The following is a 461,373-nucleotide window of genomic DNA, read 5'->3' as shown; positions in this document are numbered from 1 at the left end:
CGGACACTGATCCGCTGCCCCGGACAACGTACGGCTGTCGCGCATTCGCGCGGCAGCCGTTTTCGTAGCCCGTTTGTCGGAGGCGGTACGTAAGGTGCGCGTGTGGCCAAGACCAAGTCGATCTTCCGATGCTCCGAATGCCGGTACGAGGTCGCCAAGTGGGTGGGCAAATGCCCGGACTGCGGCGCATGGGGCACCGTCGACGAGGTAGCCGGATCGGCGGCCACCGCGGCATCACCGGTCGGGCGCAAGGCCATGCTGCCGAGCACCGCCGCCGCGCCCATCTCGCATATCGATTCGAAGGTCACCAAGGCCAGGCCGACCGGCGTCGAGGAACTCGACCGGGTGCTGGGCGGCGGCATCGTGCCCGGATCGGTCGTACTGCTCTCCGGTGAGCCGGGCGTCGGCAAGTCGACGCTGCTGTTGGAGGTCGCCCACCGATGGGCCACCCAGCGCGACGAGAAGTCGCTGTATGTCACCGCGGAGGAATCGGCCGGACAGGTTCGGCTGCGCGCCGACCGGACCAATGCGGTGCACGAAAGGGTCTATCTCGCAGCGGAATCGGATCTGTCGATCGTGCTCGGCCATGTCGAACAGGTCCGTCCGACGCTGCTGGTGGTCGACTCGGTGCAGACCATGCTCGTCCCGGAGGTGGACGGCACCATCGGCGGCGTCACCCAGGTGCGCGCGGTGGCGGCGGCGCTCACGTCACTGGCCAAGGCGAGCGGGATCGCGGTGCTTTTGGTCGGACATGTCACAAAAGACGGCAATGTCGCGGGCCCGCGCACGCTGGAACATCTGGTGGATGTGGTGCTGCAGTTCGAGGGCGATAAGAACTCCACACTGCGCATGGTGCGCGGCATCAAGAACCGCTTCGGCAGCTCCGATGAGGTCGGCTGTTTCGAATTGCACGACGACGGGATCTCCTGCGTCACCGATCCGTCCGGGCTTTTCCTGCATCACCGCACCGATTCGGTATCGGGTACGGCGGTCACGGTGGCGATGGACGGTAAGCGGCCGCTGGTCGCCGAGGTGCAGGGGCTGACCGTGCACACCGAGATCCCGAATCCGCGGCGGGCGGTGAGCGGACTGGACTACAACCGGGTCGCGATGGTGCTCGCCGTACTGCAGAGTCGCGGGCGGGTGTTCCTCGGCAAGCACGACGTATACGCCGCGACGGTCGGCGGCATGCGCCTGCTCGAGCCCGCCGCGGATCTCGCTGTGGCACTTGCCATTGCCAGTGCCGAGCGCGATCAGGCGCTGCCGGTCGGCTGGGTCATCCTCGGTGAGGTCGGGTTGGCGGGCGAAGTGCGCCGGGTCACCGGCTTGGAGCGCAGACTGGCCGAGGCCGAACGCCTCGGCTTCACCACCGCACTGGTTCCCCCCGGTCTGGCACGCACCAAGAACGGCATGAAGATTCACGAGGTAACCGACGTCAAATCGGCCATCCGCCTAGCCGGTCTCCGCAAACAACGCACCCCGACCCCCGAAACCGCCCCCGACTTCTGATCTCGCACAACATACTGGCTCACGCACAGCCCAGTGACTATCACGCACAAGCTATACCCTGTGCGCGACAACCACTGGATATGCGGCAGCGACCGGAGTTCGAGCTCAGGCGATGTTGAAGGGTTCGGCGGCGCTGCGTAGGGAGCCCAGTTGGGCTACGACGGCGTACGCGCCGGGAGGGACTTGGACGCGGTCGCCCGCGCAGTTGGGTTGGGAGGTCGAGCCGGACCAGGTGACCATGAAGGCGGCCTGTTCGCCGCGGTTCAGGGTGCGGACGTCGGGGGCGCCGTCCGGGTAGCAGTCGGTGCTCGACCACAAGCGGCGCTGGCCGTCGAGGGTGGTCACCGAGACCTGCTGCAGTCCGGAGCCGACATCGCGGGAGCAAGCCGTTGACGAGATATTGGTGATCACGATGCCGAATACCGGATTCTCGCCGGTCTTGTAGGTCGGCTGTTCGACGGTCACCTTCACCGCCAGCGACTGATCCGGGCAGGTGCCCGCGGCGACCTGACTGCCGCTCGCGGCCGCGGCGGTAGTGCCGGAGGGCTTCGCACCTTCGCCGGTGGTCGGCGGCGGCGAGGACGACGCGCCCGCTGGTTTATTCGTCGGCAACACGGAACTCGTCGCGGCCGCCTTTGTCGTACCGGGCGAATCGCCGCCGCGCGTGACCGTCAATACCAACCAGATCACCAGTGCGAGCGCCACGACCAGAACGGCTACGGCGAGCGCGCGGCGTCGCCAGTAGATCTCCGGAGGCAGCGGTCCATTCGGTTCCAGCACGGAGTCAACGGTAAGGGCACGATCCGGTGCAGCGACTCAGGGTCTCGGCGTGTCGGATCGGAAAACCCGCGCGCGGCAGGTAAATTCCGCTCCCACCGTCGGCGGTCTCGAATCGGCCGGATCAGACCAGCTCACCGATATTGCCGACGACGCGCTGCAACTTCACTTCGCCCTCGGCCAGTTTGTATGTCACGCAGGCGATCGCGCACTCCCCCGTCGCGACGCGCTGCGAAATGATCATGGAGCGCTGCATGAGCAGTCGGCTGGTCTCGACCACATGCCTGGCCTCCATCTCGTCGACGGTGGACAGTCCCTCCCTGCGCCCGATCAGAATCGACGGCGCGACCCGCTCGACCACACTGCGGATGAATCCGCCGGGCACCTCGCCGCCGTCCAGCGCGTCGATGGTGGCCTTCACCGCACCGCAGCTGTCGTGCCCGAGCACCACGATCAGCGGCACATTCAATACCTGCACGCCGTACTCGATCGAGCCGAGCACCGAACTGTCCACGACATGGCCCGCGGTACGCACGACGAACATATCGCCGAGGCCCTGATCGAAGATCAGCTCGGCGGCGACGCGGGAGTCACCGCAGCCGAACAGGATCGCGTGCGGGTGCTGGCCGCTGACGAGCTTGGCCCGGTCGACCGCGCCCTGGCTAGGATGCAGCAGGTTGCCGCTCACGAAGCGTTCATTGCCCTCGCGAAGGGATTTCCAGGCACTGATCGGGTTGGAATCCGGCATACCGACCATTGTGCACATCGCAGTGGTTACCAGCGAGTCCGTTTCGTTACGACTCGGCAAATATCGACCGGCCGCAGGACAATAGGAACGGTGAGGGCAGTGTCGAAGGGCGGCGCAGCACAGCAGCGTGCAGGCGGAAAACCCAAGATCACGACGGGTACCAATGGGGTGGATGCCGAGTCGTTGCTGGAGTGGTACCGGGAGACCGCGCGGGATCTGCCGTGGCGGCGCAAGGACGTCACCGCCTGGCAGATCCTGATGAGCGAAATCATGCTGCAGCAGACGCCGGTGGTGCGGGTCGAACCGATCTGGCGGGAGTGGGTCGCGCGCTGGCCGGTCCCCTCGGCCATGGCGGCCTCGTCGCAGGCCGAGGTGCTGCGCGCCTGGGGCAAGCTGGGTTATCCGCGGCGGGCGTTGCGGCTGCACGAATGCGCCAAGGTGCTCGCCCATGAGCACGGCGACGAGGTGCCGACCGATGTCGATGTGCTGCTCGGACTGCCGGGTATCGGCGCGTATACCGCGCGTGCGGTGGCCTGTTTCGCCTACGGACAGCGAGTTCCGGTGGTGGACACCAATGTTCGCCGGGTGGTCGCGCGGGCGGTGCACGGGCGGGCGACGGCCGGGAACCCGTCCTCGCGCGATCTGCCCGAGACCGAGGCGCTGCTGCCGCGCCGAATCGACCATGCCGCAATGTTTTCCGCCGCGTTGATGGAACTCGGTGCGACGGTGTGCACGGCACGCACCCCCGACTGCTCGCGTTGTCCGCTGCCGCAATGCGCATGGGTTTCCGCTGGCAGGCCGGTCTCCGATGTGGTGCGCAAGACGCAGAAGTACGAGGGCACCGATCGTCAGGCGCGCGGTCGGTTGCTCGATGTCCTGCGCGACGCGACCGGTCCGGTCGAGCGAATCCGCTTGGACCTGGCCTGGACTCGCGATCCCGGCCAACGCGACCGCGCTTTGGACTCCCTGCTGCTCGATGGCCTCGTTGAACAAACCCCCGACGGGTTGTTCGCACTGGCCGGTGAGGGCTAGTGCCGCGAGACGGCTTCTGCCGTATCGCTGCTCGCCCCAGGGTCCCGTCGAACGTAGTCGAATGGTGGTAGCCCACGCCGATTTCGATCGCCGTATCACTACGCTCGGCGAGCTGCCGAAGGCGGGTAGCGCGGCAAGTAATCTCGACGCGGCAACCTCATAGGTGGTGGTCGAGGACTTTGCGGAGGAAGGCTTCGACCTCGGTGCGGTAGCGCTCCGGTTGGTCGTCGTGCACCAGATGGCCCGCGTTCGGGATGCGGACGTAGGCGGCGTCGGGGTGGACGGCCGCCATCTGACGCATCTGGCCCTCGGGGGTGATGGTGAATTCGCCTTCGATCAATAGCGCGGGCGCTTCGACCGCGCGCCATTGCGCCCAGAAGTCGCGGGTGCCCCATTCCTCGGAGATATCGCGGAAGGTCGCGACCGGACCGTGCAGGCGATAGCCGTCCGGACCGTGATCGAAGGAGTCGAGAAAATACCGCCCCGCGACCGGGCCGAAGTAATCCAGCACCGCGTCCGCATCCGGAAACGGCTGCGGCCAGGCCTCGATCATGGCCGCCCAGTTCGCGGCGGTGCGGCCGCGGAAGTCGGGGGCGATATCCTCGACCACCAGCGCGCGCACCCGCTCCGGGCAGCGCGCCGCGAATACCCAACCGTGCAGGCCGCCCATCGAATGTCCGATGACCACCATGGGTTCGGAAATTTCGGCTGTGGCCGCGGCGAGGTCGTCGATGAAGGCCTCGGTGGTCAGCTCCGCGGGCGCGGGACGACCGTGACCGGCGGCGTCGAAGGTGTAGACATGGCCGAACTCGCGCAGCCAGTCCAGATGCTCGCGCCAGGTGCGGGCACTGCCCATAAGTCCGTGCAGCAGCAGGATCGGCACTCCCGCTCCGCCTTCGTCGTACAACACTGTGTTGATTTTGCAGCGCCTGCGGCGCTGCGTGTTCGCGGCCCCCTGGTGTCTCGCGTCCGAGCGGCCGAGACTCGCGACTTCGTCGCATGCGCTTCGGCCACTCGGCCGCGAGACGGGTCGCGAACGTCGCTCGTAAGACTCGCTCCGATTGGCCAGAGTCTCGCTGTCAGCTCGCCATCATCGGGCGACCTCGAATGTGCCGTGGGCGGCCGGTGAGCGCAGACGTATCGTCGGTGCCATGGCTGTTGTGAAGATCAATGCGATCGAGGTTCCGGAGGGCGCGGGCCCCGAATTGGAGAAGCGATTCGCCCATCGCGCGCATGCGGTCGAGGGCTCGCCGGGCTTCCTCGGCTTCCAGTTGCTGCGGCCGGTGGCCGGGGAGAACCGGTACTTCGTTGTCACCCAGTGGGATTCGGAGGAGTCGTTCGCGGCGTGGCGGGACGGTCCGGCGCGGGAGGCGCATGCCGGTGAGCGGCAGAAGCCGGTTTCGACGGGTGCCTCGCTGCTGGAGTTCGAGGTCGTGCTGGACGTCGCGGCCAAATCCGCTTCCTGAAACCGCTGGACAGACGCGGCGCGCGACTCGCCCATCCCGGCCTGGGCAAGTCGCCCGCCGTGTTGACTGCGGGTACGAACGGATGTCACAGTTCGAAATGACAAACGCGAGGGTGATGCGGTAATTCGGTGAAATTCCGAAGCGGTCGCGCCACTGTGTTCTTGCACCGAGTCCTTGGTGCCGGAAAGCCAGACACCGGCACCTTCGCACCGAACAACTCACGGGACGCGCATCCCTAGGAGGACTCGAATGGCTATCGCGCATTCACCTGGTCGGGCAACTGATTCACTCGGCACACTGCTCATCGCAGTGGGCGTCGTTCTTCTCGCATTGCTCACGCTGTACCTGGTCGGCTTCGACCAGGGCGTCATCTCGCGCAGCGGGATGTACCTGCATGAGCTCATGCACGACGGACGTCACCTGCTCGGTGTGCCGTGCCATTGATCGGATCGCTCAAGACCCTGCTGCTCCGTGGCCTGCTGGCCGGTCTCATCGCCGGTCTGCTGGCCGCGACAGTAGGCTATTTCGTCGGCGAACCCAAGGTCGACGCCGCCATCGCGATCGAAGAAGCCAATACCGCCGAGCACGCCAAGGAACCGGCCGGGCACACGCACGGTGACGAGGAAGAACCGCTGGTCAGTCGGTCCGGACAGAAGTTCGGGCAGTTCCTTGCGCTCGGACTCGCCGGGGTCGCGCTCGGGGCGATTTTCGCTTCGGTCGCATATTTCGCACGCCGCTACACCTCCTTGTCGGGGCCGAAACTCGCGCTCGGTTTGGCGCTGGCCGGTTGGACCGCGATCGTTGGGGTGCCGTTCTTCAAGTACCCCGCCAATCCGCCCGCCGTGGGTGATCCGGACACCATCAACCAGCGCACGTGGCTGTGGGTGGCGGCGGTTCTGCTCGGTTTGGTCGCCGTCGGTATCGGGCTGTACGTCCACAAACTGCTTGCGGCGCAACTCGGTACGTTCCGGCTGATCGCGGGAGTCGCGGCATTCGTGCTGATCGTCGTGCTCGGGTACATCCTGTTGCCCGGTGTCAACGAGGTGCAGGACGACTTCCCGGCGGTGCTGCTGTGGCAGTTCCGTGCGGCATCGCTCGGCGAGACCGCCACCCTGTGGGCCTGCCTCGGCCTCGGTTTCGCGGCGCTCACCGAATTCGCCACGCGCGATAGCACTCCGGTACGAGAAACGGCTGCTACCGCAGGCTGATCCGGAGTTCGAAATGCGAAAGGCAGTGTCGGTTGTATGACCGGCACTGCCTTTTCTCTGCGGCCACGAACCGACCCACCGCCCTCGGTTTCCGTGGCATTCACCGGCCTCGTCATCGCGCTGCTGTGCGGTGTCGGTGAGGCAATCACCTACACCGCAGTGCAATTGGACCGCCCGAATGCCGATATCGGCTCGCTCGCAACAGGTCTGATTGTTCGCGGCGGCATCTATCTGGTGGTTCTCGGCGTGGCCGTCCGGATGGCGCGCGGTGCCCGCTGGGCCAGGATGGTGCTCACCTTCGGCATCGGCGTAATCGGCCTCGCCTCGCTGATCATCGAACCACTGGCAGCCACCTTGTCCGCCAAGCAAATCAGTGACCTATTCGACAACCTCACCGCCTCCGCGGTAATCACCGCAGCCTTCCGCACCACCCACATCCTGGCCGTCCTACTCGCCATCCCAGCCATGTACCGCCCAACCGCCCGCCGCTACTTCCGACAGGAGGCGGTGTCGCAGAGGTAGTTACTATCGCGCACAGGCTATTCGGTATGCGCGATAGTCATCGGGTGTGCGACGGCATTACTGCCAGCGGGGGCGGACCAGTCCGGATTCGTAGGCCATGACTACGAGTTGGGTGCGGTCTCGGGCGTCCAGTTTCATGAGGATGCGGCTGACGTGGGTGCGGGCGGTGGCGGGGCTCATGAAGAGGCGCTCGCCGATTTCGGCATTGGTGAGGCCCTCGGCCACCAGTGTCATTACCTCCCGCTCGCGGTCGGTGAGCTCGGTGAACGCCGCCGGCGCGGGCTGTTTGGCGTGGGCGGAGAATTCGGCGATGAGGCGGCGCGTAACGCCGGGTGAAAGCAGGGCATCCCCCGCGGCGACAACTCGGACGGCGCGCACGAGATCAGCGGGCTCAGTGTGTTTGACCAGGAAACCCGTCGCCCCCGCGCGCATTGCTTCGAAGACGTACTCGTCGAGTTCGAAGGTGGTCAGCACGACCACCTTCACCTCGGCGAGTTTCGGATCCTCGGCGATCATCCGGGTGGCGGCAAGACCGTCCAGGACGGGCATTCTGATATCCATCAGGACCACATCGGGGGTCAAACTGCGGGTCATGCGGACGGCCTGCTCACCGTTATCGGCCTCGCCCACCACCTCGATGCCGTCCTGCGCATCGAGCAGCGCGACGAAACCGCCACGCACCAGGGCCTGATCGTCGGCGACCAATACCCGGATGGGCCCACTCGCCGCCGAATCGCCGCGCGATGGGTGGCCGCCGCCGCTCGCTATCGGATCGCCCGACGATCCCGGGCGCCCACCCGCCGCCCGACCGCCGCCCCTGACCGGATCGTTACGGGATGCCGCGTTCACAGCGCCTCCTCCTGAGCCTGAGACGGTAGCCGAGCCACCACGCGAAATCCGCCACTGGGCCGCGGACCCGCGATGAGCTGGCCGCCGAGCGCGTGCGCACGCTCGCGCATGCCGAGAATGCCATTGCCGCCGCTCGTTCCCGGCTTCGATGGTGTGCCGGTGGCGCGGGCATTGTCGATGGTGATCTCGACCGAATCGGCGGCATAGCGGATGGTCACCGCGGCCGTCGCGCCGGGCGCGTGGCGGACCACATTGGTCAGCGATTCCTGGATGATGCGGGCCGCCGCCACATCGACAACGCTTGGCAGTTTGTGCGCGGTGCCGATAATGCGGGTGTCGACCGTGAGACCGGCAGCGCGGGTGCGCTGCAGCAGTGCGTCCAGGTCCTCGATGCTCGGGGCCGGGCTCCGCGGTGCGGGCGGGCGGTCCTCGACGCCGCGGGCAACCGAATTATCTTGGGCCCGTTCGGATTGCGCAGGCACGGATGCGGGGACCGGCTCGATATCCGATTCGCGCGCTTCGGCCGCAGCGGGCGTCGGGCTGCCGCTGCGGATCGCGTGCAGCAACGTATGCACCTCGGCCAGCGCATCCTTGCTCGCCGTCTTGATCGCCGCGAGCGCCGATTCGGCCTGCTCCGGCTTCTTGTCGAAAAGCTCGAGCGCCACCGAGGACTGCACATTGATCAGCGAAAGGCTATGTGCCAGCACATCATGCAGCTCACGCGCGATGGCGAGCCGCTCCTCGCTGGCCCGCCGTTCCCGCTGTGCCTCCTCATCGCGACGCGCCGCCTCGGCTCGCTGCCCGCGTGCCACCAGCACCGCCTGACGCTGGCGAATCCCCTCCGCGATCGCGACCAGCACACCAAGCCAGGCGATCATGCCGAATGCCAGCCACGGGTCGGCCGGATGCCCGACCAGCGCGGGCAGCGGCCAGAGCAGCAGCAGATAGCCGATCGGCGCGAGCGGATATGTCCACCAGCGTGATCCGACGATCGCGGCGCTGATGAACGCGATCACCAGCGAGATGAAAATCGGGCCGTAGCCGTAGCCGCGCAGCAGATACACCGCGCAGGTCGCGACCGTCACGAGCAGCGCGGGCAGCGGGTAGGAGCGGCGTAGCAGTAGCGCCACCGGTCCGATGAGCAACAGCACATAGCCGAGCGCGTCGAGCGAGTGCACTCCGGTCTGGCGCAGGTTGGCATTGCGTCCCCCGACGACCTGGATCACCGCGACGACGAGCGCGAGCACCCAGTCCCGAACGACCGGGCCACGTTTCGATTCCCCTGGCGCTGTCACATGTGCAGCCTATTAGCCCGGACGCGCCATGACGTCCGCCGCGCTACGTATGCTCCGCCGCCTCCCGAATATTTTGCGGGATCACTGGTGAGTCAAAGGTCGCGCCGCAGGCCGTCGGTCGAGCTGACAGCGACGTTTGGGGGGCTTCGTAGGCCGCGGTACGTACGTCGAGCATCGCCGCGCGACGGATGTGTCACCCCTGGTCGGAAGCGGATTCTCGGAGCATGACAGATTCCATCGTGGTCACCGCAGGGCTGACCAAACGCTACGGCACCCACGCAGCCGTCGACGGCGTGCATATGAATGTCGCGCCCGGCGAGATCTACGGCTTCCTCGGCCCGAACGGTGCGGGTAAGACGACCACGCTGCGAATGCTGGTCGGGTTGATCCGCCCCACCGAGGGGACCGCCACCGTGCTCGGACATACCCCGGGCGATCCGGCCGTGGTCCGCCGCATCGGCGTCCTCATCGAGGGGCCCGGCTTCTACCCCTATCTCACCGGCCGCGACAACCTGCGGGTACTCGCGAAATACCGCGGGCTCGAGCGTGCCGATGTGGAGGACGCACTCGACCGCGTCGGCCTCACCAATCGCGCGGACGACAAATTCCGCACCTATTCGCTCGGGATGAAGCAGCGCTTGGGCGTGGGTGCGGCCCTGCTCGGCCGTCCCGATCTGCTGATCCTGGACGAGCCGACCAATGGTCTCGACCCACAGGGGATGGCCGAAATGCGGGAGCTCATCACAACTCTCGCCGGTGACGGTCACACGGTGCTGCTGTCCAGCCACATGCTCAGCGAGGTGCAGGAGATCTGCGATCGCGTCGGGGTGATCTCCGGCGGCAAACTGCTCACCGAATCCACGGTCACCGAATTACGCGGCGCCTCTTCGCTTTTGCTGCGCGCCGAGCCGCTGGAGCTGGCATTTCCCGCGGTGCGCCGGGTGGTCGGCGAGCGCTCGGCCATGTTGACCGCTGGCGGAATTCGGATCGAGGCGGGTGCCGACAGTGCGCCGGTGGTCGCGCGCGCGGTCGTCGAATCGGGCGCGGATCTGTTGGAACTGCGGACCGATGAAAAGTCCCTGGAGGAAGTGTTCTTCGAAATGACCCAATTGGAGCCGGTGAAATGAACGGGACAATGAAAGACCTGATGGCGAGCACGAAAGCGGAAATGCTGCGACTGCGTAAGTGGCCGGCATTCTGGATAATTCTCGGCACCTGGATTCTGCTGAACCTCACCTTCTCCTACCTGTTCAACTACCTCGCCTACTCCTCCGGCGATATGAAGACCATGTCGAACGGCTTACCCAAAGACGTTCTGCTGCACCAGATGCTGCCTGCCGCGGTACCGGAGGTCTTCACCCAGGGCATGGCCATGTTCGGTGGCGCGCTGATGCTCATTCTCGGTGCTTTGACCATCGGTAGCGGATACGGCTGGGGCACTTGGAAAACCGTGCTCACCCAGGGCCCGTCGCGAACCAACGCCATCGGCGGCGCGCTGATCAGCCTGGCGCTCACGGTTATCGGGCTGGTGTGCGTCGCATTCGTGGCCGATATCGGGGTCGCCTCGATTATCGCGACGAGCCAGTCGCAGTCGCTCGCCCTGCCCGGACTGGGCCACGCGATGAACGGAATCATCACCGGCACAGCGATTCTCGGCATGTGGACGCTGGCGGGCGCACTGATCGGAGCGATCGCACGCGGTCCGGCACTGGCCGTCGGGCTCGGGCTGGTATGGGTGCTGGTGGTGGAGAATCTGCTGCGCGGTGTCGCGGCGATCTTCAGCCCGATCAAGGTGCTCACCGATCATCTGCCGGGTACGGCGGCGGGTTCGATGGCCGGTGCGATGCGGACCGTCGAGGGGCCGTCGACACCAGGTGTGCTGAACATCCTGTCGCGGACTCAGTCGCTCATCGCGCTGGTGGTGTACGTGGCATTGTTCGCGGCGGGCACTATGTGGCTGGTACGGCGGCGCGATATGGTCTGACGCTTCAGCGACCGAAAACCGTTGGCGGACAATAGTTCGTCAACGGTTCGTTGCATTCTCGGCCAGCAGGGAACGGGCCAATTCGGCCAGCGCCGCCGCAATCTGCGCGGAGGTGAGACCGCGCGCCCGCTGATGCTGATAGACCTCGGCGGCCAACGGCGCGAGCAGCGAATCGACCATCGCGTCCGGTTCGCCGATACCAGCGACCACCAACAGCGACCGGACGTGCAGGAACCAGAAGCCGTACGCACCGGTCGCGAACCGCGCACCGCCGGTCTCCGCACCGAGCACCAAATCGACGTGCCCGTCCAATAATTCGATCATGGCGGCATAGAAGGCGGCGAGCCGTTCGGCGGGTGGCGCGCCGGGACCGAGCGGCGGTTCACCGCGCAACAGCTGCTCCTGCAGTGCGCGTTCGTGTTCGTCGAGCAGTGCGACGGCGATCGAATTCTTATCCGGATAGCGGCGATACAAGGTGCCGCGCCCCACCCCCGCCGCCTTGGCTATGTCGTCCATCGTGACCGTGCGCGGATCCCTGGATGCGAACAGTTCGGCGGCCGCGGCGAGCACCTTGGCCCGGTTGCGGGCCGCATCCGCGCGCTCGGTCGGCACCGCGGCTTCCGGATGCCCGCCGAGCAGGTCGATATCGCTGTTCATGGACCCGACTGTACTCGACTCGCCAGGCAACTGGACAGAATGTCCGCTTATCGGTAATCTCAACCGGACATAGTGTCCAGTTATGTGAAGAGGTTGATCATGAGCACGTTGTTGCACCTCGATGCCAGCGCCCGACGCAGTTCCATCAGCCGCGAACTGAGTGCGGCATTCGCCGAGACGTGGCGCGCCGAGAATCCAGACGGCGGCTACATCTATCGCGACTTGGCGGCCGAGCCCGTGCCCTTCATCGATGAGGCATGGACCGAACTGTGCGATGCCGTCCTCGCCCGACCCAGCACCGACCTGGACCGCCTCGCCGAACTGGTCCGCACCCCGGAACAGGCCGCCGCCTGGGCGATCGTGGACCCGCTGCTGACCGAGGTGCTTGCCGCCGACGTGATTCTCATCGGCACCCCGATGTACAACTACTCGATCCCGGCCGCACTCAAGGCTTGGCTCGATCAAGTGACCTTCCCGCGAATGTCCTTGGGCGACCGGCGATTCGTCGTCGCGTCAGCACGCGGAGGGTCGTACGCACCCGGCGCGCCGAAGGCCGCGTTCGATTATCAAGAACGCTATCTGCGCGATTTCTTCGCGGGCCATTTCGCCGTCACCGACGCAGTTTTCGTCAATGCGGAACTCGCCAACTCCAGGCAGGATCCGGCGCTGGCGCATCTGCGCGGCAAGCATGACGAGTCCTATTCGGCCGCAATGGAATCCGTGCGTGATCTGGCGAAGGAGTACTGATGAACTGGATTATTCTCGGCATCGCCGGACTGGTGGAGATCATCTGGTCGCAGAGCATCAAACCGACGGAGAACTTCACCCGCCTCGTCCCGACCGTCATCTGCTTCGCACTCGGCGCGGTCGCGGTGTACCTGCTGTCGCGCGCCATGCAGACGCTGCCGGTCGGCACGGCCTATGCGGTCTTCACCGGCATCGGCGCCGTCGGTGCGATCAGCCTCGGAGTAGTGATCAACAAGGATCCGATGAGCGCCGGGCGGCTGCTTGCGCTGTCGCTGATTCTCGGCGGCATCGTGCTGGCGCGCGTCACCAATCCGGAGTGAGCGGGTCCGGCGGTACAGTCCGAAGCATGATCGAACCAGTGCGGGTGCCCGATCTATCGTCGCGCCCCTTCGGGCTCGAGGTCGAACGCACGATGACCGCGCAGCCACCGGCGCTGTACCGAGCCTGGACCGAGCGATTCGACGACTGGTTCGCGGCCCCCGGCTCGGTCCTCATGCGCCCCGCCGTGAACGCACCGTTCTTCTTCGAGACCGACTACCAGGGCATGCGCAGCCCGCACTACGGACGGTTCATCCGCCTGATACCGGATCAGCTCGTCGAGCTGACCTGGGTGACCGGGGCGGGTGGCAGCGAGGGCGCGGAAACGGTTGTGACGGTCGAGCTGGTGCCAACCATCTCCGGCACGCGACTTCGCTTGGCACACGCGGGATTTGCCGATGAAGCTGCTCGCGATAGGCATTCGCAGGCCTGGCCGCTGGTGCTCGAACAGCTCGATCAGCGCATCGCCGAGCCCGCCTGAACGCGGTCAGGTGTGGCACTCGATTCGGCTGCCGCCTCCGTACCCGTCGCTGGGGCGGCGGGGGTAGGTTCGACTGCGAATTGTGATCCACACATCTTCGAAAGGACCGTGATGCCCACACGTACCGCGCGCACCGCTTGGACCGGTGGCCTCCAGGACGGCTCCGGCCAAGTCGAGCTGGCCAGTTCCGGTGTCGGCAAGTACGACGTCTCCTTCCCCAAGCGTGCCGCCGACGAGGCCGACGGCACCACCAGCCCCGAGGAACTGATCGCGGCGGCGCACTCCTCCTGCTTCGCCATGGCCCTCTCGGCCCAGATCGGCAATGCCGGTGGCACGCCGGAGAGCCTGGATGTCACCGCCGATGTCACCCTCGGCCCGGATCCGGACGGTGGCTTCCGCATCAGCGCCATCAAACTCACCGTCCGCGGCCGGGTCTCCGGTCTGGACGCCGACGGCTTCGCTGCGGCTGCGGCCGCCGCCAAGGCGGGCTGTCCGGTCAGCAAGGCCCTCGCCGGGGTGGACAGCATCACCCTCGACGCCGCCCTCGCCTGACTTCCCGGCTCCTCGCACCGCGGGTGCGAGGAGCCCAGTGGTTATGCGAGCGCCGCGTACGCGCACAGGCGTAGGGCGAATATCGTCGGCAGGCCGATGTCCGGGTGGGGGTGTCGGGCGCAGGGTTGGGGCATGAACATTTTCACCCAACCCGAGGCCATGACCTTCTTGGCCGATCACTATGACGGCGGATGGCATCCCTGGCCGTTCTTCTGGATCTTCCCATTGCTGTTCTGGGCCACCATCATCATCTTGTTCGTATTCGCGCGGCGGCGGTTCTGGGCACACCAGAGCGGAATCGGCGCATTGCGCACCGCATTCGCGCGTGGCGAGATCACCGAGGATCAATATCGGAACCGACTGGCGGTATTGCGCGAACGCGGCGGCAAGTCATGAGCATGACCTTCGGAATCGTCATCACACCGCGATCGGGAGCCGAATGGGTTCGCGCGGTACAGAGCGCCGAACAGCAAGGCTACCGGACGATCCTGCTGCCGGACACGCTGAATACCCCTTCACCATTCCCGACACTCGCGGCCGCCGCCGCGGTGACCACCACCGTCCGACTGCGCCCGAACGTACTGGCCGCGCCCCTGCGCAATCCGGCCGTCACGGTGCGGGAAACCGCCGCACTGCAACTGCTTTCGGACGGACGATTCGAACTCGGGATCGGGTCGGGGCGTCCCGATGCGAGCGCCGAGGCCGAACGCCTCGGTATGCCTTGGGGTTCGGCGGCCCAGCGGCGCGAACAACTCATCGCCACCGTGGCCGCCGTTCGCGAACAGGTCGATCCGGCGCCGCCGATCGTCGTCGCCGCGAATGGACCTCGAATGCTCACTGTCGCAGCGGGTTTCGCCGATCGGGTGCTGCTGGCCGCCGGACCGGACGCCACCGAGGACGATCTCGCCGAGATGGTCCGGATCGTGCGCGACAATACCGATCGCGATGTGCGCTTCACCCATCAACTGGTCGGCATCGGTGACCAGCTGCCGTTCTGGTTGACCAAGCGGCTCGGACTCACCGCGGACGGCCTGCGCGCCGCCGGATCAGCGGGTGTGCTCGACGGCGATTCGGCCGCCGTCGCCGAGGTGCTCGAATACCGCCGCGAGAAGTACGGCATCGATGAACTGATCGTCCCCAGCGAACTGGCCGACGCCTTCGCCCCGACACTCGCCCGGTTCACGAGCTGATGCGAAAAATGCCGCCCACCGGTAAATCCGGTGGGCGGCATTTTCTAGCTTTTGCGACTTACTCGCCGGCTGCTTCGGCCGTGGTGCCTTCGCCCGCACCCGTGAGCACGACCTCCGGCTTCTCCTCGGTCGCTGCCGTCTTGGTCAGCTTCGCCTTGCCGGTGAAGGTGAACTTGGCGTTCTCGCCGGAGCCCTCGCCGTCCCAGCCCTCGACATCGACCACAATGGTCTGTCCCGGACCGATCTCGCCGAAGAGGATCTTCTCCGAGAGCTGGTCCTCGATCTCACGCTGGATGGTCCGACGCAGCGGCCGGGCGCCGAGCACCGGATCGAAGCCACGCTTGGCAAGCAGTGCCTTGCCCTGCGGGGACAGCTCGATCTCCATGTCCTTGTTCTTCAGCTGCGTGGCGACGCGGCCGATCATCAGATCCACCATCTCCACGATCTGGTCCGTGGTGAGCTGGTGGAAGACGATCACGTCGTCGATGCGGTTGAGGAACTCGGGCCGGAAGTGCTTCTTCAGCTCGTCGTTGACCTTGAGCTTCATCCGCTCGTAGTTCGAACCCTCGGCGTTGGACTGGGTGAAGCCCAGGCCGACCGCCTTGGAGATGTCCGAGGTACCCAGGTTCGAGGTGAAGATCAGCACGGTGTTCTTGAAGTCGACCGTGCGACCCTGGCCGTCGGTGAGACGACCGTCCTCGAGGACCTGCAACAGGGTGTTGTAGATCTCCTGGTGTGCCTTTTCGATCTCGTCGAACAAAACGACCGAGAACGGCTTGCGGCGCACCTTTTCGGTGAGCTGGCCGCCCTCTTCGTAGCCCACGTACCCGGGTGGGGCACCGAAGAGCCGCGATGCGGTGAAGCGGTCGTGGAACTCGCCCATGTCGATCTGGATGAGCGCGTCGTCATCGCCGAACAGGAAGTTCGCCAGCGCCTTGGACAGCTCGGTCTTACCCACACCGGACGGACCGGCGAAGATGAACGAGCCCGAGGGACGCTTGGGATCCTTCAGACCGGCGCGGGTGCGGCGGATCGCCTTGGAGACGGCCTTGACCGCGTCCTCCTGGCCGATGATCCGCTTGTGCAGCTCGTCCTCCATGCGGAGCAGACGGGTGGTCTCCTCCTCGGTGAGCTTGAACACCGGGATACCGGTCCAGTTGGCCAGCACCTCTGCGATCTGCTCGTCGTCGACCTCGGCCACGACATCCAGATCACCGGAGCGCCACTGCTTTTCGCGCTCGGCACGCTTGGCGACCAGCTGCTTTTCCTTATCGCGCAGCCGCGCCGCCTTCTCGAAGTCCTGCGCGTCGATGGCGCTTTCCTTCTCCCGGCGCGCATCGGCGATCTTGTCGTCGAATTCGCGCAGGTCCGGCGGGGCGGTCATGCGACGGATGCGCATGCGGGCACCGGCCTCGTCGATCAGGTCGATCGCCTTGTCCGGCAGGAACCGGTCGTTGATGTAGCGGTCGGCCAGTGTCGCGGCGGCCACCAGCGCGCCGTCGGTGATGGAGACCCGGTGGTGCGCCTCGTAGCGGTCGCGCAGACCCTTGAGGATGTTGATGGTGTGCTCGACCGTCGGCTCGCCGACCTGCACCGGCTGGAACCGGCGCTCCAGGGCGGCGTCCTTCTCGATGTACTTGCGGTACTCGTCGAGGGTGGTGGCACCGATGGTCTGCAGCTCACCGCGGGCCAGCTTCGGCTTCAGGATGGAAGCGGCGTCGATCGCGCCCTCGGCGGCACCCGCGCCGACGAGCGTGTGCAGCTCGTCGATGAACAGGATGATGTCGCCGCGGGTGTTGATCTCCTTGAGCACCTTCTTCAGGCGCTCTTCGAAGTCACCGCGGTAGCGGCTGCCCGCGACCAGGGAACCCAGGTCGAGGGTGTAGAGCTGCTTGTCCTTCAGCGTCTCCGGGACCTCGCCGTTGACGATGGCCTGGGCCAGACCCTCGACCACGGCGGTCTTACCGACACCGGGCTCACCGATGAGGACCGGGTTGTTCTTGGTACGGCGGCTCAGCACCTGCATGACGCGCTCGATTTCCTTCGAGCGGCCGATGACCGGGTCGAGCTTGCCCTCGAGGGCGGCCTGGGTGAGGTTGCGGCCGAATTGGTCGAGCACCAGCGAGGTGGACGGGGTCCCGGCCTCGCCGCGCGAACCGGATTCCACCGGTTCCTTGCCCTGGTAACCGGACAGCAGCTGGATGACCTGCTGGCGCACCCGGTTGAGATCGGCACCCAGTTTCACCAGCACCTGCGCCGCGACACCCTCACCTTCACGGATCAGGCCGAGCAGAATGTGCTCGGTGCCGATGTAGTTGTGGCCGAGTTGCAGCGCCTCGCGCAGGCTCAGCTCCAGCACCTTCTTGGCGCGCGGGGTGAACGGGATGTGACCGGACGGGGCCTGCTGGCCCTGGCCGATGATCTCCTCCACCTGGCTGCGCACACCCTCCAGCGAAATTCCAAGGGACTCCAGCGACTTCGCCGCTACGCCCTCGCCCTCGTGGATCAACCCAAGCAGGATGTGCTCGGTGCCGATGTAGTTGTGGTTGAGCATCCGGGCCTCTTCTTGGGCCAGGACAACGACGCGCCTCGCGCGGTCGGTGAACCTCTCGAACATCGCTCCCTCACTCTCCTGCTCCGACATTCTGGCGTCCGACGCTTCTGTGGCGTCAGCCTGCCATGAAGCCCGGGGGTTGCGGCCCCGGCCTCCACTCTAGTTGGCAGGGGATTACGCCGCCTCTAGTCCACCCTATTGGGGGCCAGCGACAGCACGGTCATTCACTCATAACGTGCTTGTTGCGGGATACGTTTCCGCTCAGGTTTTGCCCTGAGCGAAATCGCCGGTCGCCGCTTCCCAGTCCTGGTGTTACCCGGTGAAGGGCGGGACGAACTCGCACGCCACATCGCGCGCATGGTCCGGATCGAGGGCATTGAGCACGAAGCGGGCGGTACGGGGACTGCCCGCGATCGCCAGATGTTCGGAGAAGTCGGATCCGCAGCCGTCCTGTACGACGATATTCGTCGTATTCGGGCCGGGCACGAAGCCCGAATCGTACGGGACGACGATCTCGTCGAGACCGGCCATGATGTTGGTGTAGGTGATGCCGGGAACGTAGACGCCGTCGCTGTTGAGATCCCGCAGGAAGGCCGAATCCCGCAACAGCTCGGTGCAGGCCTGGCACAGCGAACCCGCCGCCGCCTGGAAGAAGGACCCGGCGCCGAGCCGGTCGGCGAACGCGGCCACATCCGCACCGCCGCCCGCATTGGTACCGCGCCAGGCCGGTGCGATCGATACGTATTTATCGATCTTGTCCGCGCCGCCGAGCCGCTTCGCGTAGTAGTTCGGCATCACCGTGCCCTGCGAATGCCCGACCACATCCACCTTGCTCGCCCCGGTCGCCGCGAGCACCCGATCCACGAACGCACCGAACTGCACCGCACTCTGCTCCACCGGAAGCATCCCGCCCACCGCGGAGATCGGCCACGGCAGATCGTAGGCGCCGTAGGTCAGTGAGAAGACGCAGTAACCTTCGTTCGCGAGCAGCGGCGCGTAGAGCCCCCAATTCGTCTGCGCCCCACCACCGGTACCGTGCGCGAGTAGCACCGGATTCGGATGCGCCGCGCTGGGCCGACACCCCCAATCATTCGAACCCGGCAGCGAGCCACCATGATTCACCAGCTCATTCGGGATTCCGGCGAAGAAGTTGTAGTCGACCGAATACTCGGCCTCGGCCGTACCACCCGCACCGACCGCCAGCACGGCCAGCACGGCAATGACAAGCGCGGACCCGCGAACACGCCGCATGGAGACCTCCAAATCTGAAACGTGTTCCAGAACGTAGCGCAACTTATCGCCACCCGGAGGGCAGTTCGACCAAGTCCGCGTGCGATTCTCGTTCCTCGTCCGATGCTCATCCGCTATGCATCTGATCGCCGCCGCGGCCCGCCAGTGTCCTGGAGATCGTCGAACCGTTGGGTGCTCGCGACGCGCTGGCCCGCGCCGTGCAAGTGCCCCGTTTCGGCCCGCAGACGGCCCGTCAGGCGCATTTCGGCGGGCACCATGGTAAGAGGGCGGAAAACAGGTGTGCAGCCACACAATTGCCCGGAGAATGCGCTCCGCACTGACGAATTCTGCTTCGTACGCCAAAACCGCCGTCGGTGGGTCGATCAGTGATCGGCCCACCGACGGCGGCAGAGAATTAACGGGGGTTTGCTATGCCGTATGCGCACTCGTCGGCTGTGCACCGGTGTGCCCGAATCCGTACTGCTGAGCCATGATCGGCGCGCGATACGGCTGACCGGCCGCCTGCGGACCAACGCTCGGCATCCGCTGCTGCTGCGAAACCTGCTGTGCACCAACCGAACCCGCGGCCTGCGTGCGTCCGTGCTGGATGCCCGCCACGAACAGCGCCCCGGTCAGCACCAGGAAGGCCAGTGTGTGCAGGATCGCGCGGAGGATATTCCAACGGACCCAAGCGGATTCGAAATCGGCACGCACCTTTGCCAGATCACCGATCTGCGCCGGATCGCCCGCGGCCGCCAGCTGATCGTTCAGTGGAACATTCAATCCGGAGGTGACGGCGAAGGCGATCACATTGAGCGCCAAGGCCACGCCGAGCCAAATCAAGGTGGTGCGGTGTTCCTTGCCGAGGTGCAGCGCCGCCGCCAGGAGGGTGAAACCGACGGTGCCGAGGAATCCGAGCATGAACCACGGGTTGATGATGACCACATTGATCTTCTGCATCACATCGATCACCGTGCGATCGTCGGTGCGGTTCAGCGCGGGCATCACCGATATCGCATAAGCGTAGAAAACGCCCGCGATCAAGCCGGTTGCGAGCGTGGCCGCCACCAGCGCGGCGAGTCGTAGCGCGAACATGTATTTCTCCTACCTCGAAACCCGGACCTGGTCCGATTCAATCGGTCCGGCGATGCGTTAAGTACACCGGTAACCGGCGCGACCATCCATGGTTCAAGCGCTCGGTCACCTAAGCGAGAGTCCACGCCCGTACGGCGTCACAAGTCTCGGTCGGAGATCAACCCACTCTGCATGGCCAAACCGGCCAGTCGGACTCTTTTCTGATTCTGCGGCAGATTTTCCACACCGAACTTGGCGAACAGCGCACGCAGATGTGTCTTGATCGCATCGACGCTCAGGAACAATTCCTCGGCGATCTGTTGATTCGAGGCCGGAGTCGCGAAACCCGCACCGTTCTTATACGGCCGGCACAGCGCGACCAGCACCGCGCGCTGGGTATCGGTCAGCGAGCGCAGCGTGGGAATAGTGCCGGTCGAGGTCCGCGTCGCATCATCGACGACACCACCGAAATCATGGAACGACACCAGCGAGGTGCCGACCCGGATCCGGTCACCCGCCATCAGCCGCCGCCGTCCGACCAGCCGCTCCCCGTTGACGAAGGTGCCGTTGCGGGACAGGCCGTCGTCGACGATCGTCCAGTGCGCGCCGAGATATTCGACCGCCGCATGCAGCCGCGAGACCTCCGCGTCCCAGCGCAGCGCCAGATCGGCCTGCGGGGAACGCCCGATGGTGACGCGCTGCTGGTCCGGGGTGAGCATGAACTCCTGCTGCCGACCCGAGTCATCAGTGAATCGCAACAGCGATCCGACGAAACCAGTCACTGCGCCGATACCTCATCTCTCCATACCGCCAGTGACGCTCTTCGCACAGTTCCATGGTGCCGCGTCCTGGTACCGCGAGCAAGATCGAGTCGACAGCTGACCTTCCTCATATCGAAGGCCTATCACAAACGACCGCCGCCCGGGCGTCGCACGATTCGCCCGGGCGGCAGCCCAATTAAATAAGAACTCAGCCCTTAGCGGCCTTGTTGTACGCATCGGTGATGTCGGCCGAGATACGACCCCGAGCGGACACCTTGTGTCCATTCCGGCGCGCCCACTCACGAATTGCCGCGCTTTGTTCACGATCGATCGAGACCCGGCTCTTTGCGGCTCCGGGAGCAGCAACCGCCGCCTTGACCCGCCGCCGGCCACTCACCCGCCGAGCACTCGAAACCCACTCTTCCAAGCCGTCGCGCAGCTTCGCCGCATTTGCCGACGACAGGTCGATCTCGTACGACACACCGTCGATCGCAAACTCAATGGTCTCGTCCGCGATGGACTCACCATCGACATCGTCGATCAGGCTAACGGTGACCTTCTTTGCCATGAGATGAACGTCCTCTCGAAATCGTGCGACCCGCATACTAGGCCGATTACCCGAGGCAAGAATACCCCGAATTCGAAAAATTCCAAGACGAGGGCCGAACTATGCAATCCGATCGTCAGCGAGTGACTGGACGCACAATTGGGAACAGTATCGTTTCCCGGATTCCCAATCCCGTGAGTGCCATCAACAAGCGATCGATTCCCATACCGGTACCCGTTGTCGGAGGCATGCCGTGCTCCATCGCCGCGAGGAAGTCCTCGTCGAGTGCCATCGCCTCGTCATCGCCTTGTGCGGCAAGCCGCGCTTGATCCACGAACCGCTCGCGTTGGATCACCGGATCGACCAACTCCGAATAGCCAGTTGCCAACTCGAAGCCGCGCACATAGAGGTCCCACTTCTCGGTAACTCCAGGATTGCTGCGATGCTGTCGGGTCAGCGGTGATGTCTCCACCGGGAAGTCACGCACGAAAGTCGGGGCGTACAGCTTGTCACCGTACTGGTGCTCCCAGAGTTCTTCGACCAGTTTGCCGTGGCCATAGCCCTTGCCCTCGGGAATTTCCAGTCCGACCCGATCGGCGAGTGCACGCAATTCCTCGATCGAAGTTTCCGGAGTCACCGATACACCCAGAGCATCGGACAGCGACGGGTACATCTCGACCGTGGTCCACTCGCCGCGGAGATCGTATTCGGTGCCATCGGCAAGGGTTACCACCTGCGTGCCGAAGACCTCCTCGGCAACTTCCTGCACCAATTCCCGAATCATCCGCGCGGAGTCGTCATAGGTGCCGTAAGCCTCATAGGTTTCCAACATTGCGAACTCCGGAGAATGCGTGGAGTCCGACCCCTCGTTACGGAAGTTCCGGTTGATCTCGAAGACCTGTTCCAGGCCGCCGACCACACATCGCTTGAGGAACAGTTCCGGCGCAATTCGCAGGTAGAGATCGATATCGAGGGCATTGGAATGGGTGACGAACGGGCGCGCCGCCGCACCGCCGTGCAGCGTCTGCAGCATCGGCGTCTCCACCTCGAGGAAGCCTCGGCGCTCGAGCGCATTGCGCAGCGCGCGCACCACCGCGACCCTGGTCCTGGCCATTTCCCTGGCCTCGGGACGCACGATCAGGTCGACATAGCGCTGCCGTACCCGCGACTCCTCGTTCATCTCCTTGTGCGCCACCGGCAGCGGCCGCAGAGCCTTGGCCGACATGGCCCAGGAATCGGCCATGACGCTCAATTCGCCGGTCCGTGAGGAGATCACCTCGCCGCGCACGAAAACGAAGTCTCCGAGGTCTACATCGGCCTTCCAGGCCGCCAGTGCGTCGGCTCCGACACCGTTGAGGCTGATCATCGCCTGCAGTTTGGTGCCGTCACCCTCCTGCAGCGTCGCGAAACACAGCTTGCCGGTATTACGCAGGAAAATGACCCGCCCGGCGACACCGACCTGCAGACCGGTCTGGGTGTCGGGCTCGAGCTCCGGATAGGCGGCCCGAATTTCGCCGAGAGTATGTGTGCGCGGCACCACCACCGGATAGGCCTCACCGCCATCGGCGATCAACCGCTCGCGCTTCTCGCGCCGAATCCGCATCTGCTCCGGAACGTCGTCCGCGGCGGGCGCGGGACGGTTGGCTTGCCCCGCAGGAACCGAACCCGCGGAGCGACCGGATGAAGGCGTGTTCGGGTTGCTCACGTTCAACAACACTAGCGGGCACCGGAAATCGATTTGCGGGCCGCCCGGACACGAGCCACCGCTAACGAATCAGCAAGTCCGTCATGCCCTGTTTCGCCGCCTTCTCCGGCCCGACGAAAAGCGGGCGCGCTCCGGCAATCCTACGAAAGCCATTGCGCGCCCGTATGTTTCGAGATGGAAGTGGTTCGCCCCGAATTTACAGTGTTGCCAACGCCTCGACCTCGCGGGCGAAGTGCGGCGCCCGGACCCCGACGCTGAGCAGGCTGGCTGCCTTCAATGCCTGATAGCCACCGATCACATCGGTGGCCCGATGCAGACCGAGTTCCTGCAGCGCGGCCGCGGCGAGACTGGAGGTATAGCCCTCCGAGCAGACGATGATCCATTCCACATCGTGATCGGCGGCCAACGCCAGCCGGGCCGAACTCGACGGATCCAAACGCCATTCCAGGACATTGCGTTCGATCACCAGCGCTCCCGGCAGCGCGCCCTCACGCACGCGCTGCGCCTGCGGCCGGATATCGACCAGAATCGCGCCCCGATCGAGCGCCTGCGGCGTTTCGAAGGCATAGATCCGATTCAGGCGGGCCCGCGCGTTCTGGAGCATCTGATCGATGGTCAAACGGGTCATCACATATCACCTTCGGGCTGGTCGGTGAGGACGGTTCGGGAGCGCCGCAAGGTGCCGTGGCCGGTCACCTCGTAATAGGACATGGCGGTGAGCGGCGGTGAATAAGCGTGCACACTGAGCGTCGGATCGAGCGGTCCCGCGGATTCCACCGCAGCCGGTGCGCGCATCACATCGTGCACCCAGCCGATCGGGAACGAGGCCTGATCCCCCGCGGCCAGCGTGCGGCGGCGCAGTTCCGTTCCGTTCCAGCGGAATTCCGAAAGCGCGCCGCTGAGCACGGTCAATGCGCCGAGCGAGCCAGCGTGGTCGTGCAATTCGGTGGATTTGCCTGGCGTCCAGCTGATCAGCCAGACATCGACCTCGTCGTCGGAAAGCAGTCGGGTGGCCCAGCGCTCATCGGTCGGCCAAATTCCATTGGCGGGCAACAGATGGTCGTAGCGCCCCGCGAGTACGTCCTCGGCGCCCTCGTCGGTCAGCCGGAGCAGATCGGCGGGACGCAGCCGGGTGGGTAATGCGGAGGAGACGGCACGGTCCAGCGGCGGGGTGGCCGAAAGAGCATTACGTGCGGAAGCGAGGGAAAGAACAGAAGAACGCATCAGCGAATCTCCAGAAGTATGTCAACGGTCGAGGGACTTGCTCAGCCTCGATCGGTCGAGGCAGGTCAGCCTCGACAACACTCCTGGGTGCTCACGCTGGAATACACGGGTGCGAGTGTAGCAGCGCCGAAACCGGTGGCAAAGCGCCTGGTCATGGGCGAGCACCCCGGGTGGGCATATCAAGCACCCTTACGGCGCTGATTGCGCTCGTAGACCAGCCGCAAGCCGGTCAATGTGAGATGCGGCTCGTGGTGGTCGATGGTCTCCGATTCCGGCACGATCAACGGTGCGGTATGGCCGGTCGCGACCACCGCCACATCGTCACCGGCGAATGCGTCGAATTCATCGCGAATCCGATCGATCAGCCCGTCGACCAAACCGGCGAAGCCGAATATCGCGCCGGATTGGATGGCCTCGACGGTGTTCTTGCCGACCACCGAACGCGGCCGCGCCAACTCGACCCGGCGCAATGCGGCTCGCTCGATGAGCGCCTCGCTGGAGATCTCCACACCCGGAGCCAGCACACCGCCGAGAAACTCACCCTTGGCCGATACCAGGTCGACGGTGGTCGCCGTGCCGAAATCCACGACAATCGCGGCCGTGCCGAAATGATGATGGGCGGCAAGGGTGTTCACGATGCGGTCCGCGCCGATTTCCTTCGGATTGTCCACAAGCAGTGGAATACCGGTTCGCACACCGGGTTCCACCACCACATGCGGCACATGATCCCAATAGCGGGTGAGCATCGTTCTGATCTCGCGCAGTACCGGCGGCACGGTGGACAACGCCGAAACTCCGACGATCTCCTCGACCTGCGCACCGACCAATCCGCGCACCTGCATGGCGAATTCGTCCGCGGTCAGCAGCGGATTGGTATGCATCCGCCAGTGCCGCGCCAACTTCGCGTGACTACCACTGCCCGAGAACAATCCGAGCTCGATGCTCGTATTCCGGACATCGATGGTCAGCAGCATCAGACGGTGGTGAGCGAGCGTGGGGTGACCAGACCGGAACCCTCCGGGGCATGCGCCGGATCGGAACCGAGATCGATCGCACGATTGTGCTCGTCGACGAAGACGACCTTCGGGGCGTATTCCTTCAACTCCGCCTCGTCCATCATGCCGTAGGCGATCAGGATGACCAGATCGCCGGGATGCACGAGATGGGCGGCGGCGCCATTGATCCCGATCACACCCGATCCGCGCTCACCGGCGATCACATAGGTTTCCAGGCGGGCGCCGTTATCGATATCGACGATGCAGACCTGTTCACCCTCGAGCAGATCGGCGGCGTCGAGCAGATCCTGATCGACGGTCACCGAGCCGACATAGTGCAGATCGGCGTGGGTCACCGTGGCACGGTGGATCTTCGACTTCATCATGGTGCGCAACATCGCTGTCGCCCTTCCTAAATATTGGCCTGGGCAGGCTGGGAATCTGTCGCGGCGGTGCGCGAATCGGGAAGTGTTGGGTGACCGCCGTCGACCGGGGCGCCGAGTGCGACGGCGGTGTTGTCGATCAGGCGGGTCGAGCCGACCTTGGCGGCGACGAGCAGTCGTGCGTTGCCGTTCACGGGGGCGGGGCCGAGCGTGGACGAGCGCAATTCGAGATAGTCGACATCGACACCGGGGGTCGCGTCGAGCACCGCGCGGGCGGCCGCCAGCACGGCATCGGCACCGAGCGCGCCCGCGTGCCGACCAGCGGCCAGCGCCGCCGACAACGCCAGCGCCGATTCCCGCTGTGCCGCATCGAGATACCGATTGCGGGAGGACAGCGCGAGGCCGTCGTGTTCGCGAACCGTCGGCAGCGGCACGATCTTCACGTCCATATTCAGATCGCGCACCATCTGGCGGATCAGAGTGAGCTGCTGATAGTCCTTCTCGCCGAAGAAAGCCTCGGTCGGGCGCGCGATATTCAGCAGCTTCGCGACCACGGTCAACATGCCGGCGAAGTGCGTCGGGCGGCTGGCGCCTTCGAGCTCGGCGCCGATCGGGCCGGGATGCACGGTGGTGCGCGGGCCGTCGGGGTACATATCCGAGGCGCTCGGCGCGAATACCAGCTCCACACCCTCCTTGCGCAGCAATTCGACGTCGGCGTCGAGGGTGCGCGGGTATTTGTCCAGATCCTCGTTCGCGCCGAACTGCAGTGGGTTCACAAAGATCGAGACGATGACCACCTGGTTGGTCCGCTTGGCCCGGCGCACGATCTCGAGGTGCCCCTCGTGCAGTGCACCCATGGTCGGCACCAGCCCGACGGTACGACCGACGCCGCGCAGTGCCTTGGAGACCGCCGCGATCACCTCCGGATCGTGATGCACGGTCAGCTCGCCGGACCGATACGCGCCGCGCAATTTCGGATCCATCATCATCGGCCTCCCTCCAGCAGCTCGATCAGAGCCGGATTGGTCTTGGCGCGTTCGGCCGTGCGCAGCGACATGGCGCGATAACCCGCGGCCAGGCGGGGATCGACGGCTGCCATGGCGGTCAGATGTGCGGCAACGGCATTCGCGTCACCGCGCGCCACCGGGCCGGTCAGCGCGGACTGCCCGCGGCGCAGGGCATTGTCGAGGGCGGCGGAGGCCAACGGGGCGAGTAGACGCTCGGCCAGACCGTTGGGTTGATCGTCGACGATCTGCTGACCGAGCAGGCCGGGGCCCGCCAGTGCGGCGCGCAGTGCGTCGACGGCGTCCAGGACCACCGTGACCAGGTGATTGCTGCCGTGCGCGAGTGCTGCGTGATAGAGCTGGCGATTTTCTTCCTGCACCCGAACCGGCTCGCCGCCCATTTCGATCACCAGCGATTGCGCGATGGCGAAGCCGATTTCGTCGGCGGCGGTAATGCCGAAGCAGGCATTGCCGAGCCGGGCGACATCCTCGTCGTGTCCGGTGAAGGTCATGGCCGGATGGATGGCCAGCGGCAACGCGCCGCGCTCGGCCAGCGGCGCGAGCACACCGACGCCATTGGCGCCGGAGGTGTGCGCGACGATGGTGCCGGGCCGGACCACACCCGCGGATGCGAGACCGCGCACCAGCCCGGGTAGCTCGGCATCGGGTACGGCCAGCAGCAGCAGTTCGCTGCGTGCGGCCACATCCTCGACCGGCAGGATCTCGGATTCGGGTAGCCGAGTGCGGGCCCGATGCACCGAGGCATCGGAAATGGCGGCCACGCCGAACACCACGTGTCCGGCGCGCTCGAGCGCCGCGCCGAGTGCGGAGCCGACGCGTCCCGCCGAGACGATTCCCACCGTCAAGCGTGCAGGCGCGGGGTCACCCGAAGCAGCGTTGTCAGGGTTGACGCTTCTCGAGGTCAACGTTGTCCTCTCGATGTCGTTCCAGTCCCGGACAGCCGGGTACCAGACGTTACGCACCGAGAATATCGGCCCTTCCTCCGCCGATGCCATGGGGCACCCGCGTGATTTACACCGCAGTGCTCTGTTTGATTTGCAGCGCCTGCGGCGCTGCGTGTTCGCGGCCCCCTTCTGTCTCGCGTCCGAGCGGCCGAGACTCGCGCCTGCGGCGCATGCGCTTCGGCCACTCGGACGCGAGACGGGCCGCGAACGTCGCTCGTAAGACTCGCTCCCTCGTAGTCGGGAGGGCCTCGACCTCACCGCTTGCGGCCGAGACTCGCGCCTGCGGCGCATGCGCTTCGGCCACTCGGACGCGAGACGGGCCGCGAACGTCGCTCGTAAGACTCGCTCCCTCGTAGTCGGGAGGGCCTCGACCTCACCGCTCGGCGTGTTCGCGGCCTCCTGATGTCGCCCTCACCGCTCGGCGTGTTTGCAGGCCCCTGATGTCGCCTCACAGTTCGGCGTGGATCAGCGGCCAGTCCGTCCGTTCTGTTCCGACTGCAGGTTGGCCATGATCTCGGCCACCGAGAGTCGGCGCGAGGAGTTGCCGGAGTCGGCGTCGGGATCGACGCGGCGACGGCGGCGGGAGGTGGCGCTGCCCAGCGGCGGGACCGTGGTCGTCGGGTGCGGGGCGGGCTCCGGAGGTGGGGTCGGCTCCGGTGCCGAAAGGTCCGGTTCGGCTTCGAACGCGGTGGGATCCGGATCCGACGGGCGCGGCGGCACGGTGTATTCGAGCGGTTGCAGCCGCGGCGGAACGCCGGTCTTTTCCGGATCCTCGGTGAACGCGTCGGCCCAGCCCGTCGCGGCGAGCGGGCCGGTGTCGTGAACATCGTCGAACTCGGCGTCGTCGAGATCTTCGAGATCGTCGATGGAGACGATAGCGGTCTCCGCGGTCACCGGATCGTCGAAGGGACTGGCGAAGCGCGGCGGCTCGGGATGATCCGATTCGAAGACCGGGGTGAAGGTGCTGGGGGATTGCTGGAATGCCATGTCCAGCCAGGTGTCGGCATTCGCCGAGCTATTGTTGGCCGAATTTCCGGATGCGCTCGGCAACTCCTGAATCCGGGTCGCATCGGCGCGCAACGCGGGGCGATCCATCGGCAGATCACCGTCGAAGAGCCGCTGCAGACTCTGTCGGAGCACGGTGAGTTCGGCGCGCAGGGCGGCCATTTCGGCCGCGTCGGCACCCACCTCCGCGCGCACCCGCGCCTCGACGCCGAGCTCGTATTCGCGTCGGGCGGTCACCTCGCGTTCCAACTGGAGCTCGTACACCGTTTGCAGGTCACGGACCTTGGCCTTATCGATCGTGGCTTCCTTGCGGTACCGCGTCGCCGCCAAAGCGCCGATCACGGCCGCCCACAGCGCCGCCACCAAGCCGATCCGAACAAACTGCAGACGGTCACTGAAAACCAGGAAAACGCTGGCAACCAGACCGAGCAGAATCAATACGCCGATGAACAATTTTCCCGCGTCGTCCCGCCGTCGACGAGAGGTGCTGCTACGGGAGGGTGAAACCATGCACGCCAGGGTAGCTTGATCGGCCAGCCGCGCCCAGATTCTCGCGCGGTGATTCCGCCAGCTTTATTTGCTATGTAGTTGCTGGATCGTCAGAAGGGTCCTCGGGAGCCCGACAGCAATACTCCAGCCATAGTGCCGCAGCTACCAAAGCCACCCCCGCCAGCATCCCGACAATTGCGCCGGGACTATCCGCCCCCGCCGCATTCAAGGTGCCGCGCTGTGGAAAGACCCAGAAAAGGAAACCCAGCCATACCCCGGCCGCAAGTGAACCGACTTGCGCGGACGCCTTCGCCAACGCGACCGCGCGGGCCGCGGTGATCGGATGCAGCTGATGGCTGCCGTCGCCGATCTGATGTTCATTGACTCGTGCGCGGATTACGAAACCGAGTGCCACTTCGATCGCGGCCACCGGATAAAGCGATGCGCCCGCGTAAATCGAGATCGGCGGGAAACTGCCATAGGCCATCCGAGTGAGCAGCCAGGCGATGAGGGCCGCCACAACGACATTCGCGACGAGATCGAAGATCCGGGTCGGCTTCAGTTTCACGACACCGACCCCTTCGCGGACAGCACGAATTCGGTCGGCAGGACACCCGCGCGTTCGGCCGCGTCGAGTTCGGCGAGCCAGTCGCGCACCGGCCGCGCGGTCCCATCGACCTCGAGTTCCGCGTCCGGCTCTACATCCAGCCACGGGATCAGCACAAACGCCCGGTTGTGCGCCTGCGGATGCGGCAGGGTCAATTCCGGATCGTCGCTGTGGCAGACCGCGCCGTCCTCGGCACACCACACCACATCGACATCGAGAGTGCGCGCGCCCCAACGCACTTCGCGCACGCGCCCGGCGGCCTGTTCCAACTGCTGGCCGAAGCGCAGCCAATCGTGCGCGCCGAACTCCGGATCATCCACCAGCACAATGGCATTCAGATAATCATCCTGTTCGACCCCGCCCCACGGCGCGGTCGAGTACACCGGCGATACCGCGACCACCCGATCCCCCAGCCCGTCGACGACACTGCGCAGATGCGCGAGCCGATCGCCCAGATTCGAGCCGATCGACAAGACGGCGCGACTCATGCCACCACCGCTGCCCGCTGCCGCGAGGTGACCACGCGGACATCGGCGAAGGTATGCGGAATCGGCGCGGACGGTTTGTGCACGACGACCTCGACCGACTGGATGCGCGGATCGGTCATCACATCGTCGGCGATCTCGGCGACCACCTTCTCGATGAGATTGCGTGATGGCCCTTGGATGATCTGCACCGCGCGCTCCGCGAGTGCGCCGTAGTCGATCGTGTCCGCGAGGTCGTCGGAGGTCGCGGCGGCGGCGAAATCGGTCCATACCGTCAGATCGACCAGGAACTCCTGGCCGTCGCGGCGTTCGTAGTCGAAGCAGCCGTGATAGCCATAGGCGCGCAAGCCGCGCAGCTCGATCCGGTCCGGCTGCTGGCTCATTTCGCGGCTCCTCGGGGGCTGTTTCGGGCGGCACGCTGCCAGGCATCGGTCACGGCAATAGCATCCAGCGAGGCACGCACATCGTGGACGCGGACACCCCATGCTCCGTGCAGCGCGGCCAGCGCCGACACCGTCGCGGTGGCGGTCTCCCGGCCGTCGGGCGGGCGCGGGCCAGCGGCATCGGCGAGTAGGGTGCCGAGGAAACGTTTACGGGAGGCGCCGATGAGTATCGGCAGCCCGTGGCCGACCAATTCGGGCAGTGCGCCGAGCAGCGCCCAATTGTGTTCGGCATTCTTGGCGAATCCGAGGCCGGGATCGAGTACCAGCCGAGACCGGTCGATGCCGGCCGCGACGGCCAGCTCGACCTGTGCGGTCAACTCGGCGAGCACCTCGGCGACCACATCGTCGTAGTGGTCGGCCGGACCGGTGTGCCGATAGTCCGCGCCCGCCCGCCAGTGCATGAGAATCCACGGAACCTCGGCCGCCGCAACGACTTTCACCATATCCGGATCGGCGCGGCCACCGGAGACATCGTTGACGACCGAAACTCCGGCCGCGATGGCCGCCTCGGCCACACCGGCCCGCATGGTGTCAACACTGGTCGGCACACCCGCAGCTACCAAGCCGCGAATGACCGGGACCACCCGCGCGGCCTCGGTTTCCGGATCGATCCGCACCGCGCCTGGCCGGGTCGACTCGCCACCGATATCGATGATGTCGGCGCCCGCCTCGTACAGCTCGATGCCGTGTGCGATGGCCAGGCTCGGATCCAAGTAGCGGCCGCCGTCGGAGAACGAATCGCTGGTGACGTTCACAACCCCCATCACCACGCAGGAGCGATCACCGCGCGCGATTGCCTGCAGGTCGCTCGAAACGACACCGCGCGGCGCGACACTGCTCCGGAGCGGATCGGGGGCGTGGCTCGACACCGCGCGGTGCCTCACTTCCGCAGGATCAGATCGAGGGCCTCGGCCCGCGAGGCGGCATTGGTCTGCAGCAGACCGCGCACGGCGGAGGTGGTGGTGCTGGCGCCTGGCTTGCGGATACCGCGCATGGCCATGCACAGATGTTCGGCCTCGATCACGACGATGGCACCGCGCGGATCCAGCTTGCGCATGACGGCATCGGCGATCTGGCTGGTCAGCCGCTCCTGCACCTGCGGACGCTTGGCGTACAGATCGACCAGCCTGGCCAGTTTGGACAGTCCGGTCACCCGGCCGTGCGGGCCGGGAATGTAGCCGACGTGCGCGACGCCGTGGAAGGACACCAGATGGTGCTCACAGGTCGAGTACAGCGGGATATCGCGAACCAGCACCAATTCCTGGTGCCCCTCGTCGAAGGTGGTGTTCAGCACCGCATCCGGCTCGGTGAAGAGCCCGGCGAACATCTCCCGATAGGCGCGGGCCACCCGCGCGGGCGTATCGGTCAGGCCGGGCCGGTCCGGGTTCTCGCCGACCGCGATCAGCAATTCTCGGATCGCGGCCTCGGCGCGGGCCTGATCGAATGGGCTGCCGGTCTCCAATGCGATCAGGTCCGGCTCGGCCGGGCCCGCGCCGTTGTACTTGACCGGCTCGTCGAATTCGTCGAAAGCGCTGGCATTCGCAACGGCGCCGCCGTTCACATGCCCGGGCCCATCGACGTGATTGTTGGCCGACAATCGAGGACACCTCCAAAATCTCGGGTGCGAGCAATCACCCCGCACCCAGATGGTCGAGCCTAATCGGCACGTGTCAGTGCCGACCGTTCGGTCCATCCCAATCGCGGTTCTCGCCCTCGTTATTCCCCGCGCCACTTGCGGGTTCGTCATAGCCGTCGTTGCCGCGGCCCGGCTGACCCCATGGCTGCTGCGGCTGCGGATAGCCGTGGCGCGGCTGCGGCTCACCCTGCCAACCGCCGTAGCCGGGCTGACCCGACTGCTGCTGCGGTTCGTCGCGCGGCGGCCAGCCCGGCGCCGACCAACCGGCCGGGGCACCGTAGTCCGGCCGCGAGCCATGCGTCGCGCCCTGGCGCGGATAGGCCGGGGACGGCGCCTGCGGCAACGGGTGCGGCTGGGTGTAGCCGCCGTAGCGCGGTTCCTGGTAACCGGAGTCCGGATAGCCATTGGCCGAGGCGGCCTCGCGCTGCGGCAGCTTCGGCCGCGGCGGCTCCTGCGGCGGCCATGGCTCGCCGCGTTCGGCGGCCAGTTCGCCCGGGGTCTTCACCGGCGGCTTATCCGAGGGCACGCGCTCGCCGAAATCGTTGAACGCGGTGATGCGCGGGCGCTTCTCCACCGCGGCCAGAATCTGCTCGAGATCCTTGCGGTGCAAGGTCTCCCGCTCCAGCAGCGCGGTGGCGAGCACATCGAGCACATCGCGGTACTCGTTGAGGATGGCCCACGCCTCGGTGTGCGCGGCCTCGATGAGGTTGCGCACCTCCTCGTCGATGGCACCGGCGACCTCGTGCGAGAAGCCCGAACCCATGCCCATCGAGCGACCCAGGAACGGATCGCCCTGCTCCTCGCCGTAACGCACTGCGCCCAGACGTGCGCTCATGCCGTATTCGGTGACCATCGCGCGCGCGATCTTGGTGGCCTGGTCGATATCCGAGGACGCACCGGTGGTCGGCTCGTGGAACACCAGTTCCTCGGCCGCGCGGCCGCCCATCGCCATGACCAGGCGGGCGATCATCTCCGAGCGGGTCATCAGGCCCTTGTCGTCCTCGGGCACCGTCATGGCGTGGCCGCCGGTGCGACCGCGGGCCAGGATGGTCACCTTGTAGACCGGCTCGATATCCGGCATCGCCCAGGCGGCCAGGGTGTGGCCGCCCTCGTGGTAGGCGGTGATCTTCTTCTCGTGCTCACTGATGATGCGGCTCTTGCGGCGCGGACCGCCGATGACCCGGTCCACCGATTCCTCGAGCTGCTCGCCGGTGATCACCGCGCCGTTCTCCCGGGCGGTGAGCAGGGCGGCCTCGTTGACGACATTGGCCAGATCCGCGCCGGACATGCCGACGGTGCGCTTGGCCAGACCGTCGAGATCGGCCTCGGGCGAGATCGGCTTGCCCTGCGAATGCACCCGCAGGATGGCGCGTCGTCCGGCCAGATCCGGATTGCTGACCGGGATCTGCCGGTCGAAGCGGCCAGGCCGCAGCAGCGCCGGATCGAGGATGTCGGGGCGGTTGGTCGCGGCGATCAGGATGATGCCGGTGCGATCGCCGAAGCCGTCCATCTCGACGAGCAACTGGTTCAGCGTCTGCTCACGCTCGTCGTGACCACCGCCCAGACCGGCGCCGCGCTGGCGGCCGACCGCGTCGATCTCGTCGACGAAGATGATGCACGGGCTGTTCTGCTTGGCCTGCTCGAATAGGTCGCGCACACGGGAGGCGCCGACACCGACGAACATTTCCACGAAATCCGAACCGGAGATGGTGAAGAACGGCACCCCGGCCTCGCCCGCGACAGCCCGCGCAAGCAGGGTCTTACCGGTACCGGGCGGGCCGTAGAGCAGCACGCCCTTCGGGATCTTCGCGCCGAGCGCCTGGTAGCGGACCGGGTTCTGCAGGAAGTCCTTGATTTCGTAGAGCTCTTCGACGGCCTCGTCGGCACCTGCCACATCCGCGAAGGTGGTCTTCGGCATGTCCTTGGACAGCTGCTTGGCCTTGGATTTACCGAAGCCCATCATGCCGCCGCGACCACCGCCCTGCATGCGCGACATCACAAAGATGAACAGGCCCAACAAGATCACCATCGGCAGCACGAACAGCAGGATCTGGGTGAACCAGCTGTCCTGCTTGACCACGGTGTTGAACGGAGCGCCGGACTTCTGCACGGCATCGAAGACCTGGTTGGAGGTCTCACTGCCGCCCGGATACTTGGCGATGACCTTCTTCGAGCCGGAAGTTGCGTCGTTCCCATTGTTCAGCTCGATGCGCAGCTGCTGCTCGCGATCGTCGATCTGGACGTTCTTGACGTTGCTCTTGTCATTCAGCTGACTCAACGCCACCGAGGTATCGACGCTCTTCCAGCCGCGCGTGTCATTGCCGAAATAGCTGAACGCATAAATCACGAGCAAGATGCCCGAGACTATGGCCAGGGTGCGAAACACAGTCTTGCGGTTCATAGAGCGTAGGCCGGGCGGCCAGTCCTTTCCGGGTGTCTCCGGTGCATGCCTAGCGTGGCGTCGGGCGCGTCCCGTCCGGTGGTTCGGATGCGGACATGCCACGTTACCGCGTACGGTCTAGTCGATACATCGCGCAGTTCGGCAGCTGGTGTAGTTCGACAGGTAAACGGTCGGGGAACGCCCGTGGTTCCCGAGGTCTCCGGTCGGGTTACGCCAAGTGGTCACAATCATGTCATGTTCGGCCTATCGTGAGCGACGACACATAGCCGCGGTGCGAGCGACAGGCCGGAGGCGGTAGCTTGCGTAACCACGTAGGGCCCCGGGAGCACCGCAACAACAGAGCGCAGGGGGTATGGACATAGTTGAGCTACGGACACCCACAGCGATACTGCGGCACGGCCGTGGACGACTGATCGTTCTACGCCCGGGCAGCGATGGCGAGCGCGTACTGGATGTACCGGTCACCGATCTGCTCAAGGTTCGGCTGAACCGTCGCGCCGACGACGCGGTCGTCATCGAGATCTATCTGCGTTATCCCACGCCGGTGCTCACCGGCGTGCCCGCCGACCGCACACCGCTACCGGTATTGATCGCCGAACACGATTTCCCGGCGGCCGCCGAGATCGTCGAGCGCATCAACGATCAGATCCTGGCCAGTCAGCGCATCGATGTGGCCGCACCCGATCTCCAGCCGCCCGCCCCGCAGTGGGGTAAGAGCGGGCCGACCAGAGCCGATGTCGATCGAGCCGTGCGGCGGATGGCGCCAAGGCGCGAAGCCAAGGCGGCGATAGCCGCGCTGCATCGCTACGTCACCGTCGACGAATACGTGCTGGAGACCGCGATCGTGGTGGCGCATCCGCCCGCGGGCAGCGGCCCCGGCCTGCTGGCCGCGACGACCGGACGGCTGCTGTTCATCTCCATCGACCCCGGCGACAGGTACGCCCACGAGCTACCCATCCCGGTCGTCATGTGGGCGCGCACCACCGACGGCGCCTTGACCTCGCCCGGCGAGATCGGTTCGGGGCGCGGCGAGACCGGCATCGATGTGCACGACGGAAACGTCACGTTGCATTTCACCGGCACCGATCGGGCCGATACCGAACGCGTCACCTGCGCGGTGAATTTCGCCGTCCGGCGCGAATCGGCCGACGGCGCGGCGGGTCCGGCCGATCCGGGCGTCGCCCAGCTCTACTCCGAATGGGAATTGCTGGTAGAGCGGCATTCCCTCGGCATGGTCGATGACGGACAGTTCCAGCGCTACGGACGCGGGATTCTGCGCTCACTCCCCGACGGGCACTGATTGCAGCGTGATCCGCCGCCACGGGCTGGTCGGACGCAACCACAGGCGCAGCAGTTCCATGCGCCGATCCACGCCGCCGTTCTTGAGTTCGGCCAGATCCTCACAGGCCTGCCAGTAGGTCCAGCCGGTCAGGTAGGCATCGCCGAATTGGCGCCAATTCTGGTATTTGCGCTGCGCCAGCGGCAATGCCCGCATCAGATAACCCCAGGCCACCTCGGCGTCGAGATAGCCAGCGGTGAAGGCCATTCGGGCCACCGCGACCACTCTGGCCAGATCCCAGGCATGGATATCGCTGGGCAGCGGGCGGGCCAGATGGTCGGTGAAACCGATTTTGATCGCCTGCGACCAGATGTCGTAATCGCGGACCAGTGCCTCCGGGTTGTCCATCCCCCGAAACGAACCAACCTGACGCAGGAAGGCCCGGTGCCGATCGGCCCGCTCGCCGAACCGGTCGCGTTCACTGGCATTGATCGATGCCATCACCAACGGATGCACCATCGCGTACAGCGGCGCGTGCATCCCCTCGAGCAGCTGTTCCATCGAGGCCTGCGCCTCGGTGCCGTCGGTAATGCCCCATGCGCCGGTGAGCGTATCGATGGCGAGTTCGCGCCGGTCACCGAGCGGATGGTCGCGCTCGGGGCCGAGCAGCAGCGCATCGTGGAAGGCATCCCAGCGCGCCGAATAGAAGCCGCCGAGTGCGAGCGCGCGCAGCTCGTCATCCGATACCGCCGCGCCGGACCAGTGGTCCTCTTCCCGCTTGTCGAGCTCGTCGTAGGGGAATGTTGTCAAGGTGGGTACACCGCGGGCAGGCATACCCCCGATTGTTCACCATCGATCTTGGATGGACCTGTGTAATCGCCTGGCTTCGTCGGATATGTTTCTTGTCCTGCCTTACCCCGACGGCGGGCAGTAGTGTGCTCCCATGAGTAGCAACATCACCCTCCTTCGTGGCCTGGATCCTGCGCCTACCGAGCAGGAAATCTATGCTGCCGCACTGCAGTATGTGCGTACGGTCGGTGGCGTGTCCGGCCTGAGCACCACGACCAAGGCAGCCGTCGACAAGGCGGTGAACGCCATCGCGGCAGCGACCACGCAATTGCTCGCGGATCTACCGGATGTGCGGGTCGCACCGGTCACCGAACCGCCACTACGCCAGGTCGCGGAGGCGGAGTAGTTCGTAGCGTTTCAAGGTAGGGCGTCTGCGCCGTAGGTGGCGACGCAGGCCAGTGCGATCTCCAGCGGCAGAGCGCGCGCTTGGATCGGATGGCCGAGCAGTTCCTCGATCCGCTGGATCCGATAGCGGACCGTGTTCTTGTGCACTCCGAGTAATTTCGCCGTGGCCTCCGGGCTGCGATGGCTTTTCAGATATGCGTGCAGTGTTTCGCGCAGGCGTGTGGCATTGACATCACGGCCCGCCAGCGCGCGCAATTCGCGCCCGATCAGACCGCGCATGGCCGCGTCGTCGGCGCCCGCCAGATAGGCGATCTCCACCTCGCGATATGCGGTGACCCGCGCCCGATCGGCCGGACCGCGCTCGGCGACGTGCCTGGCCGCGACGGCCTCGTGATGGCTCTGCCGGAACCCGGCGGCCTGCGGCGCGGGCACCCCGAACGCGACCCGCACCGGCGGCTCGACCTGACCGAGCACGATTCGCGCGATCTCCCCCGGCACCACCAATTCGGCGGCATGCGCATCGTCGTCCAGACTCGCCCATGCCCACATGCCGCTCGCGCCGGAGGCGACGGTGAGCACATGGTTACTGCCGAGCGCGGTGCCCAATCGCGTCGCCACCCGATCCAACAGCCCGCTCGACTCGCTGTCCGGCTCGCCGGTGGTCTCATCGGTCCACAGCACAAATGCCAAGTGCTGCTTGGCAAGTCGGTAGCCGAGCCGGACCGAGGCCTGGTCGATATCGAGTTCGTCACCGGCGAGCAGCGCGTGCACGATTTCGGTGCGCCGGTTGAGCGCGGCGCGCATGACGCGCTCGCGTTCCTCCATGTAGGTGTCGGTCAGCGTCTCCACCGAAATGCTGACCCATCTGGTGGAACGCTCGAACAGTCGCAGCATTACCGCCCGCTCGATCTCGGACGGCGGCTGGCGTTCGTCGACGGCGTCGGTCATGTAGTCGAGTACCGCCTCCTGCCCGACGTGATAGGTCCGCAGCAGCAGCCGCAGGTCGTAGCCGCGCCGGGCGAGGGTTCGGGCGAAGGCGTGCGCCTCCTCGGGCAGTGCGAATTCGATGGTGTCGCTGGTGAGATTGGCCAGCACCACCCTGGCGTGTGCGCGGGTGCTCGCGGCCAGGTCGCGGCGCATATCGCGATCGGCGAGTTCCGGAATGTGCGCGATGATCGCATTGTCGAGACGGTCGACGACTTGTTCGAGGGCCTGGGTGCGCATGGTCTCGTAGACGTATTCGGCCAGCCAGTCGCGGACCACCGCGCTGTTGGGACTGATCCGGCCGGTGCTCATGCAATCTCCGAATTGTGCTTCGAGAACAAAAACGGCCTCGTTCGTTGACAAATCGGGCCAAGAAAGTCCGACGACCTTGTGTCACGATCATAGGTCAGTGAACTGATTCACAGCGATCAGCGGCGCACAACGTAGTGGGAGAACAGCGTGACCGATACCGTGCCCGGCGCGGCCGAGAAGAAGACCGCGCGCAAGACAACGGCCAAGGCGGATCCGGCAGTGATCGAGGTGCGCAATCCGGGCACCGGCGCGGTAGTCGGCACCGTGCCGGACGAGAGCGCCGACGCGGTCGCGGCCAAGATCCGCGAATTGCGCCTGTACCAGCCGGAATGGGAGGCCATCGGCCCCGAAGGGCGCAAGGAATGGCTGCTGAAGCTGCAGGACTGGATCATCGACAACACCGAGCATCTGGCCGACGTGCTGCAGGCCGAGGCGGGCAAACCTCGGGTGGACGCGCTGATCGACCCGGCCTTCTCCACCGATCTGATCGGCTACTACGCGCGGCGGGCGGGCAAGTTCCTCGCCGACGACCATCCATCGCCGCACAGCCCGCTGGCCCGGGTCAAGAAGTTGACCACGGTGTACAAGCCGTATCCGGTGGTCGGCGTGATCACGCCGTGGAATTTCCCGCTGGCCATGCCGGTCATCGATGTGATCCCTGCGCTGGCCGCCGGTGCCGCGGTGATTCTCAAGCCGTCGGAGGTCACTCCGCTTTCGGCGCTCGAACTGGCAAGGGGCTGGGCCGAAATCGGTGCGCCGCCGGTCTTCGCGGTGGTCACCGGCGCGGGCGCGACGGGTGCGGCAGTGGTCGAGAATGCCGACTACATCCAGTTCACCGGTTCGACCGCCACCGGGCGCAAGATCGCCGCCGCCTGTGTCGAGCGGATGATTCCCTACAGCCTGGAATTGGGCGGTAAGGATCCGGCGATCGTGCTGGCCGACGCGGATCTGGATCGCGCCGCGCACGGCATCGCGTTCGGCGGCATGTTCAATTCGGGTCAGGTCTGCATTTCGGTGGAGCGGGTGTATGTCGAGGCTCCGGTCTACGACGAATTCGTCGCCAAACTCACCGACGCAGTCAAGAATCTGCGCCAGGGCCTCGACGGTCGCGAGTCCAAATACGACGTTGGCGCACTGGCCAATGAGAACCAGGTCCAGATCGTGCAGCGGCATGTCGACGAGGCCGTCGCGGCGGGTGCGCGGGTGACCACCGGCGGCAAGCGCACCGGTGTCGGCACCCTGTTCGAACCGACCGTGCTCGTCGATGTCGACCACACCATGTCCTGCATTACCGAGGAGACCTTCGGCCCGACCCTGCCGGTGATCAAGGTCGCCGATGAGGCGGAAGCCGTTCGGCTGGCCAATGATTCGATCTATGGCCTATCGGCCTCGGTATGGACCGGCGATAAGGAGCGCGGCGAGCGCGTGGCCCGCGCCCTCGAAGCCGGTGCGGTGAATATCAACGACGTCTTCGTCAACCTGTTCAGCTTCGCGCTGCCGATGGGCGGCTGGGGGCAGTCCGGTGTCGGCGCACGCTGGGGTGGTGCGAATGGAGTTCGCAAGTACTGCAGGCAGAAGGCGATCACCACGCCGATCCTGCCCACCCAGCAGAAGGAACTGCTCTGGTTCCCGTACCAGATGCCGAAGGTGCTGTTCGGGCTCGGTGCCATGCGTGCCGCGGGCGCGCGCGGACTGCGGCGGATCGACATTTCGGCGATTCTGAAACTCAAGGGAGACAACAAGTGACCGCGCAGCGAGCGAAGGGTTCGGAGGCGAAGATTCGCGGCAAGGTCGTCGTCATCACTGGTGGCGCGCGCGGCATCGGACTGGCCACGGCGACCGCACTGCATGCGCTCGGCGCCAAGATCGCGATCGGCGATATCGACGAGACCACGGTCAAGGAGTCCGGCGCCGCCCGTGATTTCGAGCTGTACGGGCGGCTCGACGTCACCGATCCGACCTCGTTCGAGAGCTTCCTCGACGAGGTCGAGCGCACCGTCGGCCCGATCGACGTGCTGATCAACAATGCGGGCATCATGCCGACCGGCAAATTCGCCGATGAGCCGGATCAGATCACCCGGCGGATTCTGGATATCAATGTCTACGGCGTGATCCTCGGCTCCAAGCTGGGCCTGACGCGCATGCTCGCGCGCGGGCGCGGACACATCATCAATATCGCCTCGCTCGCGGGCGAGACGCATATCCCGGGCCTGGCGACCTATAACGCCAGCAAGCATGCGGTGCTCGGGTTCACCGACACCCTGCGTGAGGAGTACCGCGGTTCCGGTGTCGCGTTCTCCTCGGTGCTGCCGACGCTGACCAATACCGAACTCGGCTCCGGTGTGAGCGGCCCGAAGCTGCTGCGTCCGGCCGAGCCGGAGGAGATCGCCGATGCGATCGTCGCGCTGATCGCCGAGCCGAAGTCCAAGGTCCGGGTCACCGCGGTGGCCGGATTCCTGTCGCAGCTGGTGAATCTGCTGCCCGAGCCGGTGGCCGATGGATTGGCCAGGGCGCTGGGTTCGAGCAATGCCTTCCTCGACGATGTGGATGCGGCCAAGCGAAAGGCCTATGAGGATCGGGCGCGCAGCCTCTGAATGGTCGACGAAGGCGCCGTGATCGTGTGATCGACCACGGCGCCTTCGCGTAGGAACGCCCTCGTGACCGCGGTCCACACGAGACGGCAAACAAAATTGTGACGAAGATCACTCAATCCGTCGGCAACGGCCCCGCCCCCGTTGCGGGCCGGTTTCTCGGCAGTGATCGGCCACACTTCAGCACGCGTCCGACACCTCCCCGCGCCCGCCCCGCGCCACATCTTTGCTGGTCATACGCCCAATTAACTTGTGCGCCGCAGCGCGGGCCCCGAGTGCCGGAGATTCGCCGAGTCGATGATGCAAATGACCATGACAAGCCATATGCTGTGTCTAACAAACCTGCCGACTGTTTCGGCTGCCGTATCCAGACTTTCCGGCCTGAATAGGCTGGAAATTCAGGACCGATTCTGATAGCAAGGGGCTATGGACCCGCATTTGCGCGACCTGCGGTATTTCGTCGCCGTCGCTGAGGAACTGCACTTCACCAACGCCGCCCAGCGGCTGCACATCGCTCAACCCACCCTCTCGCGTCAGATTCGTCAGCTGGAACGCCAGCTCGATGTGGTCCTGTTCGACCGCAACCAGCGCAGTGTCGCGCTGACCGTCGCGGGTAAGGAGCTGCTCGAAGGCGCCCGCAAGATCCTGGAGCTGTGGGAGGTCACCAACGTCTCGCTGCAGGAGGCGGGCGAGGTGCTGCGCGTCGGCATCCAGTCCGCGCTCGGTCGCGGGCTGCTGAACGATCTGGAGAGCGCGAGCGGGCACCGTCTCGCCCTGCACGCCGCCTCCTGGACCGACCCGTCCAGCGGTCTGGCCGGTCGGCAGGCCGACCTCGCCCTGGTCTGGCTTCCGCTACCCGATTCGAACCGGTACCGCTGGCAGGTGCTGCGCACGGAGCCGCGCTGGGTGCTGCTGCCGGAGAACCATCCGCTGGCCGAGAACGAGACCATCGATTTCGCCGACCTGCTGGATGAGCCGTTCATCGCACTGCCCACCGAGGCCGGTGCGGTGCGCGACTTCTGGCTCGGCAACGATGCCCGCAACGGCCGTCAGCCCAAGATCGGCGCGGAGGCGGCGACTCCCGAGGACAAGCTGGAGGCCGTGAGCCTGGGCCTCGGCGTCTGCCTGCTGGCCGAGAACAATGTGCCGATGTACCGCTGGCCGGGTCTGACCGCCCGTCCACTCGCCGGACTCGCCCCGTGCGAACTGGCGGTGGCCTGGCGCGCCGACGACAACCGACCGACCATCCTCGAATTCGCCGCACGCGCGATGGACGGCGGTTTCGCGGTGCAGCATCAGCCCGCGATCGCCGGATAGACGCTCGTCCCTTTCAAGCGCCGCGGGCGCTGCAATCAAACACCGTCGTTGACCGTTCGCTTCCAGGGGTGCATCGATTCGAGCTGAGCCGCGAGGCGCAGCAGGATCGATTCACTGCCGGGCGGTCCGGTGAGTTGGGCGGCGACCGGCGTTTTCGATCTCGGGTGCATGCCCATCGGGATCGATGCGGCGGGCCAGCCGACCAGATTCCACAGCGGTGTGAACGGTGAATACCGAGCGCTGACAACAACATTCGCGAGCCAACCCAGCATGTGCCAGGCCCTGGCCCGCGGTGGCGGCGCGGCGAGCGTCGGGGTGATCACCACGTGGTAGCGCTCGAAGAAGTCCAGCAGGCGCGCCTCCACCCGGTCCACCTGGGCCGGTCGCACCAGCCGAAACCGCTGGACCAGCCGACCGAGTGCGACGTGACGGCGGGTGCGCCGCTGCAGACGGTCGGGGCGGACCAGATTCGCGGCCTCGCGCGCGCCGAATGCCAACCAGCGCAGGCCGATCGAGACAAGCGATTCGCCGTAGGGCAGTGTCACCGATTCCACCAGGTGCCCGGCCGCGGCGGCGGCCGAAGCGGCGGTGCGGGCGGCCGCGGTCCAGTGCCGATCGACCCGGAACAACCGGGACGGTGGCGCCACGGCCAGCCCGATGCGTAGTCGGCCAGGCGGTTCCAATTCGGCTAGGTCCGGGCGCTCCGCGAGCACCGACAGCGCGAGCGCGGCATCGCCGACTGTCGTTGCGAGCACACCGTTTTCGACCATTTCCGCCCAGGAATCGGCGCCGACCTCGATGGGCACGATATGCCGCCCCGGCTTGATCCCGAATACCCCACAGCAGGCTGCGGGGATGCGCACCGAACCGAGCCCGTCGTTGGCCTGCGCCACCGGCACCACCCCCGACGCGACCGCCGCGGCCGATCCGCCCGATGGTCCGCCGGTACTGCGCGCGGAATTCCACGGGTTGCGGCTGATGCGGCCCTCGCTCTCGGTGCTGGCCCACAGCCCCAACTCCGATACCGCGGTAAGCCCGACCACCACCGCGCCAGCGGTCCGCAGTCGGCGCACCACCGGATGGTCGGCGGCGGCCGGACGGGTGTCGGTGGCCACGGAACCGGCCAGCGTCGACTCGCCCTCGACCGCGATGTTGTGTTCGATTGCGATGGGGACGCCCGCCAATGGCAGCACGTCCAGATCGGGACGCTGTTCGAGCGCGAGTGCCTCGGCCCGAGCCTTAGCGGAGCGAACGACCGTGAACGCATTCGTCTTTCGGTTCTCCGCCGCGATCAGATCCAGGGCGCTATCCACGGTTTCGATCGGCGTCAGCGCGCCGTCGCGCACACTCGCCGCGATTGCCGCCGCCGGACCTCGTGACATGCCGGATTCGCGTGGCATGCTGGAATCCATCGAAGCATGTACGGCGTCGGTCCCGCCCACCGCGACTTCATGGGCAGCCTGCACCTCCGGAGCTTCAGCAGCCTCCGGAGCGGTGGAATCCGTCGTGGCGACGCCGCCGGGCGCGGTCGTCGCGGTATTCGATTTACGGCGCGGCTCTCGGGTAGTTCCGTGGTCGCGCTCGGCTACTTCAGCGCCCGTCGCTCGCGCCGCAGTGTTGCTCATGTGCTGGTTCTCCCCCGTCGCATGGTTGTCGAAATCGGGTGATCCGCTGTTGTGGCGCAAGTTATCATTTCGATTACTGCTCGGGGGACGATGTCGTCGGGTGTGGCGGAAATTCACGGGCACATCTACCGAACGGCCACTGCGGATACTCGACATCCGCTCAGCAGCTAGGTCCGAAAATGAGTGCTGATCCCGAAAATACGCACCGAACCGATCTCGACGCCGACCCGACCAGAAACTGGGGCGGACCGTTGTCACGCACCGAGAACGACGTGGTCGAGGCCTTCTCGACCGCATGGGAATCGGCGCATCGGCCACCGGAGATCGCCGACTTTCTGCCCGATGCGCAATCCCTGCGCCGGGCCGCCCTGATCGAGTTGATCCGCGTCGACCTGCGACATCGCTGGATCCGGCTGCCCGAGACGCCGACGCCGCGCAAACGGCTTTTCGACTACTGCGCCGAGTTTCCGGAACTCGAATCGGGCGGCATTCCGGCCGGTTTGGTGTACGAAGAGTTCGTCATCCGCAGGCACAGCGGTGAACGGGTCGATCCGAAGGATTGTCTGCGGGAATATCCGCAGCAGGCGACGGAATTGCGCGCGCTCCTCAATGCCGACGACATCGACCAGAGCACCCGCCGAGCGGCGCTCGAGGATTCGGTGCTGACCGAGTTCGCCAATACCCGCGCGGCGGCCGAACTGAGCCGAACCGTGCAGGCCGATCAAACCATCGGGCTGAACCGAACCCAGGAGTCCGATCGTAATACTGATGTGACTCGCGCCACCGTCGATGCAACCGAGGCGGCGACCGCTGTTCCGACCACGATCGGAACCGGTCCGGGGAAATTCGACGCCCTCGACCGGATCGAGGTCGGCCAGTCCATCGACGATTTCGATCTGCTGACCGGACTCGGCAGCGGCGCCTTCGCGCGGGTATTCCTGGCCAGGCAGCGATCATTGCAGCGCTTGGTCGCGGTGAAAATCTCCGCCGACCACGGCACCGAACCACAGACCCTGGCCCAGCTCGACCACGACTACATCGTGCGGGTATTCGATCAGCGGCTGCTCGGCTCCGATGACGCCCGCGATCCGGCCATGCGCCGACTCCGGCTGCTGTACATGCAGTTCCTGCCCGGTGGCACCCTGCTCGGCGTGCTGCGCTGGGTGCGGGCGACCAAACCCGCCGAACGCAGCGGACAGCTGCTGCTCGACGCCGTCGACGCGGCCATGGAGGAGAAGGGCGAGATCCGCCCGACCGATTCGAGCGTGCGCGCCGAGATCGCCGGACTGAGCTGGCCGGAAACCGTGGCCTGGCTGGGCCGCAGATTGGCCGAGGCGCTGGAATACGCCTCCGCGCACGGTGTACTGCATCGCGATGTGAAACCGGCCAACATCCTGCTCACCGCCGAGGCGGTGCCGAAACTGGCCGATTTCAATATCAGCTTCAGCCGCAATGTTGCGGGCACCAGTCCGGTGGCCTATTTCGGCGGCTCGCTGGCGTACATGTCGCCCGAGCAGTTGGAGGCCTGCCATCCCGGCCGCGAGCGCACGGCCGAGGATCTGGACACCCGCTCCGATATCTATTCCCTCGGTGTGGTGCTGTGGGAATTGCTCACCGGCGCGAAGCCGTTCGACGATTCCACCGCGAGCGCCACCGACCACGGCGACGACACCGCGCTGGAGGGCATGCTGGAACGCCGCACCGCCGGGGTGGATGACGTTGCGCTGCAACGAGTTCCGGCGAATTGTCCGGCGGCGCTGCGGCGGGTGCTGCTGACCTGTCTGGAATCGGATCGGACGCGGCGCTGGGCCAATGGCGGCATGCTCGCCAAGCAGTTCGACCTGTGCATGGACCCGAGGGCCCGGGATCTGGTCGACCCGCCGCCCGGCAGTTGGCGGCTGAAGTTGCGGGGGTGGCGGCTGGTGATCGTGTCGCTGGCCATCGGCATCCCGAATATCCTCGCCTCGGCATACAACATCCAGCACAACCAGCATCTGATCGTGGACCGGCTGCCCGAAGAAGCCGGGCGCACCTTCATGATCATCACCACCGTGGTGAACGGAATCTTCTTCCCGCTCGGCGCGACGCTGATCCTCTATATGTCCCGAAGAATGATCACGGTGCCGCACGGACTGCGCCGCAACCGCCGCTACGATGCCGAGACGCTGCGGCTGGCCAGGGCGGATTCCCTGCTGTTCGGCGACCGAGCGGTGTGGGTGGTCTTCTCGCTGTGGGTGCTCGCCGGATTCACCTTCCCGATCGCGCTGCAATTGGCGGCCGGGGATGTACCCGCTCGCGCGGTGGTGCACTTCCTCACCTCGATCGTGGTGTGCGGCGCTATCGCGATGGCGTACCCGTTCTTCCTGGTGTGCTTCTTCATGGTCCGCTGCATCTATCCGATCTTCCTGCGGCACGGAGAGATCAGTACCGAGGACGCGGTGTGGCTGCGCGGTCTGGATCGCCGCGCCAACGGATATCTGGCGGTCGCGGCCTCGGTGCCACTACTCGCGGTGGCGGGCGTTACCTTCCTGCCGCCCGACGATATTCCGATGGTGATCGACGCGGTGCGGGTGCTCTGTGTGGGCGGCATCATCGCGTTCATCGGCTCCTACCTGCTCTTCCGTGCGCTGGAGGCCGATCTGCGTGCGCTGGAGCGGGTGGTCGCGCCAGCGGATTCCCTCGACCGTGAAAACATTTCGGCGGACCGGGAGCGCGCCAGGCCCGCCGCGGCGGAGCCGCGACCGTGACATCTGCCGATTTCGCGGACCGAGGCGAGACCGACCCCATATCCAGATTTACCGAAGATTGGCAATGCTGCCTGCGTGGCGACCGGAACGAACCACCCCCGATCGCGGAATACATCCCCGACGGCACCAAGGTGCGGCTGGCGGTGCTCACCGATCTGGTCCGGATCGATCTGCGCCACCGCTGGGATCGGGAGGGCCTCGGCAAACGCATCGCCGAGTACCGTAAGGAATTTCCCGAGGTCGAGCACAGTGCGGAACTGGTCGATCTGCTCTGCGAGGAGTTCCTGGCCCGTCGCCGGTACGCCCCACTCGAACTGGCGGATTTCCTCGCCGAATATCCGGAACTGGCCCAGGATGTGCGCGTTCGGCTGGCCGGCTACGCCGATGACGATGACGACACCGCGGCCGATACCGAACGCGCCACCGCGCTGGTCGCCGGTCTGGCGCCGGGGCATCGGATCGATGACTTCGATCTGCTCACCGATCTTGGCACCGGTACCCTCGGCCGGGTCTTCCTGGCCAGGCAACGCTCCATGCAACGTCTTGTGGCCGTGCGGCTTTCGGCGGGCCGCGTGGCGGGCGGGCACAGCATGGCGCAATTGGATCATCCACATCTGGTGCGGGTTTTCGATCAACGCCTGGTCACTGCCTCGACAGCGGAGGCCCCGGCGTCGACCCGTCTGGTCTACATGCAGTACCTGCCCGGCGGCACGGCGGCCGGGGTGCTCGCCGAGCGGCGGCGCGGCCCGGAATCCGAAGGCGGGGCGCTGCTGCTGCGCGCCATCGATGCCGCGATGGAGGCCAGGGGCGAGATCCGGCCGTCGGATTCGAGTGTGCGCGCCGAAATCGCGGCACTCAGCTGGCCGGAGACGGTGGCCTGGATCGGCAGGCGACTCGCCGACGCGCTCAATTACGCCGAACAGCACGGCGTACTGCATCGCGATATCAAACCCGCGAATGTGCTGTTCACCGCGGAGGGCATTCCCAAGTTCGCCGATTTCGCCGCGCGCACGGCCGCACCGCGATCGGCGTCGAATCCGCTTGCCGCCGAACCGGATTCGCTGCCGTACCGCTCCCCCGAACAGCTCGCCGAACTGCTCGATCCGGCCGGGCCGTCACCCGGACCGAGCAGCGATATCTACGCCCTCGGCGCGCTGCTGTGGGAACTGCTCGCCGGCGCGACGCCGTTCGACGATCCGCCGATGCCCGCCGATCCCGACGCCCGCGCGGAAACCATCGCGACCATGGTCGCCCTGCGCGAGCGCGGCGTCACCGCGGCGGCACTACGTGAGCTGCCCGCCGACACCCCGAGCGCGCTGCTGCGGGTGCTACTGGAATGTCTGCGGGCCGATCCACAACGGCGCTGGCGCAATGGCGCCGAACTCGCCGCACAACTGGATCTGTGTCTCGACGAGCGCGCCAGGGAGCTGGTCGATCCGGCGCCGACGAGTTTCGCGCACCGGTCACGTGGCTGGCTCATACCGATCCTCGCGCTGTGCGTCGGCGTGCCGAATCTCCTCGCCAGTGTCTACAACATCAATCTGAACAACTCGCTGATCATCGATCGGATGACGGCGGCCGATCAGGAACGGTTCGCCGCGGGCGGCCTTGTCACCAACCTCATCGCCTTCCCGATCGCCGCATTGCTGCTGCTATTCCTGACCCGCCGTCCGCTGACCATCGGATTCCGGCTGGCCCGCGGTCGCGAATACTCCCCGCGCACGCTGGCCGCCGCCCGGCGCGACACGCTGCAAATGGGTGACTGGGCGGTATGGGTGCCATTCGGCTTCTGGCTGATCGCCGGGGTGGTGTGGCCATTGGCGCCGGTCTTCTTCGGGGTCGATCTACCGCGCGCGACCTTTCTGCATTTCTACGCCGCACAGGTGGTGTGTGCCGCGATCGCGCTGGCGTATCCGTTCTTCCCGATCATGGTTTATGCGGTGCGTTCGATTTATCCACAGCTGCTCGTGCGCGGCGGTGTCGGCGCCGAGGACGAGGAGCAGCTGCGCAAACTCGCCAAGCGCGGGAACTTCTATCTGGGCGTGGCCGCATCGGTTCCGCTGCTCGGCGTGGCCAGTGCGACCTTCGTCGACGCCGCCGACCTGGATTTGGTGATCGTTTCGGTGCGGGTGCTCAGCGTGGGTGGCATCCTGGCATTCGTGCTCACCTATCGGTTGTTCCGAATGCTCGAGGCCGATCTGCTGGCCTTGGCGCGCGCGATTCCGCAGCGGAAGCGATGACCGGCGCGCGACCGTTCGGGCGGCTGGTCAGCCTGTCCCATATCCACGATCCGGCGACGGCGCCGCTGTTTCCCGGTGATCCCGAATTCCGCACCGATATTGTCGCGACCGTCGCGAACGACGGTTATTACCTGCGCTATATCCAGCAGGGCGAGCACACCGGAACCCATTGGGGCGCACCGATCCACTTCCATGCCGACGGACTCGCCGCCGACGAATTGGACCTCGACGATCTGCTGCTGCCCGCGGTGAAGATCGACGTGCGCGACCAATGCGCGAACGATCGGGATTACGCGATCGATATCGGTGATCTGCGGGAGTGGGAGAATCGGCACGGGCGGATACCCGACGGGTCGGCGGTGGTGGCCTGGACCGGGTGGGACGAGAAATGGGGGACGCCGGAATTCATCGGAACCGGCGAAAGTGCCGACCATCAACCGGGATTCGCGGCCGAGACGGTGAAATGGCTATTGCGGACCGGGCGGCTGGGGCGACGTGGCGCACTCGGCATCGATACGTTCGGACCCGATCTGGGGACCGATGACACCTATGAGGTGTCGAAGCTGCTGTATCGCGAACATCGGATCAGCTTGGAATGTCTGGCGAATCTCGCCGAACTGCCCGCCACCGGCGCCTGGATACTGGTCGGCGCCGCCCTCTACAGCGGTGGATCCGGTTCGCCCGCAACGATATTCGCGATGCTGCCCTGATTACGCGCCGCCGTAGACCTTCGGGTCGAGGGTGCCGATATAGGGCAGGTCGCGGTAACGCTCGGCATAGTCGAGGCCATAGCCGACGACGAATTCGTTCGGAATATCGAAGCCGACGTGCGCGACTTCCACGTGGGTGCGTAGCGCGTCCGGCTTGCGTAGCAAGGTGACGACCTCGAGCGAGGCCGGATTGCGGGTGGACAGATTGCGCTTGAGCCACGACAGCGTGAGACCGGAGTCGATGATGTCCTCGACGATCAGCACATTGCGGCCCGCGATGTCCTTGTCCAGGTCCTTCATGATGCGCACGACACCGGAGGACGAGGTGGACGAGCCGTAGGAGGAGACCGCCATGAATTCCATCTGAGTGGGAATCGGCAGCGCCTTGGCGAGATCGGTCATGAAGAAGATTGCGCCCTTGAGCACGCCGACCAGCAACAGATCGCCCTCGGGGGCTTCGGCCGGATAACGCTTGGCAATCAGCTCGGCCAGTTCCTGGGTCTTGGCCGCGATCTGTTCCTCGGTGATCAGCACCGACGCGATATCGCCCTCGTACACGTCAGTTGGTTTCCCTTCCCTGGTGTCCCCCGGCCGACCCATTATGTGTCATCGGCTCCCTTGCAGACGCAAAGTCAGCCTGCCATGTTCGCGCGCGGCGACCAACCTGCGCCCCGGTGTTCCGCCACCCACCGCGACGCCGCCCTGTCCGCGCCATGCGGTAACCAATTCGTCAACCGCCTGTAAATGCTTGTTGGTCAGGGATTTAGCGCCACCGGCCAGCAACCAGGCACGGATCGCGCGGCGACGCAAGGCCGCGGGAGAAGTGGCGAGAGTCTCTATCGAGAGGGCCGGGCCATCACTCGCGGCTCGCAATAACTCATCGGCCAATGCATCCAGTACCGCGCTGTCGTCGCGCAACTGCTCGGCCGTCCGCGCCAACGCCGCCGCGACCCCGCCACCGAGCACCTCCTCGAGCAACGGCAGAACCTCGTTCCGCAGCCGCACCCTGGTGAACTCCGCCGCAGAATTATGCGGATCCTCGAACGGCGTCAACCCGATATCGATGCACAACTGCCTGGTCACCGCCCGCCGCACCGCCAAAAGTGGCCGCCCCCACGGATCCGTGAACGCCGCCATCCCCTGAATCGACCGCCCACCCGACCCTCGCCCCAACCCGAGCAGCACCGTCTCGGCCTGGTCATCGAGCGTGTGCCCGAGCAGCACCGGCAACCCACCCCGCGCCACGTCGAGCGCCGCATACCGAGCTACCCGCGCCGCCGCCTCCATCCCTCCGTCGTTGCCGACCTCGACCGGCAACACATGCGCCGAACGACACCCGAGCGCCAGCGCCGTAGCGGCCGCCTCGGCGGCCACCTTGTCCGATCCCTTTTGCAACTGATGATCGACAATCAGCGCGTCGACCTGATCTGCCTCCACAACGGCGGCGGCGGTCAACGCCAACGAATCCGCGCCCCCGGACAACGCGACCGCCACATCACCCGTCGCGTAATCGGCCAACCATCCCCGTACCGCCCGCCGCACCTCGAGCACCGCCTCGGTCTCGGGCAGCCGCCGCGCATTCCCGGGCATCGCTCCCGCCGTACGGCTCATATCCGGAGACTACCGATTCGGCCACAGGGCTCTTTGCTGCGGTAGCTGGACGTCACCGGTATCCGTGTTCTTCGCACAGATTGTAGCTTGTGCTAGGTACTCATTGGATATGCGGCGCTTCATCAGGGGCATCGCGAGCACCGGGCGGTTGCCTGGGACCAGTGGAGAAACTGCGGCGAACTACCCGAGGACGCGGGCCACCCAGCGCTCGGGAGCCTCGATTTCGGCTGCGAGAGGCAAGGTTTCGGGGTCGGTCCAGATGGTGTTGAACTGGGTCATGCCGACTTGGGCCACAACGGCGTCTACGAATTTCTTGCCGCGCACGTATTGGGCGACCTTGGCGTCCACCCCGAGGAGGGCGCGCAGGAGTCGTTGCAGTGGGTTGGTGGGGCGTTTGCGGCGCTTGTCGAAGGCGGCGCGGATTTGTTCGACGGTGGGGATGACGGTGGGGCCGACGGCATCCATGACGTGGTCGGCGTGGCCTTCCAGCAGGGTGCCGAGCATCAGCAGGCGGTCCAGCGCCTCGCGCTGCGGTGGGGCCTGGGTGGCGCGCAGTAGACCGACGACACCGCGGGAATTCGGATCGTCGGGGACGGTGCCCCGGCGGCGGTCGCGCACCTCTTCGACCAGGCGGCCGAGCATTTCGGCGAGCGGTTCGTCGCCGACCTCGCCCAGGATGTCGACATTGGTGCGCATGTAATCGGCCAGCCAGGGCGCGGAGGAGAACTGCACCCGGTGGGTCACTTCGTGCAGGCAGACCCAGAAGCGGAAGTCGGTCGGCGAGACGCCGAGTGCGCGCTCGACGGCCATGATGTTCGGCGCGACCAGCAGCAGCGTCCCATCGGGTCCGGTGAACGGGTCGTACTGGCCGAGGATCGCGGTGGACAGGAACGCCAGCATCGCGCCCGCTTGCACACCCGCCGGTTTGCCCGCGAGCAGGCCCTTGTCCGATGCCGGTCCGGTCCCGGTCAACTGGGCCATGGAATCGGCGGCCGCATTGATCCAGCCGGGCCGGTCGACGATCAGGGCCGATGGCACCGGCTGGTCGTCGAGCAGACCGCTCACCTCACGAACCGGCCCCTCCGCCCGCACCGATGCCTCGGCCAACTCGCTCACTACTTGTTCGGCCGAATATCGCGAGGTCCGCGGTCCGGACGGCACCAGCGCGGCGCCGGTGCGCGCGGCAAGGCGCCAATCGACGGCGCCGGAAAATCCGGAGCGTCTGCGCTCGGCCGGAGCATCCGCAGCCGAATTCACGGCGGGCGCAGCGCCCGATTCATCAGTGCCTTCGAACATGGTCAACCACCCGTCACGAGCATCCACAGTTGCGCAGCGTGCTTGCGATGGCGTCCAATGCGGGTCGGCTGAGCTCCGGTGGCCGATCGTTCGACATCAATGCGAAGGTCAATACCCGGCCGTCGCTATCCAGCACATACCCGACCAACGTGCTCGCCACCGACAGAGTTCCGGTCTTGGCCCGCACCCATCCCGCGCCGCCCCGGTTCTGCGTGACATAACGGCTGCTCAGCGAGCCTGTCGCGCCCGCGATCGGCAGATCGTCGAGCAGCGGTGCCAGGGTGGTGGCGATGCGGTCGGTTTCCGGCTTGGCCTTGGTGTTGCTCGGCTGCACCGCATTGGCGCCGCTCGGCTTGGCGGCGGTCGCGATGATCTTGTCGAGCAGCCGGGCGGGCACCCTGTCCTCGGTCGACAGGCCGCTGTTGTCGCGCATCGAAAGTCCGGTGAGATCGAATCCGCCCTTGCCGAGCGCGGTTTCGAGGGCGGCGACGGCCCCGGTGAACGATGCCTCGTTACCGGATGCGATCGCGATCTCGCGGCCGATGGCCTCGGCGAGCACATTGTCGGAGTGGACCATGGTGTCGCGCAGCCGGTCCCGCAGCGGCGCGGATTGCACGCTCGCCACCTCCATCGCACCGGCAACGGCATTGCCGATCCGCACCTTGGCGGGATCGAGTCCGAGTTCGGTGGCCAGGCGCTGTCCGGTGGCCAGCGCCGGAGTCGGGGTGCGCGGCGAGTACTCGACCAGTGGATCGAGACGTCCGCCGTCGAGCATCACCGGATCCATCGGCGCGATCGAACCCTCGCCGATATCGACCGGATCCCAGCCCGGGGCCATGGGTGCGCCGGAATACGCGGAGGTGTCCACCACGATGGTGTCGACCTGACGTCCGGACGCCTTGATCTGCGAAACCAGATCCGACAGGCGCGGCCCGTTCGGGTAATACCCCTTGCCGTCGGGCTGCGCGGTCAGCGTCGGATCGCCGCCGCCGACCAGCACCAGTTCATTGGGCGCGGTTCCGGTGACCACGCGGGTGCTCACCCGATGATCCGCGGGCAGGGTCAGCAGGGCGGCCGCGGTGGTGAGGACCTTGGCGGTGGACGACGGAATCATCGGCTTATCGGATTCGGCGCTCCACAGCACGGTCGCGGAGGCCGCATCGGTCACCTCACCGGCGAATGCGCCGAGGTCGGGATTGGTGACCACGTGCGCGAGCGCGGCGGAGATACCGGCCGGAGTCGGCGCGGACGCATTCGAGGGCGCGGGCGCGACCTGCGGTACCGGTGTGACCGGCGCGGGCGGTGCGGCGATGGTGAGCCCGCCGTGCCGGAATCCCTCGGTCCACGGCTTGACCGCGATCAGCACGCCTGCCCCGGCACCGACCAGCAGGGCCACCATGAACGCGACGAAGATCCAGAGAATGCGGCGTCGCTTGGTGGCCGAGCCACCGTTATACGCATTGCTGCCACCCACCACGTGCCCGCCGTCTCTCCGTCTCGTATCGCCCGACCGTCACACCGCCGCCGGGTCCACCCACCTACCGCACCCGAGTGCCCGCCGACCACACTATCCTCGTTCCGGCACCGTTCCCCCCGAACACCTGTCGAGTCGGCGTTCCGACGACAGTCACACCGAGGCATCAGTAAGGAGATGGCGTGGAGTTCGACGTCACCATCGAGATCCCCAAGGGTTCTCGGAACAAGTACGAGGTCGATCACGAGACCGGTCGGGTCCGGCTCGACCGCTTCCTCTACACGTCCATGGTCTACCCGGCCGACTACGGCTACATCGAGAACACCCTCGGTGAGGACGGCGACCCGCTGGACGCGCTGGTTCTGCTGCCGGAGTCGGTGTTTCCGGGCTGCCTGATCGAGGTGCGTCCGGTCGCGATGTACAAGATGGTCGACGAGGCGGGCGGCGACGACAAGGTGCTGTGCGTGCCCGCGGGCGATAAGCGCTGGGACCACATCCAGGATCTGGCCGATGTGCCGGAGTTCGAACTGGCCGCGATCAAGCACTTCTTCGAGCGCTACAAGGATCTGGAGCCGGGCAAGTACGTCAAGGGCTCGGAGTGGGTCGGTCGCGCCGAGGCAGAGGCCGAGGTGGAGGCCTCGATCAAGCGGCTGCAGGAAAAAGGCGGCCACTGAGTTCTATTGGGGCGGTGGATGACCGCCCCAAACGAAAAGCGGGAAGTCCGGTGTTCGGACTTCCCGCTTTTTCTATTATGGATCAGTTGTAGAGGTAGAGATCCCAGCCGCTGTAGGTCTGGACGCACTGCCAGTAGTTGCCGCCCGTCTTGGGCGAGGCGCCGTCTGCGGCACATGCGGCACGGGTCGCGTAAGTGCCGTAGTAGTAGCCCGTGGAGGCCGATGCGGTCGCTGCCGTCGACACCCCAGCGACAGCGGCGGCAGCAAGAAGGCCGCCCGCGATGAGAGATTTGATTCGCATTCCACTGCTCCTGAAAGCGAGAGTTGATTGATTACCCCGCTAACGGTAGAAACAGCAAACGCCCAGCACAGCCGACCCTAGGGGTCGAACAACCACCACCTGGGGCAATGCCACCTTCTTCACCCCGTGAACCTGCGGCGACACAGTTTCGGCCTCCCCCTGCCTGCACTATCGAGGGCGCGAGGCGGTAACCAGAGCTGTGCTACTGCTCAGCGCTCGAGCCCGGACGACTGTTCGAGGGCGGGAGGCGGGCCATCATGGTCGGTTCGAACGGCGATGCTCATCGAATGAAGGTGGGTTAACGTCGCGTTCGTGACTTCTCTCGATACGACGGCTCTGCGCAAAGCATTGTTGGACGAGATCGATCTGCTCGCCGACCTTTACCGCTCGGCCGATCCGAAGACGCCGATACCGACATGCCCGGACTGGAACCTGGCGAACCTGATCGCCCACGTCGGGGGTGGGAACCGTTGGGCCGCAGCGATGATCGCCGACCTCGCCACCGAATTCCTGGAATTCGAGCGGGTTCCCGATATTCGTCGGCCACGAGATCTGGATGCGGCCGACCGATGGCTGCGTGCCGGTGCCCGAGCGGTGATCGACAGCATCGACACAGTGGGTTCCGACGTGCCGGTGTGGACACCGTTCGGCTCGGCGCGCCCTGCCGAGTGGTGGGTACGCCGACGCCTGCACGAGGCGAGCGTCCACCGCGCCGACGCCCTGCTCGCTCTCGACCGCGAGCTGGACATTGCCCCCGAGATCGCCGCTGACGGCCTGTCGGAGTTTCTCGAAATCGTCGAGAAGGGACCACGATTCGAGACACCACTCGACGAAGGCGCCAGCCTGCGGTTGCGCGCCATCGATACCGATGACACCTGGACGATTCTGCGTTACGGGGACACGATCACCTGGAGTGACAGCCAGGCACCGGCATCGTTGACGGTTCAGGGCACCGCCGCGGATCTGTTCCTCCTGCTGGTGCGCCGAACCCCCGCCGACAACCCACGCGTGGAGACCTCCGGAGACCTCTCCATACTCACGACCTGGCTGGAGCGCATCAAATTCTGAGTTCCGGCGCGGTGCCGGGTTCCGTTGGCGAAATTCGGTTTCGGCAGGCCCTGGCGGCTGGCATCAACGGGAGCAACCCGTACGGCGGCACGCGAACAACGAAAAGCGGGAAGTCCGCTGTTGTTCGGACTTCCCGCTTTTCGATTACTCTGCGCTGCCGCTGATCTCGGCTATCGGCGGATCGGCTCAGTAGTAGATGTAGAGATCCCAGCCGCTATAGGTTTCGACGCACTCGTAGTAGTAGCCGCCGGTGGTGGGCGAGGCGCCGTCCGCGGCACACGCCGCGGAGGTGGCATAGGTGCCGTAGTAGTAACCCGTGGCCGCAGACGCCGTTGCTGCCGTCGACACCCCGGCGACGGCGGCGATGGCGAGAAGACCGGCCGCGATAAAGGACTTGATCCGCATTTCACTGCTCCTGAAAGCGAGTTCGATTGATTACGTCCCTTACGTTAAGGACAATTCACCCCCCGAACAGCCACCCCTAGGGCTCGACCGATCACCCCCTTGGGCAACACCACCTCCCCCACCCTCCACCCCTTCCGCCCTTGCGCCCGAACGACTCTCGCCACCCAACCGAATAGCCGCCGAGAATGCGTTCTTGGAGAAGGGCTCTCGACATTTGCCGCCACCAGTAGATGGTGATCTTGAAGAGGCGCGTTGTCGTGTGGGGGCGGCGATTGGGCAGGATCGAGTAGCTGTTGGTTCGGGATGCGCACCTGGACAGCTGAACTCCATCGGGTGTTCGGAAGCAGCAGAGCACGGCACTCGACAACCACACCCCACCAGGATGTTCGGGAGCAGCAAGCCACGGCACTCGACAACCCGCATTCAACCAGGACTTTCGGAGCACCGGGGCATACTCCTTGACAGCCGAAGGCCTTCAAGTCGGGGCGGGCGGGTTCAGGGGCCGCCGGGGAGGCGGCGACGGCCTGCGGCTAGGTCGTGCGCCAAATCCTCGTAGCCGATGGCCAATTCGGCCAGTGCCTCCCAGGCGTCGCCGAGCGCGTTGTCCGTGGCGCTGGCCAGGGCTGCGTAGGCGGTGGCGGTGTATTGGGCGAGGCGGTCCAGCACCGCGCCGAGGGTCTCGGTGTGCACCGAGGCGCTGCTATGTGCGGGCGGCAGTTGCGCATGGACCCAATGATTGATGTGGCGCACCAATTCAGCTCTCCGGCAATCGATGTCATCGGTCCGTCCGCCGTCGGCGAGGCGCCTCTCGTGCAGGCAGGTGAGTTCGTAGGCCAGGTGTAGGAGCGGGTGCGCGGCGTGCTCGACGCCACGGCAGGCGCGCAGCACCTCACTCTTGGTCGGCAGCGGTTCGATCAGCAATGACATCCTCGGTGCGCACGCGGCGGGATCGCGTCGACGACATGGCCCATGGGATTCCGCCTGGGCGCCTGCGGATGCGCGCGGGTGAACCTCGGGTTGCACCGCCATCCCCGGTGATCCATCGGATTCCTCGATTCTCCTCGGTGAATTCGAAAGCGCCCGGCCGAATCTGCGGATACGCGGCAATCCGTTGTGATCCAATAGGTTTCTCGAGTTTCCTACGGCTCTCCGACCGGGCGCGGCAACAGCACAGCACGCGACAGGCGGAGGAGTCAGCGTCTTCATGGGGTCTGCATTCGAATCGCGCCGAAAGGCGAGGACAAGTTCCGTGTCCGCGGATCGGTACGTCCGCGAATACATCACACTCGTTTCCGAAAAACTGAGGTAGGGGGCCATGACGGATACAGGAAGTACGGTGCCGCGACGACAACTGGGGCGCCATCTGCGTGACCTGCGCTTACAGGCCGGGATGACAATGCCGGAGGCGGCGCGGTTGATCGAACGCGGTAAGACGACCTTGCAGCGGTTGGAGACCGGGCAGACGAATCGGATACGGCTGCTGGATATTCGAGAGCTGTGTGCGGTGTATGACGCCGAGGAGGTGGTGACGGAAGGGCTGCTCGGGTTGGCACAGCAGGCGTCGGGGAAGTGTTGGTGGCATGAATACGGGGCGGTCATCCCGCAGGACTTTGATGTCTACGTGGGGCTGGAGGCGGCGGCACGGCGGTTGACGTCGTATGCGCCGGATGTCGTGTTGGGGTTGCTGCAGACGCCCGGCTATGCGCGTGTACTCGCTCGCGGTGTGTTCCCGAACGGTACCGATGACGAGATCAATCGCCGCGTGCAATTGAAGCTTCGGCGACAACGCGCGATCACTCGCAAACGGCGGCCAATCGAACTGAAGGTGGTGCTTTTGGAGTGCGCGCTGCGTCGCGTCGTCGGCGATGCAAGGACGATGAGCGCACAATTGAAGCATCTTGCCGACGTTTCCACCTTGCCGAACGTCTCGCTGCGAATTCTTCCGCACTCGGCGGGCATCCCTTTGGGTGATCCAATCGGGCTGTTCACGATCGTCGACTTCGACGTCGACAAGAAGGGAGAGCCGATCGAGCCATCGGTTGTCTACCTCGAAAACCTCACGGGGGATTTGTATTTGGAGTCACCGCATCATGTCCAGCGCTACCATGTTGCCCATGACGCCATCTGGCGGCGAGCGCTGGACGAGACCGCAAGCAGAAGCCTGCTTCGGCAAATCGCAAGGGAGTATGGCGGTGACCAACCAGTACGACATCGACCTATCTGAAGCTCAGTGGTTCAAGAGCATCCGCAGCTCGGGCAGTAAGGATTGCGTTGAGGTCGCCTTCCTGGTCGACTCCTTCGTCGGTGTGCGGGACTCGAAGAACCCTGATGGCCCTGCGCTGGTGTTCACTCCCGATCAGTGGGACGCCTTCACTGCGGCCCTTTCCGATGGAAAGTTCCACCAGCCCTGAGCGATCGATACGCAGCCTCCCGCACGATGTGAGTGCGGGAGGTTTTCGGTGTCTGATCACTACCTGGTGTCATTGCCGGTCTCACGCGCCAGACGGTAGGGTTGCGGAGCAGCGGGGGAGGCATGTTCCCCTCGGCACGGGTGGCAGCGAAGGGGTTCGCGGATGGCTAGTACAGCGAAGATGCCGCGCGCTGCGGCCCTGATCCTCGGCGCAGCGTTGGCGCTTGCCGGGTGCAATAACGACTCAGGTGATAGCGCGCCGACTCCGAGCAGTACGAAAGTATCGGCAAGTACGACTTCAGCAGCCACGACCTCGAAAGATCCGGAAGCAGCGATCTGGAATCCCTGCGACATACCCGACTCCGCGATATCCGCACTCGGGCTGAATGCGGCAAGCAAAGACACCACTGTCGCGGGAGTCGACTTCACCGGGTGGAAGACCTGCAGCTGGGTGTCCCAGGCGAAAACGTACAACCTCGGAATCTTGTCGTCGGACCACACGCTGGACGAGAGCAGACAGCGAACCGACTACGTGGACTACTCGTCGACGACCGTTGGTTCCCATCGAGCGCTCCAATTTCGCAAGCCGGGTGCTACTTACAACCTGAATTGCTGGCTCGCCATTGAAGTGCCGCATGGGATAGTCGACTTCAACGTGATGAACCGATACGGGGCCTCCGGAGCTGGCGACCCGTGCCTCGAGGTCGGCCGCCTCAGCTCAGCCCTGGTTGAGTATCTGCCCGCACGGTGAGGAGGGGGAATGATCAACGGTATCGATCCCAGCGAATGGACGAGGCTACTCGACAAGGCCAATGCCGGTGAGCTGTCGCTTGATCCAGAGGTCGGCAAAGGCTTGGACAAGGTCTGCGACGACCAGATCGACAGACTGAACACAGTACTCACAATGATCGGTCGCATCGACCGCATCACTGGATTCGGAAACTTCAACTCGGGCACGATTCTGGAGAAGAAGTTCTCCGAGACTGCGTCCGGTACGGATCGTTCGCTCGATACCGTCATCATGCAACATATCGATTCGGTCAGTACCGTGAAACAGGTTGTGGCACAGGCGACCGCGAACTTCGTCGCCCAAGACCAATACCGCGCCTCGCAGTTCGAGCAGGTGACGCCCGAATGACCTACGAGGACTACCAACGCCGAGTGATCGCGGCCCAGGAGCAGTGGAACCGGGACCGCGACTGGATCTACAAAACCGAGTCGGGCTACAGCGGTTTCGAGGGCGAAACACAGCCACCGCACATCACCACACCAGACAGTTACGACCACCTCACCCTCGAGCAAATGCAGACTGCCGTGTCGGCGATGAAGCCAAAGCTGGTCGATGACGCGGTCACCGCATGGGCGAATATCGGCGCAGAGCTGACCGGCACTTTCGAGCTCTTCAAGCGCGAATTCGATCGCACCATCACCGGCCAGAACGGCCACAGCGGATGGACCGGTGCTGCGGCGCAGGCAGCCACCACCGCGGTGAACAACTACTACGACAAGTCCGTTCCGCTGGCGCAAGCAGCCACCCTGACCAGCCTGAAGCTCGCGGAAATGAAGACCGGCCTCGAGCAGACCCAGGCATTGATGCCCGGCCTGACCGAGCGCCCGGATATCGCCGGAAAGACGCTACCCAAAGACGGCGTCATGAAGACCGACGAATACACCAGCACCGAGGCCGAGCAGGAGGGGCGCAGAATCCTGCGCACGGTCTACGGCCAGGTCGCGGGGCAGACCGATGTCGGCGTCCCCTACATGCCCACCGCGCCGACGATCACCGACGGCGGGGGGCCGGTCTCATCGGGTCGGGATCCCGGTGACACACACGGACTTTCGGGTTCCGACGGCGGTTCCTCGGGTTCCGACGGCGACGGCTCGGACGGCTCCGGCAACCAGGGCCAGGATTCGGGCCAGCCGACGGACACCGGCCAATCCACCACCCCGTCGACCACAACACCGGACGCCACTACCGCCGCCAGCACCACCTCTCAAAGCACCACTGCAACGACACCATCCACCTCGTCCACCACGGCATCCCCGACCGCCTCCACCCCGAACCTCAACACCCCCGGTATCGGAACCACCACCGGCCGCCCAACCACCACCGGTACCCCCGGCACCACCCAACCCGGCCCCGGCCGCAGCGTCACCGGCACACCGGCAACTACGACGACCACAACCGCCGCGTCCACCCGCCAGAGCACCGCAGCAACAGGCCGCTCCGGCATGTCGGGCATGGGCGCCCCAGGCCAGAACAAATCCAACGACGACGACCGCAAAAAGAGCGTCCCCGACTACCTCATCACCGCCGAACACGGCCAAGAACTAACCGGCCTGAACTCCCAACCCAAAACCGTCCCCCCGGTAATCGGCGCAGACCCCGACAGTGAACCCCGCTACTAACCGTGCCCATCCCCAACCAATCCGCACAGCACGCGAATCCACAAGCGGCAGCTTCACCCGACCAACCCCACGACCCGCAACTCCATGCGCGACAGCAACCCGAGCAAGCCGAACACGCGGCACGCGAATCCGCACGCGAGCGCGGCCCCAGCGAGGCAACGCATGCGGTGCACGAATCGGCGCACGGCCACAGCCCAACCAGGGAACACACGCGCCACGCAACCACTGTGCGGCAGCAAACCGAGCGAGACACCCTGCGCAGCAGCCGAATCCACGCATCAGCCCGGCTCGAGCGAGGCAACGCACGCGGCGCACGAATCGGCGCACGGCCACAGCCCAACCAGAGAACACACGCGCCACGCAACCACTGTGCGACAGCAAACCGAGCGAGACACCCTGCGCAGCAGCCGAATCCACGCATCAGCCCGGCTCGAGCGAGGCAACGCACGCGGCGCACGAATCGGCGCACGGCCACAGCCCAACCAGAGAACACACGCGCCACGCAACCACTGTGCGACAGCAAACCGAGCGAGACACCCTGCGCAGCAGCCGAATCCACGCATCAGCCCGGCTCGAGCTGGCAACACTCGCGGCGCACGGATCGGCGGACGGCAGCCGTCCAACCAGGCAACATGCTCCGCACAAGTCAATATTGTGGCAGCAGCCGAGCGAGATAGCGTGCGCGGTAAAGGAATTGGTGCGGGGGCGCGGCGGGTGGGCGGAGTGGGTAACCGCGCGGAATGGCAATCGGCGAAGGTGGCGGAGTGGGTATGGATAGCGGGACGACAGTTGGCGGTGGGTCGGGTCGGCATAGGCTCAGCGGGCTGGAGTTCGAAATGCTCTGGGCCGCATATGGTCGTGACCGGCTGCCCTATCCGCTGCACTATCGCACCGACATCGCCGACTTCGATGAGCTGAAGCGCCACCGGGAGGCTGCCGTCAGTTCCTTGCTCGCCAAGTATTCGCCCGAGCTCGAACGTGCCATCGAGGTACTGCTCGAGCCGGATGTCCGGGTGGAGTCCAAGGGATTCGGCGGTGCCGATCTATCGCACACATATCGGTTCCATGGTGCGGTCCGCGCTCAGGCAGGGGCCGTCCTGCAACAGTTCCCCGGCCCGCATCCCGACACCGGCGGCGACGTTCTCCTAACCTATTGCGCCGCAGAACAAGTCGCCCGGTACGCGGTAGCCGCCCTACCCACGTGCGGGCCCGGCACCCACCCACCGTTGGAGATTCGCCGCGCGGAAATCGCCGCCGAACGCGACCGCCACATCCGCCGCGCCCACGACCTCGGCCCCATCGACCAACTGGACCGCATCTTCCAACGCCCCCGCTCCGCCTTCGGCGAGATAACCATCTGCCCGGGCCCGGCTCTCGACGCCCGCCCAACCCCCGCCCGCGGTTTCTGGTGGATGGACTACCCCGACGGCCGCTACTACGTGAAAACCGGCGACCCCATCATCGCCAAGCCCATCGAACCCCATTCCATGGCCACCGAAATCCACCGCCTGACCACCCTCACCCAGCGCTACCACCAAGAAGACCGCGAACACGACAAATACCTCCGCACCCGCCACCCGCATCGAAACTAGCCCAATCCTCCTGCCGCACAACAGCTGTCGCATAACCAGTGAGTGCCTCGCACAAGCTATAGCCTGTGCGAGGCACTCATTGGATATGCGACAACGCCAGTGGAGTCCCGGCGACTCGGATCGCCGACGGCACCCGGCGGATACCGCTACTCGGAACCGTGAAACGGGATGCGCCCGGTCCCGACGACTGCCGGGAACGGGCGCGCGGCTCGGTCCAGATTCAGGCGAACCCGGCGGTTCTCGATCTGGCACCGTTGGTCGAGCTCACCGCGTCCTCGGGCGGATCGAGCGCCGGACCGCCCGCGGTCAACAATCCGGTGCGCTCGAGAACATCCGCACCGTTGGCCGCCGCATCGCCCTTGGCCGCCTCGAATTCGATCTGACCGTCCACCACATGTCCGAACCGGCCCCGCATCAGCTCTTCGGATCCGCCGAGCGGTACAAGTCTGCGAGCAAACCGGTCTCCTCGAGGAATGCTCAGTCGTCGTGTTGAGCGAGATCACACACTCGACTCCAATCACAACCCGCCCGACGAACACCGAACCGTGAACCGGATTGCGCCCAGCCCCGACGACTGCCGGGACCAGGCGCGATCGGCTCCGTTCAAATTCAGGCGGAACCGCCGGTTCTCGATCCGGCACCGTTGGTCGAACTCACCGCACCCTCGGGCGGACTGAGTGCCTCGCCACCCGCGGTCAACAACCCGGTGCGCTCGAGAACATCGGATCCGTTCGTCACCGCATCACCCTTGGCCGCCTCGATTCCGCCGACCGTCCGCAGCGGCACTTCCTTCCAGAACAGCACCAGGATCAGCGCGAGCAGGGCAACGCCGGTCACCGACAGGAATACCGTCGACATCGATTCCGCGAAACCAACCTTGAACGGTCGGGCCAGTTCCGGGCTCAATTGCTGCACGATAGAGCTATCCTTCAGCACCCCGCCCGCCGCCGAAGTATCCTGCGCGAGAAGGCCTTTCGCGAGCGCCGCGTCAGCGGGATTGCTGCTGTGCGCGGCCTCGACCACGGCGTGCTGGAAGGCCGGATCGGTGGCCGCGGACTTGATCTCGGTGGAGATATTCGGCGTCAACTGCGCGAAAAGGATCGAGAGGAATACCGCGACACCCATCGTGCCGCCGATCTGCCGGAAGAAGGTGGCCGCAGCGGTGGAGACGCCCATATCCTTGGGCGGCAACGCATTCTGTACCGCGATGGTGAGCGGCTGCATGAGATTGCCGAGTCCGAATCCGGTGGCCGCCATGAAGATCATCGCGAGCCACAGCGGGCTGTCGGCATTCACGAAGTGCAGCAGGAACAGGCCGAGCGTCAACATGGTCGCGCCGATGAGCGGGAAGATCCGGTAGCGACCGGTCCGCGAGATCAGCTGGCCGGATACGACCGAGCCGGTCATCATCCCGAGCACCATCGGCAGCATCTGCAGACCCGCCAGTGTCGGACTGGATCCGCGCACCACCTGCAGATATTGCGGCAGCAGTGAAATACCGCCGAACATCGCCGAGCCGACAACGACCGAGATCACCACGCCGAGCGCGAAGGTCTTGTTGGCGAACATCCGCAGCGGAATCAGCGCCTTATCCCGCATTGCCTTCTCGACCAGCACGAACCCGATGACACCGAGCACGCCGATGACGTAGCAGAGAATGGATCGTGCACTGCCCCAACCCCATTCGCGGCCCTGTTCGGCGACGATGAGCAGCGGCACCAGCCCGATCGCGAGCACGAGCACGCCCCACCAGTCCACCCGGTCGGTGGAGTGCGGCCGCTTCGGCAGCTTGAGCACCTTTGATACGACGCCGAGCGCGATCAGGCCGATCGGCACATTCACCAGGAAGACCCAGCGCCAGCCGCTGACCCCGAGAATGGTGTCCTGACCGGCGAATACACCGCCGAGCACCGGTCCGATCACACTGGAGGTGCCGAATACCGCGAGGAAGTAGCCCTGGTACTTGGCGCGCTCGCGGGGGCTGACGATATCGCCGAGGATGGTCAGCGCCAGCGACATCAGGCCGCCCGCCCCGAGTCCCTGGAAGGCGCGGAACGCCGCGAGCTCGTACATCGACTGCGCCAGCGTGCACAGCAGCGAACCGACCACGAAGATCGAGATCGCGGCCATGAAGAAGGGCTTGCGGCCGAACATATCGGACAACTTGCCGTAGAGCGGTGTCGCGAGTGTCGCGGTGATCAGGTAGGCGGTGGTCGCCCAGGCCTGCATCGAATAGCCGTCGAGATCATCGGCGATGGTGCGGATCGCGGTGGACACGATCGTCTGGTCGAGCGCCGCGAGCAGCATGCCGAGCAGCAGACCACTCATGATGGTCAGGATCTGTCTGTGGGTGAAACCCGTGGGCTCCGCCACGGTGGCCGGTGCGGTCACGACTCGTTCTCCGTCTCGAGGTCGAATAGGTGCTGGTCCTTGCGGATGGCCGCGATCATGGCGGGCTTGGCCCGCTCGTAGTCGTCGACGAATTGCCGCAGCAGTTCGGCGAACGCGGCCCGGTCCTGCGACGTCCAGGCCGCCATGACGCGGGTCAGGTTCTCGTGCCTGCGCCTGCGGATCCGCTCGGCGACCTCACGACCCCGCTCGGTGACGGCGAGCACGGTGGCGCGACCGTCGTTGCGATCGGCCTGCCGTTCCACCAAACGCCGGTCGACGAGGTGGGCGATATGCCGACTGACCGTCGACGCATCCGAATGGACCGCGTCGGCGAGTGCTCCCGAGCGCATCGGTCCGTCACAGAGCAGCCGGAACAGAATCGCGAACGCCGCGGGATCCACGCCATCCTTGCTCCGCATCTGCGCCGCGGTCCGCTCCCGGATTCGTTGCAGCCGGGTGAGCTGCATCGCGATCGCGTCGACCGACCGCTCGTCCTCATCCACTCGACTCACCTTTACTTGCGTCAATCAATTAGTTGCGTGATACAAGTATGTGCGCGAGCCAACGGCTGGGGCAAGCGAATATGCGGCCTTTACCGGCCCTTGAACTCCGGGGCGCGCTTCTCGAACACCGACTGAATGGCCTCCGTCAGATCCTCGGACGGCAGGAATGCCGAATTCCACGCGGAGACATAGCGCAGCCCGGCGGCCACCTGATCCTTGGTGCGCTGCTCGAGCACATCCTTCGCGCCCTGCACCACCAGCGGCGGATTCGCGGCGATCTCGCGCGCGACGGCGTGCGCCGCGTCCAATACCGCTTCCTGATCGGCGAACACGTCGTTGACCAGGCCGATCTTCTCGGCACGCGCCGCGTCGATGTCCTTACCGGTGTAGGCGAGTTCGCGCAGGCGCCCCTCGCCGATTATGCCGGGCAGCCGGTGCAGCGATCCGATATCGGCGACGATCGCGACCTTCGCCTCGCGCAGGCTGAACTTCGCGTCCGCACTCGCATAGCGGATATCGGCGGCGGCGATCAGATCCAGCCCGCCGCCGATGCACCAGCCCGAGACCGCGGCGATGACCGGCTTGCGGCAATCGGCCACCGCGGTCACCGCGGCCTGCATGCGGCGCACCTCGTGCAGGAAGTCGGTGCGCGGCGCGGCCAGCGCCTTGTCGGCCAGCAGCGGGCCGAACATGCCTGCCATCGCGGGCAGGTCGAGTCCGTAGGAGAAATGTTTCCCGGAACCGGTGAGCACAATGGAACGGACCTCGGGATCGGCATCCAGTCCCCGGAAAATTTCCGGCAGCTCCCGCCAGAAATCCGGACCCATGGCATTGCCCTTGCCGGGCCCGGTCAGCGTGACCTGCGCGATGTGATCCTTGGTTTCAACGGTGAAAGCCTGCCAATCAGTCATTCGTTCAGCGTAAAGCAGATGTGCGCATGCCAGCCGACCAGTCCGTCCGCGCGCAAATGCTGTGCAAAGCCAGTGCGCCGCACTGGTTCTCCCGTCCGGCCCGCCGACCACTGACTGAGAACTCGACCGGCACACGGCCCGCAATCGCTCTACTCTGGTTCCATGCGCAGGTCGCTTCCACCAGTCGCATGCCGGGTCGCAGATACCCTGATCGCCCGCGGCCACCACGGTGTCATCGTCACTCAGCCCGCCCCCACGCCCACCGCCGCCGATGCCGCACGGGCACTCGGGGTCGATGTGGGCGCCATCACAAAATCACTGGTGTTCCTCTTGGACGACGATCCGGTGCTGCTGCTGGTCTCCGGTGCACACCAGGTCGACCTCGGACGCACCGGCGAACGGCTGGAAGGCACGCTCACCCGCGCACCCGCCGAGATGGTGCAGGAGGTGACCGGACAGCCCATCGGCGGCATCGCACCAGTCGGCCATCCCACCAACCTGCCGACCTGGGTGGATAACGCGCTATCCACACACCGGGAGGTCTGGGCCGCGGGCGGACATCCGAATACCGTGTTCCGCACCTCGTTTCGCGAACTCGTACGGATCACCGCCGGGCTTCCGATCGATGTGGATTGAACGCGATTCGGACACCCGGCGTAGTTTCGTCATGTGAGCTCGCGAACCATCAACACGGCACCAACGGTCGCAGCGAAGCCGAGCGCTAGCGAGGCACAGCTGTGACCGAAGCTCAACCCCCCGCCACGGACCTCCAGATTCCCGATGATCTGAGCGGTATCACCGCCGAGCTGTACCGCGCTTCGATGCGGCACTATCCGGCGGGCGTCACCGTTGTCACGCTGGGCTCCGCGAACGGCCCGGTCGGCTTTACCGCGACCTCCTTCGCATCGCTGTCCCTGGAACCCCCACTCGTCTCCTTCAACATCGCCCACACCTCGTCGAGCCTGACGGCACTGCAGGCGGCGGACTCCGTCGTGGTGCATTTCCTCGGCGAACACCAGCACGATCTGGCCAAGCGCTTCGCGCGGACCGCCGATCAACGCTTCAGCGATCGCTCACTGTGGACCACCCTGGACACCGGCGAGCCCGTGCTGCACGGCACGCCCATCTGGATCCGCGCCACCATCCAACAGCTGATCCCCATCGGTGACCACACCCTCGTCGTCGGTCTGGTCACCCGGGTCCACGACAACACCGACGAACAGCCCAGCGCCGCACCGCTGCTCTACTACCGCGGCCGCTACTACCGCCCGACCTCGCTCGAAGACTGAACGCGGACATATTCGCCTGCGCGGCAACGCTATAGATCGCGGGATGAGCCGGTGCGCGCCTCGATGTGGAAGATGTCGCCCGTCCGCAGTATCGGAGCTGGGGATTCGCCCGGTCGATCAGCACGCGTCAGCCGGACGCTGCCCGTCGAGCCCGAGGGGCTCCGCCTAGCCGAACGAGCAGGGTGCCGCGCCGTCGGTGGAGGCGGGGTGGGCGAAGGGGCGGGTTTCGGGGGTCGGGTTCCAGAGTCCGTCGGTGCTGGCGTAATTCCACGACGCACCCTTGTCGACCAGGGTGGCGATGGCCTCGACCAGGCGGTCCACGTCGGCGGAGCTGGTGCCGAGGCCGATGCTGGCGCGCAGGGCGCCGTCGAGGCCGAGGCGGGCGAGCAGCGGGTGGGCGCAGAAGCGGCCGTCGCGAATGCCGATGCCGTGTTCGGCGGAGAGGTAGGCGGCTACGTGGCCGGGGACGAATCCGTCCAGGGTGAAGGCGACAATGCCGACGGTGTCCGGGCTGTCGTCCCAGATGCGCAGCAGGTTGACGCCCGGAATCTCGGACAGCCCGGCGCGCAGGCGATCGGCGAGCGTTTGCTCGTGCGCGGCAAGGGTTTTCGGATCGATCGCGCACAGTGCGTCACATGCGGCGGCGAGTGCGGCCGCACCAAGGACATTCGGTGAACCGGCCTCGTGCCGCTGCGGCGCCGCTGCCCATTCCGCGTTGGTGGTGGTGACCTCGCGAACCGCCCCGCCGCCCGCCAGATACGGTTCGGCGGCATCGAGCCAATCCCGGCGTCCGACAAGCACTCCCGCGCCGAACGGTGCGTAGAGCTTGTGGCCGGAGCATGCGAGGTAGTCGATTCCGGTGGCGCGCAGGCTGATTCGGCGATGCGGCGCAAGCTGCGCGGCATCGACCAGGATGCGGGCGCCACACTGGTGCGCGATGGTGGCCAGGCGCTCCAGCGGCAGCACCTCACCGGTTACGTTGGACGCACCGGTGACGGCGAGCAATGCCGCTGGCTTACTGCACAATTCGGCGATCAGCTGACGGATCGTCTCCTCGACGGTCGCCGCGGCCCTGACGACGCGGCGGCCGTGCCGGGTCCACGGCAGGAAGTTCGCATGATGTTCGATATCCAGCACCACGGTGTCGCCGGGCACACATGCGGCGAGCAGATTCAACGAATCGGTGGTGTTGCGGGTGAATACGACGACCTGATCGTCGGCGGCGTCGAGAAAGCGGGTGACCGAACCGCGCGCGGCCTCGTAGCACTCGGTGGAGATCCGCGAGGCGTAACCGGCACCGCGGTGCACACTCGCGTAGTACGGCAGCAGCTGCTGCACCCGATCGGTGACCTGCGCCAACGCCGGTGCGCTAGCGGCGTAGTCGAAGTTCGTGTAGGTGGTCGTTCCGCCCTGGACGAGCGGCACCTGAAGGTCGTCGCCGGAGACCCGAGCGAGGGCGGCACAGGTTTTATCGATTGCAGCGGTCATCACAAAATCCCATCGGCTGTGGGACCCGAAATCTGGTGATCATCCGAGTCCGCGCTTGCCGCATCCGGTCTGGCTGCGGCCTGGTCGTCACCCGGAGCACCCCACCGCGGAGGAGGGTTGCCGACCAGCTAGCCGGGGCTTGATGCTGGTACTCATGACCTGAACCGAGACTGACAGATGCCCCGCCGCTCTGTCAACCGCACCGCAACTGCATACACATGCAGCTGAATAAATAACCTTGCAATGCCGAGTGATGTGCGGTCTGATCGAGAGGTGACGCCTTCCCTGCTGCTCAGCTTTGTCGGCCTGTGCATTCTGCTGTCGATTACGCCCGGCCCGGATTCGTTCCTGGTGCTGCGATTCTCGATCGTGGACGCGCGACCCGGCATTGCCGCGGCGATCGGCTCGGCATTGGGCGGGATCGTGTGGGCCGTCGTGGTCGCGGCTGGCGTCGCCGCCCTACTGGAACAGTCCGCGACGGCCTACCGGACGCTCAAGATCATCGGCGGAATCTATTTGGTGTACTTGGGAATTCGCGCGCTGATCGATCACCGCAAGCAGCGCGGGGCTGATACCACCGCACCGTCCGGACAGTCGGCCACGGAGGCCCCGCCCTCGATTCGCTCGGCATTCGCCGCGGGCGTGGTGTCGTGCATGTTCAACCCGAAGGTCGGACTGTTCTACCTGGCGGTACTGCCGCAATTCCTCACCGACGTCACGTTCCTGAACACCCTCGCGCTCGGCGCCATCGAATGCTGCATTGCCGCCGTCGAGATGATCCTGCTCGCCATGCTGGCCTCCCGGGCCGTTGCGATGTTGCGCCGCCCCCGGATTCGCGATCGGCTCGAGCAGATCAGCGCGGCCATCCTCGCCGCGCTCGGCATCGGCACCGCCGCCTCGGCCGCGTAAGGATGCGCCTGGTCGGTAACCGCCGACCAGGCGCGAAGCATCACAAACTCGGCTGAATCTCCTTGCGCCACAGCAATAGTGACGCGATGAACGAGACGACCGACGCGGCGGTGAGCCACCAGAACGCCTGCCGGAATCCGGCATCCACCGGCAATCCGGCAGCGGCCGCGCGATACAGCACCACGGCGAGCAATGCCGCTCCGATCGAACCGCCGACCCGTTGCAGAATATTCACGAACGACGCCGCATCCGGCAGCTGTTCGGGCCGCACCGACGCGTAGGCCGCGGCAACGATCGGCACCCCGGTCAATCCGGTCGCCACCCCGCGGATCAACAGAAGCACCTGTACGACAACAGGATTCATCGACGCGTCGCCGAGCGCGAACGGCACGGTGACCGCGACCGTCACCGCACTCCCGACCACCGCGACCACACCCCCGCCGTACCGATCGGTCAACCGGCCGCCGACGGGCAGCGCGATGATGCCACCGATCCCGAAGGACATGAGCAGCATCCCCGTCGCGATCAGGCCTTCCCGATGCAATACCTGAAAGTACAACGGCAGCAACAGCATCGACCCGAACAGCGAGGCACCGGCGAAGAGGTTCGCCACATTCGCCGTCGCGAATACCGGATGCCGGAACAGTCCGACATCGAGCAGGCCACCACCGCGCACCGACCGTGCCACGAACAGCCCGAGCGCGAGCACTCCGACCACCACCGACACCCACACCGTCGGCGCGGAAACCGCACCGCGACTGCCGAATTCACCCAGTCCATAAACCAGCGCCGACAGTCCGACCCCGATCAACGCGAACCCGGTGGCATCGAATCGACCACCATGGCCCGTCGCCTCCGCCCGCGGCAGCACCCGACGCCCCAGGACGAAGGCGACCAACCCGAACGGAATATTGATCAGGAACAACCACTCCCAGTCCAGATTCGCCAGCATGACGCCGCCGATGGTCGGCCCGATCGCGGGCGCGGCGACCACCGCGATACCGACGACACTCATCACCCGGCCCAACCGCTGCGGACCAGCGGCCTGTCCGAGCAGCGTCTGCCCGGCGGGCACCAATAGCCCCGCCGCCAGACCCTGTGCGATCCGAAACCCGATGAGCCACCCGATATCCGGGGCCAGCGCACACAGTGCGGAGGTCACCGTGAATCCGGCGAGCGCGGTCAACCAGACCCGGTCCATTCCGAATTGCCGCCCGAGCCAACCGCACAGCGGCAGCGTGACGGCGAGTGCGAGCAGATAGCCGCTCGCGATCCACTGGGCACTGTCCAGTGCCGCACCGAGATCCGTCGCGATGGAGTTCAGCCCGATATTCACCAGCGACGTGTCCAACATGCTCATGACCGCGCCGAAGACCACCACACCGGCCACCCGCCAGACCCGGGCGGGAATGGGTTCGAGTGCGGGCGCGGTGGCGGCGGTTCGAGTATCCGACATGGATCCTCCACTATTTGTAGACAGCCTAGATTGCGGAGGTTATCAACAATCTGGTCTATCAACAATAGATACAATTACCGAATGCCCGCCCACATTCACCCCCGCGGCCTGCTCCGCTTCCCGACGTACGCGCTCGGCAAGCTGCACAAGGCCGTGCACGCCGAAATGGGCACCTCATTGCGCGAACACTGGGTGCTGGTCTGTCTGGAAGAGTTCGACGACCTGTCCCAGCAGCAGGTCTCCACCGCACTCGGCATCGACCGCAGCGAGGTGGTCCGGCTGATCGACGGACTAGAGGAGGCGGGATTCGTCATCCGCACGCGCGATTCGACGGACCGGCGCAAGTACCGGCTGTCCATCACCCGGTCCGGTCGCGCCGAGCGCCGCAAGACCGACGAACTCATCGAAAAGGCCGCCGAGCGGGTGCTGCACCGCCTCGACGAGGACGAGCGGCGCACCCTGCACCGCCTGGCGTTGAAGGCGCTCGGCGAAGAGGTCTGAGGCATACCGCACAGGTACCGTAGACAGTTGGTCACCCGTGGTGTTTGCCCACTGGTAACCCTGCTGTGAAACAACAACGAGAAAGCGCTAGGCAGGTCTATGAGAGGTGGGCAGGACGTGATGCTGCGGCCGCAGGTCGACACCGCGGCGGGCACGGACCCGACGAACGGGCTCCGCACACCCGATCCCTTGCTGCGCGGTGCACTCGCACCACAGGCCAGGACCCTTGTCGACATCCTGAACAGCACCGCCGAAGCCCACCCGGAGGCCCCCGCGATCGATGACGGTCGCGTGGTGCTCAGCTACACCGAATTGCTGGCCGAGATCGACGCCGGAGTAGTGCGCTTGACCGCGGCGGGTGTGCGCCCCGGCGACCGCGTCGGCGTGCGCATGCCGTCCGGCACACATGAGCTTTACGTCACTATTCTGGCCATTCTTTTTGCCGGTGCGGCTTATGTTCCGGTGGACGCCGACGATCCGGAGGAGCGTGCCCGACTCGTCTTCGGTGAGGCTCGCGTCACCGCGATCGTGACCCCGGCAGGCGTCGAGCCGACCGCCGTCGAACGGCCCGAGTCCTCAGACGACTCGCCCCTTCGCCCCACTCCCGACGACGACGCCTGGATCATCTTCACCTCCGGATCCACCGGAACCCCGAAGGGCGTCGCCGTCAGCCACCGCAATGCCGCCGCCTTCGTCGACGCGGAAGCGCGGCTGTTCCTTCCGGATGCCCCGATCGGCCCGGACGACCGGGTGCTCGCCGGACTCTCGGTCGCCTTCGACGCCTCGTGCGAGGAAATGTGGCTGGCCTGGCGCAACGGCGCCTGCCTGGTTCCCGCACCGCGCGCCCTGGTCCGCACCGGCGCGGATCTCGGTCCCTGGCTGGTCCGGCACGAAATCAGCATCGTCTCAACGGTGCCGACACTTGCCGCGACCTGGCCCGCCGAGGCGCTCGAGCCGGTCCGGCTGCTGATCTTCGGCGGCGAGGCGGTGCCGCCCGAACTCGCCGAACGCCTTGCCGGAAGCCCCGCGGCGCGAGCGACGGGCCCGGAGGAGGTAGCGGAGCGTGACCGCGTAGGGCACCGCGAACGCCGCGAATCAGAGACAGAACGCGAGGTCTGGAATACCTACGGCCCCACCGAGGCAACGGTGGTCGCCTGTGCGGCGCTGCTGGACGGCGGCTTCCCGGTCCGGATCGGTCTCCCCCTGGACGGCTGGGATCTGGCCGTCGTCGACGCCGCCGGAAATCCGGTTGACGAGGGCGAATCCGGTGAACTGGTGATCGGCGGTGTCGGCCTGGCCCGCTACCTCGACCCGATCAAGGACGCCGAAAAATACGCTCCGCTACCGTCACTCGGCTGGGACCGCGCCTACCGCAGCGGCGATCTGGTGCGCAAGGACAGTGCGGGCCTGGTTTTCCTCGGCCGCGCCGACGATCAGATCAAACTCGGCGGCCGCCGCATCGAACTCGGCGAGCTCGACAATGCCCTACAGCACCTACCCGGCGTCACCGGTGCCGCGGCCGCGATCCGAACCACGAAGGCGGGCAATAAGGTCCTGGTCGGCTACCTGACCGGCACGGCACCCGATTTCGACCTGAAGGCCGCCAGAGCTCAACTGGCCGAACAACTTCCGGCCCCGCTGGTCCCCCGGCTGGCCATCGTCGCCGATTTGCCCACCCGCACGTCGGGCAAGGTCGACCGCGACGCACTGCCATGGCCGCTGCCGAGCACCTCCGAAACCGCGACCGGCGATCTCAGCGAAACCGAGCAATGGGTTGCCGGACTGTGGGATTCGATTCTCGGCGCCGAGATCACCGGCCCGGATACCGATTTCTTCGATCTCGGCGGCGGCTCACTGTCGGCGGCGCAACTGGTCACCGCACTGCGCCAACGTTATCCACGCATCACCGTCGCCGACCTCTACGACCATCCACGCCTCGGCGCACTGGCCGAACTGCTCGACGAGACCGCGCCGAGCGCCGCCGTCGACGAACGCATCGTGCGACCGACGCCGCTGCGCGCCCAATGGACCCAGGTGCTGGCCACCATCCCGCTCACCACACTCACCGGACTGCAATGGCTCACCTGGTTGGCGATCGTCGGCAATATCGCGGGCTGGTCCGGCTCGCTGCCCTGGCTGCCGCAGCTGTCCTGGTGGTGGACGCTGGCCGCCTTCCTGATCTTCATCTCACCGCCCGGCCGCATGGTGATCTGCGCGACCGGCGCTCGGATCCTGCTGCGCGGCGTGCGGCCCGGTAGTTACGCACGCGGCGGCCCGGAGCATTTGCGACTGTGGGCGGCGGTCCGGCTCTCGGAGGCGAGTGGGGCCGAAAGTCTTTCCGGTGCACCGTGGATGGTGCCGTTCGCGCGGGCACTCGGCGCGAAGATCGGAACGGGTGTCGACCTGCACACCCTGCCGCCGGTGACCGGCATGCTCGAACTCGGCGACGGCTGCAGCGTTGAGCCCGAGGTCGATCTGTCCGGCTACTGGATCGATGGCGATGTGGTGCATATCGGCCCGATCAGTATCGGTGCGGGCGCGGTGGTCGGCGCGCGCTCGATCCTGTTGCCCGGCAGCAAAATCGGTAAGAACGCCGAGGTCGCGGCCGGATCGTCGGTATCGGGCAAGGTGAAGGCCGAGCAGGGTTGGGCCGGTTCACCTGCCACGAAAGTCGGTAAGGCCCAGCATCGTTGGCCGGATCACACGCCCGCGCGGGCCGCGCGTTGGGTCGCGATCTTCGGCGTGACCTCGATGGCATTGGCGGCCATGCCCATTCTCGGTCTCGGCGCGGGCGGGGCGTTCATCGCTTGGTTCATCCGCGACGCCCGCACACTCGCTGGCGCGCTCGGCGAGGGCTTCGCCATCCTGCCCGTCGCAACGCTGCTCAGCCTGGCCGTATACACGGTGGCCACGGTTATCGCGGTCCGGCTGCTCAGCATCGGACTCACCGAGGGCCATCATCCCGTTCGCAGCCGGGTCGGCTGGCAGGCGTGGGCCACCGAGCGGCTGCTGGATTCGGCGCGCACCTTCCTGTTCCCGCTCTACGCCAGCCTGTTGACCCCACCATGGCTGCGCCTGCTCGGCGCGAAGGTCGGCAAGAGCGTCGAGGCGTCCACGGTGCTGCTGCTGCCGAAATTCACCACGGTCGCCGACGGCGCGTTCCTCGCCGACGACACCATGATCGCCAGCTACGAACTCGGCGGCGGCTGGCTGCACATCGGCGATGCGAAGGTAGGCAAGCGCGCCTTCCTGGGCAATTCCGGTATGACCGCACCCGGTCGACGGGTGCCGAAAAACGGTCTGGTCGCGGTGCTTTCGGCGGCGCCGTCCAAGGCCAAGGCCGGTTCTTCCTGGCTGGGCAGCCCACCGGTGCGACTGCGCCGCGCCTCCGAAACCGGCGATACCGAACGCACCTTCGATCCGCCGCTGCGGCTGAAGGTGTTCCGCGGCATCGTGGAGACCTGCCGACTCCTCCCGGTACTCGTGACCTTCGCCATCGGCCTCGGCGTGCTGTTCACGCTGGCCTGGATCGCGGAATCGGCCGGCTACCTGGTCGCCGGACTGCTCTGCGGTCTGGTGCTGATGGCCGCCGGCGCGATCGCGGGGGCGAGTGCGGTCGCCGCGAAGTGGTTGCTGGTCGGGCGAATTCGCGCCGAGGAGCATCCGCTGTGGAGTTCGTTCGTGTGGCGCAACGAGGTCGCCGACACCTTCGTCGAAACCGTAGCCGCGCCGTGGTTCGCGCGCGCCGCGACCGGTACCCCCGTACTGAATCTGTGGCTTCGTGCACTCGGCGCGAAGATCGGCCGCGGGGTATGGTGCGAGTCCTATTGGCTACCGGAGGCGGACCTGGTGACACTCGGTGACGGCGCGACCGTGGAACGCGGCTGCGTGGTACAGACCCACCTCTTCCACGATCGAATCATGGCCATGGACACCGTGACCCTCGAAGCGGGCGCCACCCTCGGACCGCACTGCGTCGCCCTGCCCGCCGCCAGCATCGGCGCGGGCGCGACCATCGGCCCCGCCTCGCTGGTCATGCGCGGTGACACCGTGCCGCCGTCCACCCGCTGGTGGGGCAATCCGATCGCGCCGTGGTCGAGTGAGGCGCCGAACCTTAGCGAGGCCGGAGCAACCTCCTGATGGCGGGTAAGTACTACGAGGAGCCCGTCGACGAATACCTACCGCAGAACGGGAATTGGGGCTACCGGGTATCGCGGTACGAACTCGAGATCACGTATAAGGTCGCCAGTAATCGCATGGCAGGCCGAGCTCGGATCATCGCGGTGACCGAGGCCGTCCGTGACCGTTTCGCACTCGACCTGTCCCAGTCGCTCACCGTGTCCAAGGTGCTCGTCAACGGCACCAAGGCCGCGAAATACTCGCACCAGCACGGCAAGCTCGTCATCACGCCGCAGCACCGCATCCCGGCGGGCGGGGTGCTCGAGCTGGTCATCCAATACGCCGGGCTGCCGAAGCCGGTGCGCGGGCCGTGGGGCGAGGTGGGCTGGGAGGAACTGACCGAGGGCGCGCTGGTCGCAAGTCAGCCCAATGGCGCCGCGTCCTGGTTCCCCTGTGACGACCACCCGAGTTCCAAAGCCAGCTACCGGATTTCGATCACCACCGACACCCCGTACTACGCGCTCGCCAACGGCACCTTGGTGCGCAAGCAGACCAAGGCCAGTCAGACCACCTGGGTATACGACCAGCCTGAACCGATGTCGAGCTACTTGGCGACCATCCAGATCGGACCGTACCGCAAGCACCGCATCGATGCCCCGCGCGGTTCGGTGCCGATGCAGGCCGTCATCCCGTCCCGGCTGCGCGCCAACTTCGACCACGACTTCCAGCGTCAACCGCAGATGATGGAACTCTTTACCGAGAAGTTCGGCCCGTACCCATTCGAGGGGTACACGGTCGTGGTCACCGATGACGAACTGGAAATCCCCATCGAGGCGCAGGGCATCTCCATCTTCGGCGCCAACCATTGCGACGGCCGCCGCGGCGCGGAACGCCTTGTCGCACACGAACTCGCACACCAGTGGTTCGGCAACAGCCTCACCATCTGGCAGTGGCGTGACATCTGGCTACACGAAGGCTTCGCCTGTTACGCCGAATGGATCTGGTCCGAAGCCGCGGGCGGGCCCACCGCGGACCAAATGGCCCGGGCCGCCCGACACAACCTGTCCCGTGAACCACAGGACATCATCATCGGCAACCCCGGCCCGCGACGTATGTTCGACGACCGCGTGTACAAACGCGGCGCGCTCACCCTGCATACGCTGCGCCTGGAACTCGGCGAACTCGCCTTCTGGGATCTGCTGCGCGAGTGGACGATCCGCTACCGGCACGGCTCGGTCACCACGGAGGAATTCACCGATCTGGCTGGCCACTACAGCCTGGTGCCGCTGCGGCCGCTCTGGGATGCGTGGCTGCTCAGTGAGCCGCTGCCGCAACTGCCGCCCTCCGGCGGGCAGGTCGACACGAAATCGCGCTGAGGCGCCGTCAGAAGACCAAGTAGCGCGCGGCCAGTTCCTCCACCAACGGGTCGTCATCGGTGACGCTGTTCAGCGTATCGAGATCGGACTCGACCGAGATCAGGCGCGGATCATCCTGTTCCGAGTCGGGCATGCCATCCTCGGCGAGCTGGCGCAATAGTTTCGCCCGCACGCGTTCCTTCAGCGAATCACTCATATACGAAGCCTGCCTGAAAATCGGCTAGACCGGCGTGAGCCAGGTCCCCCACGGTGTATTTCGCAGCACCGAATAGCCGATGAGCAGCGCGAAGAACACCCACATCGTGGTGCGGCTCAGCCCGGGTAGTCGCATTCGCTCACCGCGCCAGGCCCGGATCGACCAGTCGCCGATCCACAGCACGAAGGCCAGCACCAGCGGCAGCACGAGCAGATTGCTGTGTATCGCATCGAGAATTCGGCCGTCGGTCAGATTGTGCATGCCGCGCATGCCGCCGCAGCCCGGGCAATACCACCCCGTCAGCGCGTAGACCGGACAGATTCCGTAGGAACCCTCGCCGTGCGGATCGCGGAAATGCAGCAGCAGCGCGGCTCCGACGCCGACGCCCGCGGCAACCAGCGGCCACCCCATGGCGCGCAGCCCGGTGCGCCTCGGCTCCGCGGCCGGTTCGGTCTGCGGTGCCGGGTCCGGATGCGCCTGGGGCGCGACCGGTGCCGGGTGCCTCATCTCCACAACGATCAACGGTAGCCGCGACCGCCCGGCCGCCGCCACCAGCAGCCACCGACATGATCGATTCCGTCCGACGTTTCCGCAGCTAGAGTAGAATTTCGCGGCGTGGACGCCGCTGGTGTTACCCGGCTCGACGGTTTCGGGGGCAGCGCGGCTCGCAAGCTCGAATTCGGGCATGTGGGCCACTGGTACGCACCCCAGGACAACGATTTCTCCGGCTCGGTCGCGGTCGAAATAGATTCCGGAGACGGATCGTCTGTGGTCGTTTTCGTCCGCGCTCCCAACCGCCGCGACGTCCCCGGCGATTTCCACCCGGACGACCAGGTCTGCCTGGTCATGCCGGAAGATATCGCCGACTTCCTCGCGCCCAGCTGATCTCCGACCGCCGCGCGCTTCGCACCATTGGGGAACCACGGGCAAGCGCGTAGAGCTGCACGCTCCGCTCGGATGTGGACGCCGAGAACCCGGCCCGACCGCGAGAACCAGTGCGCGATTTCGGGGTCGGACCGCGATTGCGGGCGAGGCAGGGAAGTGGGGGCTAACGGGTGGGCAGCCGTGGTAACGGGCGGCTCAGGCGCGGGCGATATCCAAGAAGAAGCGGCTCGTGCTCGTGTTTCTTCATGAAGGACTATTGGCCGACCTAATTTCGGGTATCCACCCGATAGAGCCAGGATTACCGTCACTGGGAGCGCTAGCAGTAGCAAGCACTCAGCTTGCACTGTACTGTGGCGGCTGACACAAAGGAGTGCTCAAATGCTGGTCAAGTCGATGAGGACGCTGGCTGAAGTGCGCGGAGACGAACCGTTGACCGCCGCCTACCGTGCCGGACTCCGGTCCCGGACATACCGGACCGCGTCGCTCAACAAGCCCGCCGCCACACCCGAGATCATCCCGGTCAGCACCCGGGACGGGGCGAAGCTCAGGGTTCATGCCTACGGTCCCGCCGACGGCGATGTCATCGTCTTGATCCACGGCTGGAGCTGCTGCATCGAGTACTGGAACCCGCAGATCAACGCCTTCGCCGACCGCTACCGCGTGCTCGCCTACGATCAGCGCGGCCACGGCGAGAGCACCCTCGGCAGCACCGGCCCCGGCGCGCAGACATTGGCCGACGACCTCGAAGCCGTGCTCGAGGCCGCCGTCCCGCTCGGCAAGCGCGCCGTCCTCGTCGGACACAGCATGGGCGGAATCACCTTGCAGGCGTGGGCATCTCGCTATCCGGAACAGGTCACTCGACGCGCCGCCGCCGTCATCATGGCCAATACCGCGGCCAGCGATATCCGCTACGAAACCGATCTGCTTCCGCTGTTCAACAAGCCGCTCATGGTGGCCAATCGACCGCTGACAGTCCTCGGAGCCAGCGTCCGTGTCCCGCTCGTCATCGCGGAAACCGCACTCGCCGCGCCGATTCCGCTGCCGGGCGGCTGGCCGGTCAGCGCGGTCTTCAAGGCCCGGGTGATGTCCAAGCCCGCCACCCGCGACGAGGTGGACTTCGCGCTCGGCATCGTGCGCTCGTGTCGTCCGCTCACCCGCGGCCTGCACGCCGCCGCCCTCGCCGGCCTGGACCTGGGCGATGCCGCGAAGCACCTGACGGTGCCGACCACCGTCATCGCGGGCGCCGAGGATCACCTGCTGCCCGAGCGCATGTCGCGCCCGATCGTCGCGGCCCTGTCCGAAGCAGGCCATCTCGCCGACTACCAGGTCTGGCCCACCGGCCACCTCGGCAATATCGAGGCCGCCGACCGCTTCAACGCCCTACTCGCCGACGTGGTCCAGCGCGCCGATCCCCGCACGGCCGCCGCGGGCTGACCCGCTGCTGGGGCTGGTCAACGGCGCCCGGCCCCAGCAGAAAATTCTCCTCCGGCAACGAACATGACTGCGCCGCAACCGAATTGACCCGCGCCGGGTGGGATCCCGCCTCCGAACAACCGCGGTTCAAAACTGCTGCGGCCCGCAGCGAGCTCACAGAATCGGACGACCGCCGGTGACCGCGACGCGTGCTCCGGAGATGTAGCTTCCGTCGTCGCTGGCGAGCAGCACATAGGTCGGGGCGAGCTCGGCGGGTTGTCCGGCCCGGCCGAGTGGAGTGTCGTCACCGAAGTGCGCCACCTTCTCCGGCGGCATCGTGGACGGGATCAACGGGGTCCAGATCGGGCCCGGCGCCACGCTGTTGACCCGAATTCCCTTGGGGCCCAACAGCTGTGCGAGACTAGCCGACAGATTCGCGATGGCGGCCTTGGTCGCGGCGTAGGGCGCGAGCGTCGGCGAGGGCATATCGGAATTCACCGAGGAACTACCGATGATCGACGATCCCGGTGCCATATGCGGCAATGCGGCCTTCACCAGGGCGAAGTAGGCGTTCACATTCACGCGGAAGGTGTAGTCGAATTCCTCATCGCTGACCTCCTCCACGGTCTGGTGGGTCATCTGATAGGCGGCGTTGCTCACCAGGACATCCACCTTCCCGAATTCCGCGACCGCGGCATCGATCACCGCGCGGCAGTGTTCGGGCTCGGATACGTCTCCCGCGATCGTGACGACGCGGCGTCCTGCCTCCCGGACGAAGTCGGCGACCTCGCGCGCGTCGTCGTGCTCGTTGAGGTACGAAATCACCACATCGGCGCCTTCGCGGGCGAATGCGATCGCCACCGCCCGGCCGATGCCGCTGTCCGCGCCGGTGATGACCGCCGCCTTCCCGGTCAACTTGCCGCTGCCGCGATAACTGCGTTCACCGCAGTCCGGCACCGGTTCCATCAGCGTCTGCACACCGGGGACGTCCTGCTGTTGCTCGGCAAATCCCATCGTCGGGCTCCCTTCTCGTTGACCCCGAAGGCCACCGGTCAGCAGCGGTGACATCACCGGTAATTGCCCGAGCACCCCGGGCCAAACTCGCCGCCTGATCAGCCCGGCTTGATATTGGCGTTGCGGTGGAAGACGTTCCCTGGGTCGTATTCGGTCTTGATGTCGGCCAGTTTCGCGTATTTGGCTGGTCCATAAGACGCGCGAACACGGTCCTCACCCGCCTCCGCCATGAAGTTGACGTACCCGCCCTGGTTGGAGGCGAAGGGGCACAGCGCTTCCCAGGTCGAGCGCACCCACGCCCGGTCGGCGGCCAATATCTCGGCGTCCGGGGCGGCGGCTTCGATATTGCAGACGTAGTGCGCCGAGCGCGCGCCGCCGAAAGCGGTGTCCTCCTCGCCGACAGCGGTGAAGGCGCCGTCGAGCGCGAAGATCGGCATGAACGACAGCGGCGATGTCTTCTTCCCGGCCTGCTCGGCCAGCACCGCGATCACTTCATCGGAGAAGTCGTCGAGATCGAGCGCCTTCTCATACCCGTGGATCCCCCACGGCGCCGCCCCGTCGAGCATCGACTGCAATCCGGTAAAGGGCATCGGGGTAATGAATTCGAAGAGCGGGGTGAGCGCATCGCGGATCGGCGCCACCATTTCGGCGTGTTCTTCTGCGGTGCCGTAACCGGCGACGATAAGGGCATGGCCCGGCACGAAGTGGTACTGATCCGGCACGAAAGGCTGCGGCGGCGCCGATAGCCCGACGCCGACCAGCACGCCCGACCTTGGCGGCATCGTCGGGATGAACTCACGAACCAGCCGTAGTGCCGCTAGCCCATCCGTCAGCGGCCAGAAGAAGATCCCGACGTGCACTTCCGGCCCGATCTGATGCGCCCGATATTCGAATTCGGTGACGACGCCGAAGTTTCCACCACCACCGCGCAGCGCCCAGAACAGGTCCGAATTCTCGCTGTCGGACGCCCGCACGATGCGGCTGTCGGCAAGTACGACCTGCGCCGAGATGAGATTGTCGATCGAGAGCCCGGCTACCCGGGTCAGCCAACCCATGCCACCACCGAGGGTGAGACCGCCGACGCCGGTATCACTGATCACCCCGCCGGGCACGGCCAGTCCGAACACCTGGGTCGCCGCATCCATATCCGCCATGGTCGCGCCGCCGCCGACCCGGGCACTACTGGTCGCCGGATCCACCACCACGGTGTTCATCACGCCGAGATTGATCATGATGCCGCCGTCGCAGACCGCCGTGCCACTGTAGGCGTGGGCACCGCCGCGCACGGCCACCTCGAGATCGTGCTCCCTCGCGAAAGCCAAGGCCGCGGCCACATCCTCGGGGGACAGGCACTGCGCGATCACCGCGGGCCGCCGGTCGATGGCCCCGTTCCAGATGGAGCGGGCGTGGTCATAACCCGCGTCGGCAGGAGAGAATACCGGCCCGCCCATCGCGGATCGCAGTGCTCGGAAGTCTGAACTCATTGTTTGGGTCATGGCATTTCTCCAGCCACCGGGTCCCCGACCACTCGTGGAAGAGCGGGTCACGCGGGTCCGCGTCGCCGACTCTTGATGCGGCACCGACACAGATGTGGTGCTTCCCAATGCCACGCACACAACCAGCCATCCGGGCGATGTGGCGCGCTTGACATATTAACGCCGGTACACCGCGGCCGTACCTGGATTCGAACCTGTCGACGACGTGTCGGTGCAGCACCGGACGGAACCTCGATGCTAAAAGCTTGGGTATGAACAGGGGTGAAATCGGAGGAGTATCCAGATCGGTAGTCGGCATCGCGTTGGCGGGGATGCTTGTCGGCACGGCGCTAGGTGCGCCCTCGGCATTTGCCGACCAGGCCACCACGTCCACAGCGATTTCCACGGATACGGCGTCGGAGGATGGTTCGCGTATAACCGGCGTCGAGTACATCGACGAGCGATATATCCGACTTCAGGTTTATTCTGCGGCGATGGACGCCGAATTCCCGGTGGAGGTCCAACGCCCAGCGGACGGCTCGGTTCCCCGCCCGACCCTGTATCTGCTGAACGGCGCGGGCGGCGGCCAGGACGACGCATCGTGGCAGGCACAGAGCGATGCGCGTCAGTTCATGGCGGATAAGAATGTCAACCTGGTCCAGCCGATCGGTGGCAGGTTCAGTTATTACACCGACTGGCGCGAGGACGATCCGGTACTCGGTCGCAATAAATGGAAGACCTACCTGACCGAGGAATTGCCACCGCTGATCAACGCCGCACTCGGCACCAACGGCGTCAATGCGATCGCGGGAATTTCCGCTTCCACCGCAACGGTATTGGCATTGCCCATCGCCAGACCCGACCTCTACCGGGCGGCCGCCGCATATAGCGGCTGCGCGCAGACAAGCGATCCGATCGGTTCCAGGTTCCTGAAGCTCGTGATCGCTTGGGGCGGTGGAAACTCGGAAAATATGTGGGGCCCGGTCGGTTCGCCTGAATGGACGGAAAACGATCCATATCTGAACGCCGATAAATTGCGCGGCATCGATCTCTATCTTTCGTCGGGCAATGGCCTGCCCGGAAAGTATGACACGCTGAACGGAGCCCATGTCGAACCCGGCCTCGACGGACTGACGAATCAGGTGCTGCTCGGCGGCGCAATCGAGGCAGCCGCCAATTACTGCATGAAGAATTTGCAGGCGAAACTGATATCGCTCGATATTCCGGCAACCTATGACTTCGATCAGGGCACGCACTCTTGGGGTTATTGGGAAGACGAATTGAAGCAATCGTGGCCGGTCCTTGCGCACGGACTCGGCTTGGCATAGCGGGGTGTAGGTGTCCGACGTAGGCATCGGCCGTTGACCAGCGCGGACACCGACACGCTACGGATCCAAATAGTCCGTTTTGTGACGCATGTGACATAGCGTCATCGAATAATTCGGCGCGTAGTCAGGAGGCGGCTCGATGGTGTCGGGTATTCGCGGACGGCGGTCGGCGCTCGGCTGCTGTGCGGCATTGGCCATGGCGGGTTCGATCGCGTATCCGGCAGCGGCCGCGCCGCAGCCCGCCAGCGCCCCACTGCCGCCCGGACTGATCGCTGCCGTCGAAAGCGACCTCGGCATCAGTGCGCACGAATATCTCGCACGCGCCGAAAGCGCCCGGCGGCTGGCCGAATTCGCACAGCAGGCCCGGGCCGGGTACCCGGACATATTCGCCGGAATCCGGATGAATGACGACCGCCCCATCGTCTCCTTCACCGAGGGCGAGCATGCCGCCGATGCGAAATCCGTCGCCGAAAAGGCCGGATTCACGGTGGAAACCGTCGCCAACAGTGAACGCACCCTCGATGCCCGCCGCATCGCCTTCGAACGTTGGTTATCCGGGCAGTCCAGCACCGTCGTCGAGTCGATCGTCGGTTACGGCATCGACGTAGTGACCAACAGTTTCGCCGTTCGCCTGGCCGATGACGTGCAGTTGCCGACCGATGTCGGGCCGATCCAGTCGGTGACGGCGGTACTGCCGGAAGCCCGACCCGACGACTCGACCGTCGGCATCCAGGCGATCGCGGGTATCGAAGCCGATGGTGACATCATCGGCGGCCAGCCCTTCGGCATGAAGGTCGACGGAAAGGCGCACAGGTGCTCGTTCGGCTTCAACGCCACCGACGCGAGCGGCGATACCGTGAATATCACCGCCGGGCACTGCGATCCGAACAATCTTGTCGAGCCGTCCACGAAAACCACTGAGCCGCAACGGGTTTACGAATTGAAGAATGGGCAGCTCGGCACCGAGATCGGTGAATTCGCGGTCTCCCAGTTCGCGCCCAAGGACTATGCGATCGTGCGTATCAACGAGACGTTCGCGCCGCGCTTCCGCAACAATCTGGTGTCCACCCAGAAAATGGATGCACCGGCGCAGGCGCCCGACGTGAAGGTGACCGCTGGCGATGCTGGACAGTCGCGAGCCGCCGGTGCGGATGTCCTGCGCATCGACGGAACCACCGAACCGGTTGTCGGAGCGGCCGTCTGCAAAACCGGCTTCACGTCCGGATATTCCTGCGGGACAGTGCTGGTGGCCGGGCAGCGAGGCCTTTTGCGCGGCGTCCCCGGCCACGGCGACCAGCCGGTCAAGATCGAGAATATGTTCTACGCCGCGCTGTGCGGCCAGCGCGGCGACAGCGGCGGACCGATCGTCGCGGGCACCAAGGCACTCGGCCTCAGTAGCGCCATCGTCACCGAGAGCTCCCCGTTCGATCTCGGCTGCGGCCACGTCCCGCTACTTCTCGGTCAGCCGATCAGCACTGTGCTGCAAGACAATCCGGGTTTGACCATTCGAACGAACTGATCCACACGAGCCCATGACACCCATCGATACGGAAGGCAAACACATCTAAGGAGCGAAATCGATGCTGCGCGTTGTCGCGGCCGCCATCGCGGTCGGTGCACTAATGGTTTGTGCCGGTCCAGCCGTTGCCGAAGGGTTGGGCGACAGCGTCGTCACGTTCGCCAATGCTCCGAACGGTGCCGCAACGCCCGCAGATGGTCTGAGCGAGAGCAGCGCAACGGCCACCAACGACCGGACTGATCTGTTTGCGACGTCCGTCGAAGAGACCGACGGCGACGCCGCTACGCCCGTCGAAGAGACCGACGGCAACGCCGCTACGTCCGTCGAAGAGACCGACGAGACCGTCACGCCCGCGGCCAGCCAATACGACACTGGTGCCACCCCTGCCGGACTCACACTCTCGCTGATCCGGCTGGGCACCAGAGCCTTGGCCCTGACCGTCGTACCGCTCCACCAATTCCCAGCCTTCGACGCCGTCATCACCCACGAAAGCGGCTGGGACGTCTTCGCCATGAACCCGGAAAGCGGCGCTTATGGCCTCGGCCAAGCACTGCCCGCTGAAAAGATGCAAACCCACGGCGCCGACTGGCGCTTCAACCCGCTCACCCAAATCCGCTGGACCTACGACTACATGAACGAGCGCTACGGCAGCCCCGACGGGGCCTGGGCGTTCTGGCAGCAACACCACTGGTACTGACCGACATCAACTCCTCGCCGGTGCGCGGTGCAGTTCTTTCCGGTCGTAGTACCGAGTGACGACGCCGCCGAGGAGCAGTCCGATGACCAGGCCGAACAGCGTCATCCAGATCGCGCGGCTCAGTCCGGCGGAACCGTCGGCATTGAAGTACAGGATGGCCCTGATGCCGAGGTACACCTGATGCATCGGTTCGAAATCGGCAAGCCAGGCAACGGATTTCGGGATCGCCTCGATCGGGATGGTGCCGCCGGAGGATGGCAGGCCGAGCACGATGAACAGGATCAGGTTGACCAGCAGACCAGCGGTGCCGAGCGCCGACACGATCGACAGTGCCGTGACGCCGACCGCGATGATCGCCATGGTGCTGTAGAGGAACAGCAGCAGCGGCCGCTCGATCGGCATACCGAGCCAATGCCCGACCGCCATGAATATCCCGGCCACTACCGGTGCGGTACCGGTGATCACGCCCCACTTGAGCAGCAGCGTTCCCAATCGGGAAATCGGCGTCGGCGGATAGTGCACGTACCAGGGACCGAATTCGGTGGGTGCGAAACCGAGCGATGAATCGACCATCCCGTTGATCACCATGGCGCCGGTGAATCCGGCCAACAGCACCATCATGGTGTAGAAGAAGGCCGTCAGACCGCCGCCCGTACCCGATGGCAGTGGATGGAACGGGGTGACGACCACATCGATCGGCTCGGCCAGCATCAGCCGACTCAGGCCGACCAATTCCGGCGCCGATCCGGACGATTGCAGCTGGGTCCGCACGGTCTCGGTGAGCTGCTTGCCGACTGTCTGATTCGCCTGCGTGAGTGCGTTCCCGGCCACCGTCTGCACGACCTGCGGTGCGAACGACCCGGTGCGCGGATTGGTGTACACCGTGATGATCGGCTGGGTGACATCACCGGGCAGCACGCTGGCGGCGGCGAAAATGCCGAGCCGCTTGGTGAAATCGCTCGGAATGACGATCGCCCCGTACACATTGCCCGAATTCAGTTGCTGCTGCGCCTCGTTGATGCCGAGCACCCGCAGATCGATCTTGTCGCTCGGCGTCTGCTGCACCAGCGCATCACTGATCTGCTTGCCCACATTGGTCGGCTTACCGCCGATCACATCCCCGCTGTCCTGATCGACCAGCGCGATCGGGAAGCCGTGCAGATGCTTCGCCGGATCGACCACATACGCGAGGTACATGGTGGCCAGCAAAGCCATCAGCAACGACACCACAACCGCTGGTGCGAGCCAGACCCGCACGCGCGATCGACGAGCACTCGCCTCTTCGGGGTTCGTCATGACAGCACCGTATTGCTGGATGGAGACACATGGGGAGTGTTCGGTGGACCGTGTATCAGGAGTCGGCGATCACCTCGCGGTGAAACCGACCCAGGTCGCGAATCGCGGCTCGGGCATCGGAGAGCAGATCCGAGGCGATGTGGTGCACATGCGGCGCGCGATCCCAGACCTGCAGCTGAACCGGGACATCCGCTTCGACGCAGCGTAGCGCCAGCATCTCGGCGTCGGGCAGCAGGCATTCGGTCGAGCCGACCTGGATCAGGACCGGTGGTAGACCGGTGAAGTCGTGATTGACCGGCGACCATGCCGGGTCGAGTTCGCCGTCGCGGGCAACGCCGCGCCGCGTGATCAGTTCGATGCCCCGAGAGGGGATGTAGGAATCGCTGTGCCGGTTGGGGTGGGCGTTGCGGGTCGTCGAGTCGAAGTCGGCCCAGGGTGCGATCGCGGAGATACCACCGGGCATCGGCAATCCACGCTCCCTGGTCGCCAGCGCCAGCCGGAAGGCGAGCCCGCCGCCGGCCGAGTCACCGGAGACGATGATCCGCTCGGGTTGGAATCCCTGCTCAAGCAGGTATTCATAGGACGCGACGGCGTCATCGAGACTCTCCGTGAAATGCGCGCCGGGTAACTGTCGGTAGTCGACATTGAAAGCGGGCATCCCGCTGGCACGTCCGATTTTGGCGACGAGACGTCGATGGGTATTCAGGCCGCAGCAGAAGTACCCGCCGCCGTGGAAGTACAGCAGTGCCGAATCTTGTCGTTGCCGCGGGTCGGCGAGTTCGTCGTGCCACAACCATTCGGCGCGGAAGTTTCGCAACCGAACCGTCCAGCGTCGAGTGCCGCTCGGGGCGACGAGCGCGGCAGCCGGTAGTTCGATGAGACGGCAGAGCAAGAGCAGGTGGTCGAGCTGATCGCAGTCGGCGATCCACGCCAGGGCAGCCAACCCGAGTCCGACTGTGCCGCGCAGCAGCGGATGGGCGATTCGAGTTCCGATACTTGCCTGGTTGGATGTTTCGACGAACGGCGAGGAGGCTTCGGGGCGCGCAACAGCCGTCACGACCGTTGCCATTGAACAGTCTTATTCCGACGTGGCGGAATAAGGGTGTTCCAGAAGTCGCGGCGCACCGCGTCCCACAGCTGGGTCAGTCCCGGATGCAGTTCTCGCGCCTGCACGAGATCTGGATAGGCGGCGGGGCCGAACGAGAGAACCGGCGAGGCATCGGATGCGTCGTGCACGGCGATGATCGAGATCAGTCGATCCTGGATCAACCGCCACGTCACGCGCAGACCGTCGGCTTCGGTTCGACATACGTTATCCATCGCCGACCCCCGGTTGTCGTAGATGTAGCTCATACCTTTCGCGACCCTCATCGATCGGGCACGCTCGGTGAGATGTCAAGGTCGACCTCCTGCTCGCAACTGCATGACTGAGCCTCACAGATCCGGCACGCGCGAACATGGGTAGAAACACCCACTCGACCACCCAAATACGCAGCTCGCGCATGCTCAGGGCACATACCGCGCCCGGCGCGTCGGGTCGGTGGGGTAGCAATCGCTTGGTGGACGACCTTCGCAAACAGGGCCCTCGCGCAGGCCCTGGCACGGTTAGATTGGGTCTCATGGGGCGAAGTAGGCCCACTCGCGTGGCCGGTAACCTGCCATTCGCGGTGACAAGTTTCGTCGGACGGCAACGGGAGATCCGCGAGGTCCGGGAGCTGCTCGCGTCGGCGCGGTTGGTCACGCTCACCGGTGTGGGCGGTGTCGGAAAGACTCGGCTCGCCAGCGAGGTCGCAGCTGTTTCCGGCCGGTCGTTCCCGGACGGAGTATGGATGGTCGACCTGTCCGCCGTAGGCGATCCCGATCTGGTGGCGCAAACGGTGCTGACCAGCCTGGCGATCGTGGACATGTCGAACCGGTCCATCGAGGACCAGCTCGTCGAGCACCTGGCCGATCTGCAGGCGTTGATAGTGCTGGACAACTGCGAACACCTGATCGACGCGTGCAGCGCACTCTGCAATCTGCTGCTGCGATCCTGTGCCGGACTGCGGATTCTGACCACAAGTCGCGAGTTGCTCGGCGTCGCCGGCGAGCATGTGTACACGGTTCCGACGCTGTCGATGCCGAGCCCGTACGATCCGGTGACGCTCGGCGCGCTGGCCGCCTACGATGCGCCGACCATGCTGGTAGAGCGTGCTCGGGCGGTGCGCCCCGACTTGACTTTGACCGAACGCGATGCGGATGTGTTGGTGCGGGTCTGCGAGCGTCTGGACGGGATTCCGCTCGCCATCGAGCTCGCCGCGTCCCGGCTGCGGTCGCTGTCGCTATCGGCGGTGCTGGACCGACTCGAGGACCGGTTCATGCTGTTGGCCGGTTCTATCCGAGCAGCCGTGCCGCGGCAGCGAACGCTGCGAGCCCTGATCGACTGGAGCTATGAGCTGTGCCTCCCGACCGAGCAGCTGCTGTGGGAGCGGCTTTCGGTGTTCGCGGGCGGATTCACCCTGACCGCTGCCGAGGGCGTCTGCGCTGGTCCTGATCTGCCGCGTGAATGCATTCTGGACCTGGTCGACCACCTGGTCGCGCAGTCGATTCTGGCGCCCGTACCGACCGACGGCCCGCCGAGGTATCGGATGCTGGAAACGATCCGTGAATACGGCTGGCAACGGCTGGTCGAACGCGACGAGACCGGCGCCCTGTGCAAGCGGCACTGCGACCACTACCTCGCACTCGCCGAGCAAATCGCCGAAGCCTGGAGCGGCCCTGGTCAAGCCGCCGGGCTGGCCGAGTTGCGTGCCGAACGCGAGAACCTGCGAACGGCGCTGGACTGGGCGACGAGCACGCCGACCGCCTGCCGCGAAGCGCTGGCACTTGTCACTGCCCTGCGCTATCACTGGACCGCCGACGGATATCTCGGTGAGGGCCGGCGGTGGATCGATAAGGCACTGCGCGTCACGGACGACACCTGTCCGGGCCGGATCTCCGCGCTATGGGTCGCAGGGTGGGTGCGATTTCTACAGGGCGAATACGAGGCGGCCAACGAGGCACTCGACGAATGCGCGGCGGGCGCGGCGGCAGTGGGTGACCGCCACGCACTGGCCTGGGTGAGCTGCCTGCGCGGCACAGCGGAATTGTTCCGCGGACATCTCGCACCGGCCATCGCCGCCTTCGAGCAGACCCTCGATGACTACGCCGACGATGACGAAGCGGTCCGTATGACCCTGTTCCAGCTCGCCAGTGCCCAAGCGCACGCCAGGGACCGCAGCGCGGGCGCGAGGGCCCGTCAGGGCATCGAGCTGTCCGACCAGCGGGGCGAGCGGTATACCAAATCGCTTGCACTCTGGGCCCTCGGCTACCACCAGTACGTCTGTGGTGAATACGACAGCGCGACCGAATCGGAGCGCGCCGCACTCGAGATCCAGCGCGAATTCAATGACCATGTGGGCGCGCCGCTGATCATGGAGGTGCTGGCCTGGATCGCCGCCGCCCGCGGCGAATACCGGCATGCGGCGCGACTGATGGGTGCGATCGAATCGGTGTGGCGGCGGATCGGCGGATCGCTCGCGGCGTTCGGACCGCACTTTGGTGCACAGCACTCGGCCTGCGAGCGCACCCTCGCCCAATCGCTGCGGCCGACGGACCAGCGGGCGGAAAGAGCGCGCGGTGCGGCGCTGGACCTCGCGCAGGCGATCAACTACGCACTCGACCCGAGCCAGACCGTCCAGGAGCCGGACGAGCAGGAGGACACCATGCTCACCACCCGTGAGCGGCAGGTGGCCGAACTCGTCACGCAGGGGCTGAGCAACCGACAGATCGCCGCACGGCTGGTGCTGTCGCCGCGCACCATCGACCGGCATCTGGAAAACATCCTCTGCAAACTCGGCTACTCCTCGCGGGCCCAGATAGCCGCATGGACCGCGCGAACGCACCGCCTGGGATAGCCGATCGACCTGGGCAAACAGCATCTGTCGGAGTGGACCGCTCGGCAAAAATGGGTATACCCATGGTAGTTCTACCCTCGTGTCGTGGGGACGCGGAGGCGATCCTCGGTGGAGACAGCATTCATGGCTATCACACCGAGGTTTCCATGTCCGAGCACAGATACGAGCACCGATACGAATCCAGCAAACCCGTCACGGCCGAAAACACCATGATGATTCGGCGCTGCGGGCCATGTAACAAGTTGTTCCCCCCGCTGACCGCCGAATGCTCGTCGTGTCGGTCCTGGGACCTCGAATGGTCGCCATCCTCGGGTCTCGGTTCGATCGTGTCGTGGCGGCTCGTACACCGAAGTGTGAGCCGACCGCACACCCAGGTTGTGCCGTTGACGATCGCCATTGTGGAACTCGATGAGGGTCCGTGGGTGTACGCGACGATCGAAGGGGACGTCGCACCTGTTTCGGATCAACCGGTCCGGGTGCGATTCGAGCCACATCCTCGGGTGGATCGTTTCCCGGTGTTCACAGTCTGCCCGGCGGAGCCCGATTCGGATGCCGACGTGCGACCCGCGCCCCAACACGAGAATGTTTCGATCGATGTGCGGTCGACCCATCGCCGCGAGGTCGAGAATCGCTTCGACGCGTGGTGGGTGCGGACATCGCTGCGCCAGTGTGAACTCATGGCGGGCGCGAAGGCCCTCGACACGGCGGCGAAATCCCTGGTCACCTTTGCGATCCGATGGGCGCCGTTCGGCGGTGCCACCGCCGCCGAGCTGCTCGTGACCTTCGGTGTGACCCGCCGACGGTTCCTGCAAATGCTCGACGAGGCACTTGCCCCACGGCGGACCGATAGCGTCAGTGTGCGCGGGCAGAAGCGCCAATTGAAGGACACCCTGGCACAGGCGTGGCAGATGAGTCCCACGGCGGTCCCGGCCGGTAGCGCCTGATCTAGCCACAACTCGCGATCCGTTCGCCTTCGTTGGCGACAGGGCATTGTCGAAAGTTGAGCGCATGGCGCCCGGTGCCGCGCACATGCGTGCTCGGGCGTGTCGCCACGCTGTCGAATAGCTGGCAATCAACCGGACCGCCATAGTGTGGCGCCATGACTTCCGGGAGCGGTTCGGTCTTGGCAACCAGAACCCTCGCCGTTGGTGGCAAGCGGGTCCTCGTGACAATCGGGAGGCCCTGCCCAGACCAGTCGGCGGAGGATTCGGCATACATCTGTCGCATCGATATCGACGGGATGGCCATCGCCCCGATCCGACTAGAAAGCAGCGCGGACACCCCCGCGCGAACGGTGGCGATCGGTTTGCGGAGGACCGCCGAACACCTGGAAGTCGGCCTGGCCGAACTACTATCCGACGCCAACATCGGCATTGCCCCCTACCGGCATCCTGCTGCGGGACTTGTGAGCAGCGGCCCGTCGTGAGGACCGGTCGCCGCACGGCACGAACCACGCTCGCAGATCGGACTCGGTCGGTCCGTGGACGGCGAACTCGGCGGTGGAGTACGACCGCTGTGGCGCAACGGATCCCAGCGATGCGTACAGTCCGCACAGGTTGCCGAAGTTGACGAGGTAGCAGTCGTCCCCACCAACCGGGGCAGAAATACGCACGGGTGCAGTAACTTTCGCGGGCGAGTTGGCGGCGGCGCATCGGCTGCAGCTTTCTGACGGCCAGTTCCACTGCTACGCAGGTGATTTCGTCAGCCGCTGCAGATGATCGGTGGCGTGCGGGTGGAAACGTCCGCACGCCCCCTGGCATCACCGCCGAAAACCGATGAGAAGGCACCCGACGATCTGGACTCGGTGTTTCCCTCGGTGGTGTGGACCGGATGATGTGGTCGGTATCGCACTCTTCGAGCGCCGCCCGCATCGGGTCACGGGTCGTGTCATCGACAGCGGTAGCGCTCGTCACCGCCGTAAGTGCTGTCAGGCGTAGGTGATAGCCGCTTCTCGGATGGACTTCGACGCGTGCCCACGTTGTGAGTCCCAGATACGTTCGGCCGCAAAGAGATCAGCCTTGTAGTCCTCGAGTGCGTGGCTGGAAATCCCGCCTGCCCCATCGATGATCTCGATGGTGGCGGGCCTCCCACGAGCACCCGGACCGCATCGTGGCCGGTGCATGGCCCGCAACAGAGGTCGCGCGGTGGTAACAATCGTTCGCAGCTGGGTGCGAAGCTGCTAAATTGGCCGTGATTCGCCGTCGACATGCCGTTCTACGACCATAGGAGCGTTAGGGAAGGCAGGACGATGAAGGCGTTCGTCATGAAAGAGATCGGGTCGGTCGGGTTCACCGAGAAGCCCGTCCCGGAGCCTGGCCCATTCGACGCCGTCGTTCGCACTACGACAGCCCTTATTTGCACGTCCGACTCGCATACCGTCAAGGGTGGTATCGGCCCGCGGGAGAACCTGACCTTGGGTCATGAGGCTGTGGGGGTCGTGCACGCTGTCGGCAGCGAGGTGCAGCACATCCGCCCGAACGACCGTGTCCTATCAGGTGCGATCACCCCGGATTGGAGCGATTCGGCCGCGCAGAACGGGTTCCCGTCGCAATCGGGGGGACCGCTCGGCGGCTTCAAGTTCGCCAACTCCAAAGACGGTGTTTTCGCCGAGTATTTTCACGTCAACGATGCCGATGCCAATCTCGCCGTCATCCCGGACAGTATCCCGGATGAGTGGGCTGTGTACTGCGCCGACATGCTTTCGACCGGATTCATGGGCGCGGAAAAAGGCAACATCCCGATCGGCGGCACCGTGGCCGTCTTGGCCCAGGGGCCGGTGGGTTTGATGGCAACGGCAGGGGCAAGATTGCGTGGTGCTGGTCTGCTCATCGGCGTCGAGTCGGTACCGGCGCGTCAGTCACTGGCACGCCGATACGGTGCCGACGAAATCGTCGATTTCACGAGCGAAGATGTGGTCGAGCGGGTACTCGAGCTGACCGGCGGCGAAGGCGTCGATACCGCGATCGAAGCGCTCGGCGCCGATGCCACTTTCCAGACCGCGGTGAAGATCACCAAGCCGGGCGCAACGATATCCAACGTCGGATACTTCGGTGACGGAGAATTCGTCCGAATCCCCCGGGTGGAATGGGGAGTGGGCATGGCCGACAAGACGATCGCGACAGGCCTGTGTCCGGGCGGCAGGCTGCGCATGGAGCGTCTGCTTCGCGTGCTGGAGTCCCGCCGAGTCGATCCGACGCATATGACGACACACGAATTCGCGTTCGACGACATGGAGCAGGCGTTCGAGGTCTCGGACAAGAAACTCGACGATGTGGTGAAAGTGCTGATTCGATTCGGCTGAGAACCGCCGCCACTTCGCGCTCTTTCTGCTGAGGAAGAGGTGAGATGCACGATCCCGATCCACCGTTCAGGCCGATTCGCCGCTCAGACGGATACCTCCCGCTTGAGGACTACGGGCTGATCGGAGACGGCGCGGCCGCCGCCCTCGTCGGCGTGGACGGTGCGATCGACTGGATGTGCGTTCCACGGTTCGACGCCGAACCACTGTTCTGCGGACTACTCGATCACGCACGCGGCGGGTCTTTCACCGTCGCATCGGCGAATCTGCTCGAAGGCCGCCAGCGATATCAACCCGACACCGGGATACTGGAAACAGAACTGCGCTGTGACACCGGGGTTGTCCAGTTGACCGATGCGATGGTTCTCCGCTCCGGCGCCGACCTCCGCGACGACGCCCCGGCGGACCGCGCCGAACTCGTTCGCTCTGCGGTCGTCATCGAAGGACACGTCCGCTTGAACGTGGATGTCTCGCCGCGGGGCAGCGCCGAGGTACGGCCGGTGTTGAGCGGTCTCGAAATCCGCGCGAAGTCGCAACCGGGCCTGCGGCTGCATCTGCGCGGCAATCGGCCGATGACCGGCCTGCGCGGGACCTACGACCTGGCACAAGGAGAACGGCTGGAACTGGTGTTGTCCTGGGGACGGTTCCACCGCCACCATCGGTTCGACGCCCTATCGATGCTGCACGACACCGCGAGTGCGTGGCGATCCTGGTTGGCCGGGTGCAGCTACGACGGCCCGCAGCAACCTCTCGTGCGGCGTGCCTCGATCACCCTCAAACTGTGCGATCACTGGGTCAGCGGCTCTGTTGTCGCCGCACCCACCTCCTCGATCCCGGCACCGATCGGCGGTATCCGCAACTGGGACTACCGTTATGTGTGGATTCGGGACGCGGCCTATGCCGTATTCGCACTGCGTCGCATCGGCTTTCACGGCGAGGCCGATGCCTTCCTCGGCTGGGTCCTGGACGCATTCGAACGCAGCGACCGGCCGCGCATCATGTACAACCTCGATGGCGACCCCGTGCCCGACGAGACACAGGACACCGATCTGGAGGGCTACCGGCGTTCGGCTCCGGTCCGCTGGGGTAACGGCGCCACCGACCAACGCCAACACGACGTCTACGGCGAGATTCTCGACTGCGCCGATCAGTGGCTGCGCGCCGGCGGAGAGATACAGCCTGTTTTGTGGTCGAGCCTGGCAGGTTTGGCGGATGCCGCCGGTCGGTCGTGGGAGGAACCGGATCAAGGCATCTGGGAGGTGCGCAGCCAAGGCCGCGCGTTCACCTATAGCGCTGCGCTGTGCCAGGTCGCACTGGACCGAGCCGCATCGATCGGCGAGCGTTTCGCTCTGCCCGGGCCCGTCGGCACCTGGCGCGCCACCGCGGCCCACATACGCGAATCCATCATGAAACGCTCGTGGGACGATCGGGCGCAGACGCTGAGTGCCCATCTCGACGGCGGCGGAGCCCTGGATGCCAGCCTGCTCGCGCTGCCATTGCGGCAGGTCGTCCCCGCCGATCACCCACGCATGGTGGCGACAACCGCCGCCGTGGCCGATCGACTGAACGCCGGAGATGGGTTGCTGTATCGATATCTGCACGACGAATCGCCCGACGGACTGCCGGGCGACGAGGGCGCCTTCGTGCTGTGCAGCTTCTGGCTGGTCGACAATCTGACCCTGCAGGGCCGCATCGAGGAAGCTGAGCGACTCTACGACTCACTGTGCGCCCGCGCCAGCACCTTGGGCCTGTTCTCCGAACAGATCGATCCCTCGACCGGCGCGTTCATGGGCAACTTCCCGCAGGCGTTCAGCCACATCGGCGTCATCGCCAGTGGCGTGAACCTCGCTCGCGCAAAGGCGGACCCACGATGATCCAGCGACTTGTCATCTTCGGCGGCACGGGTGATCTGACCGGGCGTTACCTGCTGCCGGGGCTGGCCGCGCTGCACGAGGCCGGTCACCTCGACACGAGTTTCCAGCTCGTGTGTGCCGATCTGAAAGACTGGGACGACAGCCGATTCCGGGCATGGGCTGCCGACCAACTCGATCAGCATGCCTCCAATACAGCAGGCGACAGCAGACGAGCGATCACAGCCGCGGCACGATACCGGCGAGCCGACATTCAGAACCCGCTCGAGGTGGCCGAAACGATCGCCGGTGACGGTCCGGTGGCGGTATATCTAGCGCTTGCGCCTGGACTGTTCGCCACGGCAATCCAGACGCTGCACAAAGCGCACCTGCCCACCGGCAGCCGAATTGTGCTGGAGAAGCCATTCGGCGAGGACCTCGCCAGCGCCGAAGCACTGAACCGACTGCTGTCGGACCTGGTGCCGGAACAGGCCGTCTTCCGGGTAGACCACTTCCTCGCGATGACGACCGTGCAGAACCTGCTCGGCAGCAGGCTGGCCAATCGCGTGCTCGAATCCCTCTGGAACAGCGCGCACATCGCCAAAGTCGAAATCATCTGGGACGAGACACTCACCCTCGAAGATCGGGCCGGGTACTACGACAACGTCGGAGCACTCGAGGACATGGTGCAAAACCATCTCCTGCAACTGCTGTGCCTGGTGGCGATGGAACCGCCGATCACCCTGTCCGAACGTGATCTGCGCGACCGCAAAGTCGACGTGCTGCGATCGATACGCGCCCTGACCGACGACGACATACCACGGCGCACCCGCCGAGCCCGCTACAGCGCAGGCACGATCGGCGATCGCCAGGTCCCCTCCTATATCGACGAACGTGGCGTGGACCCGCAACGACGCACCGAGACCTTCGCCGAAATCGAACTGACACTCGACAATTGGCGTTGGTCCGGAACGACATTCGTACTACGCACCGGCAAAGCCCTCGGCGCAGACCGCAAAGAAGTCGCGATCCACTTCCGTCCTGTGCCCCACATGCCCTTCGGCCACCACGGGACGACCTCACCGAACGTACTGCGATTCACGCTCGACCCCGAAAGCCTGACCCTCGCCCTCACAGTCGTCGGAACCACCGTGGACACCCTGGTGCCGGTCACCATGACCGCACCGATCCACCCGCCCGAGCTACCCGCCTACGGACGGCTCCTGCTCGACGTCCTGATCGGAAATCCGGCCCTGTCTATCCGCGCCGACGAAGCCGAACAGGCATGGCGGGTCGTCACTCCGGTGATATCTGCCTGGTCGCGCGACCTCGTGCCCCTGCTCGACTACCCCGCCGGCTCACTTGTCTCAACCGATGCCGACCGCAGCCGATGAACACTTCCCAGGCATCGGATACGCCCGACCATCCGAGGCCACCATGCATCGTCGTGATGGGGGTGTCCGGAACCGGGAAAACGACGATCGCTCGCCTACTGGCAACTCGACTCGGCATCCCCTTCGCCGACGCAGACGATTTCCACCCCCCAGCGAACATCACCAAAATGTCCTCAGGCATCCCCTTGGACAACTCCGATCGCGAGCCGTGGCTCTTCGCGGTCGGCCGCTGGTTGCACGACCGCTACACCGCGGGCACCGGCGGCGTGGTCGCCTGCTCGGCACTCAAACGACGCTACCGCGACATACTCCACGCCTCCACACCGACGGTGTTCTTCCTACTCCTGACCGCCGACCGCGAACGACTGATCGAGCGAATGGCCCGGCGCCGAGGTCATTACATGCCCGTCGCCCTGCTCGATTCCCAACTGTCCGCGCTCGAACCGCTCCACCCCACTGAACGAGGCGCTGTCCTGCACGCCGACCAGACCCCGGACAGTGTCGCGGAGGCAGCCGCCGCGCTCCTGCGAGAACACCCGAGCACACAAGAGACCGAATAACCACCCGCGGAGTCACCGCAGCCCCCGCGCAGGGGCGGCGAATCCGGTTCGGACGCAACCGATTCGAGGTCGACGTGTGGCATCGGTGGCGACGAACGCAAAATCAGCCACTGCCACGGATGCAAGATGCTATTGAGCCGCCTGGGGGAATCGAACCCCCGACCTTTTCATTACGAGTGAAGCGCTCTACCGACTGAGCTAAGGCGGCGTGCCTTTCGGCCACGCGAGTCTATCGTCTCGGCGGTCGGATCGCGAAAACGGGAGGTCATCGCAATGTGAACACCAGACCAGACCGCGGCGGCCGGATCCGGCACCGACAACCGCAGGCACGCCGCTGACCGGCGAACAAGCCGTGGCAGCGATCCCAGCGGCGGAGGCCGCCGCGTTCGTGAGGTGCTGGCCGACGGGCTCGGATCATCGCGCCGAATCCGTAGTCGCGCCGACACGCCTTCGCCGGTTGGGCTCGAGTAGTCCAGCGGCCCACAGGGCGATCGCGATGTACAGCAGTTGCTCGGGTATACGAGTCCAGAGTGAGGGTGCCGGTGCACCGTTGAACGCGATGTCGGAGACGGCTGTGTAGATATTGGCGGGCAGCAGCGCAACGAAGAGGGCCGCCAATCCGACCCCGGCCGGGCGACGAGTTCTCGTCAGGACCAGACCGACCGCGCCGAGCAGTTCCAGTGCGCCGGTCAGGTACACCTGGAAGCCGGGTAGCGGGACGAAGGGCGGCACCATCGGGACGAAGTCGGCGTGCGTAGGAGCCGGCCCGCCGGCCAGGCTGTCCGGGAGGAAATGCGTTGTGCCGGTGAGTACCAGCATCGCCGCCAGCGCATACGCACCGCAGGTTGGCCAGTGCGTAAATCGGCTCGCCCCCAACGCGCCCGCTAGGCGCAGCCCGAGCAACACGACCAGCAGAAAGATCAAGACTTCCATTTACGCCTCCGTGAACGTAATCGGTACGGGCATCTTTCGGGGTGCCCGGATCGACCGGATGAGTAGGTACATGAGCACGCCGAGCGGCGCAAACATGATCGTGAAGACAAGCAGGACGCTGATCAGCACAGGATGGATGCGGCGTTCCCGGCTGTCGAAATAGATCCAACGGCCGAGAAACAGATCGAATGCGACGAAGTGTGCCCAGGCCGCGGCGGCACCGACGCCACCGCCCAGCAGTTGTTGCACCGCAAGCAGATCCGGGTTGGCCAGGGCAGACGCGAAGGCACCGATTTCCGGCAGCACCAGCACCGCATAGATCAGCAGTGGCGGAACGCAAATCAGCGGCGAGGCGACTATGGTTCGGGTCCGATGCCAGCCCGGTGCCAGGATCATCAGGGCCCAGAACGGCGCGGCGGTGACGAAGGTGATATCGAACAGGTACTGGGTCATCACATCGCTCCGATCGGCGTGCGAGGCGGCTCGGGCGCGGTGGGTTCGACCCGTGGCCGACGCCGGACGATCATGAGGACCGATCCTGTCGCGGCGGTGGCGATGATCGCGGCTGCCGACAGTGTCAGCCGGTCCGGGTGGATCAGTGCTTGCCCGCGCAGCGCCTGCCAGGTCAGCACCGCGAGCACGGCGGCATAGATCGCGGCAGCGGCTGTGACCAGCGCGGCCCGGACCGAGGCCGGGCGCACTGCGGAAATCCGGCGCGCGGCCAGTTCCAGGACGATCACCACCAGCGGAAGCAGCTGCACCGCATGCATTCCGATGAAATGCGGGATACGGAGGTCACCGCCGGTGGTGCTCCAGCCGAGGATCGGCAGGCCTGGTCCGCCATCGGGGAGGCCGACGGTGTGGGCACCGCGGATGGCGCTCCCGGTGTCGTGCTGGGCTTTCGTCGGGAACACCATCAGCATTCCCAGGGCCGCCCCGATCAGGGATAAGCCAGCGCCGTAGCGGATCGCGGCGTTGCGGGCGGGGTCGGACGTGGCGTTGCGGAACAGCGCCAAGGAAGCGACCAAAGTGGCCAGCCACACCACGATGATCGACAGTCCCATGGTGTCCCACAGCGCCGCATTGACAGGAGTCGTGAAATTGAAGTGGCTGGTGGTGCCCCGCACGATCTGAACCACGATGACGATCAGCTCGAGGCCGAGGCCGAGGGCTGCTACAGTGCCCGCCCACCAGGCGATCCGGCGCCAGCGCGTGAATTGGTCGATCAACCACGCCCACGTCACGGCGTAGATCAGCACCGAGAGGGCGAACTTCACCGCCTTGGCCCAGATCGGCAGCCCCGTCAGGGTTCGATCGTCGATGACCGTTCCCCCGATCGCGACGATGGTGAGCATCGCCATCGCGATGGCGAGCAGCATCAGCGGGCGGTGCCACTGCAATGAATACACAGCCGTCTCCGAACTATCTTGTGGCGTGGACGAGGTAGCCCTGGGGGACGCCGGGAGTGCCACGGGGCGCGTCCGGAAACGGCCAGCGATTCATGCTGGTGCCGACCGTTCCGATCCTGGTCACCGTGGCCCGCCAGCCACGGTTCTCGAGCTGGGCTTCTGGCTGTTCGGTCCCGTATAGCCAGGTCATGCCACGTTCGGCGAGCCTGTCGAGCATGGGGCGCATGGCCGGGGATTCGAGCAGCGAGGTGCCGACGAAGTCGATGAGCAGATGGCTCCCGGTGGCGGAATGACTCGAGAGTCGGTCGATCATCTGGTGCACTTCGGATTCGGTGAGATATGGGGTGAGACCTTCCACCAGCCAGCACGTGGGCCGGTCGGCCCGGAATCCGGCGTCTACCAGTGCGACGGTGAAGTCGGTCGCGAGGTCGACACCGATCGGTAGCCGTGTGCCGATCGGCTTCGCCGCGCCGAGCAATTCGTCTTTGAGGCGCAACAGATTCGGCCGATCCAGTTCGAACAGCACGGTGTCGAGGGGCAGGTCGAGCCGGTATCCGCGGGCGTCCATACCGGCAGCGACAACGACGATCTGTCGGATGCCGCTGCTGACGGTTTCGGCGATCGTGTCATCGAAGTACTTGGTACGCACCGGAATTATCGGACTGTCGCGCATGCCGAGCTGGTCGAGGAGTTCCGCACCGGCCACACCCGCCAATCGGGCGGCGAACGGATCGTGGAACAGACGGTCCGGGCGCGCCGACTCGGCGGCACGCAGTGCTGCGGTCAACCTGGCCGTTGCGGCGACAGCGTCGATGACTGCCTCGCTCGCACCTGTGGTCTCGGCGAATTCTGTGTTCATGAGTGACTCCCGGTCGATGGGATCGAATTGTCGTAACCTTAAGTATCGATAGTTCTACTATCAGCAAATAGTAGGTAGCTGAACTTCCAGCTGTCAATAATCGGAGCCGAGTCGATCTCGAGAACCAGGAGTGCCATGCGGATCGCTGAACTCAGCCGCGCCAGCGGGGTCCCTCCCGCAACGATCAAGTACTACGTGCGCGAGGGCCTACTGCCTTCCGGCGTCCGCACCCACCGCAACCAGGTGGAATACAGCGAAGACCACGTGTACCGGCTGCGCCTGATCCGGGCGCTGCTCGACATCGGCGGCTTGTCGGTCGACGCGGCCAGCGAACTGCTTGCCGTGCTCGACACCGGCAAGCTGACCGTGCGGGAGTCGGTCGGCGAAGTGCTGTACGCGCTGGGCGGACGTCGTTCGCCGGTTGGCGAACACGAGCAGGGAGCCGCAACCGCGGACGTCGAGGCACTGCTCACCCGGCGCGGCTGGCAGGTCGATGAGCAGAGCCCGGCGCGGCGGACCCTGATCGACGTCTGCGCCGCGCTGCGGCTGCTCGGGCACGCCGATGTGGTCGCTGCGATGGACGACTACGCCACCGCCTCCGAAACGATCGCGGCCACCGATATCGGCTTGGTCCGCAGCGAGCCCAGCCTCGAGCGCATGACCGAAACCGCTATCGTCGGAACGCTGCTCGGCGACACCTTACTGTCCGCACTGCGCCGCCTGGCCCAGGAACACCTGTCCCAGCAACTCCTCCCCGAAGACTGAAACCGCCGGGTAGCGGCGATCAGGGGCGTTTGGTGCGGCGGCGTCGGCGGCGGGAGGTTCAGACGCGGACGTGGATGCGTTCGCCGATCGGCTGCCTCATCGGCGTCCATGACGACATCGTGCTCGCCGAGCCGCACGCGCAGCATGTGGAGCCATTCATTGCATTCATGAGTCCGCAGATAGTAGGGCTCGTCGTGGGCGAGGGCGGTCCCCGCGCCTACCAGATGCGAAAACGGGTCGCAGCGGTCACGCGGACTGCGCGGAGATGAGGGTGGCGACCATGGCGGCGACGGCGAAGCGGGGTTTGACGTTGAGGTCGAGGGCCTCGCGGCAGGCGAGGACGGCTTCGATGGAGCGCAGCAGGCCCTCGGGACGGACGCGGTCGGCGAGGTCGTGGATCTGGTCGGACATATCGGGGTGGGTGAGGGTGACGCCGGAACCGTTGCGGGCGGCGCCGAAGCGGACGGCGAGCGCGTCGCGGTAGACGCCCGCGACGTCGATGAGCGCGCGGTCGAGGGCATCGCGGCCGGTGCGGGTGGCGCGGGATTTCTGCCTGCGCTCCAAGTCCTTGAGGACACCGGCCGAGCCTCGGGTCGCACCCGCGGCGCCTTTGCCGGTGCCGCCCGCGCCGAGTGCGGTCGCCAGCTCTTCGCGCTCGCGTTCGTCGCGCGCCGCACTCATCTGTTTGGCCTCGTCGTCGGCGGACTTCACCAATTCATCCGCGGCCGCATAGGCGGCACCGGGCCGCGAAACCGCACCGACCAACGCCAGCGCCCGCTGCCGACGAGCACGCGCCTGCTCATCGGTGGCCAACCGCCGAGCCCGCCCGACATGACCGCCGCTCACCGATGCCGCCCAAGTTGCGGTCTTCTCATCGAGCTTGTCGCGCTCCCGCAGCACGTGCGCGATGGCGGGCACGGAGGGCGTCACCAGATGCACATGCCGACAGCGCGACCGCAGTGTCACGGAGATGTCCTCCGGATCCACCGACGGCGCGCACAGCAGGAATACCGTCCGATCCGGCGGCTCCTCGACCACCTTCAACAGCACATTGCCCGCCGCCTCGGTCAACCGGTCGGCGTCCTCGATCAGCACCACCTGCCAGCGACCGGTGCTCGGCCGCCGCGAGGCGATCTGCACGATCTCGCGCATCTCCTTGGTGCTGATGCTCAACCCCTCCGGAATCACCCGCCGCACATCGCCGTGCGTTCCGGCCATCGTGGTCGTGCACGCATGGCACCGACCGCAGCCGACCGCACCCTCGTCCGTGCACTGCAGCGCGGCCGCAAAGCACAGCGCCGCAACGGATCTCCCCGATCCCGGCGGCCCGGTGAACAGCCACGAATGGGTCATCGCACCATTGCCGGTCCCCCCGCGCGCGGCGACCGCGGCCGCCCGCAATTCGGACTCGACCGCATCCTGCCCAACCAGCCGATCGAAGACACCCGCCACGTCGTACACCCTAACCGCCCCCACCGACAGTCCCGGCCGGACGGATCCGAATCAGACTCGCTGGTAGGTGGTATTGGCGCCGTCGAGCGCCTCTCGAATGATGTCGGCGTGCCCACTGTGGTGGGTGATCTCGCGCAGGACATGCAGCAGCGTGAACCGCACGGTCCACCACACGCGGTCCGGGGTCCACGGCGTCGTCGGGGTCGGAATGGACGTGCTCAGATCCGGATCGCTACGAATCAGCTTCGCGGTCGCCTCCGCCACTTCGTCCCAGTTGGCCAGCAGCCCCGCAACCGTGTCCTCGGGCGCCATCACATACTCACCCTCGAATTCGGCCAGTTCCTGCTCGGCCGTCTCATCGCGCTCGACGATGACCTTCGTCCAGTGCCGCTCACAGTTGACGACATGGTGCAACAGTCCACCGAGAGTCAACTCGCTGACGGTGGTGCGCTGCCGCGCCTGCTCCTCATCGATACCCCGCAGGGTGATTCGGAACAGCTCGCGCTGACTGTCGAGCGCGAGGATGAGATCTTCGCGCTCCTGATCGATCGCCATGGCGGTCCCCTTCCCGGTCGAGCTTCGATACCGCGGCGAGGCTACGGCAAGGCACCGACCAAACCGTCAGGCCTTCTTCGCGGCCGTCTTCTTCGCGGTGGTTTTCTTGGCGGCGGTCTTCTTCGCCGCCGTCGCCTTCTTGGCCGGAGTCTTCTTCGCCGCCGCCTTCTTGGCCGTCTTCTTCACCGGACCACGCGCGCGCCGATCGGCGAGCAGTTCCGAGGCCCGCTCGTCGGTGATCGAATCGACCTCGTCGCCCTTGCGCAGGCTGGCATTGGTCTCACCGTCGGTGACATACGGACCGAATCGGCCGTCCTTGATCACCATCGGCTTACCGGTGGCCGAATCGTTCCCCAGTTCGCGCAGCGCCGCGGCGCTGGCGGCCTGGCGTCCGCGCCGCTTCGGCTCGGCGTAGATCTTTAGCGCCTCGTCCAGGGTCACGGTGAAGATCTGATCTTCATTGGCCAGCGAACGAGAATCGGTGCCCTTCTTCAGATATGGGCCGTACCGCCCGTTCTGCGCGGTGATCTCCTCACCGGAGGCCGGGTCGGCACCGACAACACGCGGCAGCGACAACAACTTCAGCGCATCGTCGAGCGTAATCGTCGCCAGATCCATATCTTTGAACAGCGATCCGGTCCGCGGCTTGGGCGCCGCAGCCTTTTTCGCGGTCTTCTTGGCGGGCGCGGGCGCGTCCTCGGCCGCGGGCTCCGGCAGGATCTCGGTGACGTACGGCCCGAAACGTCCTTCCTTGGCGACGATTTCGTGTCCGGTCGCCGGATCCTTACCGAGCAGTCGTCCCTCCTGCGGTGTCGAGAACAGCTTCTCGGCGACCTCCGCGGTCAGCTCGTCCGGCGGCAGATCATCGGGCAGATTCGCCCGCTGCGATATCGAATCCCCTTCGGGGTCATCGGGATTGGCGACCATTCGCTCCAGATACGGTCCGAAACGACCGACTCGGACCACGACGTCGCGCCCTTCGTCGTCGACGAACAGCTTGATCGAATTGACCTCGCGGGCATCGATATCGTCGAGCCGCTCGCCGACCATCCGCTTCAGACCGCCGGAGCGCGCGACCGAACCCTCGACGCCGTGATCGCCACCGAAATAGAAGCTGGACAACCAATTTCCGCGCTGCTCACGTCCGCCAGCGATGGCATCGAGGTCGTCCTCCATCGCGGCGGTGAAGTCGAAGTCGACCAGCCGACCGAAATAGGCCTCGAGCAGACCGACCACCGCGAACGCGACCCACGACGGCACCAGCGCACTGCCACGCTTGTATACATACCCACGGTCGAGAATCGTCTTGATGATCGACGAATACGTCGAGGGCCGACCGATACCGAGGTCTTCGAGTGTCTTGATCAACGACGCTTCGGTGTACCGCGCGGGCGGATTCGTACTGTGCCCATCGGGATTCAGCTCCACCGCCGTGACGCGCTCGCCCTCGTCGAGTGCGGGCAGCCGGGATTCGGCGTCATCGGACTGACCGCCCGCCTCTTCGTCGACACTCTCGACGTAAGCCTTGAGGAAGCCCGGGAAGGTGATGGTCCGACCGGAGGCCGAGAACACGCATTCCTCGCCGGTGCCCGCGACACCGGTGATACGCAGCGTCAGCGTGGTGCCCCTGGCATCGGCCATCTGCGAGGCGACCGTGCGCTGCCAGATCAGCTCATAGAGCCGGAACTCGTCGTTGTCCAACCGCGCGTGCAACTGGCCCGGGGTCGCGAAGGTATCGCCCGCCGGACGGATCGCCTCGTGCGCCTCCTGCGCGTTCTTCACCTTGCGGGTGTACTGCCGCGGCGTGGGATGCACATACTCCGCGCCGTACAGCTGGGTCGCCTGCGATCTGGCCGCGGCGATCGCCGACTCCGACAGCGTGGTCGAGTCGGTTCGCATATAGGTGATGTAGCCGTTCTCGTACAGCCGCTGCGCGACCCGCATGGTGCGCTCGGCATTGAACCGCAGTTTGCGGCCCGCCTCCTGCTGCAGCGTCGAGGTCATGAACGGCGCGTACGGCTTGCGCGTATACGGCTTCGCCTCCGCGGAGGAAACCACCAGATCGGCGCCCTCGAGCGCCTCGGCGAGGCGACGGGCATAGGGCTCGTCGAGAACGACCACGCCATTGCCCTTGAGCTGCCCGTCCGGTCCGAAGTCCCGGCCGGTGGCCACCCTGGTCCCATCGACGCTGACCAAACGTGCCCCGAAGGTGCGCGGATTGGTGGCATCGCCGTTTTCGCCGCCCGCGTCCAGCTTCGCCGCGATATCCCAGTACTCGGCCGAACGGAAGGCCATCCGCTCGCGCTCGCGCTGCACGATCACCCTGGTCGCGACCGACTGCACCCGGCCAGCCGACAACCGCGGCATGACCTTCTTCCACAGCACCGGACTGACCTCGTAGCCGTACAACCGGTCCAGGATGCGTCGGGTTTCCTGCGCATCGACCAGATCGTTGTCCAGATCGCGGGTATCGGCCGCGGCGGCCAGAATGGCGGGCTCGGTGATCTCGTGGAACACCATGCGCCGCACCGGCACCTTGGGCTTCAACGTCTCCAACAGGTGCCAGGCGATGGCCTCGCCCTCCCGGTCGGGGTCGGTGGCGAGATAGAGCTCGTCGGCATCGGCCAACAGGCTCTTGAGCTCGGAGACCTTGGCCTTCTTATCCGGACTCACCACATAGATGGGCTCGAAGTCGTTGTCGACGTCGACACCGAGGCGCGCCCAGGACTGCCCCTTGTACTTGGCGGGCACATCCGCCGCACCGCGCGGCAGGTCCCGAATATGACCGACCGAGGCCTCGACCGTGTAATTGCGACCCAGGTAGGGCGCTATTTTGCGGGCCTTGGTCGGGGACTCGACGATCACGAGACGACGCAGGGGACGGCCCTGGTCGGCTGCACCGCGGTCTCGTGTTGCCACCGGCGAATACACCTTTCCTTATCGACCCGCGCGGCGCATTTTCGCGCTGTGCGCGGCTGGGGCAAGCGGCGGCGACGGGGAGGACGTTGCCACCAGACACGTTTATACCTTGACGCGACGTGTGGCCGAGCGCTTGCGACTCGAACCACAGAGCGTACCTGCGTCGCTGGTGATCAGTATGCAGTGCCTGCCGCGATACGGCCGCACCGCAGGTCCGCGTCGGTTTTTGTCTTACCCCAGATATAGCTCGTCCCTCACCTCCGTTACCGGTGGTGAGGGACGAGCGGATTGTTGCGCCGCTCAGCTGAGCGCGCGAACTCCGGTGGCCTGCGGGCCCTTGGTGCCCTGGCCAACCTCGAACTCGACCTTCTGGTTCTCCTCGAGGGTGCGGAAGCCCGACCCTTGGATCTCGGAGTAGTGGACGAAGACGTCAGCGGAGCCGTCCTCGGGCGCGATGAAGCCGAACCCCTTCTCCGCGTTGAACCACTTCACAGTTCCCTGTGCCATTCTGTTCCTTCTCTTTTCTTACCGGAACGGCGGACAAGTAGGTTCATCCACCGGGTCCGTTCCGACCGTTGTACTGTTGGTTCCCCCTGCAGGAAAGCACCAAGCACACCGTTCGCAACATCGATCCTGCTGACGGTTTGGACTTTGGATCCGTCCCTCGAACACAGAAGCTTGCGACCAGGAACTAGTGAACCATGTCTTCGAGCAATTCAACAGTCGAGTTACCGACAATTTGCAAAAAAGTTGATCTTGCGAATGCGCAGGTGAGGGACACAATGCCGGAATCCAGACTTGTGGTTCGTTTGCTTACGGATAACCGAGCCAGTGTCTGGCAAACAGCCTGTGACCCAGGTCGCTATTTGGTATCGAAATGGCAGGCAGGGTTTCACAAGCGCACACGTTTCACACTTTCTGTGCGTGTCGCGGAGTCCGAGTCGTGAATCCGACCGGACCGGTAAGTCGGCCACGCGCCAGCAACGGCCGAAGTTACGGGCGATCGTTGCTGAATCGTGTCCTTGACGGCGGCCCCGAGGACGACTCCCGACTGACCCATGTCGTCGAGCTCGCCGCGCGGCCCGCGAACACCACTACCTGGCCCGATTGGGCCTCGGCCGATGTCGTCGACGCGCTACGAGCCGCCGGAGTCGAGACGCCGTGGAGCCATCAGACCGACACCGCCCACCTCGCCGTGAGCGGGCGACACGTGGTGGTCAGCACCGGCACAGCATCCGGGAAATCGCTCGGCTACCAACTGCCGGTCCTCACCGCATTGCGCGAAGATCCACTCGCCACTGCCCTTTATCTCGCGCCGACCAAGGCATTGGGCGCCGACCAACTGCGGGCAATAGCGGAATTGACGCATGAGGGGCCGTTGCGGGATGTCCATCCGGCCACTTACGACGGCGACACACCGGCCGAGGTCAGGCAATGGGTACGCGCGAATGCCAGGTTCATCCTCACCAATCCCGACATGCTGCACGTCGGCATGCTGCGCTCCCATCAGCGCTGGGCCAGAGTGCTGCGCAGGCTGCGCTACGTTGTGGTCGATGAATGCCATGCCTACCGGGGCGTATTCGGTTCGCACGTGGCGCTGGTACTGCGCAGACTGCGGCGCATAGCGGCCCATTACGGCGCGGACCCCGTATTCATCCTGTGCTCGGCGACCACGGCCGAGCCCGCGGCCGCGGCATCCCGGCTGATCGGCGCGCCCTGCGTCGCGGTCACCGAGGACGGATCACCGCAGGGCTCGCGCACCATCGCGCTGTGGGAGCCGCCGCTGTTGACCACTCTGACCGGCGAAAACGGTGCGCCCGTTCGGCGATCCGCGACCTCTGAGGCGGCCAGGATCATGGCCGATCTGGTGGTCGAGGGGGCGCGCACACTCGCATTCGTCAGGTCACGGCGGGCCGCTGAACTGGCGGCGATCGAGGCTCGCAAGCTGCTCGCCGATGTGGATCCGGCGCTGAGCGAGCGGGTCGCCGCTTATCGGGCGGGTTATCTCGCGGAGGATCGACGCGAACTGGAGGCAGCGCTGTCGGATGGTTCGCTGCTGGGTGCCGCCACTACGAATGCCCTGGAGCTCGGGGTCGATATCGCGGGATTGGATGCGGTCGTGATCTCGGGTTTTCCGGGCACGGTCGCCTCGTTCTGGCAGCAAGCCGGGCGCGCGGGGCGGCGCACGCAGGGATCGCTGGTGCTACTGGTGGCCAGGGACGATCCGCTGGACACCTACCTGGTCCACCACCCGGAGGCGCTGCTGGACAAGCCGATCGAGGCCACCATCACCGATCCGCACAATCCCTATGTGTTGGGCCCGCAATTGCTGTGCGCGGCGCTGGAACTGCCGCTGACCGACGATGAGGTCGATGCGCTCGGCGCGCACGAGGTGCTCACCGATCTCGCAGGTCAGGGATTAATTCGTCGCAGGAACGGCGCGGTGCGGGACGGCAGCGCACGCTGGTTCGCGACGGCCGAGGCGCAGCCGCACGACGCCGTCGACGTGCGCGGGGGCATCGGCACACCCGTTGCCATCGTCGATAGCGAGACCGGCAGATTACTCGGCACCGCCGATGCAGGGCGAGCGCGCGCGACACTGCACGAAGGTGCCGTTCACCTGCATCAAGGCGATATCTACCTGGTCGATGAGCTGGATCTCGACGGCGGAGTGGCCTTCGTGCGCAATACCGATCCCGGGTGGACCACCAGCGCCAGACAGGTCACCTCGATCGCCGTCGACGCGGTGACCGAACAGCGCCGACACGGCCGAGTGACGACCGCATTGGCGCAGGTCAGCGTCACCAGCCAGGTGATCGGTTACCTGCGCACGCTGCGGACCGGTGAGGTGTTGGACCTGGTCGAGCTGGATATGCCGGAGCAGACGCTGCCCACCCGCGCCGTGCTCTACACGGTGACACCCGAACTGCTTGTCGCCGCAGGCGTGGATACGCCGCGGGTGCCGGGCGCGCTGCACGCCGCAGAACATGCGGCGATCGGCCTATTGCCGCTGGTCGCGACGTGCGACCGGTGGGATATCGGCGGCGTTTCCACTGCTGAGCATCCCGATACCGGACTGCCGACAGTGTTCGTCTACGACGGCCAAGCGGGTGGTGCGGGCTTCGCCGAGCGCGGGTTCGCGCAGCTACATCGCTGGTTGTCGGCGACGCTCGCGGTGATCGAGACGTGTACCTGTGCGGTCGGGTGCCCGTCCTGCGTGCAGTCACCGAAGTGCGGCAATGGCAATCATCCACTGGACAAGGCGGGTGCGGCCCGCCTGCTGGCCGCGGTTCTGGGCGAGTTGGCGGCCGATACGGGCGACTGATGGCGTGGTGAAGGCCGTCGCGGTCGATTCGTGACAGCGCCGAACTCCGAATGTGATCGCTCGTCCACCTTTCTGCTGGTCACCAGGGATTATCGGCGCGTGTCGGCGCGCCGCACTCGGCGACGCCGGTCGTGTCGGACCGCCGAATAAAGAGGATTGGGTTCATGTTAACTGAGGTATTGCCACGGGCATTAGCGCCCGACGTGCAGATTCATTCGATTGCCTTCTGTGCTTACTAAGTAAATTGAGACAATGGCGCATTTATTCGACCATCGCAATTACCGAATTCCGGCATCAAGAGGTACCACTGGCGAGTGCATGTACGTACCGGTCACACTCCATCTTCTACAGGTCCAGCACGAGCAACCGCGCGAACAGTCTGCTTTCCCAACAGACCCATTGGTACATTCCTTTCAACCGTGACGGTCGCATCCCACTGCACGACTTCACAGTTCTGAATCCGCACTCCCATCCGGCGCGCGATCTCCCCCGCTTCCGCACATCCGGCATCGGCCCCATGCATCAGTTCTCCGGCTGCCGCCAGGGCCGCCAGATCCGCCGCCGACTGCGCCCGATGCCGCGCCACAACCACCGCCCCCAACTGAGCGATCAAGAGCGTCGCGCCGATCAGCGCCGCCAGCGCCAAACAGGCGAACACTGTCGCAACGCCCTCGTCACGGCGCGCCCACCGCCACACCGCGCAGATCGCGTCCGCCCCGAGGACCTGCTGCGCCACATCGAGGCCATTCCAACGGTGGATTCGAGCGCCCGCCGACGCCTGCCGCACCGTGGCGCCGTCCCCTCCTGCACCACCCAACTCGGGGACACGGCGGCCGTCGGCAACTCGACCGCCGCTGGATGGGAATGATCGGCACCGGCGGTCGGCCCGGTTGTCCGCCCGCACTCGCCGCGCGAAACCACGCCACCACCTGCTGCCGGAGACGATCTCGCTGCAACCGGCCTCGATTCGAGCGCCCGCCGACGCCTGCCATGCGGTGGCGTCGAGCCCACAGGAACCAACTTCCGCAAGGACACTGCGCACATCGGCAACTGGGACGCCTCTTGCTGAAAATGCTCGGCACCCGCAGTCGACGCGACCGCGCCAGATCCGTCGCACGGCGGCGACACCCCGCTCATGCATGGCCACGTCGGGAAAACACACCGCGGCCGACGTGCCCGCCACGGGAGCCGAAAGCTCGGCACCTGTGTTCGACTCGGCCATCGTGGGCCTGCCGTACCGCGACGACCGTCCGTTGCATGCCGCCTGATGTGACTGCGCTGCACCGACGGTCGAGGCGGCTGACTGTAATGGCGCAGTGGCGAGGCACTGTCCGGGGGACGATGATGCCATGCCCCTGCGGGAACACGTTGCGCCCGTTGCCGACTCGGCCACCAGGGCCGAATACTCTGCACACGCGGTCGACTCGACTGTTCCGGGTCCGCAGCACTGCGACGTGATGCCCCATCGTGCCGTCTGATGTAAACACACTGGAGCAGCGGTCGAGTCGGATGGCCGCAGTAGTGCGGTAGGGACGTGTGGTTCGCCCGTCGACGATGTCGGTTCGGCTGTGGTCGCCCCGTTGGCGGCGTGGGCTGTTCGGCGAGGCTGCTTCTATTGCTTGGTCACTCGGCTTTCTTACTACTGCCGCGCTTTGCTGGCACGGCACGTCGTTGTACTTCTTCTGTGTTGGGCCCGGCGGCACGTCGCGAGCCGTCGGGCGACCGTTGTGGGTCACGGCTCGGCTCCTGGCTCGCGGGTGGCGACGGCCTCGGCGTGCAGGACCAGTAGGGGCAGCAGGGGTGACCGGGCGGAGACCGCCGCGACTACCCGGTCGCCCTCACTGCGCAGCGAGATGTCGGCGGTCGGCGGAGCTACCCGCCGCGCCGCCGACACCGCATTCGCTTGATCACCGCGAGCAGCCAGCCGAGCCGCTTCGCGAGCGGCGTCGACACAGCGCACCTGCGTCGACGCCGCGAGCAAGACACCGACGCACAGCACCACCGCAACCACGATGGCAGCGAGCGCGATCGCCGCCTCAACCGTCACCGCACCCCGATCGTCACCGAGATGCGTTGTACCGCAGTAGTTTAATCGACAACTACCCGCCGCTACACCGCGGTATTCAACGCCTTGTCGATGATCTTCGTCAGCGCGTTCACAATGCTGTCCCCGGTCACCACCCCATACAGCACGGCCCCGAACGCCGCGGCCGCGATAGTGCCGATCGCATACTCCGCCGTACTCATCCCGTCGTCGGCCACCAACACCCGCAGCAGCCGAGCACGCGCCTCCATGCCAACGGTCCCCAGCCTCCGCATTACCCGATCGCGCATCATCCCCATTCGCACCGTCTTCCCCTCTCATTCCCGCCCGCGCGGCCACTCCGCGCCGACACGCTCTTCCCCGCCACGCATGCCCGACCTCCGCGCCAGCAGTCCAACTCCCAGAACGCGGCAGGAGAGGCGGGTGACGATGCCGAGCAAGACAGAGGCCGGGAGGAAGCAGGGTTGCGCCTCGCTCAGTGATCCCCAGATCGGTGGCGCATGGCGGTGTGGTGTCGGTAGCAGCCGTGCGGTTCGGGCGGGCAGTGCCTAGCTCGGTCGTTCGCGGCCCCGTGGCTCGCGATGCGGTACTTCCCTGCTGCACGGTTCTCATAGCAGTCCACCTCCGAGAACGCGGCTGGCGAGGCCTATTACTACGGGGACGATGCCGAGGCAGACGAAGGCTGGGAGGAAGCAGAGGCCCAGGGGGCCGCCTATCAGGACTCCGGCGCGTTCGGCGCGGGCGGCGGCCGCGTCTTCTACTCCGCTGCGGCGCTGTTCGGCGAGTTCGCCGATCGCTGTGGCGAGTGAGGCGCCGGAGCGGGCGGAGCGCCTGGCCATGCGTGCCAGTGCGTCGACCTCCTCGGCGCCCGGTTGATCTGCGCCATCGCGGGCCGCCTGGTCCCAGGCGGTTGCCGCGTCCGCGCCAAGTGCCAGCAGGTCGGCTGCCTTGCGCAATGCCGCGCCGAGGGCTGGCGGCGCGCTGGGTGCCACCGCGCGGGCTGCGGATGCCATCGGCAGCCCGGCTCGCAGGCAGGCGGCCAACAGGTCGAACACCGAGGCAACGGCCAGCGGATCGCTGTTGGCACCGCGCGGAGATGCCGGGGCGACCGGCTGCGGGCCAACCGCTCGTAATGCCCGTAATCGCCGATTCACCGCAACTCGTCCGGGCAACACGACCAATGCCATCGCGAGCAAAAGCACTGGCGCACTGGCGACTTCAGCCACGCCGAACTCCTTCACTGTCCGCATCCAACAGATTTGTTTCACACGAAGACCTTTCGCGTGATCGCGTCGGTCCACAGCAAGCCGATGCACGCCAGTGCTGCGCCGAGTGGCAGCAGCACGGTCCCGGCGCCCGGGCTCAGCAGTACGTGTAGCGGAGCAGCACCCATCAATTGGCCGAGGCCGATACCCAAGAGCGGGAGGACCGCCAGGACCGCCGCACTGGCGCGCGCACCAGCCAGCGCCGCAGTCGTGCGCGTGCGAAAGCGGATGCGCCCCAATAAGTCCATGCGTGCGGCCGCGAGCAGCTCCGCGAGGGCGAGACCGTGGAGCTCGGCGACCTGCCAAGCATCGGCAATCCTGGCGAGTTCGGCGTCGACGATGGAATCGGGATCACGCAACCCATCCGCGCCGGACCCGCCAAGCCTGCTGCGCGCCGCGCTCACCGCGAAGGCACGTCCGGCCTCCCCGCGCGACTCCTGCGCGGCAATCTCCGCCGCCGCACTCGGATGCGCACCAACCCGCAGCTCCCCGATTACGGCCTCGAGCGCGTCCAACAGATAGGCGCACTCCGCACTGCGCCGCCGCTCCCGACTCGCCCGCCGCACCCGAATACCGACCGTTCCCCCAACCAACACCGCCGCGACCAACAGCCCGATACCAACAGCCGACGCCCCCACGATGACAACACCGAGCCCCACTCGAAACGCACTGCCCCGCCCTAGCTTTCGAGCATTGTCTGGCACCGTGAACAGCCTGACGAACCGACGCCGCGAACTCGGCGGCGGCACCAGCAAGATCCCGATCGCCAGACACACCAATCCCGCGATCATCGACCCAGCCGTTCGTCGACCAGGCCTCGCGACCGCGCCATCCGACTAGCAATTCCCGAGTGCATCGCCGCCGCGATCATCGGTCGAGCCGTTCGTCGAGTAGGCGGGTGAGGGTTGCGGCGGCGGGGATCGGGGCTCGGTCGGCGCGCCAGGCGGCGGTTATGGTGACGCGGCCTTGGGGGTCGCGCTCTACGACGCCGATTTCACGGAGGCCGCGGGAGCCATCGGGTCGGCGGTGGACGTGCACGACGACTTGGACGGCTGCGGCGAGTTGACTGTGGAGGGCGGCTCGGTCCATACCGCCCAGTGCGGCAAGGGCTTCCAGGCGGGCGGGGACCTCGCGGGGTGAGTTCGCGTGGACTGTGCCCGCGCCGCCGTCGTGGCCGGTGTTGAGGGCGGTCAGCAGGTCGACTACCTCGGCGCCGCGGACCTCGCCGACGACGATTCGGTCGGGGCGCATGCGTAGGGCCTGCCGGACCAGGTCGCGGACGGTCACCGCGCCGACCCCCTCGACGTTCGCGGTGCGCGCTACCAGGCGCACGACGTGCGGGTGCGGTGGAGCCAGTTCGGCGGCGTCCTCGACGCAGATGATGCGTTCGTCGGCGGCGACCTCGGCCAGTAGGCCGGACAGCAGCGTTGTCTTGCCCGCGCCGGTTCCGCCGACCACCAGGAAGGCGAGTCTGGCCCGAATGATCTGCTCCAGTAGAAGTTTCGCGTCGGCGGGTACCGCACCCGCCGCAGCGAGCGCATCCAGTCCCTGGGTTGCCGGACGCAGCACACGGAGCGACAGACAGGTGCCGCCGTGCGCCACCGGGGCCAATACCGCGTGCAGCCGAACTCCGAACGAATCCCCCAGTGCCACTTCCCTTCCGGATAATCTGCCGTCCACCCACGGCTGCGCATCGTCGAGCCGCCGCCCGGCCGACAGCGCCAACCGCTGTGCCAGCCGACGCACCGCCGCCTCATCCGGGAAGACGACCGAGGTTCGTTCCAGCCCACACCCCCGATCGATCCACACCGCATCCGGCGCGGTCACCAGTACATCGGCGACCCGCGGATCCTGCAGGAGCGGCTCCAACAACCCCGCCCCGGTCATCTCGGTCTGCAACAGCCGCAATGCCCGCAGCAGATCGGTGTCACCGAGCACGCCACCGGCCTCGGCCCGGATAGCCGCCGCGACCTGCGCCGGATCCGAATCCCCCGACGCCCCGGACAGCCGCTCCCGCACCCGGTCCAACAACTCCGACGTCACCAACGCACTCACCGCGAATCCCTCCCCACCGGACCGACGGCAAGGGTCTCCCCGAACATCCGGCGCATCGCCCGCTGGCTCGGAATCGCAGATCGCCCATCTCCGAACGCTTGACCCGAGAGCGCAGATCGCCCTATGCCGAGCACCGCACCTGACAGCGCAGACCGCCCAAGAGCGAACACCGTCGGAACTGCATGCGCGGCGCACCGATACCGCTGCAGCAGCATGTATTTCACCCGCTTCACGCGTCCCGGCACCGCGCGCCGCAATTCCATGCCCGCAGCGCTGAGCCGATCCAACAACTGCTGCAGCAGCTCGTACTTCACGCGCCTACGCGGCCTGGCGCCACACACTGGAGTCCCGCATCCGCAGCGCGACAGCTCGGACGTGACCACACTCATCGCAGCCCCTGCCCAGCCGGGGCGCTGAGCACCCCGAGTACGGCATCGGCGGCATCGCGGAGGGGCCCGCGGCGGAGGGTGAGCCCGCCGCGTTCCAGGCGGGCGGCCAGACCGGGTTGGGCTCGGACGGCGGCTAGTAGCGGGAGGTCGAGGACCTCGGCGACCTCCGGACCGCGGAGTCCACCGGGTGCCGGGCCGCGGACTATCAAGCCCTGGTTGGGATTTCGTCGACCGATGTGGGCGGTGACCGATTCGGCGGCGGCTACGGCGCGTAGGCGGGCGGGGACGACCAGGACGACGAGGTCGGCCGCGTCGAGTATTTGGTCGGCGTGCGGGCCGCGTTCGCCCGAGATGTCGCATATCACCAAATCGCCTGCGGCACGGCCCGCTTCGATGACAGCGCGGACGGCGGCGGGGCCGATTTCGGCGGGCAAGCGTCCGGCACCGCCGCGGCCACAGGACAGTACCGCCAGTCCCGGGGCGGCCGCGGGCAGTGCGCTGTGCAGTGCGGCGGCGGAGACCCGACCGTCCTCGATCACCAGATCCGGCCAGCGTAGTCCGGCCCCCGTTTCGATGCCGAGCAGCAGGTCGAGGCCGCCGCCGAGGGGTGCGCCGTCGACCAGCACGGTGTCGCGCCGGAACCGCTCGGCGGCGGATCGCAGTCCGGTCGCCGCGGCCAATGTGGAGGCGCCCGCGCCGCCGCTCGCACCGACGATCGCGACGACGACACCGTCGCCGACGCGGTACTCGCCGTGCTCAGCAAACTTCTCGATAAGTCCGACCGCAGCACCTGGCAGCGCGATGACGCGCTCGGCACCGACTGCCGCGGCCGCCTGCCAATCGGCCAATCCGGGTTCCCCCTCCGTCACCAGCACGATGCCGATCCGCCGGAGATATCCGGCCCGCGCGCAGCTCTCGGCCGCCGCGGTGTCGAGGATCACCAGAGGTGCCGCAACCCAGGTGTGCCGACCGACAGATAGTGCGCGCTCGTCGAGCTCGCGCTCCGCGGCCGCCGCGACCCGGCGTACCTCGTCGAGCAGCCGGGTGTCCTGGATGAGGACGAGCGCGGGTGGCGGCGTGAGTGCCGGAGCGGCTTCGAGATTCATGCAGGTCAGCCTGCTCGAAGACGAAGCGGGGCAGAAGATGCAATATGCCGAATGTGGATAACTCGGGGGGTGTGGATAAATCCGGAGGGCCGAATCCGGTGGGAACCTTCCCCGAAATAGAGGACGGCCCCAGCCGGGGGGGGAGGAGGCTGGGGCCGTCGGGTTCAGCCCCGGGGGGTCGGGCTGAACGCGCCTGGACTATGTCCAGGTGCCAGCAATACTACACCCAAGCCCGGGCCACAACGCAAGTCTGTCGTCGGAGAACTTTATGGCCACCACCGGCCCGGCGTCTGCGGGGCAAACCCGCCGAACCAACCGGACGACCGACCCGTCGGACACCGTCGCCGCGGCATGCATATTCTGAACGGGTGACGGCCGATGGCGACCAGACAGAGCTCGCGGACCAGACGGCACGGGACGTGACGGCAACGAAGCGACCGAGCGCCGGGGGTGAGCGCGTGGCCGCCTTCTTCGACCTCGACAAGACGGTGATCGCGAAATCGAGCACCTACGTGTTCAGTAAGCCCTTCTACGCACAGGGCCTGCTGAACCGGCGCGCGGTGCTGGAGAGCAGTTACGCCCACTTCCTGTTCATGCTCTCGGGCGCCGACCACGATCAGATGGAGCGCATGCGCGCCAATCTGACGAATATGGTCGCGGGCTGGGATGTCGAGCAGGTGAAATCCATTGTGGCCGAGACACTTCACGAACTCGTCGACCCGCTGATCTACGCCGAGGCCGCGGATCTCATTGCCGACCACAAGATCCGGGGACACGATGTGGTGATCGTCTCGGCCTCGGGCGAGGAGATCGTCGGCCCGATCGCCGAGGTGCTCGGTGCCTCGCATACCGCGGCGACCCGGATGGTGGTCGAGGACGGCCGCTACACCGGCGAGGCCGAATTCTATTGCTACGGTGCGGGTAAGGTGACCGCGATCGAAAAGCTCGCCGCTGCTGAAGGTTACGACCTTTCGCGGTGTTATGCCTACTCCGATTCCGTGACCGATCTGCCGATGCTGAACGCGGTGGGGCATCCGACGGCGGTGAACCCGGATCGCAATCTGCGTCGTGAAGCGGTGGCCAAGGGCTGGCCGATTCTCACCTTCTCCAACCCGGTCTCGCTGTGGGCGCGTTTCCAGAGTCCGTCGTCGACCACCCTTGCCGCGACGGCGGCGGTCGGGCTGAGTGCGGTGCTTGCCGGGGCGGTCAGCTACCGGCTGCTGCGCCGGCGCCGCTGAGGCATAGCTGCTCGGCTCGGGTCGCACGGGCGGGCTGTTCGGGGGCGCGGCGGAGGGCTTGCCGACATGACACCGAGGCCGCCGCGACCAGGGATTTAACCACGAAACTCCGGTAGACAAGCCGCTTATTGAATGTTTTTCCAAGCCTTGATGTGAGGGCAGTCACAGTGTAGAAATGTAACTACGGAAGGACGGAAGGCCAGAGCGGAACCGGAAGAGAAGGTTCAGCTCCCCGACCCACCCTTCCCAGCACGGACACCAGGCACCCACGCGGAGCGCGCCGCGACAAGGGCAGAAGCGTTGTGGGCCTGCGAGATCCGGGTCTTCGACGGCGAAGGCCTCGCACAGGTTGCGGGGATGAACCGCCGGAGTTCGGATAATCGCCGAGGCCGCAGAACACAACCCACCCAGCACGCTTGGTAACCGGGTATCCGTGCTAGCGGGCGGTGAGGTCGTCAACGACAACGCCGCCCGCTTTGATGTGTGTGGGCCCCTATCCGGATGCCGCGTCGGCGATCGATGTCGCCTCCCGCGCACCGTCTTCGAAGGCGCCGCAGCACAGGATCACCCAGCCGCCCACCGCATCCGGAGCACCCGAGCCGAATCCGGTCGCCGCATCCAGATACTGCTGACGCCGCCGCAACCAGAACACCTCCGGCACACCGAGGCTGTGCGGGTCCAGCCCACTGGACGCGGCAACCAGTCGCGAGGCGGCCCGCGCCACGATGCCGTCGGCCGTACCGAACGGCCGCAATGTCAGTAACTCGCCGTGTACGACCGCGGCGATGACCGGCGCAGGCGCCTTGGAGCCGAGCACGGTCTGCACCAGCAGGTCGAGCCGTTCGGCCACGCCGCCGTCAGCGCGCGGCCGTCCGAGCAGCGCCTCATCGGTCACCAGATCGGCGGCGGCCAGCAGATGCAGCCGGGCCAGCGCCTGCAGCGGCGCGCGCTGCCAGGTGCCGACCAGATGCCGCAGCGCGTCACCATCGAGCGCCTGTCCGACCCGCAGCGAACCGGCCAGGATCGGATCCGCGACCCGGCCGTCGGCGGGCAGCTCGGTGCTGCCGCCCTCGATCGCGGCGGATGAGCGCGCGGCCCGCACCGCCGCCTCGGCGGCCGTGGTCGGCCAGCCCCGCCGGTTCGCCTTGTGCCGATGCACGGCGGCGAGCGCGTCACGCGCCCTATCGGCGGCGTCGCGCACACCTGGCAGATCGACGAGGGGCTGTAGCGGATCGGTCACTGTGTCATTTTGCAGCGCCTTCGGCGCTGCGTGTTCGCGGCCCCTGGTGTCTCGCGTCCGAGCCATAGAGACTCGCGACTTCGTCGCATGCGCTTCGACGGCTCGGACGCGAGACGGGCCGCGAACGGGTCGCTCGTAAGGCTCGCTCCGTCTAGGTTGCGTCAGCGAGGTATCTATCAGCCCTGGTCAGCCCGCCAGCAGGTCCCGGCCGGGAATGGCGTCGAGCAGGCGGCGGGTGTACTCCTCCCCGGGGTTCTGGAAGACCTCGTCGGTGGTGGCCGCTTCGATGATCCTGCCGGTCTGCATGACCAGGACGTCGTCGGCGATTTGCCGAACGACGGCCAAGTCATGGGTGATGAACAGATAGGACAGGCCCAGCTCGGCTTGTAAGTCGTTGAGCAGCTTGAGGATCTGCGCCTGGACCAGGACGTCGAGCGCGGATACCGCTTCGTCGCACACCACGACCTCCGGGGATAGCGCGAGCGCACGGGCCACCGCGACGCGCTGACGTTGACCACCGGAGAGTTCATTGGGGTAGCGGCGCATTACCGAAGACGGCAGCGACACCTTGTCCAACAGGTCGCGCACTGTCGCCTCACGTTCCTTGGCGGTGCCGATCTTATGCGTGCGCAGCGGTTCCTCGATGGTGCGGTAGATCGAGTACATCGGATCGAGCGAACCGTACGGGTCCTGGAAGATCGGCTGCACGCGACGGCGAAAAGCGAACGCGCCCTTGCGATCCAGTTTCGCTATTTCGCGGCCGTCGAAGGTCACCGAACCCGAGGTCGGTTCGAGCAGACCCAGAACCATCTGTGCCACAGTTGATTTGCCCGAACCCGACTCGCCGACGATGGCGGTGGTCGTGCCGCGCTTCAACCGGAACGACACATCGTCGACCGCGACGAAATCCGTAGACTTCCACGGTGTACTGCCCCGAATCTTGAACGCCTTGGTCAGATTCTGCGCGACCACAACGTCATCGGAGACCGCGGCGATTTCGCTATCGCCCGCCGCGACCTCCTCGGCGACCTGAACCGCCTGTTCGCGCACCGCTATACGCTCACGCACCGAGGACAACCGCTGCGAGGCGAGCGAGGGAGCCGAATTCACCAGCTTCTTGGTGTACAGATGCTGCGGTTCGCGCAGAATCTGCAGTGCCGGACCGGATTCCACCACCTTGCCGCGATACATCACCACCAGGTGCTCCGCGCGCTCGGCGGCCAAACCGAGGTCGTGGGTGATGAGCAGAACCGCGGTGCCGAGTTCGCTGGTGAGTCCGTCGAGATGGTCGAGGATCTGCCGCTGCACCGTCACGTCGAGGGCCGAGGTCGGCTCGTCGGCGATCAGCAGTTTGGGGCGGCAGGCCAACCCGATGGCGATGAGCGCGCGCTGGCGCATACCGCCGGAGAATTCGTGCGGATACTGGTTCACCCGCCGCGCCGCATCGGACATACCGGCTTCCTCCAGCAGTTCGATCGCACGCTGCGCGGCGGCCTTGCCCTTGGCAATGCCATTGGCCTCCAAGGTCTCTCGGATCTGGAATCCGATCTTCCACACCGGATTCAGATTCGACATCGGATCCTGCGGCACCAATCCGATACCGCTACCACGGACCGCGACGACCTCCTTCTTGGACGCCTTCGCCAGATCCTTGCCGTCGAATCTGATCGAGCCGGAGGTGACCTGCCCGGTGCCGGGCAGCAGGTCGATAATGCTGTGCGCGGTCGTGGATTTCCCGGATCCGGATTCGCCGACGATGGCGACGGTCTGGCCCGGATAAACCGTCAGACTGACGTCACGCACCGCCGGAATCTTCTTGCCCTCGGAGGAGAAGCAGACGTTGAGATCCTCGATCTCGAGCAATGGTTTATCCGACATCGCCGCGGTCACCTCTTCCTCGCCTTCGGATCGAGCGCGTCCCGCAACGCGTCGCCGAGCAGGATGAAGCTCAGCACGGTCAGCGCCAGAGCCGTTGCGGGATAGAACAAAATCGGCGAGCCACCGCGAAGTTCGTGCTGGTTGGTATTGATATCCGAGCCCCAGGACACGATCGTGCGCGGTAGGCCGACACCGAGGTAGGACAGTGTTGCCTCGGTGACGATGAACGCGCCGAGCCAGATGGTGGTGACCACGATCAGCGGCCCGGCCGCATTCGGCAGCACGTGACGCAGCAGCGTGCGTATTCGGGACACACCCAATGCCTTTGCCGCCGTGACATATTCGCTGTTCTTCGCCTCGATCACGGCACTGCGCGCGATCCGTGCCGCCTGTGGCCAGGTGAAGGCGGCAAGGATCAGGATGACGGTCCAGATCGTGCGTGAATCGAGCAGCTGCATGATGACGATCGCGGCCAGCATCAGCGGAATCGCGTAGAAGATCTCCGCGATGCGCGATACCACCGAATCGAGCAGTCCGCCATAGAAGCCCGCGAGTGCCCCCAGCGTGCCGCCGACGAGCAGGAATACCGTGGTGGCGCCCAACCCGGCCATTACGGAAGCACGTGCGCCGTAAACGGTTCGGGTGTAGACATCGCAGCCCTGTTTATCGAAACCGAAGGGGTGTCCAGGGCCGCGCGGATCCATGCTGAAATCGCCGTTGCAGTAGCGCGGATCCTGATCGGAGAACAGGCCGGGCCAGAGCACCACGATGGCGATGAAGACGATCAGCACCGCGGCCACGATGAAGATCGGATTGCGCCGCAACTGTCGCCACGCGTCCTGCCAGATGCTGGTCGGCGAACCGGTATCGACGACCTGATCGGTGGCGAGCACCTCGACTTCATCGGGCGGCGCGACGAAATGCCGCTGCCGGTCCCGAGCTTTCTTCTCCAGCTCAGGCATATCGGATCCTCGGGTCGAGCGCGGCATAGAGCAGATCGATGATCAGATTCGAGATCAGGAAGATCACGATGAGCACGGTCACGAACGAGACCACCGTCGGCGGCTCACCGCGGGTAATCGCCTGGTACAGCGTGCCACCCACCCCCGGAATATTGAAGATGCCCTCGGTGACGACCGCGCCGCCGATCAACGCACCGAGATCGGCGCCGAGGAAGGTGATCACCGGAATCATCGAATTACGCAGAATGTGCACGGTGACCACGCGTGGGCGACTGAGCCCCTTCGCGGTCGCGGTGCGCACGTAATCGGCGGACATGTTCTCCGCCACCGAGTTTCGGGTCAGCCGCAGCACATAGGCGAACGACAGTGAACCGAGCACGAATGCGGGCACGAGCAATTCACCGACGCTCGCCTTACCCGTGACGGTCACCGGCGCGATACCCCACTTGACGCCCAGTACGAACTGGGCGAGGAAGCCGATCACGAAGATCGGCACCGCGATGATGATCAGGCTGACCACCAGCAGTGTCGAGTCGAACAGTTTACCTTTGCGCAGTCCCGCGATCAGACCGAAGACGACGCCGAAGATGCCCTCGATGAGCACCGCCATGAATGCCAATTTGATGGTGATCGGGAATGCGCGGGCGAGTTCGTCGCGCACCGGACGGCCGGAAAAGGCCGTCCCGAAGTCGAGGGTGAAAATGCCCTTCAGATATAGCAGATACTGCACGATGAACGGACGATCCAGGTGATAGCGCGCACGCAGCTGGGCCTCGACGGCAGGCGTCATCGGCTTGTCCCCGGCCAGCGCGTGGATCGGATCGCCCGGAACTAAGAAGACCAGTGCATAGATGAGCAGCGTCGCCCCGAGGAAGACGGGGATCATTTGGAGCAGACGCCGCACGATATACCAGGCCATTTCGTCTCCTGGGTGAGCGGCGCGGCCGTGCCGTCAGAATGTGCGGCACGACCGCGCCGAGCGGCTACTTCTCGATGTTTTCGAAGTCGAACAGACCATTCCAGGCCAGGTCGGCCTTCTTCACCTTGTCCGAACGTCCCGCCGCGGCAAGATAATCGAGCACGGGGATATCGGCCATATCCTTGATCAGCAACGCCTGCGCCTGCGCCACGATCTTGTACGACTCCTCCAGGGTCGGCGCGGCCAGTGCGGCGTCGAGCAGGTGGTCGAATTCGGGGCTCTTGTAGTCGACGTTATTGGTCTCGGAGTAGCTGTAGTACTGCGAGGTGAGGAACTGCAGCATGGTCGGGTAGTCGCCCTGCCAGCCGTAGCGGAACGCCTTGCCGATCGTCTTCTGGTTCACCAGATCTCGGATGTTCTTGAACGTCGGATACGGCGCACCGACGGCATCGATACCGAGGGTGTTCTTGATGCTGTTGGCCACGGCCTCGATCCACGCCTGGTGGCCGCCGTCGGAGTTGTAGGCGATCTCGTAACGGCCCGACCACGGCGAAATGGCATCGGCCTGCGCCCAAATCTTCTTGGCCTCTTCGGGGTTGTACTTCAAGACCTCCGAGCCGGGCAGATTGCCGTTGAATCCGGGCAGGGTGCTCGAGGTGAAGTCGCGCGCCGGAATCTTGGTGCCGTTGAAGATGGTGTCGCAGATCTGCTGCCGGTTGATCGCCATCGAGATCGCCCGGCGGCGCAGCAGTCCTTCCTCACCGCCGAAATGCGGAACATTGGCTTGGACACCGATGTGCTGGTTCTGCGCGGAGGGGTCCAGGATCGCGCGATCGCCGAGGTCCTTCTTGTACGAAGTCAGCGCGCTGTCCGGGATCGTGTCGAGGGTATCGAGATTGCCCGCCTGCAGATCGGAGTAGGCGGTATCGAACGACTGATACATGACGAAGCGCAGACCCTTGTTTTTGGGCGCGCGTCCGCCCTTGTAGTCCGGGTTGGGCACCAGGTCGATCTTGACGTTGTGCTCCCAGGTCTGGAACTTGTACGGGCCGTTGCCGATCGGGTTCTCGCCGAAGGCCTTCATATCCTTGAACGCCGCATCCGGCAGCGGATAGAACGGTGCGTAGCCGAGTTCGGTCTCGAAGTCGATCGATGGCGACTTCAGCTGGACGGTGAAGGTTCGGTCGTCGACCACCTTCAGCCCCGACATCGTTTGTGCCGTTGGCTTTTCCGCCGACACCTCATCGAATCCGACGATCGGGGTGAACGCGTAGCTCTGCAGCTGGCCGTTGGTGCCGAGCGCGCCGTAGTTCCAGGCGTCGACGAACGACTTCGCGGTCACCGTGGTGCCGTCGGTGAACTTCCAGTCCGGCTTGATGGTGATCGTGTAGGTCTTGCGGTCGGTCGTCTTGATGGACTCGGCCATCTCGTCGTGCGCAACGCCCTTGCCGTCGTAGTACTTCAGACCGGCGAACAGCCGGTCCACGACGCGACCGCCCATATTCTCGTTGGTATTGGTCGGCACCAACGGATTCTGCGGCTCACCACCGTTCGTGGTGACGATGTCGGCGTCGGCACTATCGCTCGACGAACATGCGGACAGTCCCAGGCTTGTGGCCAGCAGGACCGCCGCGATCAACGCTGTAGCTCTGTTGAATCTCAACGCGTTCTCCCGATTTCGAGACAGGCAAAGGGGATCGGAGTCGACGCATGAGGATCTGCCCGGACTCGATCCGCCTTGGAATGCCTCGGACGTTAGCTATTCGAAGCAGCCTTGTCACCGGATTGACAGAGGTTCGTTCCACTTGTTACCAATCCGGCAACATTGCCGAAACGCGCTAAACATTAAGGAGAAGACAGGCATCCGCCGGAAGTATGCCTCCGTTGGGGCTTCCGGTATCCGGAGCTGGTTGATCTATGACGATAGCTACCCGAGGCGCGGTTTGTCAGCGGATCGCGCAGGATACCCGGCCGCGGTGACGCGATGGAAACCCATTGGACACAGCAGGCGCGGGCCGGATCACAGTTGGTTACTGTCGAAATCGACTGCGACTGCCAGCACACGGGGCTACCTGAGGAAGAGACGAGATGACCGAAACCACCGACCACCGGGACTCGTACCCGCCGACCGCGGCATTCGCCGCGGCGGCGAATGCCGACGCGTCGTTGTACCAGCGGGCCGCGGCGGACCGCGACGCGTTCTGGGCCGAGCAGGCCGAGCGGCTGCACTGGGAGCAGCCGTGGACGCAGGTGCTCGACTGGAGTGACGCGCCCGTCGCGAAGTGGTTCGTCGATGGCAAGCTCAATGTCGCCTACAACTGCGTGGACCGCCATGTGCTCGACGGGCACGGCGATCAGGTCGCCATCCATTGGGAGGGCGAACCGGGCGACTCCCGCGACATCACCTACGCCGAACTCCTCGCCGAAGTTTCCCGCGCCGCAAACTATCTGACCGAACTCGGGCTCGAAGCGGGCGATCGGGTCGCCATCTATATGCCGATGGTTCCCGAGGCGATCGTGTCGATGCTGGCCTGTGCCCGACTCGGACTGACGCATTCGGTGGTCTTCGCGGGCTTCTCCCCCACCGCATTGCGCCAGCGCGTCGACGACGCGAGCGCCCGGTTGATCATCACCACCGACGGGCAGTGGCGTCGCGGTAAGGCCGCATCGCTCAAGAAGGCCGTCGACGAGGCGCTTTATGCCAATGGCGATGTGCCGCACAGCGTCGAACACGTGTTGGTGGTGCGCCGCACCGATATCGAGGTGCCGTGGACCGAAGGGCGCGATCTGTGGTGGCACGAGACCGTCGCGCAGGCCTCCCCCGAACATCAGGCGCAGGCCTTCGACGCCGAACATCCGCTGTTCATCCTCTACACCTCCGGCACCACCGGTAAGCCCAAGGGCATCCTGCACACGAGCGGTGGATATCTGACCCAGGCGTCCTACACCCACCACAATGTCTTCGACCACAAGGCCGGACAGGACATCTACTGGTGCACCGCCGATATCGGCTGGGTCACCGGGCACACCTACATCGTCTACGGACCGCTGTCGAACCGGACCACCCAGGTCGTCTACGAGGGCACGCCGAACTTCCCGGATGAGCACCGGCATTGGAATATCGTCGAAAAGTACGGCGTCACAATCTATTACACCGCTCCGACGCTGGTGCGTACATTCATGAAGTGGGGTAGGGAAATTCCGGCCGCCCACGATCTGTCCAGCATTCGGGTACTCGGCAGCGTCGGCGAACCGATCAACCCGGAGGCCTGGCGCTGGTACCGCGAGGTGATCGGCGCGAACACCGCGCCCATCGTGGACACCTGGTGGCAGACCGAGACGGGGTCGATCATGATCTCCCCGCTGCCGGGCGTCACCGCCGCCAAGCCCGGCGCCGCGATGACACCGCTGCCCGGTATTTCGGCGAAGGTCGTCGACGAGGAGGGCAAGGCGGTCGAACTCGGCGAGACCGAGGCCAACGGCTATCTGGTGCTCGATCAGCCGTGGCCGTCGATGCTGCGCGGCATCTGGGGCGATATGGACCGGTACCGGGCCACCTACTGGGAGCGCTACGCCGAACAGGGCTGGTACTTCGCCGGTGACGGCGCCAAGCTCGATGCCGACGGCGACCTGTGGGTACTCGGCCGAGTCGACGATGTGATGAATGTGTCGGGGCACCGCATCTCCACCGCCGAGGTCGAATCCGCGCTGGTCGGGCACTCCGGGGTGGCCGAGGCCGCCGTGGTCGGCGCCAGCGATGCGACCACCGGACAGGGCATCGTCGCCTTCGTGATCCTGACGGCCGAAGCCAAGGACACCGGCGATGCGCTGATCGACGAATTGAAGGCGGAGGTGTCGCGGGAGATCAGCCCGATCGCCCGGCCGCGCGAGATCCACGTGGTACCCGAACTGCCCAAGACCCGCAGCGGCAAGATCATGCGGCGACTGCTGCGCGATGTCGCGGAGGGTCGCGAATTGGGCGACACCTCGACGCTGGTCGATCCGAATGTTTTCGAGGCGATCCGGGCCAGTCGCGCCTGAGTCGCCATATCGGGGCGGCCGGTGACGGAATTCGTCACCGGCCGTACCCGTTAGAATTGCGTAAGGTGTGCCGGGAAGCCTGGTCGGCATGCGGTCGTGTACCTGACAGCCGGATCGGTGGGATTGCGCGTCCGCGGTCCAGTCGACCCCGGCGAAAGGTTTCCCGTGATCACCCAAGTGCGCTCAGAACTGACGCGCTACCTACGCACCGAAACCGTTGGTGGAGCGATACTTCTGATCGCGGCTGCTGTCGCGTTGCTGTGGGTGAATTCGCCGTGCGGCGCGAGCTACTTCACCGTCACCGAGTACGCCTTGCCGATCAAGGCACTGCATCTGGATCTGACCGTCGCGGACTGGACCAAGGACGGTCTGCTCGCCATCTTCTTCTTCGTCGCCGGATTGGAGCTCAAACGCGAACTGGTGGTCGGCGAGCTCGCCGAACCCAAGCGGGCCCTGCTGCCGATCATCGCGGCGGTCGGCGGCGTGGTCACCCCGGCGCTGATCGCGTTCGGGGTCGGATTCGGCATCGAGGGCATGGACCGGGGCTGGGCGATTCCGGTGGCGACCGATATCGCGTTCGCACTGGCCGTGCTGGCAATGACCGGCTCCCGGATCCCGGCCAGCGCAAGAGTCTTCCTGCTGAGCCTCGCGGTGGTCGACGATCTGCTCGCCATCATCCTGATCGCGGTGCTGTTCACCACGACGCTGTCGGCGCTGTGGCTGCTGGCCGCGGCGGCCTGTTTCGCGGGGTGGGCGCTGGCCCAGCACAACCGGATCTCGACACCGCTGCTGTATGTGCCACTCGCGCTGGTCTCCTGGTACGCCCTGCACGAGGCGGGTATCCATCCGACCCTGGCCGGTGTCGCGCTCGGCCTGCTCACCAGGGTGCGCAAGGACCCTGGCGAGACCGAAGCCCCGGCAACGCGGCTCGAGCATATGATCCAGCCGATCTCGGCCGGGTTCTGCGTGCCGCTGTTCGCCTTGTTCGCCTCCGGAGTTCGGTTGGACGGCAAGGTTTTCCAGCAGCTGTTCAGCGACCGGCTGGCACTGGCGATAATTCTCGGATTACTGCTGGGCAAGACCGTCGGCATCTTCGGAATCAGCTGGGTGGCAATCCGATTGGGAATTGCCGAGCGTCCGGCCAGCCTGGGCTACCGAGACATGTTCGCCCTCTCGGTGCTCGGCGCGATCGGGTTCACCGTTAGCCTTCTGGTGGCAGAACTCGCGCTGACGCACGTCGGTGACGGCTCGGCCGTCGAATTGGCCAAAGCCGCGGTGTTGGTGACGTCAATGGCGGCGTCGCTCGCGGGTTCGGCGCTACTGTTGCGGCGTGGGCGTGTCCACCAGGCGCGGCGGGACGCGCGTGCGATAGAACGAGAGACCGAGGCGGAAGCAGTGCCGGGACAGGGAGAAGGGTCGACCAAGTGAGTTTCGCAAACGGCGGTAACGGGGATGAGTCGCGTCGCGGCCGCACTGTCACCTCGATTCCACTCTCCGACGCCAATCCGGTCGGGTCGGCGAGCTTCGGCACGCTGGTCCGCGACGCCACCGAGCAGATGTCGACGCTGGTGCGTGCCGAGGTCGAGTTGGCCAAGGCCGAGGTGACCGGGGAGATCAAGAAGGGGCTGCAGGGCAGCGTCTACTTCATCCTGGCGCTGACCGTGCTGCTGTTCAGCACCTTCTTCTTTTTCTTCTTCCTCGGCGAGCTGCTCGATGTCTGGCTGGCACGCTGGGCGGCGTTCCTGATCGTGTTCCTGCTGATGATCGTCGCCACCGCGGTACTCGCGCTGCTCGGCTATCTGCGGGTCAAGAAGCTGCGGGCACCGGAGAAGACGATCGATTCGCTCAAGCAGGCGCGCACTGTGCTGCCGAGCGGATTCGGCTCGCACGAGGAGCACCTCGCGCTCGCGGAGCCGACGCAGTCCAAGTCGCTCTAGCAGCCGTCGAAGTAGCGGCCGGACGGCGCGGCAGCGTCGACTAGGCGGTGGGCCGGACCCCTACTAGGCTCGGTCGGCGTGTCGTCGAACTCATTTCCCGATCCGTCCAGCGTCCGTTACGACGGTCCGTGGACGCATCGGGACGTGCACGCGAACGGCATCCGCTTCCATGTCGTCGAGGCCGCGCCGGAGCGCACGGACGCACCGTTGGTCGTCCTGCTGCACGGATTCGCCGACCTCTGGTGGTCGTGGCGGCATCAGCTGACCGGACTCACCGAACTCGGCTACCGTGCGGTCGCGGTGGATCTGCGCGGCTACGGCGACAGCGATAAACCGCCGCGCGGCTATGACGGCTGGACGCTCGCCGGTGATATCGCCGGACTCATTCGCGCCATGGGTTATTCCGAGGCCACGCTGGTCGGGCATGCCGACGGTGGACTAGTGTGCTGGACGACCGCGGTGCTGCATCCACGGCTGGTGCGCTCGATCGCACTGGTGAGCTCCCCACATCCGGCCGCGCTCAAGAGCGCGGTGCTGCGGGATCGGCGGCAGCGACGCAGCTGGCTGCCGAATTTCCTGCGCTATCAGCTGCCGCGCTACGGCGAACACCTGCTGACCACCAGCAACGGTTTCGAGGTCGAACGGCTGCTGCGGCAGCGAGTGAGCCGAACCTGGTCGGGCACCGCGGAATTCATCGAGACGGCCGATCGGATGCGCTCGGCCATCCAGATTCCGGGTGCGGCGCATTGTGCGCTGGAATATCAGCGCTGGGCCTTCCGCAGCCAATGGCGGCCGGACGGTCGGCGGTTCATGGCCACCATGCGGGTGCCGATCCATATTCCGGTGCTCGCCATGCGCGGTGAACTCGACGCGTACATCCTGCCCGCGACCTTCCAGCGCGGCCGCCGGTTGTCACCGCAGCGGCGCCAGGTCGTGATTCCGGGCGCGGGTCACTTTGCGCACCAAGAGAACCCGGAAGCCGTCACGACGGAGTTGGCCAAGCTGCTCGGATAATGAGTCAATTCGCCTGACTGTAGCCAGCCTGGCGCATCGGCTACCCACCCGATGCGCCGACGGTATTCAGCTCAGCACACATGCGCCCGTCTCGACGGATGCAAACGCACTAGGCGCAGCATCGAGTTGTGCCCGGACCTCGGACAGCGTCAGCACATATCCCGTGTCATCGTCGGTGACCGCCGCACCGAACACGATGCCGAGTACGTTTCCCTCCGTATCCACAAGCGGCCCACCCGAATTGCCTGCCCGCACTTGGCCACGAACCGTGTAGACCTCGCGCTCGACGGTGCCGTTGCGATAGATCGTCGGGCCCGTCAAATCCAGCGTCTCGCGCACTCGCGCAGCACTGGCGGTGTACCGACCTCCACCCGGGTACCCCAGCACGATCGCGCTGTCTCCAGAGTGCGCTGGCGAAGGCGCGGTTGGGATCACAGGCGCAATGAGCCCCGGTACCGCGAGCACCGCGACATCTTTGGACGGATCGAACAAGACAACCGTGGCATTCAGCGGCCCGTTGGTGGCGTCAACCGTGATGCTGGTGGTCCCGGCGACGACGTGAGCGTTAGTAACGATCCGTTCGGGCGCGATCACGAAGCCGGAGCCCTCCAGCGCCCGCTGGCAGCTCGGCGCGACGCCGCGGATGCGCAGCACACTCTGCTGCAGCGAGGCCGCGACCGGGCTGGCGAGCACGCTGGGATCGGGCGGTTCGACCGCCGCGATCGGTGCACGACCGAACGGTCCGATGACATCCGGCAACCCGGAGGTGTTGAGCAGCTTGGAGAATTCGTTCGGCAGCCGCCGCAGCCAATTCGGCGAGACATCGTTGACGTCGGCGAGCACCTTCGAACCATTGATGGCCGCGGCGATGGCGGGCTGGGACGAGGTGGCCAGCGGCAACGCCAGCAGCCACGCGGTGACCAGCACCGCGACCGCCTGCAATACCGCGCCGACGACGCTGTCCACACTGCGGGTGAACGGATGCCGCATACCGCCGCGCGCGGCCCGGCCGAGCACCATGCCCGCGACCTCACCAACGATGACCAGCACCACGATCAACAGCACGCCGGTCAGCACCCGCGGTCTGCCCCCGTCGACGTGGACCAGGATGTGCGGCGCGATGAGAATGCCAGCGACCGCGCCTAGTACGACGCCGAGGAAGGCCAGCGCGGAAGCCACCGCACCCTGGCGCCAACCGGAGGAGGCGGCAAGCAGCGCCAGCAGCACCACCGCGATATCGAGCCAAGCCGATGAACTCATAACGTCATCCCTACGGCCGCCAGCGCGGACTCTAGATCGCGAACATCGCTGTGGTCCCAGTCCCGTTCCCACCCGGCGGCCGTGCAGATGCCCGCCAGAATGCCGCCGGTCAGTCCCCACACCAGCATTCCGTCCACCTGGAATGCCGGACTCTGATAGCCCAGGCTGCCGCGCACCATGAAGCGATTCGCCGGGTCGAGCAGGTCGGCGAGCGGCACCCGCACGACGCGTTCGGTCTCGATGTGGTTCACCACGCGGACCGCCCTCGGGGTGTGCCAGTAGGCCAGCACCGGGGTCACATCGAATCGGGACGGTGGCACGAACAGCTTCGGCAGTACGGCGAAGGGTTCGACGCCCTCGCGCGCCAGCCCGGTCTCCTCACAGGCCTCGCGCAGGGCGGTATCGATCGGTCCGGTGTCGCCGGGATCGACGGCGCCGCCGGGAAAGGCGACCTGACCGCGGTGCTGGCGCATCGTGGACGCGCGCTGGGTCAGCAGCACATCGGCATCGGCGGGTAGTCCGCCCGGCGCCTCGGGATCTGCTTCGGGCGAACCGCTGAACAGTACGAGCACGGCCGCCTGCCGCGGCGTGGTGCTGACCGTCATGGCCCGGCGGACCGCACGCGCCAAGGACAACGTGTCGGTGGAATCGGTATTCGGGTCCGCCGCCCGGCGCAGCCACTTCGGGATGCTGTCCGGCATGGGGATCTCGGTCATGCCGCAACTCCCAAATTATTCGCGACCGTATCGGCGATATCGTCGACGCCGTTGAAGGCGCGCACCACCACCTCGGCGACCGAACCATCCGCTCGCAACAGCACCGTTACCGGCAGCACCGCGGGCGCACCGACCGCGGTACGCACCTTGGTGCGCGCGTCGAGGACGCCGGGCAAAGTCACCTTCAAATCAGTCAGCAGCGCGAGCGCCCTCGCCTCATCCGGATCGCTGTGCACGGTCAGCACGGTAATCGCGTTTCCGGCCCGTCGCGCGTACTCCTGCACATCCGGCAACTCCTTGGCGCACGGTCCGCACCAGTACGCCCACAGGTTCAGCAATGCCGGTTTACCGGCGAGCGCGGCCGCCAGGTCGACCGGTTTGCCGTCGGACAGACAGGTCAGGCCGAGTCCGGCAAGCGGCCCGTGTGCCACCGCATCCGCCGCGGGCGCCGGACAATTCGCCAGCCCGGCGGCGGTGCGCGCCTCGACCGATGCGCTGGCCAGGGAATTCGCCGAATGGTCGCCGCTGGTCGCGGTGTCGTCGCTATCGCGGGGCCACAATGCGACCGCCAAGGCCACCACGGTGATCAACCCTGCCAGCGCCAAGCGCGCCGCGACAGGTATTCGTCTCACCGGCCCACCAGCTCGAGCAGATGCTCCGCCTCCGGACCCTTCACCAGCTTCGCCGCGATCTCCGGATCGGTCGGCCCGACCCCGAACGATGGACAGTCCTTGGCCAGCAGGCAGACACCGCATGCGGGCTTGCGGGAATGACAGACCCGACGCCCGTGGAAAATCACGCGATGGGACAGCATTGTCCATTCCTTGCGTTCGATCAGCTCGCCGATGGCGTGTTCGACCTTCACCGGATCTTCCTCGGTGGTCCACCCCCAGCGGCGCACCAGCCGACCGAAATGGGTGTCGACCGTGATGCCGGGTATTCCGAAGGCGTTGCCGAGGATGACGTTGGCGGTCTTGCGGCCGATGCCGGGCAACTGCACCAATTCGTCGAGAGTGTGAGGCAATTCACCATCGAAGCGTTCGACCAGTGCCTGGCCGAGTCCGATCAGCGAACTGGTCTTGTTCCGGAAGAACCCGGTGGGCCGGATGTATTCCTCCAGCTCCGCACGGTTTGCCTCGGCGTAGGCGCGGGCGTCGGGATACTTGGCGAAGACCGCGGGTGTGGTCAGATTCACCCGTTCGTCGGTGCACTGCGCGGAAAGTATTGTCGCGACCGCCAATTCGAGCGGAGTGGTGAAGTCGAGCTCACAGTGCGCGTCCGGAAAGGCCACCGCGAGAGCGCGGTTCATCCGGCGGGCCCTTCGGGTGCGACCGAGCTGGGTTTCCGCTTGTCGCGCTCGGGATTTGCGCTTCGGCGCGGGGACCGCGGCACGTTGCGCATCGGTCGCCTCGACGGCAGGCGCAGGCCCGCTCACGGCAGCAGTGGAGGGGGAGACACGCACGCGTCCACCATACGGAACCACTCCACAACGGTGCCCTCCTAGATCTCTTGCCGTGTTCCATCTGAGACCTAGACCGTGTTTACTGCTCGTCATGCAAGGACTCGCTGTGGTGCTCTTCCCAGTGGTGCTGATGCTGTTTGCACTGGGCATGGAGCGGGTCGAGAATCGGCTCCGCAAACTTCTCGAACCCGACGAAGAGGTTCAGCAGTACCTGGACAAGGCAAGCAACGCCGAAGTGAAGGAGCTGACGAAGCTCGGACTGCCCGCCGCGGTGGCACGGATGCGCAGGCGCCGTTCCCGTGGCGAAGAGCTGGACGTCGCACGCGCCAGCTGAATCCCCTACCGATCAGTACCTGGCACGCCGCGCAATCCACTCGTTACGTGGTGTCTGTCACTACGCTGCCGTAATGCCGCGTAGACTGCGCTGTTGGCCGATTCGCTTCGGTCCAGGACAGAGCCATTTCCCATAAGGAGTACATTCGTGGACGAGGCCCTCGCCAGAGCAGGCATCTTCCAAGGCGTAGAGCCCACCGCGGTGGCGGCCCTCGCCAAACAACTGCAGCCCGTGGATTTTCCGCGCGGCCATGTCATCTTCAACGAGGGCGAACCCGGCGACCGGTTGTACATCATCACGTCCGGAAAGGTGAAGATCGGACGACGTTCCCCGGACGGCAGGGAAAACCTGCTGACCATCATGGGTCCGTCGGACATGTTCGGCGAGCTGTCGATCTTCGACCCGGGTCCGCGCACCTCGACCGCTACCACCGTGACCGAGGTCCGCGCGGTCACCATGGACCGTGACGCACTCAAGTCCTGGATCGACCAGCGGCCCGAGATCGCCGAGCAACTGCTGCGCGTCTTGGCCCGCCGTCTGCGCCGCACCAACAACAACCTGGCCGACCTGATCTTCACCGACGTCCCCGGCCGGGTCGCCAAGGCGTTGCTGCAGCTGGCGCAGCGGTTCGGTACCCAGGAGGCCGGTGCGCTGCGGGTCACCCACGACCTCACCCAGGAAGAGATCGCGCAGCTGGTCGGCGCCTCCCGCGAGACCGTGAACAAGGCGCTGGCCGATTTCGCGCACCGCGGCTGGTTGCGGCTGGAGGGCAAGAGTGTGCTGATCTCCGACTCCGAGCGCCTGGCCCGCCGCGCGCGCTGACGCTCGCACCCCATCGGCGACCGGAGAAACCGACCGCCGACAGGACGTGCTGCGGCAGGTGGACGCCGTGGCATCTGAACGCGAAAGCACGCTGAGTTCAGCTCGAATGAACTCAGCGTGCTTCGGTGTTCGTTAGTTCTGCTCGCCGCGCAGGTACTCCAACTGCGCCTGCACCGAACTGCGCGCGGCAGGCCAGAGCCGCTTGTCCACATCGGCGTAGACCTTGCGCACCACCGACATCGCGCCCGCCTTCGGCCCGAGTACGCGCAACGCCTCGCGCACCTGATCGAGCCGCTCCTGCCGATGCGCGATGTAATACCGTGCGATCGGTTCCAGATCGGGATGATCCGGACCGTGTGCGGGCAGCAGCGCACGCCCCGCACCCACCTCGACCAGCTTGTCCAGCGAGGCCAGGTAATCGGCGAGGGCGCCGTCGGTGGAATCGAGGACGGTGGTGCCGAAGCCGAGGATGGTGTCACCGGTCAATACCGCGTCGTCGAGGACGAAACTCACCGAATCCTTGGTGTGGCCCGGCGTGTCCAGGACGGTGATCCGCAGTCCGGCGGCCTCGATCACCTCGCCGTCGACCAGCGGCGCATCGGAATCACGCAGGAATTCGGCGGTCCTGGCCCGCACCGGCGTACCGGTCAGCTTCACCAGCCGGTCGATACCACCGGTGTGATCGTGATGCCGATGGGTGATCAGGGTGAGCGCGATACTGCCGTCGGTGGCGCGGGCGATCGCCTCGCTGTGCGCCTTATCCTTCGGTCCCGGATCGACGACGACGTATTCCGATCGCCCCGGCGCGCGCAGCAGCCAGGTGTTGGTGCCATCCAGCGTCATCTGGCCGGGATTGTCCGCGAGTACGACCGCCGCGGTCGGCGTGACCTGCCGCAGCTGGCCGTATGCGGGATGGGTGAGCGTCATCGAACCTGTCTAACGCACTTCGGCGATCAGTTCGACTTCGACGGGGGTGTTGCGCGGCAGCTCGGCGACGCCGACCGCGGAGCGCGCGTGCACGCCCGCATCACCGAAGACCGCACCGAGCAATTCCGAAGCGCCGTTGACGACCTGCGGCTGATCGGTGAATCCCGGTGCGGAGGCGACGAATCCGACGACCTTCACGATGCGCACCACCTCATCGAGCCCGACCAGATCGTGCACCGCGGCGATCGCGTTCAGCGCGCAGAACTTGGCCGCCTCCTTGGCCTCTTCGAGCGAGACCTCCGCGCCGACCTTGCCGGTCGCCGAGAGCTGCCCGTCCACGAACGGCAGCTGTCCAGAGGTGTAGACGAGCGAGCCGGTGCGGATCGCCGGAATGTAGGCGGCGACCGGTGCCACGACCGGCGGCAGGGTCAGGCCGAGCTGGGCGAGGTTCTTCTCCCACTGGGTCATAGGTGCAAGTCCCTTCGATTACTTGGGGCGCTTGAGGTAGGCGACGTGCTGTTCACCGGTCGGACCGGGCAGCACGGTCACCAGTTCCCAGCCATCGGCGCCCCATTGATCCAGGATCTGCTTGGTCGCATGGGTCAGCAGCGGAACGGTGGCGTACTCCCACACCTTCGAATCACTCATGCTGTAACTTTGGCAGCGCCTTCGGCGCTGCGTGTTCGCGGCCCCCCGATGTCTCGCGTCCGAGCCGTCGAGACTCGCGACTTCGTCGCATGCGCTTCGACAACTCGGACGCGAGACGGGCCGCGAACGGTCGCTCGTAAGACTCGCTCCGTGGTGGTCGGTTACGGCGGAGTGTTCGGCACTTGGTGCACGCATGCCAGGTGGTCGAGTCCCACGTCTGCGGCGCATGCGCTTCGACGACTCGGACACAAGACGGGCCGCGAACTCCTCGCACGTAAGACTCGCTCCGTCGTGGTCGAAAGGGCGGGTATCTCGCCCTAGTGCGTTTCTGGGCTCCCACGTCTGAGACAGAACGGCTGAAAATGAGGCGCTGACCATATCGCTGGGACGCGGTCTCAGAACGAGTTATAGGCTCGCGATCGTGGGAGTACCAACAGCAGTGCCTATTTCGGCGGAGCCGGGGCTGGAAACGGGTTGGCCGGAGCGCGCGGATAGGGCCCGCCTGCACTATGTCTCCGGCAAGGGGGGAACCGGCAAGTCGACGGTCGCCGCCGCGCTGGCACTCGCGCTGGCCGCGGGCGGGCGGCGGGTGCTGTTGGTCGAGGTGGAGAGCAGACAATCCATTGCCCAACTGTTCGATCTGCCGCCGCTGCCGCCCACCGAAACCAGGATCGCCACCGCGGACGGCGGCGGTGAAGTGGTCGCGCTCGCACTGGATATCGAGCACGCGTTTCTGGAATACCTGGATATGTTCTACAACTTGGGTTTCGCCGGGCGGGCGATGCGCCGGGTCGGCGCCATCGAATTCGTCACCACGATCGCACCCGGTCTGCGCGATGTCATCCTGACCGGCAAGATCAAGGAATGCGCGGTCCGGGTGGATAAGCAGGGCAAGCCCGTATTCGACGAAATCGTCGTCGACGCACCGCCGACCGGACGCATCGCCAGCTTCCTCGATGTCACCCAGGCGATGGTCGAGGTGGCCAAGGGTGGGCCGATCGCCTCGCAGGCCGAGGGCGTTTCGCGGCTGCTGCACTCCGATCAGACAATGATCCACCTGGTCACCCTGCTCGAGGCACTGCCGGTGCAGGAAACCGCCGACGCGGTCGCCGAACTCACCGCGAATGATCTGCGAATCGGCACCGTCATCGTGAATCGGGCGACCAAGGGCCAGTTACCAGCCGACGTGCGAAATAGGGCGGCGCAGGGCGATATCGACCGCGACGCCATTCTCGCCGGGCTCACCGAGGCCGGAATTTCCCTGTCGGACCAGGACTTCCAGGGTCTGATCACCGAAACCGTGGAACATTCGGCCACATTGCGTGCCCAGGACGAAAGCGCCGCCGAACTCGCGAAAGTGAATGTATCGCGAATGTATCTGCCCGCGCTGGCCGACGGCATGGATCTCGGTGGCATCTATGAACTTGCCGAACATCTGAGCAAGCAGGGGGTCCGATGAGTAATCCGAATGTGGCGGCGCCACTGGACGTTTCGAGCATTATCGCCGACCGCGCCGCACGAGTGGTGGTCTGCTGCGGCTCCGGCGGCGTCGGCAAGACGACCACCGCGGCGGCCATCGCATTACGCGCAGCCGAAAAGGGGCGCAAGGTCGTGGTACTCACCATCGACCCGGCACGCCGGCTGGCCCAGTCACTCGGAGTCGCCGATCTGGACAACTCCCCGCAGCGGGTAGCACTCGGCCCGGAGGCCAAGGGCGAACTGCACGCGATGATGCTCAATATGCGGCGCACCTTCGACGATATGGTGCTCGAGCACACCAGCCCGGACAAGGCGGAGCAGATTTTCGCCAACCCCTTCTATCAGACCGTCGCCTCCTCCTTCGGCGGTACGCAGGAGTACATGGCGATGGAAAAGCTCGGTCAATTGGCCGGGCGCAAGGAGTGGGACCTGATCGTGGTCGACACTCCGCCGTCCCGCAACGCCCTCGACTTCCTCGATGCGCCCAAGCGGCTCGGAAACTTCTTGAACGGCAGGATGATCCGGGTCATCATGGCTCCCGGTCGCGGTGTCACCCGATTGGTGACCGGTGCGATGAGCCTGGCCGTGCGCGGTGTGTCGACCATCGTCGGCGGTCAGATGCTCAAGGACGCGTCGAATTTCCTGCAGTCGCTGGAATCGCTGTTCGGCGGTTTCCAGGATCGCGCGGACCGCACCTACGCGATGCTGTCCAAGCCGGGCACGCACTTCCTGGTGGTCGCGGCCGCCGAACCGGATGCGCTGCGCGAGGCGTCGTTCTTCGTCGACCGGCTCTCCACCGAACGCATGCCGTTGGCCGGACTGGTCTTGAACCGGACCCACCCGATGCTCAGTTCACTGTCGGCCGATCACGCGCTGACCGCCGCCGATCAGCTGGCCGAATCCGATCCGCTGACCACCGCGGTGCTGCGCATCCATGCCCAGCGGGTCGCTACCGCCAAGCGCGAACAGCATCTGCTGCACCGGTTCACCGGTGCGCATCCGCGGGTGCCGATCGCGTCGGTGACCGCGCTGCCCTTCGAGGTCTCCGATCTGGACGCGCTGCGTGCCGTCGCCGACCAACTCACCGATGCGCACCCGGTCGAGGTGACCGCCTGAGCCGAAATCGACTGAGCGACTGTGTCATTCTGATGTCGGTTTGATATAGACCCATTAACGAAGCCGAGCCCGCAATCGCGGGCTCGGCTTCATTTCCAGGGTTAGATTGCGATTTGATGTTGACGCTGGGCCTGGAAAAAGTCCGCCCAGGACGTCACCTCCGGATGCTGCTTGAGCAGCGCACGACGCTGCCGTTCGGTCATACCACCCCACACGCCGAATTCGACTCGATTGTCGAGCGCATCGGCCCCACACTGCATCAGCACCGGGCAGTGCCTGCAGATCGTCGCCGCCTTGCGCTGCGCCGCGCCGCGGACGAACAGTTGATCAGGGTCTACTTCCTTGCATCGGGCCTGGGCTACCCAGGCGATCCTTGCTTCGGCCTGCTCTACGTCCAATCGAGCGATGGGGGTTGTCATGTGCATTTGGTGTGCCCCTTTGCAGTCCGAACACCGGGTCAACGGCGCTCCAGAATCGCGTGTCAGTGTCGCAGCAACCCAAACCCCGCTGCGAACTGCACCACATTCCACTTTGAGTGTTAGCTCTATCACACTGGGTTCTCAATCTAGGTAAAGGTATGGCCTCTGCGCAAGACCGTCCCGAGACTTTTTGGTACGTCCGTCCCTGCAACCGTGACCCAGAACCGGGCGGTCGACTCGCCCCGCGGCCCGTCCCTCCGCGACACGCCGGAATCCATCCCGCGACACGCCCAATCGTCCACCCGAACTCCTCGATCTGCGCTACTCGCAAACACACCCGAGAGCGTCGAATCGGCACCCCGTAGTCTGGGGTTCGTGCCGATCACACATACGCTCGCGAGGCTGGCCGGCAGCTGCGCGCTGGCCGCCGTGCTCGTCGCCGGGTTGTTGTTCCCTCTCGCAGGCGGTTTCGGGTTCGTCTCCAACCGCGCCGCCGATGCCGTCGACAATGTGTCCGCGGAGTTGGTGGAGGGCACCGTCCCCGCCGTCTCGACCATGGTCGACGCGAACGGAACGCCAATCGCCTGGTTGTACGAGCAGCGCCGCTTCGAGGTCCCCAGCGACAAGATCTCCAACGATATGAAGTTGGCGATCGTCTCCATCGAGGATCGGCGCTTCGCCGAGCACGCGGGTGTGGACTGGACGGGCACCATGCGCGCGTTCGTCACCAATACCAGCAGCGGCGAGGTTCAACAGGGTGCGTCCACCCTCGATCAGCAGTATGTGAAGAACTTCCAGCTACTCGTGGTCGCCAAGACCGACGCCGAGCGCCGGGCCGCCATCGAGACCACGCCCGCGCGCAAACTGCGCGAGATCCGGATGGCGCTCACGCTGGACCGGGAGCTGACCAAGGACGAGATCCTCACCCGATATCTGAATCTGGTCCCGTTCGGTAACTCCTCCTATGGCATCCAGGACGCGGCGCAGACCTACTTCGGCGTCGACGCCGCGAATCTGAATGTGCCGCAGTCGGCGATGCTCGCGGGCATGGTGCAGTCCAGTTCGAAGCTGAATCCCTACACCAATCCCGAGGGTGTGCTGCAGCGGCGCAATACCGTGTTGGACACGCTGATCCAGAACATCCCCAGCCGCGCCGAGGAATTCCGCAAGGCCAAGTCCGAACCGCTCGGCGTGCTCCCCGAGCCCAAAGGCCTGCCGCGCGGCTGCATCGCCGCCAACGATCGCGGGTTCTTCTGCGACTACGCGCTGCAGTACCTGGCCAATGCCGGTATCAGCCGCGAGCAGATCAATACCGGCGGCTACACGATCAAGACCACGCTCGATCCGGCTCTGCAGGATTCGGTGAAGCGCTCGGTCACCGAGGCCGCGAACCCGAACCTCGACGACATCGCGCAGGTCATGTCGGTGGTCGGACCGGGACAGGATTCGCATCCGCTGCTGGCCATGGCCAGCAGCCGTACCTACGGCCTGAACCGCGAGGCCAATGAAACAGTGCAGCCACAGCCGTATTCGATGGTCGGCGACGGCGCGGGCTCGATTTTCAAGATCTTCACCACGGCCGCGGCCATGGAAAAGGGCCTCGGCATCAACGCCCAACTCGATGTGCCAGGCCGGTTCGAGGCGAAGGGCATGGGTAACGGTGGTGCGCGCGGTTGTCCGCCCGCGACCTACTGCGTGCAGAACGCGGGTAACTACAAGTCGCCGATGTCGGTAACCGAAGCACTGGCGACCTCGCCGAATACCGCGTTCGTCAAGCTCATCCAGGCCGTCGGGGTTACCCCGACCGTCGATATGGCGGTGCGTCTCGGCATGCGCTCCTACACCGAGGCGGGCAGCTCGGGCCACGGCAACCAGAGCCTGGCGGACATGATCAAGGAGCAGAACCTCGGCTCGTTCACCCTGGGCCCGGTCGCGATCAACCCGCTCGAGCTGTCGAATGTGGCCGCGACCTTGGCATCCGGCGGCCGCTGGTGCCCGCCCTCGCCGATCAAGGAGGTCATCGACCGCTCCGGTAAAACCGTGCCGCTCACCCAGCAGGCGTGCGAGCAGGTTGTCGATCCCGGGCTGGCGAACACCCTGGCCAACGCCATGAGCAAGGACGACACCAGCGGTACGGCGGCCGGTGCGGCACAGGCCACCGGCTGGAATCTGCCGCTGTCGGCCAAGACGGGAACCACCGAGAGCCACCGCTCCTCGGCATTCCTCGGCTTCACCAATTCGCTTGCGGCCGCGGCCTACATCTACGGCGACAGCCCGACACCCGGTGAGATCTGCTCGTACCCGCTGCGCAGCTGCGGCGACGGCAATCTCTTCGGTGGTAATGAACCCGCGCGCACCTGGTTCAACGCGGTCAAGCCGGTGATCGGGAACTTCCCGCCGCCCGGCCTGCCACCGCTGGACGACAAGTATGTGCGCGGATCCAATCAGGCTCAGGTACCCGATGTCGCGGGCATGACCCAAGGTCAGGCGACGGCCGCGCTGGTGGCCGCGGGCTTCCAGGTCTCGCCGGTGAACGGCGTCGGTGCGCCGCCGAAGGGGACGGTGATGGGGACAGCGCCGAACGGGTCGGCGATTCCAGGGTCGGTGATCACGATCTATATCAGCGATGGGACCGAACGTGCGCCGGCACCGGCACCCGGACCGGCACCGGCGCCGGGGCTGCCGATTCCGGGCATTCCCGGCATACCGGGGCTACCGAGCATTCCTGGATTCCCGGTGCCGCGATAGCGTCTGGTGCCAATACGAAAGCCGCCGACCCGGGTCCCGGATCGGCGGCTTTCATATATGTATGGGGCTACAGGCGCGCCTTCACGGCGGCCGAGATCCGGGAGCCGTCGGCCTTACCGGCGGCGATCGCGGTGGCGGCCTTCATGACCTGGCCCATCTGCCGCATGCCCGGCCGCTCACCGAGTTCCTGGGCGACCTGCGCGATCGCGGTATCCGCGACGTCGGCGACCTCGGCGTCGGTCAGCTGCGTCGGCAGATATTCATCGATGACGCGCGCCTCGGCGTGCTCGTTGGCGGCCAGGTCGCCACGCCCGGCCTGGGTGTAGACCTCGGCCGACTCGTTGCGCTTCTTCGCCTCTTTCTGCAGTACCGCGATGACCTCGGCGTCGGAGAGCTCACGCGCCTGCGAGCCCGCGACCTCCGCGGTCTGGATGGCGGCGAGCAGCATCCTGAGGGTGGCGAGGCGCAGCGTGTCCTTGGCTTTCATGGCGGCGGTCATATCCGCGCGCAGCTGCGATTTGAGTTCCGACATGTGCCACACGGTAGCCGTTTCCCCGATCCCGGCCCACTACATTCGGCGCTCGACGCGAATCCGCCGTGCGGGCCGTAGCGACTGCTCGAATCGACCAGTCGACCGCTTGTGCGGAAACACACTCAGCGTTCCGCACCGGGGTCACCTATGCTGGGCAAATGCCCGTAATCTCGACCTCCGCCATCCGACGAACCGCGTTGGGAGCCGCCGGGGCCGCGGTGGCCGGTATCGGCTACGCCTCGCTGATCGAACGAAATGCCTTCGTACTGCGCGAGGCCACGATGCCCGTGCTAGAGCCGGGCTCGTCGTCACTACGGGTGCTGCACATCAGCGATCTGCACATGATGCCTGGTCAGAAGCTCAAGCAGCAGTGGCTGCGGGAGCTGGACCGGCTGGAGCCGGATCTGGTCGTCAATACCGGGGACAATCTTTCGCACCAGAAGTCGGTGCCCGCGGTGGTGCAGGCACTCGGTGGGTTGCTTTCCCGCCCAGGCCTTTTCGTTTTCGGCAGCAATGACTATTTCGCGCCGGTGCCGAAGAATCCGGCGAAATACTTCAAGAAGGACCACCGCCGGGTGTACGGCGCGCCGCTGCCGTGGAAGGATCTGCGCGCGGCATTCACCGAGCGCGGCTGGCTCGATCTCACCCATGTCCGCCGTGATGTCGAGGTCGCGGGCATTCGCATCGCGAGCGCGGGCGTCGACGATCCGCACCTGCAGCGCGACCGGTACGACACCGTCGCGGGGGCGCCGAACCCGCTCTCCGTCCTGAGCATCGGCCTGACGCACTCTCCCGAACCCCGGGTGCTGGACCGTTTCGCCGCGGACGGCTACGACCTGGTCATGGCCGGACATACCCACGGCGGCCAGCTGTGTCTGCCCGGATACGGTGCGCTGGTCACCAACTGCGGTATCGACCGCTCGCGGGTGAAGGGCTCGTCCAAGTGGGGCGCACACACCCAACTGCACGTCTCCGCGGGTCTGGGCACCTCGCCATGGGCGCCGTACCGGTTCTGCTGCCGCCCAGAGGCGACGCTGCTGACGCTGGTCGCCGCACCGCCCAAGCGTCCCAATGCCGATAGCGGACAGGGTGTTTCACCCTCGGAAGCCATCGCACACTGAGTTCCGCTAAGGTCCTTTGCCGAGACTGACGTCAGGCAGGGGATAGTGTGAGTGATCTCGACGACCGGCGCGAATCCGGTACGCCGTATCAGCAACAGCCTTATGGCGCAGAGCAATTCGGCTCTGCGCCGGGACAGCCCCGCCCCGGGCAGTCCGATGCCGTGCAGTCGGGGGACGACGCGTCGCACGGCACGTTCGGCGCGCCGGTCCAGCTCGATCCGGCCGTACTTTCGCCGTTCGGTCCCGAACCCACGGCCACACTGTGGAACGGCGGCGCCGCACCAGCGCCGCCGATGACGTGGCAGCCCGAGCAGCAAACCGCAAGTGCCCCTGGTCAATTCGATCCGGCCCTGCAGTGGACGCCGCAATCCGCTCCGGCATGGCAGCCGGGCTCGGCGACGCAATTCCAGCCGGGTGCAACACCATCCGGACCGTATGGCGGGATGCAAATGCCGCTCGGCCCGGGCGGTGCGAATGCGCTCTTCGGTGACCGATTCGCATCGGAGTTGGCTGCCGCGTCGAGCGGGAGCCGTCCGAGCCACGGGCGACGCGGCGCATGGATCGCCGCCGCGGTCGCGACGCTCGTGGTCGCGGGCGGTGCGACGGCGGCGATCGTCACGGCCAACCACGGATCGGATGACGCGGCGGCACAGAATCCAGTTCCGTCGATGGTGAGTGCACTCACCCCCACGGGTTCGCATAGGTCAACCCAACCGAGCACCACCACCAAGGCTGCCCCCGCCAATAACGAGGCCCCGGTCGTGCCCGGTTACCAGGTTGTGGTGGCCTCGGACCTCGGAGCCGCCTATGACGTACCCCCCGACTGGACGGTGGCTCCCGACGGCAAGGTCGGCGGTTTCGGCGAGCCGCCCAATGCCGTCACCGGTAAGGGACTGGCCACCGATGGGAAGGGCTACTGCCCCGGCTCGACCCGCACCGTGGCCTTCCTGACCGGCTCCGATGACACCGATTCGGCGACCGCCGCAACCGAACTCGGCACCAGAACCGCCAAGATCGCCTACACCAACTCACCGGGCGGCACACCCGGCGCCGCCCAGCCGCTGCGCTCGCTCGACGGCTCCCAGCAGGGCATGTTCGTCGAGACCAAGGGCACCGCGACAAAGGTCAATCCGGGCTGTGCGACGGACTATTCGATCTACACGTTCGCGACCCCGACCGATCACGGCAATTTCGTGATGGTGATCGCGGCCGACACAGGCGTCCCCAATGCCGTCGACGCGGCAACGGCGATGCGCATCTTCACCAGCATTCGACCCCATTAAGGCTGATTGACCTGCGGGTTTAACGTCTGGACCTGAGCTGTTGTAAGCTACTCCAGGTTCGCTTCACGGGGTGTGGCGCAGCTTGGTAGCGCGCTTCGTTCGGGACGAAGAGGTCGCAGGTTCAAATCCTGTCACCCCGACTCGTGGTTGAGACGAATGGCTCCGCCCCCGGCCCGCACAGGTCGGGGGCGGAGCTGTTTACGCTGGCTGGCCCGGCGGTCCGGGGTCGGCCACCACACCGCGCAGGCAATGACCGCTAGTAGCCCGCAGACTAGGGCGAGCAAGCCAACGATCACGAACGCATCCATCCATACCTCCCGAGACTTCTCGTAGGTGCACCCGGCGTCGCGACGGATCGGCACCGACCGGCTGCCCGCGAGTGCCCGGCTGTCATCAGCCTGCTGGGACAATGTGTCCTGCGATGGTGCGGCGACGTTGCCAAGTGTTGCTGTCTGCTCCCCCTCACTGTGCACCGCCGGTGCGAAATTCCGGAAGGCGGCGCGCCGATGGAATGCGCGATGGTTCCGATATGTCCCCGGTCGTCCCATATGGGTGGTGAGCAGAGTCTTACCGCTTGCTAACGTGCGGTCATCTCGACGAAACGCGAGGTCCATAGCGTATACACGCATGTCGACACGGTTGGCCACACTGGCGGATGCGGCGGGACGGCCGCTGCGGGACGTTGTCTATACGACTTTGCGCGGCGAGTTGATGAACGGTGATATCCGGTTCGGCGAGCGGCTGACCGAGCCCAAGCTGTCGACCCGGTTCGGTATCTCGCGAACGCCGGTCCGGGAAGCGCTGACCATGCTGTGCTCGGACGGGCTTTTGCAGCGGGAGGAATACGGCTTCACTCCGGTGCGGCCGAGCATTCCGTTGATCCGGGACCTGTACGAGCTGCGAATCACCTTGGAGCTCGGCGGAATTCAGCGGGCCATCGATAATCCGGCGATCGTGCACGATCATGCGCTGCTGACCGCGGAGCGGGCGGCCTGGCTGGCCCTGCGGGCGGATCCGCCCGAGCAGGAGCCCGGTTTCGTGGTGCGGGACGAGGAGTTCCACGTCACCCTGCTGACGGCGGCGGGCAATGCCGAGCTGGTGCGCTCACTGAAGGCGGTGAATTCGCGGATCCGACATGTGCGGATGTACGACTTCATGGTCAACAATCGGATCGAGACCACCATCGCCGAGCATCTGGGAATTCTGGATGCCGTTCTGGCACAAGACCTTCCGCTGGCATATCGACTGCTGCACACGCACATCGGCGAATCGCTCGATGTCGTCCTCGATCGGGTCACGCGGGCGGTAGCCGCGATGTCCCTGGCAACTGAATAGGGAGTTTCGGTGACACTGGAATTCGATACGGTTCTGGTCGCCAATCGCGGCGAAATCGCCTGCCGGATCATGCGGACGGCGCGTGCGATCGGGCTGAAGACCGTCGCCGTGTACTCCGACGCCGATGTCGGTGCGGCGCATGTCGAAATCGCCGATGTCGCAGTGCATCTGGGGTCGAGTCCGGCGGCCGAGTCATATCTGCGCGCGGACCGGGTGATCGAGGCGGCGCTGTCGACAGGTGCTGGTGCCATTCATCCCGGATACGGATTCCTTTCGGAGAATGCGGATTTCGCGACGGCGGTGACCGATGCCGGTATCGCCTTCGTCGGGCCGACGCCGGAGCAATTGCGCATCTTCGGCGATAAGCACACTGCTCGCGAGACGGCCGAAGTCGTTGGGGTGCCGTTGATTCCAGGCACCGGCCTGCTCGAATCGGCCGAGCACGCGGTGGCCGAGGCCGAGCGCATCGGCTATCCGGTCATGCTCAAGGCGGTCGGTGGCGGCGGTGGTATCGGCATGCAGGCCTGCGGTAGTGCCGATGAGCTGCGGTCGGCGTATGCGCGTGTGCAGCGTTTGGCCGCGACGAATTTCTCCTCGACCGGCGTCTTCCTGGAGCGGTTCGTGGCGCGGGCCAGGCATATCGAGGTGCAGCTGTTCGGTGACGGTCGCGGACGTGTGGTGAGCCTCGGCACCAGGGATTGTTCACTGCAGCGGCGCAATCAGAAGGTGCTGGAGGAAGCGCCCGCACCCGGATTGGCGCCGGAGCTGTCGGAGCAGTTGCTCGCGGCGTCACGGGAGTTGGCCAGGTCGGTGGGGTACCGATCGGCGGGGACGGTGGAATTCGTCTATGACGTCGAGCGCGGTGCGGCCTCGTTCCTGGAGATGAATACCCGGCTACAGGTCGAGCATCCGGTGACCGAGGCGATCAGCGGGGTCGATCTGGTCGAGTGGATGCTGCGGCTCGCAGGCGGGGACAGCGCGATGGTCGACGACCTGCCCGAGACCGGACCGGCGATCAGCGGATGGGCCGTGGAGGCGCGGGTCTACGCGGAGGATCCGGGACACGATTACCGGCCGAGCGCCGGGCTGATCACATCGGCGACATTTCCGGTGGATACCGCGGTGCGGCTCGATACCTGGGTCGCGACCGGTACCGAGGTCAGTCCGTACTACGACCCGCTGCTCGCCAAGGTGATCGCGTCGGGAAACACCCGCGAGGCCGCCTTCGCGGGATTGACCGACGCGCTGGCCGCGACCAGGATCTACGGGGTCCAAACGAATCTGCCCCAGTTACGGGCGGCGAGTGCCGATCCCATGGTGCTGACCGCGGACCACGTGACGACGACACTCGCCGATATCCGGCCCGCCAGCCATCGCATCGACGTGTTGCGCGGTGGCACCATGACCACCATCCAGGATCATCCGGGCCGAATCGGCCTGTGGCAGGTCGGAATTCCGCCGTCGGGTCCGATGGATGACCTGTCGTTCACCCTGGCCAATATCGCCGTCGGCAACCCAGCGGGTGTGCCCGCGCTGGAATGCACACTCCAGGGACCACAGCTGCGTTTCGCCGATACGACCGTGGTTTGTGTGACGGGCGCTTCGACGCCGGTCACGGTGGATGGGCAACCGGTCCCGATGTGGCAGCCGGTGACCGTCCCGGCCGGATCGCTGCTCGATATCGGCGCACCGTCGGACGCCGGATTGCGCACCTACCTCGCGGTGCGCGGTGGCATCGATGCGCCGCTCTATCACGGCAGCGCCGCCACCTTCACCCTCGGCGGCTTCGGCGGCAGCACCGGTAAAGCCGTTGTCGCTGGGGACGTGCTCGGAATCGTCAGAGATCGGCCCGAACTCGCTGAGCCGCAAGCGGTTCCGCTCGACGAGCGGCCGGAATTCGGGCACGTCTGGCAACTGGCCGTCGGCATCGGACCGCAGACCGCACCCGCCTATTTCACCGATGCGGATATGGACCAATTCTTTTCGCACCCTTGGAAAGTCGGCAGTCACGCGAATCGCACCGGCATTCGGCTGGACGGACCGAAGCCGACCTGGTCGCGCACCGACGGTGGCGATGCCGGCCTGCATCCGTCGAATCTGCACGACAACCCGTACAGCGTCGGAACATTGAATGTCTCCGGTGATACCCCGATCCTGCTCGGCCCGGACGGTCCCAGCCTCGGCGGTTTCGCCTGTCCGCTCACGGTGATCTCGGCGCATCGATGGAAGCTCGGCCAGTTGCGTCCCGGAGATACCGTCCGCTTCGTGCCCGTCGACGATGACCGGGCCACCGCGCTGCGGCGTTCGAACACCGCCCGCGCCAAGGCCGAGCCCCCAACTGCGGCGCTTGGCCTGCTCACCGGCTCCCGCGCCCCGGTCGGGCTCGATGATCGCGGCATCCTCGGCACCGTCGCGGCGGGCGCGGATCGTCCGCAAGTCGTCTATCTGCGCGGCGGCGATGACAACATTCTGGTCGAATATGGCCGGATGGTGCTGGATCTCGGCCTGCGGATGCGGGTGCACGCACTCGCGCAGGCACTGGCGGGCACCGGCCTGCCGGGCATCATCGATGTGACGCCGGGTGTCCGTTCGCTGCACATCCATTTCGATCCCGAAGTGCTGCCGCAGTATCGGCTGCTGGGCACACTGACCGATCTCGAATCCGAACTGCCCGCGACCCACGACCTCGTGGTGCCCAGTCGCACCATCCGATTGCCGCTGTCGTTCGACGACCCCTCGATTGCCGAGGCCATCGATCGCTACCGCAGCGGGGTCCGCGATACCGCGCCGTGGCTGCCCTCCAATACCGAATTCATCCGCCGCGTCAATGGACTCGACAGCGTCGAGGATGTCCGTGCCGCGGTCTTCGATGCCGAATTCCTGGTGCTCGGCCTCGGTGATGTCTATCTCGGTGCGCCACTTGCGGTTCCACTCGATCCGCGACATCGGTTGGTCACCACCAAGTACAACCCGGCGCGCACCTGGACGCCATCGGACGCGGTCGGCATCGGCGGCAAGTACCTGTGTGTATACGGCATGGCATCACCGGGCGGCTATCAGCTGATCGGCCGTACGGTGCCGATCTGGTCGAGCTACCGGCAATCCACGCCGTTCGAAACAGGCACCCCGTGGCTGTTCCGATTTTTCGACCGCATCGTCTGGGAGCCGGTGACTCCCGAGCAGCTGCTCGAACAGCGCGCGGCCGCCGCGGCCGGGCGTTTCGACGCCGAGGTCAGCGATGGCACCTTCGCACTCGCCGACCATCTGCGGCTGCTCGCCGAAAATGGCGAAGCCATAGCGGAATTCGAGACCCGACAGGCCATCGCCTTCGAGGCGGAGAAGCAGGCTTGGCGTGCCGCAGGGGAATTCGAGCAGAGCTCGACCGTCAACGCGCCGGAACCCATGACCGACCCATTGGCCGGATTGCCGCCGGACGCGACCGTGGTCACCGCACCGATGATCGGCAATGTCTGGCGGGTGGAGGTCGAGGTAGGCCAGCGCCTCGGCGCTGGCGATCCGGTGGCCATCCTGGAGGCGATGAAACTCGAACTGCCGGTGCACAGCCCGGGTACCGGCACGGTTCTGAAAGTGCTGGCCACACCAGGCGCGAAAGTGGAACCGGGAACCCCACTAGCAGTGATCGGAGCCGCCGAATGACCGCAGGCGTCCTAGGCAATACCGAACTCCATGGCACGCCCACCGCACGGGTAGCCGCCGCCTATCGGCGGATCGCGGAGGTCGATCGGCCGGAGGTGTGGATCACGCTGCGCGCCCAGGCCGATGTGGCCGCCGAGGCCGCGGCCGTCGAGCAGCGGCTCGCCGCAGGTGAATCCTTGCCGCTGGCCGGGGTATTGGTCGCGGTGAAGGACAATATCGATGTCGCGGGACTGCCGACCACCGCGGCCTGTCCCGAATTCGCCTACACCGCGAAGGTCACCGCGGCGGCGGTCGAGCGCCTGGTCGCGGCGGGCGCACTGGTTCTCGGCAAGACCAACCTGGATCAGTTCGCAACCGGGCTGGTCGGTACCCGCAGCCCATATGGCGCGGTACGCCACGCGCACGATCCGGAGTTGATTTCCGGCGGTTCCAGTTCCGGATCGGCGGTTGCCGTGGCGCTGGGTATCGCGGATATCGGAATCGGCACGGACACAGCCGGTTCCGGACGCGTCCCGGCCGCATTGCACGGAATCGTCGGCGTCAAGACGACTTTGGGGATCATTCCGGCGCACGGGGTGGTTCCGGCGTGTGCGGACTACGACGCCGTGACGGTCTTCGCTACCGACCTCGACGACGCGGTCGCGGCGGCGGCGGTCATGGCCGGACCGGAATCCCGGGATCCGCGCAGCCGGTCCTGGCCCGCCGATGTACCGCTCGCCGCGCCGCAGACCATCCGGCTGGCCATCCCGCGCGCCGCGGATCTCGACGCGCTCAGCGACTCGTACCGAGATGCGTTCGCCCGCACCGTATCCGCCGTGACGAAGGCCGGGATAACGACCGATGAGGTCGATATCTCCGGGATGCTCGATGCCGCACTCCTGCTCTACGACGGCGCGATCGTGGCGGAACGCTATGCGGCCGTCGGCGCATTCCTCGATACCGCACCGGCGAGCGCCGATCCGACCGTGACGGCGATCATCAATGCCGCGCGAACGACGACCGGTCCCGGATTCGCGGCCGATCTGGATACCTTGGCGCGGGCCAAGGCCACGGCGGCGCGGACACTGCGTGGCTTCGCCGGACTGCTGTTGCCGACGACCACTGAGCATCCGAGTATCGCTGCGGTACAAGCGGATCCGTTCGGCATCAACCGCCGCATGGGCACCTTCACCAACTTCTGCAATCTGCTGGATATGGTGGCCATCGCCGTCCCCGGCCAACCGACCGCGACCGGCGCGCCGTTCGGCGTGATGGTCGTTACGCCCGCCTTCGCCGATCAGGTCGCCATCGATATCGCCGCCCGCATCATCGGCGAGGACAACGCCCCGACCCTGGTCGAAGACGGTGTCGAGCTGGCCGTCTTCGGAGCACATCTGCGTGGTCAGCCGCTGCACTGGCAATTGGAGGAGATCGGCGCGCGGTTCACCGGCGAAATCCGTACTACCGACGCCTACCGACTGACCGCACTGGACACCACGCCCGCCAAACCGGGACTGGTGCGCCACGGCCCGGGCCTCGGGGCGCCGATCCTCGGCGAGTTGTTCCGGGTATCGGCGGCGGGACTCGGTCGCTTCCTTGCCGCGCTGCCCGCGCCGATGGCACTGACCAGCATCGAATTATCCGACGGACGTGCGGTTATCGGCTTCGCGTGCAGCTACGACGCCGCCGGTACCGCCACCGATATCACCTCGTTCGGCGGGTGGAAGGCCTATTTGCAGAACCAGAACTAGTCGCTGACTCAAACGTCTTACACATTTGTACTAGACAAGCGTGCAACTCGTCTGTTAGACATATGTGCAAGACATTCGAGCCAGTGAGGAACAGATCATGAGCAACACCAACCCCGCCACCGTCGGCCCCCGCGTCCTCGTCTGCGGTGGCGGCGTCGGCGGCAACGCCGTTGCCCTGCAACTGCTCCGGGCCGGGATCCAGGCAACCGTGGTCGAACGGGCGGCCGCGCCCCGGCCGGGCGGACAAGCCGTGGATCTGCGCGGTCCGAGCGTCGAGGTAGCGGAGCGAATGGGGCTCATGCCAGGTATCCGCAAATCCCAACTGGACGAGCGCGGCATGGTTTTCGTGGACGGCGAAGGCAAGGAACTGCTGCGCATGGGCGCGGAGGTCTTCGAGGGCAAGGGCGCGGTCGCCGAGATCGAGATCACCCGCGGCGACCTGAACCAGGTGCTGCTCGATCAGCTCGACGAGGCGGGCGGCGTGGACTACCGCTACGGCGAATGGGTCACCGAGATCAGCCAGGACGGCGCGGGCGCGGATGTCACCTTCGCCTCCGGCGGCACCGAGCGGTTCGACATCGTGATCGGCGCGGATGGACTGCATTCCGCGACGCGGCGCCTGGTCTTCGGCCCCGAGGAGGATTTCTCCACATACCTCGGCGGCTATATGTCCTTCTTCACGCTGCCCACGCCCGACTACGCGGAGCCGCACTGGATCACGATGAATTCCCTGGTCGGCGCGACCGGTGTCGGACTGCGTCCGGATTTCGATCCGGCCACCTGCAAGGCGCTGGTCGTCATTCGCGACGCCGCGAATCCGGCGCTGCGTCGTGATGTCGCGGCACAGCAACAGCTCATCCGCGAGCGACTGGCCGACGGCGGCACGATCGCCAGCACCGTCAGCGATGCCATGGCGACCGCCGACGACTTCTACTTCGACGAGTTGGCTCGCATCGACGTGCCGAACTGGTCCAAGGGCCGCGTGGTGCTGCTCGGCGACGCGGGCTATTGCGGGTCGCCGCTCACCGGTCAGGGCACCGCGATGGCACTGGTCGGCGCCTACGTCCTGGCGGGTGAAATCGCTACGCACGCAACCGATCCCGAAACGGCGCTGGCTCGCTACGAAGAGGTGTTGCGGCCGTTCGTCGCCACCGCGCAGGAACTGCCGCCCGGCGGCCTGCGGTCGATGACGCCCAAATCCCGCTTCGGCATCCGCGCTGGGCTGTTCGTCAGCAGGCTGATGACCACCAAGATCATGAAGCCGCTCATGATGAAGATGCTCACCAAGACCGAGAGCTACGAACTGCCCGACTACTCGCTCCAGCAGGTCGGCTAACCGCTCGAGGCCCGGGCCGGGCCGGTCACCCCTCGTGAACCGGCCCGGCCACATACACCCTTGGATGGGATCGTCGGCGCGCACCGAATGGTTACCTTCGGCAGCGGCGACTGATTCGCCGGTCAGCTCCGGGAAGAGCCATCCGAAGTGGTTGCCCCCGATAAAGCGCCAGCCGGGACGGTCACCCCTCGTGGACCGGCCCGGCTGGCACTACCCCCGTAACGCGACCTGTTACCCCTCGTGAACAGGTCGAGTCCGGTTCCCCACCCCCGGTGGTGGCTTGTGTTGCGGTGTTGACACAAACAATGCCGTCGCGGGCTTGTTGGGCACTTAAGAAGACCTTGCAGGTGAAAAACCACCAGGTAGTCGCGCTATTTGTGGAAGTTCCCGAAAAGTTTGCGGCGCGGTGGCGCGAATCAGCGGATGATGGAGGATGAGGGCGCCAAGGAGAATGGGAGCGGCGATGGAAACCGTGGTTGTCTGGGTGCTGGCCACCTTGCTCTATTGGTGGGGCCTGTTGTAGTTCCGAGGCCTGGGGCCCGCGGAATCCTGCCCCCGCATAACGAAAGCTCCGCCTCCGACCGAAATGGTCGGGGGCGGAGCTGTTTTCGGACCTGAGTTATCAGCCGTCCAGTCCGGCGCGGACACCTTCCTCGACGCGCTTGCCGAGCTCGGCGTCCACGTTCTTCCAGTACTCGAAGACACGGGACAGCACCGGCTCGCGCACACCGCCGAGCACATGGCCGACGATATTGTGCACCAGGCGATCTCGCTGCTCGTCGTCGAAGACCTCACGGACCAGGGTGCCCGCCTGGGTGAAATCACCGTCCTCGGCGTGCTCGATATAGCCAGCGCGTACGACCGTCGGCTCGAACTCCCAGACGCCGCCATCGGGCGCCCGCTCCGGATCCGCGTGCGGGCCACCGAACGAATTCGGCGCGTAGACAGGCACATTCGCGTCGTTGTAGTCGAAGCGCATCGCGCCCTCCTTGGCGTAGGAGTTCACCTCCGCGGCCCGTGCGCGGTTCGGCGGCAGCTGCGCGTAGTTGGTGCCGATCCGGTAGCGGTGCGCGTCCGCGTAGGCGAATACCCGGCCGAGCAACATCTTGTCGGGCGAAAAGCCGATGCCGGGAACGATATTCGAGGGTTCGAAGGCGGCCTGCTCGATATCGACGAAGTAGTTGCCCGGATTGCGGTTCAGGGTCCACTTGCCGACCTCGATCAGCGGGTAGTCCCGATGCGACCACACCTTGGTCAGGTCGAACGGGTTGAAGCGGTAGCTCTCGGCCTCGGCGACCGGCATGACCTGCACATACAGGGTCCAACTCGGGAATTCGCCGCGCTCGATCGCGTCGTACAGATCGCGGCGGTGGTAATCGGCGTCCGCACCGGCGAGGCGATCGGCCTCGGCCTGGGTCAGGTAGTCGATGCCCTGATCGGTCTTGAAGTGGTATTTCACCCAGAAGCGCTCGCCCGCGGCATTGATCCACTGGTAAGTGTGCGAGCCGTAGCCGTTCATGTGACGGTAGGTCTTCGGGATGCCGCGGTCGCCCATCAGCCAGGTGACCTGGTGCGCCGTCTCCGGACGCAGGGTCCAGAAGTCCCACTGCATATTGTGATCGCGCAGACCGCTGCCGGGCAGGCGCTTCTGCGAACGGATGAAATCGGGGAACTTTATCGGGTCCTTGATGAAGAAGACCGGCGTGTTGTTGCCGACGAGATCGTAGTTGCCGTCCTCGGTGTAGAACTTCACCGCGAAACCCCTCGGGTCGCGCCAGGTGTCGGGGCTGCCCTGCTCGCCCGCGACGGTGGAGAACCGCGCCAGCGATTCGGTCCGCGCACCCGGCTGGAAGAGCTCGGCCTTGGTGTAGCGGCTCACGTCATTGGTCACCACCAGCTCGCCGTATGCGCCCGCGCCCTTGGCATGCACGATCCGCTCCGGCACCCGCTCCCGGTTGAATTGGGCGAGCTTTTCGATGAGGTAGTGGTCGTGCAACAGGATCGGCCCCTGAGTGCCCGCGGTGAGCGATTCGTTATCGCTCGATACCGGCGTTCCGGTGTTGGTGGTGGTCGGCTTGGTCATCGGCGGCTTCCTTCGCTGAGAGGCTGGGTACGGCAAGTCGGGCACAGACCCCAGAAGACGACCTCGGCCTCGTCGATCACGAACCCGTGCGCGTCCTCGGGTTCCAGGCAGGGGGCTGCACCCACGACACAGTCGATATCGACGACCGTGTCGCAGTTTCGGCACACCAGGTGGTGATGGTTGTCCGCGACCCTGGTCTCGTACAGCGCGGTCGAACCGGCCGGTTCGATACGCCGCAGGAGTCCCGCGTTCACGCAGGCCCGGAGCACGTCATAAACGGCCTGCGTGGATACCGAACCCAAAGCTTCACGGACGGTGGCGGCCACCCGATCGGCATCCGAATGCGGCCGGGCGTCGACCGCATTCAGCACCGCGATCCGCGGGGCGGTAACCCGCAGACCGGCCGCCCGCAGCCGTTCGCGCGGATCAGTGAGGTTGGTGTGCATGCATCCGATGGTTATCGCTTTTCTTGAATTAGTCAAGAAATTGGCTCACTCAAAACAATGCGCTGCTGCGCGGGTCAGCCACGGATGTGGCGGCAGTCACGGAGGAGTCGGTCTGCTGGGCGCTTCGATACGCAAGCGGCACACATGGCGGGAACTCCGGGACGCCCGGGACACCCCTCGAGGACAGAGATGTGGCGCACCTCTGGGGCGCAGATAGCGCGCGCTCAGGAACACCGGTGACATGCCCCTGAGGACAGAAATGCCGAGCACCTCGAATACGCAGATCCCGCGCTCCACTGGGACGCAGATCGCGCGCGCCTCCAGAACGCAGACGACCGCGCACCTCCAGAAACGCCGGTGACACCCTCGACGACGGAGATGCCACGCATCCCTCTTTTGACGCAAATGACGCGCGTCTGCAGGAACACCAGTGCCGCACACTCTAGGACCGAATCCCGTGCACCTCGAGGCGCGGATGGCGGCGCGCCTCGAGGAGGCAGGCATGCGCCACCCTTACGGCGCAGACGACGCGTATCTCTGGGCGCCGATGATGCGTCCTCGGCCGGATGGTGTGGGGGTTGGTATCGGGCGAGCGGTTCGGTTATGCCGGTTTCAGGAGCGGAACTTCTTGGCTCGCATGTACTTTGCGAGTTCGTCGTAGGTGCCGTCGCCATTGGCGAATTCGATTACGTTGCGGGCGGATTCGAACCAGGGGCCGGCGCTCGGCTTGATCTGGCTCAGCGCGACTTCGATATCGGCCATGCCGACCGGGCGCACGGTGCCGGTGCTGATCGAATCGGCCATCGCCAATTGCGTTGCCGAGGTACAGATGTGGGCCAGATCGGCACCGGAGAAGTCCTCGGTGCGGCGCACGATGGTCGGGAGATCGATGCCCGCGACGGGACGATCCTTCAGGTGGTAGTGCAGGATCGCCCGGCGCGCCTCCGGGTCCGGCAGGCCGACCAGGATCATGCGGTCGAATCGGCCCGGTCGGCGCAGGGCGACATCGAGGTCCCATGGGTGGTTGGTCGCGCCGAGGATGTAGACGCCGTCGTTGCTGCGGGTGGCCGAATCCATTTCGTTGAGTAGCTGATTCACCACATTGCGCATCCAGGCCGAACCCGACATCTGACTGCGCTTGTGCCCGAGGGCGTCGACCTCGTCGAGGAACAGCACACAGGGCGCCTTCCGGCGGGCCATTTCGAAGACCTCGTGCAGATTGCGCTCACCGGAACCGTGATAGATATCGAGGATGTCAGCGATTTCGATCGGATAGAAATTCGCGCCGAGCTCACCGGCGACCGCCGAGGCGATGAAAGTCTTACCGCAGCCGGGCGGGCCGTAGAGCAGCAGTCCGCCGCGCGCGGAAGTGCCGAACGCCTTGGCGAATCCTGGATTTCGGATCGGGCCGAGCAGGGTGAGTTCGAGCTGACGCTTCACATCCTGCATGCCGCCGACATCGGCCAGCTTGACGGTGGGCTTTTCGAACACGCCGACATCGGAGTCGGTGACGAATTCGCGCGAGCCCTCATCGATGAATGCGGGGGCGACGATATCGCCGAGCTGCTCTTCCGCGGCCGCCCAATCATAGTGCGGTGATGGATCTTTCGCATCATCCCGTGCCGAAGGCGGCGAAGGTGCGCCGTCCGTCTGGGTCGATCGAGTTTCGCTCGGAACCTGAGCGTCGGGCGTACCACCGGAGAGCGCGATCGTGCACTGCTGCAACAACTCCAGCACCCCGGCATGTCCCGGTTCCTGGGCGAGCGCAGTCGCACACTGAGCCAGCGCTTCGGCATGGCGACCACGGTCGATCAGCAGCTCGATCACCCGCACCCGCAGCGCAAGCACCTCCGGACTGCGCTCCAGAGCGGCCAGCATTTCGGTCAGCACCAGATCCTCGGACACGCCGATCCCCCTCTTCACCTCATGAGCTCGTCGATTCTAGATTGCGAAGCGCGAGTCCGTATCGGCTCGACCCGCCACCCACGGGCATGTCAGTTCCCCGCCGAGCCACTACATCGCACACAGTCGATGAGGTGTTGGCGCTCGAGGATCCGGTGTTGCACAAGCTCGTCGACGTACTCGAGCTCATCGGGAGCCACGACTTCGACGATCTGCCTGCGCGAGGCCGCCACACAGGCAGGCCCGTACCGCACTGGTGGATATCCCGTGCCGCACTGGCAGCTCCGTTGCGCAGGTCCGCCCTGAACAGGCAGGTCCACGCGACAAAGGCAGGTTCTCGCTGCACAGGCGGCTGGGAATTCAATCTCGTCGACGGATCTCGGCGTGACCCGACCAGGCGATTTTCGTAGTACGCATCACATCCGAATTCGTGGAATAGATCCGGGCGGCGGACCGTTGATCACCTCTGTCGGCGTCCGGACAGCCCCGGGCCTCACCCCATTCGTCGCTACGAGCGACCACTCGCCGAGAGGCGCTTGTGGGACGTCGGCACCCGAGTCGTGACGTTGGCGTGGCGTCCGGCGACTCAGCGCCGCCAGGTTTACCGACCTGGCGGCGTTTCGCATTTCGCTCGACTCGTGGTCGACCGCGATGTGGTCGATGATGCAGCCATGGCAACGCACGGCGACGCCCTCCGTCGCAGGCTCGGACTCACCGACTCGGTGGTCATCGGGCTCGGGGCGATGGTGGGCGCGGGCATCTTCGCCGCGCTTGCTCCCGCGGCGGAGGCGGCGGGTAGTTGGCTGCTGCTCGCCTTGGCGGTGGCCGCACTGGTGGCGTACTGCAATGCGACCTCCTCTGCTCGCCTGGCGGCGCGGTATCCGGTCTCGGGCGGGACGTATGTGTATGGACGCGAGCGCTTGGGTGCCTTCTGGGGATACCTCGCCGGGTGGGGATTCATCGCGGGTAAGACCGCATCCTGTGCGGCGATGGCGCTGACGGTGGGCGGTTATGCGTGGCCGGAACATGCACGGGTCGTCGCGGTCGCGGCAGTTGTCGCGATCACCGCGATCAATTACACCGGTGTGCAGAAATCGGCGCTGGCCACCCGGATCATCGTGGCGGCGGTACTGGCCGTGCTGGTGATGGTGGTCGGGGTGGGATTGTTCGGAAACCATTCCGCCGCAACAGCTCTGCCGGACCGGATCGGGCCGCGCGGGGTCCTGCAGGCCACGGGATTGCTTTTCTTCGCCTTCGCGGGATATGCCCGCATCGCCACCCTCGGCGAGGAGGTGCGCGATCCGCGACGCACGATTCCACGGGCCATCATGATCGCACTCGGACTGACGCTGGCGGTCTACGCACTGGTGGCGGTGGCCGCGCTGGAGGTACTCGGGTCGGCGGGGCTCGCGCATGCGATCGATCCGCTGGCCAGGGTCGTCTCGACGGCCGGGGTATCTGGGCTGGCCCCGGTGGTCCGGGTCGGTGCGGTGCTGGCTGCGGCCGGATCGCTGCTCGCACTGATACTCGGGGTGTCGCGCACGGTGCTTGCCATGGCACGCGACAGATATCTGCCGGGGGCGCTGGCAGCGGTGCACTCGCGCTTCGGTGTGCCGCATCGGGCGGAGCTGGCGGTCGGTGCGGTGGTCGCGGTCATCGCGGGGGCCTTCGATTTACGTGCGGCCATCGGGTTTTCATCGTTCACGGTGCTGGTGTACTACCTGATCGCGAACATCTCGGCGGCGACCTTGACCGAGGCGGAGAATCGTCCGGCGCGCTGGGTGCCGCTCGTCGGCGCAGCGGGGTGCGTGACCGTCGGGATGTCGCTACCCATCGGTTCGGTGCTGAGCGGACTCGCGGTCCTTGGCGTGGGCGCTGGCTGGTTCGCGGTACGTACACGCCGCTGACGTCGGGTCGTCACGCCGCTCGGTTCGGCGCTGACCGGAGTCGCGGTCCATAGCGTGAGCGCTGGCTGTATCGCGGTGCGTAGAAACCGCTGACGTCTGGCTTGCCACTTCCACGCCGGTCGACACTGACCCGACTAGCCGTCCATAGCGGTGACGCTCGCTGTATCGCGGTGCGTAGAAACCACTGACATCTGGCTTGCCACTTCCACTCCGGTCGACACTGACCCGACTCGCCGTCCATGACAGTCACGCTCGTTGGCTCGCGGTGCACAGCCGCCGCTGACGTCGAGCTCTCACCTCCATTCGGTTCCGTGCTGACCGGAACCGTAGTCCTCGCCATGGGTGCTAATTGGTTCGCAGTGTGGACACGCAGCTGGTCCGAAGTGCGGATCGCTCAATGTGCGGTCGATACGTTGCGACCTCGACGGCACACCCGAGTTGGCAATTGACTGAGACACATTCAGCCTGTTGCCCGGTCTGGCGCGGTTGGGCGCGATAGCCTCATGCGCATGGGGCGCATCTACGGATTCCTGGCCGGAATCGCAGCGATATCGCTGGTTGCGGGAAGCGTTTTCGCCGGGGGTGCGCAAGCCGCGCCCACCGGGCAACTGTCATGTGCGGTGTCATCCGGGCGGGAACCGGAACGGGCGGCGCCGGAACAGGTCGGACTCGATTCGGGTCGGCTCGCGGCGGCACTGGAGTTCGCGAGCGGGCGTAACCGATTGAATGTCCAGGTTTTCCGGCACAATTGCCTGATCGGCGAGGGCCCCACGAACGATCAGACCGGCAATGTCGCCTGGAATATCTGGAGTGCGACGAAGAGCGTAGTTTCAGTGCTCGCCGGAATAGCCTGGGATCAGGGAAAACTCGATATCGAAGCGCCGATCGGCCGGTATCTGCCGCCCGGACTCGGTGATGAGCAGCATCGGTCGATCACCGTGGAGAACCTACTGACCGAATCCTCCGGCATGAAAGTGGGCGTGCTCACCGAGGGCGTCACCGGGGTGTTTCCGCTCGATCCGAATAGTGCCGTGCAGGCGCTCGGGGTGCCGTTGGACAATCCGCCGGGCGCGGCATTCAGCTACAGCCAGCGCAATGTCGACCTGCTCGCCTACGTCATCGAATTGGCCGTCGGGGAACCGTTGCAGCAGTTCGCACAGCGTGAGCTTTTCGATCCGCTCGGCATCGAACGCGGCGATTATTACTGGGCGCGCGACCGCGCCGGGCACACCTACGGGTATGCGCATCTGATGATCCCGCCGAACGATTTCGCCAAACTCGGGCTGCTGGTGAGCAATAACGGGAGGTGGGGCGGACGGCAAATCGTTTCGCGGACGTATCTGCACAGGGCGCGCCAACCGTCAGCGGCGAACGAGTGCTACGGCTATCTGTTCTGGATCGGACCGGGATGCGCCGAGACCGCCGACTACCTGCCCGCCGACATTTACTCGATGTCGGGACTCGGCATGCAGAACGTCTTCATCATGCCGAGCCTGGATTTGACGGTGGTGTGGACCGGAGTCTTCGGAAACGTCAGCAACGAGGGCATTACCGGAATTGTGCAGAACACCGCCGAGCTGCCGTACGAATTCTTCCGTCGACTGTTCGCGGCCTTCGAAGTCCGTCCGGTGCCCGATCCGGGTCCGTATATCGAGCCGCCGCTGCATCTGGATCCGAGGCGGTTCGTGGATACGGACCTGCTGCTGGCCGTTTTCGGCATCGGCCCTGCGGCGTATCCGGGCTGCAATGTCTTCAGCTGCCTGAATTACCCGTTGGCGCCGCCGTTCGCCGACACCGCACCCGGGTGCGCAATTCTGGTCTGCCTCGGTCCGGACCCACGCACGCCGGGCATCCGCTGAATCACACGCCGAAGAACGGGATATCGCCTTCCTTCGCGCCCTGCGCGAAGAAGTGATCCGGCGAGACCGTGATGAACAGAGCATTGCCCTCGGCAATGAGTTCACCGTCGTGCTCGAGGCGGGCGTGGATATGCAATTTGCGCTCGCCTTCGCGCCGATCGAGGATCGCGGTCACAATCATCGGCCGGTGCAGCGGTGCCGGACCCACATAGTTCACCTCCAGCTTGGCGGTGACCGCCGGAACACACATGGTGGTCGGCACCGTGCCGGACGCCTCGTCGAGTATCGCGGCGATGACACCGCCGTGCGCGACACCCGGTGCGCCCTGGTGCCGCTCGTCGAGGGTGAAATGGCCGATGACGCGGTCGTTTTCGAGATTCAATGCGATGCCGACGGCAGCCGGATTCCGTGGTCCGCAGCCGAAGCAGCCGTCCACATGCGGCGGCAGCGGGCCGTCGGGCATGGGGCTGTTCAAAGGATTCGGCGGGCGCACAACGCTTTCCGCGCTATCGCTCACGCCGCCTCCGCAGCACGTCGAATGTTGTTCATGATCTTATCTTTTCGACGCAATGCGACAACGCGGGTGATGGTGCGCACCGGTGGTGGTAGTACTCGATCGACGCCACGGATCACGGCGGCGTAGCGGCGCAGCCAGCGCTCGTCGTGCGCGGTCCATTCGAGGCCGAGCCGCTCGCGCAGGATCGGCGGCAGCACACCGGTATTCACCCATACCGCGAGCGGTCCGACGAAGCGCCACATGACGAGTTTCCACAGCCATGCCGGGATCGGCGCTTGTACGGGCGGTCGCGACATCGTCTGCAGCACGTCGTCGACGGTCGGGTGATGTTCGAGCCGTTCGCGCACGACCCGGTCGAACCATGTCTCGAAGGCCGAAAGATCCGCGGGCACAGCGCGTTCCGGCAGCCCGGCCAGTAGCGCGGTGTGCCGCCAGCCGTCGTACAGGTCGGCGCGCTGCGATTCGGTGAGTCCCGATCCGAACCGTGTCGCGACGATTTCGGAGGCCCAGTGCGCGGTGGCGAGGACGAAGAAGTAGGCCTCGGGTTCCCAGGCGTGATAGCGCCGACCCGCGTGATCGATACCGCCGATGCCCTTGTGCATGGCGCGGATATCGCGACCGTAGGCGGCGGAGTCGTCGCCGTAGAAGGCCAGGGCGAGGGTGGGCCAATACGAGCGGTCGAAGCGGCCGATTGGATCGGTTTTGAAGATCGAGTGTTCGGCCACACCAGAGCCGATCACTGGGTGCGCTACCTGCAGTAACAGTGCGCTCGGGGCGAGCATGATCAATCGCCAGTCCGCGGCGAGGCGGGCGGTCAGCGAATCCTTGCTCAGGCCGGGTAGGTCGGCGTGCGACGCATTCAGATCGGACGCTTCGGCGAGTCCGGTCATGGTCACCCCTCAATCAGGAATCAGTTGTCTCTCGAATCAAGCTAGATTCAGGAAACAAATGTGTCAAGATTGGCGGATGACGCGCACGTATGGCGGGGTATCGGCTGATCAGCGGCGCGCAACCCGGCGCGACCAGTTGCTGGAGGCCGCGTTCGAGGTAACGGCGACCGAGGGGGCGGCCGGATTGACCATCCGCACCGTCGCCAACGCCGCCGGACTGTCCACCCGCTTCGTATACGAGAGTTTCACCGATCTCGACGACCTGATCGGGGCCGCATTCGAGCTGGCTTTTCGCCAGTTTTCCAGCGCCGTCGGCGAGGCGGCCGCGAGCGCGGCACCGGATACTCGGGCGCAGGTCACCGCGGTGGTCGAGGCCATGGTGGATTTCTTCCTCGCCGCACCCGCAAAGGGAAAGATCCTGTCCACCAAGGCATATGGGCATCCGGCCGTTGCCGAGCGGCGGCTTGCGCGCTCGGAGGACGTGTCGCGCGCGTTCCGCGGGATCCTGTCGGCACTGGTACCCCACCGCGATCCGGACGATCCCGCCATCGACCTCACCGCCCGCTTCCTGGTCGGGGCCTTCGGCGACACCGTCACCGCCTGGATCCAGCAAGCCCTGCCCTACCCCCGAGACAAATTCGTGCACGACAACGTCGAACTCTTCCTCGGCACCATCGCCACCCTCGAGCACCTGTGATGCCACAGTCCCGCCCCGGAATCCCGCACTGCCGCACGCGGAGTATCCACTCTGTCGGACAGGCTCGAGGACGGCGCATAGCGCGCGACTACCTCGCACACCATAGAGCCTGTGCGAGGTAGGCACAGCTTGTGCGGAGCGCGTCAGAGCAGGGCGAGCCACCTACAGCGGTAGGGATGCGGAGCGAAACGCACTCTGCCGCACAAGTTCGAGGACGGCGCATAGCGCGCGACTACCTCGCACGCCATAGAGCTTGTGCGACGTGGGCACGGCTTGTGCGGGAGCGCCTCAGAGGGGGGTGAGCCAGTTGTGAGGGGTGGGGGTGTGGAGGGCGGCGGTGTGGCGTTTGCGGAGGGTTTGGGTCAGGGGGCCGGGGTGACCGTTGGCGATCGGACGGCCGTCGACCTCGGTGACCGGGGAGGTGCCGGAGGAGGTACCGGTTACGAAGACCTCGTCGGCTATGTAGAGCTCGGTGAGGTCGATGGTGCGTTCGACGGTCGGGATGCCGTCTTCGGCGGCGAGGGTGAGGATGGTGCGGCGGTTGATGCCGTCGAGGATGTCGCAGGAGACATCCGGAGTGATCAGGGTGCCGTTGCGGACGAGGAAGATATTGGCGGCGCTGAGTTCGCAGACGTGGCCGTTGCCGTCGAGGAAGACACAGTCGTCGTATCCGCTGTCGATGGCATCCTGCTTGGCGAGCACCGAATTGACGTACGCTCCATTGACTTTCGCGCGCGACGGAATCGCATTGTCCGGGATGCGCCGCCAGGGACTGGACTTCACGCGCATGCCGTCCTGAGGCACGATCGGCACCGCGTCGTAGACGAAGATGCTGACCTGGATGGCGCAGCCGCGGACCCGCGTGCCCGGAATCGATTCGACGACATGCACTGTCGCGCGGACGAATACGTCCTCGGTCGGCGCATTGGCCGCGATCAGGTCGATGATCGCCGTGCGGAATCGGGCGAAATCCCATTCGGCGGCGAACCGGTCGATGCCGATGATCTTGCAGGATTCCTCGAGTCGCCGGAAATGGTCGTCGAGCCGAAATGCGGTGCGTGCCGATCCATCCACATGCACCGGGAACACTGTGTACACACTGAGGCCGTACAGCACCGCCGACGATGCGACAGCGACGGAGGCCTTTTCCGCGTCGATGAGCCGGTCCCCGAAGTACACCTGTGGATAAGGATTCGCCATCGGCGCAGGCTAACAGTCGGCATCCGGGCGGGGCGACGGAATTTCGGACCGCCCGGGGCCGCCGGGTCAGTTATCCACAAGCCGGGCGAAGCGCGCGGTATCCATGTAGTCGCGGAACAGCGTGACCTTGCCGTCGCGAACCCGAATGACATTGACAGAGGTGCGAACTCGCGCCCGGTCGGCGCCGGGCACCGTCATATCCACCTCGTTCTCCACGAAAACCACCTCGGGATCGGCCGTTTCGTACACCTGTGGATAGATCCCGTGCACCTCGATACCGGAAATCCCGGACCAGCGCTGCGCGAGATGCGCCCGGATCTCCTCGCGCCCGACCAGCCGGGTCGGCATCCCGGGGATGACGAAGGGAATCTCGAATACCGCATCGGGGGCGAGCAGCTCGACGAATGCGTCGGCATCGCGAGCGGGCAGCTCGCGGAACATGCGTTCAACCAGCTCACGAGGGCTTTCCACCGAAGTCTCCACCATGAAAACACCTACTTCAATTAAGCGGAACGTTGACCCCGGTTATCATCCGGAACGATTGCCCCGTTTGTCAATGCCTCCAGTAAACTCGGCCTCGTGACCGAGCGCAGCGAGGGAACCACAGACATGGCACCACCGGTCGCCGCGGAGCCGAGCCACCGCGACCGCGAGGAACCGCGCCCGCTGCGCGCCGACGCGCGCCGCAATCGCGATCGGGTACTCGCCGCCGCCCAAGAGGCCTTCGCCGCCCACGGCATTTCGGTCCCACTCGACGAAATCGCCCGGCGCGCAGGCGTCGGCGCGGGCACCGTCTACCGCCACTTCCCCACCAAGGAAGCTCTTTTCGAAGCCGCGATCGTGGACCGCGTCGAGCGCATGATCACCGGCGCCCGCGAACTGGCCACCGCCCCCGACCCTGGCAAGGCCTTCTTCGACTTCCTCGACCGCATGGTCGCCGAGGGTACGGTCAAACGCGACCTAGCCGAAGCCGTAGGCACCGATGCCCCCGAATACCGCAAACCCGCCCATGCCCTGAACGTCGCCATAGCCGAATTACTGACCCGCGCACAACAATCCGGGGACGTACGACGCGACATCGATATCGATGACCTGATGCGCGTGGTAAAGGGCACCTTCCTGGCCGCCAACACCGCCAACACCACCGCTGAGCAACGCCGCCGCACCTTCGCGATCGTGTTCGACGGGCTTCGCCCCCACTGACCGGACCGCTTCCCCTTCTCGCTCCAACCCCAGATCGCCTGCGAACTCCACGCACAGTTATCGATGACGAGAAGCCATGAGCGCGAAGATATTTCCGCATCCAAGCGAACTGGATCCGCACCTGAGCGTATTCCCGCACGGCGCACGTTCGACCTTGCCCGAGCTCACCGCCCCCTGGCGTTCGTACAGGAGCACGACCACGACGCCGTATCGCATTGGCTGACACCAGTGCATTCCTCGCGAGCGCCGCTATCTCGACCTCTGATACGAAACTCTATGTGGAACAAGCCCGCTCGCCTCAACTGCACCTGTCGAAACGAGCGGGCAGACCGCTATCGGCTCGCACCGTCCCGATCGCCGCGGACTGTGTACAAATCGTGGCGCGGAGTGCGGCACGCCTCGATGATGATCTTGCGAGCCACGCGCCCCTCCGGGCTTGGCATGAGCGCGTAGTTGTGCGGAAGCCCCGGCCCCTCGTGGTAGTCGACCGGTATGCCCGCGGCTTCGGCGCGGCCGGTCAGGGCTCTGGCGTCGGACAGGACCATTTCGTGGGTGCCGCAGAAGATAGACAGGGGCGGGAGTCCTTCGAGAGGGCCGAACAGCGGGCTGACACGCGGGTCGCGCAGGTCGAGGCCGTCGGCGTAGATCCGCGCGATCTCGGCCATTCCGGGCCGTTGGTGCAGCGGATCGATCTGTTCGAGCGCGGGCAATGCCGGATCGGAAAGAGTGGCGTCCAACCATGCGGAGATCAGCACGAGCCGCGACGGTTGCGGCCCACCCTGATCGCGTACGGCATGTGCTGCCGCCAGCGTCAGCAGACCGCCTGCCGAATTGCCCATGACCACGGTCTTTCCGGAGCCGCGCTGCTCGATCGTGCGGGTGATTATCGCGGCGGTGGTGGCCACCATATCCGCGGCGCTGCCACGTGGGATCAGCGGATAGATCGGGACCACGACCTCCGCCGGAATGGCAGCGCCGAGTTCACGGACGAAACTCCAGTGCGGGCGCACGATCTCGGCGAAAAAGCCGCCACCGTGCAGGAAAACCACGGTTACGTCGGTGGGTCCGGCGGTCGGCGTTACCCGGAATACCGGCCAACCGTCGAGATCATCCCGGGTGACCGTCGCCGCCTTGCGCAGGAACGCCGGTGGCCGCACCTCTTTGACGCGACGGTCGCGCTTTTCCAGCGCCGCATGAACGCCTTCCGCGCTGCCGAGCATCTGCTTCTGGCCGCGTGATGCCAGCAGTGCGGTGATGGCTCTGGTCTGCCAGCTCGGCTTCGCGGCAACTCCCTCGGTTGTCATATCCGTTCATCTTCCTGTTTGTCGCGGCTCGCACCGGCTGATCGCGCCGGGCACCGATTAGCCTGACGAACATGACCGGTACCGCGCTTTCACAAACCTGCGGTGCGCCGGTGGTGTGGACACGGCCCGGGCATACCGGATATCTCGGTCCGGAACTGGGCGTCGGGATGCATGCCACGTCGATCGCATATCTGGGCCTGAGCCTGGACGGACCGTTCGCTGTGGAGACCGCGGCGGATGAGCCGATCATCACTCGCAGTGTGTTCATACCGGCTCGGGTACCAGCCCGGATTGTCTCGGATGGCCGGATCGCATTGCTTTTCGCCGAACCGGGCGGCGCGATGATCGCCGGGGTCACCACCGGATCAGGTAGCAATGTCGAGTCCGCGCCCGTCGATCCGAGCGCCGAAGCCGTCCTCATCACCGCCGCCCGCGCCGGTGTCGCCGAGCTGGAGCGCCTGATATCGATTCCGCAACCGGCCATCGACCCCCGCATCGCTGCCATCGTGCGCGACATTCGTGACGACCCGACCGCGCACATCCGCGCCGAGCACGCGGCCGATGCCGCCGGAATGTCGGAAACCCACTTCCTACGAACCTTCGCCGCACACACCGGAACCACATTTCGCCGCTACCGCCAATGGGCGCGGCTGCGAATGGTTTTCGCGAGCCTGGACGCCGGACACGACCTCACCCGCTGCGCCGCCGATGCCGGATTCGCCTCGCCTTCACACCTGAGCGAAACGTTCCGGCGCACATTCGGACTGTCGCTGACCGAACTACTCGGCTCATCGGTGACATTCGATATCCGATGACCGAAAAGCGAACGGGCCGTTCAGATCTCGCGGTCGGAACCGGCCCGTTCAGTCAGCGCTGGGCCAACAGGACTTCGGCGATTTGAATGGTGTTGAGGGCAGCGCCTTTTCGGAGGTTGTCGCCCGAAATGAACAGCGCAAGACCGCGGCCTTCCGGGACGCCCGGATCCTGACGGATGCGGCCGACGAGCGAGTCGTCCTTGCCCGCGGCGGCCAAAGGCGTTGGCACGTCGGTGAGTTGGACGCCGGGAGCCTTGGCGAGGATTTCCTTGGCGCGCTCGACCGAAATCGGTTCGTCGAATTCGGCATTCACCGATAGTGAGTGACCGGTGAAGACCGGTACGCGCACGCAGGTGCCGCTGACCAGCAGCTCGGGCAGGCCCAGGATCTTGCGACTTTCGTTGCGCAGCTTCTGGTCTTCGTCGGTTTCGAAGGAGCCGTCATCCACCAGCGACCCGGCGAGCGGGATCACATCGAAGGCGATCGGCGCGACGTACTTGTTCGGGGCCGGGAACTGCACCGCACTGCCGTCGTGCACCAGCTTCTCGGCATCGTCGACCACGGCGCGCACCTGGGAGGCCAGCTCCTCGACACCGGCCAGGCCGCTGCCGGAGACCGCCTGGTAGCTCGAGATGACCAGCCGCCGCAGACCCGCCACCTCGTGCAGCGGCTTGAGCACCGGCATCGCGGCCATGGTCGTGCAGTTCGGGTTGGCGATGATGCCCTTGACCAGATTGCGGGTCTGCTCCGGATTCACCTCGCTGACGACCAGCGGAACCTCGGGATCCTTACGCCAGGCCGACGAGTTGTCGATCACGGTGACACCGGCCGCCGCGAAACGCGGGGCCTGCACACGCGACATGGTGGCGCCAGCGGAGAACAGCGCGATATCCAGGCCGGTGGGATCGGCGGTCTCGGTGTCCTCGACCACGATTTCGCCGCCGCGCCACGGCAGGGTCTTACCCGCCGAGCGGGCCGAGGCGAAGAAACGCACCTCGTCGGCCGGGAAGTTGCGCTCCTCCAGCAGTTTTCGCATGACAGCGCCGACCTGTCCGGTCGCGCCGACGACTCCTACTCGTACACCCATGCTTATCGTCCTGTTCCCGCGTGGACGACGGCGACCTCGTCGCCGCCCAGATCGAAGGCCTTGTGCAGCACCTGCACGGCCTCGTCCAGTTCGGTGTCCTTGACCAGCACCGAGATCCGGATCTCGGAGGTGGAGATGAGGTCGATGTTCACGCCCGCGTTCGCCAGCGCCTCACAGAAGGTGGCGGTGACGCCGGGATGGCTCTTCATGCCCGCGCCGACGAGGGAGACCTTGCCGATGTGATCGTCGTAGAGCACCTGCGAGAAACCGATCTCGTCCTGACGCTTGGTCAGCATCTCCACCGCACGCGCGCCCTCGGACTTGGGCAGGGTGAAGGTGATATCGGTCTTGCCCGTTTCGATCTTGGAAATGTTCTGCAGGACCATATCGATATTGATCTCGGCGTCGGCGATGGCGCGGAACACCTTGGCGGCGTAGCCAGGCTCGTCCGGTAGGCCGACCACGGTCACCTTGGCCTCGCTGCGGTCGTGCGCGACGCCCGTGAGGATTGCTTGCTCCAAGGGGATGTCCTCCATCGATCCATAGACGTAGGTGCCGGGCTTGTCGGTGTAGGACGAGCGCACATGCACCGGAACGTTGTAGCGGCGCGCGTATTCCACGCAGCGCAGCATGAGTACCTTCGCGCCACAGGCCGCGAGCTCGAGCATCTCTTCGTAGGAGACCTGCTGGAGCTGCTGCGCGTCGGGCACGATCCGCGGGTCGGCGGTGAAGACGCCGTCCACATCGGTGTAGATCTCGCAGACGTCGGCATCCAGCGCCGCGGCCAGCGCGACCGCGGTGGTGTCGGAGCCGCCGCGACCGAGCGTGGTGACGTCGCGACTGTCCTGGCTGACGCCCTGGAAACCGGCGACCAGCACGACCAGACCCTCGTCCAGCGCGGCGCGCACCCGGCCAGGGGTGACGTCGATGATCTTGGCGTTACCGTGCGATCCGGTGGTGATCACACCCGCCTGCGAGCCGGTGAACGAGCGAGCCTCGGCGCCGAGCGAATGGATGGCCATGGCGACCAGCGCATTGGAGATGCGTTCACCCGAGGTGAGCAGCATGTCCATTTCCCGAGCCGGTGGCGCCGGCGCCACCTGCTGCGCCAGATCGAGTAGCTCGTCGGTGGTATCGCCCATGGCCGAGCAGACGACCACCACATCGTGGCCCTGCTTCTTCGTCTCGACGATCCGTTCAGCGACGCGCCGGATACGCTCGGCGGTTGCCACCGAGGATCCTCCGTACTTCTGAACAACGAGAGCCACGACAGGGTCCTCCAAGATCGACAATCAGCTGCTAACAGCACCCCAGCGTACCGGCCGAGGTCCAGCGGATTTGTTCCTACCTCCTCAGCCCGCGAGTAGCGAAGGGGCCGTTCGCGACTCGAACTGGGCCGGAACCGCTGGCCGACTTGGGCGGTTCTCGCCAGCCGGGAACGGCGACACAGCCTGTGTTGATACGTCAACTCCTCTAGGTGGACCGGCAATCACGCACCCGATTCCGCACCCGGCCGCCATTCGAGCCCGCGTCCGCAAATCGAGTCGAGGACCGCGGGAGACGTGGAGTTCGGGGCAGCGTCGTTCAACCGGCCGTACCCGAGATCCTTGCGCGTGTCCGCTGCCGCCACAGGACACCGACCGGAGGACGATGTAGCTCATGAAGAGCACGGTGATCGAGGTGACCACGGGACGGTCCGAGGTTGTGTACGACATCACCCCGCAGTGCGCGTCGTTCGCGCGCGAGGCGGGCGAGGACGGATTGCTGCACATCTTCGTGCCGCACGCCACGGCCGGGATCGCGATCATGGAACTCGGGGCGCGCAGCGATGACGACCTGCTCGCCGCATTGCGCGAGCTGCTGCCCGCTGATGATCGCTGGCGGCACGCCCATGGCTCACGCGGACACGGCCGCTCCCACGTGATGCCCGCACTGATCCCGCCCTTTGCCACCGTCCCGGTCATCGGCGGTGCGCTGACCTTGGGTACCTGGCAGTCGATCGCGATGGTCGATCTCAATGTGGACAACCCGGACCGGCAAGTCCGCCTGTCGTTTCTGCGCGGTTAGTCCGGCGCGAGGCGAGCGAGTTCGGTGCGATTGCCGATCCCGAGCTTGGCGTATACGTGGGCCAGATGCGTTTTCACGGTGCCGCGACTGATGAACAGGCGTGCGGCGATCTCCGGATTGGTCAAACCGGAGACGGCGAGTTCGACCACGGAACGTTCAGTGGGCGTGAGGCTTTCCCACCCCGAATCGGGGCGGTTGCGTTTACCGCGGGCGCGGGTGACGTAGTCGACCGCCTCGCGTAACGACATGGTGCGGCCGCGCTCGAGGTATTCCAGCAGCTGCGGTTCGTCGGGAATATCCACGCGGACAACCGATCCGGCGTCCGTGCGGATCTGTTCGGCCGCGCCGAACAGCAGGCCCGCCGTCTCGAACGACTCACGTCGCAGCGCCACAGCCGCTAGGGCGGCCAGGCTATCGGCAGCTGCGAGTACCAGGCCGTGCTCGTCTCGAATTCGCAAGGCATCGTGGTGCATTCGCATTCCCTGTGCCGTATCCGATGCCAACGCTGCCCGCTGTTCGAGTACCGCGGCGTGTACCGACGGCAGGGCCGTAGTCAGCGGTGTGGCCGATAACCGGTCCAGCAGATCGGCCGAATCGGCCATCGCGCCCGATTCACGTAGGGCACGGGCGAGTACCAGCCGCGTCCACGGAGTCAGTTGATCGTCGGAAGGCCGCTGCTGCCAACGGCCTTCACGTCGACACCAGGTCATCGCTTCGACGGGCCGTCCGGCGTCGAGTTCGAGTAGAGCGTGCACCCGCTCCCAGCCGGGGACGAACGGTGGTGTCTGTGCTCCCTCGACAAGTCGATCGATCGGGGCGAGCGCTGCGCCCGCCGCCTCGGATCTGCCTGCCCACAGCAGGATTTCGGCGAGTGCGGTGCGGGCCAGTGCGATGCGATGGAAGTCGCGCAGCGGCGTCGCGGTGGTCACAGCCTGCTCCGCGAGTTCGATGGCGCGCCCCAGCGCACCGGAGTGCGCGGTCGCCAGTGCGAGCCAGCCGAGTGCGGAGGAGGCGATGGCGCGGTCGCCGCGCCGGAGCAGACCCGTTACCGCGGGCTCTAGCTGTTCGATCGCGTCGCGGTGTTCATCGCGCAGCAGGTGGACCAAGCCGATCAGCGCTCGCGTGGCATCGGTGACGAAGCCGTCGCCAGCCCGTTGCGCGTCCGCGTGCACTGCCGACGCGTCGGTGCGGGTGCGCTCCAGGTCGAAACCGATAGTGCCGATGGCGATGAGGGTGCGGGCCAGCAGGTCGACATCGACCAGGCCGAGTTCTTCGGCGAGTTTCGCTGCGGTGCAGGCCTTTTCATAACTGGTCGGCCCCGGTAGTGCGGTATCCGCGACCAGCGCCTGGGCCAGCAACACACGCGCGTGCGTCTCGTCACGGGTGCCATTCCCCTGCGTCGCGGCATGTTCCAGCAGTCGAACGCCATCGGCGGCATGCGTGCCCAGATGCCACAGCCAGGCCACCGCGGCCGCAAGTCGACGTCCCTTGGGCTCGGCCCGATCCAAACCCCATTCGATAGCGGCACGCACATTCGGGTATTCGGCGGTGAGCATTGTGCGCCACTCGTCCTTATCCGAATCCAGTAGCGGCGCAAAGCTTTCCACCAGCGCCAGCATCAGTTCAAGATGCAGACCGCGCAGCACCGCGGTCTCCTGCGCCTCATCGAGTCGAAGCAGAGCGTAATCGCGCACCACACCGAGCATTCGGTAGCGGGCGACTGGACCAGTCGTATCCGCTGAGACCAGCGACTTGGCGATCAGGCCACGCAGCGCGCGCAGATAACGCTGGACCGGCACGTCCAGTAGTTCAGCCAAACCGGTAACCGCCTGCGCGGCGAATCCGGGCTCGAAAACACCGAGACGCCGGAACAATTCGCGCTCGTCCTGGTCCAGTAGGTCGTGGCTCCAATGCATCGATGCGGTCAGCGTGGCCTGCCGGAAGGGGGTGCGTCCGGTGTCATCGTCGAGCAATGCGAACGGATCGCGCAACGAATCCGCCAGCTGGGCCATCGAAAGTGTGCCGGCCCAGCCCGCGGCGAGTTCGAGGGCCAGCGGCAGCCGATCCAGTCGGTCGCAGACCCGGCGCGCCGCGGCCAGCGCATCCGGGCCGACATGCCCGGCGCCGGCACGGTCCAAGAAAAGCTCCAGTGCATCGGCCAGGTTGAGCGCCGACAAGCGATGCACCCGCTCACCGGCCAGGTCCAGCGGCACCCGACTGGTGGCGAGCACACCGACACCGGGACAGCGAGCCAGAATGGTCGACACGATCCCGGCTACCGGTTCGCGCAGATGCTCGCAGTTGTCGATCACCAACAGGATGTTCCGCGACCTCAGCTCCTGAGCCAGCATGTGCATGGAATCCGCGGCCAGTGGTACGCCGAGCGCCGATGCGATTGCTCCGGTGACATCGTCGGCGTCACGTTCGTCAGCCAAACCGATCCAGCGAATGCCCTCGGGCCAGGAAGCAGCGAGTGCGGCGCGCGCTCGCAGAGCCAACCGGGTCTTACCGCACCCGCCCGGGCCGACCAGGGACAGCACCCGTCCGGGTGCGACCGCTGCGGTGAGCGTGGCCAATTCCTCGGCGCGGCCGACGAACGATGACAGTTCGGGCGGAAATTGCTGGTCGGAGTCGATCATCGCGCCTCGGAGTCTGCCACGACATCCCCCATCCGACCACCGGGCATCTGCCATCTGTCCGCACGAATATCGGCCAGCTGGGAGATGTTCGGGGGTGGCTGCGCCGGAAGTATTCATTGCAGCGGCGCATCAGGCGCCACCGAATGAAGGAACCGATCATGACCGAGACCAACACCCGCCGAGTTATCGCCAATATCTCGCTCTCGCTCGACGGCCGGACCAACGGCAGCGGCGGCGATTACGACATGAGCTGGATCGTGCCGCATGCGGTAAGCGAGGCCTCCCGCGATCAGATGGTCAAGCTGACCACCACCGCGACCACGGCCCTGCTCGGCCGCAAGAACTACGAGGGCTTCGGCGGCTACTGGCCGACCGTCGCCGGTGACGAGAACGCCGAGCCGCGCGACCGGGCCTTCGCTACCTGGCTCGATGCGGTGGACAAGGTGGTCTTCTCGCACTCCCTGACCGAGACGCCGTGGCCGAACTCGCGCATTGCCGAGGCCGATCCGGCCGCGACGGTCAAGCGGCTGCGCGCCGAATCCGGCGGCGACATCGTGGTATTGGCCTCCAGCAGCGTGATCAAGAACCTGCTGGCGGCGGGCGAACTGGATCGGCTGATCATCACGCTGTGCCCCGAACTCGTCGGTGGCGGCGCGCGGCTGTTCGAGGACGGCGTGCCCGCGACCAGCTGGTCGCTCGCCGATCTGTCCACCACCGATTCCGGTGCGATCGTGCTGATCTACGACAAGATCGGGTGAGGGTTGCCCGGTGCCGTGGCGGCGCACCACCGCCACGGCCGGGAGCTCGAGCCCTGGCCGGCCAGGTGACCTGCCTGCCTACCTCTCATGGTGCTGGATCGTCATGCCCGGGAGAACCAGGTGACCTGGGCGCCATTGTCGAACTCCCGGCGCTCGGTGGGCGTGAACAGGGTCGGATTGAACGCACCCGTGAAGGCGGATATGCCACCGCCCGCGACGACCGGATAGCTCTTGACGATCATCTCGTCGAGTTCGTCGAGCAGCGCCCCGGCCAGCTGGCCGCCGCCACACAGCCAGATATCGCCGCCCGGTTCGGCCTTCAGCCGTCGCACCAGCCCGACCGGATCGCTCGAGACCACCTCGACCTGCGGATCCTCGACCGGGCCGAGGGTGCTCGATATGACGTACTGCCGCAAATGCGCAAACGGGCTGGTCACCCCTTCGGACAGGCCGGGCTCATAGCTCCCGCGGCCCATCAGCACGGTGTCGAACCGCTTATTCGGCTCGTCCACCGCCATCCCGACGTGGGGCCGCACGTGAGTCGGCACGAGGTCCGGGTACCGCGCCGTTATCCACTCCGTCATCTCGGCGTCGAGCGGATAGAAGTCGTACTCCCCCGCCGGACCCGCGATATAGCCGTCGAGCGATACGGCCACGTAGTAGACGAGTTTTCGCATATCAATACCGCCTGATCCGTTGTACTCTGTTTGAAGTGGTTTCAAGGTAGTACTACAGATGGAGTGGTGTCAAGTGCGGACGAATCCGGAGCGGCGGCAAGCGCTGCTCGATGCGGCGATCGAGGTGTTGGCGACGGAGGGGGCGCGCGGGCTCACCTTTCGCGCGGTGGACAAGGAGGCCCGAGTACCCGCGGGTACGGCGTCGAACTACTTCGCCAACCGCGACGACCTGCTGACCCAAGTGGGCGGGCGATTCTACGAACGCTTGACGCCCAGCGCCGCGACGATGGCCGACCTCGCGACCGGCCCGAAGACGCGGGCACATATCACCGAGCTGATGCGGGAGACGGTCGGTCGCCTCGAGGCCTTCCGCACCGGCTACCTGGCCATGCTCGAGCTGCGCCTGGAGGCGACGCGGCGACCGGAGTTACGCGCGGTGATGACCGAGGCCGTGCGCGCCGATCTCGATTTCAATGTGCGCAACCATCTCGAAGCGGGACTGCCCGGCGACGAAAAATCGGTGATGCTGTTGTATCTGGCGCTGAATTGGCTGATCGTGGATCGGCTGACGCTGCCGGGAATCTTCACCGAGGCACAGAGCCGGGAGCTGATCGAGGCCGCGGTCGATCGACTCGTCGGTAACGAGTGAAACGCCGCGTAGTACGGGGAACCCTTGTGACGCACGTCACCGCCATTCGATAATGGGGCGATGATGGCGAATGTCGGAGACCGGCTCCTCGTGCACGGCCACGTTGTGGGACAGAGTGATCGCCACGGCGAAATCGTCGAAGTCCGCGGGCCTCAGGGTGCACCGCCGTATGTGGTGCGATTCGATGACGGGCATGAATCGCTCGTCTACCCGGGCCCGGACGCGATCATCGAACCAACGCCGCACTGAGCCGCGGTACCAGCGGGCCCGCTCGCCGCGGGCCCGTTACCTCCTGCCCACACCAGACGCGAATACCTTGCGCACGATCGATTACCGCCCGGCGGTTCCGACGGCAAGTCCACTGGATCCGCCGATATCGCGGTTCATTCGAAAATACTGAACCGTAACTTGTTCTCGCCGTACATAATCGACCGTGATCACCCCGAGATATGCGGCCGATGTGGCTTCGGGCACTGACCGCTCGGTTGACTTGCGAATGTGTCGCTAGGCACAATTTGCCGATGTAGTTGGGCGGGGGCGGAGGTATGGAATGCGTACAAAGACCGATATCCGTTTCGTCGTCGACGCCGATCCCGAGCAGGTAATGGATGCACTGGCCGCGGTCGAGATGCTCCCGGAGTGGTCGACCTCCTACAGCGACGCCCGAGTCGCCAGCCGCGACGACGAGCTGCGACCGCGCCGGGTATTCGTCAAAGCGGAACTGATGGGCAGGTCGGATCTGCAAGTCCTGGAGTACGAATGGACCGACACCCGCTCCTCATGGGAGGTCACCGACAGCACCGAAGGGGTGAAGGGCGGCGGCTGGTTCGAGGTCACCGAAGGCGAGGAGGGCGCCGAGGTCTGGTACCACGTCGAGCTCTACATCCCGATCCCCATTCCGGGCATGCTGGTGAAACGGACCATGCGCCGCTCCAATGAGACCGTCGTCCAGAACTTCATCGAGTTCGCTGAGGGCTTCACCGAGAACGAGAACTATCAGGCCGTGTAGGACGCACCTGTCGCACAGGGATGCGACGATGTGAACATGATCGGTTCCAAACGCGCCCGGCTGCTGCCGACGGCCGAGGATGCGTCGGTAACTCAGCTCGAGTTGTTCTTCGACCTGGTGCTCGTCTTCGCGTTCACTATGGTCACCGGCCTGGTCGCACACGACACCAGCGCCAAGAACATGCTGCGCGCGATCCTGGTACTCGCCGTCATGTGGTGGCTGTGGATCGCCTACTCCTGGCTGGGCAATGTGGTGCGCGCGGACGAGGGCATCGCACGGGTCGCCATGTTCGTCGCGATGGGCGGCGGATTCCTCGCAGCGCTCACCATCCCGGAGGCCTTCGACGATGCGAAGGGCGGCTGGTTCGGCCCGCTGGTCTTCGCGATCGCGTATCTGATTGTGCGCCTGGTGCATCTGGCCATGTTCGTGGTGGCCAGCGCCGAGGATTCGCAACTGCGCAGCCAGGTGCTGCGCTGGAGTCTGGGTTCCATCACCATCGGAACCACCCTGCTCGTCATCGCCGCCATGACACACGGGACGACGCAGATCGTGCTGTGGATCGCCGCGATCGTCGGAGATATGGGGTGGACACTGCTGGCGGGCGAGGACTGGCGGTTGAACTCGGCCAGCCATTTCTCCGAACGCTACGGGCTGATCACCATTGTGGCGCTGGGTGAATCGATCGTCTCGATCGGCATCGGCGTTGCCGGACTGCCCATTTCGTGGCCGATCGCGGTCGGATCCCTACTCGGACTCGCGGTTTCGGGCCTGCTGTGGTGGGCGTACTTCGACGTCGCTGCGCTGTCGGTAGAGCACGAGCTGCGGCGGGCCGAGGGCGAGCGGCAGATCAAGATCGCCCGAAACTCCTACACCTTCTGGCATTTCCCGATGATCGCCGGGATCATCGGGCTCTCCCTCGGACTGAAGAAGGTGCTCTACTACGTCGGCGACGCATCGGCGCACACCCTGAAAGACTCGCTGTCCGGGATACCGCTGTTCGCGCTGTACGGCGGTGTGGTGCTGTATCTGATCGCCTTGGTCGGGTTCAAGCAATACGCGACCGGGAACGTCACGGTGCCGCGACTGGTGGCCGCCGCACTGCTGCTCGCGCTCATTCCGGCGGCCTGCGCACTGCCCGCGCTGGCGTCACTTGGGCTGCTGTGCGGTGTGCTTGTGCTGCTGATCGTCTGGGAGACAATGCGTTACGCGCAGCCGCGCGATGAGATCAGGCACGCGGCACACGACTGAGGTGGAAGCGCAGGGTGTGTTCGTGCGGCGTCGGGCCGACGTGTGACGGCGCGACGCGCACCCCGGCGTGCACGGCGTCTCGGATCTGATCCACGTTCTCGCGGATCATGTCCGAGACCAGTTCATCGGTGCGGGGATCGGCCAGCACCTGGAAGACGATGCGGAATGTGGTGTCGGCGACGAGCCGGATGATCTCGTCGTGGAACGGGATGTAGCGGACCCGTCCGGCCTGCGGATCGTTCTTGATGAGTTCGAGGATCATCTCGTCCATTTCGGCGCGGTTCTCCTCCAGCGCCGCCGCGATATTGCGGGTGTAGTGGCCGGTGCGCAGCACGTGCGCGACCTCGTCCAGGATCGCGATCGTCATGGGACGCTTGATGACTTCGACGATGGTCGTCACGAAGCGATTCACCACCGCGGCGGTCACCCGGTCGCCCAGCGCCCGATCGGCGACCCGGCCGACGCGCACCGCGATCACCACGATCCGCAGCAATCGGAACCCGCGGAAGAACGGGCTGGTCACCGGGATCATGCCGAGTACTTCGTACCAGTAGATGAACGGGAACGTCCACGGCCAGCCCGCACGGCGCCAGCGCCAGAGGAATTCGACGGCGAATATCGCGCATACCGAGTAATCGATCACCACGAGCACGCGGTAGGTGTGCGCGGGCACGTCGACGAAGGTGACCCAGCTGACCAGCACCACCGAGACGACGGCCAGCGCCAGCATCACCAGGTCCGACCACAGCGCGGGCGGCTTGCGTGGAAAATCCAGCTTCGGCCCGTCATCGAGGCCGGGCGTGGTCGGCCTGATCGGAGTTGCCACGTAAGGATCCCTTCGACGCCGAACGGTCCCGCCGACAGTAATACGCGCCGCGCCGAACTACTTCCCAGCGCGGATGATGGCCTCGACATTGCGCTCGGCCAGCGCGGTGATCGTGAGCGACGGGTTCACCGTGCCGGTGCTGCCCGGGATGGCCGCACCGTCCATCACATACAGGCCGGGATGGCCGTGCACGCGACCGTTGCCGTCGGTGGCCCGACCGAGCACCGCACCGCCGAGTGGATGCGCGGTGAACAGCGCGTTCGCGTCGTAGCCGAGTGCACCGTATTCGACCAGGGCATTGGAACGTTCGGCGATCCGGTGATCGACCGCGCGGGCGGCCGCCACCACATCGTCACGGTTCTTGGCCGACCAGGACAGCCCCACCGCATTGCGAGCGCGGTCGTAGCCGAAGCGGGCGCGGGTCGGATCGAGCACCATGCCCAATGAGGCGAGCGCGCCGGTCTCGAACGGAATGCCTGGGATATACCAACTTTCGAGCGTGAGCGGCACCGCGGATTCGTCGAGGATCCGGCTCGCGCTCGGCACGCCCTGACCGAAACCGGCCAGCTGGCTGGCACCGCGAGCCAGCACCACATCACCGTTGGTGCCCCAGCCATCGCCGATGTGCTCGTTGAGGTTCGGCAATGCGCCGGTCGCCTGGGCCCGCACCAGGAGCTCCGAGGTGCCGATCGAACCCGCGCCGAGGAACAGACGGTCGCAGGTGAGGGTGCGGGTGCCGATTACCTCGCCACTCGGCGAAAGTTTTGTCACGGTCACCGAATAGCGGCCGCCGGATTCCTGCGCGATGGCGTCGACGCGGTGTCCCGGATAGACGGCGGAGTTGCCGGTGTCCTGGGCATAGCGCAGATAATTCTGGTTGAGGTCGAACTTCGCGCCGTTGGAGTTGCCGAGATTACTGCGCGCCACTGTCGCGGAAGGTCTTGTGGTGCCAGCGATTTCGCCGCGCACGACATCCCAGTTGAAGATCGAGTCGTTGGCGACCGGCTGATAGCCCGCCCTGCGCACCTGCTCGTCCCAGGCCCGGGAATGCGCGAACGGCGAAGCGGCGTAGACGTCGGCCGGAATAGGACTGAGCCGCAACATCTCCCGCACGCGCGGGTAATAGACCCGCTCCATTTCGCCGTAATCGACTGTGCCGCCGAAGACGTGGTCGAAGAAGCGGCGCTCGGGCGCGACCATCGCACCGGAGAAGATGACCGAGCCGCCACCGACCGCGGCCGCCCGCCAGACGTCGATGCCCGGGTACTGCGTGCAATCGAGCACCCCGCCGAAGCTGGCGAAATGCATCGGCACCTTGGTGACGCCGGTGAAGTTGGTGCGATGCCAGAAGCCGCGGCCGTCCGGCAGATCATCACCGGTGAAGATTTCCCGCCACGGGTCGTTCGGCCAGCGCGAACCCCGCTCCAGCACGGTATTGGCGATTCCGGCCTCGGCAAGGCGCAGTGCGGTGACCGAGGCGCCGAAGCCGGAGCCGATCACGATCGCGGGCGAATGATCGGGCGGATCGGGAAGTGGCGCAAAGATTTCCGGGACCCACATGCGGAAAAGGTTGTCCCAGATCGGGTCTGCGGCATCGGCCGTCGCCCTACCCAGCGCGGTACTCGCGACACCCAGCATCGCGGCCGCACCGGCTGCCTTGAAGAAGGCACGTCTGTGCACCCTGGCCACCTCCCTCATCACGCATGGCCGAGCGCAGACTACCGGGATTCGGGAGTCCTGAACAGTGCTAGCCGAAGGAATACGACGATCTTGGTAGAGCGGTTTCCGGTACTGGCGTTTCAGTCGGCGAACGGGGCTTTGTCCGGCTTGCAGGTAGCGCCGGGCGCGGGGAGTTGCAGGTCCACGAGGTAGTGCTCCTGAAGACGGCCCGCGCAGTCGCTCACCACCAGGTGTCCGTAACCCCCCTCGACGATCACCAATCTGGCATTGACCAGCTCCTGCTGTGCCCGGCGGGCCGCCGTCAGTGGCGTGACCGGATCGAAGCGGTTGTTGAAAAGCAGGGCGGGTTTATCCGAGCGCAGAATCCACGGACCGGTGATGCGCTGCGGATAACCCTGGGCAGATGGCCAAGCACCGCAGGCCTGGCGCAGATACAGCCACATGGCACCGTAATGCGGTGCGGTGCTGGTGAGTTCGGCCGCCATGGCGGGCCACTGCTCCGGCTCGCGACCGAAGCTGTTGTCCGCACACGAGATTGCGGTGAAGGCATCGAGGAAGTCCTCGGCGAAACCGCCCGCGTCCAGAATCTTTTGCACGGCATCGGGATTGCCCGCCGGACCCCGCTCCAATTCGGTGAGCAGCTCGGCCAGTGCGGGCCAGCCCTCCTTCGTGTCATAGAGCATGGTGGCATGTGCGGGCAGCACCTCGGTGAGGGTTACCGAACGGGTATGCGCGCCCTGGCCGACCACGATGGGTCCCTGACGCAGCCGGTCCAGTACGGCGTCGTTTCGGGTGCGCAGCGCGGCGGCATCGGTTTTGGTCGGCCCCGCGAAGACGCAATGCGGTTGTCCCGCTTCGGCACACAGCCGCAGGAACTCCGCAAGCACCTCCTCGGTGCCCGCCGCGGAGTCGGCGATCTGCGCGCGCGAATCGTTGGTCAAGGCGTCCGGGTCGATCATCGAGCCGAGTTGCAGTGCGCGGACCCGGTCGCCGAAGAGCGCGCCGTACACCTCGCCCAGGTAGCTCGCGTAGGACCCGCCCGTGTAGGTCATGGTCGTCTCACCGACCGCGCGGCGCAGCAGATCCAGATCGCGGGCGGCATCGACGGTGGTCAGGTGCGGTAACAACACCGGGCTGTGCGCGGCGCAACCGGCGGCCAGTTCGCGGGCATTCCGGGCGGCGACGGCCTCCTGGTCGGCACTCGTCGGCGGAAGCAGGAAACCGGACCAGAAGCGGTGCTGCTCTTCGGTATTCGCGAAACAACGCACCTGACCGCTGCGGCCGATACCGCGCTGATCGAAGGTGATCACATCGAATCGACGGGCCACCTCACCGGAGGACAGCACACCGTGGCTCGCCCATTTGAAGCCCGAACCACCGGGTCCGCCGACCGCGGTGAACAGGGTGCCGATACGACGGTCCGGATCGGCGGCGGGCTGTTTGATGACGGCCAGCGACAGCGTCGCACCGTTGGGCTGCGCATAGTCGATCGGGACCACGGCCGTCGCGCACTGATATTCGCTCAACTCCGATTCGGGGCACTCGACCCAATCGAGTTTCGGAGTCGGCGCCGCATCGGCCTGCGCGACCAGTTCGGCGACCTGCGAAACCGCCGCGCTCTGCCGGGTACACGCAACCAATGACGGCACCAAGACGATCAGTGCCAACCCGACGATCTTCCACCCGCGCATACCGATCATCCTGCGCTGCGGCCCCGGCCCCCGTCGTCCTCCTTTGGGACCAATCCCGCTGCGCCACAACCCTGATCGCCCAGCGTCGGGCGGTAGGGGATCCGCCCGTCGCGCGCCCGAGACGCGCACTAGACCGGTCGAGTCCGCCGCGGACGACGCGTCAACTCGCCGCCGCAGTTCGGGCAGACGGCATTCATCGCTGCCGTGCACCGATCGCAGAAGGTGCATTCGTAGCTGCAGATATGCGCGAGGCCGTCGGGCGCGAGGGCAACATCGCAGCGCTCGCATACAGCCCGCATCTCGAGCGCCATGCTCCTCCTCCGTCGATCCACTACAACTGCCGGTCACACAGACTATTTCGTCGACGCATCCGGCCGGACTACGACATCAGCAGTCGTACGACGGCGATGCTGCCGACCACGACGATCACCGCACGCAATGCGGTGGGCGGCATCCGCCTGCCCATCTTGGCCCCGAGTACGCCGCCGATGATCGAACCGACGGCGATCAGTGCGGCGACCCGCCAGTCGACATCGGCGATCACCGTGAACACCACCGCGGAGACCGCGTTCACCAGCAGACCGAGCACATTCTTGACCCCGTTGAGCCGCTGGATGTCCTCGTGCACGAACACCCCGAGCAAACCGATCAACAACACGCCCTGGGCCGCGCCGAAATAACCGCCGTAGATGCCGCACAGAAATATCGCGACATACAGGATCAGGCCACCGTGTTCGGGTGCCGGACCGGTGTCGGCCGCGCGACGTTCCTTCACCCAGCGCGCCAGCCGCGGCTGGACCACGACCAAGATCAGCGCGGCGATGATCAGCACCGGCACGATCGCCTTGAAGGCCGCGGCGGGCAGGACGAGCAGCAGGATCGCGCCGGTGGTGCCGCCGAGCAGCGACGCGCTGCCGAGCCGGACCAGTCTGGCCCGCTGCCCCTCGAGTTCGCGCCGATATCCGTACGCCCCGCTGACCCCGCCGGGTACCAGACCGATGGTGTTCGACACATTCGCCGTGACCGGCGGAATTCCGAAGGCGAGCAGTACCGGGAAGGTGATCAGGGTGCCCGATCCCACAATGGTGTTGATGCCGCCGGCCGCGATACCCGCACCGAAGACCGCCAGTTGTTCCAGCCAAGTCATATGAACCTACTTCCAGCCGGTCGGAACGCTAATCGTTAGGTCGGATGACCGGACGATGGGGACCGGGCTTTCGGCGACGCGTCCGGGCACGGTAAACTCGCCGACATCATGCAGCGGGCACTTCTTCTCGACCGCCGCGACGGGGTCTGATCGGACCGGCCTCCCGTCGCGGGGTTCTGCCGCGCCGGTCGACCCGATAACTGGGATCCACCACACCCTGGAGAAACCGCATGTCCCCCGCTGACGCCTTCGTATCCGGCTCGCGCACCATCACGGCTCCGAGCAAGCCCGCCCCCGCCGACCAGCCCGCCTGGAACCGGCAGAAGAACTCCTCCATGCCAACCTTCCGCTACCGGCCCTTCGCGGAGGAGGTCGAGGCGATCACGCTGCCCGACCGCAGCTGGCCGGACAAGATCATCGATCGCGCCCCCGGCTGGTGCGCCGTCGACCTGCGTGACGGCAACCAGGCCCTGATCGACCCGATGAGCCCGGCCCGCAAGCGCCGCATGTTCGACCTGCTGGTGCGGATGGGGTACAAGGAGATCGAGGTCGGATTCCCGTCGGCCAGCCAGACCGATTTCGACTTCGTCCGGGAGATCATCGAGGACGGGGCGATTCCCGACGATGTCACCATCCAGGTGCTGACCCAGTGCCGCGCCGAACTGATCGAGCGCACCTTCGAGGCATGCGCCGGCGCGGCCAATGTGATCGTGCACTTCTACAACTCGACCTCGGTCCTGCAGCGGCGTGTGGTGTTCCGCGCGGACCAGGCGGCGGTGAAGAAGATCGCGACCGACGCCGCGAAGCTGTGCCTGGAGGTCGAGCAGCGCTACCCGGACACCAACTGGCGCTACGAGTACAGCCCGGAGTCCTACACCGGCACCGAGCTGTCCTACGCCAAGGAGGTGTGCGACGCGGTCACCGAGATCATCGCGCCCACCCCCGACAAGCCGATGATCATCAACCTGCCCGCGACCGTCGAGATGGCGACCCCGAATGTGTACGCCGATTCGATCGAGTGGATGAGCCGCAATCTGGCCCGCCGCGATTCGATCGTGCTGTCGCTGCATCCGCACAACGACCGGGGCACCGCGGTGGCCGCCGCCGAACTGGGCTACCAGGCCGGTGCGGATCGCATCGAGGGCTGCCTGTTCGGCAACGGTGAGCGCACCGGCAATGTCTGCCTGGTGACGCTGGGCATGAATCTGTTCTCCCGCGGCGTCGATCCGCAGATCAACTTCTCCGATATCGATGAGATCCGCCGCACCGTCGAATACTGCAACCAGTTGCCGGTGCACGAGCGCCACCCCTACGGCGGCGATCTGGTCTACACCGCGTTCTCCGGTTCGCATCAGGACGCGATCAACAAGGGCTTGGACGCGATGAAGGCCGCGGCCGACGCCGCCGAGTCCGATGTCGACGACATCGTCTGGGAGGTCCCGTACCTGCCGATCGATCCCAAGGATGTGGGCCGCACCTACGAGGCCGTCATCCGGGTCAACTCGCAGTCCGGTAAGGGCGGCGTCGCCTACATCATGAAGACCGACCACGGGCTGGTGCTGCCGCGGCGACTGCAGATCGAGTTCTCCCAGGCGATCCAGAAGATCACCGACGGTGAGGGCGGCGAGGTTTCGCCCAAGGAGATGTGGGATGTCTTCGCCGACGAATACCTGAGCCCGATCCGGCCGCTGGAGCGTATGCGCCAGAAGGTGACCGCCTCGGAGACCGACGGCGGCGTGGACTCGATCACCGCGGTGGTGAAGGTCGACGGTGTCGAACAGGAGATCACCGGCGCGGGCAATGGACCGCTCGCCGCCTTCGTCGATGCGATCGCGACGGTCGGATTCGATGTGCGGGTGCTGGATTACTCCGAGCACGCGATGTCCGCCGGTGACGACGCGCAGGCCGCGGCGTACGTGGAGTGCGCGATCGGCGACAAGGTGGTGTGGGGTGTCGGCATCGCCACGTCGATTACGACCGCGTCGCTCCGGGCCGTGGTGTCGGCGGTGAACCGGGCGCACTGAGGGCGGGCGGTTTCGTTCGGGACAGATCCTTGGTCCGAGGTCCTTCGGGCCGGGCTGGTTCAGGGCCAGATTCCATTCGGGACAGGCTCGTTCACGACCAGGCTCGTTCGGAGCCGGATTCAATCGGGACCGAGCTCGTTCGGGACCAGGCTCGTTCACGACGGGGCTCGTTCAGGACCAGGCTCGTTCAGGGCCGGGCTCATTCAGGCGGGGGTCGTTCGGGGCCGGTCTCGTTCAGGACCGGCTCGTTCCCGACGGCGCTCGTTCATGATCGGGCTTGTACCAGCGCTCTTCGAAGGTTCGGCCACTGGCCATCGTTGAAATCGGCCACCCATCCACGATCGGAGGGTGACCTCAGCGCGGGATTGGGCGGCAGTTCAGGTATCTCTACGCAACGATGCCTGTCGGTGCGGGCCGATGGCGACCAGATTGGGCATTTCGCGGGACACGGTTTTGCGGGCGCTCAATTCGGACTCGCCTCCGCAGGATCAGCGGGTGTCGGGTCCGTCGGCGTTCGATGAGTTCGGAGCCGCTGGTGCGGGGCCGCGCTTGTTCAGGGCCTGGCTTAATCAGACCAGGCTCGTTCAGGGCCGGACTCATTCGCGACCAGGCTCATTCAGGCCGGACTCGTCCAGGACCAGGCTCGTCCACGCCCGGATTCATTCGGGACCGGATTCGTTCAGGGCCGGACTCATTCGGGACCGTGCTGGTTCGGAACCGGGCTCGTTCATGACCGCGCTCATTCGGGACCGGACTCGTTCAGGGCGGGACTCATGCGCGACCACGCTCATCCAGGACCGGACTCGTTCGCGAGCAGGCTGATTCAGGGCCGGACTGGTTCAGGACCCAGGGCTCGTTCGGGTCGGTCCGTGCGATCTGGCACCTCGGCTGAGACCGCGGAGTACGGTGAGAACAGGACGCCCGTTGGTGACGATTTGTTGCCGTCCCGGGCGTCCGATTCTCGAACTCGCTGTTGGACAGTGTTTTCGAGTTGCGGCTGGTCGCGGTGGTTCATGCGGCGCGGCGGCCGTGTATACCACGGCGCGGGGCCGAGTACCCCGTGCTAGCGTTGATTCGCATTCAAGCGCCGAGCTCTCTGCTCGAATTCCCGAGCAGATGGGGGAACTGTGACAACTAACGACCACAACCCGACTTCTCCGCCCTGGCTGCAGAGTCATTCGGTGGATACGGCCGAGGTCACCACCGACTCCTCGGCGCCGGATGAAGCAGCCGAATCCGCACCCGTCGACGCGGAGCCCGCAACCGACGAGCATGAGGCCGCCGAGGTTGCCGAAGAGCCCGATGAGTCCGAACAGTCGGAGTTCACCGGATACCCGGGCGGGCCAACGGATCAGAGCAGCTACCCGCAGGCCGGGGTAACGCAGCAGCAGTACGGACCGCCCGAGGTTTTCGCGCCGCCTGGAACGCCGTACAACACCGGCCAATTCGCGCAGCAGTATCAGCCGGGTCCCGGTCAGAGCGGTAACCATCCGGTGCAGCCCGAGCCGAATTATGGTGAGTACCGCCAGGAGATCGGACCCGATGGGCTGGTTCGGCGGGTTCCTGCGGAAAGTCAGGCCGAGCCGCCGATCTACAGTTGGGCGCCGCCACCGCCGGTGCAGCAGCCGCCGATGTATCAGCAGCCGCCCATGGGACAACAGCCTCCGATGGGGCAACCGCACATGGGTCAGCAACCGCACGGCGGGCAGCTGCCGTACGCCGAGCAGGGGCCGGGCAGCGGTCTGATGCCGTACGGCGAGCAAGGACCGGGCACCGGCATGGTGCCGTATACCGAACAGGGCCCGCCGCCGGGTTGGCAAGGCGGCCCGCCGAATACGCAGCAGCCGTTCCAGCCGCAGCATGTGCCGCAGCCAGGCCAGCCGGGACATTCGGTCAACGACCTGAACCTGCTCAAGCGAGCGCGCAAGGCACCGCGCAGTGGCTGGCGGCGGGCGGTGCACAAGGCCTCCGGCGGCATGATCAATCCGGGTGAGTCCGCGGCGGATATCGTCTACCGCGATCTCGTCGACCGGGTGAATCAGCCGGTGCGCGGTGACTATCGGATCGCGATCCTCTCGCTCAAGGGCGGCGTCGGAAAGACCACGACCACGGTCGGGCTCGGATCGACGTTCTCCTCGCTGCGTGGCGACCGGGTCATCGCGATCGACGCCAATCCCGACCTCGGCACCCTGGCGCATCGGGTACCGCGGCAGACCCGCTCCACCGTGCGCAATCTGCTGGAGGATCAGCACATCACCAGGTACTCCGATGTCCGGGCGCATACGTCCCAGGCGCCGAGTCGACTGGAAGTGCTTGCCAGCGAACAGGATCCGGCGGTTTCCGAAGCCTTCAGCGAGGCTGACTACCGCCAAGCCATCAGCATCCTGCAATCGTTCTACAACATCATCCTCACCGACTGCGGTACCGGTCTGATGCATTCGGCCATGGCCGGTGTGCTCGATATGGCCAGCTCACTGGTGCTGGTGACCTCACCCGCCATCGATGGCGCCCGCAGCGCGTCGGCCACCCTGGACTGGCTGGACCACCACGGCTACAGCAAGTTGGTCGAGCGAACCGTGGTGGTGGTCAACGCATCTCGCCGCGGCGCCTCCACCGTCGACCTGGACCAGCTACGCAAACTGTTCCTCGACCGCACCCGCGCGGTCCAGGTGGTGCCCTTCGACGACCACCTCGCCGAGGGCGCGGAGATCGACCTGGAACTGGTGAGCAAGCCGACCCGGCGTGCCCTCCTGGAACTGGCCGCCATGGTCGCCGACGATTTCGGCTACATCGGCAACCAGCAGTACCGCCCGGGCCCATCCCGGCACTACTAGACCGTCGCGACCCTCGGCAGGTTGTCAGACCCGACAACCTGCCGCTGTACCCCAAAACCGGCTGCCGCAAAGCAATTGACACTCTCGCAGAGGGTGCAGCCTGTGCGACAGCACCACACGGTATGCGCCACCGGGTTCCACCGCTAGGTAGTGAGCACAGCGCAAAGGGAGCAGGTTTGCGGTCCGAACCCGCCGCCGCATCCAAGGGATTCCACGGCGCATAGGTAGTGAGCGCCGCACATAGGGTGCAACCTGTGCGAGGGGGTGAATGGGTGTGCGCCAGCAGATTCCACCGCGGCGCTATAGCAGTCGCCAGCGGCGTGAGCCCTGGCGTGCCCACGATTTGGCTGGCGCCAGGTAATAGGGGCCGCGCACGGGGAGCAGGTTTTGCGAGCTTGAAACCGCCGCCGCGCCCAAAGATTCCACGACGCACAGGTACTGAGTGCGACGCATAGGGTGCAGCCTATGCGAGGGGGTGAATGGGTGTGCGCCAGCAGATTCCACCGAAGGTACTGCATTGCCAGCGCCGTGATCGGCGAGCGTGCCCGCATACCCGAGATTCCGCTCGCGCCAGGTATAGGCGGCGCACAGGGAGCAGGTTTTGCGGGTCCGAGCCCGCCACCGCGTCCAAGGGATTCCACGGCGCACAGGTAGTGAGCGCCGCACATAGGGTGCAACCTGTGCGAGGGGGTGAATGGGTGTGCGCCAGCAGATTCCACCGCAGGTACAACAGTCCCCAGCCCCGTGGTCCGCGAGCGTGTCCACATACCGAGATTTCGCTGGCGCCAGGTAATAGGGCGGCGCGCAGGGAGCAGGTTTTGCGGTCCGAACCCGCCGCCGCGTCAAGGGATTCCACGGCGCATAGGTAGTGGGCATGGCGTATAGGGTGCAGGCTTTGCGAGGTAGTGAATGGGTGTGCGGCAGTTGCCTGCTGTTGTCGCGGTGGCTGTTGGTGTGGACTCGTGTTGCGCCGGCGTGGAAGGCCTGCAAGGTGGTGGCTATTCGGCGAGGACTCGGGCTGCGGCAGTTCGGAAGGCTTGTAGACGGCGGCTATTCGGCTGCTACCTGGGCAGCGGTAGTTCAGAAGGCTCATAGGCGGCAGCTATTCGACCGCTACCTGGGCTGCGGCAGTACGGAAGGCTTATAGGCGGCGGCTATTCGGCTGCTACTTGGGCTGCGGCGGTGCGAAAGGCTTGGAGGACGGTGGCTATGGCGGGGCGGGTGGCGGCGTGGGGGCGGGTGGCGAGTTCGTAGAGGCGCGCGGCGCGGACGCCGGATAGGCGTAGGACGGCGAGGTTCGGGTGGGCCACGGCCCAGCGGGGCATGAGGGCGACGCCGTAGTTCGCCGCGACCAGAGTTTCGATGACGCGGAAGTCGTTGAGGCGCTGGGCAATACGGGGTTGGACGCCGGTCATGGTTGCGATGGAGCGCAGCACGTCGTCGACCGGGAAACCGCCGCGCACGCTGAGCCAGGTTTCCTCGGCAAGCTCGGCCGGGGTCACCTCGGTGCGAGTCGCGAGCGGATGGGTCGGTGCGACAACGACATCGGTGGGTTCGCGCATGATGACGGTGGTGCTGACGCGAGGTCCCGCGATACCCGGCGAGCGCTCGTCGCGGTGGGTGAGGACGATGTCGTAGTCGGCGAGCAGGCGCGGCACTTCACTCGGCGGCAGATCCTCGTCACGGGCGACAACTTCGACACCACTGTCGGCCAGCGCGATGAGCACCCGCGGCAGCAGCAGCGCCGCGCCAGACGGGAACAGCGCGACCCGGACGCGCCCCCGCGCGGACCCGCGATAGTGCGCCATCTCCGCCACCGCACGGTCCATCGCGGCAAGCACCTCATCGGCACGCACAACAAGCGCCTGCCCCGCATCGGTGAGCCGAACCCGCCGCCCATCGGGCTCCAGCAACGCGACGCCCGCCTCCTTGGCAAGCACCTTGAGCTGCTGCGATACCGCGGACGGAGTCATCGAAAGAGCGTCGGCGACAGCGGCGATCGTTCCCCGATCGGCGAATTCACGCAATACACGCAGGCGCTCTACCGCCATCGGCGGCCCAACCCGCACGTTCTCCGGCACCGCCCCCTGGGCCCTCGGAGGTACTGGCGCCGACGCCGGGACTACCTCACGGTCGCCGGTGTTGCGCACCGATCGCGCGGTGGGTGGGTACTGACTACCGAGAACCATTAAGCGATGCTACATCGATAGTGCACATTTATTCGATTGTTCTTATTGGTTTCATTACCCACGATAAGGAACGTGACCAATCGCGACCGCTTGCTCGGGCTTACCGTTGTCCTGCTCTGGGGGCTGAACTTCATTGCTATTCGGGTGGGGCTGGATCACTTTCCGGCGTTCTTTTTCGCTGCGCTGCGGTTCGCGGTGATCGCGGTGCCGGTGTTGATGTTCGTGCCGCGGCCGAAGGTGCCGGTGCGGTGGTTGCTGCTGTATGGGATCGGGTTCGGGATTCTGCAGTTCGCCTTTCTGTTCACCGCGATGCGCGCGGGAATGCCGACCGGGTTGTCCTCGCTGGTGCTGCAATCCTCCGCACCGTTCACGGTCGTTCTGGGTGCGTTGTTCCTGCGGGAGCGGCTGCGCGGGACGCAGTTGCTCGGAATCGGCGTCGCGGTCGCGGGCATTGTGATGATCGGGGTCGATCGCGCACAGCATGCGGCGCTGCTGCCGGTGCTGCTGACGCTGGCGGGCGGTCTCGGTTGGGCCTTCGGCAATATCGGCTCGCGCCTGGCCACGGCCTCCGGCGAGGTCAACCCACTGCACCTGACGCTGTGGATGACAGTCGTGCCGCCGATCCCGATGTTCGCGCTGTCGGCATTCATCGAAGGACCGACGACCGGCCTGCACGCGTTGACCGACGTCACCTCCCCCGGCGGCTGGCATGCGCTGCTCGGCCTCGCCTACGTCGTCGCACTCGGCACCATCGCGGGCTCGGGCCTGTGGACCCACCTGATGAGCCGGTACCCGGCCAGCACGGTCGCGCCCATGTCCCTGCTCGTCCCGGTGGTCGGCATCCTCGCCGCCTGGGCCGCCTTCGGCGAGGACCCGACGCCGCTGTCATTGCTAGGCGGAGCCATCGTGATCGCGGGCGCGTTCACGGCAACGAAGTCGGGTCGCCGCGACACGAATGCCGCAGCGGCGGAACATAATTCGCCCCTCCCCGCAGTGTCGGAACCAACGCAACCCCGATTGGTGGAGGCCTGAGCCGACCAGCCACCGCGATGCGGTGCCCCAACAACACAACCAGTCCCGACCCCCAACACCGGAACCAGCACCCCCGATTGGTAAACACCCGAACCGACCAGCCACCGCGATGCGGTGCCCCAACAACACAACCAGTCCCGACCCCCAACACCAGAACCAGCAACCCCCAATTGATAAACACCCGAACCGACCAGCCACCACAACGCGATGCCCAACAACACAACCAGTCCCGACCCCCAACACCAGAACCAGCAACCCCCGATTGATAAACACCCGAACCGACCAGCCACCACAACGCGATGCCCAGCAACGGAACCGGTCCCGACCACTTACACAATGTCGGATCCGGCCGCCAGTCGGCCACGGTTGGTCGAAGTCCGACACACCGGCGACTACGGACCCAGCAGCAGCAGCACCGATCGTCGGACCGCCACTGTCGCCGCCGAGCTCGATGGGTGCCACGCGTTACAAGGCCGCGCGACGACCTTGCCGAACTACAACAGCGATGGGCTCGGATTCGGCCACCGACGCGCATGTCGGATGATCGCGTCGGCAATGCGCGATGGCATGCAATCGCCCCAGCAGCGATGCCACGCACAGCGCCGAGCGGACCCGGCGACACAATCTGCGATAAGCAGCCGACCCCGGCCACGCGCGATTTACCTGGCGCTTCCGCCCTACCCTCTCACCATCCGCCACCGCAACGCTCTGACCTGCGAAGGTTGCGTACGACCCCAGTTCAGGAAACCGGATCGGACCGGTCGCACGGCCCGGTAATGTCTGCCGCGCTGTGTTCGTGAACGGATCCCGAGCGGGTTCCGGCGGGCGGCGCAAGGGGTGGGTCGGTTCCCCCACCGGCAGTCGCTTTACAGTGTTTGCGGCGTGGAACAGGGTCCGGAGGCTGGAACGTTGTCGAGAAACTTGTCGGTGCTCGGAAGGGTGGCGTCGGACAGTTTGTTCGGCGCGCTGTAGGCAGCAAAGAAGCGCATGGTAAATCAGCGATGGACGGTTTCGCGAAGAGCAATGCTTCGCGGCACCGTGGCAGCGGGGGTGGCGGCGGGGGCGCTGACGGCCGGTGGGCTCAGATCGGCGCATGCCGCGGGCAGTCCCGGCGGCGGGCGGGTCGCGGTGCTCGGCGGTGGGGTCGCGGGGTTGACCGCGGCGCACGAGTTGGCCGAGCGTGGATTCCAGGTCACCGTGTTCGAAAGACGTGCGCTCGGGGGCAAGGCGCGCAGCATTCCGGTGCCGGGCAGCGGGTCGGGCGGACGGCCGGAGCTACCCGGTGAGCACGGCTTCCGCTTCTTTCCCGGCTTCTACCAACACATTCCGGACACGATGCGCCGAATTCCGTTCGCGGGCAATCCGAATGGCGTTTGGAATAATCTGATCGGCGTGCCGGAGGCACGGTTCGCCCGTCGCGGCGGCGATGATTTCCGACTTCCCTTGGGCCCCAAGGCCCGCACGAATTTCACCCCGGACGCATTTCGCGAAACCATGGGCGCGGCATTCGCGACGGCTCTGAAAATGCCCGCCGACGAGGGCGCCTACTTCGCCGATCGGCTGCTGGTCTTCAACTCCAGCTGCGACGCCCGGCGGCTGGGGCAGTGGGAATACACCTCATGGCGCGATTTCGTCGGCGGCCATCAGCGCTCGCACGAATTCCGCGCACTGCTCTCGCGCACGCTGACCAGCATCATGGTCGCCGCGAAGGAGGATGTGGCCAGCGTCCGCACCATCGGCACCATGGGCGAACAGTTCCTCGGCAACCCCTTCGAAATCGGCAATGACGGTGCGTTGGACCGGGTGCTGAACGGTCCGACCAATTCGGTGTGGATCAACCCATGGGTGCAGCGGCTGCGCGACCTCGGCGTGGAATTCGCGCTCGGGGCCGAGGTGCGCGGGCTCGACGTGCGCGATCGGCGGATCGCCTCGGCCAGAATCGTCGATGAAAACGGCGCTCAGCGCAGCATCGACGCCGACTATTTCGTGGTCGCGCTGCCCGCCGAACAGGCCCGCGCACTATGGTCGCCCGACGTACTCGAGGTGCGCCCGGAATTGGCCGCGATGGATCGGCTCTTCGTCGACTGGATGAACGGCATCCAGTTCTATCTGCGCAGGCCGATGGACATTTCACACGGTCACACGGCCTATATCGACGCCCCGTGGTCACTCACCTCGATCACCCAGAATCAGCTGTGGACGCGCAAACTCACCGAATTCGGTGACGGCACCGTGCAGGACTGCCTTTCGGTCGATATCTCCGATTGGAACTCCCCCGGCATGCTCTACGGCAAGCCCGCCAAGGAGTGCACCCACGAGGAAATCGCGCGGGAGGTGTGGGCGCAGTTGCGGGCGCATCTGAACGATCGCGACGACCTGTTGCGCGATGCCGATCTGCATTCCTGGTTCCTCGATCCGGGCATCAGCTGGCAGGAGTCCCAGCGGCGCAATGCCAATGCCGATCCGCTGCTGATAAACACCGCCGGGTCATGGGAGTGCCGACCGGAATCCCACGGCGCGCTCGAAAACCTGTTCCTGGCAGGCGATTACGTGCGCACCAATGTGGATCTGGCAACCATGGAGGGCGCCAACGAATCCGCGCGCGACGCGGTCAACGCCATTCTCGACGTTTCGGGTTCGAATGCCGAACGCTGCCGCAAGTTCACGCTCTACCGGGCCACCGAATTGGAGCCGCTGCGCCGCATCGATGCCGACCGCTACGCCGCGGGCCAGCCCAACCTGTTCGATGTCCGACTGTGATCGATCTCCCCTCGTAGGAACGTAATTCGATCGTCGCCGACACCGTGCCGGTGCTTTGATCGAACTATGGGCGAGCGCACCGAAACCGATCAGATCACCGACCCGGCCGAGCTGCGGCAGTTGCTCGGGGAGGTCATGCCGCGAGCCGCGACAAAGGAACGGGTCGCACTGCATCCCCGCGATCGCGACTGGATCGCGGCGACCCCGTTCATTGCGCTGAGTACCAGCGATGCCGACGGCAATTGCGATACCTCACCGAAGGGCGATCCGCCCGGCTTCGTGAAGGTGCTCGACGACACCACCATCGCCATTCCGGAACGGCCGGGTAACCGCAGGGCCGACGGCTACCTGAATATCCTCAGCAATCCGCACGTCGGGCTGCTGTTCATGATTCCGGGCCGCCGCGAGACACTGCGCATCAACGGCCGGGCCCGGCTGGTTCGCGACGCACCGTATTTCGATGACATGGTGGTCAAGGGCCATCGGCCGATCCTGGCGATCGAGGTCGATATCGAGCAGATCTTCTTCCACTGCGCCAAGGCGTTCATCCGCAGTCACCTGTGGGAACCGGAGCAGTGGCCGGTCGACAATCTGCCCAGTGCGGCCCGGCTGGTCAAAGAGGTCCAGACCAATGTGACGGAGTCGGTGGAGGAGCTGGAGCGCTACTACTCGCCGGAAAACTACAACGCCAAGCTGTACCAGGAGTGAGTACGGTCACTGCGGCCGAGCGCGTGGGCCGCAGCGAATGCGCCGCCGAGCAGAACACATAGACTCGCGGCGTGGCAGACATAACGGTGCGCGGGCGACTCGCGCTGCGGGCGGCGGCGGCAGCGTCGTGGGCCTCGCAGAAGGCGGGCCGCGGCAAGGGCTCGATGATCGGCGGGCTGATCGCCCTGCAGATCGATAAGACGATCATGGATCAGCTGGGCCGCGGGCGGCGCACTGTGCTGGTGACCGGCACCAACGGCAAGTCGACCACCACCAGGATGACCACCGCCGCACTGAGCACCCTCGGTAAGGTCGCCACGCAGGCCGACGGCGCGAATATGGACGCGGGCATCGTGGCCGCGCTGAGCGCGCATCGCGGGACGCCACTGGCCGCGATCGAGGTGGATGAACTGCATCTGCCGCACGTCACCGATTCGCTGAATCCGTCCGTGGTTGTGCTGCTCAATCTCAGCCGTGATCAGCTGGATCGGGTCGGCGAGATCAATATGATCGAGCGCAAGCTGCGCGCCGGACTGGCCCGGCATCCACAGACCGTGGTGATCGCCAACTGCGACGATGTGCTGGTGACCTCCATTGCCTACGACCATCCGAATGTGGTGTGGGTCGCGGCGGGCAGCGGGTGGTCGATGGATGCGACGAGTTGTCCGCGCAGCGGTGAGCCGATCGTCTGGGAGGGCGCGCACTGGCGCAGCACCGGCACGGATTTCGAACGGCCCGAACCGGATTGGTGGCTCGATGGCGCGGAATTGGTCGGGCCCGAAGGTATTCGGCTGCCGCTGAAGTTGGCGCTGCCCGGACGAGCCAATAAGGGCAATGCCGCGCAGGCGGTCGCGGCGGCGGTCGCACTCGGTGCGGATCCGGCGGCGGCGGCGACCGCGGCGGGTACGGTGCGCGAGATCGCCGGTCGCTATCGGACGGTGCAGGTCGGCGAGCACGCCGCCCGGCTGCTGCTGGCGAAGAATCCGGCGGGCTGGCAGGAGGCGCTGTCGATGATCGAGCCCGATTCGGCCGGGCTGGTGATCGCGGTGAACGGGCAGGTGCCCGACGGCGAGGATCTGTCCTGGCTGTGGGACGTGCGGTTCGAGCATTTCGAGGGCGTCCAGGTGGTGGCCGCCGGTGAGCGCGCCACCGATCTCGCGGTGCGCCTGACCTATGCCGGAGTCGAGCACACCACGGTGCCGGATCCGTTGCGCGCCATCGCATCCTGTCCGGCGGGACGGGTCGAGGTGCTGGCCAACTACACCGCGTTCCGCGATCTCAACCGCGGTCTGGAGGAGCAAAGATAATGGCGGCATCGCGAAGCGGCGGGCGCGAATCGATTGTCCGCATCGGGCTGGTGCTGCCCGATGTAATGGGTACCTATGGCGACGGCGGCAATGCGCTGGTGCTGCGGCAGCGACTGCGCATGCGCGGCCACGACGCGGAAATCGTCGAAATCACCCTGTCCGACCCGGTTCCCGAGTCGCTCGACATCTATACCCTTGGCGGAGCCGAGGATTCGGCGCAGCGCCTGGCCACCCGACATCTACAGCGCTATCCCGGGCTGCAGCAAGCTGCCGCGAAAGGCGCTCCGGTACTTGCCATCTGCGCCGCCATCCAGGTGCTCGGACACTGGTACGAGACGTCCACCGGCGAGCGCGTAGACGGCGTCGGCCTCATCGATGTCACCACCTCCCCGCAGGCCAAGCGCGCCATCGGCGAAGTGACGACCACACCGCTGCTCCCCGGTCTCACCGCCGCCCTCACCGGTTTCGAAAACCACCGCGGCGGAACCAAACTCGGCGGCGATGCCACTGGGCTGGCGACCGTCACCCGCGGCGTGGGCAACGGTGTCGGCGACGGGCTCGAGGGCGTTGTCCAGGGCTCGACCATCGGAACCTACATGCACGGCCCCGCTCTCGCGCGCAATCCGGAACTCGCCGACCTGCTGCTCGCGCGCGTCCTCGGCGTGGATGAACTCCCCGCACTGCATCTTCCCGAAGTAGACCAACTCCGCCGAGAACGTTTGCGCGCCTGAGCACTGATTCGGCTGATCCCGTAGCGGGCGCGACCGGGTCGCCGTCGCGTATGGCGATTCGGGCGAGATGTCCGGTGTGGAACAACGCGCCGCGCTTTCGCCGGGTGCTTCGGCGGGATACGCGGTGATGCACGATACGCTGCCGCTATGGCGACGATCACATCAGCGGAATCAGAACTGCTCGAGGAACAGTCGACACCGGCCGACCGTCGGCCGTCGCTGATCAGCCGACTACGGGCATGGCGGCCGCGGCCGCTACATGCTTCGGCGATCGTCACCGGTGTCGTCGCACTCACGTCATTCGAAATGTCGTTTGCCGCACTGCACGACCTGTCGGTGCGAAACCTGGTGGCGCCGGCGCTCGCCGCGAATGTGCCGATCGCCATCGACGGACTGGTCATCGGTTCGATCATTGCCACCGCCACCTTCAAGCGGCACAGTTCGGCCTGGTGGTATGCCACAGCGCTGTTCGTCTTCTGGACTCTGGTGTCGGTCGCCGGAAATATCGAGTACGCGCGCGAAATCGGGGGTAGCCCCGTGTCTTTGTCGCTGTACGCCGGTATGCCGTTGACCATGCTGTTCGCGGTGCATCTCACCCTGATGCTGTTCGGGCGCGGACGCGACCGTGCACGTGCGGTGGAGCCGGCCCCAGCGACACGGGAGATTCACGTACCAGCAGCGCAGGAGAACCGCGCATCGGTCACACAGGAGGACGCCGACCAAGCGGCAGAGCGGGATTGGGCCACGGCGGTGGAAGAGGATTGGGATGACGTGGCAGCGGATTGGGATTCGGCACCGGAGGAAGAGCGTGTCGTATCGCCGCGAGGTGCCGCGATCCTGGAGAATACCGACCCGCTGCCCGTCGCTCCGAAAAAACTGCTGACCAGCACACTGCCTGGAACAGCGGCATTGCCGCGGATCACACCGACATTCGCGACCACCGGCGTGGGCGGCAAGACGAAGATCAACCCCTTCTGACTCGAAACTGCTTCAGCCACAATCGGACACGTCGATGGAGTAAGCGATGGCTTTTACCGTTTGGCAAGACCAGGGCGTAGAACAATTCCGGGAGGTCGCGGGGCGACTCGCGTCGGTGATCCAGAGCGGGATCGATCGCTCGGGCGCGTTGAACCAATTCGCCGAATCGATCAGCAGCGGTGAGACATTCACCGATCTGATGATCGAATACTCGTCCCGGTGGTTCACCGAAACCGGTGGACGCTCGACCTTGATCGGCCCGGAGTTGTTCTGGTTACTGTCCGAGCCGAGCCCGCGCCGGGTATCCGGCACCGGCATGCGAGTCCAGGAGTCGTATCTGGATACCGAATTGACGGCCGGACAGCGGGCCCGGATTTTACTGCTGATCTGCGTATACGAGGCACTGGCACAGAATCAATGGGGACCGGATGGCATAGCGGACCACGTGATCGCGACCAATGGCGTCGGCTAGGTGTCAGCGCGGGGTGGTGCACAGGTCGTGTACCAGGCGCATCTTTTCCAGGACCGGATCGGGCAGGACGAAGGGGTAGAGGTCGTCGTGGCCCATTGAGCGATTGACCATATTGAGCGACCAGGCGAGCGGAAGCCAGAGGTCGATAATGCGGTCGAAGCCGGCGCGGCCGAGTTGGGGACGGTCGAGGGTCGCGCCGGCGGGGGCCAAACCGAAGGCGGCGGCGGTGTCGAGGGTGTCGCGGATGTGCAGGTAGTGCGCGAAGGTTTCGGCCCAGTCCTCAGCGGCGTGCATGGTGGCATAGGACGAGACGTAGTTGTTTTCCCAGCCCGCTGGCGCGCCCTCGGCGTAGTGGCGGTCCAGTGCCGCCTGGTAATCGGCGTCGGGGTCACCGAACAGGTTCCGGAAACGTTGTGCGGCATCGTCATCGGCGACGAGTACCGAGAAGTAGTAGTGGCCGATTTCGTGACGGAAATGGCCGAGCAGGGTGCGGTAGGGCTCATCCATCTCGATGCGCAGTTGTTCGCGATGCGGGTCGTCGGCCTCGGCCAGATCGACGGTGATCACGCCGTTCTTGTGGCCGGTGACGACCCGGTCGATGGCGCTGGAGAGCAGGTCGAAGGCCAGGCCGGTGTGCGGGTTCCGGTCGCGGCCGATGATCGGCAGGCCGAGTTCGACCAGTTCCATGATCAGACGGCGCTTGGCCGCCTCGGCCTCGGCGAAGGCATGCATACCCGCGGCGTCGAGATCATTGGGGCGGGTGCGGGTCAGGCGGCAGGATTCGCAAAGTCGCGGTCCCGCGTTGTCATCCGGCTGCGGGCGCGAAGCCGTGATCTGCCAGGCATCGTCCGAAGTACCCGACGGCGACGGCACAATGGTGCTGGCCGAGACCTCGGTACCGGGCACCGGCACCAGCCAATTGCATTGCGCTACATGCAAATTGTCGCAGAGCCGGAACCGGTCGCGATCGACGACGCCGCTCGACAGATCAATTGCCGCATCCCCCGGCGGATCGCCGATCACCACCAGTGCGCGATCGGCGAGGCTGAAACCCAATGGGCTGGAACAGGACAGGCACACCGAATTCTCGAAGGTCAACTGCTGGCCGCAGTTCGGGCAGGTGAAATCGCGCATATCGCTAAACCTCCACCGGCGCCACGTCGACGGATACGGTGATCGAACTCTCCCTGGCGTCGGTGTAGATGATGCCACGCAGCGGGGGCACATCGGCGTAGTCGCGGCCCCACGCGACGGTTACGTACCGCTCGTCGGCGAATTGGTCGTTGGTCGGGTCGAAGCCGATCCAATGGCCGGTCCGGTCGTGTGCGGTGTCGCCGGGGACCCATACCGCGGACCAGGCGTGGGTCGCGTCCGCGCCGACCATGCGTTCCTTGCCCGGCGGCGGATCGGTTGCCAGATAACCGGATACATAACGCGAGGCCAGTCCGTGTGAGCGCAGGCAGGCCGCGCCGATTCTGGCGAAGTCCTGGCAGACGCCCGCACGCGCGGCGAATACATCGGCGACCTTGGTGGATACCGTTGTCGAGCCCGATTTGTAAGTGAAGTCGTCATGGATGCGGGTGTTGAGTTCGGTCACGGCTTCCAGCAGCGCCCTGCCGGGTCGCAAAGATTCGGCGGCGTATGCGGTGATCTCGCGGGTGATCTCCGGGGGATGCAGGTCGAGGGTGAATTCCACCGCGAGCGGACCATTGGCGGTGCTCGGACGGGACTGCTCCCACGGCTTGCCGGTCGCGCTCACCGCTGCGGCGTCGGGTACTTCGACCTCGACCACGGACTCACCGGCTACCACGAGTTTCGTATGTTCGGCCGTGACATGGAAATACGAGGTGGTGTTGCCGTACACATCGGTGCCGATCGAACGGTCCGATGGCGTCGGATCGATGTGGATCTCATGTGCGAGCAAGCGCTGTCCGGGAAACTCGCGCGGCGTCAGATAGGCGCGCCCATAGGAACTGGTGACCTCGTCGGAATATCTGTAGATGGTGCGGTGCTCGACCCGATAGCGTCGGGCGGCGGTGTTGCGCGCGATCATCCAACGACCCTCGTGCTACCCCACAGCGGCTGGATGCCGACCGGCAGCGCCAGTTTCGTGGTCTCGAACGATTCGGAGATCTTGCGCAACCGCAAATGCACACCCTCCAACAACTCGGCCAGTTCGGTACGCCGCCCGTCGGCGTCGGTGACATCGAGCTCGTCCGGGTCCACCCGGCGCAGCATGCGCTGGGCATCGGCCAGCAGCCGTTGCGGGCGGGAGGATCCCGAATTACCGGGCAGCGCCTGGAAGTCGGCGTCGAGCTGATCCAGCTGATAGGCCAGCGAGCGCGGATTCCCGGCATCGAAGAGCAGCAGGCCGGCTACCGCCGATACCCGCACCGAATCCCGGTGCCGCCGACGGTAACTCACCGACGACTCGGTCGCCTTCAGCACCGTTTCGATGACCACCCGCTCGGCTTCCGGCGGATAGGCATTCGTCAGTGCGGCCCCGAGCAACGCGGTCAACGACAGCCCTCGTTCGATGCGCTTGCCGATATCCATGACATACCAACCGGTGTCGCGCACCAGCGATTCGGCACCGATTCCGGACAGCGAAAGCAGCGCCGCCAACGACAGCGAATGCAGCGCCGACAATGCCGTTTCCTGATCATCCCCGGTGAACCGATAATCCGCCAGCGCCCGATCAACCGCACCCAGAATCATCCAGGTATCCGCCGACAACTGATCGCGCACCGCCCGCGCCGCCGACCCGTACCGATTGATCGCGAACGCCATCGATCCCGGCATATCCCCATCAACGGTCAACGCCACCAAATAGTCGTGCCCCTCCCGCCCTTGCCCGAGCGGCACCGTCCGTGCGGTAATCGCCGCGACCGGCTTCGACCCGGTATCCGCGCCGACATCGGGAGCGCCGGTGCCCGGCCCGGCACCGGAGGACTCGGCCCCGCCCGTTACTGCGTCCCCGCTACCCGTTGCGGGACCGGATCCGCCCATTGTCGAACCCGGATCATCCGAATATGGCTGCCGTGCAACGGAAGTCGCTTCGCCCCCTGGCTCACCGGACCGAGCGGCATCGCCCGTCGCACTCGGCCCCTGCTCGGCCGATTGCGACTGAGTTTGCGACGCGGGCGGTTCCGATCCAATAGGACCCGACGCCGCCGCGCGCGAACCACCGCCCGCCGCCTGCGACTGCGAGGGACCAACGGAGCCCGTCGCGCTCGGTCCCTGTCCTGTCGGCTGCGACGATTCCGACCCGACCGGATCCGACGCGGCTGCGCGCGGAGCGGGACCAGCGGCCTGCGACTGCGTTTGTGACCGCGAGCGCGACGGGCGATGCGCTGTGCCGGTCGTCCCCGGCTCGGGCACAGAACCGCTCGGTTCCGTTGCACCGCTGGCTGCCCCGGCTCCGGCAGTATCCGCGCTCGCATCGGTACCGGGCGCACTCGAACCTGGCACTCCCACAACAGAACTCGGCTCGGCAGTCACCTGCGCGGCTTCGGGCAGTACGCTCGGCGGAGCCAGGGTGCCAGTTGTGCGGGCCAGCGCGGCCATGAGCGTGGGTAGTGCGTCGGCGCCCGGTAGCCAGGGCCGGTAGCGGTAGTCCTGATAGCACTCGTGTGTTGCGATGAGCAGTCGCACAACGGCTTCCGCGCGTTCGCTGTAGCGGCCCATCCAGAACAGGTCGTTGAGTACGCGGGGGGAGCTGACCGGTTCGAGGGTGGGGGCGCGGCGTTCGCGTTCTTCCGGAGCCGGCTCGGTGCCGATGGCGGCGACGGCGGTCGGGGCGGCGCGCACCCAAATATCCTTGGCGGCAACCTTTATGGCTATGCGCTCGGGCTGCAGACGCTGACGCAATTGGCCGAGGCCGCCTTCCATCGCCGTATAGCCGCCGCGTCGGGCGAGCGAGAAAAGCCGCATACCAACAGGTGCCGAGGCGAGCCCGCCGTAACCCTGGACGGCGGGTGCGACCGAGAACTGCGCGGGCTCCTGCCCGACCCACTGCCAGCCGCAGTCCTCGATCCGCGCGGCGAGTTCCGCGCGTTGCGCATCGGCCAGTTCCGGACCGAACAGCGTCGCACCGTCGACCGCCGAACGAATGATCAGCCGATCCAGGTTCGCGATCAGATGCGAGCGTTCGCTGTCATTGCCACCCCAGTACGTCGGCGCGCTCTCCAGCGCCAACTCCTCTCCGAGCAGCGCCCGCGAGATCCGCGGCAGAAACGCGGCCAGTGCCGGATTCTCCAGCAGCCCGCTGCCGATCGTATTCACCACGGTCACCGCACCGCGACGCAACACCTCCACCAGGCCGACCACGCCGAGCCGCGAATCCGGCCGCAGATCAAGCGGATCGGAGAATTCGGCGTCCACTCGCCGCAGCACCACATCGACCCGCTTCAACATGCCGAGCGAACGCATCCACAGCGCACCTTCGCGCACCACCAGATCCGCGCTCTCCACCAGCGGAAAACCCAGCGTCGAGGCGAGATAGGCCTGGTCGAAAGCGGTTTCGGAATGCACACCCGGACTCAGCACCACGACGACGGGATCATCGTCATCGGCCATCGGCGCGGATTCGATCAACATCAACCGCATGGCCCGCGCGAATGGCGAGAGCGGACGCGGATTGGAATGTTCGAAGGCCTCGGGAATCGCCGTCGACACCACCCGCCGGTCCGCCAGCGCGTACCCCGCACCCGACGGCGCCTGCGCCCAGTCGGCGATCACACGGAACTGTCCGTCGCTCCACCGGCTGAGATCGCAGGCGTGCAGGAACAACTGGTGTCGGCCGGGAATCGTGATGCCGTGCGCGGCCCGCACATATCCGCTATTGCCGAACACCACCTCCGGCGGCAGCAGACCGGTGGTGATGGTGCGACGCGCGCCGTAGATATCGGTGAGCACCTCGTCGAGCACCCGCGAGCGCTGCACGAGCCCGGCCTCGAGCCGAGTCCAGTCGTCGGCGGAGACGAGCAGTGGAATGGGATCCAGCCGCCAGGCGGTCGGCATCGGCGGTTCGCCCGCCGCGCCCACCTCGGTGTAGTAGATGCCGTCGTCATCGATGAGCCTGCGCACCCGGCTGTCCAGCCGCCCGAGTCCGGTCGTGCCCAATTCGACGAAATCGGCGGACAGCTCCGACCACATGCGCCGAACGCCACCCGTGGGATCGACCAACTCGTCGTAATACCCGCCGAGCGGCCGACCGCATTCGTCGTAGGCGGCGGTATCGGCCCCCTCGGCGCGGTATCTGGCGAACTGTTCCGCGACCTGCTCGCGGATACTCAGCCGTCCGGCATTCAGCAGCGTCGTCTCGGATTCCCGAGCACCCGAGCCGCGCGCTTCGTCGCGCATAGTCACCGCGCCGACCTCGCTTCCCCTGCCAGACGTTGTCTGGAGCGCGGACCTGTGTCCGCCCCTCGCTTACCGATCGCCGACCAGTCCCCACACCGTGCGCGCCCGGCGCAGATCGAGGACGCCCGGCGCGCCGATGTCGATGGACTGTGCTGCCATCTTCGCACGTAGCTCCCCCGGATCGACCCGGACCGTGGTGTGCCCCGCCGCCTCGAACCGCCGGTTGCGGCGCGATTGCGCGGCCACCGCATTCACCGGCGGGTCCGCGTAGGCCATGCCACCCGGATGCGCGACGTGATAGGTGCAGCCGCCGCGGGACAACCCGGTCTCGGCATCGATCAGATCGAATACCAGCGGCGCGTCGACGGTGATGGTCGGATGCAGCGAATTGGGCGGCTGCCACGCGCGATAGCGCACCCCGGCCACTTGCACGTCGGCCTTGTCGGTGGCGAGCAGCGGCACCGGCATACCGTTGCAGGTCACCACGAAGCGATCGCGGTCCGCGCCGACCACCCGGACCTGCAGCCGCTCCACCGAGGAGTCGACATAGCGGGCGGTGCCGCTCGCCGTGGTCTGCTCGCCGAGGGTATGCCACGGTTCGATCGCGCCGCGCAGTTCGAGTTCGACATCGCCGAGCAGCACGGTGCCGATGCGCGGGAAGCGGAATTCGGTGAACGGGTCCAGCCAACTGGTATCGAATTCGATGCCGTGCGCGCGCAGGTCAGCGGCCACTTCGGCGATATCGGTCAGCAGGAAATGCGGCAGCAGATAGCGGCCGTGCAGATTCGCGCCGTGCCGAATCAGCTTGGCCCGCAACGGTTCCGCCCAGAACCGTGCGACCAGCGCACGCACCAGCAGCGACTGCACCATGGCCATCTGGAAATGCGGCGGCATCTCGAAACCGCGCAGCTCCACCAATCCCAGCCGGCCCCTTGCTGTTTCGGGACTGTAGAGCTTATCGATGCAGAATTCGGCACGGTGGGTATTGCCGGTGAGGTCGGTGAGCAGATGACGCAGCGCCCGATCGATATGCCACGGCGCGGCCGAATCCCTGCTCAGCCGAGCGATCTCGGCGAATGCGATCTCCAATTCGTACAGCGCGTCCTCGCGGCCCTCGTCCACCCGAGGCGCCTGTGAGGTCGGACCGACGAAGCGACCGGCGAACAGATACGACAGCGCCGGATGCCGCTGCCAGTAGGTCAGCATCGAGACCAGCAGATCCGGACGGCGCAGCAGCGGCGAGCGCGCGGGCGTCACCCCACCGAGCGTGATGTGATTGCCGCCGCCGGTTCCGCTGTGCGTGCCGTCGACATCGAAGGATTCGGTGCCGAGCCGGGCCAGTCCGGCCTGCTCATACAGCGTCGAAAGCAGTTCGGCCTGCTCACCGAAGGATGCGACGGGCTGCACATTCACCTCGATCACGCCGGGATCCGGTGTCACCGAGAAGGTGCGCAGCCTGGCATCGACGGGCGGGCCGTAGCCCTCGAGCACCACCGGCTGCCCCACCGCCGCCGCGGCCGCCTCGACCCGCTGGATCAGTTCGAGGAAGTCGTCGAGTTCTTCCAGCGGTGGCAGGAAGACGTGCAGTCTGCCATTGCGCACCTCGCCGACGAGTGCGGTGGTCGGCTCCCGATCCGGGTCCTTGACCACCGCGGATGGTTCGGTGCGCGGTAGCTGTAGTGGTCCCGTGCGCAGCGGATCACTGTCGGGGCGCGGCCCCGGCGGCTGCCACGAGACGGCATCGACGGGCAAGCGCAGACCGGCCGGAGAATCGCCCTCCGACAATACGATTCGCCCCTCCGGCAGATCAGCCGACTTACCGCGCCGCATCCGCCAGTCGGCACTGGCCCACCCGGCGCCGTCCGCGCGTCGATACAGCGAAAGCATATGGGCGGCGGGCGCGGTCACGGCCGCATCGAGCCGCGCCAACAGTTCCTTGCGCGCCTGCGCGGAATCCGGTTCCAGCTCGCCCGCCGGGTCCCCTTCCGGCGCACGCGCACTGCGGGCCAGCCGGGCCAGCGGGTCCTCGTAGGCCGGGCGCACCTGGGTATCCGGTAGGCCGAGACTCGCGGCGATATGCGCGATCAGTGCGCGGGCGGATTCGGGACCAGCCATCTTCGGCGGCGTCCACGGATCGGCGAGCAGTTCCTGCCGCGTCCAGACCGGTGCACCATCGGCACGCCACGCGACCGCGATCTCCCAGCGCGGCAACGGTTCTCCCGGATACCACTTTCCTTGCCGATACTGCACCAACCCGGTCGGCGCATAGATATGCCGCAACCGGTCAGCGAGATCGACGGCACGTTCGCGTTTGTGCGCACCGTCCGCCTCGGTGGTCCATTCCGGGCCGGACTGATCATCGATCGATACGAACGTCGGCTCGCCACCGATCGTCAGCCCGACATCCGCCATGCGCTCGTCGACGGCCGCACCCGCGGCGGTGATCCGCTCCCACTGGGATGCGGTGTAGGGCAAGGTGGTTCGCGGATCCTCATGAACCCGCCGCACGGTATTGGCGAAATCCATGGTCGCCTCGGTCCACCCGGTGGCGCCGGTGATCGGTGCGGACGAGGTCGGATGCGGTGTCGCGGCCAGCGGAATATGCCCCTCGCCGGCGAACAGTCCAGAAGTCGGATCGAGGCCGACCCACCCCGCACCGGGCAGGAATACCTCGGTCCAGGCATGCAGATCGGTGAAGTCGGCGGGCGGGCCCGACGGCCCGTCGAGCGCGGGCACGTCCTGGGCCAACTGCACCAGATATCCGGAGACGAACCGCGCCGCCAGCCCGAATTCCCGCAGGATCGACACCAGCAACCAGGCCGAATCGCGGCACGACCCGATCGCGCCGCGCAGCGTGTGGTCCGGCGATTGCACACCCGGCTGCATCCGAATCCTGTACCCGACGTCATCGCGCAGCGCGTGATTGACCGCGACGAGGAAATCGATAGTGCGCGGCCGATCGGTCGGCGTGAATGCGCGCACCCATTCGCGAACCAGCGCACCAGGTCCCGAGCCCGGCTCCGATTCATCGACCGAACGCAGATACGGATCCAGATCCGCGACCAACTCCGGGCTGTAGGCGAACGGAAAACGCTCGGCGTAGTCCTCGATGAAGAAGTCGAACGGGTTGATCACCTCGAGATCGGCGATCAACCCGACGGTGATCGACAGCTCACGCGCCGGATTCGGAAAGACAAGCCGGGCAAGGAAATTCCCGAACGCGTCCTGCTGCCAGTTGCAGAAGTGATCGCCCGGGGCGACCCGCATCGAGTAGGCCTCGATCTTGGTCCGCGAATGCGGCGCCGGCCGCAAACGCACCAGATGGGGATGAACCTGCACCAGCCGGTCGAAGGTGTAGGTGGTCCGGTGTTCGAGCGACACCTTGATGCCCATGCAGCAAGTTCACCACACCCTCGCGAGCTGCGACGCAGCATGAACAGGTCGGTTTCCGGACAGCCGCGTCGCGCGACACGCGAAGCGATCTCCCACCACCTTTCGGAGGCGGGTGCTATGACCGGTTCACGAACCGATCTCGTCTGGAGGCCATATGCGCGCGCCGACGTGTCCGTCCTGCGACTCCGCCATCGACCACTGTCACGGCACACTCATCGTCCACCTCGCCCGGACCGGCGAATGCACCGACGCGGACTGCATCGATCTCGACCACGCCCGACACGCCTTCGTCGTCGACTGCGGTGACATTGCCGGTGGCTGCGCCTGCGCGGCACCGGATGTCACGCGCACCGCCTGAGCTAGTAGGTCAGCGCGAAGGTGAGCAGCAAGGTGGTCTGGAAGTAGCCGCGCCACCAGGAGTACCCGAACCAAACATTGGGCGCGACCTCGCGGATCTCGTCGTAGACCTGCGGCGTCGGCGACGGGGCGTAGTTCAGCGCCCAGGTCGGCGCGCCATCCACCAGCGCGGGTGCGCTGTAGACATCGGCCTTCCAACCCTCGATGCCCGCGCCGGTGATCCGGTTCATCAGATAGCCGCCGTCGGGTCCGGTGTAGAAGGTCTTACCGATCCAGAACGGTGGGGCCAGTGTCTCCATGATCGGCGGTCTGGTCACCCAACCGTTCGTGACGCCCCTTGGCACCTCGCCGCGCGGGGCATCGCGGAAGATCGCGTCCTGCTGTTCGGCCGAGCAGCGCAGGCGCAGTGAATCGATGGTCGCGGCCGGATTGTCGGGATAGAGCACACATCCGCCGCCATAGTCTGCCGCCGCGTCGACGACCTCGGATTCGACGACCTCGGGGTCGACGATGCCGGAATCGGCGGCGGCGGGACCGGCGGCCCCGAGGAACAGACTGCCCAGTGTGAGCACCACGGTGCCCATGAAAAGAACGCGGTTTGCGCGCATTGCTGTCTCCAGAACTCACCACACCCGGTCCCGACCCTGCGTCGATCGTATGACGGTGGCCTCGCGGACATCTGGTTAAAAATCGAACTGTTATCTGGCGGCTCGGGGCTGCGGACACGGCTGTTGCCGCGCCCACTAGGCTGAACGATGACACTTTCCGCAGAGAGGACAAGCCGTGCAGCCCGGTGGTCAGTTCGATATGCAGCAGTTACTCGCCCAGGCGCAGCAGATGCAGCAGGCGGTGATGCAGGCCCAGGCCGAGATCGCGGCGACCGAAGTCCAGGGTCAGGCCGGTGGCGGGCTGGTCCAGGTAACCATCAAGGCGACCGGTGAGGTCGTCGCGCTGAGCATCGATCCGAAGATCGTCGACCCCGATGATGTCGAGGGACTGCAGGATCTGGTGATCGGCGCGGTCAACGACGCCATGTCCAACGCACAGCAGCTGGCCGCCGAGCGGCTCGGCCCGCTGGCCGGTGGCGGGTCGCTGCCGGGTCTGCCCGACTTCTGATCCGGGGACGTCTTTGTACGAGGGCCCGGTCCAGGATCTGATCGACGAGTTGGGAAAGCTGCCCGGCGTCGGTCCGAAAAGCGCGCAGCGCATCGCATTTCATCTGCTCCAGGTCGAGCCGCCCGAAATCGACCGGCTGCAGGCCGCTTTGCAGAAGGTGCGCGACGGCGTGCAGTTCTGCATTGTCTGCGGCACCGTCTCGGATAACGAAATGTGCCGCATCTGTTCGGATCCGCGCCGCGACCGCACCATGATCTGTGTGGTCGAGGAGCCGAAGGATGTGCAGGCCATCGAGCGCACCCGCGAATTCCGCGGGCGCTATCACGTGCTCGGCGGCGCGCTCGATCCGCTCAGCGGTATCGGTCCGGATCAGCTGCGCATTCGAGAGCTTTTGGCGCGCATCGGCAATCAGGAGGACGGCGTCGATGTCAGCGAGGTGATCATCGCGACCGACCCGAATACCGAGGGCGAGGCGACGGCCACCTATCTGGTGCGGATGCTGCGTGATTTCCCCGGACTATCGGTGACGCGATTGGCATCCGGTCTGCCGATGGGCGGCGATCTGGAATTCGCCGACGAACTCACCCTCGGTCGCGCGCTGTCGGGTCGGCGGGCACTGTAGCTTGCGTTCGGCCGGGCACGGGTTACTGTGTCGGGGATGAGCATCGAGTTCCTGCTGACCACGCTCGTCATCGTCGCCACACCCGGAACCGGCGTGCTGTTCACGCTCGCGGCCGGACTCTCCCGAGGGACCAGGGCCAGTGTGATCGCGGCCTTCGGCTGCACGCTCGGCATCATTCCGCACATGATCGCGGCCGTCACCGGACTGGCCGCACTGCTCAATGCGAGCGCCGTCGCCTTCCAGACGCTGAAGTATCTCGGTGTCGCCTACCTGCTGTACATGGCGTGGAATACCTTCCGGGACAAGGGCGCACTGGCCGTACCTGAGGCCGAGGCCGGAACGCCGTCGGCCCGACAGGTGATCACCTCGGCGGTGCTGCTCAATATCCTCAACCCGAAGCTGACGATCTTCTTCTTCGCCTTCCTGCCCCAGTTCGTGCCGACCGGCGCGCCGAATGCGTTGGCACGCATGCTCGAACTGAGCGGACTGTTCATGCTCGCCACATTCGTGGTGTTCGCGATCTACGGCGCCTGTGCGGCCGCCGTGCGCAACCAGGTGATTTCCCGGCCCGCCGTGGTCACCTGGATGCGCCGAGTATTCGGTGCCTCATTCATCGCCCTGGCGGGTCGGCTCGCGGTGCAGAACCAGTAAGCGTCAGACGGTGATTCGACTCCAGGGCAGGGCCTGGAGTCGGGTGCGGTCGTCGATCGCCCAGTCCCAGATCAGATCCGCGACGGTCTGCGGGTCGGTGACGGTGATGCCGAAGTGCTGCTCCGGGGCGCCATCTCGATACTCGAGGGTGAATGTCCCTGACTTGTCCCGATAGGTCTGGATGTAGACCTGCTCGTCACGCTCGACGACCAGATACGGATTCGGCGGGGCGAGCTCGGTTACCCACTGGTCGGCAAGGGCTTTCGTCAGATAGGGGAATTCGCCCGCGCCGCCGTGGGTGACCAGCGCGGGCACATGTCCGGCCGGATCGATGAGCCAGGCCAGCTGCGGATCGTAGACCGCGTAGTCCAGCGGTGTCGCGATCTCGAACAGCAGCTGCCGGACGAACCCGATCGCGTCGTACGGACACGGCACGTGCAGCACCGCGCCGGTCGCCGCGCCGCCGATCGGCACGGTACTGAGGAATCCGTCCTGCTCGGGTAGTTCGGCATTGCGCTTGTTCAACTCCGCCGCCATCGCCACGACCAGTTCCGTCTCCGGTCGCCCCTGCTGGCTACCCAGATACGCATCGACCTGCGCGATCGTCACAGCGACACCGGACGGCAACAAAACGTGGTCGTAGCTCACCAGAACAGCGTACGGGGGAGTAAGAACTGGACAGATGATCACCATGCGCTGGTGTTATTGCCTCTCGACCGGTGCCGCCATCAGCGCACGGTGATCAGCCGACCAGGTTGACTCTCCCGTGGGGGGAGGGTGTTCGCTGGGGGTATGGGAGTGGTGGTTTCGATCGGGGAGTTCGCCAGGTTGACCTATCTCAGTGTGAAGACGCTGCGGTATTACCACGAGGTCGAGTTGCTGGAGCCGGTCGCGATCGATGCGGGGTCGGGATATCGGCGGTATTCGGTCGATCAGGTGGCGCAGGCGCATCTGATCCGTCGGCTGCGCGGGCTGGATATGCCGGTGCCGGAGATCAAGGCGGTGCTGGCGGCCTCGGATACCGAATCCAGAAATGCCGCATTGCGCGCACATCTGGAACGTATGGAAGCGGAGTTGCGGCGCACGCAGTCGGTGGTTGCTTCGCTGCGCTCGCTGCTCACCCCGGCCGCACCGCTCACCGTCGAATACCGGTCGGTCGCGGCCTTCCCGGCGCTCGCGTACGTCGATTCGGTGAGCAGGGATGCGCTCGGCGACTGGTGCGTGGCCGCGTATCCGCTGCTGCACGAGACGCTGGCCGCGAAGAATATCGCGCCCGCCGGTGTCGACGGCGCCAGCTATTCGATGGAATTCTTCGAGAACGAAGGTGGCGAGGTCGCCGCTTTCATCCCGATTCCGGCCGACTCGCGGATCGCGCTACCGAGCGAGCTCTCGATCATCGAACTGCCAGCGCGCCGCTTCGCGATCGCCGTGCACTGCGGCCCGTTCGACGATTTCGACCGCACCTATGGCGCACTCGGCAGCCACGTCGCCGAACACGACACCTCGCTCGCCGAACCCGTGCGTGAGCTGTACGTCCTCGGCCCCGGCGAAATCGACGACCCCAACGCCTACCGCACCGAAGTCTGCTGGCCCATCGGTCGGCTCTGAAACAGGGAGAACCGCAATGACACTCACGATCGCGCATATCACCTTCGACTGTGCCGATGCCGCGACACTGGCCGGTTTCTGGTCCGAGCTGTTGCATCGCCCGCTGGATGCGAACGCGAGCCCGGAGTTCGCCACGATCGGAATGGCCGAAGGTGTTGCGCCGGTGCTGATGTTCATCCAGGTGCCGGATAAGACGCCCGGCAAGAATGTGATCCACCTGGACCTGAAGGCCGCGGACTGGCGCGAACAGATCGATCGCGCGATCGGCTTGGGCGCCAAGCACATCGGCGATTTCGACGAGTACGGCACGCAATGGGCGACACTGGCCGATCCGGAGGGCAACCTCTTCGATATCGCGGCCGGATCACAATGACACTCGACTACCCCCCAGACCGAATGATCTCTTCGATATTGCGCTCAGCCAGCGCGCAGATCGTCAACGACGGATTCACTGTTCCGGTGCTGCCGGGCACGGCCGCCCCGTCCATCACATACAAGCCTCGATAACCACGCACCCGGCCATACGGGTCGGTCGCGCGTCCGATCACTGTCCCGCCCAACGGATGTGGGGTGAATGAGGCGTCCGCCTCCCAGGGGGGTCGGTTGCTGGGTATGGGCGTGGAGGTCACCTGGTCGTTGACTTCGCGCGCTCGCGCCAGGTAGTCGGCAGCGCCGTTGTCCGGCCATTGCAGGTCGACGCGCCCGTCGGTCGGGTTGTAGACGAACCGACTGCGGGTGTCGTCGAGCACCATGCCCAGTGATCCGAGAATGCCGATATCGAGGGGTGTCACGCCGGGGACAAACCAGTTGTCCAGCGATACGGGTGCGCCCGACTCGTCCAGAATCCGGCTTGCGGACACCGTGCCCTGCGTGCCCGCCTGGAGCGAGCCGGCCGGCCGCGCCAAGGCGACATCGCCGTTGCTGCCCCAGCCTTCGCCGATGTGCTCGTTCAGATTCGGCAGCGCGCCGGTCGCCCGCGCGCGCACCAGCAGCTCGGAGGTGCCGATGGAGCCCGCGGCGAGGAATAGCATGTCGCAGGTCAGCGTCCGGGTACGGAGCACCTCGCCGGTAGGTGCGAGTTTGGTGACGTAGACGGTATAGCGACCCGACGCTCCCGGTTCCTCGGCGATGGCGTCCACGCGATGGCCGGGATAAATCTGGGCACAGCCGGTGTCCTCGGCATAGCGCAGGTAGTTCTGGTTCAGATCGAACTTCGCGCCGTTGGAATTGCCGAGGTTCGAACGGCCGATTGTCGCCGACGGCAGTGATCGTCCGGCCAGCTCGTCGCGGATGACGTTCCAGTTCCAACTGCTGTCGATGCGCTGCGGCGTATACCCGGCGGCGCGGACCTGCTCGTCCCAGGTCCGCGAGTGCGCGAACGCCAAAGATTCGTAGATGTCGTCCGGTATCGGGCTCAGCCGCAACATCTTTCGGACCTTGGGATAGTAGACCTCACGCATCTCGTGGTAGTCGACCACACCGCGGAACACATGGTCGAAGAACCGCTGCTCCGGCTCGATCATCACCCCGGTGAACACCACCGAGCCACCGCCCACACACGCACCGCGCCACACATCGATGCCCGGGTAACTGGAAACGTCGAGGACCCCGCCGAACGAATCGATTTGCACCGGGATCCTGGTCGCGCCGGTAAAGGTGTGGCGATGCCAGAAGCCGCGGCCGTCCGGAATCGTTTCGTCGGAGAAGATGTCGCGCCACGGATCATTCGGCCAGCGCGACCCACGCTCGAGCACCGCGACCTGGGTCCCGGACTCCGACAGGCGCAGCGCGGTGATCGCCCCACCGAACCCTGATCCGATGACGATCGCGGGCACATGATCGGCCGGATCCGGCAGCGGCGCGAAGATCTCCGGCACCAGCATCCGGTACACCGACGCTCTCGGGCTCGGGCTGTAGTCTTGGGCCCTTGCCGCAGACGCCGCAAGCGTGCTGCCACCCGCAAGACCCAGCATCGTGGCGGTCAAGCCAGCGCCCTTGACGAAACCGCGCCTGTCCATGGTGCCCCTCACCTGATCTGAAGGTCGCTGCCCCCTCCAGCTCCCAAATCTATCCCTCATGACGAGTGTTCGGAAAGCACAGTTACATGCGGGCAAATCGTCGAGATATGGCAACCGTACCCATGCCAACAGAGGCGCGCTGGCATAGCGACTATCTATCATTGGGGAGAGATCGGTGTGGAAGGTGGCAACGTATTGATCCGCGTGTGGATTCGGTGGCTGATAATGCATGGCCTGCCACGGTTCTTTCTCCTACTGGCGGCGCGGCGGGGCAATCCCCTCGGGCTGATCGCGGTCGGCCCGGATCGTTTGCTCGGCTCGTCGCGGTACATCGAACAAATCCGGCAGCGGGGCCGGATCCCCACTATGTCGGCGGGGTTGCACGTGACCGCTGACTACGAACTGTGCCGACTCATCCTGCGGGACCGTCGCTTCGGCGTGGTCACACCCAACCATCGAGCCTTGCCGAAGCCGATCCGCTGGGTGATGACCAAGACGGATCCGGGGCTTCCCAACCTCGCGGAACCGCCCTCGATGCTGGTGACCGATCCGCCGGAACACACCCAGTACCGACGCCTGGTCGGGCGGGCATTCAGCTCGAAGGCGATCGCCAAACTGCGGGAGCGGGTAGTCGAAGTGACCGATGACCTGCTCGAACGCCTGCAACCGAAGCAGCGACCGGATCTGATCGCCGACTTCTGCGCACAGTTGCCGGTCGCGATCATCGCCGAGATCCTCGGGTTGCCCGCCGAGATGCATTCGACCCTGCTGAAGTGGGGAGATACCGGTGCGCCACTGCTCGAACGCGGCCTGAGCTGGACCACTTACCGCCACGCCATCGAGGACCTGGCCGAGGTCCAGCGATACTTCGACCAACACCTCGACAAGCTCACCGCCGAGCCGGGCGACGACGTGCTCAGCATGCTGGTAACAGGTGGCGAGCTAACCCGCCGCGAACAGATGGCCAATGCGGCTCTGCTGCTGGACGCGGGATTCTTGACGACGGTGAATATGCTCGGCAACGGAATCGTCCTGCTGACCAGCCATCCGGATCAGCTGGAAATACTGGCGGCGCAGCCGGAGCTGTGGCCGCGCGCGGTCGAGGAAATCCTGCGCTACGACGGTCCGGTGCGGATGACCGGCCGCGTCTCGAGCTGTGACGTCGACATCGCCGATCAGCGCATCAAATCCGGTTCTCTGGTCCTGCTCTCGCTGGCGGGCGCCAATTACGACCCCGCCGTCTTCCCCGATCCCGAACTATTCGATGTGACCAGGGCCAACGCCGCGGATCATCTCTCGTTCGGCAGCGGGCTGCACGGCTGCCTTGGAGCCACACTCGGCCGACTGGAAGGCGCCATCGCGCTGCGCGCCCTGTTCGAGCGGTTCCCGGATCTGTGCCTGGACGGCCCGCCGATTCCGCATCCCCTGCGGAATCTGCACGCCTACCGCTCCATGCCCGCCAAACTACATGCCGACTAGCAATGTCGGGTAGATCGAAAAGCCCGGCACGCGTGGCGTGCCGGGCTTTTCGGCTATCTCAGGCGAGTTCGCGCTGCAGGTTCGCGAGCACCTCGGCCTGAATCTTCTTCAGCCCCAATGGCGCGAAGATCCCCTCGAAGATTCCCGCGATACCGCCCGCACCCTTCCACGACGTGCGCAGCGTGACCTGCGAACCCGTACCGTCCGGCGTCACCGTCCAGGTGTTCACCAGCGTCGAATTCGAATCACGTTCGGTCACGATGGAATCCGATACCGACACGACCGCGTGCACGTTGCGGGAACGCTTCTCGGTGGCCTGCAGGGTCCATTCGGCGACGGTGCCCGCGCCCTGACCACCCTCGACCACCTTGTAGTCGCGGTAGTGCGCGGAGAGGATGCGCGGACGCACCTTCTCGTAATCCGCGATGGCGTCGAGTGCGCGCTGCGGATCCGCCGCGACGGCGATCGAACTGCTGGCGCTGACCTGTCCCACGATGAGCTCCTTGTCCGGCTGCTGACCTTTTCGAGCGACCTGTAAACAATCGCTACGGTTGCTTCCTATCCTGCCCTGTCCCCGCCGCTTCGTGGCGCCCAGGTCGGTCCGCGCGCCGCGATGTTGATCACCGCACACGGACCGGTCCGCGCTGTTAGGCTTCCCGATCAGATTGCGCCGGAGGGGATCCATGCAATACATCGTGCGAGACGGGTGTTCGAAACCGCCCGGAACACCGCCGGACTGACACGGCGAGTCCTGGGTATTCCCGATGCAACAGATGCGTGACATTTATCCCTCGTCGGTGACCTCGCAGTGGCTTGTGTTACCGGTGCGTACTAGCGTCGAGGAGTGGCAGTGAGTCTGTTGGGGAAGGCCGGACCCGCATCGGCCGCATACGAATCAGGGTTCGCCGCGCACCGAGCGGGTGTGGACCGACTGTTGGCCAGTTACCGCGCGATACCCGCGAACGCCAACGTGCGACTGGCGAAGAAGACCTCGAATCTGTTCCGGGCCAGGGCCGAGAACACCGCCCCGGGCCTCGATGTCTCCGGACTCGCAAAGGTCATCGCGGTGGACGCCGCAGCCAAGACCGCGGACGTCGCCGGGATGACCACCTACGAGGATCTGGTAGCCGCGACCTTGCCCTACGGCCTGGCACCGCTGGTAGTGCCGCAGCTCAAGACGATCACCCTCGGCGGCGCGGTCACCGGCCTCGGCATCGAATCGAGCTCGTTCCGCAGCGGTCTGCCGCACGAGTCGGTGCTGGAGATGGATGTGCTGACCGGGGCGGGCGAGATCATCACCGCGACACCGGACGGCGAGCACGCCGACCTGTTCCGCGGCTTCCCGAACTCCTACGGGACCCTGGGCTATTCGGTCCGCCTGAAGATCGAACTGGAGACCGTCCAGCCCTATGTGGCGCTGCGGCATGTCCGCTTCCACGATCTGCGTGAGTTGGAATCCACGCTCGCCCGGATCGTCACGGACAAGAGCTACGACGGCGAACGCGTGGACTACCTCGACGGCGTTGTCTTCACCGCCGACGAAAGCTATCTGACGCTGGGCCGTCAGACCGACGAACCCGGCCCGGTCAGCGACTACACCGGCATGGATATCTACTACCGGTCCATTCAGCACGATTCCGAGCGGCCCAAGCGCGACCGGCTGACCATCCACGACTATCTCTGGCGCTGGGACACCGACTGGTTCTGGTGCTCGCGCGCCTTCGGCGCCCAGAACCCCAAGATCCGCCGGTTCTGGCCGAAACGCTACCGGCGCAGCAGCTTCTATTGGAAGCTCATCGCACTCGATCACAAGTACCACATCGGCGACAAACTGGAAGCCCGCCAGGGCAATCCGCCGCGCGAGCGTGTGGTGCAGGACATCGAGGTCCCGGTCGAGCGGACCGCGGATTTCGTCGAATGGTTCCTGCGCGAAATTCCGATCGAACCGATCTGGCTGTGCCCGCTGCGACTGCGCGAAAACGGCGCATCGAACACCGGGCGGCCATGGCCGCTGTATCCACTGCGGCCGAACCGTACCTACGTCAATGTCGGGTTCTGGTCCGCGGTGCCGACCGTCGCAGGTCAGCAGGAGGGCAAGGCCAACCGCGCGATCGAGCAGACCGTCAGCGAGTTCGACGGGCACAAATCCCTGTACTCGGATTCGTACTACGGCAAGGATGAATTCGCGGCACTGTACGGCGGCGAGACCTACACCGATTTGAAGAAGCGCTACGACCCGGACCAGCGACTGCTGGATTTGTATTCGAAGGCGGTGCAACGCAAATGACTACATTCAAGGACCGTTCCGATGTCTTCGCGGACCTCGGGACAAAACTCAGCATTGCCGAGATCTTCGAGACGCTGATCGACGGCGAGGTTCCGATTCGGCTGACCGCCTATGACGGCAGCACGACCGGGCCGGAGGATTCGGAATACAGCCTGGAGATCAAGACCCCGCGCGGCATCAACTACCTCGCCACCGCACCGGGTGATCTCGGCATGGCCCGCGCCTACATCTCCGGCGATTTGACCGCGACCGGCGTGCACCCCGGCGACCCGTACGACATCCTGAAGGCGATGGACGGCCTGAAGTTCCGTCGGCCGTCGGCGCTGGCACTGGTCACCATCGCCCGCTCGCTCGGGTGGGAGCGGCTCAAGCCGATCGCGCCGCCGCCGCAGGAGACGCTGCCGCGCTGGCGCCGGATCGCGCTGGAGGGCTTGCGGCACTCCAAGACTCGCGATGCCGAGGCCATCCACCACCACTACGACGTCTCCAACACCTTCTACGAATACGTCCTCGGCCCCTCGATGACCTACACCTGCGCGACCTACGGGGACGAGAACTGGACCCTGGAGCAGGCGCAGGAGAACAAGTACCGCCTTGTCTTCGACAAGCTGCGGCTGAAGGAGGGCGACCGGCTGCTCGATATCGGCTGCGGCTGGGGCGGCATGGTGCGCTACGCGGCCAAGCGCGGCGTCAAGGTCATCGGCGCGACACTCTCCGCGGAGCAGGCGGAATGGGCCCAGCAGAAGATCGCCGAACAGGGCCTGTCCGATCTCGCCGAGGTGCGGCATTCCGATTACCGCGACATCCCGGAGGTCGCCTTCGACGCCGTCTCCTCGATCGGTCTGACCGAGCACATCGGCGTGCACAACTACCCGTTCTACTTCGAATACATCAAGAGCAAGCTGCGCGATGGCGGCCTGTTCCTGAACCACTGCATCACCAGGCCGGACAACACCCGGACCACCAAGGCCGGTGACTTCATCGACCGCTACGTCTTCCCGGACGGCGAGCTGATCGGCTCCGGCCGGATCATCTCCGAGATCCAGAATGTCGGCCTCGAGGTGATGCACGAGGAGAACCTGCGCGAGCACTACGCGCTCACCCTGCACGAATGGTGTAAAAATCTGGTCGCCAACTGGGATGCCTGCGTCGAAGAGGTCGGCGAGGGCACCGCGAAGGTGTGGGGCCTGTACATGGCCGGTTGCCGACTCGGCTTCCAGCGCAATGTGGTTCAGCTGCACCAGGTGCTCGGCGTCAAGCTCGGTCCGAACGGCGAATCGGGTCTGCCGCTGCGCCCGTGGTGGCAGCCGTAATCAGCGACCGATACTGCCCGTCCTAGCCCAGGAGTTCATCCAGGAACAGGGCGGGCAGCGTCGGCTCGTCGGGTTGTCCCGATGTCGCACGCATTTCGGTGCGCAGCACACGCAGGATGCCGAGCACCCCGGGTCCCGCATCCAGAAGCGGCATGGTCCAACCGTGTTCGGCGCAGGTGGCCGCCGCGGGTAGCAGCAGTCCGGTCGCCTCGCCGACCCAGCCGGAGGCGGCCAGACATTCGGCGAGCAGCAGCGCGGTATCCAATTCCGCACGGGGACGGTGTTTTTCGACCATGCGGCCGTGCAGCGCGCGGGCCCGGCGCACCGCGCGATCATCGGCGCGCAGCTGACGTTCGGCAAGCAGCGCGCGGATCGCGGCGAGCTCTTCCGCCTCGGCGGCCAACGCCGCCGCGCCCGTCATCCGATGGGCCTGGTGGATGGTTCCGGAGATATCCGATTCGTATCCGGCGTCGGCGACCCGCCGGGCGGCGGTATCGGTCAGCAGTCCCAGCCGCAGCCGCTCGGCGCGGATATGCGCGGCGAGCCGAATCAGCCTGTTATCGGCGGCGATTCGGTCACCTTCATCGAGCCGGGCGGTGGCGGTATACAGATCGCCGAGCGCGGCCTTCACCCTGGCACCGACCACGAAGGTGGAAATCAGGAAGTCCACCGGCCCGACCCGGGTGACCAACTGATGGCTGTCGTCGAGCAGTCGATCGGCGGTATCCAGATCGCCCCGGCGGTAACTCAATTCGCCGAGCAGCGCCGCGGCCACCCGCACCGCATCGGAACGCGGTCCCGACTTCTCCCGTGCGATCTGCCACGCCTGCTGAAAACAACTTGTGGCAGTGGCGATATCGAGCTGTTCATAGGCCGCGGCACCCTTGCCGCACAGTCCGAACACCTCGCCGAGCGGATCCTTGGATCGGGCGTGATACGGCTGCGCCCATTCCTGGATTTCGCGCGCGCCGTCGAAATCGAATTCGCACAGTCGCACGAACGAGGTCAGATTCGCGGCGGTCGATACGGTCCAGGCGGGTAGTCCATCGGGCTTCGCCAGGCATTCGGCCACCCGGTCGAGCACACCCTCGGTGTGGTCACGCGCGATCTGATCCGCCGCCGCGAGCACCACGGCCTGGCAGCGCTGCCGGTCCGCATCGTCATCGGTGGACGATCCGCGCGCCAGCACATTGGACAGTCGGCCCAAGGCCGCGCGCGCCGCGGCGGGCTGCTGCAGATTCACATTCGCCCTGGCCACGGCCATCAGCAGTTTGGAACGCGAAGCCACCTGCTGCACCGGCAGTTTCGATACCGTCCCGAGCAGCGTCGCGAGACGGGACTTATCGATCAGGTCCATGCCGCCGCTCTCGAGCAGATCCAGCGCCATCTTCAGATCCGTTGCCGCGAGTGCGTGATCGACCGACTTGCGCAGTAAATTGTGTTCGGCATACCAGCGAGATGCCTTGCGGTGCAATGCCTTCGACCTGGCCGGATCGGCGCGCTCCAACCGCGCCCGCAGATGTTCGGCGAACAGCGGCTGCATCCGGAACCATTCGGGATCATGGGCAATGCGCCGGACGAACAACTCGCGCTGTTCGGCCTGCTCGAGCAGCGATTCACCATCCGGCTGCTCCGAAAGCGCCGAGGCCAGCGAACCGCTGACCCGCTCGGTGATCGAAATCGAGGTCAGGAAGTCGAGCATCTTGGGTTCGAGCGCGTCCAGGACGTTTTCGGCGAGATATTCGCGGATGCCGTGACTGCCCTCGGCGAGATTCGCGATCAGCCGATCCGGATCGACATTGCCGCGCAACGACAAACTCACCAGTTGGACCGCGGCAGGCCAGCCGTCGGTGGCCGCGTGAATCGCCTCGATCTGGTTGTCGGTGAGCGCGAATCCATTGCGCTGCACCAGGATTTCCTTGGTCTCCGGAGTGGTCAGGCGCAAGGCCGAGGAACCTATCTCGACCAGTTCGTCGTGCACCCGCATCCGACTGGTCGGCAAACCCGACTGCTCCCGGCTGGTCACCACGAAGCGCAGATGGTGACATCCGTTGTCCAACAACCCATCCATCGCCCGCCGCGCACCCGCATCGCTGACCCGGTGCCAGTCGTCCACGATCACCACGACCGTGGTCCCGCTGGCGTGGATCTCATCGATCAGCGTGGAGATGACATAGGCGACCGCGTCGGCGGGCCGCTCCTCGAGCACCTGATCCAAACCCTCACCGATATCCGGACGGACCCGGCGGATCGCCTGGATGAGATGGGCCAGGAACCAGATCTCGTTATCGTCGTCCTGGTCGATGCCGAGCCAGGCCACCGGAACCCCGCCATCGGCCAGCTCATTACGCCATTGCGCGGCCACCGTGCTCTTGCCGAAGCCGGCCGGTGCGTGGATCAGCGCGAGTCGGCGGCGGCCACCGGCGCGCAGCGTATCGAGCAGGCGCGGGCGCGGCACCGGCTCGCGGGCGGGGGTCGGCGGACGGAATTTTGTCGCCGCCGTCGGGGGCATGGTCGGCGCGACCGAGGTCGAGTCGGCCGGATGCTGGGATACCGCGGGACGCAACGTCAACGGCCAACTGCGGCGTGCGGTAACCGCCGGTCGCGTCACCGTCACCTCGGCCGCGTTCGGATGTTCGGTCTCCTCCGGCGCCACCACCGACGTATCCAGCAGCGCCATCTCATCGGGCATCTGATCGTGCTCACGCTGGACCGTGCGCAGCAGCTCGCCGAACTCGAAGGCCGAAGCGGGCCGGTTCTCCGGATCGGTGTCCATCGCATACTGGATGGCGTCGGCGACATCGTCGGGAATGTCGTGGCCGTGCAGATCCGGTACCGGCTGGGTCGTGATCCGCAGGAATTGCGCGACGACCTTCTCCCCCGATTGCCGTTCGAAGGCGGCATGGCCGGTCAGCAGGGCGAACAGCGTCGAGCCGAGTCCGTACACATCGGAGCGGACGGTCGGATCGTCACCCTTGAGCACCTCGGGCGCGGTGAAGGCGGGCGAGCCCGTGATCAAACTGCTGGAAGTGCGGAAACCGCCCGGAATCCTGGCGATTCCGAAATCCGTCAGCTGCGGTTCGCCGTACGCGCTGAGCAGGACATTCGCCGGTTTGACGTCGCGATGCAGAATCTGGGCCCGATGCGCGCTCTCGATCGCGCCCGCCAGCTTCACCCCGGCCCGCAGGGAATCCGCCCAGGTGAGCGGACCCTGGTCCCGAATGACCTGTTCGAGCGAGCCCCGGGTGCAGAAGGGCATCACAATGAACGGCTGACCGGTCGGGGTGACATCGACCTGCAGGATGTCGACGATATTCGGATGGCCGGACAACCGGCCCATCGCCTGCTCCTCGCGCAGGAACCGTTCCCTGCTCTCGGCATCGATCTCCGAGGAGAGCACCTTGACCGCGACGACCCGGTCCAATGCGTACTGGACACAGCGATACACCACCCCGAACCCGCCCCGGCCGATCTCGACCGCATCCGACAGGCCCATCGCCTCCAACTCGTCGACGATATCGATGGGCGCATGTCGCTGTGTGTCCGATTCGGCCGGAGTCGATCCGGCGTTTGCCTTGCCCGAACGCATCTGTGGATTCATGTGACCACCTCGAATTCACATCGAATCGGCGTCACCGGCGACCGAGAAACACACGGACATCGGACATCGCGAAACGATCTCGCGATGCCCGATATGTCACGCATACTCCAACGTAGCGCGGTATCAACCCGAGCGGGTGGCTTTCCAAATAGCCTGGCCCCGACGGCCTCAGCGCTCGGCGGCGGGCCTGGTCGCCGGATCGTAGAGAAACGAGATCCGCTCCATGACGTTCTTGCGCTGGGTGTTCTGGAACGCGGCGATCAACCAGCGACCGTCTTGGCGAACCATGGTGTAGGTCTGCGTTTTCGACAGCTCCGCGGGCTGCTTCGGGTCGCCCTTGTAGGTATCGCCACGGCTGGTGACCACGGCGGTGTCCGGACCGTAGAAGCGGATACCGAGGATCGAATCGGTGAGTTCGGTGCCCTTCTTGAAGCCCTTGAACAGGGCGCGGTGGCCCTCGACGATATCGGCGCGCCCCTGGTAGTAGGTGCCGACGAAGCTGGTGTAGGTGGCGTCCTCGGTGAAAAGGGCGCCATAGGCGTCGGCATCGCCGTGACCCCAGGCGTCGGCGAGTTGGTCGAGCAGATCGCAGATTTCCCGGGCCGCCTGCGGCGCGGGCGTGGTGACGGTGGTGCAGGCGGTCGTGCCGAGGTTGTGCACGTCCGAGGTCTGGTCCAGCCAGAGGTAACCGCCGCCCGCGGCGACACCGAGGGTGATGGCGGAGGCGGCGAGGACGCGCGAGAGGATGCGGCGGCGATTGCGGGGCGCGGGGGCGTTCATGACGGGATCCTTTGGGGCAGTGGGGATTCAGCGCTCGGCAGCGGGGCGGGCGGCCGGGGTGGACAGGTAGGTGATGCGCTCCATGAGCTTGTTGCGCTTGGTGTTCTGGAAGGCGGCGATCAGCCAGCGGCCGTCGCGGCGGACCATGGTGTAGGTCTGGGTCTTGGTGAGCTGCTTGGGCTTGCCCTTATAGGTGTCGCCGTGGCTGTTGACCACCGCGGTGTCGGGGCCGTAGAAGCGGATGTCGACGATGTCGTCGGCGAGCCGGGTGCCCTTCAGGACGCTGCCGAACAGGGCGCGATGCGAGGCGACGATATCGGCGCGGCCGCGGTAGAGCGTGCCAAGAAAGCTTGTGTAGGTGGCGTCTTCGGTGAAGACGGTGCCGTAGGCATCGGCATCGCCGCGGCCCCATGCGTCCACCAATTGCGCGAGTACGGCCTCGATCGCCCGGGTGTCATTGCTGTTCATTTCGTCCTCCGTGCTAGATTTCTTCTTAGAAGAGCTTTCTTCGTTTAAGAAGTTTCTTCGTTGAAGAAGAGATTAGAAGATGGAGGTATCCGTGTCAACACCGCCGACACGCAAGGACGCGAGCGAGGTCTACCGTCGCTATCTCAGCGCGGTCATGCTGCACGGACAGGCAGGCGCGCGCGCCGTCGACCTCGGTGCGACAGACCTCTATGCCCTGAACATCCTGGAACTCAACGGCGCCATGACACCCGGCGAACTGGGCGCACGCAGCGGACTGACCACCGGTCCGACCACCCGTCTCATCGATCGTCTGGAAGACGCGGGCTACGTGCGCCGCGTGCCTGTCCGCGGCGACCGTCGCAAGGTCATCGTCGAATTGATCGACAAGCCAGCCGATCTCGATGAAATCCTGGCCCCCGCCCGCCGCGCCATCGGCGAAATCATCGGCGGCTATTCACCCGAACAGCGCGAAGTGCTCTTCGACTACTTCACCCGCGCCGCCGACGCGTACTACCAGGCCGCCGAGGACCTGCGCCCCAGCTGAACCGCCGCGGCTACTGGACAGCAAGCGCCAATGCCCAGCACGTAAGAGCGTGCCAGGACAAGGGGTTTCGTGGATCGAGCGGGTCGGCCGCCAGGATCGAGGCAATGCCGTTCATGCCCGCCCGCCTCGGGACTCGACTCGGCGAGGACCGGATCCATCGGCTACTGGGTGAGCGGTGGCCCGAAACGGCGAAAGCCCGCCACCGCGAAATGCGGTGACGGGCTTGCCGTCAGTGAGTTGCCGCGAGACTACTTGCGCAGCGAGGCCGGGACCTCGAAACGCTCGCCGTAGGTCTTGGCGAGGTAGTCGGCGCGCTCGACGAAGGCCGCCTGGCCACCCGGGTAACCGACGATGAACTGGTGCACACCACCGGTCCAGGCCGGGTAGCCGATGCCGAAGATCGAGCCGATGTTGGCGTCGGCGGTGGTGGTGAGCACACCCTCGTCGAAGCACTTCTGGGTCTCGATCGCCTCGATGAACAGCATGCGGTCGATCAGATCCTGCAGCGGCACACCGAAACCTGCGGTGGTCTTGAAGTGCTCGCGCAGCCCCGGCCACAGGCCGAGTCGCTTGCCGTCCTCGTCGTACTCGTAGAAGCCGGCCTTGCCCAGACGACCCGGGCGACCCTGCTCGACCAGGTAGTCGATGACATCCTGAGCCGGGTGCCGCTTCACACCGAGGGTGTTGTCACCCTTCTCGGCGGCCTCGAGGGTCTCCTTGGCGATCTTCTGCATCAGCGTCAGGTTCAGCTCGTCCGACAGCTGCAGCGGCGCGGCCGGGTAGCCCGCCTGCAGACCGGCCTGCTCGATGGTCGCGGGCTCGATGCCCTCGTTGAGCATGGCGATCGCCTCGTTGACGAAGGTGCCGATCACGCGCGAGGTGAAGAAGCCGCGGCTGTCGTTGACGACGATCGGGGTCTTCTTGATCGCGAGGGTGTAGTCGAACACCCGGGCCAGCGCCTCATCGGAGGTCTTCTCACCCTTGATGATCTCCACCAGCGGCATCTTGTCGACCGGCGAGAAGAAGTGGATGCCGATGAAGTCCTCCTGGCGCTTCACACCGGTCGCCAGACCGGTGATCGGCAGGGTGGAGGTGTTCGAGCCGAGCAGCGCGTCCGGGGTGACGATGTCCTCGATCTCCTGGAACACCTTGTGCTTGAGCTCGGTGTTCTCGAAGACCGCCTCGATGACGAAGTCGACACCGGCGAAGTCGGCCGGGTCCGCGGTCGGCTTGATCCGGTCCAGCAGCGCCTTGGACTTCTCCTCGGTGGTCTTGCCGCGCGAGAGGGCCTTGGCCTCGATCTTCTCGGAGTAGTTCTTACCGCGCTCGGCCGCCTCGATGGTGACGTCCTTCAGCACGACCTCGTAGCCCGCCTTGGCCGAGACGTAGGCGATGCCCGCGCCCATCATGCCCGCGCCGAGCACGCCGACCTTGCGGATCTCCTTCTTCGGGACATCCTTGGGCCGCGAACCACCGTTGTTGATCGACTGCAGGTCGAAGAAGAACGCCTGGATCATGTTCTTCGCGACCGGGCCGGTCAGCAGCGAGACGAAGTAGCGCGATTCGATCAGCGACGCGTTGTCGATGTCGACCTGCGAACCCTCGACCGCGGCCGACATGATGGCGCGCGGTGCGGGCATGTTGGTGCCCTTGAGCTGCTTGCGCAGGTTGGCCGGGAAGGCCGGGAGGTTGGCGGCGAAGGCCGGGCTGGACGGTGTGCCGCCCGGAATCTTGAAGCCCTTCTTGTCCCAGGGCTGCACGCCGCCCTCGGGGTTGGCCTTGATCCACGCCTTGGCGGCGGGCACCAGCTCCTCGACCGAGCCGACGACCTCATTGATCAGGCCGAGCTCCTTGGCCTTGGCCGGACGGTACTTGTTGCCCTGCAGCAGGAACTGCATGAGCGCGCCCTGCAGGCCGAACATGCGCACGGTGCGGATGACACCGCCACCGGCGGGCAGCAGGCCAAGGGTCGCCTCGGGCAGGCCGAGCTGCACGCCCGGCACATCCGCGGCGATCCGGTAGTGGGTCGCCAGGGTGATCTCCAGGCCACCGCCGAGGGCGGCGCCGTTGATCGCCGAGACCACCGGCTTGCCCAGGGTCTCCAGCCGACGCAGCGCCGACTTGATGGTGCCGAGCTCTTCCATCAGGGCCTGGCCGTCTTCCGGGCCGACCTTCATCATGTTCTTCAGGTCGCCGCCCGCGAAGAAGGTCTTCTTCGCCGAGGTGATCACCACGCCGGTGATGCTGTCCTTCTCGGCCTCGAGCCGGTCGACGGTGGCCGTCATCGACTTCTTGTACAGCTCGTTCATCGTGTTGGCGCCCTGGTTCGGGTCGTCCATCGTCAAAACGACGATGCCGTCCGAATCCTGCTCCCAACCGATCATGTTGGTCTCGCTCACAGCTCTGTGTCTCCTGTGTCTAATTGGCGGCGTTCGCGGTCCCTACGTGGTTACGCAAGCTACCGCCTCCGGGCCTGCGCGAACGCCGCCGTGAATTCTCAGCTGTCGGTTGGGGTTAGACGCGCTCGATGATCGTGGCGACGCCCATGCCGCCACCGATGCAGAGGGTGATCAGCGCGTAGCGGCCGTTGCGGCGCTCCAGCTCGTCGACCATGGTGCCGGTGATCATCGCGCCGGTGGCGCCCAGCGGGTGGCCCATCGCGATGGCGCCACCGTTGACGTTCAGCTTCTCGTCCGGGATCTGCAGATCCTTCTGGAACTTCAGCACCACGGAGGCGAAGGCCTCGTTGATCTCGACCAGGTCGATGTCGTCGAGGGTCAGGCCCGCCTTGGCCAGCGCCTTCTTGGCGGCCGGGGTCGGCCCGGTCAGCATGATGGTGGAGTCGGCGCCGCTGGTGGCGGTCGCGACGACGCGCGCACGCGGGGTCAGACCGGAGGCCTTGCCCGCCTCTTCCGAACCGACCAGCACCAGCGCGGCGCCGTCGACGATGCCCGAGCTGTTGCCGCCGTGGTGGACATGGTTGATCTTCTCGACGAAGTGGTACTTCTGCAGCGCCACGGCGTCGAAGCCGCCCATCTCGCCGACCACGGCGAAGGACGGGTTCAGCTTGGCCAGGTCCTCGGCGGTGGTGCCGGGACGCATGTGCTCGTCGTTGTCGAGCACGACGAGGCCGTTCTGGTCCTTGACCGGAACGATCGACTTGGCGAAGTAGCCGCCGGTGGTGGCCTTGGCGGCGAGCTCCTGCGAGCGCACGGCGTAGGCGTCCACGTCATCGCGGGAGAAGCCCTCGATGGTGGCGATCAGGTCGGCGGAGACACCCTGCGGCACGAAGTAGGTGTCGTAGTTGGTGGCCGGGTCCAGCGCCCAGGCACCACCATCGGAACCCATCGGCACGCGGGACATCGACTCCACACCACCGGCGATGACCAGGTCGTCGAAGCCGGAGCGGACCTTCTGCGCGGCCAGGTTGACGGCCTCCAGGCCGGAGGCGCAGAAGCGGTTGAGCTGGAAGCCGCCGACGGTGTCGGGCAGTCCGGCCACGGTCACGGCGGTGCGGGCGATATCGGCGCCCTGGTCACCGACCGGCGCGACGACACCCAGGATCAGGTCGGAGATCCGGTCCTCGTCGAGGTTCGGGAAACGACCGCGCAGCTCCTGGATCAGACCAACAGTCAGATCGATCGGCTTGACCGAGTGCAGCGAACCGTTCTTCTTGCCGCGTCCGCGCGGGGTGCGGATGGCCTCGTAAATGTAGGCCTCTGTGGTCATATCGGAGTGTTCCTTCCTTAAGGGTGCGGCGGCCGAACATTCGTCCGTCCATGCGAGTGACCTCGCCGACCGGTCCGGGGACCGACCGTCCTGACGCTGTACAAAAGTCGACAAGCAGCGGCGATGACGAGTACTCGGTACACGCATGCCTGCGCATACCATAGAACTTCGCCATACCGCGGCTCGCGGCCACCCGTCCATACTACCGTCGAGTGCGAACTCCGGTTAACTTAACGTCCAGTGAACGAGGGTTGTCAACCGTCCAGCCGTGTGGCACCCAGCTCACTTTTGAGCAACTCCAAGGCCACCTCATCCGGGTCGCGCCGATCCCCCGGCGCCACTGGGGTCTGCGATTCGGCCAGCATCTCCTGCTCCTCCTCCGGGGTGGAGGGCGGCGGGACGGCATCGATCGGCGCGTAATCCATCGGGCCGGGGTCGTCCGGGAGATCCGGGAAATCGGGCGGCGGAATATCGTCGTCGCCGCGGAACGACCGCGCGTCACCACTCGGCGCGGGCCGCTGACCAGTGCCCGCCGCTGGATCAGCCGCCGCCCTGGCCTGACTCGGCCGCGAGAACCGCGGCGGCGCGGGCGCATCCGAACCGGGCCCGGGCGGATTGCCGGATTCACGTCCCGGCGCATTCGCGCCCTGACCACGCCCCCTCGTCTTCGGCGCGGCAGCCGCGGGCCGGGGCGCGGCCCCACCCGCCTCCCAGCGCACCGGATGATCGCTGCCGAGCACGGCCCGCACCGCCGACCGCACCGCCTGCACATTGCGCGGATCCGACAGCCGCTGCGCCAACGGCGCATGCTGATGCGCGAATACGATCACCTCCCCCTCGATCCGCGCCACCGACGCCCCCGACAGCAACGCCTGCACCGTAGGCCCGAACTCCCGAACCTTCGCCCGAATCTCCCCCCAGGCCCCCTCCACCGCCCGCAGCAGATCCCCATCCCCTTGCCTCCCGGCCTCCGCATCGGCCTGTTCCGCGAGCCCCTGCGCCCCGCTCTTCTGCGCGGCACCTTGCGCGCTCCCCTGCTGCACGGCGGCTCGCTCGGACTGCTGAGCCGAAGTCGACTGCGCGGCCTCCGCACCCCGAACTGCGGCAGTCGGGTCGGACTGATGGGCCGAAATCGACTGCGCAGCCTCCGCGCCACCCTGGTCCGAGCTCCGAACTGCGGCAGTCGGGTCGGATGATTGAGCCGAAATCGACTGCGCAGCTTCCGAATTCGACGACATTGCCGAATCCGCGACTGCCGCGCTGTCGCGCTGTCGGGATGTAGTCGACTCGGAGACCGCCAGCGTCCCTTCGGGTTCCAGCAATCCGGCGGCAGCCCGCGAACCCGCGGCACCAGCAAACTCGGCGTCACCGCGGTTGGGCGCGATGGCTCGATCCGCAGATTCGACGGCGGAAGACGAGGCGGAATCTTCGCCCGGAGCGGCATCGACCGAAGCAGCGCCAGCACCCGGTGCAGCATCGAAGCGTGCTTGTCCTGAGTACGCCGCGTCGACGGATGCGCCGCCTGTCCCGGCGGAGGCATCCACGCCGGTCACCTCTGTCGCGTCGAGTTGTCCAGTGCTCGAACCACGGTCGACGGCTGTGGGACTCTGCACCGCACCCGTCGGCGCCTCGCCGCGCTCCGCCGTCGAATCGCCCGGCACGAAAGCGAATCCGACACCTGCGTCGCCTTGCCCTGCGACCCCGCTCTGCCCGACAGCCGAATGCTGGCGGTCGACCGCGGCCGCCGGATCCTGCCCCCCAGCCAAGTTCTGGCTATCGATACCGGACTCGGCTGCACTCTGGCGAGCAGCGAAATCCTCCGCCCCCTGCCCCACTGACTCGGCACCACGCCCGGCAGACGACTGCCGTTCCGCGACCGCCGCACGCTCCGCAGGCAAACTCTGCCCCGTCCCACCAGCTTGCCCAGAACCGCCAGGCTGCGAGAGGCCACCCGACTGCGCAGGGCCACCGGCCTGCCCGGAGTCACCAGCCAGACCAGAAGCACCCACCGCCGCAGGGCTACCAGCCTGACCAGAAGCACCCGCCTGCGCGGAGCCACCAGCTCGGCCAGAAGCACCCGCCTGCGCAGGGCCACCAGACTGCCCCGGGGCACCCGTCTGCGCGGAGCCACCAGACTGCCCGGAGGCACCTGACTGCGATGAATTGCCAGCCTGTGCGGCCCCACCCCACTGCCCAGAGCCACCAGACTGCCCCGACGCACTCGACTGCGCGGGAGCATCAGCCTGCGCCGGGTCAGTCGCTGCGCCGGAGCCCGCGCGGTTGGCGTCCTTCTCGCGGCGGGCCGCGGCGAGGATTTCCGCGCCTCGGCGGCGTGGGGGTTCGCCGGAGGCGCGGGGTGCGGCCGACTGGGCCGTCGCAGGCTGGGACGTGGCGGGTGTCGAGTCGGAGGACTGGGCGGGGGCGGCGGTTGGGGTGATCGCTCCGGTGGCGATGCCGCGCTCGAGGCGTTCCAGCCGTTGCAGGGTTGCCGACTCGGCGTCGGAGACCGAGGGGAGGAGCATGCGGGCGCAGACGATTTCGAGCAGCAGGCGAGGGGCAGTGGCGCCGCGCATTTCGCCGAGGCCCTCGTGCAGGAGTTCGGCATGCCGGGCCAGGGTGGCCGGACCGGCGCGTTCGGCCTGTTCGCGCATGCGGTCCAGAACATCGCCGGGGCCGGAGACCAGGCCGCGGTCGGCGGCGTCGGGCACGGCCCGCAGCAGGATCAGGTCACGCAGGCGCTCCAGGAGGTCGACGGCGAAGCGGCGCGGATCGTGGCCCGCCTCCATGACGCGGTCGATGGTGCCGAAGAGAGCAGCGCCATCGCTGGCGGCGAGCGCGTCGATCGCGTCGTCGATCAGCGCGACATCGGTGACGCCGAGCAGCGAAACCGCCCGCGAATAGGTGACGCCCTCGGGCCCGGCGCCCGCGAGGAGTTGGTCGAGCACACTCAGGCTGTCGCGCGGCGATCCACCGCCCGCGCGAATCACCAGCGGGTACACCGCCTCCTCGACCGGCACCTGCTCCTGCTCGCAGATCTTGCCGAGCAGTCCGCGCATGGTGGCGGGTGGCAGCAGCCGGAACGGGTAGTGGTGCGTGCGCGAGCGGATGGTGGGCAGCACCTTGTCCGGCTCGGTGGTGGCGAAGATGAAGATCAGGTGGGCGGGCGGCTCCTCGACGATCTTGAGCAGCGCATTGAACCCGGCCGTGGTGACCATATGCGCCTCGTCGACGATGAACACCCGATACCGCGACTCCGCGGGCGCGTAGAAGGCCCGGTCACGCAGTTCACGGGTGTCGTCGACACCACCGTGACTCGCGGCGTCCAGTTCGATCACGTCCAGATTGCCCGGTCCGCCCGGACCGAGCGCGACACAGGACGGGCAGGTACCGCACGGTGTCGAAGTAGGACCCTGCACACAGTTCAACGAGCGCGCGAGGATGCGCGCCGAGGAGGTCTTGCCGCAGCCCCGGGGACCGGAGAACAGATAGGCATGACTGATGCGACCGGTGTCGAGCGCGGTACTCAGCGGGTCAGTGACGTGCTCCTGCCCCACCACTTCAGCGAACGTTGCCGGTCGGTACTTCCGGTACAGAGCCACGGCCAGAGGTTACCGGCGCCCACCGACAAAGCGCATTCCCCTCGACCGACAGGCCGGGCGCGGCGTGCTGCCGGGCGTTTCGGGCAGGCTATGTGATGTAGATCACAGGATGCTCAAACCTTTGTTAGCCCCCACTGATCAGCCGCGAAGGCGGCAATGGCGGAGCAATCGAAGATCGAGAACGGACGAACAGCGAACTTTGGCGCCCGTCCAGTGCACTTCGCGCCGATTAGTTGTACTCACGCCCCGGTTCGAGAGCTATTTGCGGAGATAACGAATCAATCAACCAGCATGACATCGACGCAATCGCCTGGCTACCGTGGTTATCGGCAACTTCGGTAGCCAAACCTTCATCAGGTTGGTGGCCCCGGCCGGTCCCTCATCCCGACCGGGGCACAACCTGAAATCCCATAAATCCCGGCGCTTTTCGCCGAATCACACCACTTTCACCGGAGGAAATTTCCACCGTGCCGTCGTGTGACGACATCGCCGCCGCCTGGCTTTCGAGCACCGATTTCGCCGACGACCATGCCGCCGTCGACCTGCTCAGCCGGGCGATCAGCCCCCAGGACTTCGCGATCAAGCGCGATTCGCTACCGGTGGCCGCAGCCGCCGATCCGTCGACCGCTGCCGCCATCCTCGAACTACTGGAACGCGGCCAGGTGCCGACCATGGCGGCGATCCGCACCCTCACGGCGCAGAACGAGATGCGCCGGGAGGCCGAACGCATCGAACGCCTCGGCCGCCGGGCCCAGCGCAGCATCGATGACTTCGGCCGCATACTGGCCCGGCTGGCCGAGGACCATTGGATCACCCACGGCACCGGCCCCACTCGACGTGACGTGCTGCAGTCCGAACCGGTGATGGCACTGATCCGGGAACGGATCGGCGATATCGCCCCGACCGCGGTAAAACACCTCTGGTTGATCGAACGGGCCCAGCGCGCGGGCTGGATCGCCTCCAATGCCAATCCCGGATCCCTGTGCGCCGCAAGGCGTTTCTACTCGGCGAAGTACGGCAATCGAGTCTCGCTGCGACCGGTCAATACGATCGGCACGATCGTGGCGACCTACCTGCGCGACCATCTGGCCGAGAACGACCGTCCGCCGCGCTGGTCCACCCTCGCCCACGACCTGCGTGACGACCGCGGCCGCCGGATCTTCCACGACACCGCCGACGCGCGGATCCAGCGCCGGTGGCTCACCACCGCCGAATGGATGGCCGAATGCGAGGACCTGCCCGTGCCAGGACGGCGCGGCCTGCGGGCCTTGGCCAAGAAGGCACGGCGCTGAACTGTCTGGGCCGATATTCAGCGACGATGTGAGCATTCGGTAACTTCTTCGCAACGCATGTACGCGTGGAAGGAGTTACCCCGTGTCCTCAACCATCGATCCCGCGGCCACCGCCTGGCTGCTCATCAGCACTGCCCTGGTGCTGCTGATGACGCCCGCGCTGGCCATTTTCTACGGCGGGATGGTGCGCTCGACCGGCGTACTCAACATGCTGATGATGAACTTCATCGCGATCCCGCTGGTAACCGTGGTGTGGCTGCTGGCCGGTTATAGCCTGGCATTCGGCAGCGACGCGGGCGGCGGTCTGATCGGTAATCTCGACCACTTCGGGATGGCCGGCATCGATCCGAATTCGGTACACGGCACGATTCCGGAACTGCTGTTCGCCACCTTCCAGCTGACCTTCGCGATCCTGACCGCGGCACTGGTCAGCGGTGCGATCGCGGACCGCGCGAAATTCGCGGGCTGGATGGTCTTCGTGCCGCTGTGGGCGCTGGCGGTCTATGTACCGATCGCGCATTGGGTGTGGGGTCCGGACGGCTGGCTGGCCTCCTTCGGCGCGCTCGACTACTCCGGTGGCATGGTCGTGGAGATCGCCTCCGGCGCGTCCGCACTGGCACTGGCCCTCGTGCTCGGCCCGCGCATCGGCTTCAAGACCGATGCGATGCGGCCGCACAATCTGCCGTTCGTGCTGCTCGGCGCGGGTCTGCTGTGGTTCGGCTGGTTCGGCTTCAATGCCGGGTCGGCGCTGACCGCGAATGGTGTTGCGGCAGCGGTATTCCTCAACACCCTGGTGGCGGGCTGTCTGGGCATGCTCGGCTGGCTCGCGGTCGAGCAGATCCGCGACGGTCGGCCGACCACCTTCGGTGCGGCATCGGGTGTTGTAGCCGGGTTGGTCGCGATCACGCCTTCGTGCGGTTCGGTGAATACGCTCGGCGCGCTCATCGTCGGTCTGGCGGCGGGTGTGGTGTGCTCATTCGCGGTCGGCTGGAAATTCAAGGCGGGCTATGACGATTCGCTCGATGTGGTCGGTGTGCACTTCGTCGGCGGCATCGTCGGCACACTGCTGATCGGACTGTTGGCCAACCAGGTGATGACCGGTGGTGTCGAGGGTCTGTTCTACGGCGGCGGACTCGCGCAGTTGGGCAAGCAGCTGGTCGGCGTGCTGGTGGTCGCGGTGTATGCGTTCGCGGTCTCCTTCGTGCTCGGTAAGGCCATCGACCGGCTCATCGGATTCCGGGTCAGCAAGGAAGACGAGACCGCGGGCATCGACTTCGCACTGCATGCGGAGACCGCATATGCCGAAGGCGTGCACGGACATGCGCCGCGACGCTTGGGCGAAGGGCACTTCGGGCAGCCGCACGGTGGCGATCACTGATACGAAACACCAACAGCTGGCTCAACCCGAGGTCACCACGCGGCCGACGACACAGCTACGCGACTTGGTCCCAGGCGGCCAGCCAGGTGTTGCACTGGGATGTCCAGTCGGTCTTGTAGCCCTGCGCGAACCCGTCCCCCGCGTTCTGCCCCGTGCCGTGATCGCGCGCATCACCCTGCTTATCGCCGCGCCCGTAGGTGTCCTGCGTGGCACGAGCCCCTTGTGCGTCGAAATAGGCGTACGGCGGGCTGCGTCATCTACTCACGACACCGAGCTGGCCGACGCGGTGAAGGTATTGCACTGTGCCGCACGGTCTTTGTCCACCCCGATCTCGAACCATGTGCCGCCGTTCGCCGCGGTCCCGTGATCGCGCATATCGCCACGCTGGTCGCCGCGGCCGTGCGCGTCGCGGCGCGCGAGGGTGATCTGCGCCGTAGTCAGCGAACCGCCGTTGGCCGACGAGCCGAGGTACATGCCGTCGAAGCAGTTGGCCTGCAACTCGATTCGGCGCGAGAGTTCCAGACCCCTGTCGCTGCGCACGCCCGCGTCGACACGATCGCTATTGGCTTTACGCAGGATTCCCGCCATGGCCTGCACATGGTGACCGTACTCGTGGGCGAAGACCGACAGGTAGACGATCCAGTTGTCCTTGAACAGATCGGTCTGCAACTGACTGATCGGCATGTAGATCGTCTTGTTCGCCGGGCAGTAGAACGCGGCGAAATTACTGGTGGAGCCGGTGCACGGCGTGGTGATGCCGTCCGTGGTCGCGCTGACATTCAGCGTCGGCGACTGGAATGGCAGATTCTTCTGTGCCAGTACGGGTTTCCACGCCGATTCCAGGCAAGCCGCGGCGGTCTCGAAGAACTTGCGCGCGGTGTCCACCTGGGTGCTCCACGGCGAGTACGAGCACTTCGCCGGGATCAGTGTGGTGTTCTGATCGGTCAGTAGCGGGTTGGTGCCGGTCTCGGATACGCCACCGTTCGAATCCGGCGTGTAGGTCATGCTCGCGCCGGGTCCCGACGAGGTGCTGCTCTGCCTGCCGTGCGAAATCGCGCCGCGCACAAGACCACCCGCGACCACGAACACAATGATCAGCAGCAGTGCGATCCATCCACCGCCACCGTTCTTGCGCCGCTGCGGTGGACGTCCGGGCGGACCGTAGGGCATCGGCGCGCGCTGGCCGTATCCGGGCGCTGGATAACCGGGCTGGCCGTAGCCCTGCGGCGCACCATAACCCGGTTGGCCGTAACCGGGCGGATAACCATGCTGGTGACCATATCCGGGCCGAGCATAGGGAGGCTGCCCCGGCGCGGGACGGTATACGGGCTGCCCGTATGGCGAACCGGGACGCGGCGGAACCGGTTGTCCACCAGGCGGAACCGGACCATAGCCGTACGGTGGTTGGGTCACGTCCCCCGTACCCCCTCGTCTCGATGATCGCCGACCGTGTTGAATTCGCGGCGCTCCCGGGGCCCTTCGTGGTTACGCTGCGCTTCCGCCTGGCGGCCCGTCGCGCGCGCCGGGCTGCTGACGCAGCTTAGCAACTTGTCTAGAGTAGGCAGCCATGCTGACTTTACGGGGGGGCGCCGCGAGCGCGCTGCTTCTCGCCGCCGCGGGAATGCTGGCCGCCGCACCGGTTGCCCACACGGAGCCCGCAACCGATGGCGTCGATATTGTCGCCGATCTGAAACTCAGCCGCGAGGGTGTGCTCGAGGTCACCGAGAAGGTGACCGTCCCCGCCGACAGCGCCTTCAAAATGACTCTGCCACTGCGCCTCAAGGTCGGCGACGGTGTCGAACGCGTCTTCAAGGTCACCGATATCGATACCAAGGGCACCGGTACCGCGACGGTCGCCAACGATCTGTTCACCATCGACGCCAAGCCGGGCGAATCGACCTTCACCTACACGATCCACAATACGGTCAGCGACGCGCCGGGCACCCAGGTCTTCCGCTGGCTCGGCACCATCAATGCCGATGTCGCTTCGATCGACGCATCCCTGATCAGCCCCAGCTACGAGATGGGCGTGGTGGATTGCAAACTGGGGCCGCCCGGCAATCTGCGGCAATGCTCGGATCTGCAGATCGAGGCCGACGGTGTGCTCTACTGGCGCCAGACCGACCTGCGCAAGGGCGACAATATCGACCTGACATTGCAGATGCCGCCGGGCACTGTGCCCGCCAACGCCGATATCCGCGACAACAGCGAGGCGGGCGCCTTTTCCTTCACGACTCCGGTGCTCGTCGCGTTCGGTGTGCTGCTGCTCGCGCTGGCCGCCATGGCCGCGTACGTGTTCAAGACCAGACGGGAAAATGCCTCCGCCGCAACGGGTTCGGAGACGATCGACCCGCTGCTGCGGGACGGGAAGCAGGTCCAGTTCACCTCTCCGGACGGCATCCTGCCCGGCGAGGCGGGTGTATTGCTCGATGAACATGCCGACCCGAGCGATATCGCCGCGACGGTGATCGATCTCGCCGTGCGCCGCTACATCTGGATCACGCCCGTCAGCGATAGCGATTGGCGCATCGACCGGGTGAACGCCCCCGATGACCAACTGCGCGATTACGAGAAGGCTGTCTATCGCGCACTCTTGCCGGACGGCACCGATTCGGTGACCGTCGGTGAATTGCGCGCGCCGGGCCGGGTGCAGTCCCAGCCGGTGCGCAGCGCGATGCTCACCGATGCGGTCGAGCGCGGCGCCTTCATCGATCGGGCCCGCGTCGGCCTGCCGATCCTGTTGGGCGGGGCGCTGATCGTCGGCGGTATCGCGGCGACCATCGCCTTGGCGCTCACCTCGGGCAGCGCACTGGTCGGCGTCGCGATCCTGCTCGCCGGTGTCGCGACCGTGCTGCTGCCACGATTCCTACCGGTCCGCACGGCACACGGCCGCGAGCTCGTCGGCCGGATCCGCGCACTGCAGCGCGGCCTCGACGCGACCACCCGCGACCAGATCCCACCCGCCGACCAGGAATTGGTCTTCTCCAGAGCACTGCCGTTCATGGTGATCGGCGGACGCGCCGACAACTGGATCCGTGCCTTCCGCGACCTGAACCTCGCCGCCGACTCGCAACCCGGCCTCTACTGGTTCGGCACCTACGAACGCGACCGCAACCTGCAACGCTTCGCCGGCCACTTCCCCTACTTCATCACCGCGCTCGAAGCGCTCTTCGCCTGAGCCGGTGGCCGTCGATCGGCCTATTCCGAGTCGATAGGTCGACAGCCACGTGACGTGCCTGCACAGCCAGGAACACGCTCGTCGCGAAGGACGGCCCCGCGATCAAAGGCCACCGGTATCGGCCGAGCTACGGAATACAGTCGCGGAATACCTGGGGGCACAACGCGATCGACCGGCCACCCGAGACATCTCGGTGGCCGGTCGATCGTGCTCGGCGATCAGTCGTTCAGTGCGGTGCGGCGGATGGCGGAGAGCGGATCGGCGTAGATGGCGCTCAGCGAGGTGACCACCGCGGCGAATTCCTGCACCTTGCCGCCGAATCCGCTGATGCGGATATCGGTCGGTGCGAGTTGGGAGGATTGGGTGAAGGCGCGGGCTACGTGGGCGACCGCGGGGCGGTAGCCGGTGAAGGCCTGGCCGCCGAGGATCACCCGGTCCGGATTGAGCATGTCCCGGACCATCGCCACGGTGTGGCCGAGGATGGTGGCGCGCTCGGCGAGCAGCTCCTGCGCATCCGCCGCACCCGCCTCGGCGGCGCGGTACAGGTCGGCGATGGTGCTGCCGCCGGTGCCCTTGTGCGCCGGAATGATCCCGCGCCCAACGGCTCTGGCATGCAGCGACCGATCACCGACGGTCACCTCTAGGCAGCCGCGCCGTCCGCAGGTGCATTCCACATCGGAGCCGGTCGGGAAGTGCGCGATCGAACCGGGACCGCTGCTCGGCGTATGCACCCGGCCGTCCAAAGTCACCGCGATACCAGCGGTTTCGCGAACATAGAAGTAAAGGCTGCTGCCCGGACCACCGGTCCCGCGCGGCTCACCGGTCGGCAAGAGCAGCTCCGAGGCGGCCATCGCCTCGACGTGCGGCGCCACCGAAACCGGCAGCTCCAGCACCTCGCCGAGCACCGAACCGACCTGCGCCCCTTGCCAAGCCAGCTTGGGATGGTCGACGATACCGGTCGCGGGATCGACGCGGCCACCGATCGCCACACCGGCCCAGAGCGGTTTGCGCCGATGCCAGCGTTGCAGGAAGGCCTTGGCGCTGCGCGCGACGGTCGTTGTCGCGAAGTCCTGACCGGTCTGCGGCGTCGCGATGGCCAGCCCGCCGAGAATGCGCCCGCGCAGATCGGCCGCGACGATCTTGGTGACCGCGGCGCCGATGTGGATGCCGAGGGTCAGGTAGGCCTCGTGGTCGATTTCGAACGGCACCCGCGGACGTCCGACCGCACCCGATGCGGTCAGGTCGGGCCGCTCCCGCAGCAAGCCGGCGGCCAACAGTGCGGAAACCTGGCGGTTCACCGTCGCGATACTCAAACCCGTTGTGCGCGCGGCATTGTCACGGGAGACGGGGCCGCCGGTCGCGGCGCGCAGCACGGCTGCCGCCGGATTGTCGGCGATGCGGAACTCCGGCGCGACGACGGGGCGCTGGACACGGACACGACCGGTGACGACCCTGGAGCCGGATCGATCAAGGGTGGGAAGGGACATATGAAGATTCCTTGCTGAAGTCCCGTACCACGGGACGTGCCTACAGTGCGGCGGCGGGGCAGCGCACGAGCCGAAAGAGCGGCTCAGCTGCAGCAGGAACAACACAGTTCGCGAGTCAACGGCAGTCGCAGACCCAGTGCGGCGGTCACGTAGGTGACCCGCAGTGCGGTCGGACGGCTCGAAGACATGGGATCAAAGTTAACATCGAAATCGCCGCGCACCAAGCCCTGTCGGCAAGGCGGGAACTCCTCGAATGCGTGGTTCGTTCCGAAATCCTTGGCGCGCACCGGGTTCCGACCAAATGTGGCCCAAAGCACGGTTTGTCCGAAAAGCCGAATGGGGGCCGCCACTTCGGCGACCCCCATGGGGTGACTGGCTCGCCCGATCCCGGGCTATTCGGTTACGCCGCTTCCGCGACCAACTGACGACGGGCCAGCAGTGCGGTGGCCGAGGCGATCAGCCCGACCAGCGCGACCACGGTGACCAGGTACAGGCCCGGACGGTACTGCGCGATGCTGGTGGCGGCGCCACCGCTGATCAGGCCGGTGACCACGGCGAGCACCACCGCGCCACCGATCTGACCTGAGGTCTGCACCAGTCCCGAGGCCAATCCCTGCTCGTGGTCGGCGATGCCCTCGGTGGCCTGCACCATGACCGAGGAGAAGCCGAGTGCGAAGCCGAGGCCGAGCAGCAGGAACGCGGGCAGGTAGTCCACGACGTAGGTCGGGTCGGCGCTACCGCCGAAGGAGATGAACCAGACGTACCCGATCACGAACGAGGTCATCGAGGCGATGATCATCGGCGTGGTGCCATAGCGGTCGATCAGCTTGCCCGCGACCGGCGACAGGATCGCCACGATGATGCCCGTAGGCGCCAGTGCCAGCGCCATCTTCAGCGGCTCCCAGCCCAGGGTGTTCTGCAGGTACAGCGACACGATCGTCTGGAAGCTGATGTAGGAGCCGAAGATGGCCAGCGCGGCCAGATTCGCCCGGACGATCGACTTCACCTTGAAGATGCTCAGCCGCACCAGCGGGTGCGCCACCTTGTTCTCCACCACGAAGAACGCGCTCAGCAGGGCAACGGCGATGATCGCGGTCGCGACAACCGTTGCGGTGAGGCCCTTTTCGGGTGCGGTGACGATGGTGTAGACGGCGGCCAGCATGCCACCGGTCAGCAGTGCGGCACCGGCGAAGTCGACGCGACCCTGCTCCTTCTCGATATTGCGCGGAACCACGAAGTAGGCGGTGACCACCACGGCCGCGACGACCAGCACCGGGACGTAGAAGGTCAGTCGCCAGTCGATGCCGGTGAGCAGACCCGAGACGATCAGCCCGGAGGCGTAACCGGTGGCGCCGAAGACCGTGAAGATCGACAGTGCGCGGTTGCGGTCGTGACCTTCCTTGAAGGTGGTGGTGATGATCGAGAGTGCGGCGGGTGCGGTGAATGCGGCGGCCACGCCCTTGATGATGCGGCTGGCGATCAGCAGCGCACCGTCATCGACCAGACCGCCCGCGAGTGAGGCGAGTCCGAAAACCACCAGGGCCGTGAGGAATACCTGCCGACGGCCGAGCAGATCGGCGGCTCGACCGCCGAGCAGCAGCAGGCCGCCGTAGCCGAGGATGTAGCCGTTGACGATCCATTGCAGGCTCTCGGTGTCGAGTCCCAGTTCGGATCCGATGGACGGGAGGGCGACGCCGACCATCGAGACGTCGAGTGCGTCGAGGAACATCGCCAGACCGGCGACGAAAAGCACGGCCCACAACTTCGGGCTCCACCTGCCCGGCGTGTGTTCGGTAGGTGCGGCGGTCCGGGTATCGGATGCGGTAGCTGTCATAGTCACGTTCGGTAATTTAGATGCACACGCATTAAATGTCAACGCAAGTAATGTGCGCGCATGAAAGACCTGGTCATGATCTTGCGGAGAGCGCAACAAGGCCCCACCCAGCTACTGGGTGGGGCCTGTGGCGATGGCGACAGTGGTGAGATCAGCCGGGGTAGACGTAATGCTTGGGACCGAAGTGGCCGGTTCCGCTGGAGCCCGCGTACGGCAGGTCGAGCGGTGCGATACCCAGCTTGTGCGGGTTGCCGTCGAGATCCGCTTGCCAGCAATCCTGCTGCACACCATGGAAACTGGTGCAAACGATCCGGGTGCTGGTACCGAACGGTGAGGTCAACCGGTTCCGCTCGGAAAACGGATTCCAGTAGTCGGGATCGGATCGGACCACGAAGTCCTTGGTCTCATAAACCTGGAATGCGCCGCCGCCGTCCGAGGGCCAGTCGTCGGCAGCGGCAGGACCCGCGCCGATCAGCAGGGTGGCACCGGCCATTGCGAACAGTGGGACGACCCGTAGAACACGCTCGAGCCCGAAGTCCATCACTATCCCCTTCCGCTTCCAGAGTCTCTGACAGCCTGAGCATGCTAGCCGGATACGGCCCCGTCTTCCCGGACACAAGAAGGCCCCGCCCAGTCGAGAGGTACTGGGCGGGGCCTGTTTCCGTGGCGACGGTGGGGCCACGGATGCCGTAGGAGCTACTTGGCCGGGACGAACGGCTGGTTGACGGTGGTGAAGTACTGGATCGCCGCACCGATCGCGACCGGCGCGGTCACGAAGATCTGACCGGCCAGGGTGCCGAGCGCACCGACAGCGATGATGCCGCCGAGGCAGCCGATGGCCGCGGCCGGAATGAACGGACCGAACAGACCGACAATGGTCGCCGAGGCGACCGTGGCACCGGCGATACCGCCGAGCACGCAGCCCGCCGCACCGCCGATGAGACCGCCGACCAGCGTGCCGATGGTGGCCGCCGCCGAGATGGTGCTGGTCAGGCGGGTCCAGGCCGCGACCTCACGGTCGTATTCGGTCTTCCACGGCGCCTTGTCCTCATAGGGCAGCGCGACCGGCTGGTAAACCGCGTGCTCGCGATCGATCTGCGGGGTCAGTGTCGCGGTGCGATCGGAAATCTGTGCGGCGATAGGGAATTCGAAGTCATCGATCTTGAACCGCAACGGGGTGCCCGCGAGCACCGTACCGTCGGCCGCCTTGATCTCGAAGACATCATCCTCGACTACCAGCGAACCCGCGTCGGTTTTGATGATCGATGAATCGTTTACCGCTTCCGCGGTGAAATTTATTGCGCTGTCATCGCTTTCGGCGGCGGCCGGGGACGCGCCGGAGGTGCCCGCGGCCACTCCGGTAGCCATGGTCACCAGCGCCGCGACGACGGCGAGCTTCCTCATCCTCATGTACTGCAGTCCCTCATCTAGGTGTTGCTATCGAGGGAAAAGCATCGAGGAGAACTCGGTCGGGCACGAGGGAAAAATGCACCCAGATTCGAATAGGCAAATCCGGAGCGATCTCAGGACTTCTTGGCCGCGGCCTTCATCTGCTTCTTGAAAGCCCGTACTTCCAGAAGGGATTCGCCGTCGACGATATCGGCGGCCGAGCGACGCGAGCCCGCTTCGGAGTAGGCGCCTGCCGCCGCCTCCCATCCCTTCGGCCGCACGCCGAGCTGCTTGCCGAGCAGTGCGAGGAAGATCCTGGCCTTCTGATCGCCGTAGCCGGGCAGGTCCTTCAAACGGCGCAATACCTCTTTGCCGTCCGGATCGCCCTGGGTCCAGATGCGGTCGGTCTTGCCGTCGTAGTGCTCGACCACATACCGCGCGAGTTCCTGGGTGCGGCGGGCCATGGACCGACCGTAGCGATGAATGGCGGGCGGGGTCGCGCACAGTTCTTCGAATGCCTCGGTATCGGCGTCGGCGATCCGCTGGATATCGAAGCCGTCCATGCGGTCGGCGATCTTCTTCGGTCCGCGGAAGGCGTGTTCGAGCGGGAACTGCTGATCGAGCAGCATGCCGGTCAACAGCGCGAAGGAATCCTCGGAAAGGAGTTTGTCCGCCTCCGGCTCCTGGGCGAGACACAGCTTGACAGTCGCGGACTTCGCTTTGGCCACGGGACTTCCTTTCGCTGGTACCGGACTTCTCCGATCATCTCATTCGGCACCGTCAGGTGGTCCAGTCCACCCGGATCGGTGGTATGACCGAATCGTGACCGAACTCACAGACCTGCCGTGCGATGCGGTCCGCGCCGAAGTAGGCTCAGCGCCATGCCTCAGACGACGGCAATACCAAGAGACGGAATCGGGCCCATGAATATGCAGGGGTTGCGCCCGGATCGCTTCGACAGCGCGGGCCAGGATCAGTTGGTAGACGTGCGGGATCTGCAGGCAGCGCTGCCGGGCATCCGCCGACTGCGCACCTGGGCGCATGACGCATTGGCGCTGCAGCCCGGCGAGAGTGCGGTCGATATCGGGTCGGGGACCGGCTCGGAGGCCATCGCCTTCGCGGATGCGGTCGGGCCGACCGGCACCGCGATCGGCGTCGAACCCGATCCGCAGCTACTCACCTCCGCCGAACGCCGCGCGCTGCAGGCCGGTTCGACCGCGAAATTCCATTCCGGCGACGCCTATGGGCTGCCGTTCGGCGCGAACAGCTTCGACGTCGCCCTCTGCGAACGGGTGTTTCAACACCTGACCGCACCGAATCGCGCCGCCGACGAGATCGCCCGTGTGCTCAGGCCCGGCGGGCGGGTCGTGGTGGTGGACAGCGACTGGGGCACGGCGATCGTGCATCCCGGCGACCGGCAGGTGGTCCGCGAGGTCGTCGACACCTTGATCGCCGCCACAACCAACCCGTTCTCCGGCCGCAGGCTACCCGGGCTGCTGACCAAGGCGGGTCTGGTGATCGACGACGTCTGCTCGCACGCCCTGGTACAGGACCGGACCGTCGGCGCGGGCGCGCTGGTCAACCGCATCTCGGCCATGGCGGTCGCGCGTGGTTCCATCACCGAGGCGCAGCGCGATCAGCTCATCGCGGATCTGGAACGGGCCGCCGAAACCGGCGACATCCACCTATCGGTGACCATGTTCGCCGTGCTGGCGCACAAACCCCGCTGATCGTGGCCGTCGACGTTTCGACCGAAGCGGTGATCGAGCGTCCGCGGACGCAGGTCGCCGCATTCGCGGGCGATCCGTCGAACGCGCCACAGTGGTACGCCAATATCGACCGCATCGAATGGCGGACCGAGCCGCCACTGCGAGTCGGATCGCGCATGGAATTCGTCGCGCGGTTCCTCGGCAGGCAACTCGTCTATACCTATGAAGTAATCGAGTACACGCCCGGCGAACGACTGGTAATGCGCACCGCCGAGGGCCCGTTCCCGATGCAGACGACCTACACATGGGCCGACGACGGACCGGACCGCACCCGAATGATCCTGCGCAACACCGGAACACCCAGCGGATTCGGCAAGGTGGCCGCACCACTCATGGAGGCCGCGATGCGGCGGGCCAATCGCGCCGATCTGGCCCGGTTGCGGGCCCTGCTGGAGGCTTGAAATACGTTGGGCGCGTATCGAATCGATACGCGCCCAACGTTTATTTGCCGACTATTTCTGCAGCAGCTTCTCGGTGGCCGCGAGCAGTACGCAGGTGGCCAGACCGTCCATTGCCTTCTCCAGTTCCGGCAGCTGCGGGAAGCTGGGGGCGATGCGGATGTTCTTGTCCTCCGGGTCATTTCGGTACGGGAAGGCCGAACCGGCGGCGGTCAGCGCGATGCCCGCATCCTTGGCCAGCGCGATCACCCTGGCCGCGGTGCCCTCCAGGACATCGAGGCTGATGAAGTAGCCGCCCTTCGGCTCGGTCCAGGACGCCACCTTGGACGCGCCGAGCCGATCCTCCAGAATCTTCAGCACCAGTGCGAATTTCGGTTCGAGGATGGCGCGATGCTTCTGCATATGCGCGCGCACACCATCGGCGTCCTTGAAGAATCGCAGGTGGCGAAGTTGGTTGATCTTGTCCGGGCCGATGCTCTTCCTCGCGGCGTGCTCGAGGTACCAGTTCAGGTTCGGCGTGGACGCACCGAGGAAGCTCACTCCCGCACCGGCGAAGGTGATCTTCGAGGTGGAGGCGAAAACGATGGGGCGGTTGGGATTTCCGGCCGCGGCGGCCATACCGAGCACGTCGAGCACGGGTGCGGCGGTATCGGTCAGCGGGTGCACCGCGTAGGCGTTGTCCCAGAACAGGCGGAAGTCCGGCGCCGCGGTCGGCATCGAAATCAACTCCTGGACAACCTCTTCGGAGAAGACGACGCCGGTCGGGTTGGAGTAGTTCGGCACCGCCCACAGACCCTTGATCTGCGGATCATCGGCCACCAGTTCGGCAATGGCGTGCACATCCGGTCCGTCGTGATCGATCGGAATCGGAATCATCTCGAAGCCGAGCGCCTCGGTGATCGCGAAATGCCGGTCGTAGCCGGGGCTCGGACACAGGAACTTCAGTTTCGGCTCGGCTACCCAGCGACGCTCGGAATCCGGTGTGCCATACAGCAATGCGTAGCTGATCACATCGTGCATCAGCTCGAGGCTGGCGTTATTGCCCGCGATCAGGTTCTCGACCGGAATGCCGAGCAGCTCGCCGAAGATCGCGCGCAATTCCGGGAGACCGTGCAGCCCACCGTAGTTGCGGCAGTCGGTGCCGGTGCCGTCCTTGAAATCGCCGGGACCGGGCAGGGTGAGCAGTTCCGCGGAGAGGTCGAGTTGTTCCGGCGAAGGTTTACCCCTGGTCAGGTCCAGCGTGAGCTTCTCGGTCTTGAGCGTCGCGTAATTCGCGGTCTGGGTCTCGTGTTCGGACACGAGCTCCGGGGGGCTCATCAAACCGATCTGCGTTTGCCGGGGCATCCTGGGCAGCCTTTCGAAGCAGCGAAGGGGCGATTGACGTCCGAACCGATGTGCCGCGGTCGGACCGTTGATCCAGCCGAGCGCGTTCGACGTCCGGCGGACCGTGTTCACGTTACCCGGCGGTTGCTCCGAATTGGAGTGAATATAGGGGACCCCGCGCACCCGGCAGAGCCCGTTGACCCTTGCTGCCTTCCGGCCCTGGGGGAGTTCACAGGATGCGCGCCGCGCGGGATCCGTTTGCCAGTGTAGCTGGGATCTCCGAGGAAGATCACCACGGGGTGGGACAGAACGGGGTCAAAAGGGACCAGCCAGGGTCAAAAAGGCGACCGAACAGCCACTTTCATCCACCTGACCAGCCCCATTTGGCAACCGGCCGGGGGCACCCGGTATGCTCCTGCACGGAGGATTCGCCTAGTGGCCTATGGCGCTCGCCTGGAACGCGGGTTGGGTTAACGCCCTCAGGGGTTCAAATCCCCTATCCTCCGCCACGGCAAACGCCCCTGATTAAGCCATCTCGGCTGATCAGGGGCGTTTGCTTTTGATTTCTAGCCATACTGGCAATGCTCGGCACGTTGATTGTCGCGACGACCCACCGATATCGGCGATGGCCGACTCGCGCCTCAACCCTCGTGCCCCTTCGACACGCCGTGGCGGATGGGCAGCTGGATAGAGGTCCTGCCCCGTGAGTCCGGCTCGACCGTCGGGGCGAGGGCGACGTAGTGGAAGCAGCAGACCGACCCCACTGCGGAATCAATCCACTTCCCTGGCGGGCGCGGCCCAATACGCAACAATAGGTTGCGCATCGCCCGGAGTGCGGCTATGGTCATACGCAACCAATGGTTGCGTATCGGACCGGAAAATCAATCACCTGGAGAACACCTATGAGTGCATTGCTGCTCGAAGACAAGAACGCTGTGATCTACGGGGGCGGGGGCGCTATCGGCGGCGCTGTCGCCCAGGTATTCGCCCGGGAGGGCGCACGGGTCTTCCTCGCCGGGCGGACGCAGGCGAAGCTCGACGCCGTCGCGCGTGATATCGCCGCGGCGGGCGGAACAGTCGAGACCGCACAGGTCGACGTTCTCGATCAGCAGGCGGTCGACAAGCACGTCGCCGCGATCGCGGCGATGGCTGGCGGCATCGACATCGCCCTCAACGCGGTGAGCGTCATGCACGACCAGGGGACGCCACTGGCGGACCTCTCGCTGGAGGAGTTCATGCGGCCGATCGACGGTTTTCTGCGGGCGCTGTTCATCACCAGCAAGGCGGTGGCACCACACATGGGTCGCGAGCGTCCTGGCGTCATCCTGACTTTGTCCGAGCCGGGCGCCAAGCTGGCTACCGGCGGCATCTTGGGTCACGGCGTGAGCGCGGCAGGCAAGGAGGCATTCTCGCGGCTCCTGGCCGCGGAGCTGGCACCAAGCAACATCCGGGTCATCGACCTTCGCCCACACGCCGTGGTCGATGCGCCAGCAGCGGGCTCCTACACCAAGGACCTCTTCAAGCAGCTCGCGGCAGCGGGCGGGCAGTCGGTCCAGGAATTCCTCGAAGACGGGCTCGCGCAAGGAACGCTCCTGAAGAGGTTGCCCACCCTCGCTCAGATCGCGGAGACGGCCGCGTTCCTGGCCTCGGATCGTGCGGGAGCCATGACCGGAACGATCGCCAATCTGTCCGGCGGCGCATTGGTGGACTGAGCTTCGGTTCGGCGTCTCACTTAAGGAGAAAAGGTGCCCACAATCATTGACAAGTCGGTTTTGATCACTGGTGCGAACCGCGGGATCGGACGTGCTCTCGTCGAAGAGGCCCTGCAGCAAGGCGCGAAACGCGTATACGCAGGCACACGCCAGCCGCTCGCCCACCGCGACGCACGCGTCACACCAGTGCCGCTCGACGTGACAGACCCCGCGCACCTGCGCCGGGCAGTCGAGCACATAGATTCGCTGGATCTGCTCGTAAACAACGCCGCCGCAGGGAGTTACGACGACCTCGGCGACCGTGCCGAGATCGAAAAGGTCATGGCGGTCAATCTCTACGGAACCCACGCCGTAACCCGGGCGTTCCTCCCCACCCTTCTCAAATCTCGCGGCGCCATTGTCAATATCTTGTCACTGGCGGCGATCGCACCGGTGCCGGTAACCCCGGCTTATTCGATCTCCAAAGCCGCAACGCTTTCGCTGTCCATCGCGCAGCGCATGCTCCTGAGGGAGCAAGGTGTGACGGTACACATCGTGTTTCCCGGCCCCGTCGACACGGACATGTCCCGCGACATCGACGTTCCCAAAGCGACCCCTGAAGCCGTCGCCCGCGCAATCTTGACCGGAGTCGCTAACGGAGACGAAGAAATCTTTCCCGACCCCATGTCGGAGGCCATCGCGCAAACCTGGCAATCCGGGGTCACAAAGCAGTTGGAGCCCCAGTTCGCAGAGCTCTTGACCGAGAGCCCGCGAGTCGCTGAAGCCCGTTGACCACGTCAACACCTGGGCCTGACGTCTGTACCGTCAGCAGCGCCGAAACAGCTTGAACTGCAACGAAACTGGCTGGAAGCAGAGTTCGCCTGGGGCGATAGGGGTTCAAATCCTCTGTCCTTCGCCATAACAGCAGGTCAGGTTCGTTCGCGCGAATCTGCCCTGCTGTTTTGTATGGCCCGGGTCAGGTCGCAGCTCGGGTGGCGCAGTCGAATACCTCGTTCAGTGCATCGCGTAGCAGGTTCGCGTAGGCATCGATGTCCGGTAGCGCCGCGGTGTCCGCGTGGATCGAGACCGTGACGGTGTCGCCGAGGCCGTGTACGCCGTGGGTGAGGTGCATGACCGAGCCTATTGCGGGGAAGCCGCCGGTGAAGCGGACGGGTGCGCCGCCGAAGGTCAGGTCGGCGGGGCCGCGGTGGACGCTGGAGACCACGGTATGTCCGGCGATGGAGTCCGGGACGATGTCGAGCGGGTAGCGCTCGATGTCACGGCGTAGTAGTCGGGCGGGGGTGACGGCGGTGACGCGGTCCTGTGCGGTCAGCAGTGGATGCCGGGCGCGGGTGCGGCGATCGGCGAGTGCGGCGGCGATCTTGTTCGCGCGGGTCAACACATCCGGTTCATCGATGAACAGGTCGACGCCGAGGCTGCGGTAGTTATTGCGAGCCGCTATCCGATTGTCGGACAACGCCATCGGCACCTGCGCGCCGAGACGGTCCACTCGTTCACCTCGCGCCGTGAGGTGGCGATCGAGTGCGATCGACACGGCGGTCAGTGCGACCACGGTCACGGTGTGGCCCGGGATGCGCATCCGTTCGGCATCGCAAACGATCATCCGCACCTGATGAGCGTGCTGTTTTGTGGGATCACTGCGGTTCACCGAACTCGGCGTGAAACTGGGACCCGGCCGCGGTAGCCTTCCCGCACTGGTCGATTCGGCCAACTCCTGCTGCGCCCGAAATGCCTGATACCCACGAATCGCCGTGCGCGCGAACTGAATCGGCATCCGAAGCAGCGCCAGCATCGAATGCACATGTATGGGATCCACCGGCGCCGCTTCGATAGCTGCCGCACCGAGGCGGGCGGTTTGCGCAGCAACCCTGCGAGCAACCGATCGGCGCGACGCAGCTACCGAGTCAGCACCGACACCCACGACGCCGTCTCCATGCGCCGCAACATCGGCACTGGTCACAGCCTCGGCGATCCCCTCGGCCCGGTCGGCCCGAGCAACCGGTGACCGCCGTGTCAGCGACTCACCCCCCGCAACCGGCTCAGCCGCACCGACTTCGGAAAACAACGCTCTGGCGATCTGCGCACCCCGCCGCCCATCCGCCAACGCATGCGACATCTGCAGCACGACCACCATCGCCGGTCCAGTACCCCCCGGCGCACCGAGGACACCACGGAACACATGCAACCGCCATGGCCGCACCGCGGCATCCACCCCGGTGCCGAGCAGTTTGCCGAGCACCGTCCACACACCCGGCCAATCCGGTTCCGGAAGGATATGTTCCATAAATTGCTCGGCACTGAATTCACACCGAACCCATGCCGGATAGTCCAGATCTGCGGGCAGCTCGCGCAGCCGGACCGACAGATCGGCAATGTCGGCACTGCGGCGCGCGACGAACTCGCGCAGTTGCGCACCGGAATGGCCGGAATCGTCGAAGCAATACAGCATGAAGAGGTCATTTCGGGTACGGCCGGACAGCCAGTACATCGTCGCGTCCTGGGCGGCCACCGTAGTCACGACTCGACGATATGACACCGGTAACCGGAGATACCGGGCAGCATCGAGAAACTGAATGATCTTGTTCCACATTGCGGTTCCGGGAAACCTATCGATTCCTGGTCGATCCCCTGCTACCGTCTGTAGTAGAACACGTACCACCACTCACCCAGAGCGGGGTGTCGGCCATGGCTATTGACGTAGGTCGTAAGGCAAGCGAACAAGCCAACTCCTTCGATGAGCGATATAGGGCCGCGGCGTTCGTGAAGCGGTCGATCAACAAGGTTTTTCCGACTCACTGGTCGTTCTTGCTCGGCGAGATCGCGCTCTACAGCTTCATCATCCTGGTGTTGTCCGGTACCTATCTGGCGCTGTACTTCGACCCATCGATGGCCGAGGTCACCTATAACGGCGCTTACCAGCCGCTGCGCGGGGTGTCCATGACCCGCGCCTACGAAACGGCGCTGAACATCTCCTTCGAGGTCCGCGGCGGTCTCTTCGTGCGCCAGGTCCACCATTGGGCCGCACTACTTTTCGCGGCCTCGATCATCGTGCACCTGTTCCGCATCTTCTTCACCGGCGCGTTCCGCAAGCCGCGCGAGGCGAACTGGGTGCTGGGTTCGCTGCTGCTGATCCTGGCCATGTTCGAGGGATACTTCGGCTACTCGCTGCCCGACGACCTGCTCTCCGGCACCGGCCTGCGGGCGGCGTTCTCGTCCATCACGCTCGGCATTCCGCTGATCGGCACCTGGATGCACTGGTTGATGTTCGGCGGCGACTATCCGGGCGAGATCATCCTGCCGCGCCTGTTCATCGCGCACGTGCTGCTGTTCCCCGGCATCATGCTCGCGCTGATCGCCGCGCATATCGCGTTGGTCTGGTACCAGAAGCACACCCAGTTCCCCGGACCCGGTCGCAGCGAACACAATGTGATCGGCACCCGCATCGTGCCGGTGTTCTCGCTGGATCAGGGCGCGTTCTTCGCGTTCACGCTCGGTGTCGTCGCGGTTATGGGCGGCCTGCTGCAGATCAACCCGATCTGGGCCTTCGGCCCCTACAGCCCGGCCAAGGTATCGGCGGGCACCCAGCCGGACTTCTACATGATGTGGACCGACGGCATGATGCGCCTGATCCCGCCCTGGGAGCTGTATCCGGGCCGCTATACCGTGCCCGCACCGTTCTGGGGTGCGATGATCATGGGCCTGGTCTTCACCGTGCTGATCGCCTATCCGTGGATCGAACGGCGCCTGACCAAGGACACCGCGTACCACAATCTGCTGCAGCGCCCGCGTGACGTGCCGGTCCGCACCGCGATCGGCGCGATGGCGATCACCTTCTACGTGGTACTGACGCTGTCCTGCGTGAACGACATCATCGCCTTCAAATTCGACGTTTCGCTGAATGCGACCACCTGGGTCGGCCGGATCGGCATTCTGACCCTGCCCGCGGTTGCCTACTTCGCCGCTTACCGCATCTGCCTCGGCCTGCAACGCAGCGATCGCGCGGTGCTGGAGCACGGCATCGAGACGGGCATCGTCCGGCGGTTGCCGCACGGTGAGTACATCGAGATCCACCAGCCACTCGGTCCGGTCGACGAGCACGGTCACCCGATTCCGCTGACCTACCAGGGCGCGACGGTACCGAAGAAGATGAACAAGCTGGGTTCGGCGGGCAAGCCGGGCACCGGCGGATTCTTCCGCCCCGATCCATGGCAGGAGTCCCGCGCCAATCTGGCGGCCGAGCACGAGGAAGAGCGCAAACAACTCGCCGTACTACGCGCGGCGCAAGAGCAGACCGACGGCCAGCACCACTGATAAAGGGCGAGTGCGCACCTGCGAAGGCCCCGAGTCCGTGCCGACCCGGGGCCCGTGCTGTTGGTTCGGACGTACCTGTTTGTTCAGGCGCGTCCGAACTCCCCCTTCGACATTCCGTTTAGGAATGCATCCCACTCGCCTGGCGCGAACGCCAACAACGGACCATAGCCGTTGTCTTTGGTGTCGCGGACCGCCACGTTGCCATCGACGAGAAATGCGACTTCCACGCAGTTCCCATCGGGGCCGCTGTATGTGCTCTTACGCCACACAGCGCCCGTCAAGTCAACTTCCACGGCACTAGCTCCTTTGCTGCGTCGAGAACGAGATATTCTTCTGACATCGTTCTAACAAACACCGGCATCCGGCGCGGAACGCCGAATCCCGCGGTGCGCCTTGCCAAAGCGCGCGATATTCACGGTGCGTCGTGATCGCGCTGCACTTCGAGGTGAATTCACCTCGCGGGGTCGCCCCCGCGCGCTAAACACTAGCAGGTTCATCGATAATTTGCCGATCTCTTGCCCATTCAATCACCGCATCTGCCAATCTTGCGAAGATTGGAAGTTGCGGAGTCATTGCCGGAAGATGACATTCATTCCTATGTTTGCTGGGCAGCAAACTTTTTGGTGATGTGATTGCTCCGTGATCCGTCAATTAATCATGATCGACCGAACTCGGGTGGACGCCCGCGACGCCCGCCATGGATGATGGGCAGCATGGTCGAACGCCCGCGCGACGAGGCAGGTCGCGCACGTAATCCCCGCCCACGCGACCGGTTCGGGCGGCCGCTGCCGGTCGGCAGCGTCGGTGTGCCGCGAATTCCGGACGACCTGAATTTGCCACCCCAGCAAACTCTCTCCTACGCCCAGCAACTGCTGGAGGACGGCCTGGCATTCAACGCACACGAGGTATTGGAGGCCGCATGGAAGAACGGGCCGTTCGCCGAAAGGATGCTGTGGCAGGGTCTGGCGCAATATGCGGTCGGGCTGACCCACATCCAACGCGCGAATCCGAAGGGCGCGCGCACCCTGCTCACCCGTGCGGTGGGCCGATTGCGCGCCTACGAGGCCGACTCGCCATACGGCATCGACCGCGCGGGCCTGATCGCGCACGCCGAGGCACTGCTGGCCGCCCTCGACAGCGGAAGCTCGATTCCCGAAGACCGACTCAAGCCGCGGCTGCTGCTCCGGTGACCCAGCGCCGGAACCCCTAGCATGGCGAACGTGCCAGTAACCAGAACTCCAGCAGGCAGATACGCCCCGAGCCCGTCCGGCGATCTGCACATCGGAAATCTGCGCACCGCGGTGCTGGCCTGGTTGTTCGCGCGCTCGACCGGACGCCGCTTCGTACTGCGGATCGACGATCTGGATCGCGTCCGGCCGGGAGCCGAACAGCGCCAACTCGCCGACCTCGCCGCGATCGGCCTGGACTGGGACGGTCCGGTCGTCCGGCAGAGCGACCGGCTGCCGCATTATCGAGCGGCCATCGACCGGCTCACCGCGGCCGGTCTCACCTACGAGTGCTATTGCACCCGAAGGGAAATCCAGCAGGCCGCGACCGCACCGCACGGACCGCTCGGCCACTATCCGGGCACCTGCCGCGACCTGACCGACGCGCAGCGAACCGCACATCGCGCCGACGGACGCCCGGCCGCACTGCGGTTGCGAGCACAAGCGCGCGAATTCGAGATCACCGATGAATTGCACGGGCGCTACCGTGGCCCCGTCGACGATGTCGTCCTGCGCCGCGGCGACGGAATTCCGGCGTACAACCTGGCCGTAGTCGTCGACGATGCGGAACAGGGCATCGATCAGGTGGTACGCGGCGACGATCTGCTGCCCTCCACACCACGACAGGCCTATCTCGCGACACTGCTCGGCCTTTCGATTCCGCACTACGCACATGTGCCACTGGTGCTGAATGCCGAGGGAAAGCGCCTCGCCAAACGCGACGGCGCGGTGACACTCGCCGATCAGCTCGCGCTCGGCAACACACCCGACCGGGTCGCGGCCGCACTGGCCTGTTCACTCGGCTATCCCCCGGTTTCGCCCGCCGAGCTGATCGATCGATTCGACCCGGCCGATCTCACCGAGGAACCGTGGATACTCGAAGAGAATGGGTTGTTGCAACCCGCGCGATGTCCGTAACGTACGCAATCGACCGATCTACTGATCACTGACGAGGACACACATATGACAAGCGGTGGCTACGACCCCAACCAATATCCCCAAGGCGGGCAACAATATCCAGGCGGCCAGCAGTACCCGCAGGGTGGACAGCCGCAATACGGCCAGCAGCCGCCGCAGTACGGACAGCAGCCCCAGTACGGTCAGCAGCCGCAGTACGGACAGCAGCCGCAATACGGTCAGCAGCCGCAGGATCCCTACGGCCAGCAGCAGCCCTACCCGCAGCAGCCCTATGGCGAGCAGCCGGGATACGGATACGGCGGACAGCCCGGTGATATCGGCGCCCGCATCGGCGCCCGCGTCATCGATCACCTGATCGTCGGCATCCCGGTCTACGTCGTCATCTTGCTCATCCTCGGCTCCGGACTCGGCGGGCAGATCGTGCTGGGTCTGGTGAGCGCGATCGCGATGCTCGGGTACTTCGTCGGCATGGAGACCTCGCAGGGCACCACCCTCGGCAAGAAGATCGTGGGCCTCAAGGTCGTCGCCCCCGGCGGCGCCGCGAAGATCACCCCGGAGGTCTCGCTGAAGCGCAACCTCTATGTCGCCCTCGGCGTCATTCCGTGCATCGGTGGCCTGGCCGAGCTGGGCCTGATCATCTACATGATCATCACCACCTCGCAGGACCCGAACAAGCAGGGTTGGCACGACAAGTTCGCTGGCGGCACCCAGGTCGTCAAGAGCTGATCAGTCCGCGAAACCCGGGTACAACACAGGGGCGCTCCCGAAAACGGGAGCGCCCCTGATGTTTTCGACAGCGACTAACTCGTTGCCGTCAGCGCTACGTCGAGAATGATGTAGGCGATCCAGAGCACGATGGCGCCAGCGCCGATCCAGATGCCGGCCAGGGCCATACCGCGGCCCCCCTGGCCGCTCTCCTTGATCTGATTCAGCGCGATGACACCGAGGATGATTCCGACGATCGCGCCGATACCGCAGCTGCACAGCCCGATTATCGAGGCGATCAGCGAACCGATCGCGAGCCCGTTGTTCCCCTGCGCCTGCTGCGGATAGCCGTACGGCTGATACGCATTCGGATAGGAGGGGGTTTGCGGGTACGGCTGCTGCTGCTGGCCGGCCACCGGCTGCTGCGGGTAGCTCGGGTACGACTGCGGCTGCGGAGGCGGCTGCTGGGGATACTGCGGCGCGGAAGGGTACTGCGGCGCCGAGGGGTACTGCGGTACCGACCCCTGGGAGCCAGCCTCCGGCGATACGCCTTCGCCGCCGTACTGTTTCCACCATTCGTCGGAATCGCCGGGATTCGTCATTGCTACAGCCTATTCCACAACCTGGTTGGATGAAGCGCGTGAGTGAGTCCAAAACAGTCGAAGAACACCCAGAATCTGGGGGCCCCGCAGCGGCCCACGCGGCATTCGCCGTCGCCGCGCGGGGCTACTACACCCCCGTCGTCGCCCTGTTCACCGCGACGCTGATCATCTCGAATATCTGCGCAACCAAAGGCGTCCAATTCTTCACCGATCATTCGGTGAAGCTGGGCCCCGTCGAGGTGCTACCGATCTCCACCGACGGTGCGTGGTTCCTGTTCCCCCTGGCCTACATCATCGGCGATGTCCTCAGCGAGGTATACGGGTTCAAGGCCGCCCGTCGGGCCATCTACTACGGCTTCGCCATCCTGCTGCTCGCGGTCGTCTGCTTCAAGATCGCCATCGAGCTGCCCGCCGCCACCTTCTACGACAATCAGGAAGCCTTCCGGTCCGTCATCGGCACCACGCCGCAGCTGGTCGCGGCGGGTCTGTCCGGCTACTTCGTCGGCGAGATGCTCAATTCGGCGTCGCTGGTGCTGATCAAGGAGAAGACCAAGGAAAAGCACTTGTGGGCGCGGCTGATCGGTTCCACGATCGTCGGCGAATTCGGTGACACGCTGATCTTCTGCTCGATCGCGGCCACCGCCATCGGCATCGACAGCTGGGGACAGTTCGTGAACTACGTGATCGTCGGATTCGTCTGGAAGACGCTCGCCGAGGTCATCGTGCTGCCGATCACCTACCGGGTAATCGCCTTCCTGAAGAAGCACGAACCAAGCTACGCACCGCGCGAAACTCCCGCGCTCCTGAGCTGAAAGTTATTGTGCGCGTCCGGACCTCGGACTCACGGGGTCCGGATGCGTCCTTGCCAGCGGCCTAGCGTTTCGGTCTTGTACTCATCGAAGTAGCCGCCCTCGATGCTCTCGCGAATCCGGTCGACGAGTCGAATCGTGAAGCGCTCGTTGTGAATTGTGCACAGCGTCGAGGCCAGCATCTCCTTGGCCTTGAACAGGTGGTGGATATAGGCCCGGGTGTAGTTCGCGCAGGTGTAGCAGTCGCAGGTGTCGTCGATGGGGGTGAAATCGCGGCGGAAACGGGCGGTATTGATATTGAATCTGCCCTCGGCGACATAGATCGCGGCATTGCGCGCGACCCGGGACGGGTTCACACAGTCGAAGGTGTCCGCGCCGTTCTCCACCGCGACGAACATGTCCTCCGGTTCGCTGATGCCGAGCATATGCCGTGGCTTGTCCTCGGGCAGTTCATCGCAGCACCAGCCGACAATGGCGCCGAGGTTGTGCTTCTCCAGCGCTCCGCCGATGCCGTAGCCGTCGAAACCCGTTCCGGCACTGCCGCGCAGCGATTCCAGTTCCCGACAGGCCTTGCGGCGCAGGTCCTCGTATTGCGCGCCCTGGATCACCGCGAACAGCGCCTGATATGGGCGATGCGTGCGCGCGGCGGTCAGCCGTTCGTGCTCATCGATGCAGCGCTGCGCCCATTCGTGCGTGCGCTGCAGCGACTTCTCCTGGTAGGCGCGGGTATTCAGCAGTGTGGTCAGCTCGTCGAAGGCGAACATGATGTCCGCGCCGAGCCGATGCTGGATGCCCATCGAAACCTCCGGCGTGAACCGGTGGCTCGAGCCGTCGAGGTGCGAGCGGAAGGTGACGCCGTCATCGTCGACGGTGGCCAGGCGTTCCTTGCCCGCGGCGATCACGTCATCGCTTCGGACATCGACCGCCTCCATGGCCAGCACCTTCTTGAAGCCGACGCCCAGCGACATCACCTGGAATCCGCCGCTGTCGGTGAAGGTCGGGCCGGGCCAGTTCATGAACTTGCTGAGCCCACCCGCCTCGTCGACGATGTCGGGTCCGGGCTGCAGGTACAGGTGGTAGGCATTGGCCAGCAGCGCCTGCGCACCGAGTTCCCGCATGGTCTCCGGCAGCACCGCCTTCACCGTCGCCTTGGTGCCGACCGGAATGAATGCGGGCGTCGCGATATCACCGTGCGGTGTGCTGATCACGCCTGTCCTACCGTGTCGCCCCGGAATACGGGCACCGACGGTGAACGAGAAAACTCCAGGATCAACCACGCCGTACATCCTCTCAGGCACGTCGCACCGCCCCGCACCAAGTGCTGTCGCACAGCCAACGGACATCGCGCACAAGGCACACGTTATGCGCGATGGCCACCCGGTATGCGACGTATGTTGCCCGGTCAGGCCTGGGCGGCGGCCGCGGCGAACTGGGCGTTGTAGAGGCGGTAGTAGGCGCCGCGTTCTTCGAGGAGGCGCTCGTGGTTGCCGTGTTCGACGATGCGGCCCGCCTCCATGACGACGATCAGATCGGCGTCGCGGATGGTGGACAGGCGGTGCGCGATGACGAAGCTGGTGCGGTCCCGGCGCAGGGCCGCGGTCGCGTGCTGGACCAGCGCCTCGGTGCGGGTGTCGACCGAACTCGTCGCCTCGTCCAGGACCAGGATGGACGGTTTGGCCAGGAAGGCGCGGGCAATGGTGATCAACTGCTTCTCACCGGCGCTGACGCCCGAACCCTCCTCATCGATGACCGTGTCGTAACCGTGCGGCAGCGCGTGTACGAAGCGGTCGACGTAGGCGGCGCGGGCGGCCTCGAGAATATCGGCCTCGCTCGCATTCGGATCGCCGTAGGCGATGTTCTCCCGAATGGTGCCCTTGAACAGCCAGGTGTCCTGCAGCACCATGCCGATCCTGGAGCGCAGGTGATCGCGGGTGATCTCGGTGATATCGACGCCGTCGATGGTGATGGTGCCCGCATCGAGTTCGTAGAACCGCAGCAGCAGATTCACCAGGGTGGTCTTGCCCGCACCGGTCGGGCCGACGATGGCGACCACATGTCCAGGCTCGGCGACCAGCGACAGCCGCTCGATGACCGGCGTCTCCGGTTCGTAGCGGAACGACACCGCCTCGAACTCGACCCGGCCGCGATCGACCGGACGGGTGTTCTCCATGACCGGATCCGGCGACTGCTCCTCGGCATCGAGGATCTCGAAGATCCGCTCGGCCGATGCGACACCGGATTGCAGCAGGTTGGCCATCGCGCCGATCTGGGTCAGCGGCTGGCTGAACTGGCGGGAGTACTGGATGAAGGCCTGCACCTCACCGAGCGACAGATTGCCGGTCGCCACCCGCAGGCCGCCGACCAGCGCCACCAGCACGAAGTTGACATTCCCGAGGAACATGATCGCGGGCATGATCAGCCCGGAGATGAACTGCGCCCTGAAACTCGACTCGTAAAGATCGTTGTTGCGCTTATCGAATTCCCGACCGACCTCGCGATTGCGGCCGAATGCGGTGACCACCTCATGCCCGGTGAAGGCCTCCTCGACCTGGGCGTTCACCATGCCGGTGTACTTCCACTGGTTCACGAAGTGCGGTTTGGAGCGTTTGGCGATCTGCGTGGTGACCACGATCGCGGCGGGCACGGTGAGCAGTGCGATCAACGCGAGCAGCGGCGAAATCCAGAACATCATGATCAGGATGCCGATCACCGAGAACAGTGAAAGGATCAGCTGGCTCATGGTCTGCTGCAGGGTCTGCGACACATTGTCGACATCATTGGTGACGCGGCTGAGCAGGTCACCGCGCGGCGTGGAATCGAAGTAGCGCAACGGAAGTCGATGGATCTTGTCCTCGACATCGCTGCGCAGCCGCTTCACCGTGCGGTTGATGACGATATTGAGCAGGTAGGACTGCAGCCAGCTGAAGACCCCTGCTCCGATGTAGAGCAGCAGCACCAGCATCAGCACGCGGCCGACCGCGCCGAAATCCACACCTACACCCGGGGTGACATCCATCGCGCCGAGCATGTCGGCCAAGGTGTTGTTGCCCGCGGCCCGCAGGCGCTGGATCGCCTCTTCTTTGGTGATGCCACTCGGCAATTGGCGCCCGACCACACCGTCGAAGACCACGTTGGTGGCCTTGCCGAGCATGTAGGGGCCGAGCGTATTCAGCACCACCGAGATGATCGCGAGTGCGACGATCACGCCCACGTACACGCGCTCGGGCGCCAGTCTGCGCAAGAGCCGCTGCAGCGACGGACCGAACGATTTCGCCCTCGCATCCGGCGCACCGGGATTCACCGCTCCGGGTCTCATCGGATCTCCTCCCGCCGGATCCGATGCCCGTCGCCGCTCGGATCGGGCGGCGATCCGTTGCGCTTGGCGAGCACCACGGCCTCATCGGCGCCGAGCTGCGAGGCGACGATCTCCTGGTATTCCGCGCAATCGCGCATCAACTGCTCATGGGTGCCGATCCCGGCCATGACGCCGTCCTCGAGCACCACGATCTGATCGGCATCGCGGATGGTGGTAACCCGTTGCGCCACAATGATTACCGAGGCATCCCGGGTCGCCGGCCGCAATGCCGCGCGCAGTCGGGCATCGGTGGCGACATCCAATGCGGAGAACGAATCGTCGAACAGGTAGACCCGCGGCTTCTTCACCAGCGCCCGCGCGATGGCCAACCGCTGACGCTGCCCACCCGAAACGGTGGTGCCACCCTGTGCGACCGGTGTTTCCAAGCCCTGCGGCATATCCCGCACGAAGTCCGCGGCCTGGGCGATCTCCAGACATCGCCACAGTTCCTCGTCGGTGGCGTCCGGATTGCCGTAGCGCAGATTGCTGGCGATGGTGCCGGAGAACAGATATGCCTTCTGCGGCACCAGCCCGATCTGTTCGCGCAGCACTTCGAGGTCGATATGACGGACATCGGTACCGCCGAGATAGACCGCGCCATCGGTCACATCGATGAGCCGGGGAATCAGATTGAGCAGTGTCGTCTTGCCCGCACCGGTGGAGCCGACGATCGCCGTGGTCGTCCCCGGCTCGACCTGGAACCGGATCGCCGAGAGCACCGGCTTTTCCGCACCGGGAAAGGCGAATTCGGCGAATTGCAGATCGACCTTCGCCGGATCGCCCTTGAACGGCTGCGGCAGTCGCGGCGGCAGCACCGAGGTCTCGGTCTCCAGCACCTCACCGATCCGATCGGCCGAGACGGCCGCGCGCGGCGCCATCATGGCCAGGAACGAGGCCATCATGACGGCCATCAGGATCTGCATGATGTAGGACAGCATCGCGGTGAGCGAGCCGATCTGCATTTTGTCTTCGTTGATGAGATGTCCGCCGAACCAGATCACCGCGACGGCGGTGACATTGCTGATCAGCATTACCAGCGGGAACATCAGCGCCATCAGGCGCCCGACCCGCAGCGAGGATTCGGTGAGTTCGGTGTTGGCCACCCCGAAGCGCCAGGTCTCCTGCCGTTCGCGCACGAACGCGCGCACCACGCGGATACCGGTGATCTGCTCACGCAGCACCCGGTTGACCTCATCGATCCGGCGCTGCATATCGCGGAAGCCGGGCACCATCTTCGCCACGATGACGCCCATCGAAATGGCAAGTGCGGGCACCGCGATGAGCAGCAGCCAGGACAGCCCCAGATCCTCGCGCAGCGCCATGAAGATGCCGCCGATACACATGATCGGGGCCATCACCAGAATGGTCGCCGACATCACGATCAACAGCTGAACCTGCTGAATATCGTTGGTATTGCGGGTGATAAGCGAGGGTGCGCCGAACATGCCGACCTCGCGCGCGGAGAAGGTGCCGACCCGGTGCAGCACCGCGCCGCGCAGATCCCGACCCGCACCCATCGCGGCCTGCGCGCCGAGGTAGACCGAGCAGGCCGACGCGATGATCTGCACACCGGTCACCGCGAGCATCCACAGTCCGGTGGTCCAGATGTAGCCGATATCGCCCTTGGTGACACCGTTATCGATCAGGTCGGCGTTCAAGGTCGGCAGGTACAGCATCGCGATGACCGAGATGAGTTGTAGGCCGACGACGCCCGCCAGTTGGGCCCGATAGGGGGCCAGATGAGTGCGAAGCAGTCTGATCAGCATGATGAAAAGGAGGCTACCGGCAATCCGTGCTGTGCGTCTCGAACAATCCTGACCAGCAGCGATGTTCGCGTCCAAGGCTTTCGGCGCGGATGATCCGATGCGAATCAGCGCCGCGCCCAGGCACCGGGATCCTCGGTGAGCGACCCGATGAATCCGGGCAGCCGATCTTGCGCGATGTCATCGATGGAGACATTCTCCAGCACCGCACGAATATTCACCCGCAGCGCGATCCACACCCGCTGCAATGGTTCGGCCGCACCCGGATACCGCACATCCTCCGGACGCTCCCCGCGCACCGAGGCCAGCGGGCCCTCGATCGCGCGGATCACATCGGCGATGGAGATCTGCGCGGCCGGCCGGGCCAGCCAATAGCCGCCGTCCGGACCGCGCCTACTGGTCACCAGATCAGCTCTGCGCAATTCGGCGAGGATCGTCTCCAGCACCTTGGGCGGGATATGCTGCGCGGTCGAAATCGCCTCTGCCTTCACCACCGGCGCGACCTGCACCGCGACCCGATCCGACGCACGATGGGTCTGCGGTGCGCGGGCGATCTCCAATAGGGTCCGCACCGCGTAATCGACCCTCGCGGTGATGTGCACGGCGGCTTCTCCCTGGCCTCTTCGGTGTTCGAACGAATCTACGCGGTATGGCAGCCGGCAAGAACACAGGTGGCCGCGTCCAGCAGTGTGCGCTCCACCACGGAATCCGCCACGCCGGGGACTAGTTCGGTGGACAACAGCGCGACCCCGAGCACTTCCAGTGCCGCACTGGCGCGCAGCTTGGCGACATCGTCGGCGCCGGGTCCAGCCAGCCATTCACGCAGTACCCGAGTCGAATCCACCATGTCCGGATACCGGTCGGCCATGACATTGATGATCGCGACGGTGTCGCGGACACACAGCGCACCCGCGTCGCGGTGGCGGATCATGCCGCGCAAATAGGCCCGCAGTACAGCGCGAATGCCCTCTTCGTCGTGCGGGACCGCATCGATATCCTCGATCACCGAGCGCATGTGATCGATGATCGGATCGACTATCGCCAGTAATAGATCTAACTTCGAGGCGTAGTGATAGTAGAGCGAAGCCTTTGTGATTCCTACCGCATCCGCGACCTCGCGCAGGCTCGTCTGCTCGAATCCCTTGGCCCCGAACAGCTTCACCGCGGCATCGCGAATTGCCATTTTAGTGCCGCCACCTGCGACAACAGTGTCGCCTGCGTCACGAACGGTCATGGGATGATCCTCTCATCACTTATGCGCCGAGCTAACGTTGCCACCAGAATTGAGGTTGTACCTCCGCTTAGCCCCTGGGTAGTCTACCTACCGCACGGTAGGCAGAAAGCGTCAATGGAGGCGGGGTCGGCAGGGCATTCCCCGCGAGTGCTGTCTACGCGCCATGAACCAGCACGTACCAGCCCATCCGTAGCGACGCTTGCAGGTCGCTCGAAAAGGTCAGCTAGGAGAACCCTTTCGTGTCCGTTTATCTGTATAGATGGGGAAAGTTCGCTTTCCGCAGGAAATGGATAGTGCTTCCGGTCTGGCTTGTCCTGTTCCTGCTACTCGGCGGCCTCGGTGCGCAGCTGAAGGAGCCGATGACCAATGACTTCAGCATGCCGGCGCTACCGTCCGCCCGTGCCAACGACATTCTCGACAAGCACTTTCCCGGCGCTTCCGACGCCTTCAAATTCGACGCCGTCACCGGCACCTATGTCATTGCCGCACCCGAGGGGCAGAAGCTGACCGATCCGGCGAACCGGGCGGCGCTGGAGGCCTTCATCGCCAAACTCGGCACGCTCGACATCGTCGACCACAGCAAGCCGGTGATGAATCCGATCGAGGCCGCCGAGAAGTCGGGCTGCATCACCGATCCCGATCCCTCCAAGTGCAGTGGCGCACCGCTGAACGTGCTCAGCAAGACCGATCCCGATTCGGTCGCCTTCTTCAGCGTCCCGTTCACCATCAAGAAGTTCACCGACGTCACCGACGAGCAGCGCGAGGCGGCCTACAACGTCGCCAGCGATGCCCGCAATGCCGGGCTGCAGGTGGAGATGAGCGGCTCGATCGCACAGAAGAACGAGGGACCGAGCGGTAAGTCCGAGCAGATCGGCATGGGCATCGCGCTGGTCGTCATGATCATCGCCTTCGGCGCCATCGTCGCCGCCTTCGTGCCGATCATCACCGCGATCGTCGGCCTCGGCGCGGCCACCTCGCTGATCTTCCTCGGTACCTCGATCATCGAAGTGCCCAGCTTCACCACCTTCCTCGCGTCGATGATCGGCATCGCCCTATCGATCGACTACGCGCTGTTCATCGTGTCGCGCTACAAACACGAACTGGCAGTGCAGGATTCGCCGGAAGAGGCGGCCGGTACCGCACTCGGCACGGCGGGTTCGGCGGTGGTGTTCGCCGGTCTGACCGTCATCATCGCGCTCGGCGGACTCAGCATCGTCGGCGTGCAGTTCATGACGTTCATGGGATTGGGTGGCGCGATCGCGGCGGCGTTCGCGGTGCTCACCGCCATCACGCTGATGCCAGCGCTACTCGGTGCGTTCGGCCGGTTCCTGTTCAAGCCGAAGCTGCCGATCGTGGCCCAGCACGATCCCGAGGACGACAAGTCGGTCACCAATGGCATGCGGGTCGGCCGTCTGATCGGCAAGGCGCCCGCGGTGACGCTGCTGCTCAGCGTGGTCGTGCTCGGCCTGCTGGCCGCACCGGCCGCCGGTCTGAACCTCGGCCTGCCCGGCGACGACAGCCAGCCCAAGACCTCCACCATCCGCAAGGCCTACGAGCTGCGCACCGAGGGATTCGGCGAGGGCAGCAATGGCGTGCTGAACGTCGCGGTCGATCTCACCAATGTGCCCGCCGACCGGCGCGAGGCCGCGGTGAGCGCGTTGCGGTCCAAGCTCGCGTCCTATTCGGGCATGGATTATGTGACCGAGCCCAAATGGAGTGGTGAGGACAAGGCTGGCGCGCTGCTCGACGGCGTACCGAAGTCGGGTCCGAACAACCAGGCCACCAAGGATCTGGTCAGTGACGCCCGCGATGCCGAAGCGCAGATGCAGTCCGAGTACGGCATCGAATACGGCATCACCGGCACCACGGCGATCTTCGCCGATGTCGACCACGTGTTGCTGAGCAAGATCGTGCCGTACCTGGCGATCGTCGCCGGTGCCGCATTCCTACTGCTGATCCTGGTATTCCGCTCGATCCTGGTGCCGCTGACCGCGGCGCTCGGCTTCCTGCTCTCCATGGCGGCCACCTTCGGCGCGACGGTGCTGATCTTCCAGCAGGGCAAGCTCGGGCTGATCGAGGATCCGCATCCGCTGGTCAGCTTCCTGCCGATCATGCTGATCGGCCTTGTGTTCGGCCTCGCCATGGACTACCAGGTATTCCTGGTGACCCGGATGCGCGAGGAGTTCGTCAACGGGAAGTCGCCGAAGGATGCGATGGTCGCCGGTTATCACCACGGCGCCCGGGTCGTCACCTCGGCGGCGGTCATCATGATCTCGGTATTCGGGTCCTTCCTGCTGGAAACCGATGTCACCGCGAAGTCGTTCGGCTTCGCGCTGGCCGCGGGCGTATTGATCGATGCGTTCATCGTCCGGATGATCGTGATCCCATCGCTGCTGGTGCTGATGGGCAAGTGGTCCTGGTGGATTCCGAAGTGGCTGGACCGGATCCTGCCGGATATCGACGTCGAGGGCGCGAAGCTGCGTGAGCTGCAGCAGCGGTCCGCGGAGACGGTCAAGGTGCCGGTCGGCGTGAGCTGATCGGAACGAGCTGCTCGGCCCCGCACCCGGATTCGGGTGCGGGGCCGAGTGCGTTCGGGGGTTTTCGTGACGGCCGATTGTGCCGTATCCGGCGATCGCGGCCGGTGCCGCATTGCTGATCGCTGGACGGAAGGGCCGAGTTGCACGAATTGCGGCGGACAGCCGGTGCCCGACGCGATACGGCAGCCGCTGCGGGGCGGCTGAGTACGAATTCAGAGCGCTCCCAGTGGATTTCGATAGATTGATGGCGAATTCCAATGGGAGCCTGGACATTACTGGCTAGGCTGCGGCAGGTTGCATTCGTCGACCTTCGGGTTCACACCCATGTAGTTGAGCGGACCTGCCAGCGCCGTCACGGCGATGGTGCCGAAACCAGCACAGTTGATCGGGCCGCCGTCGAAATAGTGGCGCTGACCAGCGGCGAGAACGCCGATGACCAGCCAGAGCAGCAGAAGCAGTCCAAAAATTCGCGCACCGGCAGAAGGCGCTTGTCTCCGGTGGGTCACACGCTCGCGCATCGTCATCGCTTCCTTTCGCACTCGCGTACCACTCGGATACCCGTACACGAGACGATCACTCTTCGCCGTCGATGAGCGCTTGTGCCGATCACTTCAAATCGGGCATTGATCGGCGAGATAAGCACCATTTTCGAGAAGCCGACGAGTCCGTTGCCATTTACTTAGGACACCTACGTTTCGGGCCGTGCGAATTCGGCCACGCGGCTCACGCGGTTCTCGCGCCCACCCTCATCCTCGCCGCTATGGTCAGTATCCAGCTGGGTGCCGGCTTGGCCAAGCGTCTATTCGAGATCATCGGACTCGGCGGCCGGTCGCTGGGATGAATCTCTGTTTCTGTGCCGCCCTCGAACGGGTCTGGCGGTCACCCTGGCATTCCATGGTCGCCGGTTATCACCTCGCGTCGCCCGCGCGACCTATGGCCGGGCCGGGTGAGTTGCTGATGGTGAAACCGGTCGCGGTGCTGGTGCCGCAGACCATCGCGGATTCAGCGGTCGCCTCGAGCTGAACGGTATGGAACCAGCGGCGGCGCTGCTTTTGCTCGGCGAGGATCTCGCTCGTTCAGTGCGCCGGTATCGGCCTCGTCATCATGGCCTCGGCGCGCGGTACGCGGCCATCGCCCCGATCATCCCCTCCGGTGGCCGCCCGGAACCTGCGACAGCGTTCGACGAAAGCTCCTGAACCACAGCGGGTTCTGGCACCGAAACCGAGCTAAGGGCTCGGCTGCGGGACGTTGCAGTCGGCGATTTTCGGGTTCACGCCCATGTAATTGAGTGGACCCGCGAGGACGGTCAGGGCGATCGTGCCGAAGCCCGCGCAGTTGATCGGACCGCTGTCGAAATAGTGTCGCTGCCCGGATGCGACAACGCCGATGACCAACCAGATCACGATCAATACGCTGCCAAGTTTCATCTCGCCCATAGCTCTCCCGCGAATTACGCGCACGGGTTGTGGTTCGGGCGAATTATCGCATCGTGGCAGCCGCGGGCGGGCGCGCCCGACCGCACGGCATGTCGCGCCGCCCGGCAGAGCACGCCCCGAGCCCCCGAGGGTGGCCGAACCCTCGGAACTCAGCCCCTCAGGCGTTACTGACTGGGTTGGGGCACATTGCAATCGGCGATCTTCGGATTCACGCCCATATAGTTGAGCGGACCGGCGATCACCGTCACCGCAATCGTGCCGAACCCGGCGCAATTGACCGGACCACTGTCGAAATAATGCCGCTGCCCGGCGGCGACGACGCCGATCACCAGCCAGATCAGCACCAGCAGACTGCCGAATCGAAAATAGGGCTCTCTCATCTAACTCTCGCGAATCAATCCCGCGCGGCTCGACCGCGCCACATCAGCGCAGCGCACCCTCCCCGCGCTTGCCTAATCGCCGTATACCCGCCCGCCGCGCCTTTACCCAGGAACTCCGCACCTTGTGGATTCGTTGGTGTCACATGGCAGATTTGTTGGGCTGGTCCATCCCCGGCTGGATCCTGCTCCTGATGGCCGTAGCCCTCTACGAAGCCCTGACCCGCAAGCGTCGCAAACGCCGCACGCCCGTCTCCGGCACCTTCACCGACGAGTTCACCGCCATGTTCTACGGAACCAAGCGCTTGGAACTGGACCACCGGGACTCGGTGTCGATGCTGCGCGACGAAGAAGCGCAAGGCGCACCGCCTGGCTTCGGCGTCGATTTGGACCGCCAGACCGTTGTGCTGCGACGGCAGGATCCGAGCGCATCGTGAAAATAGCCGCGGACCGAAATCGGTTGCGCGATCAGTGAGCATCTCTGTGGAGCCATACGCATTACCATCGAGGTATGGGTGGTATGAGGATCCAAATTGCCGTCCGACGTCCAGAAGTGGTCAGGTTCATCGATTCGCACAGCGACAATCGGACCGCGGGCGTCGTGGAGGCGCTCGAGCGGGTACAACGCCGCCGTTTGGCCGAAGCCGAAGCGATCACCATCGGTGTGCGCCAGGCTTTCCCGGGCGTGGATTAGCGGCAACCGATCCACCGGACCCGGCCGGAAAGGCGCGCCGAGCCCGCGGGAGAACTTGTGCGTGTATTGCTGAATCAAGTAGCGGCAGTGGCGATTACAGCCATGTCGCGTGCGCGTGTAGTGCGGGGGTGATCCACCGCCGACATCGCCAGCCGAAACGAGGCCGGATAGCCCAACCGCCGAACTCGCGACGGAATGTGGTTTGCCGTCGTCACCCGGCAGACGCCGCGCCGGTATGCGGCGGCGAGTTGCGGCGGAACCAGCTTGTGGACCATGACACGGTATCGAGGCGGTGGTCCGGGATCTGATCGGCGGATTCGGCTCCAGGCACTGCCCAGATCTCGTTCTGCCGGAAAGAAAAAGCCCCTCACCTGGCAATTCAAGTGAGGGGCTTTGGCGGTGGCGGAGGGATTTGAACCCTCGGAGGGGGGTTACCCCTCACACGCTTTCGAGGCGTGCTCCTTAGGCCGCTCGGACACGCCACCGCCGACAACCATACCGGACGGGGGGCTGATCGCTAAATCGCCTGTAGAGGGGGTGGGAGCGCGGTTTCGGCGAGCGCTCGAAGGAGCGGGCGGCTCAGCGTTGGGCGCGGAAGAATTCGTCCAGCAGCGCGACGCATTCGGCTTCCAGGATGCCGCCGCGGACTTCTGGGCGATGGTTGAGACGGCGGTCACGAACAACGTCCCAAAGGGAGCCGACGGCACCGGTTTTCGGTTCCCAGGCACCGAAGACCAGGCGACCGACGCGGGCGAGTACCAGGGCGCCCGCGCACATGGTGCACGGCTCCAGCGTTACCGCGAGGGTGCAGTGTTCCAGACGCCAGCCGTCGCCGACGACCGCGGCGGCGCGCCGCAGGGCGAGGATCTCGGCGTGCGCGGTCGGGTCGCCGAGGGCCTCCCTGGCATTGGCCGCGCGCGCGAGTTCGCGCCCATCGGCATCGAAGACGACAGCACCGACCGGTACGTCGCGATCGCCCGCATCGGCTGCGGCGGCGATCGCGGCGCGAACCATATCGGTGTCGTCTGCGAGCAGGCCCACGTCAGCGGGGCAGCTTGTCCAGCACTGCCGTGAGTTCGTTGGCGAAGCCGAGCCGCTGGGCGATCATGCCGAGTTGCTCATCCGGATAGAGATCGGTCTCGGCGAGGATCACGCTGAGCACGGGTTCGGGCAGGCCGAGGTCGGCGAGAACGCCGAGGTCGCCCTCCTCCCATGGCTCGACATCGTCGAGTTCGTCCGGGTCGATGTCCGGAATTTCGACATTGAGGGCCTCGAGGACGTCGGCGGCGATGTCGTAATCGATCGCGGCCGTCGCATCCGAGACCAGCAACCGGGTGCCGCTCGGCGCGGGCCGGAGCACGATGAAGAACTCGTCATCGATATCCAGCAATCCGAACACCGCGCCGGAACTGCGCAATGCCTTCAGTTCTGTTTCCGCCGCGGACAAATCGGTGAGCGCCGCCTGACTCAGCGGACTGCACCGCCATTTTCCTTCTTCGCGGACAACCGCCACAGCGAACCCTTCCACGTCGTCGTAATCGTCCGACGCAGCCTTGTTCGTGCCCGAGCGCTGTGCTGCCATGGCCGCAACGGTAGTCGGCTCGAGCCGAAATGTTGAAGTCGTATGCGAATCTGTTCCGATGACTCCTGACCAGAAAGCACCGGTGTGTGTCCTCGGGACAGGCTTGATCGGCGGTTCGCTGCTGCGCGCCGCCGTCGGCGCGGGCTATGACGCGTGGGGTTACAACAGGTCAGAGGCGGGTGCGCGGGCGGACGGATTCGATGTCACTGGGGATCTGCTCGGGGTGCTGACCCGGGCCGCCGATACCGATGCGCTGATCGTGGTCGCGGTGCCCATGCCCGCGGTGGACCACATCCTCGCCGAAGTCGCGACCTTCGCGCCGCGCTGCTCGCTCACCGATGTGGTGAGTGTCAAGGCGCCGGTGGCCGAGGCGGTGCGCAGGCACGGGCTCGCGGCTCGCTATGTCGGCGGGCATCCGATGGCCGGTACCTCCGAATCCGGTTGGGCGGCCACCGATCCCGGCCTGTTCCGTGCTGCGGCGTGGGCGGTCGGCGTGGACGAGGGCACCCATCCAGAACCCTGGCTTCGGGTGGTGCGGCTGGCGCTGGCCTGCGGCGCGGTGGTCACACCGGTGGTCGCGGACGAACACGACCGGGCGGTGGCCCGGATCTCCCACCTGCCCCATGTCCTGGCCGAGGCGCTGGCGGTGGCCGGTGCGGCGGGCGGCGACCTGGCGCTCGGACTGGCCGCGGGTTCGTTCCGCGACGGCACCCGAGTCGCCGCGACCGCCCCCGACCTGGTCCGCGCCATCTGCGAACCGAACGCCACCGCCCTACTCGACGTGCTGGAGGAGACGCTCACCGTGCTGACCGCCGCCCGCGACAGCCTCCGCGACGAAGCCACCCTGGTAGACCTGGTCGAAGCTGGGCACGACGGCCGCGAACGCTATGAAACCACGCAGCGCTGGGAGATCACCGATATCCGCCCCGGCGACCACAACTGGCTCGAGGCACTGCGCGAGGCAGGCCAGCGCGGCGGTGTGATCACCAAACTGGACTGATCGCGGCGCGCCGTTCAAATGCGTTCGGCGAGACCCGGGTAGTCGAGCAGGAACCCGTCGCCGTCGACGGTGACGGTGGCGCTGGAGACCGGAGACAGCACGCTGATGCCGGTGGCTCCGCTGCTGTAGGTGAGGCTGGCTTCCTGGACCAGCAGGTCGGGCAGGCGGACATAGACGACCGGGACCTGGATGTTCTCGACGGCGTTCTGCATGCCGAAGCGGCGGATGGGCAGGGTGTTGAAGAACGGGCTGAGCACGACATCGACATCGAGAGCGCCCGCGAAGGTGGAGCGGACATGCCCGCCACCGGCGTCGACGAGCCAGTAGTTCTCCTCGTCCCTGGCGATCGAGGCCTGGCGTTCGCCCGCGGCGGTGGTGCTGCGCAGCGACAGCCGCTTTGTGACACCGTTCTCGTCGGTGACCAGGTCATAGGACGCACTGAACGCGGGATGGTCGGCACATGCGCCGCCGATCATGCGACCGGCGGCGCGGATGCGGTTGCCGTTGAGCGTCACGCGGACGGACTCCATCCGCGACGCGTTGTGCGCGCGCCACGTGAGGATCGCCGGCCACCGCGATGTCGCCGGTTGGCTGTCGGGGCCGAGGTCTGGGTTCGTCACATATCTACCGTAAGCGACGCACGCGCCCGCATCACACCAGCGACTCACGCCATGCCGCGTGCAGGCTGGCGAACCGGCCCGTGCCCGCGATGAGCTCGCTCGGCGAGCCATCCTCGACGATCCGACCCGATTCCAGTACCAGCACGCGGTCTGCGATGGCGACCGTGGAGAGCCGATGCGCGATGATCACGGCGGTGCGATCGCGCAGCACCGTCTCCAATGCCCTCTGGATCTGCCGTTCGCTCGGAATGTCCAGGCTCGACGTCGCCTCGTCCAGCACGATCACCGCGGGATTCGCGAGGAACACCCTGGCGAACGCGACCAACTGACGCTGCCCCGCCGACAATCGCCCACCGCGTTTGCGCACATCGGTATCGAAGCCCTCGGGCAGCGCGGTCACGAAGTCGTACAGCCCGACCGCGCGCGCCGCCGCGAACACCTCCGCATCACTGGCCTCCGGCCGACCGAGCCGGATATTGTCGGCGACCGATCCGGAGAACAGATACGACTCCTGGGTGACCATCACGACATTGCGCCGCAGATCCGCATCGGACAACCTGCGCAGGTCGACGCCGTCCAAGGTCACCGTGCCGCCGGACGGGTCGTAGAACCGCGTCAACAACTTGGCCAGCGTGGACTTACCCGCACCCGTCGCACCGACGAGCGCGATCACCTGCCCGGCCGGAATCTCCAACGAGAACTCCGGCAGCACCGGACGCGCTCGCCCGCGCTGCTCGGCTTGCGGTACAACGCCTTCGACCTCGGCCGACGCTCCGTCGCCGACGGGCGCCACAGCCGCGATCGGCCGCGCCACAGATCCGTAGCCGAACCACACCCGGTCCATCCGCACGGCACCGGTCGCCTTCGCCAAAGCGACCGGCTCCGCCGGTTCCCGAACCGAGGGCTCCTCCTCGAGCACGCCGGAGATCTTCTCCAGGGCCGCCGCCGCGGACTGGTAGGCGTTGAATACCTGGGCGAGTTCATCGAGCGGGCCGTAGAACTCGTTGAGGTACAACAGGTATGCCGCGAGCACACCCACGGCGAGATTGCCCTCGATCACCTGCCAGGCGCCGACCACGATGACGATCACCGTGGTCAGATTGCCGAGCAGCTTGGTGAGACCGGCGTAGTCGCCCATGCCGCGCATGGCGGCGGTGGTCGCCTGGCGGTATTCGGCGTCCTCGGCGGCCAGTACCGATTCGTTGCGGGCCTCGCGGCGGAAGGCCTGCACCGCGCGCATGCCACCCATCGACTCCACGAACTGCACCACGACTTTCGCGATCGCGCCGCGGGTTCGCCGGTAGCCCGCCCGCTGTCTGCGCTGCGCCCAGCGGGTGACCAGCGCCAATGGCACGAATCCGAGCAGCACGATGGCGGCGAGGGTCTGATCGAGGTAGACCAGCAGCACCGCGATGGTCAGCACCGAAAGGATCGCGCTCAGCGCCTGATTCAGCGCGCTCTCCAGCAGTTGCTGCAGCGTTTCGATATCCCCGGTCAGTCGCGCGACGGCCTTGCCGGAGGTGTACTGCTCGTGGAAGGCCACGCTGAGCCGCTGCATATGCGCGAACAGCCGGACCCGCAGATCGAAAAGCACACTCTGGCTGAGCCTTCCGGAGATCCGCAGGAATACGAAGGTGGTGAAGACGCCGACCCCGACCGAACAGAGGTAACCGGCGACGGTGCGCGCCAAAGGCGCCCAGTTCCCCGCGACACCCTCGGCAATGCCGGTGTCGAGCCCGTGCGCGACGAACAGCGGCGCCGACACCATCGCCGCATTGTCGATCACGATCAGCAGCAGGGCGAACACCGCGAGCTTGCGATACGGCTGGACCAGGCTCAGCAGCAAACGCCGAGATCGGCTGGCCAACACCAGATTTCCGGTCTCGGTGACCGCCTTGTCCTCATTGGCGATGCCGCGCCAGTCGGCGACCTCGTCGCGGTCGGCCGAATCGTCGGCGGGGACGGCGGTTTCGGTTGTGGTCATGATTCACCTCCCATCAGTTCGCGGTAGCGACTGCTGGTTTTGAGTAGTTGATCGTGCGCGCCCTCGGCGACGATCCGGCCGTCGGCGAGCAGCGCTACCCGGTCGGCCAGTGCCGCGGTCGAAGGTCGGTGCGCCACGAGCAGTGTGGTGGCACCGGCCAAAACCGTGCGCAGCCGTTCCTGTACGCGTTCCTCGGTCTCCACATCGAGTGCGGACAGCGGATCGTCGAGCACCATGATTCGCGGCCGCTCCCCCGCGCCCGCCCGTGCGAGCACCGCACGGGCCAGCGCCAGCCGCTGACGCTGGCCGCCGGACAGGCTCAGTCCCTGCTCACCGATTCGGGTGTCCAGTCCCCACGGCAGATCGTTCACGAAATCGGTGGCCTGGGCGACATCCAGCGCGCGCCGCACATCGTCATCGGTGGCTTCCGGATCGCCGAGCGCGACGTTCTCTCGCACACTCGCCGAGAACAACACCGGCTCCTCGAAAGCCACCGAGACCAGCGAGCGCAGATCGGATACCCGCATCGATGCGATATCGATGCCGTCGATGGTGATCGCGCCGTCGGTGACGTCGTAGAGCCGCGGAATCAGATTGAGCAGCGCCGTCTTTCCGCTACCGGTCGCACCGACCAGCGCCACCGTCTCACCCGGGCGCACCTTCAGCGAAATATCCTGCAGTACTTCGCCCTTCGCGTCCGGAAAGGCGAAACGCACGCCATGCATTGTCAGTTCGCCGACGATCCGCTTCGGCAATGCCACCGGATCCGCGGGATCGGTGATTTCGACCGGGGTGTCGATGATCTCCCAGAACCGGTCCGCCGCCGTGCGCGCATCGTTCCACTCGGCGAGCAGGAAGCCGGTCCAGATGATCGGCCACTGCAGGAAGGTCGCCAGTGTGATGCTCGCGACCAGGGTGCCGAGCGTCATCGTGTGGTGTGCGACGGCGTAACCGCCGTAGCCGAGCGCGAAGGCGATGGCCAACTGCGGCAGACACACCATTGCCGACCAGAGGGTGGCGTCCAGCCGCACCTTGAGCAGTTCGGTCTGCTGCAATTCCCGCGCCTGTGCGGTGAACCGCCCGCCGAAGAACGCACCGCGACCGAATGCCTTCAGCACCCGGATGCCCTGTGCCGACTCCTCGGCCGTGGTGGCCAGGTCACCGGCCTGATCCTGGGAGCGCCGCGAGGCCACGCCGTAGCGCCGCTCGAACCGCAGGCAGACATAGGACAGCGGAATCGCGATGACCGCGAAGGTCAACCCGATCCGCCAGCTCAGCGCGAACAGCACCACCAGACCGATCGGGATCACGATGAAGTGGATGATCAGGAACGGCCCGGCGAATGCGACGAACCGCTTCATGGTGCTCATATCGTCGACCGCGCGCGAAAGCAGCTGGCCGGACTCCCAGGCATCGTGACGTCCGATCGACAGCGTCTGCAGCTTGCGAAAGATCTTGGCGCGCATATCGATCTCGAACTGGGCCGCTGGCTTCGCGATCAGCCACCGCCGACCCCATACGCCGCACGCCTCCAGCAGACCGAGCGCCAGCACCAACAGCACCGGAAGCAGCACGCCGCCGAAATCGCGCCGCTGGATCGGACCGTCGATAATTCGTGCGATGACCAGCGGAAGCATGATCGCGGTCAAGGTGGCGAGCACCGCAAGCGTGGTGGCGCCGAGCAGCGCGAACCGATGTGGGCGCAGATACGGCCAGAACCGGCGAAGCGATTGCAGGCGGCCCGGCACCACGGCGGCGGGCCGCTCCGGTCTATCGACCTCCGTGTCGGCCGATGGCGTATCGAGCGTGACGGACAAAGCTCCCCCTCGTGATCGTCTTGGATTGGCTGTGTCGCGAACGGATCCCCGGTGATGTTCGCATCGGGGTCCGACATTTCAGCGTGGCATCAGTCCCGAGATCGGCCAACCGATTTTCCGCCACGTCCACAGCCAACAACCTCGAGTAACCTCGAGGTCAACCCCCCGCGTCACCGCACACGACATCGGCGCCCGGATTCCCGGGCGCCGATGGCCGTTGCTTCCATTGTACCGTCGAATAACCCGAGCTCAGACGGTCGAATGCGGCTGATCCACCGGCACGTCCGGGAAGTCCTGCTGCTGATAACCGCCGCGCAATGTGCCCTCCAAATACGCGGCGCGGCAGGCCCGCCGGGCGATCTTCCCGCTGGACGTGCGCGGAATCGACCCCGCCGGAACCAGCAGCACATCGCGCACCGTGACGCCGTGGCGCTGCGCGATCGCGCCACGCACGGTATCGGCGATCGGCTCCGGATCCAGCTTCGCCGCACCGGTGCCGCGCTCGGCCACGATGACCAGCTGCTCGGAGGTGTCATCGGCATCGAAGGCCAGTCCGGAACGGCTGCCCTGTTCGAATACCAATGCGGGCAATTGATTCGCGGGCACCGAGAATGCCGCGACGAATCCGGGCCGCAGTGCGGTGTTGGATTCCTGTGCCGAGAATTCCAGATCCTGCGGATAGTGGTTGCGCCCGTCGACGATCACCAGGTCCTTCACCCGGCCGGTGATATACAACTCGCCATCCAGGTAGACGCCGAAATCACCGGTGCGCATCCATTTCGCGTCCGGCTCGGTGCCCTGTGCGTGGCTGCCCTCCGATAGTCGCTGCGCCAGGATGTTGTGGAAGGTCGCGGCGGTTTCATCCGGCCGACCCCAGTACCCGATGCCCATATTGTCGCCGTGCAGCCAGATTTCGCCGACCTCGCCATTATCGCGTTCGATGCCGGTCTCCGGATCGACGATCACCGCCCACTGCGAGAGCGCCACATATCCGCAGGACACCTGTGCGATCGAATTCTGCGTGCCCTTCGGCACTTCCACCATCCGACCGGCATTGAGCTCATTGCGATCGACATAGACGACTTTCGCCTCGTCCTCGGCCCTGGTCGCGGAAACGAACAACGTCGCCTCGGCCATGCCATAGCAGGGCTTCAGCGCGGTCTTCGGCAGACCGTACGGCGCGAAGGCCTCGTTGAATTTCTGCATCGACGACACCGAAACCGGCTCGCTGCCGTTGATCAGCCCGATCACATTCGAAAGATCCAGGTCCTCACCGGCTTTCGGCTTACCCCTTGCCGCCGCATGCTCGTATGCGAAATTCGGTGCGGCCGCGAAGGTTCCGGCGCCGTCGGAGGCCGCCGCCAGTTCCTTGATCCAGCGATACGGCCGCCGCACGAATGCGCTCGGCGACATGATCGTGATGAATCCGCCGCCGATGGTCGGCAGGATCACCGAAAGCAGACCCATATCGTGGAAGAGCGGCAGCCAGGTGACGCCACGCGAGTTCTCCTGCACCCCAATGGCATCGATCATCTGCAGCAGATTGGTGCCGACGGAGCGGTGGGTGATCTCGACACCGGCCGGGGTCCTGGTGGAACCCGAGGTGTACTGCAGATACGCAACGCTGTCGATATTGATTTCCGGTCGCACCCAGGTCGAGCCGACGCTGTCCGGAATCGCGTCCACCGCGATGATGCGCGGACGCTGCGCCGCAGGGAGGTGCCGGAAAAAGTTCCGCACACCCGCGGCGGACGAACCGACGGTCAGAATCGCCGAGGGTACGCAGTCAGCGAGCACCGCGTGCAGGCGATCGGTATGGCCCTGCTCCTCCGGATCGAACAGCGGCACCGCGATATTGCCCGCGTAGACCGCCGCGAAGATCGAGACGACATAGTCCAACCCCTGAGGGGCCAGCACCGCCACCCGATCACCCGGCCGGGTCACCTGTTGCAGCCGGGCCGCGACGGCACGCAGCCGTACGCCGAATTGGTGCCAGGTCAATTCGATGTACTCGCCGTCGCGCTCGCGCGAGTAGTCGATGTAGCGGTAGGCGAGCTCGTCGCCGTTCTCCGCGCTGTGCTTGTCGACGAAGTCGATCAGGGTCTTATCGCCGCGGATTTTGATATTGCCCTGATCGTCCAAATAGTCGTCGAAGGTCTCGTCGATCATCGCCTTATCCTTTTGCCAACGCAGGCACTCAGGCCGTGCGATTACACCGAACACAGGTCGATAACGAAGTGTCGGGAAGGCTAGCAGGTGCGCCTTCCCGACTTGCTCAGTACCGCCCGAAGGCGATCGCGACGTTGTGTCCGCCGAAACCGAACGAGTTGTTCACGGCGTAGTCGATTCGTCCGGGTCGGGCCTGGCCCTTGACCACGTCGAGCTCGATTTCCGGATCCTGATTGTCCAGATTCAGTGTCGGCGGAACGATTCCGTCGCGCACCGAGAGCACCGTCAACACCGATTCGAGAGCGCCGACCGCGCCGATGGAATGGCCAAGTGCGGATTTCGGCGCGTAGACCGAAACATGGTCGCCCACCGCGGCATTGATCGCCTGCGCCTCGGCGGTATCACCGATCGGGGTCGCGGTCGCGTGCGCATTGACGTGGCCGACATCGTTTTTGCTGATCCCGGCCTTCTGGATGGCCCTGGTCATGGCCCGCGCGGCGCCCTTGCCATCGAGATCGGGTGCGACCAAATGGAAGGCATCGGAAGTGATTCCGGCGCCCATCAGCCGCGCGTGAATCGTCGCGCCGCGCGCCTTGGCGTGCTCCTCGGTTTCGATGACCATCATCGCGCCCGCCTCACCGAAGACGAATCCGTCGCGATCCTTGTCGAACGGTCGCGAGGCCGCCCTCGGGTCCTCGTTGCGGGTGCTCATGGCGCGCATCATGGTGAATGCCGCGATCGGCACGGCCTGGATGGAACCCTCGACACCGCCGGTGACCACCATGTCGGCATCGCCCATTACGATCATCTGCCAGGCATTGGCGATCGCCTCCGAACCCGACGAGCAGGCCGAGACCGGCGTCACCACACCCGCTTTCGCGCCGAGCTCCAGGCCGACGCAGGCGGCCGAGCCATTGGGCATGATGCGCTGCACGGTCAGCGGCGACACCTTGCGGTAGCCGCCGTTCTGCAGCCGGTCGCGCGCGGCGGTGATGTATTCGCCGCCGCCGAGGCCGGTGCCGATGGCGACGCCGAGACGGTTCTTGTCCACCTCGGGACTACCCGCATTGCGCCAGACCTCGCGGGCCAGCACCACGGCCATCTGCTCCACATACGACAGCTGTCGGGTCTCCTGCCTGGTGAGGCAATCCGACGGCTTGACCTTCAGATGTCCGCCGATGCGCACTGGTAGCTCGAACTGCTCGATGAAACTGTCCTCCAGGACATCGATGCCGCTTTCCCCGTTGAGCAGGCCCTTCCAGGTGGAGTCGACATCACCGGCGATCGAGGTGGTCGCCGCCAGACTGGTCACGACAACGTTGGGATAGTTCCCGTTCTTGGTAGACGGAATCTGCATTTCGCTCACTTTCCTGGCGTCACTCTTGGGATAAACCGGGAACCGCGCGTGGAAGGCCATCGAACGACCGAGCAAACCGTGATCCGACCGTGAGCACTGTGGGCGAATCAGGTGCTCGACAGACTACCGTGGCCGTCGCTGGTCGTCGCATCTACTGCTCGAGTAACCTCTGACCGGATACGCAGCGCTGGTGGTTCCGAGCGATCCGCGAGCAACCGCGAGAAGGGATGACTGTGACGGGCGGGCGGATGGTCGGGCTGTTCGCCGGTATCGGCGGGCTGGAGCTCGGCCTTGGCCACCACGGCTGGCATACCGAGCTGCTGTGCGAGATCGATCCCGGTGCGCAGGCGGTGCTCGCCGCGCGCTTTCCCGGAATTCCGTTGCAGGGGGACATCACTCGGCTGCGCGCCCTGCCCGCCGGGACCGAACTGGTCGCCGCCGGATTTCCCTGCCAGGACCTGTCGCAGGCCGGACGCACCGCGGGTATCACCGGTAATCGCTCCGGTCTGGTGGACGAGGTGTTCCGGCTGGTGCGCCGTCGGCGTGGACCGCGCTGGCTGTTGATCGAGAATGTGCCGTTCATGCTGCAGCTGGGTCGCGGGGCGGCCATGCGGCACATCACGAGCGCGCTGGAGCAGCTCGGCTACACCTGGGCATACCGGGTGGTGGACGCGCGCGCGTTCGGGCTGCCACAGCGCCGTCAGCGGGTGCTGATGCTGGCCTCGCGCACCGATGATCCGCGCCGGGTGCTGTTCGCCGACGACGCCGGACCGCTCGATCTCGGTGACCCGGAACAGGATCCGTGCGGCTTCTACTGGACCGAGGGTGTGCGCGGGCTCGGTTGGGCGGTCAATGCGATCCCGACACTCAAGGGTGGTTCGGCGCTCGGCATCGCGAGTCCGCCCGCGGTGCGGTTGCCATCGGGTGAGATCGTCACGCCGGGCATCATCGACGGCGAACGCCTACAGGGCTTCGACGCCGACTGGACCGAACCGGCGACCACGGTGCCCGGAATTCGGCACGGGCACCGGTGGAAGCTGATCGGCAATGCGGTGAGTGTGCGGATGGCGTCCTGGGTCGGGGCCCGGCTGGCCGATCCGCTGGACCCCATTCCCGGCGATGAGCCGTTGCCGCAGGGACGGCCGTGGCCGGTTGCCGCGTGGGGTCGTGCGGGCAGCGCCTATCGGGTGCCGGTTTCGACCTGGCCGGTGCATGAGCCGTATGAGGACTTGCACCATTTCCTCACCGATTCGCGGCTGCTCTCGGCCCGCGCGACGGCGGGCTTCCTGCGGCGCACCGGAATGGGCAATCTACGGTTCCCGCCCGGATTTCTGGCCGATGTGGAGAGTCATCTGGACCGGATGGGCGGCTGGGCGGCATGAGGTTCGGTACATCATGAACCCGGCTCGGCGTCCGCTCACCGACGCCGCGACCAGTGCGCGGATGGCCCGCCAGCGGCGCGTCGGGACCCGGCCCGAACTCGCGCTGCGCCGGGAATTGCATCGGCGCGGATTGCGCTATTTCGTCGATCGCGCACCTGTGCGCGGGCAGCGTCGTCGGGCGGATCTGGTGTTTCCCCGGCTGCGCGTCGCGGTGTATGTGGACGGATGTTTCTGGCATCGGTGCCCGCAGCACGCGACCGATCCGAAGAACAACGCACAGTGGTGGGCGGACAAATTGACCGGCAATGTGGCCCGTGACCGGGCCACCGATGCGGCGCTGGCGGCGGAGGGATGGCTGGTGATCCGAGTGTGGGAACACGAGGACGCCATTGTGGCGGCCGACCGGATCCAGACCGTATTGGCCGCGCGGCGCTAGTGGTGTTCCCGCACCCGCACCCGAACCAGCGAACGAGGCGCGTGCGCGGCCAAGTAGCCCGACACCGCCATTACCGTCAGCACCAGCATTCCGGCGATGGCCGTTGTGATTGCGATCATGGTGACCTCCTCAGATCTACCAACCATCGGGTATGGACCTGACAGATCCCTGTGTTCGAGTTGGTAATGCGGTGTGTGAAAGACCTGTCGGTGCGGACACAGGCACCTACTGTTGAACACCGGACCAACGAGGAGACGGAGAATGGTCCAGTGACTGATCGCCGGAGGCTCGCCGAACGACACGTCCGGGTGGCCTGCGGGCTCATCGCGGTCGCGATCGCGATCGCCGGACTCTGCTATTCGTCATGGTTGCTGGAGTTCGTGCTGAAGATCGATGTCGATCCGGTCAACTCCTTTCTCAGTGAGCTCGATGCCGAGGGCAAACCGCATCGCGAGTTGTTCGCGACCGCCGACAAGATCGTCGGCGCCTTGCTGATGCCGGCCGCGATCGCCGGGCTGCTGTTGTTTCCGCGCCGCCGATTCACCACCATCGGCTGGGTCGCGCTGTTCTGCTTCGGCGCCGCGACCATCGGCGATGTGCTGCTTCCGCTGCGCGATTGCACCGCACAGGACAGCGCCCAATGCGGTGGCAGCGAACTGTTCCCGCAACTGCATCAGCCGCACGCGCTGACCAGCACCATCGCGGTCACCGCGATCGCCATCGCGACCTTCGCGTTCAGCGTGGCCGCCTTCCGATATCGCCGCTGGCGGATCCTGCGCGAGGCCGGGGTGGTGGTCCTGGTGATCGGGTCGGCGGCGACCGTGTGGATGCTGGTCGCCGACAACCTGACCGGCAATTACGCGCTCGGGATCGCCCAGCGGATCCAGGTCGGATCGATGTCGCTGTGGCTGATCACATTGGCCGCCGCGGTGATTCTGGAAGGCCGCGAATGGGTCGAGAGCGATTCGGGTTAGTCGACCTTGATCCGGACCGTGCGGGTGTCGAGTTTCGCGGGCAATTTCGTGGTGTCGACCTGAAGGATTTCGCCGGTGTCCTGCAGGCCGTTCGGCAGGGTCTTGGGTTTCAGGCCGAACGGCGGCTGGTCGCCCTTGCTGGCGGCGAGGCCGAAATCGCTGTCGTTGGCGATGTAGAGGGTTTTGCCGCCGTCGAGCGTGGCGAGGCCCTCGATCTTGTCGTGACCGAAGAACTTGCCATCGGCATCGAGGCTCGTGACCAGGGCGGCGAAATCCAGGCTCGCGGTCTTGGCGGCCGCGGTGATACCTGTCTTCTGCAATGCCGCTATCGCGTCATTCGTCGAAACGGGGCCGACCAGGGTTTCCAGCGGCTTGCCGTCGACCTGGAGGCCACCGCGCTCCGGATCGTAGTGTGCGCCCGGGACCTTCGAATCCGGGCCGACGTCGGTGGCGCCGGAGATATCGACGGTCCACAGCTTCTTATCGGCCTTCGGGGGCAGTTCGCCGTCGCGTTCGTCGACCAGGAAGGTGGTGGCGCTGAGCGCGGTGATCTCGGAGTCGGCGACCTTGGTGCGTTTCGGGTCCTGCAGCGGGAGAACGAATTCCTTGACCGCCTTGGTCTTCAGGTCGACGGTGACGATGCGAGTCATCGGGACGTCCTTGGCCGAACCGTCGAGGCCGGGGGTTTTCAGGCCGCTCTGTACGACGCCGACGAGGGTGCCGCCGTCAGGTGTGCTGGTCAGGCCCTCCATGCCCTGATTCGGGGTGCGCAGCGAAAGTTCTTTGGGCAGACCGGATCCCGGGGCCAATCGCTCCAGCTCAGTCCCCTTGGCGTCGAAATGCACCAGGAATGGGCCGTACTCGTCGGCGACCCAGAAGGTGCCGTCCGTTAGGGCGACCAGCCCCTCGGGATCGAGGCCGTGATCGGTGGGCGGCAGGACAGTTCCGGCGAGGTCCTTGATGGTTTCGCCGGTGCTCGCGGCGACGTCGACCTGACCGTTGAACGGGGTGCCGTCGGCGGTGTGCAGTTCGATCGTCGATTGCAGGACCGCGCGATTGCCGACCAGCTTGAATCGACCGATCTTCGGCACGAAACCCGGTGCCGGGGTGAGCTTCTCGTTTTTGCCGGGACCGTCGACATTGGGGCCGCGATCGGTGAGTCCGTAGAACTCGTCCGGCGCGCCCGGCACCGACGTCCATGCCGAGCCGTAACCGCTGCCCTGCACAGTGGTGCCGCCGAATTCGCCGAGCGGTGGAATGTCGGTGGTGTATAGGCGAACCGCGTCGGTAGTGGTGACCTTCAGCTCGTCGGTGCCGGTATAGCCCGCCTTCGGCTGGTAGATCAGTGTGCCGTCGAGGCGGCGGATCAGCGTGCCCTGTGCTGGATCGGCGATCGTCACGGCGGCGGTGCCACCGGTGGCGGCGAGCAGGTCGTCCGGGGAGATGACCAGCGGCTGGTCCCTGGCCACGGTGAAGTCGGCCTTGGTATCCGAGGACGAGCAGCCGGCCAGCACGCCCACACAGAGGACGGCGGCCGCGGTGATACGTGGGTGCGCTTTCACGATGTCTGCCTACCGCAGTTGCCCGACAAATGCCCTACGTCCAAATGACCAGTTGGTGTCATGCTGTCGGGATGGGTGATCGGATGAATATCGCGTCGGGTTCGGAGTTCGAGGATATCGTCGGCTACTCGCGCGCGGTTCGCGTCGGCGATACCGTGGCCGTCAGTGGCACGACGGCCTCGCTGCCCGGCGGCAATGCGGTCGGCGGTGACGATATCGGTGAGCAGACTCGGGAAGCACTGCGCCGCATCGGCACCGCACTCACCGAGGCCGGTGCCGGCCTGGCCGATGTTGTTCGGACGCGCATCTTCGTCACCGATATCGCCCGCTGGCCCGAGGTCGCGAAGGCGCATGCCGAGGTATTCGGCGATATCCGTCCGGCCGCCTCGATGTATGAGATCAAGGCGTTGATCACGCCCGCGCTGCTGGTGGAGATCGAGGCCGACGCGATTTGCGCGACGGTTCCGGGCTCGGATCGCTAATGTCGATCGGGTGACCAGCGACGCGCCGGAGACCACCGTTCAGCTCGAAACCGTCGCCGCGGCGACGAACCGTCTGCTCGACACCATTCGTGGGCTCGACGATGACATGACCGCGCCATCATTGCTGCCCGGATGGACGCGCGGGCATGTGCTCGCACACCTCGCGCGCAATGCCGACAGTCTGGTCAATTTGTTGCTCTGGGCACGGACCGGGATCGAAACACCGCAATACGCGAGCATGTTCATCCGGGATGCCGATATCGAGGCTGGTGCGCCGCGACCGCTCGCCGAGCAGTTGGCCGATAACCAGGCGGCGGCCGATCGCTGGCTGGCGCTTGCGCAGAGCACTCCCGAGCAGGCCTGGACGGCGACGGTGCGGACCAGGCAGGGGCGGCCCATTCCGGCGACCGAGGTCATTTGGATGCGGCTGCAAGAGGTAGAGATCCATCATGTGGATCTGGCAGCCGGCTACCGACCAGGGGACTGGCCAACGGATTTCGTTGCTCGGCTGCTTCCGCGGGCCGTCGCTGATTTGACGAAAGCGCTTGCTGCTGAGGGTGATCCGGCGTTCGAGGTACGTACGACGGATACAGGTTTCACCGCGACCATCGGGAGCAGCTCTGCGGACCACACCGTCAGCGGGCCCGCATCTGCGCTGCTCGCCTGGCTCCTTGGTCGGTCGGAAGGCGCAGACCTCGGTGGCGTGCTGCCGACGCTTCCCTCGTGGAAATAGCACCGCGCGCGCTGTGACGCGTGCAACCGGCATGGGTCCGTTCCCGCTGGCGCCTGTTCGACGGTGGAGCTGAGTAGGCGTCGCTCTTCGGGGAGAGCACGTCGCTACGATCCGGATCGGCGGCGGAGCCTCGGCTGTCGCGGTGGCCGGAGGCCCGGTATCTGGTTGAGTGCGCGCCCTCGGCGGGACCGGCCGACCACCGCGTGGGCGACGAAAGCCAGCGACCAAACGAGGATCAAGGCGACAGCCAGTCCGACGGGATAGTCGCGGTCCAGGACGGTGGGATTGCTCGGCATGCCGTCGCCACGGTCGAGGACCGGGAGGGCGATCAGTACCAGCGCGACCGAGCAGATGGCACCGCAGGCAGTGACGGCCCACCAAGTGGGTGGCAGCAGGTGGCGAGCAGTGAGTCCGAGTGCGGCGCAGATCGGGGCGAAAACCGCATCGTGCAGCAGGATTCCGCCCGCGAACCAGGCCGCGACCGAGTCGAGATCTGTTGGCGGTAGGGCGAATAACGCGCTGATGCCGTACCAGCCGAGCCAACTGCCGACGATGAGAAGCAGTATGCGGGCCGCGGTCATGGCAGCACCTCGATTTCGGACAGCCATTTCGTTTGCAGGACGCCGGGTCGGTTGGGCGCGATGAGGCGGCACGGGTAGCCGTGGTCGAGATCGAGGGTTTCGCCGTTGATGGTCAGGGCGACCAGGGTGCTGTCGTCGACCGCATGACGTTGCGGGAGAATCGAACTCCCGTAGATGCCGGTTTGCTCCAGCGAGCGGAAGCGGATATCGCCACCGGAATAGTCGCCGACCGCCGCCAGCAAATCCCGCAGGCGCACCCCGGACCAGTCGGCTCCCGCGCTCCAGCCTTCGACGCAGGCAATCGGCAGGCGGGCCCGAGTCTGTGGCAGGGAAAGCAGTTCGTCCCTGGTGAATTGGCGCTGCTGATCGCCAATGGTGACCGTCAATCGGTACTCGGGAGCACGGGCCCGGTCACCAACCCCGGCTGCCGCAGCCGATCGGTTGACCGGAACGCCCTGTGGCCCGTGCCCGCTGCGCGGCGCGAGCACAGCAGCCCAGCGCAGGAACGGAATCGTCTGCCCGGCAACGGCCAACCCCGCTGCGACGGCAGCGACACCAGCACCGGTCAGCACCGCACGTCGCGAGATGTGCGGCCGCGTACTGGTGTCGGCAGGCGGCTCGGTTGGCGATTCGACCAGCGGATGTTGCAGCGCGTCCCGGATTACCGGAAGTTTGACGGCCAAGTGCACGGCCAGCGCGCCGACGGCGACGTAGGCCATGGCGTAGTGCGCGGTGGGAAAGAAGAACTTCCACGGGTAGTACTGGGCGATATTGAGGAGCCCGGTCAACAGCTGGAAGATCGTCGCGCCGACCAGGATCGCGATGGAGCCGCGTTCGAGAATTCGTAATGGCGAACCGATGATCGGGCGCTGGAACAGTCTGGGGTATACCGCCCAGAGCTTCACCAGCAACAGTGGGATCGCGGCGACACCCGAGATCACATGCGCGCCCTGGGTTACCTGATACAGCCAGACAGGATGGGCGGGCCACCAGAACCAGCTCGGTGGATGCTGAATCCAGTGGCTGAGCAAACCGGTGCTGAAGCACAGCAATATCGCGCTGCCCAGAGCGATCCCCACGCGACTCGCGACCGCGGGTCCACGTGCGGATGTCACCCGTGGGCGCGCGATCGTCTTGAAATTCGTACGAAATCGCGCTGGCGGTTCCATCCAGCTGCCGCGCTTCATCACAACGCCCACCGACTACTCGAAGCGGGCCCGCCCCATCGCAACCAAGCGATATGCCGTCCGGACACCTCCACCGCCGCCACCATGCGGAACCCCGCCGACGCGGCCAGCTCTTCCGCGCGATCTATCCCCACCCGGGCCCACGGAAACCATTCCCCCACTCGGTTTCTCGTCTCCAGCCGAATCGGATTCGACACCACACCCGCACCGGGACGAGCGAATTCGACCACCGCGATGCCATTGCGAGCAAGGAGTTCGCCCGCGCGGGTCAGCAGCCGCACCGGATCACCGCCGATCCCGATATTGCCGTCCGCAAGGATCGCGTATGACCAGCGGCCGGAGCCGGGCAACGGCCCGAACAGGTCGCGCTGCAAGGCGGGCGCACCGCGAAATCTGGTGGTGGCCACGGCCATCGGCGAGATATCGACGCCCAACGCGATGATCCCGCGTCGCAGCAGTGTCGCGACCAACCGTCCCGGACCACATCCCAGATCGAGCGTCGGCCCATCGCAACAGCAGGTCAGCGCCACATCGGCCGGACGGTCGGCATCGTCGAAACCGAGCCAGCGCCGGGTGCGCAGGGGATGACGCCGGCCGTCGGCATCGCGCACCCAGCAGTCCTCACCCGCCAGCGCGAGATCGAAGATGTCGCTCATCGGTGTGCCAACTGGGCATGCTGCAGCTGATGAATCAAGCGCGCGAACCGACCGTCGGATTCGCGTGCCACTTGGATCGCGTCGGCGAAGGTGTCGACATCGTTGTAGCGCGGCAGCGAGCGCACGCGAAGTGCGCAATGCTGGACGGCTTCTCGGGTCAGTTCGCCGGTTCGATCGGTCGACATGGGAACGTCGACGAGTGTGCGCGCCGCCTGCGGTGTCGGCAGCCCGAGCGCCCACCAGCCGCCGTCGTCGGCGGGCCCGAGCAGTGCGTCTGCCCGCAGCACCAGCTCGCGGGCGGCCCAGGTCAGCACCTCCGGCCCGATCTGCGGTGTGTCCATGCCGATCTGCAAAACCGGCAGCCCATACCGCGCGGCGTCGGCGTGCGCGTTGGCCAGGCGCTCACCGAAAGACGCGCCGCGCTGTGGGATGACCTCGAAAGCAGTCAGCGCCCTCGCTACTTCATCCGCATACTCCGCCTCCGCGAGCTCCCCGGTGAACGCGACGATGTGGTGCGCGACCGGAGTCCGCGACATCGATTCCAAGGTATCCAGCAGCGACGCCGCAGCGACACGGGCCGCGTCACGCGGCGAAAGCGGCGGTGTCAGACGCGTTTTGGCGAGCCCGGCGATCGGGGCCTTGGCCAGCACAAGCAATGTCGCGGCGACGGGAGATGGCCGAAAGTAATTCATCGCAGCACCGCCAAGAAGTCGCGAGTGGCGCGCAGGGTGCCGAGCCACGATCCTGATACCTTCGAAACCCCGCCCGCCCGTGGCCGATACGCGATATCGCGCTCGACCACACGCCACCCCGCGCCTGCCGCGCCGATCAGCAACTGCAGCGGATAGCCGGAGCGCGTGTGCAGCGGTCCGAGGGATAGCAAAGCTGCGCGGCGAGCCACCCGCATGGCACCGATATCGTGCACGGGCAGCCCGTATCGGCGACGTAATCGCCCCGCGACGACCAGATTGCCGAGCCGCGCATGCCAGGGCCACACACCGCGACGCACCGGCTTGCGCCGTCCGACCGCCAGATCGGCGCCCGCACGCACCAATTCGACCAGCGGCGGCAACTCCGCTGGATCCATCGATCCGTCGCCGTCGATAAAGGCGACCAAATCCGTTCTGGCCGAGGCAATCCCGGCTTGGACGGCAGCCCCGTACCCGGGCCGCGCCTCGGATACGACAGCGGCGCCGCATCGGCGGGCCACCTCGGCCGTCGCGTCGGTCGAGCCATTGTCCACGACCAGCGCATGGAATCCGGCCGGTATGGCCGCGAGTACTTCTGGCAACGCCTCAGCTTCGTCTCGGCACGGGATGACAACGGTCACGCCGTCCGGGTTGTGGCGGGTCTCTGTCACCTTTTCGACGCTATGCCAGCCCAGCCGAATCGATGCCGCAAAACTGGTGACGAAACAGTGACATCCGCGCCAAGAACCGCTCGAGCACCGGTTTTCCACGCATCGCGGCCCTATGGTGAGGTTCGTGCATGACGTGAAGGAGGCCGCGGCACCCGCCCGCGGCCGGATACCTGGCGAGTATCTGGGGGCAGGCATTGCCGCCGCGCTCACCGTGGCGGCATTCCTGGTGCCGCGAATTGCCAGCGAACACTGGCGGAGCAAGCTCTACGCGGGTTCGGCACCGATCTTCGGCAACTGGTTGCCGCATGTCGGCTGGGGTTCGGTCCCGGCCATCGCGATCGCGATACTGGTCATCCGGTTCGGACCGGCGACGGCCGAGTCGCTGCCCTGGCGACGGTTGCTCGCAGTGTCTTGGGCGACCGCTCTGACCTGGGCGTTCGCCTTGGCCATGGTCGACGGCTGGCAGCGCGGATTCGCCGGACGACTCACCGACGGCCACGAATATCTGCACGAGGTCCCCGGCGTCCGCGATATCCCGTCCATGCTGCGCGGATTCTCCGGCCGCATCCTGGACTTCCAACCGGATTCCTGGACGACCCATGTCTCCGGGCATCCACCTGGCGCGCTGCTGTTCTTCGTCGTACTCGATCGCATCGGCCTGCGCGGCGGCGGTTGGGCGGGGGTGGCATGTCTGCTGATCGGATCCAGTGCGGTCGTCGCGGTCGCGGTCACGCTGCGCGCGCTCGGTGCCGAGGATCGAGCACGAAAAGCATTGCCGTTCTTGACAATAGCTCCCGCCGCGGTGTGGATCGCGGTTTCGGCGGATGCCATGTTCGCCGGCCTCACGGCATGGGCGGTGGCGCTGCTGGCGATCGCGGTCCGGCGGCGGTGGGTCGCCATTGCCGCCGGTGTGCTCTTCGGGCTCGGCATCTACCTCAGCTACGGCCTCGTGATCATGGCGCTTCCCGCTGCCGCGGTCCTCATTGCGGGCCGAACGATCCGGCCGCTGCTGCCCGCCGTACTCGGCGCGCTGATCGTCGTGACGGCGTTCACGCTGGCCGGTTTCTGGTGGCTGGCTGGCTATCACCTGGTGGTCGAGCGCTACTACCAGGGCATCGCCTCCGAGCGTCCGTACGCGTACTGGGTCTGGGCGAATCTCGCCGCCACCGTCTGCGCGGTGGGCTTGGCCACCGCCGCCGGTATACCGAGTGCGCTGCGCAGACCGTTCGATGCGACCGCGCTCTTGGTAGCGGCGGCATTGTGCGCGATATTGGTGGCAGACCTCAGTGGCCTGAGCAAAGCGGAGACCGAGCGCATCTGGCTGCCGTTCGACCTCTGGCTGCTCGCCGCGACCGCGTTTCTGCCGCGGTCCACCGCGCGCCTCTGGCTATTGCTGCAAGCGCTCGGCACGCTCGTACTCGCCCACACAATCCTGACGAATTGGTAATCCATGTGCATTCTGATCGCCGACGACGACCCGCTGGTCCGTGATGTGGTGCGGCGCTATCTCGAACGCGACGGGCTGACCGTCGTGGAAACCTCGGACGGCGCATCGACTCTGGCGCAACTCACCGAACCAACCGGCGACCCCATCGAGCTGGCCGTCCTGGACGTGATGATGCCCGCCCCCGACGGCATCGAGATCTGCCGCGCGGTACGTTCCGGGCCACGTCCGGACACCCCGATCATCCTGCTGACCGCGCTCGGCGACGAGGACGATCGCGTGCTCGGTCTGGAGGCGGGTGCCGACGACTACGTCACCAAGCCGTTCAGCGCCCGCGAACTCGCGTTGCGGGTCGCCTCGGTGCTGCGGCGTTCGCAGACGCCGCGGCAGCCGAGCACGGAGGTGCTGCGCGACGGCGCGGTCGAGTTGCGACCGGATTCGCAGTCGGTGCTGGTGGACGGCAGGCCGGTCGACCTGACCGCGCGCGAATACGATCTGCTCGTCTTCCTGCTGCGGCACCCGCATCAGGTATTCAGCCGGGAGGAACTGCTGGCCAAGGTGTGGGGCTGGGACTTCGGTGACCTGTCGACGGTCACCGTGCATATCAAGCGCCTGCGCGCGAAACTCGGGGACCGGCACCGGATCGAGACGGTGTGGGGCCGCGGTTATATCTGGGGCCGGAATGGAGAATCCAGTGCCTGAGAACACCCTTCAATTGATCGGCTACGTGCTGGCCTGCTCACTCCCGATCGTCGCGATCGGCGCGGCGATCCTGCGCGCCACCAGCAATCGCTCCATGACCGCGAGCATGGCGGTGCTGGTGCTGATCCCGACGCTGTCCACGCTGGCGGGCATTATCGGGGTCAGCGGGTTGATGTTCACCGATGAGCTCGAGCGCACGGCGGTCGTGCTCGCGGTCGTTGCGGCGGTCACTGTGCCCGCCGCCCTGCTGCTCGGGCGCGAGCAGGCCCGAAAGACGGTCTGGGAGAAACAGATCCGCGAGCAAGAGCGGATGGCCGAGCGCTCGCGCCGCGAACTCGTCGCCTGGGTGAGCCACGACCTGCGAACCCCGCTGGCCGGTATCCGCGCGATGGCCGAGGGACTTTCCGACGGCGTGGTCACCGGCACCGAGGATGTGGCGCGTTATGCGGAACAAATTGTGCGCGAAACAGATCGGCTGTCGGTCATGGTCGACGATCTGTTCGAAATGTCGAAGATCAATGCGGGTGCATTGCGTTTGGAACTGGAGCCGGTCGATCTGCGCGAGTTGATCGATGAGGTGCTGGCCGCCAACCGACCGAATGCCGAACGCGCCGAAGTCCAATTGCGCGCGGAGCAGCCCGACTCCGAAATCGTTGTCGCGGCGAGTGATCGAGCCCTCGGCCGGGTGCTGACCAACCTGGTCTCCAACGCGATCGCCCACACCCCGCCCGGCGGCCAGGTCGCGATCTCCGCTGGCACATCCAATGGGCAGGCTTGGGCGCGCGTCGACGACACCGGCCCCGGGATCTCCGAAGCCGATCTGCCACGGATATTCGAGGTTGCCTATCGCGGCACCGCGGCTCGCTCCCCCGTCGCCTCCGACGGTGTGTCTTCCGGCAGCGGTATGGGTCTGGCGATTGCCGCCGGCCTGGTCGAAGCCCACCACGGCGACATCTCCGCCGAGAATCGCGAGCAGGGTTGCCGCTTCGAAGTTCGGCTGCCGCTGAACGGAAACTGAACTACGCCACCGGCGCACCCGCCCCGGCGACCGCGCGCAGCGGTGCGTACGCGAACTCGGCGAGGCCGTCGAGCGGATCCACCCGCGCGGTGAAGCCCAGAATGCGGTGCGCCTGGTCGGGACTCGCGACGATATGCCGCACATCGCCGGGGCGATAGCGGCCGGTGATCACCGGTTCGGGACCACCGCGCGCCGCGGCCAAGGCGCTGGCGACCGCGCCGATGGTGATCGGCCGCCCCGAAGCGATATTCAGCGGAACGAAACCGGTATGCGCGAATTCGACCGCCGCGAGATTCGCCGCCGCGATATCACTGACATGCACGAAATCCCTGGCCTGCCTGCCGTCTTCGAAAACCTGCGGCGGCTCACCCGCTTCCAGCGCCGATCGGAATATGGCGGCGACTCCGGAATATGGTGTATCCCTTGGCATATCGGGACCGTAGACATTGTGATAGCGCAAAGCGGTGACCCCGGATCCGGTTACCGCCGCCCACGCGGCCGCATAGTTCTCCTGCGCCACTTTCGCCGCCGCATAAAGACTCCGCGGCCGCATCGGCGCATTCTCCGGCACCGGCTCCCAACTCAACACCTCATTCGAATCCGGATCCCGATGCTCGAACATCCCATTCGCGAGATCCTCGGGCCTACGCACCCCGACCTCGACGGCCCCGCGATACCGGCCCTCCCCATAGACCACCATCGACGAAGCCAACACCAGCCGCCGACACCCCGCCCGATCCATCGCCGCCAATAAGACCGCGGTCCCCAAGTCGTTATGGCTCGCATAGGCGGGCGCATCCTGCGCATTCACCCCCGCCCCCACCACCGCGGCCTGATGACAAACCACATCGATTCCCCGCAACACCGAATCCAGCGCATCCGCATCCCGCACATCGACCAATCGCACGTTCTCCGGAACAACTGCACCGACACCGTGCGCCGCGGGCAGCATCACATCGATCGCCACTACGTCATGCCCCGCATCGACCAACTTCTGCTGCACCCGCGCGCCGATAAATCCGGCGGCCCCGGTCAGTAGTACCCGCATCTCACCACCACCCCAGGTTCGAGTGCCAAACCCGCGCGCAGCCCACTCCATCGTTTTCCGAGGTCATGTCCCCGATTCTGCTGCCACGCCCGCAATATTCGCCGCAACCTGGCCAGGTCGTCAGACTTTCGTCACGATCCCGGACCGGTGTCGTTCGATCTCGGCGCTAAGCGCCGCGCGAGAGGTAACGCACCGGGGGTGGGGTTCGGTAGCCGAATGCCTTGATGAAGCGGGCGCCGATTTGAGCTTGGCTGGCCTCCAGCGCTTCGGCGCCTACGGTATTCATCACTCGGTTGATGACATTGAAAAGAGTGGCTACCCAGACGGCTTCGTCGAAAGCTTCGGCGGTGACTCCGGCCGCGCGGACTTTGCCGGCATCGCCGGGGGTGAGGCCGTCGGGGTCACGGACCATCTTGCCGACGAATTCGAGCATGGCGCGGGCTTCGGGGCGAAGCGGCGAATCATCGCCGTCGGCCAGGGCTGCGTCGACCAGATTTTCCGCGATATAAGCACCTGCGATGCCGTGGTGGGCGGACACGCAGAAGGGACACTCATTGGACTGCGAGGCCCTGGTCGCGAAGATTTCGCGTTCGGCGACGGTCCAGAAGGACGGTCCGCGCATGGCGTCCTGGATGAGGTCGGAAAGCGGGGTGCCGAAGTAGCGATGCCGGTAGCAGATGACCTTCACGACCGCGGGAACCTCGGTACGGCCGAACCGCCGCATGGTCGCGAACATGATTCGGGCCGGGAGTTCCTGGCCGGATTCGACCGCGTCGAGCCACATCGGCTACCGCTCCTCCCAGGATCGGCGGGCGGCGCGAAGCCGTCGGTCCGCGGCGCCGTAGGCCGCGACCACGGCTACCTCGAAGATCTCGTCTTCGCTGCGGCCCGCCTCGGCCAGCGTCGTGATGTTCTTCTCGGTGAGCCGATACGAGCGTTCGGCGACCAGCTCGACGAAATCGGCGAGATCATCGGGGACCCCGGCCGCGCCTTCGTCACCCGAGGCCCGCGCTCGAATCGATCGCCGCACCTCGACCGGCAGCCGCCCCGGCGCAGCTTCGAGATGCGCGCCGAATTCTTCCCATTTCGAGCTCATGGAACGCCGTGCCATGGACCCATTCTTGTCCAAAAACCGCACTACCGCTGCCGAACGAAGATCAGATTTCGCCCTCGGCGCCGAACTCGCGGCGCACGAAATTCGGACGCAGATCCGGCTCGGGTTCGTCGTAGTAGCGGTGGAAGGTCGGGGTCACACCGGATGAGATCGGCGGGTTGATCCAACTCCAGTCGGTCGGGCATTTGCGGCCCGCGGCCTGCTCCCGATTGACGTGGTCGCAGAACTGTTTGGCGACCGTGTGATGGTCGACGATATACACTCCCGCCTTCCGAAAGCTGTACAGCACAGCACGATTCAATTCGACGAGCGCCTGATCGCGCCACAGTGAACGCTCGTGTCTGGTGTCGAGGCACATCATTTCGGCGATGAGCGGCAACATGTTGTAGCGGGTGGTGTCGCTGAGATTGCGTGCGCCGATCTCCGCACCCATGTACCAGCCGTTGAACGGTGCGAACGGATAGGTGATCCCGCCGACCTCCAGGTTCATATTCGAAACGGCGGGCAGCGCATGCCATTTCAGGCCGAGTCCGGCGAACCAGTCGAATTCGGGATGCTCGAGTTCGACCTCGCGGGCCAGTTCGGGCGGAACGTCGAACCAGCGGATCGGCTCGTCCGGTGTGCTGATGAGCACCGGCAGGATGTCGAACGGCGTGCCAGCGCCGCGCCAGCCGAGCTTCATGGCGAATTCGGTGATCGCGATATTGGCCGGATCACCGGTGACGGTGCCGTCGCCGTTGCGATAACCGGCGTAGCGGATGAGTTGTGGGCTGACGATGCGGAATTCGCGCCCGTCGGCCTGGCGCGGTGGTCCGACGGTGATCATCGATTGGATGGCGCCGCCGTTGGTCGCCATATGCAGGTGCTGCCAGCACACTTCGGCCAGATCGCGAGCCGAGCGCACCCGCCGTGCGTCGAGCAATTTCAGTGATCGCCAGTGTTTTCGCCCGACGCAGCGGGCGTGGTTGCGCCACGCGAGCTTGGCGCCGATGAGGATCTCCTCGGCCGTCTGCACGTAGCTACCGGTTTGTTGGAGCTGCTCCAATGCGGTGCGGCGGCGGTGCGGGGACAGATGGGCGAGTTCGGGCAATCGGAAGAACTCGTCGCACTCCCGCATCCGCCTTTTCAGATCGAGTCCGAAAGGTATTGTGTCAGCGACGCTTTCGCGCGATATGACAGGTAACGCTTGATTCACGGTTTTCTCCGGTCGGGCATCAGGTACTGCGGCTGAACAGACTGGCATTGATCGAGCAGAGAATTTCGCGCACGGAGCGCAGCTGACACCGGGCCACGCGGGGGCCCGCGCGGTAGCCTCCGCGTTGCGGAGAACCTGACTGCGGCCGCGGGCTCAGGAAGCGCGGGCGGGCGGGCTGTCGAGTTGCCGAGCACGCGCGCAGCGGCATGACCTGGCTGCTGCCGTTTGCTGTCCACGACCATGCTCGTCCCAATCGACGCCTGAAAACGCCCGCAACGCAGCCTAAGACCGGTGTGCTGGCCGTGTGCCCTAATTCGACGTAATGCCTGTTCGGAATCTGGCGGGCACGCGCGACTGTTCGCCGAACCGCCCGAACCCGACCGACCTGTACGTTGCGATCGCAGTACCGTGGTTCGATCGGTTCGTCCAGAAGTGAGGATTGGCTCGTGCGCAGCGTTGTCGGGATGGCGGTGACCGTGCTGGCGCTGCATGTCATCGGCTGGGGGACGCTGCTGCTATTCGTGGTGCCGGGACATCATCTGGTGCAGGGCGCGGTATTCGGAGTCGGTCTCGGCGTTACCGCGTACACCCTCGGCATGCGGCACGCCTTCGATGCCGACCACATAGCCGCCATCGATAACGCCACCCGGAAGTTGGTGGCCGAGAACGGCAAGCACAAAGCGCAGACGGTCGGTTTCTGGTTCGCTCTCGGCCACTCCAGTGTGGTGTTCATCCTGGTCACGCTGCTGGCCTTCGGGGTGCGGACACTGGCGAAGAATCTGGAGAACCAGGATTCGGGACTACAGCAGTGGACGGGGCTGTGGGGAACCGGCGTCTCCGGCACCTTCCTGATCATCATCGGGCTGCTGAATCTGGCCTCGCTGCTCGGCATTTGGCGCGTCTTCCGACGGATGCGCCAGGGCGACTTCGACGAAGCACAGCTCGAGCGCGAGCTGGACCACCGGGGTCTGCTGAACCGGGTGCTCGCGCCGGTAGTGCGGCTGGTCGAGAAGCCTTGGCAGATGTATCCGGTCGGATTGTTGTTCGGACTCGGATTCGACACCGTCACCGAGGTCGGGCTGCTGGTGATCGCGGGCGGCGCTGCCGCGACCGGACTGCCCTGGTATTCGATTCTCGTTCTGCCCGTGCTGTTTTCGGCCGGTATGGCGCTGTTCGATGCGCTCGACGGCTCATTCATGAGCTATGCCTACGACTGGGCCTTCGCGAAACCGGTCCGCAAGATCTACTACAACCTGGTGATCACCGGGTTGTCGGTGGCGGTTGCGCTGCTGATCGGCGGGCAGGAGATCGTGTCGATCTTCGCCGAACGGCTCGATGTCGAATCCGGAATCGTCGCCTGGATCGGGAATCTGGACTTAGGTGATCTCGGGTACATCGTGGTGGGCCTCTTCGTTGCGACCTGGCTGGTCGCGGCCGCGATATGGCGCTTCACCGGAGTGGAACGCCGCTGGCAAGGTGACCTTGCCGCGAAATAGCCTCGCCGAGTGGCTCGTATCACCCACCGACCGGCGTATTGATGGCTGGCGCGGCTACCTTCGCATTTCTGGCAGGATGGGCGGCATGCTGTCTCGGCGCGAGGTGCGGCGTTGGGTCTCCAGCGCCATAGTTAGCGTCGCACTGATTGCCGGTGCGGCGGTGTTCGGCCCAGCCCAAGTGCTAGCGGCGCCAGGCGATCAGCCCCGCCCGAATACCGGCTCGGCCGATGGCCCCTCGCCCGCGGAGCCGACCGTGCCAGGCGTGACGCGCGCTTCGATCGATCGGATCGTGCCCATCAACGACCGATGGCTGCGGGTATGGGTGAATTCACCCGCGATGAGTCGCGCCGTCGAGGTGCAGGTGTTGCTGCCGCGTGAGCGGAACCATCCGCGGCCGACCGTCTACATGCTCGACGGGCGCAGCGCCGAGTCGGAGAGCAACAACTGGACCGAGCTCGGGCACGCGGACAAATTCTTCGAAGACAAAGACGTGAACGTGGTGCTCACAGTCGGCGGACCGGCCAGCTTCTACACCGACTGGCAGCGCCCGGACCCGGTGCTCGGCACCAATATGTGGGAGACCTTCCTGACCAAAGAACTGCCGCCGCTGATCGACGCGAAATTCGACGGCAACGGACGCAATGCCGTCATGGGCGTGTCCATGGGCGCCGAGGCCGCCATGATGCTGGCCTTCCGGCAGCCGAAGCTGTACACCGCGATCGCCGCGCACAGCGGATGTTTCTCCATGGGAACCGATCTCGGGCAGGCGCAGGCACGCGCGGTGGTCGCGACCTACCGCGGCGGACCGGACAATATGTTCGGCGATCAGCACGATCCCGCCTGGCTGGCCCATGACGTGCTGCTGCACGCGGAAGCGTTGCGCGGCAAGGCGATCTATCTATCGGTCGGCAGCGGACTGCCCGGCCGATACGACACCCCGAACAACCCGGATCTGGTCAGCGCCATCGGATTCGGCGGACCGCTGGAGGCCGCGACCAACCTCTGCACCCGCAGGCTGGCCGATCGGCTCACCGCGCTCGGGATTCCGGTGACCGCGAACTTCCGGGCGACCGGGACGCATTCGTGGCCCTACTGGGCCGACGAGTTGGGTCTGTCCTGGCCGACGGTCTCGCCGGCGTTGGGCATTTAGCCAATTCCGAAGCGCGCCAATACATCCGGATCGGTCGCGAACCGCAGGAACTGCTCGTTCTCGTGCGGATCACCGGTGGTCACCCGCACGCCATCGGTGCCGTACGGCCGCAGCAGCACCCCGGCCGCCGCGCTCACCTCGCCGTATTCCGCGCTGCGCTCGCCGAGCGGCAGCCACAGGAAGTTCGACTCACTCGGCGGCACCTCATAGCCCGCGGCCAGCAGTGCATCGCGCACCCGATCGCGCTCGACGACGAGAGTGTCGGTGCGGTCGAGCAGTTCGTGCCGCGCCTCCAGCGAGGCGATCGCGGCGGCCTGCGCCACCCGGTTCACGCTGAACGGGATGTGCACCTTCATCAGCGCGGTGATCACCGCCGGATCGCCGACCGCATAACCCGCGCGCAACCCCGCCAGACCGTACGCCTTGGAGAAGGTCCGCAGCACAACGACATTCGGCCGATCGCGGCCCAACTCGACACCATTCGGGCGGTGCTCGGGGGTGAGCCGCATGTATTCGAAGTAAGCCTCGTCCAGCACGATCAGCACATGCTGCGGGATCGCGTCCAGGAAGCGGACCAGCTCGGCCTCGCCGACCGCGGTACCGGTCGGGTTGTTCGGATTGCAGACGAAGATCAGCTTGGTGCGCTCGGTGACCGCGGCGACCATCGCATCCAGATCGTGCACATGCTCTCGAGTGAGCGGCACCCGCACGGCGGTCGCATTGCCGACCTGGGTGACGATCGGATACGCCTCGAAGGAGCGCCAGGCGAACAGCACCTCGTCGGTCGGTGCGTCACAGGTGATCTGCACCAGTTCCTGACACAGCGCGACGCTGCCGCAGCCGACCGCGACGTTCGCCGAGGAGACGCCGAGGAAGTCCGCGATGGCCGCACGTAGCTCGGTGACCTGATTATCCGGATAGCGGTTCGCCAGTTCCGCGGCCTCGGCAATGGCCTTGGCGGCGGACGGAAGCGGACCGAAGGTGGTCTCGTTGCTGGCGAGCTTGACCGCGCCGGGATGGTTGCGGCCGGGGACGTACGCCGGGATCGAATCGAGGTCCGGCCGGATGTGCGCTGTCACCGTTCAACCATATGCCGGGTACCGGAAAATCCGGGCCTCAGGGCCGCTCACGTGCAATTTCTCGCGAAGATCAGCAGATCCACCTACCCTTGTTTCATGTCGGGCATTTACGACGATATTGCGCCGCTACGTAGTCGCGACGACATCATTTCCGGTTCGGACCCACAACAATCGACCGACGATCGGCCTCGGACCGCCAGCGCACAGGTGCCCATCACGGTGGCCGAGCCGGAGGGCAATGCGCGCGGCGGCATCGTGATGCTGCACGAAGCCCGGGAGTTCACCGGGCCATTGCTGGAACTCATGAAAGCCCTGACGACCGAGGGCTGGACGGTGGTCGCGCCCAATCTGTTCCATCGCATCGACGGCGAGCCGGCGCAGGAGGTTTTCGGCGACGAACTCTTCGACGACTTCGACGCCTGCTTCGACTGGCTCACCCGCCGCGGCGTCTTCCCGGACTGCATCGGCGTGCTCGGGTTCGACCACGCGGGCACCGCCGCCTTCCTGGTGGCGACCAATCGCCCGGTCGGCGCCGCGGTCAGTGTCGCCGCATCCGGCATCGTCGAACCGCTCACCGACAAGGCCGACGCCCTCATCCGCGCGGCCCCCAATCTGCAGGCGCCATGGCTCGGACTCTTCGGTGCCGACGATCCGGACACCCCGCCCGACGAAGTGGATCAACTGCGCGACGCCGCCGCCCGCGCCGCGGTCGCCAGCCTCGTGGTGACCTATCCGGGCCTGCACCACCGCGCCGACCGCCCCGGCGCCGACGACGACTTCGATCTCATCGATTCCCAGACCCGGATTTTCGACTGGTTCGACAGCAATCTTCGGTGATTACCTGGCGTTTTGCGATCTGGACGTCGGCTACTGTAACCTTCCTGTTCGGCGGTTCGAAAGGACCGGTGCCCTCGAAGAGAAGGCTCCAGGAGGCGTGCCAGAGCGGCCGAATGGGACTCACTGCTAATGAGTTGTCCCTTCACGGGGACCGGAGGTTCAAATCCTCTCGCCTCCGCCACACCCCGGTCCGCCGGGGCTATATAACTGAACACCGGCATGCGCCCGTAGCTCAACGGATAGAGCATCTGACTACGGATCAGAAGGTTAGGGGTTCGAATCCCTTCGGGCGCACTTCACTCGTCACCGGCTCATGCTCACGGAGAGCGTGAGCCGGTGCTCGTTTCGTCGTATTTTGTGGGGGTGGAACCCCCACACCCCCACCCCGGAGGGCTTCGCCCCCGGACCCCCTGGGTGGCCGGAGGGCTTCGCCCCTGGCTGGGATGAGTCGGAGCCTTGCCTACATCAGCGCCTAGCCCAGCATTGTGCACGGTCGGTCAGGTTCCACCACGAAACGAAGTGCGCATCTTCGGATTTCAGCTTCCAGCGGGCGGTGAGTCCATCGAAGAACGCGTCGTCGGCGGTCTTGCCGCCTTTCGGCTCTCCGATGTAGACCAGTCGTTCGCCGCTCGCAGCCTCGAACGCGGCAAGCGCGTCGGATGCCATCGTGTTGCCCCAGCCAGGTGGCCAGCAGAGGAACAGCACATCGGCTGAGCCGCCGCTCGGACGCGCCGCGAAGCGAGATCCCGACGCCGTGCCACACGTCCGACTGCCCGGCTGCGCCGAGAAACGACACGTTCGCTGTCTTGTCCGGCCGTTCGGAGTCGTACGCGTCGACGTCCACGCCCGCCTCGGTTAGTTGGGCCGCCCAATACCCGCGCCCGGCTCCCACTTCGACTACCTTGCGGCCGTCGCAGAACTGAGCCATCCACTCGACCGTATCCGGAGACGGAATGGCGTACGCGTAGGCGGCCTGCAAGATTGTCTGGGCGAACCCCAGACGCACACTCCCCTTCTCCCGACCACCGACCACCACGCGACGGCCTCCGTGCTCGGACACCGATGGCGCGACGATCTCCCACTGAGCCGTCGCATAGCCATTGCCGACCTCGCACAAGGTAGAGCTTTTGCGAGGTGCCCACTAGCTGTGCGACACCGGACGCCGATCGTGCGGCGTGGGCAGCGAAGCCGGGAGCACCAGAAGGTCGGCACGCGGTTGTCACGTTGCGGTTCCCAGCACCGGGAGGCGATCGGGGCGGGTTGAACATCGGCGTCGGTTCGGTGAGTTTGCTTGCGAGACAGGCTATCTCGCAACGTACCGACTCAGTTCGAAGCTGGTTGGCGGGAGTCGAGCCGCGGTCGTCGGCGCTATAGTCCCCGCACATTTGTACGGAGAGGACAACCGATGGCTCTTTCACTGCCCGTCACATACCTGGTGGGAAGCGCCAACGCGCCGACCCGTCAGATCGCGATGGAGAAGTTCGGCACGATGTGGGAGTACCTGCCGTCGTTTCCGGAGGGCGACACGGCTTTTCCCGGTTGGATCATGCCGCGGCTGCGCAGCACCTTCGCGCTTCCCGGAATGCGGAAGGTGAAGGACGGCAATATCGAGCTGGCCTATCCGGGGATGCCTGGTTACGAGTACACCGGCGAGGGTGAGCTCGAGATCCCGCCGGTGCTGCTGGGTTACTTCGATCAAGCCGAGGCGGCCAAGCCGATTCTGCGGCGGATGATCGAGGAACGCGGTAGCAGCAAGAGCTATCAGGCGTGCATTGTCGATCCGTACGATCACGCGTACTTCGCCCTGGGTGAGGCCGGGCTCGAGCAGCATTACGAGTCGTTCCGGAAACCGGCACTGGACGAGATCTTCGCTATTCACCGGCTGTTCGATGGCGATGTGGTGTTCCAGCTCGAGAGTCCCGGGCGCATGTTGACCATCGAGGTGATCGAGTCGGCGCATGAGCGGGCCGCGAAAGCCGTTGAGCTGGCTTCGGATCTGGCCGCGTTCGTGCGCCGGATGCCGGAGGGCGCCCGCGTCACGATCCATCTGTGTCGTGGCGACTGGGAGCACAGCACGTGGCTGAAGCAGATCAACGGGTTCGAACCGGTTGTGCTGTTGGTCAACGCAATCGTGGCGGCCTGGCCCGAAGGCAGGACGCTGCAGGGTATTCATATTCCGCTGGCAGCGGCCGACGTACTGCCGTTCGCCGACGCGGACAATCCCGATATCTATCAGCCGTTGGAACAACTGACCACCGAAGCGACTATCTACGCCGGGATCGTGCACGAGAAGGCGAGTTCGGACCATATCCGCCTGGCCTTGACACAAGCACGGAAGTATTACCCTCGCCCATTCGGCGGCCTGAGCACATCGTGCGGCATGGCTCGGATGACCGAAGCGGAGATGGACCACGCACTGCGCTTGCTGACGGAATTGATGGTCACGGTGACCGGTTGATCGGCCCGGATCCGCGCGAGCGCAGGATTGTCGAAAAGTGTTGCGGAGACGGAGGGATTTGAACCCCCGGTCGCTCTCGCGACGCTCGCTTTCAAGTCGAATATCTGAGGTCTGGTCGTCGTCCGCCGACGTCTATTCCCCTATGCGAAGTGGCGAAATGCTTCCGTAGGGGTTTCGTCGTGTCCGGGGTTGTATGGGCAAGTTGTGACAACGACGTGACACCCTGCATGTCCGGTGACTTCCCTTCCCCTGCTTCCTCATACTGGCCGATCCTGTGCTGAGGGAGGGTTAGTCAAGGGTGCCGTAGGCATCGCGTAGCGACGCGAAGCGCCCTTTACTCACCCATACTGAAGTCAGATCATGGGGCCATGAGGAGGCGGGACCCCGAGGCGGGATGTGTTCTCTAGGCGTGAGATTGGGTGCTATCCGGCGCGGATGGAAAGGACGGTGTCCGCGCCGGATAGCGTGCCCCCGGTTAGTCAGGGACCGGGGTCCGGGCCTGGAGTCGGCGTCGTTGACGGCTCGCTGTCCGGCGTCGTTGCCGGTGGCCCGGAGGCTGGGTGGGGGCCGTAGCCCCCGGTCGGGTGGTTTAGGTGCCGTCGCTGCCGCAGCCGTTGCAGAGGAGGAGTGTGCCGTTGAGGTACCAGCTGCCGTGCTGGATCGGGCACTTGGCGGGGGTGTAGGGCCATTCCCAGTCGGGGAATTGGGCGACGCCGACCCGGACAGGCCCGCCGTAGGCGCAGTCGCGGACAGTGACGGTGGTCCAGGTGCCGCCGATGCTGGAGAGGTCGGGCAGCTGATCGATGGGGTAGCTCATGGTGGGTGTCCTTTCCGGTGGGGCGATCTGACTGAGGGCGTCTCGATCACGGCCGTGGTGGGTGTCAAGAGTCAGCGAATGCTGATCACGTAGTGACGCCGTAGGCGCTCTTGATGCCCGCCGCGGTTGTGATAGCCCTCGAATCAGTCAGGTCGCCCCACCGGAAAGGACATGCTGCCGCTACCTCGATCAGCTGCCCGACATCGTGGTGACGATGGTCGACTACCGCGGCTAGGGCTTGCGCCTACGGGCCACGTGTTCGGGTCGGCGTCGCCCAATTCACCGACTGGTGACGGCTCGGTGACCAGGTACGCGGGTTCGGCAGGCTGGTCTTCTGAGGCAAGCGAGCGAAGCTCGTGCGGCAGCACCGTATGAGAGCCGGGTTGCTGGTGGCCGTCGATCGGGCAGAGTGCCGGCCGATTCAGTCTCGGTGATCCGTTCAGCAATTCGCTGTCGGGCGTCATTGTGGCCAACGTCAGCGGCTCGGGGCAGGTGCTGTCTGAGCATTCAGGAGTTCGTGCGGCCTGCTGATAGCGCATGGGTGCAGCCGACGCGCCCGGTGGGCCGCCAGCGCAGCCAGGCACGCCGGTTGCGTGGCGGCGGCGCGCATGCGCCGCCGCAGGCGCTTGACTCTATATAGCGAAATTCAGCAACAACTCCGTGAGGTGACGGGCGCTCTGCGATTGAGGATGTCCGACACGGGGGCCGTGGAATCGGTTGCCGTTCTTGTGATTCCGCTCGGCTGCTCGAGTACGCTGGGATCACCTCCAGCTCAGGGGCGATGTGGCAGTTGGTCCAGGCCGCATCGCGCCGAGGAAGGAGGTGGTGGGAGATGGCGAAACATCGCCGGAGCAAAACAAAGGCCCCGGTCGACTACGGCATCGTCTTGATCGGTGCTGCCGTGATCGCCGGGGCGCTCATGTTGGTCCGCCGAGTTTGGTTGGCTAGCTAATCCCACCTGGGTAGGGCGTCGTGGCTGCGGCGTCCTACCCGCTCGGCATCACTCGCGTGATGGCCTCGATGGTACTTGACAGTGCCCGGGCTGGGTAGGTGCGAACCTGTATAGGTACCCGGCAAGACGACTTAGGCGACTAGTCCGAGCAAGTTCGACGCGTCGCGGTTGAAGTCCTGGACTTCTGGTACTGAGGAGTAGGGTTTTAGGCTGCGTTGTAGGTCGCTCACAGCTTCCAAGGAGCGAGACGAGTTGACGGAAGCAGTAAGTTGCACAACAACTTTCGCGCGAGACGCCGCAGCTTCGATGTCGTTTCGTTGAATGTGGGCCATGGCAACGGCCGCTTGGCTCAAGCTACCGCGACGGGCACGCCTTTGTTCCTGGCATTCGCGGATTGAGAGTGCGGCGAACCGATCAATCTCGGCAGGCTGTTTGAGGTCGCGGAAGCAGTTTGCGGCTTCACCAAAGAAGTAGGCGCGATCGATGAACCGTGCCCATTCGGGTTCGTTGTCGTGATCGATCGTGCCGAAGGTGTTCTCCGCGCGGGTGAGGGCTTTCGTGGCTGCCGACGCGTCTCCCAGGGAGGAAAGCGCGCGGGCTTCGAGAATGCTGAGGTCGGCGTAGCAAGCGGCTGAATCGTGGGGAGTGATGCCATGCAGCCCTGCGCGGGCAAGGGCAACCGCTTCGTATGTGTGGCCAAGTAGGTTGGCTTGGTCGGACATGCCTGCAAGGACGTGTGCGCCAAGTACCCGGTTCTCTGCGGCTTGGGAAAGGCGTAGCGCCTGGATCAGGTAGCGCTGAGCAAGCCCATGCTCACCATCGTCATAGGCCATCCATCCGATGAGATATGCCTGTTCAGCTGCTGCGTCGTAGAGGGCAGCCTGGACGTCTGGCTCATGTTGTCGGCGGATCAACGGAATGACCGTGCTATTCATGTAGCTTACGAGGGCCGCACGGGCGTGGCCTCCGCCGCGCATCACGTCGAGCTCCTGAAAAAGGCTGAACATGTCGCGGATTCCGGCGACCTGGTGCATGCCGATTGCCCTGGGGCCACGATCTGAGTTGACTTCCTCGAAGGCGGCGAGTAGCCAATCCCTACTTGGCGCGGCGAGTGCCGCCATGATGAACGGAGCGTTGAACGCGCCGTTCACGTAGGCTGCGCCGAGATCGCGGATGGTGTCGAGCGTGGTCTCAGCATCGGGTGAGTAGCGAAGCCCTCGTGCGGCCAAGGATTCCATTCCTTCCATCCCAATATCGCTCGGCTGGATGGTCCGACCAAGTCTTCCGGACAAGATCCGGCAGAGGAGGATTGGAGTGATGCCACGTGGCTTCTGGCCCTGCTTCACCCAGCGCCCTACGGCTGTGTAGTCGTAGCGGAAGGCCTCACCTTCGTCGGCGCCAAGGTCGTTGACGCGCTTGGCAAGTCCTGCCCAAGACATACCGGCTTCAGTGATCAGCTCCGCAAGAGCGGTGTTTGCCTCGGCCACCGTAGTTCACCTTCCGAGAGCGTTGGACTCGTTCTCTTGGCCGATAATACGCGGCGCAAAGCCCCGAAGAAGGTCGCGCATGGGGTGGCGGAGGTTCACATGGGTATTCACATGGTTCGTCTGTAATGCCTGCTGAGGTTGCCTATTTGCATGCAGATCAGTAGTGAGAACCGGGCACAGATCGGCGAACGTTTAGCGATCGTAGCCACTCGGTTGGAGGGGCTTACTCGGAGGCTTTGCGTCCTCGAAGACTCTCAAGCGCCGCAAGGCGACCGTCGAAGTCATCCAGCCGAGTCATGATCTCGTCCAATCGGCGCAGGATGACGGCGTCATCATCTGTAGCGCTCGGCTCAGGTTGCGCGCGGTAGAAGGTTCCTCGACCTTGCCATGCAACGACAAGACCTTCCGAGCGAAGCAGGTCGATAGCGCGTTCGGCGGTGGCTTTGGCTACGCCCCATTTGGCGGCAATCTTCGCTGGGGTGGCCAGCTGAGTTCCGGGCTCGTACGCCTTGCGGAGTTCGTCGGCAATACGCACGTAGATAGGGCGCGTGTCGTCCGGGTCCATCAGCTGATCAGGCATCAGTCAAGTCTACCCACGCCCTAGGTCCCATGGTTATGCACCTGTTACCAACATACCTAGACAGGCCTAGGGAGACATTGGTAATCTAGGAGACATAGGTCAACGCAAACCTCAATCAGTACACAGGAGTTGATTTCAGTGGCACTCAAGGACATGTGGCTTTCGACCGATTTCCGTACGGCGTTCCCGATGGGGGTGTTCCTGCTCGGCAATATCGAGGCGGTTACCGAGTTCAATCAGGATCGCAGTGCGCCGAAGCGTCATCAGCTCGATTTCGATCGTGACGGTAACGGCACCGGTAAGCGCTTGTGGAAGGCCACGATCATGGACCCCACGGGCGGGAAAGCGGCGCAGGCCAGCTTCGATGTCGTGTTCGTCTCTGATCATCAGCCGGTTCCGTCGACTCCGGAGATCTCGCCCGGCCTGCGTCCGATCGAGCTGGAGGGCTTGATGCTCAAGCCGAAGGTTGTCGGTAATGGTGAGTTCAAGTCGATTGGCTGGAACATCCGCGCGACCGGCATCGTTGGCGACAACTCCGGTGCGAAGGTCAACCAGCCCGCCGCCTCGAAGGCCGCGTGATCGCCATGTCGTGGATGACGGTATCGAGTTGCTCATTCGAGGACGTGAACGCCGAGTACCACCCGGCACGCGATATCGGTGACGGGCTGATTGTCGGTGCGACGGTGTGGGTCGATCTGGAGAACGGTCCCGGCGGCATCGGTGATGCACGTCTGGTCCTGTCGATCGAGAACGCTCGCACTCTGGCGGAGTCGCTGACTCAGATTGTGATGCTCCACGATGCCGCCGAGCACGCTGCGGCTGAACGGGCTGCGGTCCAGGCTGAGGCGGCCTGAGATGGACACGGCGGATCAGCAGTCCAAGGGGATGGCGTGGGCTCGCTGGTCCGCCGTTCTCGTTGTCGTGGTCATCGGTGTCGCGGCGTTCGTATTGTCGTTCGCGGCGCTGCAGGACCTCGCGGTCAAGGCGCATACGCCTGAGCGGTTGGCGTGGCTGTTCCCGGTCATCGTGGACGGCACCATCATTCAGGCCACCATCGCTGTGCTGGCGTTGGCCGAGAGCGACGACCGCAAATGGTTCGAGCGTGTTCTGATCGCTGGGGCTGCGGTCTCGATCGGCGGCAACATCGCTCACGCTCTGGTGTCGGGTAATGGGATCGGTGCTGCTGTGCTCGCGGTGATCGCCCCGGCTGCTTTGTTGATCGATACACACGGCCTGGCGGTGCTGTTGCGCACTCGCCAACCCGCACCGGTCGAATCAGACATTCCTGCACCGGATTCCGCTCCCGTGGCCGCTTCAACGCCTCGACTCCCGGTTGCCGTGCCTGAGCCTGTCGAAGTCCCTGCGCCCCCTGTGGTGGCCGAGGTCCCGGCTGCGCCGGTGGTTCCCGCGCCGGTGCGCACCATCCACCACATTCCTTCGCGCCCGGCTGCTCCGTTGCTGCCTGCGGCTGCTCCGCTCACGATTTTCTGAAAGGTGTTGATTGACAATGAGTTTGACAACGATGTTGCCTCCGCTGGCTGCGATGGCTGGTGGTGTGGGCATGGCGGCGCGGATGGCGTATTGGTCCCGGTGCAAGCCCGCTGTCCGTGCGGAAACGGTCGCTGATTGGGTGCGGGCGGCACCGATGCCGTTGAAGGCGTCGGTTCTGGTGTTTTGTGATCGTCAGCAGGAATTCATGTTGTGGCGTGAGCTGGGTTTCGGCTCGATCGATGAGGGTTTCCCCACGGTCCTGGATGTCGAGTACACGGCCTACGGGCTGGATGTGGACGTGCAGATGCGCGGCGGACACAAGCTCTCGGACTGGACCGATCAGGACACTCTGGACGCGTTGGCCCAGTACATCGGCGTTCCGGAAGTGACCGCGCTGTCGGAATATCCGGGATTCGTTCGCCTGCAGGTCCGGGTGCATGACACCCTCGCCGAACCGGTACCTGTGCCGGTGGAAGTCCCTGATCATGTGGACTTGGAAGCGGTCGCCGCAGGGGTGTTCGAGGACGGTGCGATCTGGACTGTTCCGATTCAGGGCCGTCATCTTCTCGCCGGTGGCGGTATGGGTTCGGGTAAGTCGAGTCTGTTGTGGTCGCTGGTCAACGGCATGGGTCCGGCGATCCGGTCTGGGCGGGTGGATCTGCGGGTGATCGACCCGAAGGGCGGCATGGAACTGGGATACCTGGAACCTTTGTGCACTCGGTTCGCCTGCACCACCGAAGAGGAAATGGTGGGATTGCTGGAAGAGACCGTCACCGACCTGCAGGAAGCCACGCAACGCTACCGCGGCAAGGTCCGCAAACCGGTTCCGACGCCGCAGAACCCCCTCGTTGTCACGATCATCGATGAGGCGGCGACACTGTCGGCGTTCGCTAGCCCGAAGATGCAGCAACGTTTCGAACGTGCTCACGGTCTGCTGCTCTCGCAGGGGCGGGCGCCACTGTATTCGGTGATCGAGACGGTGATCGATCCGTCGAAAGAGAATGTGCCGCAACGGCAGTTGCTCCCGTATCGGGTCGGTATGCGCATGGACGAACCCGGTCAGGTCGCGATGATCCACGGTCAGGGCGCTCGTAACCGTGGCTCCTACTGCGACCGTATCCCGCACTCGACACCGGGTGTGTGCTACGTGCAGGAAGACGGTACAGCGGGGTTCCGGCGGGCTCGGGCGTTCATGGTCACCGACGCCGATGTCGACCGGATCGTCGCCCAGTACACCCCGGTCCCGCGTCCGGTCGATTTGGCCGACTTCACCCAGGGGCGTGCGGCATGAAAACCGGGCTCGTCACCGAGGTACACGTGGTCATCTACTGCGACGTCTGCGGCGACGTCTACTGCGAGTCCGACGGTGAATCGGCCTGTTTCGATTCCACCAACCAAGCCGTGGCCTACCTGAGCTCCCGATCTGCTGGGGTCGGTTGGCTCTATGACGGCGACAGGGTCGTCTGCGACGGCTGCCAAGCCCTGGCCCGCTGCACCGAGCACGGTCACACCTTCCCCGACCCCGGCCGCGCCCTCGTGCGACTGCCCAGCAAAACCACCCGTTCCCGCACCTGCACCGTGTGCGGCATCTGCGAGACAGAAATCGAGGCCCTGTCATGAACACCAACCACACCGTTCGCGATTACGACGACAACGTTATCGACCTGCAAGCCCGCCGGCGCTGCCAGCTGCAAGCCCGGGGCCTGGACCCGGTCTCGGTCGCGGTTCACCTGCTCGCCGAAACCGGGACACTCCCGGCGTGGGGCGGTGACGACTACGACGGCGGGGACTGGGCGGCATGACCACCAACAAACCGGCAGGGCAGGCAACGAATCCGATCGTCGCCAAGGCAGCCGCCTCGATCCGGAAATCACGCTCCAAGCGCAAGGACCTGCACGACCCCTGCCGTAACCAACTCGCCTTGTTCGAACCAACACCCGAAGGGAGATCACCGAAATGATTTGGTGGACAGCGGCTTTCGCGGGTGAGGTATCCATTGCGGGAGTGGTGCTGTGGCGGTTTCGCAGTCCGCGCACCTTCCGGCGCTGGATCAGTTCCCCGGTGCGTGCCCGCTATCTGGGGTGGTACCGCTACCGCCTGCGTTGGACCCGCCGCATGATCGCTGCCCGGCTCACCCTCACCACCGACGGTGTGACCCGTGTTCCGCGTCTGCTGTCGGTTCGTATCGGGGACACCGTCGATCGGGTTCGGGTGCGGATGCTGCACGGGCATTGCCCCGCCGACTACGAGAACCGCACCACCCGGCTCGCTGAGGTCTTCGGTGCCGCGGGTTGCGACGCCGCGATCGTCGGCCCCGGAACAGTGGAAATCGTTCTCTACCAACAAGTTCCACCCACATCCGCCGCCCTACCGGACGAGTTGAAGGACGTGGCATGACCGACATGATCGACCCAGGCCGGACCGGGGACACCACCCCTGATCCGGCCTCCGGGCCATCCACCCACCAAACCACACCAATCGCCGGTGTCGCCCCCAACCGGGTTACCGCCGCCGAGCGACGCGCAATGCCCGACATCACCGATATCGCCGAACACGCCGCCGAGAAGGAAGGCGTATGCGCCCGGGTTGTTCCCATGCGGGCGTTCGACCCGATCACCTCGCGGACTTCCTATGTCGGTGCACCGTGCAAGTCCACGAACGCTTCGACGTGCCCGGCGTGCGCCAAAGCGAACCGGTACCTGCGCATGACTCAGCTGCGTGAGGGATGGTGCGCCGAACACGAACCGGTCGACACCAAGACCGAACCGACCCAAGCGCAGGAGGACGTATTAGGCAGTCGCGCAAAGCTTTTCACCGACTACCACGACGCTTGCAGCGCCGGTGATCACGAACTTGCGGATGCGATCAAAGCGTTGGTGGCTGACCTCGATGTCGAGCTGCGGGAACTCGGTGTGCGCGGCCGCCTGCCCGCACTGGATGAGAAGCCGCGCCGTAAAGCCAAGTCGACCCGCCGTCGTGACGATCTGCCCGATTTGCCGCGTAGGAAGGTGGAAAAGACCACGATCGGGCGGGCGTACGCGAACGGTAAGTACCGGCCCTCAACGTTCTTCACCATCACCCTGGATTCCTTCGGGCACATCAACCGTGTCCGCGACCCGGAAACCGGGAAAATGGTGTCCGACGGTTCCCCGCGTGACCCGGAGTCCTATGACTACACGCGTCAGGCCCGTGACACGATCCACATGGCCAAGCTGTTTTCCAAGTGGATTGAGAACTTGCGTCGCGCGGTGGGCTGGAACGTCCAGTATTTCGCGACGGTGGAACCGCAGAAGCGCGCGGCTCCACACATTCACCTGGCGTTGCGTGGCTCGTTCTCCAAGAAACTGCTCTATCAGGTCACCGCGGCGACCTACGTCAACATCCACTGGCCGCATTTCGACCAGCCCGTGTACGGCGACGCCAACATGCCGGTCTGGGATTATTCGGCCGGTACTTTCACCGACCCGCGTACCCACAAACCGTTGATCTATTGGGATGACGCGCTGGCAGTGATAGACGAGGTCAAGCCAGATCCCGCGCACACCCTCAAGTTCGGCGGCCAGACCGACGCACAGCAGATCATCGCCAACACCGAGGGCATGGACAAGGGTGTCCGCTACCTGACCAAGTACCTGACCAAGTCCCTGGGCGAACTGCTCAGCCCTGGTTCGCGGCGGGTGGCCGAGCACTACGACCGTCTTCACGCCGAACTGTGTGTCACACCGTGCTCGCCGGGCTGCGGGGTGTGGCTGCTCTACGGCATCGTGCCCAAGGGCGCCAACGAGAAAACCGTGCCCGGCAAATGCAAGGCCAACGCCCACCGCCGTGACACTCTCGGCCTGCCCGGTCGCCGTGTCCTGGTCTCCGGCAAATGGACCGGCAAGACCGTCCCCGACCACAAAGCCGAACGCATGGAGTTCGTACGCGCCGAACTCGCCCGCGTCGGCATCTACCCGCCCGATACCTCACACCTGCGGATCACCCCGGTCGGGCCTGGCGACAAGGACGCACCACCGCGTTCACATCTGGTCATGGCGTTGGTCGCTGCCCGGATCAACCAACGCGCCCAATACACCAATGCCCGCCTCGCCATCAGCGAAGGACCACCAGGCGAAAACCGGGGGACCGGTGCACCGCAAGACCTTTCGACCGTTCAGCAATCCGCAGCATAGGGAGGGACCGTCATGTCCAAACTTCTCAACGAGTCCGAAGTCCGCAAGCTGATCCCGATCGGGCACAGCAAGTACTACGAGCTGATCGGGTCCGGTGAACTGCGCTCGGTCAAGATCGGCCGCCGTCGCTTCGTTACCGAACAGGCCATTACCGACTACATCGCCCGTCTCGACCAGAATGCGGCGGCATGAGTCGACGGCAGTTACCGCCGCAGATTGAGAAGCTCACCCTCGCGAGCGGCGAGATTCGTTACCAGGTCACGGCCGAGGCCGGAACGGATCCGACAACGGGCAGGCGTCGGCAGACTCGCAAGCGGTATCGCACCGAGAGGGAAGCTCGTGATGCGTTGGCCAAGGTCGCTAATGCCGTTTCGAGTGGTTCCTATGTCGCTCGGTCTGTGATCACCATCGAGCAGGCGTGTGCGGAGTGGCTTGACGGCAAGCGGATTGCCAAGAGCACGAAAGCGGCGTACCGGCATGCGCTTCAGCCTCTCCGTGATCGCCATGGGTCACTTCCTGTTCAGCAATTGGCCAAGGCTCACCTGGACAACCTGGTAAGCGACTTGCAAGACGGCGAATTCGTCTACGCGCACGGGCGGCCGTGCAAGACGTGGAACGCCCAGACCATAAACCCGATGCTGCGGATTGTCGGCAAGGTGCTCGATTCGCAGATGGGACAGGGCCGTTTGGCGCGCAATGTCGCGGAGCTGGTCGATCGGGTGCCCGGATCGCGGAAGGAGATGGATACCTACGGTGCGGCTGAGGTGCGGAAAGTGCTCGCGGTCGCTGATCGAGTCCGTGCCGGGCACGCATGGCACCTGGCGCTGTCCGGTCTCCGTCGCGGAGAAATCGCCGGTTTGCGTTGGTCTGATGTGGATTTCAGAGCTGGAACGGTGACCATCACGAACACTCGGATTCAGGTCGACGGGGAGGTCATTGAGAAGGAGACCAAGACGGAGAAATCGAAGCGCACCTTGCCGCTTACGCCGGTGATCAGCGATGCCCTGAAACGGGCTAAGGCTGCCCAGGCAGCGGAACGGCTAGAGTTGGGCGCTAGCTACGGACCGGGTGAGTACGTGGTGTGCGATGAAGCCGGGCACCCGGTGCACCCGGATTGGCTGTCGCGAGAATGGAACCGGGTCTGTGGATCCGCCAAAGTGCGTCACATCCGGTTGCACGATGCCCGGCATACCTGCGGCACCCTGCTGCATCTTCAGAACGTTCCGATTGTGGTTGTGTCGGCGTGGCTTGGGCACTGCGATGCCGCGTTCACGATGCGGACTTATGTCCACAGCCAGCCTGATGCCCTGGCCGATGCCGCCCGGAGTTTGAATGCTGTTGTGACAAGCCGTGACAAGACGGCTGGCGTTCGACCGATTCGAACACGCGGACGCCGCAGGCCAACAGCGTGACCAGGGTGTTGATTGCGGAGACGGAGGGATTTGAACCCCCGGTCGCTCTCGCGACGCTCGCTTTCAAGGCGAGTGCATTCGGCCGCTCTGCCACGTCTCCAGGCCAACGAGAGTACCCGTTGCCGGGCGCCGTCTGCCGAGGGGTCAGTCGGTGTTGCCTATTTCGTGGTCGACTCGGGCGAAGACCTCGCCGACTATGTCGAGTTGTTCGGGACCGAGTAGGTCGATGAAGTTGCGGCGGACCGCCTCGACGTGACCGGGGGCGGCGGCCTCCAGCCGACGCATACCTTCCTCGGTGAGTTCGGCGAGTACGCCGCGGCCGTCCTCGAGGCAGGTGTTGCGGCGGACCATCCGCTGGGTTTCCAGACGGCGGATCTGATGGGTGAGTCGACTGCGTGAAGACAGCACGCCATCGGCCAGTTCGCTCATGCGCAGCGAACGGTCGGGGGCCTCGGAGAGTAGGACGAGGATCCGGTATTCGGCGAGGGTGAGGTCGGAGTCGCGTTGCAGTTGACGGTTGAGTGCCGTCGCCAAGCGCTGGTTACCGTCCATATAGGCCCGCCAGGCACGCTGCTGCGACGACGAGAGCCACTTCGGCTCGGCGGGCGCGTGACTGCTCGGTTCGGGTTGCACAAGCTCTATTCTAAGCGCGCCTGAACAGGGCAAACGCATACCCTGGACGTCAGAGAAAAAGCTGAACAAACGATCAATCAAGCCCGCGGAGCTTACGCCGAGGGTGCCGCCCGAAATCCGAGCGAACAAACGCGCGATCGTGCCGACGGGCCGGTACCGAGGGACGATTCAGCGGATTGTCGCGATCAGTGAACGGTCGAGCTCGGCCGGGTTCGCGCATCCGGACAGGCCCATGACGGAGTCGAAATCCGCGAGCAGGACGCGCAACGCGTGGCGCACCCCCGCTGGACCCGCGATGCCGAGACCGTATGCCCATGGGCGGCCGTAGAGCACCGCCTTCGCGCCGAGTGCCAGCGCGGTGAGCATGTCCGATCCGGTGCGGATGCCGGAGTCGAACAGGACGTCCGCGCGGTCGCCGATGGTGGCGACCACGGAGGGGAGGGCGTCGAGCGCGGCGATGGCGCCGTCGACCTGACGGCCGCCGTGATTGCTGACGACCACCGCGTCGGCCCCCGCGTCGACGACTTGACGGGCGTCGTCCGGATGCAGGATGCCCTTGACCGCGATCGGCAGATCGGTCCACTCCCGGAGGTGGACCAAGTCGGCCAGGCGCAGGGCATGGTTGCCGAATACGCCGCTCCAGGCGAGGATCGCGGCTCGCATCGCATCCTCGCTCTCTTCCGGCGGCACGGAAAGCTTCGCGCGAAAGACCGGATCCGATAGATAGTTGGCGATGCCCTTGCCGTGCAGGAAGGGCAGATGCGCGAGCTCCAGATCGCGGGGTCGCCAACCCAGGCTCGGGGTGTCGACGGTGACGACAATGGCCGACGCACCCGCCCGCGCCGCGCGCTCGACGAACGATCTGGCCAGCTCGTTGTCGGCGGGCCAGTACAGCTGATACCACCAGCTACCGGCCGCGGCCCCGACATCCTCGATGGTGGACGAGGCCGCCGTCGAGAGCACGGAACCGACCCCGAGTTCCTTCGTGACCTCGGCGACGATCACCTCGCCACCCTCGTGCAGCAACTCCAGCACCCCGACCGGCGCCGTCAGCACCGGCGCGGCCAGTCGCGTCCCGAGCACCTCCACCGACAGATCGCGCGCCCCCGGCCCCGAGGTGCCGCGCAACATCCGCGGCACAATTCGGTACCGGTCGAATGCGGACCGATTGGCCGCCGCCGTCCGCTCCCCGGACGCACTCCCCGCGACATACGCGAAGGCTTCCTTGCTCAGCACCTCGCGCGCCCGCTCTTCCAAACCCGCAGCCGTCAACGGCAATTCGGGCACCACACCACCCAGACCACCCAGGTAGATCTCGTTCTGGAAGTCGACGAAGCTGCTCACGCCCGGAACGCTAGTCGCCCGCCCGCATCCCCGCAGGCAGCTCGGCATATTGCGCCGACGCCAACCGTTCCAGCGGGAGGTGCCGCAGTCGTGGGAGCCGAATACCCGGCAGACGGGTGGGTGCTCGCGAGGATGAGTGGATGGGGGCAGGATGGGGCGGTGCGCGCTATCGAATTGAACGGGTTCGGGGGACCCGAGGTGATGCAGTGGGGCGAGGCGGCCGATCCGGTGCCGGGGCATGGGGAGGTGCTGATCGAGGTTGCCGCGGCCGGGGTGAATCGCGCGGATCTGTTGCAGCGGCGCGGGTTCTATCCGCCGCCGCCCGGTGCCAGTGAGGTCATGGGGTTGGAATGTTCGGGGATCATCGCCGAAGTCGGTGATGGGGTGCGGGATTGGCAGGTCGGCGATCGGGTGTGCGCGCTGCTGTCCGGTGGCGGCTATGCGGAGAAGGTCGTGGTTGCCGCAACGCAGGTGCTGCCGGTGCCCGACGGGCTCGATCTGGGTGCCGCGGCCGGGCTGCCCGAGGCGGCGGCCACGGTGTGGTCGAATCTCGCGATGACCGCCGGGCTGGACGCGGGACAGTTGGTGTTGATCCACGGCGGCGGCAGCGGAATCGGTACGCACGCCATTCAAGTCGCGGTGAGCCGAGGTGCGCGAGTGGCCGTGACCGCGGGCTCGGCGGAGAAGCTGAAGCGGTGCCGCGAGTTGGGCGCGAGCGTGCTGATCAACTACCACGAAGACGATTTCGTCGCCGCGATCCGTGCCGAGAACGGTGCGGGCGGTCCCGGCGCCGACATCATCCTCGACATCATGGGCGCCGCCTACCTTTCACGAAACGTCGACGCGCTGGCACCGCACGGCCGCCTCGTGGTGATCGGCATGCAGGGCGGAGTAACCGCCGAGCTGAATCTCGGTGCGCTGCTCGCCAAATGGGGCAGCATCCACGCCAACAACGTCCGCAACCGCCCCACCACCGGCCCCAACAGCAAGGCCACCGTCATCGCCGAACTCCGCCGTCACATCTGGCCACTGATCGCCGACGGCACCATCGCCCCGGTCATCCACGCCGAACTCCCGATCACCGAAGCCGCCGAGGCGCACCGCCTCCTCGACTCGTCCGAAACTTTCGGCAAGGTGGTCCTGAACGTTCGGGAGGCCTGACCCACGGGCTCCCATAGCGGACCTGATGACGTCGGCGACCGAACCGAGCATCACTCCAGCGCGGCCAGCGCCCGACCCAGTTGATCGATCTCGAATTTCGTTGTGTACGGGGCCAAGCCGACGGTTACGGCCCCGCCTTCGTCGTTGACGCCGAGAGCGTCCAACAAGCGGCTGCCACCGTGGACGCCGCTCAAGGTGCCGATGCGGGCGTCGGCGAGTTTGGCGGCGACCTTTTCGGCTTGCATGCCTGCCATGGTGAAGCTGACGGTGGGGATGCGGGTGGAGGCGCGGCCGATGACGGTGAGGTTGGAGATTTTGTCGAGCACGTCCATCAGATGCTCGAAGAGTTGGTCGTGGTAGTCCTGCAGCGAGGTGATGGAGACTTCCAGGCGCTCGCGGCGCGAACCCCTGGCGCGCTCGTCCAGGCCAGCGAGGAAATCGATGGAGGTCGTCAATCCGGCGAGCAGGGCGTATTGGTGGCCGCCGACCTCGAGGCGTTCGGCGCCCTTGGCGTAGGGGTTCAGTGACATCGACGGGATCCGGTCCAGGAAGGCCGGATCGCGGAAGACCAGCGCGCCGATCTGCGGACCACCCCACGCGGGGGCGCTCAACGCGACCACATCGGCATTGAGTTCGTCGATATCGATGAGCGCGTAGGGCGCGGCGCCGAAGCAATCGGCGACGAGCAGACCACCTACTTCGTGCACCCGATCCGCCGCGACCCGTACGGCGGGGGCCGAACCGACGATCGGCGATGCGGCGGTCAGCGCGACCAGCCGGGCGGTCGGGCCGATCAATTCCTCGAACTGCCAGGACGGCATCTCGCAGGTCTCGATCTCGACCTCGGCCCAGCGCACATGCGCGCCGTAGCGGTTCGCGATCCGCAACCACGGCGCGACGTTCGCCTCGTCGTCCAATCGGGACAGCACTATCCCGGTGCCGAGGCCGAGCCGTGAACTCAGCGACTCCGCCAACCAGGCCAACAACACCGCGCGGTCCGGTCCGAGCACGACGCCCGCCGGATCACCGCCGACGAGATCCGCGACGGCCTCGCGCGCCGCCTCCAGAATCGCGGCACTGCGAACGGCGGCACCATTGCGGCCGATATGGGAAAACGAAGAGGTTCGGAAACCTGTTGATACGGCACGAGATACCGAATCCGGGACCAGCATTCCGCCCTGCGGGTCGAGATGGATCCAACCGTCGCCCAGGGACGGTATCAGGCCCCGAACCCTCGCGACGTCGTATGTCATGTTGGCCACTCTAAGGGCAGCGGGCGAGCCTGGGTAACCGCGTTCCCCCTCACCGGCAGGCGGGGGTGCAGTGAACTGGGACTCAGCATGGCAACCGACTTTCAACAAATCCGAACCACACGACCCGAACAGAATAGACGCCGGCTCTAGGCCGCGGCACGGCCCCGGTGACCTGATCGAAGGCGACCGACTTAGCGCGTTCGCGGCGGACGCGACATGATGGGGACCATGACGCAATCGGATGGAGCACCCGAATCCATTGTCGTGATCGGACCCGACGGCAGGCCGCTGGCTATTCCGGTCGAGTCCGACTCGGACACGCCCTTCACCGCGCAGGTCGTTACCGACGGCGATGAGAAATCCGACAATGCGGACAGTAAAGGCGACGCCGAGGAATCGCTCGCCGATATGGTCGAGCAGCCCGCGAAGGTCATGCGCATCGGGACCATGATCAAACAATTGCTGGAAGAGGTCCGCGCGGCTCCGTTGGACGATGCCAGCCGCACCCGGCTGCGCGAGATCCACAAATCCTCGGTACGCGAACTCGAGCAGGGTCTGGCACCGGAATTGCGCGAGGAACTGGAGCGGCTCACGCTGCCGTTCACCGATGACGCGGTGCCAACCGATGCCGAGCTCCGCATCGCTCAGGCCCAGCTCGTCGGCTGGTTGGAAGGCCTTTTCCACGGCATCCAGACGGCGCTGTTCGCCCAGCAGATGGCGGCGCGGGCGCAGCTGGAACAGATGCGTCAGGGTGCGCTGCCGCCCGGCATCCACGCGGCCGACCCACGCGGGGGCCAGTCGAACCCGCCGATCGGCGGCTCCGGACAATATCTCTGAGTAGAACCGAGTCGAGTGCAAGCCCGGTCGGCGGTGTCTGATTTGCGGCGATCGCGGGGCCCTAGGCGGTTACGCTCCGCTACCGCCTCCGGGCCCCGCCGCTCACGCCGCGGGGAATCGCGAGGGTAGTGTCGAGCACCGTGCCGTCCGCTGCCGCCCGCCCCGACTCGGTCTCCGATGTGAATACGGCGCGTCCCGATGAGAGCTCGGATCGTCCTGAAGAGGGTTCAGTGCGTTCAGATACCAGCCAATCGCGTACCGACGAGAGTTCCGATGAGGCCTCCGTGCCTGCTGAAGACACCGCGCCGGAGCATCCGGTGAGCTCCGACGCGGAAACGCCCGCCTCCGACGAGGCCGTCGCGACTGCGATCGTCTCGGACTCGCAGACCTTCGGTCGCGCGTTCAAGGACTTCCGCGGCGGCTTCACGCAGCGCGAGCTGTGGCTGTCGCTCGGCTGGCAGGACATCAAACAGCGCTATCGGCGCTCGGTACTCGGTCCGTTCTGGATCACCATCGCGACCGGTGTGCAGGCCGCCGCGATCGGCATTCTGTACTCCGCGCTGCTCGGCCAATCGATCAAGTCGTATCTGCCGTATGTGGCCGTCGGCATCATCGTCTGGAATGTGATCCAGGCCAGCATCCTCGAGGGTTCGGATGTGTTCATCGCCAATGAGGGGCTGATCAAACAGCTGCCGTCGGCGCTGAGCGTGCACGTCTATCGCCTGGTCTGGCGGCAATTGCTGTTCTTCGCGCACAACATGCTGATTTATGTTGTGGTGCTGTTCGCATTCGGCGTCTGGGAAAAACTGCACTGGACCGCGATATTCGCGATCCCCGCGCTCGGGCTGCTGTTCCTCAACTCGATGTGGGTCTCGATCGTGTTCGGCATCTTCAGCACCCGCTACCGCGATATCGCACCGATCCTCGGCAGCCTCACGCTGATGCTGTTCGTGCTCACGCCGGTCATGTGGAATACGAAAAGCCTGGCAGAACAGGGCGGTCAGGTGAGCGAGCGCGCGAAGCTGGCCGAAATCGTGCCGACCTTCCATTACCTGGAGATCGTCCGCGCGCCGCTGCTCGGTGATGATCAGCATCTGTATCACTGGGTGATCGTCGGCACCATCACCGTAGTCGGCTGGATCGTGGCGATCTTCGCCATGAAGCAGTACCGTTCGCGCGTGCCGTACTGGGTATAGGAGATCGGGCCCGATGACCGACCATGTGAGTATCGAAACCCGCCAGGCGTGGGTCGAGTTCCCGATCTTCGACGCCAAATCGCGGTCGCTGAAAAAGGCATTTCTGGGCAAGGCCGGTGGTGCGATCGGCCGCAATCAGTCCGACGTCGTGGTGGTCGAGGCGCTGCGCGACATCACCCTCTCGCTGAAAGAGGGCGACCGGGTCGGCCTGGTCGGACATAACGGCGCGGGCAAATCGACACTGCTGCGGCTGCTTTCGGGAATCTACGAACCCTCGCGCGGCAGTGCCCGCATCCGCGGCCGAGTGGCGCCGGTATTCGACCTCGGCGTCGGCATGGATCCGGAGATCTCGGGCTATGAGAACATCATCATCCGCGGGCTTTTCCTCGGACAGACGCGCAAGCAGATGCTGTCGAAGATCGATGAGATCGCCGAATTCACCGAACTCGGCGAATATCTGTCCATGCCGCTGCGTACCTATTCCACAGGTATGCGGGTGCGCCTGGCGATGGGTGTGGTGACCTCCATCGATCCGGAGATCCTGCTGCTCGACGAGGGCATCGGCGCGGTGGACGCCGAATTCATGAAGAAGGCTCGGATCCGATTGCAATCACTGGTGGCCCGCTCGGGCATCCTGGTGTTCGCCAGCCATTCCAACGAATTTCTGGCCCAGCTCTGCGATACCGCCATGTGGGTCGACCACGGGCAGATCCGTTTGCGCGGCGGTATCGAAGAAGTGGTGCGTGCCTATGAAGGCCCGGATGCGGGCAATCACGTCGCCACCGTGCTGCGCGAAATAGAAGCGGAACGGAAAATGGGAACCGAGCGAGAATTGGAGCGGAATCAGGCATGAGTGAGCCGACCGGGCAGAACGCCCCGATCGACGCGGGGCGCGAGGCCTCGATCGACTCCGTGCCAGATTCCGACGACCCTTCCCCCGCGCAAATCGAAGCCGCCCGCACCCCAGCCGGCACCGGCCCCGACGCCAAGATCGTCGCCGTCGTCGTCACCCACAAACGCCGTGAGCTGCTCGCCGAATCGCTGAAAGTCCTTGTCTCCCAGACCCGTCCGGTGGACCACCTGATCGTGGTCGACAACGCCAACGAACCCGAGGTCGCGGAGCTGGTCGCCCAGCAGCCGGTCGAGGCCACCTATCTGGGCTCGGCGCATAATCTCGGCGGCGCGGGCGGTTTCGCACTCGGCATGCTGCATGCGCTGACCCTCGGCGCGGACTGGGTGTGGCTGGCCGACGACGATGGTCGCCCCGACGGCTCGGAAGTCCTTGCCACCCTGCTCGATTGCGCGGGTCGCCACGGTCTGGTCGAGGTGTCGCCGGTGGTCTGCGATATCGATGAACCGGATCGCCTCGCCTTCCCGCTGCGCCGCGGCGTGGTCTGGCGGCGGCTACGTTCGGAACTGGGTGACGAAGACTTCCTGCCCGGTATCGCCTCACTGTTCAACGGCGCGCTGATCTCGGCCAAGGCGGTCGATCTGATCGGCGTTCCGGACCTGCGGCTCTTCGTGCGCGGCGACGAGGTCGAGGTGCATCGCAGGCTGGTCCGCTCCGGTCTGCCGTTCGGCACCTGCCTACAGACGGCCTACCTGCATCCCAACGGCGCCGCCGAATTCAAGCCGATCCTCGGCGGCCGCATGCACACCCAGTACCCGGACGATCCGGTCAAGCGCTACTTCACCTACCGCAACCGCGGCTATCTGATGTCCCAGCCCGGCATGCGCAAACTGCTGCCCCAGGAATGGATCCGCTTCTCCTGGTTCTTCCTGGTCACCCGCCGCGATCCGGCCGGTCTGCGCGAATGGTTCCACCTGCGCAGCCTGGGCCGCAACGAGCAGTTCGGCAAGCCGACCCCGGACCAGAAGACCACCGACGAAAAATAGTTTGCGCGGGTCTGCGGGCCATGCCAAAGTGGGCGAGCAACGTCGAGACGAGAGTGAGGAGGTGGAGATCGTGACACGGACCGTTCGGATTGTCGTGCCGGGAGCAGCTGTGCAATCGCACGCTGTCGCACGAATTTCCGCCTCAGATACCTCTCGCTGAGTCCGGTTCGGGCTCGGCGCCCGACGAAGGATTCCTTCCATCATGGTCGATTACGACCTCCTCGTCCCTTACGGCTGGACCGAAGCCGTTGCCGATGAATACGACTCGCTCATCCACGACGGGTGCGTCCCCGCGCGGGTGATCCGAATGGACCGCAGCGAATGCGATGTCGCGACACCGAGCGGGACCACGCGCGCCCGTTGCCAGCGTTTGGTCTGGCCTGAGCGGGGGCCGTCCGTGGTTACGCGAGCTGCCTCCTCTCGGCCTGACCCGCTCAGGCGGGATGCCGACTCCGAAATCAGCGGACTGTGCACCGGTGACTGGGTCAGCATCGACGCCGAACTCAATGTGCGACAGCTGCTGCCGCGCCGCGGCGCGATCATGCGCTCGGCCGCCGACCGACGCGCACAGGGCCAAGTCCTCGCCGCCAATGTCGATACCGTGCTGATCTGCAGCGCGGCCGACGGCGATATCGACCTCGGGCGGATCGAGCGCATGCTCGCACTGGCCTGGGAGAGCAGCGCACAGCCGATCGTGGTGCTCACCAAAGCGGATGCGGCGCTGGATATTCCGCTCGACGAGGTGCAGGCCGTCGCGCCCGGCGCGGTCACCCTCGCGGTCAGTGCGGAGACCGGATTCGGACTCGATGTGCTCACCGCGATGCTCGACGGCACCGTCGCGCTGATCGGTCCGTCCGGCGTCGGAAAATCGACGCTGGCCAATGCCCTGCTCGGCCAGGAAGTCTTCGCCACCAACGCCGTTCGCGGCGTGGACAAGAAGGGCAGGCATACCACTGTGCATCGGGAGCTGCGGCCGCTGCCCGGCGGCGGCACGCTGATCGATACACCCGGATTGCGCGGCATCGGCCTCTGGGATGCCGCCGAAGGCATCGAGAAAACCTTCAGCGATATCGAATCCATCGCGGCGCACTGCCGATTCGACGACTGCGCGCACAACGGCGAACCCGGCTGTGCGGTACGGGAAGCCATCGACAGCGGCGCGCTCACCCAGCGGCGCTTCGACAGCTACCGCAAACTCGGACGGGAAAACGCCTGGATGGCAGCGCGATCGGATAAGCGGCTACAAGCCGAACGCGCCAAGGTCTGGCGCGATATCCGCAAGCAGCAGCGGCAGTTCTACCAGGAGCGCGGATCGCGGCGCTGATCCGACCAGTACCCGGCGGGAGCCGCGGCCCCCGCAGGAGGTGCCCCCAACCGTGGGCCCAGCGAACGCCGCAGCAACACGGTAGGGTCGGCACGCACAATCGCTAATACGGGAGGGTTCCGATGAGTTACCCCGGCGGGTATCCGCCTCAGGGCCAGCCAGGGCAATGGCCCGGGCAGCCCGCATATGGTCAGCCGACGCCGCAGGGCGCGCCGAATACCTACGGTGCGCCACCGCAATACGCGCCGCCCGCCGGGCAGCCGCCGGTCAGCCAACCGCAGGTACCGCAGCCGCCGTACGGCAGTCAGCCGCATATTCCGCAGCCGCAGTACGGCGGCCAGCCGCAGCCGTATGGTCAGCCGCCCCAACCCTATGGGCAGCAGCCATACGGCCAGCAGCCCTCCTATGGGCAGCCGGCTCCGCAGCAGGCACCCGCCCCGCCGGGGATCACGGTCGAGGCCTCTTATGAATGGTTCGCCTTCCTGCTGGCGATCACCAAGCCGAAGATTCTGGTGAACGGTCAGCAGGTGCCGAATACGCGGTGGGGCCAGAACCATATACCGGTCGGTCCCGGTCAGTACCACGTAAAGGTGGTCACGCCCTGGCTGTTCGATATGGGTCCGGCGAATACGACGGCGGTGATCCAGGAAGGTCAGGGTGCGCGGTTCTACTACAAGCCGCCCGCGATCATCTTCCTCAACGGCGCGATCGGCCCGGTTCCGCAGAAGACGCCCGGCGCCATCTTCATCTACATCAGCTGGGCCATCGTGGCATTGATGATCCTGCTCAACATCGTGTTGATCGCTGGCGCGGCCAGCATCTGACAACGTCGAACGGGCGCCGGGGTTCCGGCGCCCGTTCTTCGCGATCCCTATGCAACTGGTTGCATAGGAGCCTGGGTTACCCTTGACGTGCACAACACCCGTCGGCGACTGCTCGCCGGTCGCTCGAACGGGTCGGCACGGTCGCGGGCGCACCCACCCGCGGCCCGGACGACAGGAGCAGGTCATGACGGAACCGGGATCGAAGCCGCTCGCGGGCAGGACGATGATCATGTCGGGCGGCAGCCGTGGCATCGGTCTGGAGATCGCCAAGCGAGCCGCCGCCGACGGCGCGAATATCACCCTGATCGCGAAGACCGACCAGCCGCATCCGAAGCTGCCCGGCACCATTCATACCGCCGCCGCGGAACTCGAGCAGGCGGGCGGGACCGTACTGCCGTTCGTCGGCGACGTGCGCATCGATGAGTCGGTCGCCGAGGCCGTGCGCCAGACCGTCGAGCGGTTCGGCGGCATCGATATCGTCGTCAACAATGCGTCGGCGATCGATCTGTCCCCCACCGACGCCATCTCGATGAAGAAGTACGACCTGATGCAGGACATCAACTGCCGCGGCAGCTTCCTGCTCGCCAAGCTCAGCATTCCCGCACTGCGCGAATCGGCCGCGGCGGGCCGCAACCCGCACATCCTGACCCTGTCCCCGCCGCTCAACCTGGACCCGAAGTGGGCGGGCATGGCGCTGGGCTACACCATCGCCAAATACGGAATGTCGCTCACCACACTGGGTTTGGCCGAGGAGCTCAAGGGCGACGGTATCGCCGTCAACTCACTGTGGCCGCGCACCACCATCGCCACCGCCGCGGTGAAGAATCTGCTCGGCGGCGAGGAAATGATCGCCACCTCGCGCACCCCCGATATCTACGCCGACGCCGCCTACCTGGTCCTCACCTCACCGTCGAAGGAGACCAGCGGCAATTTCTTCCTCGATGACGAAGTCCTCGCCGCCCACGGCATCACCGACCTGGACAAATACCGCGTCGTCCCCGGCGACGCCGAACTGACCACCGACCTGTTCCTCTGACCGACCCGAGGGTGGGCGCGTGGCTGACGATGAACCCCGCGCCCACCCGCTACCGTCGATGACGTGACTGGACAACCGAACCCGGCCGAGATCACGCTGGTCCGCGGTGACATCACCAAGCAGCAGGTCGACGCGATCGTCAATGCGGCCAATTCCTCGCTGCTCGGCGGCGGTGGTGTCGACGGCGCGATCCATCGGGCAGGCGGGCCCGAAATTCTCGATGCCTGCCGGAAGTTGCGCGCATCGCGGTTCGGCAAGGGGCTGCCGACGGGGCAGGCCGTCGCCACCACCGCGGGTCGGCTGGCCGCGAACTGGGTCATCCACACCGTCGGCCCGGTGTGGTCCGCCACCGAGGACCGCTCCGCCCTCCTCGCCTCCTGCTACCGCGAATCACTCCGGGTGGCAGACGAATTGGGCGCGCGCACCGTCGCCTTCCCGGCCATCTCCACCGGCATCTACCGCTGGCCGATCGAGGACGGCGCGCGGATCGCCATCGAGACGGTGCGCGAAGCGACGACGAATGTGACGGAAGTTCACTTCGTTCTCTTCGACGAGCACGCGTACGGCGCATTCGCAACCGCACTGCGCTGATGCTCGTTGATTCTGGTCCGCTACGCCGGGATATAGGCGCGGCGAGTGTTCGGGTCAGTTCGGCTCGATGCCGTAGAGCCGCTCCCAGTTCTCGCGGCTGGTCAGCTCCGGCATGGCGGCGCGGTACTGCTGGGTGAGCTTGGGCAGTTCCCGGCGGAGGCGGCGCAGGACGCGGATGGTGCGGACGAGCAGGGCGCGCGCGCGAGCCTTATCGCGCTGCCGGACCCGGACGCCGGACTGCGAGGCGTCGGTGACCACGACGTGGTCGAACAGCGAAACATGCCACCAGTGCGCGTCCTCGCGGGTGACGCCGATCAGGCCGCGCTGGGTGCGCCCGGTCCACTGGGTGATGGCCCGCTTGATCAGCACCGCCGTGACCCGACTCGGTTCACCACCGGCCCTGCGCAATTGGATATCGGCCGAGCGCACCGGCGGGGTCGCGGCCGGATGCTTGATGGTCTCGGCGTAATCGGCGCGGCTGGTGCGGGCCGCGGCCAGCGCGGCAATTCCACCGTCGCGCAGGATCTTCGGCCCCTGCAGGAAGTCCTCGATGCCCTGCAGCGTGGTGTGCACGAGACCGTACTGCATCGCGACCAGATGTTCGGCCAAATTCCGGAACAGTTGGCGGGTAATGGCTTTGCCGTCGAGATCGGTGTGCAGCGAACCGACGATCAACGAGTTGCGCGTGCTGAAGTAGCGCGCCCAGTCGTCGTAGTCCTTCCAGTAGAAGTCGGCGTGCCAGACCGCGGCATTCGGCAGCGTCACCGTGACGAACCCGTGCTCGCGGGCCCGGATGCCGTATTCGACATCGTCCCACTGGAAGAAGATCGGCACCGGCAACCCGATCTTGGCGACCACCTCGGCCGGGATCAGGCAGGTCCACCAGGCGTTGTAGCCCGCGTCGACGCGGCGCTCCTGGTTCTTCTTCAGCATGCTGATGTTGCGCAATGCCTTCGGCACCTTCTGGCCGTGCTTCAGCTCGTGCAGATGCACTTCCTCGGCGCCGACATTCAGGTAATCCGGGTTGAGCAGGAACAACATCTGCGCGCCGACCAGCGTCGGTTCCACGGTCAGATTGGCGAAGGCGTTGAGCCGCAGTACCGTTTCCGGTTCGCAGAGAATGTCGTCGTCCATCAGGATGACATCGGCGTGCTCGTTGACCGCCGACACCTCGTACAGGCCGCGGGTGAAGCCGCCCGCACCACCGAGATTCGGCTGCCGGATGTAGCGCAGCTTGTCACCGAAGATCGGCAGCGTCTCCTGGAAACGCGCCTGGTCCTGCACCAGATCTGTGCCCTGATCCACCACATAGACCGCGTCGATGGCCTCGAGGATCGGGGCATCGGAGGCCAGTGCGGCGACCGTCTCGGCGCAGTCGGCGGCCCGGTTGAAGGTGCAGATCGCGATGGCGACCGGGCGCACACGTTCCGGCGCGGTGGCGGTCCAGGTCTGCGCGGAAATGCCGAGTTCGCCACCGATGGCATCGAATTCGAGCCACAGCGCGCCGCCGTCGACGTACTGGTCCAGCGGTGCGGTCAGGGTCACGGGGCCGCTGGCGGTGATCTCGGCGGTCTCGATGATCCGGCGGTGCCCGGCGATATCGGAGGCGACCACCCGGACGCGGGCCTTCTTGGTCACATCGAGCACCATGGTGGCCCACACCTCGGTGACCGTGGTCCAGCGCTGCCAGTAGCTGGCCGCGAAGCGCCCGAAGTAGGTGTTGGTATGCGCGGACGCGCCCTTCTCCAGTCTCAGCTCCAGGCGTTCCCGATGGGCGCGGCCCTTGACGACGGCATACAGCTCGTCGCTCACCTTCGCCGACGGGCCGGTGAAGATGCCGCGCTGCAGCACCAGCCGATCGGGCGCCTGATGATCCACGCGCAGCGAGGCGGGCGCGGTCGAAGGTCGGTCATTTGTCTCGGTAACGGCCTGGGTAGCCGACTGATCCATGAAGTCCTCGAAATCGTTTGGTGCCGACGGGACAGACACGCCCCTGGATGCCTTCGCGGCGGGCCGAGGATATCAATCGGGCTCGGCGGCTGCCTGTCCAGGAACCGGGGCGGTCCAACTAGTTATGGTTGCTTATCATTTGCCGAGATGTCCGAAGAACCGACGAATACGAATTTGTCGTAGGCCCAATAGCGGAATACCACCGCGACGATCTGGCCGATTAGCGTGCCGGAAATGTTGTCCGCCAGCGGCGACGATAGATCGAGCAGGTAGCGGGAGAAGCCGAGACAGCTCAGTTGCAGGCCGATAGCGACAATGTTGAATACCGCATACAACAGGTACTCGTGCCCGGGATTGTCGGATTTCTTGTGCCCGAAGGTCCACCACTTGTTGCCGAAGTAGGTCACCACCGTGGCCACCGCGATCGCGATGATCTTGGCGGGCAGCGGCGCGTGGTACAAAACGCCCTCGCCGCCCCAGAACACCAGCAGGTTGTAGGTGCCCGCGTCGACGAGGAAGCCGATCGCGCCGACCACCAGGAAGGCACCGCCGCGCCGCAGCGCGGCGATCACCTTCGCGATCAGCGGCTCGTCGACCGGCGTGGATTGCGGTGAGCCGGACCGTTCGGAGAATGACACGGGCTGCTCTGGGTAAGACACTCGGCGACGGTACCCCAGTAGGCTCGGTGAACCGAGTGAGCACCAACAGGTACCGCCCTGTACCCTCCCGGTGTTCCCCATTCACCGCCGACATCGAGGATTGACCGGGTGGACTCCACCGAGCTCCGAATTGCCGCAGTGGTGCCATGCCACAACGAGGAGGCTTCGGTCGCCAAGGTCGTCGCCGACCTGCAGGCCGCCGTGCCGGGAATCGTCGTCTACGTCTACGACAACCTCAGCACCGACGCGACCGCCGAGCGGGCCCGCGCGGCCGGTGCGATCGTGCGCCACGAACACACCAAGGGCAAGGGCAATGTGGTGCGCCGCGCCTTCGCCGATATCGAGGCCGATATCTATCTGATGATCGATGGCGACGACACCTATGAGGCGTCGGCCGCGCCGCTGATGATCAAGACACTGCTCGACGGTCCGTACGACCATGTGCTCGGCGTCCGCAAACAGGACGAGGGCGCCTCGGCGTACCGCTCCGGCCACGAGACCGGCAACAAGGTGCTCAACGGAGTGGTCGGAAAGGTGTTCGGCGAGAATGTCGAAGATATGCTCAGCGGCTTCCGGGTGTTCTCGCGCCGGTTCGTGAAGAGCTTCCCGGCCGTCTCGCGCGAATTCGAGATCGAGACCGAACTGACCGTGCATTCCCTGCATCTGCGGGTGCCGCGGACCGCGGTTCCGGTCGGCTTCCGCGATCGGCCCGCGGGCGGTGAGAGCAAGCTGCGCACCTACCACGACGGATTCAAGATCCTGGCGCTGATCATCGGCCTGGCCAGGCATGAGCGACCGGTCGCGTTCTACGGACTGTTCGGCACGCTGAGCTGGCTGGTCTCGATCATCCTGACCATTCCGATAGTCGTCGAGTTCTACAACACCCATGAGGTGCCCCGGTTCCCGACGCTGTTCCTGGGTTTCACCCTGCTGCTGCTCGGCAGCCTGGCCTGGACCGCCGGTCTGATCCTGGACGGCATCCGGCGCTCCCGGCACGAGGCCGCCCGGCTGGTCTACCTGCGCTACTCGGCCGTCGGCGCGGATGACGCGCGTGGTGGTGACGCGCACACCGGTGGAGCGCAGCGTTGACCACGTCGGCGGATCGAACCGCGACCACCGCGAATCCGGAACCCGAGACCGCCGACAACGATGTCGCGGCACCCGAATCCGCTGCCGGCGAACCTGATTCGAGCAGACCCAACTCCGCGCGCGACCTCGGACGCCGGATCGTGGCTCGCTTCGGCGCGGCAACGGTTGCCTTCACCATTGTCGTCACGGTCTTCGGCGCACTGTTCGCCTGGATCACCCCGCCGTTCTGGGGTCACGATGAAATCACCCAGTTCGGTCGCGCCTACCAGGTCGCGCACGGTGGCTTCCTGCCGCAGCGGATCCACGACGAGCGCGGCATCTCCTATGGCGGCGATGTGCCGATCAGCATCACCCAGCTGATGGGCTACGCGCTGCACGACTACACCACCAATCCGGAGGAGCCGGATCCGATGGTGGCCGATCCGGGCAGCTATGCCCGGATGGAGGGCGCCGCGGTTTCCAAGGCCGAGGAGCCGGTCTGGTTCACCAACACCGCCGCCTACTCGCCGGTGCCGTATATCCCCGCGGCCGTTGGTATTCGGGTCGCGGAGCTGTTCGGACTGAATGTCGGCGCGATGATGCTGCTGACCCGCCTCGCTGGCCTGGCCGCCTACCTCGCGCTGGTCGGATTCGGTCTGTGGGCGCTGCGCGCGCACCGGGTGCAGTGGCTGGCATCGACCGTCGCCGTGCTGCCGATCGCGGTGTTCCAGGCGGGTACCGTCACCGCCGACACCATGACCAACGCACTGGCCATCCTGGTTTCGGCCCTGCTGGTCAAGGCGCTGTTCCTCGGTGACGGTCTCGGCCGCACCGAGACCGCCGCGCTACTCGGCGCGACCCTGCTGCTGCCGGTCAGCAAGCCGACCTACGTCCTGCTCGCCATGCTCGTGGTGCTGGTGCCGACGAACCGGTTCGCGTTCGGTAACGCGGCCACCTGGAAGCGTTTCATCCCATGGGGTTTCGCGGGACTGGGCGCGCTGGTGTTCGCGGTCTGGATGAAGATCGCCGGACCGACCACCGACGGTATGGGTCTGATGCGCCCACAGCACCAGTGGAATTCGGTGCGGCCGAGCGATCAGCTGCACGGAATCCTCACCGATCCGGTGAATTTCGTGAACACCTTCGGCGAGAGCATCGCGCTGCGCGACCAGCGGTGGTTCATCCAGTTCTTCGGTGAACTCGGCTTCGCCTACATCGACGTCCCCGCGTTGTCGATGCTGGCCTGCCTGTTCGCCTTCGCGGTCAGCATCGGCATCGCGGATCGGATGAACACCGCGACCGCCACCTTCCGGCGCACGCTGATCGTCGCACTGACGGTACTCGCGAGCGTCGCGATGATCTACGTAACGCTGTACATGTCGTTCACGCCGGTCGGCTACTACATCATCGACGGCGTCCAGGGCCGGTACTTCGTGCCGCTGGCGATCATCGCACTCGCGGTGCTGCTGCGCTGGATGCCATTGCGACTCACCGATGTTAGCGGTCGGACGCCCACCAAGGGTCCGGCAGTCGCGGTCATCGCGGCCACACTGGTGGCACTGATCGCCGCGCTGTGGAAGTACTACTCGATCGTCTGGGGCTGACTCAGGCGTTGATGGTCGTTTCGCCGGCCTCGACGTAAGCGCGCTCGGTCGTGGCTTTGGCTGGACGCCACCAGGATTCGTTATCGCGGTACCACTGGATCGTCGCGGCGAGTCCGGCAGCGAAGTCGGAATAGCGTGGCGTCCAACCGAGTTCGGTGCGCAGCAGCGTCGCATCGATGGCGTAGCGCTGATCGTGGCCCGCCCGGTCGGTGACATGATCGAAATCGTCCGGATCACGGTCGAACGCCGCGAGAATCATCCGCACCACCGACTTGTTGTCGAGTTCGCCGTCCGCGCCGATCAGATAGGTCTGCCCGATTCGCCCGCGCTCCAAGATGTCCCACACCGCGCGGTTGTGATCGTCGACGTGGATCCAATCGCGCACCTGATGTCCGGCACCGTAGAGGCGCGGGCGCACGCCGTCGATGAGGTTGGTGATCTGGCGCGGGATGAACTTCTCCACATGCTGGTACGGCCCATAGTTGTTGCTGCAGTTGGAGATTGTCGCGCGGACACCGAACGAGCGGGTCCAGGCACGGACCAGCAGATCGCTCGAGGCCTTGGTGGCCGAGTAGGGGCTGGACGGGTTGTAGGGGGTGTTCTCGTCGAATGCGGGTCCGTCCGGCGGGAGATCGCCGTAGACCTCGTCGGTGGAGACATGGTGGTAGCGCACGTCGTGCCGGCGTACCGCCTGCAGCAGTGAGTAGGTGCCGACGATATTGGTCTGCACGAACGGCCAGGGTTCGGCGAGGGAATTGTCGTTGTGCGATTCCGCGGCGAAGTGCACCACGACGTCGACACCGGAGACGAGTTCGTCGACCAGATCCAGATCGGCGATATCACCGTGCACGAAGTCGATGCGGTCGGCCACCGGCGCCAGTGAGGCCCGATTTCCCGCGTAGGTCAAAGCGTCGAGGACGGTTACGGTCGCGTCGGGACGCTCGGCCACGGTCTGTTGGACGAAATTCGCACCGATGAACCCGGCCCCGCCGGTTACGAGCAGTCGCACGCCCATGACCTTACGTCGCCCGCGCGGCTCGCCGGCGTCGGACCGGTGCGGCTGTATGTACCTGCGGGACCAGAGTTCCAATCTGTGATGTTAATCACTCTGGACAATCGCAAAGAAAGAAGCGTGATTCAGTCTTTTGTGAAAAACCATGGTCAGCGCCCACATTTCCAAGAACCCACCAAGCCTCGAGTCGCGATGGTGAACAAAATTTGAATTAACGGTCACAACGGGTTCACCACGCGTTAGCTGGTCTAGATTTCGATCGTCTAGTCCCCCCGAACGCTTCACATCGAGGTCCAAAACAAATGCTGATGAGGAAATTCGCCGCGACGTCGGCACTGCTGATCGCCGCCATGGGCATCACCGCAGGCACCGTCAACGCGGCACCGGCGGAATCCGCCGACGCCCCGATCAACTTCACCGCGAACTCGACCGACACCCAGTCCATCATCTCGATCGACTCCGGCTCGCTGGTCGTCGAGGACAACGCCCTCAAGATCAAGGCCGCCAACGGAACCACCGTCGCGGGCACCCCGCTCACCTTCCGCGTCGATGAGTTCGAGTTCCCGATCGCCGCGGACATCGCCGACCACACCGCCACCCTCACCCCGCAGCTCGACATGGCGAAGGCCACCTACAAGCCGGTCGCGCTGCCCTTCGAGGACAAGGCCCCCTTCAAGACCGAATACGACCGTGAGCTGGCTGCCTTCAACCGCATGAAGGACACCATCGCCATGGGCGCCACCATCGGCACCCTCGTCGGCGGCCTCGGCGGCGGCGCTCTCGGCTGCGTGCTCGGCGGTATCGCCGGTGCCACCATCGCCTCGGCCACCATCGTCGGTCTGTTCGGCCCGTTCATCCCGGCCGCGGCCGTCGGCTGCGTCGCTGGCATCCTCGCCATCGGTGCGCTGGGCACCCTGGCCGGTCAGATCTTCATCACGGCTCCGGTCGCGATCGGTGCGGCGATCCAGTACTTCGCCACCACCACCGCGCCGTTCAACGCGCCGAAGTAAGTCGAACGACGGCTCCGCACAACTGAAAACGAGCCCAGGAAACCCCGCCCGGTCAGCGATCTGGCGGGGTTTCTGCTGCTGAACGCCGCTGGACCGAAATGGCCGGGCGGAGTTTGCGCATAACGAGGGCCGTGATCTGTCCGGCGTCGCGGTAATTTCAACCGTCGCGTAGATGAACAAAACGTAAATCAAGTTGAACCAAATAGCGCCGCTGTGCGTCCCCGCCGGAATTCTCCGGATGCCAGAGGGGAATTCACCCTCGCGGTTTCCAGCAAAGAACCCCGCCCCGGACCGCCGCCGAAAGGCGAGGTCCGGATGCGGGGTTCGCGACTCGTCCGGCCGATCCAGGTCAAGCCGTCCGAGCCCTTTGGGGGTGCTCGAGGCGGGCGCGCACGAACCGGGAGACCCGGGCCAGAGCCATCCTGCTCTCGGGCAGATTCGGAGCAATCGCCATGAAGGCATGCACTTGACCGCGCCAGATCTCCAGCGCGTTCGGCACACCAGCGGCGGTCAGCCTGCGGGCCATCAGCTCGCAGTCATAGCGCAGCACCTCGTCCTCGGCGGTGATCAGCAGTACCGGCGGCAGACTCGCCAAGGCGCCGTTGACCGGCGACACCAGCGGATCCAGTACCCCGTCCACCTCGGCGCCGATCCGCACCACCGCCTCCAGTGCCGAGAGCGGCAGATAGGGATCGCGGGCGACATTCATGTATTCCCGCTTGGCGACGTAGTCCAGATCGAGCAGTGGGCTCAGCCCGATCAGCCCGCCCGGCGACGGCATCCCGGACTCGATCGCGCGCAGTGCCGTGGCGAAGGCGAGGAAGCCGCCCGCGGAATCTCCCGCGAACATGATCCTGGCCGGGTCCGCGCCGTGCCGCAGCAGCCAGCGGTAGGCGGTCAGGCAGTCCTCGATCGCGGCGGAGACCTTGTTCCCGGGCAGTTGGCGATAGTCGACATTGACGACCGGCAGTCCGGTGCGCCGGGCCAGGCTGGCCGCGATCGGGCGATGGGTGCCGAGACCGCAGACAGCGAAGCCACCGCCGTGCATATACAGCACTGCGCCGTGCCGCAGGGCGCGCGAGCCGCCCGACGGACGCAGGATCTCCATCCGAAAACCGTTCAGCGTCACCTGTTCCCGATCGACACCGCGCGGCTGCGGACGCAGTCGGGCCAATCCGTCGATCGCGAAAGCACCGATCGGGATGCTCGTGCGGCTGACCGGAAACATGCGCAATACCGGTCGCACCGCACCGAGGCAGGTCGCCAGCAGCAATCGGGCCGATGCGCTCGGGCCGTCCGGATTCATCAACAGACCCGGATCACCCGCGTCGAATTCACTCCCGCTGATCGCCACCATCGCGCACCTACCTCACACTGGCGCGCCGAGCCCGACCGAACGGTTCTCCAGGCGAGAGTCGACGCTGACATCTCACACGCTGATGTTTCAGAACACCATAACGTGATCTACGCAACATATATCGCCCGGCGCGCCGAAGCACTAAACGTTCGTGATCAATTTGTAGGCCAGTCGGAACCTCGCCGAAGCCGAGCCAGCCACGCCTGGCAGACTCGATGACCATGCGCGGAATCATCTTGGCCGGTGGCACCGGATCCCGGTTGCACCCGATCACGCGCGGGGTGAGCAAACAGCTGGTCCCGGTCTACGACAAACCGATGGTCTACTACCCGCTTTCCACGCTCATGCTGGCGGGCATCAGGGACATCCTGGTGATCACCACCCCCGAGGACGCCGACGCGTTCGCCCGCCTACTCGGCGACGGCTCGCAGTTCGGCATCTCGATCAGCTATGTGGTGCAACCGGAACCGGACGGCCTCGCCAAGGCATTCGTCCTCGGCGCCGACCATATCGGCGGCGAGAGCGCCGCATTGGTGCTCGGCGACAATATCTTCCACGGACCCGGCCTCGGTACCAGCCTGGAACGCTTCGCCGCGATCGACGGCGGCGCGGTGTTCGCGTACTGGGTCTCGGATCCGACCGCCTACGGCGTCGTCGAATTCACCGCGGGCCGAGCGGTTTCGATCGAGGAGAAGCCCAAGGTGCCGCGGTCCAACTACGCCATCCCCGGGCTGTATTTCTATGACAACGATGTCGTGGAGATCGCGCGCGGGCTGCGACCGTCGGCACGCGGCGAATACGAGATCACCGATATCAATCGCGCCTATCTGGAACAGGATCGGCTGCGCGTCGATGTCCTCGCCCGCGGTACCGCCTGGCTGGATACCGGCACCTTCGATTCGCTGCTGGACGCCGCGAATTACGTGCGCACCATCGAACAGCGCCAAGGCCTGAAAATCGGGGTGCCCGAAGAGGTCGCGTGGCGGCAGGGCTTCATCGACGACGAACAGCTGTGCACGCTGGCCGAACCGCTGGTTCGCTCCGGCTACGGGACTTACCTGCTCGATCTGCTCGAGCGCGGACGGGATTGGTGAGCGATGGAGTTCCGTGAACTCGCCGTGCCGGGGGCATGGGTGATCACCCCGCGCCAGTTCGGCGACGAGCGCGGCATGTTCTGCGAATCGTTCAAGGCCTCGGAATTCGAGAAGGTGACCGGTCGGCCGTTCGATCTGCGCCAGGTCAACTGCTCGGTCTCGGCGGCCGGGGTGCTGCGCGGCATCCACTACACCGAGGATCCGCCCGGACAGGCCAAATATGTGACCTGTGTGCGCGGTGCGTTCCTCGATGTCGTCGTCGATCTGCGGCCCGGGTCGCCCACCTACGGCCGCTGGGACAGCGTGGTGCTCGACGATGTCGATCGGCGCTCGATGTACCTGTCCGAGGGACTCGGCCATGCGATCCTGTCGCTGGCGGACCAGTCCACCGTCACCTATCTCTGTTCCATCGAGTACACGCCCGAATTCGACAGGGATATAGACGCTTTCGATCCGCGGCTGGGCATCGAATGGCCGAAGGTCGGTCTGGACGGCCAGCCGTTGACGTATATCCGATCCCCGAAAGACGCTGCCGCTCCGCCTTTCTCGTAGAACGCCGAACGTCACCGCCCCCGATGAGGAGGGATGCGGTGACGTTCGACCTACCGTCGGCGGAAGGGATTCAGCCGACGAGCTCCAATTCCGGCTCCTGCGCCCGCGCCTTGGCACGCTTGGGCAGGTAGGCCGTCAGGGCGATCAGCGCGCCGACAATGGCGACGCCCGCCGCGAATTGCAGTCCAGGGCGGAAGTTGTCGAGCATCGCGGACGCAGTGCTCGCGCCGTGGTCGCCCGAGGAGATGATCGCGGTATTCACCGCGAGCACGATGGCCGCGCCGACCTGCATGGAGGTCTGCAGCACACCGGCCGCAAGGCCTTGTTCGTCGTCATCGATGCCGTTGGTCGCCTGAATGTTGATGGCGGGGAAGCCGACCCAGCCGATACCGATCAGCAGCACCGCGGGCAGGATCATCGTCAGATACGACGGGGTGGTGTCCAGGCGCAGGAACAGCAGGTAGCCGATGGCCATCACGACCATGGTGATCGCGATGATCGGACCGGTGCCGAAGCGGTCGACGAGCTTATCGGAGAAGAACGCCGAGGCGACGACCAGCAGACCGACCGGAAGCAGCGCCATGGCCAGCTTCAGCGGCGACCAGCCCAGCGAATCCTGCAGGTACAGGGTCACGATGAACTGCCAGCTGAAATACGATCCCGCCACCGCGATGATCGCGAGGCTGGCCCGGACCAACGTCACCTTGCGCAGGATGCCGAGGCGCACCAGCGGGTACTTCACCTTCTTCTCCACCACGACGAATCCGGCGAACAGCACCGCGGCGCCGACGAACGAAGCGATCGTGCGCGCCGAACCCCAGCCCACCTCGGGCGCGGAGACCACGGTGTAGACCAGCAGCAGCATGCCCGCGGTGGACAGCAGCGCACCGAGGATGTCGTGCCCACCCTCCTCGGCGGCCTCGTCCTTGGGGACAAGCACCCAGGCCGCGGCCAGTGCGGCGAGCGCGATCGGAACCGGAAGCAGGAAGGTCCAGCGCCAGCCGATGCCGGTCATCAGACCGCCGAACAGCAGACCCATGGAGTAACCGCCCGCACCGAACACGGTGTAGATGGACAGCGCCTTATTGCGGGCCGGGCCCTCGGCGAAGTTGGTGGTGATGATGGACAGACCGGTCGGGGCGGTGAACGCCGCGGCCAGGCCCTTGATGAAGCGGGTCAGGATCAGCAGCGGGCCGGAGGTGACCAGACCGCCCGCCAGCGAGGCCACCGCGAAGACGGCGAGTGCGATCAGGAAGACCTTGCGCCGCCCGAGCAGGTCGGCGGTGCGGCCGCCCAACAGCAGCAGGCCGCCGTAACCGAGCACGTAGCCGCTGACCAGCCACTGCAGGGTGGAAGTCGACAGATCCAGCTCGGCGCCGATGGACGGCAGCGCCACACCGATCATCGAGACGTCGAGACCATCGAGGAACAACACAATGCAGAGGGTGATCAGCATGCCCCAGAGACGGGTGGACCATCTGATCGGATCGGTCGCCGTCGCGGCCGAAAGGGTTGCTGCAGAAGTCATGGGCGGAACATTACATGCGCCGACATTAAATGCCAACACATTTAATGCGCTTGCATCAGCTGATCGGGAGCACTAGGATAGGGCCATGTCGAAGCTGTCGACAACACAATTACCCGGGCGCGATGTGGCGCCCACCGGGTTGGTCGCCGAGTGGCGTGAGCTGCTCGACCGGCACGCCGCCGTGAGCTGTGCGCTCGAGAAGGAGCTGCAGGGCAAGCACGATATCGGCCTGAGCGAATTCGAGACGCTGGACCGGCTCGTCGATGCCGCGTGCGGCGACTATCGGATGAGCGATCTGGCCAACGACATCTACCTGAGCCAGAGCGCGCTCTCCCGCGCGGTGGCGCGGCTGGAGCGCGACGGACTGGTCTCGCGCAGTATGTGTGCCGAGGATCGGCGCGCGATCTTCGTCTGCCTGACCGAGAAGGGTCGCGAGGTCTACGAGGCCGCGCTGCCGACCCATCGCGAGGTGCTCGGGCGGACCTGGGGCAGTCGGCAGAAGTGCTGAGGCGCTAGATACTCTCGCGCGCTTCCTCGATACCGGCGCGGGCATCCACCGCGACCGACTTGATGTTCGCGAAGACCGTTCGGTAGCGGTCGATTTCGTGTTCCTTGTCGAGGTACACCGGACCGGTGAACGCCTCGACGTAGACCACCGGCGGCTCGCGCAGCTCCGCCTGCGCCGCATCGGCGAATTCGAGCAGGACGAACGGACCCGAATCCATGCCGTCGTGGTAGCCGGAATCCGACGGCACCAACTGGATTCGCACATTCGGCAGATCACACATGCGCCGCAGGTGCGCGAGCTGTTCGACGGTCACCTCGACGCCGCCGACCCGCCGCCACAGCACCGACTCGCTGATCACCACATCCAGATGCAGCGGCGAATCCTTGCGGGTGAGCAATGCCTGCCTGGCCGTGCGCAGCTGCACCCGACGGTCGATTTCGGTCTCCGACGCCTGCGGACGCGCGGCCTTCAGCAGCGCGCGGGTGTATGCCTCGGTCTGCAGCAGTCCGGGGATCAGCTCGTTCTCATAGGTGGCCAGGGCACGGGCGGCCTCCTCGAGGCCGATATATACCTCGAAACCCTCGGCGATCACATCGCTGTAGCCGGTCCACCAACCCCTAGCCTTGGTCTCCTTGGCCAGCGCGGTCAGCGGTTCGACGAGATCGGTTGGCGCACCGTAGATCTTGCACATGGCCTCGACATCCAGGCTGCGCAATGAGGTCTGCCCGGTTTCGATCCGCCAGATCTTGGCCTCGGACCATTCGAGCTGCTTGGCCGCCGTCCGAGTGGTCATCCTGGCGCGATTGCGCAGATCACGCAGATGTCGGCCGAGCTGCCTGCGCGGCATGGTCGATCCGGTCGTGCCCTGCGGTAAAGCCATGCTTCCCCCTCGCGATATCCGAACAGCATTGTTTCACAGTAAATCCGACACAGGTCACGACGAGTGTCCCGGGCACGCCAAAGGCGCAACGGCGACGAACAGGTTCCCGCAGGCCATGATCCGGCAACTCAGCCCGGTTCTACTTGCGTTGACCGCGCTTGCGGAAGCGCCAGAACTGCACGGCGCGAACGTCTTCGGAGAGCTGGTTGACCGGCTCGGCGACATCGGCGAGCGCCTGGAACAGATCGTCGGCGAGATCGGCGATGTGCTCGACCTTGGTCGCCAGCTTGGACGCGTTCTCCAAGAATTCGAGCAGCAGGCGTACGACGGCCGCGATGGTCAGCCCCAGCGGTATCGCGATCAAGGCGGCCAGCACGCCGAGCACCGCGGAGACCTGCCACATCAGCACCGTCAGCGCGATCGGGAGGCCGATCGCGAAGGCCAGGCCGAGCATGTAGGCCAGCGGCAGCAGCGTCCTGGTCGCGGGACGGTGGAATTGCACGTCGAGCAGGCCGCGGGCGGCATCGGCGGTCCAGGCACGTGGACTTTCGAAGGGTTCGGCGGGTTCGGCTTCCGGGGCGCGCGAGAACCGCTTGGAAGCGGTTTCCTTCCAAGCGATCCAGCGCGATTCGGTTTCGAACTCCACCGCCTCCGGCGCGCCGACATGATCGGCCTCCTGGGCCCCACCTGCCGAATCGCTTCGTGATGCCGCGCGCCCACCCGTCACCCGACCGCCAGTCGAATCGATACCGCGATGCTCACTCATATTGCGATCCTTCCCCCAATTCGACGCCCCGCCAATAGGAGTGGATTCACACAATAGGTGTGCCCGCCATGACGCCTCGGCGGTGGCAGGCCCGTTCAAAGGGGTGTCTCAGTGATAGCCGATCGGCACCGGGTGAGACGAACCCGACAGTCACCAAGATCTTTTGTACAACCCGTAACGCCCACCCCACCCCGTCCCGATACCCCCCACGTATGCAGGACCCAGATCTATCGGGGAATGGAGAAAGACAGTGCGCACCACGTTTCCGACTTCCGCATCGGCGGCAGAGATGACTGCCGCGGCGCAGGACTACATCCAGCGCGGGTGGACGATCGCTGAAACGACCAACGGAATCTGCCTGATCACGGATGAGGATCTGTCGGGTATCGAGATCAGCGGTGAGCTGGCCGGCGAGGTTCGCCGGTTCCTGAGCGCGAACAACCTGACCGGTCCGGTTATCGAGATTCCCGGCGCCGAGCGTCGCGAGATCCACTTGGTCACCGGCCTGCGCAAGGCCGCGATGGCGCTGGAGGCACTGCGCGAGGCGGGCGTCACCATCTACACCGCCGGCGACGGCATCCCGCTGCCCCCCACTCAGCTCACCACCGGCGAGGCTTGCTGGGGCGTGGCTCCTGGCGAGGCCCGCTGGATCCCGCCGGTAGTCGCGATCGGCGCCGCGGTTCGCTCGGCGCTCTCGCGTCGCAGCACGGTCGACACCGTCGCCTGCTGACTTATTGATCCGGGCGGGGTCCGCACTGCCCCGGCCCGCCGATGACCGGTATCCGCTACCCGCGGATACCGGTCATTCTTGTTTCCTCATGCGCGGAGATCCATCGCGCGCGATGATGGGGTTATGGCCCAGCTCACTGATGACTCCCGGACGCTGTTGCGGACCTGCCCGCTGTGCGAGGCAGTCTGCGGACTCGAGATCACCCTGGACTCGAACGACCATGTGACCTCGGTTCGCGGGGATCGGCAGGATCCGTTCAGCAAGGGTTTCATCTGCCCCAAAGGAGCCAGCTTCGGACATCTCGACGAGGATCCGGACCGGCTCACCGAACCGATGATCCGCGACCGGGCCACCGATACCTGGCGCACCGCATCCTGGACCGAGGCATTCGAACTCATCGCCGCACGCTTCCCGGCGATCGTGGCCGAGCGCGGAAATCAGTCGGCGGCACTGTATCTCGGCAATCCCAACGCGCATACCGTCGCCGGGGCGCTGTACGTGCCGGTGTTGATCCGGGCGCTCGGCACCAAGAATCTGTTTTCGGCGAGCACCGCCGATCAAATGCCCAAACAGGTGGCGAGCGGGTTGATGTTCGGTGACCCGCTGACCGTGCCGGTACCGGATCTGGATCGCACCGATTATCTGCTGATGCTGGGCGCGAATCCGCTGGAGTCGAACGGATCGCTGTGCACCGCACCGGACTTCCCGGGTCGGTTGAAGGCGCTGCGCAAGCGCGGCGGCAAATTCGTCGTGGTCGATCCGCGGGAGACGCGGACCGCGAAGCTGGCCGACGAGCATCTGTTCATCCGGCCGGGTAGCGATGCCTATCTGTTGTTCGGCATCGTGCATACGTTGTTCGAACAAGGTCTGACCGATATCCGCGTGGATGTCGCGGGGCTGGACGAAGTCCGCTCGGCCGCCGCGGATTTCACACCCGAGGCGGTTTCGGCTCGAACCGGTATTCCCGCCGAGACGGTTATCCGGATCGCGCAGGAGTTGGCTGCGGCGCCGACCGCGGCGGTATACGCGCGCATCGGCACCTGCACAGCCGAATTCGGCACGCTGACCCAGTGGTTGGTCGAGGTGATCAATGTGCTGACCGGCAACCTCGACGCACCCGGCGGAGCCATGTTCGCCAAGGCGGCGGCGGGAGGCATCCCGCGCACCAAGCCGTTCCGCACCGGACGCTGGGCCAGCCGGGTGCGCGGACTGCCCGAGGCGATGGGCGAACTGCCGGTGGCCACCCTGGCCGATGAGATCACCACACCGGGTGCGGGGCAGGTACGCGCGCTGGTGACCGTCGCCGGTAATCCGGTGCTGTCCGCGCCGAGTGGGCCCCGGTTGGATACGGCCTTCGCGCAATTGGACTTCATGGTCAGCGTGGACCGGTACCTGAACGAGACCACCCGGCATGCGGATGTGATCCTGCCGCCGCCGCGGCCGACGCAGTCGCCGCACTACGACTTCGCCTTGCTGCAGTTCGCGGTTCGCAATTACGCGCGGTACTCGCGGCCGCTGGTTCCACTCGGCGATCGGCCTTCGGAGTCGGAGATCCTGGCCAGGCTCGGGGCCGCGCTCACCGGGCAGCCCGCCGGACCGGAGGCGCTGAACGGCGTCGATGAACTGATCATCGCGGGCATGCTGCACAAGGCGGGCATACCGGAGCGGCGACCCGAACTCATCGGGTCCAACAGCACCGAGCAGCGCATCGACCTGATGCTGCGGCTCGGACCGTACGGCGAGTGGAATGCCGGCGCGAGCGACGGGCGGGCCCACGAAGGGCCCGGGGAGCGCCGAGACCAATACAGCACACTGAATCTGCAGGTGCTGCTGGACAATCCGCATGGCGTCGATCTCGGACCGCTACAACCGCGGCTGCCCGGCGTGCTGCGGACGGCGTCCAAGCGGGTGGAGTTGGCGCCGCAGCCGCTGCTCGACGATGTCGCGCGGATGCGGGCCCGGCTCGACGATGCCGCGCCCGATGTGGTGCTGATCGGGCGGCGGCAACTGCGGTCAAACAACAGTTGGATGCACAATATCCCGACGCTGGTCAGCGGGTCGAATACCTGCACGCTGCATATCAATCCGGCGGATGTCGCGCGGTTGGGACTCGGCGATACCGCCGTGGTGAAGTCCGCCGCGGGGACGCTGACGGTACCGCTTGAGCCGACCGAGGCGATCATGCCCGGGGTGGTGAGTCTGCCGCACGGCTGGGGACATGCCGACAGCACGCAGACGGTGGCCCGGGCGCACGCCGGGGTGAATGCCAATGTGCTGACCGATGATTCGGTGGTGGATGTGCCGTCCGGAAATGCGGTCTTCAATGGCGTTCCGGTGACCTTGACGCCCGCCTGAGCTGTGCTCGATCCGACCGGTCACGACTATCAAAAATTCCGGCCGGTCGGATTGTAGCTAATTTTCGGAAACCCTTGCGCTAACTAAAGATTCAGTGCATTCTCAACGTGGATTTTGCTGTGTTGCCAGACTAAAATGGACAGGATTTCGGTTTAGTCGCGGGCTCAGCGTCGAACCCGTTGCGGTGTGCCGGATTCCAGCTACCAGAGGGGGCGCGATGCCCGGTACACGTTGTGGCAGTGACGGTGAGCACGAACTACAGGACAGGTACGGTACGCGGGACCGCGCCGAACGCTTCTACCAAGATCAAGTACTGGATCAGCTGAACCCGACGATGATCGAATTCATCGCCAGGATGGATATGGCGTTCATCGCCACCGCGGACAAACACGGCGAATGCGACGCAAGCTTGCGCGCGGGCCCGCCCGGCTTTCTGCATGTGATCGACGAACGCACGATTGCCTATCCGGAATACCGCGGCAACGGGGTGCACGCCAGTCTCGGCAACATTCTGGAGAACCCACACGTAGGCATCCTGCTAATCGATTTCGTCCAGGATCTGATCGGATTACACATCAACGGTTCGGCACGGATCGTCGACGACACCGCGCTGCGCCGCAACGTCCCGGAGCTGCCGGAGAACCTCAAGGGGCGAGCCGCCGCACACTGGGTGGTCGTCGATGTGGAAGAGGCCTACATCCACTGTCGCAAGCACATACCGCATCTGGTTCCCGCGGCGCGGGAACAGCGGGAGTGGGGCACCGACAACATCCGCGCCAAGGGCGGCGACTACTTCGGAGCGAAGGCGCAGGCCAACGCCGACGCGCTGGTTCGTTAGCCGGACTGCATACTCGCCCCAGACGGAGCGAGTCTTACGAGCGACGTTCGCGGCCCGTCTCGCGGCCGAGTCGTCGAAGCGCATGCGCCGCACACCCCGGCACTCGATCACCCCGCACGCGTGCACCAAGTGCCGAACGCTGCGCCATCCCCAACCACCACGGAGCGAGTCTTACGAGCGACCGTTCGCGGCCCGTCTCGCGTCCGAGCCGTCGAAGCGCATGCGACGAAGTCGCGAGTCTCGACGGCTCGGACGCGAGACAAAGGGGGGCCGCGAACACGCAGCGCCGAAGGCGCTGCAAATCAGACACCGAGTTTGAAGATGACCAGGCGCTGGACGACGAAGTTGATGACCGTCGCCGTGCCCTGGGCGATGACGAAGGCCAGGGGCTGGCGCCACCAGTCGCCGGGAAGCGTGGCGTAGAGCACGGCATTGATGCCGACCTGGACGGCGAAGGTCACGGCGTAGAGGACCACGACGGCGATGAAGCGGGTGCGGCTCGGCGGGGCTTGGAAGGTCCAGCGGCGATTGATCAGGTAGGCGGTGGTGGTGCCGGCGATGAAGCTGATCGATTTGGCGACGCTTACCGGCAGGCCGATGAGGTTCAGCAGAAAGCTGTAGATCCCGTAGTCGACGATCGCCGACAGGCCGCCGGTGAGGGTGAAGCGGACGATCTGCGTCTTGAGGTCGACATCGGTTCCCGCCGGCTCGTCGACCAGCGGCAGTTCGGCCGGGAGCGGCAGGTGGGGTTCGGCTTGCACGCCGACGAGCGTAACGGGGTGACGTGGGACACGCGCACTCCAGCACCATCGGACGTTCGTCCGGCGCGATGGAACCGATGTCCTACCTCACATACTGGGGAGTACGACGACGCCGACCGGATATCGGCTCATGCATGTAGCCTCTATGCCGATGTCCACGAAAGCTCCGACCGCCACCACAACCGGTAACTCCGGCAATGTCACCGACGGCACCTATGCGCTGCCGACGCGGACCAAGGCATTGACCGGGTGGGGTCGCACCGCACCAACATCTTCCGAAGTGCTCTCGACGAGCGATCCCGAACTGATCGCCAAGGCCGTCGCCATGGTCGCCGAGGACAACGACTCCAAGCCGGCCCACCTGCGTCGCGGCATCATCGCGCGCGGGCTCGGCCGCTCCTATGGCGATCACGCGCAGAACGCGGGCGGCCTCGTCGTCGATATGACGGCGCTGAACAATATCCACCGGATCGACCGGGACACCCGGATCGTCGATGTGGACGGCGGCGTCAGCCTGGACCAGCTCATGAAGGCCGCGCTGCCGTTCGGGCTATGGGTTCCGGTGCTGCCCGGCACCCGTCAGGTGACGATCGGCGGCGCCATCGCCTCCGATATCCACGGTAAGAACCATCACAGCGAGGGCAGCTTCGGCAACCATGTGCGCTCGATCGAGCTGCTGACCGCCGATGGGCAGGTGCAGCACATCACGCCCAAGCGCAATGCCAAGCTGTTCTGGGCGACCGTCGGCGGCAACGGACTCACCGGCATCATCCTGCGCGCGACCATCGAGATGGCGCCCACCGAGACGGCGTACTTCCTCAACGACGGCGTGAAGACCACCACGCTCGACGAGACCATCGCCGCGCACAGCGACGGCAGCGAGGCGAACTACACCTACTCGAGCGCCTGGTTCGACGTGATCAGTCCGCTGCCGAAACTCGGCCGGGCCACCATCACCCGCGGCCGCCTCGCCAAGGTCGACGAACTACCCAAGCGCCTGCGCAAGAAGCCGCTGAAATTCGATGCGCCGCAACTGATGACGGTGCCCGATATCTTCCCCAACTGGACCATGAACAAGTTCACGCTCCAGGCCATCGGCGAGGCGTACTACGCCATGGGCGGCAACTACACCGGCAAGGTGCAGAATCTGACGCAGTTCTACCACCCGCTCGACATGATCGCGGAGTGGAACCGCGGCTACGGTTCCAACGGATTCCTGCAGTACCAGTTCGTGGTGCCGACCGAGGCGGTCGAGGAGTTCAAGCGGATCATCATCGATATCCAGGCCTCCGGGCACTATTCGGCGCTGAACGTTTTCAAGCTGTTCGGGCCGGGTAATCCGGCCCCGCTGAGCTTCCCGATGCCGGGCTGGAACATCTGCGTCGACTTCCCTATCAAGCCGGGTCTGAACGAGTTGGTGAGTGAGCTGGACCGCCGCGTCATGGAGTTCGGCGGGCGGCTGTACACCGCGAAGGATTCGCGCACCACCGCGGAGACCTTCCACCAGATGTACCCGCGGATCGACGAGTGGATCAAGATCCGCCGAAGTGTCGATCCCACAGGCGTTTTCATGTCCGATATGGCGAGAAGGCTGGAGCTCCAGTGATTAATGCCGTAGGCAACCCGCAGACCATCCTGCTGCTCGGCGGTACCTCGGAGATCGGCTTGGCGATCTGCGCCGAGTACCTGCGCAAGAGTCCGGCGCGCATCATCCTGGCCGCGCTGCCCGGTGATCCGCTGCGCGAGGACGCCGTCTCCGAGCTGAAGGCCGCCGGTGCGACCCAGGTCGACGTCATCGACTTCGACGCGCTCGACACCGAGAGCCATCCGAAGGTGATCGATGCCGCATGGGAAGGCGGCGATGTCGATGTCGCCATCGTCGCATTCGCCCTGGACGGCGATCCGGAAGAGCTGTGGCAGAACCAGCGCAAGGCCGTGCAGGTCGCCGGAATCAATTACACCGCGGCGGTTTCGGTCGGCGTGCTGGTCGGCGAGAAGATGAAGAAGCAGGGCTTCGGGCGGATCATCGCCATGTCATCGGTGGCCGGTGAGCGGGTGCGTCGCTCGAACTTCGTCTACGGCTCGACCAAGGCCGGACTGGACGGCTTCTACCTGGGACTCGGCGAGGCGCTGCGCCCGTACGGACCGCGCGTGCTGGTGATCCGGCCGGGCATGGTGCGGACCCGGTTCTCGGCGCACGTCAAAGAGGCGCCGCTCACCGTCAACAAGGAAGACATCGCGGCACTGGCGGTTTCGGCATCGCAGCGGGGCAAGGAGCTGGTCTGGGCGCCCGGCACCTTCCGCTTCGTGATGATGATCCTGCGCCACATCCCGCGCCCGATCTTCCGCAAGCTGCCCATCTGATTCACCCGAGCCGCACCTCGTTCACCGCGCACGCGTTCGCGCCGGACAGGTGCGGCTCGTCTATATCCGCAACACGTGGCCCGTGGCTGCCCGGCGGGTTCGGTGCCGACGCGACATATCAGCGCACGCCACCGCGCCATTTCGGTGGATAGCAGCGTCGCGGTTCGTCGGGACCGGTCGATGCGGCATTCGGCACCCTGCCCGTGCGAGCGGCCGGGCGGCGTGGCAAGTTCGGAGCCGACCTCGAGCCGTCGCATTGTCGAAGGAGCACTCCGTTGAGCACAGTCACGGCAGAACGCGCCGAGCACTCCGCGCCGGAGCGCGGCCGGGGTGCGCTGCTGATCCGGCACATCGGCTTCGGAGTGGGCGAGGCGCTGCTGGCCGCCGTGCTGGCCGCGCTCGTCGCGGCCGTTGGGCTGGTGGCGTTTTCGATGGTGCAGTGGCCCGCGTTCAACTCGTCCAATGTGACCAGGTCGTTGACCACGGTCGGCCAGGTCGGGGCGGCGGTGCTGCTGGGGACGGCGATCTGGCTGGTGCGGGCGCGGCGGTGGCCTTGGGTGGCGAAAGTGCTGTCCTGGGTCGGGATTTCGACGTTCGTCACGGTGACGTTGGGGATGCCGCTGGCGGCGACCAAGCTGTACCTGTTCGGCGTCTCGGTGGACCAGGAGTTCCGCACCGAATATCTGACGCGACTGACCGATAGCGCGGCACTGCACGATATGACCTATGCCGACCTGCCGCCGTTCTATCCGGCCGGTTGGTTCTGGATCGGCGGTCGCGTGGCGAATGTGCTCGGCATGGACGGCTGGGCGGCGTTCAAGCCGTATGCCATCGGATCGCTCGCGGTGGTCGCGGTAATCGCACTCGTATTGTGGTCCAAGCTGATTCGCGCCGACTGGGCGATCGGAGTCAGTGCGGCGACGACCGCGGTGACAGTGGCTTATGCCGCGCCGGAGGCCTACAGCGCGGTCATCGTGCTACTGCTGCCGCCGGCGTTGATTCTCGCGTGGGGTGCTTTGTACCGCAGCGGTGTGGCGCGCGGCACCACAACTGCCGGGGGTTGGGGCGCGGTTATCGGAGCCGGGCTGTTCCTTGGGATGGCCGCATCGTTCTACACGTTGTATTTCGCGGTGGCGGCATTTGCGGTCGGGCTGATGGGGTTGGTCTCAGCGGGGCTTGCGGTGCGGGCACAGCGAGCGGCGAACCGAACGCAGCGCGATACTGCCGACGGCGGGACGGGTTCGGTGTGGCGTGCTGCGGTGCCGCCGCTGGTTCGGCTGGTTGTCATCGCGGCGATCGCGGGTCTGGTGGCGCTGGTCGTCTGGCTGCCGTTCGTGTTGAAGATGCTCGGTGGGACGATGCCGAGTTCGGGGACGGCATTCCACTATCTGCCCGAGGGCGGGGCGCAGTTGCCGCTGCCGATGGCGGAGTTCTCGCTGTCGGGGGCGTTCTTCCTGCTCGGGACCGCCTGGTTGGTGTTGCGGGCGGGGTCGTCGCGGCGGGCGCAGGCACTCGGGATCGGTGTGGTGGCGATCTATCTGTGGTGTCTGCTGTCGATGACGGCGACCGCGGCGGGTACCACCCTGCTCTCGTTCCGGTTGACGCCCGTGCTCGAGGTGCTGCTGGCGGCGGCCGGGGCGTTCGGCTTCGTCGAAGGCGCGCGGGAGGCCTATCGGGCACTCAATGAGGCGGGTCGGTTCAAGGTCGCCGTTGTCGTGGTCGCCGTTGTCGGCGCGCTCGCGTTCACTCAGGACATTCCACAGGTGCTGAAGCCGGAGATCACCACCGCGTATACCGACACCGACGGCAACGGCGAACGCGCGGATAAGCGGGCACCGGGCGCGGCGTCGTACTATCGCGAAATCGATGCGGCACTCGTCGCGCAGACCGGCCGTCCGCGCTCGGATTCGGTGCTGCTCACCGCCGACACCAGCTTCCTGTCCTTCTACCCGTACTACGGCTTCCAGGCGCTCACCTCGCACTATGCGAACCCGTTGGCCGATTTCGCTGGCCGCGCCGCCACCATCGAGTCGTGGAGCAAGCTGAACTCCGCCGCTGCCCTGGTGGACGCACTCGGCAAGACCCCGTGGCGCGCACCGGACGCGTTCCTCTTCCGCAGCAGCGGCGATGCCTACACCCTGCGCCTGGCCAAGGACGTCTACCCCAACGACCCGAATGTGAAGCGTTACACGGTGAGCTTCCCCAAGGAGCTGTTCGATGATGCACACTTCACCACCACCAATATCGGTCCCTTCACCTTGGTCGTCGTCAATCGCTGACGCCATCGGCAACACGGGGTGGTGTCCGGCTCGACGCATGATTTCCCGAGAATATGGGTAACTGGCCGGGTACCGGCTAACCTAGCCGTCCACTGACCGGTGGCCGCCGATGGCAGCGTCGCGGCCACCGAATCGGCGCATCAAGGGCCGTGGAGCCGGGCGGTTCACAGGGTACTTCGGTACCGTGGACCGCTGATCTGACCAATTACGGGGAGAAGTTTGTTTTGCGGGTCGAGGCACCACCAGCAGTAGGCGTCGTCACGAAGGGATCGACACCGGCTGGCGTTGCCGGAGCCGAGCCGCGCACCGCGCAGCGGAGACGGATCCGGGTCGATCGCAGTGATGTGGTCGCCTCGGTGGGCTATCTGGCATTGGCCGTCACGGTGCTTTCCGGACAGTGGCGCAATACACATAGCGGGTACCTGATCAAGAGCGGTCAGGACCAGACGATGTGGGAGTGGTTCTTCGCGGTCACCGCACATTCGGTGGCGCATCTGCAGAATCCGCTCGGCACGAATCTGCAGAACTTCCCGGCCGGGGTGAACATGATGGCCAATACCGCCATGTTCGGGGTCGGGGTGCCGTTGACACCGGTCACGTTGCTGTTCGGACCGACCGTCACCTTCGTGCTCGTCCTCACCCTCGGCCTGGCCTCCACCGCCTTCGCCTGGTACTGGCTGTTCTCCCGGGAATTGGTGCGGTCCAGGCTTGCCGCCGCGATCGGCGGAGTGTTCTGCGGTTTCGCGCCCGCGATGATCTCCCATGCCAACGCCCACCCGAATTTCGTGCTGCTGGCGCTGCTTCCGGTCATCGCGCGACTGTTGATCCGCATCGCGCGAGGTGTCGCGGAGACGACCGAGCCGCGCAGGCGGGTTCGTGATGCCGTAGCGCTCGGCTTCCTGGTGGCGATGCAGATCGCGCTCGGCGAGGAACCGCTGCTGATCTTCGCGCTCGCCTTCGGACTTTTCGGCCTGGTGTACTACCTGCGCACACCGCGCACGGGCTGGCAGGTAGTGCGTGCGCTCGCACCGACCATCGCATCGGCGGCGGTGATCACCTTGATGCTCACCGAAATTCCACTGTGGTGGCAGTTCTTCGGGCCGCAGAGCTATCGCTCGATCGACCACGGGCCGATGGGCAACGACCTGAAGGCCATCGTGCAGTTCCCCTCCGAATCGCTCGGCGGGATGTTCACGCCCGGCCAGTACGTGGCCATCAACGATACCGAGCAGAACGCCTACTTCGGCTGGCCACTGCTGCTGTTACTGGTGGTGACGGTGCCGCTGCTGTGGCGCGACCGGGTGGTCCGCGCGGCGACCGCGGTGATGGTGGTCTTCGGGGTGCTCTCGCTCGGCGCGGTCGCCATGTTCGGCAAGCAATCGACCGGGATCGAATTGCCTTGGCGCTGGGCCGAAAAGATCCCACTGCTCAACACGGTGTTGGAAACCCGGCTGACCATGGCCGCGATCCCGGCCATCGCGGCGGTGCTGGCCTTGGCGACCCAGCGGGCGGTCACCTGGTGGCGGCAGTCGCCGGTCGATTGGCGCCCGCTCGCCTGGTTTCCGGCGCTCGCCCTTGGCTTGGTACCGCTGATCCCGACCGTGCTGCCGGTGATCGAACGCGCACCGACTCCGGCGTTCTTCGCCGACGGGACGGTAAAGCAATACGTGAGTGGCGGTTCCGTAGTCATGGTGCCGCCGCCGCGGCCCCCCGATGCGCAGGCATTGCGCTGGCAGGCCGACGCCGACTTCGACTTCGCGCTCGCCGGTGGCTATTTCGTCGGACCGACCGGCGCGAACAAGAAGGGCATCTACGGACCCGACTTCCGCCCGACCACCGCCCTGCTCGTCGGCGCACAGGACACCGGCGTCGTCCCGCCCATCGATGCCGACACCCGCGCACAGGCACTCGACGACCTGCGCTTCTGGCAGGCCGACGTGGTCGTCCTGCCCGCCAGCAAGAACTCCGAAGTGCTGCGCACGACCATGACCCAACTACTCGAACGCGCGCCGCGACAGGTCGACGACGTGTGGCTCTGGGACGTCCGGCCGCTGCGATAGATCTCGGTGGCGAGCGTCACCGATGCGGGTGGCTAGCATGGTCCCTCGTGCGACCGGACCGAACTTCTGCAGCGTTCACCCGCAACCGCCTGATCGCCCTCGTCTCCGGGTTGCTCGGATTCGTACTGGCACTGTTGACGCCGTTGCTTCCGGTGAAACAGGATCAGGCCGCGCTCGACTGGCCCCAGGCGGGCAGTACCAGTGTCGAGGCGCCGCTGGTTTCGTATGTGCCGCTGCGGTTGGATGCGACGCTGCCGTGTTCGGTGGTGACCGCGGCCGGGTCGGGCACCCTGCTGTCGACCATTCCGCACGCCTCGGGTCAGGCCAGTGCCAAAGGACTGATCGTCTCGGTCACCGACGGCACGCTCTCGGTGCTGCAGCGTGATGTGCCGCTGCTGTCCGCGCCGGTCGCCGAGATCGCCGGATGCGAGTCCGTCACCATCAGCACGACGGCGGCCGCTACCTCGGTCGAATTCGTCGGTGCGAAGCGCCAGGACGGTACCCCCTTCCGCAACACCATCACCCGCGATATCCGCCCGCAGGTGGTCGGCGTCTTCACCGATCTGGATGCCGCGAAGCTCGACGGCGCGAAGCTGCACGCCGATATCGATTCGCGCTTCTCCTCGACCCCGTCCGTGCTGAAGCTCGGCGCGATGATCGCCGCGGCGGTCTGCACGATCATCGCGCTGATCGCATTGCACCTGCTCGACAATGCCGACGGCCGACGCGCGCGCCGGTTCCTGCCCGCGCATTGGTGGCGGTTCACGCTGGCCGATGCGGTGCTGCTCGGACTCCTGGTGCTGTGGCATTTCATCGGAGCCAATACCTCCGACGACGGCTACATCCTGAATATGGCCCGCGCCTCGGAGCATTCCGGCTACATGGCCAACTACTACCGGTGGTTCGCGGTGCCGGAGGCGCCGTTCGGCTGGTCCTACGAGGTGCTGGCCTGGATGACCAAGGTCTCCGATGCCAGCCCGTGGATGCGGCTGCCGACGCTGGCCGCCGGAATCGTGTGCTGGATGGTGATCAGCCGAGAGGTGCTGCCGCGCTTGGGTGCTCGGGTGCGCAGGAACAAGGTGGCGCTGTGGACCGCCGGTCTGGTCTTCCTGGCGTTCTGGCTGCCCTATGACAACGGCCTGCGGCCCGAACCGCTGATCGCCGCGGGTGCGCTGCTGACCTGGTGCTCGATCGAGCGGGCCATCGCCACGGGACGGCTGCTGCCCGCCGCGGTCGGGGTGCTGATCGCCGCGTTCTCGCTGGCGGCCGGTCCGACAGGGCTGATTTGTGTCGCGGCGCTGATCGCGGGTTCGCGGCCGGTGCTGCAGATCATCATTCGACGGGCGCGCGATGCCGCGGGCACGCTGGCGACCGGAATTGCCGTGCCGGATTCGGCGGACGACGCGAATTCGGTTGGGAACGAAGGCGCATCGGGTGGCGGGCCACGGATTGCCGCCGCTACGGCCGACCACAGCACCTCGCGTCTGGCCACCTTCTTCCGGTATGCCGCGCTGCTGGCACCCGGACTCGCCGCCGGAACGCTTGTGCTGGTCGTCGTTTTCGCCGATCAGACGCTGGCGACGGTGATGGAAGCGACCCGGGTGCGCACCCTCGTCGGGCCGAATGTGGCCTGGTTCGATGAGCGGACACGGTGGGATTCGCTGCTGATGCTCTCGCCGGACGGATCGCTGGCGCGGCGGTTCGGTGTGCTGGTCATGCTGCTGTGCCTGCTGGTCTGCGTGCTGCAGGTGCTGCGCAAGGGGCGGATTCCGGGGACCTCGCGTGGACCGTCGGTGCGCATTCTCGGCATCGTCTTCGCCTCGCTGCTGCTGATGATGTTCACCCCGACCAAGTGGACCCACCACTTCGGCGTATACGCCGGACTGGCCGGGTCGCTGGCGGCGCTGGCGGCGGTTGCCGTGGGCACCAATGGGATTCGCTCGCCACGCAACCGGGCGCTGTTCGCCGCGGCCGTGCTGTTCCTGCTGGCGATCACCTTCACCGGATCCAATGGCTGGTGGTACGTATCCAGTTACGGTGTGCCGTGGTGGGATAAGTCGCCGCTGATCGCGGGTAAGGGCCTGTCCACGCTGTTCCTCGGGCTCAGCGGGGTCGCGCTGATCGTCGCGGTGTGGCTGCACTATCGCGAGCCGTATCGCGAGAAGACCGATGCGCCAGGTCGTTTCGAGCGGTATGCCTCCGCGCCGTTGACGATCGCGGCCGCGCTGCTCGTGCTGTTCGAGGTGGCGTCGCTGGCCAAGGCGGCGGTCACGCAGTACCCGGCGTACTCGATCGCCAAGTCGAATCTCGAATCGCTGAACGGTAATACCTGCGCGCTGGCCAACGAGGTGCTGGTGGAGACCGACACGGCGAATTCGCTACTGCTCCCCTACACGGGCTCCCCCGCCGACGGATTGTCCACGGAATCGAAGGGATTCACGCCCAACGGTGTCGCGGCAGACCTCACTGCGGATGCCGAGGAAACGGTGACCGGCGGTGCGAATTCGGTGAACAAGGATTCGAAGAACAAGACCACCAATACCACCGGTGCCGGCACCGGCGGCGGCACCAGTCAGCAAGCCGGAATCAATAGCAGCACAGTGGCATTGCCGTTCGGTCTGGATCCGGCGCGGACCCCGATCATGGGCAGCTACCAGGAGGGAGCCGACCAGCAGCAGGCCAAGCTCACCTCGCAGTGGTACCGACTCGATTTGACCGACAGCATCCGCAATGACCCGGCCTACCAGGTGCTCGCCATTACCGCGGCGGGCCGGATCCGCTCGGTCGATGCCGACGGTGTGCTCACCTACGGGCAGGAACTGCACCTGGAGTACGGCGTGCGCGGAGCGGACGGCGAAGTGCGGACGCTCGGTTCGGTGGATCCGCTCGATATCGGGCCGGCCCCGTCGTGGCGCAATCTCCGTGTGCCACTGGACAAGTTGCCCGCCGGAGTGAACGCGGTGCGATTGGTCGCGGTCGACAACGACATCACCCAGAAGCAGTGGCTGGCCGTCACCCCACCCCGGCTGCCGCATCTGGCCACGCTGAATTCCGTTGTCGGCGAAACCGCTCCGGTCCTGCTGGACTGGCACGTCGGCCTGGCCTTCCCCTGCCAGCGCCCCTTCGACCACCACGACGGCGTCGCCGAGGTCCCCGAGTGGCGCATCCTGCCCGACCGCGTCGGCTCCGACGCCTCCAACGCCTGGCAGGACGATATCGGCGGCGGCCCCCTCGGCTGGACCGGTCTACTCCTGAAATCCCAAACCATCCCCACCTACCTCACCCACGACTGGACCCGAGACTGGGGCTCCCTCGAACAATTCACCACCTACGACCCCACCGCCACCCCCGCAACCATCGCCACCACCGTGAAATCGGTGAACGGCTGGAAGAAGGCCGACCCGATCCGAGCGCGATAGCCCATTCCCACGCGTGAGCCGACAACCCTGGGCTCATGCGTGGGCTGATCGAACCGGCGGTGACTAGCCCGCAGTCAACTCACCGAAAGCAACATCGATGGAGATCGGGGTATCGAGCGTCAGCCGACGGGTATGCAGCCCGACCAGATGGTAGCGACCTTCGGAAAGTCGGTATTCCTCGATCTGCTCGATGCCGTCACCCGATTCGGTGGGAAATACGATGAGGTACATCGGAATACCCGCAGCGGCATAGGCGGCTTTCTTCTCCACCGTATCGGTGTGGTGTGAACTATCCGGCGAAACGATCTCCACCACCAGTAGAGCGTCATCGGCGTAGAGCTTCGCATCGTCATCCAGACAGCGGTAGACCGTGACGTCCGGTCGGCGCAGACTCAGCGGCACATCGCTGATTCGAACGTCCACATCGGTCTCGACCATCAAACACGGCTCGGGCTTGCGTCCGGCTTCCATCCGCGCCGCCAACCGCCGAGCGATCCGGTTGTGCAAGCGGGACGGGCTCTCACATTTCACGATATGCCCGTCGACCACCTCGATGGTTCGACAGAATTCCTCGGGCAGCAGCTCATAGTCCCGGGCGGTGATCTGCTCCGGGATCCACCGGTACCAGTCGCTGGGAGCGCCGCTAGTCATGCCGTGAGCCTACCGGGCACGGCTCACACCAGCAGATAAGTCGCGCATTCCCCAGCGGAGTACCGAGCGCGATCATGGGACGAGGACGAGGCGACCGCGCAGGCCTCCTGCCGCTAAGCGACGTTGGGCGGTTGCGACCTGGTCCAACGGGTAGGTTTCGGCTACCCGGAGGGTGAGGTGGCCTTTGTCGGCCAATGCGACGAGTTCGTCGAGTTGGGGGCGGTTCGCGTGGACCAGGACGGTGGTTACCTCGGTGCCGCGCAAGGGGATCGGGGTGGCGGGGACGCTGATGGAGACGAAGCGGCCGCGGGCGCGGACGGCGGCGAGGGTTTCGGGGCCGAGGGCCGCGGCGTCGAGGGCAGCGTCTACGCCGCCGGGTACGAGGGCTCGGACGGCATCCGGAAGGTTCACTCCGCGGGGGATGAAGTCGGTGGCGCCGAGGGCGCGGACGGTGGGTTCGTCGGCAGACGACGCGGAGGCGATTACTCGAAGACCTTGGGCGGCGGCCAGTTCGACGGCGAAGCCGCCTACCGCGCCTGCGGCTCCGGTGATCAGGAGCGAATCGGCAGCTGTCAGGTCGAGAGCGGCCAGGGCCTGGAGGGCGGTGAGGCCGTTGAGCGGGATGGTGGCCGCGGCGGTTGCCGGTACGGAAGTCGGTGCGGGGGCCACGTTTTGGGCTTCGAGGACGACATAGTCGGCTTGCGCTGCCAACGAAACGTCGAGACGGTCACTGATGCCGATCACCTGCTGACCCACCGTGAAATCGACACCGGCACCGACAGCATCGATGACACCGGCGACATCCCATCCGATCCCCCACTGATCGCGCGGGGCGGCAAACGCGGTACCGCCGACGCCGTTGCGGACCATCAGATCCACCGGATTGACCGTCGCCGCAGCAACTTTCACTCGAACCGCTCCGGGCCCCGGCTCGGGCGTCGGTACCTCGATGATCTCCGCGACGGCATCCGGACCGGTTCGACGGACTACTACTGCACGCATGGCGCTCCCTATCGCTTAACGGGTTACGTCGACAAACCTAGAGCGAGTTACTATCTATCAGGTAGTAGTTACCCAGAAGTGCGTAACAGGCAGCAGGGGAAGCAGATGGCGACAACAACCGCGGCACAGCGCCGTAACCTGGCAAAACAGCGATACGACGCCTACGTGGCCGAATGCCCCACGCGCCAACTGCTCGACCGCATCAGCGACAAATGGGTCAGCCTGATCCTCAACGCTCTCGCCGACGGCCCGCTGCGCTATGCCGAGATCAACCGGATCATCTCCGGCGTCAGCCCTAAGATGCTGACCCAGACCCTGCGCACCCTGGAGCGCGACGGCCTACTGGAACGCCGGATCACCGCCGAGGTGCCGGTGCGTGTCGACTACGAACTCACCGCACTCGGCCACAGCCTGCGACCTGTGATGCGCGCCATAAAAACCTGGGCCGAGGAGCGCATGGACGAAGTGCTCGCGGCGCGCGCACGTTACGACGGTGAACCAGCGTGACCGTGTCGTAAAAGTTGGTCGCGAAAGCCTTCCCACCGATGAAGCTGGCCTTAACCTTTTATTCATGACCGCGGCCTTCGATGATATGGATCTGCGTGACCTTGTCGGACTGCTCACCGAAGATGAACTACGGGAGCTTCGACCGGCGGTGCTGCGTGTGTTGTCCCGCCAAACCCCGCAAGAGTTGCTCCGTCGTGAATTGGGCCTACGCATGGCGAAGGTCTAGTCCGTAAACCATCATCCACCAGGCCGTTGCGTCGGCAGAACAGTCGACGCCGCGGCCTTTCGTCGTTGCGGGACGCTGTCGACCAGAGCAACCGTTGTGCCCGGATCTCCCGGAATCACGAGTGAACGCTGAGCACAACCCGAAGCCCGAAACGAGAGCAGGCCCGCCGGATTCGACGGGCCTGCCTTCATTCACGACCTAGAACACACGCAGCTGTCCGGGCGACCAGAGCCCCGAACGGCTGGCCGTACCCGTATCCAACTTGGCCGGAACCGCGTTCGGGTAGTACTGGTCGTACCGCTCCAATGAACCCCAGTCCCGCGCCCAGTCGTTCTTCAGATACGTCGGAATGGTGCTCGACCTCGCCAGCATCTGACTGAAGCCGAGCAGACCACCGAATTCCTCGGCCTGCCAGGTATTCGTCGAGCTGATGGCCAGCGGCCGGTCCGGCAGGATGCGGTAACCGGGCACCTCGGCCACGCCGTTCTTGTGATCCAGCGGCCGCTGGCACGGGAATTGCAAGCCGACCGCCCAGTCCAGCAGCACCGGCTGATCGGAGCCGATAAAGCTGTTGAGCGTGGCCAACTTCGGCATCCGCGGCGGGGTGAAGGCCAGCCACTGATCGCCGATCAGAATCGGGTCATTGGCGACAATGCGCACCGCATCGGCATCGGGTGCGATCTCGTCGAGCGGGATGCGCAGATTGCGCCACGACGGGAACGGACCGATATCGCGCGGCAGGTAGGTGCCGAGCATCTGCACGCTGCCGTCGGGCAGGTGCTTGCCGTAGTCGACCGTCAGCGACTGGCCGTACTTGGTGTCACCGGTGTCATCGACGGACAGGATGCGGCCCGCGGCCGAAATGACCACCAGCGGACGATCATCCGAGCGCGGCGCCAGCTGGTACCAGCTGGAGACCAGATGCGCGGGCTGCTGCACGCCCTGCTGGTAGCTGCCCATTACCGGCGTGCTGGCCGGATCGAGGCCGAAGGGCAGGGTGGCCCGGCTGCCGTTGACCCCGGTCGCGCCGTAGCCGCCGTCGGTGCCCGCGTTCTGACCGTCCGCGCCGACCGGACCGACCGACTGGGTGGAGGTATTGCCGGTACCCGGCTTCACCTCGATGGTGTCGGCGCTGAGCTTCTCGGGCACGCCGTTCGGATCGAAGCCGACCGGATCGGCGCCGGCCAGCGGATCCCCGTTCTTCGGCGGATTCGCCGGATCGCTGATCGGCGTGAGCATGCCGTTGCCCTTGTTCACATCCGGTTCCACCAGCACGTCATTGGCGAGTCCGCACGAATTACCCTCTACCGCATTGAAATTCGAGCGTGCCAGCGAATAGGCCGGATACTGCGCGACAGCACCCTTGACCAGCGAGAACACCTCGAGCAGCACCATCAGCGCGGCGACCACGGTCAGCGGGATGGCGGCGAACTTGCGAATCCGCTTGCCGCGCACCGACTTCGCCGATGGCTGCGGCTTGGTGTAATCCTCGCGCAGCGCCGACCAGGCGACCAGCGCCAGCGCCAACCCGAACAGCAACAGCATGAATGTGTTCGACTGGTAACCGTGCAGCGAGATCCGCTTGTCGAACCACGGCACGCCGAAGCTGGACACATACCAGTAGCCGTTGATGCCCGAGAAGGCGACCGCGAGCACGAACAGCAGTCCGGCGAGGAAGATCGCCCGATTCTTCCTGGCCCGCAACGCACTTGCCGACACCGCCACCGCGGTGACCGCGGCCAGTGATCCGGCGATGCCCGCGTACGCGCCGAAGTGGTGGGTCCACTTGGTCGGGTTGAACATCATGAAGAAGATGGTTCCGAAGACCACGCCCATCAGCCGCCAGGTCGGACCGCTGGCGATGCCGGGAACCTGCCGGCGCCGCAACAGCACCAGCATGGTGGTGAACAGGCACAGCAGCATGATCAGGAAGGCGAAGCGGCGCGAAAGCGATCCGTCGACGGTCTCCACGAACAAGTAGTAGTAGCGCAGGTAGTCCTCGTACCAGGCCAGATTCGGGCCGGTCACCTGCCGCACCCGGTTGGCCTCCTGGATACCGGCGAAGGTCTGGTCGCTGTAGACCACGATCAGCACCAGCAGACCCGCCGCCGCGATCGGAGCGAGCAGCGGCAGCGTCGAACCCCACTTGCCCACCCCCTGCGCCGCGAACTGCCGATGCCGCCGCACCACGATCCGCACCAGCGGCCGGATACCGGCGAGCAGCGCGGCCACACACATCAGACCGGTCGGCGCCGCCGCCAGGGTGAACGCGGCCACCAGAATCGCCACCGCGGCCGGCAGCAGACGACCCGTCGCAATGGCCCGCTCGATCGACACCCAGGTCAGCAGCGCGCCGAGCGCGACGATCGGCTCCGAGCGCAGACCGTTGTCGAACGGCAGCCAGAACGCCAGGAAGACCAGCCCACCGGTCCACAGCGCCACCTTGCTGTTGCGCACCCCGCGCCCCAGCCGGGGCACAACCTCGCGACTGATCACCATCCAGCACAGAATCGCGCAGAACAGCGCGGGCAGCCGGACCCACGGGCTGGCGGTGGAGATCTCCGAGAACGCCTGGATGACGTAGTAGTACCAGCCGAACGGCGCCTCAGGGACGCCGTACCAGCGGAAGTAGTTGGCCATATAGCCCGCGTGCGGCGCCACCCGAACCATGCTCAGGATGTAGCCGTCATCGGAGGTATTGGCGCCGACGAAATGCCACAGCAGCAGCGTGCCGACGACCGCGCCGTCCGCCCAGTTCGGCTTCAGCCAGTTGGCGGGCAGGAACCGGCGGTGCCCACGTCCGTCGCTGCCGTCGAGTCGAGCCAGTGCGCCGAGCGCGATCAGCGTGCACAGCACCGCCGCGATCATCGCGATCAACTTGACCGGCGTCGGGCTGGAGGAGAACCGGGTGTCCACCGTCATGTGCAACGAGAGGCCGGTCGGCACCGCGCCCTTCAGATCGGTGAACACGCCGACCACCTGTGGCCGCAGATCACCGTTGAGCTGCCCCTCGAGCGGTACCTCGACCTTCTGCGTGGTCCCCGGCGCCGCGCCCTCGACCGGCCGCTCGATCGTAGTGGTCACACCCTCGAACGCGGCCCTGGTCCGATTGACATCGGAGCTGATGGTGATCGACGTACACGCGCCCAACTGCGCGCGCTCGGCCGAGGCGACCACGGCATTGCGGTCGACCACATCCACCGTGGTGTCCGAGACCCGCACGAACATGGCCTCGAGCGAAGCCCGGTCGCCCTGCGGCGGCGCGGTGGCCAGCAGCATCCCGCCGTAACTCGGCAGCTGATCGACCGCGGCGCACGGAATGCTCGCGTCGAGATCGGTCGGCACCTGCGACATCAGCGGCGCCTGCACACTGTTGAGCGCGCCACCCTGCGGCCAATTCAGCGTCGCGGTGGTCTGGCTGACCGGTAAGAACGGAGCTGCCAGCGCGAACAGTGCGCCGAGCACGCCGGTGACCAGCGCGACGAGGCGCGCGGTTCGGAAATCGCTCGGTGCGACTTCGGGCGCGGCGGGCGGTTTTGTCAAGACAGCGGTAGCGGCGTCGGGCACGGTTGGCAATGGTAGCTGTGTTTAATTGTCGCGGCTTCGCCGCGACGTGTTCGCGGCCCCTGATGGCTTGCGAACGGCGCGTGCTCGATCTCGCTTCGCTCGAAACCTGGCGTGTACTTGTGTCGCAATTGAGAGCGGACAGTCGCCTGTCTCGGGAACTGCCAGGCGGTCCAGCAGTTCATGACCCGAACTGCTGACCGGTAGCCGGAGGGATGGAAAGGTGTTGGGTATGACAAAGGTGAATCTCGAAACCAACTACGGACAGATCGTGCTGGAGCTCGACGACGCGAAGGCCCCTGGCACCGTCGCGAACTTCGTGAATTACGTGAACGCCGGACACTACAACGGCACCATCTTCCACCGCGTCATTCCGGGTTTCATGATCCAGGGCGGTGGCTTCACCCCCGATATGCAGCAGAAGGGCACGCAGGCCCCGATTCAGAACGAAGCGAACAACGGCCTGAAGAACGACAAGTACACCGTCGCGATGGCCCGCACCAACGACCCGCATTCGGCCACCGCGCAATTCTTCATCAATATCTCCGACAACGGCTTCCTGAACCACTCCGCGCCCACCGCACAGGGTTGGGGCTACGCGGTCTTCGGCAAGGTCGCCGCGGGCTCCGAGGTGGTCGACAAGATCGCCGCGGTGTCCACCGGTTCGGCGGGCATGCACCAAGACGTCCCCGAGGACGACGTCATCATCGAGTCGGCGACCATCGCCTGACTTCGGCTGCCACGCAACAGCATCGGGCCGCATCCCATCGGGGATGCGGCCCGACCCGTCAGAGCGGAAGGAGGTGGTGTTTGCGGGGGTTGCGCATGAGTTTTTTATTGCGCAGCAGGTGCAGGGCGCGACGGAGTTCCAGGCGGGTGGTCGCCGGTTCGATGACGGCGTCGATATAGCCGCGCTCTGCGGCAACCCACGGCGTCGCTACGGTCGCGTTGTAGAAGTCGATCATCTGCTGACGCACCGCGGCGCGCTGATCCTCCGGCGCCGCCTCGATCTGCTTGCGACCGATCAGGCTGACCGCGCTCTCCGCGCCCATGACCGCGATCCGCGCGGTCGGCCAGGCCAGATTCACATCGGCACCGAGCTGTTTCGAACCCATCACCGCATATCCGCCGCCATAGGACTTGCGGATCACCACGGTCACCTTCGGCACGGTCGCCTCGACATAGGAGAACAGGAAGCGGCCGCCGCGCTTGATGACGCCGATCTTCTCCTGTTCCACACCGGGTAGGAATCCCGGTGTGTCGACAACGAAGACGAGCGGAATATCGAACGCGTCGCACATCCGCACGAAGTGCGCGGCCTTATCCGAGGCCCTGGCATCGAGCGCACCGGCGTACACCATCGGCTGATTCGCGACCACACCGACGCTGCGCCCGTCCACCCGGGCGAATCCGGTGATGACATTGCGCCCCGCGGTGGCGCCGATCTCGTGGAAGTCACCATCGTCGAAGATGCGCAACAGGATGTCGTGCATGTCGTACCCGGCATTATCCGAGTCCGGGACAATCGAATTCAGTTCCAGATCCGATTCGGTGATCTCCGGCTCCAGACCCGGATTCACGATCGGCGGCTGTTCCTGGCAGCTCGTCGGCAGGAAGCCCAGATACGCGCGCACCCATTCGAACGCGGCCTGCTCATCTTCGGCGACATGATGGATATTGCCGTACTGCGCTTGGCTATTGGCGCCGCCGAGTTCCTCGAGGCTGACGTCCTCGCCGGTGACCTCCCGGATGACGCCGGGCCCGGTGACGAACATGTAGGCCTCGTGGGTGGCCACCACCACGTCGGTATTGATCGGGGCGTACACGGCCCCGCCCGCGCACTTGCCGAGAATCATCGAAACCTGCGGCACCATCCCGGAAAGCGGCTCAACGCGCAACCCCAGCTCGGCGTACCACGCCAATGAGGTCACGGCCTCCTGTACCCGGGCGCCGCCGGAGTCGTTGATACCGACCACCGGGCAACCGACCTTGGCCGCGAACTCCAGAACGGCGGCGACCTTGCGGCCGAACATTTCCCCGACCGACCCGCCGTAGACGGTCTGGTCGTGCGAGAAAACCGCCACCGGCCTGCCCTCGACGAGGCCGTGTCCGGTCACCACACCGTCGCCGTACAGTGCCGTCGGGTCACCCGGCTTGCGCACCAGCGCACCGATTTCCACGAAGGTTCCCGGATCGAGCAGCATATTGATCCGGTCGCGGGCGCTCGGAATACCCTTCTTGGCCCGCTTCGCCACCCCCGCTTCGCCCGCCGGTTCCTGCGCTAACTCAAGTCTTTTGCGCAGATCAGCGAGTTTCTCGGCAGTAGTGCTCACTTGGACCCTCTCATCAGGTGCACCCCTATGGGGCAATCACGGCAAGCTTCGCGGTGAGATCGGCTCCGATCTTTCCGATCCGCGGCTCGTCAACGATCTGGAGGTGATCACCCGGAATATGTATAACCTCGAGGTTCGGAATGTATTCATCCCAACCACCATTGGGCAAGCGGTCCGCATAGCGCGGCTCCAGTTCGATCATGCCGTCGTGGTAGCGATCCGCGAGGTACAGCACCACATCGCCGTCGTAGTGACTCGGCTTGGTCTTGGCCAAATGGCGGCCCTCGATCCATGAGGTGCGCTGATGTTCCAGCACACCGCCCGGAATCTTGGCGCCGCTGATCTTGATCAGGTCGGACACCATCTTGAACTGGTCTTCGTCCGAAGCCGCGGCGAGTTCTTCCAGCTGCTCCTGCGGGAGCTCGCCTTCCACTCCGTAGGTCTTCTTGGCGAAGGCCTGGTAGCGCTGGATGCGGCGGACCCGCTCCTGCGGACTGTTGTCCTCACCCTCGGTGGGAATGGCCAGGTCGATCAGACCGACGATGCGCACATCGGCGCCCTCTTCGCGCAGCAGCTGCGCCACCTGCAGCGCGAAGACCGCGCCGAGCGACCAGCCGTACAGCACGTACGGACCGTCGCCCTGGATCTTGCGGAGTTCGGGCAGGTACTGGCGCGCTCGCTGGACGATATCGCCCTCGACACGCTCGAAGCCGTACATCGGGGTATCGGCCGGGAGCCGCTTCAGGAGCGGTTCGTAGACCAGCGTATTGCCGCCCGACGGATGGAACACGAAGACCGGTACGGCATTCGAGCCGTCCGGACGCGCCCGCAGCGGGCGGACAAAACCGTCGACTTCGGCGCCCTTGTCTTGTAATTCGCGCACGATGTCGGCGAGCTGCTCGATGGTCTCGCAGTCGAGCACATCATCGACGGTCACCTCGGCCTTGACCCGCTCGGTGAGTCGGGCCGCCAACTTCTCGGCGACCTCCTCCTCCAGGATCGGCAGGGTATTGAAAATGCCGCCCGCCGACTTACCGGTGACGATCGCCCAAGTCGCGAAGGTCAACCGCTCGGCGGCATCACGCGGCGGCACATCGTCCTCATCGGCCGCGGCTGGCTGACCACCGAAGATCCCGGCGGCAGCAACGGCCTCGGCCCCGCCGACCGCGGTGGTGTCCTCGGTATCCAGCGCGCGTTCGATCGCGGCTTCGGCGGCCTCGGCGGCAGCGGCCTGCTCCGGAGTAGCCGCGGCAGGAGCAGCGGTACCGGCGGCGGCACCGGTGATACCGGCAGCCGTCTCCGCCTCGACAACGATCTTCTCGGCCTCCGCCTGCACCGAGGTGTTCTCCGCATCCAGCGAAACCCCTTCGGCGCCAGCGGCATTCGCCACCACAGCCGCCGGATCCTCACCTACTGCGACCGCTGCACGCGCCGCCGCGATGAAGCCGCCGTCGACCGCGATCTCCTCACCGGCCGCCTGCTTATCGGCGATGGCCTGCACCTCGTCGCGGTGCTCGATGGCATAGCGCAGCACCTTGCCGACCTCGGTCAGGTTGGCATCGCGCACGGCCTGGATCTGCAGCTGCGGAATATCGAATTCGTATTCGACCCGGTTCTTGATCCGCATGGCCATCAGCGAATCCAGACCGAGCTCCATCAGCGGGATCTCCATCGGCAGATCCTCGACCGCATAACCCATCGACTCGGCGACGATCAGCGCCAGCCGCTCCTCCAGGGTCTGGGAGCCCGCCGGATCCCAACGCTCACCGAAGGTTTCGACGACCTCGAGATCGGCATCCCCGGCGGTCGCGACGTCGGTCCCCGGAACCGCGGCCGCGACAACGGGTTCGGGCAGCGGCGCACCCGAGGCGACGACCGCCTCGAACAGCAATGAGAAGCTCGCGCCCTCGCGCGCATGCACCTGCACCGACGCACCACCGAGGTGCGGGATAAGCGTGGTGGTCAGCGTTCCGGTGCTCGGCAGCACCGCGTGCGGGACCGACGCGCCCAACGACACGTCGCTGAGTACCTGTGCCGCAGCGGTTTTCACCAGCATCGCGAGATCGGTGACGGCCGAGGCCTGCACCTCCCACACATGCCGACCGTCCGGCAGTGCGACATGCGCACCGGGCACCCGGGCATTGCCGCTGCCACCGGCCATCTTCGCCTTCGGCCAGTACTGCTTGCGCAGGAACGCGGTGCGCGGAATATCGGCGTAGTCACCCGCGGGCAGCAGCGATGCCAGATCGACGCGATGCCCGTGCACGTAAAGCTGTGCGAGCGCGGAGATTACGCCCGCCGACTCGTCTTCCTTGCGCTTGAGCGTCGGGATGAGCTGCGCGTCGTGCACGCCAGCCGCGAAGGTCGTGCCCAGAACCTGCATCAGCGCAACGGAATTCGGCGCCAACTCCAGGAAGGTGGTGTGGCCGGTGTCCACCGCGAGCTTCACCGCATTGGTGAAGTACACCGAGTGGCGCATGTTCTTGACCCAGTAGTCCTCGTCGTGCACCGGATCGCTGCCGGGCCGGTAGAACTGTTCCTTGTTGACGGTCGAGTACAGACCCGCCGTCAACTTGGTCGGCTCGATACCGGCCAGCTCCGCCGCCAACTCGCCGAGCAGCGGATCCATCTGCGAGGTATGTCCGGCACCGCGGGTCTGCAGCACGCGCGCGAATTTGCCCGCCTGCTCGACCTTTGCCACGATCGCCGCGACCTGGTCCTGCGGACCACCGATCACGGTATTGGTCGGCGCCGCGTACACCGCGCATTCGACATCCGGGTAGTCGACCAGCATCGCCTCGATATCGGCGGCACTCAGCTCGACCAGCGCCATATTGCGCACGTCGTCATCGCTGATCATCGCCTCGCCCTCGCCCATCAGGCGCGAGCGGGCGCAGATCACGCGCACCGCGTCCTCGAGCACGAGACCACCCGAGATATAGGCCCCGGCCACCTCACCCATCGAATGACCGACCACCGCATCGGGTTGCGCGCCGTGCGCGCGCAGCAGTGCGGCCAGACCGATCTGAATGGTGAAGATGCCGACCTGCGAGGTGCCGACGTTGTAATCCTGGGCGTCGTCCAGGATCATCTCGCGCACCGAGTATCCGGCTTCGTCCTGCACCAGCTCGTCGACCTCGTCGACGGCCTTGCGGAAGATCGAATTCTCCAGGTAGAGCTGCTTACCCATCTTGCGGTGCTGCGCGCCGAATCCGGACAGCACCCAGACCGGGCCATTGGCCGCGGGCGCGTCCGCGGTGAACACACCGGCGCCCGGCTTACCCGCCGCGATGGCGCGCAGACCGGCGACGGCCTCCTCGTGCGTCTTGGCCAGCACCACACCGCGCGAGCGCGCGTGGCTGCGCTTGGCGGTGGACCGGGCCACATCCGCGAGCGGCACATCGCGCCCCGCGTCGGATTCCAGCCAGTCGGCCAGATCCGCGGCGGCACGGCGACGGCGCGACGGCAGATACGCCGAAACAGCGATGATCACCGGCAGCGGCTCGGCCCGGTCGATCGACCATTCCACCTCGGCCACAGCGGCTTCCGCGGCCTCGACGATTTCGGTGGCTTCCTCGATCACATCGGTCGACTCTTCGTCGACATCCGCGGCAACCGGCTCGGCGGCTACCTGCGCCGCGGTGGGCACATACTCCTGCAGGACGAGGTGCGCATTGGTACCACCGAAACCGAAGCCGGAAACGCCGACCGTCGCGGTGCCGCTGTAGCGCGGGAACTCCGTCGGCTCCGCGACAACCTGCAAATGCGCCTGGTCGAACGGGATATACGGATTCGGCCCCGCGAAGTTGATGCTCGGCGGCAGCACATTGTGCTGGAACGCCATGACCACCTTGGCCAGACTGGCCGCACCCGCGCCGGACTCCAGGTGACCGAAGTTGGACTTGGCCGAACCGAGCAGGGCGGGCTTATCGTCCGCACGACCGCGGCCGACCACCCGGGCCAGCGCGTCCGCCTCGATCGGGTCACCGAGCAGGGTGCCGGTGCCGTGCGCTTCGATGTAGTCGACCAGCGACGGCGCGATACCCGCATCGCGGTAGGCCCGGCGCAGCACCTCGGCCTGGGCGTCCGGATTGGGCGCGAGCAGACCATTGGACCGGCCGTCATTGTTGACCGCGGAACCCTTGATCACCGCGTAGATCTTGTCGCCGTCGCGTTCGGCGTCGGCGAGCCGCTTGAGCACGACCAAGCCACCGCCCTCGGAGCGGACCATACCGTCGGCATCGGCGGAGAACGCCTTGATCCGACCGTTTTTGGCGACAGCGCCATTGCGGTCGAAGCCGAGCGTCGCCATCGGCGAGAGCAGCATGTTCACGCCACCGGCCAGCGCCAGATTCGAATCGCCGTCGCGCAGCGAGCGCACCGCCTGGTGCACCGCGACCATCGTGGACGAGCAGGCGGTATCGATCGCGACCGAGGGGCCGCGGAAATCGAAGAAGTAGGACACCCGATTGGGGATGATGCTGGAAACGCTGCCCATGATGGCGTACGCGTCGGCCGAGGCGGGCACATCCGCATCCGGATTAGCCAGTCCGAGCGCGGCGATCAGCTGGAATTCATTACTGGACGAGCCGATGAACACACCGACCGATTCACCCTTGAGCTCACTCGCCGGAATCCTGGCATGCTCCAACGCTTCCCAGGTCAACTCCATCGCCAGGCGCTGCTGCGGATCGACCCGCTCGACCTCGACCGGCGACATCGCGAAGAACTCGGCGTCGAAGCCCTTGACGACCTCCTGATCGAGGTAACCGCCCAGCGTATTGCCCTCGGCGACCGCCTCGGCGACCGCGGGTTCGCTGGTGAACTCGTCCCACCGGCCCTCCGGCAGCTCCCGGATCGCGTCACCGCGGCTGATCAGGAATTCCCAGGTCGACTCGGGGGTGTCCCCCGCGCCCGGCAGCCGGGTAGACAGGCCGACGATCGCGATATCGTGCGCCTCGCCCGGCTGATACCCGGCGGTGTAGAACGAATCGTCGGCAGATTCCTGCGGCAACTCCGGCTCACCATTGATGACGACCTCGGCCAGCGACGCGATGGTCGGATGCTGATAGACGATCGTCGCCGTCAGCACCACACCGGTCAGCTCTTCGATATCACCGCCGAGCGCGATGGCATCGCGTGAGGCCAGCCCGAACTCCTCCATCGGCCGGTCCACGGTGATCTGCTCGATCGGTTGACCAGTCGCGTCGGCGACCCAGCGCCGCAGCCACTCCCGCAGCTCGGCGACCGACATATCGGTCGTCGCGGCGGATTTATCGACCGCGTCCGCATCGGCGGGCACGATCTCGGTCGTCTGGTCGGGCGTGCCCTCGTTGTCAGCCATCAGTTCCTCAAGCTACCTGTCTGCGTACCGGGCACGCCGTGAATCGACGCCTGACGTGCGCAACCACGCCGAGCGTCGATATTCGGGTCGAGCCACCCTCGGGCAATTACTCTTCCGGTGCATCGGGGAAGGCCTGCTGGGTGTAACCACCCCGCAGCGTTCCCTCCAGATAAGCAGTCTTGCAGGCGCGTCGAGCGATCTTGCCGCTGGAGGTCCGTGGAATCGAACCGGCGGGGACCAAGAGCACGTCGCGCACGGTCACACCGTGGCGCTGGGAGATCGCCGCGCGGACCGCGTCGGCGATCGGCAGCGGATCGGCCTTACCGGCGCCCGGTCCGCGCTCGGCCACGATGACGAGCTGCTCGGAGGCATCGTCGGCATCGAAGCTCAGGCCGGAATGGCTGCCCTGTTCGAACACCTCGGCGGGCAGCTGGTTCGCGGGCACCGAGAACGCGGCGACGAAACCGGGGCGCAGCGCCTTGGAAGCCTCCTGCGCGGAGAACTCCAAGTCCTGCGGGTAGTGGTTGCGGCCGTCGACGATCACGAGGTCCTTCACCCGCCCCGTGATGTACAGCTCGCCCTCGAAGTACACGCCGTAGTCGCCGGTGCGCATCCAGTTGGCGTCGAGCGCGGTGCCCTCGGTGTGGCTGCCCTCGGACAGCCGGTGGGCGACCTTGTTGTGGAAGGTCGCCGCGGTCTCGTCCGGACGACCCCAGTAGCCGATGCCCATATTGTTGCCGTGCAGCCAGATCTCACCGACCTGACCGTCGGCCAGCTCATGCCCGCCGCCGTCGGAATCGACCGTCTCCGGATCGACGATGGCGGCCCACTGCGACAGCGCGACATAACCGCAGGAAACCTGCGCGATGGCATTCTCGGCGCCCTGCTCGACCCGGATCATGCGGCCCGCGTTGAGCTCGTTGCGATCGACGTAGACCACCTTGGCCTCGTCCTCGGCCTTGGTCGCGGAGACGAACAGCGTCGCCTCGGCCATGCCGTAGCAGGGCTTGATAGCGGTCTTGGGCAGGCCGTACGGAGCGAAGGCGTCGTTGAATTTCTTCATCGACGAGGTGGTCACCGGCTCGCTGCCGTTGATCAGGCCGATGACATTCGACAGGTCCAGCGACTCGCCGTTCTTCGGCAGACCACGCGCGGCGGCGTGCTCGAAGGCGAAGTTCGGTGCGGCGGCGAAGGTTCCGGCGCCGTCGTTGGCGGCGGCCAGTTCCTTGATCCAGCGGTACGGGCGGCGCACGAACGCGCTCGGCGACATGATGGTGATGTACTTGCCGCCGACCGCGGGCAGGATCACCGTCAGCAGACCCATGTCGTGGAACAGCGGCAGCCAGGTGACACCGCGCGAGTTCCAGTCCAGGTTGATCGCGTCGACCATCTGCAGCAGATTGGTGCCGACGGCCCGGTGGGTGATCTCGACACCGGCCGGAACGCGGGTGGATCCCGAGGTGTACTGCAGGTAGGCGATGTCATCGACGGCGACATCGGGACGCACCCAGCTCTCGCCGACGGCGTCCGGAATCGCGTCGACCGCGATGATGCGCGGACGCTGGGCGGCGGGCAGCGAGCGGAAGAACTGGCGCACACCGGCCGCGGAGGAGCTCGCGGTCAGAATGGCCGAGGGTTCGCAGTCGCCGAGCACCGCGTGCAGGCGGTCGGTGTGGCCGGGCTCGTCCGGGTCGAACAGCGGCACCGAGATGGTGCCCGCGTAGATCGCGGCGAAGAAGGAGATCACGTAATCCAGGCCCTGCGGGGCCAGGATCGCCACCCGGTCACCCGGGTTGGTCACCTGCTGCAGTCGAGCGGCCACCGCGCGCAGCCGAATACCGAACTCACGCCACGTCAGCTCCTGCGCCTCACCGTCGCGCTCGCGCGAGTAATCGATGTAGCGGTACGCGAGCGTGTTCGCGTCGTTGCGGGTGTGCTTCTCGACGTGGTCTACCAGGGTGTGATCATCGGGAATACGGATGTTCCCGGTCTCATCCAGGTAATCGTCGAAAGTCTCGTCCATTCCTTCATCTCCTCCGAGGCACACGCAGCAAGACGGCGACAACGCCGCTGTTACCTGTGAGGCCCCGACTCGCTATCGCCCGCGGGTGCTCTACATGCGAGAGCCAGCCTGCAGATTTTATTGCGGTCTGCGCGGTAGACCGCTATCGGCTAGATGTTCTCAAACCAGAGTCATGTTACAGAGAAGACCGGGTCACTCCCCCCGCAGCAGCGGAATAATCGGCGCGAACGCGTCCATCTGGGTGGGGAACACACCGACATAGGACATCGATGTGAGTTGCCGCACCTGACGGATCTGTTCGGCGATCTCCTCGAATGTGCCTATCGCCACATAGGGCGAGGCGAGGATTTCCTCGACCGACAGTTTCACGTCGACCTCGAGGTCCGGGTGCAGTCCGCGATCGATGGCCGACAGCGCCATCTCGGCGGTCTTCTCCCGGTCGTCGGTGATGACGATCGCGGTAATGGCCCAGTTCAGCTCGATATCGGCGAAACGCTCACCCGCGGCTTCCTTGATCAGGTTCACCTTCTCGATGGTCTTTTCCAAGGTGATCCCGGAAAGCAGTCCCTTGCCGTTCTTGGTGGTGACCGGCACGACCGAAATGATATCGGCGTGCTTGGCGGCCAAGCGCAGCATCTTCGGACCGCCGCCGCCGGTGCAGATCGGCGGGCGCGGACCCTGCCGCGGCCGTGGCGTTCCCTTGACACCGTGCACCTGGTAGTACTTGCCCTCGAAGGTGCACTCCTGGCCACGCAGCAGCACATCGAGGATGCTCAGGGTCTCGTCCAACTTCGCGAGGCGCACGCCCGGCGATTCGTACGGCAGACCCGCGGCGACGAATTCGTCCTGCTTCCAGCCCGCGCCGATGCCGACCTCGAGGCGGCCCTTGGACAGCACATCGATGGTGGCCAGATCCTTGGCCAGCACCACCGGATGCCGGAAACCATTGGCCAGTACCGAGGTTCCCAACCGGATCCGCTCGGTGGCCTGGGTCAGCGCACCGAGCGCGGCGATCGGGCCGATCTGGTCACCGAGGTGATCGGGCACGACGAAGGTGTCGAAGCCGTATTCCTCGGCCGTCTGCGCGGTCTGGACGAACTTCCTGGCCCCGCCCTCTTGCTTATTTCCCTCGCCCGCGGCCGCGAAGCGGAAGGGCCGCAGCGGAGTACCCAGCGCGGTCAACTCAGCATCCGCGTCACGGCTCGCCGTGGTGGCCGGTGCGGCTTCTGTCATGAACTCATGCTCCTGGCTGTAAGGAAATGTGGGCGCGGCGCCCGGCCACATCGTGCCCACGCTTCTGGGGGCTCGAGGGCCGGCGTCGCGATCATCAGGCGCACTTTACAGCGTCGTGGTGTGTGGTTGCCCAGCTTGCGTCACTAGCACCGCGATCAGGCGGGTTTCATGTGACCGGTCACCAAGGCGACAACCGATTTCGTGCGCATGTGGGTGGTTCGCCGGGCACGCCCAGCGGCTCACCCGGGGCCAGCGATCGGCCGGTCGAGGTTCCCACGACCGGCAAAAGTCCGCCGAGGCGGTCAACCATGCGCCGGGTGTGGCGCTGCCTCGATCAAACCGTTGGCCCAGTTCACTGTCCACTGTGTCGCAGTGGTGCCGTCGCCGTCCACCACGTAACCGTTGTAGAGGCTGTGCACCGGGTTGCCCACGGCGCGAACCAGGGTCAGCACGCTGCCGACGATGTTCAGGGGACTCAACGCATCGCGCGGCGAATCGCAGATCAGATCACCCGGCGCGCAGATGGTGTAGGTCCGATCGGCGAGCGAGCCGAAACCACCCGCCCTGGCGCCGGTCATCGTGATCCCGGGCACCTTCAATCCGTTGAGCGCGATCTCGGCGCCGACTCCCGTGGGCGCGGTGCCGATCTGGATGGCCTGGCCCGGTCCGTTGTCACCGGTGCGGCGGCCGTCGGCGATCAGCATGACGCCGAGCACCTTGTCCGCGGGTACCGGCCCCTTGCCCGCGCCGATCTGGTTGGCGATATCGCCCGCGATCACCGCGCCCTGGGAGAACCCGGCGAGCACATAGCTGGTCAGCGGACAGTCGCGGTACCGATTCGACATCGCGTCGAGCGCACGCTGCCAGCCCTCGGAGCGGCTGTTGTTATAGGACTGCTGACCGTCCGGCGGAATCGCGATCGGATTGGAGAATTGCGCGACGTACGGAACGGTGTAGACATCCAGTCGACCCTCCGGGAACTGCTGCGACACCGGCCCGGAGATGTTGAGCATCAACGAGATCGGATTGGCCGTCGGATTGTGCGGATCGTCGTTGCTATTCGATTCCCAGGTACCGGGTATCGAAATCATCTGCACATCGGGACACCAGGCGGGCTGGGAGGTCGGTGGTGGCGGCGGCGGCTTCGGGCCGGGCTTCGGCTTGCGCAGTGGACCGGCGAGCACGAACCACAGCAGCAGCGCGATGACGAGGACGAGCACCACCAGACCGATGAAGAGCAGACATCCCGCCGGTTTTCTGGACCGGCGGGAGGCCGAACCGGGACGCGCACTCACTGGCAGTACGTCGCCTTAGCCGTATCGATGTAGATCCGTCCGGCCTTGTCCACCGGCATCTTCGCCGGATCGAAGGACGGATCCGATCCGGCCATCGCCGAGACGAAGGTCATCAGATCCTGATCGGAGGCATTCGCCGCGACACCCTGGCAGACGTAGGAGCCGATGCTCAGCGCGATATCCGGGGTGGACGGGGTAATGCCCGCGGCCTTGAGCGCGTCGAGGAACTTCTTGTCCTTATCGGTGAGCTTCGAGGTGTCCTCGGGGACGGCATTGGTCGGCACGGGCTGCGGACGCTCCGGCGTCGCCGTGTCGGTGGTCGTCTCCGGGGCCTGCGACGGCTGACCGGTCGCACTGGCGCTGGTCGAGGCGGAGGTCGGTGCCGCCGCCGTCGTGGTGTGGGACAGCGTCGGCGTACTCGTGGCCGTCGAATCGTTATTGCCACAGGCGGCGAGCAAGCCGGTAGCGGCGATCCCCACGACTACGCCGATAACCTTTCCGCGGGTCCGATGCATGAATTCGTGTCCTCGATCTGTTCGCTAAGGGGTCGGGTCGCCACCCAGGCTAGAGGAAAGCCAACCATAGGTGCAGTCGGTCAGCAAACAGACCGGTTGGCATCAAATGCCGTGCACCTCGGGTTTGCCATCGCGCACGGTTATGAATCCGGTCTGGAAATTCTGCTGGGTGCCGCCGGGAATGGCGAATTCGTCACTCGTCGGATACCCGAGCCTGCCGTTCTCATAGCCGAGCACCGACCACATATCCATGATCGGCCCCGAACGCACCGGCCACGCACCCGAGAGCGGGCTCCAGTAGATATTGCCGCCCTCGAACTTGCTGTAGCGGCCGAAATCCTTGCTCGGGGCCTCGTCGGCGGTAGGGAAACCGAGTTGACTGTTCTCATAACCCAATTCGGCGTATTTGCCGAGGATCATCCCCTGCACATGATGCACGCCGGTCTTCGCGCTGTAGTAGAACGGGCCGTTTTCGAAGGACTGGACCATACCGTCCTTACCGGGGGCCTTGGTCTCCGGTCCGGTGGGATATCCGGCCGGGCCGCGCTCGAAGCCCTGCCTGCCCCATTCGTCGAGAATCGCGCCGCGCACCACCTGCGCGCCGGTCCGCGGCGTCCAGTAGAGCAAGCCGTTCTGGAAGGCCTGCATGCGTCCGCGGCCATCCGGCAGGCCGCGTTCGTCATCGGCGGGCAGGCCGAGCGAACCGCTCGGGCCGAGCGCGGCCTGGTAGCCACCGCCGATCATGCCCCCGACCGGGTGCGCGCCGTCGGCCTGCGAATAGAAGACCCGGCCGCCCTTGAAGTCCTGTGCGATACCGCCCGGCACCTGGTACTCAGCGGTGAGGCATTCGCCGAGCCAGCCGTTACCACTGGCCAGCGCGGCGATCGCGCCACCGGTCTGACACGCCGGCTTGTTCGGATCGGCGCCGAGCGCGGCGGCGGCCTGCGGCCAGGACTGGCGCATTTCGAAATCCCAGTACGGCCACGAATGTGTGCCGGAGGGACGGTAATTCACCTGGGCGGGGATGGATAGCTTGGCGAGTTTGGTGACGAAGTTCTGCGAGGTCAGCCTGGATAGGATCTCCAACCCCATGCCCGCGTAATTGGTGCTGACCCCGGGAATGCCACTGGCCTGGTCGAACGGTCCGATCGAGCCGTTACCGCTGGAGATATACAGACTGACGCCCTTGAGCCTGTCCGCCAGCGCATACGGGTCATGGCTCTCCCACTCCGGACCGCCCGGCGGACCCCACATGGCGGCGGAATCGAATCCACCCGCATCGTGCATGGCGTACTGGATCGCCTGCGGCATGCCGAGAGTGGTCGTGGTCAGCACACCGGAGTACGACGCGGCGTATTTCGCGAAGTTCGGATTGCGCCCGGCCAGGAACATCGCGGCCGTGCCGCCCATCGAAATGCCTTCCATGCCACGCACATCCGTGGTCCGCCACTGACTCTCGAGCAGCGGCGGAAGTTCCTTGGTCAGGAAGGTTTCCCACTTGTAGTTGCGACCGTTGTCCGGCTGCAGCCAGTCGGAATAGAAGCTGGACTGACCGCCGACCGGCAGCACCACCGTGACGTTCTTATCGGCGTAGAAATCCACCGCACCGGCGTCGTGGGTCCAGCCGCTCTCCTCATCGGTGGCGCGCAGACCGTCGAGCATGAACAGCGCCGGAAACCTGGCGTCCGGGTGCGTGTTCCAATCCCGGGCCAGTAGCAGCTGCACCTGGATGGGTGTGGCCATCGATGGCGAATTGATCCACAGCGCGACCCGCCGATCGGTCAGCCACACCACCCGCTGCACCGTCGCACCGATGGCCGGGACGGCAGCGGGCTGGGCGTTTGCCGGCGGGGTCGCCGGGGAAATACCGGATGCGAGTGGGATGACGATGGCGGTGGCGAGCATCGCGACCCGGCTGCGGGTCACACGTCCGATACGCCGCCCGCGCCGCCCCCAGCTGCCGAATACAAGTGCTGCCACAAGTGTTTCCTACCCCGGTTGCGGCGCGGTTGCGGGTAAGACACGCGGACAGGCTTATCCGCCCGGCAAACGCGAACGGCGCCGCCCGCTTCCGTTCGGAAGCAGACGGCGCCGTTGGGCGCGTCTATACCCTTAGCTCACCAACCGCCGGTGGCGTCGAGGATGCCGTTGTGGGCGTTCCACAGCTCACTCTCCCAGTACTTCCACGAGTGGGTACCCGAGGCCGGGAAGTCGAACGTTGCCGGAATGCCGAGCGAAGACAGGCGAGCCTGGAACGCACGGGTGTTCACCAGCGACAGCGCCTCCAGCGCCATACCGTTGGCGGTGTTGAAGTAGCCGACGGCCGAGTTCGGGTTGTCGTACTGCCCCGGCAGACCGCTGGCCGCCGAGATGTACATCGGCAGACCACGCAGCTGCGGTGCGAACACGAACGGGTCCATCCGCAGCCACTGCGAGCTCCACGGCGCGGCCATCGAGTCGACGTTGAAGCGGCCCGCGTCCAGCATCGCGATCCGGATCGCCTCACGCATACCCGGCGCGGAGATGTTCAGATAGCCGGAGAAGGACGCGGCGTACTTGAACTGATCGCGGTGGTAGGCGGCCAGCGCCAGCGCGGCCGAGCCGCCCATCGAGAGGCCGACAACCGCGTTGTTGGTGCGCGATACTCCGTAGCCCTCGAGGAAGGCGGGGAGTTCCTTGGTCAGGAAGGTTTCCCACTTGTAGGTGGTCTTCTGGCCGTTGGTGTTGCTCGGCGCGTACCAGTCGGCGTAGAAGCTCGACTGACCGCCGACCGGCATGATCAGCGAGATGTTGTCGTTGCCGAACTGCTGGAGGGCGTTCGTCTCGAACGACCAGGCATTTCGGTCGTCACGAGCACGCAGACCATCGAGCAGGTAGAGCGCCGCGTTACCGCCGCGCGCCGCCCACTGCACCTGGACCTTGATCGGCCCCATCTGCGACGGGACCATCAGATCCTCGAAGCCGCCCGACGGCGTCCGCAGCGCGGGGCCGTGCATCGGCGCGGCCAAGGCAACGGTCGGGCCCGTCACGCCTGCGGCGATCGGTAGCGCCAACGCCGCGGCACCGACAGCCAGAATTCGATTCCGCCAACCACGAGGCGTGCCTCGCCGTCCCGACTTGGTTCTCTTCGGCGCGGCCGCCCTGCCGAAACGCATGAATCCTGCTCTCTTTCTGCTGTTGTGGTGTCGCCCGTAGCCCTTGCGGGCCGGGCGACACCCGTGCTGCCAACGAGACGCGCGTCACAGGCGAACCGGTACCCGACATTCCGGCACTAGCAACGGCGCTACAACGATCTGGTCACACTTGCGCTCGCTGGAGGTTATTCGACGTGCGAAGCCTTAGCAAGACCGGGGTATTCGAGTGACCGAATTCCGCCCGTTCACAAGCTGTGATCGTGCGGTGACCCTATCGCGTTCGGCCGGAGATGTCGTGTCGGAACGGGAATTTCGGACAAAGATTAGGGGGTCACTAGGGAGTGGCGAATCCGGCCCTGGCGATAGGCCGCGAGTGCCAGCGCCGCGCAGCTGCCCGTGGACGGCCGTATGGGTTGAAGCCGAGCCGGTCACGCGGTGCCCGCGCAGATTCCGGGGCGTTCCCGAGCGTAGGTGCTCCGCTGGCCGCTGGAATTGCTCGGTGCTGTCCGAATACAAGCTGGGCCGCCCGCCGACCGGCATGACAATGCGAGCTCCACTCCGACTGCCGCAGCCACCCACCGGCAACTATTCCGCGAGCCCGCATCGTGCGACCTTTCGCCCGTGCGAGCACCCTTGCTCACAACTGTCGCGCATGAAGATCAACACTCGGCACAGCCGCTTCCCGCGCACGGGTCTCGGCGTTATCCCGTTTTATTGGCAATCTTTCGAACCGCATCCGAACGAAAAGCGCCGCTATGCCGGACCGTGATGAAACCGGAGAATTGTCGCGGCGGACTCCGACCATGAACCGGAACCGGGACATACCGCGCCGAAACACTTTTCCAGCGACCACCCAGCCAACACTGTGATAAACCGGACAAACAAACGGACCGCCTGGCGTCCAGGCGGTCCGTTCGATGCGAAAAACTAACCGATGTTGGCGGACAGATCGGGGAGCATCCGGACGGCCTCGTCGGTCCAGTTGTTCCAGGCATGTATGCCATAGGCCGGGAAATCGTAGACGGCATTGCCGCCACCCAGCGTCGCCATGCGCACCTGGAATGCCCGAGTGTTGGCCAACGCCAATGCTTCCAGCCCCATGCCGTTGAGCGTGTTGATACTCGGGCCGTCCTGCGCGGTCGGCAAACCGCTCGCCGCGGCGATCCACAGCCTGGTGCCGTTGCGGACCAGATTGGGTGCGAAGACGAACGGATCCATGCGCAGCCACTGCGGGCCCCACGGTGGCGCCATCGCGTCCACGTTGTAGCCGCCCGCGTCGAGCATGGCCATTCGGATGGCCTCGCGCATACCGGGCGCGGAGATGTTCAGGTAGCCGGAGTACGCACCGGCGAAGCTGAACTGGTCCGGATGGTAGGCCGAGAGCGTCAGCGCGGCGCTGCCACCCATGGACAGCCCGAACACGCCGTTGCGATTCGGGTTGAAGCCCAACCGATCCCGCAGCGCGTTGCGCAGGTCGCTGGTGAGGAAGGTTTCCCACTGGTACCGGTAGCTCTTGCCCGGGCCGCCCGCGAACGCGGTCGAACCGTTGCCCGCCGCGACGCCGAAGAACTCGCTCGGCGCATTCCAGTCGGCGTAGAAGCTCGACATACCGCCGACCGGCATGACCACGTTGATATTCCAGCTCGCCAGCAGCTGGGGTACATCGGTCTCGATCTCCCAGCCGCTCAACGTCTCTGGGGCACGCATGCCGTCCAGTACGTAGACGACGCGATTGGTATTGCCGTCGGCGGCGCGCAGCACCCGGGACTTGATCGGGCCCATGGCCGAGTCGACCCAGAAGTCGAAGGCCGCCGGGTTGAAGCCGGCCGATGCGGTGGCGCCGCTGCCCGCCACGGAGATCCCGAGCGGCAACAGCATGGCCGTCGCCACGCCGAATACCAATTTCTTCGCCCAGCGCCCCGAGGTGGATCCCGGGTTCCGACGCGGGGGCCTACGTTTCCAGCGCACACTTCGCATTCGACTCGACCTTTCATCCGGACGGCCAGTCAGCAAACTGCAAGCAACTTCAACTGGCCCCCTCATCGGGCATAAAGTCGCAGCGTCCTACGAAAACCGGACGTTTCGACCTCTATGCATGTTCTCCGTACATCAATCGCCAGCGAATGCTTCCATGTTGCTGGAAAGTGATCCACCCCACAACTATCGAAGGCATCCAGCAGCTGATTCGTTGTCAACGGGGGTTTCGGACGGATGCGAGCAAACAAAAAACCGCCTGGCGTGCGAACACGCCAGGCGGTTTCGGGACGGTCCTGGTTTTACCCGATGTTGGCGGAGAGATCCGGGATCATGCGGTAGACCTCGGATTCCCAGTTGTGCCAGTTGTGGATGCCGACGGACGGGAAGCTATAGGTGACATTCTGCGCACCGAGGGTCGCCATCCGAACCTGGAAGGCCCGGGTGTTGACCAGTGCGAGCGCCTCCAGCGGCGTGCCCTGGATGACATCGATCGGCGAACTCGCGTCGGCCGGACCGGGCAGTGCGCTACCGGCGGCGACCCAGAGCCTGGTGTTGTTCCGGATCAGCTGCGGCGCGAAGACGAACGGGTCCATGCGCAGCCACTGCGGGCCCCACGGCGGCGCCATCGCGTCGATGTTGTAGCCGCCCGCGCTGATCATCGCGACGCGCAGCGCCTCGCGCATACCCGGCGCGGAGATGTTCAGGTAGCCGGAGTACGAACCGGCATAGACGAACTGGTCCGGGTGGTAGGCCGAGAGCGTCAGCGCGGCGCTGCCACCCATGGACAGACCGAAGACGCCGTTGCGGGTCGGGCTGAAGCCGAGGCGATCACGCAGGGCATTGCGCAGATCGCTGGTCAGGAAGGTCTCCCACTTGTAGGTGTTCGACTTGCCGAGGGTCTCGTTCCAACCCGAGGAGCCGGTCATCGCGGACCCGGAGGACGAACCGTTGGCCGAGCCCGACGAGCCGGTGCTCAGGCCGAGGAAGTTACCCGGCGCGTTCCAGTCCGCATAGAAGCTGGACGGGCCGCCGACCGGCATGACCACATTGATATTCCACTTGGTCAGCTCACGGGCGACCTCGGTATCGATCTCCCAGCCGCTCAGGTCACCGCGGGCCCGCATACCGTCCAGCGCGTAGACCACGCGCCCGGTATTGCCGTCCGCGGCGCGGAAGATCCGCGACTTGATCGGACCCATGCTGGAGTCGACCCAAAAATCGAAGCCGTCCGGGTTGAACGCAGCCGACGCGGAACCCGCCGGACCTGCTACTGACACCCCGAGCGGCAGCAAGATAGCCAGCGACATCAGCACCGACCGCTTGAGCCACGAACCGGCTCTACGGGTTTTCAGACGTCCATTCTGCGTCCTTCGCCCGATCACGCCTCGCATCTGGTTTTCGGCCTTTCGTTATGCGGTCGAACTTCGACCGCGTCTCTACGTTGACCACTGGATGGGCCCATGTCGAATCGGACGCCCCGACGGGCGTTCCCACGTACCATATCGCTTCATCGATGCGGTGACGTTATCAAAAAGAGATAAAGCGATATGCGCCACGTTTATTTGCCCTGGTCAGTGAAAGAAATGGGGCCCACGGAGACCCATGGGCCCAGTGTGACTGGAGGTGCATCTCACCTTTGCGGTTGCGGGTACGGATCCACCAGCCCGCACCGCTCGATCTCGTACTTCGGCACGCGATCGATCCGGTATTTCGCGAAATGCAGTGCGTGGATCAGGTTGTGCTTGAAGCGACCCCAAGTGAGCGGATCGCGGTAGGAGATGTTCAATGCCACGGTCTCCGGGCAACTCATGGCGGTCCGAGCCTGGGTGACCCACTTCTCGTCCATGTACCAGGGCATCCACGGGTGCCGATCGACCATGCCGGTATCCACCACGACCCAATCCGGATACAGGCTCTTGTCGTGGCCGATCCGGCCGTCGGTGAGCCGGTCGGTGTGCGCGGCGAGCGGATAGGCCAAGCCCATCTGGTCGATGACGCGCACGTCCAGCGGGACGTTCATGCTGGTCATGCCGAGGTTCAGGAAGTAGACGGTATGTCCGGCGCCGCCATCGGGAATCGGCTGTGGCGGCGGTGCGACGTACCAGAACATGAACGACGGCGAGTTCAGCAGCAGACCACCGTCGGGGGTTTCGGCGATGTTGTTCACCATGGCACGCACGCGCGGGTAGTCCAGGTAGTCCTCGGCCAGGATCGGGTGGTCGTGGCCGGTATTGAGGACGTAGTAGACGCGCTCGTCGACTATGCCGGACGCGCTGATCTTGGTGCCGGACTTGATGGCGGTGGTGTCGGCCGCGAACAGCGCCCAGCCCGCGGTGCCGAGCAGCGCCAGCGTTATCACCGCGAAGGACCAGTCCTTGGCGGTCGCGGCGCGCAGACCGCCCCGCTCGAAGGAGGCAAAAGGCACTCGGATCGGTGCGACGGCGACCGGCAGCAGCAGGCAGAACAGCTGCGGCAGGAGCATCCGGCCGTGCATGAAGTCACCGCCGACGCGCACCGCGTAGATCGTGAGGACCAATCCGCTGCCGAGCATGAGCGCGACCACCGCGCTCGGCGAGTGCAGCCATTCGCGGACCCGGCGCACGGTCCAGCCCCGCTCGTCGGTTTCCTTCTCGGCACGCGCCGAGCGGCCCGCGACAACGCCGAGGACCAACAGCACCAGCAGCGGGACCCACAGGTAGTACGGACCGACCAGGTCCCAGAGATATTTGAAGCCCTGACCCCACTTGGCTCCGCCCGCGTCCTTGGCGACCGCGGTATTCGGATAGGGCAGGCCGTAGTAGCCCATCCGCCAGACCTGGTAGCACATCGGCACCAGGCCGGCGGCGGCAACGATCAAGCCGCGCAACAGGATCGGACGCAACCTGGACTGCGGCATCGGGGCCAGGAAGATCATCAGCAGCGCCAGCGCGCCGACCAGTGTCATCTCCGGACGGATCAGCGGTGCGAGTCCGGCGAGGAATACCAGCCCGAACAGCGCGGGCAGCTTCACCCGCTCGGTCTGACTCCAGCGCATCAGCTGCCACCACAGCAGACCCAGCCAGCAGATGACCAGACCGCTCTCCAGACCGGAGGTGGCGTAGTCACGGGCGGGCGGCAAGGCGATGTAGACGAATACGCCCGCGGGCAGCAGCAGTGCCGATTTGGTGCCGCCCCACAGCCGCGCTGCGCCGAGCATGGCGAAGACGATCGCCAGCATCGACACCGTCAGCGCGACCCCGAGTACGACGTACTCCAGCCTGGCCCTGGTGAGCCAGCTGAAGAACCACACCAGATAGGTCCATGCGGTACTGGTATTGGTCTCGACGCGCTCGCCCTCGTTGAAGACCGGCCCGTTGCCCGCCAACAGATTTCGCACCGTGCGCAGCACGATGAGGCCGTCATCGGCGATCCAGCGTCGCTGCCAGGCGCCAACCGAGAATAGGACGACACTGAGTGCGATCCCACCGACGAAGGTGGCTCGGGATAGCCTGGCGAACCGCAAGGCCGAACGAGCCGGCCCTTCGGCCGGCTCCTTCGTTACTTGTTCTGTTCGCTCCACTCCCTCTACCAGCAGTTCATCAGGTGAGATAGACAGCGACACCTACCGCTCCGATCCAGGCGATTGCGAGGAACTGGAGGATGCGATCCCCCAGCGCGATCTCTTCGGGTTCACCGGCCTCGCCGCCATCGACGTCGACCGCGTAACGCAGGATTGCGATGGTAAACGGCATCATCGAGATTGCGAACCAATTGGTGTGCTTGAGGCTGTCCTGTTGGAACGCCCACAGCCCGTAGAACACCACCACCGCGGTCGCGGCGAGAGTCCAGATGAAGCGCAGGTATGTCGGTGTGTAGTACTCCAGCGACTTGCGGATCTTCGCGCCGGTGCTCAGCGCGATCTGCAGTTCGGCGTAGCGCTTACCCGCGGCCATGAACAGCGAGCCGAACGCCATGATCAGCAGGAACCATTGCGACAGGTCGATACTCGCGGCCGCGCCACCGGCCACCGCGCGCAGCAGGAAGCCGGAGGACACGATGCAGATGTCCAGCACCGCTTGGTGCTTGAGGCCGAAGCAGTAGGCCAGCTGGACGCCGATGTAGACGGTCATCACCACGGCCAGATGCCAGGAGGCCAGGAACGATCCGGCGATCGAGCCGAGCAGCAGCGCCGTCGAGAGCAGGTAGGCCAAATTCACCGGGACGACGCCGGCGGCGATCGGGCGGTACCGCTTGGTCGGATGCGCCCGGTCGGCTTCCACGTCGAGCGCGTCGTTGACCAGGTAGATGCCCGAGGCCGCCATGCAGAAGACGACGAAGGCGAGCCCGACGTGCCCGAGCACGGCCAAGTCGGTGGCCGTGTCGGGACCTGCTGCCAGCGGCGCGGCGAGCACCAGCACGTTCTTGACCCACTGACGCGGGCGGACCGCCTTGAACAGCCCGCCGACCAGTGTCTTGGGTGGGCCCTTGACTACTGCTTCGGCTAGGTCCGTGCTGGTCGGCTCTTCACTCATGTCAACGAAGGTCTTTTCTTGTGCGGTCACTATCGAGTCTCTTTTCGGCGGCAAGCACAACAGCGGCGGACGCGGCACCGAGCGCGGAACCGGCGAGCACGTCGGAGGGATAGTGCACCCCGAGCACAACCCGGGAGAGCAACATCGGTGGGACGAGCACCGCAGGCAAGGGTAGCCCGGTCAGTCTGCCGAGCAACACCGCCGCTGCCGTGGTCGAGGTCGCGTGCGAGGACGGGAAGCTCAGCTTGCTCGGCGTCGAGACGTTGACCTGCACCGATGGATCATTGGGGCGCGGGCGCCGAACAATGCGCTTGATCACGATCGATGCCGCGTGCGCACCGACCGCGCCGACCGCGACCCCGGCCCACTGCCGACGCCGCGGTTTGTCGACGAGCCAGCCCGCGGCCGCGATGCCGATCCAGCCGAGCGCGTGCTCACCGAAATGCGACATGCCGCGCGCGGCCTTGATCACCTCTGGCTTGGTGCCGATGGTCGCCTGGACCGCGTTGATGATCTTGACCTCGGGTGGCTGCGGCGCCGACGGCACCGCGGATACCGGGCCGCCGTGGCCGTTCGCACTCGGGCGTACCGCGGTGTTATCGTCCGCGGCGGTGGCTTCCAGACTCACTACTGCTCATCCTTCGTATCGATACCGAAGACGTTCTCCCAGGCCGCCGTGCTGGTCAGCGTCGGGTGGGCGGCGCGGTAGCGCTGCTGCATCTCCGGGAAGCGGGCGGCCAACTCCTTACGCAGCCGCATGGCCTCCTTGAACAGGCCGAGGGCCTGACGCGGATCGCGCTTACGGTAGACCACGCCGCGGCCGTCCGCAGTGGTGACGGTGACGCCGTCGACCTGCGAGAGCAGGAACCAACGGGCATCCAGCGTCGGCACATTCAGCTGCGGACGCTCGTGGTGTTCGGCATGGGCCGGGCGGAAGTTGTGCACGACCCCCTTGGCCAGCCGGACCACCTTGGCGATCGGATTCGCCGGTTCACCGACCGCGCCGACCCCGATGTGGCTGGCCAGCGGCAGTTCGGTGGACGACGGCAGGATGACCGCATCCGGGTACTGCTTGCGCATCTCGTGCACCACGCCGAGGGCGCTCGGCAGCAGCTGGAACAGCCGCTCCGGTCCGGCGAGGAAGTCCTTGATCGCCAGGTTCTGGATGGCGACCGTCGAATACTCCAGGCAGAGCAGATGTTTCAGGGTCGCCTTGACGGTGTTGACGACCATCCCGCGCCCGTTGCCCGGCATGTGCAGCGACGCGACCACCAGACGGTTGCGCAGGTGGAAGTACGCCTGCCAGTCGATCGCGTCGTCCTTATCGCTCCAGGCCATATGCCAGACGGCGGCGCCGGGCAGGGTGACGGTGGAGTAGCCGTGATCGCGGGCGCGCAGCCCGTATTCGACGTCGTCCCACTTCAGGAACAGCGGCAGCGGCTGACCGATCTCCTCGGCGACCTGACGCGGGATCACACAGGTCCACCAGCCGTTGAAGTCGACGTCGATGCGCCGGTGCAGCAGCTTGGAGTTGTCGCGGTCCTTGAGCGGGTACTTCGAGAAGTCGTGGTCGTATTCGACATTCGGCGCGGAGGTCCACATGAAGATGCCGCGGTCCACGACCTCGCCCATGCTGTGCAGATGCGAGCGCTCCTGCAGGTTGAGCATCTGCCCGCCGACGAGCATGGGTGATTTGGCGAAGCGGGCGAAGGCCAGCGCGCGCAGTATCGAATCGGGTTCGATCTCGATATCGTCGTCCATGTAGACGATGTACTGGGCGTCGGTGGTTTTCAGCGCCTCGTACATGACCCGGCTGTAGCCGCCCGAACCGCCGAGGTTGGGCTGATCGCGAATGGCGAGCCGATCGCCGAGCACCGCGGCGGCCTCGGTGAAGCCGGGCTCGTCGACCACCTTGCGATTGCCCTGATCGGCGACGATGACGGCGGCGATCTTCTCCAGCACCAGCGGATCCGAGCCAAGCGCACCAAGGGTTTTCACCAGATCGGTCGGCCGGTTGAAGGTCGGCATACCCACGGCGATGGTGCCCGCACCTGGTGCCTCGACCGGTGCGTACCAACCGCCCGCGAGCAGCGTCACAGCGGTGTCGGTGGTGATGTCGAACCAGATCCAGCCGCCGTCCTCGAACGGGCCGAGATCGGTTTCGAATTCCACATGCACCGATTCAGTGCCTGGTGCGACCGCGAATTCCTTGCCCTGCACATGAATTCGGGAACCGTCCGCCTTCGAGCGGTAGACGTCGACGCGGCCGTGCCCGGCCAACTCCAGCCGCAGCACCACCGAGTTCAGGATGCTCCAGCGCCGCCAGTAGCTCGCGGGCAGCGCATTGAAGTACGTGCAGAACGACACCTCCGACTCCGCGCCGATCGACAGCGAGGTGCGGGTGGTGGCGTGCGCGCGCCGGGCGTTGGTCGACGACTCCTCGACATAGAGGGTGCGCACGTCCAGCGGTTCACCCGGCCGGGGCAGGATGATGCGCTGCAGCAGCGACTTCGCGCGAGTTTCGGTGGTCATGTCTTCCAAAATCGATTGGGAGGTCATTCGTCGCCTTCATCCGAAAGAGGCTCGCCCGACTCCAGGTGCGGCCGGAGGACATTGTCGAACATGCTGAGCGCGCTGCCGATCGCCATATGCATATCCAGGTACTGGTAGGTGCCGAGGCGACCGCCGAAAAGCACCTTCGCCGTCGCGGTTTCCTTCTTCGCCAGCGCCCGGTACGCGGTGAGCTTGGCGCGGTCCTCCGGAGTGTTGATCGGGTAGTACGGCTCGTCCCCGGTCTGCGCGAAACGGGAGTATTCGCGCATGATCACGGTCTTGTCGTTCGGGTAGCTCTCGCGCTCCGGGTGGAAGTGCCGCGGTTCGATAATGCGGGTGTACGGCACATCCGAATCGTTGTAGTTCATTACCGAGGTGCCCTGGAAGTCGCCGGTTTCGAGCACTTCGGTCTCGAAATCGATGGTGCGCCAGCCGAGTTCGCCCTCGCTGTAATCGAAGTAGCGGTCCACCGGTCCGGTGTAGACGACCGGGGCGTCCGGGTTCTGCGCGCGGATCTGCTCGCGCACGTCGAACCAGTCGGTGTTCAGCCGGACCTCGATGAGATCGGAGGCGGCCATATTCTCCAGCCACTTCGTGTAGCCCTCTTTGGGCAGACCCTCGTAGGTGTCGTTGAAGTAGCGGTTGTCGAAGGTGTAGCGCACCGGCAGGCGGGTGATATTGCCCGCGGGCAGTTCCTTCGGGTCGGTCTGCCACTGCTTGGCGGTGTAGTCGCGGACGAACGCCTCGTAGAGCGGGCGGCCGATCAGCGAGATCGCCTTCTCCTCGAGATTCTGCGCATCCTTGGTCTCGACCTCGGAGGCCTGTTCGGCGATCAGCTTGCGCGCCTCGTCGGGGGTGAAGTAGCGGCCGAAGAACTGGGAGATCAGACCCAGGCCCATCGGGAACTGATAGGCCTGCCCCTTGTGCATCGCGAAGACCCGGTGCTGATAGCCGGTGAACTCGGTGAACTGGGTCACGTAGTCCCACACCCGCTTGTTCGAGGTGTGGAACAGGTGCGCCCCGTACTTGTGCACCTCGATCCCGGTCTGCGGCTCCGGCTCCGAATAGGCGTTGCCACCGAGGTGGTAGCGACGATCGATCACCAACACCCGTTTGCCGAGTAGATTGGCGGCGCGCTCGGCGACGGTCAGCCCGAAGAATCCGGAGCCGACGACGATCAGATCGAACTGTGAGGCGGAGTTTGCGGAGTTACCCGGGGACGATGCGACGGTCACGGGTGCCCAGCGTATCGGAAGACCGCGCGCGGGCCGGGTGGAGTCGCGACCTGTGCGCTCTCGCCGCCGGATGCCACCGGAATTTCTCCTGGAGTTCGCCGAAACGTATACCCCGCGGCAACACGGCGGCTATTGCCCCCGCGCCACGGCGAGGGTGCCGCGGAAATCGACGGTCGACGCCCGCGGCCTCCGGTATTCCGAGATCTGGTCGACGGCTGGGTGGAGCAGACCGATCTGCCGCCGGATCGAGGGGGTTGAACGCCGCCCCGCAAAGTTTTCTGCGCGATAACCGGGGTTGACCGCGCACCGTCGGATGGTCGGCAGCACGGTCTGGCGGCCGACCCCCAGGGACTACTCCGGGAAGCCGATATCCGACTCGACGGCGTCGCGCTCGGTGTACATGTGCCAATAGTGGTCACCCAGTTCGTCATTGCTCATCCGAACGATCTCGAGCCCGGCCGGAAACAGTTCCGGCTGCTCGTCGACCAGGCGCTCGGCCTTGCTGTTGCCGATCAGCGCGCCGATATTGAGCAGGCCGACATAGACGCCGGTGTCTTGCAGTTCGACCGCGAGCTGGCGAATGTAGGTGCGCTGCGCGCCGAGTGCGACGCCGAAATTGGACAGGTATGGGGCCGGATACCGGTCGGAGTATCCGGACGAGAACAGCAGTGCCCCTGCGCCGCGTTCGATCATCGCTGGCGCGACCGCGCGGGTCATCCAGATCGGTGAGTAGACCTTCAATTCCAGCGGGACGCGCAGGTTGGCCGCGTCGACATCGAGGGTGGTCGGGATGCGATCGAGCGCATCGCCCGCCGCGCCGTGCATCGCGACGTCGATCTGACCGAACTTTTCGGTGATGTCATCGACGACGCCGTACAGCTGCTTTTCATCGGTGATATCGGCCGGGAAGGCCGCGGCCTCGATGCCCTCGGCGGCCAGTTCGGCGGCGTGTCCGCGGGCCTTATCCGGATTCCGTCCGATTACCGCCACTCGGAACCTCTCCCGACCGAACCGCCGTCCGGTCCCCATGCCGAGCCCCGGCCCGAAGCCGAATACCGCGATCGTCTTGGTCATATTTCCTCGCTAAGTTGAGCAGTGGTTCAAGTTAGCTTCGACGGTAGCATTAAGTTGAACCTAGGCTCAAGATAAATTCGGTACCGGATTTGTAGGATCGGCGAATGCCCGTGGACAAGCCGTTACGCAGCGACGCCCGACGCAATCGGGACGCGCTCGTCAACGCCGCCCGGGAGGTCTTCGAGGAACGCGGCCTGGACGCGCCGCTCAAGGAAATCGCCGCCCGCGCCGGGGTGGCCATCGGCACGCTCTACAACCGCTTCCCCACCCGTGACGACCTCATCGCCGCGGCCGTCGAAGACCGCATCGAGGCGGGCGGCCGCATCGCCCGGGAGGCGATCGAAATCACGGACCCCTGGGACGCTTTCGTCTACCTGGTCGAGAAGGTCTGCGAACTCCAGGCCGCCGACCGCCTACTCAGCGACCTCGCCCTACGCGGCGCCCCAAGCCCCGCCATCGCGCGTGCCCAGGAACACGGCCACGGCCTGATGCGTCAAATCGTCACCCGCGCACAGGAATCCGGTGCGCTGCGCCCCGACTGGGTGCTCGAAGACATCGCCTTCATCACCTGGTCGCACACCCGAATCATCGAGGCCACCGGCAAAATCGCCCCCGAGGCCTGGCGCCGCCACCTCGCCCTGGTCCTGGACGGTCTCCGAGCCACCGCCGCCCACCCGCTCCCCGTGCCTCCCATCACCGAAGACCAACTGATGCAAGCACTGAAGGGCTGAGTTCCCGCGTATCCAAGGCGGCACTGGGCTTCATCGCGAATACGTCAGCGCGACCGAAAGGACTGTGGGCCAAGGTCACTGATACGAATACGGCGGTTGCCCGGCAGGAGGCTGCTGCGGGCCCAGGCCGATATGCGGATTGCCGCGCTGAGCGGCTTCCCCGACGTGAGCGGTCAGTAGGTCAGCGCGTGATGAGTCGGACGAGCCGCGGTCCAGCGGGCGGCGAATCTGTTGGCGCACAGGGCGAGGATGAGGAGCGGTTGGGCGAGGTCTATCGCGGTGCGGAGCAGGTTTTCCTGGATCAGGGCGGTCATCTGGCCGACCAGGCCGAAGAAGGGGGACACCCAGAGCGGGTGGTCGGCGGTGGACCACCAGAAGATGCCGAGGCCGAATTCGTAATCGGTGAGCGAAACGGCAAGTCCGACAATGCCGATCGCGAGCGACAGACCGGATGCCACGATCAGCGTGTAACGCCCGGTCTCGTCCTGACGCCAGAGCCGGACACCGCCGAAGATCATGACAGCGACCATCAGCGCAGTCCCGAGCGCGGTGAAAATGACGAGCGAATTGTCGAACCGGCCCCGATCGTGGATGAAGTCGACGACGAGCGATATGCCCCCGACCAGACTCCCCAACCCATACAACACCGCGAGCGCCGCACCGAACTGCGCGACCACCCCGCTCGGCCGATCCCCACTTCGGTAAAGCATCGTCGACGCTCCTCCCCACTAGTTGTGGACGATTCGATCCTACGGCCGCGGACCGCAGTCGACTCGCCGAGAGGATTCCGGCGAACTGGCGATGGGGCGCCCGCTGGCCGCGGACGCCCCACCTCGTTGTTACCGAATCTCCGTTACCGGAGGTTGGCTTCGGCGTACGCGTTCATCGCGTCACGCACGAATTCGGTTGTGCCCTCACCGTGTACGTCGTAGTTGGCCGCGAAACGCGGGTCGGCGACGTACATTTCGCCGAGTCCGGTGAAGTACTCGTAGGACGGGCGGCGCTGCGAACCGATCCCGATCCAGTCGTAGTGCCGCGCGACGATGGCCTGGACCTCATCGCTGTCGGGGGCGAGTCCGGCGGCGTGCGCCCGGCCGTAATCGGCGGCGATATCCAGGTGGGTCTGGAAGTGCGCCTGCTTATCGGCCTCGCTGAGCGAGCGCCACCAGCGGTCGCCACTTTCGTAGGCGTCCTTGCCCCAGCGTTCGATCACCTCATCCTTGTACCGAGTGTGGTCGAAACCGTCGAAAACCTCTGCTGCCATGAGTTGTTCACCTCGTTCCGTCTTGTTCAGCGTGGTGGTCACCGACTCGATCTGGCGCCGGATCCGATCCTGTTCCTGCCGAAGCAGTTCCAGGTGCGCGCGCAGTGCGGCGGCGGTGTCCTGTTCGCCCGCGAGAACTTCGGCGATGACCGGAAGGCCGAGGCCGAGTTCGCGCAGCAGCAGGATGCGTTGCAGCCGAACCAGGGAGTCCTGGTCGTAGTAGCGGTAGCCGTTGGCGCCGATCCGGCTCGGCGGCAGCAGCCCGAGCTGCCCGTAGTGGCGCAGCGTTCGGCTGGTGGTACCGGCCGCCTTGGCCAGATCCTGTATGGACCATTCGGTGCCCGTTCGCATGACCTGTTCTCCCTTCTTTCTCGTCGGTACAACCAGCTTGCAAGTTGACGTTACGTCAAGGTCAACCCTTTAACGTGCGTCGACCGGCACCGGAGGCGTGACCACGGCGGGAGCGATCCGCGGCTTGGCGACCATCTGGCCGAGCAGCGTGCCGCCGAGCGCGATACCGAGTCCGAGCACTTGCAGCGGGGTCAGCGCCTGGCCGAGTGCGATCCAACCGATCACGGCCGCCGATACCGGGCTGAGCAGCCCGAGGAAGGCGACCGACGTCGCGGGCACCTTGGCGATGCCGCGGAACCAGAGGAAGTACGCCAGCGCGGTGCCGATGACACCGAGGTACAGGTAGCCGCCGACGGCCCGGCCGTCGAATGCGGGCGGGGCACCCTCGATCAAGAGGGCGAGCGGTGCGATGAACAGGCCACCCGCGGTGAGTTGCCAGCCGGTGATCGCGAGCGGTCCGACGCCGTCGGGTCGACCCCAGCGCTGGGTGAGCACCGTGCCCATCGCCATCGACGCCGCACCGGCGAGTCCGGCGATGACACCGACTGTATCGAGCTGCGCATTGGCGCGCAGCACCACGAGGGCCACCCCGAAGACACCGATCAGGCCCGCGATCACCTTGCGCCCGTTCGGTTTTTCGGCGAGCACGACGGTCGCGAAGGCCAGTGCGAACATCGGCGCCACCGCGCCGAGCACTCCGGCGACGCCGCCGGGCAGTCGGTAGGCGGCCAGGAACAACAGCGGGAAGAAGGCGCCGATATTGAGGACACCGAGTGCGACGGCGCGCCCGACCCAGACCCCGCGCGGCAGTACCCGGGTGATGGCGAGCAGCGCGAGTCCGGCGGGCAGTGCGCGCATCAGCGCCGTGAAAAGCGGGCGGTCCGGCGGCAGGAATTCGGTGGTCACGGCGTAGGTGGAGCCCCATGCGATCGGGGCGAGTGCGGCGAGCGCCAGGGTGCCCGCGTACGAGTCACGCGCGGCGGTGGTGGTTGTCATGTTGGTCGCTCCTCATTGATAATCTCAACGTTGAAATATCTACTCGCTGACATACCTCGCCGTCAAGTAGATGAACGTTGAGATAATCACTATCGAGAGGAACGGCCGTGGCCGACGCGATCGATCTGTTCACCGAGCACTGGAACCGGGAACGGCCGGAGGTCGACGTGTCACCGATGGCGGTGATCGGACGCATCCAGCGACTGTCCCGCCTGCTGGAACAGGACCTGAAGAAGTTCTTCGCCGGACACGGCATGGAGTTCTGGGAATTCGACATGCTCGCGACCCTGCGCCGCTCCGGCGGCGCCGACGGACTCACCGCGGGCGCCCTGAACCAGGTCGCCATGCTCACCTCGGGCGCCATCACCAACCGCATCGACCGCCTCGCCGCCAAGGGCCTCGTCGAGCGCGCACCCTGCCCAGAGGATCGCAGAGCAATCCGCGTCCAACTCACCGCAGCAGGCCGCACCCTGATCGACGAACTACTGCCCTTGCACATGGCGAACGAGCAACGCCTCCTCGCCACACTGGATGAGCGGGACCGTGCCCACCTGGCAGATCTACTTCGTACACTTGCCGAATCGCTTGGCGACACCGCTCATCCTGATTCGAACCCTGCCCGATCGCGCTGACAACTCCTGTCGCGCAAGTGGATTCACCAGGCCATCGGGCGGACACCGCCGCCGCCCGAGGCCCGGGCCCGACGGCCCAGATGGGCGCACCAAGGTCGTCGCTCAGCGCAGATCCGCAAGCGAATTCGTCAACGCGGCACAGGTCGCGGCAATGCGGCAGCCCACGAACGAGACCAGCCACACGGACCGGCGCGTTGCCCGGTTTCAGCTTCGACTCCTCTGTCGAGCAGGCGAATTCACAGCGCGGCCGAGCTGCCCATGGACCGAGGCAAGCGATCCACAAAAGGGCGTGATGCGCTCAGAGCTCTTCGCTCAGCTCCGGATCCCCACTTGCCGGCGCCGCCGAGGGGATTGCGGGGGCGCGCGGCGGTGGTGGGGTCGGGGTCGAGGCGGTAGTAGGGGCGACGGTGGTTCCGGGCGGGACCGAGGCCTCCGGTGCGATGACGCTGCCGGGCGCCGCGGAATATCCCGGCGACACGCCGGTTCCGGGTGCGAGCGCACCTTCGGGCGCGGGCGGGGAATTGCCAGCGGGCACAGCACTTTCGGGCGCACCATACGCAGCATCTGACCACGCGCTCTCGGGGGAGACATTGCCACTGGGCAGCACACTCCCCGGCGCGACGTAGCCCCACCCAGCATTCCCAGCCGCGCCATTCGCACCGCCCGGCAACGTGCCCTCGGGGGACTTTTGGCCACCGGGCAGTATGTTCGCGGGCGGGGCGGGCGATACCGCACTTCCGGGCGGGACGCTTTCAGTCGCGCCATTTCCATCACCTGGCGCGGCGCTCTCAGGTGCGCCATTTGCGGCGTGCTCATTGTGCCGCGGAGGTACGGGGGTGCTGGGCTTGCCGTCGCGCGAATCCGGGACCATTTGCATCAGCGTCGTGAAGTCGACGACCCGCGCGCCGAGCGTCGGGGTCGCGATAATGACGCCGTTGCTGAAAAGTCGGTAGGTACCGGCGTTTTCGGGCAGCGCCATCTCTGGGCCGAGGGGTTTGCCGAGCGCGCTGTTCGCGCCGCCGATCCGGCGGTATTCGGCATCGATCGGGGATTCGGCGACGAGGGTCTGTTTGCGCGGATCCACGGGCGCGCCCGCACCGACCACCGGGGTGCCGAGTTCGGCGGGTGTTGGTCCGACATCGAAGGCGTAGATATCGGCCGGTTCCCCGCCGTCCGGCGCGGAGGAGTACTCCGAACGCAGGATCCGGCCGTCCCGCAATAGCACCGTCCCCGCGGTCGATGCGATGGCATCGGTCGCGCGTGGATCCTCCTTGGCGGTGCCGGGATACTCCTGGCAGTCGGTGGTATCGCAGGTCTGCGCGTATGGATAGCGGTGCTCGGCAAGCGCGTATGAGCGTGCCGCGATCGCCTGTGCGCGGAGGGCTTCCGTCGCTCCCTTGTCGGCCCAGTTGGCCTGCACCTCGGCCGGGACGACGCCGCGCAGATAGTCCTCGACATCGATGCGATTCACCGTGCGCGCCGCACCGTTTTCCATGGCGACACCGAGGGAACCGCGATACGCGGAACCACCGCACAGGGTCAGATGTTCCGCGGCAGGACGGTTGGGCCGCGGGTTGAGCGGATAGATCCACGGGTCGCCGATCGTCCGCTGCCACAGCACCGCACCGTCACAGCCCGCCGTGACGACTACCTTCGCGCCGCCGTCGGGCAGTGCGGTGAGATGCGCGACCTGACCGCGCGGCAGCATCTGGCCGGCGACCCGCAATCCGGCGTCGGAGTAGGCGTCCAGCGTCGAGTCGTCCTGGGCGGACAGCCGCACCCCGACGGTGGTCGCCGAGATTTTGCCGAGCGTCGCGCCCGGGTAGTAATGATCGAGAATCCGCTCGGCGGCCCAGCCCTCCCTGGCGCTGTCGAACGCGCCGACCTGACTCATACCGCGTCCGTGGCCCGGTCCCGCCAACGGCCGGACGAGTGTGTCGGCGGGCCATACCCAGAACGCGAGAACAGTCCCGGCCAGCGCGGCAGCACCGCCGGTGACCAGCACCGGACGGATGGAAATCGGAGTTCCGGATAGCCGTCGCCAGCCAAATCGGCCGTGCGGCGCACTCGTTTTCAGCCGCAATTTTCGCTCGCCCCGCGTCGTGTCATTCCGGTGCCGTTTACTTCGCATCCGTTCACTCCCACGGTTTTCCAGGACCTGATCGGTTCGATACCCCTCGGCATGTCGTTCCACGCCGGTCGCAAATCGAGAGCTACATTCGAGCAATCACATAATCCTCGACCAGAGGTTTAGACATGTGACAGTTGTGAACTAGTGTGGTCGTTGATGCATCAGGAAGCAACAACCCTGACATTCATGCAGATGATCGCGCGGTTCGACCTGATTGGAGATGCTCGTGCCGTACCGCAAACCGAAACGTTCCTACGTGCTCCCGGTTGTCACCACACTTGCGGTAGCGGCTCCGCTCGCGACATTCACGCTGAGCGATCCGACCGATTACCGTTCGACAACCGGTAGCGAGCTTGCCGCAATCCCCGCGCAATTGGCCGAGGTCGGCCTCACCACCGTCCCCGACATCACCCTTCCACTGCGTGAACTCACCGGTCTCGACCTACCTGATCTGCATCTTTCGGATCTACGCATGCTGCCGATTCCCGAATCCATTCCGGTTCCCCAGGGTTTGCCGCTGCCACCCGGCATCGAGCTACCGAAGGAAATCCCACTACCCAAGCTCGATTCCGGACAGAACACACCGAGCCAATCGGTTCCCGGACAATACTTTCCAGGCCAATCGGTTCCGGGCCAAACGGTTCCAGGCCAGTCCCTACCCAGTCAAACCATTCCAGGCCAATCCCTACCTGGCCAAACCGCGCCAGGCCAGCCGCTACCGGGCCAAACAGTTCCAGGCCAATCCCTACCTGCCCAAACCGCGCCAGGCCAGCCGCTACCCGGCCAAACGACTCCAGGCCAATCGCTACCCGGCCAAACGACTCCAGGCCAATCGCTACCCGGCCAAACAGTTCCAGGCCAGAGCACCCTGGGCCAACCGCTTCCCAGCCAACCAGTTCCGGACCAGAGCACCCCCGGCCAACCACTTCCCGGACAGGTTCCGGACCAGAGCACCCCCGACGGATCGCTCCCCGGCCAAACCATCCCGGGTCAATCGACACGAAGTGAATCTTTCCCAGGTCAGCCCCCCTCCCCAGCTCAGGTCACGACTCCCGGTCAACCGCTCCAAGGCCATTCCGCGGCCGCGGCTTTCATCGCCGACCCCGCCCAGCTCGAGCCCGACGTCACTCCCGACACACCAGCACTGGCACCCGGCGCTGTCCCGCCGGAACTCCTCAGCCAGGTCGGCGCGCAGGTCAAGGAGCTCAGCCGCGAAACCCCGTTCAGCGTGGTCGCACTCACCGCGCACGATTTGGTGAATACCAAGGCATTGGTCCGGGCCCGTCAGTCCGATGGCACCTGGGGTCCCTGGTACGACACCGAGGCCGTCGACACCCGCCGCAACGACCGGGCGACGGGCGGCACCACCGGCACCGAACCGATCTACGTCGGCAATACCAATTCCGTGCAGATCCTGGTGACCCGCAAACCAGCCGTCGCGACCACGCCGCGTCCCCCGGTCGCGGGTGCCGCGGAGGGCGCCGTGCCGATGCTGCCCACCCCGGCCGTCGGGCGCTCGGACGACCCGGCCCAGACCGCCGCCGCATTGACTGCCGTACTGATCGATCCGGGCCGCGGCGCGATCGACGGCACGCTCAACAATGTCGCGGCTGCGCTGCCCAGCGGCGGACCCAATGTCATCACCCGATCCCAGTGGGGCGCGGACGAATCCATCCGCTGCGAGGAACCCACCTACGACGATCAGCTCGGCGGCCTCACCGTGCACCACACCGCCGGCCGCAACGACTACACCCAGGCCGAATCGGCGGGCATCGTCCGCGCAATCTACACCTATCACGCAAAAACGTTGGGCTGGTGCGATATCGGCTACAACGCGCTGGTCGACAAGTACGGCCAGATCTTCGAGGGCCGCTTCGGCGGACTGGATCGTCCGGTGCAGGGCGCGCACGCGGGTGGATTCAACGAGAACACCTCGGGCGTCGCGCTGATGGGCAACTACGAGTCCGAGGAACCGTCGGAAGAGGCGATCAATGCGATCGGCCGGTTCATCGGGTGGCGGTCCAAGATCGCGGGCCTGGATCCCAAGGGCTACACCACGATGTACTCCGAGGGCACCGAATTCACCTCCTATGCGCAGGGTGAGGCGGTTCGGCTGCCGGTGGTGTTCGCGCACCGCGACGTCGGCAATACCAGCTGCCCCGGCGACTCCGCCTACGCGGATATGGACCGCATTCGGGATATCGCGGCGGGCATATCCGCGTCGCCAGGCAGCTCCACCAAGCCGCAACAGCAGGCACAGGCGCCTGCGACACAGCAGCCCCGAATGCAGACGACCCCGCAGACCCAGGCCGATCTCGCCACGCTGGCCGCACTCACCGCAAAGCTGCTCGGCATGGTGAATCAGAATCCGATCGCCAAGCACTGGGCCGAGCAGGGCGGTCCCGATGGTCCGCTCGGCGCGGCCGCGTCCGAGCCGATGCCAGCCACGCAGGGGCAGCAGTACGCGAAGTTCGTCAATGGGTACGTCTATACCGGCCCGGATGGTCAGATATTCGAGGTGCTCGGCGCGATCCTGGATCGCTTTCTCGCCCTCGGCGGGGATGCCGGAATCCTCGGACTGCCGATGAGCAACAGCTACCCGGTCCCGAACGGACTGCGCACCGACTTCCAGTACGGCTCATTGGTTCTCAACCAACTGACCGGCATCGTCACCACCGTCTGGAAGACCTACAACGACACCTACCAGCAGCAGGTCAACCGCAACCCGGTCGCGGCACCAGCCCCGGTTCCGGCGGGCTGACACCTGGGATGCGGCGGGTTCGCTCAGACCCACCAGCGCTCGAGTACCTGCGCGACACCGTCTTCGTTGTTCGCCGCGGTGACTTCGTCCGCGGCGGCGATCGCCTCCGGATGCGCATTGGCCATCGCGACGCCGTGGCCGACCATGGTCAGCATCGGAACATCATTGGGCATATCGCCGAACGCGATGATCGCCGAATGTTCGACACCGAGGCGTTGGGCGACGATGGCCAGCCCGGACGCCTTGGTGACGCCGGGTGCGGAAATCTCGATCAGGCCGTGGTCGGTCGAGTAGGTGATATCGGCGCGATCGCCGATCAGCGGTGCCAGGACCGCGCGCATATCGGCGCTGAGCGTGCCGCGTAGTCGAACCAGCATCTTGATCGCGGGTTCGTCGATGACCTCGGCACGCGAGACCTCGGTGTCATCCGGATTCAGCCAGGCATGTTCGTATTCCGGCGAACTCACGAATTGCGGCGTCACCGCGTCATGCGCGCTGGCGCCGACGCGTTCGGCGGCGAGACCGCAGCCGGGCAGCGCGCATTCGGCCAAGTCGGCGATCCAGGCGAGAGTGTCCACGTCCAGGGTCCGGCTGGTGAGTACCCGGTCGGCGGCGCTGTCGTAGATCACCGCACCGTTGCCGCAGACGCACAGCGGCGCATAGCCCAGACCTTCGACCACCGGATCGATCCAGCGCGGCGGCCGTCCGGTGGCGAGCACGAACGGCACCCCATCGGTGATCAGGGCGGCCACGGCCGCCTTGGTTCGCGCGGTGACCCGCTCGTCGTGATCGATGAGGGTGCCGTCCACATCGGTGGCAACCATCTTCGGCTTGGGCAGGTGCAGGCGAGTCACCTATTCCATCCTGCCGGAAGACCATCTCGGCGAGGTCGCGGCTATCACTGCGACGGTGGTCGCCGCCATGGGGAGTCCTCGGCCTCGCTCTTCGGGTCGGACTGCCGTTTCGTCAGATCCGGCGGTGGAAAACCCGGCGCTGCCTGCGGATTCGCTCCAGATTGCGGCTGCGCGCCCGGCTGGTCGCCACCCGCTTGCGGATACGACTGCGCATCTGGGACATCAGCCGACGAACCATACTGCGGGTAGGGAGGATAGGGCGTCGGTCCGGACGGATACCCGGCCGGTGGCTCGCCAGTACCAGACGGATACCCAGCCGGTGGCACGCCAGCACCAGACGGATACCCGGCGGGTCCGTAAGGGTACGTGGTTACAGACGGGGCGGTCACCGGACGGTAATGGAGCCAGCGCCTCGTCGGCGGCACGAGTGCGAGCACCGCGGTCGCGATCGGGAAGATCAGCCCGAACAGCCCGCCGATGCCCCCGCCGATCTCGGCGGCGCTGCCGCCCGAGGTGGTGTAGTGCGCGGTTACCGCGTAGCCAGCGATACCGGCCACAATCACCACCGCGCATCCGGCCACCACGAGCACCCGACCGAGCGGCCGCCTGGTGAACATCATGACCGCGCCGACACCGAGTAGGAATGCCGTGATCACCGCGATCGAACCGGACACCAGCAGGTAGGTCTTGAACCAGCTCTGCGCGAAGAGGCCGGTCGAGTCGTACTCCGCGAGATCACGGGCCAGGTCGGTCGCCCCGAGCACAATATTGAAACCGCCGCCGAGCAATTGGCCGGCACTGCCGACGCTCGCCAGCACCCCGGCCGTGATCGCGGTGCCGCCGCTCGGTGCGGGTGCCGGTACCGATGGATAAGGCTCATATTGCGGATAACTCATGAAATCCCCCTGAGAGCGTCGGGAAAAGGCCTGGACGCACCGCTCTCGCCAGAATAGAGGACATGCCGATCTCACGCGTGTCACGCACGCTCGCACGCACGTCCTTATGATCAGGGGCTAACACTCGATGCTGGCCCGACCAGCCGTAGGACCAGAGGACTGATGACCGGCTTCCTGCTACGACGCGCGTTCAATTATGTCGTGCTGTTGCTGCTGGCTTCGTTCCTGACGTTCAGTCTGGCGTCGCTGACGTTCACGCCGCTGGACAGTCTCGAACAGCGCAATCCACGTCCGCCGCAGGCGGTGATCGATGCCAAGGCCGAACAGCTGCATCTCAACGAGCCGATTCCACAGCGCTATATCAGCTGGCTGAAGGGTATCCCGCAGGGTGACTTCGGCCAGACGCTGGCCGGACAGCCGGTCAGTGAGGAACTGCCGCGCCGGGTCCTGGTGAGTCTGCGGCTGCTGATCATCGGTTCGATCGTGGGCACGGTGCTCGGGGTCCTGATCGGTGCGGCCGGGGCGATCCGGCAATACAAATTCAGTGATTACTTCACCACGGTCATCTCCCTGCTGGTGCTGAGCACGCCGGTATTCCTGCTCGCCACCTTGTTGAAATACGGTGCGCTGGAAGTGAATACGCTCACCGGCTCGCAGATCTTCCTCTATACCGGTGAGACCTCGGCGAACAAGATCAACGGTTTCTTCCCGCAATTGCTCGACCGTCTCCAGCATCTGGTGTTGCCGACGGCCGGTCTGGCCCTCGGCGCGATGGCCGGTTACAGCCGCTATCAGCGCAATGCCATGCTCGACGTGCTGCAGAGCGATTTCATCCGCACCGCCCGCGCCAAGGGCCTGACCCGCAACAAAGCGCTCTACAAGCACGGCCTGCGGACCGCACTGATCCCGATGGCGACGCTGTTCGCCTACAGCCTCGGCGGGTTGATCACCGGCGCGACCTTCACCGAGAAGATCTTCGGCTGGCACGGCGTCGGGGAATGGCTGGTCAATTCGATCAATGCCCAGGATCTCTATGTTGTCGTCACGGTGACGGCATTCGCCGGTCTCGTCGTACTGGTGTCGGGGCTGCTCTCCGATATCGTGTACGCGATTCTCGACCCCAGGGTGCGTGTGGGATGACGGAAGCCGAGATCATTGTCCAAGGTGCGCCGGAGGTCACGGCCGCCTCGGGTCGGCGCAGGCTCGTACTGCGGCGGTTCCTGCGCAATAAGGCCGCCGTCGCGGGCGTGCTCATGCTGCTGATTCTGGTGCTGCTCGCCTATGTGCTGCCGTACTTCTGGAGCTGGGACTATCAGGAACTCGACGGCACGGCGCTGCGTAAACCGCCGTCGGCCGAGCATCCGTTCGGCACCGATGCCATCGGCCACGACGTACTCGCCCAAACCCTGCGTGGCATGCAGAAATCGCTGATCATCGGCTTCTGCGTCGCCATCATCAGCACCACCATCGCGGCGCTCACCGGCTCGATCGCCGGACTCATCGGCGGTTTCACCGATAAGGCCATCATGTGGCTGGTCGATCTGCTGCTGGTGGTGCCGAGCTTCATCATCGTCGCGCTGTTCGCGCCGAAGACCAAGGGCAGCGGGTCCATTCTGCTGCTGATCCTGCTGCTGAGCGTCTTCGGCTGGATGATCAGCGCGCGCATCGTGCGCGGCCTGACCATGAGTCTGCGTGAACGCGAATTCGTCAAGGCCGCACGGTATATGGGCGCGCCGACCAGGACGGTGATCCTGAGCCATATCCTGCCGAATATCGCATCCATCCTGATCATCGACACCACGCTGTCGGTGGGCGCGTCGATCATGGCCGAAACCGGTTTGAGCTTCCTCGGATTCGGTGTGCAGTCGCCGGATGTCTCGCTCGGCACGCTCATCGCCTCGGGCACCGCATCGGCGCTCACCTTCCCCTGGCTGTTCATGTTCGCCGGTGGACTGCTGATCGTCATCGTGCTTTCGGCGAATCTGGTCGGCGACGGTTTGCGTGACGCATTCGATCCCAGTGCCAAACGGGCTCGCTCGCGCAAGAAGGCCGGGTCGGAAAAGAAGGTAGCGCCATGACGGCCGATAAAGTCGCCATCGAGAAGAACTCCACCGCACCGCTGTTGGAGGTCTCCGATCTGCGGGTCTCCTTCCCCAGCGAAGAGGGTCGCATCGACGCGGTGCGCGGAGTGAACTACACCGTCTCCGATGGCGAAGTGCTGGCCATCGTCGGTGAATCCGGATCCGGCAAGTCGGTGTCCTCGCTCGCGGTGATCGGGTTGCTGCCGGAGCAGGCGCGGATCAACGGTTCCATCCGGCTGCGCGGGCGCGAACTGCTCGGGCTCGGCGATCGCCAATTGTCCAAGCTGCGTGGGCGTTCCATCAGCATGGTGTTCCAGGACCCGCTCTCGGCGCTGACGCCGGTGTATCGGGTCGGCGATCAGGTCGCCGAAGCCCTGCTCGCCCATACCGATTTGACCGGTCGAGAGGCCTCGGCGCGGGCCGTCGAACTGCTGGATCTGGTCGGCATTCCGGAACCGGCATTGCGTGCCAAGGCATTTCCGCACGAGTTCTCCGGCGGTATGCGTCAGCGCGTGGTGATCGCGATGGCCATCGCCAATGATCCCGCGCTGATCATCTGTGATGAGCCGACCACCGCACTCGATGTGACGGTGCAGAAGCAGATCCTGAATCTGCTGCGCAAGGCGCGTGATATCACCGGCGCCGGTGTCATCATGATCACCCACGATATGGGGATCGCGGCCACGCTCGCCGATCGGGTCGCGGTGATGTATGCCGGGAAGATCGTCGAAACCGCCCCGGCGGCAGAGCTTTTCGCCGCACCGCGGATGCCGTATACGGTCGGCCTGCTCGGCTCGATTCCGCGGATGGACGGCCCGGCCCGCAGCCCGCTGATCCCGATCGTCGGTGCACCACCGGCCATGCACGCACTGCCGCCGGGCTGCTCGTTCGCACCGCGCTGCCCGATTGCCATAGATGACTGCCGTGCGGCCGAGCCGCCGTTGGAGAAGACCGGCCCCGGCCATTCGGCCGCCTGCATCCGCACCGCCGAGGTCACCTCCGCCGATCTGTTCGAGGCCTACCGCCAGGAGATCGCGGAGCCGAGCGCCGAGGCCGATACCGATGAGCGTGTGGTGCTGCGGGTTTCGGATCTGGTGAAGACCTACCCGATCACCTCGGGTGTGGTGTTCAAACGCCGCAAGGGCGAGGTCCGTGCCGTCGACGGCATCAGCTTCGAGGTGCGCGCCGGGCGCACATTGGCGCTGGTCGGCGAATCCGGATCCGGAAAATCCACCACACTCACCCAGATTCTCGACCTGGTGCGGCCGCAAGAAGGCACCATCGAGATCATGGGCAGCGATACCGCGACCCTGACCAAGGCGCGCAAGCGGGAGATCCGCCGGAAGATGCAGATCGTCTTCCAAGATCCGACGGCCGCACTGGATCCGCGGCTGCCGATCTTCGACGTGCTCGCCGAACCGATGCGCATCGATGGTCGGCCTCGCACCGAAATCGCCAAGCGCATACCGCAATTGCTCGAACAGGTCGGTCTGCGGCCCGAACACGCCGACCGCTATCCCGCCGACTTCTCCGGCGGCCAGAAACAACGCATCAGCATCGCCCGTGCGCTGGCCCTGGATCCGGAGATCCTCGTGCTTGACGAGCCGGTGTCGTCACTGGATGTGTCCATCCAGGCGGGTGTGTTGAATCTGCTGCGCAATCTGCAGACCGAACACGGCCTGTCCTATCTGTTCGTCTCGCACGATCTTTCGGTGGTCCGCAATCTGGCCCACGATATCGCGGTCATGTATCGCGGAAAGATCGTCGAGGCCGGGCCCGCCGAACAGATCTTCGACCGCCCGAGCAACGACTACACCCGGGCGTTGATCGATGCGGTTCCGGTGCCGGTCGTCAGTCGATAGAGGGAGCACGCGATGCGATCGAGAACCCGAGCCAGATGGGCGGCACCGATTGCCGCACTGGGTCTGATCGCGGCGGGCTGTGGTTCGGGCGGCGATTCGACGGCGGGGCTGTCGGATACCCTCGGCACCACAAACGACATCAACCCCAAGAGCGTCGACGAAATTCGTGACGGCGGGAATCTGCGCCTGGCGGTCACGTCGTATCCGGCCAACTGGAACACCCTGTCCAATGACGGTAACGATGGCGAGATAGCCGATATCGAACGGCCGCTGATGCCGCGCGCGTTCGACACCGACGCCGCTGGCGAATTGTCCATCAACAAGGACTATTTCACCGATGTCGCACTGACCGGCACCGACCCGCAGCAGGTGACCTACACGATCAATCCGAAGGCTGTCTGGTCCGATGGCAATCCGATCACCTGGGAAGACATCAAATCCGAGGCCAGTGCCCTCAGCGGTAGGGATAAGCGCTTCCTGATCGCCATCACCAACGGTTTCGAATTCGTGGACAAGGTGGAACGCGGCATCGACGATCGCCAGGCCGTCCTGACCTTCAGCCATCCCTACGCCGAATGGCGCGGCCAGTTCGCGGGCAATGCCTCGCTGTTCCCGAAATCCGTTACCGCCGACCCGGATTCGTTCAACAACAGCCTGGCCGATGCGATGGGGCCGAGCGCCGGACCCTTCCAGGTCGTCTCCACCGACCGATCGCAGGGCCGAATCGTGCTCGGCCACAATCCGAAATGGTGGGGTGCGAAACCCAAACTCGACACCATCACCTACAGCGTGCTGGACCACACGGCCTGGACGACGGCGCTGCAGAACAACGAACTCGACCTGGTACAGCTGACCACGGTCGACGATGTCCAGACGGTGCGCAATACCGGCGGGCTGGTGGTGCGCCGCGCGCCGGGTAATCGCTGGCGCCACATCACCTTCAATGGCGCGCCGGGGTCGATCCTGTCCGATGCCAGGGTGCGCGTCGCGATTTCGAAGGCCATCGATCGGCAGGCGATCGTCACCGCGATTCAGAACGGGCTGGTGGAGAATCCGAAGCCGCTGAACAACCACATATTCCTGCAGGGTCAGGCGGGCTATCAGGACAATAGCCTCGGCTTCGATCCGACCGCCGCTGCGCGCGAACTCGACGAGGCCGGTTGGCGGCGCAACGGCGATATGCGGGAGAAGGACGGACGCAAGCTCGTCATCCGCGATGTGATGTACAACGATCCGACCTGGGTGCAGGTCGCCCAGATCATCCAGCGGAATCTCGCCGAAATCGGGGTCGGGCTGACCATCGACACCAGGCCGGGCGCCGGGTATTTCACCGATGTCATCCAGCCCGGCGATTTCGACGCCGCCCAGTTCATCTGGGTGGGTGATGCCTTCGCCTTCAGCAGTATTCGACAGGCGTACTACTACGACCCGAACGATCAGCAGGGCAATTACGCCCGCGTCGGCTCGCCGGAACTCAATGCCCTGATCGACCGCACCCTGTCGGAACTGGATCCGGCGAAGGCACGCGAGCTGGCCAATGAGGTAGATCGCAAGGTGTTCGAGGAGGGTCATTCGCTGCCACTGATGCAGAGCGACGGCAGTTTCGGCGTCCGCGCGAATCTCGCCAATATCGGTTCCCCCGGCCTCGCGTCCTACGACTACACCAAGATCGGATTCGTGAAATGACAACAGCACGCATCGCCCGGCACCGCCGGGTGGGAATTCGGATCGCGGCACCCGCCGTCGCCATCGCGCTGATTCTGTCCGGGTGCGGGTCGGGCGACGACGTGACGGCGGGTTCCAGCTCGATCGGCACGGCCAATGACATCAATCCGAAGGACGCCGGCGACCTGCGCGAAGGCGGGAATCTGCGGCTGGCACTGACGGGTTTCCCGGCGACCTTCAATTCCTCGCATGTCGACTCCGACGGTGAGGTATCCGATCTGGTCGGGTGGGCGCTGCCGGGCTCGGTCAAATCCGATGCTGCGGGCAATATCACTACCGATACCAACTACTTCACCGAGATCAAACTCACCAATACCAATCCGCAGACCATCGTCTACACGATCAACCCCAAGGCGATCTGGACCGATGGAACGCCGATCACCTGGGAAGATCTGAAATCCCAGGCCGAGGCGCTCAGCGGACGCAATCCGGCCTTCCAGGTGGCGGCAACCCAGGGCTACGCGCAGATCGGCACGGTCGAACGCGGTGTCGACGACCGCCAGGCGATCGTCACCATGGCCCAGCACTATGCGGAATGGCAGGGCATCTTCAGCACGGTCTACCCCAAGGCATCGACCGCGACCCCCCAGGCCTTCGACGACGTCAACCGCAACAGTCTGCCGGTTTCGGCGGGGCCGTTCATGATCACCTCGATCGATAAGGCGCAGCAGCGAATCGTATTGAGCCGCAATCCGAAATGGTGGGGTGATACACCGAAGCTGGATACCGTCACCTACAGCGTGCTCGACTACTCGGCGCGGCTGAACGCACTGCAGAACAACGAACTGGATTCGGCGTCGGTATCGGGCATCGATGAGGTCAAGACCGCCTCGAACGCGCCCGGCATCAAGGTGCGTCGTGCGCCCGCGCCGCGGTTCTCGCACTTCACCTTCAATGGCGCGCCCGGCTCCATCCTCGCGGATCCGAAACTGCGCGTTGCCATTTCGAAGGGTATCGATCGGCAGTCCATCGCGACATCGGCCCAGCAGGGCGTCGTGGTCGATCCCAAGCCGCTCGACAACCACATCTTCATGGTTGGTCAGAAGGGTTATCAGGACAATGCGGCATCGGTGGCCTACAACCCCGAACTGGCCGCCAAAGAACTCGATGACCTCGGGTGGAAACTCAATGGCGATGTCCGCGAAAAGGACGGCCGCAAGCTGGAAATCCGCGATGTGATGTTCCAGCAGGAGAGCTGGGTGCAGATGGCGCAGATCGCGCAGCAGAATCTGGCGAAGATCGGCGTCAAGCTGATCATCCAGACCTACCCGGGCAATGGACTTTTCACCGATGTGATCGATCCGGGCAACTTCGATATCGTCCAATTCACCTGGAGCGGTGGCATCCTCCCGCTCGGTGCACTGCCGCAGATCTACGCCTTCGACCCGGCGAATACGCTGAGCAATAAGGGCAAGATCGGCTCGCCCGAACTGAATGCGCTGATCGAGCGGACAATCGCCGAACTCGATCCCGAAAAGGCCATCGAGCTGGCGAACGAGTGCGACAAGATGATCTTCGATGAGGGCTTCTCACTGCCCATCGTGCAGTCCGCGGGCACCGTCGCGGTGCGCGAGGGCCTGGCCAATTACGGCGCCTTCGGCCTCGCGTCGGCGGACTACACCAAGGTCGGGTTCGAGAAATGAGATTCGCGACCGCGGTGGCGGTTCCGGTCGTCGCGCTCGGGCTGATCGTGACCGGTTGTTCCGACAACAGCATCACTCCGGGCACGGTCGATATCGGCAGCACCAACGACATCAATCCGAAGGATCGCGGCGAACTGCGTGACGGCGGCAATCTGCGGCTGGCGCTGAGCTCGTTCCCGGAGTCGTTCAACTATCTGCACGTCGACGGCAATACCGAAAGCACCGCCTCGGTTATCAATCCGGTCCTGCCATCGCCGTGGGTCAGCAATGCGGCGGGTGAGCTGACGGTCGACCACAATTACTTCACCGATATCAAGCTGACCAATACCAACCCCCAGCAGGTCACCTACACGATCAATCCGAAGGCCGTGTGGTCCGACGGCAGCCCGATCACCTGGGAGGATCTGCGATCGGAAGCCGCCGCGCTCAGCGGTAGGGATCCCGGTTTCCTCATCTCGTCATCGAGTGGATTCGACCGGGTCGGGAAGGTCGAGCGCGGTGTGGACGATCTGCAGGCGATCGTCACCTTCGACAAGCCGTATGCCGAATGGCAGGGACAGTTCTCACCGCTGTACCCCAAGGCGGTGACCGCGAATCCGGAGGCATTCAGCAATCTCGACCGCGACGGTCTGCCGGTCAGTTCAGGGCCTTTCGTCCTTACCTCCATCGATCGGGCGCAGAACCGGATCACCTTGGGGCGCAATCCGAAATGGTGGGGCGATACGCCGAAGCTGGACACCATCACGCTGAGCGTGCTCGACGACTCCGCGGTGCTTCCCGGTATCCAGAACAACGAGATCGACTACGCGTACATGTCCGGGATCGAGAATGTGACCGGCGCGCGAAATTCGAAGAATGTGGTCATCCGTCGCACACCCGAGCCGAGTTGGTCGCATCTGACCTTCAACGGCGCGCCAGGTGCACTGCTGTCGGATCCGCAACTGCGGATTGCCATTTCGAAGGCGATCGATCGGCAGGCCCTGGTCAGTGCCGCGCAGAACGGTGTCGTCGACAACCCGACACCGCTGAACAATCACATCTACATGAAGGGCCAGAAGGGGTACCAGGACAATTCGGCCCCCATCGCCTTCGATCCGGACGCGGCGGCGCGCATGCTCGACGCGCTCGGCTGGAAACTCAATGGCGACGTTCGGGAGAAGGACGGCCGCAAACTCGAATTGCGCGATGTGATGTACCAGCAGGAAGCCTGGGTGCAGACCGCGCAGATCGTGCAGCAGAACCTGGCGCGGGTCGGGGTGAAGATGACCATCCAGACCGTGCCCGGCAGCGGATTGTTCAAGAATGTGATCGATCCGGGCAACTTCGATATCGCCCAATTCAGTTGGGGCGGTAGCGTTCTCCCCTTGGGCGCGCTGCCGCAGATCTACGCCTACGACCCGGCGAATCTGATGGGCAACAAGGCCCGCATCGGCTCCCCGGAACTGAACGCGCTGATCGAACAGACCATTGCCGAACTCGATCCCGCGAAGGCCATCGAGTTGGCGAACAAATGCGATCAGATGATCTTCGCCGAAGGCTATTCGGTGCCATTGCAGCAGGCCTCGGGTACCTACGCGGTCCGCGATAACCTCGCCAACTACGGCGCCTTCGGCCTCGCCACCCCCGACTACACCAAAGTCGGCTTCCTGAAGTGAAATTCGGACCGGGCCACCCCCTGGCCTATCCGGTCTCCGTGACGATCGGCGCCCTGGTCGTTTGCCTGGCCTGGGCGCCGTTCGGCGACTTGGACCAGGTGGCGGCATTGGCGACGGTTGCGCTGGGCATTCTGGGCTATACGGGTTTTCAGCTCTTCAGGGCATCGGGCTACCTGTCGAATGGGTTGGCAGATATCGGCCCGGGCCGGATGGACCGCAGGGATACGTCTCGCGGTGATGGAGGCGCACAGTTCGGAACCGGTGCGGGTGCGGATACCGGCAGCAGGGAACCCGAGGGCAGCCCCGGCGCGCGAACCGTAGAGATCAAACGGGTGCGCCAGCAGCATCGGCTCGTCAGCCGCAGCTGGCTCGAGATCACCGAGAACTACCGAACTCGCTGGTTACCAGTGTTTTTCGAGCCAGCGCTGCTAGGCATGACCGAGGCCGAAGCCGACGTGACCGACAGGTCTGTCGACACCGCCACCCTGCACTTCTATCCGTCCGGAAAGGCGCGGACCTCCGAACCGCCCGGCCGCCTGATCGACAATCCCTCCCGTCCCGATCCCGATGCCCCGATCCTCGCCACCGACTCCGCTCGGGTTCGCCGCCGCCTGCTGCTCGACGCGCAATCCACCGTCGCCGCACCCTTCGCAGCACTCATGTGGGTCTACATCGCCGCAGGTGGCTTCATGGCCTTCCTCGCCGCCACATCGGTAGCCGCCGCCACCGCCATCTGGCTCGCGGCCATTCGCGGTTCCGACCCCAGCTGACACTCCCCCAGGGCCGCCGACAGTGTGGCAGCGTCGGGGATTCAGACGGACTGTTGGGCCGATCTGGTTCCGCACCATTCGCGCCCCAGCGGAGCTCCCATGGCGGGAGTCACACCGAATATGCGCGGGCACCGAGCGCGTCGCGATGCACCGGGATTCAGGAACTCAGCGCAATTGGTCTGACCACTTGACCTCCTGACCTATTTGGCGCAGAGTGGCGGTATGGCGTTGCAACCTGTGGTCAAGCGGTCGGTATCAGGTGATGTATTCGAGCAAATCGCGGCGGATGTGCTCAGTGGCGAGTTGGCGCCTGGCGCGACACTCCCCAGTGAGCGGCAGTTGGCCGAGGCATTAGGTGTTTCGCGGCCCGCGGTGCGCGAGGCACTGCAGCGGCTGGCGGCGGCCGGACTGGTAGCGGTGCGGCAGGGCGATGCGACCACCGTGCTGGACTATCGGCGCGGGGCCGGGCTCGAGGTGCTGCCTCGGCTGCTGGTTCAGGCCGGTGAGCTGGAACCCAAGGTCGCGCGCAGCATTCTGGAGGCGCGGCTGCACAACGGACCCAAGGTGGCCGAACTCGCGGCGATCCGACTCGGCAGAACCGAGTCCGCCACGGTACGCGCGGCCTTGGATCGCACCGTCGAAGCGCTTGCCGCCGAACAGGATCCGATCGCCCAGCAGCGGCATGCGATGGAGTTCTGGGATCACGTCGTCGACGCGGCCGATTCCATCGTCTTCCGACTGATGTTCAACATGTTGCGCGCCGCCTACGAACCCGCGCTCGCGGCACTGGCGCCGATCATGTCCGCCGAGGTGGGCAATGTCGAGGCGTATCGAAACCTGACCGCCGCCATCGAGACCGGCGCGCCGGAACAGGCCGCGAGCATCGCACGGGCATTGCTCGAACCGGCGACTACGGCCCTGATCGAAGTATTGGAGGGCACCGAAAACATCGAACACTGACGGCGAATCCGCGATCCGGCAATCCCCGGATCATCGCAGCGGTTCCGAATATCGCTCGGTGCGCCACCGAACGGCACCGACTGGCTCCACCAAGGAAAAGACCATGACGAAATCCCAATCATCCAGCAAGGATTCGGCCGAGCACGCGCGTCAGGACGGACGCCCGCTGCGCCGCGGCCTCACCCTCGCCGCCGCCTTCCGCGAATTCATCCGGCATCCCTCGCCCTGGCTCATCGGCACCACTCTGGCGGCGGCGCTGCTCGCCCGAATCATTGTGGGCGACTGGCAATCGACCGATGCACTGGTGCCCGCCGTCATGCTCGCGGTCTTCCCGGTCTTCGAATGGATCGTGCACGTCACGGTATTGCATTGGCGACCGAAGCAACTCGGGCCGATTCCGATCGATAGCGAACTGGCCCGCAAACACCGTGAGCACCACGTGGATCCGCGCAATATCCCGCTGATCTTCATCCCGACCAAGACGCTGTCGGTGTTGGTCGTCGTCCTGATCGCGATCGCGATCCTGGCCTTTCCCCGGCTCGGCCTCGGCCTGACGTTCCTGCTGATGATCACCGCCCTCGGGCTCGGCTACGAGTGGACGCACTATCTGATCCACACCGACTACAAACCGAAAGGCTCGCTCTACCGGGCTGTTTGGCGCAATCACCGCCACCACCACTACAAGAACGAGCACTACTGGTTCACCGTGACCACCTCCGGCACCGCCGACCGACTGCTCGGCACCTACCCGGACCCGGCGACCACCGAAACCTCCCCCACCGCCCGCCATCTCCACTCCGCCTGACCAGCTCAGGGCCCGGGAGATCGCGTGCGTTCGTGGAGTACCGACGGTGCTTCCGAATTTATCGTCGCTGGTTCGCACGGAGCCGAGGTGTCTGCCTCGCACCACTGGGACGCCGCCCGAGCGGCAGGTAGCGAGGTCAGGTTGCCCCGATCAGACGGTGTGCCATGGTGCGAGCACGGTCGGCCGCTGCCGGGGAGTTCTCGCGCACAGCCGTGACAATCGCACCGTCGACGAGCAGCGCGAATTCGGCGGCCAGCTCCTCGGCATCGGATCGTCCTGCGGCGGTGAGGATTTCGGTGAGATAGCCGATGACGCGCCGTTTGTGCCGATCGGCAGCATGATGGGCGGGCGAGCCCGGATCGGCCACTTCGACCATGGTGTTGATGAAGGCGCAGCCGCGGAAGTCCTTGCGGGCGAAGCGTTCCGAAAGCGCCTCGAAGACCGCGAGCGGACGGTCCGCCGGGTCGCTCGCCTTCGCTTCGACGGACTCGCGCAGCCACGCCAGCCAGCGCCGATCCCGGTCCTCGAGTACCGCGACGACCAGGTCGTCCTTGCTCGCGAAGTGGCGATAGAAGGACGCGCGGCCGACGCCGGACTCCTGCAGTAAGCGGTCGACGCCGACCGCCCTGATGCCCTCGGCGTAGAAGAGTTCCTCGGCGGTGGTGAGTAATCGTTGTCTGGCCTGCGTTGCCATGGCATCACCGTACCGGACGGAACCGATCAGTACCATCTAGCTTGACGTATTCGGAACCAATCAGTACCGTTTCGACTCGGTACCGATCAGTACCATCATGTTCGAGTTTGGAGTCACGATGTCTCGGCTACCGCTTGTATCGACCGAAACCACCGACACCGAGCAGGCCGACCTGCTCACCGAGGTGCAGCGCCAACTGGGCCGGGTTCCGAATCTCTATGCCGCCATGGCGAACAGTCCCGCGACATTGCGCGGATACCTGAACATGCGCGACGCGCTGACCCGCGGCAAGCTCTCCGCCCGCGTCCGCGAACAATTGGCACTGCTGGTCGCGAGCGAAAATGGTTGCGACTACTGCGTTGCCGCGCACAGCATGCGAGCGGGCCGAATGGGTTTCACCGAGGACGCCATCGCGGCCACCCGCGAGGCGCACGCCGACGATCCGCATGCGGATGCGGTGCTGCGGGTCGCGCGCGAGATCATGCGGTCGCGCGGCCGCGTCGACGATCACGTCATCGGCTCGGCCCGCGAGCGCGGGGTGAGCGATGCCGAATTGAGCGAGGTGGTCGGCCATATCGCGCTGAATATCTTGTCGAACTACTTCAACCATGTCGCGCAGCCGGAACTGGACTTCCCTGCTGCCGCGCCGACGAAAGGCACCACGATGACCGCGAAATGGCGTCAGGCCACCGAAGTCGCTCTGGTCGACGGATATGCACTGCTCGACCGGGATGGACAGCCGGTGCGTGCGATCGATGATGTCGAGGTATTGATCGAGGGCGGATTCCTGCACGTCAAGGTTGCGGAGTCGGCCGAGGTGCAGGTGGTTTCGGCGCCCGCGGTGGCCCTGGTCACCTACCGCCCGGAAGCCTGAATCGACAGCCGAGAGCCCGGCCCGGTCTGTACCGAGCCGGGCTTCGTCATGTCCACATACCCTCACCCCGTACCGTCTTGACAATGTACCCTAGGGGGGTATGGTAGACCCAGTTCGACGGGACGGCCCGCCGAATAGATCCGAACGGAGCCTCCTGATGAACGCAGCAAGCAAGTTCACCGGCTTCACCCTCGGTCTCGCGGCGGTCTTCGGGATCGCACTGGCCGTCGGTGCCACGCTCGGGCCGCAACCCTCCGAGTCCACGCACGACTCGAAGGGACATGAGGCCATGGGCGAGTCCGACGAGCTGCCCGCGGGACTGATGGCCAGCGAAAACGGTTACACCCTGCGCTTGGACACCCCGCAGACGACAGCGGCGGCGAATGTTCCGCTGCGGTTTCGCATCCTGAATCGCGACGGCGCACCGGTCACCAGCTACGTCCGCAGCCACGACAAGGATCTGCACCTCATCGTGGTCCGCCGCGATATGGCTGCCTTCCAGCACGTGCATCCGGTGCTCGACCAGGCCGGAACCTGGAGCGTCCCGCTGAATCTCACCCGCGCCGGTGACTACCGGGTCTTCGCCGACTTCACACCCGATGGCGGTAAGAATCTGACACTCGGCGCGGATCTCCGGGTCGCGGGCAACTACGACGTGCAAGCACTGCCCGTGCCCGCGCCTACCGCGCAGGTCGGTGAGTACACCGTCACGCTGAACGGTGCGGTCACGCCGGGCCAGGCCTCGAAGGTCGTGCTCGCGGTCAGCCGCAATGGCAAACCGGTCACCGATCTGCAGCCCTACCTGGGCGCCTATGGTCACCTCGTGGCATTGCGCGCCGCCGACCTCGCCTATCTGCACGTCCACCCGGAAGGCAGCCCCGGCGACGGCGTTACCCCGGCCGGACCAGGCATTACCTTCTACGTCGACGCACCGAGTGCGGGCGACTACCGACTCTTCCTCGATTTCCAGCACGAAGGCGTGGTTCGCACCGCCGAATTCACCCTCTCGGTCGCCGGTTCCGCGCCCGTCCCCGCCGCGGAACCCGCCGGACACGGCCACTGATCACTACCCTGAGTCGCAGAGAACGGAGCACATGATGACCACCGCGACACAACCATCCGCCGGACAGGTCGAATTGGTGATCGGTGGCATGACCTGCGCGTCCTGCGCCAATCGCATCGAGAAGAAGCTGAACAAGCTGGACGGCGTCACCGCGACGGTCAACTATGCGACGGAGAAGGCGCGGGTCGATTTCCGCGGTGATATCTCACCGGAGCAGTTGATCGCCACTGTCGAGCAGGCCGGTTACACCGCCGCGCTGCCGAAGATCGAAGAACCCGCGGAAACCACCACCGACGAGGATCCGACAGCGGGGCTGCGGACCCGACTACTGGTTTCGCTGGTGCTGACGATTCCGGTCATCGCGCTGGCGATGGTGCCCGCGCTGCAGTTCGACAACTGGCAATGGCTTTCGCTGACGCTGGCCGCGCCGGTCGTGGTGTGGGGCGCACTGCCCTTCCACCGGGCCGCGTTGGCCAACCTGCGACACGGCACCGCCACGATGGACACCCTGGTATCGATGGGCACGCTCGCGGCGTTCGGCTGGTCGCTGTACGCGCTGTTCTGGGGCACGGCCGGTATGCCGGGCATGAAGCATCCGTTCGAGTTGACCATCGCGCGGATGGACGGCACCGGCAGTATCTATCTGGAGGCCGCGGCCGGTGTCACCACCTTCATCCTGGCCGGACGCTACTTCGAGGCGCGTTCCAAGCGGCGGGCCGGGGCGGCGCTGCGTGCGTTGCTGGAGCTCGGCGCGAAGGAAGTCTCGGTGCTGCGCGGTGGCGTCGAACAGCGAATTCCGGTCGAGCAGTTGAGCGTCGGCGACACCTTCGTGGTGCGGCCCGGCGAGAAGATCGCCACCGACGGTGTGGTCGTCGAGGGGTCCTCGGCGGTCGACGCCTCGATGCTCACCGGTGAATCGGTACCGGTGGAGGTCGGTCCCGAGGATGCGGTGGTCGGCGCGACGGTCAATGTCGGCGGACGGATCGTGGTGCGCGCCAATCGAATCGGCGCCGACACCCAGCTGGCTCAGATGGCGAAACTGGTCGAGGACGCGCAAACCGGTAAGGCGCAGGCACAGCGGTTGGCGGACCGGATCTCCGGGATTTTCGTGCCGATCGTGATCGCGCTGTCGGTCGCGACGCTCGGATTCTGGTTGGGCACCGGCGGTTCGGTCGCCGCGGCCTTCACCGCCGCGGTCGCGGTGCTGATCATCGCCTGCCCGTGCGCCCTTGGGCTGGCCACGCCGACCGCGCTGCTGGTCGGCACCGGTCGCGGCGCGCAGCTCGGCATTCTGATCAAGGGCCCGGAGGTGCTGGAATCGACTCGTCGGGTGGATACCGTGGTGCTCGACAAGACCGGCACGGTCACCACCGGCAAGATGACCCTGCTGGATGTCATCGCCGCCGAGGGGGAGAACACCGCCGAGGTGCTGGCACTGGCCGGGGCGCTGGAGGATTCGTCGGAGCACCCGATCGCCCAGGCGATTGCCAAGGGTGCACGGGAGAAGGTCGGCACGCTGGGACAGGTCGAGGATTTCGCGAATATCGAGGGTCTCGGCGTGCAGGGTGTGGTGGACGGACATGCGGTAATCGTCGGGCGGGCAAGGCTGCTCGCGGACTGGTCGCAGCAGCTGGACACCGAGCTCGAGCGGGCCATGCACACTGCCGAATCCGATGGCAAGACCGCCGTCGCGGTGGGCTGGGACGGTAAAGCACGTGGCGTGCTCGTGGTCGCGGATGCGGTGAAACCCACCTCCGCCGAAGCGATCTCGCAGCTGAAGGCCCTCGGTCTGACCCCGATCATGCTGACCGGCGATAACACCGCCGCCGCGAAAGCCATTGCGGCACAGGTTGGTATCGATGAGGTGATCGCGGAGGTACTGCCCGCCGATAAGGTCGACACCGTCAAGCGACTGCAGGGCCGAGGCAAGGTGGTCGCGATGGTCGGCGATGGTGTCAACGATGCGGCCGCCCTGGCCCAAGCCGACCTCGGCCTGGCGATGGGCACCGGAACCGACGTCGCCATCGAGGCCAGCGACCTGACCCTGGTCCGCGGCGACCTGCGCGCGGCCGCCGATGCGATCCGACTGTCCCGGCGGACCCTCGGCACCATCAAGGGCAATCTGTTCTGGGCCTTCGCCTACAACGTCGCGGCGATCCCACTCGCCATGGCCGGACTGCTGAACCCGATGCTCGCGGGCGCCGCGATGGCGTTCTCCTCGGTCTTCGTGGTCAGCAACAGCCTGCGCCTGCGCGGCTTCCGCTCCACCGCTCAATAGCAACGCTCAATAGGAATCGGGCGGGACGGCGTCCATGCCGTCCCGCCCGATCCGGCGGCTCATTGCAGAATGCCGCTATTCCCCAGGCCCATCGCGGCACTTCCGGTGGCCCATGCGGCGGCAGCACTTCCGGTCGCGGCCAAGAGGGAGAGCAGAATCATCGGTTCGACCTTTCGTAGAGCAACGATCAGCAACCGAAAGCTACTGCGGCCCAAAGGCGCCCACAATCAGCTGCGCGATACTCTCGGCAACCTCTCGCGACATTGCCAGCCAACTGCCAGCAAGAAATTTCGCGTCTACATAACCGGGGTCGACGCCCTCGACGTCGCCTGAACCCGGTTCGCCCAGCGGACTGTCACCTGGACGCCTCCGCACCTGCGGCCGCAGTGTCGACAGGGCCGGTCAGCAGAGCCGGTCATCGCACCAGAGGAGTCAGCCGATGCCCATCATGGACAACCCCGAAGTCCCGCCCGCCGTACATGTTCAGCTCGAGCGCGATGCCGAGGCGATTCGCCCGATCGGTCCGCTGAAGGTGACCGTCACGACGGAACTGGTCGACAAGTTCTCCAGCGGCGCACGCCAATTGGTTGCGCGATCGGCAGCGATTCCCGACGAAGGCGATCCTCCGGGACCGGTTCGCGACGAGGGAGAACCCCCAGGATCGGTTCGCGACGAGGGCGGGCCGCCCACCAAGAACGGAAGCTGACAGAGATGCGGCGAATCCAAGTTCTGCTATTCGCCAGAGCGACGGCCGCGTCCAGGTGTGGGCCAACTACCGGTCGCGTTGTTCATACCGCGCGGCTCCGGCACCGGTCAGCTGGTCCCAGACATGCTCGCGGCCGGTCACGATCAGGAGCAGGGCGGCTAGCGGACCGGTGATGGCGGCTCCGGCACCGGCGGACCAGTCGGTGTCGGTCGCGACGAGGCGGTAGCCGGTGAATTTCTTGCGGGCGTGGAATGGGGCGCCCATTGTCCAGATTCGGTTGATCGCCAATCGTGCGGCGGCGACCGGCATGTCACGGGTGATGCCGAGTGGGACGGCTATGTCTTGGCCGTGCACCAGTAGGTCCATCAGGCGATCGGCCGGTGTCGTGCCGATCGCCGTGACCCGTGCGTCGATGCTGTCGCGCAACTCGCCGAGCAGCTGCTGGGTGGTGATGCGGTTCGCGTGGCGAATGGCGGTATCGCGGATCGCCCGGTCCAGGCTGCCGCGGGCGCGGATGACATTGATGAGGATCCAACCGAGGGAAGCGCGAGCCGACAGCACGATGTGCGCGACGACATCGCGCACTCGCCAGCCATCGCACAGCGAAGGATGGTCCCAGTCGGCTTGCGATAGCGGCTCCAATAGTTCGACCAGACCGGCTCGCTCGGCGGCGACAGCCCGCCAGATCTGGTCGCCGCTCGTCATCGTTTCCTCCGCCATTCGCGTATCTCCTTGTCCAGGTGGGTGTTCCAGTAGGGTAGGAACTCCACCGAGGTGGAGGTTCCAGCGAATGTGACCGAGAACACACATCGCGACGGCCTGGTGAGTATCGGGGAGCTGTCGCAAGTCACCGGCGTGCCGGTCCGCACGCTCCGCTTCTACTGCGACAACGGGGTGCTGGAATCGCGGCGCAGCGGAGGCGGGCATCGGCTGTTCGATCCGGCGGTCGCGGTCGATCAGGTGCTGCTGGTGCGTCGGCTCCGAACGCTCGGCCTCGGGCTCCCGGCGATCATCGAAGTTCTCACCGGCACCCTGACTATCGCCGATGCGATTGCCACGGAACGCGCCGCACTCGACACCGAACTCGGCATGCTGTCCTGGCGGCGCGCATCGCTACGCGCCGTCGAGGACGCGCCACCAGCCGAACGCGCCCGAAGGTTGGAATTGCTTGCGTCCGTGCAGGATCGGCACCGCGCACACGACAATCTGGTGACGTTCTGGCGGACGCTGCTCGCCCCGATCCCACCGGCGCTGTTCGACGGATTCGTCGCGATGAACATCCCGCGGCTACCCGCCGATCCGACTCCCCAGCACATCGTCGCCTTCGCCGAACTCACCACCCACCTCGCCGATCGCGCGTGCACCGCCGCGATGTCACGACAACTCTGGCGGACGAACCCGACCCGAATCCACGACAAACTCGCACTGGTCACCGGGGTCGCCGAGGCGTGCGCGGCCGTGGACGCGCTCGGCACAGCACCGCACCCCGGCCCCGAACTCGACCGGTTCATCGACGCGCACGCCACCGCCCGACGCGACCGCGACACCCCGAGCCTGCGACACCGACTCCTCGACAACGCACCCGATAACAACCCACACATCCACCGTTATTGGAAACTCACCACCGAGATCACCGGAACCACCACCGCGGGAGCTGCTCTCTACTGGCTGTACCAAGCACTCGCACAGTGGGCCGACGCGTGACAAGCGGTAGTTGTTCGAACGGAATGCGGCGATACGCCGCGCATCCGCGCTCGTCCGCTGCTTGACGGCCAGTGCGCATTCAGGCGAATGGCACGGAGTTCGGCCATCGAATCGTCGCAAACCGGTTGCGCAACAGGAGCAGACTAGGTAGGTTCGCAACCGATTGCATATTGCAACCAGAAGGGATTCCCATGCCACAACTGGTCCGAGTTCAGAACTTCGCTGTCTCCAGCGATGGATACGGCGCAGGCGAGGGACAGAGTCGCGAGCGCCCATTCGGCCACGCCGATCCCGCAGCGCTCATGTCCTGGGCGGGCGCCACCGCCCACTGGCCCAACCGAACCGACCCCGGCGGCACCTACGGCCTCGACGACTACTGCACCCGCGACTTCACCAACAACATCGGCGCGGAGATCATGGGGCGCAATAAATTCGGCCCGCAGCGGGGCCCATGGGAGAACTACGACTGGCAGGGCTGGTGGGGCGACGAACCCCCGTTCCGCACACCGGTTTTCGTGCTCACTCATCACGTGCGTCCCTCGATCAGCCTGGGGGACACCACATTCCACTTCGTCGACGCGTCTCCGAAGGACGCACTGGCACAGGCATTCGACGCCGCCGGTGGCAAGGATGTGCGAATCGGCGGCGGTGTCGCGACGGTCCGAGAATTCCTCGAAGCCGATCTCATCGACAATATGCACATCGCCGTCGCACCAGTCGAACTCGGCCGCGGCGAAAGATTATGGACCAGCCCGGACGAACTCGTCGACCGTTTTCATCTGGAACAGATCCCCAGCCCGAGCGGTGTTGTGCATCACTTCTTCTGGCGGCGGTGACGCAACTCTCGGTCGTAGCGCTCAGCGACCCCCAGGACTGGGGGCTTCCGGCGGCATCCGGCGTCCGATTCGATCTACGGTAGTAACGATTGCCCGTTTGGCGGATTACCTAAACGGGTTCGAACGTTGCGCGGATGCGATTTTCAGGAGTGACGCGGTATGCGATTCAGAGATCTCGTTGCGGCGGCCGCCGCTGTGACGGTCGTCGGCACGGGAGTGAGCCTGATGGCGCCTGCCGCCTCGGCCGCACCGATCAACAGCGCGGCCAAGGCACCGGACGGTTCCTACATCGAGAAAGTAGAGAAACTCGGCGATCGCAAGCTGCAGCTCGAGATTCACTCCACCGCCATGGATCGGACGTTCCCGGTCCTGGTGGATCTGCCCGCCGACAATTCGGTCCCGCGCCCGACGCTGTACCTGGTCAACGGGGGCGGCGGTGGCGTCGACGGCAATGCCTCATGGGACCAGAAGACCGACGCCAAGGAATTCCTCGGCGACAAGAACATCAATGTCGTCGAGCTGATCGGTGGCCGGTGGAGCTACTTCGCCGACTGGCGCGCACCCGATCCGGTACTCGGCGTGAACAAATGGCAGACCTTCTACACCGAGGAGCTGCCACCGATCATCGATGCGGCGCTCGGCACCAACGGCAAGAACTCGATCGCGGGCTACTCGATGGCCGGTACATCGGTACTGATGCTGGCGATCACCAAGCCCGGCCTGTTCCAGAATGTCGCCGCCTACAGCGGCTGCGCGCAGACCAGCGATCCGGTCGGCCAGAAGTTCGTGCAGACCACGGTCGAAACGTGGGGCGGCGGTGACCCGGACAATATGTGGGGTCCCGCCGACAACCCGCTCTGGCAAGCGAACGATCCGGTCCTGCACGCGGACAAACTGCGCGGAACGAACCTCTGGGTTGCGGCGGGCGGTGGTCTGCCCGGCGCGCACGACGCTCCCGGCGATCCGTTCATCATGGGTGATGACAAGTACAACCCGATCAGCGTGGCCAACCACGTCGTCGTCGGCGGCATCATCGAGGCCGCGATGAGCGCCTGCTCGCACAACCTCCAGAACCGGTTGAGCCAGTTGGGAATTCCGGCGACCTTCGACCTGCCCCCCACCGGCACCCACACCTGGGGCTACTGGCAGGACGACCTCAAGCAATCCTGGCCGGTGCTGTCCAAAGATCTCTACTGACCGACGAATTCCACGGCCCGCCGCCGTCTGATCGGGTAGGAAGCTCACTCTCGAAATCCTGCGAAAGAGTCAAGTATGTCTGTATCAGTGCTGGATATGTCGATGTCGCTCGACGGGTATATCGCGGATTCCGATGACTTCCTCGGCGGTGAGGACGGTGAGCGATTGCACCGGTGGGCCGAGGAGACCGACGCGGCCGGGCCGCTCGTCCAGTTCCAGGAGGAGTGGAACGCCGCGGGTGCGGTGTTGTCGGGCCGGCGGACCGCGGAGCTGATGGACCACTGGGGTGGCGATCACAACGGCCAACCGATCTTCGTACCCAGCCATCGCCCGCCTGCACCGGCCGCTCGCTGGGGTTATCCGCTGGTGACCTATGTGCAAGACGGCATCGAAAGCGCGATGGCGCAGGCGAAAGCTGCTGCTGGGGAGCGGAATGTGCAGATACGCGGCGGCGCTTACACTGTGCGCGAGGCGTTGACAGCGGGGGTGCTGGACGAACTGCAGGTCCATGTGATTCCGGTGTTGCTCGGTCGTGGACGTCGCTTGTTCGACATGTTGCCGTCGGAGATCGAACTCGACATCGTCGAGGTGATCAATACGCCTGCGGCAACGCATATTCGTTATCGCGTCCGACGCTGAATCCAACCCGTTTTCCTACGGCGACCCCAGTAGGGTGGCACAGCTACGCGGTGCCACCCTCACCTCACTTCGACACAGAACCTAGCCGACCGGCACGGTCACTCCGGAGGACGACGGGGCGCCGTGCAGGACCAGTTGGCTCGGGGCGTCGTTCTTCTTATCGTTTTTCTTGCCGTTCTTGTCCTTGCCAGGTAGGTCGAAGGCCAGCCGGATCGTGCGGGTACTGCCGGGATCGATCTGGTCGACGCCGTTGCTCGATTCGGTGGTCGCGGTCGCGTCGGGTGCGAGGGTGCGCCCGGCCGCGGTGATCAGGCGCTGATCGACGATGCGGAAGACTTGGCCGTGTTGGGTGACGTTGGTGACCGTCAGCGTCACGATCGTGTAGGAGCCGCCCGGGGTCACCGAACCGGTGCGGCTCGCATTGGACACCACCTCGGTCACGGTGAAAGCGAAATTCCCGTCGCGCACCGCACCGGCCGGGACCGGGGATTGTCCCTCGGTCGAGGGTGGCGGCGAATTGGTCGAGGCGGCAGCGGAAGTCGTCGCTGGAGTGGAGTCGGACCCGAGGACACCACTCAGCAGCCACAACGCCGCCGCAGCGACGAGCGCCAGCCCGGCCGCGATCGGTAACCACCGGCGCACCAGTGGCTTTCGCCGAGGATCGGGATGCGCGACCGAGTGTGTCCGTGGCTCGGGCGTTCGTGGCTCGATCGGTCCCACAGCGGTCATGACGCGGGTGCGCGGATGCGTGCCCGGTGTCGCAGGATCCGCGACCGGCGGGGTCGGGTGCGCCGATGCGGGCCACCGCAATGCCGCCCGTGCCGCGGCGGCGAATTCACCCGCGCTGGCGTAGCGATCCCCCGGTTCTTTGGCCATCCCGCGCGCGATGACAGCGTCCAGCGCTGGCGGGACACCTCCGGCAGCCCGCGACGCACGCGGCGGTTCTGCCATCAAATGCGCGTGCATCTGCTGTGCCGGATCGCCGTCACCATATGGCAGCTTCCCGGTGAGCGTTTCATACAGCACGCAGGCCAGCGAATAGACATCCGAGCGGGCATCGGCCGTGCCGGTGAACCGCTCCGGCGCCATATAACCCAACGTGCCCACCACCAAGCCGGTGGCCGTGAGGGCGCTGCCGTCGGTGGCGCGGGCGATACCGAAATCGATCAGATATACGAAGCCGCTGGTGTCCTCGAGAATATTGCCCGGCTTCACATCCCGATGAACAAGCCCGGCCGCATGAGCGGCATCCAGCGCCTGCGCGGCCTGGGCGATGACCTCGACCGCCCGGGTCGGCACCAGTGCACCCGATCGCAGCCGCGTGGCGAGATCGATGCCATCGATGTAATCCATCTCCAAAAACAGATGACCATCGACCTCGCCGAAGTCGCGGATCGGCACGATGTGTGGATCGCGCACCTGAGCGCCCAGCCGGGCCTCCCGCTCGAAACGGCGTCGATAGCCCGGATCGGCGGAATAGGCCGCGGACAACACCTTCAAGGCGACGGTGTTGCCGGTGCGGTCGCGCGCCGACCACACCTCACCCATACCACCACGGCCCACCAAGCGTTCGAGGTGGTAGTTCCCGAACGAGCCGCCAGCGCTCTGCACCGACACATACCGACCGTATCGCTGCGGATCGCTGCCACCGCGACCGGATCCCCGCCAGCTGACGCGCTCTTACCGGGCCGTTTCCGTCCAGGTGACCGGCAGTTCATGGACGCCGTAGATATTCATGTCGGTCCTGAGTTTCACCTCGGCGGCGGGGATCGCGAGGGCCAGGGTCGGGAAGCGGCGCAGCAGTCCGGCGAAACCGGCGCGCATCTCGATGCGGGCCAGTTGCTGGCCGAGACATTGGTGGATGCCGTGGCCGAAGGACACCAGACCGCGTGGCTTGCGGTGCACGTCCAGGGTGTCGGGGTTGTCGAAGCGCTGCGGGTCATGGTTGGCGGCCAGCAACGAGACGACGACTGTCGATCCCTTGCGGATCGTTTCGCCGCCGAGTTCGATGTCCTCGGTGGCGTAGCGATAGAAGATGTCGGCGACGGACAGATAGCGCATGAGTTCCTCGACGGCATCGGGGACCAGATCCGGATCGGCGCGCAGTTCGGCCAGCTGCTCCGGATGCTCCAGGAGCGCGAAAGTGCCGAGCGCCAACATGTTTGCGGTGGTCTCGTGCCCGGCGAGCAGCAGCAGGAAGGCGATGCCGGTCAGCTCCTCGATGCTGAGGTCGTCTTGACGGGCCAGGTCGGACAGTATGTCCTCGCCGGGTTCGGCGCGTTTGCGCGTGACCAGTTCGGCCAGGTAGGTGGTCATCGCGCCGTACGCGGCCATCTTCTCCTCGAGCGGCTGATCCTTGACCAGGAACTTGGCGGAGTTGACCTGGAAGGTCGCCCGATCCGCGTAGGGGACGCCGAGCAGTTCGCAGATCACCAGCGAGGGCACCGGCAGCGCGAACGCCTTGACCAGGTCGACGGGCGGTGTCAGGCGCGCCATCTCGTCCAATTGCCGCTCGGTGATGTCGATGATGTGCTCTTCGAGCTGCTTCATGCGTTTGACGGTGAAGGCGCTGGTGAGCTTGCGCCGCAGGCGGGTGTGGTCCGGCGGGTCCATGGCGACGAACAAGCCCGGGATCTGCGGGGAAGGTTCGGTAGCGACCGGCATGCCGGGGGTCTCGTAGGGCACGTGGACAATGCCGATGTCCTGGCGGGAGCTGAACCGGGTGTCGGCCATGAGCTGACGGACCGCGTTGTAGCCGGTGACGAGCCAGCCCTCGTGACCGTCGGGGAAGAGCATGGGACTGACCGGGCGAGCATCGCGCAGCCGGGTGATTTCGCGGGGTGGGTCGAAGGGGCCGGCATTGCGTTCCATGGGGAGGCCGTGCGGGACGGGAACCGTTTGCGTCATCGGGTTTTCCTAACCAAGTAATAGGGATGAGTTGATCGACCGGATACGGTCTAGTCGTCGATGGCGATCGCGCCGGATGGGCACACCTGGGCGGCCTCGCGTACGGCAGGCTCCCGCTCGGGGTCGAGTGTGGTGTCCAGGCGCAGCACCCGGCCGTCCGCATCGTCTTGGTCGAATACTCCGGGGGCGGTCAGCACGCACATGCCAGCGCCGATGCAACGCTCCCGGTCCACTCTGAGTTCCATTGCTTACTCCTTCCAGATGATCGGGAGGCCGCGCACGTCATAGATGAGCGCGCCGGTGCCGTCGAGAATCGCTTTGTCCCCGTCCGCCTTTCGCGGCCCGGAAGCTGAAATCGCTGAATTCACATGAACACTGTCGCCAGCAGGGCTGATATCGACCTGACACCGAGCTGACACGATGTTCGAGCTGGTCAGGCTCCCCTGGTGCTTATCGCCACGCACACACCGTTCGTGCTCACATCGAAACGCCTATGGCACGGTCTCAATGAGCCGAGACCATCTCGGGCAGGGTGAAGCGCGGTTACCGATGCGACCAGGAAGAGCGCACTCGCGAGCTGGCGTGTGCTGGGCGACTTCAGTCGTTTTGTTGAACGTGGGCGCGACACCTAGAAACCGACCGCACTCCGGTGCACGACGCTGACGTTGCGTCGTGCAGCGAGGTGGCGGGCGCACTTAGGCGGCAACGGCGTGCCGAATGATGATGCTGCCGTACGAGTTACGCGCATACACCTGCACGCTGTCCTCGATCTGCTCCGGGCGGTGGACCGGCTGCATCAGGTTCTGCACGGTGCCGTGCTCGGCGTTGGTTTCCACCCGGGCCGCGCTGCCCGGACGGATACCCACCTCCAACTCGCCCATGGATGTCTCCAGCCGCAGCACGCCGCGCGATGCTTCGCCGATGCGGATATTGCCCTTGGCGGTTTTCGCGGTCACCGAATCGCGCGGGCGCTCGAGGATGATGTCCCCGGCGGCGATCTCCAGGTCGCACTGGCCGAGTTCGCCCGCGCCCAACAGTCGCCCCACACCGGCGTTGCCGTCGAGCCGGGAGCCGGTGGGCACCTCGATCCGCACCTCGATCGACGGGTTGCCGCCGAACGGGGTGTAGGTCCGCCAGTCCTTCGGCGTTTTCACGGTCAGGGTGCCATCGACGAAATCGACCTGGGTTTGCTCGGCGGCGCGCACGTCACCCTTTTTGGACTGATCGGCCGGGCGGACCTCGACGACGGTGTCGGTACGGTCGGAGGCGATGACCGTGACATTGCCGGAGAGCACCTCGACGGTGACGGCGATGGGCTCCGGGGTCTGGAATGCGGGCATTGCTGTACTCCTTCAGCGTGTGAATCGGTTGGTGTGATCAGCCCGTGCTGTTCACGTGAACTACTGTCGCGAGTCCGGCTGATACCGAGCTGACGCCGACCTGACACGGTGTTCGACCTGGTCATAGCGGTCGAATTGGTCTGCCAGGCGACATGTTCCGCAGGTTCGCTACTGCTGATCGGCCGGGCCGTGAAAGCGCTGGCAACCGCGGTATCGACTCCTCGGGGCTGTGCCGGCCGCCGCCATCGCAGTGCTGGGAGTCCGAGGACGAAGGGCCGATTTGCCGTCCACGGCAGAATGGTCCGGGTGCAGATCGGGATGCTTGGACCGCTCGAGATTCGAGTAGATGACGGGGGATTGCTGACGGTACCTGGTGCCCGGTTGCGGGCGCTGTTGATCGCTCTCGCCCTCGAACCCGGCCGCGCAGTTCCGAAAGCGACGCTGGTCGACTGGATTTGGGGTGAGCAGCCGCCCTCCGACGCGGCGAACGCCCTGCAAGCACTGGTCTCCCGACTGCGCAGGGCGCTGCCGGACGGGGCGATCGACGTGCAGGCGGGCGGATACCGGCTGACGGTGGAACCCAGCGCTGTCGATGCCGTTAGGTTCGAACAGCTTCTCGACCAGGCCCGTGGCGGTGACGACGCGCATCAGGCCGAGCTGCTGCGCGAGGCCGTCGAGCTGTGGCGCGGTGCGCTGATGCAGGACGTCGGCGTGCAGGACAGTGCTGCGGTCGACGCGGTAATCGCCCGGCTCGAAGGGCTGCGCCTGGCCGCGATGGAGGATCTGTACGAAGCGGAGATCCGTCTCGGCCGAGGTACGGAGCTGGTCAGCGAGCTGACCGAGTTGGTGGCCCGGCATCCGGTGCGGGAACGGCTGGTCGCCGCGCTGATGCGTGCGCTTGCCGCCGCGGGGCGTGGCGCCGAGGCACTGGTCGTGTACCAGCGTGCCAGGGAGGCCCTCGCCGACACGCTGGGCGTGGATCCCGCACCGGAGCTGTCCGCACTGCACGTCGCGCTGCTGCGCGGCGAAGTGGGAGCGCGGGAAAACGATCGCCAGACGAACCTGCGCGCCGAGTTGACCAGCTTCGTCGGCAAGCACGGCGACATTGCCGCGGTGCGCGAACTCATTGCGGCACATCGGCTCACCACGGTGACCGGGCCCGGTGGTTCAGGGAAAACCCGGCTGGCCTTGGAAACCGCGCGGACCCTGCTCGACGACCTACCGGACGGGGCCTGGCTGGTGGAACTGGCGTCCGTCAGCACGAGTGGTGACGTGGCACAATCGGCGCTCGCCGCGCTCGGGCTGCGGGATGCGCTGCTCGGCGCCGCACCGAATGCGGAACCGATGGACCGGGTCATCGCGGCGCTGCGCGAGCGCGAGACGCTGTTGATCCTGGACAACTGTGAGCACGTGATCGACTCCGCGGCGGCGTTCGCCCACCGGGTGCTCGGCGAGTGTCAGCGGCTGCGGATCCTCGCGACGAGCAGGGAACCGCTCGGCATAACGGGTGAGGCGCTATGGCAGGTCGAGCCGCTGTCGTTGCCCGCCGAGAACGCGAACCCCCGCGAGATCGAGTCCTCCCCGGCCGTTCGGCTGTTGCTGGATCGGGCCGGTGCGGTGCGCAAGGATCTCGTGACCGATGCCAGCACACTGTCGAATCTGGCACGCGTCTGCCGGGCGCTCGATGGGATACCGCTGGCAATCGAACTGGCCGCGGCCAGATTGCGCACCATGTCCCTCGATCAGGTCGCCACCCGTCTCGACGATCGGTTCCGGCTGCTGACCGGCGGTAGCCGGACCGCGCTGCCGCACCACCGGACATTGCGTGCGGTGGTCGACTGGAGCTGGGAACTGCTCACCGACGCCGAACGGACGGTCTTGCGCAGGCTCGCGGTGTTCTCCGGCGGTGCGAGTCTCGATGCGGCCGAACAGGTTTGCGCGGATACGGCGGTCGAGCGGTGGGAGGTGCTCGAGCTGCTGACCGCGCTGACCGAGAAATCGCTGCTGCTCACCGCGCAGGACAGCGGGCCGCGCTATCGGATGCTCGCCACGATCGAGCAGTACGCCCGGGACCGGCTCGTGGAGGCGGGCGAAGCGGATTCGGCGCGCCGCGCGCACTTCGAGTACTTCACCGAACTCGCCGAAACCGCCGAGCCGCAGTTGCGCCGCGCCGATCAGTTGAAGTGGCTCACCACGCTCGAGGCCGAACACGACAACATCGCGGTCGCGATGCGTGGCGCGCTCGCGGCCGCCGATGCGCCCGGCGCGATGCGGCTCGCGGCGGCCGCGGGCTGGTACTGGTGGCTGAGCGGGCACAAGGCCGAGGGCATGGAGCTGATCACCGCGGCCGTCGACCTGCCCGGCGAGGTGGACGATGAGACCCGGGCCATGGTGTACGGACTGGTCGTGCATTTCGCGTCCTCCGGGCGCAATGACGAGAATCAGGTGCAGGAATGGATTCGCAAGGCACACCGGTTGGGCCGGGGCATTCGGGCCCGCCACCCCGCGCTGGCGTTCGTCGCCGCGCTGGAACGCTTGTTGCACGGGCCGGACGCGATTCTGACCGCGTTCGAACCGCTGCTCACCGACGACGACCCGTGGGTGCGGGCACTGGCCCGGCTGCAACTCGGCAAGATGCGGGTGGTGCTCGGCCGGGACGGACCGGAGGCGGACGCGTATTTCGAGACCTCGCTCGCCGAGTTCCGTGCGCTCGGCGAGCGTTGGGGGATTTCGTTCGCACTGACCGAGCTGGCGAATCGGATCGCCGCGCGCGGCGAGTTCGCCGCCGCGTGCGAGCTGTTCGACGAGGCGATCGCCGTGATCACCGAGGTCGGCGCGATCGAGGACGTCATCCGGTTCCGGGCGCGGCAGGCTCAGTTGTATTGGCTGCTGGGTGATTCGGCGGCGAGTGCGGCCGCCATGGTGGCGGCGCAGCGGGCCGCGGATCAGGCATCCTGGCCGAGCGCACTGGCCGAACTGGCGCTGTCGAAGGCGGAGCTGGCCCGTTGGAGCGGTGACACCGAGCAGGCGTACCGGCAAATCGACATTGCGACAACCATGTTGGGCAGCGACGCCGAGCAGCCGAATGTCAGCGCGGTGGTGCACGACCAACTCGGCTACCTCGCAGCCGATCTCGACCGCGCCCGTGCCGAACACACCGCGGCATTCCGAGCGGCAGCCGAGGCCGGGCATGCGCCGCTCATCGCTCAGATACTTGTCGGGATAGCGGACCTGGCGCTGCGTGACGGCCAGGACGAGCAGGCCGCGCGACTGCTCACGGCGAGTGCCGGACTACGCGGACTGCCCGACTGTTCCCAACCGGACACGGCCCGCATCGAGCAGACCGCACGACATCGCCTCGGTGAAGCGCGCTTCACCGAGGCGACGAGGGAAGGTGCAGAGGCGGACTGGCGTGAACTGGTCGCGACTACGCTCGCTTGTTGAACGTGGCACGCGACCACAGGTACCCGACAATGGCGAACCCGGCACACCAGGCGAGCGCGGCGGCCGTGTACCCGCCGGACGGGTGGCCCGCGAGAAATCCGCGCAATGACTCGATGATCGGCGTGAAGGGCTGATACTGCGCGAACTGCCGGACACCCTGCCCCATCTTGTCGGCTGGCACGACCGCGCTGCTCACAAAGGGCAGCATGATCAGCGGCACCACGGTCATGCCCGCGGATTCCGGAGTTTTCGCGGCCATGCCGAGCGCGACCGTGAGCCAGGAGGCCGCGAACGATGTCGCCGCCACGATGCCGATCGCACCGAGCCAGTCGAGTGCGGTCGCGGACGGCCGGAACCCCAGCGCGAAGGCCACACCGAGGACGGCCGCGATGGCCACCGCATTGGTCAGTATGGTGGCCGCCACGTGACCGGTCAGTACGGCGCTGCGGGAGACGTCCATGACCTTGAACCGATTGATGATGCCTTTCGCCATATCGGAGCTCACCGCGACCGCGGTGCCCGACAAGCCATAACTGATGGCCAGCAGGATCAGACCCGGTGTGGCGTAATCGATGTAGTTTTCACCGACATCGAATGCGTTGCCGAAGACGTAGACGAAGATCAGCATCATCACGACCGGCATCAGCGCCGCGTTGAATACCGTGACCGGAGTTCGTGCGATGTGTTTGAAGTTGCGCCGCAACATAATCGCCGAATCGGCCAGCGGTGCGGTAATGGTGCTCATTGTGCGTTGGCCTCCGTGGTCGCGTGACCGGTCAGGGAAAGGAAAACATCATCGAGATCGGGGGTGTGGACGGAGACCTCTTCGGCCTCGATCGAGGATTCGGCGAGCCGATCCAGCAAGTGGCGCAATGATTTCGTGCCGCCGTCGCCCGGCACCCGCACGGTCAGCGCCTCGTCGTCCCTGGTACAGCCGGGCAGGATCCGCGCCGCCGCATCCACTTCCGTGACAGTGTTGAACCGGAGCCGGATGTGGCTGCCGGGCACCCGGCGCTTGAGTTCGTCGGGAGTGCCCTCGGCGACGATGCGGCCCTGGTCGAGCACCGCGATCCGGTCGGCCAGCTGATCGGCTTCCTCGAGATACTGGGTGGTGAGGAAGATCGTCACGCCATCGGCCGTCAAATCCCGCACGATTTCCCACATCGTGCGCCGACTACGCGGATCCAACCCGGTTGTCGGCTCGTCCAGGAAAACGATTTCCGGCCTGGTGACCAGCGTCATCGCTAGGTCCAGCTTCCGGCGCATACCACCGGAATAGGTCGCCGCCCGCTTTCGCGCCGACTCCGCCAGATCGAACCGTTCCAGCAACTCGGTGACCACCCGCGTGCCCGCGCTGCCCCGCAGACGGTGGATATCCGCCATCAGCCGCAGGTTCTCTTCCCCTGTCAGCAGGTCATCCACCGCCGCGAACTGACCGGTGACCCCGATCGCCGCGCGCACCGCCTTGGTCTCGGACGCGATATCGTGCCCGGCGACACGCGCGGTGCCGCCATCGGCCTTCAACAGCGTGGTCAGCACGTTCACGGTCGTCGTCTTACCGGCCCCATTCGGGCCGAGCAGAGAAAAGATCGTCCCGGCACCGATATTCAAATCAATGCCATCGAGGACGACCTTGTCCCCGTAGGCCTTTCGCAGCCCAGAAGCTGCAATTGCTGAAGTTGTCATGCGACCACTGTCATCGGTGCGGCTGATACCGACCTGACAGCGACCTGACACGGTGGCGGAAGGGATTGACCCTGACCCTGCGTCAGGGTTGGAGTCTTGTCACATGACGAATGACATCACTCGGCTCGCGCCGCCGATCGGCGGGTTCCAGGAAATCGATGGCCGCCGTATTTTCGCGCATCGGTCGGGCAGCGGCGGACCTGCCGTTGTGTTCCTGCCCGGCGCGAGCGCCGTCGGCCTGGACTATTTCGGTGTCCAACAACAGGTTTCGCAGTTCACCACCGCTGTGCTCTACGACCGCGGCGGCACCGGCTACAGCGATTCCCTGCCCTTGCCGCGCACCGCCGCCGCGGTCGCCACCGAACTGCGCGAGCTGCTGCGCGCCCAGAACATCCCCGCGCCCTATGTGCTTGCGGCACACTCCCTCGGCGGCTTCTACGCACATCGGTTCGCGCAGTTGTACCCGCAGGACGTGGCGGGACTGGTCTGCTTGGACGTCCTGCACCGGGACTGGGACGACTTCATGCCTGCCACAGCGAGTCTGGCCGCCCTCGAGCAGATGGGACCTGATGCGGAGCAGCTTCGAAAGATGCGCCCGGCCCGGCGCGAGATACACGCCGAGTTGTTCGCGGACTACCCGGAGCACATACGGCAACCACTGATCGATGCCAAGCTGAGCGACGAATGGATGCGGGTCGGCATCGCCGAGCGTGCCACCTTGACCGCCCTCGCCACCGAACTGCGAGCGGGGCCGAGCATCCCGGACGTCCCGGTGGTCGCGCTCACCGTGGTGGGCAACGACCCTACCCAGCAGGCGCTGAACTCGCCGGAGATGAACGACGCCAAGACGAGAATGGACGCGGCCCTGGTGAGCGGGGTCTCGCACGGGGAACAACGCATCCTCTCCGACACCCTCCACCACCGGCTCTGCTTCGACCGCCCCGATGCCGTGGTCCAAGCGATCCGCGACGTCGTGGACCGGGCGGCGCTCCTCTGACTTCACCCACGCGGCTCCGCAAGCTCGGCCGACGTGCCATCCCCCTAGACTCGGCACGACCATGCCCGACGACGACAGGGGAACGGTGCTGACCATCGGCCGACTCGCGGCGACCGCGGGCGTGACCGTGCGCACCGTTCGCCACTACCACCACGTCGGCCTGTTGCCCGAGCCCGAGCGCGACGCCTCCGGCTACCGTCGGTACAGCGCGCAAGCCGCGGTAGACCTCATCCGGATCAGGACCCTCGCCGACGCCGGTGTTCCCCTGGCCCGTATCGACGCGCTGCTGCACGCCGAGCCGACCGAATTCGCCGCGGCCATCACCGACATCGACGCCGAATTGCAGCGCAAGATCGATCAACTCACCGAACACCGCACCCGCATCGCCGACCTGGCAAGCGGTGAAAGCCTTGTCCTGCCTCCCGAAGTGGTCGCCATCCTGAACCGAATGCGCGGTCTCGGCGTCAGCGAACAGCGGGTTCGACTCGAGCGCGACTCATGGATCCTGCTGCAGGCACTGGACCCGCAGGCCATGCCGCGGCGAATACGGGACAAGACCGCAGGTCTCGACGACCCGGAGACGACGCGCCTGTATCTGGCCTGCGATCAAGCAGTCGACTGGGACCCGCACGACCCACGCCTGGACCAGCTCATCGACGACCTGGACGCATGGGAGATCGAACACGAACGAGACAGCGATCCCCCGAAAAGCCTGCACCTGATCTCTTCCCGAATCTCCGAAGCCGCCCCCGCATGGCAACGCATCATCGAAGCGCTAGCCCACCGCGCCGAAGGCCGCCACCGAGTGAGGGCACCTTCTGATCCGTAATCCTCTGGCGCGCAGCAAATCCCGGAGCGACACTCGCGATCCCGACAGCGTGCACGACCGTGATTCAGGCTGCCGCGGCCTCGAATCGGCGGGACTGCGAAGTACTAGGTTGATGGTGACGTCCGTGCTGTCCGCACCGGTGGCGCGGTCTTGCTCCTGCAGATTCGACAGCGGGGGCGGCCCGCCCTTCCCGCGGATGGCGACTACGGCGAAATGCCGTCGAATTGCATGACCCAGTACGGGTTGTTCGTGGTGGTGTTCCATTGCGAGACATAGAGGGTCACGTCGGTGGGCGAGGTGGAGCGGGGGTGGATGTAGCCGCCGTAGAGCTGTGGGAAGGAGCGGACCCAGAACTGCCACCACGGGACGGAACCGTAGATCTGTCGTTTCGGGCCGGTCCACACCCGGTCGATTGCCGGTGCGGTGCGGGTGGAAATGCAGTAGCCACCGACGTCGAAGTAGGACATGACCCACGTTCCGGCAAGGTTTTTCACACTCAACTCGCCGATGGGCCCCATCCCCGCGAACAACGGGGTTGGTGTCGGGTTGCCCCACTGCCAGGTCGAGCCGTTGTAGCCCCAATACTGGTAGGCGCCGCGGCTGGCGATCTGCCGCCACGGCACGCGCATCAGGATCGGACCTCCTCGATTGTGGATGCGCCCCCATTCTTTCGATACCACATACAGGTAGCCGTCGCCGTTGTTGTTCCCGATGCCAGCGAAGGACTGCATCATGAACGGGCTCCAGCCGTCGCCGTCGTTGGGCCACACGGTCGCGTAGTCCGTCCACGTGGCGCCGTCGTCGTCGGAGTAGGCGAGCCCGCAGAACAGCGCGCCGTATCGATCATCGGGTGCGTTCCAGTCGTGAACACTGGTGTAGGTCAACCATGTTCGCCCGTTCGGGTCGACGAAGGCGTCATTGGGAATCCGGGTGACCTCGAACCCGTAGCCGTTGTCGGCGTTGTGGTTGTAGGTGAGGGCTTGCGTTGCCTGCGACCCGCCGGGGGTTGCGGTGAAGGTGGTGGTGGCATCCGGAAGGGCGGCGCTGAACAGCAGGATCGGCGAGCCGAGCCACGTGCCGGAACCTTGACTGTCGCCGGTGAAGGCGTCGCCGAAAACGAATCCGGACCGGCCCGGCTGGAAATGGCTCCGGTCGTAGGGGATCCCGAGGTCGGCGCCACCCACCCCGAATTGCTTGGCCGTACTTCCGGCGTACCCGGTGATCGCGGTGCCCCAATGGTTCGACATAGGCCCTCAATTCGGCTTATGCGGCAGCGGCGAGGACGAATCGGGTCCATGCCGCAGCTCGGTTGGCGTTCTCGGTCCAGACCCGTCCGGTGGTGAGGTCGATGGCGTAGACACAGCCCTCGCGGACCCCGCCGTCGAAGGTGGCGAACCATGCGGTCGGTCCGGCTTGCGGTGTGCCGCAAGCTGCTACGTCGGCGAAACACCCTTCCGGGAAGGTGATCTCGGCAACGGTGGCAGCGGTGAGCGCGGCCAGGGTGCCGCCCTCGGCGGCGGCCGTCGCCGCCGCCTGTACCTGTGGCACGCAGTCGGTGATCACGAAGAAGCGGCCGTTCGTGCTGGCGATCGTCGCCATGGAATACTCCCTCGACGGGCTATCGAGTGGGTGGCTGGAAGCCTGCGATATCGAGCTTCTGTCCGATTGCCGCGATCGCGTCGACGAGGGACCACCCGCCGAGTTGTGGCCAGCCGCTACCTTGTACACCCCGCATCTGAATCCACTCGTCGCGAATCCGACCGTCGAGGTCACGCGGCAGCGGGACCTGGGTCGGCCCCGGCGGCGGTGCGAACCCGGGCAGGCCGAGCGCCTGCCCGACGGTGGCGACACCGTCGACGAGGGTGCGACCGGCCAGCTGCGGCCAGCCGTTGCCACCGATGCCCATGAATTGAATCCACATATCGGTCACCGGATCCGGCGCGACGACTCCGACACCGACCTGGTTGGCGAAGTCCTCCGGTGAGAATCCGTCGGCGGAGTTCATATCGCAATTCCCGAATGGTGGCGCGCCCTCGGGCAGGCCACCACCGTATCCCTGGCCGTCGGTGTACTGGTGGGCGATCTGACCGGGCAGGTTGGGGTTGCTGCCGTAGCCAGCGCCGATCATATTGAGCCCATCCGGGCGCACCGGCCACATGCTGTCGAAATCGGGCCGGTTCGCATAGCCGATGACTCGCCGGGTGGAGCCCAACCAGTCGGCCAGCCGCCAATAGGCGCGATTGATGCCGTCGGACTGGTCCCCGCGGGGATTGCCACCCGACTCCACATCGATCATGGAGATCATCTTCGGATGCGGGCCGCCCGCCTGGCCGACCATGCTCCGGTGGGTGTCCACGGTGTCGAGCCAGTTCGGCCGCCAATAGAAGTAGACGATGAAGCAGGCTATTCGCCCGTCGTCGGCGGCTCGAGCAGCCCAGGCGTAGTTCGTGTAGAAGTTGTGGTCGCGGTAGGTCCCGTCGTTGGAGCGGCACGAAAAGATCTGATACGGATAGGAATCATCGACCGGAACTTGGAACTCGGACACATCGGCGAAAAGGGAATCAACCATAATCCCCTCCAAGAGGTCGACCGGCCCTCTAGCGGACCGGATCTGGGTGGTTGCTACCGATTCTCCAGGGCGGCGGCCCGTCCCGTCATCGATAGTCCACTTCTCGTGACCGCCTCGTAATCGGTGACGCCGCAACGAAACCCATCGCGGTTCGAGCTACTCGCCGCCGGCACCCGCCACGACGGCGCGAACCCTCAGCTGAGTCGTAGCCACCTGCCCGTTACCGCACGCCGTCGCGGCACGCTCGAGATACAGCGATGCGGTGTTGTCGGGCGGGTAGATCCGCAACCCCGGCACCGCCACCGGCTGACACTGCTCGGGCGGAATGTTGCCCACGTTGACCGCGAACACAAGCGCCGACGCCTGACCGCCGGGAGCCAACTGGACCGGACCCGACGAGGAGCCCTCGCGGGCGGCGGGCGCACCGACGGGCGCGCTATCGGAACCGGTGACATAGGAGACGCCCGGGAAACCTTCGAGTACACACGGACCGGACCCGTTGTTGGTGAACACGATCGGGAAGGCGACAGTTCCGGCAGCCGCGGATTCCGGTCCGAGACCGGCCGCCAGATCCGATGTCCGACATTGCGGTGCAACGGCATCCGAATCGCGCACGGCCGACGACCCTGAAACCACCTGCAGCGCCGGGCCCGCGCTGTTGCTCGTCGGATCCGACGCCGAGGGTTCGGCACCGCAACCGCCGACGGTCGCGGCCGTAACCGCAGTGAGCAGCCACCACGCCATCCGCAATCGCCTCACAACAGCTCACGGTACTCCGCGAGCAGACCGATGTGCAGCGGAAACTGCAATCACCACAACCGGATACGCCACAACCGATCGGCCACCGCCGACGGCGCGAAAAGCCCCCAGGCGCCGGATCCGCACCAGAGCATCCGGCAATCTCACAACAACAGCAACCCGCCTCCGACACGGCCCGACGTCAGTCAGGTCGGCGAGCACCGGGTCACGATTCCAACCTCACCTCGGTTGAGTGATGGCGGTGTAGGGTTCGGCCAGGCGTTGTCCGCCCATGATTGCGCACCGGGGCAGCCGCGATATCGACCACCATCGGGCAGATCTCCGGCGCCTTGAACTACGAACCGGGCCGAACCACCCCTTCGTACAACCCCAGCGACTTCGAGCTGCCCGACAAAGTGACCGTGGACCTGGGCGCCAGCCGGTACGGATACGGCGACAACGTCTGGTGGGAACAAACCATCGGATCCGCCGGCTGACCCGACCGCCTTCGACAACGACGAACGAATAGCAACCATGGCACCGATTCCTGGACCTCTCCCCGCACCGCCGGCCGAGGCGCGTGGGGTTCACACGGCCGGGACGGCGAGAGGAGTGATCCCACCCGATGAGGTACTCATTGCCTGGAATCCGGCAGGTGACGCTGGCCGGTGTCGTCGTCGGCCTCATGGCCGTGACGGTCGGCATGACCGGCTGCAGCAGCGAAACACATGACGGCGACCACCGGTCGGAGCCGACCGAGGCCGCGAAGGACACCGACATCGCCAGGGAGGCTTCCGAATTCGGCGGAATCGTCATTCCGGACAACGCCTCCGTGCTCGGCGCCCGATCCGAGCACGGTCGCGACACGCTCTACCGGATAGCCATATCCACCGATCCGCAGGGCCTTACCCTGCTGCTGGCCGCATCGAAGTTCGCCGTGCCGTTGGCCAAGGTTTTCCGCGTGGCCGAAACCACCGTTGCGGGTCCGCCGCTGGAGACTTCACCGTCGATCCTGCAGGCCGAGGACGTCTACCGACGCCCCGACGGAAAGTCGGTCAACCGGATCGTCATCGTGGACGAACGGGACCCGTCGAGCCGCTTCGTCCACATCCAGCTGTTCGACACCTGATCCGCGGCCTCAGCTCGGGCGTGGATCGGGCAGCCCACTAGCGCGAGGGTCGGTGTGCCACAGTGGGTCTGGGATTTCGACCACACACTCGCTGAGACGGAACTCGACGGATGCCATGGAAGGCCGAGCCAGCGTCGGTGTCGGCGGCAGATGATGGAGTCCTCCGCCACGGAGTGCGTGGGCATCCACGGATCGGGCAACGGTGTGGCAAGCGGCGAAAATTAAAAGATGGTGCCTTGCGGCGACTTCTGGAGTTCGGCGAGAACGCGTAGACTTCCAGCAGGTCGGGACAGCATTTGGAGCCCTATCATGACCGAAAGAAAGAATTCACACACGAAGTTCGCCCGGCTGGCGGCCGCCACCGGTGTAGCCGCAGTTGCCGCGATTCCGTTCGTAGCAGCCGCGACGCAAGCGCCTACCGCGCAAGCAACAACGTCTACGTCTGCAACCCAACTCGTCGACAGCCCCGGTTGGGGCGGCGGCGGCGGTTGGGGTGGCGGAGGCTGGGGTGGCGGCGGTTGGGGTCACGGCGGAGGCTGGGGTTGGGGTGGCGGCGGCGGTTGGGGTCACGGCGGCGGCTGGGGATGGAATCCCGGCTGGTGGAATTGGTGGAACCCCGGCTGGGGCTGGGGTGGCTGGGGAAGCTGGGGAAGCTCCTAGCACCGGTGATCGAGCCCGGACACGCACAGCGTGCCGGGCTCGGTCGCATCGAATACCGATCATGTGCAACCAGGTTCGACCAACCGGGCTGGAGCTGGTGACCAGATGAAGATTGTGTGTATCGGTGGCGGGCCGGCCGGGTTGTACTTCGCGATTTCGATGAAGCGGCGCGATCCGGCCCACGACATCACGGTGATCGACCGCGATCCTCCCGGCTCCACGTATGGCTGGGGCGTTGTGTACTGGGACGACTTGCTCGACATCCTGTATCGGAATGACCCCGACAGCGGCCAGGCGGTCCGTGCCGGGTCGGTCGTATGGCGTGAACAGGCAATCCATTTGCGCGACAACCAGATCGCACATTTCGGGGGCTACGGGTTCAGCATGGGGCGCGCCGCATTGCTCGACGTACTTTCCCGACGGGCGAGCGACCTGGGCGTCGATGTCCAGCACGGGCGAGAGGTCCACGATCTGTCCGCATTCGACGACACCGATCTCATAGTCGCCTCGGACGGCGCGAACAGCCGGGTACGGCAGCTGGGTAATCATCGTTTCGGCACGTCCGTCACTCTCGGCGAGAATCGATATATCTGGCTCGGTACGGACAAGGTCTTCACCCGATTCACCTTCGCCTTCGAACACACCTCGGCCGGTTGGATCTGGTTCCACGCCTACCCGTCGGTTGCCGAAAAAATCAGCACCTGCATCGTTGAATGCCAACCGCAGACCTGGCATGAACTGGGATTCGACTCCATGGACAACCTGGAGAACTTGCGTGTTCTGGAGAACATATTCACGCGCCTTCTCGACGGTCACTCGTTGATCAGCAAGACACGAGGCGAGTTCGCAAGGTGGAGCCGCTTTCCCGAGGTAACCAACACGACCTGGTATCACGACAACGTGGTGCTGCTCGGCGATGCGGCGCACACGACGCACTTCACCATCGGTTCGGGCACCCGGTTGGCAATCATCGACGCTGTGGTGCTCGCACAGAACCTCTACGAGCACGCCGAGGTCGCCGTCGCGCTGGAGAACTACGATGCGCAGCGGCGCGCTGCGCTGCGCCCGATCCAGGCCGCCGCTCGTACCAGCATGATCTGGTTCGAACACGCGGACCGGTATCTCGACCGCAGCGCAGTGCAATTCGCCTATGCGATGGCGGCTCGGCACGGGCTACAGATGCCGTGGCGATATCAGCTGCACCTGCTCACACAGGTACCCACTGTGCGCAAGGTACGGCGGGCCATCGACTCCGGACAGCGGTGGTGGCGGGCTGCCCGCCGGGGCGAACTCGCGATAGCACTGCCCGCACCAAGACGGCCACCCGAACCGATCCCGACCGATCAGTCGATGTCCTGATCCCCGCACAAGCCGGGCACCGGCGTGCCCTGCACCTGCCTCCATGCCGTGCCGACCGGCCGCAACGCATCGGGCGAAATTGCGAGGCCGCTCGGCCGAGTGGCTTTGTCCGCGAACCATGACAGCGTTATTTGCCAATCCTGACGGCATGTCGCCACATCTTTTCATCGAAGATATTCGCTCCGATGATCATTTTGTGATGCCGATAATGTGCGAGTTCGCATGCGGCGCAGTATCGTCGGGCGCGGTGCGCAGTAGTGGCCGCTCGATTGCTGTCAATTCATCAGAGCAGCAAGAGGCAGTCTCCCCCGATGAAGTAGTGGAACCCGGTTGTTCCGAGGTTCGGAAAAGTTAGGAAAACAATGTTCCGTTCTGCCCTGATCAAGACGAGTCGCGTCCTTGCGGTGAGTGCCCTGCCGTTAGCTGCGGCCGTCGTATTCGCGGGTGCGTCTTCCGCCTCCGCGGATCAGGCTGCTGCGGCGGCGGCTCCGGTTGTCGCCCAGCCGATCGCCGGGCTCCCGCTCGAGGACGTCACCACCAACCCCGACGCGCAGTACCCCGATCCAGTGCTGAACGGCGCGGCCGCGGGCGCTGCGATCGGCTCCGCCACCGGTTCCTTCATCGATCCCGTGCCCACCGTTATCGGCGCCCTGATCGGCGGCATCATCGGCTCGGTCAACCCGGGCGTGATCCCCCAGGTGCTGCCCTGATCCCCTAGGCCGGAACCCTTTTCGTCGAGTCCGAGCAGCGCACGCTGCTCGGACTCGACTCGTTCACCGACCCATTCGCTCTCCTTGTGGTGCGGTTCCGCTCGCACTGACGGCGAGTCTTCGAGGGCGACCACACATTGCTGCCCGAGAAGTTCGGGCTCAGCGCATCCCGGATTAGCCGATTGCATGCTGTCGTCGCAGCGGTGCAGTAATTCGACTCAGGAAATCCCACTGGTTGAGGGGTTTGCGCGGCAGAATGCCGCCATGCAGACATTTGCCCGATTGTTGCAGGCTGCCGTCGCCGGGGCGCTGGTCGTGGCCGCCGGTCAGGGCGTCGCGGCCGCTCCCGCCGCGAGCGAGACCCATATTCAGTTGCCTTGGCTGACTTCTGAGCCGGGCGCAGTGCAGGCGTCGGGAGCAGCGCTTGCAGACGGAATCACCGGCACACTGCTGTGGTCGCGCGAGCCGAACACCCCCGTTCCGATAGCCAGCATCGCGAAGGTGATGACGGCACTGGTCGTGATCAACGCGGGCGACCTCGACCGGACAATTACCGTGCCGCAAGAAGTCATCGCCTACAGCAGCGAGTACGACGGAAGCACCGCGGGCCTGGTTCCCGGCGAGGTGCTCACCGCGCGACAGCTCCTATACGCGCTGATGCTGCCGTCCGGCTGCGACGCCGCCTATACCCTTGCCGAGGCCTACGGACCGGGCCAAGAAGGCTTCGTCGCCAAGATGAACGACACCGCGCATCAAATGGGCCTGGCGGGAACACATTTCACCGACCCAAGCGGACTGCCCGCCCCCACCGACTACTCCACCTACTCCACCCCGGCGGACCTGGTGGCCCTCGGCCTGCGCGCGATGAGCCTGCCGGTGTTCCGCGACATCGCCAGCTCACAGAGCTATCACGTGCCCGCCGGGCCGGGCAACCGCGCTCACCTGTGGCACACCACGAACAGGCTGCTGCACGACTATCCCGGCACCATCGGCATCAAAACCGGATCCACCGATGCCGCGGGAACCTGCCTGCTGTTCGAGACGGTCAGGGCAGGAATACCGCTGATCGGTGTGGTCCTGCACAGCTCACCCGACAGCGCCGCCGCCGCGAAGAACGACGCCGAGCGCATGTTGAACTGGGCCTACGACCCGATCCTGAGCGCACTACCGATCGGTTAGCACCGAATACCGCAGGCCGCGGATTCGTCATGTCTGCTGTGTCGGTTTTCAGCCGCTTGTCGTGCGTTTCCAACGGCCTGGCCGCACCGTGAGGTTCGACGGTGCATGGCCGAGTCGCGGGGTCCGGGCAGGACCCCGCGACCAGCTGCGCCGAACCGGACCCGTCAGGCGAGGGCCGCGCTGATCTTGCGCGCCATCGCAGCCACCGCGGGGCTGGGCTCGCCCTTGCCGGACCCTGCTGCGGCTTCGACGGCGCAGAACGTCCTACGCCGCGATCGATCGTTGGCCAGCGGTCGATCTCGCGAACATCTGGCGCGGTGGTCGCCACATAGTGACGACTCGACCCGCACTACCTTGCCGATGTGCGGACGAACCGGACCGAGCTCGGGTGATCGGCCGAGAAGGTCTGCCGGTTCAATGGGCGACCACGTCCTCGCCGAGGAATCCACCCGACTGGTGCCGCCACAGCTGCGCGTATGTTCCTTGCGCGCACAGCAGCTCCTCGTGTGTCCCCTGCTCGACGACTCGCCCATGGTCGAGCACCACCAGCCGGTCCATTCCGGCCACAGTGCTAAGTCGGTGCGCGACGACCAGCGCGGTACGCCCTTCCATCAACTCCCAGAGCGCGTGCTGCACAAGCAATTCGCTTTCCGAGTCGAGGGCGCTGGTGGCCTCGTCCAGGAGCAGGATGGGCGCGTTCCGCAGGATGGCCCTGGCCAGTGCGACCCGCTGGCGCTGGCCGCCGGACAGTTTCACGCCGCGCTCGCCGATGAGTGTTTCCATACCCTGCGGCAGCGCGTCCGCGAACTCGGTGACGTGCGCGGCCTTCGCGGCCCGCAGGATCTCCTCGTCCGTGGCGTCCGGGCGCGCGAACCGGATGTTCTCGCCCAGGGTCCGGTGAAACATGGCCGGATCCTGTGGCACGTAGGCGATCAGACTGCGCAGATCGGCCTGCCGCAGCCGGGCGATGTCCTGCCCGCCGATGCGTATCGTTCCGGATTGGATATCCATCAACCGCAGCAGCAGTTGGGTGATGGTGGTCTTGCCACCACCGGATCGTCCGACCAGGCCTACCTTGGCGCCGCTCGGCACGTGCAGATCCAATCCGTGGAACAGCTGCCGCGCGCCCGCGTGCGTGAAGTTCACGCTCTCGAACCGCAGGTCGAAGCCCTTGGGCCGCAGTGGTTCCGGATGTCTGATATCGAGCACCTTCGGTTCGTCGAGCAGCAGTTCGGTGAACTGCGCCGCCTCGGTGAGCACGGTCTCCAACCGCCGGTAGATCTGGTTGAACCGGAACATGATCCCAGTGGCGTTGAAGTAGTAGGTGAATGCCACCACAATGGCCTCCACCCCCGCGTACCCGCCGCTGAGGCCCAGCGCGATCAGCAGGCCGATCACGTTGGTGAGCACCAGAAGGGGCGCCACCAGCGTATCTATCCGCTGGTTCGCATAATCCCAGGAGCGCAACGACTTTCGCCGCGAGGAGGCGACCCGCCGCCGATGCTCGGCCGCCTCCTGCGGTTCGGCAGCGAAGGCGCGCACCACCTGCATATTGGCCAGGCTGTCGGCGACATGACCGGAAACCTGCGCAATGGCGGCCTCCCGGTCGTCGACGAGCTTCTGGCGGCGCTGGATCAAGGGCATGATGACCAGCGCGGTGACCACGATCATCCCGATCAGCACAACGACCAGCACGGGGTTGTAGCGCCACAACACAACCGAGGCGAACAGCAGTGGCACCAGTGCCGCCAGGATCTCGAAGGCGAGGGTGTCCACGAACTGTTCGAACCGCGTCGCGAAACTGAGCGAGCGCTTCGTCAGCGAACCGGCGAAGTTGTTGTGGAAGAACGCCGCGTCCTTGGCCAGCAGTTCGTCCATAGCGAGTACGTAGAGATGCTCGATACCGTAGGCATCGACTCGATTCAGACAATGAATCCCGATGCGCCACAGCACTTCCGCGAAGAGCAGGGTGCCACCGAAGGCGAAAATATAGGAAGCCAGGGCCCCGAAACTCGTATCCCCGGTTGCCGCGACCCGACCGACCACCATGGCGACGATCAGCGGCGCGACGTACAGGTTGCAGACATTGCCGAGTGCCGGTCCCAACAATGCCGGAATCGTTGTGGCCTTGCGAGAGGCCATTTCCCGGCCATAAAAGCGCAGCACCAGCTTGACCGCCGTCGCGCGTGAACTCATGCTCCCCCCTCGTCTCGAATCGACCGAGCGACAGGTGAGCAATGATCCCGCGCCCAGGCGGTTACGGCCAGCGAATATTCGCCGACCGCGAGCCGGATCCGCTCGCAGAGGCAGTCGGTTACTGCGTGGGTTCGCTACGGACAGACCCTGAAGCGTGCGATCGCGAACATCCGCATATCGCGCTGACCGAACCGGTCGGCGAGTGCGGGTCACCGGAGCTCATCGGCAGATCTTGTCCGCGACATCGACAGGCACGCCGATCTCGGTGCAGCGCAGCGCACTACCGAGGTCCACAGGCCGCCAACCTCCCTCGGCCGCTATGTAGTGGAACAAGACTTGGGCTCGGTTGACAGTATTGTTGTGGGTCCCGGTATGGGCCATCGCCCACTCGCCCGCACAGTCGATTCGATCCTCGAGCTCGATCGGCGTCGCCAACCGCGACTCGATGTCAGTGCCGCGCAACGCTTCGAGCAGAACGACCTTGGTAACCGGGCACACCGGCGGCGAGCTCGCTGAACTCGGATCGGTCACCTCCGTCGGGAAGTCACGGTCCGGAGTCACCGTGCGATCGTCGACGCCCAAGGTGAGTGTGACAATGACCGGCCCGCCCGAGGGACAGTAACTGGCGTCTTTACCTGTCAGCCAACGGTACTGGACCCGGACACTGCGATCGGACGAGCCGACCACCTGTGTATAAGCAGTCGAGTTCTTGGTCGCGGTGCCCAGATAACCCGCGTGGTTGAACAGCATCACCTGCCAGGGTGAGCTAGCGGTGCCGTGCGGAGTCCCGGCGAGCACCCACAGTATGGCGGGGCAGGTGCCGACGGAGGCGTCAGTACCGCTGTCCGCGTAGAACCCGTCGCCGCCGACACCGGCACCGAGTGTGCCGAGCGCGGCCGTGACGACCGCCGACTTCAGATCGACGCATCTGCCGTTTCCGGCAGTGGCAGGAGCATTGTCACCGGCGGGCCGTGTGGCACCTGGTGACTGCTGAGTGCCGGGAGGCTGGGCCGATCCCGGCACGGCAACGGTAGCGGTGGCGGTGGCGGTGGCGGTAGCGGTAGCGGAATTCGATATCGACCCCCCGGATGTCTGCGTCGCCGCGTCGTCCTGACATGCCGTCGCCAGGGTCACCGACGCGACCGCCCCGATAATGGCGATGATCCTCTTCATCGAGTGCCCTTCTCCTCTGTACTACAGAGCACTTCGTGTCTTGGATGAAGATCGTTGCGCCCCTTCTTTCATGGGCACGTCGGCCTGCGTCCTCGTAAACCCCGCCGTCGGCATCACCGAGAACACCTACATTCGGATTCGAGCAAACCGCGTCGACCGTATCCGCCGCAGTGGGCAATCGCGACGCGAGACCTGTTGTAGCTCAGTGCATCCTGCCGGGATACCGCTGACCCAACCGGGCCGAATCACGCGGTGGAAACTTCCGGCGTTGATGCGGTACCGGCCGTCACCAACGCTGCCGCACGATGCGGGTCAACTACAGCCACAGCCAGTGCGGCGCGGTCGCCCATCCGGCCGGTTTCGACATCAGCCGAACAAACGACCGTGCGGCCCCGCGCCGCACAACCCATCGAGGGACCTGCGGACGCGACGACTCAGCTGTTGGGCGTGCGACTGGCGAAATCGAAGGGGCCGCTGTCGATCCCCCAGGAGATGATCCGCTCGGGATGGATCCGAATGATCGAGCGCTCCTGCGGAGGGAACGGCGGCTCCTGGTCGTCCAGCGCCTCGGCCGTGCCGCGCACCTCGATACCGCGAATAACGTACGGCTCCAACGAAACCTGCTGGTCGACGACGAACGACACCCGACTACCCGCCGCGACGTTGCGGTACTTACGGCTGGCCTGCATCCGCATACCACCGATGTCGATGGTGCCGTCAGCATTCACCCGATAGCTGGTCGGGTTGTTCTGCACAACCCCATCGGGCGATACCGTGGCCAGCCGACCGATCCCGGCCTCCGCGAGGAACTGCTGCTCATTCGTAGTGAAAGTCACCGATGAAGGGTAGCGAGCATCAGACGTACCAGGCTGTCCGGGAACGATTCTCAACGCCCTGGACCTCATTTCGCCCACGGCCGACCCCCTGGCACGCGGCCAGAAATCGCCTATCCGAAGGCCGCCTGCGCCACAGCGGAACACCGCATCGGCGCGACGACAGCGCTCGGGACGTGAACGTTCAGGCTCGATCCGGGCCTGATGACCAACACCGATGATTAGGAGGTGCATCCAATTATCAACTGCCGCACCGAGTTCGGTTCAGCAGTAGGTGTTCCGTCGGGAGCACTCGTGCCTGAAGGCCAGTCATATCTCGTCCGGCACGAACCCCAGCCGGTAGCGCGAGTTATGCACCGTCGTTGCCATCGCGCAGGGAATGGATCATGCTCCGCAGGATCCGGACCGCGTCTGACTGCTCGGTCTCAGTCAGGCCGGCCAGCATTCTGACCTCGACGGACCGCACCGCTACGGTCGCCTTCTCGAGGCTCCGTCGTCCGCGCGCCGTGAGCCGCGTGGGAAGAGCCTTCCCGACGGGTGCCTCCGCAGGCCTGGTCACGTAGCCGTCTCGTTCCAGGGCCTGGAGCAGCACGTTCATCGACTGCCGTGTCACGAACGCGCCCCGCGCGAGCTCGGAGTTCGACAAGCCCGGTCGTTGAGCCAGCAGCTCGAGGCAGGAGTAGTGCGTCACGCTCATCCCGAGTGGCCGCAGCACCTCCTCCATGGCTACGCGGAGGACGCTCGACGCCTCTTTCAGCAGGTAGCCCAGTGACGTCTCCAGGTCGACGCCGACACGGTCTTGACTCATGTCAGTATTCTGACATAGATTGCTCCGTGTCAGAAACCTGACACAGACTAAGGAGCATCACATGCCCGTCACCGGCCCCGACTTCATCTCGCTCCAGGCGCGCGACCTGGCTGCTTCGCAGGTGTTTTATGAGCAGTACCTCGGCCTCGTCCGCTCGCAGGCCGGAGCTCCGCACGCCGTCGTCTTCGAGACGAAGCCGATCGCCTTCGCACTCCGCGACGTCGTTCCCGGCACCGATCTGGCATCCGTTGCTCAGCCCGGCATCGGTGCCGCGATCTGGCTCCACGCCACAGACGTCCAGGCCATTCACGATGCTCTCGTCGCCGACGGTCACACCATCGTCTCCGCACCGATCGACGGCCCCTTCGGTCGGACATTCACCTTCGCCGACCCCGACGGCTACCAGGTCACTCTCCATGACCGCGCCTGACAGGCCAAACGCCACCGGACAATCACCGGCCCCCGCAGTTGCGCCCGCGACTCGAGAATCTGGGCGACGTCCGATACCGAGACGGTTTCCTTCTCTCCGTGATCCCAACGCACCCCACGGATTCACCAGTACGGATCTGCGGCAGCACGGCACCTACTGGACTCCGTACATCGCGCGGCGTCGTCACGACGTCAGGTGCCCAAACTTGATCGCCAGCAGATTCGCTACCAGGACGGCGACGAAGACGACCGCGGCCGCTCGATAGCTCACAGCCCACAGTCCGAGCGCGGCGCCGCCGAAAACCACGACCTTGGTGACGACAGCGAGCGGTGGGTTGTCGAATGTCGCATGCGGCGCCGCGAACAGGCCCCAGGCCAGCGCCGCGAGGAGTGGCACGCCCACAGCCAACATGACCTTGACCGGAGTCATAGTGGCGGTCTTCCAGCCCCACAGTCCCAGGGCCCCGAGCGCGACCAACTCCATCCCGAATGCCAGCGTGAGGTTGGCCCATTTCCAGACTTCCTGCATGTCCGTACTCCCATGATCATCGAGAGCATCGCTCTCTAATGAGAGCAGTGTGCACGTCGTGTTCAGCTTCGTCAAGTTACCGCCCGACACCGGCCGTGAGCGTCGGCCAGAGAATGGTCTCGACGCGATCGGGCTCGCCGCCGAACATGCCCCTGGCCCAGACGCGATACCGACGCACCCAAACTCATACCGCCTACGCGGGCGCGGCCTTCTCCAGGTCGTCGATGGTGCCGGACATGATCGTGCGGACGTTCGCATTGACGTGCTCGATCGGCCAGTCCCACCAGGCGAGGGCCAGCAGGCGATCGATGTCGGCCGCGCTGTAGCGGTGGCGGATGAGTGCGGCCGGATTGCCGCCGACGATGCCGTAGTCCGGGACGTCGGCGGTCACCACGGAACCGGCGCCGACGATCGCGCCGTGGCCGATCCGTACGCCGGGCATCACCGTGACGCTGTATCCGATCCAGACATCGTTGCCGACTACGGTGTCACCGCGATTCGGCAGGTCCATGAGCAGGTCGACATGCTGCGACCACGCGCCGCCCATGGCGGGGAACGGGAAGGTCGACGGTCCGTCCATACGGTGGTTGGCGCTGTTCATGATGAATCGCACGCCCGTGGCCAAGGCGCAGAACTTGCCGATGATCAGCTTCTCCGGACCGTAGTGGTATAGGACATTGCGGGTTTCGAAGGTGGTGGGGTCGTCCGGGTCGTCGTAGTAGGAGTACTCGCCGACCTCGATCAGCGGCGAGGTGACCAGGGGTTTCAGCAGTACCACGCGCGGCTGTCCTGGCATCGGATGCAGCACGGTGGGTGCGGTGACCGGGAGCTGTTCGGGCATGCGGAATCCGTTCTGTCAGTGAGTGATAGCGATCGAATGTTGTGGTCGATGATCGAAATCAGGCCGAGGCCAGTGCGCGCATATCGAGCCGGGCACCACGCCAGCGGTCTCGGAGCCGGCGATCGTGGCTGACTACCACCAGCGCACCTCGATAGTCGGCCAGGGCGGCTTCCAACTCCTCGACGAGTCCGGGCGAGAGGTGGTTGGTGGGCTCGTCCAGGAGCAACAGCTCCGATGGTTCACTGACCAGTCGTGCCAGTTCGAGCCGCTGCCGCTGCCCGGTGGACAGATTCTCCACCCGGTTCGTGAGCTGGGCGCGTGTGAACAGACCCAGTGACAGCAGGCGTTCGGTGTGATCGCCGGGCTGCCCCGAACGGCCATGAGCGAAGGCGGACAGCAAGGTCTGACCGGGTACATGGGGACGCGGTTCTTGAGCGAGATAACCGACTCGGCCGCGCCGGATCACCGTGCCGCAGTCGGGCGTGAGCTCATCTGCCAGCACCCGCAACAGAGTGGACTTGCCCGCACCGTTCGGGCCGGTGATCAGCAGCCGTTCTCCCGCGGACACCCGCACACTCGTGGGTGAGAGCCTGCCGTCCACCGCAATATCGGTGACATCCAGGACGACCCCATGCGCGTGTCCAGCCGGGGGAACCGCCTTGAACTGCAACGGTTCCGGCGGTGGCGGTACCGGATCGGCCAGTAACCGCCGCAGGCGTTCCTCGGCATTGCGTACCCGGCCCGCCAGCGACTGCTGCACGCGGCCACCTGCCCGGTCGTAGGCCATCTTGTTGTTGTCCTTCATCGGGCGCCCCGGTGCGACCCGCCGTGCCGTGGTGGCGATGGTTTCGCGCAGCTGGTCGGCCTCGCCCTGCCAGCGCAGATGGGCCTGAGCCCAGCGTTGCCGAGCCGCATCGCGTTCGGCGAGGTAGCCGCTGTATCCGTTGCCGTGGCGCACGACGCATCGACGATCGGAATCCACTTCGAGCAGCGTGGTTGCTACTCGCTCGAGGAAGGTGCGGTCGTGGGAGACGGTGACCGTTGTGCCGCGCCGACTCCGCAGATGGTCCTCCAACCAGGTCAGCGCGTCGTCGTCGAGATGGTTGGTCGGCTCGTCCAGCAGCAGCACCTCGGGTGCGGCGGCGAGCAGGGCTGCCATGCGCAGACGGACCTGTTCCCCGCCGGACAGTCCACCGACCGCTCGATCACGCGGAATCACCCCCAGCCCGAGACCGTGCAGGGCTCGCTCCACGCGGGCATCGGCATCGTAGCCGCCGCGCAGCTCGAAAACCGTTGCCAGTTCGGCATATTCGCCAAGGTGGGACTCGTCGCCGGTAGACATCTCCAGTTCGAGACGGCGCATTCGATCCTCGATCCGGCGCAGCTCGTGCAACGACCGGTCGATGATCTGCTGGACGCTCAGGTGCGCGGGGAGTTGCTCGTCCTGAGCGAGATAGCCGACGCCACCTTCGGCGTGCACGACGATCTCACCCTGATCGGTCTGCTCGCATCCGGCGAACAGGCGCAGCAGCGTGCTCTTACCGGACCCGTTCTCCCCGATGATCCCGGTGCGTTCACCCGCGCCGAGCGAGCAGGTGACCGCATCGAGAACCGTGCGGCCGTTGAAGGACTTGCTGACCGCGAGCGCGGTGATCTGAGTAGGCACGAACTACCTCCGAAGCATTCGAGGACGACACGGTCAGGGGCGACCGCTGAGCCTGGTGAACACTTCGAATGAGCATTGGCGACCTCACTACTGCGACGAATGTTGCGTTAGGATGATCGCACATGATGCCCCGCCGAGCAACCGGATAAGTCCCATGACCCGTGTCACAGAGAGCGCCGCCCCACCGCCGTCACGCCCGCGCCCGGGCGGCCGCACGGCCCGCATTCGCGCCCAGGTCCTCGCGGCCGTCGAGGCGGAACTGACCGAAAACGGCTACGACGCAATGACCGTCGATACGGTCGCTGCCCGCGCGGGCGTGCACCGCACCACCGTGTATCGCCGCTGGCGCGATGTAGGTGGCCTGATCGCCGATGTGTTCGCCGCCGCACGCGATCTGGATTGGCATCCACCCAACACCGGTTCACTGGGCGGTGATCTCGCGGAATTGAACCGCGAGATCCAGGATTCGTTCACCGAGGCATCGTCGATCGCGATGGCGCTGATCGCGGTATCTTTTCGCTCGGAGGACGCGGCGCGAGCACTGCGGCAACTGTGGGAGGATCGCTATACGCAGTGCGAGATCGTCGTGCAGCGTGCGATCGGGCGCGGTGAGATCCCGACCGAAACCGATACGCGCGCACTGCTTGTCGCGGCTACGGCACCGGTGTATCACCAGTTGGTGCTGTTGCGAACTCCGGCCGACGCCGGTTTTCCGGAGCGTGCGGCCGCGGCGGCGGTGCTGGCCGCACAGGCCGGTGCTTTCGAATCGCTGATTGGCGGAAGCTAATACCGTTGGAACGCGCAGCGAATAGAAGGCCCTTGGGCGGTCCGACGCACTGAAACCCCGGTTCCCCGGATCGACATCGGTCCGGCTCCCCAACCACCACTGCCGGTCACCAGCGAAGTCGAAACGCCACGAACCGTATGTGTCAGGCGGCCCCGGTTCCGGTGGTGTCGGCCGTGCAGGTTGACGATACGGGTGTCTCGCCGGGACGTTCGAGCAGTTTGCCCTTGTGACACAGGGCGGCACCGGCGCGGACGAGCGCGCCGAGTTCGGGCGCGTCGACCTTGTGCCAGCGCTCAGTCGGTGGATGTCTTCTGACGCCTCAGGACCAGTGTGAGCCCGATGACGACCAGCACAATCATGAGAACCGCGGTGGCGACGTTGTCGGGCATTCCGAGGAATTCGGGGCGATAGAGGGGATGGCTGTAGACGGGGTCGTCGACGAAGAAATACGAGGTGCCGGGCCAGCAACCCGCGGCGAGCACCGCGATCCAGAAGGCGCCGGCGAGGTAGGCGCCGGTTGCCATGCTGAAGCGATCGGTCGCCGGACGGCCGAGCAGGCATATCAGCGCACCTACTCCCAGACCGATGGCGGCGAAGAAACCCATCGCGGTATGCAGCTTGGCGTGCGGCAGCCAAGCGGGATTGTTCATATGTCTGCTTGCCAGGATCACTCCGTCGAGCAGGACGGGGACGACGATCGTGGCGATGCCGACGACAACCAGCAGCACCCGCCCGACGTGGGGTACCTGGTTGCGTCTCGGTGGATCCGAGCGGATCGGGGCTCGTTCGGTGGTGGTGTGATCGGACATCGGGATCCTCCGAGTTCATGACAGAAGATTATCTCAAACGAGATAGTATCAAGTGAGATATACCTGGTCGAGTGATCGACCGGAGAGGTAGCCTCCCGCCATGCCTATCCGTGACGCGACACCGGACTACGCCATCGGCCCTCTCCTGCAGCGAGCGCACCGGCATGCGGCTGATGCGTTCAACTCGGCGCTCACGGCACTGGACATACAGGGCAGGCATTTCGGAGTGCTGATGACCCTGCAGCGTCTCGGCCCGATGAATCAGACACGGCTGGTAGAACATCTCGGCGCGGACAAGTCCGCTATGGTCCGAATGATCGATGATCTCGAGTCCAGAGGATTCGTCAAACGCTGCGACGACCCTGCCGACCGGCGAGCGGTCGCCGTCACACTGACGGAGTCCGGCACGAAGGCGTTCAAACAGGCGGAAACGATCGCCAGGGCCGCCGCCGACGACCTGCTCGAGGGATTCGATGCCGCTGAGCGCGCGCAATTCAAACGACTGCTGGGAAGATTCGTGAACGTCGCACCCAGTGACGTCGCACCATTGCCCGGCCGCGGACAACAATGAGCATCAGCACTCCAGAATGGGTGCACTCCTTGCAGTGTGGAGGTTAGTCACACGTTCGGTGGAGCGGGTCGGCGCATGTTCTGGAGGACCAACGATGCAACGGCGTGGGATCGACAAGAACACACGCGTTGGTGATCCCACTCATCGAATAGATTCCCGGCGCCGGTTCCCGGAGGGATGCTGTCGTGGCCGCAGTGGACGAGGCCGAGGTGCTGGACTGGTTCGGGGCAGCGGCGGACCCGCTGTCTCTCTTGCCGACCACGACACCGATCACCACACCGAGACCTAGCACCACCACCAGCCCGAGCACACCGGCAACGATCAGACCCGTTCTGCCGCTGCCGGTTCGCGGCGGATACTGTGGCCGCCCGTATCCCGGACCAGGTGGGGCGTATCCGGTAAAGGGCTGCCCCGGGGGCAGGCGGGTACATGCCCGAGTTCGGAATGTCCCAGCCGCCAACTCGCGGATCAGGTTGTCGCACAGCAGGATCGGCGCCGTCCGGCGTCGGCCGATCCTCAGGTCCACGCTGGGAATCGGTCATCCCCATAGCCCTCCGGTTGCGCAACGGGCTCCCCGTCGACCTCAACTCCGACCCGATCGTATTCCAGCCACCATCGGTCGTCCGCACCGTTCCACTCGAGTCGCCGGTCGCTACTTCTCCCGCAGACCGTCCAGCGTCCTGCGGACCTGCGACTTGGCGATCGAATCGAGTTCGTCCCGACGCACCGCGGGAGAGCCCTGCTCACGCACGAGGGAGATCTGCACCCGCACAGAGACATTGCCATCCTGCACACAGACGACATAGGCCATGTCCGCGACGAGGTTTCCTCTGACTTCGGAGTACCAGTAGCCCTGATTGCCGATTCCGGTGACCGCACCGGAAGCCGACTGCGCTTCGGGTGTGGCGACATCGGCGTGCATCCAATGGTCGTAGTAGGGAGGCGCCGTACCGTTGGTGAATTCGGCCTCGACCCTCATACCGGCCTTGTTCATGGGGAACTCGCCAGCGGTCGCGCTGGTGTATCCGACATCGCATTTCAGGCCGCCGCTTCCGTAGATGCTCGGCCGCGTTTCCCTATGCTCGGGAGCACCTTTCGGCGTGGGTGACCACTCGGTCAACGGCGTGGGATCGACAAGATCGCAGGCGTTGGTGACCGCATTCATCGAATAGGTGGCCGTTTTCCCAGTAGCCGAAGCCCCCGTGGACTCACTGCTCCTGCCGCCACGACCGACGACGAAGCCGATCGCCACACCGAGCCCCAGCACCACCACCAGCCCGAGAACACCGGCGATGATGAGAACCGTTCTGCCGCTGCCGGTCGATGCTGGCTGATACGACAGTGTCGGCCCATATCCCTGGCCCGGTCGCCCGTCAGGCATCACCCAGCTGCCTGACGGCGGATCCGGTTGCCGCGCAGCGGGATCGACGCCGCCCGGCACAGGCGGCTGACCGTCAGGTCCGCGCTGGGAATCGGTCATCCCTGTAGCCCTTCGATTCCGCAACGGGCTTCCCCGTCGCCCCGCAACTCAAAGCCGATCGTATTCCCGCCCCCATCGCCACGGGCAGCAACGATCGCTGCCACACCCGACAGTCAGCTTCCTGGACAGAGGATTTCTTACTTCGAGCGTTCGCAGCCGTGGGATCGAGCCGACATCGTCATCGACAACTCCCGATTCGACCATCCACGCATCATCGCTCCGGAACATGCCCACCTCGCCCATTAACCGAGCTCGGCACTGCCGTGGTGTCCTTCGCGTAGAGAAAGGTTATTCAACGGTCGCGCTTTGTGCGATCTGTGTCAGTCGTTCCCAGGCCGGCGATGTGATTCCGATTGATTCGCTCACCAGGCGAACCAGTTTCGGGTCCAACGCCGGGATTGTCCGGCCTGCTCCAGTGGACCTGGCGGTCAGCCACCGCCGGGTGCGGTCGGCGAGGTCGACCAGGCGCGGGTCGTCGGGGGGCCAGTCGAAGGCCGCGTCGTAATCGAGGTAGATGGCCCGGAATTGCGGATCGTCGATGGCGTCGAGCTTGTCGGCGATCCACTCGGACGCCTGCTTCGGGGCGACCGATTGCAACAGAATCCAGATGTCGCGTTCCATCCGCACCGCCCGTTCGCTTACCCCGAGGTGTTGCAGGCGGTCGAGGTACTCGGCAACATCGGTGGACACGAACAGACGGTCACCGCAACCCAATTCGGCGATCTGCTCGCGGGTCCGGCGGATCTCTTCGGCGCGTTCTGCGAGCATGCAGTCGATTTCGGCGATCGCCGCCGCGAACTCCTCGGAGTTCGCGGCCAGTAGCTCCTTGACGCGCGCCAGAGGCACACCCGCCCGTGCCAGTGTCTTGATCTTGACCAGATCGACCGCGTCTTCGGCACTGTAGCGGCGATAGCCGGAGCCGTCGCGCGCCGGCTCCGGGAGCAGCCCGCGCTCGTGGTAGACGCGCACGGCCTTGATCGTCACGCCCGCATACCGTGCGAGCTGCCCGATCGTGATCATGCGCGTCTCCCTTCGCTGAAGCGCCGAGGCGCGTGGCACATCATCGCACCCGGGCGAACAACCGGCCGGCGAGATCGATTCCGGTCACGGCGCCGGATTCGTCACGGGTGAAGAACCCGCCTTGTCCTTGCAGACCGCCGTCGGTGACTATGTACTCGTCCGCGTCGCCGGGCAACAGGCCGAGGACAGCCGGTGGCAGGTCGGGCGGCATTTCGGTGTCCGCGGCGGCTCGGATCTCCGGTTTGATGGCACATCCGATCGTGAACACTGCCCCGTCGGCGTGGAGGGTGAGTCGCATCATCTCGTTCTCGTAGTACCCGGCGATCTCCGCCGCCCGCCCCGCGTCGTAGGGCAGCGGTTCCGGGTCGGGTTCGATTACGCCGAGGTAGTGTTCGAGCACCCAGTTCACCAGTGTCCGGTTGAACGCGAGGCCGGCATCCGGGCCCGCGTTCGATGTCACGGCAACCGCGAAGTTCCGCTCGGGCACGATGAGCAGGTCGGCGAACTGGCCATTGCCCGACCCGCCGTGCCCGATGGTCGCGACACCATCCACTTCACGCAGAAACCAGCAGATGCCGAATGCGTCACCCAAGGTGCTGCCGCGCAGTTCTACGGTTTGTTCTCGCATCCGGTGCAGCAGTCCGGTAGGCAGAATGCGCTCGCCGCCCTCGGTCCGGCCATCGCCGAGATGGAACCGCGCCCAGCGCAGAAGATCGCTCACCGACGTCGCCACACCGCCGCCGGGATTGTTGGCGCGGTTGTCCTTCCACTGCCGGGCCACCGCGAGCACACCGTTCCCATCGACGTTGTGGCCCACCGCGAATCGCCGAGTCATCACGTCGTTGATCGCGTAACAGCTGTGCGCCAGCCCGAGCGGTTCGAACAACAGCGACGTGACGGCCCGCTCGAAGCTCGATCCGGTGACGTTCTCGATGATCCGGCCGGCCAGGTTGAACGCCGCCTGGCTATAGGACGCCCGCGCTCCCGGTTCCGCGATCAACGGCGACTCGCCAAGTTTCGCCGCGTGCCGCGCCAACGCGTCGTCTCCTTCGCCGGTGTCGACGCCGAGCTTCCATTCCAGCCCGGCTGTATGGTTGAGCAGCCGCAATACGGTGATCTCGTCCGCGACCGCATCGCTGGGCGCGAATTCGGGGACATACCGCCGCACTGGCGCGTCCAACTCCACCCGCCCCTCGGCGACCAGCCGCATCAACGCGGTCGCGGTGAACGTCTTGCTCACCGACCCGACCACGAACATCGTGTCCCGGTCCACCGGAAGCGGATTGTCCATACTCGTCACCCCGTGGCACGCGAAGTCTTCTCGACCACCGGCCAACACCCCGACGGCCACACCCGGCAGGCCCAACTTCTCTGCCGTGGCCGCTACGAATTCCGACAGTTGCTGTGCTATCTCGCTCATGCCACCATGCTCGAACCCTGCCCCAGGGGCAAGGTCAAGCCCTCAGCTGAAACTCGCCGACCGCAAGTCCGATCGGATCCGGATTCCACTGCCCCTCGGGGTGTCTAATCACGAATGTTCTCTAGACACCCTCGGCGCTTGCGGCGCAGTGCTTTTGGGCGGTGTGGTCGGGGTTGTCGCAGTATTTTCGCGGTGCGCCCGGTCTGCCGCTGGCCGGGACGGCGGCCTCGCATGTGTCCCCGTTGTCCAACGGGCATCCCGTCGGGGTGCCGGTGGCGATGGTGGGTTGACGGTTTTCAGCATCGTGGAATTCCATTTCATTCCATTCCGACACTGCGGTGATGAAATGAATCCTGGTGGACAGGTGGAGTGCTCGGGGTGTGGCTGGTTCAGGCGATGGTGCGCAGCATCGCGGCGCGGGCGCGGGGGAGCCGCGGTCAGCGGCAGAAGACCGCACAGTGGCCGGATGCTGGATCGGGTCTGGAGGTCGGGTAGGCGTGATCGCATTCGGGCTGAGTCCGACGGACGAACCACCGAGATGGGGTCCTCCAAGCCAGCGGCACCAGGTCACGTCTGCGTGACATTTCCGAGATCATTTCGTAATTTATCGGTGACGCGTCCCCAACGATAGCCAGTAGTCAAGATTATGCCTGGTCAACACCGCAAACGTCCGGTAGGCCGCAAGCGCACTCCGCTAACTGTGGTTGTGGCCACGTGTGGCATCGCTGCCATTGTCGCAGTCGTGCTGTGGGTGGCGAACCCGACCGCTCAGCATGCCGCGGTCCAAGCCGCCCCTGCCGCCGCGCCGTCGACGGCACCGCCGGCACCGGCAGCTGCGGCTGAGCAACTACGACCGTCGACCGAGGAATACATCAAACACCTAGGCGTCCTGTGTTCGACCGAACTCGCCGGCACCCAACCGCATGTGGCACAGGTGGGCCACATGCTCGGAAAGATGTTCGGGATCACCGACATCGGGGGTGCTTTGGGCCGTGGCGGCGACGATCACGGCGCCGGTCTGGCAGTCGATTTGATGACATCTGATTCTGCACACGGCGATGCGATCGCCGAATTCGTGCTGGCCAATCAGCAGCGTTTCGGTGTGACCTACGTGATCTGGCGGCAGCGATACAACGACGGCAACGGCTGGTCGTCCATGGAAGACCGTGGGAGCCCGACCGCAAATCACTACGACCACGTGCACGTATCCTTCGCCGCGAATGCCACTGATGTGGACCTACAGTGCTGACCGCCGCCGCACGCCGACCCAAACGCCACCTATGTTCGTCGGTCCCGTGCGTGGCGTCGGCCGTGCGGGTATGGAAGCCCACGACCGTCGCCAACCCTGGTTCATCAAGTCACGGCGGACTTCACATCCAGATCTCGCTGCTCTCCCGGTTTCACCGCCACCGACCTCAACGGCTTCCGAGGCGTCCGCACACCACAACAGGGCGCGGCGATCGCGATTCACCTCGCGGCCCTGCCCGACGAGGGACCAACCGGCGGATTCTTCGACGACGCCGAAACGGTGCCCTGGTAACGGGCACACCGGTGCGAACCGTTCCCGTTCCCGAAGTCGGCCGCGCATCGCGCGCCGCACCGACGCCCGGTCTCGTCGTAGTAATGGAACGGAACCTGCCGGGCGCAGCGACCGCCAGGTAGGCCGCGTCGTATACCGAGACATTGTGGCGCATCGCCCAGACCGAGACTGCGTGCCCTGTCAAACTCTCGAGCAGATGCTTGTTCCGCTCAGCACGCAACTCTCGTTCCAGCAGGGCACGTAGAAGTGGACTGACCGCGAGTTGCGGCACGTGCGGCGATAGCGTCCAGCACTTCCTCGGGCACGTCCTTGATTTGAATCGCAACGACCATATCTACAGGTGCCCCTGTGCCGACACCGGCTCGTGTACCGCCGTCCGTCTACGTCGTGGATCGACGCCGGATTCGGTCGAGGCATCGCTGGGCGAACTGGGGTTCCCCCAAACAGTCTCACCGAGGCTTGTTGGCGACAGCCACTGGACACGCCGATAATGTAGATTGAATCTACATAGATCGTGTCTACATAGATTTGGATTACCTTAGGGGCTCCGGTGGCAGCATCAGGTTTCGTCGGCCGAAAAACCGAGCTAGGACTTCTGCGAACCCGCTTGCAGCGTGTCGCCGAATCCCGCCGAGGTGTGGCCGTTGCGATCAGAGGGCGGCGACAGGTCGGAAAATCGCGACTGGTTCAGGAGTTCTGCGACGCAGAGCAAGTACCGTATCTGTACTTCACCGCCACGAAGGGTATGCCGGTATCAGAATCGCTGGCGACGTTTCTCGCGGAATTGAAAAGATCGGGGATCGCAGCGAATCCCGAGACCCTCCCTGAGACAATCGGCGGCTGGCCCGACGCCTTCCGGCTGCTGGCCAGCACGCTCGGTGATACGCCGACAACTGTCGTAATCGACGAATTACCTTGGCTGGCAGAACAAGACACGGTTTTCGACGGCGCGTTGCAAACGGCGTGGGACCGGTTGCTGCAGCAACGCCCGGTGTTGCTGCTACTCCTGGGCAGTGACATCCATATGATGGAACGCCTCACCGCCTACGACCGCCCGTTCTACGGGCGAGCAGACAACCTCGTCCTCGATCCGCTCAACCCCGCCGAAGTCGGCCACGCTCTCGGCCTCGACGCCGCGGAGAGCATCGACGCACATTTGATCACCGGCGGGCTGCCAGGCATCTTGCGCAGCTGGCCGCATGGGCTGTCCCCGCTCGAATTCGTGCGACGCGAATGCGACGATCCTGCTGCGCCGCTGTTCGGAGTACCCGAGGCCACTCTCCTCGCCGAGTTCCCCGCACCCGACCAAGCGCGGCGCGTACTCGAAGCGATCGGAAGCGGGGAACGTACCCACGCCACCATCGCGGCTTCGGCGGGCAGCCGCAGTGGCGCATTGCCTTCTGGGACGTTATCGCCTCTGCTTCATCGTCTCTCGGTAGAAAAGCAGGTGCTCTCGGTAGACCAGCCACTGTCGATCAAACCCGGGAAACCGGCACTCTACCGAGTCGCTGACAGCAACCTGCGGCTCTACCTCGCAACCCTGCGCTCGGTTCAGGACCTGGTTCGCCGAGGGCGAGTCGCCGCAGCCTACGAGTTGTTCGCTCGACGCTGGCCCTTCTGGCGCGGCAAAGCCGTCGAACCCCTCGTGCGTGATGCACTCGAACTGACCGCGCTCGCGGGAGCACTGCCCTGGAAAGACATCACCGCGGTCGGCGGCTGGTGGAACCGCGCCTTCAACCCAGAGATAGACCTCATCGGCACCGACCGCTCCCCCGTTGCCAATCGAGTGATCTTCGCCGGATCGATCAAATGGCTCGGCACCCCATTCGACCACCACGATCTAGCCGAACTCACTCGCGGGGCCGCCAGTGTTCCAGGCTTCGTCCCGCACGAAACAGCATTGGTCGCAGTGTCCTTAGCCGATATCGAGCGCACCCTCGCCGACACCATCGACCTGGCATGGAACGCCACTGACGTGCTCTCCGCATGGAGTTGAGAAAGCCACCACAACGTTTGCCAGCAACCTGTCGACCAGATCATTCAACTGTCGACAACTCCTATCATCGACATTCGGGCTACGTTTCATCCGACAAAGGCTGTCCCGCAACGAACCGAAACTTCTTTAGGCGGGGTCCAGACCTGGAAAACCCCACCATGAAATCCCGACACAGGCGCCACCCGGAGGCGCGATGGTGGGGCCCAAGAACCGGTGGTGACCGCCGTGGTGACTCGGCACAAAGTCGAGGCTGCCTGAAGGGTGGATAACCAGGACTTATGCGGGCGGACCAAGGAGGAGTTGAACCTTGGTCCGGCGCTTCACGATTGGCCTGGTCAACAGCCTGAGCTAACCCAAATGTCGGGCCGCAACAGAGCTTTCAGAACTTTTCAGTACGTTACGAGATCCAAAGCTACCACCTGTCTGGTGACATAGTCACCACACCTTTTGCCGCTGCGATCTTCGGAGTGGTGACGCCGTCACCACCAGTACCGGGTGACGGGATGTCTCCCGCACCGGGGCACGGGATTGGTCCCGGACGTTGGGTTCGAGGTCAAAGCGCCCGGTTTCAACTACCGATAAGCCAGGTTGTCGACGGTCAGGGTCGCGCGACCGAAGACGCTTAGTCACCCGAGCCGACTCGAACTTCTGATCCGTAGTCAGATGTGGAGGCTGAACCAGCATGATACTCAGCGGTTTTCGTCCGTCTTCGGCGGTGGAGGTGTCGTCGCCGTTGTCGTCAGATTCGTCGTCAGCGAGCTGAGGTCGCACCCGAACCTTCGCTATCGGTTTCACCGCGAAGACGTTGCGGGTCTGGGATATTGTGCCGATGACAGTCGCTGTGGTCATCAAGGTCAACGACGGTTTTGTGTTCGCATCGGATAGTGCGTCAACAGTCGGAGCAACGGCAGGCCCAGGCGGTGCCCTAGTTGCTCGGAACGTCTACAACAACGCGAACAAGATCTTCAATCTCCGCAAGGGGCTACCCGTTGCCGCGATGACTTGGGGCCTCGGCAACATCGCGCAGGCTTCGATTTCCACACTGACCAAGGATCTTCGAGCACGCTTCAGCGATGAGACTGACGTCTGGTACTTGAAGCCGGACTACAAGATGTCCGAGGTCGCTGACCGGTTCAGAGAGTTCTTCTGGGAGAAGAAATACCAGCCTATGGTGGCGGCGTTGCCAACGCCGCCAGACGACGAGACATGTGAACGAATGCGGCTAGGGCTGCTTGTTGCTGGCTACTCCGCGGATGCGGAGTTTCCGGAGATCTTCCAGCTGGACATGACACCAAAAGGGTGCGGCGACCTCGTGCCTGTGCTCGCAGATGAAGCTGGAGTTGCGGCGTGGGGTCAACCCGAGGCCGTGGCAAGAATCATGAACGGCGTCAGCCTAGCGATGCCAGAAGCTCTGAAGAGCCTCGGCGTACCGGAAGACGAGGCTGTGCCTTACACGCTGGCACTCCAGACGCAGCTCCAAACGCAACTGGTTGTGGCACCCATGCCTATTCAAGATGCGATCGACCTTGCTGAGTTTCTGGTCCAGGTCACGATAGGGTTTGTGCGGTTCAGCCCAGGTCTACCGACTGTGGGCGGTCCCATCGAGATAGCGGCGATCACGCGACACGAACGCTTCGTATGGGTCAAGCGCAAGCACTTCTTCGATCTGACACTCAATCCGCAATGAGTCCTCAGCCACTGCTACAGCTTGGCGAGCATGCAACACTAGGAGCGTCGGCCCCATTTGGAGACCGGAAGTGAGTCCGATGAGCAACACGAGCCAGAACGCCGCAAAGCGGCAAGCCACCTACCGAAGCGCGCCTGAGAGCGCAGCGGCCAGAGTCACACGTGTTTCCAACACGCTGTCGGTAACTACGTCGTCAAGCAAACCAGCCAAGTCGCTGCCTCCTCTTCGACTGAAAGTCGATCACGACAAGAAGAAGTAACACCCGTCCCCACTGCGCACCATCGACTGCTTCTCTCGTCTACTTGCGTATAGATCGCCTATCCGCCATCTACTCCTCCCCCGCTTCCCCATACTGACCGTCCTGTGCTGAGGGAGGGGTGGTCAAGGGTGCCGTAGGCATCGCGCAGCGACGCGAAGCGCGCAGCAGTTTCCCGGAGCCTGCGATCGTGGCAGCAGTGCACGACCGAGGATTCAGGCTGCCGTCGTCTCAAGGCCGGCGGGACTGCGGGCACAAGGGCAATTGTGATGTCCATGCTCCTGGTACCGGTGGCGCGGTCTTGCTCCTGGAGGAGGGTGATGGCTTTGTCGGCGCCGATGCGGGGTCGGGTGCACGGAAATGTAAATGTGCCGTCCTGCCCGCAGACCGTCGATGACGAGCAGCGTGCTTCCTTCATGCGATCGGACCTCTCGTTCGCCGGTGGGCGGCTGTGTTCGCCTTCAGGGCAGCCCGCCGAGGAACCAGCGGACCGCGGCGGCTTCGTTGCTTCCGGTGGTCGGCAGGCGCAGTAGCGGGAAGCCATAGCGACGACAGATCTCGTTCTTCAACCCGTCGCGGGCGAGCTGCTCCGGGTTTGCTTCATGGGTGCTGTGGCCGTCCACTTCGATGGCGCACATGTTCGCGTTGGTGATGCGGTTGTAGATGATGAAGTCGAATGACGATCGGCGCTGGACGAAACTGCGGTGCCGATCGTCGAGCCGGTCCAGACTGCGCGGGAACACATTTTGTAGGTAGACCTGCCGGTGTATGGCCAGGTGACCGTAGCTGGGTTCGGCGAGCACCCCCTCCAGCATCGTGAGGGCGATGTCCTCCGAAGGCCACTCTGTACGCCCCCAGCCGATATGCGGGTTTGCGCGCCGCCGCTGCGTGTACTCGGTGTACAGCAGGTCGAAGATCGATACCACATCGCTGTCGATGACCGCGTTGTCCGGGTCCCGGTATCGTATGTAGCCGATCAGATCGCGCAGGTGCCGACTTTCCGGCAGCTCGGAAGGATGTGTGACCAGGACGAACAAGCGCATCGCCCGGGATACGGCCACATTGATCAAGTTCGGATCGTCGGCGAACTTCAATGCTGCCCGGCTGCTGGGGGTGTCATCGAGCACCGTGGTCATGATGACCGCGTCCTTTTCCCTCCCTTGGAATTTGTGCACGGTGTCGGATTCGATGGACTCGATAAGGGCGTCGGTCACCTTGTCGGCCTGACGGCGGTACGGAGTGGTGACCCCGACCTCGTGTGGCGGGATATCGGCGGCTATCCAGGGGAGAACCTCCTGTCGGATGACGTCGATCTCGCGCTGGTTGCTGCGGCCCTTCGAGTTCGGGTCGTCGTCGCCGTAGGTTCGGCGCATGTGGTTGCCGGGGGCGGTCCGCACCACTGTCATCGGGGTGAACCCGGGTGTGCTGCGCGTATACGGAATCAGCTTGCCGCCGTAGAACTTCCGGTTGCAGAACTCGATGATGTCCGGATCGCACCGATAGTGTTCACGCAGCATCTCCCGGGGCACCTGATCGTTGTATCGTTCGGTGATCGAGGACAGGACGCTGCGCCGGTAGTCGAAGACCGGATCGGGTGCCGGCGGAGGATCGGTGAGGTCCTTCGTGACCGGCGGGAGCTGTTCCAGGTCACCGACCACGATGAGGTTCCGCGCGCATGCCAGGGCCGGGCTCACCGTCACCAGATCCACCTGTGATGCTTCATCGATGATCAGGTAGTCCAGTAGCGCCGAGCGTCCGATGCTGTTCTGGAGCGAATGGCAGGTGCTCAGGATCAGCGGGTAGTCGTGGGTGAACTGCTCGAACTGCTGCCGATACCGTGACGACGTGTAGACCGTACGGGACAATGAGCCGTACCGCGTGCGCAGGGCGTCCCTGAGCAGCTGCTGGGACAGCTGCGCCTGGTCGGCCAGTAACGCGTCGAACTTCTTGCTCTCCAGCGTTCTGGTCAGCCGCTCGCTCTGCCGCTCGAGTTCAGCGATCTTCTTCTCGTAATACAGGCGCTGAATTCCGAGCACAACGTCGATGTCTCCGGCGTCGACGTTGCGCAGCGCCCGGTACTTGAAATAGCGGTTCATCGTGTCGACGATCCGCCCCCAGCCGCGGTCGCGGATCCACCGCGGATCGGTGTCAGCGATGAAATCGAGCAGTTTGCCCGCACTGTAACGGCGCAGCAGCGGCAGGTCGTCGGCGTCGGGTACCTCATAGCGGTCGAAGAACGACTGGAAGTGCGCTTGTTCGAGCCGGTAGGCGTGCAGCCGGTGGCGAAGTTGGGCGCGTCGGCGATCCTGTTCGAGCAGCGCGGCCAGGCGCCGGTTCACCTTGCCGAGTGCGTTTGCGGTATCGGTGGCGGATGTGTTTCCAACGCGCAGCATCGCATCAACGGCGGCGTTGCGCGGCCCCTGGCCGTCGAAGAACTCCTGCCGCTTTTCCTTGCGCCCCAGATTGGCCGCCACCATCCCGAAGCCTTCTTTGGTCAGCTTCTCGAAAACGTTGTCGACGGCGGAGTTGCTGAACGACACCACCCCGACCGTCGCGCCGGGTCGGCAGATCACCGAGGCGATGATGTTGAGGATCGTCTGCGTCTTTCCGGTGCCGGGCGGGCCGTCGATCACCGAGATCGGATACCGCAGCGCATTGAGCACCGCCGCACTCTGGCTGATGTTGGTGCGGAACGGGTATACCGGCAGCGGTATCTCGTCGTCCGGCCTGGGCTGGATCGGTGCCTGCGCGAGAATCCGGGCCAACGCGCTTTCGGCGTGAATGAAGCTCAGGCTCTGATGGTTTCGGAGCAGGACGCCGGAATCGCCGGTCAGTCTTTCCGCCACCGTGCGCCAGTACTTCAGCACATCCTGGGAGCCGGAGGTGATGGCAGCATTCGGTAGCACCTGCACCCGGTCCGCGCTGTAGACGTTCCATCCGCCCGTACTGTTCAGCACATGCCACCACGATCCGACCTCCGGCAGGCCAGTGAACAGGTAGGCCTCGGTCGCGTCCGCCGCTGATCCGTCCACTAGCAACAGCACGTGCGACCCCAGCGGCACCGGCGCAGGCCGGTCGAGAATCGTCACTCGGTCCCACCCGAACGAGTAGTCCTTGGGCTTCCCGAACCGCACCCGGACTCGCTCCGATCGCGGTTCGAATACTGTGAT

The 461,373-nt window shown here is 65.6% G+C and carries 405 protein-coding genes, 7 tRNA genes, 1 other RNA gene, 3 pseudogenes and 2 riboswitches (1 of these 418 running past the window's edge); of the genes and pseudogenes, 201 read left to right on the top strand and 215 right to left on the bottom strand.

Annotation, left to right across the window (positions count from 1 at the left end; all coding sequences use genetic code 11):
* On the top strand, positions 1 to 10 hold the final stretch of the coding sequence (locus tag ACQP1T_RS02840; RefSeq protein ID WP_433758394.1) for a hypothetical protein. Its footprint begins 692 nt before the window's first position; the window shows 10 of its 702 coding nt (coding positions 693-702); the start codon falls outside the window, past its left edge; the stop codon is at positions 8 to 10.
* 92 nt (positions 11 to 102) lie between these two features.
* Positions 103 to 1,509, top strand: coding sequence for a DNA repair protein RadA (radA, locus tag ACQP1T_RS02835; RefSeq protein WP_433758393.1), 1,407 nt, complete (start codon positions 103 to 105; stop codon positions 1,507 to 1,509).
* A 105-nt stretch (positions 1,510 to 1,614) separates the two neighbouring features.
* On the opposite strand, the gene ACQP1T_RS02830 is transcribed toward radA, so the two are convergent.
* Together ACQP1T_RS02830 and ACQP1T_RS02825 are read right to left on the bottom strand one after the other, a co-directional pair.
* A complete protein-coding gene (locus ACQP1T_RS02830) occupies positions 1,615 to 2,289 on the bottom strand; it encodes a hypothetical protein (RefSeq protein WP_433758392.1) in 675 nt (224 codons plus the stop codon).
* A 121-nt stretch (positions 2,290 to 2,410) separates the two neighbouring features.
* Complete coding sequence (locus ACQP1T_RS02825; RefSeq protein ID WP_062991596.1) at positions 2,411 to 3,034, bottom strand: carbonic anhydrase; 624 nt, start codon at positions 3,032 to 3,034, stop codon at positions 2,411 to 2,413.
* A 147-nt stretch (positions 3,035 to 3,181) separates the two neighbouring features.
* Between ACQP1T_RS02825 and ACQP1T_RS02820 the strand changes: the two genes are divergently transcribed.
* Entirely contained in the window at positions 3,182 to 4,066 is an 885-nt protein-coding gene (locus ACQP1T_RS02820; RefSeq protein WP_433761948.1) for an A/G-specific adenine glycosylase, read from the top strand.
* A gap of 157 nt (positions 4,067 to 4,223) precedes the next feature.
* Here ACQP1T_RS02820 and ACQP1T_RS02815 read toward each other — a convergent pair whose 3' ends face one another.
* On the bottom strand, positions 4,224 to 4,976 hold the full coding sequence (locus tag ACQP1T_RS02815) for an alpha/beta fold hydrolase (RefSeq protein ID WP_433758391.1): 753 nt from the start codon (positions 4,974 to 4,976) through the stop codon (positions 4,224 to 4,226).
* A gap of 241 nt (positions 4,977 to 5,217) precedes the next feature.
* Here ACQP1T_RS02815 and mhuD point away from each other — a divergent pair, with 241 nt between their 5' ends.
* The 4 genes from mhuD to ACQP1T_RS02795 all read left to right on the top strand — a co-directional run bounded on the left by mhuD (position 5,218) and on the right by ACQP1T_RS02795 (position 7,262).
* The gene (gene mhuD / locus ACQP1T_RS02810; RefSeq protein ID WP_040686177.1) at positions 5,218 to 5,532 is read left to right on the top strand and encodes a mycobilin-forming heme oxygenase MhuD; all 315 of its coding nucleotides are present in this window, start codon (positions 5,218 to 5,220) and stop codon (positions 5,530 to 5,532) included.
* A gap of 63 nt (positions 5,533 to 5,595) precedes the next feature.
* A riboswitch (cobalamin riboswitch) is annotated at positions 5,596 to 5,750 on the top strand.
* A gap of 31 nt (positions 5,751 to 5,781) precedes the next feature.
* Entirely contained in the window at positions 5,782 to 5,976 is a 195-nt protein-coding gene (locus ACQP1T_RS02805) for a CbtB domain-containing protein (protein WP_433758390.1), read from the top strand.
* Positions 5,967 to 6,740 carry a CbtA family protein gene (locus tag ACQP1T_RS02800; RefSeq protein WP_433758389.1) on the top strand — a complete coding sequence of 258 codons (774 nt, stop codon included), beginning with the start codon at positions 5,967 to 5,969 and terminating at the stop codon, positions 6,738 to 6,740. The genes ACQP1T_RS02805 and ACQP1T_RS02800 overlap by 10 nt, the downstream gene beginning before the upstream one ends.
* A 36-nt stretch (positions 6,741 to 6,776) precedes the next feature.
* Positions 6,777 to 7,262, top strand: a complete 486-nt coding sequence (locus ACQP1T_RS02795; RefSeq protein ID WP_433758388.1) for a hypothetical protein — start codon at positions 6,777 to 6,779, stop codon at positions 7,260 to 7,262.
* A 57-nt stretch (positions 7,263 to 7,319) separates the two neighbouring features.
* On the opposite strand, the gene ACQP1T_RS02790 is transcribed toward ACQP1T_RS02795, so the two are convergent.
* Both ACQP1T_RS02790 and ACQP1T_RS02785 read right to left on the bottom strand, forming a co-directional pair.
* Entirely contained in the window at positions 7,320 to 7,976 is a 657-nt protein-coding gene (locus tag ACQP1T_RS02790; protein WP_433761946.1) for a response regulator transcription factor, read from the bottom strand.
* Positions 7,977 to 8,107: 131 nt separating this feature from the next.
* A complete protein-coding gene (locus tag ACQP1T_RS02785; protein WP_433758387.1) occupies positions 8,108 to 9,406 on the bottom strand; it encodes a sensor histidine kinase in 1,299 nt (432 codons plus the stop codon).
* A 224-nt stretch (positions 9,407 to 9,630) separates the two neighbouring features.
* Between ACQP1T_RS02785 and ACQP1T_RS02780 the strand changes: the two genes are divergently transcribed.
* Both ACQP1T_RS02780 and ACQP1T_RS02775 read left to right on the top strand, forming a co-directional pair.
* The gene (locus ACQP1T_RS02780; RefSeq protein WP_433758386.1) at positions 9,631 to 10,533 is read left to right on the top strand and encodes an ABC transporter ATP-binding protein; all 903 of its coding nucleotides are present in this window, start codon (positions 9,631 to 9,633) and stop codon (positions 10,531 to 10,533) included.
* Positions 10,534 to 10,553: 20 nt separating this feature from the next.
* The gene (locus ACQP1T_RS02775) at positions 10,554 to 11,390 is read left to right on the top strand and encodes an ABC transporter permease (RefSeq protein WP_433758385.1); all 837 of its coding nucleotides are present in this window, start codon (positions 10,554 to 10,556) and stop codon (positions 11,388 to 11,390) included.
* Positions 11,391 to 11,429: 39 nt separating this feature from the next.
* Here ACQP1T_RS02775 and ACQP1T_RS02770 read toward each other — a convergent pair whose 3' ends face one another.
* Positions 11,430 to 12,047 (bottom strand): TetR/AcrR family transcriptional regulator, encoded by a 618-nt coding sequence (locus ACQP1T_RS02770; protein ID WP_433758384.1) that lies wholly within the window; start codon positions 12,045 to 12,047, stop codon positions 11,430 to 11,432.
* Between the two features lie 99 nt (positions 12,048 to 12,146).
* On the opposite strand from ACQP1T_RS02770, the gene ACQP1T_RS02765 reads away from it, so the two are divergent.
* The 6 genes from ACQP1T_RS02765 (at position 12,147) to ACQP1T_RS02740 (ending at position 15,335) form a co-directional block, all read left to right on the top strand.
* Complete coding sequence (locus tag ACQP1T_RS02765) at positions 12,147 to 12,794, top strand: FMN-dependent NADH-azoreductase (RefSeq protein ID WP_433758383.1); 648 nt, start codon at positions 12,147 to 12,149, stop codon at positions 12,792 to 12,794.
* On the top strand, positions 12,794 to 13,114 hold the full coding sequence (locus ACQP1T_RS02760; RefSeq protein ID WP_433758382.1) for a DMT family transporter: 321 nt from the start codon (positions 12,794 to 12,796) through the stop codon (positions 13,112 to 13,114). Before ACQP1T_RS02765 ends, ACQP1T_RS02760 begins: the two co-directional genes overlap by 1 nt.
* 26 nt (positions 13,115 to 13,140) lie before the next feature.
* The gene (locus tag ACQP1T_RS02755) at positions 13,141 to 13,593 is read left to right on the top strand and encodes an SRPBCC family protein (RefSeq protein ID WP_433758381.1); all 453 of its coding nucleotides are present in this window, start codon (positions 13,141 to 13,143) and stop codon (positions 13,591 to 13,593) included.
* Positions 13,594 to 13,704: 111 nt separating this feature from the next.
* On the top strand, positions 13,705 to 14,145 hold the full coding sequence (locus ACQP1T_RS02750; RefSeq protein ID WP_433758380.1) for an OsmC family peroxiredoxin: 441 nt from the start codon (positions 13,705 to 13,707) through the stop codon (positions 14,143 to 14,145).
* 132 nt (positions 14,146 to 14,277) lie between these two features.
* Positions 14,278 to 14,541, top strand: coding sequence for an SHOCT domain-containing protein (locus ACQP1T_RS02745; RefSeq protein ID WP_433758379.1), 264 nt, complete (start codon positions 14,278 to 14,280; stop codon positions 14,539 to 14,541).
* On the top strand, positions 14,538 to 15,335 hold the full coding sequence (locus tag ACQP1T_RS02740) for an LLM class flavin-dependent oxidoreductase (RefSeq protein WP_433758378.1): 798 nt from the start codon (positions 14,538 to 14,540) through the stop codon (positions 15,333 to 15,335). The genes ACQP1T_RS02745 and ACQP1T_RS02740 overlap by 4 nt, the downstream gene beginning before the upstream one ends.
* A 58-nt stretch (positions 15,336 to 15,393) precedes the next feature.
* Here ACQP1T_RS02740 and ACQP1T_RS02735 read toward each other — a convergent pair whose 3' ends face one another.
* From ACQP1T_RS02735 to ftsH, 19 genes are all read right to left on the bottom strand, one after another.
* A complete protein-coding gene (locus ACQP1T_RS02735) occupies positions 15,394 to 17,952 on the bottom strand; it encodes an ATP-dependent Clp protease ATP-binding subunit (RefSeq protein WP_433758377.1) in 2,559 nt (852 codons plus the stop codon).
* A 249-nt stretch (positions 17,953 to 18,201) separates the two neighbouring features.
* A complete protein-coding gene (locus ACQP1T_RS02730; RefSeq protein ID WP_433758376.1) occupies positions 18,202 to 19,140 on the bottom strand; it encodes an esterase/lipase family protein in 939 nt (312 codons plus the stop codon).
* Positions 19,141 to 19,548: 408 nt separating this feature from the next.
* Positions 19,549 to 20,214, bottom strand: coding sequence for a DUF1772 domain-containing protein (locus ACQP1T_RS02725; protein ID WP_433758375.1), 666 nt, complete (start codon positions 20,212 to 20,214; stop codon positions 19,549 to 19,551).
* Between the two features lie 137 nt (positions 20,215 to 20,351).
* Positions 20,352 to 20,912 (bottom strand): FHA domain-containing protein, encoded by a 561-nt coding sequence (locus ACQP1T_RS02720; RefSeq protein WP_245672443.1) that lies wholly within the window; start codon positions 20,910 to 20,912, stop codon positions 20,352 to 20,354.
* 250 nt (positions 20,913 to 21,162) lie between these two features.
* Positions 21,163 to 21,522: a histone-like nucleoid-structuring protein Lsr2 gene (locus tag ACQP1T_RS02715; RefSeq protein ID WP_040686163.1), complete on the bottom strand. Its 360-nt coding sequence runs from the start codon at positions 21,520 to 21,522 to the stop codon at positions 21,163 to 21,165.
* 115 nt (positions 21,523 to 21,637) lie between these two features.
* The gene (lysS, locus tag ACQP1T_RS02710) at positions 21,638 to 23,104 is read right to left on the bottom strand and encodes a lysine--tRNA ligase (protein ID WP_433761944.1); all 1,467 of its coding nucleotides are present in this window, start codon (positions 23,102 to 23,104) and stop codon (positions 21,638 to 21,640) included.
* 298 nt (positions 23,105 to 23,402) lie between these two features.
* Positions 23,403 to 23,825: a rhodanese-like domain-containing protein gene (locus ACQP1T_RS02705; RefSeq protein WP_433761943.1), complete on the bottom strand. Its 423-nt coding sequence runs from the start codon at positions 23,823 to 23,825 to the stop codon at positions 23,403 to 23,405.
* Between the two features lie 8 nt (positions 23,826 to 23,833).
* Entirely contained in the window at positions 23,834 to 24,430 is a 597-nt protein-coding gene (locus ACQP1T_RS02700) for a cysteine dioxygenase (protein ID WP_433758374.1), read from the bottom strand.
* Between the two features lie 179 nt (positions 24,431 to 24,609).
* On the bottom strand, positions 24,610 to 25,404 hold the full coding sequence (locus ACQP1T_RS02695) for a type III pantothenate kinase (protein ID WP_433758373.1): 795 nt from the start codon (positions 25,402 to 25,404) through the stop codon (positions 24,610 to 24,612).
* Positions 25,404 to 25,823, bottom strand: a complete 420-nt coding sequence (gene panD, locus ACQP1T_RS02690) for an aspartate 1-decarboxylase (RefSeq protein WP_433758372.1) — start codon at positions 25,821 to 25,823, stop codon at positions 25,404 to 25,406. Before panD ends, ACQP1T_RS02695 begins: the two co-directional genes overlap by 1 nt.
* 14 nt (positions 25,824 to 25,837) lie before the next feature.
* Entirely contained in the window at positions 25,838 to 26,794 is a 957-nt protein-coding gene (panC, locus tag ACQP1T_RS02685; RefSeq protein WP_433761941.1) for a pantoate--beta-alanine ligase, read from the bottom strand.
* The gene (locus ACQP1T_RS02680; protein ID WP_433758371.1) at positions 26,794 to 27,828 is read right to left on the bottom strand and encodes a Rossmann-like and DUF2520 domain-containing protein; all 1,035 of its coding nucleotides are present in this window, start codon (positions 27,826 to 27,828) and stop codon (positions 26,794 to 26,796) included. The genes panC and ACQP1T_RS02680 overlap by 1 nt, the downstream gene beginning before the upstream one ends.
* Positions 27,829 to 28,242: 414 nt before the next feature.
* Complete coding sequence (locus ACQP1T_RS02675) at positions 28,243 to 29,292, bottom strand: DUF6779 domain-containing protein (protein WP_433758370.1); 1,050 nt, start codon at positions 29,290 to 29,292, stop codon at positions 28,243 to 28,245.
* Positions 29,293 to 29,362: 70 nt separating this feature from the next.
* A complete protein-coding gene (locus ACQP1T_RS02670) occupies positions 29,363 to 29,833 on the bottom strand; it encodes a DUF3180 domain-containing protein (RefSeq protein ID WP_433761940.1) in 471 nt (156 codons plus the stop codon).
* A 2-nt stretch (positions 29,834 to 29,835) separates the two neighbouring features.
* The gene (gene folK, locus ACQP1T_RS02665; RefSeq protein ID WP_433758369.1) at positions 29,836 to 30,366 is read right to left on the bottom strand and encodes a 2-amino-4-hydroxy-6-hydroxymethyldihydropteridine diphosphokinase; all 531 of its coding nucleotides are present in this window, start codon (positions 30,364 to 30,366) and stop codon (positions 29,836 to 29,838) included.
* A complete protein-coding gene (gene folB, locus ACQP1T_RS02660; protein WP_433758368.1) occupies positions 30,363 to 30,746 on the bottom strand; it encodes a dihydroneopterin aldolase in 384 nt (127 codons plus the stop codon). The genes folK and folB overlap by 4 nt, the downstream gene beginning before the upstream one ends.
* Positions 30,743 to 31,570, bottom strand: coding sequence for a dihydropteroate synthase (folP, locus tag ACQP1T_RS02655; protein WP_433761938.1), 828 nt, complete (start codon positions 31,568 to 31,570; stop codon positions 30,743 to 30,745). The genes folB and folP overlap by 4 nt, the downstream gene beginning before the upstream one ends.
* A gap of 116 nt (positions 31,571 to 31,686) precedes the next feature.
* Positions 31,687 to 32,277: a GTP cyclohydrolase I FolE gene (gene folE / locus ACQP1T_RS02650; protein WP_433761937.1), complete on the bottom strand. Its 591-nt coding sequence runs from the start codon at positions 32,275 to 32,277 to the stop codon at positions 31,687 to 31,689.
* 199 nt (positions 32,278 to 32,476) lie between these two features.
* A complete protein-coding gene (gene ftsH, locus ACQP1T_RS02645) occupies positions 32,477 to 34,843 on the bottom strand; it encodes an ATP-dependent zinc metalloprotease FtsH (protein ID WP_433758367.1) in 2,367 nt (788 codons plus the stop codon).
* A 352-nt stretch (positions 34,844 to 35,195) separates the two neighbouring features.
* On the opposite strand from ftsH, the gene ACQP1T_RS02640 reads away from it, so the two are divergent.
* Positions 35,196 to 36,143 carry a hypothetical protein gene (locus tag ACQP1T_RS02640; RefSeq protein WP_433758366.1) on the top strand — a complete coding sequence of 316 codons (948 nt, stop codon included), beginning with the start codon at positions 35,196 to 35,198 and terminating at the stop codon, positions 36,141 to 36,143.
* Here the strand turns inward: ACQP1T_RS02640 and ACQP1T_RS02635 are convergent.
* Positions 36,123 to 36,956 carry a DUF1266 domain-containing protein gene (locus ACQP1T_RS02635; RefSeq protein WP_062991490.1) on the bottom strand — a complete coding sequence of 278 codons (834 nt, stop codon included), beginning with the start codon at positions 36,954 to 36,956 and terminating at the stop codon, positions 36,123 to 36,125. The two genes, ACQP1T_RS02640 and ACQP1T_RS02635, sit on opposite strands and share 21 nt — an antisense overlap.
* A gap of 109 nt (positions 36,957 to 37,065) precedes the next feature.
* Between ACQP1T_RS02635 and ACQP1T_RS02630 the strand changes: the two genes are divergently transcribed.
* Entirely contained in the window at positions 37,066 to 37,317 is a 252-nt protein-coding gene (locus ACQP1T_RS02630; protein ID WP_063042800.1) for a DUF2277 domain-containing protein, read from the top strand.
* Between the two features lie 11 nt (positions 37,318 to 37,328).
* Here the strand turns inward: ACQP1T_RS02630 and ACQP1T_RS02625 are convergent, their stop codons facing one another.
* A complete protein-coding gene (locus ACQP1T_RS02625) occupies positions 37,329 to 38,612 on the bottom strand; it encodes a PucR family transcriptional regulator (RefSeq protein WP_433758365.1) in 1,284 nt (427 codons plus the stop codon).
* Between the two features lie 147 nt (positions 38,613 to 38,759).
* Between ACQP1T_RS02625 and ACQP1T_RS02620 the strand changes: the two genes are divergently transcribed.
* From ACQP1T_RS02620 to ACQP1T_RS02610, 3 genes are all read left to right on the top strand, one after another.
* Positions 38,760 to 40,358: an aldehyde dehydrogenase family protein gene (locus ACQP1T_RS02620; RefSeq protein WP_433758364.1), complete on the top strand. Its 1,599-nt coding sequence runs from the start codon at positions 38,760 to 38,762 to the stop codon at positions 40,356 to 40,358.
* Positions 40,355 to 41,206, top strand: a complete 852-nt coding sequence (locus tag ACQP1T_RS02615; protein WP_433758363.1) for an SDR family oxidoreductase — start codon at positions 40,355 to 40,357, stop codon at positions 41,204 to 41,206. The genes ACQP1T_RS02620 and ACQP1T_RS02615 overlap by 4 nt, the downstream gene beginning before the upstream one ends.
* A 423-nt stretch (positions 41,207 to 41,629) precedes the next feature.
* Positions 41,630 to 42,520: a LysR family transcriptional regulator gene (locus tag ACQP1T_RS02610; RefSeq protein ID WP_433758362.1), complete on the top strand. Its 891-nt coding sequence runs from the start codon at positions 41,630 to 41,632 to the stop codon at positions 42,518 to 42,520.
* A gap of 35 nt (positions 42,521 to 42,555) precedes the next feature.
* Here the strand turns inward: ACQP1T_RS02610 and ACQP1T_RS02605 are convergent, their stop codons facing one another.
* Complete coding sequence (locus tag ACQP1T_RS02605) at positions 42,556 to 43,902, bottom strand: amidase (protein ID WP_433761936.1); 1,347 nt, start codon at positions 43,900 to 43,902, stop codon at positions 42,556 to 42,558.
* 422 nt (positions 43,903 to 44,324) lie between these two features.
* Here ACQP1T_RS02605 and ACQP1T_RS02600 point away from each other — a divergent pair, with 422 nt between their 5' ends.
* Genes ACQP1T_RS02600 through ACQP1T_RS02590 form a run of 3 tightly spaced genes read left to right on the top strand, consistent with a single transcriptional unit; the run spans position 44,325 to position 49,842 of the window.
* A complete protein-coding gene (locus ACQP1T_RS02600) occupies positions 44,325 to 46,892 on the top strand; it encodes a serine/threonine-protein kinase (RefSeq protein WP_433758361.1) in 2,568 nt (855 codons plus the stop codon).
* Positions 46,889 to 49,132, top strand: a complete 2,244-nt coding sequence (locus ACQP1T_RS02595) for a protein kinase domain-containing protein (RefSeq protein ID WP_433758360.1) — start codon at positions 46,889 to 46,891, stop codon at positions 49,130 to 49,132. The genes ACQP1T_RS02600 and ACQP1T_RS02595 overlap by 4 nt, the downstream gene beginning before the upstream one ends.
* The gene (locus ACQP1T_RS02590) at positions 49,129 to 49,842 is read left to right on the top strand and encodes a cyclase family protein (protein ID WP_433758358.1); all 714 of its coding nucleotides are present in this window, start codon (positions 49,129 to 49,131) and stop codon (positions 49,840 to 49,842) included. Before ACQP1T_RS02595 ends, ACQP1T_RS02590 begins: the two co-directional genes overlap by 4 nt.
* On the opposite strand, the gene hpt is transcribed toward ACQP1T_RS02590, so the two are convergent.
* The 4 genes from hpt to dacB all read right to left on the bottom strand — a co-directional run bounded on the left by hpt (position 49,843) and on the right by dacB (position 54,226).
* On the bottom strand, positions 49,843 to 50,400 hold the full coding sequence (hpt, locus tag ACQP1T_RS02585; protein WP_433758357.1) for a hypoxanthine phosphoribosyltransferase: 558 nt from the start codon (positions 50,398 to 50,400) through the stop codon (positions 49,843 to 49,845). It abuts the gene before it with no gap.
* A 48-nt stretch (positions 50,401 to 50,448) separates the two neighbouring features.
* Positions 50,449 to 51,453, bottom strand: coding sequence for a tRNA lysidine(34) synthetase TilS (gene tilS, locus ACQP1T_RS02580; RefSeq protein WP_433758356.1), 1,005 nt, complete (start codon positions 51,451 to 51,453; stop codon positions 50,449 to 50,451).
* 180 nt (positions 51,454 to 51,633) lie between these two features.
* Positions 51,634 to 52,749, bottom strand: coding sequence for a zinc-dependent metalloprotease (locus tag ACQP1T_RS02575; RefSeq protein ID WP_433758355.1), 1,116 nt, complete (start codon positions 52,747 to 52,749; stop codon positions 51,634 to 51,636).
* A 13-nt stretch (positions 52,750 to 52,762) separates the two neighbouring features.
* Entirely contained in the window at positions 52,763 to 54,226 is a 1,464-nt protein-coding gene (dacB, locus tag ACQP1T_RS02570) for a D-alanyl-D-alanine carboxypeptidase/D-alanyl-D-alanine endopeptidase (RefSeq protein WP_433758354.1), read from the bottom strand.
* A gap of 179 nt (positions 54,227 to 54,405) precedes the next feature.
* Here dacB and ACQP1T_RS02565 point away from each other — a divergent pair, with 179 nt between their 5' ends.
* The gene (locus ACQP1T_RS02565; protein WP_062991466.1) at positions 54,406 to 54,897 is read left to right on the top strand and encodes an inorganic diphosphatase; all 492 of its coding nucleotides are present in this window, start codon (positions 54,406 to 54,408) and stop codon (positions 54,895 to 54,897) included.
* A gap of 82 nt (positions 54,898 to 54,979) precedes the next feature.
* Here the strand turns inward: ACQP1T_RS02565 and ACQP1T_RS02560 are convergent, their stop codons facing one another.
* Positions 54,980 to 55,198 carry a hypothetical protein gene (locus ACQP1T_RS02560; protein ID WP_433758353.1) on the bottom strand — a complete coding sequence of 73 codons (219 nt, stop codon included), beginning with the start codon at positions 55,196 to 55,198 and terminating at the stop codon, positions 54,980 to 54,982.
* Between the two features lie 312 nt (positions 55,199 to 55,510).
* Between ACQP1T_RS02560 and ACQP1T_RS02555 the strand changes: the two genes are divergently transcribed.
* Positions 55,511 to 56,266 carry a maleylpyruvate isomerase family mycothiol-dependent enzyme gene (locus ACQP1T_RS02555; RefSeq protein ID WP_433758352.1) on the top strand — a complete coding sequence of 252 codons (756 nt, stop codon included), beginning with the start codon at positions 55,511 to 55,513 and terminating at the stop codon, positions 56,264 to 56,266.
* Between the two features lie 186 nt (positions 56,267 to 56,452).
* Here the strand turns inward: ACQP1T_RS02555 and ACQP1T_RS02550 are convergent, their stop codons facing one another.
* Both ACQP1T_RS02550 and ACQP1T_RS02545 read right to left on the bottom strand, forming a co-directional pair.
* Positions 56,453 to 56,671 carry a hypothetical protein gene (locus ACQP1T_RS02550; protein ID WP_433758351.1) on the bottom strand — a complete coding sequence of 73 codons (219 nt, stop codon included), beginning with the start codon at positions 56,669 to 56,671 and terminating at the stop codon, positions 56,453 to 56,455.
* Between the two features lie 495 nt (positions 56,672 to 57,166).
* Entirely contained in the window at positions 57,167 to 57,598 is a 432-nt protein-coding gene (locus ACQP1T_RS02545) for a DUF4254 domain-containing protein (protein WP_433758350.1), read from the bottom strand.
* A gap of 388 nt (positions 57,599 to 57,986) precedes the next feature.
* On the opposite strand from ACQP1T_RS02545, the gene ACQP1T_RS02540 reads away from it, so the two are divergent.
* The 6 genes from ACQP1T_RS02540 to ACQP1T_RS02515 all read left to right on the top strand — a co-directional run bounded on the left by ACQP1T_RS02540 (position 57,987) and on the right by ACQP1T_RS02515 (position 63,082).
* A complete protein-coding gene (locus ACQP1T_RS02540) occupies positions 57,987 to 58,895 on the top strand; it encodes a helix-turn-helix domain-containing protein (protein ID WP_433758349.1) in 909 nt (302 codons plus the stop codon).
* Entirely contained in the window at positions 58,858 to 59,082 is a 225-nt protein-coding gene (locus ACQP1T_RS02535; RefSeq protein WP_433758348.1) for a DUF397 domain-containing protein, read from the top strand. Before ACQP1T_RS02540 ends, ACQP1T_RS02535 begins: the two co-directional genes overlap by 38 nt.
* A 162-nt stretch (positions 59,083 to 59,244) precedes the next feature.
* The gene (locus ACQP1T_RS02530; protein ID WP_433758347.1) at positions 59,245 to 59,832 is read left to right on the top strand and encodes a DUF3558 domain-containing protein; all 588 of its coding nucleotides are present in this window, start codon (positions 59,245 to 59,247) and stop codon (positions 59,830 to 59,832) included.
* 9 nt (positions 59,833 to 59,841) lie between these two features.
* A complete protein-coding gene (locus ACQP1T_RS02525) occupies positions 59,842 to 60,219 on the top strand; it encodes a hypothetical protein (protein WP_433758346.1) in 378 nt (125 codons plus the stop codon).
* On the top strand, positions 60,216 to 61,490 hold the full coding sequence (locus tag ACQP1T_RS02520; RefSeq protein WP_433758345.1) for a hypothetical protein: 1,275 nt from the start codon (positions 60,216 to 60,218) through the stop codon (positions 61,488 to 61,490). Before ACQP1T_RS02525 ends, ACQP1T_RS02520 begins: the two co-directional genes overlap by 4 nt.
* An 836-nt stretch (positions 61,491 to 62,326) precedes the next feature.
* Positions 62,327 to 63,082 carry an ESX secretion-associated protein EspG gene (locus tag ACQP1T_RS02515; protein WP_433758344.1) on the top strand — a complete coding sequence of 252 codons (756 nt, stop codon included), beginning with the start codon at positions 62,327 to 62,329 and terminating at the stop codon, positions 63,080 to 63,082.
* Positions 63,083 to 63,302: 220 nt separating this feature from the next.
* Here the strand turns inward: ACQP1T_RS02515 and ACQP1T_RS02510 are convergent, their stop codons facing one another.
* The 4 genes from ACQP1T_RS02510 to ACQP1T_RS02495 all read right to left on the bottom strand — a co-directional run bounded on the left by ACQP1T_RS02510 (position 63,303) and on the right by ACQP1T_RS02495 (position 66,887).
* A complete protein-coding gene (locus ACQP1T_RS02510; protein ID WP_433758343.1) occupies positions 63,303 to 63,497 on the bottom strand; it encodes a hypothetical protein in 195 nt (64 codons plus the stop codon).
* Between the two features lie 194 nt (positions 63,498 to 63,691).
* A complete protein-coding gene (locus ACQP1T_RS02505; RefSeq protein ID WP_433758342.1) occupies positions 63,692 to 65,473 on the bottom strand; it encodes an MDR family MFS transporter in 1,782 nt (593 codons plus the stop codon).
* Positions 65,470 to 65,976 carry a MarR family winged helix-turn-helix transcriptional regulator gene (locus ACQP1T_RS02500; protein WP_433758341.1) on the bottom strand — a complete coding sequence of 169 codons (507 nt, stop codon included), beginning with the start codon at positions 65,974 to 65,976 and terminating at the stop codon, positions 65,470 to 65,472. Before ACQP1T_RS02500 ends, ACQP1T_RS02505 begins: the two co-directional genes overlap by 4 nt.
* Positions 65,977 to 66,065: 89 nt before the next feature.
* Positions 66,066 to 66,887 carry a crotonase/enoyl-CoA hydratase family protein gene (locus tag ACQP1T_RS02495; RefSeq protein ID WP_433758339.1) on the bottom strand — a complete coding sequence of 274 codons (822 nt, stop codon included), beginning with the start codon at positions 66,885 to 66,887 and terminating at the stop codon, positions 66,066 to 66,068.
* Between the two features lie 162 nt (positions 66,888 to 67,049).
* On the opposite strand from ACQP1T_RS02495, the gene ACQP1T_RS02490 reads away from it, so the two are divergent.
* Positions 67,050 to 67,523 (top strand): YbaK/EbsC family protein, encoded by a 474-nt coding sequence (locus ACQP1T_RS02490; RefSeq protein WP_433758338.1) that lies wholly within the window; start codon positions 67,050 to 67,052, stop codon positions 67,521 to 67,523.
* 101 nt (positions 67,524 to 67,624) lie between these two features.
* Positions 67,625 to 68,176 carry a flavin reductase family protein gene (locus ACQP1T_RS02485; RefSeq protein WP_433758337.1) on the top strand — a complete coding sequence of 184 codons (552 nt, stop codon included), beginning with the start codon at positions 67,625 to 67,627 and terminating at the stop codon, positions 68,174 to 68,176.
* Between the two features lie 165 nt (positions 68,177 to 68,341).
* Here ACQP1T_RS02485 and ACQP1T_RS02480 read toward each other — a convergent pair whose 3' ends face one another.
* On the bottom strand, positions 68,342 to 69,664 hold the full coding sequence (locus ACQP1T_RS02480) for an aminotransferase class V-fold PLP-dependent enzyme (RefSeq protein WP_433758335.1): 1,323 nt from the start codon (positions 69,662 to 69,664) through the stop codon (positions 68,342 to 68,344).
* 46 nt (positions 69,665 to 69,710) lie between these two features.
* Positions 69,711 to 69,824: riboswitch (SAM riboswitch) on the bottom strand.
* Between the two features lie 113 nt (positions 69,825 to 69,937).
* Here ACQP1T_RS02480 and ACQP1T_RS02475 point away from each other — a divergent pair.
* Positions 69,938 to 70,573: a LysE family translocator gene (locus tag ACQP1T_RS02475; protein WP_433758334.1), complete on the top strand. Its 636-nt coding sequence runs from the start codon at positions 69,938 to 69,940 to the stop codon at positions 70,571 to 70,573.
* A gap of 40 nt (positions 70,574 to 70,613) precedes the next feature.
* Here the strand turns inward: ACQP1T_RS02475 and ACQP1T_RS02470 are convergent, their stop codons facing one another.
* Positions 70,614 to 72,029, bottom strand: a complete 1,416-nt coding sequence (locus ACQP1T_RS02470) for a DHA2 family efflux MFS transporter permease subunit (RefSeq protein WP_433758331.1) — start codon at positions 72,027 to 72,029, stop codon at positions 70,614 to 70,616.
* Between the two features lie 81 nt (positions 72,030 to 72,110).
* Here ACQP1T_RS02470 and ACQP1T_RS02465 point away from each other — a divergent pair, with 81 nt between their 5' ends.
* The 3 genes from ACQP1T_RS02465 to ACQP1T_RS02455 all read left to right on the top strand — a co-directional run bounded on the left by ACQP1T_RS02465 (position 72,111) and on the right by ACQP1T_RS02455 (position 78,025).
* Positions 72,111 to 72,530, top strand: a complete 420-nt coding sequence (locus ACQP1T_RS02465) for a MarR family winged helix-turn-helix transcriptional regulator (protein WP_433758330.1) — start codon at positions 72,111 to 72,113, stop codon at positions 72,528 to 72,530.
* Between the two features lie 120 nt (positions 72,531 to 72,650).
* Positions 72,651 to 76,670 (top strand): Pls/PosA family non-ribosomal peptide synthetase, encoded by a 4,020-nt coding sequence (locus ACQP1T_RS02460; protein WP_433761934.1) that lies wholly within the window; start codon positions 72,651 to 72,653, stop codon positions 76,668 to 76,670.
* Positions 76,670 to 78,025, top strand: coding sequence for a M1 family metallopeptidase (locus tag ACQP1T_RS02455; protein ID WP_433758329.1), 1,356 nt, complete (start codon positions 76,670 to 76,672; stop codon positions 78,023 to 78,025). The genes ACQP1T_RS02460 and ACQP1T_RS02455 overlap by 1 nt, the downstream gene beginning before the upstream one ends.
* A 7-nt stretch (positions 78,026 to 78,032) precedes the next feature.
* On the opposite strand, the gene ACQP1T_RS02450 is transcribed toward ACQP1T_RS02455, so the two are convergent.
* Together ACQP1T_RS02450 and ACQP1T_RS02445 are read right to left on the bottom strand one after the other, a co-directional pair.
* The gene (locus tag ACQP1T_RS02450; protein ID WP_433758327.1) at positions 78,033 to 78,221 is read right to left on the bottom strand and encodes a hypothetical protein; all 189 of its coding nucleotides are present in this window, start codon (positions 78,219 to 78,221) and stop codon (positions 78,033 to 78,035) included.
* Positions 78,222 to 78,245: 24 nt separating this feature from the next.
* Positions 78,246 to 78,728 (bottom strand): DUF2752 domain-containing protein, encoded by a 483-nt coding sequence (locus ACQP1T_RS02445; RefSeq protein WP_433758326.1) that lies wholly within the window; start codon positions 78,726 to 78,728, stop codon positions 78,246 to 78,248.
* 108 nt (positions 78,729 to 78,836) lie between these two features.
* On the opposite strand from ACQP1T_RS02445, the gene ACQP1T_RS02440 reads away from it, so the two are divergent.
* Both ACQP1T_RS02440 and ACQP1T_RS02435 read left to right on the top strand, forming a co-directional pair.
* A complete protein-coding gene (locus ACQP1T_RS02440) occupies positions 78,837 to 79,106 on the top strand; it encodes a hypothetical protein (protein WP_433758325.1) in 270 nt (89 codons plus the stop codon).
* A 378-nt stretch (positions 79,107 to 79,484) separates the two neighbouring features.
* A complete protein-coding gene (locus ACQP1T_RS02435; RefSeq protein WP_433758324.1) occupies positions 79,485 to 80,540 on the top strand; it encodes an alpha/beta fold hydrolase in 1,056 nt (351 codons plus the stop codon).
* Between the two features lie 153 nt (positions 80,541 to 80,693).
* Here the strand turns inward: ACQP1T_RS02435 and ACQP1T_RS02430 are convergent, their stop codons facing one another.
* Together ACQP1T_RS02430 and ACQP1T_RS02425 are read right to left on the bottom strand one after the other, a co-directional pair.
* Positions 80,694 to 81,533, bottom strand: a complete 840-nt coding sequence (locus ACQP1T_RS02430) for a glucose 1-dehydrogenase (protein ID WP_433758323.1) — start codon at positions 81,531 to 81,533, stop codon at positions 80,694 to 80,696.
* Positions 81,534 to 81,631: 98 nt separating this feature from the next.
* Positions 81,632 to 83,017, bottom strand: coding sequence for an FAD-binding oxidoreductase (locus ACQP1T_RS02425; RefSeq protein ID WP_433758322.1), 1,386 nt, complete (start codon positions 83,015 to 83,017; stop codon positions 81,632 to 81,634).
* 323 nt (positions 83,018 to 83,340) lie between these two features.
* Here ACQP1T_RS02425 and ACQP1T_RS02420 point away from each other — a divergent pair, with 323 nt between their 5' ends.
* From ACQP1T_RS02420 to ACQP1T_RS02410, 3 genes are all read left to right on the top strand, one after another.
* On the top strand, positions 83,341 to 84,336 hold the full coding sequence (locus ACQP1T_RS02420; protein WP_433758321.1) for an alpha/beta hydrolase: 996 nt from the start codon (positions 83,341 to 83,343) through the stop codon (positions 84,334 to 84,336).
* Positions 84,337 to 84,475: 139 nt separating this feature from the next.
* Positions 84,476 to 85,855 carry a S1 family peptidase gene (locus tag ACQP1T_RS02415; protein WP_433758320.1) on the top strand — a complete coding sequence of 460 codons (1,380 nt, stop codon included), beginning with the start codon at positions 84,476 to 84,478 and terminating at the stop codon, positions 85,853 to 85,855.
* Between the two features lie 61 nt (positions 85,856 to 85,916).
* Positions 85,917 to 86,552 (top strand): transglycosylase SLT domain-containing protein, encoded by a 636-nt coding sequence (locus ACQP1T_RS02410; RefSeq protein WP_433758319.1) that lies wholly within the window; start codon positions 85,917 to 85,919, stop codon positions 86,550 to 86,552.
* 6 nt (positions 86,553 to 86,558) lie between these two features.
* Here ACQP1T_RS02410 and ACQP1T_RS02405 read toward each other — a convergent pair whose 3' ends face one another.
* From ACQP1T_RS02405 to ACQP1T_RS02395, 3 genes are read right to left on the bottom strand one after another with little or no spacing between them, the layout of a single operon-like run.
* The gene (locus ACQP1T_RS02405; RefSeq protein ID WP_433758318.1) at positions 86,559 to 87,848 is read right to left on the bottom strand and encodes a YhgE/Pip domain-containing protein; all 1,290 of its coding nucleotides are present in this window, start codon (positions 87,846 to 87,848) and stop codon (positions 86,559 to 86,561) included.
* Positions 87,849 to 87,903: 55 nt separating this feature from the next.
* On the bottom strand, positions 87,904 to 88,917 hold the full coding sequence (locus tag ACQP1T_RS02400) for an alpha/beta hydrolase (protein ID WP_433758317.1): 1,014 nt from the start codon (positions 88,915 to 88,917) through the stop codon (positions 87,904 to 87,906).
* On the bottom strand, positions 88,902 to 89,219 hold the full coding sequence (locus ACQP1T_RS02395) for a hypothetical protein (RefSeq protein ID WP_433758316.1): 318 nt from the start codon (positions 89,217 to 89,219) through the stop codon (positions 88,902 to 88,904). The genes ACQP1T_RS02400 and ACQP1T_RS02395 overlap by 16 nt, the downstream gene beginning before the upstream one ends.
* 272 nt (positions 89,220 to 89,491) lie before the next feature.
* Between ACQP1T_RS02395 and ACQP1T_RS02390 the strand changes: the two genes are divergently transcribed.
* The 7 genes from ACQP1T_RS02390 to ACQP1T_RS02360 all read left to right on the top strand — a co-directional run bounded on the left by ACQP1T_RS02390 (position 89,492) and on the right by ACQP1T_RS02360 (position 98,885).
* Entirely contained in the window at positions 89,492 to 91,783 is a 2,292-nt protein-coding gene (locus tag ACQP1T_RS02390) for an ATP-binding protein (RefSeq protein ID WP_433758315.1), read from the top strand.
* A complete protein-coding gene (locus ACQP1T_RS02385; protein WP_433758314.1) occupies positions 91,753 to 92,727 on the top strand; it encodes a Zn-ribbon domain-containing OB-fold protein in 975 nt (324 codons plus the stop codon). Before ACQP1T_RS02390 ends, ACQP1T_RS02385 begins: the two co-directional genes overlap by 31 nt.
* Positions 92,728 to 92,882: 155 nt before the next feature.
* Positions 92,883 to 93,209 carry a hypothetical protein gene (locus ACQP1T_RS02380; RefSeq protein WP_433758312.1) on the top strand — a complete coding sequence of 109 codons (327 nt, stop codon included), beginning with the start codon at positions 92,883 to 92,885 and terminating at the stop codon, positions 93,207 to 93,209.
* 837 nt (positions 93,210 to 94,046) lie between these two features.
* Positions 94,047 to 95,084: an NAD(P)-dependent alcohol dehydrogenase gene (locus tag ACQP1T_RS02375; protein WP_433758311.1), complete on the top strand. Its 1,038-nt coding sequence runs from the start codon at positions 94,047 to 94,049 to the stop codon at positions 95,082 to 95,084.
* A 44-nt stretch (positions 95,085 to 95,128) separates the two neighbouring features.
* Complete coding sequence (locus ACQP1T_RS02370; RefSeq protein ID WP_433758310.1) at positions 95,129 to 96,955, top strand: glycoside hydrolase family 15 protein; 1,827 nt, start codon at positions 95,129 to 95,131, stop codon at positions 96,953 to 96,955.
* Entirely contained in the window at positions 96,952 to 98,325 is a 1,374-nt protein-coding gene (locus tag ACQP1T_RS02365) for a glucose-6-phosphate dehydrogenase (RefSeq protein WP_433758309.1), read from the top strand. The genes ACQP1T_RS02370 and ACQP1T_RS02365 overlap by 4 nt, the downstream gene beginning before the upstream one ends.
* A complete protein-coding gene (locus ACQP1T_RS02360; RefSeq protein WP_433758308.1) occupies positions 98,322 to 98,885 on the top strand; it encodes a gluconokinase in 564 nt (187 codons plus the stop codon). Before ACQP1T_RS02365 ends, ACQP1T_RS02360 begins: the two co-directional genes overlap by 4 nt.
* Positions 98,886 to 99,020: 135 nt before the next feature.
* Here ACQP1T_RS02360 and ACQP1T_RS02355 read toward each other — a convergent pair.
* The 5 genes from ACQP1T_RS02355 to ACQP1T_RS02335 form a co-directional block, all read right to left on the bottom strand.
* A tRNA-Thr gene (locus tag ACQP1T_RS02355) sits at positions 99,021 to 99,093 on the bottom strand.
* Positions 99,094 to 99,299: 206 nt separating this feature from the next.
* Positions 99,300 to 99,818, bottom strand: a complete 519-nt coding sequence (locus ACQP1T_RS02350) for a DoxX family protein (RefSeq protein WP_433758307.1) — start codon at positions 99,816 to 99,818, stop codon at positions 99,300 to 99,302.
* Positions 99,819 to 100,271: an ABA4-like family protein gene (locus ACQP1T_RS02345; protein ID WP_433758306.1), complete on the bottom strand. Its 453-nt coding sequence runs from the start codon at positions 100,269 to 100,271 to the stop codon at positions 99,819 to 99,821.
* Positions 100,271 to 101,227 carry a hypothetical protein gene (locus ACQP1T_RS02340; protein ID WP_433758305.1) on the bottom strand — a complete coding sequence of 319 codons (957 nt, stop codon included), beginning with the start codon at positions 101,225 to 101,227 and terminating at the stop codon, positions 100,271 to 100,273. Before ACQP1T_RS02340 ends, ACQP1T_RS02345 begins: the two co-directional genes overlap by 1 nt.
* A 13-nt stretch (positions 101,228 to 101,240) precedes the next feature.
* Positions 101,241 to 102,086, bottom strand: a complete 846-nt coding sequence (locus ACQP1T_RS02335) for a class I SAM-dependent methyltransferase (protein WP_433758304.1) — start codon at positions 102,084 to 102,086, stop codon at positions 101,241 to 101,243.
* A gap of 135 nt (positions 102,087 to 102,221) precedes the next feature.
* Between ACQP1T_RS02335 and ACQP1T_RS02330 the strand changes: the two genes are divergently transcribed.
* Positions 102,222 to 102,851, top strand: a complete 630-nt coding sequence (locus tag ACQP1T_RS02330) for a MerR family transcriptional regulator (RefSeq protein WP_433758303.1) — start codon at positions 102,222 to 102,224, stop codon at positions 102,849 to 102,851.
* Between the two features lie 246 nt (positions 102,852 to 103,097).
* Here ACQP1T_RS02330 and ACQP1T_RS02325 read toward each other — a convergent pair whose 3' ends face one another.
* The 4 genes from ACQP1T_RS02325 to ACQP1T_RS02310 form a co-directional block, all read right to left on the bottom strand.
* Positions 103,098 to 104,303: a DNA polymerase III subunit delta' gene (locus ACQP1T_RS02325; RefSeq protein ID WP_433758302.1), complete on the bottom strand. Its 1,206-nt coding sequence runs from the start codon at positions 104,301 to 104,303 to the stop codon at positions 103,098 to 103,100.
* Between the two features lie 51 nt (positions 104,304 to 104,354).
* Positions 104,355 to 104,858, bottom strand: coding sequence for a DUF664 domain-containing protein (locus ACQP1T_RS02320; RefSeq protein ID WP_433758301.1), 504 nt, complete (start codon positions 104,856 to 104,858; stop codon positions 104,355 to 104,357).
* Positions 104,859 to 104,924: 66 nt separating this feature from the next.
* A complete protein-coding gene (gene topA / locus ACQP1T_RS02315) occupies positions 104,925 to 107,723 on the bottom strand; it encodes a type I DNA topoisomerase (RefSeq protein ID WP_433761933.1) in 2,799 nt (932 codons plus the stop codon).
* Positions 107,724 to 108,077: 354 nt separating this feature from the next.
* Positions 108,078 to 108,284 carry a cold-shock protein gene (locus ACQP1T_RS02310; RefSeq protein WP_011206895.1) on the bottom strand — a complete coding sequence of 69 codons (207 nt, stop codon included), beginning with the start codon at positions 108,282 to 108,284 and terminating at the stop codon, positions 108,078 to 108,080.
* A 499-nt stretch (positions 108,285 to 108,783) separates the two neighbouring features.
* On the opposite strand from ACQP1T_RS02310, the gene ACQP1T_RS02305 reads away from it, so the two are divergent.
* On the top strand, positions 108,784 to 111,102 hold the full coding sequence (locus ACQP1T_RS02305; protein WP_433758300.1) for a DEAD/DEAH box helicase: 2,319 nt from the start codon (positions 108,784 to 108,786) through the stop codon (positions 111,100 to 111,102).
* Positions 111,103 to 111,433: 331 nt separating this feature from the next.
* Here ACQP1T_RS02305 and ACQP1T_RS02300 read toward each other — a convergent pair whose 3' ends face one another.
* The 7 genes from ACQP1T_RS02300 to ssd all read right to left on the bottom strand — a co-directional run bounded on the left by ACQP1T_RS02300 (position 111,434) and on the right by ssd (position 117,961).
* The gene (locus ACQP1T_RS02300) at positions 111,434 to 111,838 is read right to left on the bottom strand and encodes an Rv3654c family TadE-like protein (protein WP_433758299.1); all 405 of its coding nucleotides are present in this window, start codon (positions 111,836 to 111,838) and stop codon (positions 111,434 to 111,436) included.
* A gap of 996 nt (positions 111,839 to 112,834) precedes the next feature.
* Positions 112,835 to 113,149 carry a TadE family type IV pilus minor pilin gene (locus ACQP1T_RS02295; protein WP_433758298.1) on the bottom strand — a complete coding sequence of 105 codons (315 nt, stop codon included), beginning with the start codon at positions 113,147 to 113,149 and terminating at the stop codon, positions 112,835 to 112,837.
* 62 nt (positions 113,150 to 113,211) lie between these two features.
* Positions 113,212 to 113,397: a DUF4244 domain-containing protein gene (locus tag ACQP1T_RS02290; protein ID WP_433758297.1), complete on the bottom strand. Its 186-nt coding sequence runs from the start codon at positions 113,395 to 113,397 to the stop codon at positions 113,212 to 113,214.
* Between the two features lie 357 nt (positions 113,398 to 113,754).
* Positions 113,755 to 114,396, bottom strand: a complete 642-nt coding sequence (locus ACQP1T_RS02285; RefSeq protein ID WP_433758295.1) for a type II secretion system F family protein — start codon at positions 114,394 to 114,396, stop codon at positions 113,755 to 113,757.
* 14 nt (positions 114,397 to 114,410) lie between these two features.
* Positions 114,411 to 115,202 carry a type II secretion system F family protein gene (locus ACQP1T_RS02280; protein ID WP_433758294.1) on the bottom strand — a complete coding sequence of 264 codons (792 nt, stop codon included), beginning with the start codon at positions 115,200 to 115,202 and terminating at the stop codon, positions 114,411 to 114,413.
* A gap of 76 nt (positions 115,203 to 115,278) precedes the next feature.
* Positions 115,279 to 116,466, bottom strand: coding sequence for a TadA family conjugal transfer-associated ATPase (locus tag ACQP1T_RS02275; RefSeq protein WP_433758293.1), 1,188 nt, complete (start codon positions 116,464 to 116,466; stop codon positions 115,279 to 115,281).
* 385 nt (positions 116,467 to 116,851) lie between these two features.
* Positions 116,852 to 117,961: a septum site-determining protein Ssd gene (gene ssd / locus ACQP1T_RS02270; RefSeq protein WP_433758292.1), complete on the bottom strand. Its 1,110-nt coding sequence runs from the start codon at positions 117,959 to 117,961 to the stop codon at positions 116,852 to 116,854.
* A 368-nt stretch (positions 117,962 to 118,329) separates the two neighbouring features.
* Here ssd and ACQP1T_RS02265 point away from each other — a divergent pair, with 368 nt between their 5' ends.
* A complete protein-coding gene (locus ACQP1T_RS02265) occupies positions 118,330 to 119,199 on the top strand; it encodes an HAD family hydrolase (RefSeq protein ID WP_433758291.1) in 870 nt (289 codons plus the stop codon).
* Positions 119,200 to 119,692: 493 nt separating this feature from the next.
* Here ACQP1T_RS02265 and ACQP1T_RS02260 read toward each other — a convergent pair whose 3' ends face one another.
* From ACQP1T_RS02260 to ACQP1T_RS02240, 5 genes are all read right to left on the bottom strand, one after another.
* Positions 119,693 to 120,439 carry an oxidoreductase gene (locus ACQP1T_RS02260; protein WP_433758290.1) on the bottom strand — a complete coding sequence of 249 codons (747 nt, stop codon included), beginning with the start codon at positions 120,437 to 120,439 and terminating at the stop codon, positions 119,693 to 119,695.
* Positions 120,440 to 120,625: 186 nt separating this feature from the next.
* Entirely contained in the window at positions 120,626 to 122,317 is a 1,692-nt protein-coding gene (locus ACQP1T_RS02255; RefSeq protein ID WP_433758289.1) for a dipeptide ABC transporter ATP-binding protein, read from the bottom strand.
* Positions 122,318 to 122,325: 8 nt separating this feature from the next.
* Positions 122,326 to 123,279 (bottom strand): ABC transporter permease, encoded by a 954-nt coding sequence (locus ACQP1T_RS02250; RefSeq protein WP_397037668.1) that lies wholly within the window; start codon positions 123,277 to 123,279, stop codon positions 122,326 to 122,328.
* On the bottom strand, positions 123,272 to 124,198 hold the full coding sequence (locus tag ACQP1T_RS02245; RefSeq protein WP_433758287.1) for an ABC transporter permease: 927 nt from the start codon (positions 124,196 to 124,198) through the stop codon (positions 123,272 to 123,274). The genes ACQP1T_RS02250 and ACQP1T_RS02245 overlap by 8 nt, the downstream gene beginning before the upstream one ends.
* Before the next feature lie 64 nt (positions 124,199 to 124,262).
* On the bottom strand, positions 124,263 to 125,861 hold the full coding sequence (locus ACQP1T_RS02240) for a peptide ABC transporter substrate-binding protein (RefSeq protein WP_433758286.1): 1,599 nt from the start codon (positions 125,859 to 125,861) through the stop codon (positions 124,263 to 124,265).
* Between the two features lie 425 nt (positions 125,862 to 126,286).
* Between ACQP1T_RS02240 and acs the strand changes: the two genes are divergently transcribed.
* The 4 genes from acs to ACQP1T_RS02220 all read left to right on the top strand — a co-directional run bounded on the left by acs (position 126,287) and on the right by ACQP1T_RS02220 (position 131,190).
* Positions 126,287 to 128,239, top strand: coding sequence for an acetate--CoA ligase (acs, locus tag ACQP1T_RS02235; protein WP_433758285.1), 1,953 nt, complete (start codon positions 126,287 to 126,289; stop codon positions 128,237 to 128,239).
* Positions 128,240 to 128,407: 168 nt separating this feature from the next.
* A complete protein-coding gene (gene nhaA / locus ACQP1T_RS02230; RefSeq protein ID WP_433761932.1) occupies positions 128,408 to 129,667 on the top strand; it encodes a Na+/H+ antiporter NhaA in 1,260 nt (419 codons plus the stop codon).
* Positions 129,664 to 130,176 (top strand): phage holin family protein, encoded by a 513-nt coding sequence (locus ACQP1T_RS02225; RefSeq protein ID WP_433758284.1) that lies wholly within the window; start codon positions 129,664 to 129,666, stop codon positions 130,174 to 130,176. The genes nhaA and ACQP1T_RS02225 overlap by 4 nt, the downstream gene beginning before the upstream one ends.
* Before the next feature lie 78 nt (positions 130,177 to 130,254).
* Entirely contained in the window at positions 130,255 to 131,190 is a 936-nt protein-coding gene (locus tag ACQP1T_RS02220) for an alpha/beta fold hydrolase (protein ID WP_433758283.1), read from the top strand.
* Between the two features lie 66 nt (positions 131,191 to 131,256).
* Here ACQP1T_RS02220 and ACQP1T_RS02215 read toward each other — a convergent pair whose 3' ends face one another.
* From ACQP1T_RS02215 to nth, 4 genes are read right to left on the bottom strand one after another with little or no spacing between them, the layout of a single operon-like run.
* Positions 131,257 to 132,450 (bottom strand): MarP family serine protease, encoded by a 1,194-nt coding sequence (locus tag ACQP1T_RS02215; protein WP_433758281.1) that lies wholly within the window; start codon positions 132,448 to 132,450, stop codon positions 131,257 to 131,259.
* Entirely contained in the window at positions 132,447 to 133,166 is a 720-nt protein-coding gene (locus ACQP1T_RS02210) for an NUDIX hydrolase (protein WP_433758280.1), read from the bottom strand. Before ACQP1T_RS02210 ends, ACQP1T_RS02215 begins: the two co-directional genes overlap by 4 nt.
* Positions 133,163 to 133,798 carry a TlpA family protein disulfide reductase gene (locus ACQP1T_RS02205; RefSeq protein WP_433758278.1) on the bottom strand — a complete coding sequence of 212 codons (636 nt, stop codon included), beginning with the start codon at positions 133,796 to 133,798 and terminating at the stop codon, positions 133,163 to 133,165. The genes ACQP1T_RS02210 and ACQP1T_RS02205 overlap by 4 nt, the downstream gene beginning before the upstream one ends.
* The gene (gene nth / locus ACQP1T_RS02200; RefSeq protein ID WP_433758277.1) at positions 133,795 to 134,628 is read right to left on the bottom strand and encodes an endonuclease III; all 834 of its coding nucleotides are present in this window, start codon (positions 134,626 to 134,628) and stop codon (positions 133,795 to 133,797) included. Before nth ends, ACQP1T_RS02205 begins: the two co-directional genes overlap by 4 nt.
* A gap of 91 nt (positions 134,629 to 134,719) precedes the next feature.
* Here nth and ACQP1T_RS02195 point away from each other — a divergent pair, with 91 nt between their 5' ends.
* Both ACQP1T_RS02195 and ACQP1T_RS02190 read left to right on the top strand, forming a co-directional pair.
* Entirely contained in the window at positions 134,720 to 134,962 is a 243-nt protein-coding gene (locus tag ACQP1T_RS02195) for a hypothetical protein (protein WP_040686056.1), read from the top strand.
* Between the two features lie 147 nt (positions 134,963 to 135,109).
* On the top strand, positions 135,110 to 135,784 hold the full coding sequence (locus ACQP1T_RS02190) for a Crp/Fnr family transcriptional regulator (protein ID WP_011206875.1): 675 nt from the start codon (positions 135,110 to 135,112) through the stop codon (positions 135,782 to 135,784).
* A 132-nt stretch (positions 135,785 to 135,916) separates the two neighbouring features.
* On the opposite strand, the gene ACQP1T_RS02185 is transcribed toward ACQP1T_RS02190, so the two are convergent.
* From ACQP1T_RS02185 to ACQP1T_RS02175, 3 genes are read right to left on the bottom strand one after another with little or no spacing between them, the layout of a single operon-like run.
* Entirely contained in the window at positions 135,917 to 136,711 is a 795-nt protein-coding gene (locus ACQP1T_RS02185) for an MBL fold metallo-hydrolase (RefSeq protein WP_433758275.1), read from the bottom strand.
* Between the two features lie 9 nt (positions 136,712 to 136,720).
* Positions 136,721 to 137,179, bottom strand: coding sequence for a RidA family protein (locus tag ACQP1T_RS02180; protein ID WP_433758274.1), 459 nt, complete (start codon positions 137,177 to 137,179; stop codon positions 136,721 to 136,723).
* 18 nt (positions 137,180 to 137,197) lie between these two features.
* Positions 137,198 to 137,359: a DUF4177 domain-containing protein gene (locus tag ACQP1T_RS02175; RefSeq protein ID WP_085998464.1), complete on the bottom strand. Its 162-nt coding sequence runs from the start codon at positions 137,357 to 137,359 to the stop codon at positions 137,198 to 137,200.
* A 439-nt stretch (positions 137,360 to 137,798) separates the two neighbouring features.
* Here ACQP1T_RS02175 and ACQP1T_RS02170 point away from each other — a divergent pair, with 439 nt between their 5' ends.
* Both ACQP1T_RS02170 and ACQP1T_RS02165 read left to right on the top strand, forming a co-directional pair.
* On the top strand, positions 137,799 to 138,818 hold the full coding sequence (locus ACQP1T_RS02170) for an ArsA-related P-loop ATPase (protein WP_433761931.1): 1,020 nt from the start codon (positions 137,799 to 137,801) through the stop codon (positions 138,816 to 138,818).
* Positions 138,815 to 139,954, top strand: a complete 1,140-nt coding sequence (locus tag ACQP1T_RS02165; protein WP_433758273.1) for an ArsA family ATPase — start codon at positions 138,815 to 138,817, stop codon at positions 139,952 to 139,954. The genes ACQP1T_RS02170 and ACQP1T_RS02165 overlap by 4 nt, the downstream gene beginning before the upstream one ends.
* A 101-nt stretch (positions 139,955 to 140,055) precedes the next feature.
* Here the strand turns inward: ACQP1T_RS02165 and ACQP1T_RS02160 are convergent, their stop codons facing one another.
* On the bottom strand, positions 140,056 to 140,379 hold the full coding sequence (locus tag ACQP1T_RS02160) for a WhiB family transcriptional regulator (RefSeq protein WP_040686051.1): 324 nt from the start codon (positions 140,377 to 140,379) through the stop codon (positions 140,056 to 140,058).
* A 369-nt stretch (positions 140,380 to 140,748) separates the two neighbouring features.
* On the opposite strand from ACQP1T_RS02160, the gene ACQP1T_RS02155 reads away from it, so the two are divergent.
* Positions 140,749 to 143,121 carry a penicillin-binding protein gene (locus tag ACQP1T_RS02155; RefSeq protein WP_433758272.1) on the top strand — a complete coding sequence of 791 codons (2,373 nt, stop codon included), beginning with the start codon at positions 140,749 to 140,751 and terminating at the stop codon, positions 143,119 to 143,121.
* A 67-nt stretch (positions 143,122 to 143,188) separates the two neighbouring features.
* On the opposite strand, the gene ACQP1T_RS02150 is transcribed toward ACQP1T_RS02155, so the two are convergent.
* A complete protein-coding gene (locus ACQP1T_RS02150) occupies positions 143,189 to 143,653 on the bottom strand; it encodes a GatB/YqeY domain-containing protein (RefSeq protein ID WP_062980691.1) in 465 nt (154 codons plus the stop codon).
* A gap of 158 nt (positions 143,654 to 143,811) precedes the next feature.
* On the opposite strand from ACQP1T_RS02150, the gene ACQP1T_RS02145 reads away from it, so the two are divergent.
* The 7 genes from ACQP1T_RS02145 to ACQP1T_RS02115 all read left to right on the top strand — a co-directional run bounded on the left by ACQP1T_RS02145 (position 143,812) and on the right by ACQP1T_RS02115 (position 154,115).
* Positions 143,812 to 144,774 carry a metallophosphoesterase gene (locus ACQP1T_RS02145; RefSeq protein WP_433758271.1) on the top strand — a complete coding sequence of 321 codons (963 nt, stop codon included), beginning with the start codon at positions 143,812 to 143,814 and terminating at the stop codon, positions 144,772 to 144,774.
* Between the two features lie 47 nt (positions 144,775 to 144,821).
* Complete coding sequence (locus ACQP1T_RS02140) at positions 144,822 to 146,057, top strand: hypothetical protein (protein ID WP_433758269.1); 1,236 nt, start codon at positions 144,822 to 144,824, stop codon at positions 146,055 to 146,057.
* 66 nt (positions 146,058 to 146,123) lie between these two features.
* Positions 146,124 to 146,197, top strand: a tRNA-Pro gene (locus ACQP1T_RS02135).
* A gap of 487 nt (positions 146,198 to 146,684) precedes the next feature.
* On the top strand, positions 146,685 to 147,392 hold the full coding sequence (locus ACQP1T_RS02130; protein ID WP_433758268.1) for a GntR family transcriptional regulator: 708 nt from the start codon (positions 146,685 to 146,687) through the stop codon (positions 147,390 to 147,392).
* Positions 147,393 to 147,401: 9 nt separating this feature from the next.
* On the top strand, positions 147,402 to 151,049 hold the full coding sequence (gene uca, locus ACQP1T_RS02125; protein ID WP_433758266.1) for an urea carboxylase: 3,648 nt from the start codon (positions 147,402 to 147,404) through the stop codon (positions 151,047 to 151,049).
* Positions 151,046 to 152,779, top strand: a complete 1,734-nt coding sequence (atzF, locus tag ACQP1T_RS02120; RefSeq protein ID WP_433758265.1) for an allophanate hydrolase — start codon at positions 151,046 to 151,048, stop codon at positions 152,777 to 152,779. Before uca ends, atzF begins: the two co-directional genes overlap by 4 nt.
* 97 nt (positions 152,780 to 152,876) lie before the next feature.
* A complete protein-coding gene (locus tag ACQP1T_RS02115; RefSeq protein ID WP_433758263.1) occupies positions 152,877 to 154,115 on the top strand; it encodes an FAD-dependent monooxygenase in 1,239 nt (412 codons plus the stop codon).
* 622 nt (positions 154,116 to 154,737) lie between these two features.
* Here ACQP1T_RS02115 and ACQP1T_RS02110 read toward each other — a convergent pair.
* From ACQP1T_RS02110 to ACQP1T_RS02100, 3 genes are all read right to left on the bottom strand, one after another.
* Positions 154,738 to 156,198 carry a catalase gene (locus tag ACQP1T_RS02110; RefSeq protein ID WP_433758261.1) on the bottom strand — a complete coding sequence of 487 codons (1,461 nt, stop codon included), beginning with the start codon at positions 156,196 to 156,198 and terminating at the stop codon, positions 154,738 to 154,740.
* Positions 156,195 to 156,644, bottom strand: coding sequence for a Fur family transcriptional regulator (locus ACQP1T_RS02105; protein ID WP_433758260.1), 450 nt, complete (start codon positions 156,642 to 156,644; stop codon positions 156,195 to 156,197). The genes ACQP1T_RS02110 and ACQP1T_RS02105 overlap by 4 nt, the downstream gene beginning before the upstream one ends.
* A 612-nt stretch (positions 156,645 to 157,256) precedes the next feature.
* Positions 157,257 to 158,549 carry an AAA family ATPase gene (locus ACQP1T_RS02100; RefSeq protein ID WP_433758259.1) on the bottom strand — a complete coding sequence of 431 codons (1,293 nt, stop codon included), beginning with the start codon at positions 158,547 to 158,549 and terminating at the stop codon, positions 157,257 to 157,259.
* A 668-nt stretch (positions 158,550 to 159,217) separates the two neighbouring features.
* Between ACQP1T_RS02100 and ACQP1T_RS02095 the strand changes: the two genes are divergently transcribed.
* The gene (locus ACQP1T_RS02095) at positions 159,218 to 160,453 is read left to right on the top strand and encodes an APC family permease (RefSeq protein ID WP_433758258.1); all 1,236 of its coding nucleotides are present in this window, start codon (positions 159,218 to 159,220) and stop codon (positions 160,451 to 160,453) included.
* Positions 160,454 to 160,962: 509 nt separating this feature from the next.
* Positions 160,963 to 162,312 (top strand): serine hydrolase domain-containing protein, encoded by a 1,350-nt coding sequence (locus ACQP1T_RS02090; protein WP_433758257.1) that lies wholly within the window; start codon positions 160,963 to 160,965, stop codon positions 162,310 to 162,312.
* 1 nt (position 162,313) lies between these two features.
* Here ACQP1T_RS02090 and ACQP1T_RS02085 read toward each other — a convergent pair whose 3' ends face one another.
* Positions 162,314 to 162,829 (bottom strand): PaaI family thioesterase, encoded by a 516-nt coding sequence (locus ACQP1T_RS02085; protein WP_433758256.1) that lies wholly within the window; start codon positions 162,827 to 162,829, stop codon positions 162,314 to 162,316.
* The gene (locus tag ACQP1T_RS02080; protein WP_433758255.1) at positions 162,826 to 163,719 is read right to left on the bottom strand and encodes an oxygenase MpaB family protein; all 894 of its coding nucleotides are present in this window, start codon (positions 163,717 to 163,719) and stop codon (positions 162,826 to 162,828) included. Before ACQP1T_RS02080 ends, ACQP1T_RS02085 begins: the two co-directional genes overlap by 4 nt.
* A gap of 76 nt (positions 163,720 to 163,795) precedes the next feature.
* Here ACQP1T_RS02080 and ACQP1T_RS02075 point away from each other — a divergent pair, with 76 nt between their 5' ends.
* A complete protein-coding gene (locus ACQP1T_RS02075; RefSeq protein WP_433758254.1) occupies positions 163,796 to 164,416 on the top strand; it encodes a TetR/AcrR family transcriptional regulator in 621 nt (206 codons plus the stop codon).
* Between the two features lie 288 nt (positions 164,417 to 164,704).
* On the opposite strand, the gene ACQP1T_RS02070 is transcribed toward ACQP1T_RS02075, so the two are convergent.
* Both ACQP1T_RS02070 and ACQP1T_RS02065 read right to left on the bottom strand, forming a co-directional pair.
* Positions 164,705 to 165,616, bottom strand: coding sequence for an aminotransferase class IV (locus ACQP1T_RS02070; protein WP_433758253.1), 912 nt, complete (start codon positions 165,614 to 165,616; stop codon positions 164,705 to 164,707).
* Positions 165,617 to 165,682: 66 nt separating this feature from the next.
* Positions 165,683 to 166,102 carry a nuclear transport factor 2 family protein gene (locus ACQP1T_RS02065; protein WP_433758252.1) on the bottom strand — a complete coding sequence of 140 codons (420 nt, stop codon included), beginning with the start codon at positions 166,100 to 166,102 and terminating at the stop codon, positions 165,683 to 165,685.
* A 93-nt stretch (positions 166,103 to 166,195) separates the two neighbouring features.
* Between ACQP1T_RS02065 and ACQP1T_RS02060 the strand changes: the two genes are divergently transcribed.
* On the top strand, positions 166,196 to 166,819 hold the full coding sequence (locus ACQP1T_RS02060; RefSeq protein WP_433758251.1) for a TetR/AcrR family transcriptional regulator: 624 nt from the start codon (positions 166,196 to 166,198) through the stop codon (positions 166,817 to 166,819).
* A 332-nt stretch (positions 166,820 to 167,151) separates the two neighbouring features.
* Here ACQP1T_RS02060 and ACQP1T_RS02055 read toward each other — a convergent pair whose 3' ends face one another.
* Positions 167,152 to 168,123: an alpha/beta fold hydrolase gene (locus ACQP1T_RS02055; RefSeq protein WP_433758250.1), complete on the bottom strand. Its 972-nt coding sequence runs from the start codon at positions 168,121 to 168,123 to the stop codon at positions 167,152 to 167,154.
* Between the two features lie 71 nt (positions 168,124 to 168,194).
* On the opposite strand from ACQP1T_RS02055, the gene ACQP1T_RS02050 reads away from it, so the two are divergent.
* On the top strand, positions 168,195 to 168,938 hold the full coding sequence (locus ACQP1T_RS02050; RefSeq protein ID WP_433758249.1) for a helix-turn-helix domain-containing protein: 744 nt from the start codon (positions 168,195 to 168,197) through the stop codon (positions 168,936 to 168,938).
* Between the two features lie 52 nt (positions 168,939 to 168,990).
* On the opposite strand, the gene ACQP1T_RS02045 is transcribed toward ACQP1T_RS02050, so the two are convergent.
* Both ACQP1T_RS02045 and ACQP1T_RS02040 read right to left on the bottom strand, forming a co-directional pair.
* Complete coding sequence (locus tag ACQP1T_RS02045; protein ID WP_433758248.1) at positions 168,991 to 170,025, bottom strand: aspartate-semialdehyde dehydrogenase; 1,035 nt, start codon at positions 170,023 to 170,025, stop codon at positions 168,991 to 168,993.
* Positions 170,026 to 170,027: 2 nt separating this feature from the next.
* Positions 170,028 to 171,293, bottom strand: a complete 1,266-nt coding sequence (locus ACQP1T_RS02040) for an aspartate kinase (protein WP_433758247.1) — start codon at positions 171,291 to 171,293, stop codon at positions 170,028 to 170,030.
* Between the two features lie 391 nt (positions 171,294 to 171,684).
* Between ACQP1T_RS02040 and ACQP1T_RS02035 the strand changes: the two genes are divergently transcribed.
* Positions 171,685 to 172,092, top strand: coding sequence for a secondary thiamine-phosphate synthase enzyme YjbQ (locus tag ACQP1T_RS02035; RefSeq protein WP_433758246.1), 408 nt, complete (start codon positions 171,685 to 171,687; stop codon positions 172,090 to 172,092).
* On the opposite strand, the gene ACQP1T_RS02030 is transcribed toward ACQP1T_RS02035, so the two are convergent.
* Positions 172,089 to 174,731, bottom strand: coding sequence for a helix-turn-helix transcriptional regulator (locus ACQP1T_RS02030; protein WP_433758245.1), 2,643 nt, complete (start codon positions 174,729 to 174,731; stop codon positions 172,089 to 172,091). The genes ACQP1T_RS02035 and ACQP1T_RS02030 overlap by 4 nt on opposite strands.
* A gap of 158 nt (positions 174,732 to 174,889) precedes the next feature.
* Here ACQP1T_RS02030 and ACQP1T_RS02025 point away from each other — a divergent pair, with 158 nt between their 5' ends.
* The gene (locus ACQP1T_RS02025; protein WP_433758244.1) at positions 174,890 to 175,489 is read left to right on the top strand and encodes a dihydrofolate reductase family protein; all 600 of its coding nucleotides are present in this window, start codon (positions 174,890 to 174,892) and stop codon (positions 175,487 to 175,489) included.
* A gap of 101 nt (positions 175,490 to 175,590) precedes the next feature.
* On the opposite strand, the gene ACQP1T_RS02020 is transcribed toward ACQP1T_RS02025, so the two are convergent.
* Positions 175,591 to 176,166: a dihydrofolate reductase family protein gene (locus ACQP1T_RS02020; RefSeq protein WP_433758243.1), complete on the bottom strand. Its 576-nt coding sequence runs from the start codon at positions 176,164 to 176,166 to the stop codon at positions 175,591 to 175,593.
* 58 nt (positions 176,167 to 176,224) lie between these two features.
* On the opposite strand from ACQP1T_RS02020, the gene ACQP1T_RS02015 reads away from it, so the two are divergent.
* From ACQP1T_RS02015 to ACQP1T_RS02000, 4 genes are all read left to right on the top strand, one after another.
* Entirely contained in the window at positions 176,225 to 176,815 is a 591-nt protein-coding gene (locus ACQP1T_RS02015) for a TetR/AcrR family transcriptional regulator (RefSeq protein WP_433758241.1), read from the top strand.
* 60 nt (positions 176,816 to 176,875) lie between these two features.
* A complete protein-coding gene (locus ACQP1T_RS02010) occupies positions 176,876 to 177,064 on the top strand; it encodes a DUF1918 domain-containing protein (RefSeq protein ID WP_040686020.1) in 189 nt (62 codons plus the stop codon).
* A 301-nt stretch (positions 177,065 to 177,365) separates the two neighbouring features.
* Positions 177,366 to 177,824, top strand: coding sequence for an SRPBCC family protein (locus tag ACQP1T_RS02005; RefSeq protein WP_433758240.1), 459 nt, complete (start codon positions 177,366 to 177,368; stop codon positions 177,822 to 177,824).
* A 36-nt stretch (positions 177,825 to 177,860) separates the two neighbouring features.
* Positions 177,861 to 179,072, top strand: a complete 1,212-nt coding sequence (locus ACQP1T_RS02000; protein WP_433758239.1) for a low temperature requirement protein A — start codon at positions 177,861 to 177,863, stop codon at positions 179,070 to 179,072.
* Here ACQP1T_RS02000 and ACQP1T_RS01995 read toward each other — a convergent pair.
* The 5 genes from ACQP1T_RS01995 to ACQP1T_RS01975 all read right to left on the bottom strand — a co-directional run bounded on the left by ACQP1T_RS01995 (position 179,050) and on the right by ACQP1T_RS01975 (position 184,416).
* Positions 179,050 to 179,898 carry an ion transporter gene (locus ACQP1T_RS01995; protein WP_433758238.1) on the bottom strand — a complete coding sequence of 283 codons (849 nt, stop codon included), beginning with the start codon at positions 179,896 to 179,898 and terminating at the stop codon, positions 179,050 to 179,052. The two genes, ACQP1T_RS02000 and ACQP1T_RS01995, sit on opposite strands and share 23 nt — an antisense overlap.
* 57 nt (positions 179,899 to 179,955) lie before the next feature.
* Entirely contained in the window at positions 179,956 to 181,578 is a 1,623-nt protein-coding gene (locus ACQP1T_RS01990; RefSeq protein WP_433758237.1) for a GMC oxidoreductase, read from the bottom strand.
* A 119-nt stretch (positions 181,579 to 181,697) separates the two neighbouring features.
* The gene (locus tag ACQP1T_RS01985; protein WP_433758236.1) at positions 181,698 to 183,269 is read right to left on the bottom strand and encodes an alpha/beta hydrolase; all 1,572 of its coding nucleotides are present in this window, start codon (positions 183,267 to 183,269) and stop codon (positions 181,698 to 181,700) included.
* A gap of 128 nt (positions 183,270 to 183,397) precedes the next feature.
* Positions 183,398 to 183,568: a DUF1272 domain-containing protein gene (locus ACQP1T_RS01980; protein WP_433761930.1), complete on the bottom strand. Its 171-nt coding sequence runs from the start codon at positions 183,566 to 183,568 to the stop codon at positions 183,398 to 183,400.
* An 80-nt stretch (positions 183,569 to 183,648) separates the two neighbouring features.
* The gene (locus ACQP1T_RS01975) at positions 183,649 to 184,416 is read right to left on the bottom strand and encodes a sulfite exporter TauE/SafE family protein (RefSeq protein WP_433758235.1); all 768 of its coding nucleotides are present in this window, start codon (positions 184,414 to 184,416) and stop codon (positions 183,649 to 183,651) included.
* Between the two features lie 230 nt (positions 184,417 to 184,646).
* Here ACQP1T_RS01975 and leuA point away from each other — a divergent pair, with 230 nt between their 5' ends.
* Together leuA and ACQP1T_RS01965 are read left to right on the top strand one after the other, a co-directional pair.
* Positions 184,647 to 186,440 carry a 2-isopropylmalate synthase gene (gene leuA, locus ACQP1T_RS01970; RefSeq protein ID WP_433758234.1) on the top strand — a complete coding sequence of 598 codons (1,794 nt, stop codon included), beginning with the start codon at positions 184,647 to 184,649 and terminating at the stop codon, positions 186,438 to 186,440.
* A 1,181-nt stretch (positions 186,441 to 187,621) separates the two neighbouring features.
* The gene (locus ACQP1T_RS01965; protein ID WP_433758233.1) at positions 187,622 to 189,274 is read left to right on the top strand and encodes a MinD/ParA family ATP-binding protein; all 1,653 of its coding nucleotides are present in this window, start codon (positions 187,622 to 187,624) and stop codon (positions 189,272 to 189,274) included.
* 1,154 nt (positions 189,275 to 190,428) lie between these two features.
* Here ACQP1T_RS01965 and ACQP1T_RS01960 read toward each other — a convergent pair.
* A complete protein-coding gene (locus tag ACQP1T_RS01960; protein WP_433758232.1) occupies positions 190,429 to 191,325 on the bottom strand; it encodes a LysR family transcriptional regulator in 897 nt (298 codons plus the stop codon).
* A gap of 210 nt (positions 191,326 to 191,535) precedes the next feature.
* Here ACQP1T_RS01960 and ACQP1T_RS01955 point away from each other — a divergent pair, with 210 nt between their 5' ends.
* The 7 genes from ACQP1T_RS01955 to ACQP1T_RS01925 all read left to right on the top strand — a co-directional run bounded on the left by ACQP1T_RS01955 (position 191,536) and on the right by ACQP1T_RS01925 (position 199,451).
* Positions 191,536 to 192,495, top strand: a complete 960-nt coding sequence (locus ACQP1T_RS01955; protein WP_433758231.1) for an EamA family transporter — start codon at positions 191,536 to 191,538, stop codon at positions 192,493 to 192,495.
* A gap of 1,023 nt (positions 192,496 to 193,518) precedes the next feature.
* Positions 193,519 to 195,255 (top strand): hydroxysqualene dehydroxylase, encoded by a 1,737-nt coding sequence (locus tag ACQP1T_RS01950; protein WP_433758230.1) that lies wholly within the window; start codon positions 193,519 to 193,521, stop codon positions 195,253 to 195,255.
* Between the two features lie 66 nt (positions 195,256 to 195,321).
* Positions 195,322 to 195,963 carry a pyridoxamine 5'-phosphate oxidase family protein gene (locus tag ACQP1T_RS01945; protein ID WP_433758229.1) on the top strand — a complete coding sequence of 214 codons (642 nt, stop codon included), beginning with the start codon at positions 195,322 to 195,324 and terminating at the stop codon, positions 195,961 to 195,963.
* A 71-nt stretch (positions 195,964 to 196,034) separates the two neighbouring features.
* Positions 196,035 to 197,270 carry a MurT ligase domain-containing protein gene (locus tag ACQP1T_RS01940; protein WP_433758227.1) on the top strand — a complete coding sequence of 412 codons (1,236 nt, stop codon included), beginning with the start codon at positions 196,035 to 196,037 and terminating at the stop codon, positions 197,268 to 197,270.
* Positions 197,270 to 198,001, top strand: a complete 732-nt coding sequence (locus ACQP1T_RS01935; protein ID WP_433758225.1) for a type 1 glutamine amidotransferase — start codon at positions 197,270 to 197,272, stop codon at positions 197,999 to 198,001. Before ACQP1T_RS01940 ends, ACQP1T_RS01935 begins: the two co-directional genes overlap by 1 nt.
* Positions 198,002 to 198,148: 147 nt before the next feature.
* Positions 198,149 to 198,979: a DUF2637 domain-containing protein gene (locus ACQP1T_RS01930; RefSeq protein ID WP_433758223.1), complete on the top strand. Its 831-nt coding sequence runs from the start codon at positions 198,149 to 198,151 to the stop codon at positions 198,977 to 198,979.
* A gap of 46 nt (positions 198,980 to 199,025) precedes the next feature.
* The gene (locus ACQP1T_RS01925) at positions 199,026 to 199,451 is read left to right on the top strand and encodes a hypothetical protein (protein WP_433758221.1); all 426 of its coding nucleotides are present in this window, start codon (positions 199,026 to 199,028) and stop codon (positions 199,449 to 199,451) included.
* Between the two features lie 3 nt (positions 199,452 to 199,454).
* On the opposite strand, the gene ACQP1T_RS01920 is transcribed toward ACQP1T_RS01925, so the two are convergent.
* The 4 genes from ACQP1T_RS01920 to ACQP1T_RS01905 form a co-directional block, all read right to left on the bottom strand.
* Complete coding sequence (locus ACQP1T_RS01920) at positions 199,455 to 200,585, bottom strand: zinc-binding metallopeptidase family protein (protein WP_433758220.1); 1,131 nt, start codon at positions 200,583 to 200,585, stop codon at positions 199,455 to 199,457.
* A gap of 4 nt (positions 200,586 to 200,589) precedes the next feature.
* Positions 200,590 to 201,504, bottom strand: a complete 915-nt coding sequence (locus ACQP1T_RS01915) for a transglutaminase family protein (RefSeq protein WP_433758219.1) — start codon at positions 201,502 to 201,504, stop codon at positions 200,590 to 200,592.
* Positions 201,501 to 204,815: a circularly permuted type 2 ATP-grasp protein gene (locus tag ACQP1T_RS01910; protein WP_433761929.1), complete on the bottom strand. Its 3,315-nt coding sequence runs from the start codon at positions 204,813 to 204,815 to the stop codon at positions 201,501 to 201,503. The genes ACQP1T_RS01915 and ACQP1T_RS01910 overlap by 4 nt, the downstream gene beginning before the upstream one ends.
* 69 nt (positions 204,816 to 204,884) lie before the next feature.
* Positions 204,885 to 208,208: a DUF2126 domain-containing protein gene (locus tag ACQP1T_RS01905; RefSeq protein ID WP_433758218.1), complete on the bottom strand. Its 3,324-nt coding sequence runs from the start codon at positions 208,206 to 208,208 to the stop codon at positions 204,885 to 204,887.
* A gap of 154 nt (positions 208,209 to 208,362) precedes the next feature.
* Here ACQP1T_RS01905 and ACQP1T_RS01900 point away from each other — a divergent pair, with 154 nt between their 5' ends.
* On the top strand, positions 208,363 to 208,566 hold the full coding sequence (locus tag ACQP1T_RS01900; RefSeq protein ID WP_433758217.1) for a hypothetical protein: 204 nt from the start codon (positions 208,363 to 208,365) through the stop codon (positions 208,564 to 208,566).
* Between the two features lies 1 nt (position 208,567).
* Here ACQP1T_RS01900 and ACQP1T_RS01895 read toward each other — a convergent pair whose 3' ends face one another.
* A complete protein-coding gene (locus ACQP1T_RS01895; protein ID WP_433758216.1) occupies positions 208,568 to 209,173 on the bottom strand; it encodes a hypothetical protein in 606 nt (201 codons plus the stop codon).
* Positions 209,174 to 209,348: 175 nt separating this feature from the next.
* Here ACQP1T_RS01895 and ACQP1T_RS01890 point away from each other — a divergent pair, with 175 nt between their 5' ends.
* The 3 genes from ACQP1T_RS01890 to ACQP1T_RS01880 are packed head-to-tail and all read left to right on the top strand — an operon-like array spanning position 209,349 to position 210,954.
* Positions 209,349 to 209,681 (top strand): YbaB/EbfC family nucleoid-associated protein, encoded by a 333-nt coding sequence (locus tag ACQP1T_RS01890; RefSeq protein ID WP_084509499.1) that lies wholly within the window; start codon positions 209,349 to 209,351, stop codon positions 209,679 to 209,681.
* Positions 209,682 to 209,694: 13 nt separating this feature from the next.
* Positions 209,695 to 210,303 carry a recombination mediator RecR gene (recR, locus tag ACQP1T_RS01885; protein WP_364358372.1) on the top strand — a complete coding sequence of 203 codons (609 nt, stop codon included), beginning with the start codon at positions 209,695 to 209,697 and terminating at the stop codon, positions 210,301 to 210,303.
* A 36-nt stretch (positions 210,304 to 210,339) separates the two neighbouring features.
* Positions 210,340 to 210,954, top strand: coding sequence for a LysE family translocator (locus ACQP1T_RS01880; protein ID WP_433758215.1), 615 nt, complete (start codon positions 210,340 to 210,342; stop codon positions 210,952 to 210,954).
* A 3-nt stretch (positions 210,955 to 210,957) separates the two neighbouring features.
* Here ACQP1T_RS01880 and ACQP1T_RS01875 read toward each other — a convergent pair whose 3' ends face one another.
* Positions 210,958 to 211,602: a hypothetical protein gene (locus ACQP1T_RS01875; RefSeq protein WP_433758214.1), complete on the bottom strand. Its 645-nt coding sequence runs from the start codon at positions 211,600 to 211,602 to the stop codon at positions 210,958 to 210,960.
* 144 nt (positions 211,603 to 211,746) lie between these two features.
* Between ACQP1T_RS01875 and ACQP1T_RS01870 the strand changes: the two genes are divergently transcribed.
* Together ACQP1T_RS01870 and ACQP1T_RS01865 are read left to right on the top strand one after the other, a co-directional pair.
* Positions 211,747 to 212,562: a MerR family transcriptional regulator gene (locus tag ACQP1T_RS01870; protein ID WP_433758213.1), complete on the top strand. Its 816-nt coding sequence runs from the start codon at positions 211,747 to 211,749 to the stop codon at positions 212,560 to 212,562.
* Between the two features lie 16 nt (positions 212,563 to 212,578).
* Entirely contained in the window at positions 212,579 to 212,935 is a 357-nt protein-coding gene (locus tag ACQP1T_RS01865) for a VOC family protein (protein ID WP_433758212.1), read from the top strand.
* Between the two features lie 7 nt (positions 212,936 to 212,942).
* Here ACQP1T_RS01865 and ACQP1T_RS01860 read toward each other — a convergent pair whose 3' ends face one another.
* Complete coding sequence (locus ACQP1T_RS01860; RefSeq protein WP_433758211.1) at positions 212,943 to 214,580, bottom strand: GMC oxidoreductase; 1,638 nt, start codon at positions 214,578 to 214,580, stop codon at positions 212,943 to 212,945.
* A gap of 225 nt (positions 214,581 to 214,805) precedes the next feature.
* On the opposite strand from ACQP1T_RS01860, the gene ACQP1T_RS01855 reads away from it, so the two are divergent.
* The gene (locus ACQP1T_RS01855; RefSeq protein ID WP_433758210.1) at positions 214,806 to 216,059 is read left to right on the top strand and encodes a cytochrome P450; all 1,254 of its coding nucleotides are present in this window, start codon (positions 214,806 to 214,808) and stop codon (positions 216,057 to 216,059) included.
* A 58-nt stretch (positions 216,060 to 216,117) separates the two neighbouring features.
* On the opposite strand, the gene ACQP1T_RS01850 is transcribed toward ACQP1T_RS01855, so the two are convergent.
* Positions 216,118 to 216,552 carry an SRPBCC family protein gene (locus ACQP1T_RS01850; protein ID WP_433758209.1) on the bottom strand — a complete coding sequence of 145 codons (435 nt, stop codon included), beginning with the start codon at positions 216,550 to 216,552 and terminating at the stop codon, positions 216,118 to 216,120.
* A gap of 357 nt (positions 216,553 to 216,909) precedes the next feature.
* Here ACQP1T_RS01850 and ACQP1T_RS01845 point away from each other — a divergent pair, with 357 nt between their 5' ends.
* Together ACQP1T_RS01845 and ACQP1T_RS01840 are read left to right on the top strand one after the other, a co-directional pair.
* Complete coding sequence (locus ACQP1T_RS01845) at positions 216,910 to 218,346, top strand: FAD-binding oxidoreductase (RefSeq protein WP_433758208.1); 1,437 nt, start codon at positions 216,910 to 216,912, stop codon at positions 218,344 to 218,346.
* Positions 218,343 to 219,659: a class I SAM-dependent methyltransferase gene (locus tag ACQP1T_RS01840; RefSeq protein WP_433758207.1), complete on the top strand. Its 1,317-nt coding sequence runs from the start codon at positions 218,343 to 218,345 to the stop codon at positions 219,657 to 219,659. The genes ACQP1T_RS01845 and ACQP1T_RS01840 overlap by 4 nt, the downstream gene beginning before the upstream one ends.
* A 22-nt stretch (positions 219,660 to 219,681) precedes the next feature.
* Here ACQP1T_RS01840 and ACQP1T_RS01835 read toward each other — a convergent pair whose 3' ends face one another.
* From ACQP1T_RS01835 to ACQP1T_RS01825, 3 genes are all read right to left on the bottom strand, one after another.
* Positions 219,682 to 223,260, bottom strand: coding sequence for a protein kinase domain-containing protein (locus tag ACQP1T_RS01835; RefSeq protein WP_433758206.1), 3,579 nt, complete (start codon positions 223,258 to 223,260; stop codon positions 219,682 to 219,684).
* Between the two features lie 168 nt (positions 223,261 to 223,428).
* Positions 223,429 to 224,040 carry an SgcJ/EcaC family oxidoreductase gene (locus ACQP1T_RS01830; protein WP_433758205.1) on the bottom strand — a complete coding sequence of 204 codons (612 nt, stop codon included), beginning with the start codon at positions 224,038 to 224,040 and terminating at the stop codon, positions 223,429 to 223,431.
* Between the two features lie 27 nt (positions 224,041 to 224,067).
* Positions 224,068 to 224,508 carry an SgcJ/EcaC family oxidoreductase gene (locus ACQP1T_RS01825; RefSeq protein ID WP_433758204.1) on the bottom strand — a complete coding sequence of 147 codons (441 nt, stop codon included), beginning with the start codon at positions 224,506 to 224,508 and terminating at the stop codon, positions 224,068 to 224,070.
* Between the two features lie 91 nt (positions 224,509 to 224,599).
* On the opposite strand from ACQP1T_RS01825, the gene ACQP1T_RS01820 reads away from it, so the two are divergent.
* Positions 224,600 to 225,052 carry a MarR family winged helix-turn-helix transcriptional regulator gene (locus ACQP1T_RS01820; RefSeq protein WP_433758203.1) on the top strand — a complete coding sequence of 151 codons (453 nt, stop codon included), beginning with the start codon at positions 224,600 to 224,602 and terminating at the stop codon, positions 225,050 to 225,052.
* A gap of 248 nt (positions 225,053 to 225,300) precedes the next feature.
* On the opposite strand, the gene ACQP1T_RS01815 is transcribed toward ACQP1T_RS01820, so the two are convergent.
* The 3 genes and pseudogenes from ACQP1T_RS01815 to ACQP1T_RS01805 form a co-directional block, all read right to left on the bottom strand.
* Positions 225,301 to 227,451 carry a 3-hydroxyacyl-CoA dehydrogenase NAD-binding domain-containing protein gene (locus ACQP1T_RS01815; protein WP_433758202.1) on the bottom strand — a complete coding sequence of 717 codons (2,151 nt, stop codon included), beginning with the start codon at positions 227,449 to 227,451 and terminating at the stop codon, positions 225,301 to 225,303.
* Positions 227,452 to 227,566: 115 nt separating this feature from the next.
* Complete coding sequence (locus ACQP1T_RS01810) at positions 227,567 to 228,781, bottom strand: acetyl-CoA C-acetyltransferase (RefSeq protein WP_397037550.1); 1,215 nt, start codon at positions 228,779 to 228,781, stop codon at positions 227,567 to 227,569.
* 1,961 nt (positions 228,782 to 230,742) lie between these two features.
* Positions 230,743 to 232,380 (bottom strand): annotated as a pseudogene (locus tag ACQP1T_RS01805) (DNA polymerase III subunit gamma and tau); the annotation flags it as partial.
* 467 nt (positions 232,381 to 232,847) lie between these two features.
* Here ACQP1T_RS01805 and ACQP1T_RS01800 point away from each other — a divergent pair.
* Entirely contained in the window at positions 232,848 to 233,672 is an 825-nt protein-coding gene (locus ACQP1T_RS01800; protein WP_433758201.1) for a hypothetical protein, read from the top strand.
* Positions 233,673 to 233,754: 82 nt separating this feature from the next.
* Positions 233,755 to 235,050, top strand: coding sequence for an ammonium transporter (locus ACQP1T_RS01795; protein ID WP_433758200.1), 1,296 nt, complete (start codon positions 233,755 to 233,757; stop codon positions 235,048 to 235,050).
* Between the two features lie 261 nt (positions 235,051 to 235,311).
* Here the strand turns inward: ACQP1T_RS01795 and ACQP1T_RS01790 are convergent, their stop codons facing one another.
* Positions 235,312 to 236,463: a neutral zinc metallopeptidase gene (locus tag ACQP1T_RS01790; RefSeq protein ID WP_433758199.1), complete on the bottom strand. Its 1,152-nt coding sequence runs from the start codon at positions 236,461 to 236,463 to the stop codon at positions 235,312 to 235,314.
* Between the two features lie 154 nt (positions 236,464 to 236,617).
* Between ACQP1T_RS01790 and ACQP1T_RS01785 the strand changes: the two genes are divergently transcribed.
* The gene (locus ACQP1T_RS01785) at positions 236,618 to 238,228 is read left to right on the top strand and encodes a DUF2207 family protein (RefSeq protein WP_433758197.1); all 1,611 of its coding nucleotides are present in this window, start codon (positions 236,618 to 236,620) and stop codon (positions 238,226 to 238,228) included.
* Between the two features lie 218 nt (positions 238,229 to 238,446).
* Here the strand turns inward: ACQP1T_RS01785 and ACQP1T_RS01780 are convergent, their stop codons facing one another.
* The 5 genes from ACQP1T_RS01780 to ACQP1T_RS01760 form a co-directional block, all read right to left on the bottom strand.
* A complete protein-coding gene (locus tag ACQP1T_RS01780) occupies positions 238,447 to 239,715 on the bottom strand; it encodes an ROK family protein (protein WP_433758196.1) in 1,269 nt (422 codons plus the stop codon).
* A 400-nt stretch (positions 239,716 to 240,115) separates the two neighbouring features.
* Positions 240,116 to 241,549 (bottom strand): MFS transporter, encoded by a 1,434-nt coding sequence (locus tag ACQP1T_RS01775; protein ID WP_433761928.1) that lies wholly within the window; start codon positions 241,547 to 241,549, stop codon positions 240,116 to 240,118.
* 151 nt (positions 241,550 to 241,700) lie between these two features.
* Positions 241,701 to 242,090 (bottom strand): hypothetical protein, encoded by a 390-nt coding sequence (locus tag ACQP1T_RS01770; protein ID WP_433758195.1) that lies wholly within the window; start codon positions 242,088 to 242,090, stop codon positions 241,701 to 241,703.
* 155 nt (positions 242,091 to 242,245) lie between these two features.
* A complete protein-coding gene (locus ACQP1T_RS01765; protein WP_433758194.1) occupies positions 242,246 to 242,959 on the bottom strand; it encodes a hypothetical protein in 714 nt (237 codons plus the stop codon).
* 113 nt (positions 242,960 to 243,072) lie between these two features.
* A complete protein-coding gene (locus ACQP1T_RS01760; protein WP_433758193.1) occupies positions 243,073 to 243,666 on the bottom strand; it encodes an HhH-GPD-type base excision DNA repair protein in 594 nt (197 codons plus the stop codon).
* 195 nt (positions 243,667 to 243,861) lie between these two features.
* Here ACQP1T_RS01760 and ACQP1T_RS01755 point away from each other — a divergent pair, with 195 nt between their 5' ends.
* Together ACQP1T_RS01755 and ACQP1T_RS01750 are read left to right on the top strand one after the other, a co-directional pair.
* Positions 243,862 to 244,668 (top strand): methyltransferase domain-containing protein, encoded by an 807-nt coding sequence (locus ACQP1T_RS01755; RefSeq protein ID WP_433758192.1) that lies wholly within the window; start codon positions 243,862 to 243,864, stop codon positions 244,666 to 244,668.
* Between the two features lie 2 nt (positions 244,669 to 244,670).
* Entirely contained in the window at positions 244,671 to 245,108 is a 438-nt protein-coding gene (locus ACQP1T_RS01750) for an SRPBCC family protein (protein ID WP_433758191.1), read from the top strand.
* A 51-nt stretch (positions 245,109 to 245,159) separates the two neighbouring features.
* On the opposite strand, the gene ACQP1T_RS01745 is transcribed toward ACQP1T_RS01750, so the two are convergent.
* Positions 245,160 to 246,449, bottom strand: coding sequence for an aminotransferase class I/II-fold pyridoxal phosphate-dependent enzyme (locus ACQP1T_RS01745; RefSeq protein ID WP_433758189.1), 1,290 nt, complete (start codon positions 246,447 to 246,449; stop codon positions 245,160 to 245,162).
* A gap of 143 nt (positions 246,450 to 246,592) precedes the next feature.
* Positions 246,593 to 246,687, bottom strand: an RNA gene (gene ffs, locus ACQP1T_RS01740) — signal recognition particle sRNA small type.
* Between the two features lie 162 nt (positions 246,688 to 246,849).
* On the opposite strand from ffs, the gene ACQP1T_RS01735 reads away from it, so the two are divergent.
* From ACQP1T_RS01735 to ACQP1T_RS01725, 3 genes are all read left to right on the top strand, one after another.
* A tRNA-Ser gene (locus ACQP1T_RS01735) sits at positions 246,850 to 246,937 on the top strand.
* Positions 246,938 to 247,330: 393 nt separating this feature from the next.
* On the top strand, positions 247,331 to 248,140 hold the full coding sequence (locus tag ACQP1T_RS01730) for an SDR family NAD(P)-dependent oxidoreductase (RefSeq protein ID WP_433758188.1): 810 nt from the start codon (positions 247,331 to 247,333) through the stop codon (positions 248,138 to 248,140).
* Positions 248,141 to 248,173: 33 nt separating this feature from the next.
* Positions 248,174 to 248,911, top strand: a complete 738-nt coding sequence (locus tag ACQP1T_RS01725) for an SDR family NAD(P)-dependent oxidoreductase (RefSeq protein WP_433758187.1) — start codon at positions 248,174 to 248,176, stop codon at positions 248,909 to 248,911.
* Positions 248,912 to 249,095: 184 nt separating this feature from the next.
* Here ACQP1T_RS01725 and ACQP1T_RS01720 read toward each other — a convergent pair whose 3' ends face one another.
* Complete coding sequence (locus tag ACQP1T_RS01720) at positions 249,096 to 250,658, bottom strand: wax ester/triacylglycerol synthase domain-containing protein (RefSeq protein WP_433758186.1); 1,563 nt, start codon at positions 250,656 to 250,658, stop codon at positions 249,096 to 249,098.
* A gap of 167 nt (positions 250,659 to 250,825) precedes the next feature.
* Here ACQP1T_RS01720 and qcrB point away from each other — a divergent pair, with 167 nt between their 5' ends.
* A complete protein-coding gene (gene qcrB / locus ACQP1T_RS01715; protein ID WP_433758185.1) occupies positions 250,826 to 252,451 on the top strand; it encodes a cytochrome bc1 complex cytochrome b subunit in 1,626 nt (541 codons plus the stop codon).
* Between the two features lie 83 nt (positions 252,452 to 252,534).
* On the opposite strand, the gene ACQP1T_RS01710 is transcribed toward qcrB, so the two are convergent.
* Positions 252,535 to 252,744 (bottom strand): DUF397 domain-containing protein, encoded by a 210-nt coding sequence (locus tag ACQP1T_RS01710; RefSeq protein WP_062980826.1) that lies wholly within the window; start codon positions 252,742 to 252,744, stop codon positions 252,535 to 252,537.
* Between the two features lie 420 nt (positions 252,745 to 253,164).
* Here ACQP1T_RS01710 and ACQP1T_RS01705 point away from each other — a divergent pair, with 420 nt between their 5' ends.
* From ACQP1T_RS01705 to ACQP1T_RS01695, 3 genes are read left to right on the top strand one after another with little or no spacing between them, the layout of a single operon-like run.
* A complete protein-coding gene (locus ACQP1T_RS01705) occupies positions 253,165 to 253,641 on the top strand; it encodes a DUF309 domain-containing protein (protein WP_433758184.1) in 477 nt (158 codons plus the stop codon).
* Between the two features lie 21 nt (positions 253,642 to 253,662).
* Positions 253,663 to 254,595 (top strand): tRNA glutamyl-Q(34) synthetase GluQRS, encoded by a 933-nt coding sequence (gene gluQRS / locus ACQP1T_RS01700; RefSeq protein ID WP_433758183.1) that lies wholly within the window; start codon positions 253,663 to 253,665, stop codon positions 254,593 to 254,595.
* 45 nt (positions 254,596 to 254,640) lie between these two features.
* Positions 254,641 to 255,321, top strand: coding sequence for an RDD family protein (locus ACQP1T_RS01695; RefSeq protein ID WP_433758182.1), 681 nt, complete (start codon positions 254,641 to 254,643; stop codon positions 255,319 to 255,321).
* 74 nt (positions 255,322 to 255,395) lie between these two features.
* On the opposite strand, the gene ACQP1T_RS01690 is transcribed toward ACQP1T_RS01695, so the two are convergent.
* Positions 255,396 to 255,902: a DUF4190 domain-containing protein gene (locus ACQP1T_RS01690; protein ID WP_433758181.1), complete on the bottom strand. Its 507-nt coding sequence runs from the start codon at positions 255,900 to 255,902 to the stop codon at positions 255,396 to 255,398.
* A 29-nt stretch (positions 255,903 to 255,931) separates the two neighbouring features.
* Between ACQP1T_RS01690 and ACQP1T_RS01685 the strand changes: the two genes are divergently transcribed.
* A complete protein-coding gene (locus ACQP1T_RS01685) occupies positions 255,932 to 256,714 on the top strand; it encodes a queuosine precursor transporter (protein ID WP_433758180.1) in 783 nt (260 codons plus the stop codon).
* 29 nt (positions 256,715 to 256,743) lie between these two features.
* Here ACQP1T_RS01685 and tgt read toward each other — a convergent pair whose 3' ends face one another.
* From tgt to ACQP1T_RS01660, 5 genes and pseudogenes are all read right to left on the bottom strand, one after another.
* A complete protein-coding gene (gene tgt, locus ACQP1T_RS01680; protein WP_433762569.1) occupies positions 256,744 to 257,997 on the bottom strand; it encodes a tRNA guanosine(34) transglycosylase Tgt in 1,254 nt (417 codons plus the stop codon).
* A 116-nt stretch (positions 257,998 to 258,113) separates the two neighbouring features.
* Positions 258,114 to 260,027 (bottom strand): ABC transporter ATP-binding protein, encoded by a 1,914-nt coding sequence (locus tag ACQP1T_RS01675; protein WP_433758179.1) that lies wholly within the window; start codon positions 260,025 to 260,027, stop codon positions 258,114 to 258,116.
* A 77-nt stretch (positions 260,028 to 260,104) separates the two neighbouring features.
* A pseudogene (locus ACQP1T_RS01670) lies at positions 260,105 to 261,832 on the bottom strand (ABC transporter ATP-binding protein); the annotation flags it as partial.
* A 104-nt stretch (positions 261,833 to 261,936) separates the two neighbouring features.
* Entirely contained in the window at positions 261,937 to 262,431 is a 495-nt protein-coding gene (locus tag ACQP1T_RS01665; protein ID WP_433758178.1) for an RrF2 family transcriptional regulator, read from the bottom strand.
* A gap of 38 nt (positions 262,432 to 262,469) precedes the next feature.
* A complete protein-coding gene (locus tag ACQP1T_RS01660) occupies positions 262,470 to 263,063 on the bottom strand; it encodes a TetR/AcrR family transcriptional regulator (RefSeq protein WP_433758177.1) in 594 nt (197 codons plus the stop codon).
* Positions 263,064 to 263,302: 239 nt separating this feature from the next.
* On the opposite strand from ACQP1T_RS01660, the gene ACQP1T_RS01655 reads away from it, so the two are divergent.
* The gene (locus ACQP1T_RS01655) at positions 263,303 to 265,600 is read left to right on the top strand and encodes an MMPL family transporter (RefSeq protein ID WP_433758175.1); all 2,298 of its coding nucleotides are present in this window, start codon (positions 263,303 to 263,305) and stop codon (positions 265,598 to 265,600) included.
* 272 nt (positions 265,601 to 265,872) lie between these two features.
* Here ACQP1T_RS01655 and ACQP1T_RS01650 read toward each other — a convergent pair whose 3' ends face one another.
* Positions 265,873 to 266,118 carry a hypothetical protein gene (locus ACQP1T_RS01650; RefSeq protein ID WP_433762568.1) on the bottom strand — a complete coding sequence of 82 codons (246 nt, stop codon included), beginning with the start codon at positions 266,116 to 266,118 and terminating at the stop codon, positions 265,873 to 265,875.
* Positions 266,119 to 266,437: 319 nt separating this feature from the next.
* On the opposite strand from ACQP1T_RS01650, the gene ACQP1T_RS01645 reads away from it, so the two are divergent.
* Positions 266,438 to 266,623 (top strand): hypothetical protein, encoded by a 186-nt coding sequence (locus tag ACQP1T_RS01645; protein ID WP_433758174.1) that lies wholly within the window; start codon positions 266,438 to 266,440, stop codon positions 266,621 to 266,623.
* A gap of 203 nt (positions 266,624 to 266,826) precedes the next feature.
* Here ACQP1T_RS01645 and ACQP1T_RS01640 read toward each other — a convergent pair whose 3' ends face one another.
* Positions 266,827 to 267,027: a hypothetical protein gene (locus tag ACQP1T_RS01640; protein ID WP_364356943.1), complete on the bottom strand. Its 201-nt coding sequence runs from the start codon at positions 267,025 to 267,027 to the stop codon at positions 266,827 to 266,829.
* Between the two features lie 173 nt (positions 267,028 to 267,200).
* Positions 267,201 to 267,416 carry a hypothetical protein gene (locus ACQP1T_RS01635; RefSeq protein ID WP_062980844.1) on the bottom strand — a complete coding sequence of 72 codons (216 nt, stop codon included), beginning with the start codon at positions 267,414 to 267,416 and terminating at the stop codon, positions 267,201 to 267,203.
* 143 nt (positions 267,417 to 267,559) lie between these two features.
* Here ACQP1T_RS01635 and ACQP1T_RS01630 point away from each other — a divergent pair, with 143 nt between their 5' ends.
* Positions 267,560 to 267,850 carry a DUF6191 domain-containing protein gene (locus ACQP1T_RS01630; protein ID WP_433758173.1) on the top strand — a complete coding sequence of 97 codons (291 nt, stop codon included), beginning with the start codon at positions 267,560 to 267,562 and terminating at the stop codon, positions 267,848 to 267,850.
* An 83-nt stretch (positions 267,851 to 267,933) separates the two neighbouring features.
* The gene (locus ACQP1T_RS01625; RefSeq protein ID WP_433758172.1) at positions 267,934 to 268,107 is read left to right on the top strand and encodes a hypothetical protein; all 174 of its coding nucleotides are present in this window, start codon (positions 267,934 to 267,936) and stop codon (positions 268,105 to 268,107) included.
* Between the two features lie 394 nt (positions 268,108 to 268,501).
* On the opposite strand, the gene ACQP1T_RS01620 is transcribed toward ACQP1T_RS01625, so the two are convergent.
* The 3 genes from ACQP1T_RS01620 to ACQP1T_RS01610 form a co-directional block, all read right to left on the bottom strand.
* Positions 268,502 to 268,592 (bottom strand) — tRNA-Ser (locus ACQP1T_RS01620).
* Between the two features lie 94 nt (positions 268,593 to 268,686).
* Positions 268,687 to 269,121: a nucleoside deaminase gene (locus tag ACQP1T_RS01615; protein ID WP_062981278.1), complete on the bottom strand. Its 435-nt coding sequence runs from the start codon at positions 269,119 to 269,121 to the stop codon at positions 268,687 to 268,689.
* Positions 269,122 to 269,149: 28 nt separating this feature from the next.
* On the bottom strand, positions 269,150 to 269,689 hold the full coding sequence (locus ACQP1T_RS01610; protein WP_433758171.1) for a tRNA adenosine deaminase-associated protein: 540 nt from the start codon (positions 269,687 to 269,689) through the stop codon (positions 269,150 to 269,152).
* Positions 269,690 to 269,747: 58 nt separating this feature from the next.
* On the opposite strand from ACQP1T_RS01610, the gene ACQP1T_RS01605 reads away from it, so the two are divergent.
* A complete protein-coding gene (locus ACQP1T_RS01605; protein WP_433758170.1) occupies positions 269,748 to 270,689 on the top strand; it encodes a prephenate dehydrogenase in 942 nt (313 codons plus the stop codon).
* Between the two features lie 14 nt (positions 270,690 to 270,703).
* On the opposite strand, the gene ACQP1T_RS01600 is transcribed toward ACQP1T_RS01605, so the two are convergent.
* The 5 genes from ACQP1T_RS01600 to ACQP1T_RS01580 all read right to left on the bottom strand — a co-directional run bounded on the left by ACQP1T_RS01600 (position 270,704) and on the right by ACQP1T_RS01580 (position 278,636).
* Complete coding sequence (locus tag ACQP1T_RS01600) at positions 270,704 to 271,219, bottom strand: putative glycolipid-binding domain-containing protein (RefSeq protein WP_433762567.1); 516 nt, start codon at positions 271,217 to 271,219, stop codon at positions 270,704 to 270,706.
* A 121-nt stretch (positions 271,220 to 271,340) separates the two neighbouring features.
* Positions 271,341 to 273,293, bottom strand: a complete 1,953-nt coding sequence (locus ACQP1T_RS01595; protein WP_433758169.1) for an ABC transporter ATP-binding protein — start codon at positions 273,291 to 273,293, stop codon at positions 271,341 to 271,343.
* Positions 273,290 to 275,110, bottom strand: a complete 1,821-nt coding sequence (locus ACQP1T_RS01590) for an ABC transporter ATP-binding protein (protein ID WP_433758168.1) — start codon at positions 275,108 to 275,110, stop codon at positions 273,290 to 273,292. The genes ACQP1T_RS01595 and ACQP1T_RS01590 overlap by 4 nt, the downstream gene beginning before the upstream one ends.
* 249 nt (positions 275,111 to 275,359) lie before the next feature.
* On the bottom strand, positions 275,360 to 277,279 hold the full coding sequence (fadD32, locus tag ACQP1T_RS01585) for a long-chain-fatty-acid--AMP ligase FadD32 (protein ID WP_433758167.1): 1,920 nt from the start codon (positions 277,277 to 277,279) through the stop codon (positions 275,360 to 275,362).
* A gap of 106 nt (positions 277,280 to 277,385) precedes the next feature.
* The gene (locus tag ACQP1T_RS01580) at positions 277,386 to 278,636 is read right to left on the bottom strand and encodes a KasA/KasB family beta-ketoacyl-ACP synthase (RefSeq protein ID WP_433758166.1); all 1,251 of its coding nucleotides are present in this window, start codon (positions 278,634 to 278,636) and stop codon (positions 277,386 to 277,388) included.
* Positions 278,637 to 278,863: 227 nt separating this feature from the next.
* On the opposite strand from ACQP1T_RS01580, the gene ACQP1T_RS01575 reads away from it, so the two are divergent.
* The gene (locus ACQP1T_RS01575) at positions 278,864 to 280,018 is read left to right on the top strand and encodes a DNA cytosine methyltransferase (protein ID WP_433758164.1); all 1,155 of its coding nucleotides are present in this window, start codon (positions 278,864 to 278,866) and stop codon (positions 280,016 to 280,018) included.
* A 13-nt stretch (positions 280,019 to 280,031) separates the two neighbouring features.
* On the top strand, positions 280,032 to 280,454 hold the full coding sequence (locus ACQP1T_RS01570) for a very short patch repair endonuclease (protein ID WP_433758163.1): 423 nt from the start codon (positions 280,032 to 280,034) through the stop codon (positions 280,452 to 280,454).
* Here ACQP1T_RS01570 and ACQP1T_RS01565 read toward each other — a convergent pair.
* The gene (locus ACQP1T_RS01565) at positions 280,451 to 280,573 is read right to left on the bottom strand and encodes a hypothetical protein (RefSeq protein WP_433758162.1); all 123 of its coding nucleotides are present in this window, start codon (positions 280,571 to 280,573) and stop codon (positions 280,451 to 280,453) included. The genes ACQP1T_RS01570 and ACQP1T_RS01565 overlap by 4 nt on opposite strands.
* A gap of 150 nt (positions 280,574 to 280,723) precedes the next feature.
* On the opposite strand from ACQP1T_RS01565, the gene ACQP1T_RS01560 reads away from it, so the two are divergent.
* Positions 280,724 to 281,428 carry a DUF998 domain-containing protein gene (locus ACQP1T_RS01560; protein ID WP_433758161.1) on the top strand — a complete coding sequence of 235 codons (705 nt, stop codon included), beginning with the start codon at positions 280,724 to 280,726 and terminating at the stop codon, positions 281,426 to 281,428.
* Here the strand turns inward: ACQP1T_RS01560 and ACQP1T_RS01555 are convergent.
* Positions 281,425 to 282,990 carry an esterase-like activity of phytase family protein gene (locus tag ACQP1T_RS01555; RefSeq protein ID WP_433758160.1) on the bottom strand — a complete coding sequence of 522 codons (1,566 nt, stop codon included), beginning with the start codon at positions 282,988 to 282,990 and terminating at the stop codon, positions 281,425 to 281,427. The two genes, ACQP1T_RS01560 and ACQP1T_RS01555, sit on opposite strands and share 4 nt — an antisense overlap.
* A 71-nt stretch (positions 282,991 to 283,061) precedes the next feature.
* Between ACQP1T_RS01555 and ACQP1T_RS01550 the strand changes: the two genes are divergently transcribed.
* Positions 283,062 to 283,472: a RidA family protein gene (locus ACQP1T_RS01550; RefSeq protein WP_433758159.1), complete on the top strand. Its 411-nt coding sequence runs from the start codon at positions 283,062 to 283,064 to the stop codon at positions 283,470 to 283,472.
* 10 nt (positions 283,473 to 283,482) lie between these two features.
* Positions 283,483 to 284,205 (top strand): maleylpyruvate isomerase family mycothiol-dependent enzyme, encoded by a 723-nt coding sequence (locus tag ACQP1T_RS01545; protein WP_433758158.1) that lies wholly within the window; start codon positions 283,483 to 283,485, stop codon positions 284,203 to 284,205.
* A gap of 104 nt (positions 284,206 to 284,309) precedes the next feature.
* On the opposite strand, the gene ACQP1T_RS01540 is transcribed toward ACQP1T_RS01545, so the two are convergent.
* The 5 genes from ACQP1T_RS01540 to ACQP1T_RS01520 are packed head-to-tail and all read right to left on the bottom strand — an operon-like array spanning position 284,310 to position 287,989.
* Positions 284,310 to 284,786, bottom strand: coding sequence for a hypothetical protein (locus ACQP1T_RS01540; protein WP_433758157.1), 477 nt, complete (start codon positions 284,784 to 284,786; stop codon positions 284,310 to 284,312).
* Positions 284,783 to 285,955: a molybdopterin-dependent oxidoreductase gene (locus tag ACQP1T_RS01535; protein ID WP_433762566.1), complete on the bottom strand. Its 1,173-nt coding sequence runs from the start codon at positions 285,953 to 285,955 to the stop codon at positions 284,783 to 284,785. Before ACQP1T_RS01535 ends, ACQP1T_RS01540 begins: the two co-directional genes overlap by 4 nt.
* 17 nt (positions 285,956 to 285,972) lie before the next feature.
* Positions 285,973 to 286,629: a methyltransferase domain-containing protein gene (locus ACQP1T_RS01530; protein ID WP_433758156.1), complete on the bottom strand. Its 657-nt coding sequence runs from the start codon at positions 286,627 to 286,629 to the stop codon at positions 285,973 to 285,975.
* Entirely contained in the window at positions 286,626 to 287,321 is a 696-nt protein-coding gene (locus ACQP1T_RS01525) for a TIGR04282 family arsenosugar biosynthesis glycosyltransferase (RefSeq protein ID WP_433758155.1), read from the bottom strand. The genes ACQP1T_RS01530 and ACQP1T_RS01525 overlap by 4 nt, the downstream gene beginning before the upstream one ends.
* On the bottom strand, positions 287,318 to 287,989 hold the full coding sequence (locus ACQP1T_RS01520) for a glycosyltransferase family 2 protein (protein ID WP_433758153.1): 672 nt from the start codon (positions 287,987 to 287,989) through the stop codon (positions 287,318 to 287,320). The genes ACQP1T_RS01525 and ACQP1T_RS01520 overlap by 4 nt, the downstream gene beginning before the upstream one ends.
* Positions 287,990 to 288,113: 124 nt before the next feature.
* On the opposite strand from ACQP1T_RS01520, the gene ACQP1T_RS01515 reads away from it, so the two are divergent.
* Genes ACQP1T_RS01515 through ACQP1T_RS01505 form a run of 3 tightly spaced genes read left to right on the top strand, consistent with a single transcriptional unit; the run spans position 288,114 to position 291,153 of the window.
* The gene (locus ACQP1T_RS01515; protein ID WP_433758152.1) at positions 288,114 to 289,436 is read left to right on the top strand and encodes a hypothetical protein; all 1,323 of its coding nucleotides are present in this window, start codon (positions 288,114 to 288,116) and stop codon (positions 289,434 to 289,436) included.
* A 3-nt stretch (positions 289,437 to 289,439) separates the two neighbouring features.
* Positions 289,440 to 290,135: a response regulator transcription factor gene (locus tag ACQP1T_RS01510; RefSeq protein ID WP_433758151.1), complete on the top strand. Its 696-nt coding sequence runs from the start codon at positions 289,440 to 289,442 to the stop codon at positions 290,133 to 290,135.
* On the top strand, positions 290,128 to 291,153 hold the full coding sequence (locus ACQP1T_RS01505) for a sensor histidine kinase (protein ID WP_433758150.1): 1,026 nt from the start codon (positions 290,128 to 290,130) through the stop codon (positions 291,151 to 291,153). Before ACQP1T_RS01510 ends, ACQP1T_RS01505 begins: the two co-directional genes overlap by 8 nt.
* A 1-nt stretch (position 291,154) precedes the next feature.
* Here the strand turns inward: ACQP1T_RS01505 and ACQP1T_RS01500 are convergent, their stop codons facing one another.
* The 4 genes from ACQP1T_RS01500 to ACQP1T_RS01485 form a co-directional block, all read right to left on the bottom strand.
* On the bottom strand, positions 291,155 to 292,201 hold the full coding sequence (locus ACQP1T_RS01500; protein WP_433758149.1) for an NAD-dependent epimerase/dehydratase family protein: 1,047 nt from the start codon (positions 292,199 to 292,201) through the stop codon (positions 291,155 to 291,157).
* Between the two features lie 166 nt (positions 292,202 to 292,367).
* Positions 292,368 to 292,985: a carboxymuconolactone decarboxylase family protein gene (locus tag ACQP1T_RS01495; protein ID WP_433758148.1), complete on the bottom strand. Its 618-nt coding sequence runs from the start codon at positions 292,983 to 292,985 to the stop codon at positions 292,368 to 292,370.
* 3 nt (positions 292,986 to 292,988) lie between these two features.
* Positions 292,989 to 293,312, bottom strand: a complete 324-nt coding sequence (locus ACQP1T_RS01490) for a hypothetical protein (RefSeq protein ID WP_433758147.1) — start codon at positions 293,310 to 293,312, stop codon at positions 292,989 to 292,991.
* 46 nt (positions 293,313 to 293,358) lie between these two features.
* Complete coding sequence (locus tag ACQP1T_RS01485) at positions 293,359 to 294,432, bottom strand: nitric oxide synthase oxygenase (RefSeq protein WP_433758146.1); 1,074 nt, start codon at positions 294,430 to 294,432, stop codon at positions 293,359 to 293,361.
* 542 nt (positions 294,433 to 294,974) lie between these two features.
* Between ACQP1T_RS01485 and ACQP1T_RS01480 the strand changes: the two genes are divergently transcribed.
* Both ACQP1T_RS01480 and ACQP1T_RS01475 read left to right on the top strand, forming a co-directional pair.
* Positions 294,975 to 296,006 (top strand): HoxN/HupN/NixA family nickel/cobalt transporter, encoded by a 1,032-nt coding sequence (locus tag ACQP1T_RS01480; protein WP_433762565.1) that lies wholly within the window; start codon positions 294,975 to 294,977, stop codon positions 296,004 to 296,006.
* Between the two features lie 85 nt (positions 296,007 to 296,091).
* Positions 296,092 to 297,156 (top strand): alpha/beta hydrolase, encoded by a 1,065-nt coding sequence (locus ACQP1T_RS01475; protein ID WP_433758145.1) that lies wholly within the window; start codon positions 296,092 to 296,094, stop codon positions 297,154 to 297,156.
* On the opposite strand, the gene hisC is transcribed toward ACQP1T_RS01475, so the two are convergent.
* Complete coding sequence (gene hisC / locus ACQP1T_RS01470) at positions 297,153 to 298,235, bottom strand: histidinol-phosphate transaminase (RefSeq protein WP_433758144.1); 1,083 nt, start codon at positions 298,233 to 298,235, stop codon at positions 297,153 to 297,155. The genes ACQP1T_RS01475 and hisC overlap by 4 nt on opposite strands.
* Positions 298,236 to 298,331: 96 nt before the next feature.
* On the opposite strand from hisC, the gene ACQP1T_RS01465 reads away from it, so the two are divergent.
* The 3 genes from ACQP1T_RS01465 (at position 298,332) to ACQP1T_RS01455 (ending at position 299,366) form a co-directional block, all read left to right on the top strand.
* A complete protein-coding gene (locus tag ACQP1T_RS01465) occupies positions 298,332 to 299,072 on the top strand; it encodes a dienelactone hydrolase family protein (protein WP_433758143.1) in 741 nt (246 codons plus the stop codon).
* A gap of 91 nt (positions 299,073 to 299,163) precedes the next feature.
* Positions 299,164 to 299,253: transfer RNA gene (locus tag ACQP1T_RS01460), tRNA-Ser, on the top strand.
* A 40-nt stretch (positions 299,254 to 299,293) separates the two neighbouring features.
* A tRNA-Arg gene (locus ACQP1T_RS01455) sits at positions 299,294 to 299,366 on the top strand.
* 171 nt (positions 299,367 to 299,537) lie between these two features.
* On the opposite strand, the gene ACQP1T_RS01450 is transcribed toward ACQP1T_RS01455, so the two are convergent.
* Positions 299,538 to 299,738: a hypothetical protein gene (locus ACQP1T_RS01450; RefSeq protein ID WP_433758142.1), complete on the bottom strand. Its 201-nt coding sequence runs from the start codon at positions 299,736 to 299,738 to the stop codon at positions 299,538 to 299,540.
* Between the two features lie 739 nt (positions 299,739 to 300,477).
* Between ACQP1T_RS01450 and ACQP1T_RS01445 the strand changes: the two genes are divergently transcribed.
* A complete protein-coding gene (locus ACQP1T_RS01445) occupies positions 300,478 to 301,530 on the top strand; it encodes a hypothetical protein (protein WP_433758141.1) in 1,053 nt (350 codons plus the stop codon).
* 589 nt (positions 301,531 to 302,119) lie between these two features.
* On the opposite strand, the gene ACQP1T_RS01440 is transcribed toward ACQP1T_RS01445, so the two are convergent.
* The 3 genes from ACQP1T_RS01440 to ACQP1T_RS01430 all read right to left on the bottom strand — a co-directional run bounded on the left by ACQP1T_RS01440 (position 302,120) and on the right by ACQP1T_RS01430 (position 305,366).
* Positions 302,120 to 302,347 carry a hypothetical protein gene (locus ACQP1T_RS01440; RefSeq protein WP_433758140.1) on the bottom strand — a complete coding sequence of 76 codons (228 nt, stop codon included), beginning with the start codon at positions 302,345 to 302,347 and terminating at the stop codon, positions 302,120 to 302,122.
* A gap of 1,083 nt (positions 302,348 to 303,430) precedes the next feature.
* Entirely contained in the window at positions 303,431 to 304,786 is a 1,356-nt protein-coding gene (locus ACQP1T_RS01435) for a hypothetical protein (protein ID WP_433758139.1), read from the bottom strand.
* A 223-nt stretch (positions 304,787 to 305,009) separates the two neighbouring features.
* Positions 305,010 to 305,366, bottom strand: a complete 357-nt coding sequence (locus tag ACQP1T_RS01430) for a GntR family transcriptional regulator (protein ID WP_433758138.1) — start codon at positions 305,364 to 305,366, stop codon at positions 305,010 to 305,012.
* A gap of 138 nt (positions 305,367 to 305,504) precedes the next feature.
* Here ACQP1T_RS01430 and ACQP1T_RS01425 point away from each other — a divergent pair, with 138 nt between their 5' ends.
* The 10 genes from ACQP1T_RS01425 to ACQP1T_RS01380 all read left to right on the top strand — a co-directional run bounded on the left by ACQP1T_RS01425 (position 305,505) and on the right by ACQP1T_RS01380 (position 312,441).
* A complete protein-coding gene (locus ACQP1T_RS01425) occupies positions 305,505 to 305,945 on the top strand; it encodes a hypothetical protein (protein ID WP_433758137.1) in 441 nt (146 codons plus the stop codon).
* A gap of 14 nt (positions 305,946 to 305,959) precedes the next feature.
* The gene (locus ACQP1T_RS01420; protein WP_433758136.1) at positions 305,960 to 306,220 is read left to right on the top strand and encodes a hypothetical protein; all 261 of its coding nucleotides are present in this window, start codon (positions 305,960 to 305,962) and stop codon (positions 306,218 to 306,220) included.
* Position 306,221: 1 nt separating this feature from the next.
* Complete coding sequence (locus ACQP1T_RS01415; RefSeq protein WP_433758135.1) at positions 306,222 to 306,857, top strand: DUF2637 domain-containing protein; 636 nt, start codon at positions 306,222 to 306,224, stop codon at positions 306,855 to 306,857.
* A 16-nt stretch (positions 306,858 to 306,873) separates the two neighbouring features.
* Entirely contained in the window at positions 306,874 to 308,148 is a 1,275-nt protein-coding gene (locus tag ACQP1T_RS01410; RefSeq protein ID WP_433758134.1) for an FtsK/SpoIIIE domain-containing protein, read from the top strand.
* Positions 308,145 to 308,477: a hypothetical protein gene (locus ACQP1T_RS01405; protein WP_433758133.1), complete on the top strand. Its 333-nt coding sequence runs from the start codon at positions 308,145 to 308,147 to the stop codon at positions 308,475 to 308,477. The genes ACQP1T_RS01410 and ACQP1T_RS01405 overlap by 4 nt, the downstream gene beginning before the upstream one ends.
* Positions 308,474 to 308,659, top strand: a complete 186-nt coding sequence (locus ACQP1T_RS01400; protein WP_433758132.1) for a hypothetical protein — start codon at positions 308,474 to 308,476, stop codon at positions 308,657 to 308,659. Before ACQP1T_RS01405 ends, ACQP1T_RS01400 begins: the two co-directional genes overlap by 4 nt.
* Before the next feature lie 154 nt (positions 308,660 to 308,813).
* Positions 308,814 to 309,254 carry a hypothetical protein gene (locus ACQP1T_RS01395; protein ID WP_433758131.1) on the top strand — a complete coding sequence of 147 codons (441 nt, stop codon included), beginning with the start codon at positions 308,814 to 308,816 and terminating at the stop codon, positions 309,252 to 309,254.
* Entirely contained in the window at positions 309,251 to 311,029 is a 1,779-nt protein-coding gene (locus ACQP1T_RS01390) for a replication initiator (protein ID WP_433758130.1), read from the top strand. The genes ACQP1T_RS01395 and ACQP1T_RS01390 overlap by 4 nt, the downstream gene beginning before the upstream one ends.
* Before the next feature lie 12 nt (positions 311,030 to 311,041).
* On the top strand, positions 311,042 to 311,221 hold the full coding sequence (locus ACQP1T_RS01385; RefSeq protein WP_433758129.1) for a helix-turn-helix domain-containing protein: 180 nt from the start codon (positions 311,042 to 311,044) through the stop codon (positions 311,219 to 311,221).
* Positions 311,218 to 312,441 (top strand): tyrosine-type recombinase/integrase, encoded by a 1,224-nt coding sequence (locus ACQP1T_RS01380; RefSeq protein WP_433758128.1) that lies wholly within the window; start codon positions 311,218 to 311,220, stop codon positions 312,439 to 312,441. Before ACQP1T_RS01385 ends, ACQP1T_RS01380 begins: the two co-directional genes overlap by 4 nt.
* Positions 312,442 to 312,456: 15 nt before the next feature.
* Here ACQP1T_RS01380 and ACQP1T_RS01375 read toward each other — a convergent pair.
* The 3 genes from ACQP1T_RS01375 to ACQP1T_RS01365 form a co-directional block, all read right to left on the bottom strand.
* A tRNA-Ser gene (locus tag ACQP1T_RS01375) sits at positions 312,457 to 312,541 on the bottom strand.
* A gap of 44 nt (positions 312,542 to 312,585) precedes the next feature.
* Entirely contained in the window at positions 312,586 to 313,113 is a 528-nt protein-coding gene (locus tag ACQP1T_RS01370) for a MarR family winged helix-turn-helix transcriptional regulator (protein WP_433758126.1), read from the bottom strand.
* Between the two features lie 129 nt (positions 313,114 to 313,242).
* The gene (locus ACQP1T_RS01365) at positions 313,243 to 314,418 is read right to left on the bottom strand and encodes a lactate 2-monooxygenase (protein WP_433758125.1); all 1,176 of its coding nucleotides are present in this window, start codon (positions 314,416 to 314,418) and stop codon (positions 313,243 to 313,245) included.
* Positions 314,419 to 314,577: 159 nt separating this feature from the next.
* Here ACQP1T_RS01365 and ACQP1T_RS01360 point away from each other — a divergent pair, with 159 nt between their 5' ends.
* Positions 314,578 to 315,579 (top strand): NAD(P)H-quinone oxidoreductase, encoded by a 1,002-nt coding sequence (locus tag ACQP1T_RS01360; RefSeq protein WP_433758124.1) that lies wholly within the window; start codon positions 314,578 to 314,580, stop codon positions 315,577 to 315,579.
* Positions 315,580 to 315,629: 50 nt separating this feature from the next.
* Here the strand turns inward: ACQP1T_RS01360 and ACQP1T_RS01355 are convergent, their stop codons facing one another.
* Positions 315,630 to 316,832 (bottom strand): cysteine desulfurase-like protein, encoded by a 1,203-nt coding sequence (locus ACQP1T_RS01355; RefSeq protein WP_433758123.1) that lies wholly within the window; start codon positions 316,830 to 316,832, stop codon positions 315,630 to 315,632.
* 228 nt (positions 316,833 to 317,060) lie between these two features.
* Between ACQP1T_RS01355 and ACQP1T_RS01350 the strand changes: the two genes are divergently transcribed.
* The 8 genes from ACQP1T_RS01350 to ACQP1T_RS01315 all read left to right on the top strand — a co-directional run bounded on the left by ACQP1T_RS01350 (position 317,061) and on the right by ACQP1T_RS01315 (position 324,536).
* Positions 317,061 to 317,669: a bacterial proteasome activator family protein gene (locus ACQP1T_RS01350; protein WP_433758122.1), complete on the top strand. Its 609-nt coding sequence runs from the start codon at positions 317,061 to 317,063 to the stop codon at positions 317,667 to 317,669.
* 317 nt (positions 317,670 to 317,986) lie between these two features.
* The gene (gene wzm / locus ACQP1T_RS01345; RefSeq protein ID WP_433762564.1) at positions 317,987 to 318,865 is read left to right on the top strand and encodes a galactan export ABC transporter permease subunit Wzm/RfbD; all 879 of its coding nucleotides are present in this window, start codon (positions 317,987 to 317,989) and stop codon (positions 318,863 to 318,865) included.
* A 13-nt stretch (positions 318,866 to 318,878) separates the two neighbouring features.
* Positions 318,879 to 319,718 (top strand): galactan export ABC transporter ATP-binding subunit Wzt/RfbE, encoded by an 840-nt coding sequence (gene wzt, locus ACQP1T_RS01340; RefSeq protein ID WP_433758121.1) that lies wholly within the window; start codon positions 318,879 to 318,881, stop codon positions 319,716 to 319,718.
* The gene (gene glfT1 / locus ACQP1T_RS01335) at positions 319,715 to 320,761 is read left to right on the top strand and encodes a galactofuranosyltransferase GlfT1 (protein ID WP_433758120.1); all 1,047 of its coding nucleotides are present in this window, start codon (positions 319,715 to 319,717) and stop codon (positions 320,759 to 320,761) included. Before wzt ends, glfT1 begins: the two co-directional genes overlap by 4 nt.
* A 202-nt stretch (positions 320,762 to 320,963) precedes the next feature.
* Entirely contained in the window at positions 320,964 to 322,085 is a 1,122-nt protein-coding gene (rsgA, locus tag ACQP1T_RS01330) for a ribosome small subunit-dependent GTPase A (RefSeq protein ID WP_433758119.1), read from the top strand.
* A gap of 122 nt (positions 322,086 to 322,207) precedes the next feature.
* Complete coding sequence (locus tag ACQP1T_RS01325) at positions 322,208 to 322,909, top strand: hypothetical protein (protein ID WP_433758118.1); 702 nt, start codon at positions 322,208 to 322,210, stop codon at positions 322,907 to 322,909.
* Positions 322,910 to 323,093: 184 nt separating this feature from the next.
* Complete coding sequence (locus tag ACQP1T_RS01320) at positions 323,094 to 323,945, top strand: SDR family oxidoreductase (protein WP_433758117.1); 852 nt, start codon at positions 323,094 to 323,096, stop codon at positions 323,943 to 323,945.
* A 63-nt stretch (positions 323,946 to 324,008) separates the two neighbouring features.
* Complete coding sequence (locus tag ACQP1T_RS01315) at positions 324,009 to 324,536, top strand: O-acetyl-ADP-ribose deacetylase (RefSeq protein ID WP_433758116.1); 528 nt, start codon at positions 324,009 to 324,011, stop codon at positions 324,534 to 324,536.
* 54 nt (positions 324,537 to 324,590) lie between these two features.
* Here the strand turns inward: ACQP1T_RS01315 and ACQP1T_RS01310 are convergent, their stop codons facing one another.
* Positions 324,591 to 326,486 (bottom strand): glycosyltransferase, encoded by a 1,896-nt coding sequence (locus tag ACQP1T_RS01310; protein WP_433758115.1) that lies wholly within the window; start codon positions 326,484 to 326,486, stop codon positions 324,591 to 324,593.
* Positions 326,487 to 326,608: 122 nt separating this feature from the next.
* Positions 326,609 to 327,145, bottom strand: coding sequence for a GtrA family protein (locus ACQP1T_RS01305; protein WP_433758114.1), 537 nt, complete (start codon positions 327,143 to 327,145; stop codon positions 326,609 to 326,611).
* A 108-nt stretch (positions 327,146 to 327,253) separates the two neighbouring features.
* Here ACQP1T_RS01305 and ACQP1T_RS01300 point away from each other — a divergent pair, with 108 nt between their 5' ends.
* Positions 327,254 to 328,234: a glycosyltransferase gene (locus tag ACQP1T_RS01300; RefSeq protein ID WP_433758113.1), complete on the top strand. Its 981-nt coding sequence runs from the start codon at positions 327,254 to 327,256 to the stop codon at positions 328,232 to 328,234.
* The gene (locus ACQP1T_RS01295; RefSeq protein WP_433758112.1) at positions 328,231 to 329,817 is read left to right on the top strand and encodes a DUF2142 domain-containing protein; all 1,587 of its coding nucleotides are present in this window, start codon (positions 328,231 to 328,233) and stop codon (positions 329,815 to 329,817) included. Before ACQP1T_RS01300 ends, ACQP1T_RS01295 begins: the two co-directional genes overlap by 4 nt.
* Before the next feature lies 1 nt (position 329,818).
* Here the strand turns inward: ACQP1T_RS01295 and rfbB are convergent, their stop codons facing one another.
* Positions 329,819 to 330,826, bottom strand: a complete 1,008-nt coding sequence (gene rfbB / locus ACQP1T_RS01290; RefSeq protein WP_433758111.1) for a dTDP-glucose 4,6-dehydratase — start codon at positions 330,824 to 330,826, stop codon at positions 329,819 to 329,821.
* 305 nt (positions 330,827 to 331,131) lie between these two features.
* On the opposite strand from rfbB, the gene ACQP1T_RS01285 reads away from it, so the two are divergent.
* Positions 331,132 to 331,839 (top strand): hypothetical protein, encoded by a 708-nt coding sequence (locus ACQP1T_RS01285; protein ID WP_433758110.1) that lies wholly within the window; start codon positions 331,132 to 331,134, stop codon positions 331,837 to 331,839.
* A gap of 349 nt (positions 331,840 to 332,188) precedes the next feature.
* Here ACQP1T_RS01285 and ACQP1T_RS01280 read toward each other — a convergent pair whose 3' ends face one another.
* Positions 332,189 to 333,196 carry an alpha/beta hydrolase gene (locus tag ACQP1T_RS01280; protein WP_433758109.1) on the bottom strand — a complete coding sequence of 336 codons (1,008 nt, stop codon included), beginning with the start codon at positions 333,194 to 333,196 and terminating at the stop codon, positions 332,189 to 332,191.
* A gap of 221 nt (positions 333,197 to 333,417) precedes the next feature.
* On the opposite strand from ACQP1T_RS01280, the gene rfbA reads away from it, so the two are divergent.
* Together rfbA and ACQP1T_RS01270 are read left to right on the top strand one after the other, a co-directional pair.
* Positions 333,418 to 334,290 (top strand): glucose-1-phosphate thymidylyltransferase RfbA, encoded by an 873-nt coding sequence (gene rfbA, locus ACQP1T_RS01275; RefSeq protein WP_433758108.1) that lies wholly within the window; start codon positions 333,418 to 333,420, stop codon positions 334,288 to 334,290.
* 3 nt (positions 334,291 to 334,293) lie between these two features.
* On the top strand, positions 334,294 to 334,842 hold the full coding sequence (locus ACQP1T_RS01270; RefSeq protein ID WP_062980928.1) for a dTDP-4-dehydrorhamnose 3,5-epimerase family protein: 549 nt from the start codon (positions 334,294 to 334,296) through the stop codon (positions 334,840 to 334,842).
* A 70-nt stretch (positions 334,843 to 334,912) separates the two neighbouring features.
* On the opposite strand, the gene ACQP1T_RS01265 is transcribed toward ACQP1T_RS01270, so the two are convergent.
* Positions 334,913 to 336,370, bottom strand: coding sequence for an MFS transporter (locus ACQP1T_RS01265; RefSeq protein ID WP_433758107.1), 1,458 nt, complete (start codon positions 336,368 to 336,370; stop codon positions 334,913 to 334,915).
* An 85-nt stretch (positions 336,371 to 336,455) separates the two neighbouring features.
* Here ACQP1T_RS01265 and ACQP1T_RS01260 point away from each other — a divergent pair, with 85 nt between their 5' ends.
* Entirely contained in the window at positions 336,456 to 336,878 is a 423-nt protein-coding gene (locus ACQP1T_RS01260) for a MarR family winged helix-turn-helix transcriptional regulator (RefSeq protein WP_433758106.1), read from the top strand.
* 4 nt (positions 336,879 to 336,882) lie between these two features.
* Here ACQP1T_RS01260 and ACQP1T_RS01255 read toward each other — a convergent pair whose 3' ends face one another.
* Positions 336,883 to 337,758, bottom strand: coding sequence for a helix-turn-helix domain-containing protein (locus ACQP1T_RS01255; protein ID WP_433758105.1), 876 nt, complete (start codon positions 337,756 to 337,758; stop codon positions 336,883 to 336,885).
* Positions 337,759 to 337,897: 139 nt separating this feature from the next.
* Positions 337,898 to 338,524 (bottom strand): DUF4282 domain-containing protein, encoded by a 627-nt coding sequence (locus ACQP1T_RS01250; RefSeq protein WP_433758104.1) that lies wholly within the window; start codon positions 338,522 to 338,524, stop codon positions 337,898 to 337,900.
* A gap of 250 nt (positions 338,525 to 338,774) precedes the next feature.
* Between ACQP1T_RS01250 and ACQP1T_RS01245 the strand changes: the two genes are divergently transcribed.
* The 3 genes from ACQP1T_RS01245 to ACQP1T_RS01235 all read left to right on the top strand — a co-directional run bounded on the left by ACQP1T_RS01245 (position 338,775) and on the right by ACQP1T_RS01235 (position 342,447).
* Positions 338,775 to 339,254 (top strand): hypothetical protein, encoded by a 480-nt coding sequence (locus ACQP1T_RS01245; protein WP_433758103.1) that lies wholly within the window; start codon positions 338,775 to 338,777, stop codon positions 339,252 to 339,254.
* Positions 339,255 to 339,377: 123 nt separating this feature from the next.
* Positions 339,378 to 341,609 carry a molybdopterin-dependent oxidoreductase gene (locus tag ACQP1T_RS01240; protein ID WP_433758102.1) on the top strand — a complete coding sequence of 744 codons (2,232 nt, stop codon included), beginning with the start codon at positions 339,378 to 339,380 and terminating at the stop codon, positions 341,607 to 341,609.
* Between the two features lie 217 nt (positions 341,610 to 341,826).
* Complete coding sequence (locus ACQP1T_RS01235) at positions 341,827 to 342,447, top strand: pyridoxamine 5'-phosphate oxidase family protein (protein WP_433758101.1); 621 nt, start codon at positions 341,827 to 341,829, stop codon at positions 342,445 to 342,447.
* A gap of 302 nt (positions 342,448 to 342,749) precedes the next feature.
* Here ACQP1T_RS01235 and ACQP1T_RS01230 read toward each other — a convergent pair whose 3' ends face one another.
* Positions 342,750 to 343,208, bottom strand: a complete 459-nt coding sequence (locus tag ACQP1T_RS01230; RefSeq protein WP_433758100.1) for a GtrA family protein — start codon at positions 343,206 to 343,208, stop codon at positions 342,750 to 342,752.
* Between the two features lie 151 nt (positions 343,209 to 343,359).
* Here ACQP1T_RS01230 and ACQP1T_RS01225 point away from each other — a divergent pair, with 151 nt between their 5' ends.
* The 5 genes from ACQP1T_RS01225 (at position 343,360) to ACQP1T_RS01205 (ending at position 353,330) form a co-directional block, all read left to right on the top strand.
* Positions 343,360 to 344,814, top strand: coding sequence for an FAD-binding protein (locus ACQP1T_RS01225; protein ID WP_433758099.1), 1,455 nt, complete (start codon positions 343,360 to 343,362; stop codon positions 344,812 to 344,814).
* Positions 344,811 to 345,572 carry a decaprenylphospho-beta-D-erythro-pentofuranosid-2-ulose 2-reductase gene (locus ACQP1T_RS01220; protein ID WP_062980951.1) on the top strand — a complete coding sequence of 254 codons (762 nt, stop codon included), beginning with the start codon at positions 344,811 to 344,813 and terminating at the stop codon, positions 345,570 to 345,572. Before ACQP1T_RS01225 ends, ACQP1T_RS01220 begins: the two co-directional genes overlap by 4 nt.
* Before the next feature lie 338 nt (positions 345,573 to 345,910).
* Entirely contained in the window at positions 345,911 to 347,851 is a 1,941-nt protein-coding gene (locus ACQP1T_RS01215; RefSeq protein WP_433762562.1) for a galactan 5-O-arabinofuranosyltransferase, read from the top strand.
* A 224-nt stretch (positions 347,852 to 348,075) separates the two neighbouring features.
* Positions 348,076 to 349,911, top strand: coding sequence for a glycosyl transferase (locus ACQP1T_RS01210; RefSeq protein WP_433758098.1), 1,836 nt, complete (start codon positions 348,076 to 348,078; stop codon positions 349,909 to 349,911).
* Between the two features lie 47 nt (positions 349,912 to 349,958).
* Entirely contained in the window at positions 349,959 to 353,330 is a 3,372-nt protein-coding gene (locus ACQP1T_RS01205; protein ID WP_433758097.1) for an arabinosyltransferase domain-containing protein, read from the top strand.
* A gap of 63 nt (positions 353,331 to 353,393) precedes the next feature.
* Here the strand turns inward: ACQP1T_RS01205 and ACQP1T_RS01200 are convergent, their stop codons facing one another.
* Positions 353,394 to 353,981: a Uma2 family endonuclease gene (locus ACQP1T_RS01200; protein WP_062980957.1), complete on the bottom strand. Its 588-nt coding sequence runs from the start codon at positions 353,979 to 353,981 to the stop codon at positions 353,394 to 353,396.
* Positions 353,982 to 354,053: 72 nt separating this feature from the next.
* Positions 354,054 to 354,983 (bottom strand): NADP-dependent oxidoreductase, encoded by a 930-nt coding sequence (locus ACQP1T_RS01195; RefSeq protein WP_433758096.1) that lies wholly within the window; start codon positions 354,981 to 354,983, stop codon positions 354,054 to 354,056.
* Positions 354,984 to 355,088: 105 nt separating this feature from the next.
* Here ACQP1T_RS01195 and ACQP1T_RS01190 point away from each other — a divergent pair, with 105 nt between their 5' ends.
* Together ACQP1T_RS01190 and ACQP1T_RS01185 are read left to right on the top strand one after the other, a co-directional pair.
* Positions 355,089 to 355,490: a winged helix-turn-helix transcriptional regulator gene (locus tag ACQP1T_RS01190; protein WP_433758095.1), complete on the top strand. Its 402-nt coding sequence runs from the start codon at positions 355,089 to 355,091 to the stop codon at positions 355,488 to 355,490.
* A gap of 64 nt (positions 355,491 to 355,554) precedes the next feature.
* Positions 355,555 to 355,716, top strand: coding sequence for a hypothetical protein (locus ACQP1T_RS01185; RefSeq protein ID WP_169811244.1), 162 nt, complete (start codon positions 355,555 to 355,557; stop codon positions 355,714 to 355,716).
* Between the two features lie 198 nt (positions 355,717 to 355,914).
* On the opposite strand, the gene ACQP1T_RS01180 is transcribed toward ACQP1T_RS01185, so the two are convergent.
* The gene (locus tag ACQP1T_RS01180) at positions 355,915 to 359,283 is read right to left on the bottom strand and encodes an arabinosyltransferase domain-containing protein (protein ID WP_433758094.1); all 3,369 of its coding nucleotides are present in this window, start codon (positions 359,281 to 359,283) and stop codon (positions 355,915 to 355,917) included.
* Positions 359,284 to 359,512: 229 nt separating this feature from the next.
* On the opposite strand from ACQP1T_RS01180, the gene ACQP1T_RS01175 reads away from it, so the two are divergent.
* Entirely contained in the window at positions 359,513 to 360,010 is a 498-nt protein-coding gene (locus ACQP1T_RS01175; RefSeq protein WP_433758092.1) for a peptidylprolyl isomerase, read from the top strand.
* A gap of 58 nt (positions 360,011 to 360,068) precedes the next feature.
* On the opposite strand, the gene ACQP1T_RS01170 is transcribed toward ACQP1T_RS01175, so the two are convergent.
* From ACQP1T_RS01170 to ACQP1T_RS01095, 16 genes are all read right to left on the bottom strand, one after another.
* Positions 360,069 to 361,613, bottom strand: coding sequence for an acyl-CoA carboxylase subunit beta (locus ACQP1T_RS01170; protein ID WP_433758091.1), 1,545 nt, complete (start codon positions 361,611 to 361,613; stop codon positions 360,069 to 360,071).
* 25 nt (positions 361,614 to 361,638) lie between these two features.
* A complete protein-coding gene (gene pks13 / locus ACQP1T_RS01165) occupies positions 361,639 to 366,957 on the bottom strand; it encodes a polyketide synthase Pks13 (protein ID WP_433758090.1) in 5,319 nt (1,772 codons plus the stop codon).
* Between the two features lie 106 nt (positions 366,958 to 367,063).
* Positions 367,064 to 368,980 carry a long-chain-fatty-acid--AMP ligase FadD32 gene (gene fadD32 / locus ACQP1T_RS01160; RefSeq protein WP_433758089.1) on the bottom strand — a complete coding sequence of 639 codons (1,917 nt, stop codon included), beginning with the start codon at positions 368,978 to 368,980 and terminating at the stop codon, positions 367,064 to 367,066.
* Positions 368,981 to 369,172: 192 nt separating this feature from the next.
* Positions 369,173 to 370,213 carry an LLM class F420-dependent oxidoreductase gene (locus ACQP1T_RS01155; protein ID WP_062981316.1) on the bottom strand — a complete coding sequence of 347 codons (1,041 nt, stop codon included), beginning with the start codon at positions 370,211 to 370,213 and terminating at the stop codon, positions 369,173 to 369,175.
* Positions 370,214 to 370,515: 302 nt separating this feature from the next.
* On the bottom strand, positions 370,516 to 371,508 hold the full coding sequence (locus ACQP1T_RS01150; protein ID WP_433758088.1) for a cutinase family protein: 993 nt from the start codon (positions 371,506 to 371,508) through the stop codon (positions 370,516 to 370,518).
* Positions 371,505 to 372,023: a DUF732 domain-containing protein gene (locus ACQP1T_RS01145; protein ID WP_433758087.1), complete on the bottom strand. Its 519-nt coding sequence runs from the start codon at positions 372,021 to 372,023 to the stop codon at positions 371,505 to 371,507. Before ACQP1T_RS01145 ends, ACQP1T_RS01150 begins: the two co-directional genes overlap by 4 nt.
* Before the next feature lie 102 nt (positions 372,024 to 372,125).
* Positions 372,126 to 373,928 (bottom strand): alpha/beta hydrolase-fold protein, encoded by a 1,803-nt coding sequence (locus tag ACQP1T_RS01140; RefSeq protein WP_433762561.1) that lies wholly within the window; start codon positions 373,926 to 373,928, stop codon positions 372,126 to 372,128.
* Positions 373,929 to 374,140: 212 nt separating this feature from the next.
* Positions 374,141 to 375,178 carry an alpha/beta hydrolase gene (locus ACQP1T_RS01135; RefSeq protein ID WP_433758086.1) on the bottom strand — a complete coding sequence of 346 codons (1,038 nt, stop codon included), beginning with the start codon at positions 375,176 to 375,178 and terminating at the stop codon, positions 374,141 to 374,143.
* 906 nt (positions 375,179 to 376,084) lie between these two features.
* Positions 376,085 to 377,035 carry an alpha/beta hydrolase gene (locus ACQP1T_RS01130; protein WP_062981319.1) on the bottom strand — a complete coding sequence of 317 codons (951 nt, stop codon included), beginning with the start codon at positions 377,033 to 377,035 and terminating at the stop codon, positions 376,085 to 376,087.
* 398 nt (positions 377,036 to 377,433) lie between these two features.
* Positions 377,434 to 378,525 (bottom strand): alpha/beta hydrolase, encoded by a 1,092-nt coding sequence (locus tag ACQP1T_RS01125; protein WP_433758085.1) that lies wholly within the window; start codon positions 378,523 to 378,525, stop codon positions 377,434 to 377,436.
* Positions 378,526 to 378,764: 239 nt separating this feature from the next.
* Positions 378,765 to 380,705 carry a flagellar motor control protein ZomB gene (gene zomB, locus ACQP1T_RS01120; RefSeq protein WP_433762559.1) on the bottom strand — a complete coding sequence of 647 codons (1,941 nt, stop codon included), beginning with the start codon at positions 380,703 to 380,705 and terminating at the stop codon, positions 378,765 to 378,767.
* 7 nt (positions 380,706 to 380,712) lie between these two features.
* On the bottom strand, positions 380,713 to 381,645 hold the full coding sequence (locus ACQP1T_RS01115; protein ID WP_433758084.1) for a decaprenyl-phosphate phosphoribosyltransferase: 933 nt from the start codon (positions 381,643 to 381,645) through the stop codon (positions 380,713 to 380,715).
* Position 381,646: 1 nt separating this feature from the next.
* On the bottom strand, positions 381,647 to 382,192 hold the full coding sequence (locus ACQP1T_RS01110) for a phosphatase PAP2 family protein (RefSeq protein ID WP_397044159.1): 546 nt from the start codon (positions 382,190 to 382,192) through the stop codon (positions 381,647 to 381,649).
* A gap of 80 nt (positions 382,193 to 382,272) precedes the next feature.
* Positions 382,273 to 384,204 (bottom strand): glycosyltransferase, encoded by a 1,932-nt coding sequence (locus ACQP1T_RS01105; RefSeq protein ID WP_433758083.1) that lies wholly within the window; start codon positions 384,202 to 384,204, stop codon positions 382,273 to 382,275.
* Positions 384,201 to 385,433: a UDP-galactopyranose mutase gene (gene glf / locus ACQP1T_RS01100; RefSeq protein ID WP_433758082.1), complete on the bottom strand. Its 1,233-nt coding sequence runs from the start codon at positions 385,431 to 385,433 to the stop codon at positions 384,201 to 384,203. Before glf ends, ACQP1T_RS01105 begins: the two co-directional genes overlap by 4 nt.
* A 351-nt stretch (positions 385,434 to 385,784) precedes the next feature.
* Positions 385,785 to 386,507: an SDR family NAD(P)-dependent oxidoreductase gene (locus ACQP1T_RS01095; RefSeq protein ID WP_433758081.1), complete on the bottom strand. Its 723-nt coding sequence runs from the start codon at positions 386,505 to 386,507 to the stop codon at positions 385,785 to 385,787.
* 104 nt (positions 386,508 to 386,611) lie between these two features.
* Here ACQP1T_RS01095 and ACQP1T_RS01090 point away from each other — a divergent pair, with 104 nt between their 5' ends.
* The gene (locus tag ACQP1T_RS01090; protein ID WP_433758080.1) at positions 386,612 to 387,238 is read left to right on the top strand and encodes a TetR/AcrR family transcriptional regulator; all 627 of its coding nucleotides are present in this window, start codon (positions 386,612 to 386,614) and stop codon (positions 387,236 to 387,238) included.
* 173 nt (positions 387,239 to 387,411) lie between these two features.
* Here ACQP1T_RS01090 and ACQP1T_RS01085 read toward each other — a convergent pair whose 3' ends face one another.
* The 3 genes from ACQP1T_RS01085 to ACQP1T_RS01075 all read right to left on the bottom strand — a co-directional run bounded on the left by ACQP1T_RS01085 (position 387,412) and on the right by ACQP1T_RS01075 (position 389,849).
* Complete coding sequence (locus ACQP1T_RS01085; RefSeq protein ID WP_433758079.1) at positions 387,412 to 387,948, bottom strand: hypothetical protein; 537 nt, start codon at positions 387,946 to 387,948, stop codon at positions 387,412 to 387,414.
* A 143-nt stretch (positions 387,949 to 388,091) separates the two neighbouring features.
* Positions 388,092 to 388,853: a MerR family transcriptional regulator gene (locus tag ACQP1T_RS01080; protein ID WP_433758078.1), complete on the bottom strand. Its 762-nt coding sequence runs from the start codon at positions 388,851 to 388,853 to the stop codon at positions 388,092 to 388,094.
* Between the two features lie 69 nt (positions 388,854 to 388,922).
* Positions 388,923 to 389,849 carry an EamA family transporter gene (locus tag ACQP1T_RS01075; RefSeq protein ID WP_433758077.1) on the bottom strand — a complete coding sequence of 309 codons (927 nt, stop codon included), beginning with the start codon at positions 389,847 to 389,849 and terminating at the stop codon, positions 388,923 to 388,925.
* 107 nt (positions 389,850 to 389,956) lie between these two features.
* On the opposite strand from ACQP1T_RS01075, the gene ACQP1T_RS01070 reads away from it, so the two are divergent.
* Positions 389,957 to 390,481 carry a MarR family winged helix-turn-helix transcriptional regulator gene (locus ACQP1T_RS01070; protein WP_433758076.1) on the top strand — a complete coding sequence of 175 codons (525 nt, stop codon included), beginning with the start codon at positions 389,957 to 389,959 and terminating at the stop codon, positions 390,479 to 390,481.
* A gap of 298 nt (positions 390,482 to 390,779) precedes the next feature.
* On the opposite strand, the gene ACQP1T_RS01065 is transcribed toward ACQP1T_RS01070, so the two are convergent.
* Entirely contained in the window at positions 390,780 to 392,486 is a 1,707-nt protein-coding gene (locus ACQP1T_RS01065; protein ID WP_433758075.1) for a SpoIID/LytB domain-containing protein, read from the bottom strand.
* 346 nt (positions 392,487 to 392,832) lie between these two features.
* On the opposite strand from ACQP1T_RS01065, the gene ACQP1T_RS01060 reads away from it, so the two are divergent.
* Positions 392,833 to 395,373 carry an N-acetylmuramoyl-L-alanine amidase gene (locus ACQP1T_RS01060; protein WP_433758074.1) on the top strand — a complete coding sequence of 847 codons (2,541 nt, stop codon included), beginning with the start codon at positions 392,833 to 392,835 and terminating at the stop codon, positions 395,371 to 395,373.
* Positions 395,374 to 395,396: 23 nt separating this feature from the next.
* Here the strand turns inward: ACQP1T_RS01060 and ACQP1T_RS01055 are convergent, their stop codons facing one another.
* Both ACQP1T_RS01055 and ACQP1T_RS01050 read right to left on the bottom strand, forming a co-directional pair.
* Complete coding sequence (locus ACQP1T_RS01055) at positions 395,397 to 396,197, bottom strand: HAD family hydrolase (RefSeq protein WP_433762558.1); 801 nt, start codon at positions 396,195 to 396,197, stop codon at positions 395,397 to 395,399.
* Between the two features lie 74 nt (positions 396,198 to 396,271).
* Positions 396,272 to 397,123 carry a hypothetical protein gene (locus ACQP1T_RS01050; RefSeq protein ID WP_433758073.1) on the bottom strand — a complete coding sequence of 284 codons (852 nt, stop codon included), beginning with the start codon at positions 397,121 to 397,123 and terminating at the stop codon, positions 396,272 to 396,274.
* A gap of 162 nt (positions 397,124 to 397,285) precedes the next feature.
* On the opposite strand from ACQP1T_RS01050, the gene ACQP1T_RS01045 reads away from it, so the two are divergent.
* From ACQP1T_RS01045 to ACQP1T_RS01005, 9 genes are all read left to right on the top strand, one after another.
* Positions 397,286 to 398,263, top strand: coding sequence for an ABC transporter permease (locus ACQP1T_RS01045; protein WP_062981012.1), 978 nt, complete (start codon positions 397,286 to 397,288; stop codon positions 398,261 to 398,263).
* Positions 398,260 to 399,201 (top strand): ABC transporter permease, encoded by a 942-nt coding sequence (locus ACQP1T_RS01040; protein ID WP_433758072.1) that lies wholly within the window; start codon positions 398,260 to 398,262, stop codon positions 399,199 to 399,201. Before ACQP1T_RS01045 ends, ACQP1T_RS01040 begins: the two co-directional genes overlap by 4 nt.
* Complete coding sequence (locus tag ACQP1T_RS01035; RefSeq protein WP_433758071.1) at positions 399,198 to 401,066, top strand: ABC transporter ATP-binding protein; 1,869 nt, start codon at positions 399,198 to 399,200, stop codon at positions 401,064 to 401,066. Before ACQP1T_RS01040 ends, ACQP1T_RS01035 begins: the two co-directional genes overlap by 4 nt.
* Before the next feature lie 12 nt (positions 401,067 to 401,078).
* Positions 401,079 to 402,752, top strand: a complete 1,674-nt coding sequence (locus ACQP1T_RS01030; protein WP_433758070.1) for an ABC transporter family substrate-binding protein — start codon at positions 401,079 to 401,081, stop codon at positions 402,750 to 402,752.
* A complete protein-coding gene (locus ACQP1T_RS01025; RefSeq protein WP_433758068.1) occupies positions 402,749 to 404,434 on the top strand; it encodes an ABC transporter family substrate-binding protein in 1,686 nt (561 codons plus the stop codon). Before ACQP1T_RS01030 ends, ACQP1T_RS01025 begins: the two co-directional genes overlap by 4 nt.
* Positions 404,431 to 406,089 (top strand): ABC transporter family substrate-binding protein, encoded by a 1,659-nt coding sequence (locus ACQP1T_RS01020; RefSeq protein ID WP_433758067.1) that lies wholly within the window; start codon positions 404,431 to 404,433, stop codon positions 406,087 to 406,089. The genes ACQP1T_RS01025 and ACQP1T_RS01020 overlap by 4 nt, the downstream gene beginning before the upstream one ends.
* Entirely contained in the window at positions 406,086 to 406,859 is a 774-nt protein-coding gene (locus ACQP1T_RS01015) for a hypothetical protein (protein ID WP_433758066.1), read from the top strand. Before ACQP1T_RS01020 ends, ACQP1T_RS01015 begins: the two co-directional genes overlap by 4 nt.
* A 222-nt stretch (positions 406,860 to 407,081) precedes the next feature.
* On the top strand, positions 407,082 to 407,819 hold the full coding sequence (locus ACQP1T_RS01010) for a FadR/GntR family transcriptional regulator (protein WP_433758065.1): 738 nt from the start codon (positions 407,082 to 407,084) through the stop codon (positions 407,817 to 407,819).
* 103 nt (positions 407,820 to 407,922) lie between these two features.
* Complete coding sequence (locus ACQP1T_RS01005; RefSeq protein ID WP_433758064.1) at positions 407,923 to 408,624, top strand: sterol desaturase family protein; 702 nt, start codon at positions 407,923 to 407,925, stop codon at positions 408,622 to 408,624.
* A 136-nt stretch (positions 408,625 to 408,760) separates the two neighbouring features.
* Here the strand turns inward: ACQP1T_RS01005 and ACQP1T_RS01000 are convergent, their stop codons facing one another.
* Positions 408,761 to 409,318 carry a TetR/AcrR family transcriptional regulator gene (locus ACQP1T_RS01000; RefSeq protein ID WP_433758063.1) on the bottom strand — a complete coding sequence of 186 codons (558 nt, stop codon included), beginning with the start codon at positions 409,316 to 409,318 and terminating at the stop codon, positions 408,761 to 408,763.
* 118 nt (positions 409,319 to 409,436) lie between these two features.
* Between ACQP1T_RS01000 and ACQP1T_RS00995 the strand changes: the two genes are divergently transcribed.
* From ACQP1T_RS00995 to ACQP1T_RS00980, 4 genes are all read left to right on the top strand, one after another.
* The gene (locus ACQP1T_RS00995; protein WP_433758062.1) at positions 409,437 to 410,192 is read left to right on the top strand and encodes a carboxymuconolactone decarboxylase family protein; all 756 of its coding nucleotides are present in this window, start codon (positions 409,437 to 409,439) and stop codon (positions 410,190 to 410,192) included.
* Between the two features lie 157 nt (positions 410,193 to 410,349).
* Entirely contained in the window at positions 410,350 to 411,255 is a 906-nt protein-coding gene (locus ACQP1T_RS00990) for a hypothetical protein (RefSeq protein WP_433758061.1), read from the top strand.
* A 34-nt stretch (positions 411,256 to 411,289) separates the two neighbouring features.
* Positions 411,290 to 413,533 (top strand): heavy metal translocating P-type ATPase, encoded by a 2,244-nt coding sequence (locus tag ACQP1T_RS00985; protein WP_433762557.1) that lies wholly within the window; start codon positions 411,290 to 411,292, stop codon positions 413,531 to 413,533.
* 439 nt (positions 413,534 to 413,972) lie between these two features.
* On the top strand, positions 413,973 to 414,239 hold the full coding sequence (locus tag ACQP1T_RS00980) for a hypothetical protein (protein ID WP_433758059.1): 267 nt from the start codon (positions 413,973 to 413,975) through the stop codon (positions 414,237 to 414,239).
* Between the two features lie 66 nt (positions 414,240 to 414,305).
* Here ACQP1T_RS00980 and ACQP1T_RS00975 read toward each other — a convergent pair whose 3' ends face one another.
* Positions 414,306 to 414,959: a maleylpyruvate isomerase family mycothiol-dependent enzyme gene (locus tag ACQP1T_RS00975; RefSeq protein ID WP_433758058.1), complete on the bottom strand. Its 654-nt coding sequence runs from the start codon at positions 414,957 to 414,959 to the stop codon at positions 414,306 to 414,308.
* A gap of 72 nt (positions 414,960 to 415,031) precedes the next feature.
* On the opposite strand from ACQP1T_RS00975, the gene ACQP1T_RS00970 reads away from it, so the two are divergent.
* From ACQP1T_RS00970 to ACQP1T_RS00955, 4 genes are all read left to right on the top strand, one after another.
* On the top strand, positions 415,032 to 415,943 hold the full coding sequence (locus ACQP1T_RS00970; protein ID WP_433758057.1) for a MerR family transcriptional regulator: 912 nt from the start codon (positions 415,032 to 415,034) through the stop codon (positions 415,941 to 415,943).
* Positions 415,944 to 416,134: 191 nt separating this feature from the next.
* Positions 416,135 to 416,779, top strand: coding sequence for a dihydrofolate reductase family protein (locus tag ACQP1T_RS00965; RefSeq protein WP_433758055.1), 645 nt, complete (start codon positions 416,135 to 416,137; stop codon positions 416,777 to 416,779).
* A 159-nt stretch (positions 416,780 to 416,938) separates the two neighbouring features.
* The gene (locus ACQP1T_RS00960; protein WP_433758054.1) at positions 416,939 to 417,976 is read left to right on the top strand and encodes an alpha/beta hydrolase; all 1,038 of its coding nucleotides are present in this window, start codon (positions 416,939 to 416,941) and stop codon (positions 417,974 to 417,976) included.
* Between the two features lie 75 nt (positions 417,977 to 418,051).
* A complete protein-coding gene (locus tag ACQP1T_RS00955; RefSeq protein ID WP_433758053.1) occupies positions 418,052 to 418,615 on the top strand; it encodes a dihydrofolate reductase family protein in 564 nt (187 codons plus the stop codon).
* Positions 418,616 to 418,696: 81 nt separating this feature from the next.
* Here ACQP1T_RS00955 and ACQP1T_RS00950 read toward each other — a convergent pair whose 3' ends face one another.
* From ACQP1T_RS00950 to ACQP1T_RS00935, 4 genes are all read right to left on the bottom strand, one after another.
* Positions 418,697 to 420,232 carry a protein kinase domain-containing protein gene (locus tag ACQP1T_RS00950; protein ID WP_433758052.1) on the bottom strand — a complete coding sequence of 512 codons (1,536 nt, stop codon included), beginning with the start codon at positions 420,230 to 420,232 and terminating at the stop codon, positions 418,697 to 418,699.
* 63 nt (positions 420,233 to 420,295) lie between these two features.
* Positions 420,296 to 421,522 carry a cytochrome P450 gene (locus tag ACQP1T_RS00945; RefSeq protein WP_433758051.1) on the bottom strand — a complete coding sequence of 409 codons (1,227 nt, stop codon included), beginning with the start codon at positions 421,520 to 421,522 and terminating at the stop codon, positions 420,296 to 420,298.
* Positions 421,523 to 421,572: 50 nt separating this feature from the next.
* A complete protein-coding gene (locus ACQP1T_RS00940) occupies positions 421,573 to 421,767 on the bottom strand; it encodes a ferredoxin (RefSeq protein ID WP_433758050.1) in 195 nt (64 codons plus the stop codon).
* A 450-nt stretch (positions 421,768 to 422,217) separates the two neighbouring features.
* On the bottom strand, positions 422,218 to 422,862 hold the full coding sequence (locus ACQP1T_RS00935) for a hypothetical protein (RefSeq protein ID WP_433758049.1): 645 nt from the start codon (positions 422,860 to 422,862) through the stop codon (positions 422,218 to 422,220).
* Positions 422,863 to 423,159: 297 nt separating this feature from the next.
* Between ACQP1T_RS00935 and ACQP1T_RS00930 the strand changes: the two genes are divergently transcribed.
* Positions 423,160 to 426,306 (top strand): BTAD domain-containing putative transcriptional regulator, encoded by a 3,147-nt coding sequence (locus ACQP1T_RS00930; RefSeq protein ID WP_433758048.1) that lies wholly within the window; start codon positions 423,160 to 423,162, stop codon positions 426,304 to 426,306.
* Here the strand turns inward: ACQP1T_RS00930 and ACQP1T_RS00925 are convergent.
* Together ACQP1T_RS00925 and ACQP1T_RS00920 are read right to left on the bottom strand one after the other, a co-directional pair.
* Complete coding sequence (locus ACQP1T_RS00925) at positions 426,290 to 427,051, bottom strand: ABC transporter permease (protein ID WP_433758047.1); 762 nt, start codon at positions 427,049 to 427,051, stop codon at positions 426,290 to 426,292. The genes ACQP1T_RS00930 and ACQP1T_RS00925 overlap by 17 nt on opposite strands.
* Positions 427,048 to 427,992, bottom strand: a complete 945-nt coding sequence (locus tag ACQP1T_RS00920; protein ID WP_433758046.1) for an ATP-binding cassette domain-containing protein — start codon at positions 427,990 to 427,992, stop codon at positions 427,048 to 427,050. Before ACQP1T_RS00920 ends, ACQP1T_RS00925 begins: the two co-directional genes overlap by 4 nt.
* A gap of 103 nt (positions 427,993 to 428,095) precedes the next feature.
* Between ACQP1T_RS00920 and ACQP1T_RS00915 the strand changes: the two genes are divergently transcribed.
* Both ACQP1T_RS00915 and ACQP1T_RS00910 read left to right on the top strand, forming a co-directional pair.
* The gene (locus ACQP1T_RS00915; RefSeq protein WP_433758045.1) at positions 428,096 to 428,989 is read left to right on the top strand and encodes an alpha/beta fold hydrolase; all 894 of its coding nucleotides are present in this window, start codon (positions 428,096 to 428,098) and stop codon (positions 428,987 to 428,989) included.
* Between the two features lie 61 nt (positions 428,990 to 429,050).
* The gene (locus ACQP1T_RS00910) at positions 429,051 to 429,818 is read left to right on the top strand and encodes a MerR family transcriptional regulator (protein ID WP_433758044.1); all 768 of its coding nucleotides are present in this window, start codon (positions 429,051 to 429,053) and stop codon (positions 429,816 to 429,818) included.
* 203 nt (positions 429,819 to 430,021) lie between these two features.
* Here the strand turns inward: ACQP1T_RS00910 and ACQP1T_RS00905 are convergent, their stop codons facing one another.
* The 4 genes from ACQP1T_RS00905 to ACQP1T_RS00890 form a co-directional block, all read right to left on the bottom strand.
* On the bottom strand, positions 430,022 to 431,065 hold the full coding sequence (locus ACQP1T_RS00905) for a DUF4185 domain-containing protein (protein WP_433758043.1): 1,044 nt from the start codon (positions 431,063 to 431,065) through the stop codon (positions 430,022 to 430,024).
* Between the two features lie 16 nt (positions 431,066 to 431,081).
* On the bottom strand, positions 431,082 to 431,417 hold the full coding sequence (locus tag ACQP1T_RS00900; RefSeq protein WP_433758042.1) for a hypothetical protein: 336 nt from the start codon (positions 431,415 to 431,417) through the stop codon (positions 431,082 to 431,084).
* Between the two features lie 19 nt (positions 431,418 to 431,436).
* A complete protein-coding gene (locus ACQP1T_RS00895; protein WP_433758041.1) occupies positions 431,437 to 432,387 on the bottom strand; it encodes a hypothetical protein in 951 nt (316 codons plus the stop codon).
* Between the two features lie 156 nt (positions 432,388 to 432,543).
* Entirely contained in the window at positions 432,544 to 433,146 is a 603-nt protein-coding gene (locus ACQP1T_RS00890; protein ID WP_433758040.1) for a DUF4232 domain-containing protein, read from the bottom strand.
* A 275-nt stretch (positions 433,147 to 433,421) separates the two neighbouring features.
* Here ACQP1T_RS00890 and ACQP1T_RS00885 point away from each other — a divergent pair, with 275 nt between their 5' ends.
* The 6 genes from ACQP1T_RS00885 to ACQP1T_RS00860 all read left to right on the top strand — a co-directional run bounded on the left by ACQP1T_RS00885 (position 433,422) and on the right by ACQP1T_RS00860 (position 438,162).
* Positions 433,422 to 433,622: a hypothetical protein gene (locus ACQP1T_RS00885; RefSeq protein WP_433758039.1), complete on the top strand. Its 201-nt coding sequence runs from the start codon at positions 433,422 to 433,424 to the stop codon at positions 433,620 to 433,622.
* Between the two features lie 128 nt (positions 433,623 to 433,750).
* The gene (locus ACQP1T_RS00880) at positions 433,751 to 434,254 is read left to right on the top strand and encodes a hypothetical protein (RefSeq protein WP_433758038.1); all 504 of its coding nucleotides are present in this window, start codon (positions 433,751 to 433,753) and stop codon (positions 434,252 to 434,254) included.
* 309 nt (positions 434,255 to 434,563) lie between these two features.
* Positions 434,564 to 434,914 (top strand): hypothetical protein, encoded by a 351-nt coding sequence (locus ACQP1T_RS00875; protein ID WP_433758037.1) that lies wholly within the window; start codon positions 434,564 to 434,566, stop codon positions 434,912 to 434,914.
* A gap of 105 nt (positions 434,915 to 435,019) precedes the next feature.
* The gene (locus tag ACQP1T_RS00870; protein ID WP_433758036.1) at positions 435,020 to 436,273 is read left to right on the top strand and encodes an FAD-dependent monooxygenase; all 1,254 of its coding nucleotides are present in this window, start codon (positions 435,020 to 435,022) and stop codon (positions 436,271 to 436,273) included.
* A 362-nt stretch (positions 436,274 to 436,635) separates the two neighbouring features.
* A complete protein-coding gene (locus ACQP1T_RS00865; protein ID WP_433758035.1) occupies positions 436,636 to 436,983 on the top strand; it encodes a hypothetical protein in 348 nt (115 codons plus the stop codon).
* 264 nt (positions 436,984 to 437,247) lie between these two features.
* The gene (locus tag ACQP1T_RS00860; RefSeq protein ID WP_433758034.1) at positions 437,248 to 438,162 is read left to right on the top strand and encodes a D-alanyl-D-alanine carboxypeptidase family protein; all 915 of its coding nucleotides are present in this window, start codon (positions 437,248 to 437,250) and stop codon (positions 438,160 to 438,162) included.
* Between the two features lie 414 nt (positions 438,163 to 438,576).
* On the opposite strand, the gene ACQP1T_RS00855 is transcribed toward ACQP1T_RS00860, so the two are convergent.
* The 4 genes from ACQP1T_RS00855 to ACQP1T_RS00840 form a co-directional block, all read right to left on the bottom strand.
* The gene (locus ACQP1T_RS00855) at positions 438,577 to 440,358 is read right to left on the bottom strand and encodes an ABC transporter ATP-binding protein (protein WP_433758033.1); all 1,782 of its coding nucleotides are present in this window, start codon (positions 440,356 to 440,358) and stop codon (positions 438,577 to 438,579) included.
* Between the two features lie 219 nt (positions 440,359 to 440,577).
* The gene (locus ACQP1T_RS00850; RefSeq protein WP_433758032.1) at positions 440,578 to 441,531 is read right to left on the bottom strand and encodes an LppP/LprE family lipoprotein; all 954 of its coding nucleotides are present in this window, start codon (positions 441,529 to 441,531) and stop codon (positions 440,578 to 440,580) included.
* Between the two features lie 434 nt (positions 441,532 to 441,965).
* Entirely contained in the window at positions 441,966 to 442,367 is a 402-nt protein-coding gene (locus ACQP1T_RS00845; RefSeq protein WP_433758031.1) for a PPOX class F420-dependent oxidoreductase, read from the bottom strand.
* 346 nt (positions 442,368 to 442,713) lie between these two features.
* Positions 442,714 to 443,172, bottom strand: a complete 459-nt coding sequence (locus tag ACQP1T_RS00840) for a MarR family winged helix-turn-helix transcriptional regulator (protein ID WP_433758029.1) — start codon at positions 443,170 to 443,172, stop codon at positions 442,714 to 442,716.
* A 61-nt stretch (positions 443,173 to 443,233) separates the two neighbouring features.
* Between ACQP1T_RS00840 and ACQP1T_RS00835 the strand changes: the two genes are divergently transcribed.
* The gene (locus tag ACQP1T_RS00835) at positions 443,234 to 443,602 is read left to right on the top strand and encodes a VOC family protein (RefSeq protein WP_433758028.1); all 369 of its coding nucleotides are present in this window, start codon (positions 443,234 to 443,236) and stop codon (positions 443,600 to 443,602) included.
* A gap of 183 nt (positions 443,603 to 443,785) precedes the next feature.
* On the opposite strand, the gene ACQP1T_RS00830 is transcribed toward ACQP1T_RS00835, so the two are convergent.
* From ACQP1T_RS00830 to abc-f, 3 genes are all read right to left on the bottom strand, one after another.
* Positions 443,786 to 444,130: a YrdB family protein gene (locus ACQP1T_RS00830; RefSeq protein WP_433758027.1), complete on the bottom strand. Its 345-nt coding sequence runs from the start codon at positions 444,128 to 444,130 to the stop codon at positions 443,786 to 443,788.
* A gap of 193 nt (positions 444,131 to 444,323) precedes the next feature.
* Positions 444,324 to 444,971 carry a CatB-related O-acetyltransferase gene (locus ACQP1T_RS00825; RefSeq protein WP_433758026.1) on the bottom strand — a complete coding sequence of 216 codons (648 nt, stop codon included), beginning with the start codon at positions 444,969 to 444,971 and terminating at the stop codon, positions 444,324 to 444,326.
* A gap of 58 nt (positions 444,972 to 445,029) precedes the next feature.
* A complete protein-coding gene (gene abc-f, locus ACQP1T_RS00820; protein WP_433758025.1) occupies positions 445,030 to 446,637 on the bottom strand; it encodes a ribosomal protection-like ABC-F family protein in 1,608 nt (535 codons plus the stop codon).
* 154 nt (positions 446,638 to 446,791) lie between these two features.
* Here abc-f and ACQP1T_RS00815 point away from each other — a divergent pair, with 154 nt between their 5' ends.
* On the top strand, positions 446,792 to 447,424 hold the full coding sequence (locus ACQP1T_RS00815) for a TetR/AcrR family transcriptional regulator (protein WP_433758024.1): 633 nt from the start codon (positions 446,792 to 446,794) through the stop codon (positions 447,422 to 447,424).
* 142 nt (positions 447,425 to 447,566) lie between these two features.
* Here the strand turns inward: ACQP1T_RS00815 and ACQP1T_RS00810 are convergent.
* Both ACQP1T_RS00810 and ACQP1T_RS00805 read right to left on the bottom strand, forming a co-directional pair.
* Positions 447,567 to 447,716, bottom strand: a pseudogene (locus tag ACQP1T_RS00810) (IS256 family transposase); the annotation flags it as partial.
* A gap of 1 nt (position 447,717) precedes the next feature.
* Positions 447,718 to 448,233 carry a hypothetical protein gene (locus tag ACQP1T_RS00805; RefSeq protein WP_433758023.1) on the bottom strand — a complete coding sequence of 172 codons (516 nt, stop codon included), beginning with the start codon at positions 448,231 to 448,233 and terminating at the stop codon, positions 447,718 to 447,720.
* A 100-nt stretch (positions 448,234 to 448,333) separates the two neighbouring features.
* Between ACQP1T_RS00805 and ACQP1T_RS00800 the strand changes: the two genes are divergently transcribed.
* Complete coding sequence (locus ACQP1T_RS00800) at positions 448,334 to 448,804, top strand: MarR family winged helix-turn-helix transcriptional regulator (RefSeq protein ID WP_433634777.1); 471 nt, start codon at positions 448,334 to 448,336, stop codon at positions 448,802 to 448,804.
* Between the two features lie 652 nt (positions 448,805 to 449,456).
* Here ACQP1T_RS00800 and ACQP1T_RS00795 read toward each other — a convergent pair.
* The 3 genes from ACQP1T_RS00795 to ACQP1T_RS00785 all read right to left on the bottom strand — a co-directional run bounded on the left by ACQP1T_RS00795 (position 449,457) and on the right by ACQP1T_RS00785 (position 452,724).
* A complete protein-coding gene (locus tag ACQP1T_RS00795; protein ID WP_433758022.1) occupies positions 449,457 to 450,284 on the bottom strand; it encodes a hypothetical protein in 828 nt (275 codons plus the stop codon).
* A gap of 288 nt (positions 450,285 to 450,572) precedes the next feature.
* Positions 450,573 to 451,304, bottom strand: coding sequence for a MerR family transcriptional regulator (locus ACQP1T_RS00790; RefSeq protein WP_433758021.1), 732 nt, complete (start codon positions 451,302 to 451,304; stop codon positions 450,573 to 450,575).
* A 40-nt stretch (positions 451,305 to 451,344) separates the two neighbouring features.
* Entirely contained in the window at positions 451,345 to 452,724 is a 1,380-nt protein-coding gene (locus ACQP1T_RS00785) for a serine hydrolase domain-containing protein (protein ID WP_433758019.1), read from the bottom strand.
* A 742-nt stretch (positions 452,725 to 453,466) separates the two neighbouring features.
* On the opposite strand from ACQP1T_RS00785, the gene ACQP1T_RS00780 reads away from it, so the two are divergent.
* The 3 genes from ACQP1T_RS00780 to ACQP1T_RS00770 all read left to right on the top strand — a co-directional run bounded on the left by ACQP1T_RS00780 (position 453,467) and on the right by ACQP1T_RS00770 (position 457,947).
* Positions 453,467 to 453,973, top strand: coding sequence for a hypothetical protein (locus ACQP1T_RS00780; RefSeq protein ID WP_433758018.1), 507 nt, complete (start codon positions 453,467 to 453,469; stop codon positions 453,971 to 453,973).
* A gap of 841 nt (positions 453,974 to 454,814) precedes the next feature.
* Positions 454,815 to 456,260, top strand: a complete 1,446-nt coding sequence (locus tag ACQP1T_RS00775) for an ATP-binding protein (RefSeq protein ID WP_433758017.1) — start codon at positions 454,815 to 454,817, stop codon at positions 456,258 to 456,260.
* 829 nt (positions 456,261 to 457,089) lie between these two features.
* The gene (locus ACQP1T_RS00770) at positions 457,090 to 457,947 is read left to right on the top strand and encodes a hypothetical protein (RefSeq protein WP_433758016.1); all 858 of its coding nucleotides are present in this window, start codon (positions 457,090 to 457,092) and stop codon (positions 457,945 to 457,947) included.
* Between the two features lie 717 nt (positions 457,948 to 458,664).
* Here the strand turns inward: ACQP1T_RS00770 and ACQP1T_RS00765 are convergent.
* Complete coding sequence (locus tag ACQP1T_RS00765) at positions 458,665 to 461,337, bottom strand: AAA domain-containing protein (protein WP_433758015.1); 2,673 nt, start codon at positions 461,335 to 461,337, stop codon at positions 458,665 to 458,667.
* Positions 461,338 to 461,373: the final 36 nt, after the last annotated feature.

Source organism: Nocardia sp. CA-135398 (assembly GCF_050955845.1).
Lineage (GTDB): Bacteria > Actinomycetota > Actinomycetes > Mycobacteriales > Mycobacteriaceae > Nocardia.
Note: the sequence above shows the minus strand (reverse complement) of the source record. Positions and strands in the feature narration are given on the sequence as shown.

Coding starts and splice junctions, on each gene's coding strand:
- ACQP1T_RS02825 (WP_062991596.1), bottom strand. CDS start 3,034: ATGCCGGATTCCAACCCGATCAGTGCCTGGAAATCCCTTCGCGAGGGC.
- mhuD (WP_040686177.1), top strand. CDS start 5,218: ATGGCTGTTGTGAAGATCAATGCGATCGAGGTTCCGGAGGGCGCGGGC.
- ACQP1T_RS02805 (WP_433758390.1), top strand. CDS start 5,782: ATGGCTATCGCGCATTCACCTGGTCGGGCAACTGATTCACTCGGCACA.
- ACQP1T_RS02795 (WP_433758388.1), top strand. CDS start 6,777: ATGACCGGCACTGCCTTTTCTCTGCGGCCACGAACCGACCCACCGCCC.
- ACQP1T_RS02780 (WP_433758386.1), top strand. CDS start 9,631: ATGACAGATTCCATCGTGGTCACCGCAGGGCTGACCAAACGCTACGGC.
- ACQP1T_RS02775 (WP_433758385.1), top strand. CDS start 10,554: ATGGCGAGCACGAAAGCGGAAATGCTGCGACTGCGTAAGTGGCCGGCA.
- ACQP1T_RS02770 (WP_433758384.1), bottom strand. CDS start 12,047: ATGAACAGCGATATCGACCTGCTCGGCGGGCATCCGGAAGCCGCGGTG.
- ACQP1T_RS02765 (WP_433758383.1), top strand. CDS start 12,147: ATGAGCACGTTGTTGCACCTCGATGCCAGCGCCCGACGCAGTTCCATC.
- ACQP1T_RS02760 (WP_433758382.1), top strand. CDS start 12,794: ATGAACTGGATTATTCTCGGCATCGCCGGACTGGTGGAGATCATCTGG.
- ACQP1T_RS02755 (WP_433758381.1), top strand. CDS start 13,141: ATGATCGAACCAGTGCGGGTGCCCGATCTATCGTCGCGCCCCTTCGGG.
- ACQP1T_RS02750 (WP_433758380.1), top strand. CDS start 13,705: ATGCCCACACGTACCGCGCGCACCGCTTGGACCGGTGGCCTCCAGGAC.
- ACQP1T_RS02745 (WP_433758379.1), top strand. CDS start 14,278: ATGAACATTTTCACCCAACCCGAGGCCATGACCTTCTTGGCCGATCAC.
- ACQP1T_RS02740 (WP_433758378.1), top strand. CDS start 14,538: ATGAGCATGACCTTCGGAATCGTCATCACACCGCGATCGGGAGCCGAA.
- ACQP1T_RS02735 (WP_433758377.1), bottom strand. CDS start 17,952: ATGTTCGAGAGGTTCACCGACCGCGCGAGGCGCGTCGTTGTCCTGGCC.
- ACQP1T_RS02730 (WP_433758376.1), bottom strand. CDS start 19,140: ATGCGGCGTGTTCGCGGGTCCGCGCTTGTCATTGCCGTGCTGGCCGTG.
- ACQP1T_RS02725 (WP_433758375.1), bottom strand. CDS start 20,214: ATGTTCGCGCTACGACTCGCCGCGCTGGTGGCGGCCACGCTCGCAACC.
- ACQP1T_RS02720 (WP_245672443.1), bottom strand. CDS start 20,912: ATGCTCACCCCGGACCAGCAGCGCGTCACCATCGGGCGTTCCCCGCAG.
- ACQP1T_RS02715 (WP_040686163.1), bottom strand. CDS start 21,522: ATGGCAAAGAAGGTCACCGTTAGCCTGATCGACGATGTCGATGGTGAG.
- lysS (WP_433761944.1), bottom strand. CDS start 23,104: ATGCGGATTCGGCGCGAGAAGCGCGAGCGGTTGATCGCCGATGGCGGT.
- ACQP1T_RS02700 (WP_433758374.1), bottom strand. CDS start 24,430: ATGCGTTCTTCTGTTCTTTCCCTCGCTTCCGCACGTAATGCTCTTTCG.
- ACQP1T_RS02695 (WP_433758373.1), bottom strand. CDS start 25,404: ATGCTGCTGACCATCGATGTCCGGAATACGAGCATCGAGCTCGGATTG.
- panD (WP_433758372.1), bottom strand. CDS start 25,823: ATGTTGCGCACCATGATGAAGTCGAAGATCCACCGTGCCACGGTGACC.
- panC (WP_433761941.1), bottom strand. CDS start 26,794: ATGATGGATCCGAAATTGCGCGGCGCGTATCGGTCCGGCGAGCTGACC.
- ACQP1T_RS02680 (WP_433758371.1), bottom strand. CDS start 27,828: ATGGCATCGGCGGAGGAAGGGCCGATATTCTCGGTGCGTAACGTCTGG.
- ACQP1T_RS02675 (WP_433758370.1), bottom strand. CDS start 29,292: ATGGTTTCACCCTCCCGTAGCAGCACCTCTCGTCGACGGCGGGACGAC.
- folK (WP_433758369.1), bottom strand. CDS start 30,366: ATGAGTCGCGCCGTCTTGTCGATCGGCTCGAATCTGGGCGATCGGCTC.
- folB (WP_433758368.1), bottom strand. CDS start 30,746: ATGAGCCAGCAGCCGGACCGGATCGAGCTGCGCGGCTTGCGCGCCTAT.
- folP (WP_433761938.1), bottom strand. CDS start 31,570: ATGGGGGTTGTGAACGTCACCAGCGATTCGTTCTCCGACGGCGGCCGC.
- ftsH (WP_433758367.1), bottom strand. CDS start 34,843: ATGAACCGCAAGACTGTGTTTCGCACCCTGGCCATAGTCTCGGGCATC.
- ACQP1T_RS02640 (WP_433758366.1), top strand. CDS start 35,196: ATGGACATAGTTGAGCTACGGACACCCACAGCGATACTGCGGCACGGC.
- ACQP1T_RS02635 (WP_062991490.1), bottom strand. CDS start 36,956: ATGCCTGCCCGCGGTGTACCCACCTTGACAACATTCCCCTACGACGAG.
- ACQP1T_RS02630 (WP_063042800.1), top strand. CDS start 37,066: ATGAGTAGCAACATCACCCTCCTTCGTGGCCTGGATCCTGCGCCTACC.
- ACQP1T_RS02625 (WP_433758365.1), bottom strand. CDS start 38,612: ATGAGCACCGGCCGGATCAGTCCCAACAGCGCGGTGGTCCGCGACTGG.
- ACQP1T_RS02610 (WP_433758362.1), top strand. CDS start 41,630: ATGGACCCGCATTTGCGCGACCTGCGGTATTTCGTCGCCGTCGCTGAG.
- ACQP1T_RS02605 (WP_433761936.1), bottom strand. CDS start 43,902: ATGTCACGAGGTCCGGCGGCGGCAATCGCGGCGAGTGTGCGCGACGGC.
- ACQP1T_RS02600 (WP_433758361.1), top strand. CDS start 44,325: ATGAGTGCTGATCCCGAAAATACGCACCGAACCGATCTCGACGCCGAC.
- ACQP1T_RS02590 (WP_433758358.1), top strand. CDS start 49,129: ATGACCGGCGCGCGACCGTTCGGGCGGCTGGTCAGCCTGTCCCATATC.
- tilS (WP_433758356.1), bottom strand. CDS start 51,453: ATGAGCCGTACGGCGGGAGCGATGCCCGGGAATGCGCGGCGGCTGCCC.
- ACQP1T_RS02575 (WP_433758355.1), bottom strand. CDS start 52,749: ATGTTCGAAGGCACTGATGAATCGGGCGCTGCGCCCGCCGTGAATTCG.
- ACQP1T_RS02560 (WP_433758353.1), bottom strand. CDS start 55,198: ATGCGAATCAAATCTCTCATCGCGGGCGGCCTTCTTGCTGCCGCCGCT.
- ACQP1T_RS02550 (WP_433758351.1), bottom strand. CDS start 56,671: ATGCGGATCAAGTCCTTTATCGCGGCCGGTCTTCTCGCCATCGCCGCC.
- ACQP1T_RS02545 (WP_433758350.1), bottom strand. CDS start 57,598: ATGTCATTGCTGATCGAACCGCTGCCGACCAAGAGTGAGGTGCTGCGC.
- ACQP1T_RS02540 (WP_433758349.1), top strand. CDS start 57,987: ATGACGGATACAGGAAGTACGGTGCCGCGACGACAACTGGGGCGCCAT.
- ACQP1T_RS02535 (WP_433758348.1), top strand. CDS start 58,858: ATGGCGGTGACCAACCAGTACGACATCGACCTATCTGAAGCTCAGTGG.
- ACQP1T_RS02530 (WP_433758347.1), top strand. CDS start 59,245: ATGGCTAGTACAGCGAAGATGCCGCGCGCTGCGGCCCTGATCCTCGGC.
- ACQP1T_RS02525 (WP_433758346.1), top strand. CDS start 59,842: ATGATCAACGGTATCGATCCCAGCGAATGGACGAGGCTACTCGACAAG.
- ACQP1T_RS02520 (WP_433758345.1), top strand. CDS start 60,216: ATGACCTACGAGGACTACCAACGCCGAGTGATCGCGGCCCAGGAGCAG.
- ACQP1T_RS02515 (WP_433758344.1), top strand. CDS start 62,327: ATGCTCTGGGCCGCATATGGTCGTGACCGGCTGCCCTATCCGCTGCAC.
- ACQP1T_RS02510 (WP_433758343.1), bottom strand. CDS start 63,497: ATGCGGGGCCGGTTCGGACATGTGGTGGACGGTCAGATCGAATTCGAG.
- ACQP1T_RS02495 (WP_433758339.1), bottom strand. CDS start 66,887: ATGACTGATTGGCAGGCTTTCACCGTTGAAACCAAGGATCACATCGCG.
- ACQP1T_RS02490 (WP_433758338.1), top strand. CDS start 67,050: ATGCGCAGGTCGCTTCCACCAGTCGCATGCCGGGTCGCAGATACCCTG.
- ACQP1T_RS02480 (WP_433758335.1), bottom strand. CDS start 69,664: ATGACCGCTGCAATCGATAAAACCTGTGCCGCCCTCGCTCGGGTCTCC.
- ACQP1T_RS02470 (WP_433758331.1), bottom strand. CDS start 72,029: ATGTCGGATACTCGAACCGCCGCCACCGCGCCCGCACTCGAACCCATT.
- ACQP1T_RS02465 (WP_433758330.1), top strand. CDS start 72,111: ATGCCCGCCCACATTCACCCCCGCGGCCTGCTCCGCTTCCCGACGTAC.
- ACQP1T_RS02460 (WP_433761934.1), top strand. CDS start 72,651: ATGCTGCGGCCGCAGGTCGACACCGCGGCGGGCACGGACCCGACGAAC.
- ACQP1T_RS02455 (WP_433758329.1), top strand. CDS start 76,670: ATGGCGGGTAAGTACTACGAGGAGCCCGTCGACGAATACCTACCGCAG.
- ACQP1T_RS02450 (WP_433758327.1), bottom strand. CDS start 78,221: ATGAGTGATTCGCTGAAGGAACGCGTGCGGGCGAAACTATTGCGCCAG.
- ACQP1T_RS02445 (WP_433758326.1), bottom strand. CDS start 78,728: ATGAGGCACCCGGCACCGGTCGCGCCCCAGGCGCATCCGGACCCGGCA.
- ACQP1T_RS02435 (WP_433758324.1), top strand. CDS start 79,485: ATGCTGGTCAAGTCGATGAGGACGCTGGCTGAAGTGCGCGGAGACGAA.
- ACQP1T_RS02430 (WP_433758323.1), bottom strand. CDS start 81,533: ATGGGATTTGCCGAGCAACAGCAGGACGTCCCCGGTGTGCAGACGCTG.
- ACQP1T_RS02425 (WP_433758322.1), bottom strand. CDS start 83,017: ATGAGTTCAGACTTCCGAGCACTGCGATCCGCGATGGGCGGGCCGGTA.
- ACQP1T_RS02420 (WP_433758321.1), top strand. CDS start 83,341: ATGCTTGTCGGCACGGCGCTAGGTGCGCCCTCGGCATTTGCCGACCAG.
- ACQP1T_RS02415 (WP_433758320.1), top strand. CDS start 84,476: ATGGTGTCGGGTATTCGCGGACGGCGGTCGGCGCTCGGCTGCTGTGCG.
- ACQP1T_RS02410 (WP_433758319.1), top strand. CDS start 85,917: ATGCTGCGCGTTGTCGCGGCCGCCATCGCGGTCGGTGCACTAATGGTT.
- ACQP1T_RS02405 (WP_433758318.1), bottom strand. CDS start 87,848: ATGACGAACCCCGAAGAGGCGAGTGCTCGTCGATCGCGCGTGCGGGTC.
- ACQP1T_RS02400 (WP_433758317.1), bottom strand. CDS start 88,917: ATGGCAACGGTCGTGACGGCTGTTGCGCGCCCCGAAGCCTCCTCGCCG.
- ACQP1T_RS02395 (WP_433758316.1), bottom strand. CDS start 89,219: ATGAGGGTCGCGAAAGGTATGAGCTACATCTACGACAACCGGGGGTCG.
- ACQP1T_RS02385 (WP_433758314.1), top strand. CDS start 91,753: ATGGACCGCGCGAACGCACCGCCTGGGATAGCCGATCGACCTGGGCAA.
- ACQP1T_RS02380 (WP_433758312.1), top strand. CDS start 92,883: ATGACTTCCGGGAGCGGTTCGGTCTTGGCAACCAGAACCCTCGCCGTT.
- ACQP1T_RS02375 (WP_433758311.1), top strand. CDS start 94,047: ATGAAAGAGATCGGGTCGGTCGGGTTCACCGAGAAGCCCGTCCCGGAG.
- ACQP1T_RS02370 (WP_433758310.1), top strand. CDS start 95,129: ATGCACGATCCCGATCCACCGTTCAGGCCGATTCGCCGCTCAGACGGA.
- ACQP1T_RS02365 (WP_433758309.1), top strand. CDS start 96,952: ATGATCCAGCGACTTGTCATCTTCGGCGGCACGGGTGATCTGACCGGG.
- ACQP1T_RS02360 (WP_433758308.1), top strand. CDS start 98,322: ATGAACACTTCCCAGGCATCGGATACGCCCGACCATCCGAGGCCACCA.
- ACQP1T_RS02350 (WP_433758307.1), bottom strand. CDS start 99,818: ATGGAAGTCTTGATCTTTCTGCTGGTCGTGTTGCTCGGGCTGCGCCTA.
- ACQP1T_RS02345 (WP_433758306.1), bottom strand. CDS start 100,271: ATGACCCAGTACCTGTTCGATATCACCTTCGTCACCGCCGCGCCGTTC.
- ACQP1T_RS02335 (WP_433758304.1), bottom strand. CDS start 102,086: ATGAACACAGAATTCGCCGAGACCACAGGTGCGAGCGAGGCAGTCATC.
- ACQP1T_RS02330 (WP_433758303.1), top strand. CDS start 102,222: ATGCGGATCGCTGAACTCAGCCGCGCCAGCGGGGTCCCTCCCGCAACG.
- ACQP1T_RS02320 (WP_433758301.1), bottom strand. CDS start 104,858: ATGGCGATCGATCAGGAGCGCGAAGATCTCATCCTCGCGCTCGACAGT.
- ACQP1T_RS02310 (WP_011206895.1), bottom strand. CDS start 108,284: ATGGCACAGGGAACTGTGAAGTGGTTCAACGCGGAGAAGGGGTTCGGC.
- ACQP1T_RS02290 (WP_433758297.1), bottom strand. CDS start 113,397: ATGGAGGCGCGTGCTCGGCTGCTGCGGGTGTTGGTGGCCGACGACGGG.
- ACQP1T_RS02285 (WP_433758295.1), bottom strand. CDS start 114,396: ATGCGGACAGTGAAGGAGTTCGGCGTGGCTGAAGTCGCCAGTGCGCCA.
- ACQP1T_RS02280 (WP_433758294.1), bottom strand. CDS start 115,202: ATGATCGCGGGATTGGTGTGTCTGGCGATCGGGATCTTGCTGGTGCCG.
- ssd (WP_433758292.1), bottom strand. CDS start 117,961: ATGAATCTCGAAGCCGCTCCGGCACTCACGCCGCCACCCGCGCTCGTC.
- ACQP1T_RS02255 (WP_433758289.1), bottom strand. CDS start 122,317: ATGTCGGATAAACCATTGCTCGAGATCGAGGATCTCAACGTCTGCTTC.
- ACQP1T_RS02250 (WP_397037668.1), bottom strand. CDS start 123,279: ATGCCTGAGCTGGAGAAGAAAGCTCGGGACCGGCAGCGGCATTTCGTC.
- ACQP1T_RS02245 (WP_433758287.1), bottom strand. CDS start 124,198: ATGGCCTGGTATATCGTGCGGCGTCTGCTCCAAATGATCCCCGTCTTC.
- acs (WP_433758285.1), top strand. CDS start 126,287: ATGACCGAAACCACCGACCACCGGGACTCGTACCCGCCGACCGCGGCA.
- ACQP1T_RS02215 (WP_433758281.1), bottom strand. CDS start 132,450: ATGAGTTCATCGGCTTGGCTCGATATCGCGGTGGTGCTGCTGGCGCTG.
- ACQP1T_RS02210 (WP_433758280.1), bottom strand. CDS start 133,166: ATGACCGAGATCCCCATGCCGGACAGCATCCCGAAGTGGCTGCGCCGG.
- ACQP1T_RS02195 (WP_040686056.1), top strand. CDS start 134,720: ATGCAAGGACTCGCTGTGGTGCTCTTCCCAGTGGTGCTGATGCTGTTT.
- ACQP1T_RS02185 (WP_433758275.1), bottom strand. CDS start 136,711: ATGACGCTCACCCATCCCGCATACGGCCAGCTGCGGCAGGTCACGCCG.
- ACQP1T_RS02180 (WP_433758274.1), bottom strand. CDS start 137,179: ATGACCCAGTGGGAGAAGAACCTCGCCCAGCTCGGCCTGACCCTGCCG.
- ACQP1T_RS02175 (WP_085998464.1), bottom strand. CDS start 137,359: ATGAGTGATTCGAAGGTGTGGGAGTACGCCACCGTTCCGCTGCTGACC.
- ACQP1T_RS02165 (WP_433758273.1), top strand. CDS start 138,815: ATGAGTAATCCGAATGTGGCGGCGCCACTGGACGTTTCGAGCATTATC.
- ACQP1T_RS02160 (WP_040686051.1), bottom strand. CDS start 140,379: ATGCACATGACAACCCCCATCGCTCGATTGGACGTAGAGCAGGCCGAA.
- ACQP1T_RS02150 (WP_062980691.1), bottom strand. CDS start 143,653: ATGTCGGAACTCAAATCGCAGCTGCGCGCGGATATGACCGCCGCCATG.
- ACQP1T_RS02145 (WP_433758271.1), top strand. CDS start 143,812: ATGCCCGTAATCTCGACCTCCGCCATCCGACGAACCGCGTTGGGAGCC.
- ACQP1T_RS02130 (WP_433758268.1), top strand. CDS start 146,685: ATGTCGACACGGTTGGCCACACTGGCGGATGCGGCGGGACGGCCGCTG.
- atzF (WP_433758265.1), top strand. CDS start 151,046: ATGACCGCAGGCGTCCTAGGCAATACCGAACTCCATGGCACGCCCACC.
- ACQP1T_RS02115 (WP_433758263.1), top strand. CDS start 152,877: ATGAGCAACACCAACCCCGCCACCGTCGGCCCCCGCGTCCTCGTCTGC.
- ACQP1T_RS02110 (WP_433758261.1), bottom strand. CDS start 156,198: ATGACCAAGCCGACCACCACCAACACCGGAACGCCGGTATCGAGCGAT.
- ACQP1T_RS02105 (WP_433758260.1), bottom strand. CDS start 156,644: ATGCACACCAACCTCACTGATCCGCGCGAACGGCTGCGGGCGGCCGGT.
- ACQP1T_RS02095 (WP_433758258.1), top strand. CDS start 159,218: ATGGCAACGCACGGCGACGCCCTCCGTCGCAGGCTCGGACTCACCGAC.
- ACQP1T_RS02090 (WP_433758257.1), top strand. CDS start 160,963: ATGGGGCGCATCTACGGATTCCTGGCCGGAATCGCAGCGATATCGCTG.
- ACQP1T_RS02080 (WP_433758255.1), bottom strand. CDS start 163,719: ATGACCGGACTCGCCGAAGCGTCCGATCTGAATGCGTCGCACGCCGAC.
- ACQP1T_RS02075 (WP_433758254.1), top strand. CDS start 163,796: ATGACGCGCACGTATGGCGGGGTATCGGCTGATCAGCGGCGCGCAACC.
- ACQP1T_RS02070 (WP_433758253.1), bottom strand. CDS start 165,616: ATGGCGAATCCTTATCCACAGGTGTACTTCGGGGACCGGCTCATCGAC.
- ACQP1T_RS02065 (WP_433758252.1), bottom strand. CDS start 166,102: ATGGTGGAGACTTCGGTGGAAAGCCCTCGTGAGCTGGTTGAACGCATG.
- ACQP1T_RS02055 (WP_433758250.1), bottom strand. CDS start 168,123: ATGACAACCGAGGGAGTTGCCGCGAAGCCGAGCTGGCAGACCAGAGCC.
- ACQP1T_RS02050 (WP_433758249.1), top strand. CDS start 168,195: ATGACCGGTACCGCGCTTTCACAAACCTGCGGTGCGCCGGTGGTGTGG.
- ACQP1T_RS02045 (WP_433758248.1), bottom strand. CDS start 170,025: ATGGGTGTACGAGTAGGAGTCGTCGGCGCGACCGGACAGGTCGGCGCT.
- ACQP1T_RS02035 (WP_433758246.1), top strand. CDS start 171,685: ATGAAGAGCACGGTGATCGAGGTGACCACGGGACGGTCCGAGGTTGTG.
- ACQP1T_RS02030 (WP_433758245.1), bottom strand. CDS start 174,731: ATGATCGACTCCGACCAGCAATTTCCGCCCGAACTGTCATCGTTCGTC.
- ACQP1T_RS02025 (WP_433758244.1), top strand. CDS start 174,890: ATGACCGAGACCAACACCCGCCGAGTTATCGCCAATATCTCGCTCTCG.
- ACQP1T_RS02020 (WP_433758243.1), bottom strand. CDS start 176,166: ATGCGAAAACTCGTCTACTACGTGGCCGTATCGCTCGACGGCTATATC.
- ACQP1T_RS02015 (WP_433758241.1), top strand. CDS start 176,225: ATGGAGTGGTGTCAAGTGCGGACGAATCCGGAGCGGCGGCAAGCGCTG.
- ACQP1T_RS02010 (WP_040686020.1), top strand. CDS start 176,876: ATGATGGCGAATGTCGGAGACCGGCTCCTCGTGCACGGCCACGTTGTG.
- ACQP1T_RS02005 (WP_433758240.1), top strand. CDS start 177,366: ATGCGTACAAAGACCGATATCCGTTTCGTCGTCGACGCCGATCCCGAG.
- ACQP1T_RS02000 (WP_433758239.1), top strand. CDS start 177,861: ATGATCGGTTCCAAACGCGCCCGGCTGCTGCCGACGGCCGAGGATGCG.
- ACQP1T_RS01985 (WP_433758236.1), bottom strand. CDS start 183,269: ATGCGCGGGTGGAAGATCGTCGGGTTGGCACTGATCGTCTTGGTGCCG.
- ACQP1T_RS01980 (WP_433761930.1), bottom strand. CDS start 183,568: ATGCGGGCTGTATGCGAGCGCTGCGATGTTGCCCTCGCGCCCGACGGC.
- ACQP1T_RS01975 (WP_433758235.1), bottom strand. CDS start 184,416: ATGACTTGGCTGGAACAACTGGCGGTCTTCGGTGCGGGTATCGCGGCC.
- leuA (WP_433758234.1), top strand. CDS start 184,647: ATGTCCCCCGCTGACGCCTTCGTATCCGGCTCGCGCACCATCACGGCT.
- ACQP1T_RS01960 (WP_433758232.1), bottom strand. CDS start 191,325: ATGGCGGTAGAGCGCCTGCGTGTATTGCGTGAATTCGCCGATCGGGGA.
- ACQP1T_RS01950 (WP_433758230.1), top strand. CDS start 193,519: ATGCTTCGCGGCACCGTGGCAGCGGGGGTGGCGGCGGGGGCGCTGACG.
- ACQP1T_RS01945 (WP_433758229.1), top strand. CDS start 195,322: ATGGGCGAGCGCACCGAAACCGATCAGATCACCGACCCGGCCGAGCTG.
- ACQP1T_RS01935 (WP_433758225.1), top strand. CDS start 197,270: ATGGCGGCATCGCGAAGCGGCGGGCGCGAATCGATTGTCCGCATCGGG.
- ACQP1T_RS01930 (WP_433758223.1), top strand. CDS start 198,149: ATGGCGACGATCACATCAGCGGAATCAGAACTGCTCGAGGAACAGTCG.
- ACQP1T_RS01925 (WP_433758221.1), top strand. CDS start 199,026: ATGGCTTTTACCGTTTGGCAAGACCAGGGCGTAGAACAATTCCGGGAG.
- ACQP1T_RS01920 (WP_433758220.1), bottom strand. CDS start 200,585: ATGCGCGATTTCACCTGCCCGAACTGCGGCCAGCAGTTGACCTTCGAG.
- ACQP1T_RS01915 (WP_433758219.1), bottom strand. CDS start 201,504: ATGATCGCGCGCAACACCGCCGCCCGACGCTATCGGGTCGAGCACCGC.
- ACQP1T_RS01910 (WP_433761929.1), bottom strand. CDS start 204,815: ATGCGCGACGAAGCGCGCGGCTCGGGTGCTCGGGAATCCGAGACGACG.
- ACQP1T_RS01905 (WP_433758218.1), bottom strand. CDS start 208,208: ATGGGCATCAAGGTGTCGCTCGAACACCGGACCACCTACACCTTCGAC.
- ACQP1T_RS01900 (WP_433758217.1), top strand. CDS start 208,363: ATGCGCGCGCCGACGTGTCCGTCCTGCGACTCCGCCATCGACCACTGT.
- ACQP1T_RS01895 (WP_433758216.1), bottom strand. CDS start 209,173: ATGCGCGCAAACCGCGTTCTTTTCATGGGCACCGTGGTGCTCACACTG.
- ACQP1T_RS01880 (WP_433758215.1), top strand. CDS start 210,340: ATGAGCATCGAGTTCCTGCTGACCACGCTCGTCATCGTCGCCACACCC.
- ACQP1T_RS01870 (WP_433758213.1), top strand. CDS start 211,747: ATGGGAGTGGTGGTTTCGATCGGGGAGTTCGCCAGGTTGACCTATCTC.
- ACQP1T_RS01865 (WP_433758212.1), top strand. CDS start 212,579: ATGACACTCACGATCGCGCATATCACCTTCGACTGTGCCGATGCCGCG.
- ACQP1T_RS01860 (WP_433758211.1), bottom strand. CDS start 214,580: ATGGACAGGCGCGGTTTCGTCAAGGGCGCTGGCTTGACCGCCACGATG.
- ACQP1T_RS01855 (WP_433758210.1), top strand. CDS start 214,806: ATGCATGGCCTGCCACGGTTCTTTCTCCTACTGGCGGCGCGGCGGGGC.
- ACQP1T_RS01840 (WP_433758207.1), top strand. CDS start 218,343: ATGACTACATTCAAGGACCGTTCCGATGTCTTCGCGGACCTCGGGACA.
- ACQP1T_RS01835 (WP_433758206.1), bottom strand. CDS start 223,260: ATGAATCCACAGATGCGTTCGGGCAAGGCAAACGCCGGATCGACTCCG.
- ACQP1T_RS01830 (WP_433758205.1), bottom strand. CDS start 224,040: ATGAACGCCCCCGCGCCCCGCAATCGCCGCCGCATCCTCTCGCGCGTC.
- ACQP1T_RS01825 (WP_433758204.1), bottom strand. CDS start 224,508: ATGAACAGCAATGACACCCGGGCGATCGAGGCCGTACTCGCGCAATTG.
- ACQP1T_RS01810 (WP_397037550.1), bottom strand. CDS start 228,781: ATGACCACAGAGGCCTACATTTACGAGGCCATCCGCACCCCGCGCGGA.
- ACQP1T_RS01785 (WP_433758197.1), top strand. CDS start 236,618: ATGCTGACTTTACGGGGGGGCGCCGCGAGCGCGCTGCTTCTCGCCGCC.
- ACQP1T_RS01780 (WP_433758196.1), bottom strand. CDS start 239,715: ATGTCCCTTCCCACCCTTGATCGATCCGGCTCCAGGGTCGTCACCGGT.
- ACQP1T_RS01775 (WP_433761928.1), bottom strand. CDS start 241,549: ATGACAGCTACCGCATCCGATACCCGGACCGCCGCACCTACCGAACAC.
- ACQP1T_RS01770 (WP_433758195.1), bottom strand. CDS start 242,090: ATGGACTTCGGGCTCGAGCGTGTTCTACGGGTCGTCCCACTGTTCGCA.
- ACQP1T_RS01765 (WP_433758194.1), bottom strand. CDS start 242,959: ATGAGGATGAGGAAGCTCGCCGTCGTCGCGGCGCTGGTGACCATGGCT.
- ACQP1T_RS01755 (WP_433758192.1), top strand. CDS start 243,862: ATGAATATGCAGGGGTTGCGCCCGGATCGCTTCGACAGCGCGGGCCAG.
- ACQP1T_RS01745 (WP_433758189.1), bottom strand. CDS start 246,449: ATGCCCCGGCAAACGCAGATCGGTTTGATGAGCCCCCCGGAGCTCGTG.
- ACQP1T_RS01730 (WP_433758188.1), top strand. CDS start 247,331: ATGAGTGCATTGCTGCTCGAAGACAAGAACGCTGTGATCTACGGGGGC.
- qcrB (WP_433758185.1), top strand. CDS start 250,826: ATGGCTATTGACGTAGGTCGTAAGGCAAGCGAACAAGCCAACTCCTTC.
- ACQP1T_RS01705 (WP_433758184.1), top strand. CDS start 253,165: ATGGTCGAACGCCCGCGCGACGAGGCAGGTCGCGCACGTAATCCCCGC.
- gluQRS (WP_433758183.1), top strand. CDS start 253,663: ATGGCGAACGTGCCAGTAACCAGAACTCCAGCAGGCAGATACGCCCCG.
- ACQP1T_RS01695 (WP_433758182.1), top strand. CDS start 254,641: ATGACAAGCGGTGGCTACGACCCCAACCAATATCCCCAAGGCGGGCAA.
- ACQP1T_RS01690 (WP_433758181.1), bottom strand. CDS start 255,902: ATGACGAATCCCGGCGATTCCGACGAATGGTGGAAACAGTACGGCGGC.
- ACQP1T_RS01685 (WP_433758180.1), top strand. CDS start 255,932: ATGAAGCGCGTGAGTGAGTCCAAAACAGTCGAAGAACACCCAGAATCT.
- tgt (WP_433762569.1), bottom strand. CDS start 257,997: ATGTACGGCGTGGTTGATCCTGGAGTTTTCTCGTTCACCGTCGGTGCC.
- ACQP1T_RS01675 (WP_433758179.1), bottom strand. CDS start 260,027: ATGAGACCCGGAGCGGTGAATCCCGGTGCGCCGGATGCGAGGGCGAAA.
- ACQP1T_RS01660 (WP_433758177.1), bottom strand. CDS start 263,063: ATGACCGTTCGTGACGCAGGCGACACTGTTGTCGCAGGTGGCGGCACT.
- ACQP1T_RS01650 (WP_433762568.1), bottom strand. CDS start 266,118: ATGCGCGAGCGTGTGACCCACCGGAGACAAGCGCCTTCTGCCGGTGCG.
- ACQP1T_RS01645 (WP_433758174.1), top strand. CDS start 266,438: ATGAATCTCTGTTTCTGTGCCGCCCTCGAACGGGTCTGGCGGTCACCC.
- ACQP1T_RS01640 (WP_364356943.1), bottom strand. CDS start 267,027: ATGAAACTTGGCAGCGTATTGATCGTGATCTGGTTGGTCATCGGCGTT.
- ACQP1T_RS01635 (WP_062980844.1), bottom strand. CDS start 267,416: ATGAGAGAGCCCTATTTTCGATTCGGCAGTCTGCTGGTGCTGATCTGG.
- ACQP1T_RS01630 (WP_433758173.1), top strand. CDS start 267,560: ATGGCAGATTTGTTGGGCTGGTCCATCCCCGGCTGGATCCTGCTCCTG.
- ACQP1T_RS01625 (WP_433758172.1), top strand. CDS start 267,934: ATGAGGATCCAAATTGCCGTCCGACGTCCAGAAGTGGTCAGGTTCATC.
- ACQP1T_RS01615 (WP_062981278.1), bottom strand. CDS start 269,121: ATGGTTCGCGCCGCGATCGCCGCCGCAGCCGATGCGGGCGATCGCGAC.
- ACQP1T_RS01610 (WP_433758171.1), bottom strand. CDS start 269,689: ATGGCAGCACAGCGCTCGGGCACGAACAAGGCTGCGTCGGACGATTAC.
- ACQP1T_RS01605 (WP_433758170.1), top strand. CDS start 269,748: ATGACTCCTGACCAGAAAGCACCGGTGTGTGTCCTCGGGACAGGCTTG.
- ACQP1T_RS01600 (WP_433762567.1), bottom strand. CDS start 271,219: ATGGAGTCCGTCCGCGTGACGCTCAACGGCAACCGCATCCGCGCCGCC.
- ACQP1T_RS01595 (WP_433758169.1), bottom strand. CDS start 273,293: ATGACCACAACCGAAACCGCCGTCCCCGCCGACGATTCGGCCGACCGC.
- fadD32 (WP_433758167.1), bottom strand. CDS start 277,279: ATGATCGACGAGACCTTCGACGACTATTTGGACGATCAGGGCAATATC.
- ACQP1T_RS01580 (WP_433758166.1), bottom strand. CDS start 278,636: ATGCAGATTCCGTCTACCAAGAACGGGAACTATCCCAACGTTGTCGTG.
- ACQP1T_RS01575 (WP_433758164.1), top strand. CDS start 278,864: ATGACTGTGACGGGCGGGCGGATGGTCGGGCTGTTCGCCGGTATCGGC.
- ACQP1T_RS01570 (WP_433758163.1), top strand. CDS start 280,032: ATGAACCCGGCTCGGCGTCCGCTCACCGACGCCGCGACCAGTGCGCGG.
- ACQP1T_RS01565 (WP_433758162.1), bottom strand. CDS start 280,573: ATGATCGCAATCACAACGGCCATCGCCGGAATGCTGGTGCTGACGGTA.
- ACQP1T_RS01550 (WP_433758159.1), top strand. CDS start 283,062: ATGGGTGATCGGATGAATATCGCGTCGGGTTCGGAGTTCGAGGATATC.
- ACQP1T_RS01540 (WP_433758157.1), bottom strand. CDS start 284,786: ATGACCGCGGCCCGCATACTGCTTCTCATCGTCGGCAGTTGGCTCGGC.
- ACQP1T_RS01535 (WP_433762566.1), bottom strand. CDS start 285,955: ATGGAACCGCCAGCGCGATTTCGTACGAATTTCAAGACGATCGCGCGC.
- ACQP1T_RS01530 (WP_433758156.1), bottom strand. CDS start 286,629: ATGAGCGACATCTTCGATCTCGCGCTGGCGGGTGAGGACTGCTGGGTG.
- ACQP1T_RS01525 (WP_433758155.1), bottom strand. CDS start 287,321: ATGAATTACTTTCGGCCATCTCCCGTCGCCGCGACATTGCTTGTGCTG.
- ACQP1T_RS01510 (WP_433758151.1), top strand. CDS start 289,440: ATGTGCATTCTGATCGCCGACGACGACCCGCTGGTCCGTGATGTGGTG.
- ACQP1T_RS01500 (WP_433758149.1), bottom strand. CDS start 292,201: ATGCGGGTACTACTGACCGGGGCCGCCGGATTTATCGGCGCGCGGGTG.
- ACQP1T_RS01495 (WP_433758148.1), bottom strand. CDS start 292,985: ATGTGGCTCGACGCGGTCGAATCCGGCCAGGAACTCCCGGCCCGAATC.
- ACQP1T_RS01490 (WP_433758147.1), bottom strand. CDS start 293,312: ATGGCACGGCGTTCCATGAGCTCGAAATGGGAAGAATTCGGCGCGCAT.
- ACQP1T_RS01485 (WP_433758146.1), bottom strand. CDS start 294,432: ATGCGGGAGTGCGACGAGTTCTTCCGATTGCCCGAACTCGCCCATCTG.
- ACQP1T_RS01480 (WP_433762565.1), top strand. CDS start 294,975: ATGGCGGTGACCGTGCTGGCGCTGCATGTCATCGGCTGGGGGACGCTG.
- ACQP1T_RS01475 (WP_433758145.1), top strand. CDS start 296,092: ATGCTGTCTCGGCGCGAGGTGCGGCGTTGGGTCTCCAGCGCCATAGTT.
- ACQP1T_RS01465 (WP_433758143.1), top strand. CDS start 298,332: ATGTCGGGCATTTACGACGATATTGCGCCGCTACGTAGTCGCGACGAC.
- ACQP1T_RS01450 (WP_433758142.1), bottom strand. CDS start 299,738: ATGGCATCCGACGCGCTTGCCGCGTTCGAGGCTGCGAGCGGCGAACGA.
- ACQP1T_RS01445 (WP_433758141.1), top strand. CDS start 300,478: ATGGCTCTTTCACTGCCCGTCACATACCTGGTGGGAAGCGCCAACGCG.
- ACQP1T_RS01440 (WP_433758140.1), bottom strand. CDS start 302,347: ATGAGCTACCCCATCGATCAGCTGCCCGACCTCTCCAGCATCGGCGGC.
- ACQP1T_RS01430 (WP_433758138.1), bottom strand. CDS start 305,366: ATGCCTGATCAGCTGATGGACCCGGACGACACGCGCCCTATCTACGTG.
- ACQP1T_RS01420 (WP_433758136.1), top strand. CDS start 305,960: ATGACGGTATCGAGTTGCTCATTCGAGGACGTGAACGCCGAGTACCAC.
- ACQP1T_RS01415 (WP_433758135.1), top strand. CDS start 306,222: ATGGACACGGCGGATCAGCAGTCCAAGGGGATGGCGTGGGCTCGCTGG.
- ACQP1T_RS01410 (WP_433758134.1), top strand. CDS start 306,874: ATGAGTTTGACAACGATGTTGCCTCCGCTGGCTGCGATGGCTGGTGGT.
- ACQP1T_RS01405 (WP_433758133.1), top strand. CDS start 308,145: ATGAAAACCGGGCTCGTCACCGAGGTACACGTGGTCATCTACTGCGAC.
- ACQP1T_RS01400 (WP_433758132.1), top strand. CDS start 308,474: ATGAACACCAACCACACCGTTCGCGATTACGACGACAACGTTATCGAC.
- ACQP1T_RS01395 (WP_433758131.1), top strand. CDS start 308,814: ATGATTTGGTGGACAGCGGCTTTCGCGGGTGAGGTATCCATTGCGGGA.
- ACQP1T_RS01390 (WP_433758130.1), top strand. CDS start 309,251: ATGACCGACATGATCGACCCAGGCCGGACCGGGGACACCACCCCTGAT.
- ACQP1T_RS01385 (WP_433758129.1), top strand. CDS start 311,042: ATGTCCAAACTTCTCAACGAGTCCGAAGTCCGCAAGCTGATCCCGATC.
- ACQP1T_RS01380 (WP_433758128.1), top strand. CDS start 311,218: ATGAGTCGACGGCAGTTACCGCCGCAGATTGAGAAGCTCACCCTCGCG.
- ACQP1T_RS01370 (WP_433758126.1), bottom strand. CDS start 313,113: ATGCGTTTGCCCTGTTCAGGCGCGCTTAGAATAGAGCTTGTGCAACCC.
- ACQP1T_RS01355 (WP_433758123.1), bottom strand. CDS start 316,832: ATGACATACGACGTCGCGAGGGTTCGGGGCCTGATACCGTCCCTGGGC.
- ACQP1T_RS01350 (WP_433758122.1), top strand. CDS start 317,061: ATGACGCAATCGGATGGAGCACCCGAATCCATTGTCGTGATCGGACCC.
- wzt (WP_433758121.1), top strand. CDS start 318,879: ATGACCGACCATGTGAGTATCGAAACCCGCCAGGCGTGGGTCGAGTTC.
- glfT1 (WP_433758120.1), top strand. CDS start 319,715: ATGAGTGAGCCGACCGGGCAGAACGCCCCGATCGACGCGGGGCGCGAG.
- rsgA (WP_433758119.1), top strand. CDS start 320,964: ATGGTCGATTACGACCTCCTCGTCCCTTACGGCTGGACCGAAGCCGTT.
- ACQP1T_RS01325 (WP_433758118.1), top strand. CDS start 322,208: ATGAGTTACCCCGGCGGGTATCCGCCTCAGGGCCAGCCAGGGCAATGG.
- ACQP1T_RS01320 (WP_433758117.1), top strand. CDS start 323,094: ATGACGGAACCGGGATCGAAGCCGCTCGCGGGCAGGACGATGATCATG.
- ACQP1T_RS01310 (WP_433758115.1), bottom strand. CDS start 326,486: ATGGATCAGTCGGCTACCCAGGCCGTTACCGAGACAAATGACCGACCT.
- ACQP1T_RS01285 (WP_433758110.1), top strand. CDS start 331,132: ATGCTGATGAGGAAATTCGCCGCGACGTCGGCACTGCTGATCGCCGCC.
- ACQP1T_RS01280 (WP_433758109.1), bottom strand. CDS start 333,196: ATGGTGGCGATCAGCGGGAGTGAATTCGACGCGGGTGATCCGGGTCTG.
- rfbA (WP_433758108.1), top strand. CDS start 333,418: ATGCGCGGAATCATCTTGGCCGGTGGCACCGGATCCCGGTTGCACCCG.
- ACQP1T_RS01270 (WP_062980928.1), top strand. CDS start 334,294: ATGGAGTTCCGTGAACTCGCCGTGCCGGGGGCATGGGTGATCACCCCG.
- ACQP1T_RS01265 (WP_433758107.1), bottom strand. CDS start 336,370: ATGACTTCTGCAGCAACCCTTTCGGCCGCGACGGCGACCGATCCGATC.
- ACQP1T_RS01260 (WP_433758106.1), top strand. CDS start 336,456: ATGTCGAAGCTGTCGACAACACAATTACCCGGGCGCGATGTGGCGCCC.
- ACQP1T_RS01255 (WP_433758105.1), bottom strand. CDS start 337,758: ATGGCTTTACCGCAGGGCACGACCGGATCGACCATGCCGCGCAGGCAG.
- ACQP1T_RS01250 (WP_433758104.1), bottom strand. CDS start 338,524: ATGAGTGAGCATCGCGGTATCGATTCGACTGGCGGTCGGGTGACGGGT.
- ACQP1T_RS01240 (WP_433758102.1), top strand. CDS start 339,378: ATGGCCCAGCTCACTGATGACTCCCGGACGCTGTTGCGGACCTGCCCG.
- ACQP1T_RS01235 (WP_433758101.1), top strand. CDS start 341,827: ATGCCCGGTACACGTTGTGGCAGTGACGGTGAGCACGAACTACAGGAC.
- ACQP1T_RS01225 (WP_433758099.1), top strand. CDS start 343,360: ATGTCCACGAAAGCTCCGACCGCCACCACAACCGGTAACTCCGGCAAT.
- ACQP1T_RS01200 (WP_062980957.1), bottom strand. CDS start 353,981: ATGACTAGCGGCGCTCCCAGCGACTGGTACCGGTGGATCCCGGAGCAG.
- ACQP1T_RS01195 (WP_433758096.1), bottom strand. CDS start 354,983: ATGCGTGCAGTAGTAGTCCGTCGAACCGGTCCGGATGCCGTCGCGGAG.
- ACQP1T_RS01190 (WP_433758095.1), top strand. CDS start 355,089: ATGGCGACAACAACCGCGGCACAGCGCCGTAACCTGGCAAAACAGCGA.
- ACQP1T_RS01185 (WP_169811244.1), top strand. CDS start 355,555: ATGACCGCGGCCTTCGATGATATGGATCTGCGTGACCTTGTCGGACTG.
- ACQP1T_RS01175 (WP_433758092.1), top strand. CDS start 359,513: ATGACAAAGGTGAATCTCGAAACCAACTACGGACAGATCGTGCTGGAG.
- pks13 (WP_433758090.1), bottom strand. CDS start 366,957: ATGGCTGACAACGAGGGCACGCCCGACCAGACGACCGAGATCGTGCCC.
- fadD32 (WP_433758089.1), bottom strand. CDS start 368,980: ATGGACGAGACTTTCGACGATTACCTGGATGAGACCGGGAACATCCGT.
- ACQP1T_RS01155 (WP_062981316.1), bottom strand. CDS start 370,213: ATGACAGAAGCCGCACCGGCCACCACGGCGAGCCGTGACGCGGATGCT.
- ACQP1T_RS01145 (WP_433758087.1), bottom strand. CDS start 372,023: ATGCATCGGACCCGCGGAAAGGTTATCGGCGTAGTCGTGGGGATCGCC.
- ACQP1T_RS01140 (WP_433762561.1), bottom strand. CDS start 373,928: ATGCTCGCCACCGCCATCGTCATCCCACTCGCATCCGGTATTTCCCCG.
- ACQP1T_RS01135 (WP_433758086.1), bottom strand. CDS start 375,178: ATGCGTTTCGGCAGGGCGGCCGCGCCGAAGAGAACCAAGTCGGGACGG.
- ACQP1T_RS01130 (WP_062981319.1), bottom strand. CDS start 377,035: ATGCTGTTGCCGCTCGGGATCTCCGTGGCGGGCAGCGGCGCCACCGCA.
- ACQP1T_RS01125 (WP_433758085.1), bottom strand. CDS start 378,525: ATGCGAGGCGTGATCGGGCGAAGGACGCAGAATGGACGTCTGAAAACC.
- ACQP1T_RS01115 (WP_433758084.1), bottom strand. CDS start 381,645: ATGAGTGAAGAGCCGACCAGCACGGACCTAGCCGAAGCAGTAGTCAAG.
- ACQP1T_RS01105 (WP_433758083.1), bottom strand. CDS start 384,204: ATGACCTCCCAATCGATTTTGGAAGACATGACCACCGAAACTCGCGCG.
- ACQP1T_RS01095 (WP_433758081.1), bottom strand. CDS start 386,507: ATGACCAAGACGATCGCGGTATTCGGCTTCGGGCCGGGGCTCGGCATG.
- ACQP1T_RS01090 (WP_433758080.1), top strand. CDS start 386,612: ATGCCCGTGGACAAGCCGTTACGCAGCGACGCCCGACGCAATCGGGAC.
- ACQP1T_RS01085 (WP_433758079.1), bottom strand. CDS start 387,948: ATGCTTTACCGAAGTGGGGATCGGCCGAGCGGGGTGGTCGCGCAGTTC.
- ACQP1T_RS01080 (WP_433758078.1), bottom strand. CDS start 388,853: ATGCGAACGGGCACCGAATGGTCCATACAGGATCTGGCCAAGGCGGCC.
- ACQP1T_RS01075 (WP_433758077.1), bottom strand. CDS start 389,849: ATGACAACCACCACCGCCGCGCGTGACTCGTACGCGGGCACCCTGGCG.
- ACQP1T_RS01060 (WP_433758074.1), top strand. CDS start 392,833: ATGCTCGTGCCGTACCGCAAACCGAAACGTTCCTACGTGCTCCCGGTT.
- ACQP1T_RS01055 (WP_433762558.1), bottom strand. CDS start 396,197: ATGGTTGCCACCGATGTGGACGGCACCCTCATCGATCACGACGAGCGG.
- ACQP1T_RS01050 (WP_433758073.1), bottom strand. CDS start 397,123: ATGAGTTATCCGCAATATGAGCCTTATCCATCGGTACCGGCACCCGCA.
- ACQP1T_RS01045 (WP_062981012.1), top strand. CDS start 397,286: ATGACCGGCTTCCTGCTACGACGCGCGTTCAATTATGTCGTGCTGTTG.
- ACQP1T_RS01040 (WP_433758072.1), top strand. CDS start 398,260: ATGACGGAAGCCGAGATCATTGTCCAAGGTGCGCCGGAGGTCACGGCC.
- ACQP1T_RS01035 (WP_433758071.1), top strand. CDS start 399,198: ATGACGGCCGATAAAGTCGCCATCGAGAAGAACTCCACCGCACCGCTG.
- ACQP1T_RS01030 (WP_433758070.1), top strand. CDS start 401,079: ATGCGATCGAGAACCCGAGCCAGATGGGCGGCACCGATTGCCGCACTG.
- ACQP1T_RS01025 (WP_433758068.1), top strand. CDS start 402,749: ATGACAACAGCACGCATCGCCCGGCACCGCCGGGTGGGAATTCGGATC.
- ACQP1T_RS01020 (WP_433758067.1), top strand. CDS start 404,431: ATGAGATTCGCGACCGCGGTGGCGGTTCCGGTCGTCGCGCTCGGGCTG.
- ACQP1T_RS01010 (WP_433758065.1), top strand. CDS start 407,082: ATGGCGTTGCAACCTGTGGTCAAGCGGTCGGTATCAGGTGATGTATTC.
- ACQP1T_RS01005 (WP_433758064.1), top strand. CDS start 407,923: ATGACGAAATCCCAATCATCCAGCAAGGATTCGGCCGAGCACGCGCGT.
- ACQP1T_RS01000 (WP_433758063.1), bottom strand. CDS start 409,318: ATGGCAACGCAGGCCAGACAACGATTACTCACCACCGCCGAGGAACTC.
- ACQP1T_RS00995 (WP_433758062.1), top strand. CDS start 409,437: ATGTCTCGGCTACCGCTTGTATCGACCGAAACCACCGACACCGAGCAG.
- ACQP1T_RS00990 (WP_433758061.1), top strand. CDS start 410,350: ATGAACGCAGCAAGCAAGTTCACCGGCTTCACCCTCGGTCTCGCGGCG.
- ACQP1T_RS00985 (WP_433762557.1), top strand. CDS start 411,290: ATGACCACCGCGACACAACCATCCGCCGGACAGGTCGAATTGGTGATC.
- ACQP1T_RS00980 (WP_433758059.1), top strand. CDS start 413,973: ATGCCCATCATGGACAACCCCGAAGTCCCGCCCGCCGTACATGTTCAG.
- ACQP1T_RS00975 (WP_433758058.1), bottom strand. CDS start 414,959: ATGGCGGAGGAAACGATGACGAGCGGCGACCAGATCTGGCGGGCTGTC.
- ACQP1T_RS00965 (WP_433758055.1), top strand. CDS start 416,135: ATGCCACAACTGGTCCGAGTTCAGAACTTCGCTGTCTCCAGCGATGGA.
- ACQP1T_RS00960 (WP_433758054.1), top strand. CDS start 416,939: ATGCGATTCAGAGATCTCGTTGCGGCGGCCGCCGCTGTGACGGTCGTC.
- ACQP1T_RS00955 (WP_433758053.1), top strand. CDS start 418,052: ATGTCTGTATCAGTGCTGGATATGTCGATGTCGCTCGACGGGTATATC.
- ACQP1T_RS00945 (WP_433758051.1), bottom strand. CDS start 421,522: ATGACGCAAACGGTTCCCGTCCCGCACGGCCTCCCCATGGAACGCAAT.
- ACQP1T_RS00940 (WP_433758050.1), bottom strand. CDS start 421,767: ATGGAACTCAGAGTGGACCGGGAGCGTTGCATCGGCGCTGGCATGTGC.
- ACQP1T_RS00935 (WP_433758049.1), bottom strand. CDS start 422,862: ATGCCCGCATTCCAGACCCCGGAGCCCATCGCCGTCACCGTCGAGGTG.
- ACQP1T_RS00930 (WP_433758048.1), top strand. CDS start 423,160: ATGGTCCGGGTGCAGATCGGGATGCTTGGACCGCTCGAGATTCGAGTA.
- ACQP1T_RS00925 (WP_433758047.1), bottom strand. CDS start 427,051: ATGAGCACCATTACCGCACCGCTGGCCGATTCGGCGATTATGTTGCGG.
- ACQP1T_RS00920 (WP_433758046.1), bottom strand. CDS start 427,992: ATGACAACTTCAGCAATTGCAGCTTCTGGGCTGCGAAAGGCCTACGGG.
- ACQP1T_RS00915 (WP_433758045.1), top strand. CDS start 428,096: ATGACGAATGACATCACTCGGCTCGCGCCGCCGATCGGCGGGTTCCAG.
- ACQP1T_RS00910 (WP_433758044.1), top strand. CDS start 429,051: ATGCCCGACGACGACAGGGGAACGGTGCTGACCATCGGCCGACTCGCG.
- ACQP1T_RS00905 (WP_433758043.1), bottom strand. CDS start 431,065: ATGTCGAACCATTGGGGCACCGCGATCACCGGGTACGCCGGAAGTACG.
- ACQP1T_RS00900 (WP_433758042.1), bottom strand. CDS start 431,417: ATGGCGACGATCGCCAGCACGAACGGCCGCTTCTTCGTGATCACCGAC.
- ACQP1T_RS00895 (WP_433758041.1), bottom strand. CDS start 432,387: ATGGTTGATTCCCTTTTCGCCGATGTGTCCGAGTTCCAAGTTCCGGTC.
- ACQP1T_RS00880 (WP_433758038.1), top strand. CDS start 433,751: ATGAGGTACTCATTGCCTGGAATCCGGCAGGTGACGCTGGCCGGTGTC.
- ACQP1T_RS00875 (WP_433758037.1), top strand. CDS start 434,564: ATGACCGAAAGAAAGAATTCACACACGAAGTTCGCCCGGCTGGCGGCC.
- ACQP1T_RS00870 (WP_433758036.1), top strand. CDS start 435,020: ATGAAGATTGTGTGTATCGGTGGCGGGCCGGCCGGGTTGTACTTCGCG.
- ACQP1T_RS00865 (WP_433758035.1), top strand. CDS start 436,636: ATGTTCCGTTCTGCCCTGATCAAGACGAGTCGCGTCCTTGCGGTGAGT.
- ACQP1T_RS00860 (WP_433758034.1), top strand. CDS start 437,248: ATGCAGACATTTGCCCGATTGTTGCAGGCTGCCGTCGCCGGGGCGCTG.
- ACQP1T_RS00855 (WP_433758033.1), bottom strand. CDS start 440,358: ATGAGTTCACGCGCGACGGCGGTCAAGCTGGTGCTGCGCTTTTATGGC.
- ACQP1T_RS00850 (WP_433758032.1), bottom strand. CDS start 441,531: ATGAAGAGGATCATCGCCATTATCGGGGCGGTCGCGTCGGTGACCCTG.
- ACQP1T_RS00840 (WP_433758029.1), bottom strand. CDS start 443,172: ATGAGTCAAGACCGTGTCGGCGTCGACCTGGAGACGTCACTGGGCTAC.
- ACQP1T_RS00835 (WP_433758028.1), top strand. CDS start 443,234: ATGCCCGTCACCGGCCCCGACTTCATCTCGCTCCAGGCGCGCGACCTG.
- ACQP1T_RS00830 (WP_433758027.1), bottom strand. CDS start 444,130: ATGCAGGAAGTCTGGAAATGGGCCAACCTCACGCTGGCATTCGGGATG.
- ACQP1T_RS00825 (WP_433758026.1), bottom strand. CDS start 444,971: ATGCCCGAACAGCTCCCGGTCACCGCACCCACCGTGCTGCATCCGATG.
- ACQP1T_RS00815 (WP_433758024.1), top strand. CDS start 446,792: ATGACCCGTGTCACAGAGAGCGCCGCCCCACCGCCGTCACGCCCGCGC.
- ACQP1T_RS00805 (WP_433758023.1), bottom strand. CDS start 448,233: ATGTCCGATCACACCACCACCGAACGAGCCCCGATCCGCTCGGATCCA.
- ACQP1T_RS00800 (WP_433634777.1), top strand. CDS start 448,334: ATGCCTATCCGTGACGCGACACCGGACTACGCCATCGGCCCTCTCCTG.
- ACQP1T_RS00795 (WP_433758022.1), bottom strand. CDS start 450,284: ATGACCGATTCCCAGCGCGGACCTGACGGTCAGCCGCCTGTGCCGGGC.
- ACQP1T_RS00790 (WP_433758021.1), bottom strand. CDS start 451,304: ATGATCACGATCGGGCAGCTCGCACGGTATGCGGGCGTGACGATCAAG.
- ACQP1T_RS00785 (WP_433758019.1), bottom strand. CDS start 452,724: ATGAGCGAGATAGCACAGCAACTGTCGGAATTCGTAGCGGCCACGGCA.
- ACQP1T_RS00770 (WP_433758016.1), top strand. CDS start 457,090: ATGACAGTCGCTGTGGTCATCAAGGTCAACGACGGTTTTGTGTTCGCA.